Raw genomic sequence first — 453382 nt, 5'->3', positions numbered from 1 at the left:
TGATGGCGCCCCGTAAAGCATTTTCCAGTCGGCTGGAACAGCCGACGGCTTGGAAAATGCGCTAGTCCTAAAAATAGAAGCATGGCCGTTCAGGTCATGCTTCGACGCATAATTGCGGCGGAAGAAACTGGCACTGTCGGAAAACTGGCCCTATGGCGGGTCGGCACGCACAAATTGTACGAGGCATATGGCTAACATTGCGTTTATCGGCCTGGGCGTCATGGGCGGCCCGATTGCAGGGCATCTGGCGAAGGCGGGGCACAGCCTGACCGTCTACAACCGCTCCATTGGCAAGGCGAAAATCTGGGCCGAAACCTATGGCGGGCAGGTCGCGATCAGCCCGGCCAAGGCGGCCGAGGAGGCCGAAATCGTCATCAGTTGCGTCGGCAACGACGATGATCTGTCGCAAATCACGCTGGGCCGGGACGGCGCATTTCGCACGATGCAGCCCGGCAGCCTGTTTATCGACCATACCACCGTGTCGGCGCGGATCGCGCGGCAATTGTTCGTGGAGGGCGAAAGCCGCGGCATCCACAGCGTCGACGCCCCGGTTTCCGGCGGACAGGCCGGCGCTGAAAATGGCCGTCTGTCGATCATGTGCGGCGGCGGCGAGCCGGCGGTCGCCGCGGCGAAGATCGTGATGCAGGCCTATGCCGCGCGCATCGTCCATGTCGGCAGCGCTGGTGCGGGCCAGACGACCAAGATGGTGAACCAGATTTGCATCGGTGGCGTGTTGCAGGGCCTGTCCGAAGCGCTGCGCTTTGCGCAGGCGGCCGAACTGGACCTCGACGCAGTCTTCGAAGCCATTTCGGGCGGCGCGGCGCAAAGCTGGCAGATGGACAATCGCTGGAAGACGATGGCGCAGGACAGTTTCGATTTCGGCTTCGCGGTCGACTGGATGCGCAAGGATCTGGGGCTGGCGCTGGAAGAGGCGCGGGCCAATGGCGCGACCCTGCCGGTGACGGCGATGATCGATCAGTTTTACGCCGATGTGCAGGCTCTGGGCGGCAACCGGCAGGACACCAGCGCGCTGGTGCGGCGGATCACGCGCGCATGAAGGCGCTTCGTCTGGCAGCGATTGCTGCGATCACCCTGCCCTTTCCCGCTTTCGCGTCCGGGGTCATCGACAATGTGAACGGCATCGCCCTCGATGCGAACGGCAAGATCGTGCATTTCGGCGCGCTGCTGGTCGATGATGACGGCAAGGTCGAACAACTGATCCCCGGTCGCTATCAGGAACCGGAATATAAGCCGAAAAAGCCCAAGCGGGGCCAGCCATGGCCCGAACGACCCAAGCCGCTCAGTTTCAAGATGGATGCGGGCGGCAAGACGCTGATCCCCGGCCTGATCGATGCGCATGGCCATGTCATGGGCTATGGCCTGTCCCTGATCACGCTCGACCTGTCCGACACGCAATCGCTGGCGCAGGCGCAGGCCAAGATCCGCGCCTATGTGGAGGCCAATCCGGGCCGCAAATGGATCATCGGCACCGGCTGGAACCAGGAACAATGGGGACTGGGCCGCTTCCCGACCGCCGCCGAACTGGACGCGGCGGAAAGCGAAACGCCGGTCTGGCTGGAACGGGTGGACGGCCATGCCGGCTGGGCCAACAGCGCCGCCATCCGCGCGGCCGGCGTCACCGCCGCCAGCAAGGCGCCAATGGGCGGCCGGATCGAGATGGCGGCAGGAAAGCCAGCCGGCGTCTTCATCGACAAGGCGATGGACCTGATCCAGAAGGTCGTGCCGCCGCCTGCGCCCAAGGATCGCGACACCGCTCTGGAAAAGGCGCAGCGCGCCCTGCTGTCGATGGGCATTACCGGCATTGCCGACATGGGCACCAGCATGGAGGATTGGCAGGCGTTTCGTCGATCGGCGGATCGCGGCGCGCTGCGCGTGCGGATCATGTCCTACGCCTATGGGCTGGACAATATGGTGCTGATCGCCGGGCCGGAACCGACGCCCTGGCTCTATGACGATCATCTGCGCATGGGCGGGATCAAGCTGTTGCTGGACGGCGCGCTGGGATCGCGCGGCGCATGGTTGCGCGCCGACTATGCCGATGCTCCGGGCCAGCGCGGCCTGCCGATGATTCCCGACACGCAACTGCGCAATTATATGAGCCGCGCGGCGATGGACAATTTCCAGGTCGCCGTGCACGCAATCGGCGACGCCGCCAATCGCGAAGTCCTGAACGCGATCGAGGAACTGAACGACACCTATAAGGGCGACCGGCGCTGGCGCATCGAGCATGCCCAGATCATCGACCCCGCCGATCTGCCGCGCTTCAAGCCGCTGGGCGTCGTCGCATCGATGCAGCCCGTGCATGAATCGTCGGACTGGCGCATGGCCACCGCGCGCCTGGGCGAAGCGCGACTGACCGGCGCCTATGCATGGAAAACGATGCTGGATAATGGCGTGCCTCTGGCCTTCGGATCGGACGTGCCAGTGGAAAGCCCCAATCCCTTCGTCGGCATGGCCGTCGCCATGACGCGCGAGGATGCGAAGGGAGAACCGGCCGGCGGCTGGATGCCCGAACAAAAGGTCAGCTTCGAAGCCGCACTGGACGGCTTCACCCGTCAGGCCGCCTATGCGGGCTTTGCCGAAAAGCGGTTCGGCAATCTGGCGGTCGGACAGCGCGCCGACTTCCTGCTGATCGACCGGGACATCACCACTTCGCGCGCCGCCGACATCCGCCAGACCCAGGTTCTGGAAACCTGGATCGGCGGCAAGCGCGTCTATGTGAAGGGTCAGTAGGGGGCTTAGCGCGACTTGGCCGGGTTCCAGATGGTGACGGTCCGCCCGCTCATCGCCTTGATCACCCCCTGCAAGGTCGCGGCATAGGCGATCAGCACATCAATCAACGCGGCGAAGGGACCACTCTTCGCCCGCACCCCGATCCAGATGATCAGCGCCGCACCCAAAGCGCCCGCCAGATAAAGCGCCGGCGAAATCCGCAGGGCCAACGCGCCGGCCGCAACCGCGCCCGTCAGGATGAACAGCCCGCCAAACCAGCGGATAATCTTGCGCGACGCATATTTGAAGCGGTCGATCGCCGCCATCCGCCTCAGTTGCGGCCGCAAATGGCCATGGGTGTGCCAGCTGCGCGCGGCGATCCGCACCTTGCGCCGATATTCATCCTTGCGCGCCGTCACCAGCCGTTCGCGGGCGATAACGTCCTTGGCCTTCACCAGACGCTTGCCGACAAACACCACCGCCATCGACACGGTCAGGTCATCCAGCACGCTGTCAGGAAAATCGGGATAGAGATCGCGCCGGATCGAAAAGATGGAGCCATCCGCCCCCAGTACATTGCCGGTGCGCGACTCCTCATCCTTCAACCTTTCCTCCAGCCGCCAGTAAAGCGACCCGACCGATGCCGTCGCACTCTCATCCGCGCCGATATAGTGGAGCGATCCCAGCACGCCGCCCACATCCGGGTCCGCATAGCGCGCCAGCAGCCGCCCGACCGCCTCTTCGTCCAGCAGCACATTGGCGTCGGTAAAGATCAGCACATCGCCCCGCGCCCGCGCCGCCAACTGCTTCATGCCATGCGCCTTGCCGCTGCGCCCCGGCCCACGGATCAGCGTCACCAGATCGCCCTGCGCCGCGATCAGATCGCCCGTTCCGTCGGACGAACCATCATCAAAGGCCAGAAACTCCAGCCCCGGATAGCGCGCCTTCAACATCGCCAGGTTGGCGAGCTTTTCGGGCATCGCCTCCGCCTCATTATAGGCGCAGAACAACAGGGATGCGCTGGGCACAGGCCCGTCGACCGGCCGTTCCGGCCGCGTCGGCAACGCGCGAAGGATCAGCGGATAGAAGAGGAAGGGCCAGGCCACCGCCACCAGACAAAGCAGCAGGATCGCGGCAAGGATCAGATTGGTTGCCATCGGATCAATAGGCCTTGTGATGAACCAGCACGCCCAGCGTCGCGACGATGATGCGCAGATCGCGCCAGATCGACCAGTCGCTGACATATTCCAGGTCCGACTGGAGCCGGTCGATCAGATCCTGATGATGGTCGGTCGCGCCGCGATGCCCCCGCACCTGCGCCAGCCCGGTCATGCCCGGCTTGATGCAGTGCCGCTCCCAATAGCGCGCATCGACCTCCCAATAAAGGCTGTCGCCCGCCTTGGCGGCGGCGGCGTGGGGACGCGGGCCGACGATGCTCATGTCCCCCTTGAGTACATTGAACAGCTGCGGCAATTCATCGATGCTGGTCTTGCGCAGGAAAGCGCCAATGCTGGTCACGCGGTCATCGTCCCGCTTCGTCAGCGTCGCGGCCTTATGGTCGCTCGCCTCGGTCCGCATCGACCGGAATTTGTAGATGGAAAAGGGACGCGCATCCTTGCCGATGCGGGGCTGGCGGAACAGGATCGGTCCCGGACTGGTCAGCTTCACGGCCAGCGCGCCCGCAATCAGGATCGGCGATAGCAGGATGGTGGCGACGCTCGCGACGATCAGGTCGAAGAAGCGCTTGATCAGCCGGTCCCGGAACTGAAGCGGGCCTCCCGCCACGATGATGGTCGGCTGGCCGTCAAATTCATCCACCCGCGCGGGAGCAAAGCGCAGCAATTCGGGCACCACGATCTCGCCCCGCGCCGACAACGACTTGAGCGCCGCCGACCAGTCGTCCATCCGCTCCAGCGGACAGGCGACGATCACCCGCTCCGCCATGCCCACCGCCGCCGCCAGCCGCGCCGCCATATCGGCATCATGGCGTTCGGGGTGCAGATTGGCGGCATCGGCGTCGATCAGGTCCATATGTGGTCCCGTTTCGATCGCCACGCCGTCCAGAATGACGGCGGTCAGATGCGGCACATCGCCAAGCACGCTGACCGCCAGCCGCGCCACCGCCAGCCGCACCAGCGACACCGCGACAGCCCCCAGCCCAAGCCCGACGACAAAGGTCAGACGCGACAATTGTTCGGCGATCTTGCCCAGATAGACGATCAGCAGCATCAGCAACGCCGCCTGCGCCAGCGCCCAGAGCGCGCGGAAAATGCCGCGCCTCACCCGATCCAGCGTGTTGATGCCATAGGCGCCGCCCTGCACCGCAAGGATGGCGTATAGCGGCGCGACCATGGCGAACATCACCAGCCCGTGCGGCTTACCCGGCTCCCCCCACAGCGCCCCCAGCACGAACCAGTTGGCGGCGAGAAAGGCGCAGAACAGCCCCGCCATATCGCCCGCCAGGCACAGCGCATAAAGCCGCAACCGCACGATTTCCTTGGAGACTGTCACTTAAAGCGCCTTGATTGTCGTCATGCATCCCGTTGGCACTCGCGGGCGCGGGTTGCAAGGGGGTCTTGGCTACACCCCGAACAAGCGGGTCAGCGCCTTGTCCAGCATCAGCAATTGCCAGAGCAGCCGACCATGGTCCGACACGCCGGCGCGATGGTCCGCTGCAACTTTCGCCAGCATCCTCGTGTCGAACCAGCCGGTCTTCGCCAGCGCCGATCCGCCGGCAATCGCCGTCGCTTCCCCCGCCAGAGCGCCCCGGAACCAGGCGCTGATCGGCGTTACGAAACCCATTTTCTGGCGATAGAGAATATCCTGCGGCAGGAACGGCTCCATCGCCTTCTTCATGAGATATTTGCCGCTATTGCCGCGAATGCGCTGCGCTACCGGCAGCTTCGCGGCAAATTCGACCAGTCGATAGTCGAGCAAAGGCTCACGCGCCTCCAGACTGACGGCCATGCTCATCCGGTCGGTCTTGGTCAATATGTCGCCCGGCAGCCATATCCGAATATCGGCATATTGCGCCCGATCGAGCGGATCGCGCGCCGGCGCATCCGCCATCGCCCTGATATAGCGCTCCTCCGCGCGATAGCCGCCAAGGCGGCTCTTCAGTTCCTGCCCGAACAGCTTCTGCCGCAAGGCATGGGGCGTTACGCCCACCGACGCGGCATAGGCGTCGCCGCCCTCGCCCGCCAGTTCAAGGAAGGTAGACTTGGCCCGCAGCGCGCGCGGCGCCCAGTCGGCCTTGGGATAATAGCGGCCCAACGTGCCGAACAGGGGTTGTCGCACCGAAGCCGGGATCAGCCCGCGCAGCCTTTCCCCCTGCATCTGAAAGCGATGGCGGCGATAGCCGGCAAACGCCTCATCCGCCCCGTCGCCCGACAGCGCCACTGTCACCTGTTCGCGCGCCAGTTCGCACACCCGGAACGTCGGGAGGGCCGAAGCGTCGGCGAACGGTTCGTCAAAATGGAAGGCCAGCGTGTCGATCAACCCATAGTCATCGGGTGATACGATCCGGCTGCGATGATCGGTCGCAAAGCGCCGCGCGACCCGGTCGGCATAGCCCGTCTCGTCCAGACTGGCGACGTCGAAACCGATGGTGCAGGTCTTGACCGCGCGGGTCGACGCTTCGGCCATCAGCGCCACGACGCTGCTGCTGTCCACTCCGCCCGACAGAAACGCGCCCAGCGGCACGTCGGCCACCATCCGCGACCGCACGGCATCGCGCATCAGCGCGACCAGTTCCTCCTCCAGCGCTTCCGGCTTCGCCTTGCTGCGATCGGCAAAGCTGACATCCCAATAGCGTTGCGGCTGTGGCAAGGGCCGCCCGCGCACCAGCCGCAGCGTCTCCCCCGCCCCCAGTTTGCGCACGCCCGCCACCAGACAGGCGTCGTCGGGCACATAGCCATAGGCCATATAATCCTCGACCGCGCTCAGGTCCGGCGCACGGCGCAGCAAAGGATGCGCCAGCAGGCTCTTCAATTCCGATCCGAAGATCAGGCTGCCGTCCGACAGCAGCGCATAGTGAAGCGGCTTCACCCCCAGCCGGTCGCGCGCCAGCCATAGCGACTGCGCCCGCGCGTCGAACAGGGCAAAGGCGAACATGCCGTTAAACCGATGCACGCACTCCTCGCCCCACTGGCGATAGCCGTGCAATATGACTTCCGTGTCGCTGTGGGTGCGGAATACATGGCCCTTGGCCTCCAGTTCGGCGCGCACTTCGGCAAAATTATAGATTTCGCCGTTGAACACGACGACCAGACTTTCGTCCTCGGTCAGCATCGGCTGCGCGCCGCCGCCCAGGTCGATGATGGACAGGCGCAAATGGCCCAGCCCCACGCCCGGCGCGGTCCAGACGCCACTGCCATCCGGGCCGCGATGCGGCATCACGTCCAGCATGGCGCGCACCCGCGCAGGATCGACCGGCTTGGCCGTTTCGAGATGGAAGATGCCCGCTATGCCGCACATGCGAATAGTCTCTAGCGGGAACCGACGGCGCGGTCAGCCAAAAGCTGCACATCGCCCAGATTGGTCAGGAAAGCGGCAATCGCCGCATCGGACGGCCGCCCTTCCGCTTCCTCCGCCGAAATCAGGATCGCGACCGCGCGCTGATCCTGCCCCAGCAAACGCGCCTTCATCGTATCCAGCTTGACCGTCGGCCTGCTGCCCGTCAGCGCGCCGTCTCCCACACGATAGAAGCTGACGACATGGCGCACCACCGGGCCGGGCGCGGTGATCTGTTCGCCCCGCGCACCCGCTGGCGCTCTGGCGGGCGAGGACCACACCCATTCGCTGTCCGGGTCCGCCGCCCCCTGCCCGAAACCCACCAGTTCGCGCCCCTCATCCTGCCGGTCGAAGGTCGCGATGGACAGGTCGACCACCTGGCCTTCCGCATTGCGATAACGGCCGGCCACAAGATGATCCGCCCCGTCGAAACGCGGCTTCCAGGGATAGGTTTGGGCGTCCGCCGTCCGACTCCAGCCTGCAACCTGCGGCAGGGCCAGCACCGGCGGCAGGGGGTCGGCCGCAGCCGCCGTCGCCGCCAGCCATAATGGCGCAGCCACGATCATCGCCAGAGCGCCCCCGGCCATCACGCCCGTCGGTTGCATTCGGGCTGGCGCATCGCCCTGCAACGCGCGCGGATCGAACCAGGGATCGCCCGGCTTACGATCGAAGAAGGGCCAGGCCGCCGCCATCACCACGACCATGATGATGGCGAAAAACACCCAACCATAGACGACATGGTCGAACCCCACCGCCGCATCCACCGTGGTCAGATGCGCGACCAGGATGGTGGCGAAGGCGCGCACGCCATTGGCCAGCACCGACAGCGACAACGCGCCGGCCATGAACAGGATGCGGCGCGACCAGCTTTTGAAACAGACATTGCAGACCAGCACGCCATAGGCGGTCATGGCGATCAGGAATTTCGCGCCGGAACAGGCTTCGGCCACCTCGAAATAGCCGGTCGGCGTGGTGATGAAGATGCCCTCCATATGCGCCGGCACGCCCGACAGGTCGAGCAGCAGCATCGCCAGCCGCGCCGTCACCAGTTGCAACGGCGGCACGATCTCATCGCCAAAGGGCACCATGAAGAAGGCGTAGAACAGCGGAAAGAGCAGCGCACGCGCTACCGCCGGTCCCAGCAGCGCGATGACCGCGCCCTGAAGCATCACCACCAGCGCGCCGTGGCGCACCATCGCCACCCCGGCCGCCGCACCCAGCAGCCAGGCGAACGCTCCCGCCCCCAGCCAGAACAGGCCCGGCGCCCAGGCGACCGGCACCATCTGGCGCAGTCCGGGCAGGCGCTGTTGCACCAGCCAGCCGATGATCAGCGGGATGAACAGGCAATGGCCGAAGGTTGAGGCATGCCACCAGATCGACACCATGCTGCGCACGTCGGCGAAGAACAGGGTCAGGATCGCGACCGCGACCACGCCCAGCGCCGTCAGATGCCCGCACCACCCCTGAAGGTCGATCAGCGGCGTCCGGTCGATCGGAAGAACGCGATCGCTCATGCCGCGCGCGAACCAGCCCCACCGCCGGCGGCAAAAAGCATGTTAGGCAGCTTCGCCAGCGTCGCCGACCAGCGATAGCGTTCCTCCATCCGCGCCCGCGCCGCCACCGCCAAACGCGCGGCCCGTGCGGGATCGGCCAGCAGGGCGATGGTCTTGGCGGCCTCCTCGGCCGGGTTGGCGGCAATCAGGAGATGGGCGTCATCGGTGGCGTCGATCCCTTCGGCCGCCTGCGGCGAAGCGACCACCGGCCGCGCCATCGCCATCGCCTCCAGCACCTTGTTCTGAATGCCGCGCGCGATCCGCAGCGGCGCCACCACCACATCCGCCGCCGCCAGCCAGCCGCGCACATCGGGCACGCCCCCGGTTACGATCACACCGGGTAGTTGCGCTAGCGCCTCCACCGATTTGGCCGGATTGCGCCCGACAATGGCAAAGCGCGCGTCGGGATGGACGGTGCGGATCGCGGGCAAAGTCTGCCGGGCGAAACTCTCCACCGCTTCGACATTGGGGCGATAGTCCATCTGCCCGGTGAAGACGAGCAACGGCCCGTCGCCATGGTCGATCGCCGGGAAATCCGCCGCCGGATCGAAATAATCCAGCGCCACGCCATTTTCGATGCCGACGATCCGGTCTGGTCCCAATCCGCAGGCGTCGCGGAACAGCGAAGCCTCCGCCTCGCTGACGAAGGAGCATATGTCCGCGCGCTGCGCCGTGCGCCGTTCGAAATCCAGCAGCACCCGCCCTTCGCGCCGGTTGATCCACGCCATCGGCCCGCTGCCTTGCGCGCCATAGGTCGCATATTTGGCCGAATCGAAATCCACGAAATCCATCAGGAAGCGCACGCCTGCGGGCAGGACGGGCACGAAATGCGCCATTTGCGCCGAATAGGCGACGACCGCCCGGATCGGCCGCTCCGCCAGCGTTTGCGCGACCCAGCGATGCAGGTCGGGATGATCGAACAGCGACACCAGCAGCGATTGCCGCTTCGCCAGCCCTGTCAGCCCCGCCACCATTTTCGATCGGTCGCGCATCAGCACGCACTGGCTAGCGGTAATCTCCGCCATCTCCGGGGCAAAGCCCATGTCGCGACCATCGTCGGCAAAACAGCCGACATGCACCGGCGCGACTTCCGCCAGACGCTTGAGCAGATGATAGGACCGGATCTTGTCGCCCCGATCCGGTGGAAAGGGGATGCGGTGGCACAGGAAAAGGATGTCACCGCTCATCCCAGCCCCCGCGCAATATGCGGGCCGATCAGATTGGCGATCGGCTCCGGCAATTTCTTCCACAATTCGACCTTGCGCCGATATTGCGGGGACAGCGGATTGACGTCGCGCGTCTCCTTCCCCGGCGCGGTGCGCAGATAATAGCCGAGCGGCTCGCCCTCAAAGCCCCAGGTCTTTTTCCAGGCGGCAGGCCCCGTGCCGACCTTGGACCGGCCAAAATCGAAAATGGCGCATCCGCGCGCCCGCGCTGCGCCCATCAGCCGGAAATAGAGCGCTTCATTCGATCGCATCGTCCGCGCCCCTTCCGCCGCGCCATGCCAATAGGGCATGCATGCCCCGCCATGATACAGGCTGATGACGGCGGACAACGGCTTGCCGTCCTTTGACACCATGGCAATGTCGGCATCCGCGCCGAAACGATCCAGCACCTGTTCGAACAGCGCGCGCGGAAAGACCGGCGTGCCCAGATTATGGACGCTGTGCGCATAGAGACGATAATGGATGTCGCGCAGCCGCTTGCTCCGCCCCATCTCGAAATCCAGATCATTGGCCAGCCCCTTGCGGATTTCGGCGCGGTGCCGCTTGGGCACGGCCTTCAGTTCCGCCTCGTCGTCCGCCGCCAGCGGCCGGGCAAAGCCCAGATAGGCGTCCGCCTTCTCCTGCCACGATGCGCCGCCCGGCGCTTCGCCGCCGCGCAGTTCCAGCGTGTCGCACCCCAATTGTCCGGCCAGCGTCCATGCCGCATCGGCCAGCGCTTCGCCCGCCTTGCGATGCGTGGTCAATATGCCGCCATCGACGGCAAAGCCGCTGCCCACCAGCGCCCGGCCGAACAAAGCCGATTTGATGAAGGTCAGCGGCAGCACGCCCAATATCTCGCCGCCGCCCGATCGCGCGACCAGCATCTTCGCCTTCTGCCCGGTGCCGGCCGCCACACCCATGATCCAGCCGGGGCGCTGAAACGGCGTCGAATCGGGATGGGCCAGAACCCAGGCGTCGATCTCCGCCACGATTGCCGGGTCGACCAACCGCGCCTCTTCGACCATGAAGACCAGACCGGTCATTACGCTCATGGACCTGTTCCCTTGTCCTGCCCAACTTCTGATACGGAACCGAAGCCTATCTGCTCCGGCTGAATAAATTATGTGCGTTTCAGCCAAGGCCGCGCGAAATCATCGGCCCCAGCATATTGGCGACCGGCAGCGGCAACTTCTTCCACAGGTCGATGCGCCGCTGATATTTGGCGCTGGACGGGCTGACATCGCGCGCAACGCCGCCGACCGACCAGTCATGATAGACCAGCGGACGCGGTTCAAAGCCGAAGCTCTTCTTCCACGCAGCCTGGCCGCTGCCGGTCTTGGACCGGCCAAAGTCGAACAGGGTCATGCCCCGCGCCCGACCATGGCCCATCAGCCGATAATACATGAGTTCGTTGGACCGCAGCCGCCGCGCATCGGCCAGCCCCCCGCCCCAATAGGGCATGACCTTGCCGCCATGATACAGCGTCAGCACTGCCGACACCGGCCGGTCGCCCTCCCGCACCACCAGCAGATCGGCGTCCGACCCGAACTGGTCCAGCACCGCGCGGAACAGCCCAGCGGGGAAGACCGGCGTGCCCAGATTGCGCACGCTTTCGGCATAGATGCGATAATGATCGCGCAGCAGGTCCGCGCTCCGCCCCGTCTCGACGCGCAGCGCCGGATTGGCCAGCGCCTTGCGCAATTCGGCGCGATGCTTGCGCGGCACCGCCAGCAATTCCGCCTCGTCATCGGCGGCGATCGGACGGATGAAGCCGACATGCTCGCCTTCGCGCTGGTTCCAGTCGCCTCCCGGAGCCATTCCACCCCGCAGTTCGACAGGCAATCCGCCGCGCTCATTCGCCATGCGTTCAGCCGCGCTCGCCAGCGCCGCGATCGCGCCCGGCCGATCCGCCAATATGCCGCCATCCACGGCAAAGGCGGTGGACACCAGCGCATTGCCGAACAGCCGACTCTTCACATGATGCAGCGGCAGCAGACCGCCAATCTGCCCCGACGGCTCGACCGCCGCCAACATAATCGGCCGATGCCCCATCGCCTGCCCGATCGCCCGCAGCCAGGCCGTCCGATGAAAGGGCGTGCCATCCGCCCCCGCCATGACATAGGCGTCGGCCGCCTGCGCCTGCGCCGGGTCCGCAACGTCCAGCATCGTCACCGCCAGATCGGCGTCCCTGCCGGCGATCATGACGCCCGCGCCGCCTCCGCATCCGCCAGCGCATCGACGCGCGTCCAGGCGAAATCGCGGGTCAGCCGGCGCAGCTTGGCCGCCATGACCGACAGGTTGCTGTAATGGCGCAGTTTGGATCGCAGCGGCGCATTGGCGACACGCGGCTGGTCCGGGTCGATCTCCCACGGATGAAAATAGATGATCGCCGGCCGCCCGGCCTCTTCATTCACCTGCCGGATCGCCCAGCGCGAAAAGCCATAGGGCAGCAGGCGGAAAAACCCGCCGCCGCCCGCCGCCAATGTGCGCCTGCCCCATTTGGCGGTCGTCACCGGCAGTTCGACCAGCGCCGAATCCTTGACCGGCTTCCATGCGAAGCGCGGCGAATCCGGCCAGCCATAATGGTCATGCCGGATCGGCGCGACGCTGGAGGAATAACGATAGCCCTCCTCCGCCAGGATCATATGCGCCCAGGGCGTGCGCGGATCGATGGAGAAGCTGGGCGCGCGATAGCCGGTCACGGCCTGCCCGCTCGCATCCTCCAATATGCCGCGCGCCTTGCGCAGATCGGCGCGAAACTCATCGGGGGTGAAGGTGAAGACGCGGGCATGGTCATAACCATGGCTCGCCACCTCATGGCCGGCTTCGGCAATGCGGCGCATCAGCGCGGGATAGCGTTCCGCCACCCAGCCCAGCGTGAAGAAGGTCGCCTTGACCCCGGCGGCGTCGAACAGATCCAGCACCGCGTCGGTATTGCCTTCGACCCGGTGGGTCAGCCCGTCCCAGTCGCCGCGACGGATCGTGCGATCGAACGCGCCGACCTGGAACCAGTCCTCGACGTCGACGGACAGGGCGTTCTGCATGGCTTCCCCCCTCGCCGTTGTCAGGCGACAGCCTGCGCGTCGGCCAGTTGCTCCTCGCGCTCGACCCAGTCGACCAGCAGCGTCAGCACCCGGCGCAGCGCCGTGTCCTGTTCCTCGGCGCGGAACTCCAGTCCCGTCAGCCGTTCTTCGATCAAGGTGAAGCAGTCCTTGAGCGCTTCCAGATCGATTTCAGGCGACGTCGGCTGGCTGGACTGGGCAAAGGGCGCATGCGCCTGCATCGCGCGCAGCGACGCAATTTCCGCGCGCAGCGTCTCGATCTCAGTCATCATGTCGGAACGCAATGCCGCGACAGAGGCCGCATCTTCGGCGGCCTCCTCATAGGCGACCGATGCTTCGGCATCGGCTTCGTCCTCTTCCGCCTCAACCGGCGCGACATAGGCCGCAACCACCTGCTCCTCGACCGGCGGCGCAAACGCCCCGACATCATCCGCCGTCACCGGGCGGAGGAAGGGCGTCACCCGCGCATCCATGTCAATGTCACGCAGGTCGAAGACTTCGGCATAGTCATCCTCGTCCGTCTCTTCCTGCACCAGCGCAACGGGGCGCAGGAAGGGCGGCCGCACGGCTTCCGGCTCCGGCTCTTCCACCGTCTCGGCTTCTTCAACGGCTGCGGCTTCTTCAACCGCCTCCGGCTCGGCAAATGCAGCCGCTGCGGGCACATCGTCGATCGCCTCGGCCCAGATGGGTTCGGGCGCGACATCCTGCGCTACAGGCGCTTCTTCATCAGTTTCGACCGGCTCTTCGGCCGCCTGCGCCACGGCCTCATCCGCCGGCGCGTCCCAGTCCTCTACCGCATCCAGCGCGGAAGCAACCACGGGTTCCGGCGCAAAATCGACGTCCAGCCCCATGTCTGCAACGACCGCGCCGACAACCTCGCCGTCGATCACATGCAATTGCTCGATCGCGCCCAGCAACAGCACCCGGCTCACCAGCGCGTTCAGCCGGCGCGGCACGCCGCCGGTCGCGGCATAGAGCGCAGCGAAGGCGTCGGGCGTGAAGGCGGGATTGCCCGTCCAGCCGGCAATGCCCAGCCGATGGATGATATAGGGTTCGATCTCATTGGCCATCATCGGTTCCAGATGATGGGTGGCGATCACCCGCTGGCGCAACTGTTCCAGTTCGGGCGAGCGCACGAGATCGCGAAATTCCGGCTGCCCCAGCAGGAAAATCTGCAACAGCGACTGGCCGCCCAGTTGGAAATTGGACAGCATCCGCAATTCCTCGACCGAGGAAATCGGCAGATTCTGCGCCTCGTCCACGATCAGCAGCGTGCGCCGCCCGGCCCGCGCCTGCGCGTGCAGATAGCCTTCAATCTGCCGCAGGATCGTCGCCTTGGCCTGCCCGTCGGTGACAAGGCCAAAGCTCTGCGCGGCAAGCCGCAGCATGTCGTCGCCCTCGACCTGCGTCGATACGATCTTCACCGCCGTCAGCCGCGCCGGATCAATCGTCTCCATCAGATGGCCGACCAGCGTCGTCTTGCCTGCGCCAATGTCGCCGGTAATGACGATGAAGCCTTCCCCCTGCGCCAGGCCATAGCCCAGATAGGACAATGCCTTGCGGTGGGTCGCGCTCTCGAAATAATAATGCGGGTCCGGCGTCAGCTGGAACGGGCGGCCCTGCAAACCGTAGAATTGATCATACATCTCTTCGTCTCCCAGGTGCCGTCAGAAGCTGTAGCGCAGGCCGACCTGCCCCATGGCGCTGATGATCGTATCGAGGTCGTCCGCCTGCACACCGTCCAGACCGACCGAGGCCGATGCCGACAAGCGACGGCTCAATCCCTTGTAATAGCTTGTGAATGCGCCATAGTTCAGCACATCCGGGCGATCGCCGCTGGCGTTGAAATAATTGATGTACGTGACGACGTCGATACTGTCGCGATCGCTGAACATGTAAGTGACGGATCCGTTGCCATACCAGTTTTCGTCCCGCGATCCGCGGATCAGCACGGTCTGGCCCTGCGGCGTCAGGAACTTGCGCTGCGAATAGCCCGCGCCAAGTCCATAGCCCCATGGCCCGTGCCGCCGCGAATATTGCGCCGCCACGCCGCGATAGCGGAAATTGGCGTCGGTGATGCCCGACAGCGCATCATTGAAGCATTGCCCCCCGCCGGTGGTGGAGAAGGCGCAGCCGGTCATGTCGCCGGTAAAGGGATTGCGCGCCACATCAAAGCTGCTGCCCGACAGCGCGGCGACGTCTGCCGAAATCATCCGGCCGAAACTGTCGATCCCGTCAAACACCATCACCGCAAAGCTGCTGTCGCGGCCCTGCCACAGGAAGCTGCCCTGATAAGTCATGCCGCCATAGCGTTCGCCGACCCGCGCCTGCAACGACGTACGGTGATTGGGCCGCCAGAGCACGCCCGCGTCCCAGATGATGTCATCGAAATTATAGATCAGCGCACGCGGCGAACTCTTGTCCGTCACATAGCGGCCGTTGCGGATCACCGGCAGCCCGGCTTCGTCCAGCAGCGGCGACCGCTGGCTGATCTTGATCTCTTCATACCCCACGCCGCCCACCAGGGCGACCGTGGGCGTCACCGGCACGGTGGCGTCCACGCGGCCCCATTTATCCTCGAACCTTTGGTCCAGCTGGCTGGCGTCTTCCCGGGCATAGCCGGCACTGGCGGTCAGGCCGATCCCCGGCAGCACCGTGTCGGGCGAAAAGCCGATCGATCCGGTGACATTGTTGGTCCAGCTGTCCGCAAAGGAGCCGTTGGCCTGGCCACCCGGATTGTTGAAATTGACGCTGTCATCGACCCGCGTATAGCCCAGCCGATAGGCGGCGTTGAGGTTCAGATCGCCAATCTGCGTCGTGTAGGACGGGCCGACATAGCCCGACCAGACCTGGCTGGTATAGCTGTCGCGCTGCGTCGCCGCGCCCGACAGGCCATCGGTGCGCACCCGCGTCGCCAGACCGCCGCTCTGGAGAGACAGGCCGCGCGCCAGCTTGACGTTGGCGGTGGCGATGCCGCTCAGCACATCCTGATCGGTCGCCTCGCTGCCCCAGCCAAAGCTGTGATTATATTGCAGGTCGATCGCCGCCTCGACGCGCCGTGTCTGCACCTCGGCGGTCACGCCGGCAGTGACATTGGTGTAGGTCAGCACATCGCCTTCGCCCTTCAGCGGGCCAGTCACGACCTGATCCACGCCGATATAGGGCGTCACATTGACGCGTTTGTCCTGCGTCGATTGCGCCAGCGCCGGCGTTGCAACCGCCAATGCCGCAAGTGATGCGCCTGTAATCCAGTGCCGGACACTCATGCCTCGGCTCCCCCCTTCGCATAATAGCTGCCGAACCGGCGGCCCCCGCCATGATAGCGCACGGCGTTGAGCAGAAGCTGCACCTGCGCCCCGCCTTTCAGCATGCCCGCCGCATCGCGCAGCGCGCTTTCCGATGTCTTGTCCGCGCGCACCACCAGCAGGGCGATCGCGGCATGGCTCGCCAGCACGGCGGCCGGCGACGCCGCCAGCAAAGGCGGCGAATCGAAAATGACGATCCGGTCGGGACGCCCTTCGGTCAGGCGGCGCAGCAATTGCTCGGTCCGCGCCGACGCCAGATATTCCGTATCATTGTTGCTGCGTTGGCCCGCAGGCAGCACCGCCAGCGATGCAATGTCGGTGCGGATCACGCAATCCTCGATGGCGATCGCCGGATCGGCCAACGCATCCATCAGACCGGGACCGGCCTGCAATCCCAGCTGTGCGGGAATGCCCGGCTTGCCGAAATCTGCGTCGACCAGCAAAATTTCCCGGTCCTTCTCCGCCGCCAGACTCAGCGCCAGGTTGATCGCGCAGAAACTCTTGCCTTCGCCGCTATGGGCGGAACAGACGAGAATGCGATTGCCGCGCGGGTCGCTCTGCAACTGGGCCAGCAGGCCGCGCTTGAGCAGGCGAAACTCCTCGCTCATCGCCGTCACGGGGCCATCGGGACGCAGGAAGCCCGCTTCGCTCAGCGCAATGCGGTCGATCGGCTGCACCGGCCCGGTCCAGTCCGGCGCGCGGAAAGCGGCCGGAGCGGCCGAAGGCGCAGCGATGGGCGCAGCCGCGACCGGCTCCGCTACAAACGGCGCAGCTACGGGGGGCAGATCGGCGGGCACTTCCACCGCCGGGGCGGCGCGGCCTCGCAAAGCCGCATTGAAATCATAGATTTCGGTCGCCCGTTCGATCAGCGATCCCCGGCCCTTGATCGGACTATGCTGGTTCATTTTGCCCGGCTCCTTCATCTCAAGCCATGCCGCGCTGGACAAATTCGACGACGATCAGCAGCAGACAGACCCCCGCCAGTCCCGCGCTTGCGCCGGCAAACCATTTGAGCCGCTGACGTTCGACGGCGACCTGCGCCGCATTGACCGTCTGGCTGATCGATCCGGCGACCGGCAGGCCGATCGCCTTTTCCAGCCGCGCGGCGGTGGGGAATGTGCCCTTGAGCTGTCCCAGCGCAAAGGCGACGCCGACACCCGCACCGATCCCCACGATCAGCACGCCCAGCAGCAGCAGCGGCCGGTTGGGCGCGGACGGCGCCGTCGGGGTGCTGGGCGGCTGGATGACGCGGAACTGGACGGATCCGGTTTCGGTCTTGACGTCGCCGCGCAGGCGGATTTCCTCACGGTCAGCGGCCAGCTTGTCATATTGCGCCTTCAGCGCAGCATAGTCGCTTTCGATCTTTTCCTGCTCCGACGCGACGCCCGGCTCATTCACCTGGCGCGACATCATGGTGTTCAGGTCGCCCTGCAACTGCGCCTTGCGCGTGCTGAGCGCCTGCACCGTGGCGGCGCGGTCGGCCTGCATCGACTTGATCGACAGATAGGCCGGGTTGGGCGTGCTGCCGGCAGCAGCAGCGGCTCCACCACCCGCCTTGCGCAGGGCGTCGACCTCACGCTGGGCGGCAATCACATCGGGATGGCTGTTGGTCCAGCCACGCGCCTTCATCGACGCCAGATTGGATTGCGCCTGCGCCAGCGGCGATACGCCGCCCGATGCCGTCATGCCGGGCAGGGTCGCTGGCGTTCCCGCCAACTGGCCATTCATGGCGCTCAGCGCGCTTTGCGCCTGAACAAGCTGCGAATCGATATTGCTGATTTCCGCCCGGGCCGCATCCATGCGCTGGCTGATCGATCCGGCGCCCGGCAACAGGCCGATATAGCGCTGGGCAAATTCGACGCGGCGCTGGTCGGCCGCCTCCAGCTGCTTGCCGCGCGCGGCGATCTGCTGGTCCAGGAAGGCCAGGCTCTGCTTGGTCTGGTTGCGGTCGCCCGACAGATTTTCCTCCTGGAAAATGTCGATCAGCTTTTGCACCACCTGTTGGGCGATGCGCGCATTGGCGCCATCCGACAGGCTGGAATCGGCCGAAATGGCGCTGATGTCGATCATGCTGGGATCAGCCTGCGCCATCACGGTGATGTTTTCGCGCAGCGTGGTGATCTTGGCGGCAATGTCGCGCGGGCCGGACACGGTCTGCGACAGGTCGGTGTCGCGCACCACCTTCTCCAGATTTTCCGCGCTTGCCAGCGTGCTGCGCACCCGATCCAGATCCTGCTGGGACTGGACCTGGGTGATGCCCACCTTGTCCTCCAGCAACGACTGGGTGTTCACATAGACGCGCGCCTTGGACTGATAGCTGTTGGGGATCAGCGCCACGCCCAGCCAGCCGAGCATGGCGACGCCCCACGCTACGCCCAGGGCGATCCAGCGGCGGCTCCATATGCCATGGAGCAGGACAAGCAGTTCGTCGAGAAGGCCAGCCATGGTCAGAACATGCTTTCCGGGATGATGATGACGTCACCGGGCGACAGCAGCACATTGGCGCGCGTATCCCCCTTCTTCAGCAGGTCGCCCAGGCGCACCTGATATTCCTTCTGCTTGCCGCTCGCCTTGTCGAACCGGACCAGCCGGGCGCGGTTGCCCGCCGCATATTCGGACAGGCCGCCGACCGAAATCATCGCGTCCAGCAGGGTCATGTTGGCGCGGTACGGGATCGACGCCGGCTTTTCGGTCGCGCCCACGATCCGCACCTGCTGGCTGTAGGTGCCGTTGAAATTGTTGACGATCACCGACACCAGCGGATTTTCGATATATTGCGACAGCGCCAGCTTGATGTCCTCGGCCAGCATCTTGGGCGTCTTGCCCACGGCCGGCATGTCGGTAATCAGCGGCGTGGTGATGCGGCCATCCGGGCGCACCTGCACCTTGGCGCCCAGTTCGGGGTTGCGCCAAACGAAGATGGTCAGGTCGTCGAGCGGGCCGATGACATATTCCTCGCCCGGCCCTTCCTGCGTCGACACGAAGGACGCCGGCGGCAATTGCGGCCCGGACGGTCCCGATGCGCAACCCGACAGGGCGACCACCGGCAGCGACGCTCCGATCAGAAGCCTGGAAACCGTCTTGAAACGCATAGACTAACCCCTTTGACCGGCCATGGGCGGCGAACCGTCGCAAAGGGGGCGACGGCCTGCCTGCACATGGCTTTGGGGTTCTTCTTGCCGGGAAAGGGTAAAAATACCGTTAGGAGTTAAGTCGCGCGCAAATCAGCCAAGTAAAAGTTCGCGAGGACTTGGATGCCCCAGAAATGCCGTCGGGCTGGCCGACGCGCCATAGGCCCCTGCCAGGAAGATCGCGATCAGGTCGCCTTCCTCCACTGGCGGCAGAGACACCTTGTCCCCCAGCCGGTCGATCGGCGTGCAAAGGCACCCCACCACCGTCACCGGATCACCCGCAACCGCCGCGCCAAAGCGATTGGCGACCGCCATCGGATAGTTGCGCCGCACGACCGTCCCAAAATTGCCGCTGGCCGCCAACTGGTGATGCAAACCGCCATCGACCACGACAAAAGTCTCCCCCTGGCTGGTCTTCACATCGACCACGCGGGTCAGATAGACACCTGCCTCCCCCACCAGCCAGCGCCCCAGTTCGATCGCAAAATCGCTGCCGCGCAAAATATCCGGCAAACTGTCCAGTTCGTTGTCCAGCGCCACGCCAACCGGCCGAATGTCGAGCGCTGCGTCTCCCGGAAAATAGGGCAGGCCAAAGCCGCCGCCCAGATTGACCAGCGGCGGCGACGCGCCAACCGCATCGGACAGGCGCGCCGCCAGCGCGATCGTCGCCGCCTGCGTTTCGATGATGGCGGCGGGATCCAGATTCTGGCTGCCGGCAAAGATATGCCAGCCTCGCCAGTCCGCCCCGGCGTCGATCATGGCGCGGGCCAGCGCGGCCGCCCGGTCGGCATCCACACCAAATGGCTTGGCCCCGCCGCCCATCTTCATGCCCGATCCCTTCAGGTCGAAATCGGGGTTCACCCGGACGGCCAGGCGCGGCGTCTTGCCTACCTTCTCCGCCGCCGCCAGCGCGCGACGCCCCTCACCCTCCGACTCCAGATTGATCGTGACGCCGGCAAAGATCGCCGCCTCCAGCTCATCCCGGCGCTTGCCCGGCCCGGCGAAGCTGATGCGATCAGGGGCCATGCCCGCCGACAACGCCATTTCCAGTTCGCCACCCGATGCAATATCGAACCCATCGACCTGCCCCGCCATCCGCGCCAGCAACGGCGCATAGGGGTTCGCCTTCATCGCATAATGAAGATGCACCGCATCCGGCATCGCCTGCCGAAACCGACGGACCTGCGCTTCGACTATGCCCATGTCATAGACGAAGAGCGGCGTATCCCCGGCTTCATCCACCAGGCTCGCCGCGCCGCAGCCGCCAATCAGCAGCATGTTTTCCTCGGCCCCGAACCAGGTCGGGATTGGTCCCATCGGCTTCATGCGCCATACTCCCGCGCCAGCGCGACCCGATCGATCTTGCCATTGGGATTGCGGGGAAATGCCGGAAGCACGAAGATGTCCCTGGGCTGCATGAAATTGGGCAGTTCCTGTTTGAGATGCGCGGCCACGGCATCGGCAATGTCCGGATCAGCCGCGCGCAGCAACAGGCGCACCGCCTGCCCCAGCCGGTCATCCTTCACCCCCAGCGCCACCGCTTCGGCAACGCCCGGCACGGTGACGGCCGTCTCCTCAATCTCCGTCGGGCTGATGCGGTTGCCGGAGGACTTGATCATGGCGTCGTCACGACCGACGAAATAGAGCAATCCATCGGCATCGCGCCGCACCGTATCGCCTGACCAGACCGCCATGCCGCCATAGCGCGATGCGGCAGGGGCGGATTTAAACCGTTCGGCCGTGCGCGCAGGATCGCGCCAATAGCCCTGCGCCACCAGCGGGCCGCAATGGACCAGTTCGCCCGGCTCGTCGGCGTCGGTCAGGCTGCCATCGCGGCGAACTACCAATATTTCGGCGAAGGGAATGGCGCGCCCTATGGAATCGGGATGGCTGTCGACCAGAGCGGGTGGCAGATAGGTCGACCGGAACGCCTCTGTCAGGCCATACATGGGATAAAGGTCTGCCTGCGGGAACAACGCGCGCAGCTTCGCCACCAACGGCCGGGTCAGCGCGCCGCCAGTATTGGTCAGCCGCCGCAGCTTGCCCGCCACTTCCACCGGCCAGTCCAGTTCGGTCAACTGCACCCAGAGCGGCGGCACCCCGGCCAGCGTCGTAATGTCGCGCCGGTCCACCAGCTTCATCACGTCGCGCGGCGTCAGATAATCGAGCGGATAGACGCAGCCCCCGGCGAACCAGGTCGAGAGCAGCTGATTCTGTCCATAGTCGAAACTGAACGGCAACACGCAGGCGGTGCGATCCTGCGGCGTCAGTTTGAGGTAATCCGCCACCGCGACCGCACCGAGCCACAGATTGGCGTGGGTCAGCACCACGCCTTTGGGCCGCCCGGTCGATCCGCTGGTGTAGAGGATGGCGGCCAGATCATCGGGCGCTGCGGCGGACGGGCTGATCCCCTCGCCCCCGCTCATTGCGCAGGCGGCGTCATCCTCGCGGTGCGACTGGCACCCGGCCGGCACATCGCCGGCTTGCAGGCTGTCGAGTCGGGCCGCCGTGCCGATCAGCAGCGCCGCGCCGCTGTCGGCCAGAATATGGGCGACCTGCGCATGTTTGAGCAGCGGATTGATCGGCACATGGACAAGGCCCGCGCGCGGCGCGGCGAGCGGCATCAGCGCGGCCACCGGCCCCTTGGCGATCCAGCTGGCGACGCGCGCGCCGCGCTCCAGCCCGAACCCCGCCAGCCATCCGGCCAGCCGACCCAGCGTATCTTCCAGTTCCGCATAAGTATAGCTGCCAGAACGGCCATCCAGCGCCGGATGCGCGGGATCGCCGCGCAGCAGCAGATGGTCGATCGGCCGCACCTGCGCGCCATCGATCGTCGGGAAACCCTCAATCACAGGTGCTTAACTCCATATGCAGACTCTTCTTCTATCCTTGCCTATGACGAGGGCGGAGATAGTCGGTTGCGGTCGCCAAGGGAATATCACAGCATCGATGATGTGCGGCAGGCGCTTGCCGGCCGGCTGGATCGTGCGCGTGAGGCGGCCCTTTTCGACCGGATCGACTGGTTCGATGCGCTGCATCGCCACTGTTTTCCCGGCACGTCCATTCGTATCCTGCAAGTACAGCAAGATGCGCAGGACGCATGGCTTTTCCTGCTCTCCCCCACGCCGCGCCGCGTCAGCGCGCTGGCCAATTGGTACAGTTTTTCCTGGGCGCCGCTGTTTCCGGGCGCGCCCGATGCCGCAACCCGGCAAAGCCTGCTGGACGCCCTCGCCCGGCATTTGCTGAAAGGCTGCGGACAGATAGACCTGTACCCGCTGGAGGAGACCGCGCCGATGATGGCGGCGCTGCGCCGGGCGGGCTGGTTCGCGGTCGAGCGCCCCATGGGCGGGCGTTATATATTGCCCGTCGCAGGGCGCAGCTTTGCCGACTATTGGGCCACTCGGCCGGGCCAGTTGCGCAGCCTGCTCCGGCGGAAGGGGCGCAATAGCCCTTATGCCCTCTCAATCGAAAAACAGCTGACCGACGATCTCTGGCGCGACTATGTCGACGTTCACGCCCGCAGCTGGAAACAGCCGGAACCCGACGCTGGCCTTGCCTTCCTGCATGATCTTGCCCGGCGGGAAAGCGATGTCGGGACATTGCGACTGGGTTTTGCGCGGCTGGAGGGGCGGCCGGTGGCGACGCAATTCTGGACCGTCGATGGCGGCGTCGCGCTGATCCACAAGCTTAGCCATGATCGCGCCCATGACGCCGGATCGCCCGGCACCTTGCTGAGCCACGCCATGTTCGCCCATGCCATCGACACCGATCGGGTGGAGACGATCGACTATGGCACCGGCGACAATGGCTATAAGACCGACTGGATGGAACGGCGCATCCCGCTGCACCGGATCGACGCCTTCAACCCCCGTTATGCCTCCGCCTGGCTGCCTGCGGCGCGCACCGCGATTTCCGCGCTTGTAGGTTAGGCTGCGAACCACTAGTTAGGCGGCCGTTATGCAGGCGCAAAATTCTCAGCCGGTCGACCGGACAGCAGATGTGGAGAGCCAGATGCGCGCGCTTTTGCGCGACGTGCTGGGTATCTCTCAGGATCGTGTTGACGCTTTCGGCGCAGATACGCCTTTGTTCGGCGCGCTGCCCGAACTGGATTCGATGGCCGTGGCTGGCCTGCTGACCGAGATCGAGGATCGTTTCGACATCCTGATCGAGGATGAGGATATTGACGGCGATACGTTCGAGACGTTCGGCACGCTCGTCGCCTTTGCCCAAGCAAAAGTCGGCTAGGAAGATCGGCTAAACAGCCGACCTTCCCGACCGGAGGCTTACGCCTCCACCAGTTCCTCGAAATCGGCTTCGGCCAGGAATTTCTCGACGTCGAGCGCGGCCATGCAGCCCATGCCGGCGGCGGTCACGGCCTGGCGATAAATCTTGTCGGTCACGTCGCCCGCCGCGAAGACGCCGGGGATGGCGGTGCGGGTCGTGCCCTTTTCCACCACGATATAGCCTTCATCGAGCGGCAGCTTGCCTTCGAACAATTCGGTCGCGGGATGATGGCCGATCGCGACGAAGCCGCCGTCGGTGGGCACATGCGATTTTTCGCCGGTCACGGTGTCGATCAGGTCGACGCCAACCAGACCCTCGGGCGCGCCGCCGCCGACGAACTTGTCGACCGCCTTGTTCCACAGCACCTTGATGTTCGGATGCGCATGGAGACGGGCCTGCAGGATCTTTTCGGCGCGCAGCGAATCGCGACGGTGGATCAACGTGACGTCATGGCTGTGGTTGGTGAGGTAAAGCGCTTCTTCGACCGCGGTGTTGCCGCCGCCGATGACCACCACCTTCTTGCCGCGATAGAAGAAACCGTCGCAGGTGGCGCAGGCGCTGACGCCCTTGCCCTGCAAATGTTCTTCCCCCTCGACGCCCAGCCATTTGGCCTGCGCGCCAGTGCAGATGACCAAAGTGTCGGCGACATAGAGCGTGCCGCTGTCGCCGGTCAGGCGGAAGGGGCGTTCGCTGAGGTCGATGTCGACAATCTGGTCATACATCATCTGCGCGCCGACATGTTCGGCCTGCGCCTGCATCTGCTCCATCAGCCACGGTCCCTGGATCACATCCTTGAAACCGGGATAATTTTCGACGTCGGTGGTGATGGTCAACTGGCCGCCGGGCTGCATCCCCTGCACCACGATCGGCGCCAGACCCGCGCGCGCGCCATAGATGGCGGCCGACAGGCCGGCGGGGCCGGAGCCGAGGATCAACATGCGGGTGCTGTGGGTAGCGGTCATATCAGGCTTTCAAACTGCGATTCGGATTGGCCAGAGAGATAGGCAGCCATGGGCCATGCGCCAAGCGAAGGATTTGCTTGGGGGCATGGAAGCGCGGCTGTGCGCGATCTGACGACGCGAGGCGAATAGCGCTTAACTTCGCATATTTCCCGCCAAATAAGACATTTTGTTATACCGCGCTGATCCTATCAGAAAGTCTGGCGATGCCGGAGCCAATGCGAGACAGAAACGAAAAATCCCACAAAAGCGCAATGTAGGACAGTCCCCTACCCCTGTTCATCCCGATAGGCCGGCAGGCCAAGGCCGCGCCAGATGGCGAGCGCACGCAGGGCGAATCCCAGCATTGCCGCGATCACGCCCGCGACCGGCACGTCCAGCCCGATCCAGCGGAGCGCGACGAACAGGCCGGAGGCAAAGGCGGCGGCAGTGACATAGAGTTCCGGGCGCAACAGGATGGACGGCTCGCCCGCCAGCAGATCGCGCATGATGCCGCCGACGCAGCCGGTGACGACGCCCATCATCCCCGCGACGAAGGGCGGGACGCCAAAGCTCATCGCCTTGGCCGCGCCGAACACGGCGAAGGCGGCAAGGCCGATCGCGTCGAGCCAGTCGAGCGCGCGGGCGCTCCACCAGCGGCGCGGCGTGAACCAGACGACGACCGCCGCGCTCATGCAGGCGATCGCCGGCACCGCATCCACCACCCAGAAGACCGGCGCGCCGATCAAGAGGTCGCGCACCGTGCCGCCCCCGACCCCCGTCACCAGCGCGAAGAAAGCGAAGGTGACGAGCGTCTGACGCAGCCGCGCCGCCGCCAGCGCGCCGGACGCGGCGAAGACGAAAGTGCCGACGATGCTCAATGTTTCGAGCACCGGGCCGATCGAGGTCGCGAGGGAAGGCGTGGGTGGAAGCATGGCCCGATCTAGCCCCCACCCCCGTTCGTGTCGAGCCAAGTCGAGACACGCAAGGGCAGCGTTAGCCGCTTCTCGACTTCGCTCGAAGCGAACGGATTATGGGATCATACCGGAAAACTTACTTCCGTCCCTTCTCCGTCGCCAGCCGGCTCATCAGCATGGCGGCGCGTTTGGCCTGGCGGGGCATGGTGGACAGGTCCGCCTTTTCCGCCGGGCTGTGATCGCCGCTGGAGGCGAGGCCAAGTCCCACCAGTCCGTCCGTATCGGCCGCAACGAAGGCGATGTCGCCTGCGCCGCGCTTCAACGGATCGAGCGCGGGCATGTCGGGCAGGCCAAGGTCGCGGTTGATGGCGTTGAGCTTCGTCAGCAGCGCCCGGTTGCCGTCGGTCGGCGCCATGGACGGATAGCCGAGGTCGAAGGCGATGCTGGCCGACGCGCCATTCAGATGATTGCTGTCGACGATCGCCTGCATCTTCGCCTGCACCCGCTTCGTCTGGTCTTCGCTCAAGGTGCGGAAATCGCCCTTCGCCACGGCGATCGGCGGGATGATGTTGGTCTTGCCGGTAACGGCGATGCGCACGCCGGCCTTGTCCACATCCGCGCTCTGGCCGCCGCCGATCAGCCCGACATTGAAGGTCAGATTGGGTTCGGGCAGTTCCTTGCGGAAGGCGGTGATGATGCGCGCCAGTTCATAGATGGCGCCATCGCCCGCCTTGTCGGAGAAGATGCCCGAACTATGGCCCGACTTGCCGGTCGCGGTCAGCGTCCAGCTGTTGGAGGATCGCCGGGCGATCGCCCCCATATCCTTGCCGTCTTCCTGAGACAGGCCTTCGAAATCCAGCGCCACATCGGCCCGCTTGCCCGCCGCGACCAGATCAGCGCGGGCGATAGAGACGGGATCGCCCGAATCCTCCTCATCGCCGGTCAGCACCACTTCGATATTGGCGCCCTTCAGTGTGCCGGCCGCCTGCATCGCCTTGAGCGCGAGGATCATCGTCGCCACCCCGCCCTTGTCATCGGCGACGCCGGGGCCGCTGGCCCAGTCGCCATCCCGCCTGAAGGTCTGGAACGGCGAATCGGGTTCGAACACGGTGTCGAGATGGCCGATCAGCAACATCTTCGTGGTGCCGGCCTTCCCCTTGTGCAGCGCGATCAGATGGCCGGCGCGCTTGGCGGCGTCCATCGGCTTCCAGGTGACGGTGAAGCCCAGCGCCTCGAACTCGGGGCGCAGCATGTCGGCCACCGCCTTCACCCCGGCCAGGTTCATCGACCCGCTATTCTGGTTCACCAGCTTTTCAAGCAGCGCGACCGTAGGCTCAAAGCCGGCGTCGACCGTCTTGCCGATCGCCCGTTCGGCCGGGCTGAGCGCGGCATGAGCCATGGGCGCGCCGCCCAGCAGCAGCGCGCCTGCAATCAAGGAGTAGAATTTCACTTGGCCAGTTCCGCCTCGATCGCGGCGACCAGCGCAGGGTCATTGGGGGCTGTGGTCGGCGCGAAGCGGGCGGCGACGCTGCCGTCCTTGGCGATCAGGAACTTCTCAAAATTCCAGAGGACTTCGGGCACCGGATTGGGGGTCATGCCGAAACCTTTCAGCTTTTCGCGGAAAGCGTCGCCCTCCCCCTGCGCCTCAGGCTGGGCGCTGGTCAGCGCGGCGTAGAGCGGATGCTTGTCAGGCCCCGTAACGACGATCTTTTCGAACATCGGGAAATCGACGCCGAAATTGGTGGTGCAGAAGGTCGCAATCTCATCGTTGCTGCCCGGTTCCTGCGCGCCGAAATCATTGGCGGGGAAGCCGGCGACCACCAGCCCCTGAGCCTTATAATCGGCATAGAGCTTTTCCAGCCCTTCATATTGCGGGGTCAGCCCGCATTTGGAGGCGACGTTGACCGCCAGCACCACCTGCCCCGCATAATCGGCAAGGCTGGCGTCGGCGCCTTTGATGGTCTTGAGCGGAATTTGCTGAATATCGGTCACGCATCGTCTCCTGTGAATCGGATCGGTGCGGACCTTGGCATCAAATCGCCGCGTCGAACAGATGCCCCGCGCCCGCCGTTGCCGCCATCGCCAGCGCGCCCCAGAACAGCGTCCGCAGGATCGACCGCAACGGCCGCGCCCCGCCCAGCCGCGCGCCGACATGGCCCAGAAGGATAAGGCAGAACAGGCACATAGCGACGATCGCCGTGATCGCTCCGCCAGCTGGCGCGATCGCTGCAGCCAGTACCGGCGGCGTCGCGCCCACGGCGAAACTGGCGGCCGACGCCATCGCCGCCTGCACCGGGCGCGCGGTCGACAGATCGGAAATGCCCAGCTCATCGCGGGCATGCGCGCCCAGCGCATCGGCGGCCATCAGTTGCTCCGCCACCTGCCCCGCCAGATCGGGCGTCAGGCCCCGTTCGACATAGATGTCGCGCAATTCCACCCATTCGGCATGGGGCTGATTGCGCAGAGCCTTCGCCTCCTTGGCCAGATCCGCGCGTTCGGTGTCGGATTGCGCGCTGACGGAGACATATTCGCCCGCCGCCATCGACATCGCCCCGGCCACCAGCGCCGCGACGCCCGACAGCAGGATCGACTGGGACGACGCGCCCGACGCGGCGATGCCGGTCATCAGGCTGGCGGTCGACACGATGCCGTCATTGGCCCCCAGCACCGCCGCGCGCAGCCAGCCGACGCGGTTCACATAATGGATGGCGTGATGGGGGATGGGCGCGCTGTTGCTCATGGCTGCGGCTCCTGCTCTGTCGCGGCGATGCGGCGGGCGGCGATATGCATGGTCAGGAACCGGCCGTGCCGCTCCACATCGACCACCGCCTGCCCGAAGCCGCGCCGGTGCATCATCGCGAAAATGGCGGAGGCGGGATATTCGTTCATCTGCATCATCGGTTCGTCCGCCCGCTTGCCGCGCAGCCAGTGGGACAGTTTCTGAACGCCCGGAATGCGGGTGCGCGCGCGATAGAATGCCGCGCGCAAGGGCGTATCCCCGCGCCGCAGCGCGACATGGATGCTGGCGACGCCCCCCACCGCCACCCGGTCCAGCAATCGCCCGATCAGCGGCAGGCCGCGCGCGACCGGAATATGCTGAAACACGATATAGCTGTGGACGAAATCATACGCCTCCTCCGCCGCGCTCAGCCGATCGTCAGACAGGGCGAAGCGGGCGTTGGGCGCATCCTGCCGCTGTTTGAGCATCTCCGCCTCGGCCAGCATGGCGGGCGCGACGTCCAGCCCCGTCACCTGATCAAACAGCAGCGCCATCGGCAGGGTGATGCGGCCGACGCCGCAGCCGAAATCCAGCGCGCGGCTCCGCGCCACTGGCCCCAATTGCCGCTCCAGCATCGCCAGACGCTGCACGATATAGGCTTCGCCAGTATAGAGAAAGGCGTCGACGTCGATCCGATCGCGGCGATATTCCGGCGCAGCGGCCACGCTGTAATAAGGGTCGGTTTCCGCCCACTTGCGCCAGTCGCGATCGGTATCCGCCATCGCCCTTATCCGCTCCCTTACCCGGCCAGCCCTTCGGCCTTTTCCGCCAGTTCCAGCCAGCGTTCCTCGGCCGCGTCCTTTTCGCCCCGCGCCTTTTCGATCGCGCCGGTCAGGGCAGCGAATTTCTTCGGGTCGCGGGTATAGAGCGCCGGATCGGCCAGCGCTTCCTCATCGCGGGCGATCGCGGCTTCCAGTTCCTCGATCCGTTTGGGCAGCAGGTCCAGATCGCGCTGATCCTTGTAGGTCAGCTTGGCGGAGACGGGCCTGGGCGGCGGGGGCGGCGCGGCTTCCTTCTTCTCCGCCTTGGCAGCGCGGCGCGGATCGCGCTTGGCCACCCAATCAGCATAGCCGCCCACGATCACGTCCACGACCCCGGTGCCATCCAGCCCCAAAGTCACCGTCACCGTGCGATCCAGAAAGTCGCGATCATGGCTGACGATCAGCACCGTGCCGTCATAATCGGCGATCACTTCCTGCAACAGATCGAGCGTTTCCAGATCAAGATCGTTGGTCGGCTCGTCCAGCACCAGCAGGTTGGATTCGCGGGCAAATTCGCGCGCGAACAAGAGCCGCGAGCGCTCGCCACCCGACAATGTGCCGACCTTCGCTTCGGCCAGAGACGGGTCGAACAGAAAGTCCTTGAGGTAGCCGTGGACATGTTTGCGCACCCCGCGCACATCGATCCAGTCGCCACCCTCGGCCAGCACGTCGCGCACGCTCTTGTCGCCCTGCATCAGGCTGCGCTGCTGATCGATGAAGATCATGTCCAGCGTCCTGGCCAGCGTCACTTCGCCGCTGTCAGGCTCCAGCGCGCCGGTCAGCAATTTCAGCAGTGTCGATTTGCCCGCGCCATTGCCGCCGACGATGCCGATCCGGTCGCCGCGCTGCACCCGCAGCGACAAATTGTCGATGATCGTGCGGTCCCCGAATTTCTTCGTGACATGCTCGGCCTTGATGACGCTCTTGGTCTTGCTGTCGTCGCTGGCGACGGCGATCTTGGCGGTGCCCTGCGGTCCTTGCATCGCGGCGCGCTGGGCGCGCATTTCCCACAGCTTGGACAGGCGGCCCTGATTGCGCTTGCGCCGGGCGGTGACGCCGCGCTCCAGCCAGTGCGCCTCGATCTTCAGCTTGGCGTCCAGCTTCTCCGCCGCGCGCGCCTCTTCGGCATAGACGGCCTCCATCCATTGTTCGAAGCCGCCAAAGCCGATCTCGTTCCGGCGCATCTGGCCCCGGTCGAGCCACAAAGTCTGGCGCGTCAGCCGGGTCAGGAAAGCGCGGTCATGGCTGATGACGATGAAGGCGCCGCTGTAACGCGCCATCCAATTCTCGATCCAGTCGATCGCGGCGATGTCCAGATGGTTGGTCGGCTCGTCCAGCAGCAGCAGGTCCGGTTCGCTCGCCAACGCGCGGGCGATGGCGGCGCGGCGGCGCTCGCCCCCGCTGGCGGTCTTCGCTTCGCGGCTCAGATCAATGCCCAGCTGGTCGGCAATCGCCTCCACCTCATGCGCGGGCGGCGCAAACTCGCCCGCCAGCGCGAAATCATGCAGCGTTTTGAACGGCGTGACGTCCGGATCCTGCTCCAGCGTGATGACGCGCGCGCCCGGCTGCACCGAACGGACGCCCTCGTCCGCCTCAATCTGCCCGCCCAGCAATTTGAGCAAGGTCGTCTTGCCCACGCCGTTGCGCCCGATCAGCGCCAGCCGGTCCTTCGCACCGACGGCGATGTTGAGGCCACGGAAAAGCCAGTGAGACCCCTGCGAAAGGCCGAGATTTTCGAACGAGAGAATAGGAGCTGCCATGGCGGTGCAGCTAGAGCATTTTGGTGGGCGGTGGAACCACCTTGTCGCCACATGTTTTCAGAGCAGCAACCCTGGGGCGGGTCGACATTCAGATGATGACGTGCCGAAAATGGTGAAGTTTTGCGACCCGGAGCGCAGCGTACTCAAAGTATGTGAGCACCGGAAGCGCAGAACTTCGCCATTTGCAGGCCGTCAGCGCTGGATGCCGACCCGGCCAAAGCTGTCGGACGGCTTTCAACGTGCGACAGCGTCCGTTCATCGCACCCCGGCCAAAATGGGTGCAGGACATATAGAGGAGAAACGTCCATGAAATCCGCTCTCGCCCTGATGGCGCTCGGCGCCGCCGCGCTGCCGGTCGCGGCTGTCGCCCAGACCAGCGTCACCATCGCCGAGACGGCGCCGATCGTGACGCTGAACGTCACGCAAAGCGTCGAAGCCGCGCCCGATGTCGCGACCGTGGGCACCGGCGTCCAGACCCGCGCCCAGACCGCGCAGGCTGCCATGCAGGACAATGCCGCCAAAACCGAAAAGCTGATCGCCGCACTCGCCAAGGCAGGCATCGCCAAGAAGGACATCCAGACCAGCGGCATCAACCTGTCGGCGCAATATGATTATAGCAATCAGGACGGGAAGGCGGATGGCCCGCGCTTTATCGGCTATGAAGCGTCCAACCAGCTGACCGTGAAGCTGCGCGACATCAAGAAGGTCGGCGCCTCGCTCGACGCCTTCGTCGCGGCCGGGGCGACCAACATCAACGGGCCAAGCTTTGCGATCGACGATCCCTCGCCCCTGATCGTGCAGGCGCGCGGGGAAGCGCTCAAGAGCGCCAGGGCGCAGGCCGATTTCTATGCGCAGGCGGCGGGCTATCGCTCCGCCCGGCTGGTGTCGATCAGCGAAAGCAACAGCGGCGGCCAGCCGCCCATGCCGATGGCGATGACCGCCCGCTTCAAGGCGGACGCCGCGCCCGTCACCCCGGTCGAACCCGGCCAGGTCAGCGCGTCGGTCACGCTGACGGTGCAATACGCGCTGGAGAAGTAAGAAAAGAGAAAGGGCGGCGAAGCACCTGTACATCGCCGCCTTTTCTGTTCATCTTCGCGCCATTCACCACCTGTTCAATGCCATTCACCTATGCCATGCCCATGATGATGAAGAGGAAGAGCCTGACCTCCGCGATCACGGCCGCGCTTGCCCTGGTCCTGATCGCCCCCGCCGCCGATGCCGGCAATCGCCGTGACGAACAGGATGCTGCGCGCCGCGCGATGCTGGACGGACAGGTCATGCCATTCGCCATGATCAAGCGCCGGGTCGACGCGGCCGTGGGCGGCGCCACCTATGTCGGCAGCGAATTCAACCCCTCCGCCAACCGTTATCGCCTGAAATATGTGAAGGACGGCAAGGTGATGTGGGTTGATGCCGACGGCCGGACAGGCGATATTATCGGCATGGCGCGCTAACCCGCGCACCCGCCTGACACTTTCATAACAGAAACGGACTTAGCCCCATGCGCCTGCTGATCGTCGAGGATGAACCGAATCTGGGCCAGCAGCTCAGGAACACGCTGGAGGGCGCGGGCTATGCCGTGGATCTGGCCACCGATGGCGAGGACGGGCATTTCCTGGGCGCCACCGAAAGCTATGACGCGGTGGTGCTGGACCTGGGCCTGCCGACCATCGACGGGCTGACCGTGCTGGATCGCTGGCGCAAGGAGGGGAAAAGCTTCCCCGTGCTGGTGCTGACCGCGCGCGACAGCTGGTCGGACAAGGTCGCCGGGCTGGATGCCGGCGCGGACGATTATCTGGCGAAGCCCTTCCAGAGCGAGGAACTGATCGCCCGCCTGCGCGCGCTCATCCGCCGCGCGTCGGGCAATGCGTCGAGCGAACTGATCGCCGGGGACGTGCGGCTCGACACGCGATCTGGCAAGGTCACGCTGAAGGGCGATCCGGTAAAGCTGACCGCGCAGGAATATAAGCTGCTGTCCTATCTGCTCCACCACAAGGGCAAGGTGGTCAGCCGCACCGAATTGATCGAACATATTTACGATCAGGATTTCGACCGCGATTCCAACACGATCGAAGTGTTCGTGACACGCATCCGCAAGAAATTGGGCGCCGACGTCATCACCACCATCCGCGGCCTTGGCTACAGCCTGGACGAGCCGGGGCGCTGATCGACGCCCCCTCCCCCGTTCAGTTCGAGCTTGTCGAGAACCCTTCTCGACTTCGGTTCTCGGCAAGCTCGAACCTGCGCTCGAAACGAACGGGGATGATATAGTCGGCCATGGAAAGCCCAGCCCCTCCCTCCGTCCGCTCCACCGGCTCCATCAGCCGGCGGATGATCGGCATTGCCGCGCTGTGGATCAGCGTGCTGCTGGTCGGCGGCGGCGTGGCGCTGGACCGGGTCTTGTCCGACGCGATCACCCGCAATTTCGACGACGGCATGAATTATGTGCTGACCGCGATGATCGCGGCGTCGGAAATCGGGCCGGACGGCGAAGTGCTGTTCAATCGCGAACTGGCCGACCAGCGCTTTCTGGAACCCAATAGCGGCCTTTACTACCAGATCAGCGCCAAGGGGCATGAGGACTGGCGATCGCGATCGCTGTGGGACCGCGCGCTGAAAGCGCCGGGCGAGCATCATGACCGCCAGTTGCATGTCTATAACAGCAAGCAGTTTCCGGGCGAGGATCTGCGCATCATGGAGCGCACCGTGCTGCTGCCCGGCTCCAACACGCGCTGGCTGTTCATGGTGGCGCAGGCGCGCGAAGGGCTGGACGCGCAGATCAAGACGCTGCGCGCGACGCTGTTCAACAGCTTCGCGCTGCTGGCGCTGGGGCTGTTCGTGCTGGCGACCATCCAGACCATCTATGGCCTGCGTCCGCTGCGCAAGGTGCGAATGGAGATCGTCAAGATGCGCGGCGGCGAAAAGAGCCGCGTCACCGAAGCCATGCCGGCCGAAGTGCTGCCCATGGTGGAGGAACTGAACGCCCTGCTGGCTCATAATGAGCGGCAGGCGGAGGAAGCGCGCACCCATGCCGGCAATCTTGCCCATGCGCTCAAGACCCCGCTGACCGTCATCATGAACGCCGCGACGGCGCAGGCGCCCGACCTTGGCGAAGCGGTGATCCGCGAGGCGACGACGATGCGGCGGCAGGTCGACCATCATCTCGCCCGCGCCCGCGCCGTCGGCCGGCGCGGCGCGGCGCAGAGCCGGGCGGAAGTCTGGGCCAGCCTGACCGCCGTCGAGCGCGCAGTGCAGCGCCTCTATCCCGAAGCGCGCGTCGACATGGACGGCGACAGGCAAGCCGCCGTGCGGGTGGAGCGGCAGGATCTGGACGAGATGCTGGGCAACCTCATCGAGAATGCCGCAAAATATGGTGGCGGCAGCGTGTTCGCGACCGTGGTGGCGCACGCGGGCGGCATGGTCGAGATACAGGTGGAGGATGACGGCATGGGCATCCCGGAGGCCGATCGCGTACGCATCTTCGACCGGGGCGTGCGCCTCGATTCGGGAAAGCCCGGCACCGGCCTTGGCCTCGCCATCGTGCGCGATGTGGCGGAAATCTATGGCGGATCGGTAGCGTTGGAAGAAAGCGAGGATCTGGGCGGGCTGCTCGTGCGGTTGAAGCTGCCGGCGGCGTAGGGGGAAGGGCCGGTTACGAGCAGAAGCGGACATATTCCCCCTCCCGCAGGCGGGAGGGGAATGGCAGGAATCCACCCAACTCCGCCATCTCATCCGTCGCGCCAATCCTCGCTTTCCTGTCCTATCTCCGCGCCCGAAGCTATCTTCAGCCTCCATGCGATTCGAACGCCGTCGAGAAGCGATCCGTCCCCGCCCGCCCCTGACGCAGCGACATAAAATGTCTCGATTTTGTTCCGAAATGTCCAATTCTGCGGGAAATGTGCGAAGTTAAGCGCTTCTCTCCATGTCCACCACCCGGCCGCCCCGAACCCGATAAGCCCAGCCGCCCCAGACGATGCGATTCGACGTCACCGCCATCAGCTGCACCGCCAGATGCGCCCATGTCACCGCAAAGGGCGCGATCATGTCCCAGACCAGCGACCGCCGCGCCGCCTGCGCCTGCGCCGGCTCCAGCACGCCGGCAATGATCCGCCGCCGCACCAGCGCCCGACCCCACGCCGCGCCATAGCCGACCGCCACCGCCGGCCAGCCGCCCGCCAGCAACGCCCAGCCCCACGCAGCCGACTGGACCGCCACCACCCCGGTCGCCAGCGCCCACATGCCCATGCTGTTGGTGGCGATATGCCGATATTGGCGCACGCCAAAGCCCAACAGATCGGCCGTTTGCCCCACCAGCGGACTGGCCACCAGCAGATCGCGCACCGGCCGCAGCCGCAGCTTGGCGCGCCATCCGGCTAGGCCAATGCTCATATCGTCGGACAATCGCCCCGCCAGCGCCCCGTCCAGATCCAGCCGATCCGCCAGTTCCCGCGTCAGCGCCATAGCGCCGCCCCATGGCATGGTCGCGCTGGCGAAACGCGGCAGCGTCGCCAGTTGCATCTCCACCGCCCCGACCAGCGCCGCCATCATGCCCCGCTCCGGCAGCAGCAGCCGATAGCCAGTAACAATATCCGCCTTCCCCCGCACCAGCGGAAACAGCAGCCGCCCCACCAGCCGCGCCGGCGGCTCTATGTCCGCATCAATGAAGACCAGATACCGATCCTCCGGCCGCAAGACCCGCAGCGCCGCCCGCAGCTTGTGGACCTTCTGCCCCTCGTCGCGCGCGATTCCCGCCGCGACGATCTGCACCCAGTCGCCCTCCCGCGCCGCCAGCGCGTCGGCCGCAGGGCAATCCCCCGATGTCGCGATCAACAGCCGGAAAGTCGCGCTCTGCGCCTTCAGCCGGGCGATCAGCCCCGCCCCGCCATCCCAGTCGTCCCGCACGCTCAGGATCACGACCACACCACCGGGCGTCTCGATTTTCCGGTCGCTCGGCAGATGCCGCCAATAGTTCACGACCCCGATCAGCGTCAGCGCCTGAAGGCCGATCCACACCCACATCATCGCCGTCACCTGCGCCCCTTTACCGCCTCACCCGCTGCTGTATGACGCTTGGACGATGCTCTCCAACCCCTTTCTCTTCTTCCTGATGCGCCATCTGCCTGCGCCGATCGCTTCCTGGCTTGGCGGCTGGCTGTCGGCGAACATCGCCCGCCGCACGATGAAGCTGCGCGACGCCCGCGCCCGCGCCAATCTGGCGATGTTGCGGCCCGACCTGCCGGAAACGGAGCGGGAGGCGATCCTCACCCAACGCTGGGTCAATATCGGCCGCACCATGGCGGAACTCGCCAATATCGACCGGCTGGTGAACGACGCCCATGTGACCGTCATCGACAAGGCGGCCTATCAGGCGGTTCTGGACGGTCCCGGCCCGATGATCGCCTTCACCGCGCATCTGGGTAATTGGGATCTGCTCGCCGCCCATATCAAATGGTCGACCGACCGCCCCGGCCTTGGCGTCTATGAAGCGCCCGAAGACCCGAAGACCGCCGCCCAACTCAAGAAAGCCCGCTCCAGCTACATGGGCGAAGCGATCGGCGGCGAAGGGGCCGCGCGCGGCGTGCTCAAGCATCTGACCCAGAAGGACCGCGCCACCCTCTATATATTGGCGGACGAGCGGCGCGACCGGCAGGTCTGGTTCCCGACCTTCGGCCGGCCGCTGGAACCGTCGGGCAATCTGTCGATCGCCCTGCGGCTGGCGCGCAAAGTCGGCGCGCAATTCCTGCCCTTCTACCTTGTCCGCACCCATGGCCCGCACTTCGAACTCCACTGGCGTGCGCCGCTCGATCCCGCATTGATGACCGACGCGCAGATCGTCGCCGGGCTGGATGATTTTCTGGGCGCCGCTTGCGTTACCCATGCCGACCAGTGGTTGGCGCTGCACGACATGGACCTGACCCAGCCCATTCCGATCCCGCCGGCCATGTGACTTCCCCGCCCTTCGCCGCTAAAGCCCCAGCCATGTCCCGACTCGCGATCAAGATTTGTGGTCTGTCGACCCCCGAAACGCTGGGCGCGGCCGTACAGGCGGGCGCGAGCCATGTCGGCTTCGTCCATTTTCCCAAAAGCCCGCGCCATGTGGAACCGGACCAGATCGCAGCGCTCGCCGCCGCCGTTCCCGCCCATGTCGATCGGGTCGCCGTGGTGGTCGACGCGGACGATGCGCAACTCACCCGCCTCGCCGACACCGGCGCGCTCAGCGCCTTCCAGCTGCATGGCAAGGAAAGCCCCGAACGCGCCGCCGCCATCCGCCAGCGTTTCGGCCTGCCCGTCTGGAAGGCGATTTCGGTCAAGACCCGCGCCGACATCGATGCTGCCAATGCCTATGTCGGCGCGGTCGACCGGCTGTTGTTCGACGCCAAGACGCCCGATGGCGCAGCGCTGCCGGGCGGCATGGGCCTTCGCTTCGACTGGACGCTGCTGCGCGGCCTTGCCATCCCCGCGCCATGGGGCCTGTCGGGCGGGCTTGGCATCGACAATGTGGCCGAAGCGATCCGCATCACCGGCGCGCCGCTGATCGATGTTTCTTCAGGCGTGGAAAGCGCGCCGGGCATCAAGAGTGTGGACAAGATCATGGCCTTCTGCAAAGCGGTTCAGCCATGTTGACGCTGAACGCCCCTGCCGTGCGCATCGAAGGACGATGGCGCTGATCGCTTCCCCCAGATCGAAGCGAACGCCCCATATTGTCTCGGAAAGAAATCATGACCGACACCATCACCCTGCCCAATAGCCTCCGCAGCCAGCCGGACGATAATGGCCATTTCGGCGCGTTCGGCGGCCGCTATGTCGCCGAAACGCTGATGCCGTTGATCCTGGAGCTGGAGAAGGTTTACAAGGAGGCGAAGGCCGATCCGGCCTTCGACGCCGAATTTGCCGAACTGCTGCGCACCTATGTCGGCCGCCCCAACCCGCTTTATTATGCGCAGCGGCTGACCGAAGCGCTGCGCGCCAAGGCCCCCGCAGGCAAGGGCGCGAAAATCTACCTCAAGCGCGAGGAACTCAACCACACCGGCGCGCACAAGATCAACAATTGCATCGGCCAGGCGCTGCTCGCCCGCCGTATGGGCAAGAAGAAGGTCATCGCCGAAACCGGTGCCGGCCAGCATGGCGTCGCCACCGCGACCGTCGCCGCCCTGTTCGGCATGGAATGCAAGATCTTCATGGGCGCCAAGGATGTCGAACGGCAAAAGCCCAATGTGTTCCGCATGAAGCTGCTCGGCGCAGAGGTGATCCCTGTCCATTCCGGCTCCTCGACGCTCAAGGATTCGATGAACGATGCCCTGCGCTACTGGGTGTCGAACGTCCATGACACTTTCTACATCATCGGCACCGCCGCCGGCCCGCATCCCTATCCGGAACTGGTGCGCGATTTCCAGTCGATCATCGGCAAGGAAATCCGGTCGCAGATCATGGAAGCGGAAGGCCGCCTGCCCGACATGCTGATCGCTCCGGTCGGTGGCGGCTCCAACGCCATCGGCATGTTCCACCCCTTCCTCGACGACCCCGAAGTCGCGATGATCGGCGTGGAAGCGGCCGGCGAGGGCCTCGACAAGAAACATGCCGCATCGCTGGCCGGTGGCAAGTCGGGCATATTGCACGGCAACCGCACCTATTTGTTGCAGGATGAAGACGGCCAGATCACCGAAGCGCACAGCATTTCGGCGGGCCTCGACTATCCCGGCATCGGCCCGGAACATAGCTGGCTGCACGAAATCGGCCGGGTGAACTATCTGCCGATCAAGGATGACGAGGCGCTGGAAAGTTTCCAGACCCTGTCCCGCCTGGAAGGCATCATCCCCGCGCTGGAATCCGCCCATGCCGTGGCCGCCGCCGAACAGGTCGCGCCGACGCTGGACGCGGACAAGATCATCATCGTCAATCTGTCGGGTCGGGGGGACAAGGATATTTTCACCGTCGCCGACGCCCTGGGAGTGGAGATGTGAGCATGACCGATCGTCTCTCCACCCGCTTCGCCGCCTGCAAGGCGCAGGGCCGCGCCGCGCTCATCACCTTCGTCACCGCCGGTGATCCCGACGTCGCCGCCACGCCCGCCATCCTCGATGCGCTGGTCGCGGGCGGCGCGGACATTATCGAACTGGGCATGCCCTTCACCGATCCGATGGCCGATGGCCCGGCAATCGAACTGGCGAACCTGCGCAGCCTCGGCTCCGGCACGAAGACGAAGCATGTGTTCGCCCTCGCCGCCGATTTCCGCACGCGTCACCCGGAAACGCCTTTGATCCTGATGGGCTATGCCAACCCCATGCTGGTGCGCGGTTCGGACTGGTTCGCCGATCAGTGCAAGGCTGCCGGCGTCGACGGCGTCATCTGCGTCGATATTCCGCCGGAGGAAGACGCCGAACTCGGCCCCGCCCTGCGCGCGGCGGGCGTGCATCTTGTTCGCCTCGCCACCCCGACCACCGATGCGGCACGCCTGCCCACCGTGCTGAACGGCGCCAGCGGCTTCCTCTACCATGTCGCCGTCGCCGGCATCACCGGCAAGCAGCAGGCGGCGCAGGCCAATATCGAAATCGCCGTTGCCAAGCTGAAGGCAGCCACCAATCTGCCGATCGCCGTCGGTTTCGGCGTGCGCACGCCCGAACAGGCCGCCGCCATCGGCCGCATCGCCGACGGCGTTGTCGTCGGCTCCGCCATTGTCGACATCATCGGCAGCCATGGCGACGCCGCCGCGCCCTTCGTACAGGAATTCGTTGCGTCGCTCAGCGGCGCCCTCACCACTTCTATCCGGGAGACCGCAGCATGAGCTGGATCAACCGCGTTCGTAACGCCCTGCCCTTCACCAAGAAGGAAACCACCGCCGAAACGCTCTGGCACCAGTGCCCGTCGTGCAAGGAAATGGTTTTCATCAAGGAATGGGAGGAAAATCTCTCGGTCTGCCCGCGCTGCGACCATCATGGCCGCATCGGTCCGGACGCCCGTTTCGAGCAAATACTCGACGCCGGCTTCATCCTGCTGCCGACGCCGCATGTGCCCGAAGATCCGCTCAAATTCCGCGATAGCAAGCGCTACCCGGACCGTATCAAGGCCGCCCGCGCCTCCACCGGCGATCAGGACGCCCTCATCAACGCGCGCGGCGCGATCGATGATGTGCCTCTGGTCATGGGCGTGCAGAATTTCGCCTTCATGGGTGGTTCCATGGGCATGGGCGTGGGCGCGGCCTTCATCCAGGGCGTGAACGACGCGATCGCGCATAAATGCCCCTATGTCATCTTCACCGCCGCCGGCGGCGCCCGTATGCAGGAAGGCATCCTTTCCCTGATGCAGATGCCGCGTTCGACCGTGGCGATCCAGAAGCTGCACGCGGCCGGCCTGCCCTATATCGTCGTGCTGACCGATCCGACCACGGGCGGCGTCACCGCGAGCTATGCCATGCTGGGCGACATCCAGATTTCGGAGCCCAATGCCCTGATCGGCTTCGCCGGCCAGCGCGTCATCGAAAGCACGATCCGCGAAAAGCTGCCTGAAGGATTCCAGCGCGCCGAATATCTGCTGGACCATGGCATGCTCGACATGGTGGTCCATCGCAGCGAATTGCGCGATACGCTGGCGCGGGTGATCGGCTATCTGACGCCGCGCGCCGCTGCCTGACTGCAACATAAAGCGCGATAGGGGGAGTTGCGCGCATGGCCGACCACGCCGTTTCGGATGATCCGCAGGTGCAGGCGCAACTCGATCGGCTCTGGTCGCTGTCCCCCGGCGCGGACGTGCTGGGGCTGGAGCGGATCACCCGGCTGCTGGAGCGGCTGGGCGATCCGCACCGCGCCTTGCCCCCGGTCTTCCATGTCGCCGGCACCAACGGCAAGGGGTCGACCTGCGCCTTCCTGCGCGCGGCGATGGAGGCCGACGGCAAAAGCGTCCACGTCTTCACATCTCCGCATCTGGTGCGCTTCAATGAACGCATCCGCATATCCGGCCAGTTGATCGGCGACGCACAGCTCTCCCGCTATCTGGAGCGGGTGCTGGACATTGCGGAAGGCGTGAACGCCAGCTTCTTTGAAGTCACGACCGCCGCCGCCTTCCTCGCCTTTGCCGAACATCCGGCCGACGCCTGCATCATTGAAGTCGGGCTTGGCGGCCGGCTGGACGCGACCAATGTGCTGACCGACCCGGCGGTGTGCGGCATCGCACAACTGGGCATCGACCATCAGGCCTTTCTGGGCGACACGCTGGAAAAGATCGCCGCGGAAAAGGCCGGCATCGCCAAGGCCGGCGCGGCGCTGGTGACGCAGCGTTATCCCGAAACGCTCCATCCCATCATGCAGGCTGCGGCCGACGCCGCCAGCACCCTCTGGATCAACCAGGGCGAAGGCTGGGACGCCGCCGTCTATCGCAACCGGCTCCATTATCGCGACGATCTGGGCCGGCTCGACACGCCGCTGCCCCGCCTTGCCGGGGCGCATCAGGTGCAAAATGCCGCGCTCGCCTTTGCCATGCTGCGCCATCAGGACGCGGTGCCTCTGCCCGAGGCTGCGCTGAAAGCCGCCCCCCTCTGGGCGCACTGGCCTGCCCGCCTCCAGCGGCTGGAGCATGGCCCGCTGCTCGCCCCGCTGCCCGAAGGCAGCACCGCCTGGCTCGACGGCGGGCATAATGCCGGCGCCGGCGAGGCGATCGGCGCTTATTTCACCGCTGACCGGCTGGAGGGGCAGAAACTGCACCTCATCATCGGCATGCTGGCGAACAAGGAAGTAGACGCCTTCCTTGCGCCCTTCGCGGGGAAGATCGCGCATATCCATGCGCTGCCAGTGCCGGGTCATGAACATCATCCGGCCGAACGCTTCGCCGCCATTGCCGGTCAGTGGGGCATAGGCTGCACCGCCCATGCCGAACCGGGCGAATCGATCCGCGCCGTCACGAACGCCGCCGGCGGCACGCCGGTCAAATTGCTGATCGGCGGGTCGCTCTATCTGGCGGGCGAGATTTTGCGACTGAACGAGCAATTACCGGACTGAATAGGACTTGCGAGTGACTCGCAATAGCGTATTGTGCGTTGACCGACCAACGCAGAAGGCGCGATTCTATGGCTGCTTATGGAGAGACCTCCCCCCTCGACCTGCCCCGGCCCATTCCGGGCGGCTATGGCAATCGCCTGTTCCTGTTCGTGATGCGGCGGATGGCGACGGCGGGCGTGAATGACGCCCATGCCGCCAATGCGATGCTGGGCGCGTTCGGCCGCAGCTATCGCCGGCCGCTGGTGCTGATGCGCGCGATGATGCTGGAACTGGCGCGCGCATCGAGCCGCAAGATATTGGTCGCGCCCTGCTGCTGCGCGCGCATGACCGCCGACGAAGCGTTGATGATGCAGGCGACCGGGGAAGCGCTGCGCGATCCCAATGCCGCCTATGACCGGGTCAGCGAATTGCTGGGCAATGATCATGCGCTGGGTGCGCTGACCTGCCTTCAGGCGGTGGCGCAGGCCCATAATGACCTTGGCCGCCCACTGGATATCTACGCGGCGGGTTAAAGCATTTTGAAGTCATCTGGAACAGATGACGGCTCGCAAAATGCGGGAAATCAAAAAAGGCAGAGCGGTCGATCCGATGCAATCGGATCACAGACCGCTCTATGCCCGGCGCAATTCGGCCAGTTGCTCCCCGGCCCAGCGATACATGTCCGCCTGCGCGGCGCGCTGGGTCCGGTCCATGCGGGACGCCCGGCGCTCCACCTCTTCCAGGATGGATCGCGCGCGACGACTATCTCCCTGTTGCAGCAGGAAAGCCGCATAATGGCATCGCGCCTCCTCTCCGGCGATGCGTTCGACCACATCCTCGAACAACAGGCGCGCGTCCGCGCTGCGCCCCAGATCGGCCAGGATGCGCGCCTTCAGTAAAGTGCGCCGGTCCCACTCGCTGCCGCGCGACAGTTCGGGCGCAGCCTCCAGCAGGGCAAGGGCCTGCGCGCTCTCGCCCAGTTCGAACAGCACGCCAGCCAGCTTGACCTGCGTCCCCCAATCATTGCCCGGTCCCAGCGCCAATCCCTTGCGATAGGCCGCCTCGGCCTCCGCATAGCGGTGGCGCGCGGCCTGCGCATCGCCCAGCGCGATATGATTGGCGGCCGTATCGGCCAGATCGATCGCGCGTTCGGCGTCGCGCACGGCGCGTTCAGGATCGACCTTCCCCACCACCTGCGCCCGCGCGGTGCGGACATGGCGGTTGTTCCAATGCTGCGGCAGCACCTCCAGCATGACATAGGCAAAGCAGCCCAGCAGCGAAAAGAGCATGATGAACAGCAGCCATATCTGGTTGCGGCCCGACCGGATGACATGCACCGCGCAGACGATCTGGAGGCACAGCGAGGCGGCGATGAAGATCATCGGGCGTCGCCCGTGTCGGTCGCTGCGCTCCCGACGCTGGCGTCGATCAGGCCAGCGCGCATCATCAGCCAGAACAGCAATATGCCCGGCACGGCCAGCGCGGTGGTGAGCAGATAGAAGTTCACATAGCCCATCTGTTCGATCAGCCCGCCAGCCGTCGTGCCGGTCAGGAAACGGCCGACGATGCTGGCCGCCGCCGAAATCAGCGCATATTGGGCGGCGGTGAAGCGCAGGTCGCACAGGGCCGAGAAATAGGCGACGACCGTGACGCCGCCAATGCCGCTGGCGATATTCTCAAAGCCGATCGCGCCGGCCATGCCCCAGTTGCTCTTGCCCAGCGCCGCCAGCGCGGCAAAGCTGAAATTGGATACGCACATCAGGATCAGGCTGATCAGCACCGATCTCTTCATGCCCAGCCGCGCATAGAGCATGCCGCCCAGGAAAATGCCGGCCAGATAGGCCCAGAACCCCATGCCGACATCGTAAATGGCGATTTCGTCATTGGTGAAGCCCATATCGTCGAACAGCAGGCGGAAGGTCAGGTTCGCCAGCGTGTCGCCAATCTTGTGCATCAGGATGAACAGCAGCACCAGAACAGCGCCGCGCCGCTTGAAAAATTCGACCAGCGGCCCGGTGATGGAGGCCATGACTTCGCCAATGCCGCGCCGGGCGATGGGATCGCGATGCCGGTCCGGCTCTCCCATGATCAGGCCGGTCAGCATTGCCGGCAAGGCGAACAGACCGCAGGCCAGATAGGCGCCATGCCAGCCGATGCGCGACGCCAGCACCAGCGCCAGCGATCCGGCGGCGACCGACCCGATGCGCCAGCCATATTGCGACATGCCCGATCCGACGCCCAATTGTTCGGGCTTGAGCAATTCGATCCGATAGGCGTCGATCACGATGTCGAATGTCGCCCCCGCCATGCCGACCAGAACCGCGGCATAGGCGGTCTGCATCAGGCTGGTCTTGGGATCGACCAGCGCCAGATAGGTTATGGCGGCCATGACGAACAGGCCGGCGACAATCAGCCAGGATACGCGCTGCCCCAATCGGCCGATAATCGGCAGTCGAACGCCATCGACCACCCATGCCCACAGCCATTTGAGGTTATAGACCAGGAACGCCAGGGTGAAGGCGGTCACGGCCTTCTTGTCGATCCCGTCCTGCGCCAGCCGGGTCGTCAGGGTCGCGGCGATCATCGCGAAGGGCGCGCCGGACGACACGCCCAGAAAGAAGGACGCCAGCGGCGCCTTTTCCACATAGGGTTTGACCGCGTCGATCCAGTTGCCGGTGCCGCCGGCCAGTTCCGTCATGATAGTGGATGCCCCCAATGATATGTCGCGCGCCACCATATGGCCTGATTGCCGTCAGGCAAGGGGGCTTTGCGGCGATCAGGCTGCCGCGTCGAACAGGCTGAGGCCCGGCGGCGATTTGGGGCGCCTGACGCCGCGCAGCACGGCGTCGACCACGCCGATCGCGGCGATCAGGTCGCGCGGGGCATAGGGTTTGGCAAGGCATCCGATCGCCAGAGCGCGCGCGTCGATCGGGCAATGGCCGGTGACGAACAGCACGGCCAGACCCTGCCCGGCGGCGTGGCGGGCGACGTCGATGCCGTTCTTGCGCCCATGCAGGGCGACATCGGCGATCACCAGATCGATCCCGCCTTCGTCGATGACGCGCACCGCATGATCATGATCGTCCACGGTGGCGGCGACGCAATAGCCGGCATGTTCCAGCGCATGTTCATTGTCGAACGCCACCAGCGGCTCATCCTCCACCACCAGTACGGTGCGGACGGCCTTTCGGCGGGATTTGCGAACGCCTTCCTCTTTCACGAAACCGAAAAACATTTGCCAAGTCCGCCCTGAGTCCGCCATGCACCAAAGAAACGCCATGCTCGCGCATCGGGTTGCCAGAGGACAATATCTGTCCCCCTCGCCCAAGCGCCGGAGCGGCACATTTCAGCCTGTTGCTGGCTTTCCACCGATATGGGAAGGACCAGTGCGTTAATAAAGGAACTGCCCGTGCAACCGCCGAAAAAATCTGGACCGCCCCGCAGGGCAGGACCCGGCGGTCCCAAACGCCCCGGCGGCCCCGGCAACAAGCGCCCCGGCGCGCCCCGCAATGGCGACGCGAAACCCCGCTTCGGTCGCGATGAAGGCGGGCGCAGCGAACGCACGAAGGCGGATGGAGCGCGCTTTGGCGCGCCCAAGGATGCCCGCGGCGGCCGGGGCGAAGGCGAACGGACCGAGCGCCCCCGCGCCGACCGTGGCCGGCCCGACCGGGCACGACCGGAAGGATCGCGTTTCGGCGCGCCCAAGGATGCGCGCGGCAATCGCAGCGAAGGCGAGCGGGCGGAACGTCCGCGCTTCGAGCGTGGCCGCCCCTACAAGGACCGATCGGAAGGATCACGCTTCGGCGCCCCGATACAGGCGCGTGGCGAACGGGGTGAGAGCGAGCGTCCCGAACGCGCGCGCACCGATGCGCCCCGTTCGACTGCGCCGAGAGGTGCACGGCCGCAGCGCGTCGAGGGCGATCGCGCCGAGCGCCCTCGTTTCGATCGCAGCCGCGCCGACGCGCCGAAAAGCTATCCCCCTCGCAGACCCGGCGGCAAGAAGCCCGCTCCCACCGGCCCGGCCAACCCGCATCCCGCCCATGCGGAGGGCAAGGGCGAGCCGCAGCGCATCGCCAAATTGCTGGCCCGCGCCGGTGTCGCCTCCCGCCGGGAAATCGAACGGATGATCGAGGAAGGCCGGATCGCCAGGGATGGCGTCGTTCTGGATACGCCCGCAACGCTGCTGACGTCGCTGCATGGCGTCACGGTCGATGGCGTGCCGGTCGCCGCGCCCGAACCCACGCGCCTGTTCCTGTTCCACAAGCCGACCGGCTATCTGACCACGGAGCGCGATCCGGCCGGGCGGCCGACCATTTATGACCGCCTGCCCGCCGACCTGCCGCGCCTGATGCCGATCGGCCGGCTGGACATGAACACCGAAGGACTGTTGCTGCTGACCACTGATGGCGAGTTCAAGCGGCAGATGGAATTGCCCGCGACCGGGGTGCCGCGCACCTATCGCGCGCGCGCCTTTGGCGAGGTCAGCCAGCAGCAGCTGGAGGATCTGTTCGACGGGCTGGAGATTGACGGCATTCGCTACGGCCAGATCGAGGCCAATCTGGAGCGGCGCACCGGCCGCAACCAGTGGATCGAAATGACCCTGACCGAAGGCAAGAACCGCGAAGTGCGCCGGGTGCTGGAGCATCTGGACCTGAAGGTGAACCGTTTGATCCGCACCAGCTATGGCCCCTTCTATCTCGGCGAGTTGCCGATGGGCGCGGTGGAAGAAGTGCGCCCGCATGACCTGGCCCAGTTCCGCGCCAGCCTGAAAGGCGCAAAGGCATGAGGATCATTTCGGGCCAATGGCGCGGCCGCCCGCTGACCGCGCCCAAGGGTGACGCCACCCGCCCCACCGGCGACCGCACGCGCGAGACGCTGTTTTCGATGCTGACCAGCCGGATCGGATCGTTCGAGGGGCTGGCGATCGGCGATTTCTTCGCCGGATCGGGCGCGCTGGGTTTCGAGGCATTGTCGCGCGGCGCGGCGACCTGTCTGTTCGTGGAGCAGGACAAGCCGGCGCTGGACGCGATCCGCGCCAATGGCGACCGGCTGGGCATCCGCCCCGACATTCGCGCCAGCAGCGTTATGGCGCTGGGGCCGGCGCCAAAGCCGCTCGACCTCATCTTCATGGACCCGCCCTATGATACCGGCGCGGGTCAGGTGGCGCTGGACAAGCTGGCGCGACTGGGATGGACCAGCAGCGCAACCTGGGTCAGCATCGAAACCGACCGGCGCGAGGATGTGGCGGTCAAGGGCTTCGCCGTCGACGCCGTGCGCGATGTCGGCAAGGCGCGGATCACATTGCTGCGCGCGGAGGACTGAACCGGCGGCGCTGATGCTGGTCAGGCAGCGGCCGCATATGCCTTTGCCTCTTCCGCGATGAGCAGATTGGCGAGGAACTGATAGGCTTCCGCCCAGGCGGCCAGCACATCATCTGTCGCTATGTCTTCGCCCAGCACTTCGCGGATCGCGGGCAGCAGGGCGGCGGCGACCTTGGGATAATGGTCCGGCTTCACGCCGGTATCGACATGGCGCGCGACCATGCGGGCGACCGCGCCGCCCAGCGCTTCGAGCTTGTCGATATTTTCGGCATAGCCAAGGATCGCTGCCGCCAGCCTCTTGGGCTGCTCGCCGCTTTCCTGTGCGGCGGCATCGAACATAGCCTTCACCTCTGCATCTTCGAACAGCCGCCGATACATGGCGGTGGTGATGGCCACCCCATGCTGGCGCAGGGCCGGGCCGGTCGATTTCACGATGGCGATAGTCTGTTGAGACAGGGAAGTGGACACCTGATGAACCTTTCTGCGGAGTCGATAAGGTGTATTTAATTTACATCTTTTAAGATGTAAACAGGATATATGTTTGAAAGCTGCGCGCCACGGCACTATCGGATGATGCCATGCAACTGACCCGCCACACCGATTATGCGCTGCGCGTGCTGATCCATCTGGCGGCGACGCCAGCGGCGCGCGCGACGATCCCGGAGATTGCCGACGGCTATGGCCTGTCGCGCAATCATCTGATGAAAGTGGTGCATCATCTGGGTCAGGGCGGCTTCATCGCCACCCAGCGCGGCCGCGGCGGCGGCTTCACGCTCGCGCGGCCCCCGCAGGAAATTAGCATCGGCGCGGTGGTGCGCCATAGCGAGCCGGATATGAGGATGGCGGATTGCCCGTCCTGCGCGATCCGCCCGGCATGCGGCCTGTCTGGCATATTGGCGGAGGCGACCCATGCGTTTCTGGCGGTGCTGGACCGTTACAGCCTAGCCGATGCCGCGCGCGACCGGCGCGGACTGGCGGCGCTGATCGCCGCCCTGCCCGCGCCGCCGCAAAAGATTAACGCGGCTTGCGCGCCTTCCCTGCCTCACCGGGATTGATGCAACTGTCCTGCACCGTGCGCGAACAGCGCGGATAGTCTTTCGCTTCGGTCGGCGGCGGGGTCATGTTGCCGCCCACCGTCACCGGATTGGCGGACGAACCGACCGGCGCGCTCGGATCCTTGGGCACATCGGCGGGCGCGGGCGTCATGCCGGTATCGGCCGGCACTGCGCCCGTCGGCTGGCCGGCATTGGGATCGGCAGCAGTCGCCGGATCAGCCGCAGCAGGCGGCGCATCGGCCGGCGGCGGCGACGTCATCGCATCACCGGGTGGCAGGCTGCTGGGCGCGGGCGTCTGCCGCGCCATTGCCGCGCCCGTCATGGTGGTGAAACTCAGCAAGGCCGCGCCTGCCAGCATGAACGTCTTCATCGGGATTTCCTTCCTATGTTCTCGCCCCGTTTGCCCACTCAGGCAGAAGAGAAAACCGGAAGCGCCATCCCGTCGTTCCTTACGCTGGCGACCGAATGTGCCGCATCCGCGCCGGGCCGCGCGTCACGGCCCTTCAGGATAGCGTTCGAAGCCGGGAATATCCTGCATATGCGGCATCCATGGCATCGCTTCGGCCATCTGAATCTGGGCCTGCGGCGGCAGGGCGGCGGGATCGTCCAGCGTCGCGGTCTGAATGTCGATCGCGCCGGGGAAGATGACCGGATTGGTGTAGAACAGTCCCGTCCCGCAAGTGCCGCAGAAATGGCGCGTGGCGTTTTCTGATGACTGATAACGGACGGGTTCGCCGCTGATCGTCACCTTGTCTTCCGGGAACAGCGCCCAGCCGACCATCGGCGCGCCAGCGCTCGCCCGGCAATCAGCGCAATGGCAGAGCGCGCTATAGGCCGGGTCGCCGTCGGCTTCGTAACGGATCGCCCCGCATTGGCATTTGCCTGTCAGCATCGCTCATCTCCCTTGCATGATTCGCCTTTTGTTCTCATAGAAAGCCGGTCGCCGCAAGGGGCCGCCCTTGCCCATCCTTCCCCCTGTCCCTAGTTGATCCCGATGACCCTGCCAGCGCCCTCCCCCAATGATCCGCCCTATCTCAAGGGCCTGAACGAACCGCAGCGGGAGGCCGTGCTGACCACCGAAGGGCCGGTGCTGGTGCTGGCCGGCGCGGGTACGGGCAAGACGGCGGCGCTGACCGCGCGGCTCGCCCATCTGATCGGCACGCGCCGCGCCTGGCCGTCAGAAATCCTGGCCGTCACCTTCACCAACAAGGCGGCGCGGGAAATGCGTGCGCGCGTCGGCAGCATGATCGGCGACGCGGTGGAGGGCATGCCCTGGCTCGGCACCTTCCACGCGATCGCCGCAAAGATGCTGCGCCGCCATGCCGAACTGGTGGGGCTGCAATCCAATTTCACCATCCTCGACACCGACGACCAGTTGCGCCTGATGAAGCAGCTGATTCAGGCCGAGGGGATCGATGAAAAGCGCTGGCCGGCGCGCCAACTGGGCGGGCTGATCGACCAGTGGAAGAATAAAGGCTGGACGCCCGAAGATGTCGGCGCGGGCGAGAGCGAAGGCTATGCCCATGGCAAGGGGCAGAAGCTCTATGCCGCCTATCAGGCGCGCCTGCGCGAGGTGAACGCCTGCGATTTCGGCGATCTGCTGCTGCATGTGCTGACGATCCTGAAAAAGCATCGCGACGTGCTGGAGCAATATCAGCAGAAATTCCGCTACATCATGGTGGACGAATATCAGGACACCAACTCCAGCCAGTATCTCTGGCTGCGACTGCTGGCCCAGACGCGCAAGAATATCTGCTGCGTGGGCGATGACGACCAGTCCATCTATAGCTGGCGCGGCGCTGAGGTGGCCAATATCCTGCGTTTTGAAAAGGATTTCCCCGGCGCGACGATCATCCGGCTGGAGCAGAATTATCGTTCCACCCCCCATATATTGGGCGCGGCGTCCGGCGTGATCGCAGAAAATGGCAATCGGCTTGGCAAGACCCTTTGGACCGACATTGACGTTGGCGAGAAGGTGAAGGTCGTAGGCGTGTGGGACGGACCAGAGGAAGCCCGGCGCGTCGGCGAGGAAATCGAAGCGATCGAGCGTAGCGGCGGATCGCTGGACGAAGTCGCGATCTTGGTCCGCGCCCAGCACCAGACCCGCGAGTTCGAAGATCGCTTCATCCAGATCGGCCTGCCCTATCGCATCGTCGGCGGCTTCCGTTTCTATGAACGGGCCGAAATCCGCGATGCGCTGGCCTATCTGCGCCTCGTTAACCAGCCGGCCGATGATCTGGCGTTCGAACGGATCGTCAACGTCCCCAAGCGCGGCCTGGGCGACAAGGCGGTGGAGAAGCTGCATCGGCTGGCGCGGGCGGAGGGCATTCCGCTGGCGCTCGCAGCGGCGCGCATCCTGGACACTGACGAACTGACGCCACAGGCGCGCCGGTCGCTGGGCGCGTTCATCGGCGACCTGGCGCGCTGGCGCGACCGGGCGGCGCAACTGCCCCATGCGGAGCTGGCCCGGCAGATATTGGACGAAAGCGGCTATACCGCGATGTTGCAGGCCGAACGCACCACGGAAAGCGCCGGCCGGCTGGAAAACCTGTCCGAACTGGCCCGCGCCATGGAAGAATATGAAACGCTGGGCGCGTTCCTGGAACATGTGTCGCTGGTCATGGATAATGAGGCGCAGGCGGATGAGCGCAAGGTCACGATCATGACCATCCACGCCGCCAAGGGGCTGGAGTTCGACACGACCTTCCTCGTGGGCTGGGAAGAAGGTGTCTTCCCTTCGCAACGCGCGCTGGACGAAGGCGGGCAGAACAGCCTGGAGGAGGAACGGCGGCTCGCTTATGTGGCGATCACCCGCGCGCGCAAGCGCTGCACCATCCTCCACGCCGCCAACCGCCGCATCTATGGCCAGTGGACCAGCAGCATTCCTTCCCGATTCGTCGGTGAATTGCCGCCCGAACATGTGGAGGAGGAAAGCAGCATGTCGGGCGGCGCATCGCTCTGGCGCGCCAACTGGTCGGAACGGGACGATCCCTTCGCCAATGTCGCGCGCGGATCGGGGCGCGGACCGGGCTGGCAGCGGGCGCAATCGTCGGGCCAGTTCAGCCGTGAGCCGGTGCGAATCGTAGAGGCGCGCGCGTCGGCCGTGTCGCTGGGTAATAAGGGGCGCAGCGACATGAGCGTGGGCCAGCGCGTGTTCCATCAGAAATTCGGCTATGGCAGCGTTGCGGAGATTGAAGGCAACAAGCTGGAGATCGATTTCGAGACGGCCGGGCGTAAGCGGGTGATGGACAGTTTCGTGTCGCTGGCATGAGCGATCCGGTCTGGCGGCCGATGCGACGGGCCGACCTGCCGGCGGTCAAGGCGATCTCCGACGCGGTGCATGGCGCCTATACGGAGGATATGGCGGTCTATGCCGAACGGCTGGCGCTGTATCCCGACGGGTGCAAGGTGCTGGAGCGCGACGGAAGCCTGCTCGGCTATCTGATCGCCCATCCCTGGCGCAGCGATGCGCCGCCGGCATTGGGCAGCCTGCTGGGCGCGATTCCTTCGTCAGCGGACATATATTATCTCCATGATCTGGCGCTGCTCCCCGATGCGCGCGGCAGCGGCGCGGGGGCCAGCGGAACTACGGCGGCAATCGCGCAGGCGCAGGCGGCGGGCTATGCACGCATGATGCTGATGGCGGTGGCCGGCGCGGACAGTTTCTGGGCAAGACAGGGCTTCACGCGCCTGCCCGGCCGAATCGCCTCCTATGGCGAGGAAGCCTGCCTGATGGAGCGACGGGTCCAGGCAGGAGTGGCGTAGCCCTCCGCCGTTCAGGCTGAGCCTGTCGAAGCCCTGCTCTTTCTTGCCAGCGTCGAAAGACAGCCCTTCGACAGGCTCAGGGCGAACGGATTTATGAATAGTGCGTGCGCGCGCAAGCTACCGCTGGCCTGATGGGATAGAATGTGGGGAGATGTTTGTACCCTCGCTTGCGCTCGGGAATTTTTCGGGAAAATGTCCCCCGGACATTTTCTCTATCCAAAAAATTGGTGGAGCCTAGCGGGATCGAACCGCTGACCTCCTGCATGCCATGCAGGCGCTCTCCCAGCTGAGCTAAGGCCCCATCGTTTGCAGCCTGATGCCGCGCCCAAATGGACTGGACCATGTCCGGCAATGCCGTCGGTCTAATGTCTATCATCCTTGCAGCATCGCTGCTCGGGCGTTTCGCCAAAGGCGAAACTGGTGGAGCCTAGCGGGATCGAACCGCTGACCTCCTGCATGCCATGCAGGCGCTCTCCCAGCTGAGCTAAGGCCCCGTAACCAGTGAAGCGCCGCTTGGGTCCGGCGCTTCGGAGGTCGCTGCCTCTAGGGTCAGGCGACCCCGTTGGCAAGCACAAATTTCAATTAATTGTCGTCGTCGTTATCGTCGCCGCCGGCGTCGACGCCCAGGTCGTCATCGCCGCCCAGATCGACGTCATTGTCCGGCGAATCGCCGTCGTCATCAACGTCCAGATCGATGTCCAGATCGTCGTCAGCCGTTTCCAGCTCGCCATCGGCGGTTTCGATCACCTTCTTGGGCGCAGCTTCCTCATAAGGCAGCGGCTGCTTCGACTTCAGCACCGGCTCCGGTTCCCAGGCGGTGTTGCAGTTGATGCAGACAACCGGATCGTCCTTGCCCAGATCGTAGAAGCGAGTCGCGCATTTCGGGCAGGTCCGCTTCGTGCCCCATTCAGCCTTCACCATGTCCGGCCTGTTCCTTCTTCGATGCTCAAACAGAAATCACGCGGCGCAACGGAGTTGCCCGCGAAACGTCGCGCGCCTTGCCATAGCGGGGCGGCGCTGTCAAAAGCCGCTCGCATTTTTTCGGTTCCATGACAACGGATACTGCGTGACCCATCATAGCGATCAGCCCACCCCCAAGACCTTCACCGCCGCGCCGCCCCTGTCCGGCAGCGTCACCGTGCCGGGCGACAAGAGCATTTCCCACCGGTCGCTGATGCTCTCGGCGCTGGCCATCGGCGAAAGCCGGGTCGAAGGACTGCTGGAGGGCGAGGATGTGCTGGCCACCGCCGCCGCCATGCGGGCGATGGGCGCGACCATCACCCGCGACGAAGACGGCGTCTGGCATATCCATGGCGTGGGCGTGGGCGGATTGCTTCAGCCTGAAACGGCGCTCGACATGGGCAATAGCGGCACGTCCACCCGCCTACTGATGGGCCTGCTGGCCAGCCATGATCTGACCGCGACCTTCGTGGGCGACGCATCCTTGAGCAAGCGACCGATGGCGCGCGTGACCGAACCTCTCGCGCGCATCGGCGCCAGCTTCACCACCAGCCCGGGGGATCGCCTGCCACTGACGATGAAGGGGGCCTGCCCCGCCGTCCCGCTCGATTACACGCTGCCGGTCGCATCGGCGCAGGTGAAATCGGCGATCCTGCTTGCCGGCCTCAATACCCCCGGCATCACCCGCGTCGTCGAGCCGATCCCGACCCGCGACCATAGCGAACGCATGCTCAAAGGTTTTGGCGCGGACCTGCGCGTCGAAACCCAGGCGGACGGCGCCCGCATCATCACGCTGGTCGGCGAAGCGGAACTGAAGCCGCAGAACATCGTCGTGCCGGGCGACCCCTCCTCCGCCGCCTTCCCGATGGTCGCGGCGCTGCTGGTCCCCGGATCGCAGGTGACGATCGCCAATGTCGGCCTCAACGCAACGCGCGCGGGCCTGATCGATCTGCTGCGCGACATGGGCGGATCGATCGAGATCGTGAATGCCCGCGAAGTCAGCGGCGAACCGGTCGGCGACCTGATCGTCACCGCATCCGCATTGAAGGGCGTGGAGCCCGATCCGGCGGGCGCGCCCAGCATGATCGACGAATATCCCGTCGCCTTCATCGCCGCCGCCTTCGCCCATGGCCGCAGCGTCTTCCGGGGTCTGGAGGAATTGCGCGTCAAGGAATCGGATCGCATCGCCACCATGGCCGAAGGATTGCGCGCGATCGGCGTGGCGGTTGAGGAACTGGAGGACGGCATCATCATCGAAGGCAGCGGCGGCGCGCCTCTGCCCGGTGGCGGGCCGATCGCCACCAAGCTGGACCATCGCATCGCCATGAGCTTCGCGGTGGCGGGCCTCGTTTCGAAGGATGGCGTCACCATCGATGACATGCGCCCGGTGGCGACCAGCTTCCCAACCTTTCTGCCATTGCTTCAGTCCCTGGGGGCGATTGGCTGACAACAGGCTGATTTTACTGGATTGACTTTATCCCCCGGCCAATCGAGACCCCGCATCGGGGAATTGAATAGCCGGGGGATTTCTACATGGTATTTCGTGGGTCGGCATTTGCCGCAACGATGGCGCTTGCCGCAACGCTCAGCGCACCCGTCAGCCAGGCGGCCGAGCCGGCAGCGTCGAAGGAACCCTCCTTCTACATTCAATGCGACGGCAATCCCAACAACATGGCCGCAGGCGAAACGATCGCACGCTTCATCGGCGCCGTTACACTGCTGGCGCTGTTCGCACCGTCGCCCGAAACGCCTGACCCGTCGAAGCGCAAATTCGGCGCAGCCGGTGTCGATGCGTGCAACCAGTTGATCGACAGCGCCACCCCCGAAGGCAATATCGTACGCCGCCTGCCGCTGATTCTGGCGCGGGCGCTCCACCGTATAGAAGCCAAGGATTATGCGGGCGCCATCAAGGATACGGAACTAGCCCGCCATGAAGCCGTGACCGCCGGTCTGGCCGACAATCCCTATTTCAAGCGGTCCATGGGAATGTCCATCGACCTGATCGCCGGAAGCGCCGCCCTGCGGCACGGCGACATGGCCCAGGCCATCAAGTTCAACTACGCACCCGCTCAACAACTGCCCGACAGCTATTATCCGCTGTTGGTGCCACGAAACCAAGTCGCCTTTTCGCCAGAGGCGCAGGCCGAAGAAATTCGCACAAGCGCGCTGATCGCCCGCCTGTCGCCGCTGCAAATGTGGCGCCTCGCGAACGCCTATGCCGAAAACGCCCGCTTTGCCGATGCAGCCACTGTGTTGCAGCAGATGAATGACTGGCGCCGTTCTCTGGTGGAAAAGCCCGATGAAGTCGATCTGGGCTTCAGCCTATCCAATATCGCCCTTTATCAGGCTTTGGCAGGCAACTGGACCGCCGCCGACGCAAGCGCAAGCGAGGCCCGGCGACAGGTCGACCGCCGCAAGCTGGAGGGGCGCGCCGTCGATGGCGAGGCCGCATTCGTGGAATTGCTGGATCTGCTCGATCTGTTGAAAAAGGCGCATGCAGGCCAGACGGATGAAGCCCGCCGCCTGTTCGTCGGACGATCCCGCTGGGTCGGAGCGAATTTCGGTCAACTGGCCCCAATCATCAGACAGTTGCGCGAGGGAGCCCGCCCTGACCAGTTGACCGGCCCGCTGGCCCAATCACCCGAGGGGGCTTGGCAAAAACGGCGAGACGAACAACTTGCAGCGCTTATTCAGTCCGACACGGACAACAAAACGCTGTTCAAGCTGTTGCTGCCTTATGCATCCGTCGGTGATTACGAATCCATGTCCGGAAAGGTTTGGAACCTTAAAGGCAAGTCGCTGCTAAATCCCAACCCTGTGGACAAGACCGGCTATCACGCAGCCAACGCCCTGATCGCAGGACCAATGACCCAGCCCGACGTGATGCTGCTCCATTGTGCGCTCAAGGCGAAAGCCCTCGGTAAGAACGGAATGGTGTTTTTCGTGCATTTCAACAATCCAAGCCATGGCTTCGTCCGTTTTGGCAACCGGGGCGAAGAAGGCATGATTGATGCACTTTTCATTGACGCCGACGCCGTCATCGCCGAATTGGCGCCGATCATCCCTTCACCAACCGACCTTGCCGGCCGACGTGCCGCGAGGGCCAAAACCGCCAGCTAGCAGGATTGCTTCATCATGATCATCGCCGTCGACGGACCCGCCGCATCGGGCAAGGGCACCATCGCCAAGGCGCTGGGGCGGCATTATGGCCTGCCCGTGCTCGACACCGGGCTGCTCTATCGCGCGGTCGGCCTGTCGGTGCTGAAAGCCGGCGGCGACCCGGATCATGAGGAAGACGCGCTGGCCGCCTGCGGCTTTGACGACGCGATCCTGGCCGATCCGGCGCTGCGCAGCGAAGCGGTGGGCAGCCTCGCCTCGCGCGTGTCCGTGCACCAGAGCGTGCGCGACGCGCTGATCCAGCGGCAGCGCGATTTCGCCACCCAGCCGGGCGGAGCGATCCTGGACGGGCGCGACATCGGCACGGTGATCGCCCCGGACGCCAACGCCAAGATCTTCGTCACCGCCAGCGTTAAGGTGCGCGCGGAACGCCGCTTTCAGGATGCGCTCAACCATGGCGGCCATCCCGACATGGATTCGCTGATCGCCGACATTCAGGCCCGCGACACGCGCGACATGAGCCGCGATCATGCGCCGCTCAAGCAGGCGGAGGGCGCGGACTTGCTAGATACGAGCGATTTGACTATAGACGCCGCCGTCCAGCGGGCGATCGCGCTTGTGGACGCTCAGCTTGAAGGTCGCCCCTGAGGGATGACCCGATAAGGCGCGCGGTGTTTCCGGGCGCCCTTTTCGCTTTTCAAGGATCGAGCGTTCCAACGCCCAACCCCTTGGATACTGGGCAGATATTCGGTTTGCCTAGTAGTTTGGCCAAAGACCATCGGACACAACCGATTGGCCAGCAATGATGAACGAAGGACCTTTTATGGCCTCTGTGGCATTCCCCTCGCGCGACGATTTCGCCGCGCTTCTCAATGATTCTCTCGGTGGTGAAGACGGCGGTTTCGAAGGCCGCGTCGTCAAGGGCACCGTTACCGCCATCGAAAACGACCTGGCCGTCATCGACGTAGGCCTGAAGTCGGAAGGCCGCGTGCCGCTGCGCGAATTCGCTGCGCCGGGCCAGAAGGCTGACCTGAAGGTCGGCGACGAAGTCGAAGTCTATGTCGACCGCGTCGAAAACGCCCATGGCGAAGCCATGCTGTCGCGCGACCGCGCCCGCCGCGAAGCCGCCTGGGACAAGCTGGAAGCCGAATTCACCGAAAGCGCCCGCGTCGAAGGCGTCATCTTCGGCCGCGTCAAGGGCGGCTTCACCGTCGACCTCGACGGCGCCGTGGCCTTCCTGCCCGGTTCGCAGGTCGACATTCGCCCGGTTCGCGACGTCACCCCGCTGATGGACATTCCGCAGCCCTTCCAGATCCTGAAGATGGATCGCCGCCGCGGCAACATCGTCGTGTCGCGTCGCGCCATTCTGGAAGAAACCCGCGCCGAACAGCGCAGCGGCCTCATCCAGACGCTGGCCGAAGGCCAGATCATCGAAGGCGTCGTCAAGAACATCACCGATTATGGTGCGTTCGTTGATCTGGGCGGCATCGATGGCCTGCTGCACGTCACCGACCTGTCTTACAAGCGCATCAATCACCCGAACGAGATGATCAACATCGGCGACACCGTCCGTGTTCAGATCATCCGCATCAACCGCGACACGCAGCGCATCTCGCTGGGCATGAAGCAGTTGGAAAGCGATCCTTGGGAAGGCGCCAGCGCCAAGTACCCGGTTGGCGCCAAGCTGTCGGGCCGCGTCACGAACATCACCGAATATGGTGCGTTCGTTGAGCTGGAAGCCGGCATCGAAGGTCTGGTCCACGTTTCGGAAATGTCTTGGACCAAGAAGAACGTTCACCCCGGCAAGATCGTTTCGACCAGCCAGGAAGTCGAAGTTCTGGTCCTCGAAGTCGATCCCGAAAAGCGCCGCATTTCGCTCGGCCTCAAGCAGGCCCAGTCGAACCCGTGGGATTCGTTCGCCGAACGTCACCCGATCGGTTCGACCGTCGAAGGCGAAGTCAAGAACGCGACCGAATTCGGTCTGTTCATCGGCTTGGACGGCGACGTGGACGGCATGGTCCACATGTCGGACATCGCATGGGGCATTTCGGGCGAAGACGCGCTGGCGCTGCACCGCAAGGGCGAGACGGTTCAGGCCGTCGTTCTCGACATCGATGTCGAGAAGGAGCGCATCAGCCTCGGCATGAAGCAGCTTGAGCGTGGCGGCCCGGCCGCTGGCGGCACCACCGCCGCTGCTGCTGGCCTGAACAAGAACGCGATCGTCACCGTGACCGTTCTGGAAGTCCGCGACGGCGGCCTGGAAGTCCAGGCTGGCGAAGATGGCGCCACCGGCTTCATCAAGCGCAGCGACCTGGGCCGCGACCGCGACGAACAGCGTCCGGAACGCTTCCAGCTCGGCCAGAAGTTCGACGCGATGGTGACGGGCTTCGACCGCGCCAAGAAGCCGACCTTCTCGGTCAAGGCGATGCAGATCGCCGAAGAGAAGCAGGCGGTTGCGCAGTATGGCTCGTCCGACAGCGGCGCGTCGCTGGGCGACATTCTGGGCGAAGCGCTCAAGGCCAAGAGCGAAGGCTAAGCCCTTCCTCCTGCCCACAGGCAAGAAAACAGCCCGCCGGACATCCAGTCCGGCGGGTTTTTTCTTATTTGGGACATATGTCCTTTTGAGAACGAAACGATCTTCTTGCTGCCTGATTGTCAACGGCTTTCCGAATCTCTATTATGGCGGCGGGGTACAGCAGAGGGGCGCTGGAGAACCAATGATCCGTTCGGAACTGATACAGAAACTGGCCGAAGAAAATCCCGGCCTGAATCTCCAGGAAGTAGAGAAGATCGTCGATCTTTTCTTCAAGGAGATTGTCGATCGACTGTCTTCGGGCGGGCGAGTCGAACTACGCGGCTTTGGCGCGTTTACGACCCGATCGCGTGATGCGCGGACGGGCCGCAATCCCCGCACCGGCGAACAGGTGCCGGTTGACGCCAAGCGCGTGCCCTATTTCAAGCCGGGCAAGGAAATGCGCGAGCGGCTGAACGTCAAGGGCGCCGCCTGACATCAACTGCCGCTTGACGGGTCGCGCCGCACCCTTCAGGGGTGGCGCGACCGCGCATCTGCGCGGCCAAGCGGACGTGGCGAAATCGGTAGACGCAGCGGACTTAAAATCCGCCTTCCCCTGGAATTGCGGGTTCAAGTCCCGCCGTCCGCACCATCCTGCAAGCAATGATGGCCATTTCCGTCTAATTTGACGCAAGGGGTGGCAATTCCGTTCGCCAGCCGCAATGATGGCGCATGGCCGGCGCAATCAATCCCCAAAGCTTCAGCGACTCCCTCGTCATCCTTGGCGCGGCGGGGCTGGTAATTCCCGGCTTTGCGCGCTTCCGCATCAGCCCGGTGATCGGTTTCATTCTGGTGGGGCTGGCGGTGGGGCCGGCGGGCCTTGGATCGCTGGTGGGGCAATATCCCTGGCTTTATCATGTCACCATTTCCAATCGCGAGGCGATCGAGCCGTTCGCGGAACTGGGCGTCATATTGCTGCTATTTTCGATCGGGCTGGAACTGAGTTTCCGCCGATTATGGACGATGCGCACGCAGGTGTTCGGCGTGGGCGCGGCCGAACTGATCGGCAGCGGACTGCTGATCGCGCTGGGCCTTTATCTGCTGGGTCAGCCGACGGCGGGCGCGATCGGCCTTGGCCTGGCGCTCGCCCTCTCCTCCACCGCCGTCGTGCTGCCGATGGTCGGCACACAGAGCGCGGTCGGGCGATCCGCCTTCTCCATGCTGCTGTTCGAGGATCTGGCGCTCGTCCCGATCATCTTCATGCTCGGCGCGCTGGCCCCCTCGGTCGCCGCCAGCCCGGAAGGTGCCTGGAACGAACTGGCCACCACATTGATGAAGGGCGGCGTCACCATTGCGGTGATGCTGGTGCTGGGCCGCATCGCCCTGCCCCATATGTTCAGTCAGGCGGCGCGCACCAAAAGCCCCGAAGTCTTTCTGGCCGCCAGCCTGCTGGTCGTCATCGTCTCCAGCCTCGCCACATCGATCGCGGGCCTGTCGCCGATCGTGGGCGCGCTGCTTGCCGGACTGCTGATCGCCGAGACGGACTATCATGGCGAGGTCGAGGTGATGACCGCCCCGTTCAAGGGGCTGGCGCTGGGCGTGTTCCTGATCACCGTGGGCATGAGCCTGGACATTCGCGTGATCCTGGCCAACTGGCCCAGCCTGTTGCTGGCGGTGCTGGGCGTGGTGCTGGCCAAGACGGTGGTGACGGCCGCGCTGCTCTATTTGTCGGGCGTGCGCAAGGGCGTGGCGCTGGAGGTCGGCGTGCTGATGTCCAGCCCATCCGAAACCACCCTGATCGTGCTGTCGGCGGCAGCGGCGGCCCAACTCATCCTGCCATCGACCGCCGCCTTCTGGCAGATCGTCACCGCCATCGGCCTTACCATCACGCCTTTGCTGGCGCGGATCGGCCATGACATTGCCCGGCGGCTGGAAATGGCGCTGGGCGAAGAGCGGGTCGAAACCGAACAGGAACAGACCGAAGCGGCGGCCGTCGTCATCGGCTTTGGCCGGGTCGGCCATATGATCTGTGACCTGCTCAAGACCCACAAGCAGCGCTTCATCGTCGTCGAATCGGACCCGGACGTCGTCGCGGAGGCGCGACGGCTGGGCTATCCGATCCTGTTCGGCGACGTTGCGCGGGCGGAAATGCTGGACAAGCTGCGCCTTGGCCATGCCCGCGCGCTCATTCTGACGATGGACGATCCGGTGCTGTCGGTGCGCGTGACCAAGCGGGTGCGCGGCTGGGTGCCCGACCTGCCGATCATCGCGCGCGCCCGCGACACTGATCATGCCGCCCAGCTTTATCAGGCCGGCGCAAGCGACGCGGTGCCCGAAACGCTGGAAAGCTCGCTGCAACTGGCGGAAACGGCGCTGGTCGATCTGGGCGTCGCCATGGGTCCGGTGATCGCCTCCATCCACCAGACGCGCGAAGATCTGCGCATGGGCATCAAGGAAGCGGCCCATCTGGACAAGGCGCCCAAGCTGCGCCGCCTGCGCCCCGACGAGGTCGGATAGGTTTTTTTTTGCGGCTAAACTGGCGCGTCAAAATTCCGGCGCGCTGAACACCGACCATCCGGTCGCTTCGGCCAGCATCTGCAACGCCTGCGTGCCCAACATTGAATTGCCATTGTCGTTCAGGCCGGGGCACCAGACGGCGATGGCGGCGCGGCCGGGCACGATCGCCAATATGCCGCCGCCGACGCCCGACTTGCCAGGGATGCCGACGCGGAAGGCGAAGTCGCCCGATGCGTCATAATGGCCGCAGGTCAGCATCAGCGCATTGATGCGCCGCGCGCGGCCGGGCGACACCACCCTGCCCCCGTCGGGATGCCGCCCGTCCAGCATCAGATAACGGCCGGCCAGCGCCAGTTGGCGGCAGCTCATCTCGATCGCGCATTGATGGAAATAGGTGCCCAGCACCAGATCGACCGGATGGCGCACATTGCCGAAGGCGCGCATATAATTGGCGAGCGCCATGTTGCGAAAGCCGGTCGTCGTTTCGGACGCGGCGACATCTTCATTGATGGCGATGCTGTCGTCGCCGCTCAGATAGCGGACGAAGCGCAGCATCTCGCCAATGGCGACGCGCGGCTGATGCCCGCCCAGATTGACGTCGGCGACCACGATCGCGCCGGCATTGATGAAGGGATTGCGCGGTATGCCATGTTCCTGCTCCAGCTGGACGATGGAGTTGAAGGCGTTGCCCGACGGTTCCCGCCCGACCCGCTGCCATAGCTGATCGCCCACCTTGCCCAGCGCCAGCGTCAGCGCGAACACCTTGGATATGGACTGGATCGAGAAGCTGGTGTCGGCGTCGCCCCCGGTCAGCATGCGTCCGTCGGCGGTGGCGATCGCGATACCGAACTGGGCCGGATCGACCTTCGCCAGTTCGGGGATATAGCTGGCGACCTGCCCGCGGTCCTCCGCTGCGCCCATGCGGGCGACGATGCTGTCGACAAGGGCGGAAAGATCAGGCGTCATCGCCAGCGTCATAAGCACGAAAGGCGCAAATGGCAGCAGCGAAATGCCGCCGCGCGCCCGGAAAAGAAGAAGCGCGCATGGCCCGGTGGCCTGCGCGCTTCAGTGGGGGCGCTTGGGAGCGTAAATTCAGCGCGAAGCGTATTGGCGGCCACGGCTGGCCACGGCCCAGCGTTGCGGCGTGGCGTTGGGCGCGCCTTCACGCACAAAGCACTGGCCATGCCTGGCCCGGATCGACCGGCAGGCGAGCGCAGCATCGGCACGGCTGGCAAAGCCGCTGACGGCGAGGCGATGATAGACCTTGCCATTGACGGTCGCCTGACTGGTCAGGACCGGGAAGGCCGCCAGTGCATCGCTGCGTCCCGCCATCCCCATATATTTTTCCTTGGCGACCGCCGCATTGTCATAGGCGCCAAGCTGGACCACCCAGTTGCTGGCGCCGCTGGCGACCGGCTTCAGGAAGGCGACCTGCTGCATCCGGGCGGCCGGAGCGGCCATGGACGGCCCCTTGACGCGGGCCTTTGCCGCGACCGGGCGGGCGTTATGATCCTCGATAATGAAATCGCGGGCGGCCACGCGAACCGGCGCGCGCGACGCCTTGATGACCGGCGCGGGCGCAGGATCGGCCTGCGCCATCTGGACGACCGGCTGGACGGCTTCAGCCTGCGCAGGTTCGGCCGGCAGAGGCGCCTGCGTCACCGGGGCGGCGGCGGCCATTTCGACCGGCGCGGCATTGGCGGGCGCGGCAAGCGCCAGCGCGACCGGCTGGCCCGGATCGCCCTGATTGATCGTGACGCCCATCAGCGCAGCAACGCGCATCGATGCCAGCGAAGGTTCGGCGATCTGCGCCCAGTCGGAAATGCGCTTGTTGGCGGCCAGCGGCTCCATGTCCATGCCGACAAGCATGCGCGCATCCTTCCAGCGGCCGGCCAGCGCATAGGCATAGGCCAGGTTCTGGCGCGTGCGGGCAGTGGCAGACGGGTCTTGAATGGCGGCGGACAGGATGCGCACGCCTTCGGCCGCGTCGCCCGCCATCGCCATCGCCAGGCCATAATCGGCAGCGGGAACGGTGTCGGCATGGTCGACCAGCAGGCTGCGCGCATCATCGCCGCGCCCCTGCGCGACATGCACCAGCGCTAGGCTGACGACGGTGCTGGCGTCGCTATTGCCCAGGTCCATCGCGTCCGACAGCGCCGTTTCCGCCGAAGCGAAACGGCCCGCCAGCACATAGGCGCGGCCCAATATCTGGCGATAGCCGGCATTTTGCGGCGCCAGCCGTACGGCCGCTTCGGCCGATTGCACGGCGGCTTCGGCATTGCGGCCGGCCAGCGCCTTTTCAGCGGCGGCGGCCAGCTTCGCCGGATCGCCCTTCTGCGGTACGGCGGCAGTCCGGGGATGGAAGGCCGCGCCGGTGCAACCGACCATAGTCGTCGCCACGATCAGCGAGGACAGCGCCGCCTTTCCGAAAGTCTTGCGGTTCATATCAATACCCACCCTTCATTCACTGGCCGTCGCGCATATGCGGCAGCTGCTGAGTCAGCCGGTCGATTTCCGGCAGGTCGTTGAGGAGATTGTCGAGCGCCTGCGTCACGATCTGCTGCGCCGACCGTCCGGTGACGGCGCAGGCAAGGCGCAGTTTCAAATGGCGTTCGCCGTCCAGCCGCAGCGTGAAGGCGGCCTTGCGTCCCTTGGCCACAGCCACCGCCAGCGGCGCGGGGGCCGGCGCAGTTTTGCCGGCGATCCGCCTGGCCAGCTTTTTGCGTTCGGTGACAACCGTCGGCTCCGGGGCCGTGACCGGCGCCATCGGGGTCAGGCCGATCAGCGCGACCGGCTCCTCGATCGGCTGGGGCGTCGGTTCGACGTCAAAGCCCATGTCGTTCCAGCCCAGATCATCCTGCTGCAACGCCGTCGCCGCCCGGCCAAAGCCAAGCATGGGGCGGCGCATGGCCGGCTGGGCCGCACCCTTGCGGGCGAGCAGGCCGGAAGTGAGCGATGCGAGCGGTTTGGGTTCGGCCATGATCCGGTTCCTCCCTTACTGGCCGATCACGCGACGGCCAAAGCCGCCGCCCGGTGAACGTGATGCGCCGATCGTGCCGACGCTGCCCTGCGGCACGGAAAAGACCGTGCGGCGGAAATTCTTTTCCAGCCGGTCCGAAACATAGGACCAGAGCGCCTCGACCTCCCCGGCGGAGCGTCCCTTGGGATCGACCTCCATCACGGTGCGGCCGTCGATCATCGACGCAGCGAAGTCGGTGCGGTGATGCAGCGTGACCGGCGCGACCGTGCCATGCTGCGACAGGGCGACGGCCGCTTCGGATGTGATGCGCGCCTTGGGCGTGGCGGCGTTAACCACGAAGATCAGCGGCTTGCCCGCGCGTTCGCACAGGTCGACGGTGGCACCCACGGCGCGCAGGTCATGCGGGCTGGGCCGGGTCGGCACGACGATCAGTTCAGCGACGGAAATGACGCTCTGGATCGCCATGGTGATGGCGGGCGGCGTATCTATGACGGCCAGTTTGAACCCCTGCTGGCGCAGCACTTCCAGGTCGGCGGCCAGCCGCGCCACGGTGGTCTGGGCAAAGGCGGGATATTCGGCCTCACGCTCGTTCCACCAATCGGCCAGCGACCCTTGCGGATCAATGTCGATCAACACCACGGGACCAGCCCCTGCCCGTTGCGCCTGCACCGCCAGATGACCGGACAAGGTCGTCTTGCCCGATCCGCCCTTTTGCGATGCCAATGCCAGAATCCGCACGCCCGTCCCCCAGAAAATCCAGTTCCGGCTGGAATGGCATGGCCGCGCCTAAAATTCGGTTAACTGCCCAAAATCCGCCACGGACAAAGCGCCGCCTGCGCTAACAACCCGTTAACCTTGTTTCGCCATAGACCTTTGGCAAACGCCATCTGTCAGGAGCATGGACTATGCAGGACAAACCCATTTGGGCGATCGCGGCCGTCGCCGCGCTGCTGGGCGCGGCTGCGCCCGCCATCGCCGATGTGAAGGCCGGGGTCGACGCCTGGCAACAGGGCGATTACGCCAAAGCCATCGCCGAATGGCGGCCGCTGGCCCAATCGGGCGATAGCGACGCGCAGTTCAACATGGGTCAGGCCTATAAGCTGGGGCGCGGCGTTCAGCCCGATCTCAACACTGCGCTCGACTGGTATCGGAAGGCCGCGCAGCAGGGGCATTTGCGCGCAGAGGATAATCTGGGCCTGCTGATGTTCCAGCAGGGCGATCGCGCCAACGCCATGCCCTATCTGCAACATGCCTCCGTCCGCGGGGAACCGCGCGCGCAATATATTGTCGGCACGGCGCTGTTTAACGGCGACATGATCGGCAAGGATTGGGTGCGCGCCTATGCGCTGATGACCCGCGCCGCCGCGTCGGGCCTGCCGCAGGCCAGCAGCAGCCTGGAGCAAATGGACAAATTCATCCCCGAAGATCAGCGCAAACAGGGTCTGGCTCTGGCGGCCAGCCTGGAAAAGAATGAAGGTAGCAGCGGCACGGCGCTGGCCGCCGCGCCGGCAAATCCCGCCCCGGTGCGCAGCGCGCCCTCGACCGTGCGCACCACGCAATTGCCACCCTCCATCGCCAGTGCGCCGCAACCTGCGCCGGCCAAGCCCGCTCCGGCAAAGCCGACACCGCCAAGGCCCGCGCCGCAGCTTGCGGCCGCAAAGCCGGCGCCCGCGCCCGTCCGCTCTGTCGCCGCACCGGCCGCTTCGGGCGGATGGCGCGTCCAGCTTGGCGCCTTTGGCGAAGAAGGCCGCGCCCGCACATTGTGGAGCCAGCTCACGAAAAAGGTCGGCGGCCTGTCCGCCTATCAACCCTATCTGGTGAAGGCCGGCACCGTCACCCGCCTGCAAGCCGGGCCGATCGGCAGCAGCGCCGACGCCAGCCGCCTGTGCGGCGCGATCAAGGCGGCCGGCGCGGATTGCATGCCCAAGAAAATGTGAGGGATCAGGCGCTGCGCGCCTGATCCAGCATCCAGTCGCGAAACTGCGCCAGCGGCCCCGCCAGCGCTTCGGGCGGATAGACGAGATAATAGCCCTGCTCGGTCGACATCGGCCGGGCGAAAGGAATGACCAATGTCCCCGCCTCCAGTTCAGGGCGGATAAGGAAGCTGGGGATCAGCGCCACGCCCGCCCCGGCGGCCGACGCCTGCGCCAGCATCAGAAAATGTTCGAAGGCCGGCCCCGGCGCCAGGCCCGCCGCATCCACCCCCGCCGCCGCCAGCCAGCGCGGCCAGGCGTCGCGCCGTGACGACTGGCTGAGCAGCGGCACATGCAGCAGGTCGGCGGGCGTGCGCAAGGGATGCGCCGCCAGCCAGTGCGGCGCGCAGACCGGCACCGCTTCTTCCCGGAACAGAAAATCCATCGCGACGCCCGGCCATTCCTGCGGAACACCGAAATGGACAGCTGCGTCGAAATCCTCATGCCCGAAATCGAACGGCTGGGATCGCGCCGCGAAATCGATCACCAGATCGGGATGCCGGGCGGTAAGCTGCGGCAGGCGCGGAGCGAGCCAGCGCATCCCGAAACTCGGCAAAGTCGCGATCCGCAGGGCGGTCTGGGTCGGCCGGGCGGACGCGCGCGCGGTGGCGCGGCGGATGCGATCGAGCGCGGGGAGCAAGTCTTCGGCATAGGCGCGACCGACATCGTTCAGGCGCACCCGCCGCCCGATGCGATCGAAAAGAGGCGTCTGGAGCATATCCTCCAGCTGCGCGATCTGCCGGCTGACCGCGCTTTGGGTCAGGCCGATTTCCTCTCCCGCGCGGGAAAAGCCGCCATGACGCACCGCCGCTTCGAACGCGGTCAGCGCATGCATGGGTGGCAGCCATTTGCGATTATCGCTCATTCCAAACTCGCATCAACAGATGACAGGTCGCCATTTTGAAAATCCTGCCTATCTTGGCATAAGGGCGTTGTCATCCCGGAGCATTTCATGTCGATTGAGAATATGGGTACGATAGAAAGACTGGTCCTCGCGACGCTGGGCGACGATGTCGCCCGGCAGACGCTGGACATGCTGACGATCGATGCTGCCCTGTTGGCGCAGAGCGGCGACACGGTTTCGCGCGCCGCTTTCGCCATGGCGATGAACGTCGCCCTGTTCGACGATCTGCTGCGCCGGGTGCCGAGCGGTGACGCCTATGTCGCGGACACGCTGGCGCGCGGGGGCAAGGTGCTGTTCGACCATGGCGCGCTCCGCTCGATCCGCTTTCCGCAAGGCCCGACGGGCGCGCTGCCGGCCGGCGAGGAGGCCTTCACCCGCATCTTCCTGCCGCTCGGCTATGAGATGGCGGCCATCTATCCGCTTGAGCGGCTGAAAATGACCGGGCGCGCCTATCGCCATGCCGACTTCCCCGAAGCGATCCCGCAATTCTTCCTGTCTGAGTTGCATGTCGATCGGTTCGACGCGGAATTTGCCGATGCCGCCGCCCGCATCTTCGGCACCAGTCGCGACCCGCTGACCGATCAGGCGAAAGCGGTGCTGGCGCACTATGCCGCCGGCGAACCTGTCTCCTTCGCGGACGCGGCGGCCGCGCTGCCGGTGATCCTCTCCGCTTTCGACCGGCAGCATGAACCGGCAAGTTTTGAGGATTATCAACTGCTCCTGTCCCGCTCCAACGAAGCGGCCTGGATCGCGACCGAAGGCAATGGCTTCAATCACGCGACCGACCGGGTGGCCGATGTTGCTGCACTGGCCCAGCGACTGAAGGACGAAGACCGGCCGATGAAGGAGAAGCTGGAAATTTCCGCCACTGGCCGCGTGCGCCAGACCGCCTTTCGCGCCGACAGCGTCGAACGCCCCTTTGCCGACGGAGAATGGCGCATGGTGCCCGGTTCCTTCTATGAATTTATCAGCCGCGACATCGACCCGGATACAGGCACACTCGACCTTGCCTTCGATACCGGCAACGCCACTGGCATCTTCGCCATGACCAGCGCCCAGCCGGGTGCGGCACGGTGAGCGCGGTGCTACAGTCCTTCGATCCGGCGTCACGCGAACTGGTCTGGGAAGGGGCAGTTGCGGGGGTGGACGATTGCAACCGCGCCATTACGACGGCCCGATCCGCCCTGCCCGGCTGGCGTGCGCTTGCTGTCGAGGATCGCATCGCCATTGCCCGCCGCTATGCCGAGATATTGGGCCTGCGCCGCGCCGGGCTGGCCGAACTTATTTCCCGCGAAACGGGCAAGCTGCTCTGGGAAAGCGACGCCGAAGTCGGATCGATGATCGCCAAGGTCGAAGTGTCGATCAAGGCCTATGGCGAACGCACCGGCGAACGCAGCGCCGACATGCCCTTTGGCCGCGCGGTGCTGCGCCATCGCGGCCATGGCGTGATGGCGGTGCTTGGCCCCTATAATTTCCCCGGCCATCTGCCCAACGGCCATATCGTCCCCGCCCTGATCGCCGGCAATGCGGTGGTGTTCAAACCGTCGGAAATCACCCCCGCCACCGGCGCGGCGATGGCCGACGCCTGGGAAGCCGCCGGCCTGCCCCATGGGTTGCTGACGGTAGTCCAGGGCGGCCGATCGACCGGCGAAGCGCTGGTCGCCGGCGATATTGACGGGCTGCTCTTTACCGGATCGGCCGGCGCAGGCGCAGCGCTGCGCCGAGCGCTGGTGGACCGGCCGCATGTCATCATGGCGCTGGAACTAGGCGGCAACAACCCGCTGATCGCCTGGGACTCTCCGGCAGAATCTGCATCGATCATCGTCAATTCCGCCTTCATCACCACCGGCCAGCGTTGTTCCTGCGCGCGCCGGCTGATCGTGCCGGAAGGCGCGACCGGCGACGCCATCGTGGAGGCGACCGCCGCGCTCGCCGCGCAACTTCCCATCGCCGCCTGGAACGAAGCGGGCAACGCCTTCATGGGACCGCTGGTGTCGGATCAGGCCGCCGCCGCCTCCCACCGCGCCGTCAGCGATCTGATCGCGCGCGGCGCAAAGGTCATTCGCCCGTTCGAGGGCGTGGAAGGCCGCAGCGCCGCTTTCGTCACCCCCGCCCTGCTGGACATGACCGGCGTGGAGGCGCCCGACGCGGAAATTTTCGCGCCGGTGCTGACCGTCATTCGCGTGGCCGATTTCGATGCGGCGATCGCGGCGGCCAACGCCACCAGCTTTGGCCTGTCCGCCGGCCTCATTTCCCAGGACGAAGCGCTGTGGCGGCGCGTGGTGGAGGAAAGCCGCGCGGGCGTGGTCAATCGGAACAGGCCGACCACTGGCGCGGCGGGCAATATGCCCTTTGGCGGCCTTGGCGCATCGGGCAATCACCGGCCCAGCGCCTATTATGCCGCCGACTATTGCGCCTATCCGATCGCCAGTTTCGAAGCGGACGGCGTTTCGGCCGTGCCGGTTAATGGGTTGAACAGCTAAAGCGCTTAGGGCAACGGCGTGCCATCATTATCGGAGGGGTCGTTGTCCAATCCTGTCATTCCATCCTGGGTGCTGACGCTGGTTTGCGCCGATCGCGTCGGCATCGTCGCGGCGGTCAGCCAGTTTCTGGCGGAGCGCGGCGGCTTCATCACTGACAGCCAGCAATATGCCGACCGGGAAGCCGACCTGTTCTTCATGCGCGTCGCGTTCGAAGCGACCGATGACCGGATGCATGACACGGACGGGCTGCGCGCCGATTTTGCCGCCATCGGCGAAGAGTTCGCCATGGACTGGTCGCTGACCGCCGCCAGCCATCGCCCGCGCATGCTGATCGCTGTGTCAAAGGGATCGCATTGTCTGGCCGACCTGCTGCACCGCTGGCAGACGGGCATGCTGGCGGTCGACATCATGGGCGTGGTGTCCAACCATCCCGACATGCGCCGCATCACCGAATGGCATGGCATCCCCTATCATGAGCTGCCCGCCAATGGCGACAAGGCGGCGCAGGAAGCCGCGCTGATCGATATTTTCGACCGCAGCCGATCCGACTATCTGATCCTCGCCCGCTATATGCAGGTGCTTTCGGAGGATCTGGTGGCGCGGATGGCCGGGCGCTGCATCAACATCCATCACAGCTTCCTGCCGGGCTTCAAGGGCGCCCGCCCCTATCACCGCGCGCATGAACGCGGGGTCAAGCTGATCGGCGCGACCGCCCATTTCGTGACGGCGGACCTCGACGAAGGGCCGATCATCGAACAGGCGGTCGAACGTGTCGACCATCGCGCCACCGCCGACGACATGATCCGCATCGGCCGCGACATAGAGGCGCAGGTGCTGGCCCGCGCGGTCGGCTGGATCGCCGACCGGCGCGTGCTGATCAATGGCGGCAAGACGGTGGTGTTCCGGTAACAGCCCATTGGCTCGGAGCGAACGGTACTGAAGCGTCGTGCTTTAAATCCGCAACGCATCCGTTCGGTTCGAGCTTGTCGAGAACCTTCGCACCAGCTTCTCGACTTCGCTCGAAGCGAACGGATCAGATCAGGGCGCGCCGTGTGTCATAGCCCCAACCGCGCCCAGAAATCATCCGCTGCAATAGGTGCCGGCGTGCTGGCGACCGGCTTGTGATCGGCGCGGGTCCAGCTGCTGTGGGGGATGTAGATATGCTGCGCCTTCTGGACATGGCGTTGCAGGCGCGCGCGCGTGGTCGTGCGGGTCATCGTCTTCTCCTTTTCAAGGGAACACGAAACCTGGCGTGGTCGCTTCGGCACCGTGCGCTTTAGCCGTTGGTGACGCGGAGCAAGCTGACATCCTTCAAAAGCCGCGGAGCGTTAAGCTCGCCACTTTATCTATCGATTAAATTGAGAATGTCGAAATAGCTTTGCTTGTCCCCGGTGGCAGATGCGCTTGGGACGACCTGCCCAGGATAGCCCATCCAGCCTTACGGCAAGATACTCTCCCTTTTGATTTCATTCAGGAGAGGATCGGTATGTGCGGAGCGATCGGGTGATCTTCCTGGCGCCAGCCCCGCCTGCACACTGATCGTCACGGAACAGCGACATGCACAAGCCATCATATGGCTGAACAGGCAGAGCGGGTCTGTGCGAAAATAAAGCTGCCGGAGCGCAGGCCAGAACGGCTGCGCAACGCCCCTATAACAGAGGACGTACAGACCGATCAGAAGATCGTGCTGTAGAGGAACCAGCCCACGATCAGCAGGCTCGACACGATGCAGATACGATCACCAAAGACGTCAATGCGAGACATCAACAACATCCTTCCACCATCAGCGATCTTTGTCGCTTCGATGAAAAGACTACATCAGTTTTTACCAAATCGGAATAGCAAAGTTGCGCCAGGCCGCCCCATTGAAGCGCTGAACCGATGTTCCATGCCTCTTGAAAGCCTCTTTGCCTGTTTTAGCGATCATCCTGCGCGGGCCGGAGGCTGCGACAGGCCGGAACCCTACCGGAAATCCGGCCCCCGATGCTTCAGGAAGGACTGAGTCGCCTCGTCCGCGCCACGATAGGCTTCCTGAAACTCGGCGCTCCAATATTTAAGGTCATGGAGGTCGATCCGTGCGCCCGAAACGGCACAGAGCACGAACTGCCCCGGCCGCACGATGTCGAAATCCGCGGCGCCATAATGCAGCACAGCCGGCCCCTGAATGTCCGCGGCCATCAGTCGCCCGTCAATATGCGGTCGACCAGCTGCTTTACGGTCGGCACGAACCCGTTCGAATAGAAGGGGTCCTGCTTGAACCGATAGGCGGCATGGCCGGCGAACAGCAGATTCTTGTTCAGGTCGCCGCCATGGACCGATTCCTGCAACGACTTCTGGATGCAGAAGCTGCGCGGATCGGCCAGACGCCCGGTCGAGTTGGTTTCGCTGTCCATCCAGCTGGAAAAGCTGCACTGTGACAGGCAGCCCATACAGTCGGTCTGGTCCTTTCGGATTTCCGCCTTCTCTTCTTCGGTCACGAAGACGAGCGTATTGTCCGGCGTCTTGAGCGCGGAGGTGAAGCCGGCGCCGAACCATTCGCGCGCGCGGGTCAGATCACCCAGCGTCACCCAGAAATTCTTGCCCTTCACGCCCACGTCCAGCTGATGCGTGTGATCGCCCGCCTGTTCGGTGCTGAAGGGGATCTGCCGGTCCGACCGCGCTTCGAGCGAGCGCAGGAAGGGGTTGCGGATCGCCGAGCTGTAAAAGCCGGTGGGCGAGAATTTGTGCAGCAGCACATCGCCCGGCTCCAGTTGCATCAGCCGGTCCTTCCAGTCCTGCGGGATCGGGCTTTCCTGCGTCAACAGCGGGCGGGTGCCGAACTGGAACATGATCGATCCCAGTTCCGGATTGTCGATCCAGTCGTTCCAGTCCTTGAGCGCCCAGACGCCGCCGGCCATCACGATCGGCACATCGTCCGAAATGCCGCCTTCGCGCATCGTGGCGCGCAGGTCGCGCACGCGGGGATAGGGATCCTGCGGCGCGCGCGGATCTTCCGCATTGGACAGGCCATTATGGCCGCCTGCCAGCCAGGGATCTTCATAGACCACCGCCGCCAGCCATTCCGACGCCTTGGAGTAAGCGCGTTTCCACAGCGCGCGGAACGCACGGCCGGAGGAAACGATCGGCAGATAGCTGACATTGTAGGAGGCGGCGATTTCGCTGAGCTTATAGGGCATGCCCGCGCCGCAGGTGACGCCCGCCACCATGCCACGCGTCTTTTCCAGAACGCCGTGCAGCACCCGCTGCGCACCGCCCATTTCCCAAAGCACGTTGATGTTGATCGCGCCCTTCCCGCCGGCGATTTCGAACGCGCGCTTCACCTGTTCGACGGCGCCGTCGATGGCGTAGGCAATCAGTTCCTCATGCCGGTCGCGGCGGGTGCGGCCGTGATAGATTTGGGGGATGACGTTGCCAAAGCTGTCATAGCTGTCGGCATTGACCGCCGAAACCGTGCCGATGCCGCCGGCCGCCGCCCAGGCGCCCGAACTGCTGTGGTTGGATACGGCAACGCCCTTGCCACCTTCGACTATCGGCCAGACTTCGCGGCCACCATAGACGATGGGCTTCAACCCCTTGAACAACGACATCTCCTGCACAAACGCCCGGCCCCCTCGACCGGGTAAAAAGCAACCCTATAGCAGCTTTGGCTGTCTATGACGAATTTCGCGCGCCCTAGCGCAAAATCATGGGGCTGGCCAGAGCCTCCCCATAAAGGCGCGCATAGGCGTTTACCATGTCTTCCTGCGCATAATCGCGCTGCGCCCGCTGGCGGTTGGCGTCGCCCAGACGGGCGCGCAGATCGGCGTCGGCCGCCAGCACCCCCAACGCGTCGGCCAGCCCAGCCTCGTCCGGCACGACGAAGGGCCGATTGTCCGGCGCGACCATGTTGGCGACATCGCCCACATCCATGGAAGCTGCCGGCACGCCCGCCGCCATCGCCTCCACCAGCGAGATCGGAAATTGCTCGCTGTCCGACGACAGCGCAAAAATGTCGAACAGGCCGACGAAGCGCCAGGGCCGATCCATGAAGCCGGCCATATGGATGTCATCCAGCCCATGCGCGGCGGCCTCCGCCAGGATCGCGTCGCGCTCCGGCCCTTCGCCCACCACCACCAGTTGCAGCCTGTCCTTATGCGCGGCGACGGCGCGGACGAGGCGCGGAATATTCTTGACCGCGCGCAGGCCCGCCAGCGTGCCGACCAGCAGCTTGCCGGGCGACCGGACGAGGCCGGGAATCGCATCGGGCGCGGGCGGCATGGCATAGCGCGGAATATCGATGCCGTTGCGGATCAGATGCACCTTGCCAGCCGGCTGCTTCCACACGGTGCGGGCAATCCCCTCCAGCCGCACCGAAGGCACGACCATCCCATGTGCGCGCTGGAGCGCGACGCGGCGGAACAGGTTGCGCTTGGTCTTGAGGCCATTGGCCTCATCCGCGTTGAAGCCATCCTCATGATGGATCAGCGGCGGCAGACCGGCGGATGGCGCCGCCAGCCGATGCGCCATCACCGCGTCCATCGATCCCCAATTATAGGTGAGGATCAGGTCGAATTGTTTGAGGAACGCCCTGATCTCGCGATAGCGGGCCAGTCCCGGCTTGCCGGCGAAGGAAGGACCGTCAGGATAGTCCACAGCGACCGCCGGGTCGATCGCGGCGCGCGCACCCATGGCATCCGGGTCGGCGCTGACGATGCTGTGCCGCGCCTTGTCGCCCCAGATGTTCATCAACTGGATCGCACGCGCTTCCTTGCCGCCCAGCGAAAAGCTGCCATGGACATGCAGGATATGGGGCCGCCCCCTGCCCGGCTCCTCAGCCATGCAGCACGCGCGTCAGCAGCCTGTCGATCGCGATGGCGCTTTCCGGCTCATCCAGCGCCGGGGCATGGCCGACATTGGGGATGGTCGCCAGTTCCGCGCTCTCGCCCATGTCGCGCACCATGCGGTCGGCCGTCGGCGCGCTCAGCAGGTCGGATCGTTCGCCCCGCAGCAGCAGCGTCGGGATGCCGCGAAACGCCTGCATCACCGGCCACATGTCGACGCCCGCTTCGCTGCCCATGGCGCGGATCGGCTCGGCGATCTTCATGTCATAATCCAGCACGACGCGCCCGCCGCTGTTCAGGCGATACAGGCGCTTGGCCATGGCCAGCCATTGTTCCAGATCATAGCCGGGATAGACGTCTTCATTGGCTTCCGCGAGCGCACGGGCGGCATGGACCCAGGTCGGATGCGACTGGCCAACGCCGACATAGGATCGGATGCGCGCCAGCCCGCCTTCGTCCAGCACCGGCCCCACATCGTTCAGCAAGGCGCCCGCCAGCCATTCCTTGTGCGTGGCGGCGATCAGCATGGTGATGATGCCGCCCAGCGACGTGCCGATCGCCACGAAGCGGGGAATCGCCAGGTCCGCGAGCAGCCGGCCAATGTCCTGAAAATAGGTCAGCGGGACGTAGGTCATCGCGTCTTTGGCATAAGCGCTTTCGGCGCGCCCGCGCAGGTCCGGGCAGATCAGCCGCCATTCACCCGCCAGCCTGCCGGCCAGCGGCTCGAAATCGCGCGCATTGCGGGTCAGTCCCGGCAGGCAGAGCAAGGGCGGACGCCCGTCCTCCCCGCCGGCATAATCCCGATAATGGAGCCGCAGCCCATCGGGTGACCACCAATATCCGTCTTTGTAGCCGGTCAAGCTTGATCCTTCCGCCCTGCTCCCCCCATATCGCCGCATGAGCCAGACGCCGCAAGCCGCCAATTATCGTCCCGCGACCGAAATCGACACGCTGATGCCCGACATTGGCGATCCGGTGACGGCGGCGGACTTCCCGCAAACCCTATTGCGCTATCGCAACGATCGGGCGGCCGCTTCGGTCGGGCTGGCAGGGCTGAGCGATGACGCATGGGTCGCGCATTTCGGCCGCTTTGCGCCGCTGGAGGGGAATCTGCCCCGGCCGCTGGCGCTGCGCTATCATGGCCATCAGTTCCGCCATTATAATCCCGACATTGGCGACGGACGCGGTTTCCTGTTCGCACAATTGCGCGACGATCGCGGCCGCCTGCTGGATCTGGGCACCAAGGGATCGGGTCAAACCCCCTATAGCCGCTTTGGCGACGGACGGCTGACGCTGAAGGGCGGCGTGCGCGAGATATTGGCGACCGAAATGCTGGAGGCGCTGGGCGTCAACACATCGAAAACCTTCTCCATCATCGAAACCGGCGAAGCGCTGGAGCGCAATGACGAACCCTCCCCCACGCGCGGGGCGGCGATGGTGCGCCTCAGCCACTCGCACATCCGCATCGGCACCTTCCAGCGGGCCGCTTTCCATGACGACAATCCGCTGCTGGAGCGACTGACCGACTATGCGCTGACGCGCCTGTACGCAGAAACGCCGGGCGACAATCCGCCCGCGCAATTGCTGGGCCGGGTGGTGGAGCGCACCGCCGATCTGGCCGCCAGCTATATGGTGGCGGGCTTCGTCCATGGCGTGCTCAACAGCGACAATATCAATGTGACGGGCGAGAGTTTCGATTATGGTCCCTGGCGCTTCACGCCCCTGTGGGACGCAAATTTCACCGCTGCCTATTTCGACCATAATGGTCTCTATGCCTTCGGCCGTCAGGCCGAGGCGATCCACTGGGATGTCGCGCAACTGGCGGTGTCGCTGCGCCCGCTGACCGAAGCGCCACCGCTGATCGAGCAACTGGAGCGCTTTCCTACTCTCTATGCCGAGGCGATGCAGCGCCGTTTCTGCTGGCGGCTGGGCGTGGAGCCTATGGGCGACTCCAGCGCAATGATCGAGGCGGCGGTGCACGGCATGGTGACGACCGGCACGCAGATCGACCGCTTCTTCCACGACTGGCGCGGCGGCGCGCCGCGCGAGGGCGCCGCCTATGCCGACGCCGCCTGGGCGCCCTTGCGCGAAGCGATCGCCGGATTTACGGCCGCGCCGGGCGCACGGGACCACGCCTATTGGACCGATGACGCGCCCTGCTCCATGCATATCGAGGAAGTCGAAGCGATCTGGAGCGCGATCGACCAGAAGGATGACTGGACGCCGCTCCACGCCAAAGTCGCCGCCATCCGGCGGATGGGGGAAGCGTTGGGGGCGATTGCGGCCTGAACCTTCAGGCCGCAATCGCCAGTCGAACGCCCAACGCCTTCGTGATTTTCAAAAGGGTGTCCAGCGTCGGATTTCCATTATCTCCCAGCGCCTTGTATAGCGCTTCGCGGGTCAGACCTGTTTCCCGGGACAGCGCGGTCATACCCCGCGCGCGCGCAATCGTGCCAAGGGCGGAACGGATTTCCTCCGCCGTGCCATCCTCCAGATAGGCGTCGAGATAAGCGGCGATCTGCTCGGGCGTTTCAAGATAGTCGGCCGCGTCCCATTTTTCCGTCTTGATCGCCATCATTCCAACTCCTTCGCCATCACTCTGGCGCGATCAATATCCGCAGACTGCGATCCCTTGTCTCCCCCGCACAAGAGAAGGATCAGTTCATCGCCGCGCCGTACATAATAGAGCCGATAGCCCGGCCCGAAAAACAGACGCATTTCCATCACGCCGTCGCCGACACTCGCAACATCGCCCAGATTGCCACCGCGTGCCCGCTCAATCCGCTTGAGAATGCGCGCCTTGCCCGCCACATCCCGAAGATTGCGAAGCCAGACGTCAAACTCTTCGGTGCGACGAATTTCGATCACCGCGCCATCCTGACAAGATCACCCTCAAATGTCAACTGCAGTTAACATCCACACCATATGCCGGTGGCGATGGCAGAAACGCTGCCCCCTCGTCATTCCTTAACCATTTTCTGCCAATCCTTTCCCCAAATGGTCGCGCTTACATCCTATGAACCCGCAACCGGCGTCCTGCTCTGGCAAGGCGATCCGGGCGACGTCGATGCGGAGGTGGCGCGCGCCCGCGCCGCCTGGCCCAAATGGGCGGCCCAGCCCATCGCCTATCGCATCGAAACGCTGCGCCGCTTCGTCAATGTCGTGCGCCGGCATGAGGAGGCGCTGACCGATCTGATCGCGCGCGAAACTGGCAAGCCTTTGTGGGACGCGCGCGCCGAAGTCGCCGCCGTCATGGGCAAGGTGGATGTCAGCGTCGCCGCCTATTCCGAACGCACCGGCCAGCGTCGGCTGGAGGCCAATCTGGGCGCGCGCCAGTCCGTCCGGCACAAGCCCCATGGCGTGATGGCGGTGCTTGGCCCCTATAATTTCCCGGCGCACCTGCCCAACGGCCACATCATCCCGGCGCTGCTGGCGGGCAATTCGGTGGTGTTCAAGCCATCGGAAAAAACGCCGGCCGTGGGCGAAATGCTGGTGAAGCTCTATCATGAAGCCGGCGTGCCGACCGATGCGGTGCGACTGCTGATCGGCGGACCGGACACGGGCAAGGCGCTGGCGGCTCATCCCGACGTCGGCGGCCTGTTGTTCACCGGATCGGCCCATAATGGCGTCGCCATCAATCGCCAGTTCGCCACCCAGCCGGGCAAGATCCTGGCGCTGGAAATGGGCGGCAACAACCCGATCGTCGTGTGGGACACGCCGGAAATCCCTGCGGCGGCGGCGATCGTCGTCCAGTCCGCCTTCCTGTCCAGCGGCCAGCGCTGCACCGCCGCCAGCCGGCTGATCGTGCGGGACGGGATCGCCGACCGGCTGATCGCCGAGGTCAAGAAACTGGCCGACCGGCTGATCGTGGACCATCCCCATGCCACCCCCGCCCCCTATATGGGACCGGTGATCGACAATCAGACCGCCGACGGCCTGACCGAAAGTTTCCTCTGGCTGATGAGCCATGGCGGCCGGCCGATCAAACATATGGTCCGCATGCAAAAGGGCCTGCCCTTCCTGAGCCCCGCGATCATCGATGTGACCGCGATGCAGGAACGGCCCGATGTCGAATTGTTCGGTCCGCTGTTGCAGGTGATCCGCGTCGCTGATTTTGGCGAGGCGATCGCGGAGGCCAATAACAGCCGCTACGGCCTGTCCGCATCGCTGATCGGCGGGTCGCCCGAACAATATAACCAGTTCTGGTCGAATATCCGCGCGGGCGTCGTCAACTGGAACCGGCCCACCAATGGCGCCGCCTCCAACGCGCCATTTGGCGGCGTCGGCCTGTCGGGCAATCACCGGCCCAGCGCCTATTATGCCGCCGACTATTGCGCCTATCCGGTGGTGTCGGCGGAGATCGAAACGCCCCGCGCCTCGATCGGCGTGGGCCTTAAAGACATCGACGTCAGCGTGATGGGCGATTGACCAGCCAAGCCACGCAAAAACATTTCCTAATCCCCGCCATACCCATTCTGAATTGAACTCGCGCAACCTATTCGCCATGTGGGCGATCATGGCTGACCATGTATCTTCAACCGTCCATCTGGTGGGGGCGGGACCGGGCGACCCGGACCTGCTGACAGTCAAGGCCGTGCGCCTGATCGGCGCGGCGGATGTGATCGTGCATGACGGGCTGGTGTCGGACGCCATCCTTGCCCTCGCCTCGCCCCATGCCGAACTGATTTCAGTCGCCAAACAGCGCAGCCGCCACTCCATGCCGCAGGAAGGGATCAACGCCCTGCTGGTCGACCTCGCCCGCGAAGGGCGCAGCGTCGTGCGGCTGAAGGGCGGCGATCCGTTCATCTTCGGTCGGGGCGGCGAAGAAGTCGATGCCTGCCGCGCCGCCGGCGTGCCGGTGGACGTGGTGCCGGGCATCAGCGCCGCGATCGGCAGCGCGGCCGCCGCGCAACTCCCCCTCACCCATCGCGCAGCCTCCAGCGCGGTCAGCTTCGTCGCTGGCCAGTGCAAGGGGCTGACCGATCAGGACTGGTCGGGCCTTGCGGGTAAAGGCCGCACGCTCGTTATCTATATGGGCGTCGCCACCGCTGCGGACATTGCCGACAAGCTGATCGCCGATGGCGTGTCGCCGGCGCTGCCCGTCGCGGTGCTGGAAAATGGCACGCGCGCGGACATGCGGACGCTGCGCACCCTGCTCGCCGATCTGGGCGACATGGTGGTGCGCGAAAAGGTGGTGAGCCCCGCGTTGATCGTGGTCGGTGAAGTCGCCGCCCATGCGCTGGCGCAGGACAGCCTGATCGCCTATCGCGATATGGCACTGAATATCGAAGGCCCGGCAACGACCGGACCGGATGGGAAAAGGGTAGAATGAAGATATTGACGGGCAATGACCTGGTGAGCGGCGACGTCATCTGGTGGGCCGGCGACGGCTGGTCGCGGCAGGTTGGCGACAGCGCCGACGTGGGCGACAAGGGCGACGATCTTGCCCGCGCCGAAGAAGCCGCGCTGCGCGTCGTGGGCGCCTATGTGATCGATGCGACCGTCACCGACGAAGGCGTCCGCCCGGCCCATATCAAGGACCGCATTCGCGCCCTTGGCCCAACGGTGCGCCCCGACCTCAATCTCAAACCGAATGACGCCGACGCCGGCAACTGGGTGATCTGACCATGTATCGCTATGACAGCTATGACCAGTCCATCGTCGACGCCCGTGTCGATGAATTTCGCGATCAGGTGCAACGCCGCCTGACCGGCGCCCTGACCGAAGACCAGTTCAAGCCGCTGCGGCTGATGAACGGCCTCTACCTCCAACTCCACGCCTATATGCTGCGCGTCGCCATCCCCTATGGCACGCTGTCGGGCAAGCAGATGCGCAAGCTGGGCGAGATCGCGGCCAAATATGACAAGGGCTATGGCCACTTCACCACGCGCCAGAACCTGCAATATAACTGGATCAAGCTGGCCGATGCGCCCGACATCCTCGCCGAACTGGCGAGCGTCGAGATGCACGCCATCCAGACCAGCGGCAACTGCATCCGCAACATCTCGTCCGACCAATATGCCGGCGTCAGCGCCGACGAGGTGGCGGACCCGCGCCCCTGGGCCGAACTGCTGCGCCAATGGTCCAGCTTCCACCCGGAATTCACCTATCTGCCGCGCAAGTTCAAGATCGCGGTAATCGCGTCGGACGATGATCGCGCGGCGATGCGCCTGCACGATATCGGCCTGAAGCTGGTGTCGAAGGATGGTGTGGTCGGCGCCGAAGTCTATGCCGGTGGTGGCATGGGCCGCACCCCGATGGTCGCGCCGCAGATCCGCGATTTCGTGCCCGAAGAGGAGATCGTCTCCTATCTCGAAGCGTGCCTGCGCGTCTATAATCGCTACGGCCGCCGCGACAACAAATACAAGGCCCGGATCAAGATCCTGGTCCATGAGATCGGCGTCGAGGAATATAAGCGTCAGGTCGAGGAAGAGTTCGCCCATATGCGCGAACTGGGCCTCAATCCGCCGACCGAGGAACTGGACCGCATCCGCGCCTTCTTCGCCAACCCGGCCTATGAAACGGGCCTGAGCGAAGAGATCGACCGTGCCGATCCAGCCTTCGCCCTGTGGGTCGACCGTCAGGTCGCGGCGCACAAGCAGCCCGGCTATGCGATCGTCAACATCAGCCTGAAGCCGCTGACCGGCATTCCCGGCGACGCATCGGCTGAGCAGATCGATCTGGTCGCGACGCTGGCCGAGCAGTACAGCCTCGACGAACTGCGCGTCACCCATGCGCAGAACCTCGTCCTGCCGCATGTGAAGAAGGCGGACCTCTACGCCATCTGGCAGAAGCTAGACGAAGCGGGGCTGGCCGAGGCCAATCTGGACCTTATCACCGACATTATCGCCTGCCCTGGCCTGGATTATTGCGCGCTGGCCAATGCCCGCTCGATCCCGCTGGCGCAGAAGATCGCGCAGCGCTTCGCCGATAATGAGCGTCAGGCCGAACTGGGCGAACTGAAGCTGAAGATTTCGGGCTGCATCAATGCCTGCGGCCATCATCATGCCGGTCATATCGGCATTTTGGGCGTGGACCGGAAGGGCATCGAGAATTTCCAGTTGCTGCTGGGCGGATCGGGCGCAGAGGATGCGTCGCTTGGCCAGATCACCGGCCCCGGCTTCTCGGAGGATGGCGTGGTCGACGCGATCGAGAAGGTCACGGACATTTATCTGGCCGAACGCACCGACGGGGAGCGTTTCCTCGACACCTATCGCCGCATCGGCATGAAGCCCTTCAAGGAGGCGATCTATGGTTGAGTTCCTGTCCTTCCGCGAAGGCGAATCCGCGCAGGAACCGGCCGTCACGGTCGAATCCTTCACCGGCCAGTCCAACGCCACCGCCGTCCGCATCGAACCGGGCGAGGATGCGCGCGAATTGCTGCCCCATCTCGATCGGCTGTCGCTGGTCGAGGTGAACTTCCCGGCCTATGGCGACGGGCGCGGCTATTCGGCTGCGCGCATCCTGCGGGAATCGGGCTATCAGGGCGAATTGCGCGCCGTGGGCGATGTGCTGGTCGATCAGATCAACGCCATGCGCCGCTGCGGCTTCGACAGTTTCCATCCCAACAAGGCGCTGGACGATGCCGCCGTCGACCGCGCGCTCAATCGCTATGCCGACGTCTATCAAAAGGCGATCGATGGCCGCAGCCCCGTCTGGGCAAAGCGGCACCCGGAGAAAATTGATGGCTGAACCTGCCCGCCAGATCGACATTATCGACACCCGCCCCGCCTTCACCCAGGCGGACGCGGATGCGCTCAACGCGCGGTTCGAGGGCGTCGACACCATCACCATGCTCAAGACCGTGTTTGCGGAAGGTCTCGCCGGCAATGTCGCCGTCGTCTCCTCCTTCGGCACGGAAAGCGCGGTGCTGCTCGATCTGGTGGCCAAGGCGGACAGGAATGTCCCCGTCATCTTCGTCGATACGCTCAAGATGTTCGCGGAGACCCTCAACTATCGCGACACGCTCATCGCGCGCTTTGGCTTCACCGACAGCCGCACCGTCGCGCCGATTGCGGACGTGATCGCGAAGAAGGACGAAACCGGCCTGCGCTGGTCCTATGATCCGGACGGCTGCTGCGAAATCCGCAAGGTCGAACCGATGAAGCGCGCGAAGGACGGCCTTGACGCCTGGATTTCGGGGCGCAAGGCGTTCCAGTCGGTCACGCGCCAGAACCTGCCCCGGTTCGAGGTGGAGGATGGCCGGCTGAAGCTCAACCCGCTGGGCGACTGGACCAAGGCCGATCTGGAATCCTATTTCGATCGCGAAAACCTGCCGCGCCACCCGCTGGAGGCGCAGGGCTATCTGTCGATCGGCTGCGAACCCTGCACGTCGAAGGTGATGCCGGGCGAAGACCCGCGCGCGGGTCGCTGGCGCGGCTGGGACAAGGTGGAATGCGGCATCCATTCGCCCGTTTCGCCAGTCCCGGCGGCCGATCCGGAAGATCCGGCGAACCTGCCCGCCTTCTGAGAATCTGTTTGGAAAATGCGCGAAAGAGCGCATTTTCGATGCGGCACCGGCCCGCACCCCCACCCGACCTCCCATCAGGATACCATGTCTGGGCGGTCGGGTGGGGGTGCGGGCCGGCGTCGATGCGCCAGAGGCGCATTGCCAGACAGGCTCCGACATATATTTCTACGGCAAAATAGCCCGGCCGGGGTTCCATGCCCGGCCGGGCATCGCTATGGCACGGCCATCCCGGCCTGATGGGTCGCAGCGCGGGCAGATAATCGACATGGCGGATTTCCGGTGATCGCACAGTTGCGCCTGTACCGGCGGCGATTGCGCATATTGATGCGCCGCCATGGTCCCGAAGCGCTGATCTGGCGGCGACGCATCGCCATATTGGCCGGCGCGGTTCTGGTTGGCCTCACCGCTTTGCTTTTTGCCGAACTGGCCGATCATGCCGGCGCCCTGTTCCGGCGCATGGTCGCATGGTGCTGGTGGTTGCCTTTGATCGTGACCCCGCTGGGCTTTGCCAGCTTCGCCTGGATCACCATGAAGCTGGCGCCCGCCGCCAAGGGATCGGGCATCCCGCAAGTCATCGCCGCCGCCCGCAACCCTGATGAAGGCATGAAGGCGCTGGTGTCGGCGCGCACGGCATTCGTCAAATTCTGGCTGACCATCGGCACGTTGCTGTTCGGCGCATCGGTAGGCCGCGAAGGCCCGACCGTCCAGATCGCCGCCAGCATCATGGGCTATGCCCACCGCATCATGCGCATCCCGTTGCGCGCATCCGTCTTCATCGCCGGCGGCGCGGCCGGCGTTGCGGGCGCATTCAACACCCCGCTGGCCGGCGTCGCCTTCGCCATAGAGGAACTGGCCGCCGCCTATGAACAGCGCATGACCCTGCTGGTGATGGCCGCCGTGCTGATCGCCGGCATGGTCAGCCTGGGGCTGGCGGGCGATTATGTCTATTTCGGCATGATGCGCCAGACGCTCAGCGTCCATGACGCGCTGATCGCAGCGCCGGTGGCCGGCTTTCTGGGCGGCATCGCCGGCGGCCTGTTTTCGCGGCTGATGCTGGCGTCCGGCACAACGACATTCTCCCCGGTCGCATGGCTGCGGGCCCGTCCGGTCCTGATGGCGCTGGCCTGCGGCATGACGGTCGCCATCCTTGGCGTCGTCACCGGCCTTACCTGGGGCACCGGCTATGAAACCGCGCATAATGTGATCAGCGGCGACGATGTGCCGCTCTGGTTCGGCGCGGCGAAATTCCTGTCCACGCTGGCGACCGCCGTGTCGGGCCTGCCCGGCGGCATCTTTGCTCCGTCCCTGTCGGTCGGCGCGGGCATCGGCGACATGCTGCGCAGCCTGTTCCCCACCTATCCGCAGGGCGCGGTGGTGCTGCTGGGCATGGTCGCCTATTTCACCGGCGTCGTGCGCGCGCCGCTCACCGCTGTCATCATCATTTCCGAAACCACCGCCAGCCGGGGCCTGATGATGCCGCTGCTGGCGGCCGCGCTAGTGGCGGATTTTTCGGCCCAACTGGTGAGCAAGGAGCGGCTGTACCACGGCCTTGCCAAGCGGTTCGAACTGCCCCGGCACTAAATCTGTCTCGCTGACGTAACAATATTGCAAGCGGCTGGACGGATCGCCCCCGCCGCGCGATAGAGCTAAGCCATTGTCCGACATAAGGGAGTCGCCAGTGGACCGCCGTCAATTTCTCGCCACATCGGGCGCCGTCGCCCTCACCGCGGCCACGCCCCGCGCCTTTGCGCAGACGGCCGGCGGCGACGATGCGCGCCTGTCCGCCGCCTTCGCGTCCATCTTCGACCGCCAGTTGGACCTGTCGCCCGGCATGGTGACGAGCCTGGGGCTGGACAAGGGCGGCCGCGCCGGCGCGAAGAGCCAGCTCGACGACAACAGCAAGTCTGGCATGATGAAGAAGCTGGCGGCGACGCAGGCGGCGATCAGAGAACTGGATGGCTATAAATCCGCCACCCTCTCCGACGCGCAGCGCCTCAATCTGGATGTCGTCCTCTATGCGCTGGGCCAGCAGACCGTGTCCGCCGGCACATTCGGCCTCAACAGCGTGCAGCGCCCCTATCGCATCTTCCAGCAGGGCGGCAGCTATTTCCAGACACCCGATTTTCTCAACACCGCCCACACCATCAGCGCTGCGTCCGATTGCGAAGCCTATGTCGCCCGGCTCGACGCCTTCGCCCGCAACCTGCGCACCGACACCGCGCTCCAGCGGGATGAAGCGGCGCGCGGCTATCTGGCGCCCGGCTGGTCACTCGACCTGACGCTGGGCCAGTTGAAGAAGCTGCGCGGCCAGCCCGCCGCAGATAGTTCGATTGTCCAGTCCCTCGTAAAGCGCGCCGCCGCCAAAGGCATAGCGGGCGACTGGCAGGGTCAGGCCGTCGCCATCGTGGAGCAATCCATCTATCCCGCGCTCGACCAGCAGATCGCCGCGATTGAAGCGCTCAGGGCCAAGAGCGCGGCGGGTGACGGCGTATGGCGCACCCCGCGCGGCGATGAGATCTACGCCGCCGCGCTCAAGCAGGCGACCACGACGGACCTTAGCGCCGAACAGATCCACGCCATGGGGCTGGAGCAGGTGGCCGCCATCAGCGCGCAACTCGACACGATCCTGAAGGGCGCGGGCCGCAGCAACGGCACGATCGGCGAACGGCTCGCCGCGCTCAATGTCGATCCCGCCCAGCTTTATGCCGACAGCGCGGAAGGGCGCGCCGCCCTGATCGCCCAGCTGAACCGCGACGTCGACGCCATGAAGGCAAAGCTTCCCAATGCCTTCGCGACCATTCCTGACACGGCGCTGGAAATCCGCGCAGTGCCGGTGGAGATTCAGGATGGCGCGTCGAACGGCTATTATAACCGCGCCGCGCTGGATGGATCGCGTCCGGCCATCTACTTCATCAACCTCAAGGATGTCGGCGACTGGCCGAAATATGGCCTGCCCTCGCTCACCTATCATGAAGGCGTGCCGGGCCATCATCTCCAGATTTCGACGGCGCAGACCGCGGGCGACATTCCGATGCTGCGCAAGACCGCTTTCATGAGCGCCTATACCGAAGGCTGGGCGCTCTATGCCGAACAACTGGCGGACGAACTGGGCGGTTATGCGACGCCAATCGACCGGGCCGGCTATCTCCAGTCCTTCCTGTTCCGTGCGGCGCGACTGGTGGTCGACACCGGCATCCACGCGAAGAAATGGAGCCGGGAGCAGGCGACCGACTATATGGTCGAAAAGACCGGCTTTGCCCGCCCGCGCTGCCAGCGGGAAGTGGAGCGTTACTGCACCCAGCCGGGTCAGGCGACCAGCTACAAGGTCGGCCATGGCGTATGGAGCAAAGCCCGCGCCGCGGCCCAGGCGGAACTGGGCGATGCCTTCGATCTCAAGCAGTTCCACGCCATTCTTGAGGAAGGGGCAATGCCTCTGTCGATGCTGGAACAGCGCGTCGCCGCCCGGGCAAAGGCGGCCAAGGGCTAAAAAACCGGAGCGGTGAGCGGCGCGAAGCCGTTCACCGCCTCCTGCCAATCAGCGTTCCGACAGATAATAACGGTCGATCGCGCTCAGATCGTCGGCCAGTTCATAGACGATCGGCTGGCCGGTCGGGATTTCCAGTTCGGTGATTTCGCTGTCCGGGATGTTGGACAGATGCTTCACCAGCGCGCGCAGCGAATTGCCATGGGCGGAAATGACGACGCGCTTGCCGGCCTTCAGGTCGGGCGCGATGGTCGATTCCCAATAGGGCAGCACGCGGGCGATCGTGTCCTTCAGGCTCTCGGTCGACGGAATCGAGATGCCGGCATAGCGGCGGTCGGCCGACAGGTCGAACTCGCTGCCCGCTTCCAGCACCGGCGGCGGAACGTCGAAGCTGCGACGCCAGACCTTCACCTGATCATCGCCATGCTTGGCCGCCGTCTCCGCCTTGTTGAGGCCCGTGAGGCCGCCATAATGGCGTTCATTCAGGCGCCAGTCCTTTTCGACCGGCAGCCACAAACGCCCCATTTCCTCCAGCACGATGTTCAGCGTCTTGATCGCGCGGCTCTGGACCGAAGTATAGCACTGGTCGAAATCCAGCCCCTTTTCCTTCAGCAGCCGTCCGGCGGCGCGCGCTTCCTCCACACCCTTTTCCGTCACATCGACGTCCCACCATCCGGTGAAGCGATTTTCCAGATTCCAGGCCGACTGGCCATGACGGATAAGGACGAGAGTGGGCATGTGGCGCGTCTCCTACACGATAACGGCAAATGATGTGCTTCCCATAACGGGCAAAATCACGGGCGCAAGCTTGTCGCGGACAGATACTGCCCCACATTGCAGCAAAGGCGTCCTTGCGATAGCCAGAAGGTTCAAGATGAAGGAGCAGCCGAGTTGGCATTTGTGAAGGGCGCATGGCGCATATTGGTCGCGATCAAGGATGGCCTCGTCCTCCTCTTCCTCCTGCTCTTCTTTGGCGCGCTCTACGCCGCCCTGTCCTTCTCGCCCAAGCCGGGCAAGACCGTGTCTTCGGGCGCGCTGCTGCTCGATCTGGATGGCAGCATCGTCGAACAACCCACGGAAGTCAGTCCGATGGCGCTGCTCAGCGGGTCCGGGCAGGAACCAAAGGAATATCGCCTGTCCGACGTGGTCGCCGCGCTGGACGCGGCAAAGACCGACAGCAAGGTCAAGGCCGTGGTCCTCAACCTCGACGGTTTCGTCGGCGGCGGTCAGGTCGCGATGGCGCGCGTGGGCAAGGCGCTGGATGCCGTGCGCGCGGCGAAAAAGCCGGTGCTGGCCTATGCCACCCTCTATAGCGACGATGGCTATCAACTGGCCGCCCATGCCAGCGAAATATGGAGCGATCCGCTGGGCGGCGTCGCGATTCTGGGCCGGGGCGGCTCCAATCTTTATTATAAGGGGCTGATCGACAAGTTGGGCGTCAACACCCATGTCTATCGCGTCGGCACCTATAAAAGCTTTGTGGAGCCCTTCACCCGCACGCAGCAGTCGCCCGAAGCCAAACAGGCCAATCAGGCGCTGGCCGGCGCCTTGTGGCAGAATTGGCAGGATGATGTGGTCAAAGCCCGGCCCAAGGCGAAGATCGCCGCCTATGCCGCCAATCCGCTGGCGGCCGCACAGGCCGCAGGGGGCGACATGGCCAAAGCGGCGCTGGCGGCAGGGTTGGTGGATAAACTCGGCGACGAAGCCGCCTTTGGCGAGCATGTCGCGGACATCGCTGGTGAACCAACCGATGACAAGGCCGGCAGCTTCGCCAGCATCGATTTCGATCGTTATGTGAAGGTGAACAAGCCCGCCAATAATGGCCAGATCGGCGTGCTGACCGTAGCCGGCGACATTGTCGATGGCGAAGCCGGTCCCGGCACGGCGGCGGGCGACACCATTTCCGACCTGCTGCTGACCGCCCTCAACGAAAAGGATCTGAAGGCGCTGGTCGTGCGCGTCGATTCGCCGGGCGGATCGGTCATGGCGTCGGAAAAGATTCGCAGCGCCATCATGCAGGCCAAGTCCGCCGGCCTGCCGGTGGTCGTGTCCATGGCCAATGTCGCGGCCAGCGGCGGCTATTGGGTGTCGACGCCGGGCGACGTCATCTTTGCCGAGCCGGACACCATCACCGGATCGATCGGCGTATTCGGCATCATCCCCAGCTTTGAAGGCACGCTGGCGAAGATGGGCATCACCACGGACGGCGTGCGCACCACCCCGCTGTCTGGCCAGCCCGATGTCACCGGCGGCACCACGCCGGAATTTGACCAGATCATGCAATTGGGTGTCGAGGATATTTATCGCCGCTTCACCGGACTGGTCGCGCAATCGCGCCACCGCACCCCGCAACAGATTGACGCCATTGCGCAGGGCCGCGTCTGGGACGGCGGCACCGCCCGCCAGATCGGTCTGGTCGATCGCTTCGGCGGGCTGGAGGACGCCATTGCCGAAGCCGCCCGCCGCGCCAAGATCGACCCGGCAAAGGCGAAGCCCTATTATATCGAGAAGCAGCCCGATAAATTCGCCGAGTTCGTCCAGTCGATCGTCGACCGCCAACAGGATGAGGCCGCCGCGCCGCGCGACATGCTCGCGCGGCAGGCATGGATGCAGCGCGGCTGGGCGATGCAGGCGGTGTCGGACGTGAAGGCGCTGGTCATGGGCGCCGGCGTGCGCGCCGATTGCCTCGAATGCCGGGGCTATGGCGCGCCAAAGCCGCGCAATGCGGCGGAAGAGCGCGGCGTGCTGGCCATGCTGGCGGGGCTGTGGCGATAAAGAGCATTCTGAAGCCGGCTGAATAGTCGGCGACCCGCGGCATGCGGACAGCAAATGGCTCTCAGAGCGAGGTGCTTCGTCCTGCACGATGCCGTTTGCCTGCGCAAATATGGGGAAGCGGCGCGGCGCTTGTCAAACGCCTGCACGATGGCGATCCGCGGCTCATGGCGGTTCACAACATCGGGCGAGCGCCGCCGCTGCTTGCTTATCGAAAACTTTACCAGCCCTGCGCTAGACCGCTGCCAATTCTGACAGCCCTGTTTTAACAGGCCCATGAAAACAGGCAGGTTTCGTTGATGCGCCTTTCCCTTGCCCTTCCCTTCCTCGCCGCGCTGGCCCTGCCCCAGCCTGCCCTTGCGCAGGTGGCGGCTGCCGACAGCGGCGATACGGGGTGGACCATCCTGTGCGCGCTGCTGGTGCTGCTGGCCGCGCTGCCGGGACTGATGCTGCGCCATGCGGGCGGAGTGAATGTGCGCAGCGCGCTGGCGGTGATCGCGCAGGGCGCGGGCGTCGTCGCGACGGCATCCCTGACCTGGGCAATTGCGGGCTACAGCCTTGTCTATGCGCCGGGCGGCGACTGGCTGGGCGGCGGCGCGAACCTGCTGCTCGCCAATCTGGCGCAGCTGCGCGACGGGCTGACCATCCCTGAATCGGCTTTCGTCCTGTTCCAGCTAGCGCTGGCCCTGCTTGCCTGCGCCCTGCTGGTAGGCGCGGTGGCGGAGCGCACGCCGATCGGCTGGTGGCTGCTCTTTACGCCTTTGTGGCTGCTGCTGGTCTATGTGCCGGTCGCCCATGCGGCCTGGGGCGGCGGCTGGCTGGCTGGTCTTGGCGTCATGGATTTTGCCGGCGGGCTGGTGGTGCATGGGCTGGCGGGCTTTTCCGGGCTGGCGCTGGCGCTGATCGCGGGCGCGCGACGGGAGTATTCCGATCCCGGCCATGCGCCGGTGCTGGGCATGGCGGGCGGCGCGCTGCTGTGGATCGGCCTGTCGGGCGTGGTCGGCGGCTGGGCGCTGGGCGCGACCGATGACGCCGCCACCGCCATCCTCAACCATCATTTCGCCGCCTGCGCCGCCGCGCTGACATGGGCCCTGATCGACAAGCTGACGACAAAGCGCAGCAGCGCGACCGGCGTCCTATCCGGCGCGCTGGCCGGCATCGCCGCCATCTCCGCCTCCGCCGCGCTGGTCGGCACTGGCGGGGCGATGCTGATCGGCGTGATCGCGGCCATCATCTGCCGTCTTGGCGCGGCGCTCGTCGGCCGCCGGGTCGATGATGGCGCACAGCTCTTCATCATCCATGGCCTTGGCGGCATGACCGGCGTGCTGCTGCTGCCGCTTTTCGTCCTGCCCTTGCTGGGCGGCGTGGGCTTTGAAGGCGGCATCAGCCTGTCCGGCGCGCTGCTCAGCCAGATCATCGGCGTGATCGTCGTCGCACTTTGGGGCCTGGTCGGCAGCGCCATCGCCGCGCTGATCGTGTCGGTCCTCATCCCGATGCGGGTCAGCGCACAGACCGAGGCCGAAGGGCTGGACGCCGCGCAGCATGGCCAGCAGAGCTGGGACTTCCGCTAGAGCCATGGCCCTGACTGTCGCCATCTTCGCGCATCAGGAGGAACGGCGGATCGGCCTCTGCCTCGCCTCGCTGCCGCTGGACCGGCCGGACACGCTCTTTCATGTGCTGGTGAACGGCACCACCGACGCCACTGTCGAGCGGGCAAAGGCGGCGGCGGGCGCCCGCCCCCATGTGATCGTCCATGACATCGCACAGGGCGGCAAGTCCCGCACCTGGAACCACGCCGTCCATCATCTGCTGACCGGCGCGGAAGACGCCGTCGTCTTCATGGATGGCGACGCGGAAATCACCCCCGGCTCCTTCGACGCGCTGGTGGCGGATCTTGCCGCCCACCCGGACGCCAACGCCTCTGCCGGCATGCCGATGAACGGCCGCATGGCGCAGGTCTATCGTGACGGCTTGAAGGCCGAAGGCGGCCTGTTCGGCGATCTTTATGCGCTATCGGGCCGCTTCGTCGCGGCGATCCGCGCGCGCGGGCTGCGCCTGCCGGACGATCTGATCGGCGACGACGGGCTGGTCGCCGCCTGGGCGCATACCGACCTTAAGGACGACAGCCATTGGGTGCATGACCGGGTGCGCCATTGCGACGGCGCGGGCTTCCTGGCCGAACAGGTCAGCATCGCCCGCCCGTCGACCTGGGCCATGCAATATAAAAGGCTGATCAACTATTCGGTCCGCTTTTTCCAGAACCGGATCGTGTCCGACATCATGACGCGCGAGGGACCATCCGGCCTCCCCGCGCGTCTTGCGAGCCTTTATGCGGACTGGCTGCCCCGCTGGCGTCCGCGCCCCGGCCTGACCGGATGGTTCGACCGAAAGGCGCTTCAGCGCATGCGGGACGCCGCTTAGAGTCTGTTTGGAAAATGCGCGAAAGGGCGCATTTTCGTGGCGGCACCGGCCCGCCCCCCACCCGACCGCCCAGACATGGTATCCTGATGGGTGGTCGGGTGGGGGCGCGGGCCGGTGCGGATGCGCCAAAGGCGCATTTTCAAACAGCCGCTTAACGGTCGCGGCCGGCCAGTTCCTTGTTGATGTAGAGAGCCGCAATCGTCGCGACCGCCCCCGACAACAGATAGATGCCCGACGCCGCCAGCCCGAACTTGACCGACAGCAACAGCGCCAGCAACGGCGCGAAGCCAGCGCCCACCAGCCAGGCAAGGTCGGACGTCAGCGCCGAACTGGTATAGCGCGCCTCAGTCGCGAAGTTGGACGCCACGACGCCCGACGACTGGCCAAAAGACAGGCCCAGCAGCATGAAGCCCAGGATCATGAAGGCCACTTCGCCCAGTTCGCCGCCATTGAGCAGCAGCGGCGCCATCAGCGCGAAGATCGCGATGCCGCCGGCCGACCAGCCCAGCAGCGAACGGCGACCGATCTGGTCGGCGATGAAGCCGGAGACGACGATGGCGAGCAGGCCAACCGATGCGCCGATCATTTCGATGATCAGGAAGCGGTCAAGCGGCTGATCGGTGAACAAGGCGACCCAGCTGAGCGGGAACACCGTCACCATATGGAACAGCGCAAAACTGGCCAGCGGGGCGAAGGCGCCGATGATGATGTTGCGCCCTTCCTTCTTCACCGTCGGGATCACTGGCGAGGGTTGCAGATCCTTCTGTTCGAACAACCGTTCGAATTCATGCGTCACCACGATGCGCAGCCGGGCGAACAGCGCCACGACGTTGATCGCAAAGGCGACGAAGAAGGGATAGCGCCAGCCCCAGTCGAGGAAATCCGCTTCCGTCATGTTCAGGATCGAGAAGGCGAACAGGCCGCTCGCCACCAACAGCGCCAGCGGCGCGCCCAATTGCGGCACCATGGCGTACCAGCCGCGCTGATGCGGCGGCGCGTTAAGCGACAATAGCGAGGCCAGGCCGTCCCAGGTGCCGCCCAGCGCAATGCCCTGCGCCGCCCGCAAAACGATCAGAACGACCGCGGCATAGTGGCCAATCGTTTCATATCCCGGTAGGAAGGCGATGGCGACGGTGGAGCTGCCCAGCAGGAACAGGGCGCCGGTCAATTTCGTGCCGCGGCCATAGCGCCGGTCGATCGCCATGAAGATCAGCGATCCCAGCGGCCGGGTGATGAAGGCGACGGCAAAGATCGCGAAAGAATAAAGGGTGCCGGTCAGCGCATCCACATAGGGAAAGATGAGACTCGGGAACACGATCACCGAGGCGATGGCGTAAACGAAGAAATCGAAAAATTCGGAGGTGCGACCGATGATCACCCCGATGGAAATGTCACCCGGCGCGATGGAATGGTCGCGCGCGTTGATCTTGCGCGCATCATCCTCAAGTGGCGTGGAGGTGAAGGCAATGGCCCCAGAACTCATAGACATCCGCTCCTTGGCAAGGCCACCGGTGCGGTTCTTATATCGTCTGCCAGTGGCCGTGGAATCACAGCATAACAGAAAACACGCAGAGTCTAAGCAGTATCCCATAGTCCAAACATTTTTTGCGTCCGCACACAATTGGACAAATTGCCCACTGGCGGACTCGCTGCGGAAGGATTAGTCGCGCGCCATGTCACACCCTCACTCACCCAAATGGATCAGGCTCTTGCGCTGGTCCGCTCCGATCCTTGCAGCGCCGCTGGCGGGCTGCAACTGGGTCGTGATGAACCCGTCGGGCGACATTGCGGTGCAACAACGCGACCTGATCCTGATCTCGGTCGCGCTGATGCTCCTCATCGTCATCCCCGTCATGGCCATGGTCGTCTGGTTCGCGGTGCGCTATCGCGCCACGAACGAAGCGACGGAAAAGGACTATGATCCTGACTGGGATCACAGCACCAAGCTGGAGCTTCTGATCTGGTCGGCCCCGCTGCTGATCATCATCGCTCTGGGCGCCCTGACCTGGGTGAGCACCCACAAGCTGGACCCCTATCGTCCGCTTGACCGGATCGACGCAAAGACGGCCATCGACCCCAAGGTCAAGCCGCTGACGGTTCAGGTCGTTGCGCTCGACTGGAAATGGCTCTTCATCTATCCTGAACTGGGTGTCGCCACGGTCAATGAACTGGCCCTGCCCACCAATGTTCCGGTCCGCTTCGACATCACTGCATCGACCGTGATGAACAGCTTCTACGTTCCCGAACTCGCCGGCCAGATCTACGCCATGCCCGGCATGAAGACCCAGCTCCACGCCGTCGCCAACAAGCCCGTCACCGGCACCGGCTTCTCGGCCAACTATTCGGGCGCGGGCTTCACCCATATGCGCTTTGGCTACAAGGCGCTGGACAAGGCCGGCTTCGACGCCTGGGTCGCCAAGGTGAAGGCCGGCAACGCCACGCTGAGCCGCGACGTCTACCAGACCCTCGCCAAGCCCAGCGAAAAGGCGCCCGTCGCCTATTTCTCGGCCGCCGATCCCAAGCTGTTCGACGCCATCGTCAACCTGTGCCCCAAGCCGGGCCAGCGCTGCATGGGCGAACTGATGCACATCAACCAGATGGGCGGCGCGGGCAAGGAATCGGCGAAGGAGACCGAAGGTCTTCAATATGACTTCCCCAACAGCCATGTGATCGACCAGACCGACCGCAACGAGGGCAAGGAAACCGCTCCCGATGCGCCCGGTGCTGAACAGGCCCCGGCCGATCATTCCTCTCACAGCGGCGCTGACGCGCACGCGCAGCATCGGTAAGAGACATGACCGGTACACTCACAACAGCACAGATGATCTTCGGTCGTCTGACATGGGATGCATTCCCATGGCATGAACCCATCGTCGTCGCGACCTTCTGCGCGGTGGTGCTGGGCGGCGCGGCCGTCGTCGCGGCGCTCACCTATTTCAAGCTCTGGGGCTATCTCTGGAAGGAATGGTTCACCAGCGTCGATCACAAGAAGATCGGCATCATGTATATGGTGCTGGGCCTCATCATGTTCCTGCGCGGCTTTGCCGACGCCATCATGATGCGGCTTCAGCAGGCTCTGGCCTTCAACGGGTCCGAAGGCTATCTCAACGCCCATCATTATGATCAGGTGTTCACCGCCCATGGCGTGATCATGATCTTCTTCGTGGCGATGCCCTTCATCACCGGCCTGATGAACTATATCGTCCCGCTCCAGATCGGCGCCCGCGACGTCAGCTTCCCCTTCCTGAACAATTTCTCGTTCTGGATGACCACGGGCGGCGCGGTGCTGGTGATGGCCTCGCTGTTCCTGGGCGAATTCGCCCAGACCGGCTGGCTCGCCTATCCGCCGCTCTCGGGGATCGACTATAGCCCGGCCACGGGTGTCGATTATTATATCTGGGCGTTGCAGGTGGCAGGCGTGGGCACGACATTGTCGGGCATCAACCTGATCGCGACCATCGTGAAGATGCGCGCGCCCGGCATGTCCCTCATGAAGATGCCCGTCTTCACCTGGACCTCGCTCTGCGCGAACATCCTGATCGTCGCTTCCTTCCCCATCCTGACCGCCACTTTGGTCCTGCTGTCGCTTGACCGCTATGCCGGCACCAACTTCTTCACGAACGACTTCGGCGGCAACCCGATGATGTACGTGAACCTGATCTGGATCTGGGGCCACCCGGAAGTCTACATCCTCATCCTGCCGCTGTTCGGCGTCTTCTCGGAAGTCACCTCGACCTTCTCGGGCAAGCGTCTGTTCGGCTACACCTCGATGGTTTACGCAACCTGCTGCATCATGGTGCTGTCGTACCTCGTGTGGCTGCACCACTTCTTCACCATGGGTTCGGGCGCCAGCGTCAACAGCTTCTTCGGCATCACGACGATGATCATCTCGATCCCGACGGGTGCGAAGCTGTTCAACTGGCTCTTCACCATGTATCGCGGCCGCGTTCGCTTTGAACTGCCGATGATGTGGACCGTGGCCTTCATGCTGACCTTCACGGTCGGCGGCATGACCGGCGTCATGCTGGCGGTTCCGCCCGCAGACTTCGTGCTGCACAACTCGCTGTTCCTGATCGCGCATTTCCATAACGTGATCATCGGCGGCGTTCTGTTCGGCCTGTTCGCGGCGATCAACTACTGGTGGCCCAAGGCGTTCGGTTACAAGCTGAACGAATTCTGGGGCAAGGTCAGCTTCTGGTGCTGGCAGGTCGGCTTCTGGCTCGCCTTCACCCCGCTGTACATCATGGGCCTGATGGGCGTCACCCGCCGCATGCGCGTGTTCGACGATCCCAGCTTGCAGATCTACTTCATCATCGCCGCCCTGGGCGCCGCCATCATCGCGGCGGGCATCGGCGCGATGCTCCTCCAGTTCGCCCTCTCCATCTGGAAGCGCGACGAACTGAAGGTGGAAGGCGATCCGTGGGATGGCCGTACTCTGGAATGGGCGACCAGCTCGCCTCCGCCCGAGTATAATTTCGCCTTCACGCCGGTCGTCTATGACGCCGACAGCTGGGCGGACATGAAGAAGAATGGCTATCAGCGTCCGCTGACCGGCTATCAGGCGATCCACATGCCCAGCAGCACCGGCACCGGCGTCATCCTGGCGGCCCTGTCGACGCTGTGCGGCTTCGCCCTGATCTGGTACATCTGGTGGCTTGCGGGCCTCAGCTTCGTCGGCATCGTTGGCTTCGCCATCTTCCACACCTTCAACTACAAGCGCGACTTCTACATCCCGGTCGAGGATGTGACGCGCACCGAGGAAGAGCGCACGCGCATCCTCGCCGCTGGAGTCTGACTGACATGAGCAGCGCAACTGCAAACACGGAACCTCGGGCATATCATTTGCCCGAGGAACCGCACCTCCACGAAGGACACAGCACCTCGCTGGGCTTCTGGATGTATCTGATGAGCGATTGCCTCATCTTCGCCATCCTGTTCGCCACCTATGCCGTGCTCGGCGGCAGCTTCGCCGGCGGCCCCGGCCCCAAGGATTTGTTCGACCTGCCGCTCGTCGCGATCAACACCGCGATGCTGCTCTTCTCGTCGATCACCTATGGCTTCGCCATGCTGGCGATGGAAAAGAACAAGGTCAGCGCCACCCAGGGCTGGCTGTTCGTCACGCTGCTGTTCGGCGGGGCGTTCCTGTTCATCGAACTCTATGAATTCGCCCACCTCATCCATGAGGGCGCGGGTCCGCAGCGTTCGGCCTTCCTGTCCGCCTTCTTCACGCTGGTCGGCACCCACGGTCTGCACGTCACCTTCGGTTCGATCTGGCTGATCACGCTGATGGTGCAGGTCGCCAAGAAGGGCCTGATCCCCGCCAACAAGCGTCGCCTGATGTGCCTCAGCATGTTCTGGCACTTCCTCGACGTCATCTGGATCGGCGTCTTCACCTTTGTCTATCTGATGGGAGTCCTGCGGTGAGCGACGCTGTCCACAGCCATGGTCACGATCATCACGATGACCATCATGAAGAAGGATCGCATGGCAGCTTCGGCAGCTACATGATCGGTTTCGGCCTGTCGGTTATCCTGACGGCCATTCCCTTCTGGCTGGTGATGACCGGCGCGCTGGGCGATCCCAAGCTGACCGGCTTCATCATCATCGCCTTTGCGGCGGTGCAGGTGGTCGTGCACATGATCTACTTCCTGCACATGAACACCCGCGTCGAAGGCGGCTGGTCGTTCATGGCGATGGCGCTGACCCTCGTTCTGGTGGTCATCGTGCTCGCAGGGTCCACCTGGGTCATGTATCATATGAACAATAATATGATGCCCCATGCGGATATGGACATGACCGGCGAAATGAACGCCGGCCATGACATGAACGCCATGGCGAACATGAGCGAAATGCCGTGACAACGGCGAACACCGGGGGGCGCGCCACACGCTCCCCGGCTTTCCTGATCGGGCTGACGCTGATTGCCCTGATCATTTTTTCCGGTTTCTCCGCGCTCGGCATCTGGCAAGTGCAACGCCTCGCCTGGAAGCGCGACCTGATCGCCCGTGTCGACGCCCGCGTCCACGCCCCCCCCGTCCCCGCCCCGGCCACCGCCACCAAGGACGATGAATATCGCCGCGTCACGCTGACCGGAGCCTTCCTCCATGACAAGGCCGCCCTGACGCAGGCTGTCACCGTGCGCGGCCCCGGCTTCTGGCTGATGACGCCGCTGCGCCGCGCCGATGGCGGCATCACCTTCATCAACCGTGGCTTCGTGCCCGACCGCAAGACGCGCTACGATCGCCCGACGGGCCAGGTCCAGGTCACGGGCCTGCTGCGCCTGACCGAGCCGGGCGGCGGCTTCCTGCGCAGCAACGATCCCGCCGGCGACCGCTGGCATTCGCGCGACGTCGCCGCCATCGCCAAGGCGCGCGGCCTTGATCGCGTTGAACAAAGCTATTTCATCGATGCCGGCACGGCGCCCTCGCCCACCGGCTTTCCGGTCGGCGGCCTGACCGTCATCGCCTTCCCCAACAATCATCTGCAATATGCCATCACCTGGTTCGTGCTGGCGGCGATGACGGTGGGCGCCTATATACTGGTCATGCGCCAGACTGGAAAAGATCGCCGGGGATGACCGCGCCCGTCGCCAAGCGCATCCGCTGGCTGCCAAGCCAGTGGCCTGCCGACGCGGCCGGCCGGCGCAACATGGCGCTGCTGGTGCAGTTGCGCTGGATCGCCATCGCCGGGCAGATCGCCACCATCCTGATCGTGCATTTTGGCATGGCCATCCGCCTGCCATTGTCGTCCATGCTGGTCGTGCCCTCCATCGCCGTGCTGATGAACATCGGCAGCCTGATGATCCTGCGCCGCCGCGCCGACATCACCCATGCCGAACTGTTCCTGTCCTTGCTGTTCGATGTGCTGGCGCTGACCACCCAGTTGTATCTGAGCGGCGGGGCGACCAACCCCTTCATCTCGCTCTATCTGGTGCAGGTGGCGCTGGGCGCGGTGCTGCTGCATCGATGGAGCGTATGGGGCATTGTCGCCGTCTCCTCCGCCTGCGCGGCGATGCTGGCCATCGCCTATCGCCCGCTGGACCTGAGCGAACCGCTCGAAGGCCATTTGTTCGACCTGCACATCGTCGGCACGCTGATCTGCCTGATCATGATTGCGGTATTGCTGGTGCTGTTCATGACCCGCATGACCCACAATCTCCAGCAGCGCGAAGCCTATCTCGCCCGGCTGCGGCAACAGGCGGTGGAAGAAGAACATATCGTCCGCATGGGCCTGCTGGCGTCGGGCGCGGCGCATGAACTGGGCACCCCCCTCGCCCAACTCGCCGTCGTGCTGGGCGACTGGCGGCACATGCCCCAGATTCGCAAAGACCCGACCCTGGTGGAGGAAGTCGGTGAGATGGAAGCCGCAGTCAAACGCTGCAAGGCGATCCTTACTGGCATCCTCATGTCCGCCGGCGAAGCGCGCGGCGAAGCGCCCGAAGCCGCCGACGTGCGCAGCTTCATGGAAATCATCGCCCGCGACTGGCGCGCCGCCAATCCCGGCCTTGCCTTGCGCAGCGATTTCGGCCCGCATGACTATCCCCGCATCGTCGCCGACCCCGTGATCCGACAAGCCGTCACCAACCTGCTCGACAATGCGCGCGAAGCGGGCGCAACCTATATCAACATGATGATCAGCCGGGACAGCCAGTGGCTGCATATCGCCGTGCACGACAATGGCCGGGGGTTCAGCCCGGACATGCTGGCCGATGTCGGCAAACCCTATCGGTCCAGCAAGGGCCGGCAGGGCGGCGGGCTGGGCCTGTTCCTGGTGTTCAACGTCGTGCGCAAGCTGGGCGGCAGGGTCGACGCCAGCAACGGGGCGGATGGCGGCGCAATGGTCCAGCTGCGCCTGCCCTTCGCAACGCTGGCGCTGGAGGAGGAAAGCGATGGCGAATGACAAGCAGCTTCTGATCGTCGAGGATGACGAAGGCTTCGCCCGCACGCTCAAACGCTCCTTCGAACGGCGCGGCTATGATGTGCTGGCCGCCGACAGTCTGGAAGGCGTCACCGCCCTGCTCGCCGCCAACCGCCCCGGCTATGCCGTGGTCGACCTGAAGCTCGGCCCGCAATCGGGACTCGCCTGCGTGCAGGCGCTGCACGCCCATGATCCCGCGATGCTGATCGTCGTGCTGACCGGCTTCGCCAGCATCGCCACCGCGGTGGAGGCGATCAAGCTGGGCGCGACCAACTATCTCGCCAAACCGTCCAACACCGACGACATCGAAGCCGCTTTCGCGCGATCGGGCGGCGACCCCGAAGCGCAGATTGCCCCCCGCCCCACCTCCATCAAGACGCTGGAGTGGGAACATATCCATGAAGTGCTGAAAGACAGCGACTTCAACATATCGGAAGCCGCCCGCCGCCTTGGCATGCACCGCCGCACGCTGGCGCGCAAACTGGCGAAGCGACAGGTCGGCTGACCGGACGCCGGTTCAAATTACGACAGGGATGGATTTGGAGCGGGTGAGGGGAATCGAACCCCCGTCGTCAGCTTGGGAAGCTGCTGCTCTACCATTGAGCTACACCCGCATGGCGCTCGTCGCGCTGCGAGCCCGGCCTTAGCTGCGGCTTGAACCCGCGTCAACGGGCGCGCGCCTTCAATAGGGCGCGTCAGCATCCTTCGCCGGAATGGCGCCGCGCCGGCCGATATTCCAGCCCGCCAGCCGGTGCCCGGCCAGCGCCGCGTCCTTCGGCTCCGCTCCGCCCAGCCGGGCGTGGAGATAACCGCCATTGAAGGCGTCCCCCGCCCCGCTCGAATCGATCACGGTCAGCTTCTGCGGGATCGGCACGATCGTCCCGTCGACCAGGCAGCCATCACCGCCCAGCTTCACCACAATCTCGCGCCCCGCGTCCGCGCCCCAGCGCGCCGCCGCGTCGGCCGCATCATCGGCCTCGCCCATCTCTACTTCATCGGCCAGCGTCGGCAGGCCGATGTCGCACAGTGCGATGGCGCGGTCGCGCCACAGGCAGGCGGTCGCTGCATCGCTCCACAGGCGCGGCCGGTAATTGCCGTCGAACGCGACTTTGCCGCCCCGCGCCTTCACCTGCGCCGCCAGCGCCAGCAGCGCCTCGCGCCCGGCGTCAGGCAAAATCGCCAGCGTGATGAGCGAGAAATAGAGCAGGTCCGATTGCGCCGCCTGCGCCACCATGTCCGCGCTTTCGGGCAGGTCGAACATGCGGCGCGCCGCCGCTTCGCTGCGCCAGTAATGAAAGCTGCGCTCTCCGTCCGGATCGGTTTCGATTGCGTAAAGGCCGGGCAATTGCCCCTTCGCCGCGATCACCAGCGCCGTATCGACGCCTTCGACCTGCCACTGGCTCAGCAATTGCGCGCTCATCGGGTCCGCGCCCAGCGCGCTGGCCAGCCGCACATGATCGCCCGATCGCGCCAGATGAACCGCCGTGTTGATGACGTCCCCGCCATAGCGCAGGTTCCAGCCGTCGCCATCGCTGCGGCTCAGCTCCAGCATCGCTTCCCCTATGACCGTGATCGTCGCCTTTTCCACCATGCCATCCTGTCCCAATTGTGTCGTCGTCGTGGGCAGCGCGACGGCCCAAGTCAAGGGGCTGAAATTGCCCGATCACGCCGCGATCCATGTCGATTGTGGAACGAACGATGCGACGGCGTGTTTTGCCGCAGGCAAGGCCGATTGCAGAAGGCCGCGCAAACGGGGACATGATGATTACCGCCGCACTGGAACAGGCTGACAATCGCTTTGAACTGCTGGTGCAGAGCGTGACCGATTACGCCATCTACATGATCGACCCCGACGGGATCGTGATCAGCTGGAATGCCGGCGCACGCCGCTTCAAAGGCTATGAAGCGCACGAAATTATCGGCCAGCATTTCTCCCGCTTCTACACACCCGAAGATCAGGCCACGGCCATCCCCGCCCTGGCGCTCTATACCGCAGAACATGACGGCCGGTTCGAAGCGGAAGGCTGGCGGGTGCGCAAGGATGGATCACGCTTCTGGGCCAATGTCGTGATCGACCCCATTCGCGCGCCGGACGGGCAATTGATGGGCTTTGCCAAGGTCACGCGCGACCTGACCGAACGCCGCGCCGCGCAGGAAGCGCTGCGCGAAAGCGAAGAGCGGTTCCGCCTGCTGGTGCAGAGCGTGACCGATTACGCCATTTACATGATCGATCCCGTGGGCACGGTGACAAGCTGGAACGCCGGCGCAGAACGCGCCAAGGGCTATAGCGCGCAAGAGATTATCGGTCAGAATTTTGCGCGATTCTACAGTGAAGAGGATCGGATTGCCGGCCTGCCGTCCCGCGCGCTACATAGCGCCGAACGCGATGGCCGGTTCGAATCGGAAGGCTGGCGCATCCGCAAGGATGGGTCGCGCTTCTGGGCCAATGCGGTGATCGACGCCATCCGCGCGCCAGACGGCCGGCTGCTCGGCTTTGCCAAGGTTACGCGCGACCTGACCGAACGGCGCGAAGCACAGCGCGCGCTGGACGACGCGCGCGACGCCATCGTCCAGACCCAGAAAATGGAGGCCATTGGCAAGCTGACGGGCGGCGTCGCTCATGATTTCAACAATTTGCTGGCGGTCATCGTCGGCAGCCTGGATCTGGCGCGGCGGCGGCTGGCCAATGGCGGCGACATTGCCCGCTATCTGGACAATGCGATGATGGCGGCGGAGCGCGGCGCGACACTGACCCAGCGCATGCTGGCCTTTGCCCGCAAACAGGAACTGCGGCTCCAGAGCGTCGATTGCATCGGTCTGGTGCAGGGCATGGCCGAATTGCTGCGCACCACGCTGGGCACCGCCGCCCGCATCGAAACCCATTTCCCGCTGGCCCTGCCCACCGCTCATGCCGATCCGGCGCAACTGGAACTGGCGCTGCTGAACCTGGCGGTCAACGCGCGCGACGCCATGCCCGAAGGCGGCAGGATCGTCATCGATGGCGCCGAAGTCGCCATCGCGCCGGACGAACGCACCGATCTGGCGGCAGGCCGCTATGTCCGGCTGTCGGTGATCGACGATGGCGAGGGCATGGACGCCGCCACCATCGAGCGCGCCCGCGAACCCTTTTTCACCACCAAGGGCATTGGCAAGGGCACCGGCCTTGGCCTGTCCATGGTCCATGGCTTTGCGCAACAATGTGGCGGATCGCTGACCATTGCCAGTGAACCGGCGATGGGCACCGCCGTCACGCTCTGGCTGCCGATCGCGCAGGATGACGCCGCCCTGTCGGCCGAACCTGCAAACAGGGATGACTGGCCCGAACAGGACCGGCCACTGGTCATTCTGGCCGTCGATGACGACAATCTGGTGTTGATGAACACGGCAGGCATGCTGGAAGAACTGGGCCATACGGTGTTTCAGGCGTCTTCCGCGCAGGACGCCCTGGGCATATTGGAGCGCGGCGCAATCGACCTTGTGGTGACGGACCACGCCATGCCGGGGATGACCGGGGCGCAACTGGCCGATGCGATCGAACAACGCCACCCGGGGCTGCCGGTCATCATCATCACCGGCTTTGCCGAACTGCCGCCCCACGCGACCGGCCGGCCGCGGCTGGACAAGCCGTTTCGGCAGGCCGATCTGGCGCATGTCGTGGCCAGCGCCGGCCGCAGCGGTTCTGGCAGGACAGCCGGCGACGTGGGCGATTCTATTCTTTCGCCGCATTGAATCTATGTTCGAACTGCATGCGCGAAATATTTACAAAAAGACGATTTTCATCGCTCTTTGCTTGCAACCGGAAGGATGTTCGCCAATGGGGGGACATGATCTTTCGTTTCTCCGCCGCGCGATAGCATGGACACGCCAACCGCGCTCACCCCGACGTCGCATTTTTTCACGTCCCTGCGGCAACGCCTCCACTATCTCGACTGGGGCAACCCGTCGGCGCCGCCCCTCATCCTCGTCCACGGCGGGTTCGACCATGCGCGCAGCTGGGACTGGACGGCGCGGGCGCTGGCGCGCGACTATCATGTGATCGCGCCCGATTTGCGCGGCCATGGCGACAGCGCCTGGTCGCCGGACGGCTCCTATATGATGGCCAATTTCGTCTATGATCTGGCGCAACTGGTGGATCTGCTGGATCGCGATCCGGTGACGATCGTGGGCCATTCGCTGGGCGGCGCGATCAGCCTGCGCTTTGCCGGCCTGTTCCCGGAAAAGCTGCGCAAGGTCGTCGCGATCGAAGGTCTGGGCCTGTCGCCCGGCCGCCTGCTCGAACAGGTCGAACAGCCAGCGCCCGACATCTGGCGCAAATGGATTGACGGCCGCCGCGCCAGCGCCCGCCGCACGCCGCGCCGCTATCCCACGATCGAAGCAGCCGTCGGCCGCATGCGCGAACGCAACGAACATCTGTCGGTCGAACAGGCGATGCACCTCACCATCCATGGCGTGAACCGCAATGAGGATGGCAGCTATCGCTGGAAATTCGATCCCTATCTCAACGCCATGGCGCCCGGAGCGGAGGGCGATCTGGACCTGCCCGACTTCTGGTCGCGAATCGACTGCCCGACATTGCTCTGCCTTGGCAGCGACAGCTGGGCCTCCAATCCGGCGAAGGATGGGCGCATGAACCATTTCCGCGACGCGCGCCTGGTTGAATTTGCCGACGCCGGCCACTGGCTGCACCATGACCAGTTCGACCTGTTCATCAGCGAACTGCGCGGTTTCCTGGAGCAGGACGACAGCATGGCGAACCGAGCAGCGCGCTGAACGGCGCCTATGGCGCACCCGCACCGGCCGCACCCCAACTGTATTGATGGAGCAATACAGTAGTGCTATGATCGCGTCTCGGACAGTCCCGGGAGCAGGACGATGTATAGCGAAAGCGACCTACAGGATGCAGTGGCGGCGGGGGTTATCCCCGCACAGGCGGCGCAGGCATTGCGCGATCATGTCGCGCGGCTGCGCGCCAGTCCGGTGGTGGATGAAGAACATTTCCGCCTGCTGACCGGCTTCAACGACATTTTCGTGTCGATCGCCAGCATCATCCTGCTGGTAGCAGTCGGCTGGCTGGGCAACAGCCTGCGCCTCGGCGCGGCGGAGCATGAACCCGCCTTCCTGTCCGGCCTGCTGATCGCGGCGGTCAGTTGGGGTCTGGCCGAATATTTCACCCGCCAGCGGCGCATGGCCCTGCCCTCCATCCTGCTGCTGGCCGGCTTCGTCGGCGGCACCGGCTTCACCCTGTTCGCGCTGGCGATCCGCGCCTTCCCGCACGCGGGCGACAGCCTCGCTTCGCTCATCATGGCGGGCGTGGCGGCTGCCAGCGGCCTTGCCGCATGGCTGCACTGGCGTCGCTTCATGGTGCCGATCACCGTTGCGGCGGGCGCCGTCGCCGCGGCTGGCGTGGTGGCGGGCCTGATCATGGCCGCGTCGCCCGACAGCCCCACCCTGCCCTATCTGATGCTGCTGGCGGGCGGCCTCGCCATCTTCGCCCTCGCCATGTGGTGGGACATCAGCGATCGCGCCCGCACCACGCGCCGGTCGGACGTCGCCTTCTGGCTGCATCTGGCCGCCGCCCCGATGATCGCCCATTCGCTGTTCCACCTGTTGGGCGTGCTGGATGGCGACGAAATCGGCGTCGGCCGCGCTCTGCTGGTGATCGCCCTCTATGTCGCCTTCGGCCTCGTCGCGCTGGCGATCGACCGGCGCGCGCTGCTGGTGTCCAGCCTCGCCTATGTCCTCTTCGCCCTCTACGCCCTGTTCCGGCAGGCGGGCGCGGTGGAAATGTCCTGGGCACTCACGACTTTGGTGATCGGCTCGGCCCTGCTGCTGCTGTCGGCCCTCTGGCATCACGCCCGCGCGCTGATCGTGGGTGGATTGCCGCCGCGCATCACCGACCGCCTGCCCTATCTGGACCGGGCTGTCGCCTGAGAGGCTCTTTAGAGTATTTTGAAGTCATCTGGAACAGATGACGGCTCGCAAACTACGGAAAACAAAAGACTCTTAGAGTATGATGCGGTTCAATCTAATCGCATCATACTCTAACGAGCCGCCATCTGTTCCAAATGACGGTTCGTTAAATGCCTCAATCCTCCACGATCCGCAGCAATTTGCGTTCTACCGGGGCCAGCACGCCTTGCAATTCCGCGCCGCGCTTGAGCACCTGTCCGCTTTCGCCGACCAGCGCCCACATGCCCTGCCGATGACGCAGCGCCGGGCGCTTTTCGATCCGATATTCGGGCCGCTCGGCGCTACGGCGAAAGGCGCTGAAGATCGCCGCCTCGCGCCCCATGTCCATCGCATAATCGCGCCAGTGGCCGGCCGACACCATGCGGCCATACAGGTCCATGATCCGCTGCAACTCCAGCCGGTCGAACCCGACCTGCCCCGCTCCATTGCCCGGAAACGGCGTCACATTGGTCATCAGGCCCGGCCGCGCTCCTTGAACAGCGGCGCATCATCGGCGGGCAATACCGGCGTCTGCCGCTCCGCCATCAGTTCGGCCAGCCGCTTCTGCAACTGCTCAACCTCGCACTGGAGCAGTTCCAGCTTCTGCTTTTCCGGGTCGAAACAATCGGTGCAGGGCGTGCCATAGGGCATGAAATCCCGCTGATAGGCGGTCACATCGACCAGCATCGGCCGCGCCGGAATGCCAACCATGGTCGCCCCGTCCGCCACATCCTTGGTCACGACCGCATTGGCGCCTACGCGCGCGCGCTTGCCGACCTGCACCGGCCCCAGCACCTGCGCGCCCGATCCCACGATCACGCCGTCATGCAGCGTGGGGTGGCGCTTGCCGGCAATGCCGTTGGCCGGATCCGTGCCGCCCAGCGTGACATTCTGGTACAGGGTGACGTCGTCACCAATCTCGGCCGTTTCGCCGATCACGGTAAAGCCATGGTCGATGAAGAAGCGCTTGCCGATCGTCGCGCCGGGATGAATGTCATTGCCGGTCAGGAATCGCGACAAATGGTTGACCGCCCGCGCCAGAAAGAACAGCCGCGCCCGATAGAGTCGGTGCGCCACGCGATGGAAGGCCAGCGACCACACACCGGGATAGAGCAGGATTTCGGCACGGGAGCGCGGCGCAGGATCGCGGCTCTTCACCGAATCCAGATAGGCAATGAGGTTGCGCACCATGCAAGCGTCCCTGATCATTCCAAGCGTTGTTATGAGCAACGCATATAAGGGAATTGCGCGTGCATTTCCAGATGGCGGCCGCATCGCCGCTTTTCCGCGATAAATAGAAACTTGCTTGGCGCGCCAGGATATTCCAATCATGACGGTAGACAATCGAAATGAAGGGTAGCGGATGATCGAAATGTTAATCGCCAATTTCGGCGACATCTGGCCCTTCATCCTCGTCGGATTCGGCGCGCAGATCATCGATGGCGCGCTCGGCATGGCCTATGGCGTTATCTCCAGCACGCTGCTGCTCGCGCTCGGCGTTCCGCCCAGCCGCGCCTCCGCCAGCGTCCATGTCGCCGAAACCTTCACCACCGGCGTTTCGGCGATCAGCCATATCCTGCATCGCAATGTCGACTGGAAACTCTTCGCCAAACTCATCGTCCCCGGCGTGATCGGCGGCGTGACCGGCGCCTACCTGTTGTCGAACATTGATGGCGCGGTCGTCAAACCCTTCGTCCAGACCTATCTGGCGGCGATCGGCCTCTATCTCATCTGGCGCGGCTTCCACCTGCCGCCCAAGCCGCGCGATCCCAAATGGGTGACGCCGCTGGGGCTGGTCGGCGGCTTCATGGATGCGTCGGGCGGCGGCGGCTGGGGTCCGGTCGTGACCTCCAACCTGTTGCTTCAGGGGTCCAGCCCGCGCCACACGATCGGCACGGTCAATTCGGTCGAATTCATCCTGACCACCGCGATCAGCCTGACCTTCCTGTTCCATCTGGGCTGGGAAACCTTCACCACCTACACGCTCGGCCTGCTGATCGGCGGCGTCGTGGCGGCCCCCTTTGGCGCGATGCTCGCTCGCCATGTCGCGCCGCGCCGGCTGTTCACGGCGGTCGGCGTCATCCTGACGCTGACGTCGATGTTCGGTGTCGCCAAATATCTTGGATATATCGGGTAAAACGCTTATATTCGGATTTCTGATCGAGGAATCCGATAAATGTCCAGTTACCTGCCAACCCTGAAACAGCTCCAATATCTGGTGGCGCTCAAGGAACAGGGGCATTTCGGCAAGGCAGCCGACAGTTGTTTCGTCACCCAGTCGACCCTGTCGGCGGGCATCCGCGAACTGGAATCGCTGATCGGCGTCACCCTGGTGGAGCGCACCCGCCGCGTGGTGCGCTTCACCGCGCTGGGCGACCGCATCGTGGAAAAGGCGCACCGTGTCCTGCGCGAGGCGGAGGAACTGGCCGCCATCGCCGAAGCATCGGGCAAGCCGCTGACCGGCGAACTGCGCATGAGCGTGATCCCGACCATCGCCCCCTTCCTGTTGCCGCGCCTGCTGCCCCGGCTGCGCGCCGACCGGCCCGAACTCAAACTTTATCTGCGCGAAGAAACCAGTCAGGCGGCGATCGAATCGCTGCGCCACGGCAATGTCGATTGCGTGCTGCTGGCCCTGCCCTTCGCCATGGGCGAACTGGACAGCGAAATCCTGTTTCAGGACCGGCTCTATGTCGCCTTCCCGAAGGATGAGCCCAGCAATCCGCCCGAATGGATCAAGCCGGGCATGATCGACGAAAGCAAATTATTGCTGCTGGAGGATGGACATTGCCTGAAGGATCATGCGCTGGCCGCCTGCAACCGCCCGGACCTGCGCGCCAGCGCGACGATGATGGGCACGTCGCTGCACACGCTAATCCAGATGGTCGACAATGGGCTGGGCGTCACCATGATCCCGGAAATGGCGATCGCCGGCGGCATATTGGAACATACCAACATCACCGCTCGCCCGCTGGAATCGGACCGCTCCTACCGCGACATCGCCCTAGTCTGGCGCCGCAACAGCCCCCGCGAAAAGGAATTTCACCTGCTGGCGGGGATATTGCGCGACGCCGCAGCGACAAGCTGCCGGTTGAACGAGGCGGCGTAGGGGCGAGGCGGGGATGCAGCCTGCGGGTGATTGAACTGGTTTCCGCAGAAGGAAGCGGCCGGTGAACTATCGACCAGTTGTGGACACTCCCTTTGTGAGGCAGTTGTCCCCGGAACTGACATTTCAACAACCGGAGGCCATGTGCGATACGCGACTGGGCAAAAGATGGCGATTGGCGACGAGGTTATCGCGGATGGTATGTCTGGCGTGATAGTCTGCGACTTCGATAATCGCCAATTTATGGACGGTTACGGAGATTGGGATACGCCTACTATTGAGATGATCGGCGGTGGCACACTCTCATCTGGCGTAATGATAAAAACCATCGAGGCAGGCCTAATCCACTATGAAGAGACAAGCGGTCACATTGATTTCGTCCGCTAGTGAAACCCGTGACGAAATAATCGGACAGTCCGCCATCCACCCAAAGCTGCCATTCACTGATGCCAACTAATCAGATGACATCTGCTCCGCCCACTCACTCATGCACCTGCGGCCATTGGCGGCGCGTATGCAGAATGCGCAGGATGCGAACCACATCGCCCACTACGTCATAGATCAGCATGTAATTGCGGTGGACAATCAACTCCCGCGTCCCGGTTACGCGGCCGGGTCGCCCCCAATGCAGAATGCGTAGCCAAAGCTCCAGATTTCCGTTCGAATAATTCGTCCAGATCGGCGGCCGCAGCCGGATTGTCGGCTTCGATCCGTTCATAGATTATGTCGCGGTCCTGTATCGCTTCGGGCGTCCACAAAACGGCTTTCATTCGGAAGCAGCGAGACGCCGCCGGGTTGCAGCGCGGCGGGCCGCGAACGTCTCTTCCACTTCCGCATCCGGGATCAGACGTCCAGCATTGGCAGAATCAAGCCCTACCTGCACCTGTCGGCGAAACCATGCATCATGCGCGACCGCATCATGCTGCCCCGCCACATAATCCCGCATGAAATCACGGATGAGTTGCGCGCCGGTGCGGTCATCGGCTCTGGCTGCGTCAGCGAAGGCGCTTTTCAAAGCCTCATCGACCCGAAACGTAAAGGTGGATTCGCCCATGCCGCTCAGCCTCATGTGTTACAAGCTACATACATTGTAGCACAACCGTACCCAATGCGGAAACCCTTCGGCATGCAGGCCAACGCCTGTCCTACACTGCCCCAAATGCCAATAATCGCGCCCGGCTCTTTCCCCTGTCGCACCCCACCCACTTTCCGATAGGATCAGGCTCGCGCATGAAAATGTCTTATTTGGCGGGAAATATGCGAAGTTAAGCGCCCCAGCCCTTCGTTTTGGCCTCATCTTCCGCGCGCGCTTCGACCCACGCGGTCGCGCCGTCGGCGAAATGCTCCTTCTTCCAGAAGGGCGCGTGCGATTTCAGCCAGTCGATCAGGAAGGCGCAGCTTTCCAGCGCAGCCGTCCGATGCCGCGACGCCGTGCCGACGAACACGATCCGCGCGCCCGGCTCCAGCCGCCCGAAACGGTGGATCACGCTGACGCCCAGCAGCGGCCAGCGCGTCATGGCCTCCTCCACGATCCGCTCGACCTGCGCCTGCGTCATCGCCGGATAATGCTCCAGTTCCAGCGCGATGAGGCCGCCCTCCCCACGCACCACGCCGGTAAAGCTCGCCACGCCGCCGCCCCCCAGCGCTTCGAGCGCCGCCAGTTCGCCGGCAACGTCGAAATCCTCCGCCCGGACGCTGATCCGCTTCATCCACCCGTTACCGGGGGAAAGATCGCCACCTCGCGCGCGTCGCCGATCATCGTGTCGATCGGCACGAAATGCTGGTCGATCGCCGCGCGCAGCCGCCCCGCGTCGCCCAGCCCCTGCGCATAGCCACCACCCCGCGCCGCCAGCATCGCGATCAGATCGGCGATCGTCGCACCGGGCGCCGGCCGCTCGACCTGCTCCTCGTCCCGGCCAATCGCCTCACGCACCCAGGCGAAATAGACGATCGTCACCATCGCGCTCAATCCATATGCCTTATGCCAACGCGCAGATAATCCCAGCCCGTAATCAGCGTCAGGATCGCCGCAGCCCACAGGGTCACGATGCCCACGCTCTGCACGAAGGGGAAATGCGGCACCGCGCCGGCCAGGATGAGGGCGCCCAGCGCAATGATCTGGAACGTCGTCTTCCACTTGGCCAGCCGCGACACCGGCACCGACACCTGCAACCCGGCCAGAAATTCGCGCAGGCCCGACACGGCGATCTCGCGCAGCAAAATGATCATCGCGGCGATGATATGCATCCCGGCAATGTCCCGCGTCGCCGCCAGCATCAGGATGACCGCGCCAACCATGATCTTGTCGGCGATCGGGTCCAGGAACACGCCCAGCTTCGACACCGTGCCTTGCGCCCGCGCCAGATAGCCGTCGAAATAGTCGGTAATGCCCATCAGGCAGTAAAGGCCGAACGCCAGCGCATAGCCGGTGGTCCAGCGCGCGCCGATTTCGGCCGGCCACAACAGGGCGACCAGCAAGGGCACGGTCAGGATGCGCGAAAGCGTCAGCAGGTTGGGCAGCGTCAGCATGGCCGGCAAGTGCCACAGTCCGGGACAGTGCACAAGGCAAGCGATGCAACATTGGACAGCGCCGCCGCCAACCGCTAGACCCCGGCCCGGTCGCTAACGGGAAAGAAGACCCCCAAATATATGCAAGCCTCGCTCAGGCTCCTGAACAAGCGGCGTTTTCTGCCGCTTTTCATCACCCAGTTGCTGGGTGCGTTCAACGACAATCTGTTCAAGAACGCGATGGTTCTGTTCGTCGTCTATCAGGTCTATAATGACGAACGCTCCGAAACCTGGTTCAGCGCGCTGGCGACCGGCCTGTTCATCCTGCCCTTCTTCCTGCTGTCGGCGCTGTCGGGCCAGCTGGCGGACCAGCGCGACAAGGCGCTCATCATCCGCTGGGTCAAGGCGGCCGAAATCGTCATCATGGCCGTGGGCGCGGTCGGTCTGGCGCTGATCTGGAGCGGCTTTGCCATCCATACGCTAGCCATCCCGCTGCTGCTGGCCGCGCTGTTCGCCATGGGCATTCATTCCACCTTCTTCGGCCCGATCAAATACGCCATCCTGCCCCAGCATCTGCATGATGATGAAGTTCTGGGCGGCACAGGACTGGTCGAAGCGGGCACCTATATCGCGATCCTGGCCGGAACGATCCTGGCCGGCATCATCCCGGTGGAGGCCGCCGCGGTCGGCATCATCATCACCGCGCTAATCGGCTATGTTGCGGGACGAAAAGTGCCCTCGGCCCCGTCGCTGCTGGAAGCGCAGCCGATCGACTTTCACATCATCCGATCGTCGATCGCGCTGGTGCGCGGCACGATGCACATCCGCCGCCTGTTTCTGGCGATCATGTCGATTAGCCTGTTCTGGGCGGTCGGATCGATCCTGTTCATCCAGTTCCCCCCGCTGGTGAAGAATGTGCTCACCGCCGACAAGCCGGTCGCCAGCCTGTTTCTCGCCATCTTCTCGATCGGCATCGCCATCGGATCCGTCGCGATCAACCGGCTGTTGCAGGGCCATGTCTCGGCCAAATATGCGCCCGCCTCCGTCATTGGCATGGGGTTGTGCATCGTCGCCTTCCATATCGTGTGCGACCTCTGGACGCCGGCCCCGAACGGCCAGATGCTCTCGCTGGGCGGGTTTCTGGCCCATCCGCTGGCCATCCCGCTCTCGCTCTGCCTGCTGGGCGTCGCGACCTTCGGCGGCATGTTCGTGGTGCCGCTCTACGCCTTCCTGACCACGACCGTCGAAAAATGTGAGGCGGCGCGCACCGTGGCGGCCAACAACATCGTCAATTCCGGCGCGATGGTGGTGGGATCGCTCTGCGCCATCGGCCTCAGCATCGCCGGCGTGTCGGTGGTGATGCAATTGCTGCTGGTCGCCATCCTGACCCTGCCCTGCGCCGCCATGGCGTGGAAACTGCACAAGGCGTGCGACGGCCCCCTATGCCACTGAAAAGCGGCGGCTTAGAAAATGAAGCTGTAAAAGGCCGTGAAGAAAGCGCAGAAGCTCAGCGCAAATAATTTCCAGTCGCTGTCGTCATCCACCGGCCGCTTTGCGCTGCCCGTCTTGTCGTCACGCACCCGCAGCACATGCGCGGGCAGACGCTGACGAAAAGGATGCCGGGCGGATTCGCTGGTGAGGACGAGAGGTCGAGTGCGCATGATGATTGGTTAACGAATAATTTACCATTTAGACCACTGCGAATAATGACTAATCTGCGCTTGTCCCGCTTCGGGACAGGCTTGACTGTATGATGTGAACAATACAGCATGAACGAACCCATGACCGAGTCTGCCCCAGTCGATCCCGCCGCACCGCAACAACGCGAATTTGGCGCGGGGCCGCCCAGCGCCTTCGCCCCGCCCACCCCATGGCGACGCCGGGTCCAGATTTTCGGCTGGGTGGTCGCGGCCGGCCTTGCGCTGCTGATGATTCTGGTCGCATGGCTCGCGGTCACGGCGCCCCTGTCCCGCTCCTTGAAACCCATTGCCCCGCCGGCCATCAGCCTGATGTCTTCGGACGGCCATCTGATCGCCCGGCGCGGCGCGGTGATCGACAAGCCGGTGACGGTCTCGGAACTGCCCGCCCATGTCCCCCAAGCCTTCATGGCGATCGAGGATCGGCGCTTTCAAAGCCATTGGGGCGTCGATCCGCGCGGCATCGCGCGCGCCATGTGGCATAATCTCTGGTCGGACGGATCGTCGCAGGGCGGCAGCACCATCACCCAGCAATTGGCGAAGGGCGTGTTCCTTTCCAGCGACCGCACCTTCGGCCGCAAGGCGCGCGAGGCGCTGATCGCGGTCTGGCTGGAAACATGGCTGACCAAGGATCAGATCATGGAGCGGTATCTCTCCAACGTCTATTTTGGCGACAATGTCTATGGCCTGCGCGCCGCCGCCCGCCATTATTTCAACCGATCGCCCGACCGGCTGACTATCCCGCAGGCGGCGATGCTGGCCGGCCTGCTCAAGGCGCCCTCGCGCCTCGCGCCGACTTCCAACCTGAAGGGCGCCCGCGCCCGCGCCGCGCTGGTGACGCAGGCGATGGTCGATGCAGGCTATATCAGTCAGGCGGAGCGCAACGCCCTACCCCCTGCGCGGCTCGACGTGCATGAGGAACCGGACCCGACCAGCGGCACCTATTTCGCCGACTGGGTGCTTCCGCACGCCCGCGACCGGGCCGGCGCCGTCTATGGCGAACAGGAAATTCCCACGACGCTCGACTGGCGCATCCAGCGCCTGGCCGAAGCCGCCATCCGCCGCGCGCCGCTGGGCAATGCGCAGGCCGCGCTGGTGGCGATGAAGCCCGACGGCAGCGTCGTCGCGATGGTCGGCGGCAAGAATTACGAAAAGAGCAGCTTCAATCGCGCGGTGCAGGCAAAGCGGCAGCCGGGATCGACCTTCAAACTGTTCGTCTATCTCGCCGCCTTTCGCGCCGGGATGACGCCCGACGACATGATCGACGATACGCCGATCACCACCGGAACCTATCGCCCCGCCAATCACAGCGGCAAATATCGCGGGCGCATCACCCTGCGCCAGGCGTTCGCCGCCTCCAGCAACGTCGCCGCCGTCCGCCTGACGCAGAAGGTCGGGGTCGACAACGTGATCAAGGTCGCCCGCGATCTGGGCGTCACCGCCCCCCTGACCGAGGATTTGAGCCTGGCGCTGGGCACGTCGGAAATTCCGCTGGTCGAACTGGCCGAAGCCTATGCCTCGGTCGCGGCCGGCGCCTATCCGGTCATCGCCCATGGCCTGCCGCCCGAAGAACAGGGCTGGTTCGAGAAACTGATGCAGCGTCAGCGCCATTTCAGCGACGATCAGCTGGTGATGATCCGCGACCTACTGTCTTCCGCCGCCAATCGCGGCACCGGCAGCGCGGCCGCCCTGCGCACCAGCACCTTCGGCAAGACCGGCACGACGCAGGACAGCCGTGACGCCATCTTCGTGGGCTATGCCGGCGGCATCGTGACGGCGGTGTGGATCGGCAATGACGACAACAGCCCCCTGCCCGGCGGCGCAGCCGGCGGCGGCGTGCCCGCGCGCATCTGGCGCAATTTCATGAGCGGCGCGATCAACGAGCCGGTCGAAGATGCCCCAGAGGAAACGCAAGACCCCGATCTGGTCAACGCCATCGCCAATGTCAGCGTGGAAACCGGCATCGGCAATGTCGGCGTGGGGGTGGATGAAGGCGGCATGACGGTGAATATCGGCGGCAATCAATTACGGATTCCGTCCGATCAGCCCATCCCTGCCCCACCGCAGGGAACGCCCCCGCCCCGCATCGCCCCGACCCAGACAGAAGGTGAAGATGGCGCACCGCAATAGGCGCGCATCAATGATTAACGATTTATTAACCATGGATTCATTATCCATTACGAACCGTTCCAAAGCTGATTTTTGCGGCATATCACTATAGTTAGACTATAATTTACCTTGCTCGTCTGATATTCGGTACGGAACAAATTGAAATAAGGTCGCGTAAAGGAGATATTCTCGACTGAGAGGTAACGCGATGAATGGACAATTGGACAGCGATTTCCGGTCGGAGCAAAAGGCTCTGGCAGCACGCTGGAGCCAGGCGGCAGAAGCCATGGAAGCGCTGGCCGGCGCCCGTTCCGTCGATGCCGTCGTTTCCGTATTGCGCGCTTTCGCGCGGCGAGCGGCCGGAGCGGATGGAATCGCCGTCGTGCTGCGCGACGGCGACAAATGCCATTATGTCGCGGAAGATGCGATGGAACCGCTTTGGTCGGGTCAGCGCTTTCCAATGCAGCGCTGCGTATCGGGCTGGGCCATGCTCAATCAGCAAACGGCCGTCATCCCCGATATTTTCATGGACCCGCGCGTTCCGGTAGATGCATACCGCACCACCTTCGTCCGCAGCATGGTGATGGTGCCGATTGGTCGGGGGGATCCGATTGCCGCCATGGGTGCCTATTGGTCCGAAGCCGGCGCACCGACGGACAACCAGATTGCCCTGCTTGAAGCTCTGGCGCGCGCCGCGTCCACCGCTCTTGAAAATGGACGCCTGTTTGCGTCCCTCGAAGCCCTGAACCTGCAACTGGACCAGCGCATGCAGGAACAGGGCAAGGATCTGGAAAAATCGCAGAGCGCCCTGCGTCAGGTCCAGAAGATGGAGATATTGGGCAAGCTCACCGGCCATGTCGCCCATGACTTCAACAATCTGCTGACGCCGATCATCGGTGGGCTGGATCGCATCATGGCGGAAGACACGCCGCCCGACACCATCGGCCGGACAGCGTCGGTGGCCATGCAGGCGGCGGAATCGGCGCAGCGCCTGGTAGAACGCCTGCTGGCCTTTGCGCGGCGCCAGCCATTGCAGCCAACCGCCGTCCTTCTATCTGATCTGGTAACAGGCATGCAGGCGTTGCTCGCCAGTACGCTGGGACCGCGTATCGTCCTGACAATCGATGTGCCCGCCTCTCTCCCGCCCGTTCAGGCCGATGGGCATCAACTGGAACTGGCGATCCTCAATCTGGTGGTCAACAGCCGCGACGCCATGCCGGAGGGCGGCCTGCTCACCATCCGCGGCGATCTGCGCAATTTTCATCTGCCTGCCGGACTGACCGTGAAAGAGCCCGCCGAAGCCTATGTTTGCCTGAGCATCGCTGACACCGGTATCGGCATGACCCCGGCGGTCAGGGCGTCCGCCATGGAGCCGTTTTTCACGACCAAGCCCGCTGGACATGGCACCGGGCTCGGCCTGTCCATGGCCCATGGTCTTGCTGCGCAACTGGGCGGGTCATTGGAAATCAACAGCGAAGTCGGCCAGGGCACGGACGTGCAACTCTGGCTTCCCAAAGCGAAGACGCCCCCGGCCATTGCTCAAACGCCGACTCCTCAAATCGGTAAGGAGCCGAGTCAGGGAAAGATTCTGCTGGTTGATGACAATCCACTGGTACGCAACAGCACGCGCGAGATGTTGACCGACATCGGCTATGATGTGGTCGACATCGATCATGCCGAACTGGCGATCAGCATGATGGAGGCAGGATATAGGCCGGACATCCTCATCACCGATCATGTCATGCCCGGCATGACCGGAGTGGAACTGGCGCTGCGCATCAGGGTCGACCATCCGCAGGTCGCGGTGCTGATCATATCGGGCTATCAGGGTATCGACCTGATCGCACCCGAGATCGTTCGCCTGTCGAAGCCCTTCCGCCTCGGACATTTGCAGGCCAGCATTTCGGCCGCTCGCGCGCAGGTTCGCTGAACGGGCTGGGCTGCTGGCCTTGCCGGTTCAGATCGCCTGCCCGGCGGCCCAGCCGCTGGCCCAGGCCCATTGGAAATTATAGCCGCCCAGCCAGCCGGTCACATCGACCGCTTCGCCAATGGCATAGAGGCCCGGCATTTTTGCCGCCTCCATGCTGCGCGACGACAGGCCGGCGGTGGCGATGCCGCCCACCGTCACTTCCGCCTTGGCATAGCCCTCGGTGCCCGACGGGACAAAGGCCCAGTCCGACAGTTTCGCGCCCGCCTGACGCAGCAGCTTGTCCGACAGATTGCCGATTTCGCCCTGCAATTCGATCCGCTCCAGCAGCGTATCGGCCAGACGCTCCGTCAACGCCTGCGCCAAAATCTTGCGCAGGCTCGTCCGGGGCCGTTCGCGCTTTTCGGCGAGCAACCAGTCGGCTGCGCGATCCGGCAGGAAATTGACATTGATCGGCGTGCGATGCTGCCAATAGCTGCTGATCTGGAGCATCGCCGGGCCGGACAGGCCCCGATGGGTGAAGAGCGCCGCCTCACGAAAGCGGGTCTTGTTCCAGCGCACTTCGACCTCGGCCGACACGCCGGACAGGGACTGGAACAGCGCTTCTTCCGGTCCCAGCGTGAACGGCACCAATGCCGGGCGCGGCTGGACCACCGACAGGCCGAACTGCCGCGCGACGTCATAGGCGAACCCGGTCGCCCCCATTTTCGGGATGGACGGCCCGCCGGTCGCCAGCACCAGCGCAGGCGCGCGATGCACCCGATCGCCCAGCGTCACCCTGAACAGGCCGTCTCCATGCTCGATGGCGCTCACCGACTGGCCCAGCGCCATGGTCACGCCGCCCTTGGCGCATTCCTCCGCCAGCATGGCGACGATCTGCCTAGCCGATCCGTCGCAGAAAAGCTGTCCCAACGTCTTTTCATGCCAGGCGATGCCATATCGTTCCACTAACGCAATGAAATCCTGCGCCGTATAACGGCCCAGCGCCGACTTCACGAAATGCGGGTTGGCCGACAGGTAACGATCGGCGGCGGTATGGATATTGGTGAAGTTGCACCGCCCCCCGCCGGAAATCAGGATTTTCTTGCCCGGCGCATCGGCGTGATCGACGAGCAGAACCTGTCTACCTCGTTGTCCACCCACGCTGGCGCACATCATTCCAGCCGCCCCGGCACCCAGAATGATCGCATCATGATCGGCCATCAGCGGCCTCGCTTCAGACGCACCAGCGCCTCGTCCAGCGCCGACAGAAAACGCGATCGATCCGCCTTGGAAAATGGCGCCGGCCCGCCGATCGGATCACCCACCGCCCCTGCGCGCAGATCGGCCATGATCGCGCGGGTCGCCACCGCCGCGCCGATCGAACTGGTGGTGAAGGGCTTGCCATTGGGCGCAATCACCGTCGCCCCGCCCTTCAGACAGCGGTCCGCCAGCAATATGTCCGCCGTGATGCAGATCGCGCCCTTGTCCGCCCGCTCCGCAATCCAGTCGTCGGCGGCGTCGAACCCGTCGCTCACAACCACCCGGTCCAGCAAAGGATGGGCCGGAATGCGGATCGGGCTGTTGCTGACGATCGTCACGGGGACTTCATGCCGCCAGGCGACCTTGTAGATTTCCTCCTTCACGGGGCAGGCATCGGCATCGACCAGTATCTTCATGGCAGCGGCGATAGGCGGGCGGGCGCGATCAGGCCAGCTTATTTCACCTGAGACGAACTGCCGCCTTCTCCCCGCGATGTTCCTGCCCTACATGGTGCGGCATGAGTGCCCCCCTGTATAACAAGGACATATTGCGGCTCGCCGCCAGCATCCCGCATCACCAGCGCCTGCCAGATCCGCAGGCCAGCGTGGAACGGCGATCGCCCACCTGCGGATCGCGCGTCACCGTCGATGTCAAGATGGCCGATGGCCGGCTCGCGGACATGGGTCTGGACGTAAAAGCCTGCGCCCTGGGGCAGGCTTCTGCGGCCCTGATGGCGGCGCAGGCGATTGGCATGTCGGCGGATGAACTGGCCGACGCGCGCGATCGGCTGACCGCCTATCTTGCGGGCGAAAGCGACGATCTCGATTTCTGGCCGGGCCTTGCCATTCTCGCCCCGGCGCGCGGCTATCCTGCGCGCCACGCCTCCATCCGTCTTGGCTTCGAAGCGATCGCCGAAGCCGCCCGCATGGCCGACGCCTGATGGAAGCGCATGCCGCCGTGAGCGCCACCGACGTCCTGTTGTCAGAAGGCGTCATTCTGCTGGGCGCAGCCGTCGCCTTCGTCATGCTGTTCCGCCGCTTCGGCCTGGGCGCTGTGCTGGGCTATCTGGTCGCGGGCGCGCTGGTCGGGCCGCAGGGTCTGGGGCTGGTCGGCGGCGCGGAATCGAAGCTCGCCATCGCCGAAATCGGCATCGTCCTGCTGCTCTTTCTCGTCGGCCTCGAACTCCATCCGGCGCGACTCTGGCGGCTGAAGCGCGACATTTTTGCGCTTGGCCTGGCCCAGGTCGTACTGTGCGGCTGTGCGTTGACGGCGATCATCTTCTATTCGACCGGCTTCAGTTGGGGCGCGGCTATCGCGCTTGGCCTGCCGCTCGCCCTCTCCTCGACCGCGCAGGTTCTGCCCGGCCTCAAGTCCAGCGGGCGCATCAACTCGCCCTTCGGCGAGAAGATATTTTCCATCCTGCTGTTTCAGGATCTGTCGATCGTCCCGTTGATCACCATCGTCGCCGCCCTGTCGCGCAATCCGGCCGACGCCGCCGGACCGCCCGGATGGATGATGGCGGGCTACACGGTTGCGGCGATTGCCGGCCTGGTGCTGGCCGGCCGTTTCATCCTGCGCCCGCTCTTAGGGCTGGTTGGGCGAATGGGAGAGCGCGAACTGTTCGTCGCCGTTGGCCTGTTCACCGTCCTCGCCGCCGCTGCGCTGATGCATGCGCTGCATCTATCGACCGCGCTTGGCGCTTTCATCGCAGGCGTGATGTTGGCCGATTCGCCTTATCGTCACGAAATCGAATCCGACGTCGAACCATTTCGCTCGATCCTGCTCGGCCTCTTCTTCCTCGCCGTCGGCATGGTGCTCGACCTGCATGCCGTGGCCGCCAATCCGCTGTTCGTCCTGTCGATGGCGGCCATGCTGGTCGTTACCAAGGCGGCGATCATCACCGGCCTTGCCCGACTGTTCGGCATGAACTGGCAGCAGGCGCTGGGCGCCGGCCTGTTGCTCAGTCAAGGCGGTGAATTTGGCTTCGTTCTGTTCGCGCAGGCGCAGAACGCGTTGCTCATCGCGCCGCAGGCGGCCAGCCTGTTCAGCGCCATTGTCACCTTCTCCATGGCGACGACGCCCTTCCTGATGCTGTTTGCCCGCCGCTTCGAATTTGCCAGACCCAAGGATGATGGCGGCCTGCCCGGCCCGGAAGACGCGCCGCGCGGCAACGCAATCATCGTGGGCTATGGCCGGTTTGGACAAACCGTCGCCCAGATGCTGATGGGCCATGGCTTTGGCGTCACCCTGATCGACAAGAAACCGGCCCAGATCGAAGTGTCCAGCCGGTTCGACATGAAGGTCTATTATGGCGATGGCACGCGGATCGACCTGCTCCGGCGGTCAGGGGCGGATGAAGCGCGACTGATCGTCTTCTGCATCGATGATCCCTCACTCGACAGCCGCGTGCTGGAGCCAATCGCCGAAGCCTTCCCGCATGCAGCGCTAATGGTGCGCGCCTTCGACCGGCGACAGGTGCTGGCGCTTCAGGATATGGACCTCGCCGGCGTGGTCCGCGAAGTCTATGAATCGGCCATCTGCATGGGTGTGCAGGCGATGCAGTCGCTGGGCGTGCCGCAGGAAGAGGTTGAGGAAGTCGAGCGCCAGTATCGCGCCAATGACGAACAGCGCATGGCGCTCCAGATCGAACATGGCAGCCTGCTGGCGGCCAAGGACCTGATGTACAGGCCCGGCAAGGCAATGCGCCTGTTGAGCCGGGGGGAGAAACAGGAATGATGATCGCTATCCTCGCCTGCCTGTCCGCCGCGCTCGCCATTGGCGCGGGCGCGTTCGGCGCCCATGGCGTCACGGATCCCAAGGCGGCGGAATGGTTGCGCACCGGCGGTCTTTATCAGTTGATCCATGCCGTCGGCGCGATCGCGATCCTGGGCGTTGCGCGCGGAGCCGCCGCCCTGCTGCTGATCGGCGCGGCGATCTTTGCGATCTCGCTCTATGTCATGGCGCTGGGCGGGCCGCGCTGGCTGGGCGCGGTCACGCCGATCGGCGGGACGTTGATGATCGCCGGCTGGCTCTGGGCGGCATGGAGCTTCTCCCGCGCCTGATCCACGCTATCTTGCCCGCAACAGCGTCCACGCCTAGATACAGCCCATGGCCCACGCTCATCACCATCATCAGGAACCCACCGGCGCAAAACTGGCCGACGCCGCTCGTGCGACTCTGGAGGCCCAGAATGAGCAATGGACGCCGATGCGCGCGGCCATCTTCGATGCGCTGGCGGCGGAGGAAAAGCCTGCCTCGGCCTATGACATCGCCGACACCGTATCGAAGGCGCGCGGCAAGCGCGTTGCACCCAACAGCGTCTATCGCATTCTCGACCTGTTCGTGGCGAACAACATCGCCATGCGGGTGGAAAGCGCCAACGCCTATATCGCCAATGCGCATCCGGGCTGTCATCACGACTGTATTTTCCTGGTCTGCGACACATGCGGGCAAGTTACGCATATCGATGACGATCCGATCACCAGCGCCCTGCGCACCGCCGCCGAAAAGGCCGGATTCACGCCGAAGCGCGCGGTGATCGAAATGCGCGGCACATGCAGCGCCCACTGACGGCGCGCCAGTCTTGACCATCATCGAATGGGTTGCGGCCGCGCTCGGCCTCGTCAACATCCTGCTCGTGGCGCGGCGATCGCTTTGGAACTACCCCTTCGCCCTTGCGATGGTGACGCTCTATTTCTTCGTATTCTTCGACGCGAAGCTGTACAGCGACGCGCTGCTCCAGATATTCTTCTTCGTCATCAACATCTATGGCTGGTGGGTCTGGTTGCATGCCCGCAAGATCGATGATGGCGGCATCGCCGTCGATCGGCTTGGCAATGGCGCGCGCCTGCTCTGGATCGGCGGCACCACGATCGCGAGCCTCGGCTGGGGCAGCATGATGGCCCGCTTCACCGACGCCGCAGCCCCCTTCGCCGACGCGACCATCGCGGGCATCAGCGTGGCGGCGCAAATCCTCCAGTCGCAGCGCAGATATGAAAGCTGGCTGCTTTGGGTCGCGGTCGATGCACTGGCCACCGGCCTGTTCTGGCATCGCGGCCTGATCGCGACGTCGATCCTCTACGCGATCTTCTTCGCCATCGCGCTTTATGGACTGATCGCCTGGCGGCGCACCATGGATCGGGCATCGGCATGACGTTGACCATCGTTTTGCATGGCGTGGAAAGCACCGGCAAATCGGTGCTGGCGGAGAAGCTCGCCAGATATTTTGGCACGGTCTGGGTGCCCGAATATGGCCGTACCCATGCCGAAACCCATGGCGTCGATATGGACGAGCAGGACTTGCTGGTGATCGGCCGGACGCAGGCCGCCATGATCGACGCCGCAAAGAGCGACGCCCGCCGCTTCCTGTTTGCCGATACTGATTCGCTGATGACCGCCGCCTGGGCGGAGATGATGATCGGTCATATCCCGCCGGAATTGCTGACCTATCCCAAGGCCGATCTCTATCTTTTGATGGAGGCTGACGTCGCCTGGGTGCCCGACTCCGTCCGCATCTATGGCGACGATCCGGTTCGCGCCCGCTTCGCGGACATCAGCCGCGCCGTTCTGGAAAGCAGCGGTGTGCGCTGGGCGTCTATCAGCGGCGACTGGAACGCCCGCTTCGCGCAGGCCGTCGCCCTGATGGAGCGCCTGACGCCATCAAATGCGTCGTCAGGGTTCGACTTGGCGCAGGAAAGCGAGTAGGCACATCGCCATGTCCAATCCGTCCACGCCATTGCTCGATACCGTCAACACCCCCGATGACCTGCGCAAGCTGCAACCCGAACAGTTGCGCCAGCTGGCCGATGAACTGCGTGCTGAAACGATCGCCGCTGTGGGCGTTACCGGCGGTCATCTGGGTTCGGGTCTTGGCGTCGTGGAACTGACGACGGCGATTCATTATGTGTTCGACACGCCCAATGACAAGCTGGTCTGGGACGTAGGCCATCAATGCTATCCGCACAAAATCCTGACCGGCCGGCGCGACCGCATCCGCACGCTGCGGCAGGGTGGCGGGCTGTCCGGCTTCACCAAGCGCGCCGAGTCCGAATATGATCCCTTCGGCGCGGCGCACAGCTCCACCTCGATCAGCGCAGCATTGGGCTTTGCCGTCGCCAACAAGATGCAGGACAAGCCGGGCAAGGGCATTGCCGTGATCGGCGATGGCGCCATGTCGGCCGGCATGGCCTATGAGGCGATGAACAATGCGCGCGAAGCCGGCAACCGGCTGATCGTGATCCTGAACGACAATGACATGTCGATCGCCCCGCCGGTCGGCGGCCTTTCCGCCTATCTCGCTCGCCTGGTATCCAGTCGGGAATTTCTGGGCCTGCGCGATCTGGCCAAGAAACTAGCGCGCCGCCTGCCCCGCCCCCTGCACAAGGCCGCCAAGAAGACCGACGAATTTGCACGCGGCATGGCGACCGGCGGCACATTGTTCGAAGAACTGGGCTTTTACTATGTCGGCCCGATCGACGGCCATAATCTGGACCATCTGATCCCGGTTCTGGAAAATGTCCGCGATGCGGCGGAAGGCCCATGCCTGATCCATGTCGTGACGCAGAAGGGCAAGGGCTATGCCCCGGCCGAAGCCGCAGCCGACAAATATCATGGCGTGCAGAAATTCGACGTCGTCACCGGAGCGCAGGCCAAGGCCCCTCCCGGCCCGCCCAGCTATACCAATGTCTTTGCCCAGGCGCTGATCGCCGAAGCGCAGCGCGATCCAGCCGTGTGCGCCATCACGGCGGCCATGCCTTCGGGCACGGGTCTCGACAAGTTCGAACTGGCTTTCCCCGATCGCATCTTCGACGTGGGTATTGCCGAACAACATGCCGTAACCTTCGCGGCGGGCCTCGCGGCGCAGGGCATGCGCCCGTTCTGCGCTATCTACTCCACCTTCCTCCAGCGCGCCTATGATCAGGTGGTGCATGATGTGGCGATCCAGAATCTGCCCGTGCGCTTCGCCATTGACCGGGCCGGGCTGGTCGGCGCGGACGGATCGACCCACGCGGGCAGCTTCGACGTTACCTACCTCGCCAGCCTGCCCAATTTCGTGGTGATGGCCGCCGCTGACGAAGCGGAACTGGTGCATATGGTGCATACCTGCGCCGTGCATGACAGCAGCCCGATCGCGGTGCGCTATCCGCGCGGCAATGGCACTGGCGTCGCCATGCCGGCCGTTCCCGAAGCGCTGGCGATCGGCAAGGGCCGCATCGTGCGCGAGGGGCGTCAGGTCGCCATCCTCTCGCTCGGCACCCGGCTGGAGGAAGCCATGAAGGCCGCCGAAGCGCTGGAGGCCAAGGGCCTTTCCACCACCGTCGCCGACCTGCGCTTCGCCAAGCCGCTGGATGAAGCGATGATCCGCCGGCTGCTCACCACGCACGAAGTCGCCGTCACGATCGAGGAAGGATCGATCGGCGGCCTTGGCGCACATGTGCTGACGCTGGCGAGCGACCTTGGCCTGATCGACAATGGGCTGAAGCTGCGCACGATGCGCCTGCCCGACATGTTCCAGGATCAGGACAAACCGGAAAAACAATATGCCGATGCGCGACTTGACGCCGACGCCATCGTAGACACCGTGCTGACCGCCCTGCGCCACAACAGCGTCGGAACAGAGGCGCGAGCCTGACGCTGCTCACCACGCTATTGATAGCGGTGCCGGCCACGGTCGGCGCCCTTGCTCTTCTGGTGCAATGGCGAACACGCTGCCACGCGAAGCATTTGGCGGCCAAAAGGCAGGGAATGAATCCTGCCATGCTGATTGACCAATTGATCGCAAGTGGCGTCGATGAAGCGGTGGCAGAATTTGTCTGGGACCGCATAGGCCCCTATTATGGCGAAGGCGACATTTTCCCTCACCGCGATGACGATCTGGATCATGATGCCGGGATCGATCCTGAAGATGTAGAGGACATCGTCGCTGATTTCTTTCGCCGCTTCGCGCTTGCCGAACCGAGCAATCAAAAGCCTGAAATGATCCCGATGCCCCTCAGTATTGACGGGTTTGCGCGCTATCTTCACGATCGTCTTCACGTTCAGGGCCAGGACAGCGACGCGCCGATCGGCAGCCGCCAGCGGTCGCCAAAGCCGGCATAGGGGTCGGCCAGCACGCGGTTGGCGGACAAATCCATGCGCAGCGGCCCGTCGCGCAGCCTGACCCCCGCCCCGCTCGACGCCAGATCATAGGTCGCGCGATAAGAGATTGGCCGGGCATTATAGATTGCCCGCCCGCCATCCAGATAGGCGTAGAGTTCCGCGCGGCGGCCGCTTTTCGATACGGGCGGCGCCCAGGCCAGTTCGACATTGCCGGCCAGGCCGCTGTCGCCGCTTACTATGGCCGGTTCGAACCCGCGCCCGAAGCTATCCCCGCCCAGAAAGAAAGCTTCCGCGCTGGGCAGCGCATCCCTGCTATATTGCGCCGTCGCCAGCAGACGCACCACCAGATTGCGGTCGATCAGGCGATGATAGCCCGCGCTGCCGCGCAGCCTGGCAAAACGGGTGTCGGTGATGAACCAGCTGGCCCGCGCGCCCGGCAGATCGATCGAGTGAGACAAGGACAGAGACATTTCCGCGCGGGATTGCGGCCCGGTCCGCGACCAGTTGAGGCCAAGCCGGGCGATGCGGGCATTTTCCGTGATCAGGCGGAAACCGAAGAAATCGACATGGCTTTGCTGCACATCCAGTCCTGCGCTGCCGGTCAGGACGGTGTCGGGGCCGCCATGCAGGGGATAGGAGAGCATGGCCGACAGGCTGGTGGTCCGCGCCTTCAGGACATAATCGGGCAAGCGGGTGCGGGCGTGGGCGACGGAAAGAGACAGTTGCGCCCCGTCCTTGCCCAGCGGCGTCATATAGGTGGCCCCCATCGCTTCCCCCTTGCCGCTGAGCAGGCGGCTGTAGAGAACATCGAACCTGTCTCCGCCAGTCAGCAGATTGTCCTGCCCGGCGCCGATACGGGCCTGCGGCCGCCCGAAAATCTGCGTGCCGCCATTGTCGAAGCCGATTGACCGGCGCGCAGCGGCGCGGCGCACGCCAAAGCGCAGCACCAGTCCGCCGGGCGCGGCGCCGGCGATCAGGTCCGCCTCCACCCGGTTACCCTGCATGTCGGACACCTGGCGCAACACGCGCTGTAGCGCGGATTTGCGCAAAGGCCCCGCGCCAGCCAGCGGTGTCGACAGCGCGCGGATATGGCGCGTCGCCAGACGGGTGGATGGCCCGCCGTCAATCTGGATGCGTTCGACATGCCCTTCGCGCACGCGCACCTGCAAACGGCCATCGGCGGGCGAGAAACTGTCCAGACTGATGTCGAAGACTGCAATGTCGCTGGCGCCATAGGTCCGCGCCAGCACATCGGCGACCTGCCGCAGCACCGCTTCGCTTGCGGGCCTGCCGGCAAAGGCCGCCGCCGCCCGTTCAAGATCGGGGGATATGGTCGCGCCCTCTATCCGCACTTCCCGGATCGGCACGTCGGGCGCGGGCACAAGCCCGCCCTCCTGCTGCGGCGTTTGCGCGTGAAGCGCGGGAATGGCGGAACATGCGGCCAGCAGGAGGATCAGGATAGCGCGATGCATAAGCGTGGGCGTCGCAAGAGCCGGGAGGGCCGATCCACGGCCCTCCCGCGCTTTCACTTCTTCGTCGGATTGAGCGAAAGAAGCAGGGTGGTTTCCGGATTGCCGTTGACGCCCAACAGGTTGGTGTTCAGCCCGGCAATGGTTTCGTCACCCAGCAGACGGATGCTGGTGCCATTATGGGTGCCGACCTGATTGGACAGGATGCTGACACCGATTCCGCTGTCGGGTTTCGATGACCCCAGCAGGGTCGATCCGTTGCCGACCTGCACACGGATCGGGCTGTTCTGCAATTTCAGTTGCGCGAATGACGGTGTCGACACCGTCACGCCGGCGACCAGCATCAGGGCCACGGCGGCAAGCTTTGCGCTGCTCTTCACTTCGGGCATTTCATCCTCCAGACAAAACACCCCCCGCAACAACAGACAACATCGCCGCTCCTAACATGAACTTAAAAAATGATATTATTCACATATTAAGATTGATCTTCTTATTATATACACAACAATGCTATAGTTTTACATATATGGAACTTTAAACATATTTGATAGTTGATAAAATCAATTTACATTACGATACAGAAACAATGCGGTTCAATGCTTGCGCATGATCAGGCAAAGGGATAAAAAGCAACCAGGAGGTTGCTTATATGCCCGACTGTATCATCAAGAGCATCGATATTGCCGCCCCCGTCGCCACGGTGTGGGACGCCATCATCGATCATGAGAAATTCGGCGCCTGGTTTCTGGTCGCGCTGGACCAGCCCTTTACGGTGGGAGAGGCGACGACCGGCCATATGACCTATCCGGGCTATGAGCATTTCCCATGGGTATCGCGCACCGTGGCGATCGAACCGATGACCCGCTTCGCCTTCGAATGGCCCGCGACCGGCGGGGATGAAGAGGCGATCCGCAACGGCGTGCCGGAATGGACATTGGTGGAGTTCGTGCTGGAGCCGATCGCCACCGGCACCCGCCTGACCGTGACGGAAAGCGGTTTCGACAAGGTGCCCGAACCGCGCCGATCCAATGTGCTGCGCGACAATGAAGGCGGCTGGGCCGAGCAGGTCGACAATGTCAGGCGCTATGCCGAACGCTGATCCGGCATCCCTGTTTGCGGCATTGGGGGATGGGACCAGACTGGGGCTGATCGCGCGCCTGTCGGCCGGCGGGGAGCGATCAATCGTCCAGTTGGGCGAAGGGCTGACGATCAGCCGGCAGGCCGTCGCCAAGCATCTGGACGTGCTGCACGGCGCGGGACTGGTCCATCGCCGCAAAAACGGGCGCGAAGTCCATTATGCGCTGCGTCGGGACGCGATCGCGGCGGCGCGGCTCTGGCTGGATCAGGTGGAGAGACAATGGGACGGGACATTGTCCCGCCTCAAGGCTTTTGTCGAAGAAAGGGGGTAGCCCCCTCCCTTTATTGCTGCGGTACGGCGGCGCGGGCTTCCTGCCCGTCACCTTCGGGCGCTGCGATGACGTCGCGGGTGGTGCTGCCCTTGTCGACAACTTCCGTGGCCGGATCGCCTGCCGAGGAGCGGATCCCGGCGGCGGCGTTCACGCGGCCGGCGGCGTTCAGGGTCGCGGTTTCGCTGGCGCTGCGCGCCGACGGGCCGCCGAACATCGCCTGCATCGCCTCGCTGCGCGAATCGACGGCGGCAGCGGCCGGGGTGCCCGGCGCGGGCGGAACCAGCGCGAAGTCGGGCGGGATCACCAGCGGCGCCTGACGCGAGACGGCGAATTCGTCGGGACGGCCGCGATTGAGCAGGCTGTTGCCGCCGCCACCGCAAGCCGACAGGGTTGCAACAAGGCCAGCGGCAAGGATCAGGTTACGCTTCACTTCAAAGTCTCCGTCTTTGCGCCCTTGTCGCGCAGCAGCAGCGCCCGCGCAAGCAGGATCAGCACGCCGAACGTGATGGCGGCGTCCGCCAAGTTGAAAATCAGGAAAGGCCGCCATTCGCCGAAATGCAGGTCCGCATAATCAACGACATAGCCCAGCCGCACGCGATCCACGATATTGCCGATCGCGCCGCCCAGAACCAGGCCCAGCGCCGCGACATCCTGCCGCGCGCGTTCCCGCCACATCCATACGCCCACGAAGGCGGCGATCAACATGGTCATGCCAACCAGCGCCCAGCGCATCATGTTGGTGTCGGCATGGAAGAAGCCCATGGAAACGCCGCGATTTTCCAGCCAGCGCAGGCGGAAGATCGGCAGGATTTCAATCCCCTCCTCCGCCCGGCTCTTGAGCGCGAGGGGGAAGGTGACGCTATATTTGACCAGCTGGTCGAGCGCGAGCGTCACGATGGCGACGGTCAGGCCCAGCGGGCGGTGATTGATCGGGTTGGTAGGCATGGAAAATCAGCCCGCAGTCAGGGAAAGGGCGGATGACGCCGTGGAAAGAAAGAACCCGTCAGAAACCGTCATTGTCATCCCGTTCATTCAAGTGCGACTATTTTGCTGCGCTATACCCAAGGCCCTGCGCGCAGGACAGGGAGAAGTTTGCCTACTGCGTGCTCCTGCGAAAGCAGGAGCCCAGGGTCGAACGAAATCCCCTGCATCCTGGGCTCCTGCTTTCGCAGGAGCACAGTCCATCCAGCTACCCCTTCAACACTTCGTCGCAGCGATGGCAAAGCGTGCCGTCTTCCTCGACCTCCGGCAGCAGACGCCAGCAGCGGCCGCACTTGTGCCAGTCGCTGGGCTTGACGATGATGCCGTCGCCCACGCCCATCTCGATCCGGGCGACAATGGCGATTTCGGCGAAGTTCACACCATCGCTGGGCAGCATTTCGCCCATGGTGACGTCCGCCTCCAGACTGGAGCGGATCACCTTTTCGCGGCGGAATGGTTCGATCGCCTCGTTCACCTGCTCGCGCTGGTAACGCAGTTCGCCCCATTTGTCGTTCAAATGGCTGTTGATCCAGTGATGGTCGACCTCCGGCCATTCCAGGAAATGGACGCTATCCTCGTCACTTGGGAAGCGGCTTTGCCACACTTCCTCAGCGGTGAAGGGGATGATCGGCGCGACATAGCGGACCAATGCGTGGAACAGCGTGTCGAGCAGGGTGCGATAGGCGCGGCGCTTGAGGTCCGACTTCGCATCGCAATAGAGGCAATCCTTGCGGATGTCGAAGAAGAAGGCCGACAGGTCGCTGTTCGCGAAATCGAAGATGGCCCGGGTGTAGCGGGAAAATTCCAGCCAGTTCTCGCTCTTCGCCGCCTTGTCCACCACGGCGCGCAGTTCCGCGTCGAGCTGGGCCAGACGGTGGAGCATATAGCGCTCCAGCTCCGGCATTTCGGCGTAGGACACCGCTTCCGTCTCTTCATCATAATCGGAAAGGGCGCCCAGCATGTAGCGGAATGTATTGCGCAATTTGCGATAGGCGTCGGACGAACCGGCCAGCACTTCCTTGCCGATGCGCACGTCATCGAAATAATCGGTGCTGGCGACCCAGACGCGCAGGATGTCCGCGCCGCTCTCGCTCATGATCTTGAGCGGATCGACCACATTGCCGAGCGACTTGGACATTTTCTTGCCCGTGCCGTCCAGCGCGAAGCCATGGGTCAGCACCGCGCCATAGGGCGCACGGCCGCGCGTGCCGCAGCTTTCGAGCAGCGAGGACTGGAACCAGCCGCGATGCTGGTCGGAGCCTTCGATATAGAGGTCGGCGCGCACGCCTTCGCCATAGCGGCCCTCGACCACGAAGCTGTGGGTCGAACCGCTGTCGAACCAGACGTCGAGAATGTCGTTCACGACCTCATAATCGTTAAGGTCATAGTCCGGGCCGAGCAGCGCCTGATGATCCGCGCCGAACCATGCATCCGCACCCGCGCCCTTGAACGCTTCGATGATGCGGGCATTGACCGCCGGATCAACCAGATACTGGCCGCTCTTGCGATGAACATAGAGAGCGATCGGCACGCCCCAGGCGCGCTGGCGGCTGATCACCCAGTCGGGGCGCCCTTCCACCATGGAGCGGATGCGGTTGGTCGACCGCTCCGGCACCCAGCGGGTCTGCTCGATCGCGTCGAGCGCGATTTCGCGCAGCGTCGGGCCGTTGCCGGTAACGATCGGGGTCGGCATCACGCCGCCCTCGACATCGACCACTGCGCCTTCCTGCGGCTTATCCATGGGGATGAACCATTGCGGGGTGCAGCGATAGATGATGCGCGCCTTCGACCGCCAGCTATGCGGATAGCTGTGCTTGAAGTCGCTGGCGCTCAGCAGCGCGCCAGCGGCGCGCAGATCGGTGCAGATCGGGCCTTCGGGACCGTTGAACTTGGTGTTGATGACGCTGCCCTGCCCCGGCAGCCAATCCCAGTCGTCGCGATAGAAGCCGGCGTCGTTGACCGCGAAGACCGGATCGATGCCCAGCTTCTTGCAGGCGAGGAAATCCTCCTCACCATGATCAGGCGCCATATGGACGAGGCCGGTGCCCGCGTCGGTCGTGACATGATCGGCCGGCAGCAGCGGACGCGGCTTGGCGAAGAAGCCGCCCAGCGCGTGCATCGGGTGACGGGTGATAGCGCCGGCGAGGTAGGTGCCTTTCCCAGACCAATGTGTTTCCCAACGCGAGACACGAAAACGCGACGCCGCCGCATCAAGCAGTTCGCGCGCGATTAGCAGCTTCTTGCCAAAGATCAGGTTGCCCCAATCACCCGGCTCTGCTGCCATAGTTAAAGCCCCATCAGCATCAACGCCGGCCGGATTTCCAGCGACAGCCTCTACCAATACGTATTCAACCTCTTCCCCATAAGCGATCGCCTGATTGACAGGGATCGTCCAGGGCGTGGTCGTCCAGATCACCGCATAAGCGCCGACCAGCTCCGGCGCATTCGGCGCTTCGACGATCTCGAACGCCACGTCGATCTGGGTCGAGGTGACGTCCTCATATTCCACTTCCGCTTCGGCCAGCGCGGTCTTTTCGACCGGGGACCACATGACGGGCTTGGCGCCGCGATAAAGCTGGCCGCTTTCCGCGAATTTCAGCAATTCGCCCACGATCGTCGCTTCGGCGTCGAACTTCATGGTCAGATACGGATCGGCCCAGTCACCCATCACGCCCAGACGCTTGAACTGATCCTTCTGCACGCCCACCCATTTGTCGGCATAGGCGCGGCACTGGGCGCGGAATTCGGCGGCGGGCACCTCATCCTTGTTCAGCTTCTTCTTGCGATATTCCTCCTCGATCTTCCATTCGATCGGCAGGCCATGGCAATCCCAGCCGGGCACATAGGGCGCATCCTTGCCCAGCAGCGACTGGCTGCGGACGATGATGTCCTTGAGCACCTTGTTCATCGCATGGCCCATATGGATGTCGCCATTGGCGTAGGGCGGGCCATCATGCAGGATGAAGCGTTCGCGGCCGGCGCGCTTCTCGCGCAGCTTGCCATAGAGATCCATCGCCTCCCACTTCGCCGCGATGGCCGGTTCCTTCTGCGCAAGGCCGGCCTTCATCGGGAAGTCGGTGACGGGCAGGAAGACGGTGCTCTTATAGTCAGGTGCGTCGGTCATGGGTGCACTTATGCTAGATCCGTTCGGTTCGAGCTTGTCGAGAACAGTTCTCGACGGACGCTTCTCGACAAGCTCGAAGCTGCTCGAACCGAACGGAGGTTGGGCAGATTAGCGCCGTGCCTTAAGCGAGGTAAGGCGTTCCCGCAAGGATTTGCCGCGCATCGTCGCAATCGCGGGCAATGCCGGCCATCAGCGCATCGAGCCCGTCATATTTCACCTCGCCATGGAGGTAGCGGATCAGTTGCACCGCGATCCGCTGATCATAGAGGTTTTCGGTGAAATCGAAGAAATGCGGCTCCAGCAATTCCTTGGGCGGATCGAAGCTGGGCCGGATGCCCAGATTGGCGGCCCCGTCCAGCACCCGCCCATCGGGCAGCAACCCGCGCACCGCATAAATGCCATAGGCCGGGCGAAGATAAGACCCCATGTCGATATTGGCGGTGGGGAAGCCGATGGTGCGGCCCAGCTTGTCGCCATGCTGAACGATCCCTTCGATCGCGAAGGGGCGTGTCAGCAGGCGGGTGGCTGTGTCGCAATCGCCCGCCTGCAACGCGGCGCGGATGCGGCTGGAGGAAATGACCCCCTCCCCGTCCGTGACCGGGGCGATCGCTTCAGCGGACAGGCCAAACTGCGCGAAACTGTCGATCGTGCCGGAGCGCCCCTTGCCAAAGGTGAAGTCCTGCCCCGTGACCACGGCGGCGACGCCCATCTGGTCGGTGAGCAGGCGGACATAGGCGGCGGCATCCAGCGCGGCGAGTTCGGGCGTGAAGTCGAACACCAGCATCGCGTCAGCGCCCGCGCGGGCGAACAGCGCGGCGCGCTGGTCCAGCGTGGTCAGGCGGAAGCTGGGCGTATCGGGCCGGAACAGCCGCATCGGATGTGGATCGAAGGTCGCGACAATCGCCGGACGGCCTTCGGCCCGCGCGCGATCGATCGCACGACCGACCACCGCCTGATGGCCCGCATGAAACCCATCGAAATTGCCCAGCGCCATGACGCTCCCGCGCAGAGGAGCGGGGATCGGGGCGCCGCTAGAAAGCCGCTCCATGGCGCGCGCTATAGGGAGGTGGGCCGGGCGTGGCAATGGACCAGCGTGCTCTTCCGGATGCAGCGCTTGTCGCTCTGGACTCCTGCTTTCGCAGGAGCACGGTGTTGCTACCGCCGCTCGAACGTCACGAAGCTGTAGGCGGGTCGCCCATCCACCGTCGGATGATCGTCCCGCGCGCTTTCCCGCCAGTCCGCCGGGTCGGGATAGGCGATCGCCGCATCCCCCTCCGCATCGACATGCACTTCGGTCAGTTCGATCCGGTCGGCGCGTGGCAGGAACAGGCGGTAGATTTCCGCGCCGCCGATCACCATGACGCTCGGCGCGCCGGCTAGCGCGATGGCGCCATCCACATCATGCGCCACCTCCGCCCCTTCGCTCGTCCAGCCCACATCGCGGGTCAGCACGATATGACGACGGCCGGGCAACAGGCCGGGCAGGCTGTCAAACGTCTTGCGCCCCATGATCATCGGGTGGCCGGCGGTAATCGCCTTGAAATGCTTGAGGTCCGCCGGCAGCCGCCAGGGCAAATCGCCATCCTTGCCGATCACGCCATTGTCGGCGCGGGCCAGGACGAGGGTGATTTGGGGACGATTCATATCTCGCCTTTAAAGCGCAGCGTGCTCCTGCGAAAGCAGGAGCCCATTTGAGACGTCGGAACTGGGCCCCTGCTTTCGCAGGAGCACGAACCTTTACAACACCAGCCGCGTCACATGTCCCATCTTGCGGCCGGGACGCGCTTCATGCTTGCCATAAAGGTGCAAATGATTGGCCGGATCGGACAGGATCGCCGGCCATTCAAGCACGTCATCGCCGATCAGGTTGCGCATCTCCACGCGCGACGCGGCAAGGCCGGTGTCTCCCAGCGGCAGACCGCAAATGGCGCGGACATGATTTTCGAACTGGCTCGTCACCGCGCCTTCGGTGGTCCAGTGGCCGCTATTATGGACGCGGGGCGCCATTTCGTTGAACACCGGGCCGTCGGCGCTGGCGAAAAATTCGCAGGTGAGGACGCCGACATAGTCGAGCGCGTCGGCAATCTTCTTCGCCATGGCGCGGGCCTGGGGCACCTGCCCCTCGATCAGCGGCCCGGCCGGCACGGTCGATGTGGCGAGGATGCCGTCGACATGCACATTGGCCGCCGAATCCCAGAAGCGCACTTCGCCGTCCGCGCCGCGCACCAGGATGACTGAAAATTCCTCGGCGAAGGTAACGAAGCCTTCTAATATGGCGCTCTGGCGGCCGATGGCGCTCCATGCGCCCACGGCGTCGCCCGGCTCCGACAGGCGCGCCTGCCCCTTGCCGTCATAGCCCATGCGGTTGGTCTTCAGGATGGCGCGGCTGCCGACCTGCTCGATCGCCGCCTCCAGATCGTCCAGACTTTCGACCGGGGCGAAGGGCGCGGTCAGGCCGCCCAGATCGCAGACGAAGCGCTTTTCGGCCAGCCGGTCCTGCGCCACGCGCAATGCCTGCGCGCCGGGACGGACGAGGCCGTGGGTGGCCAGCACTTCGACCGCAGAGGGATCGATATTCTCGAACTCATAGGTGACGACATCGACGCCATCGGCAAAGGCGGCAAGCGCCGCTGCGTCTTCATAAGCGCCGCGCGTCCAGAGCGGCGAGACATCGGCGGCGGGGCCGCTTTCCTCGGGCGCGAAAATGCTGGTGCGATAGCCCAGCTGGGCCGCCGCCATGGCGATCATCCGGCCAAGCTGGCCGCCGCCAAGGATGCCGATGGTGGAGCCGGGCGCGATGGTCGTCATGCGTCTTTCGTTTCAGTCTTCGACGGTTTCGGCGACGGCGTCGGTCTGGCGCGTGCGCCAGGCGTCCAGCCGGTCGGCCAGCGCCGGATCGTTGGTGGCCAGGATCGATGCCGCCAGCAGGCCGGCGTTGATCGCGCCGGGCTTGCCGATGGCCAGCGTAGCGACGGGTATGCCGCCGGGCATCTGGACGATGGAGAGCAGCGAATCCATGCCCTTCAATGCCTTGGATTCGACCGGCACGCCCAGCACCGGCAGGCGCGTCATCGATGCGGTCATGCCGGGCAGATGCGCCGCCCCGCCAGCGCCCGCGATGATGACCTTCAGGCCGCGTCCGACAGCGCCGGTGGCATAATCATAGAGGCGCTGCGGGGTGCGGTGAGCGGACACGACCTTGCATTCATGGGCGACGCCCAGCGCTTCGAGCGTTTCGGCGGCATGGCGCATCGTGTCCCAATCGGACCGCGACCCCATGATGATGCCGACCTCTACTGCCCCGCTCATATTTCGCTTCCCCTGACAGAGCGGACCATCGGGCCGCCCGGAAAGCACAGCCCCTTAGCGGCCGGGGCGCGAAGGGGCAATGCGATTCGACCCCTTCGCCGCGTGGATCATTCGTAATCCAGATCCTGATAGCTGTCGTCGGCAATGTCGGAGAAGCGGGTGATCTTGGCATCGAACTTCATGCGGATGCGGCCGGTGGAGCCGTGACGCTGTTTGGCGACGATCACTTCAGCGAGGCCATAGATGCGCTCCATATTCTCCTTCCACGCGGCATAGGCGGCCTCGTCGTCGGGCTTTGGCTCCTTGGCGGCTTCGTAATAATCCTCGCGAAACACGAACCAGACCATGTCCGCGTCCTGCTCGATCGAGCCGGATTCGCGAAGGTCGGACAGCTGGGGACGCTTGTCCTCGCGCTGTTCGACCGCACGGCTGAGCTGCGACAGGGCCAGCACCGGCACGTGCAATTCCTTCGCCAGCGTCTTCAAACCACGGGAAATTTCGGAAATTTCGTTCACGCGATTCTCATTGCCGCGCCCGGTGCCCTGGAGCAGCTGAAGATAGTCGACCACGATGAAGCCAATGTCATGGCGGCGCTTCAACCGGCGCGCACGGGTGCGCAGCGCCGCGATCGTCAGGCCCGGCGTGTCATCGATGAACAAGGGCAGTTCCTGAAGGTCGCGCGCGGCGCGGGACAGGTTCTGGAAGTCCGCCCGGCTGATCTTGCCCATGCGCAGCGCTTCGCCCGAAATGCCCGACTGTTCGGCAAGCACGCGGGTCGCCAGCTGATCGGCCGACATTTCGAGGGAGAAGAAGGCGGTCTTGGCCCCCATATTCTTGTCGAGCGGAATACCGTCGCCATGATCGCGCAGCCAGCGGGATGCGGCATTATAGGCGATGTTGGTCGCCAGCGACGTCTTGCCCATGCCGGGACGGCCGGCAAGGATCATCAAGTCGGAATTGTGCAGACCACCGATCTTGGCGTTGAGGCTGTTGATGCCGGTGGTGATCCCCGACACATGGCCGCCGCTGTTGAGCGCGCGTTCGGCCACCTGCACCGCCATGGTGGAGGCGGACAGGAAGCTCTTGACCGAACCTGTTTCCCCCTCGCCTTCCGACACCTTGTACAGGGCGACTTCGGCGGCTTCGATCTGTTCGCGCGGATTGACATCCTCGCTGGTGTCCATCGCGTTTTCGACCAGTTCGCGGCCGACGCTGACCAGTTGGCGCAGCAGGGCAAGGTCGTAAATCTGGCTGGCGAAGTCACGCGCGCCGATCAGCGCCGCGCCATTGCCGGTCAGTTGCGCCAGATAGGCCGCGCCACCCAGTTCCTTCAATGCCGGGTCCTGTTCCAGCATGGGTTTGAGCGTCACCGGATTGGCGACCATATCCTTGTCCAGCAGGCGCATGATCGCATCATAGATGCGGCCATGCAGCGGCTCGAAATAATGTTCGGCCTTCAGCTTGAGCTGCACATCCTCGGCAATGCGATTGTCGATCATGATCGCGCCCAGCAGCGCGGCCTCCGCCTCGACATTGCGCGGCAGTTCGGTTCCGCCCGTTTCGGCGGGGTTGATTTTCAGCAGTTCGACCATCTGCCCTCTTTCCTCTCCCGACCCGATGTGCGCAAGGGGCCACAACCACGCATCTGTGGATAAGTCCTGCTTGCATTTCGGCGCGCGCCGCCGCACTGACTGTTCGCTTGCATTATGGCCGATCCGCGCATCATAGACATCCAGCTGGACCAGCGCACCATCCTGTGGCGCAATGCCGACGTGGAGCAGGAACGGCGCATCGCGATCTTCGACCTGCTGGAGGATAATCACTTCGCCCCGCAGCGCGAGCATGCCGATGGCTATGCCGGTCCCTATAAGGTGCTGTTGCGGGTTGAAGAAGGTCGGCTGGTGATCGAAATCAACCGCCAGGATGACAGCCCGCTGGAGGCGATCATCCTGGGCCTGGGCCGGTTCCGCCGTCCGATCCGCGATTATTTCGCGATCTGCGACAGCTATTATCAGGCGATCAGCAATGCATCGCCCCAGCAGATCGAAACGGTCGACATGGCCCGCCGCGCCATCCACAACGATGCGGCGGATGTTCTGAAAGAGCGGCTGGAAGGCAAGATCGACGTCGATTTCGACACGGCGCGGCGGCTGTTCACGCTCATTTGCGTGTTGCATATCAAGGGGTAAGACAATCAGGGTTGTGACTTTGGGGGGCCTGCTGTTCCGTATCGGGGCGGGACTGGCGGTGGTCGCGGCGCTGACGCTGGGGCTGTGGCTCTATGCGCGCGGCTGGGCGCCCGCCCGCGATCAATATCCGGTGCAGGGCGTGTCCATCAGCGCCGACAATGGCCAGGTCGACTGGGGCACGCTGGCGGCGCAAGGCACCGATTTCGCCTATATCCGCGCCGCCGACGCAGCCGGACGGCGCGACCCGGCCTTTGCCGCCAATCTGCGCGGCGTGCGCGCCGCCGGCATGCGCTATGGCGCGATGATCGATTTCAGCCTGTGCCGCCAGCCCAGCGATCAGGCGACCAGCTTCATGACCACGGTGCCGCGCGACAATGCCGCCCTGCCCCCGGTCGTGCGGCTGGCCTTCGATCCCGGCTGCAAGGCGCGCCCGGGCCGCGACCAGCTTCTCTCGGACCTCAACACCCTGATCAATCTGGTCGAAGGACAGGCCGGAAAGCCCGCGCTGCTGAACGTCACCGAGGATTTCGACAAGGCCTATGACATCGGGTCCGGCATCAACCGGACCTTGTGGATGGACGGGAATTTCTTTCCGCCCGACTATGCGACAAAGCCCTGGGTGATGTGGACAGCCAGCGACATGCGGCATATCGACGGCGTCGATGGTCCGGTTCGATGGAATGTGGTGGCGCCCTGATGCCTGAAGAGAATGAAGTCCAGTCGCTGATCGCCGCCGCGCGCGACGCGATGGCCAACGCCCATGCGCCCTATAGCCGCTTTGCCGTGGGCGCGGCGGTGCGATTGACCGACGGCAGCGTCATCACCGGCTGCAATTTCGAAAATGCCAGCTATGGCCTGTCGCTGTGCGCCGAAACCGTGGCGCTGGCCACCGTCAACGCGCAGGGCCGCTTTGCCGATGTGGCGGAAATCGCCGTGGTCGGCGGCGCGATGGATGCGGATGGCGAAGCGCTCGTCACCCCTTGCGGGCGGTGCCGCCAGATCATGAACGAGGCCGAACAGATGGCGGGCCGCACGCTGGCCATCTATTGCGCCACCCCCAGCGGCGACCGGGTGCTGGACCTGCGCGTCGCCGATCTCCTGCCCCATGCCTTTGGTCCCGCGGACCTGGGCATCGGCCCCATGACAAAGAGCTGAAACGACATGGCCATTCTTTCCGACAAGTGGATTCGCGAGCAGGCGCTGAGCAACGGCATGATCGAGCCGTTCGTGGAGAGCCAGCGGCGCGAAGGCTGCATCAGCTACGGCCTGTCCTCCTATGGCTATGACGCGCGGGTGGCGGACGAATTCAAGATTTTCACCAATGTCGACAGCACCATCGTCGACCCCAAGGATTTCGATCCGAAGAATTTCGTCGATCGCAAGACCGACTGCTGCATCATCCCCCCCAATAGCTTTGCGCTGGCCCGCACGGTCGAATATTTCCGCGTGCCGCGCGACGTACTGGTGATCTGCCTTGGCAAATCCACCTATGCGCGCTGCGGCATCATCGTGAACGTCACCCCGCTGGAGCCGGGCTGGGAAGGGCATGTGACGCTGGAATTTTCCAACACCACGCCCCTGCCCGCCAAAATCTATGCCAATGAAGGCGCCTGCCAGTTCCTGTTCCTTCAGGGCAATGAACCGTGCGAGGTCAGCTATGCCGACCGGGCGGGCAAATATATGGGCCAGCAAGGGGTGACTTTGCCCCGCCTGTGATGCGACAATCGTGCGCATGAGCTTCTGGCGCATCGGCAAGCGTGACGACGCCATCGACCGGCCGCCGCCCAGCGTGGGCGCGGACCGGCGGGTCTATGCCATTGGCGACATTCACGGCCGGCTCGACCTGCTGGAAGCATTGCTGCGCCTGATCGCGCAGGATGATCGTGCGCGCGGCCCCATGCCGCCGCACCTGATCCTGCTGGGCGACCTGATCGATCGCGGCCCTGCATCGCGCGGCGTGGTGGAGCGGGTGATGGGTCTGATGGCCGGCGGCGGCACGCAGTGCGTCAAAGGCAATCATGAGGAATTATTCGTACTGGCCGCGCGGGGGGATGCGCGGATCATTCCCACTTTCCGCCGGGCGGGCGGCGCGCAGACGCTGGCCAGCTATGGCCTGCCCGCTGCGACCAGCGACGCGATGGACGATGCGGCGATCGCTCGATGGATGCTGGCCCATGTGCCGCGCGACCATGTCGATTTCATCGACGACCTGCCCGACAGCGTCGAAATGGGCGACTATCTGTTCGTCCATGCCGGCATCCGCCCCGGCGTGCCGATCGCCGATCAGAAATCGGCCGATTTGCGCTGGATCCGGCGCGATTTTCTGGATCATGATGGCATCCATCCCCGCATGATCGTGCATGGCCACAGCATTTCGCCCGACCCCGACCAGCGCGACAATCGGGTGGGCATCGATACCGGAGCCTATTTTTCCGGGCGTCTGACCGCCATCGGCCTGCAAGGGACGGACCGCTGGTTCCTGCAAACCGGCGGCTGACCCGCGACGCCGCCTGTTTCTCATAACGCGGTCAGCATCATTTCCTGTCGCGAAGCCGGCATATGGAGTAGCGGAATGTCGCAATTGCTTCGTTCGAAGCAACAGAGCGACGGAAAGGCCACCGCTTCGGGGATTGGACGATGCATATGCGCCATATCATGGCGGGGGCAGCCCTCGCCCTATGCCTTGCCTCGTCGTTGCCGGCGCTTGCCGTTCCCCCTTCCGACACACCTGCCAGCACATCGCTGTCCCAGCGGCACAAGTTCGACATTCGCGTCCAGCCGCTCAGCAGTGCATTGCGCCAGCTTTCCGCCCAGTCGGGCGTGCGCATCCTGTTTCCCTATGACGAAGTCGCCTCGATCCGCAGCCGCACCGTCCAGGGATGGATGTCGACCAAGGCCGCGCTCGATCGCCTTCTAGCCGGCACCAACCTAAAATCCTCCGAAACCGGGGTCGGTGTGATTGCTCTGGCGGTGCCGCAAAACCGCAGCGCGGCCCGACGCAGCCCTTTGGCGTTGCAATTCGCGCAGGCCGGCATGCCCGGCGTCAGCAATAACAGCCTGACTCTGGCCCCCGCCCCGGACCCGATCGAGGATCTGACGCCGATCATCGTCACGGGCACCCGCACGACCAATCGCACGGTTGCCGACAGCCTTGCCCCGATCGACGTGCTGGGCGCGCGGGATCTGGAAAATAGCGGCAAGCAATCGGTGCGCGACCTGCTGGGCACGCTGGTCCCCTCGATCAACGTGTCCAACAATGGCGCGGGCGCCAGCTGGGCGGTGCGCACTCTTTCCCTGCGGGGGCTGGGCGGCGATCAACTGCTGGTGCTGGTCAACGGCAAGCGCCGCCACAATACCGCGACATTGTTCATCAATGGATCGGTCCAGAACGGCCAGTCCCCGCCCGATCTGGACCTGATCCCCGGCAATGCCATCCAGCGGATCGAGGTGCTGCGCGACGGCGCATCGGCGCAATATGGGTCGGATGCGATCGCCGGCGTGGTCAACATCATCCTGAAGAACGATACCGCCGGCGGCGCAGCGCTGACGCTGGGGAGCACGGCGGACAATGGCGGCTGGCAGGGCCGATGGCAGGTGGACAAGGGTTTCGCGATCGGGCTGGACGGCGGCTATGTCCATCTGGCGGCTGATGGCGTCTTGCAGGAAAACACCATCGTCAAAAGCAGCCCCATCGTCGGTCAATTTTATCCCACCGGCGATCCGCGCAACGCCAATCCGAACCGCATCCAGGCCAGATATGGCCAGCCGCAGGTGATTGGCGGCAATATCAGCTATGATGCGATGTTGCCGGTGGGCAATAGTCTGGAGCTTTACAGCTTCGGCACCTATTCCAAACGTCATGCCGCCGGCTGGCTGACCTATCGCACGCCGGCCGCGCTCAACAACATCATCGGCATCTATCCCGAAGGCTATACCCCCCGAATCCATGTCTATGACGAGGATTTTCAGGTCGCGGCCGGGCTGCGCGGCGATGCCGGCGGCGGGGTCCATCTGGACTTATCCACAACTTATGCACAGGATGCCGTGAAATTTGCGCAGACGACATCCCTGAACCCGTCGCTCGGCACGGCCAGCCCGACCCATTTCTATCTGGGACGACTGCGGTTCGACGAATGGACCAGCAATCTGGACCTGACGAAGGAGCTGGAACTGGGACTGGCCGCTCCGGTGTCGCTGGCGGTCGGCGCCGAATATAAGAAGAACCGATTCCTGATCGGGCCGGGCGATCCGGTTTCCTACATTGATGGCGGCTATGTCTCCCCGGCCGGCGACTGGCGGGCCGGAGAGGTGCGCACGGGCGTAGGGTCGCAGGGTGTCACCGGTTTCCTGCCTGAAGGCTCAGGCGCCTGGAGCCGCGACAACTGGAGCGCCTATGTCAATCTGGAAGGCAGGATTGTCGATGGCGTGGAATTTGGCCTGGCCGGGCGGCATGAAGATTATTCCGACTTTGGCACCACGAACACGGGCAAGGCGTCGCTGCGCATAGAGATGGCCCGCGGCCTTGCCCTGCGCGGCACGGCCAGCACCGGCTTTCGCGCGCCGACGCTGCAACAACAGCATTACGCATCCTCCTCGACCATCAATGTGCCCGTCAACGGCGTGAACCAGTTGTTGCCTGTGCAGGCCCTGCCCGTGGACAGCGCCGCCGCCCGGGCGCTGGGCGCGGCGCCGCTGAGGCCGGAAAAATCGCGCAACCTGTCGGCCGGGATTGTCCTGACGCCCGCGCCCAACCTCAACTTCACGGTCGACGCCTATCAGATCCGGATCAGGGACCGCATCCTGCTGAGCGAGACGCTGAGCGGCGCGGTGGTCATGGATGCGCTGGCGGCGGCCGGCATCCAGGGCATTGCCGGCGGCCTTCTCTTCTCCAACGCCGCCGACACGCGCACGCGCGGCCTGGACATCGTCAGCACCTATCGCGCCGGGCTGGGCGATCTGGGCACGGCGACCATCAGCCTGTCGGCCAATATCAACAAGACCATCTTCACCCATATCGATCCGGTGCCGGCCCCCATCGCCGCATCGGGCCTGCCGCTGATCGGCCGGGCCAAGATCGGCGACCTGTCCGAAGGCACGCCGCGCAACAAGCTGATCGCCAATATCCTCTGGGAAGGAAGCAGGCTTGTCATGAACCTGCGCGCCACCCGCTATGGCAAGATCGTCCAGCGGGCGTCAGCCACCGTCTATCATCAGGCCGATTTCACCGCCTGCCCGGTTCAGGCGGTCAGCGCGACCTGTTTCCGCGACTATGTCGATGAGACACTGGCCCCAAAAACCATCATCGATCTGGAACTGGGCTACCGACTGGCCAAGGGGGTCAAGCTGTCGGTCGGGGCCAATAATCTGCTCAACACATACCCCAACAAGCTGAAGCCGGTGAACCGCACGGTCGGCAATCTTTACAACAGCTATGCGCCCTATGGCATCAGCGGCGGATTTTATTATGGCCGGTTCAATCTGGATTTCTGACCGGCCTTATTTCCATCCAGCGGCCTGCGCTGCCTGTTCGCCGGCGGCGTCCATCGGCGCGCCGTCCATCAGGGCGTCGACCGTCGCCATGACGCGCGCATCGGCCGAAGACGCCTGCCGATAGCCGGTGGTCGCCCCGACGCCGGGCAAGGCCTGCTGCACCTGCCAGCCATCCCCTTCGCGGCAGGCCACGCCGGCCACCGCGCCGTCGAAGCTGCGGCACCAGCCGCCGCCCTTGCGCCGGAAGCTGAGGCCGATACGGATGGCCTGCCCATCCTGCGCCGACGCCAGTTGCGTATCGAGCGCCCGCCCCAGCGCGCCCTGCGCCACCATGACGCCATCCTGCATCCCGATCGGCCCCGCTTCACCGCCGGACATGCGCCCGACGCCAAGGCCCAGCACCAGACTGGCGGCGATCGCGCCGCCCATGGCCCAGCCGCGCCAGCGCGCCGCCGGCCGCGCCAGCGGCGCCACCGCCTCGCTCTGCTCCAGCAAGGCGCGCAGCCGCTGCGGCACCGGCTCCTGCGCCACCGGGGCATAATGACCGCTCAGCCGATCGCGCAGCCGCCGATGCATGGCCAGCCGCTCCGCCAGCGCAGGATCGTCCGCCACGGCGCGCTCCACCCGCCGCCGGTTCACCTCATCCAGTTCGCCGTCGACCAGCGCGATCAGCATGGCTTCGTCAATCTGGCTCATGCCGCTTCTCCCATCAGTTCCAGCAATGCCCCGCGTCCGCGCACCAGTCGCGACGTCAGCGTGCCCATCGGTATGCCCAGCGTTTGCGCCGCCTCCTTGTAGGACAGGCCCTCCACCAGCACGAGCGCGATCGCCTCGCGCTGTTCATCGGGCAGCGCCTGCATCGCGCGGTCGACGTCGGATAGTTCCATATGCGCCTCTATGTCCCGGTCGCCGGCATGGCCCACCGCCAGACCGGCCTCTTCCTGGGCGAAGGTCTGTGCTGCGCGCTGCCGGCTGCGGGCTTCGTCGATCCAGAGATTGCGCATGATCCGATACATCCAACTGTCGAGCCGCGTGCCCGGTTGCCACTGGTCGCGCGCCTTGAGCCCACGCTCCAGCGCTGCCTGGCACAGATCGTCGCCATCGGCGCGGTCACGCGACAGGCTGACGGCAAAGCGCCGCAGCCGGGGCAGGATCGCCAGCAAATCGCGCTCGAAGGACATTGCAACTCCATCTTATCGGGCTTCACGGATGAAACGTCCCGATCCGCCCGTTTAATCCCGCAGAGCAGAAGACAAATGGACATTTTTTCGCAATGGATGATTTTGCTGGCGAAAGGATCGGTGAAAGCGACATGCGGATGCCCCGCCCCTGGATAATTGCGGGACTGATGCTGATCGCACCGACCGCATCGGGCGCACAGCTATTGCCCTCTCCCGGTGCCGGACTGGGCGCGGTGAGACAGGTCGTGCCCGGCCTGATCGACCGGGCCGAAGGCGCGCTGGATCAGGCCGGCCTCGATCGCCTGTCCCCCGCCCAACTGGCCGACCGGCTGGCGGCGGCGCGCGCGGCGCGGATCGATCGACTGCTGCGCGCGCATGGCGACAGCATCGAACTGGACGACCGGCGCGAACCGGCGCGGCGCGGGGTCATATTGCTGACGGGTGCGGACATGGCCGCCCTTTCGGCGCTGCGCGCCGCTGGCTATGATGTGGAAAGCGACAGCGTGGAGGGACTGGACCTGTCCGTCACCCGCCTGACCGTGCCCAAAGGCCGAACTCTGGCCAAGGCCCTGCGGGAGGTGCGCAAAGTTGCACCCCAGGCGCAGGCGAGCGCCGACAATCTCTATGCCCCGAGCGGGCCGACATTGGCATTGGCGAGCGCCGCCCACCCCCTGGCGTCCGGCCGGGTCGAAGGCCGCGCCGTCGGCCTGATCGACGGCGGGGTCGCCCGGCATCCATCCCTGACAGGCGCGGTGGAGCAACGCGGCTTTGCGACGGGCGCGCCGCGCGCCAGCGCGCATGGCACCGCCGTCGCATCGCTGATCAGCGGCGATGGACTGGTCAAGGGCGCGGCCCCCGGCACGCCACTGCTGGCCGCCGATGTCTATGGCGATGATCCGGCGGGCGGCGGCGCCTTCGCCATCGTACGGGCGCTGGGCTGGATGGCGGCGCGCGGCGTGCGCGTCGTCACCATCAGCCTGGTCGGCCCCGCCAATCCGTTGCTGGAAGGGGCAATCCGCCTTGCCCGTGACAAGGGCGTGACGGTCGTGGCGGCGGTCGGCAATGACGGCCCGGCCGCCCCGCCCGCCTATCCCGCTTCCTATCCCGGCGTCGTCGCCGTCACCGGCATCGACGGACGCGGCCGCCCCCTGCCCGAGGCCGGCCGCGCACTCCATGTCGATTTCGCCGCACCCGGCGCCGATATGCAGGCCGCGACGATGGACGGCGGCAAGGGCGCGGTGCGCGGCACCAGCTTTGCCGCGCCGCTGGTCGCGGGCCGACTGGTCGAACAGGGATCGATAGAGCGGCTGCGTGCAGAGGGCGCAAAGGGTAAACCGCCCGTCATTTGCGGATCATGCAGAAATAACTGATTATTTTCAGTATGTTACTAAATATTTTATGCCGCCGGGATGAAAGCGGCATCGCCTCCCGTTCTCCTTGCATCCCATCGACACGCATCAAGGAGAAGCGCGATGAAAGCCAAGTTTCTGATTGCCGCAGCCTGCCTCACCGCCCTGTCAATTGCTCCCGCGTCAGCCCAGTTGCTGGGCGGCGGTGGCGGCGGCCTGGGTGGATCGCTCGGCGGCGCGCTGGGTGGATCGGCCGGCGGCCTTGGCGGATCGCTGGGCGGCACGTTCGGCGGGCGCGGCGGCCTCGACCGCAACGTGGATCTCGACAATGGCAGCGTCAGCACCCGCGCCCATGGGCGGGGCAACAGTGCAGCCGACGGCAGCGTCACCCGCAATGGGAAGACCCGCAGCGCATCAGGATCGGCCAGCGGCGCCGGCAATGCCGGGCTGGCGGTCGACACGCTGGGCGTGAATGACGCCCGCAACGCCGCCAGCAGCGCCCGGGACACGGCCGGCAATGTCCGTGACCGCGCGGTCGACACTGCAGGCGCAGCGCGGGATCGGGCCGGCGCAACCGTCGCCAGCGCCCGCGACCGGGCCGGCGCAACGGCGGGCGCTGCACGGGATCGCGCTTCGGCTGTTGCAGGGCGCGCAGGCAATGCCGCCGGCAATGCGGCCGGAACCGCAACCGGCGCACTGAACAACGCCGCTTCGGTCAACGCCAGCGGCGCCATATCGGGGGATGGCCAGATTTCGGGTGGGGATCAGAGCGATCCGTCGCCCGGCAGCGATCAGGCGGGCAATTGACCCCGTAAGGAGCGGAAGGACGCAAGACCCCGCACCCCTTCGCTCCGCCGCCTGAAAAGGCCGGCGATCCGCCCCGGATCGCCGGCCTTATTCCTGTTCCGGTTCAGATGGCCGTCTTCACCATGGCCCGGGCGCGATCGGTCGCCGATCGCGTATCGCCGGCCAGTTTCTTCACTTCGGCCGCAACCACGGCAAAACCGCGCCCCGCCTCTCCGGCGCGCGCCGCCTCGATCGTGGCGTTGAGCGCCAGCAAATTGGTCTGGTTGGCGATCACGCCGATGCCGTCGACAATCTCGACCAGTCCATCGACCATCGTCTTGAGTTCGGCCCGCAGCGTCTTGGACGGGGTGGTGTCGGTCGCGATCTTAAGGATGCGCTGCACCCGTCCATCGGCGTCGAACACCGGATTATAGGTTGCCTGCAACCAGACTTCCCGGCCATCGCGGCCCAGCCTCTTATATTCGCCCGCGTCGAAATCGCCTGCGCCCAGCTTGCGCCAGAATTCGGCATAGACGGCGCTGGCGGCATAGGCTTCGTCGCAAAAGATGCGATGATGCCGGCCGACCACATCATCCAGAGCATAGCCCATCGTGTCGAGAAACAACGGGTTGGCCCACAATATGATGCCCCTGGGATCGAATTCGATCACCGCCTGGGACCGACAGATCGCGTCCCATGCTGCATCGATGCTGTGATGAATGGCTTGGCCCATGAAAAACCGGCTCCTTTGATCCAGCATTAGGGATTAAAGGTAAATGAGGCTTTAAGGACGTTGCGTATTTTGCGCATAACAAAAATGGGAAAGGCCGGCATCCCTGCGGACGCCGGCCTTATTCACCCCCCGATAGGATGGCGTGGATCAGGCGACCTTGGCCTGTTCCTCCAGCAATTCGTCGGGATCGCGCAGCACATAGCCGCGGCCCCAGACGGTTTCGATATAATTGTCGCCGCCACACGCCAGCGCCAGCTTCTTGCGCAGCTTGCAGATGAAGACGTCGATGATCTTGAGTTCGGGTTCGTCCATGCCGCCATAGAGATGATTGAGGAACATCTCCTTGGTCAGGGTCGTGCCCTTGCGGAGCGACAGCAGCTCCAGCATCGCATATTCCTTGCCGGTCAGATGGACGCGGTTGCTGTCCACTTCCACCGTCTTCGCGTCCAGATTGACGCACAGCTTGCCGGTGCGGATGACCGACTGGCTATGACCCTTGGACCGGCGCACCACGGCGTGGATGCGGGCGATCAACTCTTCGCGATGGAAGGGCTTGGTCACATAATCATCGGCGCCAAAGCCGAAGGAGCGGACCTTGCTGTCCATCTCGCTGATGCCCGACAGGATCAGCACCGGCGTCTGCACCTTGGCGGCACGCAGCTTCTTGAGCACGTCATAGCCGTGCATGTCCGGCAGGTTCAGGTCCAGGCAGATGATGTCATAATCATACAGCTTTCCCAGGTCGAGGCCCTCCTCGCCCAGGTCGGTCGTGTAGACATTGAACCCCTCGGTCGTGAGCATAAGCTCGATCGCCTTGGCAGTGGTCGGTTCGTCCTCGATCAGCAGCACGCGCATGTGAAGCCCCTTGTGTGACACCTTTCGGTGTGTCGCAGTCCCGTTCACCCACCAGAACGGCTTCTGCTCCAAATCATTAACCAAAAAACTTCTGAAGGACAAAGGTTAATTTTTCGCTAACCGGCGGAAATGCGCGAGTCGTGGCAAAACGAATCTATTTACAAAGAGTTGACAGCGTAACGGTCGGCCTGAAGTCAAGATGGGTTCACCTGCGAAACGAGGCATTTTGCCGCCTATGCAGCCATCATCATGAGGCCGTTAAGGAAAAAATTTTCGTTCAGTTTCCCGACGCGGTTAACAGCCATGATGCCGCGTCAGGAAGTCCAGCAGCGCATCAACGCGCGCAGGGCGCAGGCGCGAGGGCGGCGTCACCAGATGCAGGCCGAAAGGCGCCGGCCGCCAGTCGGTCAATATCTCCTCCACCTCGCCTTTCGCCAGCGCGTCGCCGATGATGAAGTCGGGCAGGCGCGCCACCCCCACCCCCAGACGCAGCGCGGGCAGCATCGCTTCCCCGCTGTTGACGGTGATGCGACTGCGCACCTGCACCACGACATTCTGCTGCCCCGGCCCGGAGAAGCGCCACACGTCCGGCGTGGCGACATTCGAGTAACAAAGGCAGTCATGGGTGCCCAGATCGGAAGGATGCTGCGGCCGGCCGCGCGCATCCAGATAGGCGGGCGATGCGATCACATGCATCGTCACGTCCGCCAGCCTGCGCGCGCGCAGGCTGCTGTCAGGCATGTCGGCGATGCGGATCGTCGCATCCAGCCCCATTTCGACGATGTCGATCTTCGCATCGGACAGATGCAAATCGACATCGACCAGCGGATGCTCCTTAGTGAATTGCGCGATCAGCGGCGCGACCCGCAGCAGGCCGAAGGTCATGGGCGCGCCCAGCCGCACCACGCCCGACAGGTCGGCCGTCTCGTCGCGCGCCGCTTCCTCCGCCGCCTGACCCTCGATCAGGATGCGCTGGGCGTGGTCGGCCAAACGCTTGCCGCTTTCAGTCAGCGCCAGACGGCGGCTGGTGCGGTTGAACAGGCTGGTGTCCAGATGCTCCTCCAGCCGCGTCACCGCCTTCGACACGGTCGCCTTCGACACGCTCAGCGCCTTGGCCGCGTCGGTGAAGCTGCGATGCTCCACCACGGCGGCGAACATCGCCCAGGCTTCAAAATCAGGTAGTCGCATCGGGAAACAATCCGTTTCAAAGCTGCCGGTTTAAGAAACGACACTGATGGCTAGATTGTCGGAAAGCAAGCGGAAGCCTCCGCCTCCGCAACGAAAGGCAAATGCTATGTCCACGACCACCGCGAGCCGCATCGAGCGCCGCCCGTTCGCGTCGCTGGGCCATGCCGACCATGGCTGGCTCAATGCACGCCATCATTTTTCCTTCGCCGATTATTATGACGAAGAGCGCATGCACTGGGGTGCGATCCGGGTGTGGAACGATGACGAGATCGGGCCGCGTTCGGGCTTTCCGCCCCACCCGCACAGCGACATGGAAATCATCACTTATGTCCGCACCGGCGCGATCACCCACCAGGACAGCCTGGGCAATAAGGGCCGCACGGAAGCGGGCGATGTTCAGGTCATGTCGGCGGGCACGGGCATCCGCCACGCCGAATATAATCTGGAGGATGAAACCACCACCCTGTTCCAGATCTGGGTCATCCCCCGTGCTCGTGGCGGTCAGCCCAGCTGGGGCGCCAAGCCTTTCCCCAAGGGCGATCGCTCCGGCAAGCTGGTGGTTCTGGCCAGCGGTTATGATGAGGACAGGGAAGCGCTGCGCATCCGCGCCGACGCTCGCCTGCTGGGCGGCACGATCAGGGCGGGTGAAAGCGTGACCTATGACGCTGGCGAAGGCCGCCACCTCTATCTGGTGCCGGCGACGGGCCGGATCGAGATTGACGGCCAGCCTTTCGAAGCCCGCGACGGCGCGGCCATCATCGGCGGCGCGCCCATCACCATCACCGCGATCGAGGACGCGGAAATCGTCCTGGTCGACAGCATTTAACCCTCTTGGCCCGTTCTATCCCCTCCCTCTGGACGGGCCGGGCCGCCTGCATCCCCCTCATGCAGGCGGCCACCCCATTCTTCCCAGTTTTCAGGTAAGGAGACTTCATCATGGCTAAGGTTCTGGTTCTCTATTATTCCTCCTACGGCCACATCGAAACGATGGCGAAGGCCGTGGCCGAAGGCGCCGCATCGACTGGCGCGACCGTCGACATTCGCCGCGTGCCCGAAACCGCGCCGCTCGAAGTCGCCAAGAACGCCCATTTCAAGCTGGATCAGGACGCGCCGGTCGCCACCGTCGCCGAACTGGCCGATTATGACGCCATCATCGTGGGCACCGGCACGCGCTTTGGCCGCATGTCCAGCCAGATGGCCTCCTTCCTCGATCAGGCCGGCGGCCTGTGGGCGCGCGGCGCATTGAATGGCAAGGTCGGCGGCGCCTTCACCTCGACCGCCTCGCAGCATGGCGGTCAGGAAGTCACGCTCTTTTCGATCATCACCAACCTGCTGCATTTCGGCATGACCATCGTCGGCCTCGACTATGGGTTCCAGGGCCAGATGGGCGTGGACAAGGTGCGCGGCGGATCGCCCTATGGCGCGACCACGCTGGCCGATGGCGATGGCAGCCGCCAGCCGAGCGAGGAAGAACTGGACGGCGCCCGCTATCAGGGCCGCCGGATTGCAGAAACCGCGATCAAGCTGCACGGCTGATCAATCGCCGCGGCGTCTACGACCTGCGGCATGGCCCGAGCCTTTGGGTCGCATCAAAAGGCTTGAGACAGGTCGTAAGGGGCCGGCGCATCGGGACTATGCGCCGGCCCCTTTTTGTTATCCGTTTGAAAAATGCGCGGAAGGGCGCATTTTCGTTGCGGCACCGGCCCGCTCCCCCACCCGACCACCCAGACATGGTATCCTGATGGGTGGTCGGGTGGGGGAGCGGGCCAGTGCGGATGCGCCAAAGGCGCAATTCAGGACAAATTTCTACTCAGACGCTGTTGCGATGCTGTCAGCCGGCCGTCTTGGGCGTGACCCAGACTTCGACCGGGGTGATGAACTTGCCCGGCGCGGGCTTGCCCACGACGACGCGGTCGGCCGTCACCAGCTCCCCGCTTTCAAGGTTCAGCGACACCCATGGCTTGGGCATGCGCTCGAACTTCATTTTCTGGATGGGCTGGCCGGTGGCCGTGTTCATGATGGTGGCAATGACTGACATAGGGCGCGCCCGGTAGCGGCGAGCGCCGCATCCTGTCCAGAGGCAGGATGGCAAAAAAATTACGCGACGGGCGAAAAATTCGCCGCCCATGTCACATCCGCCGCCGCCATCTCGTCATGTCAGCAGAACCGATGAAAGGAGCTGCATCATGACCGACAAAATCAATCCCTACGCCGCCGCCCCCCAGCTGATGAAGAGTTGGACCGCGCTCTCCACCGCCGTCGCCGACAGCCTGGAACCGAGCCTCATCGAACTGGTGAAGATCCGCTCTTCGCAAATCAACGGCTGCGCCAACTGCATCAACATGCACACCTACGAAGCGCGCGCGAAGGGCGAGACGGAACAACGCATCTACCTGCTCACCGCCTGGCGCGAAGCCCCCTGCTACACCGACCGCGAGCGCGCCGCGCTGGCCTGGACCGAAGCGTTGACCGAAATCGCCAAGGGCCACAGCCATGAGGCCGCCAAAGAAGCGCTGAACTGGGAGTTCACCGAGGAGGAACAGGTCAAGCTGACCCTGATGATCAACATCATCAATGGCTGGAACCGCATCGCCGTGGGCTTCAACCTCTGGTACGACATGCCGATGAAGGCAGCCGCCTGATGATTGGGGGGACGCAGATGGACGCCGCCGACAGCTTCGACCCGTTGCGTCCCCGCCTGATCCGGGTCGCCTATCGCATGCTGGGATCAGTCGCCGATGCCGAGGATGTGGTGCAGGACGCCTTCATCCGCTGGATGGGCACGGACCGCAGCGAGATACGCGAACCCGAAGCCTTTCTGCGCCGTACGGTGACGCGCCTGTGCCTCGACCAGCTCAAATCCGCGCGGGTCCGGCGCGAAACCTATGTCGGTCCCTGGCTGCCCGAACCGCTGGTCGAGGATGAGGAAGACACCGAAGATGTCGCCCTGCCGCTGATGCTCGCCCTTGAGCGGCTCTCGCCGCTGGAGCGCGCAGCCTTTCTGCTGCACGACGTCTTCGGGCTGGGGTTCGAGGAGGTCGCCGCCACCGTGGGCCGCGACGCCGCCGCCTGTCGCCAGCTTGCCGCCCGCGCCCGCACTCATGTTCGCGACGCCCGTCCGCGCTACCAGATCGAAAAGCAGCGCGGCATGGAGATCGCCTCGGCCTTCTTCGCCGCCTCCCGCAGCGGCGACATGGGCGCATTGGGCGCGATGCTGGCCGCCGACGTCAGCTTCCACAGCGATGGCGGCGGCAAGCGCCCGGCCGCGATCCGCCCGGCGATCGGCCATGGTCAGGTCATGCAGGTCCACAAGGCGCTGGCCGTGCTGTTCGGCAAATACGGATCGACCCTGCTGCGCACCTGCATCATCAACGGCCTGCCCGGCTTCGTCACGCGCGAAGCTGATGGCGTGGTGCAGACCACGGCGCTGGACATAGAGGATGGCAAGGTCCGCGCGATCTACATCATGCGCAACCCCGACAAGCTGCGGCATGTGCATTGAGGGGGTGAAAAGCTGGTATCGGCCACTATCCGTCACCCCAGCGAAGGCTGGGGTCGTAGGAGAGGACGCGCTACGAGGCTCCAGATCCCAGCCTTCGCTGGGATGACGGCGAAAAAGCAGACCGTCCCCTCCCCACCCATCCGCACCGCTAGAGAAAAACCCGCCGCAGCGGCGTTCGCCGGATCAGGTGGAAGGTCGCGAAAGGCAGAAGCAATGCCAGCGCCAGCAACCATGGCTTGCCCAGATAGGGCGTCAGATAATGGATCACCGCGACATGCAGGTACATGATCACCAGCGCCGCCCGGCCCAGCGCCGCCAGCGGCCCGGCATGGCCCGCAATCCGGGCTGACAGGCGAAAGATCAGCAACGAAGTCGCCACGGCCGCGCCGATCGACAGGATCGGCCAGCCATAATCGGCGATCTTCATGTTGAGCGTCGGCCCAATGCCGGCAAGACCCACCAGCGCCAGTGCGCCCAGCGGCGCGATCAGCCCATTATGCCAGCGCAGCCTTGGCCAGACCGCGCCGACCCACAACAGCACGAACGCCATCGGCACGCTCAGCAGCCCCAGCGGCGACGCCTGCGTCCACCAGCCCAGCGCATAGGCCATCAACAGCATCGGCGGCAGGATCAACCCCCAGCACCGATCCAGCACATCGGGCCAGCGGTTGAGCGCAATGTTGAACAGCATGCGCGCCACCATCAGGCAGGGCACGAACCAGAAAATGGTGAAAGGCCCGCGCAGCCAGAAGCCGCCCAGCAGGATCGGGACCATATCTTCCGGCCATTGGTGGAAGATCGGTACATGCCCCTTTGCGCGCTCTATGATCTGGTCGGCGACGATCAGCAAAATCAGGAAGGCGGCATAGGGCCGCATCTGGCTGACCAGTTGCCGCCGGGTGAAGGCGCCCGCCGGATGCGGGCGCGACAACATGCCCGACAGCAGGAAGAAAAGCGGCATGTGAAAGCTGTACATCGCGTCGCGCAATGGCCCGCGCGTCCACACATGGCCGACCACCACGGCGACGATCCCGATGCCGCGCGCCACATCGACCCAGTCGAGCCGATATGGGGCCTGCTGATGCCCCCTATTCTCCATCGCCCCCACGCCCTATAGGATGCGGCGATTACGTCAATTCTTCCTATATGCGATCGGAACCTCTTCCTTGGCCCTGCTGACCGACCATGTCCTGTTTATCGATGGCGAGGCGCTGATCCTCGACAAGCCTGCCGGCCTGCCGGTGGATGCGCCGCGCGACGGGTCGATCGCGCTGGAAAATCATCTCGCCTCGCTGACCTTCGGCTTCCAGCGCTGGCCGCTGCCGGTCCACCGCCTGGACCGCGACACCAGCGGCTGCCTGCTGCTCGCGCGCAATCCCAAGGCGCACAAGCGCTTCGCCGCCGCGTTCGAGGCGGGAACCGTCACCAAGCGCTATGTCGCCGTGCTGGAAGGCGTGCCGGAGGAGAATGAAGGCACGATCGAATTGTCGCTGAAGAAGGTCAGCACCGCCGCGCAGGGATGGCGCATGATCGCGGCCAAGGCGGGCAAGCCCGCCGTCACCCACTGGCGCAAGCTGGCGGAAAAGGATGGCCGCGCGCTGATCGCCTTCACGCCCGAAACCGGCCGCACCCACCAGATTCGCGTCCACGCCCAGCATGGGCTTGGCTTCGGCATCGTCGGCGATCCGGTCTATGGCGATGGGCCCACATCCTCCAAAGCCGCGATGCTGCTGCACAGCCGCTTCCTCAGCATGCCGCGCGGCGACAAGCCCGCGGCAGAGGCCACCGCCCCCCTGCCCGCCAGCTTCATCGCCGCCGGCTTCGGGCCGGAGATATTGGACGATGCCGGACTTTGACATTCCCGATGATGCGCTGGAGGAGCGCTTCATCACCGGGGGCGGCCCCGGCGGGCAGAATGTGAACAAGGTGGCGACCGCGGTGCAGCTGCGCGTCAACCTGTTCAAGCTGGGCCTGCCGGTCCATGCCTATCGCAAGATCAAGGAACTGGCGGGATCGCGCCTGACATCCGCCAATGAAATCCTGATTCAGGCCAACCGCTTCCGCACGCAGGAGGCCAACCGGCAGGATGCGCGCGACCGCCTGATGGAGATGATCGCCAAGGCGCATGAGCGCGACGCCCGCCGCATCGCCACCAAGCCGGGGAAGGCGGCAAAGGCGCGCCGCGTCGATTCCAAGAAGGCACGCAGTTCGGTGAAACAGGGACGCGGCAAGGTGAAGTTCGACTGAGCCAGAAGAGAGATGGCCGGGAAAGATGGTAAAGCCTTTCTTAGCATCTGGCCGCTAGACCCGCCCGATCGGACGGGGAGATACGCAGATGCCATGGCAGCAGATCAGGATCGGGACGGGCCATGGCTGACGCCGCCCTGCCGCTCCCCCACGCGCCTGCCCTGCCCCGCGTCGCGCCGGATCTGATAACGCCGCTCTGCTGGACCGCGCTGGTCGTGGGCCTTGCCTGCCGGCTCTTTTCCGGCATGAACGCGCCGCTCTGGTTCGACGAAACCTTTTCCGCCGTCATCGCCACCCAACCGGATATTGCCCATCTTGTCCGCTGGATGCTGCGGGAACTGAGCGGCCCGACCTATTATTCGATGTTGTTCGCATGGCAGCAGGTCGTCGGCGACAGCAATGTTGCGCTGCGCCTGCCCAGCCTGATCCTGTCGATCGCCACGCCCTTGCTGATCCTCTGGCGGGGCTATCCCGACCGGCAGGTTCGGATGATCTGGGCGGCGGTGACGGCCCTGTCGGTGATCGGCTTTGATTCCGCGACGCAGGCCCGCCCCTATGCGCTGTTGTTCCTGCTCGCGACCGCGCATGCCATCGCCTTCCTGCGCCTGATCGAACAGCCTGACCTGCGCCGCGCCTTCTGGTGGACCGGCCTGTCGGCGCTGACTGTGCTGACCCATTATCATGCCGCCGTCATCTGCGGGATACAGGGCATCGCCTATCTGGCGATCCGACCGCGACAGGCGATCCGCACCTGGCCGGCGCTGCTGCCGCTGGTCCCGATGACGGCATGGATGGCGTTTCACCTGCCCTTCATCCTCAGCTTCACCAACAAGGACACGGTCTGGTACGGCACGCTGGGGCTGGACGCGCTGTGGCTGATCCCGTCGCTGCTGACGGGCCTTGCCTGGCCGGGCGTATTGCTGCTCGGCGCGATGGCCGCCAGCTTCGTGCATGACATGATCGCCGCGCGCCGTGGCAAGGCCGCCTGGCCCTATAGCGCGGCCCAGACTGCGCTGGTCGGCAGCGGCCTGATCGCGGTAACGATCGTCATGAGCATGGGCTTCCTGGTGCCGTCCTTCACCGCCCGCTACATCCTGCCTTATGTGCCGGCGCTGCTGGCCGGCGTCGCCTTCTGGATCCGGCGCATGGGCAAGGCCGCGCCGCTGATCGCCGCGCCCATGCTGTGCCTGATGACCGGATCGGCGGCGGCGCAACTGGCCGGCTATGTCCGCGCGCCGGAGGAGGATTTTCGCTACGCCTTCAACTTCGAACAGCCATCGCAATGGATCGCGGCCCATGGTGCCAGACAGTTGGTGATGCTCTGGGACAGCCCGACCGCCGGGCTGGATGATCCCGACGGGCATATGGCGCAGGTCGGCGGCTACTTCCTGCGCCGTGACGGCCATCCCATGCCCGTCACGGCGCCGCCATGGCCGCGCCGGGGCGATCCCAACCGCCTGCTGCTGCAACTGGCGGGCGAACGGCCGCACAGCGCGATCCTGTGGGCCTATGACGCCAGCGTTCCGGGCACACGCGGACAGGCGCATCCCTGGGCGATTTCCCGCATCGATCCGCGCTGGCAATGCCGCGACTTCGGGCGCGCGCCCATCACCGTGCTGGCCTGCGTCCAGCCCTGAACAGGCTTATCCTCAGCCGATCATCATCAGGCTGGCATTGCCGCCCGCCGCCGTCGTGTTCACCGAAGTCGACACCTCCTCCAGCAGCCAGTCCAGGCAATAGCCATGGCCATGATCGTCGGCATGGACCGACAGGATCGGGCCGGGCATGTCGGCGACGCATTGGGTGGTCGCGGCGATCTTGGCGGCGTCGCCCTCCACCAGCGCGGCGGCATAGGGACCACCCGTCTTGTGGGTGAAGCAGGCGGCGACTTCGGCAGGCAGATCGTCCGGCAGGGTCATGCCCTGCACCACCCCCTGATTGCCCGTCGCCAGGATCGCCGCCATCTGACGATAGAGGCCCTGATGGGTCGCCGGGCGCAGCAGGATGCGGCCGCGCGGATGCAGCGCATAGAGGTTGCGCTCCCCCACCGGGCCGGGCAGCGCGATTTCGACACCCAGCGCAGATGCGTCGCCGGTGCGGCGGGCCTGCGCGGCGGCGTCCGCATCGCCCTGCGCATCCAGCCAGTCGGCAAAGGCGTGGAGCGGCGACCGCAAATGGCTGACCCGTTCGGCAAAGACCGGCGGCGCCGTCACCAGCCGCCCCAGATAAAGCGGTCCGCCCGCCTTCGGCCCGGTGCCTGACAGACCGCAGCCGCCAAAGGGCTGCACGCCCACGATCGCGCCGATGACGTTGCGGTTGACATAGATATTGCCCACCTTCACCCGCGCCGTGACGCGCGCGACCGTCTCATCCAGCCGGGTGTGCAGGCCGAAGGTCAGGCCATAGCCGGTGGCGTTGATCTGATCGACCAGCGCATCCAGCCGGTCGCGTTTGAAGCGCAGCACATGCAGGACGGGGCCGAACACCTCCCGGCTCAGGTCCGCGATGGAATCAATCTCGATGATCGTGGGCGGGACGAAGGTGCCATGCTGGGCTTCCGTCGGCAGCACGCTCTGCTCCACCTTGCGGCCCAGCGTCGCCATGGCGTCGATATGGGCGTTGATCGTATCGCGCGCCTCGGCGCTGATGACCGGACCAATGTCGATCTTCAGCGCGTCGGTGCGGCCGATGCGCAGTTCCGCCAGCGCGCCCTTCAGCATCGTCAGCGTCCGATCGGACACATCCTCCTGCAAGCAGAGGATGCGCAGCGCCGAACAGCGCTGGCCCGCGCTGTCGAAAGCGGAGGCGATGACATCGGCCACCACCTGTTCGGCAAGGGCGCTGCTGTCCACGATCATGGCGTTCTGGCCGCCGGTTTCGGCGATCAGCGGGATGGGCCGGCCGGCCGGCGACAGGCGCGTGGCAAGCTGACGCTGGATCAGTCGCGCGACTTCGGTCGATCCGGTAAACATGACGGCGGCCGTTTGCGGTGCGGCCACCAGCGCCGCGCCGATCCGCCCGTCGCCCGGCAGCAATTGCAGCGCATCGGCAGGCACGCCGGCCTCATGCAGCAGGCGCACGGCCTCGGCGGCGATCAGCGGGGTTTCCTCGGCCGGCTTGGCCAGCACCGGATTGCCCGCAACCAGCGCCGCGGCGACCTGTCCGGTGAAGATGGCGAGCGGGAAGTTCCAGGGGCTGATGCAGGTGACGGGACCAAGCGCAATCTGCGCCGGGCCGAATGTGGTGCGGGCCTGCGCCGCATAATAGCGCAGGAAATCGATCGCCTCGCGCACTTCGGCGATGGCGTTGGGCAGCGACTTGCCGGCTTCGCGGATGATCAGGCCCAGCAGGATCGGCATGCGCGCCTGCATCGCATCCGCCGCGCGGTCCAGCACGGCGGCGCGATCGGCGACGGGGCTGTTGGACCAGAGCGATGCGGCCGCGCGAATTGCCGCGGCGCGCGCTTCTTCGGGCGATGCTTCGGTGACGCGGCCCACCACGTCGCGATGATCGGCGGGATTGAACACCGTGCGCGACGGCGCGGTCGCGCCTTCTGGCGCTGCGGTCCAACCGATCGTCGCGCTGTGGGCCAGCGCTTCGCTGAGGCTGGCGAGCGTCATTTCATGGCTGAGGTCCAGCCCGTCCGAATTGCGGCGATCGGGATAGAGGCCGGCGGGCAGCGCAATCTGATCATGCCGATGGCCGGGATGCGCCATCGCGCGCACGACGTCGACCGGATCGGCAATCATCTCCTCCACCGAAACATTGGGGTCGGCGATGCGGTTAACGAAGCTGCTGTTCGCGCCATTTTCCAGCAGGCGGCGCACCAGATAGGCCAGCAGCGTCTCATGCGTGCCGACCGGCGCGTAGATGCGGCACGGCCGGTTCAGCTTGCCCGCGCCGACGACCTGTTCATAAAGCGGCTCGCCCATGCCGTGCAGGCACTGGAACTCATAGTCGCCGATCTGGAACTCCGGCCCGGCAAGCCGATAGATGGTCGCCAAGGTCTGCGCATTGTGCGTCGCAAACTGCGGGAACACCGCGTCGGGCGCGGCGAGCAATTTCTGCGCGCAGGCGACATAGGCGACGTCGGTATGGACCTTGCGGGTATAGACCGGGAAGTCGGCAAGGCCATCGACCTGCGCCCGCTTGATCTCCGCATCCCAATAGGCGCCCTTGACCAGCCGCACCATGATGCGGCGATCGGCGCGGCGGGCCAGATCGATGATCCAGTCGATGACGAAGGGGCAGCGCTTGCCATAGCCCTGCACCACGAAGCCCAGCCCGTTCCATCCGGCAAGGTCCGGGTCGGTCGCCAGGCTTTCCAGCAGTTCGAGCGAGAGTTCGAGCCGGTCCGCCTCCTCCGCATCGATGTTGAGGCCGATGTCGTAGCTTTTCGACAGCAGCGCCAGTTTCTTCACGGCGGGCAGCAATTCGCCCATCACCCGTTCCGCCTGCGCCCGGACATAACGGGGATGCAGCGCCGACAATTTGATCGAAATGCCCGGCCCGGCATAGATGCCCCGCCCGGCCGCCGCCTTGCCGATGGCGTGGATCGCCTGTTCATAATCGGCATAATAGCGCTTCGCGTCAGCGGCCGTGGTCGCCGCCTCCCCCAGCATGTCATAGCTGTAGGCGAAACCCTTCGCCTCCAGCTCGCGCGCGCGCTTGAGCGCTTCCCTGATCGTCTCGCCGGTGACGAACTGTTCGCCCATCATGCGCATGGCCAGGTCGACGCCGCGCCGGATCACCGGCTCGCCCGCGCGCGCCACAAGCCTGGTCAGCGCCGCGCCCAGCCCGCGATCGTCCACGCTGCCGACCAGTTTGCCAGTGACGACCAGCCCCCAGGTGGCGGCATTGACAAACAGCGACTTGTCCCCGCCCAGATGCGAACCCCAGTCACCGTCAGCAATCTTGTCACGGATCAGCGCGTCGCGCGTGGCCGTGTCGGGGATGCGCAACAGCGCTTCGGCCAGGCACATCAGCGCCACGCCCTCCTGACTAGAGAGCGCATATTCCTGCACCAGCCCTTCGACGCCCGTGCCCTTGTGATTGGCGCGCAGCGCCGTGACGAGCGTGCGGGCGGTGTCGGCAATCGCCGCTTTCGTCTCCGCCGGCAGGGTCGCGGCGGCGATCAGGGGCACAAGCGCCTGCGCCTCGTCCCGGCGATAAGCGGCGGTAATCGCCTGACGCAGCGGGGTAGGCTGGCGGATGGCGGGGGCGAAGCGGGCGAAAGGCTGATCGGTCATAACCGAAAGAATAACCCGGATCGGCTTTTCGTTCCGTCTTATGAATGACCACCTTCTAGGCAGAATGACTTATTAAATCGACCATGATAGGTATTTTACATGGATAATAAGCCCCAGACAGTCGAATTGGACGAGTTTGACCGCCGGATCATAGCCGCTTTGGTCGACGACGGACGCATGACCGTGACCGATCTTGCTGCTTTTGTTGGCCTTTCCAAGACACCTTGTCAGGTGCGGCTGAAACGATTGCAGGAGGCCGGCGTCATTCGCGGCTTTCGCGCCATGGTCGATCCCGCAAAGCTGGGCATGGACCATATCGCCTTTACCGAAGTGAAGCTGTCCGACACGCGCGAAGCGGCGCTGCGGGAATTTAACGCAGCGGTGCGGCGCATCCCGGAGGTGGAGGAATGTCATATGCTGGCCAGCAATTTCGACTATTTGCTCAAGGTCCGCACCGCCGACATCCGCCGTTATCGCGCGGTGCTGGGCGAAAAGATCAGCGCCCTGCCCCATGTCGCCAGCACATCCACCTTCGTCGCGATGGAAACCGTGCTGGAGGCCGGGCACAGACGAGTCCGGGGTAAGTAACATCGTCCGTTCGTTTCGAGCGAAGTCGAGAAACATGAAGCGCGGCCCTAGCCGCTTCTCGACTTCGCTCGAAGCGAACGGAGGCGAGTTTAGTCGAACAGCGAGAGTTGCACCGCCTCCCCCATGGCGCGATAGCCCTTTGGCGAGGGATGCAGCGCGTCGCCGCCATCATAGGCGGGCAGCAATCGGTCGGGACGCGCCGGATCGCGGGTCACATGGTCGAAATCGATCACTGCGTCGAAGTTGCCCTGCGTCCTGATCCATATGTTCACGGCCTGCCGGTCCGCCTCATTGTGCGCATCGGCATGATAATAATCATTGCCGACAAAGGGCATGATGGTCGCGCCGATCACCTTGATCCCCTTTGCATGGGCGCGGGCGATGATCTGGCGATAGGCGCCGATGATGCGGGCGACATGGGCGCGGTGTGCCTCTTCGCTCACCGGCGCGTCCCGGGTCAGCGTGCCCAGATCATTGATTCCTTCCAACAGGATGAGGTGGCTGACGCCCGGTTGGGCCAGCACGTCGCGGTCGAGACGCGCCAGCGCATTGGGACCAAGTCCGTCGTTCAGCAGCCGATTGCCGCCAATCCCCTGATTGACGATGGCGACATCGCGATGCTTCGGATCAGCCTGAAGCCGCCGGGCCAGCACATCGGTCCAGCGGTCATTGCCGTTGGTGGTCGATCCCTTGCCATCGGTGATGGAATCGCCCAGCGCCACGATCAGCTTGGCCGGCGCACAGCGTTCGACTTCCAGGGCAGCGAGGTTGAACCAGTGATCGAAACTGGCCGCCCCTGCCATCGCTTCATCGGTCAGATGATTACCGGGCAGGTGCCAGGATGTGGCGCGCGAACCGGGATGCGATGTTTGTTCAGGCTCGCCATCATAGCGGATGGAGATGGCGATATTCTCCAGCGCCTTTGTCGGCAGCGACACCGGATCGGACAGATAATCGGCGCCAGCGGGAATGACGACTTCAGGCGCGCCGTCGAAGCGAAGAGAAATCAGCGTGCCGGGATTGACCGATGCGTCGGCCGGTCCCAGTGCGCGCGCGATGCTGGCCCCGGCGATCCGCAGCGGCTTCGTGCCCGCCAGGTTGGAGAAACGCACCCGCAGTCGGTCGCCCGAAACCGAAGGGCGCACAATCTGGCGCAATGTCCGGTCGGTCAGCGTGCCGGCGGGCAGTTCCGCGTCGCCGGTGGGGCGAAATTGCGCGGACGCCCAGCCCGCCACCCATGCGGGTGTGCAGGTCTTCGCCGCAACCGGGGTTGCCGTCAACAAGGCGATCGGCAGGATCAAAGGGGCCAGCCGGTACATCATCGTCATGCTTCTTCCCGAACAGTCTGCGCTGTTCAATCCGTCAAAAGAAAAGGGCCGGCGTTGCGGCCGGCCCTGTCAGTGGTTTCCTGGGAGAGGATCAGAAGTTCGCGCGGATGCCAGCCAGCACCGTCACCCCCGGATAATAGACCGAATAGGCAGCATTATCATATTCGAAGGTGGTGCGGATTGGCTCGTTGGTGATGTTGAGCACATCCGCGGTCAGGCGCAGCGCCTTGTTGAAGAAGGGCAACTGATAGCCAGCCGACATGTCGAGCTGGCCACGGGCGTCGGCCTTCAGGTCAGCGCCGGTAATGCCGTTCTGCGGACCGTTGAGCGCGATCGACTTGCTGTTCCAGACATAGTTCAGGCTGATCGACACAGGGCCATTTTCGTAGAAGCCCTGAAGATTATAGCTATATTTCGAGACGCCTTCGGCCACCAGACCCGAGGAGGAGGACTGGTCGAGCAGCGTGCCGTTCGCCGAGAAGCCCAGGCCCTTCACCAGGAAGTCGAGCGGCTGGACCCAGGTGCCTTCGATGCCCTTGATCCTCAGATCAGACAGGTTGACCGGACGGTTGACGGTGATGATCTGGTTGGCGATCGGCACGCCGGGACGGCCCGGCAGATCCAGCGCGCGGTCGTCCATCGCTGCCTTTTGCGGCGCCGACAGGCTTTCATAGGGAATGTTCAGCGTGCCGAAGGCGACCTGCTGGCCCAGCGTGGTGGTGAAGCCCTGCACATTCTTCACGAAGGCGGTCAGGCCGACATAGCCGATGCCACCGGTGTAGATTTCACCACCGATGTCATAATTGTCCGACGTATAGGGTTTCAGGTCCGGGTTGCCCGCATTGGCCACCAGCGCCGACGGGTCGGAGAAGGTGATGCCCGGCAGGATCTGGCCCGCGTCAGGCCGCGTCATGGTGCGCGACGCCGATGCACGCAGCCGGATGTTTTCCGCGACGTCATAGGTCAGGTTGATCGATGGCAGGAAATTCTCATATTTCGATGCCGACGTGATGTCGATGATCGCCGCGCCGACCTGGCTCGGGCCAACAACGCGCTGGTTGGTGTGGGCATAGCGCATGCCGGCATTCACATGCAGGTCCTTGCCAGCAATCTGGGTCACGCCATTGACTTCGAAATAAGCGCCGAACACCTTTTCATTCATGTCGCCGGTCGCCCCGCCCGTCACCGCGCCGCGGGCTTCAGGTGCGCTGTCGACATAGCTGGCATAGTTGGTTGCCTGCTTGATCGCATCGAAATCAGGCGTGACGAAGCCCGCGACCGAATTGCCCATCAGATATTGGGCGATCTGGCTGTTGGTGATGGAGCCGGTCGCGCCGGTGCAACCAGCACCACAAACCGACAACTGATAGGCCGGGCTGTTGTCATAAGCGCGGATCGAGCGGATCGCCTGATCATAGGCGGCGCCGACCTTCACGTTCAGCATTTCATCGCCATAGGTGACGTCCAGATGCGCGCCCTTGGTCGTGGTGTTGCGACGGACCAGTTGCACATTCTGGCGATACCATTGCCAGCTGCCATTATTGGGATCGTTCAGGTCCAGATTGGTGGTGATCGACGGGTAATCGCCCTTGCCCTTATTGTCATAATATACATCGACGCCCGACTGCGGCGTGGTCTGGAACGCCCAGGTCGGCTGTTCGCGGAAGAAGCGGCTCTTGGAATAATTGCCGTTCAGTTCGACCTTCAGATTGTCCGCCGGTTCCCAGGTGACGCTGGGGTTGACGTTCCAGAACTTGGTCGTCTGCTTGAACAGGCTCGCTTCCAGGAAATAGGAGGAGTTGGCGAAGGTGCCGCTGGTGACGACGCCATTGTCATCGACGGTCAGGTCGATCGGGATCATGCCGCCGGTCGCCTGCGCGCTGCTGCCCGGGCCGCTGTTGCGCACCTGCCAGTTCATGTTGACCTTGCTGTAATCGCGTTCCGACTTGGCCCAGATGCCGTCCAGCGCGAAATGCAGTTCATCGCTGGGCCGCCACTCGAGCGAGGCCAGCGCCGAAATGCGCGAACGGGTGCCTTCGGTCAGGCTTTCACGGCCCAGACGCGGCAGCAGCGCGGTGCTGAGTTCCGAACGGGTGAGGCCGGATGTCGCTACCACATCGACCGGATCGCCAGCGGTCAGGCCATGGCCGGCATTGCGCGGCACGACCGACGCCCAGGAGAAATTATTGCCGCCTGCGTCGCCGGTGCCCAGATTGCCGTCCGTCCAGCCGACCGTCTCGAAGCCCTTGATGCGGGTCTTGGTCTTCACGCCAGCAACGCCGACCAGGATGCCGAACGTGTCGGTGGTGTGGCTGGCGACGATCGCGCCGCGGGGGCTGATCTTGTCATTGGGGCTGGTATACTGGCCCTGCGCCACGACCGTGACATGCGTGCCCGGCTTGTCGAAGGGGCGCGCGTTGCGCAGGTTGACGGTGCCGGCGATGCCGCCTTCCAGCGTCGATGCCGTCGGGCTTTTGGCGAGGTCCAGGCGAGTGAAGAGTTCCGACGGGAAGAAGTCGAGATCGACTTCGCGGTTGGCGCTGCCGCCATTGGTGCCGCCATCCGACGCCACTTGAATCTGGGCGCCGTTCAGCAGCACCTTGGAGAAGCTGGGGCCAAGGCCGCGGATCGACACCTGCGTGCCTTCGCCATTATTGTCGCGCTTCAGGCGGACGCCCGGCATGCGGTTCAGCGTTTCGGCCAGGTTGGTAGCGGGCAGCTTGCCAATATCTTCGGCGAAGATGGAGTCGCCGAAAGCAACCGCATTTTTCTTGGCGTTGGTAGCGCTCTGCAACGATCCGCGAATGCCGGTCACGACGATGTCGGCGACTTCGCCTTCCTGGGGCGCGGCGGCTGCGGCATCTGCCTGCGGTGCGGCATCCTGCGCAAAAGCAGCCTGCGACAGGCACAGCGACCCGATCGCCGATGCGGCGAACAGCGCCATGCGAAAATCATGCGTGCGTGAAGACATGTGGTCCGTTCCTCTCCCTGAGCGCTGCCCCCGACTCTCCGGTGGGCCAAACTGGTAGCGCTATCACTTAGGCTTCAATAAACGCCGCATCCTGATTGTCAAGATGCGGCGACAATGGAAATGGTAACGATATAGGTGTCTACGTTGTCATTGGCGGAAAGCCGCCAGTGCGCCCCTTGCCCCTTGCGTTTCCAGCACCGTCAGCCAGCGTGTCAACGCATCCGCCAGCAACGGGTTGCGCGCCAGTTCCGGCGGCACTACCGCGTCGAAAGCCAGAATGGCGGCAATGCGGGATCCGGGGCTGGCGGCGGATGCCAGCACATCCCCGATCCGGCCCGCCAACGGATCGTCGACCTGATGCGCCTGCCCCAGATCATCCTGCCCCGCCTGCCAGCGCACCCAGGCGGCGACAGCCAGCGCAAGGGCGTCAATCCCCTGCCCCGCCTCCAATCCGGCGGCGATGGTGGCCAGCAGTCGCTGCGGCAGCTTCTGCGATCCATCCATCGCTATCTGTCGCGTTCGATGTCTCAGCGTCGGATTATCGAACCGCGCCATCAGCTCCCGGCGATAGGCGGCGACATCCAGTTCGGCCGGCGGCGACAGGGTCGTTTCCGCCTCATCCCACAGACTTTCGACGAAATGACGCGCTTCGGGCAGGGCCAGCACTTCGTGGACATAATCAATCCCGGCAAGGCCGCCCAGATAGGCGATGCCGCTATGCGCGCCGTTGAGCAGGCGCAGCTTGGCTTCCTCCCATGGGGCGACGGCGGCCGTGACCTGCACCCCTGCCCCGAAATCAGGGCGCGGGCCGCAGAATTTATCCTCGATCACCCACTGGATGAATGGTTCGGTCTTGACCATCGCCTGATCTTCAACCCCGATGCGCCGGGTGAGTGCGACAATGTCGTCGGCCGTGGTAGCAGGCACGATGCGGTCGACCATGGTTTCGGGGAAGGCGCCCTCCTCCTCGATCCAGTCCGCCAGCGCCGGATCATGACGGCGCGCCAAAGCGATCACGGCAGCGCGAAGCCGGCTGCCATTGTGCGGCAGATTGTCACAGCTGATCGCAGTGAAGGGCGGCAGGCCGGCCGCCCGCCGCAACGCCAGCGCAGCGACCAGATAGCCCGGCGCAGTCTGCGGGCTTTCCAGCGAGGCGAGATCGGCGGCCAGTTGCGGATCGCTTTCGATCAGTGCGCCGGTCGCCGGGTCGAGCTTATAGCCCTTCTCCGTGACGGTCAGCGTGACGATATGCGTATCGGGCGACGCCAGCGCGGCCAGCAACGCCTGCGGCTCTTCCGGCGCGACGATGACCTGCTGCACCGCGCCGATCAGCCGCGCCTGCTCGGCCGCACCATCGCGCACCAGCATGGTGTAGAGGCCATCCTGCGGCGTCATCTGGTCGCGAACGGAGGGCGACCGCAGCGAAGCGGCAATGATGCCCCAGCGCAGATCGCCGGCATTGAGCGCATCATCAAACACCACCGCCTGATGCGCGCGGTGAAAAGCGCCGATGCCCAGATGGACGACGCCGCATGTCACGGCGGCGCGGTCATAGGCAGGGCGGATCACATCGGCAGGCAAATCCGCCAGCGTTTGCGAGGATAGTCGGCTCACAGCTTATAGGCCTGCTTGGCGAGGTCATAGGCCAGCGCGCGGGCCAGCTCGAACGCCTCATCCTCCTCGATCCGATGTTCGGCGACGAGCTGGGCCAGCCAGACGCAGTCCATCCGCCGCGCGACGTCATGACGCGCCGGGATCGACAGGAAGGCGCGGGTGTCGTCGTTGAAGCCGACCGTATTGTAGAAGCCGGCCGTCTCCGTCACCTGCTCGCGGAAGCGGCGCATCCCTTCGGGGCTGTCGTTGAACCACCAGGGCGGGCCAAGGCGCAGCACCGGATAATGGCCGGCCAGCGGCGCGAGTTCACGCGAATAGCTGGTTTCGTCCAGCGTGAAGAGGATCACCGACAGGCGCGGATCGGTGCCGAACGCATCGAGCAGCGGCTTCAGCGCATCGACATAGCTGGTCGCCATCGGAATATCGGCGCCCTTGTCGCGACCGAAGCGGGCCATGACACCGGCATTATGGTTGCGCCACACGCCCGGATGGATTTGCAGCACCATGCCATCGTCGATGCTCATGCGCGCCATTTCGGTCAGCATCTGGCCGCGGAACAATTCCGCCTCCGCTGGCGTGACCGGACCGGCCAGCACCTTGGCATAGAGCGCTTCGGCTTCGGCGCGGGACAGGTTGGCGGTCGCCGCGCTGGGATGGCCATGGTCGGTCGACGTAGCGCCCGCTTCCCGGAACCAGGCGCGGCGATTCTGATGCGCGCGCAGATAGCCGGCCCAGGTCGACACATCTTCGCCGCTGACCGCACCGAACTTCTCGATATTGCGATGGAAGCCGTCATGTTCGGGATCGATCACCGGATCGGGGCGATAGGCGGTGACGACGCGGCCGCTCCAGCCGGATTCGCGGATCGCGCGATGATGGTCCAGCGGGTCGAGCGGCCCTTCGGTCGTCGCGATCACTTCGATGTTGAACTGTTCGAACAGGGCGCGCGGGCGGAAAGCCGGAGTCTTCAGCGCGGCGTCGATCGTGTCATAATAAAGGTCGGCGGTCGCCGCTTCCAGCTGCACCTCCAGCCCGAAGACATCGGAAAACACCCAGTCCAGCCACATGCGCGAGGGCGTACCGCGGAACAGATGATAGCGTTCGGCCAGCAGACGCCAGATGGCGCGCGGATCGCTCGCGGTCGGGCTGCCATCCTTGGTCGGGATGCCCAGATCCTCCAGCTTCACGCCCTGACTGTAGAGCATGCGGAAGACATAATGGTCGGGGACGATCAGCAGGTCGGCCGGATTGGCGAAAGGCTCATCATAGGCGAACCAGCGCGGGTCGGTATGGCCGTGCGGGCTGATGATCGGCAGATCCTTGACCGACGCATGAAGGGCGCGGGCGATCGAACGGATGGTCGGGTCTGCCGGAAAGAGGCGATCGGGATGAAGATGCAAGGGTTTCGTCAAGATTCGACTCCACTGATACCGGTGTCAACAACCTGATAACGTGTTATGATCATATGAATAGTGCAAAGAGCGACTAGATAGGCGCAGGATGCGACGGCAAAGATCGGGCCATAGCTGCCGACGGTTTCCAGGATGACCCCGGCGAATTTCGCCATCAGCATCCCGCCGATCGCGCCGGCCAGACCACCCAACCCGACCACCGACCCGGCCATGCGGCGCGGGAAGACGTCCCCCGGCAGGGCGTAGAGATTGGCGGAAAAGCCCTGATGCCCGGCGCAGGCCAGACCAATCAGGCCCACGGCAACCCACATATTGGGCGCATGGGTGGCGAAGGCGATCGGCACGGCGCAGAGCGCGGCGAGGAACATCGCCGTCTTGCGCGCGCGATTGACGCTCCAGCCACGGCCCATGAAGCGCGAGGAGGCCCAGCCGCCCGCGATCGATCCGACGTCCGCCAGCAGATAGACGGCGATCAGCGGCGGACCGAAATCCAGCATCTTGACGCCATATTGCTTGTTGAAGAAATCGGGCAGCCAGAAGAGGAAGGTCCACCAGACCGGATCGATCATGAAGCGACCCGCCATATAGGCCCAGGTCTGGCGATAGCCGAACAGGGTCAGCCATTTGACAGGGCGATGCTGTTCCACCGGATCGGTTTCGATCCAGGCCAGTTCTTCGCGGGACAGCCCCTTCTTGTCGCGCGGGCGGCGATAGAAGATCAGCCAGGCGGCCAGCCAGAAGACGGTCAGCAGGCCGGTCAGGATGAAGGCCCAGCGCCAGCCCAGCGTCACGGCAATGATCGGCACCACCAAAGGCGTCAGGATCGCGCCGACATTGGACCCGGCGTTGAAGATGCCGATGGCGAGCGCCCGCTCCTTCTTGGGGAACCATTCATTGGTCGCGGCGATGGCGGCGGGGAATGTCCCAGCCTCCCCGATGGCCAGCGGAATGCGCGCGAGCAGCATCCCGGCGGTCGAGGTGAAGAAGATGTGCGCGACATGGCCGATCGTCCACAGCGTGACGGCGAGCGCATAGCCCGCCCGCGCGCCGATCCGGTCGATCAGTCGCCCGAAGACGACATAGGCAATGCCGTAACCCGCCTGAAACCAGATGGCGAGACTGGCATAGCCGCTCTCGCTCCAGCCATAACGAGCCTGAAGATCGGGCTTCAACGTCGGCAGAACGAGCCGGTCGATATAGCTCAGCACCACCGCCGCAAACAGCAGGCCGCAGACGATCCAGCGGACCTTTCCTGACGGTTTTGCCGGGCCGGAGGTTTTGGGCACTGAGAGTTTGGGGATGGCGTTCATATCCCTCTCCTTTCAGGAGAGGGAAGGGGCCCGCGGCCGCAGGCCGTGGGAAGGGTGAGGAAGGGGTGCAGATCGCCCTCACCCTCCCGCCGCTGCGCGGCTCCTTCTCTCTCTCGTTGGGAGAGGGACAGTAGGCCCAGCATAGCCATCACCAGTTGAACATGGTGCCGTCTTCCAGCCGGTTCACCGGCAGGAAGGCGCGATTATATTCGTACTTGGCGGCCAGTTCCTCGTCGATGTCGACGCCCAGACCCGGCGCTTCGCCCGGATGCATCGCGCCATTCTCGAACGTGTAGGCATGCGGGAAGACAGCGTCAGTTTCCGCCGTGTGGCGCATATATTCCTGCACGCCGAAATTGGGCACGCTCAGGTCGAAGTGGAGCGCAGCCGCCATGCAGACCGGCGACAGATCCGTCGCGCCGTGGCAGCCGGTGCGCACCTGATAGAGATCGGCCAGATTGGCGATCTTGCGCAGATGGCTGATGCCGCCGGCATGGACCACGGTGGCGCGGATATAGTCGATCAGCTGGTTTTCGATCAGTTCGCGACAGTCGTGGATCGAGTTGAAAATCTCGCCCACGGCCAGCGGCGTCGTGGTGTGCTGGCGGATCAGCTTGAACGCTTCCTGATTTTCCGCCGGGGTGGCGTCTTCCAGCCAGAAGGGACGGTACTGCTCCAGATCCTTGCCGAGGCGACCGGCCTCGATCGGCGTCAGGCGGTGATGGATGTCGTGGAGCAGATGCACGTCCCAGCCCAGCGCCTCACGCGCGGCCTTGAACAGTTCGGGAACGACGCGCAGATACTTACTCGTGTTCCACACATTTTCCGTCGGCAGGTCGGCGTCGGCGGGTTCGTAGAAATATTTGTCCTTCGACACGCCATAGGTGCTGGCCATGCCCGGCACGCCGCACTGGATGCGGATCGCCTTATACCCCTGCGCCTGATATTCCAGCGCGACCTTGACCGTATCCTCGATCGTGGTGCCATTGGCATGGCCATAGACCATGACGCTTTCACGGCTGGCGCCGCCCAGCAACTGATAGACCGGCAGACCGGCCAGCTTGCCCTTGATATCCCACAGCGCGGTGTCGACGGCGGCGATCGCCGACATGGTCACCGGGCCGCGACGCCAATAGGCGCCCTTGTAGAGATACTGCCAGATATCCTCGATCCGGTGCGCGTCCCGGCCGATCAGGCAGGGAATGACATGGTCTTGCAAATAGCTGGCGACCGACAGTTCGCGGCCGTTGAGCGTGGCGTCGCCCAGACCGTAAACGCCGTCTTCGGTGATGATCTTCAAGGTGACGAAGTTGCGGCCGGGGCAGGTGACGATAACCTTGGCATCAATAATCTTGGGCATTTTGGCGGTCCTGTTCAGATGATTTCGAGCGTGACGGTCTGGAGATTCTGGCTGTCGGGTCCGACCATGATGTCGAACAGGCCGGGTTCGACCACTTCTTCCATGTCGAGATTCCACAGAGTGAAGGCGTCGGGGCCGAGCGGGATGCGCACCGTCCTCGTTTCACCCGGCGCGAGCGTGACGCGTTCGAAGCCCTTCAATTCCTTGATCGGGCGAGTGACGCTGGCTTGCTTGTCATGGACATAGACTTGCACGACCTCGTCGCCTGCCCGCTGGCCGACATTGCGCACATCGACTTCGACGGTCACATTGCCGCCTGCGCCGATGCGGGGCGACGAAAGTCGTGGTTTTCCAATTTCGAACTGCGTGTAGCTGAGACCGTAGCCAAACGGGAAGAGCGGCGAAATATCCTCGAACACATAACCGCGCCGGGCGCTGGGCTTGCGGTTGTAGAAGATCGGAATCTGCCCCGCATCGCGCGCGACGGTGACGGGCAGTTTCGCGCCGGGATTGACGGCGCCAAACAGGATGTCGGCCATGGCGGTGCCGCCTTCCTGCCCCGGATACCAGCATTCCAGCAGCGCGTTGCTGCCTTCGACCACGGCGGGGTAGCTGGGCGGACGACCGTTGATGGCGCAGACCACCACCGGCTTGCCGGTCGCCTTCATCGCGGCAAACAACTCATTCTGTTCGCCGACAAGATCAAGGCTGGTGCGGTCGCCCAGATGGTTCTTGGCGAAACCTTCCCGGCTGGTCTGTTCGGTGTCGCCGATGGCGAGCAGGATGATGTCCGCGCCCTTCGCAACCCCGATCGCTTCGGCGATCAACTGGCGGTTCTTGGCGGGATCAGCCAGATAGACTTCATCGACCGAACGATCCTCGCTCTGGGTGATGAAGACGCCCTGCGCATGGACGACCTCCGCCTTGCCCTTGAGCTTGGCCTGCACCCCTTCCAGCAGCGACACATCCTGACGCGGGATCGAGGAATAGCCGCCCAGCCGCGCGATGGCGGCATTGGGACCGATCACCGCGACCCGCTTGTGCGCGCCGGGGGCGAGCGGCAGCGTGCCGTCATTCTTGAGCAGCGCGATCGATTTATGCGCCGCCTTCAATGCCAGCGCGCGGGCTTCGGCATTGCCGGTCAGCGCGTCATAGTCGCGCCGCGGCCAGGGATTTTCGAACAGGCCCGCGCGGAACTTGAGCGTCAACATGCGCGTGCAGGCGATGTCGACCGCTTCGAGGGGCACCTTGCCCGCGCGGACCTGTTCCACGAGCGTCCGATAGGTCTGGCCATCGGGCAACTCGCAATCGACACCGGCACGGAGGGCGGCGCGGGCCGATGCCTCCGGGTCGGGCTGAACATGGTGGATGGTGTCGAGTTCGTGGACCGCGCCATAATCGCTGACCACCGCACCGTCGAAATGCCATTCGCCGCGCAATATGTCACCGAGCAGCCATTTATTCTGGTGCGACGGCACGCCGTCAATCTCATTGTAGGAGGGCATGACGGCGGCGATGCCGGTGCGCTTCACCACCTGACGGAAGGGCGGGAAGAAATTCTCCCTCAACTCGCGCTGGCTGATCGGCGCGGGCGCGATATTCTCGCCGCTCTGCGGCTGGCCGTGGCCGGTCATATGCTTGAGCGTGGCCATGACCTTGTCAGGGCCGATCTGCTTGCTCTCCCCTTGCAGGCCGAGCACCGCCGCGACGCCCATTTCGCCGCACAGATAGGGATCTTCGCCAAAGGTTTCCTCGATCCGGCCCCAGCGCGGGTCGCGGGCGATATCCACCACCGGCGACAGCGCCAGATGAACCCCGCGCGCACGGACTTCGCGGGCGATGACAGACTGGACTTGCTGCATCAGGTCGCGGTCGAACGCCCCGGCCATACCGATAGCCATGGGGAACATGGTGGCGTCGGTCGCCATATAGCCATGGAGGGATTCTTCGTGGAACAGGACCGGGATGCCCAGCCGCGTCTCCTCGATCGCCCATTTCTGGACGGCGGTGACGAAGGCGACCGTGTCCGCCGGGGTGCGCCAGCGCGCGCCGACGCCGCCCGCCTGCGTCGAGCCATTGGGCGCGCCGCGCCGATCCGAAGGCCGGGTGATCTGACCGAAGCTCTGGGGATAGGCTTTGCTCGCCTTGGCTGGCGAGAAGGTCAGGTCGTCCATGATATCCGCCTTGGTCGCCCAGAGCGCGATGATCTGGCCGACCTTCTCCTCCAGCGTCATGCGGCCCAGCAGGTCGCGCACGCGCAGGTCGATGGGGGCGGACGCATCCTTGTAGAGCGGGCCGTCCGCCTTCTTCGCGAAGGCAGGCGTGACGACCGCGAAGGAGGTCGAGGCAAGCAGGCCGAGCGCCTGACGACGGGCGAAAGTCCCCATCATTGCACCGTCAGCGTGGCGGACTTGAGCGCGACCGAGCTGTTGCCGGTCATGATCTCGAAATCGCCCGGTTCGACGACACGCTCCATATGGTCGTTCCACATCTGGAGGCTTTCGGGACTGATGGTGAAGCTGACCGTGCGGGTTTCGCCGGGCTTGAGCGTGACGCGCTGGAAACCCTTCAACTCCTTGATCGGCCGCGTAACGGAACTGACCTTGTCGCGGATGTAAAGCTGGACGACCTCATCGCCCTCCCGCGCGCCGGTGTTGCGGACATCGACCGAGACAGTCGTCTTGCCGCCGGTGCCGATGCGGGTCGCCGCCAAACGCGGGGCCGACAGGTCGAACGTCGTGTAGCTGAGGCCGAAACCGAACGGATAAAGCGGATCGGTGGTGTCGAACAAATAGCCGCGACGCGCCGAGGGCTTGGCATTGTAGAACATCGGCAGTTGACCGACCGAGCGGGGCACGGTGACGGGCAGTTTCGCGCCGGGGTTCACATCGCCGAACAGCACGTCGGCGACGGCATTGCCGCCCTGCTCGCCCAGATACCAGCCTTCCAGGATGGCGTTGGCCTGCTCGCTGACCTTGACGGTCGAGGCCGGACGGCCGTTGATCAGGACGACGGTGATCGGCTTGCCGAGCGCCTTCAAGGCATCGAACAATTCCTGCTGCTCACCCACCAGATCGAGCGACGGGCGGTCGCCCAGATGATTGTCGGCCCAGCCTTCGCGGCTCGACTGTTCGGTGTCGCCCAGCGTCAGGACGATGCGATCGACAGTCTTCGCCGCTTCCACCGCCTGCGCGATCAGCTTGCGATTCTCCGCCGGGTCGGACTTGGTGACGCTGTCCGCCCACCAGTCGTCATCCTCGGTGATCTTCACACCCTGCGCGAAGACGATGTTCGCTTTGCTACCGACCTTCGCCTTGATCCCGTCGAGGATCGACACCGTATGCGGCGGCTGGCCATAATAGCCGCCCAGCCGCGCCACGGCGGCGCTCGGGCCGATGACGGCGATCGTGCCTTCGGGCTTCAGCGGCAGCATGCCGTCATTCTTGAGCAGGGTGATGGAGCGCTGCGCCGCCTTCAAAGCGAGAGCGCGGGCGTCTGCATTATTGGTGATCTTTTCCGATGCGGCGGCGTCGGCATAGGGATGCTCGAACAGGCCGGCGCGGAACTTCAGCTCCAGCATGCGGCGAGTGGCGAGATCGACCTTCGCCTCGCTGACCTTGCCTTCGCGCACCAGCTTGCCCAGCGTCGCGTAGGACAGGCCATCGGGCAGGTCTGCGTCGACGCCGGCGTCCAGCGCGCGCATCGCGGCCTCTTCCAGATTGGCGGCGATATGGTGGATGCTCATCAACTGGTCGACCGCCGAATAGTCGGAGACGACCGCGCCCTTGAAACCCCATTCCTCGCGCAGAACATCTTCCAGCAGCCAGCGATTGGCATGGCTGGGGACGCCATCGATTTCATTGTAGGAGGCCATGACGGCTTCGATGCCGGTGCGCTTCACCACCTGTTCGAAGGGCGGGAAGAAATTCTCGCGCAACTCGCGTTCGCTGACCGGCGCGGGGCCGACATTGGTGCCGCTTTCGGGCTGGCCATGGCCGGTCAGATGCTTGAGCGTGGCGAACACCTTGCCGTCGCGCAAATTGCGTTCGCGGCCCACGCCTTGCAGGCCCTCGACCGCGGCGACGCCCATTTCGCCGACCAGATAGGGATCTTCGCCATAGGTTTCCTCGATCCGGCCCCAGCGCGGATCACGCGCGATGTCCACCACCGGCGACAGCACCATCGGCACGCCGCGCGAACGGATTTCGCGCGCGATCACGCTGTTCACATCGCGCAGCATATCCGTGTCGAAAGAGGAGGCCATGGCGATCGACTGGGGGAAGCTGGTCGCGCCGACGGCCGCATAGCCATGCAGCCCCTCCTCATGGAAGAGGATCGGAATGCCGAGCCGCGTCTGCGTCGTCGCCCATTTTTGCAGGGCGTTGACCAGCGCGACCGTCTGGCGCGGGTTGCGTCCCGGTGCGACCCGAGGACTCACGGACGCTTTTGCGTCCGATGGGCGAGTAAAATGACCCAGACCATTGGGATATTGGGCGGCCAGCTTTGCGGGATCGAGCTGAAGCTGGTCATCGAAAATCTTGACCTTGTCGAGCCAGACGGTGGTGATCTGGGCGATCTTTTCATCCAGCGTCATGCGCGAAAGAAGATCGTCGACACGCGCTTCGATCGGCGCGCTGGCATCCTTGTAGACCACATTGGCCGACGCGCTGGTCGCGGGCGCAGCCTGAACAGGCGCCGTGGGCAAGGCGATACAGAAGGCCAGCGCCGATGCGGCGCACAGGATTTTGCTGGTTCTAATCACGAAGCCCCTCTCCATTTTTATGACGCGGCTATCTTTCCGCTTGCCGCGAGCAAACTGATAGCGTTACCATTAAGCCGACAAACGCACTTGTCAATGCCCGTCGAACCGGCTTTGACAATCAAGACACAAGGGAGAGGGAAGAGTGAGAGCGCGCCTGTTTTGCTGGATGATTGCCATGGCGGGCAGCAGCCTGTCGCCCGTAATGGCGCCTGCGGCGCGGGCCGAGGACGGCTATGATCTCTGGTTGCGCTATGCCCATGCGGATGCCCCGCGCAGCGCCGCGATTTCCGCCCATGCCACCGCCATCGTCGCCCCCGGAACAGGGCCGACGCTGACCATCGCAACCCAGGAATTGCAGCGCGCCGTTGCGGGCATGACCGGCACCACGCCCGCGCTGTCAGCAACAGTCCAGCAAGGTGCGCTCTGGTTGGCGACGCCCGCCTCCACCCCTGCCTTGCCGGTCAAGACGGACGGCCTGGGCAGTGAGGGCTATGCGATTCGCTCGACCATGATCGATGGCAAGGCGGTGACGCTGATCGCCGCGAACAGCGATGTGGGTCTGCTCCACGGCACCTATCACTGGCTGCGCCTCGCCCAGAGCGGCGAAAGCCTTGATGCGCTGGACATCCGCAGCGCGCCGAAAATCGGCCTGCGCCTGCTCAATCATTGGGATAATCTCAATGGCACGGTCGAGCGCGGCTATGCCGGGCAATCCATCTGGGACTGGTGGCGCCTGCCCGACTGGAAGGGGCCACGTTATTCCGACTACGCCCGCGCCAATGCCTCGATCGGCATCAACGGCACCGTCCTCAACAATGTGAATGCGAAGGCCGACAGCCTGACCGCACCCTATATCGCCAAGGCGGCGGCGCTGGCGGACGTGTTCCGCCCCTATGGCATCAAAGTCTATCTGTCGGTCAAATGGACCGCACCGATGGAACTGGATGGCCTCAAGACCGCCGATCCGCTCGATCCTGCCGTCGCCGCCTGGTGGAAGGCCAAGGCCGACGAAATCTACAAGGCGATTCCCGACTTCGGCGGCTTTCTGGTGAAGGCCAACAGCGAAGGCCAGCCGGGACCGCAGGATTATAACCGCACCCATGCCGATGGCGCGAACATGCTGGCGGCAGCGGTGAAGCCGCATGGTGGCATCGTGATGTGGCGCGCCTTCGTCTACGCGCACGATAATCCCGATGACCGCGCGAAACAGGCTTATACGGATTTCAAGCCGCTGGACGGCAAGTTCGCCGACAATGTCATCGTGCAGGTGAAGAATGGCGCGATCGACTTCCAGCCGCGCGAACCCTTCCATCCGCTGTTCGGCGCGATGCCCAAAACGCCGCTGATGATGGAATTCCAGATCACCAAGGAATATCTGGGCCAGTCGACGCACCTGACCTATCTCGGCCCGCTCTTCGAGGAGACGCTGGACGCCGATACCTTCGCCAAGGGCAAGGGATCGACGGTCGCGAAGGTGATCGACGGATCGCTGGAGGGCCACAAGCTGACCGGCATTGCTGGCGTCGCCAATATCGGCGTGGATCGCGACTGGAGCGGATCGATCTTCAATCAGGCCGACTGGTATGCCTTTGGCCGTCTGGCATGGGACACCAGCCTGTCAGCGGATGTCATCGCGAAGGAATGGGCGGAGATGACCTTCTCCCCCGATCCCAAGGTGGTGCAGCCAGTCGTGAAGATGATGATGGGATCGCGCGAGGCAGCGGTCGACTATATGACGCCGCTGGGCCTCGCCCATGTCATGGACACGGGTCATCATTATGGGCCGGGGCCTTGGGTGTCGGACCTCGCCCGCCCGGAATGGAACCCGGTCTATTATCATAAGGCGGACGCGAAAGGCATCGGCTTTGACCGGACGAAGAGCGGCAGCGACGCCGTGGGTCAATATGCGCCGCCAGTCGCGAAGCTGCTGGCCAGCGCAAAGACGACGCCGGAAAATGAATTGCTCTGGTTCCACCATCTGCCCTGGGACTATCGCCTGACGTCCGGCGACACGCTGTGGGATGGCCTCATCCATCATTATGATCGGGGCGTGAATTATGTCACCGAAATGCAGACGACATGGGCGTCGCTGAAACCCTATGTCGATGCGGAGCGCTTTGCCGAGACGGAAGCGTTCCTGACGATCCAGCATCGCGAAGCGCTGTGGTGGCGGGACGCCAGCATCGCCTATTTCCAGTCGGTGTCGAAACGCCCCCTGCCCGCCGGATCGGCCGCGCCCGCCCATGATCTCGACTGGTACAAGGCGCTTAAATTCCCCTATGCGCCGGGGCATAACTGATTTTTCGCTTCTATTCGAACGACTGATGCCGCTACCATTTCGGTAACGACATCAGTCGCTCCGCAAGAAGGGCCTGCCTTGACCGATACCCGATCTTCCCGCCGCCAGCGCAACGCCCCCACCATCAACGACGTCGCCCGCCATGCCGGCGTGTCGCCGATGACGGTGTCGCGGGTCATCAACGGCGAACAGGTGGTGCGGGCCGCCACACGGGAAAAGGTGGAGGCAGCGATCGCCGCGCTCAACTACGCCCCCAGCGCCGCCGCGCGCACCCTTGCCGGGGGTGAGGAAACGCGGGTTGGCCTGCTCTACTCCAACCCGTCCTCCTCTTATCTCAGCGAATTTCTGGTCGGCAGTCTGGATCAGGCGACCCGCAGCAGCGTGGACCTGGTGGTGGAAAAATGGGATGACGACACCTCGGTCGATGCGGTGGTCGCGCATTTGCAGCGCGGGCGCATCGACGGCGTAATCCTGCCGCCGCCGCTCTGCGACCTGCCCGAACTGGTGGACGCGCTGGACCGGGCGGGGATTCCGGCGGTGGCGGTGGCGACAGGGCGCGCGCCAGCCGATCTGGCCGCCGTCAGCATCGACGACCGGCATGCCGCCTATGAAATGACGCGCCACCTGATCGCACTGGGCCACGATCGGATCGGCTTCATCAAGGGCAATCCGAATCAGAGCGCCAGCAGCCGCCGTTTCGAAGGCTATGTCGCGGCGCTGCGCGAAGCCGGCCTGCCGGTGCAGGACGAACTGATCGCGCAGGGTTTCTTCACCTATCGGTCAGGGCTGGACGCCGCCGAACAGATATTGTCGTTGATCGATCCGCCGACGGCCATCTTCGCCAGCAATGACGATATGGCTGCGGCCACCGTGGCCATCGCGCATCGCACCGGGCTGGACGTACCGGGCGACCTGACCGTCTGCGGTTTCGACGATACCTCGCTCGCCACCACCATCTGGCCGGAACTCACCACCATCCGCCAGCCGATCAGCGCCATGGCGCGCGCGGCGGTGGAAGTGTTGGTGCGCCAGTTGAAGGGTCGCCGCAGCAGCGATGCGGCCGAACATCTGGTGCTGGACTATGAGCTGATCCGCCGCCAGTCGGACGCCGCACCGCGGATGCGGCCAAGAATGGGCGGGCGTTAAATTCAGAATCCGTTCGCTTCGAGCGTGTCGAGAAGCGGCTAGCGCAGCGCTACCGTTTCTCGACTTAGCCTGTCCTGAGCGACGCCGCAGGCGGCGTCGAAGGGCTCGAAGCGAACGGAGGTTGGCTTACGCCTCGCCGAACACGCGGGCGAAGATCGTGTCGACCTGCTTGAAATGATAGTCGAGGTTGAACTTTTCCTCGATCTGTTCGGCCGGCAGCGCCGCGGTGACGTCGGCATCGGCCTTCAGCAGCTCCAGCAGCGACAGCTGGCCATCCGATTCCCAGACCTTCATGGCGTTGCGCTGGACATAGCGATAGCTATCCTCGCGGCTGACGCCCGCCTGCGTCAGGGCCAGCAGCACGCGCTGCGAGTGGACGAGGCCGCCCATCTTGTCGAGATTCTTCATCATCCGCTCAGGATAGACGAGCAGTTTGTCGATCACGCCGGTCAGGCGGCCGAGTGCGAAGTCGAGCGTGATGGTTGCGTCGGGGCCGATATAGCGCTCGACCGACGAGTGGCTGATGTCGCGCTCATGCCACAGCGCCACATTCTCCATCGCCGGGATGGTCGCGCTGCGCACCATGCGCGCGAGGCCGGTGAGGTTTTCGGTCAGCACCGGGTTGCGCTTGTGCGGCATGGCGCTGCTGCCCTTCTGACCGGGCGAGAAATATTCCTCGGCTTCCAATACTTCGGTGCGCTGGAGATGGCGCACTTCCACGGCGAGACGCTCGATCGACGAGGCGATGACGCCCAGCGTGGCGAAGAACATGGCGTGGCGATCGCGCGGAATGACCTGCGTCGATACCGGCTCGATGGCCAGGCCCAGCTTGTCCGCGACATGCTCTTCGACGCGCGGGTCGATATTGGCGAAGGTGCCGACGGCGCCCGAAATGGCGCAGGTGGCGATTTCGGCGCGGGCAGCGATCAGCCGGGTCTTGCAACGCGAAAATTCGGCGTAGGCTTCCGCCATCTTGAGGCCGAACGTCACCGGCTCGGCATGGATGCCGTGGCTGCGGCCGATGGTCGGCGTCAGCTTATGTTCGAAGGCGCGACGCTTGATCACCTCCAGCAGCTTGTCGAGGTCTTCGATCAATATGTCGGATGCGCGGGCCAGCTGCACGGCAAGGCAGGTGTCCAGAACGTCGGAGCTGGTCATGCCCTGATGCATGAAGCGCGCTTCGTCGCCCACCTGCTCGGCAACCCAGGTCAGGAAGGCGATGACGTCATGCTTGGTGACGGCTTCGATCGCGTCAATCGCGGCAACGTCGATCGACGGGTTGGTCGCCCACCAGTCCCATAGCGCCTTGGCGGCCGAAGGCGGAACGACGCCCAGTTCTCCCAGTTTCTCGGTCGCATGCGCCTCGATCTCGAACCAGATCTTGAAGCGGGCTTCCGGCTCCCAGAGGGCGGTCATTGCGGGACGGGAATAGCGGGGGACCATGGGCGAATCCTGCGGCTGGAGGGTGGATATTGCCGCGCCGCCTAGCAGCCCCATGCCGCCCTAGCAAATGGCGAGGGCCATCCCCTGCCTGAAACAGTCAAGAAAAATAAAAAAGGATGAAGCGAGCGATATTTACAGACGAATGACACAAGATGAACAGATGTTAAGGAACAATAAGCGACGTCAACATTTGTTTCACCATGAATTTACGGCAGCCGCCCCGACATGCGGACATGCCAAAAAGCCGCTTTCAGGAGTTTTCGATGGTCCGCTCATTCTTGTTCACGGCTGCTCTGCTGGTCGCTGCGCCGGCTCTGGCGCAGCAGACGCCGACGCCCGATCCGGGGGCCATGCCCGCCGCGCCCGCCCAACCGGCCGCCCCGGCTGGTTCCGCGCAGCCGGCCGCACCGGCCAATCCCGCAACCACGGTGGCTTCGATCGTCGATAGTGAATTCCCCGCCTATGACGCCAATAGCGACGGGCAACTGGACCAGTCCGAATTTTCCCGCTGGATGGTCGCGCTCAAGACGCAGGAAATGAAGGCGACCGGATCGCAATTGCCGCAGGATCAGGTCATGGCCTGGGCCAATGGCGCTTTTTCCACGGCCGACAAGGATAAAAGCGCCAATATCAGCAAGCCCGAACTGATCAGCTATCTGAGTGGCGGCGCAGGATAACAGGCCGCTCATCACCGACCCCCAACATTTAAACGGGGGCGGACAATAGAGCCTGCCGGGTCGCGCCGGAGGGGCGGCATGGAGCGAAGGCCATGCCGCCCTTTTTTGCTTGCCGTTACCAGGCATTCTGCGCGAACCGCCACCGGACCGTTCTTTCAGGCCCGCCCGGTCAACGATCGAAGCGCCAGATCGTGATGCAATTAGATTGAACCGCACTACACTCTATAGAGTCTTTTGTTTTCCGCATTTTGCGAGCCGTCATCTGTTCCAGATGACTTCAAAATGCTCTAATATGAAGGAAGGATCAGCCCTTCTTGCGGGCGTAGAGCAGCGCCGCGACAATGGCGGCCGATCCAATCCCTACCGCGGTTCCCATCCATATTCCCTTGCCGGCCGATTTGCGCGCCGCGCTGGCCAGATCGGCCTTGCCGACGGAGGAATCGGCGTTCGCACCGGCGTCGGGGGTGAGGGAAGCGGTGGCGTCTGCGCCGATGGACGGCGCACTGTCTTCAGGCTTGCTCATGATTGGCCCGCTATGCCCCAAAGCCGGGTAGCGGAAAAGGGACAAGTCGCCCCACCCCTACGACTTTCCGCTTACGCGCCATTTGCGCAACACCCCTTGACTCTGCCCCGGTTCGATGTTGGTAGCGCTATCAATTTAACAACTGTCTTTTAGGAGTTAATGATGCCGGGCGAAATCTCCCTGCTCGATTGCCTGCCTGCCGACTGGCGCAGTGGCGCATTTCTTGGCCGCGTCCAGACCGCCGCCGGCCCCAGCCCCATATTGGTTGTCGAAGGCGTCGCCTATGATATGAGCCGGGTCGCGCCGACCGTGGCGCAACTGGTCGAACAATTGCCGCTCGCCGCCTCCGCCGGGGAAGCGCTTGGTCCGCTCGAAACGCTGGACCTCCCTCTGCTCAGCCCGGTCGACCTGCAATGCATCAAGGCCTGCGGCGTGACCTTCGCCCTGTCCGCGCTGGAACGCGTGATCGAAGAACGCGCGCGCGGCGACGCCAGCGCCGCCGCCGATATTCGCGGCCGTCTGGAGGAACGCGTGGGCGGATCGATCCGCGCCGTGGTGCCGGGCACGCCGGAAGCCGCTGCGCTCAAGGCCGCCCTGATCGAAGACGGCCTGTGGTCGCAATATCTGGAAGTCGCGATCGGCCCCGATGCCGAAGTCTTCACCAAGTCGCCGGTCCTCTCCACCGTCGGTCTGGGCGCGGAAATCGGCATCCGGTCCGATTCCACCTGGAACAACCCCGAGCCGGAAGTCGTGCTGGTGGTGAACGCCGCCGGCGCCGCGATCGGCGCGACGCTGGGCAATGACGTCAACCTGCGAGACTTTGAGGGACGCTCCGCCCTGTTGCTGGGCAAGGCGAAGGACAATAACGCCTCCTGCTCGCTTGGCCCGCTCATCCGCCTGTTCGACGGCGATTTCTCCATCGACGATGTCCGCAACGCGGAAGTCGGCCTGACCATCGACGGACCGGAAGGCTATCGTCTGGTAGGCGTCAGCAGCATGAACCAGATCAGCCGCGATCCGCTGGAACTGGTGCGCCAGACCCTTTCGGAACATCAATATCCCGACGGCTTCACCCTGTTCCTGGGCACCTTGTTCGCCCCTGTGCAGGATCGTGACGATCCGGGCCGGGGCTTCACCCACAAGGTGGGCGACATCGTCGCCATCTCCACCCCGCGTCTGGGCAAGCTGGTGAACAAGGTCGTCACGTCGAAGGACGCCGCGCCCTGGACCTTCGGCCTGACCGCCCTGATGACCAACCTCGCGACGCGCGGCCTGCTGACCGTAGCGGAAAAGGAAACCGCATGAGCCACGCCATCTACCCAAGCCTGAAGGGCAAGCGGGTCTTTATCAGTGGCGGCGGCAGCGGCATCGGCGAAGGACTGGTCGAGGCGTTCGTCGGTCAGGGCGCGCAAGTCGCCTTCTGCGACATCGCCGTCGAGGCGAGCGAAGCACTGGTCGCGCGGCTGTCCGGCGCGGACTTTGCGCCGGTCTTCCACGCCGTTGATCTGCGCGACATTGACGCCGTGCAGGCAATGCTGGCGACGGTCGAGCAGCAACTGGGCGGCATCGATATTTTGATCAATAATGCCGCCAATGACGATCGCCATACAATCGAAGAGGTGACGCCGGCCTATTGGGAAGAACGGATGGCGGTAAACCTGCGCCATTTGTTCTTCGCAGCGCAGGCGGTGGTCCCGGCGATGAAGCGCGCGGGTGGCGGCGTGATCCTGAATTTCGGATCGATCAGCTGGCACCTCGCCTTGCCCGATCTGGTGCTGTACCAGACATCGAAGGCTGCGATCGAAGGTCTGACCCGCAGTCTGGCGCGCGATCTTGGTCGCGACAATATCCGCGTCAACACCATCATCCCCGGCAATGTGAAGACGCTGCGGCAGGAAAAATGGTACACACCCGAAGGCGAAGCGGAAATCGTCGCGGCCCAGTGCCTGGATGGCCGCATCCTGCCTGTCGACGTCGCCGCGCTGGCGATGTTCCTGGCGTCGGACGATGCGCGCTACTGCACCGCGCATGACTATTTCATCGACGCTGGCTGGCGCTGAGATGCCTGCGGACATGGCCATCGCCGATCCGCACAGCGTCCTGTCCGTCGGCGCGACCTTGGGCGAAGGGCCGGTTTGGGTGGCGCGCGACGCCGCCCTCTGGTTCGTAGACATCAAGGCGCATCGCGTGCATCGCTATGATCCGGTGCTGGGCGTCGGGCGCAGCTGGGATGCGCCGGGGCAGGTCGGCTGGATATTACCCACCGCCGATGGCCTGTTCGCGGTCGGCCTGCAATCGGGCGTGCATCGCTTCGACCCGGCACAGGGCAGTTTCGCGCTGATCCATATCCCCGAAGCGCATCTGCCCGGCAATCGCCAGAATGACGCCTGCGTGGCGCCGGACGGTGCGCTCTGGTTCGGGTCGATGGATGACGCGGAAGAAGCGGACAGCGGCTATTTTTACCGCTTTCAGGGCGATCGCTGCATCGAAACCGGCCTGCCGGCAGTATCGATCACCAACGGCCCCGCCTTCTCGCCCGACGGCAACATCCTCTATCACACCGACACGCTGGGCAAACGCATCTGGCGAACCGATGTGCTGGACGACGGATCGGTTGGCAACACTACCCTCTTTGCCAAGATAGAGGATGGCGCGGGCTATCCCGACGGGCCGACCGTGGATGCCGAAGGCTGTCTGTGGACCGGCCTGTTCGGCGGATGGGCGGTGCGGCGCTATGATCCGGCCGGCAAGCTGATGCGCGAAATCCGCTTCCCCGTCGCCAACATCACGAAAATTGCCTTCGGTGGCGACGACCTGCGCACCGCCTATGCAACGACGGCGCGCAAGGGACTGGACATGACAGCGTTGACAGAACAGCCCTTGGCAGGCGATCTGTTCGCCTTCGATCCCGGCGTCGCCGGGCTGCCGGGCCATGTCGCAACGATATAAGAGAGCTGGAAGGAACGAGAAATGAGTGAGGGGAGCGCCGAGAGGGTCAATATGGCCTTCATCGCGGCGATCGTGGCGGTGGCGACGATCGGCGGCTTCATGTTCGGCTATGATTCGGGCGTCATCAACGGCACGCAAAAGGGGCTGGAAAGCGCCTTTGATCTGGGCAAGCTGGGCATCGGCATCAATGTCGGCGCGATTCTGGTCGGCTCTTCGATCGGCGCGTTCGGCGCGGGCCGCATGGCCGACCTGATCGGCCGGCGCGGGGTGATGATGGCCGCCGCCATCCTGTTCCTCGTCAGCGCGCTGCTGGCGGGGCCGCCAGTTCCTCCGTCGTCTTCATCTTCGCCCGCATCATCGGCGGTCTGGGCGTGGGCGCGGCCAGCGTCATTTCGCCGGTCTATATCTCCGAAGTCACCCCCGCCAATGTACGCGGACGCCTGTCGTCGGTGCAGCAGGTGATGATCATTTCCGGCCTGACCGGCGCGTTCGTCGCCAATTTCGTGCTGGCCCGCTATGCCGGTGGATCGACCGCGCCGCTGTGGCTGGACTTCCCGGCCTGGCGCTGGATGTTCTGGTTGCAGGCCATTCCTGCCGCCATCTACTTCCTCGCCCTGCTCGTCATTCCCGAAAGCCCCCGCTATCTCGTCGCCCGTGGGCAGGAAGAACGCGCGCTTGCCGTTCTCACCCGCCTGTTCGGTGCGCAGGAAGCCGCGCGCAAGGTGACGGAAATCCGCGCCAGCCTGGCCGCCGATCATCACCGTCCGAAGCTGTCGGACCTGATCAGCAAGACCACGGGCAAGGTCCGCCCGATCGTATGGACCGGCATTGGCCTTGCCGTTTTCCAGCAACTGGTCGGCATCAATGTCGTCTTCTACTATGGCGCGACCCTTTGGGAAGCCGTCGGCTTTTCGGAAGATAATGCGCTTCAGATCAACATCCTGTCGGGCGTGCTGTCGATCGGCGCGTGCCTTGGCACCATCATGCTGGTGGACAAGATCGGTCGCAAGCCGCTGCTGCTGATCGGATCGGCCGGCATGGCGGTGACGCTGGCGGTTGTCGCCTATGCCTTCTCCACCGCTGTCACCGGCGCGGATGGCGGCGTGGTGCTGCCGGGCCATAACGGCCTGATGGCCCTGATCGCGGCGAACCTCTATGTGATCTTCTTCAACCTCAGCTGGGGTCCGATCATGTGGGTGATGCTGGGCGAAATGTTCCCGAACCAGATTCGCGGATCGGGCCTCGCGGTCGCGGGCTTTGCCCAGTGGATCGCCAACGCCGCCATTTCGGTCAGCTTCCCCTCGCTCGCCGTGTCGCCGGGACTGGTCGTCACCTATACCGGCTATGCGTTGTTCGCGGCGATCAGCTTCTTCTTCGTCCGCGCCATGGTGCATGAAACCAAGGGTCGCGAACTTGAGGATATGGTCGGCTGAGCAAGGATCGCATCATCCTGCGGGCGGGAGGGCTGGAAGCGGCCCTTTCGCCTGCTGTCGGCGGGTCGCTGCTCTATCTGGCGCTGGACGGCGTCGATCTGATGCGCCGCGCGCCCGAGGGGGCTGGCGATCCGCTCGCCATGGCCAGCTTCCCGCTCATCCCCTATGCCAATCGCATTGCGGACGGTCGCTTCACGGTCGATGGCGACGAATATCAACTCCCGCTCAATTTCGGCGATCATCCCCACAGCATTCACGGCTTTGGCTGGCAGACGCCGTGGACAGCGAATGAGACAGGTCCGGACGCAGCGCGCCTTGTCCAGACCCACGCCGGCGATGCCGGCTGGCCATGGCCCTATCGCGCAGAACAGCACATTGCGCTGACGCCGTCGCAACTGTCCATGTCCTTGTCTCTCACAAATTTTGGCGACGCCCCGATGCCCGCCAGCCTGGGCTTCCACCCCTATTTTCTGGCGGATGAAGCCACGACGCTGCGCTTCGATGCGCGCAGCCTGTGGCTCTCTACCCCCGACATGCTGCCCGAACGCGAGGCGCCGGCCGATATGCTGGGCGACTGGTCGCGCCCCGGCATCGTGCGCGGCGACACGCTGATCGACAATGCCTATGCCGGCTGGAGCGGCCCTGCCATTGTCGAGCGGGGCGACGGCCTGCGCCTGACCCTCACCGCGCAAGGCGCGGACTGGCTGCATGTCTATCGCCCGCCCAATAGCCAGGATTTCTGTCTGGAGCCGGTCAGCCATATGCCCGACGCTATCAACCGCAGCGGCATGGCGATGGTCGCGCCGGGCGACAGCGCGCAGCTTTCCATGACCATCGCCATCGACAGGATCGATCAGACGCTTTCGAAATCCGTCTCGATCGCCTAAGCTACCCCAAAGCAGCAGCAAGGGGGTTCAAGCCTATGCAATTTTTGCGGACAGCCTGGTGGGTTGTCATCGCGGTTGCCGCCGCCTTGTTCTTCAAGGCGAATAATCGGCCCGTGGAGATCAAAGTCTGGGGCGACATCGTCTGGGAAACCAAGATCTGGTTCCCGATGCTGCTCGCCTTCCTGCTCGGCGCGCTGCCCTTCTGGGTAATGGCGCGGGCGACTCGCTGGCGGCTGAAGCGCCGGCTCGACAGCGCGGAACGCGCGCTGGTCGCCGCAACCACCGCCCCTGCCCCCGTCCCGGCGGCATCGCCGGACCCATTGTCTCCCGCGGCAATCCCGGATAGCGCCGCCCCCACTCCCACGCTTACAGGACCAGCATGACCAGCCCCATCTACGTCGCCATCGACACGCCCGACCTTGCCAAGGCGCAATCCCTTGCCGGGCAGGTGAAGCATCATGTCGGCGGATTGAAGCTGGGCCTCGAATTTTTCTGCGCCAATGGCCATCATGGCGTGCACGAAATGATGAAGTTCGGCCTGCCGATCTTCCTCGACCTGAAGCTGCACGACATTCCCAACACTGTGGCGAAGGCGGTGCAGGCGCTGCATGTGTTGGAGCCCGCCGTGCTGACCGTGCATGCCGCCGGCGGCCGCGCCATGCTGGAAGACGCGAAGGCAGCGGCCGGCATCAATACGAAGGTGGTGGCCGTGACCGTGCTGACCAGCCTGGACAATAGCGATCTGGCTGACATCGGTGTCGGTGGGAAAGCCGAGGATCAGGTTCGCCGGCTCGCCGATCTGGCGCAGAGCGCGGGGCTGGACGGCATCGTCTGCTCGGGCGAGGAAGTCGCGATCGCCAAGGCGGCGTGGAATGACGGCTATTTCGTGGTGCCGGGCGTGCGCCCTGCCGGTGGTGCGCTGGGCGATCAGAAGCGCGCGGTGACGCCCCGTCAGGCGCTCGATCGGGGCGCATCCATGCTGGTCATCGGTCGCCCGATCACCCAAGCGGAAAACCCGGACATGGCCGCGCGGGAGATTGAAGCGACGCTATAAAGGAGAAGCGGTGAGTCGACCTGCGACCAGCTTCCGTCAGCCCTTATCCGATCCGGGGGCCCGCTTCTTTTTTGGCGTTTGCAGAGAAAAGCGGGATGCCGGGGCAAGCCCGGCATGACGGACGGGAATGTGTCTTGAAGCGAGAATTTGCGGCCGTTTGAGAGATAGCTTAGCTTCTTTACTGCCGAACGGAGAGCGTCGATGCACAATCATCTTCAACGGGCCGTGATTGCCCTTGCACAGCCTGCGGCAATACAACTCTCCTTATTCCCCAATTTTGTATGCAAGGCTGACGAACTTGCTCTTGATTTTGAGAGCGCCCTTGACGGGTTGGCCGGGCACGAAGACAAAATTACCGTTGAGCAACGCGCTGCCATCGAAGCTCTGGACCAGTTGTTAACTTCGATGAGTGTCGAGGAATATGCTTATTTCTGGACAGATGAAGCTGTGCTCGCCGACCCCGCCTGGGAAGATATTCGTGCCTCAGCAAAATCAACGGCGCTCATTTTCGGCTGGGATTTGAGCATCGTTCCGCCTTCCAGCGCTGTATATATACCGGCTGGGAACCATATCTGAAATCGATCGCCGCATGAGCGGATCGTCCCAAAGCCACACAAATCCGACACCAGACACGCCGTTCAAGTGCGGTCGCCGCCTTCATCCGCAGCGAAAAAATGATCGATCACGTCGCGCGCCAGCCGTGCGGGGCGCAGCGTGCCGGCGTCGATGCAGCACCAACTGGACTTGACCTCCGCCAGCACTTCCTCCCCACGGCGGATCACGGTTTCGTAGAAAGCGCGCGCGCCCTGCACCTTTTCCAGCAGGACGGTGGCGATCACCTCGTCATCGAGGAAAGTCGGCTTGCGATAGGTGATCTCATGCTTGAGCGCGACCCATAGATGCTGGGCGACCGCTTCGGCCGGGGCCAGTGCGCGCCAATGGTCCAGCACCGCATTCTGCACCCATTTCAGATAGCTGGCATTGTTGACGTGCCCCATGAAGTCGATGTCGTCCGGCTCGATGCCAACGGGGTACAGATGGGGAATCGCGTTACTCACATGCGTGTAAATAACATCTCGGCACGCGGTCAGATAGGGGCCATCGGCATACCGACGCAAAAAGGGGCCGATCGCAGGACCGGCCCCTTCCCTAATGCGGTATTGGCCGCCGTCTTTCAGAAGCGCCAGCCAACGCTGCCGACGATCTGATGACGATCGGTGTCGACGCCAAATTCGCTGCTGGTCGATCCATCGGCGAAGTTGATGTGCGCGTCCTCATATTTGGAATAGCGATATTCGACCTTGGCGAAGGTGTTGGCGTTGATCGCGCGCTCCACGCCCGCGCCGATGCGCCATCCGTCCAGCTTGAACGCGGTGTCGGTGCTTTCATCGCTATCACCGGCCAGCACGTTGAGCTTGGTATTGGTGTAACCGCCCTTCACATAGACCAGCGTCGCAGGATCGGCGAGGATGCCCGCACGCGCGCCGACATAGAGGTCACGGCCCTGCTTGACCCGGCCGAAACCGAAATTGTCAGTCAGGTCGCGGCGGTTGCTCTTCGAGGTGGAGTTGGTCCATTCGCCTTCGACGCCGACGACTGCGCTGCCCAGATTGACGTCATAGCCCGCGCCAACACCATAGAGAAGACCGTCGATCTTCTGGTCGTCGCTGCCATTATCATTATCGACGCTGCTGCCTGCGCCGGTGTGGTCATAGCCCAATATGCCCTCGACACGGGGGCCGGTGAAGGTCGGGCCGGCCTCCTGCGCGAGCGCGGGAGCGGCGACGGTTGCGCCAGCCAGAAGAGTTGCGACCATCAACTTACGCATAGGGTATCTCCATTGTCCTTATCGCCCCGACAGGGGTGAGAGGCAGAAGCCAGAACGGCCGCGCTGGTTTCATGAACAGGAGATAAACATCTGATTATGTGGCATTAATGACACGAAACCGCTTCGGTTCGCCGCGCATATGTGCGCATCAGGCGATGAGTTGCGTGCGCCCGATCAGCATTCCACCACATTGACGGCCAAGCCGCCGAGCGATGTTTCCTTGTAGCGGCTGGCCATATCCTCGCCCGTCTGGCGCATGGTTTCGATCACCGCGTCCAGGCTGACGATATGCCGCCCATCCCCCTGCAAGGCGAGATAGGCGGCGTTGATGGCCTTCACCGCACCCATCGTATTGCGTTCGATGCAGGGTATCTGGACAAGGCCGCCGATCGGATCGCAGGTGAGGCCCAGATTATGCTCCATGCCGATCTCCGCGGCATTTTCGACCTGGCTGTTGGTGCCGCCTAGGACAGCGGCCAGCCCGGCCGCCGCCATGGAACAGGCAACGCCCACTTCGCCCTGACAGCCCATTTCGGCGGCGGAGATGGAGGCGCGCTTTTTATAGAGGAAGCCGATCGCGGCGGCGGTGAGCAGGAACCGACGCTCCCCATCACGATCGGCTCCGGGCACGAAACGGCGGTAATAATGGAGCACCGCCGGGATCACGCCCGCTGCGCCATTGGTTGGGGCGGTGACGACCCGGCCGCCAGCCGCATTTTCCTCATTCACGGCCAGCGCGAACAGGCTGACCCATTCGAAAATCTGCGCCGGCCCCAGCGCATCCCGCTGCAACCGCAGCCGCTGATGAATGGCGCGGGCGCGACGGCGCACCTTAAGGCCGCCGGGCAGCAACCCTTCCTGCATCAACCCCCGGTCGATGGAAGCGGACATGGCGTCGATCACGCTGTCGAGGAAAGCGTCCGTCTCCGCCTGCACGCGCCAGGCGCCTTCGTTACGCAACACCAGCGTCGCGATCGACAGGCCGCTCGCCTCGCCCTGCGTCAACATCTCTGCGCCGGAGGAAAAGGGATAGGGCTGAACGACATTATGACCGAGCGGCGCGTCGTCGCTGACCGGGACAACGCCGGGCAGCACCGCGCCGCCGCCGATCGAATAATAGTCGCGCACCAGCGGTTCGGCGCGCCCGTCGAACCACGCCGAAAAGCGCATGCCATTGCTGTGCGCTTCGAGGAACTCGCCCATGCGGAAGAGAAGGTCGCTGTCTTCTTTGAAGGGCACCCAATGGTCAACGGCGCTGCCCGCCTGGATGCGCCCTTCGCAGCGGATCGCGGCGAGGATGGTCGAAATGGCATCGGGATCGACGCTTTCGGGGCGATGGCCCGACAAACCGAGCAGGATGGCGACATCGGTGGCGTGCCCCTTGCCGGTCAGCGCCAGCGATCCGAACAATTCGCACTGCACCCGCGACGGGATGGCTGGTAGCGTGTCCATGAACATCAGCGCGGCGCGCATCGGGCCGACCGTGTGCGAACTGGACGGACCAATGCCGATGGTGAACAGATCCATCACGCTGATCGCGGTGCCAGCGTCGATACGGCTCTTGGTCACGGTCAATAATCCTTGGAAACGCGGACGTTGGCGCTCTGGCGCCCGAGGGTGGAGATGGCCCCAAGCAGCGAAAGCCAGCGCGTGACCTGATATTCCATCCGGGTGGCGCTGTACCCCTGCCCGTCGGTGATCAGTTCGACATAGGTTTTGCGGGTCAGATATTTGCCCGCCGCGATTGATGTACCCTGCCCCTGCGTCGGGTCGGCGGCGATGATGCGCAGCCGGTCAAGGCCCGCCGCCTTGCGCACGGCGTTGATCGGGTCCAGCCCGCCATTGCCCTGAAGCGACCCGACGGCGGAGGCGAGTTGCAGCGCTTCGGGTGCGGACAGATTGGTGATCGATGTGCCGAACAGGATGCGGGACAGCAATTCGTCCTGCGGCATGGCGGGCGTGCTGGTGAAAGTGATGTCGGGTTTCAGGCCCGTGCCGCCGACATGGATGGTGGCGGACAGATCGCTGACGTCGGCCTCCGCACTGATGTCCAGCGTTGGATTGACCGGCACCTTGCCATCGAACTGGATATGGCCTTCGCGCAGTTCGAAACGGCGGCCGGCAAATTCATAGCCGCCCCGCACCAGTTCGGCCCGGCCGGCGATGGCCGGATTGGTGACAACCCCGCCAATGTCGAGGTCGGCGCGCCATTCGCTGTCGAGGCCAAGGCCGGTGACGGTCAAGCGGTTGCGCGCGCGCGCCTTGACCGCCAAAGTCCAGGGGACATTGCTGCGCGGGCGTTCGATTTCATCGCCACGGCGGTTGATCTCCGTCACGCGCAGCTCCGGGATTTCCGCCACGGCCGCCGCGCGGCCCATGGTGAAGCGGCTGCGGTTGAGGATCAGGTCGCCGCCGATCGTGCCGCCTATCCCGTCGGATTTCAGCGTAATCGGCCCGGTGACGGTCGCGGCGATATCGTCGCGCTCCAGCAGGGCGGCATTGTCAGCCTGCAACGCCAGGTCCATGCCCACGCCGGCAATGCCGTTGAAGGTGAAGCGGCCGGTTCCGTTCACCGAACCGCCATTTTGAGCGCTGGCGGAGAAGCTGGAAATGACCAGTTGTGCGCCGGAGAAGCGGCCACGCGCCTTGACGTTCTTCAGCCGCATGCCTGTCACCGGGCTATTGATCGCGGCATTATCCGTCGTGAAATTGCCGGTAATGGTTGGATCGCCCAATGTGCCTCGCACGTCGGCAGAAACGCCAACCGGGCCGCTAATGTCGACAATTTCCACCCCGGTCAGTCGCCAGAGCGTATCCGCTGCGCCATTATAGCGCAGCTGCGCGAACACTGGCGCGCGGTTCAGTCGGTCCACGATGCCGCCGTCCGACCCCAGCGGGGTCAGCAGCGCCTGCGCCTGCCCCACCGTCTTGCCATCGCCGACGAAGACCATGCGCGTCGCCAGCCGATCCGGCGTCAGCACGGCGTTCACGCCGACATCGACCGGGCGGGAACTCAAGGACAGGCCCGATCGGGAGAGACCACGGATGCGCAGTTCCGCCTTGCCAGTGGGCAGGCCGCCGCCACGCGGCTGGACATAGCTGAGCGATCCCGTCGCCATGCCGCCCAGCCCCAGATTGTCATAGGCGATGTCGAGCAGCGAGAGAGGCAGCTTCTGCATCCGCGCCTCGACATGGGTGGAGGTCGCCCCCAGTTCGCCGGCCAGTTGCAGCGATCCGCCGGCATAGCCGATCGTGGCGGGCGACAGGCGCCAGCCATCTTCCGTCCGGGAGAAAAGCGCGGCACGATTGAGGCGTATCGGCCGCTTGTCGATGGTGCCGCCGGCCGACAGGCGGATGCGATCCGGCTCGACCTGCGCTTCGCCCTGAAGATCGAAGATGCGGCCGCGCTGACCCGACAGGCTGCCGCGTATCTTGCCCTTGCCGTCGACCAGTTCGGCATTGGCGGCAAACCGGCCCAGCAGCACGCCACCCACGCGAAGCCCGCGCGCCTGCGCCGTGGCGGTGACGCTGGTGCCGGCAGGATCGAGCAGGATCGTGCCATCGAGCGTGCCGCGTCGCACTGCGATCACGGTCGGCCCGTCGAAGCTGGCGTCGCTGGCGCTCAGCTTCAACTGCACCTGCTGGACCGCATCGACCGGGCGGAAGCCGATATAGCCGGTCACAGGGCCAGTGACGCCCAGTTGCCCGTCCAGCCCACCATCGATCGGACGAATATCGCCGCTCGCCGTGACGCCGGATACGGACAGGTTGGCGACGCGCACCACGGCCTGCCCGCCCTGCGGCAACAGGATGACGCCGCGACCGTTGAACGGTCCCAGCGTCGATCCGCCCGACGCGACATAGCTATAGCCATTTGTGTCGGGGATCAGATGGGCATGCACGTCGCGCAGGCCCAGCGCATCCATCGGCCGTTGCAACGTCACGTCGATCGTCGGCCGCTCGATCATGCCGTCCAGCGTCAGTTGCAGCGGCCCATAGCGCTGATGCCGTCCGCTCGCCTCCAGATGCAGCGTCTGATCAGGATGACGCAGGCCACGACCGTTGAGGGTCAGCAAGGGTGCGTCCAGCTTCAGGTTGGTCAGCGCCAGTGCGCCGCCGTGCAGCAGTTCCAGTCCGCCTCTTACCGTCGGCAATCCGCCGCCCAGCGTGCGCAGGAAATCATTGTCCAACCGCCGCACCCGCGCCATCGCATTGCCGCTGAGGCCAAAGCTGCCATCGGCGCGGGGCGCAGCGCGCAATTTGGATGTCAGATCGACAATGCCGAAACCTTTGATGAACAGGCCATTGAGCTGTCCATCAAGCCCGGCGTCATAACGACCGCTCTTCAGATCTGCGATGACTGTCAGCTTGCCGCGCAGCTTGTCCGACCGGAAAGGCATGGGATTGCTGACGATCTGCTGCCCGTCCAGTTGCAGCACGCCGTCAATCTGGAAATTGCGGACGATGCCCTCGACCAGATCGCCCTGCCCGTCGAGCCGGCGGGCGCGCAGCCGCAGCGGGATCAGCGCTGGTCCCTTTTGAGCAGCCCGGCCTTTTCCTTCGGCGCGAACATCATGGATGACCGTCTTGTCAAAGGCGATCTGCTTTGCCGTCAGCAGATATTCATAGCCAAGGCCGGCAAAGGGGCCGTCCAGCCGCACCTTTGCCATAACGTCACTGCCGCGCATGGTCTTGACGAGCGCCTGCGGCCGCGCAAGCCGCAGCGATAGCAGCATATTATCAAGCGCATTATTGCGCAGATCGATCGCGCCATCGGCCGACAGACCAAAGGCCGCCGATTGCAGCATCATATGCCCGTCGATCACCCGATCGACCATGGTGCCGCTCGCCCGCACGGCCAGGCGCGGATCGGCCATGCGACGGAAAAGCCCATTGCCGGCGATCGCCCCGCCCTCGATCGTGCCACGCGCGGAATAGGCGCCGCTGCGCGCCGCCAGCACGAAATCAGCGGCGGGATTGCCGTCCAGCGTGGCGGCGAGACGGCCGTCCCAGCGGCTCCAACTGCCCTTTCCGCCGATGCGCAGATTGGCATCCTGCTTCAGCCCGGCCATCGCCGCCAGCACGCCCGCTTTGGGCGCGTTGACGGTGACGTCGAGTTGAAACCGATCGGCGTCGGGCCGGCTGTCGAGCGCGATCGTCAGCGCATCGCTGCCGTCGAGCGTTCGCGCCGTCAGGTCGATGATCGCACGGCCGCCGCGAATATCGGCGTCGCCCGCCATCGTCGCGGTCTGCACCCGGCCATGCACCGCTTCGGCAATGTCGAGCCGCCCGACCGAAAATTGCATCAGCCGAATATCGAAGCCGGGCAGGATCGGCCCTTGCCGCTGGGTGGGGTTCAGGCTGGGCAGCTTGTGCAGCGTTGCCTGCGGAATGACCAGCCGGTCAATGTCCAGCCGATTGGACAGCCAGGCGAAGGGCCACCAGTCCAGTTCGACGCGGGGCGCATCCAGAAACCGCCCCTTGGGATCGGACAGGGTCAGGTTGCGCAGCACCGCCTTGCGATAGATGCTGCCCTCGATCGCGCCGACCTCGATCTTCAGGCCAGAGGCGGACTTGATCGTCGCGATGCGGCTGGCGAGGAAGCGATGTCCCGGCCCGGTGTCCAGCCAGGCCAGCGCGCCGACAATGATCAATAGCGCCGCCGCCAGCACGCCCGCGACCCAGCGCTGCCAACGCCCGTCCCATGCGCGATGGCGTCGGGCGGGCGGCGGTGGCGCGATCGGCGGCGCGCTATCCTCCGCCATCAGAAAGCCTGCCCCAGCGAGACATAGACCGCCACCTTGGGATCGCCCGGCTGGGGATTGAGCGGCGTGCCGACATCGACGCGGATCGGCCCGAAATTGCTGTAATAGCGCACGCCCATGCCCGCGCCGATGCGCAGGTCGCGAAAGCGCGGCAGGAAACTGGTGGAGATATTGCCGGCGTCGACAAAGGGCACGACGCCGAAATTGCCGAAGCGCACGCGGGTTTCGAGCGAAAATTCGGCCAGGCTCTTGCCGCCGACCGGATCGTCATCCTCGCCATAGCGCGGCCCGATCGCCTGATAGCCATAACCGCGCACCGACGCGCCGCCACCGGCATAGAAGCGCCGCGACGGCGCGATCTGATCGACCGTCGATCCCAGGATGGTGCCGAAGCGGGCACGGGCGGCGACCACCACCTTTTCCGTCATGGGCTGATAGACGCTGCCGTCCACCTGCACCCGGGCATAGCCGAAGGTCGTGTTCTGGAAGGACAGTTCGGGGCTCACCCGCGCGCCCAGCCGAAAGCCCTTGCTGGGATTGAGCAGGTCGTCGCTGCCATCATAGGTCAGGCTGACGGGCACCGCACCGATCAGGAAGGTGCGCCGCGCCCCGTTGCTGAAGGCGTCGGCTTCGTCCGACGCGATCAATTCGCCACCAAAGCGCCAGACCCATTTCTTCTGGAACAATATATTGCTCTGCCGCTCGATCGCGGCCGACAGGTTGATCGTGCGCGCATCATAGGCGTCGCGCTTGATATTGCTGATCGACACCAGCCCGGTCAGCACATTGTCGCGCCGTTTGAAATTGCTGCGGCGATAGGTGAAGGATGCGGTCTGTTCCTGCGTGCCGATGACGCCGCGAACGGTCGCCGCCCCTTCGGGCGGGAAGAGATTGCGATGCTGCCAACTGACTTCGGCGCGATAGCCTTCGCCCGTGCCATAGCCCAGTTCGCCCGCAATGGTGCGAAGCGGCGCGGGGCGCATCGCAACGTCCAGATCGACATGCTCGCCATCGCCCGCATCCTTTGGCGTCAGGCTGACCGAGGAGACAAGACCCGTGGCGACGATGGCGCGGCGCAAATCCTCAACGTCGGACGCCATATAGGTATCGCCCGGATCGAAGCGGGCAATTTCCTGCACATGATGCGCATCAAACAATGTCGCATCATCGACATGGATCGTACCGAAACGACGAAAACCGCCGGGCGTGACGATGATGTCCAGATCGCCATTGCGCTCTTCATGGTCGATCCGCACTTCCGGTTCGTCCACCTTGGCGAAGGGAAAGCCGCTTTCGGCCAAGCGCGTCGACAGTGTATCGCGCCCGGCCAGAATCACATCCGCGTCGATCGGATCGCCGGCCTTGGGCGGAAAGGCCGCGCGCAGATCCGCTTCGCGCTCCCCGGTTTCTGCAAGCCCCGTGACGTCCACCGACTCCAGCAGATATTGCGTCCCCGGCACGATATCGAAGCTGACGGACAGCCGGTCGCTGCCCGGTGGCGGCGCAGCGACGGCGCTGCGGATACGCGCGGCATAATAGCCCTTCGCACGCAACAGCCGGTCGAGCAGTTCGCCGTCTTCCTTCATCCGCCGGTTGATCTGGGCGAGGTTGGCGGACTTGCCCTGCCCCTGCCGCAGGACCGACAATTCATCGAAGCGCAGCGTGAACTGGGCATCGGCAATGGTGTCGATGCCATTCAGTTGCACCGTATAGCGGCGCTCCTCCCCGGCATCGGCGAAGCTGGCTGCGTCGTCGGCCTGACCATCTTCGGCCGAAACCGCATCAACCGATGTATCGGGAGTGGTCATGGCCTGCGCATCGGCGGCTGGCTGCACGCCGGTCTGGGCCTGCGTTGCATCCTGCGCCTGCGCATCCATCGGATCTTCCGGCAGGGGCGTGACGCTGTCGGCCTGCCCCATGTCCGGCCAGTCAACGCCGATGTCAGGCATGGCCTGCAACGGCTGATCGGCTTCAGGCGCACTTTCGGTCGGAGGCGCTTGTTGCGCCCGCACCGCGCAGGGCGCAGCGAACAGCAACGGCATAAGGAGAAGCCGGGCGGTGTGCGGGCAGCCTGAAACGCGGCGTATGATCCGCAAACCATCGGTCATGAAGCCGGTCTAGACCAACTTCACGCGCCAGCGCCAGCCCAGAAGCGCCCAGCAGTGCATTTGCCCGGCAAATTACCCGCCAGAGGCCGGCCGCCTGTCGTCAAAAAGCACCGCTCAACCGATCCATCAGCGCACGCGCCGGCTGATGACGGCACTGCCCTGCCCGCTCATCACATCCATGCGGTCCTGCAAGCGAGCGACCCGTTCATATAGCTCCTGGCTTGCCTCGATCAACGCGCGGGCAGCGAAGGGAAAAGTCGCAGCCAGATCGGCGTCGGTGTTGGTTGCCCGACCAAGCCGATATTTCTCGTCGACCAGATCCGCTTCTTCAATCTCGCCACGCTGCCAGGCCCGCTGGCTCAGCAGCCAGGCGATGATGTGCATCAACCGGGTCGTAACCTTGAGCGATTCGCACGCGAAAGAGACGCGGCGCAGCGGATCATCGCCGCCATCGTCCAGCGACGCATTGCCGTCAAAATAGGATCGCGCCTCATCGGCCATGACCATGGCCTCCATGTAGAGGCCATCGACCAGCCGGCGATGCAGTCCCGGATCAAGAAAGGATGCGCTGCGCATCATGCATCGGTGCCACAATTTCAAGAATCTGTCAGGCCCGTTAACGGTCTTTGGCGCGCAACCTGTCCCATTTGGGATCGACCACCGGCGAACCACCCGGCTGTCAGGCAATGATGTCAGGAACCAGCGCATCTTCCAGCAGGGCGATCTCGTCGCGCAGGCGCAATTTGCGCTTCTTGAGCCGGGCGATCTGCATCTGATCGCTGCCGCCCGCCTCGGACAAGGCTGCGATCGCGCTGTCGAGATCGCGATGCTCCACCCGCAGCAGTTCCAGACGGCGCATGATGTCTTCCCGGCTCACCGCGCCTTCTTCTCCCTAATCGCGCCCAAACATCTCCTGATAACCGGGCCGGCCCGCGCGGGCCATCGCAAATTTGCCTGCGTCCCGCCGCAAAGCACGAATCCGCCCAAGACAAGCGGCCCGAATCATGATTTACTTCGTCATCCATCACCCTCGTAAGGAGAATGTCATGGAAAATAGCCACATTTCAGCTCTTTCAGCCAAGCACGCCGGCCTTGATGCCCGAATCAAGGCGGAGTCGAGTCGGCCCATGCCCGACGCCATATTGGTGGCATCGCTCAAGAAGCAGAAATTGCGGTTGAAGGAGGAAATGGCGGCACAGCATTAGTCGTCACACCGACACGCTGGGAGGAGGTCAGGGTCCGACGGCGCAGACCGTCGACCCGACCCTTCCAGTTCGCACTTTATGATGGTGGCTTGCCAGTTTTCAAACTGGCTCAAAGCCTTTCAAAAGCAGAAAGCCCCGGCGACCGATGGTCAGCGGGGCTATTATTTCATCAGGGCAAGCGCTTTGCGATCAGCGGCGCGGGGTGATGAATTGAGACTGACGCAGATATTCGGGCATGCTTTGCTGCCCCCCGGCGCCTGACACGGGCTTGCGCGCCAGTTGCGGATCAATTGGCGTGTCAAATGCCATGCCGATCTTATCTTCCCGCGCCCATGCCACCGTGCCGGTCACTTTGCCCACGCCGCGCAGATCGCATTCGACCCGCGTTCCCGTTGGCACGGCCCGCTCGCAATCCGCCATCAAACCCGTGGCCGACAGGTTGCGAATACGCGCCTTTCCCAACTGATCGCCGTCGATCGTCTGGAGACTGGTCAGCAGGAACAGGCTGTCGCGCGGCGCGGCGCGCGCCGGCCCCCGATCAGAAATATCCCGCTCTTCATCCATGAAAAAACCCGCGATTAGGAGGACAGTTGAATGGCCGGCATTCTAATCTCGGGGTGATGGACAAAGCGTTAATCGTCGCGCGAGATCTTTTCCTGACGCTCATGGCGTTCCTGCGCTTCGACCGTCATCGTCGCGATCGGCCGGGCTTCCAGCCGACCGAGCGAAATCGGTTCGCCAGTCACTTCGCAATAGCCATATTCGCCATCATCGATACGGCGCAGGGCGGAATCGATCTTGGAAATCAGCTTGCGCTGGCGATCGCGGGTGCGCAGTTCGATCGACCAGTCGGTTTCGCTCGACGCGCGATCGTTCAGGTCAGGTTCGCGGAGCGGTTCATTCTGCAATACGGCCAGCGTGCCCTCCGCTTCGGCCAGTATCTGCTTCTTCCAGTCCCACAGCCGCTGCCGGAAATATTCCAGCTGAAGCGGATTCATAAACTCTTCGTCAGGCGAAGGGCGATAGTCAGCGGGAAGCGTTACCGTCGATTTGGGCGGCTTTTCGCCGTCTTTATCGGAATTCAGGACCGATGCCATCTGGCTCTCCGACTCGAAAGGCTCCCGGCGCTTGCATTTCCGGGCGCCCATGATCTTGATTGTCCGGGCCTCATAGCCATCGGTGCGGGGCGATACAAGCGGGCAATCAACACCTTGTCCGTAGCAAGCGCCGACTTGCGCATGGCTGAACGACCATGATGATCCTGACTGTCGGGGTAGAAACGGCCTTACGGGAATGACGAACATATTCACGATCCGCCATTTTGCCGTGCCAGAGTGGGACGTTAATCATATTTCTTGAGCAAAACAGAGGAATTACCGTGCCCTGGCAGCAATATTCAATGTTAACGGGATTGCAGTTAACCATTTATTCTGCGCTCTTATGAAATAGGAAGTTCCCAAAGTCCCAACCGAATCCGTTCCGGTAGGGAAAAGCGGAAACAACAAAGATAAGAGTGGCACAATGTCGGTTCGGATGGCCCTGGCTAAATTATGCGCCTGCACCTGCGGCGGAGCGATCATTGGCGGCGGCGCCGTCCATGTCGCCGAGAACGCGCGGCCGGCGGTGGTCCAAAGCACCAAAAGCGTGAAGGCCGCTCCCAAGAAGCGCTACGCCGTCCGCACCATAAAGCGCAAAGTCGTCAAGACAGTTCGCACCGTCACGCCGCAAGTGGTGACGGTCACGACGCAATTGCCCCCCATTCCCCTGCCCGCCCCGATGCCAGCAGCTGAAATGCCGGTCATGTCCGGCGGCGGTGGCGGCGTGCCGGTCGTGATGGGCGGTGGCGGCGGCTTTGGCGGCGGCGGCTTCATCGGCGGTTTCTTTGGCGGCGGTGGCGGCGGCAGCGGTGGATCGGTCGTCATCTCGTCCACCAGCAGCTCGACCGGCGGCATCAGCAGCTCGACCAGTTCGACCACCGGCGGCGTGTCCACATCGACAGGCGGCGTTTCGACTTCCACGGGTGGTGTGTCGACGTCCACAGGCGGCGTTTCCACCTCCACCGGCGGCGTGTCGACATCTTCGGGTGTCAGCTCCAGTTCGTCATCATCGTCCAGCTCCAGCTCGTCCTCCTCCTCGTCCAGTTCGTCTTCGAGCAGTTCGGGCGGATCGAGCGGCGGCAAACCGCATCATCCCGACAAGCCGGATCATTCCAGTTCTGGTTCGAGCGGCAGCAGCGGATCGTCGAGCAGCAGTTCGTCCAGCTCTTCCTCGTCCAGCGGCTCCTCCTCGTCTTCGGGCGGATCGTCCAGCTTCGGCAGCACGGGCAGCAGCAGCACCGGATCGAGCGGCAGCTCTTCGTCCTCCTCGTCGTCGAGCAGTTCTTCTTCGTCCAGCAGCTCCTCGAGCAGCTCGAGCGGCGGATCGAGCAGCACGGGCGGCACCGACGTTCCTGCGCCGCCGATGATCCTGCTGTTCGGCGCGGCCGCCGTGGCGCTGGTCGCCCGCAAACGCTTCGCCGATCGCAAGGCGAAAGCTGCGGCCTGACGATTTCCTCGTTGCGAGGACAGTATGAAGGGCGGCTCGGGGGGCCGCCCTTTTTTTATCTGCCGGAGATAAGCGACCGGAGCGCCGCTCGTTTCCGGCGCGCGGACTTGCGCGATTCACTACGGATCGGCATAGGGCTGGCCCATGCACGACATCCGCTTCCTCCGCGAAAATCCCGCCGCTTTCGACGCTGCTCTGGCCCGTCGCGGCCTCCCCCCGATCTCCGCCGAAATCCTGGCGGTCGATGAGAAAAGCCGCGCCATCAAGACCCAGTTGCAGCAGGGCCAGGCCCGCCGCAACGAAGCGAGCAAGCTGATCGGCCAGGCCATGGCGGCCAAGGATATGGAGAAGGCGGAAGCCCTGAAGGCCGAAGTCGCAGCGCTCAAGGAAAGCATGCCCGCGCTGGAGCAGGATGATCGCGACACCGAAACGGCGCTGCGCGACATATTGGCCGCAATCCCCAATCTGCCCGCCGACGATGTGCCGCAGGGTGCGGACGAAGCTGACAATGTCGAACTCATGCGCTGGGGCAGCCCACGCGATTTCGACTTTGCGCCGCAGGACCATGCCGATTTCGGCCCGGCGCTGGGGCTGGATTTCGAAGGCGGCGCGCGGCTGTCTGGCGCGCGCTTTACGGCGCTGCGTGGCGGAATGGCGCGGCTGCACCGGGCGCTGGCGCAATATATGCTGGACGCCCAGACCGCGACCAACGGCTATGAGGAAACGATCGTCCCGCTGCTGGTGAAGGACGATGCCCTGTACGGCACTGGTCAGCTGCCCAAATTCGCCGAAGACCTGTTCAAGACCACTGACGGCCGCTGGCTGATCCCCACGGCCGAGGTGTCCCTTACCAACCTGGTAAATGACCAGATCGTGCCGACGGACAGCCTGCCGCTGCGCCTGACCGCCCTCACCCCTTGCTTCCGGTCGGAAGCCGGCCGGTTCCGCCGGGCGCGACACGCGCGGCTTCATTCGCCAGCATCAGTTCGAAAAGGTCGAACTGGTCGCCATCTGCGCGCCCGAGGAATCCGCGGCCGAGCATGAACGCATGGTCGCTGCGGCGGAAGGCATTTTGCAGGCGCTGAACCTTCCCTATCGCAAGGTGCTGCTGTGCACGGGCGACATGGGCTTTGGCGCGCGCAAGACCTATGATCTTGAAGTCTGGTTGCCCAGCCAGAACACCTATCGCGAAATCAGCTCCGTCTCCAACTGCGGCGATTTTCAGGCGCGGCGGATGAATGCCCGCTTCAAGCCGGAAGGGTCGAAGCAGACCGTCTTCCTGCACACGCTGAACGGATCGGGCCTGGCCGTGGGCCGCACGCTGGTCGCGGTGCTGGAAAATTACCAGCAGGCCGACGGCAGTGTGATCGTGCCCGATGTGCTGGCGCCCTATATGGGCGGCCTGACGAAGCTGGAGCCGCGCTGATCGGAGCGGCTGGGGCAAAAGGTTAAGGGACTGGAAAGCGTCCTATAATGCAGTAAATGAAGGGCAATGCGTCGCTCTTCGATTTTTCTCGCCCTGCCCCTGACATCGCTGGCGCTGGCTGCCTGTATTCCCAATCAGGCAGAGCGCGGCGAACCGGCCCCCGCCGCGCATCCCGCACCGACGCCGCCGCCGCGCATCGGCGCCGGCGCCGCCAATGTGAAGCTGGCGGAGCCAGAGCCGGTCTGGAACGCGCAGCAGGTCGTTGCGAACGCGGCGACAGTGCGCGCCTCCACCTATATCGTCCAGCCGGGCGACACGCTGCGCGGCGTGGGCAACCGTACCGGCGCCGGGTCCGAAGCGATCGCCCGCGCCAATGGGCTAGCCCCGCCCTATGCAATCAACGCCGGTCAGAGGCTCGCCATTCCGGGTGGCCGCTATCATCTGGTGGCGGCAGGGGAAACGGGCATCGCCATCGCCGCCGCCTATGGCGTGCCATGGCGGCGGATCGTAGACGCCAATGGCCTTGCCGAACCCTATGTGCTGCGCCGTGGCCAGCGCCTGCTGCTGCCGGGCGACGTCCCCACCCGCCCCGCCAGCATGGAACAGCGCGCCGCCGCCTTCCGCATCGACATTGATGATGTGCTGACCGGCGGCCAGCCCGCCCTGCCGGAAGGCGCGCGCACCGCCGCCGCCTCCACCAAACCGAAGCCGCTGCCCACCAACCTCCCCGCCGCCCAACCCGGCCGTTTCTCCGGCAGCTTCGCCTGGCCGCTCAAGGGCGCGATCCTCTCGCGCTTCGGGCCGGGGGATAGCGGCGCGAAGAATAATGGCATCGACATCGCCGCCCCCATCGGCACGCCCATCCGTGCAGCGGCCGACGGCGTCGTCGCCTATGCCGGGGACAGGATCGCCGTCTTCGGCGGCCTTGTCCTGCTCAATCATGGCGACAGCTGGGTCAGCGCCTATGGCCATGCCAGCCGGATCGACGTGGTGCGCGGGCAGAAGGTGACGAAGGGACAGGTGATTGGCCTGACCGGCGACACCGGCTATGCCAGCAAGCCAAAGCTGCACTTCGAACTGCGCAAGGACCGTGTGCCCGTGAACCCGCTGGGACAATTACCGTCGCCATGAGGATCAACCCGTCGCCTCCGTCCGGCACCGCCGGCTTCCTGCGGCGGCGATCCGGCCTGCCGATGTGGGCGGATCTGACCTGGCGTGTGGCGCTGGTTTTCGGCCTGATCGCGATCGTGCTGGCGCTGCACTGGTTCGGGCGCGATGGCCTCAAGGACAATTACGACAATCAGATCAGCTTCATCGACGTCCTCTATTTTACGACGGTGACGGTAACAACGGTCGGCTATGGCGACATCGTGCCGGTCACGCCTGAAGCGCGGCTCTTCGAATCCATCTTCGTGACGCCGATCCGCCTGTTCGTCTGGCTGATCTTTCTTGGTACGGCCTATAATCTCTTCTTCCGCAACATTCTCTACAGGTGGCGCATGGCGCGTATTCAGGCAGACCTGCATAATCACATCATCGTCACCGGCTTTGGCACCAGCGGGCAGGAAGCGGTGCATGAACTGCTGGCGCGCGGCGCAGACCCGCGCGAGATCGTCGTCATCGACGGCAGCGAAAAGGCGCTGGCCATCGCGGAGGATCTGGGCTGCAACATATTGTGCGGCGATTCCACGCGGGACAAGACGCTCAAGGATGTCGCCGTCCACCGCGCGCGCAGCATGATCGTGTCAGCCGGGCGCGACGACACGTCGATCCTCATCACCCTGACCGCCCGGCATCTGGCCCCGCGCCTGCCGATCAGCATCGTCGTGCGCAACGAAGATAATGAACTGCCCGCGCGACAGGCCGGCGCCACAACCGTCATCAATCCGGTCAGCTTTGCCGGCCTGTTGCTGGCCGGCAGCACCAGCGGCGCACACATCGCCGATTATATGGCGGATCTTGCCGCTTCGGGCGGGCGTGTTAAGCTCCATGAACGGCCCGTGCTGCCGACTGAAATCGGCCACCCGCTATCCGCCATCGGTACTGGACTAGGCGTGCGCATTTACCGCGCCGACCGGCCTATCGGCTTTTGGGAGGAAGAAGCCCGCCGCCTTCAGACTGGCGATGTGATCATCGAAATTGTGGAAGAAAAGGACAAAGCGCGCGCGCCCGCCGACGAATAGCGCCTAACCAGAGACGAACCGAACATATTTGTTGCGATCCGGCAACATATTGCAAAATTCGCGCTACATATCCCACGCGCCCGATTGCCTTGCTGTAGTAGAACGGAAACACTCCTCTCACCGATCTCTCAGAGGGGTGTAACATGCGCTTTAAGAGTGCCTTGCAATGCAGCGTCGTCCTGTCAGTCGTCGCCTGGACTGTTCCCACATACGCCCAATCCACTGAACCGCAGGCCGAAGATGGCGCCGCCATCATCGTCACCGGATCACGCATTCGTCGCGACCCTCTCGATCAGGACAAGCCGATCGTTACGGTCGATCAGGCTTCGATCGCACGGACCGGCCTCACCTCGATCGCCGACGTGCTGCAACGCATCCCCAGCGCGGCGGGCGGCCTCAACACCAAGACCAACAATGCCGGCAATATTGGCGGCCCGCCCGACGGCACCGGCGTCAGCTCCGGTTCGGCCGAAATCGATCTGCGCTATCTGGGGGCCAAGCGCACGCTCGTCCTGGTTGACGGCATGCGCTACGTCAACGGATCGGCAGCGGGCGGCATCCCGGCCTCGGTCGACCTCAACACCATCCCACAGAGCATGATTGAGCGGGTGGAAGTGCTGCAATCGGGCGCTTCCCCGCTTTACGGGTCCGACGCGGTTGCGGGCGTGGTGAACATCATCACGCGCCAGTCGCAAAAGGGCCTCGATATGTCGGCCCAGTTCGGCACCTATCGCCAGGGCGACGGCCACACCTATGACATCAACGCCAGCTACGGCATTCAGGCCGATCGCGTGTCGATCGTCGTCGGCGGCAATTATGTGAAGCAGGAAGGTGTCAGCACGGCCGACCGCTCCATCTCGCAATGGCCCGCGGCAGGCGGCAGCAGCTGCGCCGATGGCGGCTGCTCCAGCGCCACGCCCAATGGCCGTTACGATGTGCTGGGGCGCAGCCTGACGCTGAGCAATCCGATCATCGGTCGCGCGCCGGTGGAAAGCGACTATCGCGCCTATAATAGCTCGACCGACTCCTTCAATTTCGCGCCCTATAATTATCTGCTCACCCCGTCCGAACGCTATGGTGCCTTCCTGAACGGCAAATTCGAATTTTCCGACGCGGTCAGCCTGCGCACGCGGCTGGTCTATCAGCATCGCGAATCGACCACGCAGGCGGCGTTCCTGCCGCTGTTCATCGGGCCTGATGCGGGCAACGGCAATCTGCTCGACACCATATCGGTCGACGCCAGCAACCCCTACAACCCGTTCGGCGTGACATTGTCGTCGGGCGCGGACGGATCGCCGGCCAATTATTCGACCATCCGCCGTCGCTTCGTGGAGGGCGGGCCGCGCATCTTCAGTCAGGAAGTCGATACCCTGACGATGGCGGCGACGCTGGAGGGCACGTTCGATGTCGGCGACCATAAATGGTATTGGGACGTCAACGGCAATTACGGCACCAACAATGCGCACCAGACTTTCACCGGCAACCTCAACGCCGCCAAACTGGCGCAAGCGCTTGGCCCGGTCGGCGCCTGCACCGGCGAATGCGTGCCCTTCAACATCTTCGGCGGCGCCGGCTCCATCACGCAGGCGATGCTCGATTATGTAACCTTTGACGAGCGCGACCGCAGCGAACAGGAATTGTGGGACGTCACCGCCAACCTGTCGGGCGACCTGTTCGACCTGCCGGCCGGCGCGGTGGGCTTCGCCATCGGCTATGAACATCGTGATCAGCAGGCGTCCTACACGCCCGACCCGATCATCACCGCGGGTCTGGGTGCCGATGTGCCGACCAGCCCTGCGCGCGGCGGCTTCAACGTCGACGAATTTTACGGCGAGTTGCGCGTTCCCATTCTGGCCAATACGCCCTTCTTCCAGAAGCTGGAGCTGGACGGCGCAGTGCGCCATTCCAACTATAGCAGCTTTGGCAGCAACACGACCTACACCGTGTCGGGCCTGTGGAAGCCGACCCGCGACCTGCTGCTGCGTGGCGGCTATGCGGAAAGCCTGCGCGCGCCCAGCATCGGCGAACTTTATGCCGGCCGGTCGCGCACGGACGCGACGATCAATGATCCCTGCACCAACGTGGCGGGCAGCGCCTGGCAGACCAATGCCACCGTACGGGCAAACTGCATCGCCAATGGCGTGCCGGCCAATGGCAGCTATGCCGAACCGCAGGGCGGCCAACTCGGCGTCTTCTCGCAGGGCTTCACCGGCCTGAAGCCGGAAACGTCGAAGACCTGGACGGCGGGCGGCGTCTACAGCCCCGCCTGGGCGCGCGACAGCTTCGCCAGCCAGTTCAGCATCGAAGTCAATTATTACACGATCAAGCTGAAGAACGCGATCGACTCGGTCCCCGCGTCGCTCACGCTCCAGCGCTGCGCCTTTGAAGCTGATCCGATCAGTTGCGCCGCCATCAGCCGCACCGGCAGCGGCGCGGTCGCGGGCATCAACGGCGTGCTGCAAAACCTCAACGCGATCGAAACCGACGGTATCGACGGTACGCTGAACTATCGGTCGAAGATGGTTGGCAACGGCTCAATCGGCCTGAACGTCAACGCCGCCTATCTGCTGAAGTACAACATCAAGCCGCCAGCCGATCTGGGGGCGCCGACGATCAAATGCGCCGGCACGGAACGCTGCGGGTCGAGCGATCAGGCCTATCCGCACTTCAAGGCGAATGCGACGCTGGACTATTCGACTGAAGGCTATGGCCTGTCCTTCACCGGCCGCTATCTCAGCAAAGTCACCGAAGGCGACGGCAACGTCATGAAGGCGACCTTCTATGGCGACATTCAGGCCTATTTCTCGCCGGACTGGATGGATCACCGGGCGCGCTTCACGATCGGCGTTAACAACGTCTTCGATAAGGATCCGCCGCTGTGCGGCACCTGCGACGGCGCGAATTTCGACACGACCAGCTATGATGTGCCGGGTCAGTTCGGCTATCTGCGCCTGTCCTACAAAATGTAACCAATCGAGCAACTTGACACTGAAGAAGGGCGTGCCCGTTGAGCGCGCCCTTTTCTTTTGATGGGCCGTGCATGACGCCCCCGTGACATTTGGCGCAAAAATCCCTATGTGCGCGCCGATCATGGCAACCAAAATCCCCGACGCGCCGAAGATCGGCATGGTTTCGCTCGGCTGTCCCAAAAATCTGGTGGACAGCGAACGGATCCTCACCAAGCTGCGATCCGACGGCTATCAGATGTCCGCCGACTATGCCGGCGCCGACGTCGTGCTGGTCAACACCTGCGGCTTCCTCGATTCGGCGAAAGAAGAGTCGCTGGAAGCCATTGGTGAGGCGATGGCCGAAAATGGCCGCGTCATCGTGACCGGCTGCATGGGCGACGAAGCCGACGTGATCCGTGCGAAATTCCCGCAGGTGCTGGCCGTCACCGGCGCGCATCAATATGAGCAGGTGGTCAATGCGGTGCATGATGCATCGCCACCCATCCCCAACGCCTTTGTCGATCTGGTGCCCGAAGGCGGCCTCAAGCTGACGCCGCGCCATTACAGCTATCTGAAGATTTCAGAGGGCTGCAACCATCGCTGCTCCTTCTGCATCATCCCTTCGATCCGGGGCGATCTGGTGTCGCGGCGCATCGACGCGGTGCTGCGCGAAGCGGAAAAGCTGGTCGCGGCCGGCACGAAGGAATTGCTGGTCATCAGCCAGGACACCTCGGCCTATGGCGTCGATACGCGGCACGAAGCGCGCAACTGGAAGGGGCGCGAGGTTCGCGCCCATATGACCGACATGGCGCGCGAACTGGGCCAGTTGCGCACGGCGGACGGCATCGCCCCCTGGGTGCGCCTCCACTATGTCTACCCCTACCCCCATGTCGATCATGTCATCCCGCTGATGGCCGAAGGGCTGCTGACGCCTTATCTGGACATTCCCTTCCAGCATGCCGCGCCCAGCGTGCTGAAAGCGATGAAGCGCCCCGCCAACGAAGCCAAGGTGCTTGACCGCATCCGCAAGTGGCGCAGCATCTGCCCGGACATCGCGATCCGTTCCAGCTTCGTCGTCGGTTTCCCCGGCGAGACGGAGGCCGATTTCCAGTATCTGCTCGACTGGCTGGAGGAAGCGCAGCTCGACCGCGTCGGCGCCTTCCGCTTCGAGCCGGTCGAGGGGGCTGCCGCCAACGCCCTGCCCGGCGCGGTGCCCGAAGAAGTCAAGGAAGAGCGCTATCAGCGCATCATGGAAAAGACCGCCGCGATCAGCGCCGCCAAGTTGCAGGCAAAGGTCGGCCGCATCCTGCCCGTGATCATCGACGAAGTCGGCGAGCCGGACGAGGAAGATGGCAGTATCGGCGCGACCGCGCGAAGCCAGGCCGACGCGCCGGAAATCGACGGCAATGTCTTCCTGCGCGATGTGGGTGAAGGGCGGAAGGCCGGCGACATGTTCGATGTGCTGATCGAGGATGCCGACGACCATGATCTGTATGGCGTGCCGGCCTAAACCCAAATCCTGCCTCCGTTCGTTTCGCGCATAGCCAGAAGCGAACGGAGGGGGAGAAGTCAGGGTTTCACGAACCCATCCTGATATTCGGTCTTGATCGCCTTGCGCATTGCGGCGTCCACCGGCAACGCGACTTCATAGCTGCCCTCCGCATAGGGACCGGCGCTGTAGGGACCGATGATCACGGTCACACCATCAATCAGCTTGCCGTCTTTCGATGCGGGCGCCAGCACCTGCTCCATCGGATCGATGCATTTGGTGAAATCGTCATCACCGCGCACCACCGGCTCTCCGCGCTTTTCCACCCTCTCCCGGTCCAGTTCCTCGCAAAAGCGGTCACGGATCGCCGCCGCAAAGGCCGCTGGCGTCGTCATCAGCGCTTTCACGCTGGTTTCGCGCCGACGGGCCTTGTCCCACAGGACCACGTCATAGCCGGTCATGCCATGTGCGCCGCCGGTATAGACATAGGTTTCAGAGCGCAGCGACAGGAAGCGCGGCGTATCCGCCGCCACGCGCCATTGGGTTTCCAGACTGTGCGGGCGGAAAGGATAGCCCGCCTTTTTCGCAGATTCGCTGTCGGCCTTCGCCATGCTCAACGCGTCGGCCTTGGAGGACTGCGCCTCCTTGCCGAACTTGTCGACCAGAAAGGGGATAGCGGCCGCCTGCGCCGGATAGGCATAGGAAAATTCAAGAAACGCGCTTTTATCCTTTTCTACGAAAGGCTTGGCGGGCGGTGCCGGCTTGGGGGCGCCCACCATGGTCCCGACAAACCGGCTCGCCGCCGCATTGGCCGATGCATTACCGCCCGACGGTTGCTGCGACGGCGAACAGGCGGCGGCCAGCAAGACCGCCGCACATCCATATGCTTTATGCCGCATCAATGCGTCTGGGCCACCCGACACCGTTCACCAACGGCCTTGCGCGCATAGTCGCTGTCAAGCGCACGGCCCGCGTTGGACCAGCCCTCCGCCACCAGCGCCTGCTGCACGGCATTACTATTGTCATAACGTCCGGTTTCGGCGAGCGCATAGGCCCGCGCGCGCGCTGCCTGAAGGCTGCGGTCATCACCATGAATCATCATCCATCTCCTTCTCTGTTATGCGGTAAATCTAGGCTTTCCCATTGATTTGCGCAAAGGAAGAAAGGGTGGACAGTGCCCGGGCGACGATGAAATTTTGGCTTTCCATGGCCGCCGGCTTTCCCTTACACCCGCGCAATGACCGACCTTTCCGATCTGCTCAAGGCAGACAACCAGCAGCCCGCCCGTTCGATCCACCTGATCAGCGCCAAGGACCATGACACATGGCTCGCCAGCCAGCCCGAACGGGTGCGCGCACTGGTCGCGGCGCAGCGTTTCAAGGGCAAGGCCGGGGAACAGGCGATCCTGCCCGGCGACGGCGCGGACGACTGGAGCGTCGTTGCCGCCGTCGCGGACAAGAGCGCCCTGGGAACATGGTGTCTCGCCCGCCTTGCCGAAACCCTGCCGGAAGGCAGCTATCGTCTGGCGGAGGGAACGCCCGGAGCCGCCGCGCTGGGCTGGCTGACAGCGCAATATCGCTTTGACCGCTATCGCAAGGATGATGCCCCCGCCGGCGGCCGCGTGCTGCTGACCAGCGGCGTGGCGCAGATCGACGCGACGGTGCAACTGGCGCGGTCGGTCGCTCTGGTGCGCGACATGGTCAACACCCCCGCTGCCGACATGGGTCCGCCCGATCTGGAAGCGGCCACGGAAAAGGTCGCAAAACTGTTTGGCGCGGTCGTCACCACCACCCGCGGCGATGCGCTGGAACAGGGCTATCCGATGATCCATGCGGTGGGCAAGGCAGCGGACAAGAGCTTCGCCCCGCGCCTCATCGAAATGAGCTGGGGCGATCCGGCCCATCCGCGCATCGCGATCGTGGGCAAGGGCATCTGCTTCGACAGCGGCGGCCTCGACATCAAGCCATCCTCCGGCATGCGCCTGATGAAGAAGGATATGGGCGGCGCGGCTCATGCGCTGGGCCTTGCACGGCTGATCATGGCGGCGCGCCTGCCGGTGCGCCTGCACATGCTGATCGCGGCGGCCGAAAACGCCATTTCCGGCAATGCCTTCCGTCCCGGCGACATTTTGCGCACGCGCAAGGGGCTGACGGTGGAAATCGGCAATACCGACGCCGAAGGACGGCTGGTGCTGGGCGATGCGCTGACCCGCGCAGGCGAGGAAAAGCCCGAACTGGTGATCGACTTCGCGACGCTCACTGGCGCAGCGCGGGTCGCGGTCGGCCCGGACCTTCCTGCCCTCTTCACCAATGATGATGCGCTGGCGGCCGACATGGCGACGCTGGGCGCGCAGGTCGACGATCCGACATGGCGTCTGCCGCTGTGGGATGGCTATGCCGACATGCTGAAATCGGATGTGGCCGACATCAACAATGCCGGCGAAGGCGGCTTTGCCGGCGCGATCACCGCCGCGCTGTTCCTCAAGCGCTTCGTACCGGACGATACGGCATGGCTGCATCTCGACACCTTCGCCTGGCGCCCGTCGGGCAAACCCGGCCGGCCCAAGGGCGGCGAAGCGCTCGGCATGCGCGCCGTTTTCCGCCTGCTTCAGCAACGCTACGAACGGACATCATAAGCCGCGCATCCGTTACGCAACCGGATTGGGAATCGTGCGTTAAGGGTGCATGAACGCACATTCAGCTTCCGACCGTGCCCTGGAAATAGGGCGTTCCGGCCTCCAGCCGCTGGGGGAGTGGATGCGGACCCTGGTCGATTATGTCCGGTCGGGCAAACCGGACCTGACCAATCGGCAAATGGCTCTGATGATGACCGTCTATATCGGTTCCGGCCCGCATACGGTGCGCGGTCTGGCCGAAGCGCTGCATGTGTCGAAGCCGGTCATTACACGCGCCCTCAACAAGCTTTCGGCGCTCGGCTACCTCCGCCGGGAGCGGGACGCAGCTGATCGTCGTAATATTTTCATCACCCGGACGCCAAAAGGCGCGGAATTCCTTGACGCCTTTCACCATTTCATCGCAGGAACCGCGCGCGATGAACGGCACGAACACCCCCACGCGGAACGCACCGCCTGAAAGAACCCGGTTCAAGCTGGACGGCCGATCGGTCGCGCTTGACCGCCGCGTCCATGCTGCGCGCGGCGATCTCGCCGACCTTGCGCTGGCGGGCACGCTTTTCTCCGCCCATTATGCGCGCGCTGTCGCGCTGACTTGCGTCGCGCCCGGCGCGCCCATTCTGTCGGCCGCGTCACCGACGTCGGAAGCCGTCAGCGAATTGCTGCGCGGCGAAATCTTCCATGCGCTCGATGTGACGACCGATTGGGCCTGGGGCTTTTGCGGCCATGACGGCTATGTCGGCTATGTGCGTCGCGATGCTCTGGATGTGGAGGATAAGCCGACCCATCGCATTTCCGCTGCGGTGGCGCCTCTCTTCAGCGCGCCGGACATTAAATCGCCGATCGCCGACTATTGGCCGCGCAGCGCCCGTTTCTCGGGCGAGGTGCAGGGCGACTTCATCGCCTGCGCCGACGGCTTCATTCACATTCGTCACACCGCCCCCGCCGCCGATCTGGAGTCGGACTGGGTGGCCGTAGCGAAATCCTATATCGGCCGCCCCTATGTCTGGGGAGGCCGTGGCCATCGCGGCATCGACTGTTCGGGTCTGGTACAGGTCGCCCTGGGCGCCGCCGGCACCGCCGTTCCGCGCGACACCGACCTGCAATGCGAAGGCATTGGCGAACCGATCGACAGCGAAGCGCCGCTGCAACGGGGCGACCTCATCTTCTTTCCCGGCCATGTCGGCATCATGACCGATGGCAAGACTCTGCTCCACGCCAACGCCTATTGGATGTCCGTGGTGCGCGAACCGCTGGCGGACGTCGTCGCGCGCTTGGCCGATACGCATGTCCAGCCCATCATCGCCCGGCGGAGGTTGACGCCATGAGCACGAAGATCTTCATCGACGGCGGCCATGGCACGACCGGCATCGAAATTGCCGATCGGCTTGCCGATCGCCCCGAACTCTCGCTGATCACCGTCCCGGAAGAGAAGCGTCGAGACGCCGATGCGCGCCGCGATGCGCTCAACGCTGCCGACATTGTCATCCTCTGCCTGCCGGACGATGCTGCGCGCGAAGCCGTGTCGCTGATCGACAATGATCATACCCGCGTCATCGACGCTTCGACCGCGCATCGGGTCGCGGATGGATGGACCTATGGCTTTCCCGAACTGGAGCCGGGCCATCGGGATGTGCTGGCCAACAGCCGCTTCGTCGCCAATCCGGGCTGCTGGCCCACCGGCTTTCTGGCGCTGGTGCGGCCGCTGGTGCTGACAGGACTGCTCCCCGCAGATTGGCCGGTGACGGTGTCGGGCGCATCGGGCTATTCGGGCGGCGGCAAGGCGATGATCGCCGATTATGAAGGCGCAGCGGGCGCGCCCAGCGCTTTCCTGCCCTATGGCCTTACGCTGGCGCACAAGCATGTGCCGGAAATGACCCGCTACTCCGGCCTTGCTCATCCGCCGCTCTTCGCGCCGGCCGTGGCCAATGCCTATCGCGGCATGATCGTGGAAGTGCCGCTGCAATTGCGCGCCATGCCCGGCACGCCGTCTGTTGCCGATCTGCATGCAGCGCTTGCCGCCGCCTATGCCGGATCGCCGATCGTCAGCGTCGCCGCGCTGGAGGACAGCGCCGCCATGGGCAATGTCTCGTTGGAGCATGTCGGCGCAACCGATCGCCTGGCTTTGTTCGTTTTCGGCAATGAAGATCGCGGTCAGGCGCGGCTGGTCGCGGCGCTCGACAATCTGGGCAAGGGCGCAGCGGGCGCTGCCGTCCAGAATCTCAACATATTGGCGGGCCTGCCCGAAACGGCAGGACTGCGCCTCTAGAGTATTTTGAAGTCATCTGAAACAGATGACGGCTCGCAAAATACGGAAAACAAAAGACTCTCAGTGGATCGTTCCGAGCGGTTGATTGTAGGCAAGCAGCACGATCAGCCGCTCAATCTGCCGCCAGTGGCAGAAATGGATATGATTGCCCTGATCGAGACTGCGGTCGGCGCGCGCGGCCGCTTCATAGCCGGCATCCGCGCCAAACAGCGTCATCAGTTCGGCGGCATCCTCATAGCTCTTGCGGTTCGCAAGATATGGCACCTGCATTGTAACCCCCGACTTTTCTTGGCGACCTTTTGCCTGACGCGCCATTCAATCCCCATGCCATTTCAACGCCTTGGCTCATATGGCCGGCCACGAGGGTGAATCCGATATTAGCCAAGTCCCACCTTGGAACGATTGTCCGGCAACGGGACAGATCGTCCCACAACAAGGCAATGGCGCGCCGCCCATAAACCCGCTGGCCTTCCCCTGCGGCCCATGGCAAGGACCGGACATGAGCAAGGGCAATAGCAACCCCACCGGCGCCGGCGCAATCATCGCTTTCCTCATATTGGGCGGCGCCATCGTTGGCGGCATGATGGGCCAGCCCAGCATCGGACTGCTTGCAGGGGCCGCGCTTGGCATCCTGATCGCCCTTCTCCTCTACCTGCGCGAACGCGGCAAATAAGCGCGACTCTCCCACCGCATCGACCTTGCTCACCGCTTCGCGCCCGCATAGATGTGGACGCATGAAGAAGCATTTCATTGCCCTGCCGCTCGTCGCCCTGGCTCTGGCCGGCGGCGTTTTTCTTTATCTGGCGCAGGGCGACACCGCCCAACTGCCCGTAGGATCCGACACCGGACGCGAACCGGTCTTCACCAGCCCGCGCAGCGAAATGTTGCCCACAATCAACATTGCCGAAGTGAAACCATGGAAGGGCGATGCCAAACCCGTTGCGGCCAAGGGGCTGGCCGTTGCGCGCTTCGCTGACGGCCTTGCCCATCCGCGTTCGATGCTGCGCCTGCCCAATGGCGACATATTGGTCGCCGAAACCAACAGCCCGCCGCGCCCGAAGGACGGCCTCGTCCAGCGGGTCATGAATTATTTGATGAACAAGGCCGGCGCCGGCGTCCCTTCGGCCAACCGCATCACCCTGCTGCGCGACGCCGATGGAGACGGCAAGGCGGAAACAAAGACCGCCTTCCTCACCGGCCTCAACTCGCCCTATGGCATGGCGCTGATCGGCGACACGCTCTATGTCGCCAACACCGACGCGCTGATGGCCTTCCCCTATAAGGAAGGTGCCCTCAAGATCGCCGCCAAGGGCCGCAAGATCATCGATCTTCCCGCCCAGGCGCCCAATCAGCACTGGACCAAGAGTCTGGCCGCCAGCCCGGAAGGGCTGCTCTATGTCGGCATCGGTTCCAACAGCAATATTGGCGACAATGGGCTGGAAGTGGAGAAGGGCCGCGCCCTCGTCCTCGAAGTCAATCCCAAGTCCGGTTATAAGCGCATCTTCGCATCGGGTCTGCGGAACCCGGTCGGCCTGGCGTTTGAGCCAAAGAGCGGCGCTTTGTGGGGCGTAGTCAATGAACGCGACATGCTGGGCGGCGATCTCGTCCCCGACTATCTGACCCGTGTTGAATTTGGCGCTTTCTATGGCTGGCCGTGGAATTACTGGGGCGGCTATGAGGATCGCCGCGTTCAGCCGCAGCGCCCGGAAATCCGGGAATATACCAAGCGCCCCGATTATGCGCTGGGCAATCATGTCGCCCCGCTCGGCCTCACTTTCGCCGACAAGGTTCAGCTTGGCGCGCCCTATACCGACGGCGCCTTTGTCGGCCTGCACGGCAGTTGGAACCGCAAGCCCGCCGCCGGCTACAAGGTCGTCTATGTCGGCTTTGACGATGGCGAGGCTGGCAAGGCCAAGCCCGTCGACATCCTGACCGGCTTCCTCGACAAGGATGGCGCGGCGCAGGGCCGCCCGGTTGACATCACCGCCGACGCCAAGGGCGCCCTGCTGGTCAGCGACGATGTCGGCGGCGTAATCTGGCGGGTCACGAAGGCGAAGTAGCACCTCTGAATTGCGTTCGTGGCGCACCGGTGCCAGCCCACACCCCCACCCGACCACCCAGACATAGTATCCTGATGGGTGGTCGGGTGGGGGTGTGGGCTGGCACCGTATCGAAAATGCGCGCTTTCGCGCATTTTCCAATTAAACTCTTATATCGTCAGTCCGTTTCGCCCGGCCAGTTCCACCACATATTGCCAGGCAACCCGGCCCGATCGACTGCCGCGCTGCGTTGCCCACTGGATCGCCTCCAGCGGATCGAAGATCAGGCCCAGCTTGCCGGCATAGCCGCTGACGATCGCGACATAGGCGTCCTGATCGATCGCGTGGAAACCCAGGCTCAAGCCGAACCGATCGGACAGCGCCATCTTGTCGTCGATCACATCGCGCGGATTGACGGGGTCATCCTGTTCGGCCAGATGGCGCGGCACGATATGGCGGCGGTTGGACGTCACATACAGGCGGACATTCGCCGGCCGCGCCGCCGTCCCGCCCTGCAACAACGACCGCAATGCGCGGGCATCCCCCACGCCATGATCGTCAAAGCCCAGATCGTCGAGGAACAGGATGAACGGGCGCGTCGTCCCGCGCAGCAGCGCAAACAGCTTTGGCAGGCTTGCCAGTTCGTCAATCGCGCATTGCATCAGGGCGATATTCTGCCCCTCAGCCTGCAGCCGGCCGACCACGCCCGCAACCACCGCCGATTTGCCGGTGCCCCGCGCCCCCCACAACAGCACGTCGTGCGCGGCATGGCCGGCGGCATGGCGACGGCTATTGTTCAGCAGCGCGCTCTTTTGCGCGTCGATCCCGCTCAACAGAGCATAATCCATCGGCGCGAACGCCTCCACCGCATGGATAGCGTGGCCGTCCCAGACATAGGCTGGGGCAGCCTCCAGATCGGCGGAAATGGGCGGCGGCGGGGCCAGGCGCTCCAGCGCCTCGGCGATGCGGGTCAGAAGTGCGTCAGTCATGGCGGCGGCTTAACCGCCCTGCCCCGCCCAGACAAGCTGCCTCACCATCGGCATCAGATATTGCAGCTTTGTCATGGTCGTTACGCAATGGCCTTTTACTCGCGGAAATCGGGGACTATATCGCGGGGGCCGTGACTATCGCACAATCAGCCTTTTCCACCCGATCCTGCCGCTATGGCGCTGAAGCGCTGCGTGAGGCAGCCTTGCTGATCCGCGCCGGAGAACCGGTCGCCGTTCCCACCGAAACCGTCTATGGCCTGGCCGCCGATGCGACCGACAGCAGCGCCGTGGCCGCCATCTACAGCGCGAAAGGACGCCCCAGCTTCAACCCGCTGATCGTCCACGTCGCCGACCGCGATATGGCGCAGCGACTGGCGGACTTCTCGCCCGTGGCGCAAAAGCTGGCCGACCGCTTCTGGCCCGGCCCCCTGACTTTGGTGCTGCCTGTCCGCGCCGACAGCGGCCTGTCGCCGCTGGTGATGGCCGGCCTGCCAACCGTGGCGTTGCGCCTGCCCGCCCATCCGGCGATGCGTGCGCTGATCCGCGAAAGCGGCTGCCCCCTCGCCGCCCCGTCCGCCAACCGCAGCGGATCGATCAGCCCGACGCGCGCCGAACATGTGCTCGCCAGCCTCAATGGCAAGATCCGCATGATCCTGGACGAAGGTCCGACCAGCGAGGGCCTGGAATCCACCATCGCCGCGCCGGAGGCCGATCGCGTCCGCCTGCTGCGTCCCGGCCCGGTGACCGCGGTCATGCTGGCGGAAGCGACCGGGCTGCCCGTCATGATCGGCGGCGACACGAAGATAGAGGCGCCCGGCCAGCTCGAAAGCCATTATGCCCCGTCAAAGCCGGTGCGCCTTGACGCCCTGCGCGCGGAAAAGGATGAATATCTGATCGGCTTCGGGCTGATGCCCTGCCACATCAATCTCAGCCCCGAAGCCGACCTGCATGAAGCGGCGGCCAATCTCTTCGCTGCGCTGCACATCGCCGACGCCAGCGCCACGCCCCGCATTGCCGTAGCTCCCATCCCGATGGAGGGCATAGGCGCCGCAATCAACGACCGGCTGAAACGCGCGGCCGCCTGATCGCGGGCGTCAACCGATCATCCGCAATTGTCGTAACCGGCTTCGCGGCATTGCTTGCGCCGCTCCTTATCCGCCTTCTTGCGCTCCTTGCCCTCGCGCGCTTCCTGCTTGCGCATCTTGCGGCCATAGTTGCGATCGGCTTCGTCCTGGCTGGTCGTCGTCCAGTCCACCACTTGCGACCCCGCCCGCACCGGCGCCGTCACCACGCTCGCCACCGTGCGCACGCATCCCTGCAGCGCCAGCAGCAGCAGGGGCGTCGCCAACATCATCTTCTTCATCGTTCAATCCCCAACCCGTTGATCCGCCCGCTCATGCCATGGCGCAGATGGACCTGCACCTAAGAACGCCGTGAAAGACTATCGCCCGTCGCGGCGCAAAGAAAAAGGCCCGGCGAACTATTCGCCGGGCCTTTTCACATTCTCTATTCTATGTCGCGATCAGCGGCGATCGCCCATGAAGCGCAGCAGGAACAGGAACATATTGATGAAGTCGAGATAGAGGTTCAGCGCCCCCAGCACCACCGACTTGCCCATCATGTCCGTACCCGCGACATGCGCGTAGATGCTCTTGATCTTCTGCGTGTCATAGGCGGTCAGGCCGGCAAACAGCAGGACGCCAACGATGCTGATGACCAGATCCATCGCGCTGGACTTGAGGAAGATGTTGATCAGGCTGGCGACCAGCAGACCCACCAGACCCATGATCAGGAAGGTGCCGAAACCCGACAGATCCTTCTTGGTGGTGTAGCCATAAAGGCTCAGCCCCGCAAAGGCCGCCGCCGTCGCGAAGAAGGTCTGCGCGATCGACGTGCCGGTATAGACCAGGAAGATCGAAGACAGCGACAGGCCCATCACCGCGGCATAGGACCAGAACAGCGCCTGCATCGTGACGGTCGACAGGCGATTGACGCCCAGGCTCATCACCATCACGAACACCAGCGGCGCAAACATGATGACATATTTCAGGATGCCGGGGCCTGCCAGAATCTGAAACGCAAGCCCGCTCGATGCGAACAGCATCGCGACCACGCCGGTCAGCAGCACGCCGCTCGCCATATAATTATACACCGACAGCATGTAACGGCGCAGCCCGGCGTCGAACGCCTCGCCACGCGCGGCGGTGGCGCCGCCGCCAAAGCCCGCAATGTCGGAACGGGGATCGGACCAGTTGGCCATGAATAATTCTCCTTTGCCGATACTCTTTACCGGCTTGTCCTATTATCGGCGCAACGCGGTCCGACTTCAAGCCAAACCGGCATCGTGACCAGTTCGTCACGAACAGGACAGCCAATCGCCACCCGCCCATTACAAAGGTGACATCAACCTCGCTTAGCGCCCCGACTCGCGCGCGCCAACGGCATGACCGCAAAAGAATGCGGCAAATCCTGTCTGCCGCCCTATATGAACGATATGTATCGCCTGTTCGTCGCCATCCGCCCGCCCGCCGAACAGCGCGCGCATCTTCTGTCGCTGATGGCCGGGGTGGAGGGCGCCCGCTGGCAGGATGATGACCAGCTTCATCTGACATTGCGCTTCATCGGCGAAGTGGATCGCCATAGCGCCAATGACATCGCCGATGCGCTGGCGGGAATCCGTTTTGCGCCGTTCGACATTCATCTCGATGGCGTGGGCAGCTTCGATCGCAAGGGCGTTGTCGACACCCTCTGGGCCGGGGTCCAGCCGCGCGATCCGCTCGCCGCACTCCACAGGAAGATTGATCGCGCCTGCGTCTCGATCGGGCTGGAGCCGGAAAGCCGCGCCTATCTGCCGCATATCACCTTGGCGCGGTTTGGCCGCGCGGGCGGCTTCATCGATCCGTTTCTTGCGCGCCATGCCGGCTTGTCAGGCACGCCATTCCGGGTCGGCAGCTTCCATCTTTATGAAAGCCGGATCGGCCATGGCGGCGCGACCTATCACCCGATCGAGGAATATCAGGCCAGCAGCCCGGATCGCACCAGCGAACCGGGCTGAGCCTTTTCAAATCATTTCGCACTCAGCACGCCGCACGCCACGCGGCCGCCGGCATTACCCGCAGGGTCGCTGACATTGTCGTCGGCCTGCGCATGGATCACGATCGCCGCGCCGTCCGCGTCCAGCAATGGCGTCTCGCCACCGCTGATCGCGCCGCCGGGGACATGATATTCGATAGCCCCAGTGCCGTCGGGCGCAACCGTCATATTGGGCATGTCGCCCATATGCATGCCGGCGGGATTATCCTTGCCATGCTTGCGCGCGGTCGGATTCCAGTGGCCGCCTGCGCTGGTGAAGTCCGGGCCGACGCACTGGCCGGTCGTGTGGATGTGCACGGCATGAATGCCCGGCGTCAGCCCCTGCGCCTTGACCACGACATGCAGGCCATCGCCCGCCTCGGTGACGGTCGCCGTGCCGCGCGCCGCGCCGTCGCCTGCGGCCAGCTTGGCCGAAGCGGTCGGCGCCGGGGTCGTACTGCCCCCGGTCGTTGCACAGGCCGACGCGGCCAGCGCGAATGGCAGGGCGGCGAAAAGCGGAATCATCTTCATATGAAACTCCCGGAAGGCAGGATGCAGGTCTATCGCGCGAACGCGGCACAGGCTATTTTGTTGCCGATACGCATCGATTTGTCACCCCTCAACCTACTGATTTTCATTATCATCGGTTGGAATCGGACCGCAGCCACGCCCTCCGGCATGGCGCTACCACCGGGACAGCCGCCCCGTCTCAGCCTTCGATCCGCGCCGCAAAGCCCTTGCGCAGCTTCGCCAGCTTGGGCGGGATGACCGCCATGCAATAGGGGTTCTGGTCGCCAACCCGATCCCAATATTTCTGGTGATAATCCTCCGCCGGATACCAGGGCGCATCCGGCTCGATCGCGGTCACGATCGGGTCGCTCTGATCCGCCTGCGCCCGTTCGATCCCGGCGCGGGCCTCCGCCGCCTGTTCCGGCGAATGGGGGAAGATGGCGGACCGATATTGGGTGCCGACATCATTCCCCTGCCGATTCAGCGTCGTCGGATTATGAGTCGCGAAGAAAATGTCCAGCAGATCGGCATAGCTGATGACCGTCGGATCATAGGTGATGCGGATCGCCTCGGCATGGTCGGTCGCGCCCGAACAGACCTGTTCATAGGTCGGATTGGGCACCTTCCCGCCAATATAGCCGCTCTCAACGCCCTGAACGCCCTTCAAATTCTGATAGACCGCCTCCGTGCACCAGAAGCAGCCCCCGGCCAGCGTCGCGATTTCCTGCGTCATCATCGATTCCTTAACTCTGCGAAGCGTTAGACAGCACCAGCCCGCTCCCCCACCCGGCCACCCTACGCCAGTATTCTATGGGTGGTCGGGTGGGGGAGCGGGCTGGTGCGGATCATGCGCCGTCAGGCGCATCACCAGACGCCGCACAGATAGGAAGGATCAGGCCGCTGTTCCAGCCTCTTGCCGCGCGGCTTCCGCTTTCGCCCGCTCTTCGGCCACCAGTTCCTTGCGCGACAGCTTGCCGACCAGCGTCTTGGGCAGGTTCAGGCGCACTTCCACCTCGCACACCCGTTCATGCTTGCCCAGTTGCGGATTGAGCCAGTCCTTCAGGTCCGGCCCGTCCATCTCCGCGCCCTCGTTCAGCGTCACGAACGCCTTGGGCTGTTCGCCGCGATACCGATCGGGCACGCCAATCACCAGCGCTTCCTTGACCGCCGGATGATGGTACAGCACCGCCTCGACCTGACTCGGGAACACCTTGAACCCGCCAACCGCGATCATGTCCTTCAGCCGGTCGACGATCTTCACATAGCCATCTTCGTCGACGATGCCGACATCCCCGGTGCGGACATATTCGCCGACAAACACCTCTGCATCCGCATCAGGTCGGTTCCAATAGCCCTTCATGATCTGCGGCCCGGCAAACAGCAATTCGCCCGGCTCGCCCTCCGGCGGCGGTTTGGTGGGATCTTCGCGGTCGACCAGCTTGACGCGCGTGCCGGGCACCGGCTGCCCCACCGTCCCGGTCTTGTTCAGCCCCTCATAGGGGTTGGTGCACACGATCGGGCTGGTTTCGGTCAGGCCATAGCCTTCGATCAGCCGCGCGCCGGTCGCCGCCTCGAATTTCTGCTTCACCTCCAGCGGCAGCGGCGCCCCGCCGGAAATGCACGCCCGCAAAGAGGAGAAATCGACATTGCGGATCGCCGGATGGTCCAGCAGCGCCTGATACATGGTCGGCACGCCCGGCAGCGACGTCGCCTTGACCCGCTGCACCGCCGCCAGCACCTGCGCCGCGTCGAAACGCGGCAGCATCACCATCTCCCCGCCATTCACCACCGTCCTGTTGAGCGTGCAGGTATTGGCGAACACATGGAAGAAGGGCAGCACCGCGATGATGCGGTCCTCCTCATTGGCGTGCGGGTCGATCGCCTGCGCCTGCCGCGCATTGGCGGTCAGATTCTGGTGCGTCAGCATCGCGCCCTTGGGCGTGCCGGTGGTGCCGCCGGTATATTGCAGCAACGCAATGTCGTTGACCGGATCGATTTCCGCCACCGCGCAATCGCCCTTGTTCGCCATGAACCGGTCATAGCGGATGACGCGCGGATCGTTGGGCAACGCCACGCACTCGCTCGCCTTGAACCAGCGGAACAGGAGGGATTTGACCGGCGACAGCACTTCCGCCACCGATCCCACGATCAGCGTTTCCAGCGTGCTATGCTCCAGCACCTCCAGAGCCGTGGGCAACAGCGCCTTGGCCGACAGGGTGAACAGGATCTTCGTGCCGCTATCCTCGACCTGATGCTCCAGTTCGGCGGCGGTATAGAGGGGAGAGAAATTGACGACGATCGCGCCGGCCATCAGCGCGCCATAATAGGCCGCGACATAATGGGGCGTGTTGGGCAGGTACAGGCCGACCCGGTCGCCCTTCTTCACCCCCATGGCCTGCAATCCGCAGGCGATGCGACGGATCTGGCCGTACATCTCGCCATAGCTGAATTTGCGTCCCATGAAGTCGATCATATGGGCGTCGGGATGCGCCGTGGCGCTGTCCGTCACCATCTGTCCCATCGACAGCGGGGGAAGGTCTGATCCCATTTGGTGGGATGACGATAATGATCCGTCAGGATTTTTTCTACGCTCTCCATGGCCCGAAGTGTATGGCCATCATCTGCTTTACGCAAGCGTCAACCAACGAAAAAGGGCTGCCCCGTCAGACGGCGCAGCCCCTTGAAAAATCCAGCGCAGCAGCGGCTTAGCGACAGCCGCCGATGACGCTACGGCATCACACCTCGCCCTTGTTGTTGCTGAACGGGTCGAGGATCGTGGCGGCGCCGGAAATGAATTCGGACTCGCTCTTGAGCGCATCCTCGGCGCGGCGCGCAGCGTCCTCGCGCTCGCGACGCAGTTCGTTGATCAGCGCCTCGCGGTCGCCGTCCAGACGCGAATCGGTCGGCGCCTCGATGCCCGCCTTCTTCGCCGCCTTGCTGACCAGCGAGTCCAGTTCGCGCTGCGAACACAGGCCCAGCGTCACCGGGTCCTTGGGGGTGATGTTGCTGATGTTCCAGTGGGTGCGGTCGCGGATCGCCGCGATGGTGGTGCGCGTGGTGCCGATCAGCTTGCCGATCGCGCCGTCCGAAATTTCGGGATGGTTGCGCAGGATCCAGGCGATGCCGTCCGGCTTGTCCTGACGCTTGCTGACCGGGGTGTAGCGCGGCCCCTTGGTGCGACGGACCGGCTCCGGTCCCTTCAGCATCTTCAGCTTGTAATCGGGGTTGCTTTCGCCCTTGTGGATTTCGTCCATGGTGATTTCATGGGCGCGCACCGGATCGCGGCCGGTATATTTGATGCTGGCGGTATCGTCTGCGATCGCCTGCACTTCCAGGATATGAAGCCCGCAAAATTCCGCGATCTGGTCGAAACTCAGAGCACTGTTGTCGACCAGCCAACTGGCGGTCGCATGGGGCATGAGGGGCTGGGACACGGGACTTCTCCGCACGTAAAAACGATAAGGGCCGCCCAAGCAGGGCGGCCACGACGGATCAGAGATAGAACATCCCGCCGCATCCGGCAAGGAATTCCGCCAAGAAAAGCGTCAGGCGGCGCTTTCGGCAGCATCGGCGATCAGGTCGGGATCGATTTCATGAAGGCCGGACAAAAATTCCTCCGCGCTCCTTTCCCAACTGAAACTACGGCCATAGGCGGCGCAGCCATCCCGGCCGCATGTCAGCGCCCGCGCGATCGCCACGCCCAGATCCTCCGACAGCGCGCCCGTCTCCGGCGTCACAATATCCACCGGACCCGTCACCGGATAGGCTGCGACCGGCGTGCCGCAGGCCAGCGCCTCGATCATCACCAGCCCGAACGTGTCGGTGCGGCTGGGAAAGACGAACACATCCGCCCCGGCATAGGCGCCGGCCAGTTCCGCCCCGAACAGGGAGCCAAGAAAGCGCGCCTGCGGATAGGCCCGCTCCAGCGCCGCGCGCGCCGGCCCGTCGCCCACCACGACCTTGGTGCCCGGATGGTCGGTCGCCAGAAAGGCTTCCAGATTCTTCTCCACCGCGACCCGCCCGACATAAAGTTGTATCGGCCGGGGCAGATCGGCGAAGATTTCGGGCGGCGGCGCATCGGGCATGAAGGCGGTCAGGTCCACCCCCCTGCCCCATGGCCGCACCCGCGGCAGGCCATGGGCGCGCAACTGGTCCCGCACGGACCGGGTGGACACCAGCACCGCCTGCGCCGGCCCATGGAACCAACGGATATAGCGCCAGAACCACGCCGCCGGCAGCCCGGTGCGCTGCGCCACATAATCGGGGAAATGGGTGTGATAGGCCGTCGTGAACGGCACCCCGCCGCGCAGGCACCAGCGCCGCGCCGCCAGACAGAGCGGTCCCTCCGTCGCCAGATGCACCGCATCGGGCCGGAACGCGGCGATCGCCTGCCCCACCACCCCCGGCCGCACCAGCGCCAGCCTTATTTCAGGATAGGTCGGGCAGGGAATGGAGCCATAAAGGTCGGGCGAGATCACCTCGACCACATGCCCCATCCGCTCCAGTTCGCCCCGGATCGTCTGCAACGTCCGCACCACGCCATTGACCTGCGGCGACCAGGCATCGGTAACGATCGCTATGCGCATGGACTCCATCCCTCTTTCACCGACCTCCGTTCGTTTCGAGCGTGTCGAGAAACGGGTAGACCCGGACATCGACTTCACTCCAAACCAACGGTCGGCGTCTCAAGCCGCCATCCTTACCTTCGCGTCCCGCTCGGCCCGCTCGCGCTTGGCGATCTCGTCGGCCCAGTGCAGCACTTCCATCTGCCCGTCGCCATGCTCGACCAGAGCGGTGCATCCCTCCACCCAGTCGCCGTCATTATAATATTGGATGCCCTCGATTTCGCGCATCTCGGCATTGTGGATATGACCGCACACCACGCCGTCGACACCGCGCGTCCCGGCTTCATGCGCCACCACTTCCTCGAAGCGGGAGATGAAGGACACGGCGTTCTTGACCTTATGCTTGGCCATCTTGCTGAGCGACCAATAGGGCAGCCCCATGCGCTGCCGCACCGCATTCACGACCACATTCAGCCGCATCAGCGTCGTGTAGGCGGCGTCGCCGACGAAGGCGAGCCAGCGATGCGCCAGCATGATCGTGTCGAACTCGTCGCCATGCAGCACCAGCAGCTTGCGCCCGTCTGCCGTCTGGTGGATCGCCTTGCGCCGGATTTCCACCCCGCCAAAGCTCATGCCGGTAAACTGCCGGAACATCTCGTCATGATTGCCGGGGATATAGACGACCCGCGTGCCGCGCTTGGCCCGCTTCATCAGCCGCCACACCACATCATTATGACTGGCCGGCCAGTAGAAACGCTTCTTCAGCCGCCATCCGTCGATAATGTCGCCCACCAGATAGATGGTGTCGCTGTCCACATTGTCGAGGAAGTCGATCAGCATCGCCGCATTGCAGCCGCGCGTGCCAAGGTGAATGTCCGAAATCCAGATGGTGCGATAGCGGCGCCGCTGCCCTTCCCGCTCAGGGATATGGAAACGATCGTCCGCGCCCTCTTCCAACTCGCCCAGAAAGGGCAGGCGCGTAATGGCATTCATGCTGCGATCCCCAAAGATCAACGTCCTCGGGAGCGACTCCTTAACGCCGCAATGTTACAGTTCCGAAGGGAATATGACGGAAATGCTACGGTTCCCGGGGGTTTCTAGCCAGCTTGTTACATCGTCATGCCAGCGAAGGCTGGCATCCCATTTGTTCTTTTTCTCGACGCTACAAGGCAGTGAGATCCCAGCCTTCGCTGGGATGACGAGATAGCCTAAACGCTTTCAGCAGAACCATAGCTGGTGCATTGCGCGAAGAAAATCCTTTGCGCCGACAGGGTAGCCCGACGCCGAACCGATCACGGAGTCGACGCCACAATTGGGACATAAGGCTGTCCCCTGTCCTTCATCCAGCCATTCTTCGACATGCGAAGCGACGAATGTGGAGCAACAGTAGAAACAGCCGCAAACCTCACTCCGCTGCAACTCTTCCCGATGATCGGTAGAATGTTCGCGTGCCGCTTTCAGATTTGCGAGAGAAATTTCCATAGCGCTATTCTGGCTTGGGCCGTCATTACCCGACGCCGCCCCCCCTCAAACCACCAGCACGATCTTCCCGAAATGCTCGCCCGCATCCATCCGCGCATGCGCCCCGGCCGCATCCGTCAGCGCGAACCGCTGGTCCATCGCCGGCCGCAATTTCCCCTCGCCCACGAAGGACCAGACATTGCGCATCAGTTCATCGGCAACCAGGCTCTTGAAGCCAGTCGACCGCGCCCGCAGAGTCGATCCGGTGATGGTCAACCGCTTCGTCATCACTGTCGGGATGAACAGGCTCGTCTTCGCCCCGCCCAGCACGGCGATCGACACATGCCGACCATCCTCGGCCAGACAGTCGAGGTTGCGCGGCACATAATCGCCGCCCACCATGTCCAGCACCGCCTGACATCCCTGCCCGCCGGTGATCGCCTTCACTTCCGCGACATAATCCTGCGTCTTGTAATTGATCGCATGATCCGCGCCCCACTCCTTCGCAGCCAAGCATTTTTCGTCAGACCCGCAGGTAACGATGATGGTCACGCCGAACAGATTGCAAAGCCTTATCGCCATCGTGCCGATGCCGCTGGTGCCGCCATGCACCAGCACCGTGTCGCCCGCCACCACATAGGCGCGCTCGAACAGGTTGGTCCACACCGTAAACAGCGTCTCCGGCAGCGCCGCCGCCTCGGCCAGATCATAGCCGTCGGGCACCGGCAGACATTGCCCCGCAGGCGCGACCGCATATTCCGCATAGCCCCCGCCCGCCAGCAGCGCGCAGACCTTCTGCCCGATCAGCGCGTCCGCGCCGCTTCCGGCCGCGACGATGGTGCCGGCCACTTCCAGCCCCGGAATGTCGCTGGCGCCCGGCGGCGGCGGATATTTGCCCTGGCGTTGCAGCACATCCGGCCGGTTCACGCCCGCCGCAGCGACCTTGATCAGCACTTCACCTGCACCCGGAACCGGCACCGGCCGCGTTTCGGGCACCAGCGCCTCCGGTCCGCCCGGCGCGGCGATGCCGATCGCCGTCATTTCGCTTGGCACCATCAAACCGTCCGCCATAGAGCCGCCCCCGCAAGCTGCTGTCGTGCTGCACCGCACCAAAATCGACGGGCGGAGCGAGCGCCCTTATTGACAGAGTGGGCAACAGGGTCAACATTGCGATTCATGGACTTGGAAGACTATCTGCCGCGCAAGGGAGATGATCCGCTGGCCCGCCTGCTGACACAGGATCTGGGGCCATTGTCCATGGCTGAACTGGAAAGCCGCGTCGCCGCGCTCGAAGCGGAAATCCAGCGTACCAAAGCGAAGATGGAAAGCGCTGTTAACCACAAGGCAAATGCCGAGGCGCTATTCAGGAAATGAACCGGCGCCACCGTCCAATCCCCCTTCAGGGTCATTTCGGACATGGTCAGTCTGGCAATTCCGGCGATCGGGGGCGCGCCCTTGATCCGTCGTCGAGCAATGCCGACATAGGGTTCAAGGTCGCTCCCCAAGGGAGCTTGGAGTAAGAAAATATGCCTTCATTCGCACCCGCCCTTGAAACCACCCTGCACAATGCGCTGACCCACGCGTCGGAGCGCAAGCATGAATATGCCACGCTGGAGCATCTCCTCCTGGCATTGATTGATGACGAACATGCGTCAAAGGTGATGCAGGCGTGCGGCGTGGAACTGGGCGAACTGGGCGACACCGTCACCCATTATCTCGACACCGAACTCGACAGCCTGAAGGTCGAAGGGGCCAGCGATCCCTCCCCCACCAGCGGCTTTCAGCGCGTGGTTCAGCGCGCCATCCTCCATGTCCAGTCGTCCGGCAAGGATGAAGTGACCGGCGCCAATGTGCTGGTCGCGCTCTTTTCCGAACGCGAATCCTATGCGGTCTATTTCCTGCAACAGCAGGATATGAGCCGCCTCGACGCCGTCAGCTACATCAGCCACGGCGTTGGCAAGGGCACGCCCACGCCCGAGCGTCAGGAAACCAAGGGCGCCGCCGCCGAGGAGGAAAAGAAGGTGCAGGACGGAAAGGCCAAGAAGGACAGCGCCCTCGACCAGTTCACCGTCAACCTCAATGAAAAGGCGGATCGCGGCAAGGTCGATCCGCTGATCGGCCGCACCGCCGAAGTCGAACGCACGATCCAGATCCTGTGCCGCCGGTCAAAGAACAACCCGCTCTATGTCGGCGATCCCGGCGTGGGCAAGACCGCCATTGCAGAGGGTCTGGCGCGCAAGATCATCGAAGGCGAAGTGCCCGAAGTCCTGAAAGACGCCGTCATCTATTCGCTCGACATGGGCGCGCTGCTGGCCGGCACCCGCTATCGCGGCGATTTCGAGGAACGGCTGAAGGCGGTCGTCACCGAACTGGAAAAGATGCCCCACGCGGTGCTCTTCATCGATGAAATCCACACCGTCATCGGTGCCGGCGCGACCAGCGGCGGCGCGATGGATGCGTCCAACCTCCTGAAACCTGCCCTGTCGGGCGGCACGATCCGCTGCATCGGCTCGACCACCTACAAGGAATTTCGCAACCATTTCGAAAAGGACCGGGCCCTGCTGCGCCGGTTCCAGAAGATCGACGTCAACGAACCCACGATCGAGGATACGATCAAGATCCTGACCGGTCTGCGCACCGCGTTCGAGGAGCATCATCACGTCAAATATACGCCGGACGCGATCAAGGCGGCGGTGGAACTGTCGGCGCGTTACATCAACGACCGCAAGCTGCCCGACAAGGCGATCGACGTGATCGACGAAGTCGGCGCGATGCAGATGCTGGTGGTGCCCTCCAGGCGCAAGAAGACGATCACCCCCAAGGAGATCGAACAGGTCATCGCAACCATGGCCCGCATCCCGCCCAAGACGGTGTCGGCCGATGACAAGAGCGTGTTGGAAAGCCTGACCACGGACCTCAAGCGCGTCGTCTTCGGCCAGGACAAGGCGATCGAAGTGCTGTCCTCCGCGATCAAGCTGTCGCGTGCGGGCCTGCGCGATCCCGACAAGCCGATCGGCAACTATCTCTTCTCCGGCCCCACCGGCGTCGGCAAGACGGAAGTCGCACGGCAACTCGCCCATCTGCTCGGCATCCCGCTCCAGCGGTTCGATATGTCGGAATATATGGAACGGCACTCGGTCAGCCGCCTGATCGGCGCCCCTCCGGGCTATGTCGGCTATGATCAGGGCGGCCTCCTGACCGACGCGGTCGATCAGAATCCGCACAGCGTGCTGCTGCTCGATGAAATCGAAAAGGCGCACCCGGACCTGTTCAACATCCTCTTGCAGGTGATGGACAATGGCCGCCTGACCGATCATCACGGCAAGACCGTCGATTTCCGCAACACCATCCTCATCATGACCACCAATGCCGGTGCGTCGGACATGGCGAAGGAATCGATCGGCTTTGGCGAACTGACCCGCGAAGATGCGCAGGAAGACGCGGTGAAGAAGCTCTTCACCCCCGAATTCCGCAACCGCCTCGATGCGATCGTGCCCTTCGGCTATCTGCCGCCGGAAATCGTCGCCCGCGTCATCGACAAGTTCGTGCTGCAACTGGAACTGCAACTGGCCGACCGCGACGTCCACATCACCCTGGACGAAGACGCCAAGGCCTGGCTCACCAGGAAGGGCTATGACAAGCTCTACGGCGCCCGCCCGATGGGCCGCCTGATGCAGGAAAAGATCAAGCAGCCGCTGGCCGAGGAACTGCTCTTCGGCAAGCTGGTCCATGGCGGCGAAGTCCATGTCCATATGAAGGACGAGGCTTTGGCCTTCCAGATCACCCCGGCCGCCCCCAAAAAGGGCAAAAAAGGCGGCAAGGCCAAGACCACCGAAGGCACCAAGTAAGCGCCTTCACCCACGAAACGAACAGGGCGGCCTGCGAGGGCCGCCCTTTTTGTATCACTTCCAGCAAATCGGCATGATCACCCGCCTGATCTTGATGACCGCCAAGCAGAGGACGCCTCTCTCATCTTTCACGGAAGAAGGTCTGCTTGGGGTGGATAAGGGACTGTCTTGTTTTCACCGTTATCCCAGCGAAGGCTGGGATCTGGAGCCTCGTAGCGCGTCCTCTCCTGCGACCCCAGCCTTCGCTGGGGTGACGGGTAGTGGCCGAAACGCCCCCTCGTCATGCCGGACTTGATCCGGCATCCCGCTTTTCCCCCTAAATGCAAGACAAGAAGCGGGACCGCGGATCAAACTGTCTTGAGCCTGTCAAAGGGGCCGGCGTGCCGGCAGGTGGCGACTTAAAACCCCGCCCCCTCCCCAACTACCTCTTCCGCGCGCCCAATGACGGCAAGGTCAGCGTCGCCGCCACCCATGTCGCGGGTCAGAGCGATCACCTCACCCTGCCCATCGCCCACACCGCCATGATCTACAGCCAGCCAGTCGCCGATCAGGTCACGCACTTCCTACGCGAAGGCCGCTTCAAGCGCCCTTAAATCTCTGCTACACACCGCCATCCCAGAAAAAATGGTCGCATCTCTTCCGCAACGATCAAGGAACAGATGTAGTGCACAGACTTCTGACTTCACGCGCCGCTCGCGGCGCGCTTCTTCTCGCCTCTTTCACCCTTCTGGCCGCCCCCGGCTCCAGCCAGCAGGCGTCCGGCCCCATCGCCCGCTACACGATCGACGCCGGCACCATGTCCGGCATGGCCGCCATGGCTGGAGGCGGTGGCATGGGCGCCGCCATGGGCATGATGATGGGCGGCGGCCGATCGCAGGCCATGCATGAACTGGTGCTGCGCCTCGGCTCCACCCGCGCACCTGCCAGCGGCGCCCCGGCCGCCGATCATTTCCTGCCCGCCGGCGTCGGCCTTGGCGCCTCGGTCCCGCTCGTCACCCCGCGCAGCGCCCCCAGCGAGGAACAGGCCATCCCCGGCGAAAAGCCCAAGGGTCGCCTGCTCCTCTACTGGGGGTGCGGCGCCACGCCCGGCCCCGGCCAGCCGATCGTCATCGATTTCGCGAAAGTCGCCAAGGGCCAGATGCCCCCCGGCCTCTATATGACCGGCGCATCCATCCCGCAGGAATGGCAGATCCGCGTGTCGAACAGCCGCACCTATGGCGACTGGCCCAATGGGCAGACGCGCAAGATGGTCCCGGCCAACGCATCCCTGCTGGGCGATCATCGCATCGCCGGCAATTACAGCCCCGACATCGCCTTCAATCTGAAACAGGATTTCATGCCCGCCATCACCGGCCGCGCCAGCCCCGGCGCAGGCGGCACCACGAACCTCAGCTGGAACGCCCTGCCACAGGCGACCGGCTATTATGCCTGGGTGTTCGGCGCGAAAGAAAATGGCGATATGGTCTGGTGGGCCTCCTCCGCCACGCAGGCGTTCGGCGGCCCGGTCTGGGACTGGATTTCGCCCGGATCGGTACAGAAGCTGATCGGGCAGAAAATCGTCATGCCGCCCAGCCAGACCAGTTGTACCGTCCCCGCCGCCGTGGGCCAGGCCGGCGCGGACATGCTGATGGGCAGCCTCTACGCCTATGGGCCGGAAGCCAATTTCGCCTATCCGCCCCGCCCTGCCGATCCCAAGATCGCGTGGAAACCCGAATGGATCGCCCGCGTCCGCTATCGCGCCAATACGATGTGGATGCTGAACGGACCAGACATGGGATCGATGATGAGCGGCGCGGATGAAGAGGACATGAGCGACGATCGCGCCCCGCAGCAGCAGAAGAAAAAGAAGAAATGCGGCGGCGGCCTTGGCGGCATGCTGGCCGGCGCCATGGGGGCTGGCTGCTGATCATAAACAGGGTGGCGCATGCAGCCGGCTTGCGCCACCCTGCCGCATCCCGATTCAGGAGCGCGCCATGACCCTCGATCTCGTCTTCTACACCAATCCCATGTCGCGCGGGCAGATCGCCCGATGGATGCTGGAGGAGGTCGGGGAAATCTACGAAACCATCCTGCTCGACTATGGCACGAGCATGAAGGCCGCCGATTATCGCGCGATCAACCCGATGGGCAAGGTGCCCGCCATCGTCCATGAAGGGCGCGTCGTCACCGAATGCGCCGCCATCTGCGCCTATCTGGCCGATGCCTTCCCCGCCGCCGGCCTCGCCCCGCCGGTCGATCAGCGCCATGATTATTATCGCTGGCTCTTCTTCGCCGCCGGCCCGGTCGAAGCCGCCGTCACCAACAAGGCGCTGGGCTTTGTCGTCCCCGAAGGGCGCGAGCGCACTGCCGGCTATGGCAGCTTCGATGACACGATCGACGCGCTGGAAAGCGCCGTTGCGGGCGATGGCTGGATTTGCGGCGATCAGTTCACCGCCGCCGACGTCTATGTCGGGTCGCAGATCGACTGGGGCCTGATGTTCAAATCCATCCCCACCCGTCCCGCCTTCGAAGCCTATGCCGCCCGCCTGCGCGCCCGCCCGGCCTATCAGCGGCAAAAGGAAATAGACGGCGCCCTGATCGCGGAAATGCAGAAACAGGGTTAGGGCAGAAAAGCCCGCCTACCTCTTGGGCCACACCCAGCGCGGCGCATCTTCCGCATCGCTTTGCGTTTCGCCCAGCGCCTTGGACAAGCGTATCTCCTGCATCCCGCCGCCGCGCCGCAGCCCCTGGATCAGCCGCTCGCTGTGCGACACGATAACGATCTGGCCATGGCGCGACGCGCGCTGGAGCAAGCGCGCCAGCGGCTCCAGCAACGACGGATGCAGGCTCGCCTCCGGCTCGTTCAGCACCATGATGTCGGGCGGCCGCGGCGACAGCAAAGCCGCCGCCAGCAACAGATAGCGCAGCGTCCCGTCGGACAGTTCCCGCGCGCCCAATGGCCGCAACAATCCGGGCTGGCGCATCTCCACCACGCCATGGCCGTCCACCTCGCCCACCAATATTTGCGATCCGGGGAAAGCGTCCTCGATCGTCTCGTCCAGTTCTTCCCGGTCGCCAATCGCCATGATCGTCGCGATCGCCGCGGCCAGATCGGCCCCGTCGCTCGCCAGCACCGGCGTATAGGTCATCACCTGCGGCCTGCGCGACGGGGCGTCGGCATCGGTGCGCAGCGCGTCATAGAAACGCCAGTTGCGCATCCGCTCCCGCATCATCAGCAATTCCAGCCCGTCGACCGGATCGGCGCAATGCGTCACCATGCTGTCAAATGCGGACAGGTTCGTCATCGCATGCCGCCACTCGCCGCTCTCCGCCCGGCGCAGGCTCACCGCCGCGCCGCGCCGTTCCGCGAACAGATTGGCGCGCCCCAGCATCGCGCCGGTCCACATCGCCTCGACCTTGATCTCCGGGTCGCGCTGAAAGGGATGGGTCGGGTCCGGCAGACCCAGATCGATGGCATAACCGAAATCGTCGCTGGAAAAGCCCAGTTTCAGGCTGATCGGCCCGGATCGCACCGTGCCTTGCACCGGCTGCGCGCCCGCACGCATCGCCCGGCTGAAATTTTCCGGCCCTGCCCACAGCGCAGAGGATAATCCGCCCTCTCCCGCCAGCGACGCGATCAATCGCCCCTGCGCGGTTTCCGCCAGCAGCCGCAACGCCCGATAGAGGCTGGACTTGCCGCTGCCATTGGCGCCGGTGATCAGGGTCAGCTGCCCCAGCTCCAGCACCACATCCCGCAGCGATCGATAGCCGGCAACCGCCAGTCGCGTGATCAAGCCCTTCTCCTCTCAACCAGCCAGCCAACCTGCGGGCCGACAAAAGTCCATGCCACGATCGCCGGGCAATCGCCCATGAAAAAGGGGCCAGTCCTGCGACCGGCCCCTCTTCTGCTTTCCATCCCGAAGAATGGAAAATCTGATTACATGCCCGCGCCGGGACCGTAGCTGATTTCCACGCGACGGTTCTGGACTTCACGAACGCCGTCCGCAGTTTCAACGCGGGGCTTCGATTCACCGAACGCCTGGGTGGTCATCACGCCGTCAGGGATACCCTTCGAAGCGAGATAAGCCTTGGTCGCGTCAGCGCGACGCTGCGACAGACCGACGTTGTACGAAGCCGAACCCGACTTGTCCGCGTGGCCGGCCAGCATGACCTGGGCGCTGCCGCAGCTGCTGTAGGCCGAAACCGCGTTGTCCAGAATGGTGGCGGCGTCAGGCGTGATGTCCGACTTGTCCCATTCGAAGAACACGATGTACGGTCCGGGGTTGCACTCTGCCTGCGGCGGCGGCGGCGGCGGGGGAGGCGGCGGGGGCGGCGGCGGCGGGGGAGGCGGCGGCGGCGGAGCCGCTTCAGCCGGAGCGCCGAAGTTGTAGGTCAGGCCGAGCAGCAGGCTGTGCGTGCGCAGCTTGGTCTTGATCGTGTCGCCCGCATCCGCAACCGCGGTGGTGTAGGCCGGGATCAGCTTGATGTCGTCCTGGTTGAAGAAGCGATACTTCAGCGAGACGTCGACATTGCTGGTGACGGGGTAACGGACGCCAGCGATCGCCTGCCAGGCGAAGCCGGTGTCGCTGTCGTTGACGATGTCGGTGGCCAGCTTGCCACGCGAAACGCCGACACCGCCGCCGACAAAGCCCTGCAGGCCGTCGTCGGGACCGAAGTCGAGCAGGCCGTTCAGCATGAACGACAGAGCCGAAGCTGCGCCGCCGAAGCCGGTCTGGTCGAAATCAACCTTAGCGCGCTTGTACGCCGATTCCGCTTCCAGGCGGAAACCGCCGAAGTCGTAACCGATGTTCGCGTCGAAGTCATAACCCTTGTGGTAATCGACCGAACCGCCGGCATCGACGCCGTTCACGGTTGCATTCTGGTCTTCCACAAGCAGGACGCCGGCGTCGACGCCGACATACCAGCTACCGTCACGCGCCAAAGCCGGGGTGGCCAGGGCGCTGGTCGCAAGAGCAGCCGCGAGGGCAAGCTTCCGCATTTGAATTCCCCTTTCAAAAGTGTCACGAAGGACTGCTGAAACCCTGTATCCCGTAGAAAGTTTCATGGCAAGTCCACAATTAGTGAAACCGTTGCAAAAATAACGCACTAGGGCCGGATTCCACGTCCGGGACAAGCTGACGAAAAGGAAATTTAGACTATTGACGCACGGCCGCAACAAGAAAAACATGTTTACGTAATATTAACTCCCAATCAACCCATGCGCACGCAAGACGCCAAGGATCGACAACAGTGTAGAGCGCGCCTCCACGTCGATCACAGCGCCTCCTTCCGGCCCGGCGATCGCCCCTTGTCGGTTCGCCACCACCCGTTCATCATTATGATAAAGCCCGTCACTGCGCACCGCACCGTCGCGCCAGACTGCGCCATCATGGAAAATCCGGTGTCCGCGGTCCGCTATGTCGAACATCATGCCCGCCCGCGCCGGAACAAAACGCCATCCGCCATCCGTCCAACAGGCAACCGCGCCCGTCTGCCCCGTCCAGCCCCCGTCCGCACCGGCCGCCACCACCCAGCATTGCCCCGGCATCGGGTCCGTCGGCGGACTGGCCGCATCGGCGCTCTCCGCCCGTCCGTGCAGCAGCGCGTCGATCAGGACCAGCGCCTCATTATGAAAGACTTCCTTTTGCGCCTGCCCTGCAAACAGCAGCGGCAACGCCCAGCGCGGCGTCTCATCCATCCGTCCGTTCCTTTCTGATAAAATTACGGGTCGATCAGGATCGACGCCGTTCGCCCCATGGCCATCGTGCCGATCTGCGCCACTGCGATCATGATGGTCTCGCCCGCCACCGCGTCGGCGGCGATCATCCCCGCATCATAGGTCCATGTCGGCAGCATTGTTTCCGCGCTGCGCATCACCGATCCATCGGCCAGCACCTGCACCCGATAGGCTTCGCGCTCCTCGGCCAGCGGCACGTCGCCGCCATTCGCCCATCGCCACCCCGCCCGGCTGCGCCGCACCCAGCTGACCGTGCAGCCGCCCTCCTCGGCCCGCGCCCGCAGATGCACCGGCGCAGGCGGGATCAGCGCTTCGCCCCGGATCGCCAGAGCCGCCTCCACCGGCGTCCCGTCGCCCAACCCGACCGCCGCAACGCGCAGCGTCGCGCCAACCTCCCCGCCCCCGCCTGACAGCGCCAGCGGCTCCACCAGCCGCTCTTCCTCGATCAGCAGGAAGCGCTCGTCCGCGCCATGCCCCGCCATCGCCCATTCGGTGCCGCGCAGCCCGCGCCGCAATCCGCTCAGCCGCCATGTCTCCGGCCCAATCCGATCGGCCGTCTCGAACTGGATCAGTTCCTCCCCCACCAGACACAGGTTGCGCCCCTGCGCCAGCGCAGCCTCCTGCGCGCCGGCCAGATCCATGTCCGCCCCCAGCAACCGCACGGTCATCGTCGCACGCCGGTCCACCAGCATCGCGCTGCCCGGCGGCAGGGGTGCATCCACCACCCCCATCACCGCGCGCAGCCCGCTCCGACCGATCGATCGCGCCTCGCCGCCCTCCATCATGAACAGAGCGGCGCTGCGCCAGCCCGCCCCGCCACTCGCCGCCGCCACGATCAGCGGCGCGCTCGCTACGCCGTCGCGCAGCATCGGCAGGTCCGCCAGCATCAGCGTCGTCGCGCCATGGGGCGCATCCACCTGCCGCACGATCGCGCCCGAGGACGCCCCGGCCGGCACCATGCCGCCCGCGCCCGGCACCCGCCGCAGCGCCAGCCGCACCGCCATCGCCTCCCATTCCCGCTCCTCGATCCGCCACAACCCCGGCGCATCCGCCACGGTGACGATCTGCCCCGGCGTCAATGTCAGCGCTTGCCATCCGCAGCGCAGCGTCATGGTCGCGCGCCCGGCCCACGCCGCGCCCAGCCGCGCCGCCGCCCATGCCCGCGCATCGTCGGCGCGCATCGCCGCCGGCAATTGCATGCCCTGCTCCTGCCGCCCCGCCCCGGCCGCACCACCCGCTGCACACCCGCCTGATAATCGCGCGCGCCGTCATGGTGGCGCAGGCTCAACGCCACCGGCACGCCATCCGCCGCCGCGCCCATCCGCTCCACCGGATCGATCCCCCGGCCGTTGATCCGCTGCGCCAGCATGTCCGCGCCAATCGTCCCGCTCGCCACTTCCCCGGCCGCCTTCAGGCACAGCCCGCCCTCCTCCGACGCCAGCGCCAGCCCCTGCGCCTCGACCAGCGGCGCAACAGCGCCCCCCACATCCGCCCCGCTCGCAGCAAAGCCGTCCACCGCCGCCAATGCATCGCCAGCCAGCCGCCCGTCGCTCAACTCGTCGGCCATCGCGCCAATCGCCACCGGCTCCGCATCCGCCTCCACCTCGAACGTCAGCGACGGGATGCGATTGCCATAATCGGCCAGCGCCAGATCTTCGAACAGCACATAGGCGATGCCGCGATGCGCCGGCGTGTTCCCGATCCCCTGCGCGGCGGCGATCAGCGGATCGACCGGCTGATCCTCGCTCCCCAGATGCACGCGAAAACCGCCCACCTCGCTCTTGAAGTCGCCCGCCGCCCCGCGCAGCAAATTGCCGTCGGCCCAGATCCGCCCAATGGACCGGATTTCCCGCGCCGACAGCGCCACCGCAAAACTCGCCGAATAGCTATAGGTGGTGACGCTCGGCCGCCCCTTGCCGCCGCCGCTCCGGCTGCTCAGCTCCTTCAGGTCGGTCGCCCAGATGACCGTGCCCGCCACACGCATCGTCCCGAAAATCTTGGGCACCTGCGTCCCGTAACGCGACGTCTGCACCTGCAGGTCGGACAGGCGCGCGCCCTCCCGCCCCCTTGGCCGGAACAGGATCTGATTGTCGATGACATTGCCGACCACCGCCCCGATCGCCGCGCCGACCGGTCCGCCCAGCACCGTGCCCACCGCCGTCAGCACCACCGTCGCCATATATCTCTCCTATTCGACAGACCACCAAGTCAGGAGCGGCCATGGCGACACCCCCGGCATTTCCACCACCCGCCCCAGCCCGGCATGGGCGTGGACAAATCCCGCCCCCGTCGCGATCATCAGATGCAGTTGCAACGGTCCCGGCCGCACCAGCGCCAGATCGCCTGGCCGCCCTGCGTCCACCGGCCGCAGCCCAGCCGCCCGCAACCATCGCCCGGCCTGCGCGACATCCCCGGTCCGCAACCCATAGGCGCGGGGCGCATCCCGCCCCAGCGCCAGCGCCGCCAGCCCCACGCAATCCAGCCCGTCCCGGCTTCGCCCATGCAGCCGGAACGGCGCGCCGATCATCGCCCGCGCCCGCGCCACGACCACACTCATGCGCCGGGATAGCGGGTCAAAAGGTCCATGCCGGGCAGATATGGCTCGCCGCGAAAATTCACTGCATTGCCAAATCGCGCCGCACAGGTCGCCAGCTGCCGGTCGCACCCCTGCGTCACCAGAGCCAGCGTGCCCGCCGCCACGGCAAAGGCCGGCGCATCGGTCAGGCTCAGCCCGTCCGCGCCATTATCCACCACCCCCTGCGTCAAACCGGCATTGGCGCCGCCCAGCCAGCGCAGCGTCCCAAACGCATAAAGGCCCGGCTCCAGCCCTGTCGCCGACACCTCCGCCCCCGCGACGCCCGCCACCGCCACGATCCGCCGCCGCCCCGCCATATCGACCCGGCACGCCTTTTCGCCCAGCCGCGCCCGGCAGTCTGGCGATGTGCCCGGCGCCACCGGCCCGCCCAGCACCGCCGCCGCGCCGATCAGTTCGGCGCTGAAGGCCGCCCCCTTGCGCGCCACCGCCCCCATCTCGCCCCGCGCCAGCAACAGCCACAGCGCGCCCGGTTCCTCCCACTGCGTCAGCCGCAATTCCAGCGCCGCCCCGTCCCATCGCCCCGCCATCAGGTCGGCCTCGCTAATCGCATCGCTCGTCAGCGCGCCGGCCACATCGCTGTCCTCGCCATCCAGCCCGATGCCCGATCGCACGGCGGACGGCGTCATCCCCAGCGCGGCGCGATAGACAAGCCCGCCAATATCCAGATCGCGATCATGGCTGGTCAGGCCGATCGTCATCCCGTCGCGCCGCTCGATCCGCCAGCAAAAGGCCAGCGTCGACAGCTCGTCCTCCAGCGCCCCGTTCATTCGCGTATCTCCACCAGCGGCACCGACACCGCCTCGCCCGCGGCAAAGGTCGCCCGGTTGATCTCCAGCCGGTCCTCGGCAAAGCGCACCGGCACATCGAAGCGATAGCCCGCGCTCAGCACCACGCCGTCCGCCGGCGCTTCGTCAAAGGCGATCACGCCCATCCCCGCATGGCTCCAGCCATCGGCCATCTCGATCCCGTCGGCCGCCACCCGGATGCTGCCCGCCACCGGCCGGGTGATCCGCCGCGCCTGCGCCTCCGCCCCCGCGCCATAATAGCGCATCAGCGGGAAGGCCGCCGTCACCCCGTCGCCCACGCCCAGCCGCTGGTCCAGCGGCCCCGGCGTCGCGCCCGCCGCGCCGCTGCGGTCATCATAGGCATCGGTGAAGCGAAACCCCCGCGCCGCCCCCCTGCGCGCCCGGAAAAAGGCGATCAGCGCCGCCATATCCGCCTCGCTCCTTATGCCCGGCCCCGCGTCAAAGGACAGCCTTGCATCGGCCCAGTCGCTCGACCGCCGCTCATGCCCGGCCGGGCTTTCCACGATCTGCGTCGAAAAGGCCGGGCTGACGCTCGCCTCCCGCCCGATCGCGAGTGGAAAGATCACATCGTCAAAGGCTTGCACATCATCCTCCCCATGCGTTGCAAAGCAGGTGAAGCCATCCCGGCAAACCTGCGGCAGCGCCCAGACAAAGGTCGCCGCCGTCCCCCGCGCGACCGAAGCCTGCGCCGCCGCCACGATTTTCCGCCATTGCCCGGCCTGCTCGGACAACAGCACGAAGCCGGCGAAATAATGCTGCTCCCCGATCGGGTAGCCGAGCCGGTTGGTCGCCATCGCCACGCCCCGCGCGGTCAGATGCGGCCGCCCCTCCGTCACCCAGTCATAATCTTCCAGTTGCAGCACATCGAAGGCGGGCGAAGCCCAGCCGACCGGCATGTTCGCCCGCTTGGCCTCCGGCGCGCGCGGGTCCAATATGGTCGGCAGATAGGCCAGCAGATGCGTCACCGCGCCCGGCGCGATCGCCTTCACCTGCGCGCACAGCGCCGCCGTCGACGCCGCCAGCAAAGCCCCCGCCGCATCCAGCAAAGCGCATTGCGCCGCATCCAATGTGCCCCACACGCTCGCGATCGACACCGGCGTTCCGCCAAAGGCCGCCCGCGCCGCATCGTCATAGAGGCAGATGCGCCCGTCCCCGGCATCACCCACCACCAGGGTTCACCGACCTGAAACAGGATCGGCAATTCCGCCTCCAAACCGATGGAAACAAAGGCCCCCGCCACCGCCTGCACATAGCCCATTGCCCCGCCATGGGCCGGCGACAACAGGGTGGAGGGCGGCGACCATCCGGTCAGCGCCGGATCGCCATTCTCCGCCCGCTGCTTCCAGTCGTTCCAGCAATGCGCATCGAACAATTCGTAGGATAGCGACCAGATGACGCCAAAGCCCAGCGCCTTCGCCCGCCCCGCAAAATCCCGGTGCCACGCCGCACAGGGCGCATTCAGCACCCCGCCCGCCAGGCTGACGAACAGCCCGCCGTCCGCCCGCTCCAGCCGAAAATAATGGCTCATGCCGACATAATGGTTGATCGCCCCGCGATAGCCCAGCGCATGGATCGCCGCCACGACCCGCGCGGGCGTCTGGTTGAAACAATCATCATAGCCGGTCGCGATGCCCAGCCCATGTTCGGGCAGCATCACATCGCCCACCGCCAGCACGGATCCCGCCCCGTCGCAGCGCACATCGCTCAGCTCCGCCCAGCCTTCCTGCGGCCCGGCAAAGGGCGTGTCGCCCGCATCATAATCAGGCGGCGCCAGTGAAATGAACATCCGGTCGACATCCCCCGCCCACACCGGATCAGCCTCGCCGGGCAACAGATATCCGCCATCGATCGCGGCAAAATCCAGCGTGACGACAGCATCTTCCGGCCCGCCGCTCGCATAGTTCCACAGCCGCACATACCAGGCGTGCGGCGCGCCCTCCGCATCCCGCCCCTCGATCGTCAGCGTCGGTCCATGCGTTTCGTCCAGCTTGCGCAGCCCGCCCGACCGCCAGCGAAACGACAAGCTGCAATCGCGAAAGTCCCGCCGCGTTTCATAGGCCAGCAGCGGATGACTCCACTTGTCCTCCGCCTCCCAGATCAGCCCCGCCAGATCGCCAGATCCGTAGAAAACGGCATCTACCCTCAACCCCTGTACTGAGCCTGTCGAAGGGGCATCCGGCGCGCGCGTCACCACGCTCGCCATCATCGGCCGGGGGAAATTCACCGTCCAGTGGCTCGCGGCAAAGCGCTTCATATGCCCCGCCTCCTGCCCGCGCCGCGCGTCGGCCAGCCAATATCCGACAGTCATCGCTCCAGCGCCCCCCGCACCGCCCGCGCCACCTGCCGCGCGCTCTTCGCCAGCAAACGCGGCTCGCTCTCGCCGCCGCGTCCATTCACCGCGATGCTCACCCGCACATCGCGCCCGCCGCCACCGCCATTGGCCACCACCTGCCCGCTGCTCGTCGGCACGAACAGTTCCGGCCCGCGCTCACCCACGCGATAGGCGCGCCCGCCCGTCACCGGCCCGCCCGTCGCCCGCCCCGGCGATCCCGTCAGCGCCGACACCAGCGAAGCGCCCAGCCCCGCCAGCCCGCTCCCCCCGCCGCCAATCGCCGACTGCAATGCGCTCGCCGCAATCTCGTTGAGCGCGGACAGCGCCACCGCACGCAGATCGTCAAAGCCCAGCCGCCCGGTCCGCACCGCCCGCATCAGCCCCTGCTCGATCCGCCGCCCGGCCCGCTCCGCCCCATCGGCCAGCGGCCCCTCCATCTCCCCCCGCATCGCCGCCACATCACGGCTCAACCCCTGCGTATCGGCGCGCACCCGCACCACCAGCGTCTCGATTTCGTCTTCCATGATCGCCCCTTGCTCCCACCTCCGTTCGTTTCGAGCGAAGTCGAGAAACGCAGGCATTGCGCTACCCACTTCTCGACTTCGCTCGAAGCGAACGGGCGGTGGCGGTTTAATCCGGCATGTCCCGCATCAGCCTAGCCAGTTCCGCCGCATCCACGCCGCCCTCGCCCGCCCCTTCCTCCCCCCGCGCCGCGCGCAGCACCGCCGCCAGTTCCGCCGGGGTCGCGCGCCAAAACTCGTCCGGCCGCCAGCCCAGCAGCCACCCGGCCACCCCCGCCAGCCGCCCCGCGCCCGCGCGAAATGTCGTCATTTCCCCGCCAATATCTGGTGCAGGATCGTCCGCAGCACCGGCGTCACCCGCGCCAGCCCCACCGCCAGCACCGCCTCGCCCAGCGCCTCGCGCGTCATCCGGTCGCGATCAACCAGACAATGCCAGAACAGCGCCACCAGATCGCCCAGCGACAGCTTCCCGTCCGCCGCCCGATCCACCAGATCGAACAATGGCCCCAGTTCCGCCTCGGCTGCCACCAAAGCCGCGAAGCTCGGCCGCAGCATCAGCCGCTCGCCGCCCATCTCCAACGCCGCCTCGCCGCGCTCCGGGTTCGGATCTCCATGCACGGGGCCGCTCATTCGCTCACCACCGCGCCGCTGCTTTCCAGGTTCAGCGTGTAGTTGCGCTCGCCATTATAATCGCCGGCATAGTCCAGCCGCGTCACCAGGAAGCGCCCGCGCATCCGCTCCCCGCTCTCGAAACTCAGCTCATAGTCTTCGATCGTCCCGGCCAGCGCATGGCCCCGCACCCGCACTTCAGCCGCTGATCCGGTGAACAGCCCCGCTGCCGACACGCTGACCGATCGCACCCCCGCGCCCGACAGCAATTCGCGCCAGCCGCCCGAATCCTTGCTGGTGATGTTTACCGCCTCGCCATTCACGGACAATTGCGTGGTGCGCATGCCCGCCACCGTCGCATATGTTGCGGGCATGTTGCCGTCGCCCACCTTCAGCAAAAACGCACTTCCTTTTTCCACCGCCATGGCGCATCCTCCAACCAAGCGACCCCGACGCGCGCGGCACCCCGCCACGGCCCGGAAAATCGCGAAAAAACAGGAGACTCGACCGCCCATTGGACGGCCGATCTCAACAGAAAACTGGGGTTGATGGAGAGGTCCCGATGTTTGTTGCCGCTTCGCTTGCGATGATGCTCGCCGCTGCGCCTTCCGCTGATGCCGTTGGCGCCGGCCGCAAGGAATTTTCCAAATGTCTGAGCGCGCAGATGCAGCCCTCGCTCGACAGGAAACTCTCGCTTGCCGATTTCCAGTCCGCCCTGAAAAGCGCCTGCGCCGACAAGGAAGCCGCCTTCCGCGCGGCCATCGTTGCCCAGGACAAGGCCGACAAAATGTCCGATGCGGAAGCCAACAGCGACGCCGACGATCAAATCTCTGAATATGTCGACAAGATCACCAGCGAATATGAAGACAGCAGCCGTCCGGGCTGACGCACCGAACCAACCTCCTCCCCTCCCTCCCAGGGAGGGGCCGGGGGTGGGTAGCGAGCGCAGCGAGCCTCTGTCGCATCACTCCCGCACCGCCCTGACCCGATAATCCACCACCGCCCGCCATCCCGGCGCGCCGCCCCCTTCGCGCGCCACGCGCGATCGCAGCAGCCTTGCGCTCACGATCCGCCAGCCATCGGCCATGCCCGCCGCGCCGATCGCCGGATCGACCCGCGCGATCATCGCCGCCAGCCGCGCCGGCGTCTCCTCCGCCACCGCCAGCCCGATCGTCAGCCGCAATTCGCGCCCTTCCACATCCTTCCCGCCCCAATCCGCGCCCAGGCATTCGCCGACATAGGCATGGGGCGTCGCCGCCCGTCCCGGCGCGCCGTCATGCACGCCATGGACCAGCGCCATCAGCGCCGCGTCGCTCCGCAGCGCCGCAAATATCGCCGCCCGCACCGCCACTTCCGCGCTCATCGCCCTCTCCCCGCTTCCCTGAAGGCCAGATCGCGCCACCATAGCGCCACCAGCCCCCGCCCGGACGCCACCACAGCCTCGCCGTCGATCACCGCCGCGACGCCCGCCTCGGCCAATGCCGCCACGATCCGCGCCCGCCTCTGCGCCGCCCGCGCCTCCAGCACCCGCGCCATCGCCGCCCTCATCCCAGCCGCATCCGCCGGAATGGCCGCCACAGCGCGCTCACCAGCGCGGGCGGTGCCGCGCTCTCGGTCCCGCGCGCCAGATAATGGTCCGCCGCCAGCCGCACGATCCCCTGCCGCAATCCCTCGGGCAGCCCGTCCATCGCCGCCGCCATGCCCGCCTGATAGGTCACGGCCAGCCGCTGCCCGTCCCCCGCGCCCGTCAACCGCACCCATCCATCCCCCGTCGCATCAATGTCGATCGCATAGGCGCCGACCGGCAGCACCACTTCCCCGCCATCCGCGTCCACCACCGCCACGCGCCCGATCGCCAGCACCGGCCGCGCCGTCAGCCTCTGCCAGCTTATGTCGCCCGCCACCGTCTCGCGCGCCTCCCGCACGATCAGCCACTGGCCGACAAATTGCTCGCACAGGCTTGCCGCCGCGCGCAGCAGCCTTTCCAGCACATCCTCTTCCCCGTCGCCCGCCATCCGCAGATAGGCTTTCAATTCCTCCAGCGACGCCGCCAGCCCCGCCCCTTCGTCCTCGATCAGCATCCCGGTCCCCCGCCGCATATAAAAAGAAAGGGGAGCGCGCCCGCCGGCCCGCCCCCTTGCCTCCCCTCCTCTTACGTCGCCGAAAACTTCATCAGCTTGATCGCCTCGCTATTGGCCACCCCGCCGCCGATCCGCTTGACCGCATAGAAATGCACGAACGGCTTGTTGCTGAAGGGATCGCGCAGGATGCTGGTGTCGCTGCGCTCGGCGATCACATAGCCCATCTGGAAATTGCCGAAGGCGATCGACAGGCTGTTGGCCGCAATGTCGGGCATGTCCTCGGCTTCCACCACCGGATAGCCCAGCAACGTCGCCGGCATCCCCGCCGCCATGGACGGCTGCCAGAGAAATGCGCCGTCCGCCGTCTTCATCTTGCGAATGGCGGACAGGGTGGCGCTGTTCATGACGAAGCTCGCCCCCTGACGATAGGGCGCGCGCAAACTCTGCACCAGATCGATCAGCCGGTCCTGTGGATTGCTCGCGGCAAAGCCGCCCGCCGCGCCCGCCGCCACATATTGCAGCGATCCGAATGCGCGCATCCCGTCCGCCTCGCTGGTGGTGGTATAGGTCAGGAAGCCCCTGGGCTTGTTCGTCCCGTTGCCGTTCACGAAGGCCGCGCCCTCCGCCACCGCAAATTCGCGCGCAATCTCGCCTGCCAGCCAGGCTTCGACATCGAACTGCGCATCGTCCAGCATCGCCTGCGACGCTGCCGGATTGGCGAACAATTCACCCGATGGCGGCACAATCTCGTTGAAGCTGGGCGTCCCCGTCTCGGCCCGCGCGCCCGTCTCGCTGGCCCAGCCCGACACGATCCCGCCCGCCGTCACCAGCTTGCGATAGCCAGCCGACCCCGTCCGCACGACATTGGCGATCCCACGGATCGGCGAAATCGCTTTCAGCGTCGCGCCGATCAGCTGGTCGATCTCGCGCGGCACCGCATAGCCCCCCGCCGCGCCGCTCGCCCCCGACAGGCTCTTCAGCTCGACCCCCGCTTCCAGCCCCTGTCGCAGATAACGATCGACAAACTGCGCCCGCGCCGGATCAACGGCCCCGCCTTTGACGCCATCCAGAGCCGGCCGCTGCTGCGCCAGCAACGCCCCTTTCAGCGCCGCAATCTCCCCCGCCAGCCCCTCGATCCGCTCGCCCTGCGCCACCAGATCCAGACTCTGCTCCAACATATCCGTCATGCCCGTCTCCACAAAAAAGGGCGGCCCCAAATGGAACCGCCCGAAACTGCCTTCTCCCTTGGTGGGAGAAGGATACGAAGTCTTACCGGCGCAGCCGGTTAGACGCAGTTGGATGAGGGGGAATCCCCCTTGCCGACCGATCGCCACCAATGCAGGAAGCCCATCATGCCCCTCACCCTCGCCACCCACGGCGCACACCACATCCCCGCCGCGCTGCCCGAAATTGCGGTCGCCACCATCGAAGCCGCCCTCGCGGCCCTACCCACCGACCGCGCCGGCCAGCGCCTCGCCAGCCTGCCCGCCCTCGTCGACATGCTGCACCCCAGCGGCGCAATCGGCCGCCATCCCGCCGCCCATCTGGGCGAGACCGCCAAAGCCGTCCGCGCGATCTTCTTCGACAAGAGCGAAGCCACCAACTGGGCGCTCGGCTGGCATCAGGACCGCACCATCGCCGTACAGCAGCGCATCGACACGCCGGGCTTCGGCCCCTGGACCATCAAATCCGGCATTCAGCATGTCGCCCCGCCGCAATCCCTGCTCGACCGGATGCTGACCCTGCGCATCCATCTCGACCCCGTCGATGCAGACAACGCCCCGCTGCTGATCGCGCCCGGCTCGCACCGCCATGGCCGCGTGCGCGAAAGCGACGTCGCCGCCCTCGTCCCCACCTGCGGCACCCATGCCTGCCTCGCCCAACGCGGCGACATCTGGCTCTACGCCACCCCGATCCTCCACGCCTCAGACGCCGCCACCAACCCGCGCCACCGCCGCGTCCTGCAACTCGACTACAGCGCCGACCCGCTGCCGGGTGGGCTACAATGGCTGGGGATGTGATTTAGCGCTCGGCCGTCGCCCAATCCTGTTCAATTGGCTGAGCAATGGCTTTCAGATAATCGGCCAGAACCGCCTCGGCGGCCAATCGTTTTCGTCGCGCCCGCCGCCATTGCCAGATGCCTACAACAGCGCAGAACAAGCCTCCTCCCAAAGTCCAGATCAAAATCTCGGCAGGCGCGTCGATAAAAAGACTATAAATTCCAACAGACAGCAGCATCAGCCCGCTAATACCACCTTGGATCATCGCCATGATTTCATGATAGCGCCCCGGAACTTCGGGGCGTCCTGTTTTGCGCGAGACGACAGACCAATATCGTGGAAGCTCAGCCATAGCCCTCACTATCAGGTTAATCCTCCCGGCTCCACCCGCACCACCCGCGCCATCGGCTGCATCGGATGCGTCACCACGCTCACCTCCACCAGTTCCAGCGCCAGCAGTTCGCGCGGCCCCGCCCCGCGCGCCACCTTCACCCGATATCCGAAGGACAGCCCATCCACCGCCCCGCTCGCCAGCGCCGCCGCCGCTTCCCGCCCGGCCGCCGTGCGCCGCGACACCCGGCCGATCACGCGCAGCCCGCGCGCGTCTTCCCGCGCCGCTTCCACCACGCCGATGACGCTGCCCGGCCCATGCTGCCACAGCAAAGGCACGCCCACCGCCGGCACGACACCAAAAGCCCCCGCCCGCACCACATCCCCGCCCCGGTCCACCCGATCGAAAATCGCCGCATAACCGGCAAAGCGCAGATCGCCGCTCATCCCTTCACCAACCCGACCAGGCCCACCTTCACCGCAATGCCCAGCAGCAACAGCGCCATGCCGATCCGCACGATCCAGCCGATCACCGCGCCGCGCGCCGCCTTCTTCGCGTCGCGCCAGGCGGACAGCAATTCGCGCAATTCCCGCACATCGCCCTCCGCGCGCCGGTCCGCCAGCCCCAGCCGCTCCAGCGCCCGCGCCGCGCCCAGCTCGCTCGCCTCCTCGATCAGCGCGCGGATCGTCACCATGTCCAGCACCTGCCCATCCGCCTGCGCCACCAGCCGCGCCAGCATCTCCTCTTTCATCGCCCGCTCCTTCCCATCCGCCCGCTCTGCCCCTATCTGGAGCGCCATGAAGCGCACCTCTCGCAAAGTCCTGATCGTCCTCATCCTCGCCGCGATCGGCGCCCTCGCCTGGCATTTTCACCTGTTCCGCGCCGGCGATTGCCTGACGCAGGGCGGCACATGGAACTGGGCCGGCGATTTCTGCCGCCTCGATTCCATGCCCGCCCGCACGCCAGATTAGGGCAAGCCGCTCCGACCCACGCCAGCAAACTACACCCCGAGCATCGCCTTCTTCTCGTCCCCGCTCAGGAAATCCGCCGCCGCCACCCGCTCCCACAGCGCTGCGCGTTCGTCTGCCAGCGCCGGCACCGCATCCAGATCGGCCTCGATCGCTACGCCCGGCCACCATGGCTGCAACCCTTGCGACAACCCCGCGCAAATCTTCGCCACCAGCGGCAAAATCGCCTGCCGCCACAGCGCCTTGTTCGCCTCACGATAATTGGCGTAGGCATTGTCGCCCGGCAGCCCCATCAGCATCGGCGGCACCCCGAACGCCAAAGCAATCTCCCGCGCCGCCGCGCTTTTCAGCCCCACAAAATCCATCTCCGCCGGCGTCAGGCTCATCGCCTTCCAGCTAAGCCCGCCCTCCAGCAGCATCGGCCGCCCGGCATTGGCCGCCCCGGCAAAGGCCGCCTCCATCTCGCGCTTCACCCGCTCAAACTGGTCGTGCGACAGTACCGACCCATCGCCCGGCTCATAGACCATCGCGCCAGACGGCCGCGCCGCATTGTCCAGCAACGCCTTGTTCCACACGCTGGCCGCATTGTGGATCGCCACCGCGCCCGCCGCCGCGCCGACACAGCCCAGCCCATAATGATCGTCCAGCGGATGCAGCGCCTTCAGATGCAGCACACCAGTCCGCCCCGCGCCATCCTCGGGCGACAGCCGCGTCACGCTCTCCCCCACGCGATACAGATAGGCCGCCGGCCACCCCCGCGCATCCGCCTCCACACTGACCCGCTCGGGCCGCAGCGCGAACAGTTCGGCCGGCCGCCCGTCCGCGCCCGCCATCATCTGCACATAGCCATTGCCATGCAGCAGCAGATGACAGGCCAGAGTCTCCACCAGCCCCTGCCCGGCCGACGCCCGCCCGACCAACGCCAGAACGGCCGCATCCTCCGCCACCCCCCGCACCTTGATCGCGCAGGCCCCCGCCCCTTCGGACACCAGCCGCATCGCCCGCTGCGCCACCGGATTGCCCATCACCCCGGCGCGCAGTTGCGCCTCATAGGATGCCGGCCACTCCCCCAGCGCCACCGCCCCCGAACCCCAGGCACGCGCCAACACCGGCCGCGCATCCTGCGATGCGGCCGCCTTCGTCCCGAACCATTTCATGCTTTGCCTCCCAGCAATGAAACCCAATCACATCCGCCGGAGGCACGACCTCTCAGATCATGGACTCTTCAGGTCCATGAACATCAGCGGCGTTTCCAGCGCCCTGTTCGCTTCCGTATCGAGCAGGCGAAATCCCAGTTTGCGGTAGAAATCGATGGACTTGCGTTTCGCATCCACGATCAGGAACCGGCATCCCGCATAGGGCTGGATGGACAGGGAAATGACACCGATGACCGTCGTCACCAGTTCCCGCCCCCAGCCCAGTCCCTCACAGCCGTCGCATACGGCCAGCCGCGCGATCCTCACCGCCGGCTGATAGCTATACCGCTCCGCCGCTTTCTTATCATCGATAGGATAAGCGCCCTCCAGCTTGATCTCCGCGCACATGATGCTGGCATAGGCCAGAACATGCGGCGCATCGGGCCGCTTGATAACATAAGTTGTCGTCAGATGCGCAGCGCCCGATTTCAGCGCATCGCGACGCAGAAATTGTTGCAGCGGCCTGTCGCCGACATCTTTCATACGAAAACGACTGACCTGATCCAGGCCAGCCGCTTCCAGCTTCTTGATGATGATTTCCCCCGACATGGAGGAAATTATGGTTTAGCGCGAAGAGCTGTCAATCCTGACCTGTCCGGTCGCCAACAGCGCCGCAGCCAATTCCTTGCCGCGGCTAACCGTCTGCTTCACGGCCGCGCTCTGCCCGGTCCGGGTTTGCGCCACAAATTTGCGCGCATCCTCGCCACTCAGATGGAGACCGCCAAAGCTGCTTGAATGAACCGCCATATGATCTCCTTTCCTCGCTGGGGCCAATAACACATGCCTATAGCCTGCCGGTCTTAGCAGAGCGTGAACTTACCGCCAACCCGTCACCTGTTCCGCGCCAGCACCCGGTCGCACACGCTGTTCGTGCCTTCGCTCTTGCCAATCACCCGCCCGGCCACCGCGCCCGCAGCGCCCGCCAGCAACGTCTCGCCCAGGCCGCCGCCCGCCAGCAGACCCACGCCAGCACCACCAGCCGCGCCGATCACCGTACCCTTGTCGCGCCCCTGCTTGCCCTTGAGCAGGCAATATCGCACATCGTCCCGGTCGCGCGGCGCTGCGCGGGCCACCCGCGCGCGATCCTTGCTGTTCAGACTGGCGGCCATCACCGGCGTCGCGATCACACTCACGCCAACAGCCACCGCCATCAGCTTCACCATCTTCATGTCACATACTCCTGATTACGGCGACAAAACGATTAAGGCCGCCCGCCAGTTCCCCGACCAACGGCCTCGCCCGATCAGTCGATCCGCGACACAAACTCGCCGATCGGCCGCCGCACCTTCTTCAAATTCACCAGCCAGTCGCCCTCATCCGCGCGATAGCCGACCGGCATGATCGCCACCGACCGCAAGCCGCGCGCGCGCAAATCCAGGATCGCGTCCAGCGCGTCGGGATCAAAGCCCTCCATCGGCGTCGCATCCACCTCCTCGAACGCAGCAGCGGTCAGCGCGATGCCCAGCCCGACATAGGCTTGCCGCGCGGCATGTTCGAAATTGGTCTGCGCGTCGCGCTGCGGGTATGTGCCCAGCAGCATCTGGCGATAGGCTTCCCAGCCCTCGTTGCGGAACCCGCGCTCGTCATTGACCAGATCGAACATGCCGTTGATCCGGTCGGCGGTATAATTGTCCCACGCGGCAAAGACGATCAGATGCGACGCATCCGTAACCTGTTCCTGGTTCCAGGCGATCGCCTTGATCTTCTCGCGGATTTCCGCGTTGGTGACGACGATCACCTCAAATTGCTGCAACCCGCTCGACGTCGGCGCCAGCCGCACCGCTTCCAGGATGCGCGCGATCTTCTCTTCCGGCACAGCCTTGTCCGGGTTCATCTTCTTGGTGGCATAGCGCCAGTTCAGCCGGTCGATCAGCATGGAAACTCCTTCATAACAACGCCCGCCGGAACATAGCCCCGGCCGATGACGCCGTGATGTAGAGCGATGGACGGAGAAATAAAGGTCTTGCTTTGAAACTTTATGCACAAGCAAAGTTACTTGTGTTACAAGGTACACATCAAAGCGAAGGATTATGCCATGGGCGCCAGCACGACGATGACCATCAGGGTAACGCCCGATCTCAAGGAAAAGCTCGGCCGCCTCGCAGAAAATACCCGCCGCACAAAATCCTATCTGGCTGCCGAAGCGGTCGAAGCTTATGTGAACCGCGAATTACAGATCATCGAAGGCATAAAGCGGGGCCTGGTCGACATGGAAGCGGGCCGGGTAACACCGCATGACGAAGTGATGGCAAGAGCCGATCAGATCATTGCCGAGGCGCGGCAGAAACGCGCCCGCCGCCCGTGAGGCGCGTCGTCTGGTCAAATGAAGCGCGGAACGACTATTTTGACATCCTGCGACATATAGCGGACGCCGATCCCGATGCCGCTGAACGGGTTGTTCGCGCGATCGAGAAAACAGGCAATGCCTTGGGAGAATTTGCAACCGGCCATCCTGGCCGCGTGAGCGGCACCTACGAAAAATCCGTCCATCGCCTCCCCTATGTCATTGCCTATGCGCTGAACGAAGGCGACAAAGTGCTGACGATCCTCCACGTCATCCACACATCGCGCGACTGGACACCGGATTCATGGCCGGAATGAAGCTGGCCAGTCTGTCGGCGCTAACATTGCTCTCCGCCTGCGCCCGCCCCGTTGCCGATCCCGCAAAACTGGAAGCGATCAGAAACGAGGCCCAGTCGCTTGCGAAAGGCCATCCCGTGCCCACTGGCCAAACCGGGGCAGACATTCCCAAAAACCAATGGCCGCCCACCATCACCAGCCTCGCCCCAACAAGCGTGATGGTGAACGACAAGGCAACCTACATCCAAATCCGACAGGGCTTCGACGGCGGCTGGGGCTATGAAATCCCGCGCGACGGCCACAGCCTCACCATGCCCATCCCATGCTATTCCGAACCGATAAAAGGCCTGTTCTGGCACGGCCCCTGCTAATCCCCTCACATCCCCCGCACCCGCGCTTCGCCCACCTTCCCCAGCATCAGCTCGCTCATCGCCCACACCAGCGCGTCGGCCCGGTCGGGCGATCGCCCCGGCCCGACATAGCCGCCCCCCGCCAGCAACCCGCACATCTCATCCTCCAGTTCGGGGAAGGCCCCGCGATGCGCCACCCGCCCGGCCTCATAGAGAGCCGCCACCGGCTCCGCGCGCGCCACCTTCCCCGGCTCGCATGGACCAGCCGCACCGGCAGCGCCGCCTCCGCCGCGCGCAGCACGCTTTCCACCATCTGCCCGCCATTATTCGCCTCGGCGACGACCCGATCCGCGCCATGCACCATCGCGGCGGCCGCCACCGCGCGCGCCCAGCCTTCGGGCCGCATCCCCGCCACGCTCGCGTCCGCAATCACATAGCCGCGCCCGTCCCCGCCCAGCCCGGCGACGATGATCCCGCACGCATCCCCATCGGCCGAAGCCGGCGGATCGACCGCCACCACCACCCGCGTCAAGGCGCCCGGCACATGGCGCACCCGGCACCCTTCGATCATATCCCGCGTCCACAGCGCGCCCTGCGCCTCCGCGATCATCTCGCCGTCCAGTTCCTGCCGACCCAGCCGCGTGCCGCCATAGCGCGCCGCCATCGCCTCAACGAAGCCGGGCGCCAGATTGGCCGCATTGTCCGCCGTCCGCCCCCGCGTCATCGCCACATCCTCGCCAAGGCGCGCCATCAGCCCCCGCACCAGAGGCACCGGCCGCGGCGTCGTCGTCGCCAGCACGCGCGGCGCATCCCCCAGCCGCATCCCCATCATCAGATTGTCCCACGCCGCCTGCCCGCCCGCCCATTTGGCGATCTCGTCGGCCCAGCCATGGCTGAACTGCGGCCCGCGCAAACTCTCCGGCTCGGCCGCGCCGAACAGCTGCGCCTGCGCGCCATTGGGCCAGCGCAGCCGCCGCAGCGCCGGCGCATAGTCCGGCCGCGCCCACCATGGCGCAATGCTCAGCAGCCCGCTCTCCCCCTCCACCATCACGCTGCGCGCCTCGCCCAGCGTCGCGCCGACCAGCGCGATCCGCGCCGCCGGGTTCGCCTCCGCAATGCCCCGCACCCATTCCGCCCCGGCGCGCGTCTTGCCAAATCCGCGCCCCGCCAGCATCAGCCAGATGCGCCAGTCGCCCGGCGGCGGCAATTGCCCCGCCCGCGCGGTAAAATCCCATCGCCATGCCAGATATTCGGCCGCCGCTCCGGCCTTGCCCGCATGCAGCCGCGCCTGGAACGCCGCCTCCGCGCCGTCCAGCCATTCCCGATCAGACCGCTCCATCGCCCTCCCCCGGAACATTTCGCCTGCCTTGCCCGCAAAACAAAAAGGCCGCCCAACAGGCGGCCTTCCCCAAAATCCCGATGCGCTCCGCGCCTCTGCGCCGCCCTCCTACTTCCGCGGCGCCATCCCGCCAAAAGTGACGATGCTTTCCGCCCCGTCCTTGCCCACCGCCGCCACGCCGATGAAATGATCGTCCACGACCACATCTTTGAGCACGACCTGCGTCCCGCCGGTCACGACCCGGCTGTCGGTCCAGTCCTGCGCATCGGCCCGCCGCCAATAGACCTTATAGGCCGCCGCCCCGGCACGGCGTCCCAGAACACCCGCGTATCCATCGATAGCGCCCCGTCCAGCGACACCGTGGCCGGCGCGGCCGGCGCATCTGCCAGCACGCGCAGCGTCGCAATATTCAGCGCCGTCACCTTCGCCAGATAGGGAAAGTCCATCCCCTCGACCGTATCGCCATAGACGCGGCCATTTTCGGTCCGCAGATCCTGATGCTGCCGGTCATAATTTTCGATCCCCACCGAAAAGCGCACCGCCGGAAAGCCCAGCTCCAGAAAGGGCGAATGATCGCCCCCGCGCCCGAAACGGTCCAGCCGCCGCACCGCAAACACATCCAGCCCGATCTGCGGATTGGCCTCCGCAATCCCGTCGACCTTCTTGGCCAGCGCGCGCGAAGGCCCGTCATCCTCGCCGCCGATCGCCCGGCGCGTCAGATTGGCCTTGGCGTCCTCGGCGAAGCGAATGCCTTCGGAAAAGACCCGCACCCGGTCCGCCACCACATGGCCATTCTGCCCGACCGTGTTGCCGACAATGTCATTGTTCAGCATCGCCCGCACCTGCCAGCCGCGCGCCCTGGCCGTGCTGGCAAGCAGTTTCGCGCCCCAAAGCCCCTGCTCCTCACCCGACAGCAGCGCATAGACGATCGTCCCGTCGAACTTTTCCCCCGCCAGCACCCGCGCCGCCTCGATCACCAGCGCCGTGCCGGACGCATTGTCATTCGCGCCCGGCGCATCGTCCTTGATATTCATCACATCGGTCACGCGGCTGTCGATATGCCCCGCGACGATCACCACCTGGCTTGGATCACCCGTCCCCTTCTGGATCGCCAGCACGTCGGCCACCTCGACCCCGTCGGGCGCGCGCGGCCCGGTAAAGCGATCCGCGATCGTCTCGATCGTCAGGCACCCGCCACAGCCCCTGGAAATCCGGCCGAACTCCTCCGCGCCCCACCGCCGCGCCGCGCCGATCCCGCGCTTGGGGTCGGTCGCCGAAGACAAGGTGTGCCGCGTGCCAAAGCTGACCAGTTTCTCCACCGTCCCCTTCATCCGCGCGGGATCGGGCGCTTTCGCTTCGGCAAAGGCGGGCGTCACGGCGGACAGGGAAAGCGCACCGGCGCTGGCGATCAGGATGATGGTCTTCATGACTCCCCTGCATATCGCCTGTTGCACGCCTGTAAACCACCGCATCGCCAACCCCATCACCGTCCCGCCCCGAAACAGCCGCCCCAAATAAAGCGCAAGATCAATCAAATATTTACCGGCCAACGACTAGCGGTCCATTTGCATGAACGCATCCGGTTCTGGGGCGAACCGCTACTATTGGGGGAAAACTTATGTACAAAATGACGGCAGCCGCCATCGCGCTGGCCCTTGCGACACCTGCTCTTGCCGAAACCCTGACCGTCGACAGCGTCATCGCGCTGGCCAGCGCAGGGATTGGCGACGAAGCCGTGATCGCCAAGATCAAGAGTTCCGGCACGAAGTTCGACCTCTCGACCGATCAGATGCTGGCGCTCAAGAGCAAAGGCGTCTCCGGGCCGATCATCGCCGCCATGCTCAGCAACGCGCCGGCCGCCGCAGCGCCGGCCATGTCGATGGATTCTCCCGACCCGCTCGTGCCGCATCCGACCGGCGTCTATCTCCTGTCCTATATGGGGTCCGGCGCGCGCATGCAGCGGATCGACCCTACCGCCACCAATCAAGCCAAGACCGGCGGTATTTTCGGCTATGCGCTGACCGGCGGCATCGCCTCCATGAGCATCAAGGCCGCAATCCAGAACGAAACCGCCCGCGTGCATGCCCAACCCGGCAAGCCCAGCTTCTATTTCTTCTTCGATGAATCCAACCCGGAAACCGCCCGACTGTCGACCTCCTGGTCGTCCGGCAATGCCGCCACCGTCTCCTCTCCCTCTGAGTTCACGCTGATCCGGCTCATGAAAAAGGACGGCCGCCGCGAAGCCCGCGTCGGCAGCGCCAATATCGGCGGAGCCAAGACCGGCGTCATGGACAAGGACCGGATCGCCTTCGACTATGAAATGGTCCGCCCCGGCGTCTTCCGCGTCACACCCACGGCGGACCTCCCTGCCGGCGAATATGGCTTCATCTATGCGCTCACTCCCGGCGGATCATCCGGCGCCATGACCGCCCGCATCTTCGACTTTTCGATCTGACGGCCCAGCCCGCACTCGAAATCCGCGCCACCCACTAACCTTCAAAGCCCTCTCCCGTTCTTCACGGGAGAGGGTTGGGTGAGGGTCTTCTTACTCGATCAGCACCAGACGGATGGCTTCCATCACCCCGTCAAAATTCTCGATCGCCTCATGATTCCAAATGCGTAACAGCCGATAGCCTTTGGCCTGTAGCCATGCTGATCGCGCCGCATCCTTACCTTCGTCATGCTGGCCACCATCAAGTTCGATGATCAGCCGCCGTTCTATGCATAAAAAGTCAACGACAAACGGTCCAATCGTTGCCTGACGTCGGAACTTAAAGCCATCCAATTGACGATTGCGCAGGGCGGCCCAGAATTTCTGCTCCACGTCCGTAGCATCCCGGCGCAGTTGTGCGGCATACGGATTGATCTGTCGCCGAACGGGAAGCATCAATTTACCGTACAGGAAGAAAGCCCCTCACCCAACCCTCTCCCGTAAAGACGGGAGAGGGCAAAAGCGGGATGCCGGGTCAAGCCCGGCATGACGAAAGAAAGAAGCTCGCCAGCACAATCCCTCTCCCACCGGGAGAGGGAGGGAGCCGTGCGAAGCGCGGCGGAAGGGTGAGGGGCTGCGCAGCCGGTACGTTGGAAGATTTACGACCATTTTGCGCCATCCACATCTCGAAAATTGTTCCCGATTGTGGACATCCAGTACGCATGGCATTGATAAGCTATGACCAAAAATGATCGTCTCTGGAATCGATATTGGAGTATCCGCGACAATCACAAAACTGGCTATGCTATGCCTATAATCTGGCACCTTGCCTTTCAGCGCGATCCATTAGCGATGACGGAACTTGGCAGCACATTTGACAAGGCCGGCAGCATTGCCAATCCCTTTAGCCAAGCTGGCCTTGCCTATCGAGCATTTCGTCGTGGTCACCTAACCGCCGCGCAGCATCTTGCCATGAACGCATTCAATGGACGTGATCTTCACGGATATCGGTATTGGCTGGCACGTGCTGCCAAGCTTGGACACGTTGACGCCGCTCGCGAGTTGAAGCGATTTGAACTTCGATTGCCCCATAAAAATGCGGCCCTCATAGGGCGCAGACGCCCTTATCGCCCGTGTGATTTCGCATAAGCCGCCATTCCCCTAATCACCCCTATCTCACCATCCCCTCACTCCCCCGCGCCGTCCGTTCCCGCCGGATGATCCGCATCATTTCATCGGACTGCGCGATCGCTTCGGGGCTGTCGGGGCGTTGTGCGGCGCTCTGCGCGGCGGCGCGCGCCTCGCGATAGGCCATCACCCCCTCGCGATGCAGGGTCAGCAGCCGCAGCGCGATCGTCAGGTCGCGACTGCGCTTCACCTTGCGCGTCTTCATCCGCATCGCCGGCGCCCCGGCATCCACCACGGCCTCCGACGCCTCACCCGCGCCCGCCCCGTCACCCGCGCCCGCAGCCTCCACCGCCCCGCCCCGATCCTGCGCCTTCACGGCTTCATACACCATCTCCTCCACCTCATTGCCGAACCGCACGGCGCGCATCGCCATCAGCTCGATTTCCTCATAGCCGATGGATTTCGCCTCCATCCATGCATGGGCAAAGGCGGCATCCTTCGACAGTCGGCGATAGACGCTGGCCCGGCACAGGCCCGAAGCGCGCGCCGCCTCGCTCGTATTGCAGGTCAGGGCCAGGGTCGCCAAAAACCGTTGTTCCTTCTCCCCCGTCCAGCCATCACTGCGCGCCGAGGCCAACTGCACGCACACATCGTCCTTCGCACCCGCCTGCGCGCCCGCCCGCTTGCCGCCGCCCCGCTGCCCGCCGATCCGCAGGCCGATCGCTTGCCGGCGCATCACCAGCTTGCGCGTCACAACCGCCTGCGCCGGCGGCGTTTCCTTGGGAATCCGGGCGCTCTTGCGCCCCGCCCGCTTTGCCGATCGCCCCCGCTTCGCCATATCCCGCTCCCTCCCGCCGGCGCACGGCACAACAAAAGGGCCGGCCCAAAACTGGACCAGCCCTTTGCACCGCCATGCCGGCGACTCACATTTTCCCAACATCCACATTCCTGCCAGAACAGCGTGACGCTGTCAAGCAAAAATCACCATATGGGTTATTTACGCCAGCATCGGCGCCACCATCGGCCATTCCGCCGCCATCGCCGCCGCCACGCTCGGCCGCGCCTTCACCCGCTCCAGCCAGGCCACCGTGCGCGGCCAGCGATCCGCGCCCAGCCCCGCCGAAACATAGCCGACATTGATCAGCGGACAGCCCACCGCCAGATCGGCCAGCGTAAAGCGATCCGCCACCAGCCAGTCCTTGTTGACCAGCACGGACTCCAGGTAATCGTGGATTTTCGGCATTTCTTCCGCCTCGGCCAGGTCCGCCGCCGCCAGATTCGGCTCGCGCTTCAGCCTTTTCGCCACCGCCCGGTTGAAGAAGATCTTCTGCCCCGCCGCCTGCACGATCGTATCGCCAAATTCCTCATACCATATGGTGCGCGCGCGCTCCTTCGGCGCCGCCGGGATCATCTCCTCGCCGGGCTTCAGGGCATCCATATAGGTGACAATCGCGGTCGAATCGCATAGCAGGAAATCGCCATCCTCCAGCGCGGGTATCTTGCCGAACGGCGACCCTTTCAGATAGCCCTCCGCCCCGCGCCCAAAGCCTGCCGGCTCCACCGTCACGTCTATGCCCTTCTCGGCGGCAAAGACGACGACCTTGCGCACAAATGGCGACGGCCGCGCCCCATGAATGATCATGCCGTTCCTCCTCTTACATGGTCGGATGGCCGCACCATCGCAGGCCAGTGGCGGATTGCAACCCGCAAGGTCACTCCCGCCCATCTTCCCCGCCGGGCAATCCCCCATCCGCTCGCCGATGATCGTCCACCGCCGCCTGTCGGGCTGCACCTGATAGCCCGGATCGGGCGCCATAGGCTCCTGCCGCCCCTCGAAATTCAGCTTGATATGGTCCGGCCCATAATCCCCCGTCACGGTCACGCTCTGTCGCGCCGGTTTGGATGTCTTGGGCTTGCCCGTCACCATATGGCCGCCATTGCAACTCTGCGTCGCGCGCAACCGGCCCTCGCCCATGTCGATTTTCAGCGCCCCGCACCGCGTTCCGCCCGCCGCTTCGGACCGGCCTTCCCCCACCAGCAGCCGGGCAAAGGCCGCCACATCGCTGTCGGGCAGGCAGAAGCGCCATTCCTTCTCCGTCCCCTGCGGCCGCATCTCGTCCCAGTCGAGCGGGCGGCCGAAATGATAGGATCGGCTGATCGCCACGCGCCATTGCCCGCGCGCCAGCACCGCATCGTCCCGCCGCCCCTCCACGATGATCGGCGCATCCTCCGCGCGCTCCTGCGCCAGCACCGGGGCGGACGCCGCGCCCGCCAGCACGCCCATCACCGCCATATGCCAGTCCCGTCGCGCCATGCCATTCCCCGCCGCTGCCTTGGATTCGGATGCCTTTATTTCGTCCCGTTCATTTCGAGCGCAGTCGAGAAACCCGGCAGCGCCGCATTCAGCGAAGTACACGTAAACTTCGACATCAATCCAATAGCCCTCCACATTTCGTAGAAATTATACCAAATCAGCCATCATTCAACCCCAACCGCCAGAAACGGCGTCACCACCCCCATCACCCGCGCCACCGTCTCCGCTTTCTCGCCCACCAGCGCGACATAGTCGATCACCGCCCGCGCCGCCTCCACGCCCGCGCCCCGCGCGATCGTCCAGGCCGCCAGATAATGCGCCGCCATGCATCCGCCCGCCGTCGCCACATTGCCGCGCGCGTGGAAAGGCGCGTCCACGACCCGCGCGCCTGTCTCCATCACCCAGGGCTTGCTCGTCACATCGGTGCACACCGGCGCATCGCCCAGCAGCCCCAGCGTCGCCAGCACCAGCGCGCCCGAACATTGCGCCCCGATAATCTGCCGGCGGGGTCCAGCCTTATGCGCGCCATCAGTTTCGTATCCGAAACGATTTCCCGCGTCCGCACCCCGCTCCCCACCAGAACAGCGTCCGCTTGTTCAAGAAATTCAATGTCTTGTTGTGTCTCAACCCGCACGCCATTCATCGACGTCACCGTCTTTCCCGGCCCGCACAAATCCGCCCGCCATCCCGGCACGCGATTGAGCAGCGCCAGCGCCACGAAACTGTCCAGTTCGTTGAATCCGTCGCATGTCAGCACCGCAATCCGCATCGTCCCGTCTCCCTGATCGATGCGCTGCGTCTATCCTGCCGGACCCCGCCCCGCGCGATCCGCTCCCGTCGGATTGGCTATTCCCCGATGCCCGGCCCGGCCCCGGCCGGAACCATCGTGCGGGTATAATCGATGCGGATGCGCACCCAACTGCCCACCATCACCTTGCCATTCACCCGCGGCGGCAGCACCAGAAACTGCCACGCCGCCAGCCGCACCGCCTTGGCAAAGCCCGATCCCAGCGGCGATTCCCCCAAAATCTGGCAATTTTCGACATGATAATGGTCGACCGTCTTGCACGCCACCAGACCATAACCCTGCGGCGGGGCATTGCCCGGCAGATAGGTCGACAATTCGGCATGGGTCGGCCGCCGATACCATTCCGCCTCGAACAATTGCACCCCGCCCGGCCCTTCGCCCGGCCCCTGCACCATGGCGCTGTCGCCCTTGCCCTGTCCCGCGCCCTGCGTCCCCTTGGGCATGCTGCCAATGTCGGCCGACGCCATCTGCTCGCGATTGAGCGTCAGGAAGGGGAATGGGGATGGTGGCTGTTCGGCGGGCTTTTCCACCGGGATGGGCGGCCGCACCACCGGGTCGGCCTGTTTCTGCGGCTGCGCCTTGTCCTGCTCGCGCTTCTGCGTCTTTTCCGCCTTGGCCTGTTGCTGGTCGTTCTTGGGGCCGGTTTCGACGTCGAACGTCACCGCCATCCGGTCATCCTGCTTGGGCGGATCAAATGTCGGCGACAGGGTGAACAGCGCCAGCAGCAACAACAGATTGAGGACCAACGCAAAGACGATGCCGCCTGCGCGCTGCCGCACCTTTGGCCATGGAATAGGGGGAATGTTCAAGATGCGGCGACCGGACAGGACTATCGGGATGGGGTCATGCCCAGACGGCGCGGAACAATCAAGCCCGTCGGCGGGCGAAGCTTAAAGCCTTCGCACCCGCAAAAGCGCTGGCTAGCAGAACCCAGTTCGTCTACGGGCAGGTCGAGTTTCCGTTCAGGCCGAGGCGAAAATGGTGATTTTTGAGAACCGGCGCGGAGCGTGCTTAAAGCACGTGAGCACCGGAAGCGCAGAAAAGCGCCATTTGCAGCCCGGCCTGGGCGGAAAGACGACCTGACCGCGATGCTTACGAAGCTCTATCAATGGACGCTGGCCAAGGCCGCCCATCGCCACGCCGAACGGTGGCTCTTTGCCATCAGTTTCATGGAATCGAGTTTCTTCCCGATCCCGCCCCACCCGCTGCTGGGCCTGATGTGCCTCGCCCGCCCGGAAAAGGCGATCCGCTTCGGCTTCATCTGCACCCTCGCCTCGGTGCTGGGCGGGCTGCTGGGCTATGGCATCGGCCATTTCCTCTATGAAGCGGTCGGGCATCAAATCCTCGCCGCGCTCGGCCTTACCGCCAAATTCCCGGTCGCGGCCTGCTATCTGCGCGATTACGGGGCGGAAATCATCCTGATCAAGGGCGCAACGCCCATCCCGTTCAAGCTCATCACCATCACGGCGGGCTTTATCGGCCTGTCGCTCTTCACCTTCCTCTGGGCCAGCATCCTCTCCCGCGCGTTCCAGTTCATGCTGGTGGGCTTCCTCTTTTGGAAATTCGGCCGCCCCATCAAAGCCTTCATCGAGAAATATCTCGCCCTCCTCTCCGCTGCTTTTCTGGTGCTGCTGGTCGGCGGCTTCCTCGCCGCCTCGATGCTGACCGGCGGCGGGCACAAGGACGACAAATGCAGCCACGCCACCATGGCGACCATCGGTTCGGCCGGCCGCTGACGTGCTAAAACAGGCTTTCGTCCGCTATCCCGGGGGGGCGGCGTTGCTGGCCGGTCTGCTGTCAGCGACTGGCTTTGCGCCGCTCAATCTCTGGCCGGTGACGCTCGCCTGCCTGATCGCGCTGATCCAGATTGTCGAAACCGCGCCCGACCGCCGCGCCGCCTTCACCCGCGGCTGGCTGTTCGGCGTCGGCCATTTCACTTGCGGCCTCAACTGGATCGCCCACGCCTTCACCTTTCAGGACTCGATGCCACACTGGTTCGGCTATGGCGCGGTCGTGCTCCTGTCCCTCTACCTCGCCGTCTATCCGGGCCTGGCGACGCTCTGCGCCTGGCGGGCCGACAAACTCCTCTCCTCCTGGCTAGGCAAGGGCCGGGCAGACGAACGGCGCGAGCCTCTATCCTTCATCCTCCTCTTCGCCGCCCTGTGGATCGCCACCGAATATCTGCGCGCCACCCTCTTCACCGGCTTCGCCTGGAACCCGCTCGGCGTCATCCTGATCGCCCCGCACGCTGCGATCGGCGCAACCCTCATCGGCACCTATGGCCTTGGCGCCATCATGATCCTGACCGCCGGCGGCCTGCTGCTCGCCCTGCGCCGACAGTTTCGCCCCGCCGCCGCTCTGCTGCTGCCCTTCTTCGCCTTCTCTCTCTGGGGCCTGCTCGCCCCCGGCCCCGCCGCCCCTCCCGGCGCGCCGCGCATCCGCATCGTCCAGCCCAATATCGGCCAGGACGAAAAATATTCGGTCGAGGCGGAATATCGCAACTTCCGCAAGCTCTCGACCCTCTCCGGCCAGCCCCGTCCCGCCCCACGCCTCATTTTCTGGCCCGAAGCGGCGATCCCCGCCTATCTCGATATGGAGCCTGACTGGCGCGGCCGCCTCGCCAGCCTGCTGGGTCCGGGCGACCTGCTGCTGACCGGCGGGGACAAGATCTATTTCAAGCCGGTCGAGGAGAATGGCGCGCTCGTCAACAAACTCTCCGGCGCCAATAACAGCGTCTGGATCGTCACCCCGGCCGCCACCATCGCCGGCCGCTATTCCAAGGCGCATCTGGTGCCCTATGGCGAATATCTGCCGATGCGCAGCATCCTCGAACCCATCGGCCTGTCCCGCCTTGTGCCCGGAGACGCCGATTTCTGGCCCGGCCCCGGCCCGCAAAGCCTGACGCTGCCCGCCACGACCGGCCGCCCCGCGCTCAAAATGGGCATCCAGATCTGCTACGAGATCATCTTCTCCGGACAGGTGATCGACGCGCACAACCGCCCCGACTTCCTCTTCAACCCGTCCAATGACGCCTGGTTCGGCAGTTGGGGTCCGGTCCAGCATCTCGCCCAAGCCCGCCTGCGCGCGCTGGAGGAGGGCATCCCCATCATCCGCTCCACCCCCACTGGCGTCTCGGCGATCATCGACGCGCGCGGTCAGGTCGTCCACGCCCTCGGCCTCAACCGCGCCGGCTTCCTCGATTCCGGCCTGCCGCCCGCGCTACCGCCCACGCTGTTCGCGCGGCTCGGCAACTGGGCGCCTTTCGCCCTGATGCTCCTGCTTCTCGGCGCAGCCCTTGCCTTGCGCCGAGGCAAAAGCTAATAACCACATAAAGTTTTCTTTATATCCATAACTCGCAAAGCGTCTTACGGGAGTCTCATGCGTAACCAATTCCTCTTCACGTCGGAATCCGTTTCCGAAGGCCACCCCGACAAGGTCGCGGACCAGATTTCCGACTCGATCGTCGACCTCTTCCTGTCGAAAGACCCCGAAGCCCGCATTGCCTGCGAAACCCTGACCACGACCCAACTGGTCGTCCTGGCCGGCGAAATCCGCTGCAAGGGCGTCTATGAAAATGGCGAGTGGGCGCCCGGCGCCAAGGAGGAGATCGAAGCGACCGTCCGCGCCACCGTGAAGCGCATCGGCTATGAGCAGGATGGTTTCCACTGGGAGACGTTCCGCTTCGAAAACAACCTGCACGGCCAGTCCGCCCACATCGCGCAGGGCGTCGATGAAAGCGGCAACAAGGATGAAGGCGCCGGCGATCAGGGCATCATGTTCGGCTATGCGTCGGACGAAACCCCTGACCTCATGCCCGCCACCCTCTATTATTCGCACAAGATCCTGGAACGCATGGCGGACGACCGCCACAACAAGGTCGTGCCCTTCCTGGAGCCTGACGCCAAGAGCCAAGTGACGCTGGAATATATCGACGAAAAGCCGGTCCGCGCGACCGCCCTCGTCGTCTCGACCCAGCATGCCGCCGGCATGGACAATGACGACAGCCGCGCCGAACTGCGCGCCTATGTCAAGGGCGTGATGGCCGACGTCCTGCCCGAAGGCTGGCTGCCCGGCGACGAAAGCATCTACGTCAACCCGACCGGCCTGTTCGAAATCGGCGGCCCGGACGGCGACGCCGGCCTCACCGGCCGCAAGATCATCGTCGACACCTATGGCGGCGCCTCGCCCCATGGCGGCGGCGCGTTCAGCGGCAAGGATCCGACCAAGGTCGACCGTTCGGCCGCCTATATCACCCGCTATCTCGCGAAGAACATCGTCGCCGCCGGCCTCGCCCGCCGCTGCACGATCCAGTTGAGCTACGCCATCGGTGTTGCCGAGCCGCTCTCGCTCTATGTCGACCTGCACGGCACCGGCACGGTAGAGGCTTCGGCGATCGAAGCGGTCCTGCCGACCCTCGTTCGCCTGACGCCCAAGGGCATCCGCACCCATCTGGGCCTCAACAAGCCGATCTACCAGAAGACCGCCGCCTACGGCCATTTCGGCCGCACCCCCGACGGCGATTACTTCCCCTGGGAAAAGACCGACTTGGTCGACGCCCTGAAGGCCGCCGTAGCCTGACCTATTCCCCTCCCGCTTGCGGGAGGGGTAGCGAGACTTGCGCGCGCAGCGCGTTAGCCGCAGCGGGATGGGCACCGACCCATCGACATAAAAGGGCGCCGGAGCATCGCTTCGGCGCTTTTTTTTCTGTCCATAACATGACGAAAAGTTAACTGGGAAACCGCTCCTCTCCGGCGCATACAGCCCTTGTCGGGCTCGCACCCCTGTCGAGCCCGGCACCCCTCTCCCCAAAGAGGCACCCAATGACCAAGATGGTTGCCACGGCTCTCCTCACCCTTGCCCTGACCCTCGGCAGCGCCGCTCCTGCGTCTGCCGCCCCATGCAAGGATGCGAAGGGCAAATTCGTCAAATGTCCGCCCAAGGCGCCCGTCAAAAAGGCGCCCTGCAAGGATGCAAAGGGTCGTTTCACCCAGTGCAAATGACCTGAAGACGATTGTGGCGGCAGACAGCTTTCAGCTCCCCTCCTGCCGAAATTCGACGACGTTTCTCCTCAGCGCCGATCGATCAGCCACTTATCATTCTGCCCCTTCCCGTCACCCCGACTGCACCGAAGGGAACCGGGAAGGGGCAGCTTCTCTTTGCCTGCCCCGCCCCATCATCGCCGCCGCTTGCTCCCGCCGCCCCGGCCCGCTATCGGCGCGGCCATGACAGCGCATAAATCCGGCGATCCCACGACCCTCAACCGCCTCTATGGCCGCCAGTCGGGGCCAAAGCTCCGCAAGGGCCAGCAGGAACTGGTCGACACGCTCCTGCCCGCCATCTCCGTGCCGGAAGAAGGCGAAGTGACCGCCGCCAATCTTTTCGGCTATGATCGGCCCCTCCACTTCGAAATCGGCTTCGGCGGCGGCGAGCATATGGCGTATCGCGCCGACATGCTGCCCGACCATGGCTTCATCGGCTGCGAACCTTTTCTGAACGGCGTCGTCCAGGCGCTGGGCCATGTGCGCGATGGCGCGCTCGGCAATGTCCGCCTCCACATGGGCGACGCGCTTCAGGTGCTCTCGCGCATTCCCGACGGCGCGCTCAGCTTCGTCTATCTGCTTCACCCCGATCCCTGGCCAAAGGCGCGCCACGCCAAGCGGCGCATGATGAACCCCGGCCCGGTCGACATGATCGCGCGCAAACTGAAGCCCGGCGGCGAATTTCGCTTCGGCACCGATCATCCCATCTATCTGCGCTGGGCGCTGATGGTGATGAACGGCCATCCCGATTTCGACTGGCTGGCCAGCGACCCCAAGGATTTCCAGAACCGCCCCGGCGGCTGGCCCGAAACCCGCTATGAGGCCAAGGCCCGCAGCATCGGCCATGAAGTCTGGTATTTCCGCTACCGCCGCAAGGACGCGTGAAGGCGCATATCTGTCGCCCAATGAAAAAGGCCCGGTCCCATCGATGGAGCCGGGCCTTTTCCCGTTTTACAGCGCCTGCTGTTCGGAATTGAGGTTGCGCTTCGCCGGCCCCCTCGCTTCGTCCGCAGCAGCCGCTCCGGTCAGGCTTGCCGGCACCTCCACAAAAGGCAGGCCCAGCGTCTGGCTGGTCATGCGGCGGATCTGGTTGGTCAGCGCCGCACTGCTGTTGAGCTTCTGGCCATAGGACGGCACCATAACCGCCACCTTCGGCTTCCAGCTGGTCGCCATCTGCTGCGGGAAGGCGCGCCGCATGACTTCCAGCATGATCGCCGGCGATGTCGAAGCGCCCGGCGAGGCGCCCAGCAATGCGGCGATGCTGGCATTCTTGTCGGTCACGATTTCCGTGCCGAACTGAAGCACCGTGCCCTTTTTGGGATCATATTTGATCACCTGCACCCGCTGGCCGGCGGTAATCAGTTTCCAGTCGCCCCGTTTGGCATTGGGATAATATTTGACCAGTTCGGCCTGACGCTGCGCATCGGTCAGCGTCGCCTGCTGCGCCAGATAGCGGACCAGATCCAGATTCTCCGCGCCGACCTTCAGCATGCCGCCGACATTATTCTTGTAGACGGATGCGAACAGATCGAGCGCAGAGCCATTTTTCAGGAACTTCGTGCTCTGCAATGCGAACGGGCCGAACAATGTCACCGACTTGCCGTCCAGCTTGCGCGCGTCGAGATGCGGCACCGACATGGGCGGCGATCCCGCCTCGGCCTTGCCATAGACCTTCACATTGTGGCGGCTGGTGGCGGCTGGCCCTTCAAACGCCAGAAACTGGCCGCCGACCGGGAAGCCCGCATAATCCTTCGATTCCGGGATGCCCGACATCTGCAACAATTTCAGCGACGCGCCACCCGCGCCGATGAACACGAACTTCGCCTTAACCACGCTGTCGCTGTTCTTCTTCAGGTCATGGACGGTGACATTCCATGTCTTGTCCGCATTCTGGTGCAGACCGCGCACTTCATGGCCCAGCGCCAGATTGAAATTGGGGTTGCGGGTCAGCGCCTGCGTCAACCGGGTCGTGATGACGCCGAAATTGACGTCCGTGCCGATCGGCATGAAGGTTGCCGCCACCTTCTGCCTGGGATCGCGGCCTTCCATCACCAGCGGCGCCCAGCGGCGGATCTGCGCCGGGTCCTGCGAATATTCCATGCCGTAAAAGAGTGGGTTCTGGACCAGCGCATCGCGGCGCTTGTGCAGATAGGCGATGTTCTCGTCCCCCCAGACAAAGCTCATATGCGGCGTCGCATTGATGAAGTCGGTCGGCCTGGGCAGACGCCCCTCGCGCACTTCATGCGACCAGAACTGACGGGAAATCTCGAACTGCTCGGCGATGTCGACGGCCTTTTCGGTCGCGATCGATCCATCGTCCTTTTCCGGCGTATAGTTCAGCTCGGCAAAGCCCGAATGGCCGGTGCCCGCATTGTTCCAGCCATTGGAGCTTTCCTGCGCAACCTTGTCCATCCGCTCATAGATGTCGATCCGCCAGTCCGGCTCCATTTCCTGGAGATAGGTGGCCAGCGTCACGCCCATGATGCCGCCGCCGATCACCAGCACATCGACCGGCTTGTCATTGGCGGCGGCCTTCCCCTCAGGCGAAGCCATGGGACGGAACAGGAATGCGGTGGCCGCGATCGCCAGGATCAGCAGGAAAATGGCAAGGCCGAAAAGGATTTTCTTGAACAAAGGCCGGCGGGGCGATGCCGCCGGACTGGGGGAGGATGTCATGAAAGGAGGTTCCAAATCTGGGGAGAATGGGGGACAGGGCGGCAGGACGCCCGCTCGCAATGCGTCTTGGTCAGGTCATGCGCACCACCCCATTCCCCTTCAGAACCGAAAGCTCAGCCAGCCGGCCAGATAGTCGCTGTTGCCATAGCCCGCCCGGCTCAGCACTGGCCCCGCATCCAGATGTTCATAGCGCCCGGTAAAGGACAGGCGCGGCGTGATCGACCAGATGATCTGCGCACGGATCGATTCGCCGATCTTGTGGCCGGGCACCGATTGCGTGCCGGCGAAGATCGATTTGTTGGCGCGATAGACCGCATCATTTTCATCCGCGCGCCAGGCGAACTGATATTCCATCGTCGCCTTCACCCCCTTGAGCGGCGACAGGGTCAGGCTGGGCGCCAGCGTCTTCAGGTTGGTCGGCGTCATGCAGAGCTGATAGCTGTAATAGATATTATTGCCGAAGGGGGCATAGGCGGCCTTGAGCGTGCCGCCTTCGAATGTGCCTCCACCGCTGGCATAATCGGCATGAAACCCGATGCGCGGAGCCATGGGCAGATGTCCGGGCAACTTGTAGCTTTGCTGGAAGAAGAACTGCCAGGCGTTGATAGTGCGGCCATCAAAGTCGCCAAACTGGTGATTGACGGTCCAGTCGAGATTGACCGGGCCAACCTCCCCCCACAGGCGCGCGCCGGCGTAGAAACGCTCCACCCGACCCGAAACGCCGCCCCACAGCGCATCGCTGGTGCGCAATCGCCAGAAAAAGGGATCGAGATAGAGTTCCGAGCCACCCAGCGCCCTTTCGGGCAGGCGGATGCCAGCGGTGAGCCCCGAAAAGCGCCGCCCCTGCTCCACCCGGTCATCGCCAGCGCCGCCATTGCCCAGCGCGGTCGGCTTGAAATCAAAGGCGTCGATGCGCAGCCTTCCGGTCCGCGCCCAGGCGCGCACGCCATTCAGCGCATAGCGGATGGTGTTATTGTCGCGCTGCGACGTCAGCAGATTGGGACCATCGGTAAATTCCTGTCGCCCATAACGCAGGCCCAGATCCATGCCGGCCACGCGCCCCTTCACTTCAGCAAAGGACTGGAGCAGCACCAGATCATTGCGCAGCGATCCTGACGGCGTACCGATATTGTCGCCCGAAATGCCGCCATGGGCGATTTCGCCGAAGAAGCGCAGATGCGGCCCGACATGCAGATCCGCGCCGCCGACCAGCCGGTTGATGTCCTGCCGCTGGCTGCCGGCGTTCCGCAGGTTCAGGTTGGTCGTGTAATTGACCCGCACCCGCGCCTCGCCGCTCAGCGTCAGATAAATGTCGCCATCCGCGTCCAGCGGCAGATATTTCAGGCGATCAAACAGGTCGTCGCGATTGTCGGGATCGGCCTTGCTGCGCCAATCCTCCGCCCAGCGCGACAGGGCATAGCCGCCCGAAACCGATCCCTCGCCGAGGGCATCGGCGGGATAGAGGCTGGCGGGTTCAGCGGGCATGGCGTCCGCCCATGCAGGGCTGGCGATCAGGGTGGCTAGAGCGAAAGCGGAGACGGCGACGGGGCGGCGCGCGGCCGCGCAGGAGAAACGAACCATGGTGGCCGCGCCTCATTCCGCCGGAACGGCGCCGACGGGCGCCCGGGCCGCCGGGACAGCGTTGGTGAGCGCAGGCTCAGCCGGGGATGGCGCCCCGCCCTGCCCCCGCATTGCCGCCTGCAACTGCGCCTGATCCAGCTTTCCTTCCCAGCGCGAGACGACGACCGTTGCCACCGCATTGCCGATGAAGTTGGTCAGGCTGCGGCATTCGCTCATGAAACGGTCGACGCCCAATATGAGGGCCATGCCGGCGACGGGCACGGAGGGGACGATGGAGAGGGTCGCCGCCAACGTGATAAAGCCCGCCCCGGTCACGCCTGCCGCACCCTTGGACGACAGCATGGCCACGCCCAGGAGCAGGATCTGATCGCCCAGAGAAAGGTCGACGCCGGTGGCCTGCGCGATGAACAGCGCGGCCAGCGTCATGTAGATATTGGTGCCGTCCAGGTTGAAGCTGTAGCCGGTCGGCACGACCAGCCCGACGATCGACTTGGGGCAACCCGCGCGCTCCATCTTCTCGATCAGGGCCGGCAACGCGCTTTCCGACGAGGATGTGCCGAGCACCAGCAGCAATTCGGTCTTCAGATAGCGAATCAGACCAAAGATGGAGAAGCCGGCGGCGCGGGCGACCAGCCCCAGGATCACGACCACGAACAGCGCGGACGTCAGATAGAAAGTACCGACCAGAAAGGCGAGATTGGCGAGCGTTCCGACGCCATATTTGCCGATGGTGAAAGCCATCGCGCCAAATGCGCCGACGGGCGCGGCCTTCATGACGATGGCGACCAGCTTGAACACCGCCGTCGAAACATCGTCCAGCAGGTCCAGCACGCGCGCGCCGCGATCGCCGACCAGCGCCAGCGCGACACCGAACAGGATGGCCACGAACAGCACCTGAAGGATATTCCCGCTGACGAAGGCGGACAGAAAACTCTCAGGGATGATGCCGGTCAGGAATCCGGTCAGCGTGCTGTCATGCGCCTTCTGCGCATATTCGCTGACCTTGCTGGCGTCCAGCGTGGCGGGATCGATGTTCAGGCCCGCGCCCGGCCGCACCACATTGGCGACGATCATGCCGACGATCAGCGCCAGCGTGGAGAAGAACAGGAAATAGGCAAAGGCTTTGCCCGCGACCCGGCCGACGCTGGCAATGTCGCGCATGCCGGCAATGCCGGTGACGATCGTCAGGAAGATGACCGGGGCGATGACCATCTTCACCGCCTTGATGAAGGCGTCGCCGACCGGCTTCATCGCCTCGCCCAGTTGCGGCGCAAAATGGCCGAGCGCCACGCCGGCGATGATCGCCAGCAACACCTGCGCATAGAGATGGAGATACCAGGGCCGTCGCACGGCTGGCGCATCGGATAAGGAGGAAATCTGCATGACAGGTCTTTCTGGCCCTCGCCAAAAGCCTTCCCGCCTTCTTGATCGGACGGGTCGGGGATTGAGGCGGCCAGTATCGAGCCATGGAAAAGACCGGGCAAATTGCCCAAGAAATTCAATTATATTTATATATTACAGTATCTTAATTCACAATCCGATCAAATCCACACCTTTAAAAGTGCATGTTTCTGTCCATGTCAATCAACCAATGTGCAGAAATTTGCACATGGACCCGCAACAGGATATGCAGCCCCATGGACCGCACGCGTTTCCCGACTCGCCTTATGTGGATCGCTCTGTTCCTGGGCGTGGGCGGCGGCCTGTTATGGGCATCAGGCAAGGTCGCCGAACGCAACGCCATCGCCCGGCTGAGCGCGGAAACGCGCGGCGCGGCGATCCTGCGTCAGGCCTATTTCAAGAGTGAGATAGAGCGGTTCCGCCTGCTGCCTGTCGCGCTGTCCGACGACAGCGATCTGGTCGCCGGCCTCACCGGATCGCAGGCCGCCCTGCGGGCGCTGGACCGCAAGCTGGAGGCGCTGGCGCGGACCACCGGCGCGGCGCAAATTTATGTCCTCGATGCTTCTGGCCGCACCGTCGCATCCAGCAACTGGGGCAGCGCGCGCAGCTTCGTTGGCCAGGACTATTCCTTCCGCAACTATTTCAAACTGGCCGCCGCCCATGGATCGGGCGCACAATTTGCGCTCGGCACGATCAGCGATCGCCCCGGCATGTATCTGTCGCGCCGGTCGCGTGGCGGCGGTTATGTCGTGGTGAAGCTGGAATTTGACGGCATTGAACAGCAATGGGCGCGACTGGGGGAAATCACCTTCATCACCGGACGCGAAGGCATCATCCTGATCACCAGTCGGCCCGACTGGCGTTTCACCACCATTCATCCGATTTCCGCGCAAGCCAAACAGCGGTTTCGCGCAGAGCTTCAGTCCGGCCGCGGATCATTGCTGCCCGTTCCGTTGCAGGGGATGGGCGATGCCGACGGCCGGCAGATCGTCAGCCCCGCCGATGATCCGCGCCGTCGCCTGCTGTGGCAATCGGTGCCAGCGGGCGAGCCGGGCTGGCAACTCACCATGCTCACCCCGCTGCATGGCGTGGAAAGCTTCGTCCGCACGGTCCGGCTGGCGACCATGTTGTTGCTGATCCTGCTCGCGGGCGGCTTCTGGATTTTACGTGAACGCGCGCTGCGCCGCGCCGAAGACGCCGCCACGGCAGCGGCGCGCACCAGCGAACTGGAAGCGATGGTCGCCGCCCGCACGCAGGAATTGCGCCGCGAGATGGAGGAGCGCGCCGCCAGCGAAACGCGCGCCGACACGCTGCGCGAAGGGTTGCGTCAGGCCAATCGGCTTGCCTCGCTGGGACAGATCACAGCCGGAATCGCCCATGAGACAGCTCAGCCCGTCGCCGCGATCCGCAGCTATGCCGCCAACGGCCGGCTGCTCATCGCGCGGGGAGACACCAGGGCCGCAACCGAAAATATGACGGCGATCGAACGGCTGACCGACCGGATCGGCAAGGTCACGGCCGAACTGAGAGGCTTTTCCCGCAAGGCAACAGGCGCAATCGACGCCATCCCGCTGGCCGGACCGATCGAGGGCAGCCTGCTGATCCTGAAATCGCGGCTGGCGCGGGTAGAGATGCGCCTGCCCGACCTGCCCGGCGACCTGCGCGTCCTGGCCGACACGATCCGACTGGAGCAGGTGCTGGTCAACCTCCTGCAAAATGCGCTGGAGGCGCTGGAAGGCGCAGCCGCGCCGTCCATCCAGATGACGGTCGCGATCGAGTGCGACATGGTGTTGCTTTCGTTGATCGACAATGGTCCGGGCATCGATCCGTCGGTGCAGGGGCAACTCTTCACCCCCTTCGTCACCAGCCGCCCGTCGGGTCTGGGGCTTGGTCTCGTCATCGCCAGCGACATCATGACCGACATGGGCGGATGGCTGCGCCTGTTGCCCAGCGAAACGGGCGCCCATTTCCAATTGAGTCTGAAACGCGCATGACCGCCAGGCCCCTGTCCCCGATCGCCCTCATCGACGATGACGACGATCTGCGCGCCGCCATGGCGCAAACGCTGACGCTGGCGGGGCATGACGTCCTGCCGTTCGCCCGCGCGACCGACGCGCTGGAGGCGATCCATGCCGATTTCGCCGGCATCGTCGTCAGCGATGTACGCATGCCGCATATGTCGGGCATCGATCTGTTCCGCGCGCTTCATGCACGCGACGCCGAATTGCCCGTCATCCTCGTCACCGGCCATGGCGACGTGCCGATGGCGGTGGATGCGCTCAAGGCCGGCGCATGGGACTTCCTCACAAAGCCCTTCGATCCAGATGCCCTGCTCGCCTCCGTCCTGCGCGCCAGCGAGAAACGACGGCTGGTCATCGAAAATCGTCGCCTGCGGGCGATGGTCGATACGGCCATCCCTTCCCCGCTGATCGGCCATTCTCCGCCGATCGAGCGGCTGCGCAACATGGTCGCGACGCTCGCCGACACGAATATCGACATTTTGGTGGAGGGTGAAACCGGCACTGGCAAGGAACTGGTCGCCCGAATGATCCACCAGCGCAGCCGCCGCGTCAGCGCCCCCTTCGTTTCCATCGCCTGCGCCGCCGTGCCCGATGCGATCGCCGAAACCAGCCTGCATGGCGAAAGTCTGGCCGGGCGCGCGCCCTTGGAGGGACGGCTGACGCGCGCGCATCACGGCACATTGTTCCTGGACGATGTCGATCAGTCAGGGTCAGCCTTGCAGGCGCATCTGATCCAGTTTCTGGAGGACCGACTGGTGCGCCCGATCGGCGCGCGCGAGCCGCAGCCCGCGGACCTGCGCGTCATCGGCTGCATGACCGGACAGGGCAATGCCGCGGCAATCCAGCCCGCTCTGCTCTATCGTCTGGCGGCTGTTCGGCTCCACATCCCCCCGCTGCGCGAACGGCGGGAGGATATTCCACTGATCTTCGCCCATCTGCTCGATGCCGCGGCGCACCGCTTCCGCCGGGAAGCGCCCCCGGTCAGCCGCGCCGTGCTCGCCCATCTGCTGGAACATGACTGGCCCGGCAATGTGCATGAACTGGGCCGCCTGGCGGAACGGCTCGTGCTGGGCCTCGAACAGGAAACGGCCAGCGACGTTGCACAACTGCCGCTCGACGATCGAATGGATGCGTTTGAGCGCATGGCGATCATTGATGCGATCCAGTCGGTCGATGGCGATATTGGCCGTGCGATTGCGTCGCTGGGACTGCCACGCAAGACCTTCTATTATCGGGTCAAGCGGCTGGGCATCGACCTGCGCCGGCTGCGCGGACTGGATGGATGATGGCTGGGGCGGCAGGATTCGAACCTGCGCATGGCGGCATCAAAAGCCGCTGCCTTACCGCTTGGCGACGCCCCAGCAGCGCCGACATCTTGGCCGGCGCGGGTCGCCATATAACGTGTGATTGGCGAAAGGAAAGCCTAGTCATGATAGTTTGATGACGCCAATATGCGTTTTGCTCCAATCGCGGATCATCCGCCTTCATCTCGGTCCCCATCATGTCCTCTGCCCAGATCGCGCCTGCATCCCCCCTGTTCCTGCGTGAGGATGAAATCAGGCGCGGGATCGAGATGCTCTATTTCGGCTATTCCGCCCTCACCCGTTCGATCGACGACGGCCTGGCCGCGCAGGGGCTGGGCCGGGCGCATCATCGCGCGCTCTATTTCATCTCGCGCCAGCCCGACCTGACGGTGAAGGAATTGCTGCGGTTGCTGGCGATCACCAAACAGTCGCTGGGGCGCGTCCTGAGCGAACTGACCGAGCGCGGCTATATCGAGACGCGCACCGGGGCCAGCGACCGGCGACAGAAGCTGTTACGGCTCAGCCCGGCCGGCAAGGCGCTGGAGGCCGAGTTGTTCCGGGCGCTGCGTGAAAAAATGGCGACCGCCTATGCCCAGGCGGGACAGGGATCGGTTACGGGTTTCTGGCGGGTGCTGGAGGGGCTGATCCCCGAAGGCGACCGGTCAATGGTGTTCGGCCTGCGCGGCGGAAAAGGTTAAGGCTGCGAAACCTTCTGCCCGCTTCTGCGCTTAGACCGCTCCATAGATGCGCAAGAGGAGCAAGATATGCGTAAACCCCTTCTCGCCGGACTGGCCATGCTGGCCGCCGTCAGCCTGTCCGCCTGCTCGGAAAAGGCGCAGGATAATGTCGAAAATGCCGGATCGACGATCGGCAATGATGTGAGCAACGCCGTGGACAGCGCGGGCGCGAAGATCGACAATGGGCTGGATCATGCCGGCCATGCGATCGACAACGGCATGGACAAGATCGGCGCCGCGACCGACAGGGCCGCCGCAGACGCCAAGCGCGAGGCCGGCGAAGCCAGGCAGGATGTCGGATCATCGCTGGAAAAGGCCGGCAAGGATCTGCGCAACGAATAATCTAAAACACGACGTTGCGGACGAAGCGGACCGGGCCGGTTTCGCGATTCGCGAACAGATAGGGGCGGTCGCTGGTGAAGATGAGAAAATCGCCAGCGGCCACCCGCGCGGGCGCCGCATCGTCCCGCTCCACCGTCAGCACGCCCTCCACGACATAGAGCATTTCATGCCAGTTGGCGGCGTCCGCTTCGGCCGGATAGACCTCCCCCGCGCCTAGCGACCAGGTCCATAATTCCGCTTCCCGCGCGGCGGGCACCGTGCCCAGCAGCGTCGCCCGACTATCAGGGCTGGTTCCGCGCCAAGCGAGGCTGTCGATCCGGCTGTTGTCCCGCATCTCCGGCGGACGGACGAGGCGCGAGAAACTGACGTCCAGCGCCTGCGCCAACCGATCAAGCGTCGACAGGCTGACATTCGCCTCCCCGCTCTCGATGCCGGAAATCATGCGACGGCTGACATCGGCTAGCGCCGCCAGCCCATCCTGACTGAGGCCGCGTTCGGCACGCAGGGCGCGTACATTGCCCGCGACATGGGCAAGGACATCTGGCCGCTCTTGGGTCGCGGCGTCTTGACTGTGCAATATAGTGCTCATAGGCCGATGTGCATTATGTTGCACAATGCCGCTCTCGACAAGCCCGCTCAGCCCATGCTGATGATCGGCCGCCCGGAACTTGCGCTGATCGGCGTGACGGTCCTGTGGGGCGGCACATTCCTGATCGTGCATCATGCGGTGCAGGCGACCGGGCCTTTCTTCTTCGTCGGACTGCGCTTCGGCACGGCGGCGCTGCTGGCGCTGCCCTTTGCCCTGCCCGTGCTGCGCGGACTGACCGCGCGGGAGATGCTGGCGGGGCTGATGATCGGGCTGGGCATTTTCATCGGCTATTCGCTCCAGACCTGGGGCCTGCAGACGATCAGCAGCAGCACGTCGGCCTTCATCACGGCAGCCTATGTGCCACTGGTGCCGATCCTGCAATGGATCGTGTTGCGGCGGCGGCCAAGGCTGGCCAGTTGGATCGGCGTGGCGCTGGCCTTTGGCGGGTTGGTGCTGATCGCCGCACCGAAAGAGGGGTTTGCGCTCGGCAAGGGCGAAGCGCTGACCCTGATCAGCACATTGGCGATCGCCCTGGAAATCATCTTCATCAGCCTCTGGGCGGGCAAGGTGAATGTTGCGCGGGTGACGCTGGTGCAGTTGGCGGCGACATCGCTGCTCGCCTTCGCCTGCATGACCCCGGCGGGTGAGGCGGTGCCGCCGTTCAACTGGACAGTGGTGCTGAGCGCATGCGGGCTTGGCGCGATGACGGCGCTCATCCAGTTCGTGATGAACTGGGCGCAGCGCAGCGTGTCCCCCACCCGCGCCACACTGATCTATGCTGGCGAGCCGGTATGGGCGGGGGTCATCGGCCGAATCGCGGGAGAAAGGCTGCCCTCGACCGCGCTGGTCGGCGGCCTGCTGGTGGTGGCCGCCGTGATCGTCAGCGAAATCGAGTTCAAGCGTAAGAAGAGCTAGCCCCGCCGAAACACCGGCGCGCGTTTTTCGAAGAAGGCGGCGAAGGCTTCCTGCGCTTCCGGCGAGGCGAGCGCGGCGCGGAACAGGGCGGCTTCCTCCTCGATCCGGGCGACCAGCGGCGCGGGATCGCCCTTCATCAGACGTCGGGTCGTCATCAGCGCCTGCGGCGGCTTGGCCATCAGCGCCGCCGCCTTGGCCCGAGCATGGGCCAGAAGGCCGTCCGCCGGAACAATCGCGGTCACAAGGCCCGCCCGATCCGCAGCGTCCGCATCCATCGGCTCGCCCAGCAGCAGCAGCGCCGCCGCCTTGGCATGGCCCAGCCTCGCGGGCGCAAGCAGGCTGGAGCCGGCTTCGGCCACGATGCCCAGGTTGACGAACGGCATGACAAAGCGCGCGTCGGGCGCGGCATAGACAAGGTCGCAGTGGAGCAGCATGGTCGCACCAACGCCCACGGCCAGCCCTTGCACCGCCGCAACGATAGGCTTGTCGAACAAGGCCAAAGCGAAAATGAAATCGAAGGCGGCCGCTCCGCCCTCTGGCCCGGCCATGAAGTCTTTGAGGTCATTGCCCGCGCAAAAGGCATCGCCCTCTCCCGCGAACAGCACGACGCCGATTTCCGGCCGGGATGCGGCATCGGCGAGCGCGGCGGTCATCGCGCGATACATGGCTCCGGTCAGAGCGTTTTTCTTGTCCGGGCGATCGATTCGAATTTCGATGACGCCCTGATTTTCGCTGATCGCGACATGCTCGCTCACGCGCAGCCTCTCCTTTTCATGGTCCAAGGGGAAATTGTTGGCGCAGTCCGTGCGCCCCGTCTATCCCCCGCCCGATCCGAAGCCCCACCCATCGCCCTGCCGGGAGTGCCGATGAACCGCCTGCGCCAAGCCCTCGACCCGTATCTGCTGCTGCTGATCGCGACCGTCGCCCTAGCGTCCATCCTGCCCGCGCGCGGCGATGGCGCGCGCATTGCCGATGCGATTGCCGATGCCGGCATCGTGCTGCTTTTTTTCCTGCATGGGGCGAAATTGTCGCGCGAAGCGATCTGGAGCGGGGCAAAGGCGTGGAAACTGCACCTCGCCACACTGGGCACGACCTTTGCCGTCTTCCCGTTGGTGGGTCTGGCGATCGCCCGATTCGGACTTGCGCCGCAGGATATGCAGGCGGGACTGCTGTTCCTGACCCTGCTGCCATCGACGGTGCAATCCTCCATCGCCTTCACCGCGATCGCGCGAGGCAATGTGGCGGCAGCGGTGGTCAGCGCGTCCTTTTCCAACCTGCTGGGCATTTTCCTGACGCCCTTGTTGGTCGTGCTGCTGATGCAGCGGAGCGACAGCGGAAGCCTGATTTCCCTGTCCTCGATCGAAGGGATCGTGCTGCAATTGCTGCTGCCCTTCATCGTCGGGCATCTGCTGCGGCCGTGGATCGGCGGCTTTGTGACGCGACATAAGGCGATGCTGGGCCGCGTTGATCGCGGATCGATCCTGCTGTTGGTTTACACCGCCTTCTCCGCAGCGGTGGTCGAGGGGTTGTGGTCAAAAATATCGGGTGCGGAACTGATGACGCTGGCAGGGCTTTGCATCGCGATATTGACGATCATCCTGCTCTTCACGCTGTTGCTGGGGCGGATGCTGGGCCTGTCGCGGGAAGATGCGATCGTGCTGCAATTTTGCGGGTCCAAGAAAAGCCTGGCGACAGGCGTGCCGATCGCAGGCGTGCTGTTCCCGGCAGCGGCGATCGGACCAATTCTGTTGCCGCTGATGATCTTTCATCAGATCCAGTTGATGGCCTGCGTCTTTCTGTCGCGGCGCTATGGCGCGCAGGCGGAATGAAACGCCGGGGAGAGTGAGACAGGGAGTGCGACACATATATCGACTTTGTCGAAAGACAGTTGTACATATGTATAAATAAAAGTCTTCGGGGGCAGACGCTGTGGTTCAAGGGGTGATCGCCGGGAATGATCCCGACGCAGGATGGAGCCTGCCAGCCTGGACCTATGCCGATCCCGAATTTTTCGCGGCGGAGGTGGAACGCATCTTTCGCCCGGCCTGGCAGATCGTGGCGCATGAGAGCGACATCCCCCTGCCCGGCGACTATCATGTCCTTGATTATATAGGGGAAAGTGTCGTCGTGATGCGCGGCGACGATGGCGGGGTGCGCGCCTTCACCAATGTCTGCCGCCATCGCGGGGCGCGGATACTGGACGGGACGAGCGGCTGCGCGAAGAAGCTGGTCTGCCCCTATCATGGCTGGACCTATGAAAAGGACGGTCGCCTGTCCGGCGTGCCGATGAAGGCCAGCTATGGCGACAGCTTCGCGCTGGCAGATCATGGACTTAGCCCGGTCGACGTCGAAAACTGGCAGGGTTTCCTGTTCGTGCGGCTGACCGATGATGGCGGGCCGTCCGTGGCGCAGATGATGGCGCCCTATTTGCAGGAGATTGCCGCCTATCGCTTCGCCGACTTGCGCGCGCTGGGGCGGGTGACGTTGCGGCCGCGCGATGTGAACTGGAAGAATATCGGCGACAATTATTCGGACGGACTGCATATCGCGGTGGCGCATCCGGGCCTCAAGCGGCTGATGGGCGACGGCTATGGCGTGGAGGCGTCGCTGCATGCCGACAAGATGTGGGGACCGATCCTCGATCGCCCGTCGGCCAACCTGTCCGAGCGCGCCTATCAGCATTTCCTGCCAGATGTGCCGCACCTGCCGCCCGAACGGCAAAGGCTGTGGACCTATTTCAAACTCTGGCCCAATTTCGCCTTCGACATCTATCCCGATCAGGTCGATTTCATGGCCTGGCTGCCGGTGTCGCCGACGCAGACCCTGATCCGCGAGATTTCCTACGCCCTGCCCGATGACCGGCGCGAGATGAAGGCGGCGCGTTACCTCAACTGGCGGATCAACCGGCAGGTCAATGCGGAGGATACGCAGCTGGTCGGGCGGGTGCAGGCCGGGATGGCCTCTGCCAGCTTCACCGTCGGGCCATTGAGCGAACAGGAAGTGGCGCTGCGGCATTTTTGCGGGCGGGTGCGGGAGATCATCCCGCAGGCGCGGCTGCATCGCGCGCCGGGAATGGGATGGTCGTCTTCTCACGCCCTATCCTCCAGCGAGAAGATGGAGATGCACATCAAGGCTAGCAACGCCCCGGCGGCCAGCCCCCACCCCAAGCCCTCCCCTGAAGGGGAGGGGCTTTCAAAGGGACGCCTTGCATGAGCAAATCCTACGACGCGGTCATCATCGGCGGCGGGCATAATGGCCTGACCTGCGCCTTCTATCTGGCGCGGGCGGGGTATAAGGTGCGCATCCTGGAGCGGCGCGATGTCGTGGGCGGCGCGGCGGTGACGGAGGAATTTCACCCCGGCTTCCGCAATTCGACCGCCAGCTACACGGTCAGCCTGCTCAATCCCAAGGTTATCCGGGACATGAAGCTGGCCGACCATGGCTATCGCGTGATCGAACGGCCGATCAGCAATTTCCTGCCGCAGGAAGATGGCGGATACCTGAAGCTGGGCGGCGGGCTGGAACGGACGCAGGCGGAGTTCGCCAAGTTCAGCGCGAAAGACGCGCAGGCGCTGCCGGCCTATTATGACGCGCTGGAAGTGGTGGCCGATGTGCTGCGCGATCTGGTGCTGAAAGCTCCGCCCAATGTCGGCGATGGCCTCACCATGATCGTCGATGCGCTGAAACAGGGGCGGCGCGTCGCGGGATTGGGGATCGAGCAGCAACGCGATGTGCTGGACCTGTTCACCAAATCGGCGCGCAGTTTCCTCGACAGCTGGTTCGAGAGCGATGCGGTGAAGGCGGCGTTCGGCTTTGACGCGGTGGTCGGCAATTACGCCAGCCCCGATACGCCGGGCAGCGCCTATGTGCTGTTGCACCATGTCTTTGGCGAGGTGAACGGCAAGAAGGGCGCATGGGGCCATAGCGTGGGCGGCATGGGCGCGATCACGCAGATCATGGCCAAGGTCGTGACGGCCATGGGGGTGGAGATCACATTGGAAGCGCCGGTCGCGTCGGTGCTGGTGGATGGCGACCGCGCGGTCGGCGTGCGGCTGGAGAGCGGCGAGGAGGTGATGGGCGGCGCGGTGATCGCCAATGTGGGGCCGAAACTGCTCTATGAGCGGATGATGGCCCCCGCCGACCTGCCGGCCGATTTCCTCAAGCGGGTGAAGGCGTTCAGGGCGGCATCGGGGACGTTCCGCATGAATGTGGCGCTGAATGCCCTGCCCGATTTCACCTGCCTTCCGGGGGTGGGCGAGCATCATCAGTCGGGGATCATCCTTGCGCCGACGCTGGACTATATGGACCGGGCCTTTCTGGATGCGAAGCGCGATGGCTGGTCGAAACAGCCGATCGTGGAAATGCTGATCCCGTCGACCATAGACGAAACGCTGGCCCCGACGGGATGCCATGTGGCGAGCCTGTTCTGCCAGCAATTCGCGCCGGAATTGCCGGATGGGCGATCATGGGATGAGGAGCGCGAGGCGGCGGCCGATGCGATCATCGCCACGGTGGAGGCGCAGGCGCCCGGCTTTGCGAAGAGCGTGATCGCACGACAGATTCATTCGCCGCTGGATCTGGAACGGAAATTCGGCCTGATCGGCGGCGACATCATGCATGGCAATCTGACGCTGGACCAGATGTGGGCGGCGCGGCCGGTGCTGGGCCATGGCGCCTATCGCGGGCCGGTGAAGCGCCTCTATATGTGCGGTGCGGGCACGCATCCGGGCGGCGGCGTGACCGGCGCACCGGGGCATAATGCAGCGCGCGAGGTGCTGCGCGACGGGACGCTGATCGGGCGGTGGCGGCGGCGGTAGGGCGGCTATCGGGAAGGTGAAGGGCCGAATGGCGTTCAGATTATTCTTCTACCGTTCGGGCTGAGCCTGTCGAAGCCCCGTCCTTGCTTCTTGCCAGTTTCACGATCTGATCCCAGTCACCGCGGATCAGCGCCATTTTCTTTGCCCGGCTCCATCCTTTGATGCGGCGCTCCATTTCGAGCGCATCAATCCGTTGAGGGAAACATTCCGCCCAGACGAGTTTGACCGGCAATCGATCATGGGTGAAGCCGGGGATCACTCCCTGCTCATGCTCCGCAATGCGCCGGTCCAGATCGTCGGTATGGCCGACATAGAAAGCGCCACCCGCGCAGTGCAGCATGTAGGTCCAGAAGCTCATCACAGCAGAAGAACAAAAGAACAGCCCTTCGACAAGCTCAGGGCGAACGGGGTTCAAGTATATGCAGTTGACGCCTAATCACTGGTCAGGCAGATTTTGCGCATGATGCAGGCCGAGCAACAACGCCTTCGAGAAGAGGCATTGCGCCGGATTTGCGCCATGCGCCGCCCTTTGCCCAAAAACTGGCGCTTCAATCGGGATGAGGCGAACGAACGCGACTGACGCCGATCCGCTTGCCCTCCCCTGCTCCCTCCCCTACAGCACCGGCTCATGCCCGACATTTTCATTCCTGACGCGACTCCCGAACTGACTGGCCGGGCGTTGTTTCCGCATCGGCATCTGCTGTCGATCGCCGACCTCAAACCCTGGGAAATCCGGTTTTTGCTGGACGAGGCCGAACATTGGGCCGCGACCAACAAGGGGCAGGCGCGCAAGCATGACGGGCGGCTGGCGGGGATGACCCAGATCAACGCCTTTTTCGAGAATAGTACGCGCACCCTGCTGTCGTTCGAAATTGCCGGCAAGCGGCTGGGCGCGGATGTGGTCAATATGGCGGCGGCGACGTCCAGCGTGAAGAAGGGCGAAACGCTGATCGATACGGCGATGACGCTGAACGCCATGGCCGCCGATGTGATCGTGATCCGCCACGCCAGTTCGGGCGCGGTGCGGCTGATCGCGGACAAGGTGGATTGTCCGGTGCTGAACGCGGGCGATGGCTGGCACCAGCATCCGACGCAGGCGCTGCTCGACGCGCTGACCATCCGCCGGCGCAAGGGGAGTTTCGAGGGGCTGGTCGTCGCCATCTGCGGCGATGTGCTGCATAGCCGGGTGGCGCGGTCGAACATGCTGTGTCTGGCGGCGCTGGGCGCGCAGGTGCGCGCGGTGGCCCCGCCGACTTTGCTGCCGCCCGAGGTCGAGATGCTGGGCGCGACGCCCTATACGCGGATGGACGAAGGGCTGGAGGGCGCGGACGTCGTGATGATGCTGCGGCTTCAGAATGAGCGGATGGACGGCGCCTTCATCCCGTCGGCGCGCGAATATCATGCGCTTTACGGCCTGACGCCCGAACGGCTGGCGATCGCAAAGCCCGATGCGCTGGTCATGCATCCCGGCCCGATGAACCGGGGCGTGGAAATCACCAGCAGCGTGGCGGATCATCCCGATCGTTCGGCGATCACCGAACAGGTGGCGATGGGCGTTGCGGTGCGCATGGCGTGTCTGGACGTATTGACGCGCAGTGCGCGGGGTGTGGAGGGCTGGGCATGAACAAAGTCTCCACCTCCGTTCGGGCTGAGCCTGTCGAAGCCCTGCTCTTATCATGCACGCCACGGTCAAAAGAAAGAACGGCCCCCTTCGGCGAAGCTCAGGACAGGCTTCGACAGGCTCAGGGCGAACGGGTTGGGAGTGCGGCGCGTGACTAACACCATCGCCATCATCAACGGCAGGCTGGCCGATCCCGCCGGCGACGTGCTGACGCTCGGCGCGGTGCTGATCGAAGGCGACCGGATCGTCGCGGCGGGTGATGTTTCCGTGCCGGCTGACGCGCGGACGGTCGATGCGCAGGGGCTGGTGGTTGCGCCGGGCCTGATCGACCTGGGCGTCTTCGCCACGGACAAGCCGGCCTTTCATTTTGGCGGGATCACGCGCGCGGCTCTGATGCCGGACCAGCGCGCGCCGCTGGACGAGGTGGGCCTGATCCGGGAGGCGACGCGCGCGGGCAAGCCAGATTTCTGGGTCCACCCGATTGCGGCGGCGACGCGCGGTCTGAAAGGCGCTGAAATGGCCGAGATGGGCCTGATGCAGATGGCAGGCGCGAAGGCCGTGGGCACCGGACGCCAGTGGATCGCGGATTCGGGCGTGATGCTGCGCGTGCTGGCCTATGCCAGTGGGCTGGGCCTGACCGTCATCGCCCATGCCGAGGATGGCGGGCTGACCGCCAAGGCGGTGGCGACCAGCGGCGAGACGGCGACGCGGCTTGGCCTGCCGCACGCGCCGGCCTGCGCCGAGGCGATGGCGATTGCGCGCGATCTGATGCTGGTGCGCCAGACCGGGGCGGCGATCCATTTCCGGCTGGTGACGACGCAGGCGGGGTTCGACCTGATCCGCGCGGCCAAGGCCGAAGGGCTGAAGGTGACGTGCGGCATCAGCCCGGCCTATCTGTTCCTGAACGATCAGGCGGCGACCGATTTCCGCACCTTTGCCCGCCTGTCGCCGCCGCTGCGCGACGAGCGCGACCGTCAGGCATGCCTGACGGCGGTGGCGGACGGCACGGTCGACGTCATCACATCCAGCCATGATCCGCGCGGGCCGGAGGACAAGCGCCTGCCCTTCGCCGATGCTTCGCCCGGCATGGCGGGGGCGGAAACGCTGCTGGCGCTTTCGCTCAATCTGGTGCGCGAAGGCCATGTGTCGATGGGGCGGCTAATGACGCTGCTGAGCGCCAATCCGGCCAGGATATTGGGGGTCGATGCAGGCGGCTTTGCGCCCGGCAGTGCGGCGGACCTGATCTTCGTCGATCCCGATGCGCCCTGGATCGTGGACAGCGCGAAGATGGCGGCGGCGGCAGGCAACACCCCGTTCGACAAGCTGCCGGTGCAGGGCCGCGCGCGCCGCATCATGAAGGGCGGCGTGTTTCTGTAGGGGCAAGCGCCTATAGAAAATCCGTTCGCTTCGAGCAGGTTCGAGCAACGTCGAGAACCGGCTGTCGAGAAGTCAGCGTGTGCGTTCTCGACAAGCTCGAACCGAACGGAAATGGTGAGAGGGGGACGCATGGGGCGCAAAGCCTCATCCCTCCGCCCTACCCTGATCGATCAGGCGCCGAAGCCGCCGTCGATCGTGTGCATGGCGCCGGTGATGATGCCTGCTTCGGGACCGGCGAGATAGGCGGCCAGGCCGGCAATTTCCTCGCCCGTGGCGTGGCGCTTGATCGCCATGAAGCCGTGCATCAGGCTGGCCATCGGACCGTCGGCCGGGTTCATATCCGTATTGGTCGGGCCGGGCTGGATGATGTTGACGGTGATGCCGCGCGCGCCGAAATCGCGGGCCAGACCGCGCGCCATGCCCTGAAGCGCGGACTTGGTGAGGGCATAGGCCGCCCCGCCTTCGAACGGCATGCGATCGGCATTGACCGATCCGATCACGATGATGCGGCCGCCGTCGCGCATCTGCCGCGCCGCTTCGACCGCGGCATGATAGGGCGCGCGGACATTGATGTCGATCATGCGGTCGACCGCGTCAGCGTCCAGGCTGAGCGCGTCGCCCAGCACCAGCGCGCCGGCATTGACCACCAATATGTCGAGCGCGCCCTGCGCGGCGACCACATCGATCACCTGCTGACGATCGGCGGCGTCGGACTGGATTGCGGTGCTGCCGGTATCGGCGGCGAGCGCCTGCGCGGCGTCATGCGATCCGGCATAGGTGAAGGCGACCTGCGCACCATCGCCAGCAAAGCGGCGGACGATGGCGGCGCCGATGCCGCGGCTGCCGCCCAGAATGAGAGCCTTTTTGGAAGAGAAGTCGGTCATGTCGTGCGTCCTTGCTAAATTTGTAATGATCGCTATATAAATCAGCGACAGACATCGTCAAGGTATTTTTGTAGTGACCGTTAAAGAAAAATCGAAGCCCCGTGGCCGCCCCCGCGCCTTTGACCGGGAGGCTGCGCTGGACCGGGCGCAGGCGCTGTTCCATGCGCAGGGTTATGAGGGCGTGGGCGTGGCGGCGCTGGCCGAGGCGATGGGGGTCAATCCGCCCAGCCTCTACGCCGCCTTCGGCAGCAAGGCGCAATTGTTCGAGGAAGTGCTGGACCGGTATGCCCGCGCGGCGTTGCCGGTCGATGCGCTGCTGCACGATGGCGCGCCGCCGGCCGCCGCGCTGGCGGCGCTGCTGCGGGAGGCGGCTTATATCTATACCGAAGATCCGCACGCGCCTGGCTGTCTGGTGCTGGAGGGCGCGCGCGGGGCCGATCCTGACGCCGCCTTGCGCGCGCGGGTGTGGCGCGAGGCGAGCGCGGCGCGGGTGCGCGCCTTCGTCGCGACGACCCATCCGGCCAGCGCCGATGTGGTGGCCGACTATATCGTGTCGATCATGTCCGGCCTGTCCGCCGACGCCCGCGCCGGCCATGTACGCGCACGGCTGGTTGCGGTGGCGGAGATGGCGGCGCTGGCGATCGAGGCGATGCTGGGTCGGGTTGAATAGCCATCATTGCGGGCGATGCCCCTTGCGCCATTTGGTCCAGAGATGGCGGGCCAGCATCAGCGGCGGCATGCGCAGCCAGTGGGAGCGGACATAGAAGGCGAAGACGAGAGCCTTGCGCGTTTCCCGGCCCCAGCCGTCGCGCGCCAGCAACCGCGCGCGCGCCAGCCGGTCCCACAGTGTCAGCGCTGCGCCATCGCCATAGAGCGCGGCCGCCAGACGCCGCGCCTGCGCAACGGGACGGGCGAGACCATGGCGCTGCGCCCGCGCCGTCAAGGCGGCGGGATCGGCGTCGGGCAGCAGGCAATATATATCCCACAGATTGCGCAGGCCGCCCTGCATGTCGCCATCGGCCAGCATATGGGCGACCGAATGGACGATGCGATCTTCGGCCGACAATATATATAACCCATTGGCTATGGGAACGGCGTCGGCGATCATCGCGGCGGCATCCGGCGTCTGGCGCGCGGTCAGCGGCAGGATGGTGTGATGCACGTCGATCATCCGGTCGCGCTCGACATGGATCATCGGCGGCAGTTCATGCATCCATTGGCGATAATAGGCGTCGTCATAGGCGTCTTCCTTCACCCATTCCCAGCCGGAAGCGATCAACGCCTTTTCCACCGCCGCTATCGCACTGCGCGGCACCAGAATGTCGAGATCGCCGATGAAACGCCCCTGCCCCGCCGCCAGCGCGTCCGCGACATAGGCCGTGCCCTTGAGCAACACCATGCGCACGTCGAGGCCAGCGAGCGCCAGCGCGGCGCGATCCGCCTCCCACAGGGCCTGCTGCGCTTCGCGCGCGGCGTCATTCTGCGCATCGGTCAGGATTGGGCGGACGGCTGAGGGGACATGCGCCGGGTCCAGCCGATGGGCGAGCGTGGCGATCAGCCGTTCGGCGCGCGCGGCGGCTATCAAGCCGTTCCACGCTTGCGCGTCCAGCCCGGCGACGCAAGCGGGATCGCGCAGCGCCCGGACCAGCAGCGCCGCGCTCATGCCAGTTCCTCCCACAGGCGGTCGACCATGGCGAAGGCGGCTTCGCCCGAGGGAAAGTCAATCGCGCGGGCAGGAACGGAGGTCACGAAACGGGTGAGGCCCGCAAAGGCCGGCTCGCCCAGCGCGACATAGTTGGTCGAGGCTTGCGTGAGGCGCATGAAGATTTCCCCCTGCCCCAGTTGGCGCACCGCCGCGCCATGGCCGAAGCGGGGAAAGAGCAGCAAAGCGGGCATGCCGCCCTGATCCATGCGGGCGACGGCGTCTGCGCGCGGCATCATGTGGCGAATGTCGCCCTTGGCCGTGGCAGTAAGCAGCGGTCCCATCCGCGCATCCCCCACGGCATCCGAAACGACGCCGATCGCCTGATTTTTGAGGCTGACGAGGCGCGGAAAGGGCAGGATCGCGCCGCTTTGCAGATCGAGCAGGGCAAATTCATCGCCCATGAAGCGCCAGCCCCGTTCCCCCAGCAGAGCGGCCAGCGTCGATTTGCCCGACCCCGATTCGCCGGTCATCACCAGCACGCGGCCGTCCTTCTCCACGCTCGACGCATGGAGCAGCAGGTGCCGGCGCCAGCCCAGCGCCATTTGCAGGTTCATCCCCATTTCCGCCGCGAGCAACCCATGGGCCAGGCTCATCGGCGCGGCGTCGGCCAGGCCATGGTCGCCGGTGATGAAGATGGAGGGGCGCACGAAACGGCGCAACAGGCTGGTCGGCTGGAGCCGCACGGTGAAATCGGCGATCGCGCCATCGACATCGGGATAGGCGGCGTAGAGCTGGCGCAGTTGCGCGATCGGCTGCGGCCAGGCGGAACCGATGCGGAAGGTTGCCGGGCCGATACGCAGGGTGACGGCGTGCCTCATGCCCGGCGCACCAGCCCCAGCGCGACCAAAGCATCGAGGTGCGCGGCGATCTCCACCATGGCTTCATCCTGCGGGCCAAGGTCGAACTCGCGGGCCAGCCGGTCATGCACATCGCCCGCGCTGAGCGCCACGCCATCGGCCATCTGGGCCAATATCTCGGGCACCGGACTGATCACCATATGGGTCTGGCCCGACCGGCGATGATAGAGAAGGACGAGATCATCGAGCGTGCAGGACGCCACCGCATCCGATGAGTCCCGGCGATAACGGGGTGTCGCGTCCAAATCCGGGGCCTTCCTTCGACTGCTCCCTTCGCTCTATCGAGGAAAGTCGTAGCCAAGTCCCTAAGAGGTTTTTGGGAAAATGCGCGAAAGAGCGCATTTTCATGGCGGCACCGACCTTCAACCGAGGCACGTGACTCGTTTGAACCCCACCCGACCACCCATCAGGATACCATGTCTGGGCGGTCGGGTGAGGGTGCGGGCCGGTGCGGATGCGCCAGAGGCGCATTTCCAGACAAACTCAGGACAAGGCTGGCGATGGTCGCCCCTGCTTCGCCGGAGCACCAGCCAGCGATTCAAAAGCACGCAGATAGCGGTCGAGCGCGCGGTCGACGCCATGGTCGCGCACCGCTTCGGCGAGGCGGACGGCCGGAACCGGCTGCGCCAGCGTGCGCTCGATCGCGCGGGCGAGCGCTCCTGCGTCGCCCACCGGGACCGGCGGATGCTGGCCGGCGTCGGACAGGATCGGGCGGATATTGGGGGTTGAATCGGTGGCCACCACCTGCGCGCCGCAGGCCAGCGCCTCGATCAATGTGGCGCACAGCCCTTCCCAGCGGGATGGCTGGATCAACAGGTCCGCCTGTCCCATCAGGCCCGCCAGCGCATCGGGGCAGCCGACATAGCCGGCAAAATCGACCCGGTCGCCAATGCCCAGCGCGTCGCATCGCCCGCGCAGCGCGCCCAGCAGCGGCCCCTGCCCGGCGATGGTCAGCCGCCAGTCGAGATGCGGCAGGCGGGCGAGAGCGGCCAGCGCCGTCGCCTGATCCTTTTGTGCGGCCAGCCGCCCGACCATCAGCAGATGATGCGGACGATTGCCCGCGCAGGCGGGACGCGCAGCCTGCACCCGCTCCATCGCCGCAGTGACGGTCGGGCGCGGCAGCAGGCGCGCCTCGCCACTATCGGCCAGCAGCGCCCGGTCATGCTCGCCCATGACGATGGTGAGGTCACACAGGCGCGCGATGGTGCGGAATTTGGCGAGCCGCGCCCAGGCGCTCAGCCCCTGCTGGCCGGGCCGCACGATCGGGTTGGAAATGCGGCCGACCGCGCGCGTATCGCTGCCAAGAGCAGCCAGCGCCACCAGCATATTGCTCTGATTGCCGGCGGAATAGAGAATGTCGGGCCGATGCCGCCGCACCATGGCGGTCAGCGCGGGAAACTGACCGATCATCGACAGGCGGCGCTCCCCGCCGGGGGAGGCGACACGGCGCACCGTCAGCGCCGAATCGATCAGATGGGCGGCCGGGCCATCCAGATGCGCCATCCAGAGTTCGACCGGCACGCCGCGCCGCAGCAGATGATTGGCGAGCAGGATGGCGACGCGATCAAGCCCCCCATCCCCCGGCTGATAGAGATAGACCGCGACCGAAAATGCGCGCCCCATGGGACGGCGGAACTGGAACATGCGCAACCCTTGTCTCAACCTGCGACCGTTGCAGGGTGGACGGCGTCAACGCGGACATTCCGTATGCGTTCAAATCGTTACGTTTGGGACGAACGGTTCAGCGTCTGTTTGGAAAATGCGCGAAAGAGCGCATTTTCGTTGCGGCACCGGCCCACGCCCCCACCCGACCGCCCACGAGAGTATCCTGATGGGTGGTCGGGTGGGGGCGTGGGCCGGTGCGGATGCGCCAAAGGCGCATTCCCAAACGGGCTCTCAGCGCGGCATTTGCAGCGAGGCGTAGCAGGTGAAGCCGCTCGTCCCGCGCTGAAGCCGGCGGATATAATTGAGATAGGCCTGATTCTGGTCGTAGCTGGTGCCGGGCAGCGGACGGCCGCGGATCGCCTGCTTCACCTGTTCGCCAGTGAAGCTGCGGCCGGTGCCGGGGAAGGCGCCGGGCGTGCCGGCAGGGACCAGTTGGCCGTTGGGCGCGATATAATTGCCCGAACGCCCCTGATCGGGCACGGGAATAGTGCAGTTGAGCACGGAAGCGGCCGTGTTGGCGAGCGCCGGGCGGATCGACACGATCGCGGAGGCCGCAACCGCGCCCCCCATCAGCAGCTGACGGCGGGATGGCGTGAGGGATACAGGAGTCAACGAAGGCGCGTCGGCGCGATCCGCTTCCTCGCGGGGGCCGGCACCATCCTGTTCGGGCGTCGTTTCGCTCATCTTTTCCTGTTTCGCATCCTGCGCTTGCCAAAGCGTAAAGATTGCACGCTATTGAGGCGCGTATATCGCAGCTAATCGCCGACAAATCCAGCATGGTAACTATGAGTCGCCTAAGCATTTCCCAGATTACCGCCTCGCTCGCCATGTTGATGCTGGGCACGGGCGGCGCCCTGATGCTGGGCGCGCACCCGATCGGCATCGCCCTGCCGGTGCTGGCGGGCGTGCTGGTGCTGATCATTACGTCGGGGGACGCGGGCCTGCGCCCCACCCCCGCGCCCATGGTAACGCCGGAACAGCCCGACCTCATCGCCCATCCCGATTTCGCCAGCCTGCTGGAGGGCATTTCCGATCCGCTGATGCTGGTGGAAAAGGGCCGGATCGCGCGCGCGAACCTGGCGGCGCAACGCCTGCTCGGCGCGCATATCGAGGGGGAGGATGCCCGGATCGCGATCCGCCACCCCGCCGCCGCCGAACGGCTGGCCAGCCTGGCGCCGCTGGCCGAACCGATCATGATCGAACTGGTGGGCCTGGGCGCGCGCGACCAGCGCTGGCAGATGCGCGTCGCCCCGGTCGGCGCGGTCGACGACATGCGCCGGCTGGTCCATCTGGTCGACCATAGCGGCACCCATGCGGCCGAACGGATGCGGGTCGATTTCGTCGCCAACGCCAGCCATGAACTACGTACGCCGCTGGCAGGGATATTAGGCTTCATCGAAACGCTGGCCGACCCGGACATGGGCAAGGATAGCGAAACGCGCCAGCGCTTCCTGACGATCATGGACCGGGAAGCGCGCCGGATGCAGCGCCTGATCGACGATCTGATTTCGCTGAGCCGGATCGAATCGGAAAAATATCGCCTGCCCGACGCGCGGGTCGACCTGTCCGAACTGACCGCCGAGGTGGTCGGCGTGTTCCGATCCAGCCATGGCGACCGGGGCCGCGAGGTGGAGATGGAGATCGCCCCTCGCCTGCCCGGCGTGCAGGGCGACCGCGCGCAATTGTCGCAGTTGCTGCACAATCTGATCGGCAATTCGGTGAAATATGGCCGCCCCGGCACGCCAATCCGCGTGACCCTCAATGAAGGGCCGAGCGGCATGACCCGGCTGACCGTGGCGGATGAAGGCGAAGGCATTGGTCCCGATCATCTGCCCCGCCTGACCGAGCGTTTCTATCGCGTCGATTCGGGCCGCAGCCGGGCGATGGGCGGCACCGGCCTGGGCCTGGCCATCGTCAAACATATTGTGGAACGGCATCGCGGCCGCTTCGACATCGCCAGCACGCTGGGCAAGGGCACGACCATCACCGTATTGCTGCCCCCGCCGGTGGAAGAGCAGCAGGGAAAAATCGACGAGAAAAAGCGTCCTTCCGCGCTTTCGGGGACAGTGTCATAAAAAGGAAACCTGACTGTCACAAAGGCGCGATGGTCCGCGACTAGGGCGCTTCCACAGGGGGGCGGCGACTTGCGAATCGCGGCCTTGTTGTATGGAGGTTCCCGTGAAGAAGTTCGCCCTGCTCGCCGCCACGACCGCGAGTGTTTTCAGCCTTGCCGCATGCGGCGACCAGACCGGCGGCGCCGGCGCGACCCGCGACCAGATCCGCGCGGTCGGCTCCTCGACCGTCTACCCCTTCGCCACGGCGGTCGCCGAACTGTTCGTGCAGGGCAATGCCGGCATGAAGTCGCCGATCATCGAATCGACCGGCACCGGCGGCGGCATGAAGCTGTTCTGCGCGGGCGTGGGCGCCCAGCATCCCGACATTGAAGACGCATCGCGCCGCATCAAGAAGTCTGAGTTCGAGCAGTGCCAGGCCAATGGCGTCAAGGACATCATCGAAATCCAGATCGGCGTCGACGGCCTGGCCTTTGCCGAATCGAAAAAGGGTCCGGGGCTGAAGCTGACCCCCAAGATCGTCTATGAAGCGCTGGCCGCCAATCCCTATGGCAAGGGTCCGAACAAGGCCCAGACCTGGAAGGATGTGGACCCCAGCCTGCCCGCGATCGCCATCTCCGTCTTCGGCCCGCCCTCGACCAGCGGCACCCGCGACTCGCTCGCCGAACTGATCCTGGAAAAGGGATGCCAGTCGGACGAAGCGATGAAGGCGCTGAAGGAAAAGAGCGAAGACGAATATAAGGCGACCTGCACCCGCATCCGTGAAGACGGCAAATATGTGGATTCGGGCGAGAATGACAATCTGATCGTCCAGAAACTGAACGCCAATCCCAACGCCGTGGGCGTGTTCGGCTACAGCTTCCTGGAGGAAAATAAGGACACGCTGAACGACGTGCCGATCAACGGCATTCAGGCGACCTATGAAACGGTGTCGACGGGCCAGTATCCTGGCGCGCGCCCGCTCTACATCTATGTGAAGAAGGCGCATATGACGGCCATTCCGGGCCTTCAGGCGTATCTCAACAGCTTCGCCGCCAACTGGAGCCCCGACGGCGCGCTGACCAAGCGCGGCATGGTCGCGGCCCCGGAAGATGTGCGCAAGAAAAGCGCCGAAACGGTCAAGTCGCTGACCGTGCTCAACGGTTCCGACCTCAAATAAGCGAAGGTGTAATGACCGGACCTGCAATCTTCCTGCTGCTCGCGGGCCTGGGCGCCATCGCCTGGGTCAGCGCCCGCGCCCGCGCGCTGCGGCTACAGACCGCCGCGCGCGAAACCGGGCGTCGCGACGCCGTCCATTCGCTACCCGGCTATCATGGCTGGTATGTCGCGCTGTGGACGCTGATCCCCGCCGGCCTGTTTCTGGCCATATGGGCCAATGTGTCGCCCGGGCTGGTGACGCAGGCCGTGCTTGCCGATCCGGCGGCGCAGAGCCTGCCCGCCGACGCCTTCTCCCGCTCCGCCGTCCTTGGCGAAGCACGGGCGATCGCGACGGGATTGCAGGCCGGGGCCTTCAACCCCGCCTCTCAGGCGCTGGTCGAACCCTACCGCGCCGCGCTCAACAGCTATGGCGTGGCCGGGGCGGCGCTGGCGCTGATCCTGGCCTTTGCCGGGGGCGCTTACGCCTTCACCCGCGTCCGGCCCGACTTCCGGGCGCGCACGCGGGTCGAACGGCTGGTGATGGCGACCCTGCTGGTGGCTTCGCTGCTGGCCATCGTGACCACGTTGGGCATCGTCGCCTCGCTGCTGTGGGAGAGCTTCCGCTTCTTCTCCATGGTGAACCCCATCGACTTCCTGTTCGGCCTGAAATGGTCGCCGCAGTCGGCCGCCATGGGATATGGCAATGACGATGCGTTCGGCGCGGTGCCGCTGTTCTGGGGCACCATCTTCATCGGCGCGATCATCGCCATGATCGTGGCGATCCCGCTGGGCCTGATGAGCGCGGTCTATCTGACCCAATATGCCAGTGCGACTGTGCGCAAGTGGATGAAGCCGATCCTGGAAGTGCTCGCGGGCGTGCCCACGGTGGTCTACGGCTATTTCGCCGCACTGACCGTGGCCCCGGCGCTGCGCGATCTGGCCGTGTCGGTCGGCATCCATGGCGCGTCTTCGGAAAGCGCGCTGGCGGCCGGTCTGGTGATGGGCGTGATGATCATTCCCTTCGTGTCCTCCATGGCCGACGACAGCATCGCCGCCGTGCCGCAATCGATGCGCGACGGCAGCCTGGCGATGGGCGCGACGACCAGCGAGACGATTACCCGCGTCCTCATTCCCGCCGCCCTGCCCGGCGTGGTCGGCGGCGTGCTGCTGGCCGTCAGCCGCGCGATCGGTGAAACGATGATCGTGGTGATGGCGGCTGGCCTTTCGGCGAACCTGACCGCCAATCCCTTTGCCAGCGTGACCACGGTGACGACCCAGATCGTCCAGTTGCTGACCGGCGACCAGGAATTTGACAGCGCCAAGACGCTGGCGGCCTTCGCGCTGGGGCTGGTGCTGTTCATCGTCACCCTGCTGCTCAACATCGTGGCCCTGCGGGTCGTGAAGAAATATCGCGAGGCTTACGAATGAGCCAAAATAGCAAAACCCCGTTCGGGCTGAGCTTGTCGAAGCCCTGCCCTTCTTCGAAGAAAAATACAGCCCCCTTCGGCGAAGCTCAGGACGGGCTTCGACAGGCTCAGGGCGAACGGAGGTTGGCGCAATGAGCGCAAAAAATCCCACCGACTGGAAGTCGGATGCGATGCGCAGGCGGATCGCCCGGCGCTATGCCGCCGAGCGCCGCTTCAAGCTGGCCGGTCTGGCCGCTGTCGCCCTGTCCGCCGCTTTCCTCGCCTTCCTGCTCTTCACCATGATGGGCAATGGTCTGCGCGGCTTTACCCGGACCGAAATCGCGCTGAAGATCGACTTCCCGGCCTCGCCGCTGCTGCTCGATCCTAACGCCATCACGGACGAAGCGCTGGCCAATGCCAATCTGCCGATGGTGACCAGCACCGTGGCCAGGAAGGTGCTGGGCGAGAAGGCGGACGATATGCTGTCGCCCACCGCCTGGATCAGCATCCGCGACGCGATTAAGGCCGATCCGAAGATATTGAGCCGCACCGAAACGATCAGCGTCCCCGCCTCTACCGCGATCGATCTGGCCGCCAAGAGCAAGGGTTCGCCCGAGGCCGAAGCGGAAGTCGCGCGGCTGAAGCAACAGGGCGTGCTGTCGACCGGCATCAACTGGAACTTCCTGACCGCCAGCGATGGCACCGATCCGACGCAGGTCGGCATCTGGGGCGCGTTCAAGGGATCGTTGCTGACCATGCTGGTGACGCTGTTGCTCAGCTTCCCGGTCGGCGTGGCGACTGCGCTCTATCTGGAGGAATATGCGCCCAAGGCCTGGTGGACCGACATTATCGAAGTGTCGATCAACAATCTGGCCGCCGTGCCCTCGATCATCTTCGGCCTGCTGGGCCTGTCGATCTTCCTCAACTTCCTGCATCTGCCCCGCTCCGCCCCGCTGATCGGCGGCATGACGCTGGCGCTGATGACGATGCCGGTCATCGTCATCGCCGGGCGCAACGCCATCAAGGCGGTGCCGCCCAGCATTCGCGACGCGGCGCTCGGCATCGGGGCCAGCCCGGTACAGGTGGTGTTCCAGCATGTCCTGCCCCTCGCCCTGCCCGGCATCCTGACCGGCACGATCATCGGCATGGCGCGCGCGCTGGGCGAGACGGCGCCGCTGCTGATGATCGGCATGCGCGCCTTCATCGCCACGCCGCCGGGCGGGATCAGCGATCCGGCAACCGTGCTGCCGGTGCAGATCTTCCTCTGGTCGGACGAAGTCTCCAAAGGCTTTGTCGAAAAGACATCCGCCGCGATCATCGTTTTGCTGGTCTTCCTGCTCGCGATGAACGGCCTCGCCATCTACCTGCGCAACAAGTTTGAAACACGGTGGTAATCGACCCCATGACGCAAGAACAAACCGACCTGACCATCGCCAATCCGAAGATGTCGGCCCGCGACGTCAAGGTTTTCTATGGCCCCAAACAGGCGATCAAGGGCGTGTCGATCGATGTCGACATGGACCATGTCACCGCCTTCATCGGCCCGTCGGGCTGCGGCAAGTCGACCTTCCTGCGGACGCTGAACCGCATGAACGACACAGTCGCTTCGGCCCGTGTGGAAGGCACGATCACGCTGGATGGCGAGGATATCTATGCCCCGACCATGGACGTGGTGCAGCTGCGCGCACGGGTGGGCATGGTGTTCCAGAAGCCCAATCCCTTCCCCAAGTCCATCTATGAAAATATCGCCTATGGGCCGCGCATCCATGGCCTGGCCGCGGGCAAGGCGGACATGGACGTGATCGTCGAAAAGTCGCTGCGCCGCGCGGGCCTGTGGGATGAGGTGAAGGACCGGCTGCATGACAGCGGCACCGCGCTTTCGGGCGGTCAGCAGCAGCGTCTGTGCATTGGCCGCGCGATTGCGGTGGAACCCGAAGTCATCCTGATGGACGAACCCTGCTCGGCGCTCGACCCGATCGCCACGGCGAAGATCGAGGAACTGATCCACGAACTGCGCGGCCGATACGGCATCGTGATCGTGACCCATAATATGCAGCAGGCCGCCCGCGTATCGCAGCGGACCGCCTTCTTCCATCTGGGCGAACTGGTCGAATATGGCGTGACGAGCGACATCTTCACCAATCCCCGCCAGGAGCGGACCAAGGACTATATCACCGGCCGGTACGGCTGATAGGACGGGGAGGGAATAGAGACATGGCTGAACATACGATCAAGGCATTTGACGAGGAAATCGACCGGCTGCGCGGGCTGATCGCCGAAATGGGCGGGCGCGCCGAAGCGGCAATCGAAAATGCAATGCTGGCGCTGCAACGGCAGGACAAGGCGCTGGCCGCGCAGGTGGTCGCCGACGACAAGCGCATCGACGCGATCGAGGCGGAAGTCGAAAAGCTGGTCATTCAGGTGATTGCGCTGCGCGCGCCGATGGCCAACGATCTGCGCGATGTGATCGCCGCGCTGAAGATCGTCAGCGTGGTGGAGCGCATCGGCGACTATGCCAAGAATATCGCCAAGCGCGTGCCGCTGATCGCGACCAACACCCGCACGCTGGAGCCGATCGCGCTGCTGCCGTCCATGGGGCAGGTTGCGGGCGAAATGGTGCATGACGCGCTGAACGCCTTTGCCGCGCGCGACGCCGATCTGGCGCTGGCGGTGGTGGAGCGCGACACGGTGGTCGACGATTTCTACAACAGCGTGTTCCGCACGCTGGTGACGTTCATGGTCGAAAATCCCAAGACGATCAGCGAATGCGCGCATCTGTTGTTCGTCGCGAAGAATATCGAGCGGATCGGCGACCATGCCACCAATGTCGCGGAAATGGTCTATTATGCCGCCACCGGCCAGACCCTGCCCGAGCGCGAACGCGGCGCCGACCTGCAAGCGGAGGACTGATCCATGGCACGGGCCAAGATGCTGCTGGTCGAGGATGACGCGGCGCTCGCCGAACTGCTGATCTGGCATTTCAAGCGCGAGGATTTCGACGTCGCCCATACGGTCGATGGCGAAGAAGCGCTGCTGATGGCGCAGGAAAATACGCCCGACATCGTGCTGCTCGACTGGATGGTCGAAAGCCTGTCGGGGATCGAGGTGTGCCGCCGCCTGCGCCGCATGAACGGCACCGCCAACATCCCGATCATCATGCTGACCGCGCGCGGCGAGGAAGAGGATCGGGTGCGCGGTCTGGAGACGGGCGCGGACGATTATGTCACCAAACCGTTCAGCCCGCGCGAACTGGTGGCGCGCGTTGGCGCGGTGCTGCGCCGCGTGCGTCCGGCGCTGGCCGGCGAAACGCTGACCTTCTCCGACGTGGAGATGGACACGGTGGGGCACAAGGTCCGGCGCGGCGGTCAGGTGATCCCGCTTGGGCCGACCGAGTTCCGCCTGCTCAAGCATTTTCTGGAGCATCCCGGCTGGGTCTTCTCACGCGAGCGGCTGCTCGACAGCGTGTGGGGGCAGGACAGCGACATCGAACTGCGCACCGTGGACGTCCATATCCGCCGCCTGCGCAAGGCGATCAACGCCGACGGCCAATATCAGGACATCATCCGCACCGTGCGGTCGGCCGGCTATGCGCTGGATACCGAGGGAATGGGCTGACCCGGTCGAGCTTCCATCGCGGACAAGAAAAAACCTCTCCGGGTCGGCCCCGGAGAGGTTTTTTATTGGCATCGGCAAATGGCGGCAGCGGGTCAGTCGACCATGCGCCAGCGCATGGTTTCGCCGGCGTGGAAGGGGACGACGCTCAACGCGCCCTCGCCGATCGCGGCGGGCACGACCACATCTTCGCGCACCAGCGTCACCGTGCCTTCATTAAGCGGCAGGCCGTAAAAATTGGGGCCATGTTCGGACGCAAAGCCCTCCAGCCGGTCCAGAACGCCTTCTTCCTCGAACACCTGCGCATAGCTTTCCAGCGCATAGGGCGCATTGAACAGGCCCGCGCAGCCGCAGGCCGATTCCTTGCGGTCGATGCTGTGCGGCGCGCTGTCGGTGCCCAGGAAGAATTTGGGCGATCCCGACACCGCCGCCTTGCGCACGGCCAGGCGATGCTGTTCCCGCTTGGCGACCGGCAGGCAATAAGCGTGCGGGCGGATGCCGCCGTCGAAGATGGCGTTGCGATTGATGATGATATGCTGGGGCGTGATCGTCGCGCCGATCTTCGGCCCGCTGGCGTTGACGAAATCGACCGCTTCGGCGGTGGTGATATGTTCCAGCACGATCTTGAGTTCGGGGAAGTCGCGCACCAGCGGCGTCAGGATGCGGTCGATGAACACCGCTTCGCGATCGAAAATATCGACGTCGCGGTCGGTGACTTCGCCATGGATCAGCAGCGGCATGCCGATGCTCTGCATGGTTTCCAGCAGGTTGGTCAGCTTGCGAATGTCGGTGACGCCGTGCGACGAATTGGTCGTGGCGTGGGCGGGATACAGCTTGCAGGCGGCGAACACGCTCTGCGCATAGCCGCGCGCGATTTCCACCGGATCGGCGCCGTCGGTCAGATAACAGACCATCAGCGGGGTGAAGTCAGCCCCGGCCGGCAAGGCGGCGATGATCCGGTCGCGATAGGCCTGCGCGGCGGCGATGGTGACGACCGGCGGCGACAGGTTGGGCATGACGATGGCGCGCGCGAACTGGCGCGCGGTGTAATTGGCGACCATGGCCAGCATCTCGCCATCGCGGAGATGGACATGCCAGTCGTCGGGGCGGCGGATGGTGATCTGTGCGGTCATGGGAGTCGCTCCTAGCGAGTCAAAGGCGCAGCGTCGATCCCGTGCTTGCGATGAGCATGTCGCCCTGCCTGAAATCAGGGTTATCCAATTTCCGTTCGCCCTGAGCTTGTCGAAGGGCTGTCCTTTTCTCGAACGCCTCAAGAAAAGGACGGGGCTTCGACAAGCTCAGCCCGAACGGATCATATTTAAAAAGCGGGGCGACGAAGAATGACGAGCCTGCGACAAGATCGCTCCCCTTCCAACGAAAAACGCCCCGACCATAAGGTCAGGGCGTTTTCGTTCGCAGCATCGCGCCGATCAGGCGGCGCGGCGGGCCTTGTTCAGCTTCTTGAGCAGCATGTCGCGCTTCAGGCGGGACAGATGGTCGATGAACAGCACGCCTTCCAGATGGTCCATTTCATGCTGGAGGCAGGTGGCGAGCAGCCCTTCGAGCTGTTCTTCATGAATGCGGCCTTCCCGGTCCATCCAGCTGGCGCGGATCGCGGCGGGGCGCTCCACTTCGGCGAACTGGTCGGGGACCGACAGGCAGCCTTCATTATAGACCGACAGTTCTTCGGAGCCTTTGAGGATTTCCGGGTTGATGAAGACCAGCGGTTTCTTGACCGGCGGCGCGCCTTCCTCCTCCGATTCCGGTTCCTGAAGGTCGATCACCAGAACGCGCTTGGGCACGCCCACCTGAATCGCGGCCAGACCGATGCCCGGCGCGTCATACATGGTGTCGAACATATCGTCGATCAGCGTCTGAAGATCGTCGTCGATCGCCTCGACAGGGGTCGAAATGGTGCGCAGCCGCGGATCGGGCGCTTCAAGGATGGGACGGATTGCCATAGGCCGAACATAGGCGGAACGGCGGATAATATCAAGCGGAGCGGCGCAGCATAGGGGCGACTAGCCCACCGGCCGCCGCGCCCGCAGCGCCTGCGCCAGCGTGCCTTCATCCAGATAATCCAGTTCGCCGCCGACCGGCACGCCATGGGCCAGCTGGGTCAGGCGGATGGGGAAGCGCTCCAGCCGTTCGGCCAGATAATGGGCGGTGGTCTGCCCCTCCAGCGTGGCGTTCATCGCCAGCACCACTTCATCAATGCCGCCCTGTTCCAGCCGGGCGACCAGCGCGTCGATGGTCAGATCCTCCGGTCGCACACCCTCCAGCGCGGACAGGCGGCCGCCCAGCACATGGAAACGGCCGGGGAAGAGGCGCGACTTGTCCAGCGCCCAGAGATCCGACACATCCTCCACCACGCAGAGCGCCCGCGGATCGCGGCGCGGATCGGCGCAGATGCCGCAGGGATCGACGGTGTCGACATTGCCGCAGGTGGCGCAGGTGACGAGCCGCTCGTTCACCGCCTCCAGCGCGCGCAGCAGCGGCTCCATCGCGCCCTCACGCCGTTTCAGCAGATGCAGCACCGCGCGGCGCGCCGATCGGGGGCCAAGTCCGGGCAGGCGGGACAGCGCCTGGGTCAATGCTTCGATTTCGGGAGAGGCCATATCGTGAGATAAGGGGTTGCAACTGGGAGAGACAAGGGGTTTGAGAGCTTTCTTTGCCAAATGCGTCCTGACGCATTTCGAATACGGCGCCAGCCCGCTCCCCCACCCGGCCACCCAACGGCAGTATCATATGGGTGGCCGGGTGGGGGAGCGGGCTGGTGCGGAACCGGACACAGATCATGCGTATTATCTATATGGGCACCCCCGATTTCGCCGTTCCCGCGCTCGACGCGCTGGTGAAGGCCGGCCATGCCATCGTCGCGGTCTATAGCCAGCCGCCCCGTCCCGCCGGCCGCGGCAAGGGGCTGCGCTCCTCACCCGTCCATCAGCGCGCCGAGGAACTGGGGATAGACGTGCGCACGCCGGCATCGCTGAAGGATGCCGATGTGCAGGCCGCCTTCGCCGCGCTGGACGCCGATGTCGCGGTGGTCGCCGCCTATGGACTGATCCTGCCGCGCGCCATATTGGCGATGCCGCGCCATGGCTGCATGAACATCCACGCGTCGCTGCTGCCGCGCTGGCGCGGGGCGGCGCCGATCCAGCGGGCGATCTTGTCCGGCGACAATGTGACGGGCGTGACGATCATGGACATGGAGGCGGGCCTGGACACCGGGCCGATGCGCGCCAAGCATGTCACCCCGGTCGAGGGCAAGACCGCAGGCGCGCTGACCGCCGAACTGGCGCAGGCGGGCGCAGAGCTGATGATCGAGGTGCTGGACGATATTTCGCTCCACCCGCCCATGGCCCAGCCCGAAGAAGGCGTGACCTATGCCGCCAAGATCGACAAGGCGGAATCGCGGATCGATTTCAGCAAGGACGCGCATCAGGTCGAGCGGCAGGTCCGCGCCTTCAATCCCTTCCCAGGCGCTTTCTTCGAATATCGCGGCGAGCGGTTCCGTATCCTTGCCGGCCATGTCGAACATCATGACGGGCCGGCGGGCGAATTGCTGGACGACAGCCTGCTGATCGGGTGCGGCCACGGCGCGATCCGCCCGACGCTGATCCAGCGCGCGGGCAAGGGCGCGATGACGCCGGGCGAATTGCTACGCGGTTATGAGATGCCGGCCGGGGGCCGGGTGGATGGGTGAGCGCACCTCCGTTCGCTTCGAGCGTGTCGAGAAGCCGATAAGCCGACCTATGTCGTTTCTCGACTTCGCTCGAAACGAACGGACTTAGGATCATGACCCGTTTCGCCTTCACCGTCGAATTTGACGGCCGTCCCTTCATGGGCTGGCAGCGTCAGGCCCATGGGCCAAGCGTGCAGCAGACGATCGAGGATGCGATCTTCGCCGTTACGGGCGAACGCGCCGTGATCCATGCCGCCGGACGCACCGACGCAGGGGTCCATGGCCTCGCCATGCGCGCCCATGCTGAAATCGAAAAGGACATCGCGCCTTTCCGCCTGATGGAGGCGCTGAACGCGAAGATGCGGCCCGATCCGGTCGCCATCCTGGCGTGCGAGGTCATGCCCGACGACTGGCACGCCCGCTTTACCTGCGTCGGGCGATCCTATGTCTATCGCATCGCCAATCGCCGCGCGCCGCTGACCTTCGAAAGCGGGCTGGCGTGGCGGGTGGGGCAACCGCTGGATGCGCAAGCGATGCACGATGCCGCGCAGATACTGGTCGGACGGCATGACTTCACCACTTTCCGGTCGGCCCATTGTCAGGCGCAAAGCCCGTTGAAATCGCTCGACCGGCTGGATGTGGAAAGGGACGGCGACCGCATCGCCATCCATGCGGCGGCCCGATCCTTCCTGCATCATCAGGTGCGGTCGATGGTCGGGTGCCTTGCGCTGGTCGGCATGGGGCGGTGGCGCGCGGACGATCTGCGCGCCGCGCTGGAGGCGAAGGACCGCGCGGCGCTGGGCCTCAACGCGCCGCCTGACGGCCTCTATTTCGTCAGCGCAACCTATCCCGACGATCAGGCGAAAGCGGCAGCGCAGACCTGATTCTTGCCGGCGCGCTTGGCTGCGCGCATCGCATCGTCAGCGCAGGCGATCAGCCGGTCGAGATCGGCGGGATCGGGCCGTTCAGCCGTGACAAGACCCAGGCTGCCGCTGATCCCCATGCCATAAGCCTCCAGCGCGCGGCGCACATCTTCTGCAACCATGGCGACCGCAGCGGCATCCCGGTTCGACAGGAGCAGCAGAAATTCGTCGCCGCCCAGACGCGCGACCACATCGCCGGCATGGGTCTGCCCGCGCAATATCTGACCGATGTCGGCAAGGCAGGCATCGCCCGCAGCATGGCCATGGTTGTCGTTCAATTGCTTGAAGCCGTCCAGATCCAGGAACAGCAGGCTGATCGAGCGCCCCATCTGTCCGGCATGGGCCAGCACATATTTGGCGCGGCAGGCGAACCCCCGCCGATTGCCCAGACTGGTCAGCGGATCGTGCATCGCATCGAAACTGGCCTGTCGCAGGTCGGACAGATCCTCGATCACGGCGACGTAGAATTCGGGCTGGTTCCCCTCGTCCCGCACCATCGCGACGGTCAGATTGACCCAGATGGTGGCGCCGTCAGCGCGGATATAGCGCTTTTCCATCGAATAACGCGGAATCTCTCCCGCGTTGAGGCGCGCGAGCAGCGTTTCGTCGGCATTGAGATCATCGGGATGGGTGATCTGCTGAAATCCGGTGCGGATCAGCGTGTCGGCATCATAGCCGCTGATCGCGCAGAAGCGGGGATTGACCAGCAGGAAGGCGCCGTCCAGCCCGACATGGGCGATGCCGATCGGCGCATGCTGAAAGGTCGCCTCGAACCGGCGCCGGGCCAGAGACAGCGCCGCCGCCATCCCGCCATCCAGCGCCACCACATTGCACGGCTCCAGAACCCGATCGTTATCGTCATGGGAAATGGGAAGAAATTGTCGATGCGACTGGCTGCTCATGGCTCCACATGGCGCACCAATGGTAAACAGGGATTTAGCGAAACAACGCTGCTGTAAAATTTACTGGAGGCTGGTGCGGAACGGCGTGAAATCCGTGGCTTCGTCATAAATGTCCAACCCTTCGCGCCGCTTGACGAAAGCGACCACGGCATAGGTGACGGGCGTCAATATCGCTTCCCAGCCGACCTTCATCGCCCAGTTCGTGACCATCACCGTCAGCACCTGCGCATCGGTCCAGTTGCCGTAGAAGGCGAGCGGGTAGAAGAGCAGGCTGTCCACCCCCTGCCCCACCACCGTCGACCCGATGGTGCGCATCCACAGATGCCGGCCCTGCGTCCAGAGCTTCATCTTGGCAAGGACGAAGCTGTTGGCGAACTCCCCGGCCCAGAAGGCGCAGACCGACGCGAAGACGATGCGCCATGTGCTGCCGAATACCGCTTCATAGGCTTTCTGGTCGGGCCAGCCATCGGCCGGGGGCAACGCGACCACGACCCAGCTCATTATCGCCATGAACAGCATGGCGGCAAAGCCGACCCAGACGCAGCGGCGCGCGCGCGCATAGCCATAGACTTCGGTCAGCACGTCGCCCAGCACATAGCCGAGCGGAAAGAAGAGGATGCCCGCGCCGAATGTAAAACCGCCCAGCGTCGCCAGCTTCGCCGCGCCGATCAGGTTGGACAACAGCAAGATCGCGACGAAGGCCGCCATCAGGAAATCATAATAGCGCAGCGTCCGCGCGCCCAGCGCCCCCGCATCGATCCTGTGCAGCCCCGTTTCACTCATGCCATCCTGCTTATCGTGCGGTCAGACGATTGCAAGCAGCCGCAACGCCCGCTATCGCGGCAGGCATCCGGCCCCGTAGCTCAGTTGGATAGAGCATCCGCCTTCTAAGCGGATGGTCGCAGGTTCGAATCCTGCCGGGGTCGCCAATCTTTTTTTCGGTTGTCAGCAAGTCTGCTCCTTTACTTCATTTTCGTGATCCTCTGAGCGGCGAGAATGGCCAATTTCGGCCGTTTCGGTTTTAGAGGGTGTAGCGAAGTAGGCGGTTTTCGCCGTCAGCGAGGAGTTAGGAACGTCCCATTCAGGACGGCAAATCGACCCGATCGAGTATTCTCTTGAGCAACGTCCAAGGCCCATCCCGGCGAGGATGTGACGATATTTGCACCCGGGTATCTATCCCCTGCACCCCTAGTCGGCGGTTTTCGCACTGGACGATCCGAGCAGTATAATCGCTGACGTCGGCCAGCCTGCTCTCGTTCTCGATCTTCATCTGCGCGATATCGAAAGACGCTGCCTCATCGCCACCCGGCCAGATTGTGATCGTGACGACCATCATGGCCTGCGCGCCTCTCTACGGCGCGAACCTGGATTCGAGTTGCAGGTCCAGTCCCTCGGCCAACGCACTTTGGGGGTTGCTGGCCACCATCGCCAAGATCGCCCCCATCGCGTCCGACACCATAGAGACCGCCAGCGGGTTGCTCGCGTCGTACCCTCTGCGGACCTCAGCTTGGTCCGCCAACTGTCTTCCATAACGAAGTCTGAGCAATCCTCTCGCCTCGGCGAGATCGCAGGCCATCATCGCATGGTAGACATGGTGGATCTGATCCACCCGCACATCGACGATCGTCGCGGTATACAGCGTCCGACCATGGCCGGCACTCTCCCGGTCCCTGCCGGTATTCCAGAGCCCTCCGGTCGTCGCCTCCCCCGACATGTAACCGTCGCTACGGAGGATTTGGTCGACCAGATCACTGGGCGTTCCAAGCTCCAAGTCTAGGGCATGAAACATGATGCATCTCATCAACCCTGGCGCGGTCAGACACGCTTCCAGCGGTCGCGCCCCGCCGAACGGAGGCTGCGAGCTATAGAGCCAAGCCAATGGATCGGACTGCAAGCTGTCACGCTCGAACCGAGCGCCAGTTTCGACAGCCGCGATCACGAGGCGATCGACCATCTTGTAGGTCAAGTCGAATGAGACATCGTCAGGGCTATCACTGGCCAGCGGATCAGGGCGTCCCAACAGAGCTGAAGTGGTGAAGTAATCCAGCGCTGAGCGCTGGGTCCGTGCAGCTATTCTCTGTTCGTACATCTCGTGCGTCAGCATTGCGAAACCCTTTCTGTCACCATCCTTTTCAAGAGAAGCCTGCGCGAGTCGCACGCTCCATTTATCGACTTGTACATTCATTTCAATGATTCTGGAATTATAGAATTGAATGGCGTTCGATTTCCTGTTTCAACGGACGTCTCAACGGTCATCAGCCGGCACATTCTTGATTTGGCTGACGGATCTGTCCGTCACTAACCGTTTGACCGGTTGGGATGGATCGCTGATAGTCTGGCCCATGGACTCATCAGCAATGGTCGAGGCCCTGGCTGCGCTAGGGCAACCGACTCGCCATGATATCTACCGCCTACTCGCCCGGGCGCCTGAAGGCCTGCCGGCGGGAGAAATTGCGCGCCACCTCAATGTCGCTGCAAACACTCTATCTTCCCATCTGGGAATTCTATCGCGCGCCCACCTTGTTTCCTCGCGCCGTGCTGGGAAACAGGTGATCTATCGGGCTGATACAGCCGCAGCGTCGTCCATCGGCACATACCTCAATGGCTTAGCCTCAGTGACGCCCTGAATTTTCTGAATACGCTCTGCTTCGCTCCTCGAAACTCAGGAGTGAAGAAAAATGGAAGATCGCATTGCCCACTACATGGTGACCTTCACGCCTCAGCAATGGCCGGAAGCTTACCGGCGTGCTCTGGAAGTTGAAGAGCTCCCCAGGAAGGGCAGTCGGCGAATGGCAGCAGCTGTTACCGCTGCCGCCACTCGGCTGGGGTATAAGGAGCGCAACTTCTTCAAGATCATTCGGGCGTACAAGGACTCGCTCCAGCTGAACGATCAGGTTCTGTCCAACTACCCCCGTCAGCTTCCCGCTGAAACGAGAGCAGCTCTCGAAGAAGCCATCGCGCACGCCGGCCCGGGCGCTCGGCCAGGGGCGATCCAGTCTGCCGCCGAAGCCTTGTGCGAGAAGCGTAAAATAAGTCCACCAAGCAAACGGGCAGTCCGCACGAGACTCAATCTGCCCATGGAAGTGACCGATATCGCGTCCTACACCGGCATGAATACCGACTACGCCATCGATATGTCGCCACTCGATGTGGCGGTCGATGGCCCCGATAACATCCCCTATCACGCTGTCCTCACCGCGTTCATCGACGTCAGCCGTGGTATCGCTCTTGCCCATGTGGTGACTGCAGATAGGCCAACTGCCGACGACATCCTCCAGTTGGTCACCGAGGCCGCTGAACAGATGAATTCCGCATCACCCGCACGCGCGTCTTTGGCGATGTACCGGAACGCTCCTGTCGATGACCCGCGCACGAAAGCCCAGTTACGCTCAATCGGCATCGCCCAGTCAGACGTTCAGGTAGACTCTCGTCGGCCAGGATTGGCCCTCACTGCTATGTTCGGCACCAAGCTCGGCCGCGTGCCTCTCAATCCGCGCCGCAATCCTTCCATCCCATTCGCAATTCGCGAAACTCTGCCTCTGCCTGTCGTGCGTCCGGCCGTCGCTCTGCTTCTGGAGCGCTATCACGCTGGCCTGCAGATCAATCGAGAGGCCGAGCCTGCCGTATCAGCCGCGGCAGCGGTCCATGCGATTACCAAGGGGCCAACGAAAGCAACGCTAACTGAGGTCGCCTATGCCCGACCTCTGTCCCCGAGCAGGTAGCACTTTAGCAGCAGGCGGGATTGTCGCAGCGCGCTGGCTGAATGGGATACCAACCGTCATTCCCCCTTCCGCCTGATTGATTTTCGAACATCCACCTTGCGTTAACTTTTGCGCGTCACATGCAAGCACATGTTCTTGCAGTATAAATTTCCGATCGAGCCAAGTCGGGCGCAACATGCGCGCCTGGCGTCGATCCTGCAGCTGCAGCGAAATTTGTACAATGACGCCCTCCAAAACCGGCGTGCAGCCTTTCAACGCGGCGTTCATCTCACATACGAAGACGATACCAAGTCTCTCCCTGCGTATAGAATGGCCAACCGCCAGCATACTGCCCTGCCCTGGGGCATTAACAACTGGACCTTGCGCTGCGTCGATACCGCAATGACGAGGTATCGCGATCGCCTGACGGCCAACCCCAACGCCGGGTTCCCGCGCTTCCGCTCCGAAGAGCGTTGGCGCAGTTTTGGCGTCCACGGCGTACGAGGCTGTGTCGTCGCGGACGGCTACCTGTCGGTCGATGGCATCGTGGGCAAATTGCGGGTGCGCATGCATCGCCCGTGGCCAGCTGACGCTCGCCTCGCCGGACTCACCTTCACCCGCAGAGCGCGTCGATGGCATGTCACAATCCTGGTTGATTACAAAGCCGGCGGCCAAGAGCACCAAAATCCTGGTAGCGCGTGTGGCGTCGATCTCGGCATAGATCACCTGGCATCGCTATCGGACGGCTCGCTCTTCAACGATACAGCCCGATGGACGACTCAAAATGCTGCGTTGCGGCGCGCCCACCGGGCACTGGCGAGATGCCAGAAAGACTCCCGCCGAAGCAAAAAGCTGCGCGAACGCCGAGACCGCGCCAGTCAAAGCGTGATAAACTGCCGTTCCACGCGGCTGCATCAGATCTCGGCGGCGATCACCAATCGGTTTGAAACGATCGTGGTCGAAGATCTCGACCTCAGGCAATTGTCCTGTCCATCACGCACACGACACCCGTCAGATGGCGCCGGTGCGATCGCGACGCGGGAAAACGGTCAAGTATTGGCGGAGGTGAGACCAAAGCGCCTTCTCGAAATGATCCGCTACAAAGCTGAAAAGGCTGGCGGCGCGGTCATCATTGTGGATCCGAGACGCATGGCGCCAACGTGCAATGCATGCGGATCACCATCCTCTGAAAGCAATGACGGTGAGCGGCACATCTGTGCCTGCGGCGTCGATGTCCCACGAGGCACCAACAATGCAATCAACATCCTTGCGCGCGGGCTCTCTGCGCATGCGGCCGCTTTGGGTCGCAGGGTGGGCAAGGCTTTGCCCAACGCCAGCGTCTAGCTGCGCGTCCACCCGGAAATGCAGCGCAGTTGCATAGCAACTGCCTGTCCAAAGCTTGAGGGGATTTTTCCAAACCCGCTTTAGCCACACCTATTCGCACTGGAACCCTGATGATCGCCTTACGCCCGGCCCGTGACTTCGGCATATTCCGCCTGGAGCATTTCCAAAGCCTCCAGCATTTCGGGCCTGAAAGCTGTGGCGGACACCCGATGCAGTGGGGCGATATGATCATGTGGAATCAGGAGGCGATCTCTCCCCGTGCCGGACTGCCGCAAACTCCGCATTCCGACACCGAGATACTGACCTACGTCACGAGCGGAATGCTCTATCACGAAGATAGCCTGGGCAATGTCGGGGCGCTTCAAGCAGGCGATTGCCAAGTCATATCCGCTGGTACGGGCGTCGCTATCCGGCGCGGCAATCCAGACGAGGCCGACCCGGTCGAATTCGTCCAGATCTGGCTGATACCCAACCATCAGGGCGGCGAGCCCTTCTCTGTTGTAAGGGGGTTCGCTGACGATCGTGAGCAGGGCCAGTTCGCTACATTAGCCAGCGGGTTCGACAATGAAGGTAATTCACTGCCGATGCGAGCCAACGCCCGTCTATCGCGAGTTGTGCTGGCTGATGGCGGCGCTGCGGATTACCGCTTTGAGGCAGGCAATTTCGGCTATGTCGTGCCACTCTCCGGAAGGGTGCAAGTCGGCGATGTGATTGCCGACCGCAATGACGGTATCCTCATCAATGATGTTGAAACCGTTACAGTGACCGCCATGGGACACACGATCGCGCTTCTTATCGAAATGGCAGAGTAATATTGAGAGGCCAAAACTGGCATTCCAGCAATCCGGCGCAATACATAAGGTAGCAAAAACATATGAGTCAGTCAGATTTCGACATCTTAATTGACAGCTTTGCCTACGCTCTCGCCATGAACCGCAAGATGCAGGCGCGTTATGCCTCAGACGCGCCCGTTATTCAGGCCATTCCGTCAACGAGCGCAGGTCAAGAATGGCGAGCGCTTATCGACCGCCTGAATGCCATCGATCCCGATGGCGGGTGGGGCCGACTTAAAATAGGCAGCGTAGAATTTGTCGCCGTCAAAGGGACTAGCGAGATCCCAGGCTCACAATGGCTTTGACATTTAGGTAGGATCCTGCGGCGGCTACGCAGCACCTAACAATCTGTCTACCAGCCTCAAAGCTCGCATATGTACGGCCATCACGGTCGAGAAACTCGAGTGGGGCATGAAGTTGAACAGCATTTCAGTCTGATCCACTCCATGCCGCACTACCGATTAATAGCTTCGATCAAAATTCTGGCCGCATCACCACATCGCGGAATAGCGCCGTGATCGCGCTCGCGCGCTCTTCACGCATGCGCTGCAACTTTTCGACCGTCGGCTCCACCTGCTGCCACTGGCTTTCGTTCCAGCGCATCGCCTCCACGAGCAACGCCCGCTCTATGATCTCCTGCTCAATCCCCTCGCTGATCGAGTTGCTGAGAGGAGCCCCCTCCTCTGTAAACCGCGGTTTGAACTGATACGGCCCCAGCGTATCGCCCAGGTAGCGGACCAGCTGTGTGCCGTGACGCCACTTTCCGCCTGCATGAATGTCAAACGACACTCGGCGGTTGAAGACCCGAAAGCGCTTCTGCAACTGCTTGCTCTGCCGCGCCCCGCCTGGAGGCGCGATAAAGTCGATCGACTCCACGCGATCGAAATGCACCTGCGTGTGCTGCACGAGATGGCGCATGAGGTCGTCATCCATATTGCGGGTAGCGCGCATGAGCCCGTCTTCCGGAATCAGCGGATCGCCCACCCCCAATCCAAGGATCATCCTAGAGCTGGTATCGACAATGAACGTAGCCGTAGCCAATTCCACCCGGCCGCTGATCTGAACCATCACATCGACTGCGGTCTGGTCCACCAGGATCTGAAGACCAGCAGCCCCAGCCGCCGGCTCTGCGACACCTTCCCGGCGGAGTACCTTTATGCGTCGCTGGATCGAGGATGCAGACGGAGGCGCCTCGCCCGCGTCCGCGCAGGATTCAAATATCCAGCGTATGATCGACGCGGGCGAAGCCGCGGGCTCATGCTGCAGTTTCCAGCGCAGCGCACGCTCGGCAACGGGTGCGAAGCCTTTCTGTGCTGGTGCCGCGACAGCCTTCACCCGGAAGCTCGGTGACAGACCTCGAGTTGGGCCCAGATCCTTCAGCTTCTTCAGCAGTCGGTAAAAATTGCGCTGCTCCATATCGAGCGCGCTGCACGCGTCGCCCACGGGCATGGGGTCATCGTCGCGAAGATAGAGGTCCATCGTCCTCAGTCTGGCAATCACCGCCTCCCGCTTAGAATCATCCAGAGACAGGAACAGGGCGTACTCTGATTCGCCAGAAAAGCCTGAAGCGGCATGCCGTTTGACCAACTCCTCGTCAGTTTCGAGGGCCGACCGATCCGAACCAACGTCGCGCGTGCCGTTTTTCTTACTGTTCATCCATGAATTATTAGAACAGTAAGGCACGCATCGTCAAGTGAGTTGGTCACGATACTGTGCAGTTAAAACCACATTCCTGTTGCCATCACGGTCATTTTAGCGTTCCTAAATGCACAGTATCGTGACCAACATGGAGACAGTGCGATGACGACTAAACCGCGAAGTGCAGATCGAAACAACCTCGTTTCAATCGTTTATACAGAGTATCTGATCGAGATCATCCGACATTTTGAACGACAGCAGCGCGTTAAGACGTGGAGTCGTTCTCGCTCCAAATGGCCCAACAGCAACCGTCGCGGTTGGACGTTCTGGCATGACTGACGCGTATGAAGAACTGGCTGAGATCGACGTTCGCGCCGCTATCAACCTCATGCTGCGCAACCCGTCATACGAGCCTTCCGCTGGCCGGTTGCGCGCCGAAACCTTGCTGAGGAAGCACAACAGCCTGGTCAACACCATGGCTCGCATTGTGGTCGCCAACGACAATGGATCGCTCCGAACAGTCTCTGGCGGAACGCACCATGCGAGCGGCTGGTACCCTTCCGTGAAGGTCGGCCGCACACAGCATTATGAGAGCCTGCATCAGCTTGCACTGATCGAGCGATGCGAGACGGACCCCAATGTTGTCCACTACCAATCAGAAGCTCGCCGCTTCGAATTCATCCTGAGGAAAAAGGAGCGGTACACAAGCGACGTCGACATACTGGACGCCGATGGACGCCTGGCGGTCGTCGAAGTCAAAGGCGACGATGCGGACCTGCGAGATCCAGAATATCGGCTGAAGCTTGCCGGCGTCGCAGAAATTTGCCGCCGGGTAGGCCACGAATTCCGTATCACCTTCGGTTCCGAAATTTTCGAGAATAGCCGCCACCGCTTCAACGTACGCCTCGCCAGCTCGATGCGCCGCACGGCCATCTCATCGTCGCAGAAGCGGCTCGTCGAAAGCCTCCGCAGCAAAGGGGATGACATGCAGTTGGGCGAATTCGCTGAGCTGATGGCGCCCGGAAATTTTGTCCAAGGGCGGGCAATCACTTTCGCCATGCTGGTGAGGCGCATCGTGTCGCTCGATCTCACGCAGCCTCTCATCGATGAGATGCCTGTCAGCTTCATCTGATCATAGATCAAATACCCCAGGAAGGATTCAACCATGACCTAGAGTGAAATCATAACTGCCTGACGAACCCGCAGGCACCCATCACAACAGAAGCAATGCCATTCGCAGCGTAGAAATATCTACTGCTGATGGATTTTGCGCGCCCTCAGAATACCCAAATCTCGGGAGAGATACGTGAATTACTTCCCCTATAAGCTCAAACGCAATCAGCTATACAGTATCGAAGGTCAACCCTGTGTTTTTACATCACATGGATATGGCACACGCCTGAACTTCGAACATGCTGCCACAGGCAAGCCCGTCGAATATCTCGATGACGCCGGCGTCGTCCGTCCAATGGACCAGGAGCGCTTTCGGACGCTGCTTCAGAACGGTCAATTCTTCCAGATGGCAGACCGTGGGCAGTCGCCGGCCAAGAACAAGATCGCTGAATCACATCTCACGCCCGCCGAATGTGAGGAACTCGATCCCGAAAGCGCACTTCGGCTGGCAACATTACGGCTGCTCGATCGGAACGGCGTAATGACCGGCGTGAAGGCAATCTCTGCAGGATTTGCCGAGCACTGGACCCCCGAGTTGCACGCCAAATATGGCGAGGCACCCAATCCGCACACCGTGAAACGCTGGATGCGGGAGCGCGGTAAAGTCGGCGACCGCGATGCTCGTGAGGCCACGAGCGCCCAGGGGCGCCATTGCTATGATGAAGATGGCATCCGCATGGAAATCCGCCAGCGCCTGGCTTTGACTTACTATGCGTCGAAGAAGAGCGTCACCGATATCAATGTGCTGACCAACGCTGAGATTATCCGCTCAACCGCTGGCTGGCCATGATCCGCTACTGCGACGATGGCCGGCTCGAGATCAGCAACAATCTGGTGGAAAACGCCCTGCGTGGCGTGGCTCTCGGGCGCCGGAACTGGATGTTCGTCGGCTCCATGAAGGGTGGAGAGGCAGCGGCGCTCTTTTACTCGCTGGCCGGTACATGCAGGCTCAACGGCGTCGAACCGGAGGCATGGTTTACCGACGTCATCGAGCGCATCGGCAACCACCCGATCAATCGGATCGATGAACTGCTGCCATGGCGCTGGCAGGCCACACGCGATATTGCTCAGGCCGCATGACAAGCTCGCAGCCTCTCGCCGCCATCCTCGCCAACCCTAACTGGGATCCAGATCTGCTGCCGCCGCTCGAGATGGACGGATATCTGACCGGCATCCTAGTGACGCCAGGCCTGGAGGCCTCGGAATGGGTCAGTGGTCTGTGGACGACCAAGCCAGGTTCGGCGGCAGATGAACGGACGTCGCACGCTCTTGCGGCTGTTGTTGCACGGCGCAGAGCCATCGAAGCTGATCTTCAGAAGGGCTGGCCCGGCTTCCAGCCCAGCTTCTGTGAGCCGGGCAAAAAAGCCGATCATGCCAAGGTCAGGCAGTGGGTGAAGGGCTTCTGGCAAGCAATGAAGCTCGAGCCGCAATACTGGTCCGACCTGGCCGAGGATGAACGGACCGCGACATTTATCAAGTTGCTGGTCGGCTTTATCGAGAGCCGTGAGCCCATCGAAGAACGCGATGACGCTGACGAAATCCGCGACGAGGCCGCAGCACTGCTACCTCGCGCCATCGTCGGCATGAGGAAACTCGCCCTGCTGCGCGAGCGCAACGTCAATGCCCTTCGAACCATCCAGTCAAACAAGATCGGTCGTAACGAAGTCTGTCCATGCGGATCAGGCAAAAAGTTTAAGCGCTGCTGCGGAGCGTAATAGGCCGCCACGTCAATACCCGGTTACGTCGGCGCTTACGTTCGTGCAAGCACCAGACACCGATACAGTGACGAGGAGGCAACGGGCGAATTACATCATCAAGGCCGGCCTTTCAGACCAATTCGTAAAGGACATACTGAAGTTCGAGGTGAAGCCCCATGCCGACGAATTGATTGAAATGGTGAATGCGCTAAACCGCTCTACACATGTCCGCCCAAACACCATCCTAGCCGACGGTTCAAAAATCAGGCGGATTTTCAGCGAAGTTCTCGACGGAATCAACGCCCTACTGGATGCGGCTGAAGAGAGCCGGGACTTTATCGAAGAGGCAGTCGCAGGAGCGATGCAGACCGCCGTGTTCGAGAAGATGATTGGGGAAGCAATCCAGGAGCTCGATGAGCTGTCTACCCACACCGCAATTGACCATCACTGGGTCGACGAAATCGTGGTCACCGACATGGATGCCAACACGATCTACTACGAGGTGACCGGATCCGTTGTGGTCGAACTGCAATATGGCTCAGGATCTGATGTTGCGAACGATATCGGCTCCCGCGACACTGACGAATATCCTTATGAGGCAGAAATCGAACTTCCCATCAGCGACCCGCTGACGGTGACCGCGTCAGACGTGCGAGTAAAAGTCGACACAAGCAGCTTCTACAAATGACGCTCAGCATCAAAGGGCGACTATCACCGCCATGATATCCGCGCACTCCCGACGGACATAACCAGCCAAACTCTGATTATGTCCGTCGGGAAGGCCTGCGCTTTTAGAGCCAGCGAACCCGGCCGGTCGACAGTTCGTACACGGCGCCCACGACCTTCAACTCGCCACGCTCCTGCGGTTCGATCAGCATCGGCTCTGAGAACTTCTGCAGGCGTTCGACCATACGCCGGACGTTTTCCTCGACCGCGGTATCGACCAGCTTGTCTTCGCCGACATTGCGCTGAGCTGCCAAGACGGCCGGTACGATCGGCTCGATCATACGAGCAATGCTACCCGGAAACCGTGTATCCTTCGTCACGACGTCGGCTGCAGCCGCAACGGCGCCGCACTTCTCATGCCCCAACACGACGATGAGCGGCACCTTCAGCACGGCCACCGAATATTCGATGGACCCCATGCCGGCGGTGTCCACGTTGTTACCGGCAGTCCGGACAATGAACAGTTCGCCGAGGCCGGCGCCAAACAGCTGTTCTGGGCCAACGCGAGAGTCCGAACAGCCCACCAGCGTCGCGAACGGCTGCTGACCTTCTGCGAGCGCCAGTCGCCGCTCGCGTGACAAGTCGGCCGGCACCGGCGCATCGGCCACGAATGCCTCATTGCCGTCGACCAGACGCTGCAGGGCCTCGTCCGGGGTCGGTTGCGTGCTGATTACGCTTGCTGTTGCCACTTCATACTCCTTTAAATGAATGGGCGCGCAAGGCAGATAGGAACCGCCTGTCGCCGGCGCCCAACTCGATCGTAACGATTGATTTCCGCCCCTTTACGGCCTGTTGAAGGGTGTAACGGCTACGTCCGGCCTTTGATCCCCTACTCTACCACTGCGTTCCCGCCACAGGAGGAAGTGGCCCAGGCCCCTTCCGCCCTAGGGACTCCAGAAGATCGATCTCGATCGTCCGACACATCGTCGATAGCGGCACGTCATGGACGGTGTTGGCAAACGGGTCCGTCAGATCCTGCCCGATCCGCAACGCAGCCAGGAAGATCATCCCGATCAGGGTCGATCCGATCGGTGTGTAGAGATCCAACGTCTCCACCAACGAGATCGGCAACAGCACGCAGAACAGCCGCGTGAAGAAGTTCGGCATGAACTCAAAGCCATTGGGCAGCGGCGTATTCTTGATGCGCTCCATGCCCCCTTGGGCATTGGCGATATCGATCATCACTCGTTCGAACAGGGACTGCTGGATGGTGTCGATCTTCCCGTCAGTCCGCGCTCCAGACACGATCCGAGACATGTCCTCGAGCAACGCATTGGGGCGGTTCGTACGCTCGGCAGCCACTTCGGCGGCCTCCTTGCCCGCCAGCCGCTTAATATCCTCTGTCGGATCCTGCCCCCGCAGCCGGCACCGCATCGCGTGCGCGAAAGAGATCTGCCGCAGCACAATAGCTTCCGCTTCCGGGCCAGCCGGCAATACATTGCGACACAAACGGGCCATGCTGCGCGAGGCGTTGATCAAAGCGCCCCATAAGGTGCGCGCCTCCCACCAGCGGGCGTAAGCGGCGTTCGTCCTGAAGCCGAGAAACAAAGCTATGGCCGTGCCGAACAGCGCGACTGGCAGCGCAGGCTCCTTGATTGGCATGAACCGGTGGAAGATGGTGACTGCCACATCCCAGGCAAACAGGATGGTCAGTGGCTTCCAGATTTCGAGTATGATCTGCTGCAGGCGGGGACGCGCTCCGACGATCATCGCGGTGCTCCATTATCTATGATGTGAGAGGCGTAGCGCCCAATTCTTAAAATCAGGGGGCCACCAAGGATTCAGGCTGACGAGCGCCTGTTCGGTTCAGGATGTCGAAGTTGCCCTCGGCAAAGAAGCCAACATGCACCGGCCCAGGCGATAGGTTGTTCCAAGACCATTCGTACAGGCTGCCATGCTGCGGACGTAACTCCCCCCGCTGAATGCCCGAAGCAATCGTATCGGCAAGAATGGACCCTTGGTGCCCATCTTCCAGGCGAAGGCGATAGCGGACCTTCGCGCCGCGGCTCTCGCTTACGAACCGTACGGTCCCCTCCCCGGCCACATAGGCTGCTACGCGCTGCGTTTCGCCCGGCTGGATCGTAAAATGCACACGCTTCGTGGCGGGAGGATCATTAAGTGGTGCGTGCAGTACGCCGGACATCGCCCACACTCCCACCACAGCGAGAGCGACGCATATCAGTATGCCTGTCCCGACGAAGATGGCGTCGAATCTTCCGATCCTCACGTCGCTTCTCGATGGTGGTCCGCGTCCTGCTTAGACACGGACCGGATCTCGATACGCCAGAAGCCGCAGCGCGTTGATAACCACCAACAGCGTCGATCCTTCGTGAAGGGCGACAGCCGGTCCGATACCAAGACCCAGGATGGTCGCCGGAACGAGGAAGGCGACGACACCCAGGCTGACGAACACATTCTGCCGGATAACCCAGCGCGTGCTCCGGCTGAGACCGACAGCGAACGGCAGATGCGACAGGTTGTCTGCCATCAGCGCCACGTCGGCGGTTTCCAGCGCGACATCCGAGCCGGCTGCGCCCATCGCAATCCCGACGGTCGCTGTCGCCATGGCGGGCGCATCGTTCACGCCATCACCGACCATCGCGACCTTTGTCTCGGCCCTCAGCTTCTTGATGGCCTCGACCTTGTCTTCGGGCATAAGATCGCCCCAGGCTTCATCGATCCCGACCTGCTTGCCTATGGCATCAGCCACCCGCTGGTGATCGCCCGAGATCATGATCATCCGCTTGATGCCGATCTCGCGCAGGCGTTCCAGCGCCGCGCGGGCTGCTTCGCGCGGCGTATCCAGAAGACCGATAGCCCCCATATCCCGGGAGCCGCTGCGCACGACCATGCTGGTCTGTCCTGCCTCCCGGAGCGTCTTGATCGCGGTATCCATCTCGCCGGACAGCGGGGCTATGCCGTCGCTGCCGAACATCTCGGCCTTGCCGATGAGAACTTCATCCTCACCGACAAGAGCCGAGATGCCGCGACCCGTGAGGCTCTTCAGATTTTCGGCCTCCGGAACTGGATGATCGCCAATATGCTCGCGCCCATCACGCGCAATTGCCTGGGCCAAGGGATGGTCGCTGAGGCTTTCTACAGCCACCGCCAGCGCCATCAGTTCTTCCTTGGTGACGCCAGGCGCCGGGATGATCTGCTGGATGCGTGGCTCGCCCATCGTCAGCGTGCCGGTCTTGTCGAACGCGATGGCATCGAGCGATCCCAGCAATTCGAGCGGCGCACCGCCCTTTACCAGGACGCCGCCCCGCGCGGCACGGGCGACACCCGACAGCACGGCGCTCGGCGTCGCGATGGCCAGCGCGCAGGGGCTGGCGGCCACAAGGACGGCCATCGCCCTATAGAAACTGTCGCGGAATGGCTCATCGACGACGACCCATGCGAATAGAAGCAGGAATGCCAAGACAAGAACGGCAGGCACGAAGAAGCGCTCGAAGCGATCAGTGAACCGCTGGGTCGGCGACTTCTGCGTCTCCGCCTCGCTGACCATCTTCACGACCTTGGCGAGCGTGCTCTCGTTCGATAGGCGCGTGACTTCGATCTCGATGAGGCCGCTGCCGTTGATCGTGCCGGCGAAGACCCTGCTGGCTGCAGCGACGCGATCAGGATTGGCCCGAGCAGAGTCCGCGCTTTCGACCGGCTCCTTGTCGACCGGGATGCTTTCGCCAGTGACAGGCGCTTGATTGACCGCAGAATTGCCCTTGATGACGAAGCCATCGGCGGCGATGCGCTCGTCCGGCTTGATGATGACGACATCACCAAGGACCAGTTCCTCGACCGGCACGACACTGGAGCCACCATCCATGCGCCGAACGGTGGCCGTTCGCGGCGCCAACTCGGCCAGAGCTTCGATCGCACGCTTGGCGCGGCCCATGGCGTAATGCTCGAGTGCATGCCCCAAACTGAAGAGAAACAGCAACAAGGCACCTTCGGCCCAAGCGCCTAGCGCCGCCGCACCAGCGGCTGCCACCAGCATCAGTGTATCGATCTCGAAGCGCTTCTGGCGCAGATTTTCGATAGCCTCACGCACGGTGTAGAAGCCGCCGAACACATAAGCCGCGATGAAGAGAGCGAACGGCACCCAGGCGGGGGCCGTCACGAACGTCTCGATGAGGTAGCCCACCCCCAGCGCGCCGCCGCAGGCAAGAGCGAAGATCAGCTCGGTGTTGGGCCCAAGCAGTCCGCCATGCCCATGATCGTGGTCGTGCTTCTCGACAGCCGGGTGATCGTGATCCTTGTCGTGGTCGTGCGCCACGGGCTTCTTTCCGGAAGCCGCGAGTGCCTTGGGTGTTACACCGGCATCGCGAAGCCCCGTGAGAATGCCATCCTCCGACGTGATCGTGCGATCAAACTCAACCCGCACCGTCCCGGGAAGAATGGCCTCGGCTTCGAGCACGCCTGGCAGCGCGCGAAGCGTTTCGCCAATAGACCTGGCACGCCTTTGATGGCCAATGCCGTCGACCTCCCACACCGCATGGCCGATGCGCTCTGCGATCTGCGTCCCCGCCGCCTTCGCCAGCTCCCGGATACGAGGAAGAGAGATCGCGTCCGGATCATAGTGGATGCACAGCTGCGGCAGTGTGCCGGCTGGTTCCTTCGTGACATGCACTTCAGAAACACCGGGACGGCTTTCGATCAAGGATATCAGGCGCGAAACGCAGCCATCAGCCGTGTCGGTGACTTCGGGGAGCAGCAGGGGGACATCAAGGCGGAGTTTTTGAATCATGACCATCATCCTGGTTGGGACACGCTATCTTCGGTAAAAACAGTTGCCATCAGGGTGGATGCAGGCGTCCCTGCTTGCTGATCGTCCGGGTTCTCCTGCAGATCAGCGGTTTTTGATCGGCGCGTACTAGCTTCAACGTGTCGACGCCGGTCAGGCTGACATTGAGCTTATCGCCGACATAGGTCAGGCCCGTGTCGGGCGCAGTCAGACGGATCGGCTTCTGGTTCGGCAGGATCGCCAGATCGAGGGTCAGCCCATCGACCAGGAAATCGCCGTCCAGCTGCGTTCCATCCTCACATGCGTAGAGATGCTCCCCAACGAGCGTGGGAATGGAATTGCGATCATGACGGCTTTCATCGCCGCCACCATTCTGCTGACATCCCATCAGGCTGAGCATCAGGCCTCCTACGGTCAGGGAGAGACGGCTCAAACGATATTGTTTCAGGCGCATGTTGTTTCCCGGATCAGGAGGAAGAAACTGTCGTCATGGGCGGCGAGGGATGCCGCCCATGACGCGGGCCGTTCTCGCACACAGGGGGTAGGTGCGGCGGCCAAGCTGGTTGTCAGTCGAAGAGATCGCGCAGGAAGCCCTTGCGACGACCATGGTGGCCGCCCCGAGATCCGTGGCTGTCGCCACGATCGCTTCCATGCTTTGAGCCGAACACACCAAGCGTGCCTTCACGCCGTTCGGTCGGCTGAGTTTCGCTGATGCTGCGTTCGATGATCTTGTCGAGTTCACCGCGGTCGAGCCAGACGCCACGACATTGAGGGCAATAGTCGATCTCGATGCCCTGCCGCTCGCTCATGAGCAGGTCGACCTTGCAGACCGGACAGGGAAGTCCTTGCGGAGAAGTACGAGTTGTCATTTCAGGCCTCCTTGATTTCTGGGCGGCCCTTGGCCTCCCGAATTTCGCTACGAGCATCCTTCAGGATCTCGACCCCGCCCTTGATGGCGATCAGCGCAGTGGCGACGCCGACGAGAAGATCCGGCCAGTTTGTGCCGAGCCACCAAACCAGCACGCCGGCGATCAAAATGCCGCCATTCGAAATGAAGTCGTTGAAGCTAAAGGTTGTAGCTGCGCGCATGTTGACGTCGGGCTGCTCAAGCCGTTGCAGCAGCCTTAGGCAGATGAAGTTTACGATGGCTGCCACAGCCGACATCGCCATCATGGCCGTGCCAATGGGCTCGCTGCCGTAGACATATCGACGACCGACGTCGATGAGGATGCCGACTGCGAAGACCAGCAGCATGGAGCCTGAGAACATTGCCGCTCGGCTCTTCCACGTGACGCCTCGGCTCAGGGCTACAAGGCTCAGCGCATAAACGAGCGCATCCGACAGATTGTCGACGCCATTGGCGATGAGAGCGCTGGAATCTCCAGTAAAGCCAACGATGAAGAAGGCTGCAGATATGAGGACGTTGAGGATCAGCACGATCCAGAGCGTGTTACGCTCCAAGCGCTGATTGACGCCGCTCGTTGCTTCATCCATCGCTCTTCCCCCTGCCCTTGATCACGCTGAGCGAGCGCCGCTTGTGGCGATTGGCTGGAGAGACTGCGCGGATCGTGCGCTTCACCGCCGCCATGAAACTCGCATCCTGCGTTCTCATTTGACGGCGAAGGCCTGTGGCTAGCGGGCGTGCCAACAATCCAAGGATGCCCTTGCATTCGAAGCTGTGCCGGACATGCAGACCGGTTTCATCCTCATAAATTTCATACCCCTCTTCGATGCTGAAAAGCGGCAATGTGGCTGCTCTCCAGCGGATGATATCGGGCTTATCATTGGCTACAATTCTGGCTTCCAGCGATGCCTGCTTGCCCATCAGCGTCCAGGTCATGTCGATCTTGTTCCCAAGTTCGACGACCCCCGCGCCAAAGCGATAGTGGGGATGCCATGCTTCATAGCGATTGAGGTCGGCCAACAGCGTCCACGCCCGCAAACGCGAGATCTGAGGACTGAATATGGTTTCCTCTCTCATCGGTCTGATCCTTTCCTTCGATCAGGAAGAGGCGGGAGGGCAGTTGCTGCCCTCCCGTCACATCAGTGCTGCGGTTGAACAGACGGGGAGACCTCGATCTCTGGATCATCCTCCTCGACCATCGTCGTGCGGCCGTATCGCGCATAGAGCGTCGGCAGGACGAACAGGGTCAGGAGCGTCGCGGAGATCAGGCCGCCGATTACGACCGTCGCCAGCGGCTTCTGGACTTCGGCGCCAGCACCACTGCCCAGGGCCATCGGCACGAAGCCAAGGCTCGCAACCAGCGCCGTCATGACCACCGGCCTCAGACGCTGAAGCGCGCCCACCCGAGCGGCTTCGGCGCGCTCCATGCCGGTTCGCATGAGATCCTGAATGGAGGACACCATGACGAGGCCGTTCAAGACCGCGATGCCGGACAGCGCAATGAACCCGACCGCTGCGGAGATGGAGAAGTCCATGCCCCGCAAGAAGAGGGCCAGCACGCCACCCACCAGAGCGAGCGGAACGCCGGTGAACACGATCGCTGCATCACGGACCGACCCCAACGCTCCATAGAGGAGCAGCAGGATCAGGACAAAGCAGGCCGGGATCACCAGTTGCAGGCGTTCCTGAGCCGATGCCAGATTCTCGAACTGGCCACCCCATTCGAGATAGCTGCCTGGAGGAAGACGCACTTCCTTACCAATGGCAGCCTGCGCATCTGCGACCACGCCGCCAACGTCACGGCCACGCACGTTCGCCTGGACAACGACACGACGCTTGCCGTTTTCACGGCTGATCTGGTTTGGACCGTCGACGACGCGGATATCCGCAACGCTGGCCAGCGGAACAAACTGGCCGCTCGGGGTCGGCACCTGGACCTGACTGAGCAGCGAGATGTCACCACGCTGATCTTCGGAAAGACGGATCACCACCGGGAAACGGCGGTCGCCTTCGAAGATCATGCCCGACTGCTGGCCGCCCAGCGTTGCGTTCACGATGTCCTGCACGTCCTGAGCGGTAACGCCGAGGCGGGCCATGGCGTCGCGATTCACCCGAATGTCGAGCATCGGAAGGCCCGTGGTCTGCTCGACTTTCACGTCGGCAGCCCCCTGCGTGCGGCGCAGGACGCTGGCGATCTTCTCCGCCGTCGCGTTCATCGAGTTGAAGTCGTCCCCGAAGACCTTGACCGCAATATCACCGCGCACGCCGGCGATGAGCTCGTTGAAGCGCATCTGGATCGGCTGGGTGATCTCGTAGGCGTTGCCCGGGAATTTGGCGAGTTCCCCCTCGATCCGAGAGATGAGTTCCTCCTTCTTCAGGCTGGGGTCCGGCCATTCCTTCCGGTCCTTGAGGATGACGAACATATCAGTGGCGTTGGGCGGCATCGGGTCGGATGCCAGTTCGGCCGTACCGGTCTTGGAGAAGACGAACTTCACCTCCGGCTGCTTCGACATCATCTGCTCGATCGGCACCTGCATCGCCTGGCTCTGCTGCACCGACGTCGCCGGAATACGCAGGGCTTGGATCAACAGGTCGCCCTCATCGAGCTGCGGCAGGAAAACCTGTCCCAGCGACATGAAGGCCAGGATCGCGAGAACGAAACCACCGACACCAGCGCCGACAGTGACTACAGGCCGCTTCATCGCCCGGTCGAGACCGGGTTCGTAGCGGGCCTTGAGCCAGCTCATGATCCGTCCTTCCTTCTCTTCGATCCGCTTGGATAGCCACAGGGCGATCGCGGCGGGAACAAAGGTCAGGGAGAGGATGAAGGCGCAGACCAGCGCGATGATGACGGTAAGCGCCATCGGCACGAAGGTCTTGCCCTCGACACCGGTCAGGGTGAGGAGCGGCACATAAACGAGGATGATGATCGCCTGGCCATAGACCGACGGCTTGATCATCTCCCGGGCAGCAGAAGCGACCGTATCCAGCCGTTCCTTCACGGTGAGCAGACGCCCTTCGTGATGCTGATGCTCAGCCATGCGTCGCAGGGCATTTTCGACGATGATGACGGCGCCATCGACAATGAGGCCAAAGTCGAGCGCGCCAAGGCTCATGAGGTTCGCTGACACCCCGGCACGCAACATGCCAAAGCCGGTCAGCATCATGGTCACCGGGATGATGACGGCGGCGATCAGCGCGGCACGGAAGTTGCCGAGCAGCAGAAACAGCACCACGATGACAAGGACCGCGCCTTCGCCCAGATTCTTGGCGACCGTCTTGATGGTCGAGTTCACCAGCGCCGTACGGTTCAGCACAGGCTGGACGATTACGTCTGGCGGCAGTGAGGCGTTGATCTCCTCCAGCCGGTTGGCGACTGCGGTCGCGACGGTGCGGCTATTCTCGCCGATCCGCATGATGGCGGTGCCGACGACGACCTCAGTTCCGTTTTCGGACGCCGACCCCATGCGAATCGCCTGACCGGTACGAACAGATGCAACCTGACCAAGGGTGATGGGTACACCTTCCCGGGTGGCCACCACGATCTTGGAAAGTTCGTCGGCGTTACGGACAAGAGCGTCCGCACGGACTGCCAGACCTTCGCCATTGCGATTGACGAAGCCGCCACCGACGCTGGTGTTGTTGCGTTCAAGCGCCGTGCTGAGCTGCGTCAGCGTGATCCCCATCGAAGCCAGGCGCTGGACGTCGGGCACGACGAGGAACTGCTTGGCATAGCCGCCAATCGAATCGACGCCGGCCAAGCCCTGCGTGTTCTTCAGCAGCGGCGAAACGATCCAGTCCTGCGCGGTACGCAGGTAGGTCGCCTTGTCGGTGTCGTTCGTCAGCCGTTCGCCTTCCGGCGTGATGTAGCTGCCATCGGGCTGCATGCCGGGTTCACCCGGCTGGTGCTTGTCGTCCTTGCGATGCTCCAGACGGACGGTCCACATATAGACCTCGCCCAGACCGGTGGCGATCGGGCCCATTTCGGGCGTTACGCCATCGGGCAAGTTCTCGGACACGCCTGTCAGGCGCTCGCCGACCTGCTGGCGGGCGAAAAAGATATCCGTCTGATCGGAGAAGACCGCCGTCACCTGCGCGAAACCATTGCGGCTAAGCGAACGGCTATATTCGAGGCCCGGAATGCCGGCGAGCGCAGTCTCGATCGGGAACGCCACCTGCTTTTCGACCAGTTCGGGCGAAAGCGCGGGCGCACGGACGTTGATCTGCACCTGATTGTTGGTGATGTCCGGCACTGCGTCGATAGGCAGGCGAGACAGGGCGGCGGCGCCGATCACGGCGGCAATGGCGGTCAGCAGCAGGACGAGCCAGCGCTTGTGAACCGCCCATGTTACGATTGGGGCGATCATCGGCTCAGTCCTCCGCGGCTTCGCTCTTGCCGAGTTCGGCCTTGAGCGTGAAGCTATTGACGGTGGCGATCTCCTCGGTGCCCTTCAGGCCCGACTTGATGATCACGCTGTCGCCGGCACTGTCGCCCAATTGGACGGCGGTTGCCTGGAACCCGGTCTTGGTCCGCACAAAGACGACCGACCTGCCCTCCTCTGTCTGCACCGCAGTCAGCGGCACACGGATCGCGCCATCGCCGCCGCTGCCGGTGAGCGCGACCGATGCCGTAACCGGCTCGCCGACGCGCCAGAGGCCATCACGATTGTCGAGAGTCGCGATGACGGGAACCAGTCGCGTATTGGCATCGAGCGCCGGCGACACGAACGTCACCTTCGCGGTCGCCTGTCGACCAGCTGCCTTGATATTCACCGTTGCGCCCGGACGCACCCGGCCCGCATCCTGCGGCTGCAGGTTGAGCGAAAGCGACACGCTCGAAAGGTTGGCGACGCGGAACAATTCAGCATCCGCCGCGACCGTCTGCCCCAGCACCACGCTGCGGCCGATAACCTGACCCGACATAGGCGCCACGATGCCGATGCGATTGAGGCCGCCGCCACCCGTGCCCGCAGCAGAAACCTGCTGCTGCGCCAGACGAAGGGCGATGCGGGCTTCGGTCGCTGCGGTGCGTGCAGCGATGAGATCCTGCTCAGGCGAGACGCGCTGCGAAAACAGACGCTGTTCGCGGGCGAGATTGCTGTTCGCCAGAGACAGCCGTGCGCGAGCAGCTTCGGTCTCGGCGTTGAGCGAGGCGGCCTCGCGGCTCTCGATCACGGCAAGCGTCTGGCCGCGACCGATCGACTGCCCAAGGTTACGGGTCAGCGAAACCACGCGGCCACCGATCGCGGCCGATACCACCTGCGTGCCCTGAGGGTCGCCATCGATGGTAGCGGGGAGCTCGATCGTGCCCGAGCCGCCCATCATCGGGCGCGCCGTCTGAATGCCAGCCGATGCGATCTGATCGGCCGAGAGCGTGATCTTGCCCTCTTCGGCTTTCTCCCCTGCCTTTGCTTCAGCAGCGGGTGCCGCGTCGTTGGACGGATTCTCCTCGGCACCGCTTCCGCAAGCGGCGAGCGCCAGCATCAGGGACAGGGGCAAGGCGGCGTAGATGATCTTCTTAGATGTCATGGATCAGTTCCCCTGTTCCGGCGCGGGCGCTGTCAGGCGCTCCAGCTGCGCGCGGGCATTCTGGTAAGAGGCGAGCGCGTCGATGGCCGCGAGGCGCGTCTGGGCGAGCGTACGTTCGGCATCGAGCAGATCGAGCTGGCCGAACTTGCCTTCGCGATAGCCGATGCGCGCAATACGAGCCGCTTCCTGAGCTGCCTCAAGGGCAGGACCAGTAGCCGTCTGTGCAGTGACTGCGGCATTCGATGCCGATGTCTGCGCGTCGGTGATGGCCTGCTCGACGTCGAGTGCCGTCATACGCTTCTGGGCTTCCACCTGATTGCGCTGCGCGCGAGCCTGCGCGACAGCCGCCTTGCCCGAATTGAAGATCGGGATAGGCATCGTGACCGTGAAGATCAGGGCCGTATCGTTGGTGGCTGACAGCCTGCGTAAACCGGGGCCAGCTTCGAGATTGGGGACTCGTTGAGAATTGGCGAGTCGGACATTGGCATCAGCTACGGCAAGGTCCGCGTCTGCGGCAGCCAGGGCCAGCGTACCTACCGCGCTCGGTGGGACTTCGGGACCGTAGCCACGTGGCAAGCGCTCCAACCAAGCCGTATCGAGCGGTCCGCCCATCGGTTGCCCAATCCGACGCTCGAGATTAGCGCGGCTGGCCTGTGCCAGCCGGATAGTCCGAACCAGTTCGGCATCGGCGTTGATCTTCGCAACGTTAGCGCGCTGCTCCTCGATCGGAGAGGCCCGTCCGGCCTTTACCCGTACACTCGCAGCGTTCGCGGCGTCGCCGGCTATCCGCGCCTGATCGCGTGCCGTTTGGACACGCCGTTCGGCAGCAGCCGCTTCGATATACAGCTGCGTGATCTGCAGCCTGATGTCTGCCTGCGTGATCGCCGAGACTAGCAGCGCCTTGTCGGTCTGGGCATTAGCGACCGCGATGCGTGCGGACCGCTTGCCACCCAGTTCGATGGGAACAGCCATGCTGACCGTCGACTCGGCGCTACCAACGCCGCGATACGGTCCGCTTCCTGCGATATTCTCCACCTGCGTCTGCACGGTGGGATTGGGACGAAGACCAGCGACGGTACGTGCGGCGCGGGCCGCTTCGACATTGGCTTGCGCGGCTTCGGCCGCCGGGGCGCTGCCACCAGCGGCGGCGACTGCCTGATCAAGCGTATAGGGTGACGCCCCCGCTACCGCAGCGGGCATCTCCTGTGCCTGCGCCACAGCGACGCAGGACACGGCAGCCAATAAGGCTGCAATGGATCGGAACATGAATAGGAATCCTGAACACGAGTCATGGACGACCGGCGGCCTGAATTCAGGCGCAACGGTCCATTATGGCTCTGTCAGGCTATGGGTGGGCGCAGGTCGGGGCCGATGGCCCAGCGCTTGGACGGAATCGGCGCAGGGATGAACACAGGCGCGTCCACCGCCAACGGAAGCATATCTTCGCTTGCAGAGACCGGAACGAAAGCCGGAGCACCCTGGCAACCGCCATGATGATGCGGGATCGCCTTGTCGGCATCACCCTGCGTCTGGTCCGCGTCCCCTTCGCTATGCACGTAACCCGTGCACTCGATTGTGGGGGCACGGGCGTTAGGAACTTCCTGGGCATGCACCAGCGTCGTCGTCAGCATGGACAACGAAAGCAGGCAGAGCAGGAAACGTCCTAAGCGGCGCATGACAGGCTACATAGTAGGCTTTTCGCAGAATGTCATCTGCAAAAGTAAAATCGCGGCATATTGGACTGTTTCCGAATGTTACATCAGATCATTGTGCCATGATAGCGCACTGATACACCATATCATCACGGATTAACTTTACCTAAACTATGATGCGATCAAATATACATTATGGCACAGACAAGAATAATTCGAATAAATCTGCATACCGACCCAGACACAAGGCGCAATTTGCAAAATAGCCACCCCCCGTCTTATGGGCATTACAGATCCTTTGGAATCAGGCTGCACTTTAGACAGAAGCTTTCTGATGCCGCTTATCCGCGGACCATCCGGGGAACCAAAGCTTCCTCTCAATCCGTGAGTGCCGCCCGATAATTGCTCATGCATTCTTCTACGATGCGATCTTGATTTCCGACGAAGATCGCGGCTGGAAATCCATGCAGTATCCCCTCAGAGGCATTGCCAACCGTTGGCCGGCAAAAGCCTCCAGACTGCGACTGCCGTTATAATCACGCCGAGCGACAGAACGCCGCCAACGACAAGAAGAGCAGCGCGGTGCCACTTGATGCGGGCGTGGAGGTCATCGAACACGTCAGAGAATTGATCGGCGATCAGGGCAAAGTCGTCGCTGAGGCGGGTGCTTTGCCGCTTCACCTCTTTCGCGATAACATTGAGCGTCTTCCACTGGTTCAGCCCGGCAATCCCCAACATCACCGCGAAGACGATTGCTCCTATAAGCACGCCAAGGTTCGTCCAGAACTCGAGGCCGCACGACGCCGGCACCTTTTTGAGTTGGGAAACCACGACGATCGTTGCAACAGGAATGCCAAGGAGCTGGCCTTGGATATCGACGATGGTCTTGTGGATCTTGCCCACGAAATCCAGTCGCGCCGTTTCAACCTCATTGCGGATCTTCGAGTACGAGAAGCTCGAGGTGAAGAGTCGATATCCCTTCTCGACCTCATTCGCGAGGCGATCTAGATTCCGAATTAGGAAACCGAACCGATCCTTGTCGCGTAGCGAACGCACCATTTCGATGAGGGTGGTCTGAAGAATCGTCCGCTTCTCATCCAAGTGCAATTCGTCTTCGAACAGCTTCGTCAGCCGCACAGCCTGACCCACCACGTCGCCGCGAAGGTCCATTGAACCAAACTGGATCGGCACGACGACCTTCTCTTTGCCGATGAAAATGAGCTGACGCATCGTTTCATCAACCAGCGACGCGCTATCGCGAAGTATCTTGAGCACGTCCAAGACTGCACGATACGCAAGCAGTTTTGGCGGGACAGGGTTATCACCCGACGCGTAATGTTCTTTCTTGATGTAATACCGCTGAGGCTCCGCGAGCACGGCGCCAGGCGCCTTGAACAGATCATCCAAAGTGGAAACCAACAGGCCCATCTTCGCCACATTGGGCCGACCAATCGTTACCGGCACTTCTGCCCCGACGGCCAGATCATAGCCGTCCTCGACCGAAATCTGGGCATCGTTGTAATGCGTATCGATCTCCATGATGGCGGTTAAAACTGCCCCCATATGGTCGCTCTTGATCGTCAGAACGTCGCCGTTCTCATCATCGAACCGCGTAGCGCGGTATATCTCGACAAGATCGGCAAACGTAACATCAATCACTGATCATCCCTTCGGCGCGCATCTGATTGATCAGCTCGTCTGGCACATCCATCAACGTAAGGGATTTCTTGTCCTTGTCGAACACGACTTTGCTCTGGTCGATTGCTTCACGCGTGAATTCGACCGACCACATCTTCGTTTTGGCGGTCACTTTCACGAGGGCTTTCAATGCGCTGGCGTTCGGAACATAGCCTTCATTCAGCTGACGATCGGTATTGGCCAGAAATTTCGATAGCCTGCCGGGTTCCTTCGGCATCAGGCGATTTGCCATAGCTTCGAAATCCACCGGCTCCTTCGCCTTATTCGCCTTGCCAAGATAATCTAAGGCATCGGACAGGAACGCCGTCGCCTCGGTGTCGACCATCTTTTCAGTGAGCGTAAATTCCTTCAGTGCATCCACGAGGCTCTGAGTGTCCTTACGCTCCAGAACCGCCGAATCGCAGCCAAGGAAATCACGAAAATAATCGGATATCGAACCCTTGCCTTTCAAGAAGCTCAGGTAGCGGTCCTGCTTGTCCGCCCAAGCAGTAAGATTAATGCGGCCGGCGAAGCGGAAACCATCGAGATCGAGGTGCTCGACGTCCTCCATTCCATGATTTTTGGTCAGGGCCGCGCTCAGCTTGTCGGTGACCACCGTGACGAGCATGAAATCTGAACCATCCCGTCGGAAGTGGGCAAAAAAACACATGCCCGCCGACTGAAGCAGATTTCTTTCCCGCTTCCCGTGCCAGATTATCCATCATCTTGCCGGTAAGACCGAGGAAGTCCTTCTCCTTGGCCTCAACATAGGCACGGATTTGCCCCTCGGTGGGAGAACCTTCTGCCGTTGTGAACCGACCGTGAGACTTGGAAGTCCGGCTGTTGTAAAGTTCATAGACCGTGGAGATGACGCGAAGCGTCGTGTCGGTCACGTCAAGCAACTTCTTGGAGAGTGCGACAGAATAGCCAGCATCGCTACGATTCAGGTCATGAATCGCAAGCGCAATTATCTCGGTCACCAATAATCCCCCCAACGTCCAAAACCGTGACGGACATGACCAATCCTTGGGACGTCCGACTGTTACGCAAAACTTTGAAGCACGAGCGAGCGATAAGCAAGGTGTCGCAGATTTAGCGCAGATATCATGCTCTGGGCTTCGGCTAGGAATCTTCTCGACGCGATGAAAGGTTCATCTGAATCGCCGATAAATAGGGATCGGAGCAGAAGTTGACATTACTCCCCCTCCAGAGGAGCAGAAGTTGAAAATCAGCCGTGATCCTCTGATGACAAAAGCACCGGAAACTCTAGGGGGTCAGGAGCAGACTTCCTGACAACCGACACTTTTCCTGCCACACCCTTTACGTAGCGTCATCGCGCGGGCGCCGCACACGCTGTCGCGTGCCATCCAATCCCTTTGAAATGCATGTAATAAATGGGAAATATTACCGTCATCACACCGTCTGCGTCGCGCCAACAAAGCGTCACGACACCGGCCTAGGCGTCGCCCCGAACGCGCAAGCCAGCGCGCCATTTAGGGGAAATCATAATGACCGCTCACCCGTTTTCGCGGGGCCGTCTGCTTGCCGGCGCCGCATTCCTGTCCGTCTTCCTCGCCGCGCCCGCGCTGGCGCAGGCGCCCGCCGAGGATGCTGCGGCGCAGATCGATGCGCCCGTCAGCGGCAATTCCGAAATCATCGTGACCGGCGTGAAGGCGACCCGTTCCGCCACCGCCATCACCACCACCGAAATCCAGAAGATCCTGCCGGGCGTCGCGCCGTTCAAGGCGATTCAGACCCTGCCGGGCGTCATGTATGTGACCGCCGATCCGTGGGGCAATAACGAACAGAACGCATCGCTGTTCATCCACGGCTTTAGCGCGCAGCAGCTGGGCCACACGCTGGACGGCGTGCCGCTGGGCGACCAGAGCTATGGCAATTTCAACGGCCTGTCGCCGCAGCGCGCCATCATTTCCGAAAATGTCGGCAGCGTCGTCGTCGCCACCGGCGCGGCGGAACTGGGCATCGCATCGACCAGCAATCTGGGCGGCGCGATCGAGAATTTCTCCAGCGATCCGCGCGCGCAAATGGGCGCGCAGATCAACCAGACGATCGGCAGCTATGATACGTCGCGCACCTTCGTTCGCCTGGACAGCGGCGAATTTGGCGGCGGCAACAGCGGCTATGTGTCGGTGCTGCGCCAGCGCGCCCGCGCCTGGGATTTCCGCGGCATCCAGAAGGGGTGGCAGGCCAACGCCAAGTTCGTCCATGACGACAGCAATGGCAAGCTGACCGCCTATTTCGCCTATTCGGACAAGCAGGAGCCGAATGAAGACGCGACCACCGTCTTCAAGAACCCGACCAACGCGGCGCAAGCCTATCAGCCCTATACCCGCCCGTTCCTCTACCCCGATTTCGACGCGGCGATCGGCTATCTGGACGCCAACGGCAATGTTCCGGCGGCCGAAGCGCAGAATTACCGCAATTTCTACAGCGCGGCGATCCGCACCGATTACCTCGGCTATATCAAATATCAAGCGCACCTGACCGACAAGATCGACTGGTCGACGCAGGGCTATTATCATCATAATGAAGGCGCTGGCATCGTCGCCGGGCCGATCACCGTAGCGGGCCTGCCCACCTTGTTCTCGCTCTATTTTCCGGGCCAGAACCTCAAGGAAGCGACCGGCAATTCGGGTTACGCCATCCGCACCACCGAATATCGCATCGATCGCGGCGGCGTGATCTCCACGCTGGATGCGCAGGTCGGCGACCATACGCTTCAGGCCGGTTTCTGGTTCGAACATAACAGCTCGGCCGCCTATCGGAACTGGTATGCGCTCGATGTCACCCGGCCCAACGATTACAGCCCCTATGAGCTGCCGCCGCACGACCCGATGTTCACCCAATATGGCAGCGAGATGCGCACCGATGTCGTGCAATTCCATGTGCAGGACGCCTGGCAGCTGACCCCCAGCCTGCTGATCCAGGGCGGTTTCAAGTCCAGCCTGCAATTTGCCAGCGGCACCTTCCCCGTGCAGCCGATCATCGGATCGCTGCCCGGTTCGTCGAGCGCGCTGCCCGAGGGCGAGATCAACACCAAGCGCTGGTTCCTGCCGGCGATCGGCGCCAAGTGGAACGTGACCGACAAGGAACAGCTCTACGTCAACGTCCAGAAGAATATGCGCCAGTTCCAGCCCTATGGCGGCGGTGGCGTGACGCCGTGGAGCAGCGGCAGCCAGGCGGCGTTCGATAACCTCAAGAACAATGGCCGCCCGGAATCGGCATGGACCTATGAAGTCGGGTTCCGCACCAGCCGCCCGATCGACACCGGCTTCCTGACCGGCATCGACGCGCAGGTGAACTATTATCATGTCGATTTCAGCGACCGCCTGCTGGGCATCACGCCCGCCGGCGCGATCGGCGGCATTGGCGGCGGCGGCATTTCCGGCGGCACGCCGGCGGTGTTCAACGTGGGCGGCGTGAAGACCGATGGCGTCGACGCGGCGGTGACGCTGCGCTTTGGCAAGACCTTCTCGCTCTACAATGCGCTGTCCTACAACAATTCCATCTATGACAGCGATTACAGCACCCGCACCGGCGAAGCGACCGGCACGCGGATCGGCGGCATCGCGACCGTCGACGGCGTGGTGCCGACCGGCGGCAAGAATATTCCGGTCAGCCCGAAATGGATGAACAAGACCGTCGCGACGCTGACCATCGGCGATTTCGACGCCCAGTTCATCGGCGACTATGCCGGCCGCCGCTTCACCACCTTCACCAACGATGCGTCGGTCAAATCCTATTTCCTGGGCAGCGCCCGGATCGCCTATCGCCTGCCCCCCGAACTGATCGGCCTGCAAAAGGCGGAAATCAGCCTGAACGTCACCAACCTGTTCGATGAAAAGGGCGCATCGACCGTGCAGGCCAGCGCCAACACGAACAATTACAACGTGTACCCGATCGCGCCGCGCCAGTGGTTCGCCACCCTGTCGGTGATCTACTGATGACCGCGCCCCACACGCGGCGGAGCCTGCTCCGCATGGCGGGATCGGCTGCGCTGCTGGGCGCAACCACGGCAACGGGGGTGGCGCAGGCCGCCCCCGCTCCGGCCAAACCAGCCGGCGGCGCGCGCAAGCGCCCGCTGCTGATCGCGCATCGCGGCAGCTCCGCGCTGCGGCCCGAACATACGCTGGCCGCCTATGCCAAGGCGATCGAGGATGGCGCCGACTATGTCGAGCCGGATCTGGTCGCCACGAAGGACGGCGTGCTAGTGGCCCGGCACGAAAACAACATCAGCGAAACCACCGACGTCGCCGCGCGCCCCGAATTTGCCGGGCGCAAGGCGGAAAAGACGATCGATGGCGAGCGCCAGACCGGCTGGTTCACCGAGGATTTCACCTTTGCCGAATTGAAGACGCTGCGGGCGAAGGAAAGGCTGGGCGCGATGCGGCCCGAAAGCGCCGGCTATGACGGCCAGTTCCAGATCGTGTCGCTGGAGGAGATTGCCGATTTCGTGGCCGCCGAAGCGGCGGCGCGCGGGCGCACCATCGGCCTGATCCCCGAAATCAAGCATTCGACCTATTTTGCCGGGATCGGCCTGCCGCAGGAAGGCCGGCTGATCGACCGCATCGGCAGGAGCGCCTATCTCTCCCGCGCGCCGCTGATCATCCAGTCGTTCGAGGTCGGCAATTTGAAGGCTCTGAAGCCCAAGGTCGGCGCCAATGTGCAGTTGATGCAGCTGGTCGGCGATCCGCGCCAGTCTCCGCCCGATTTCACCGCGCAGGGTATCCAGCGCCGCTATGGCGATCTGCTCACCCCGGCGGGCCTGACCGAGATGGCGGGCTATGCGACATGGCTCGCGCCGCCGGTGCGCATGATCATCCCGCTGGCCGCGGACGGGCGGCTGGCCCAGCCCACGGGTCTGGTCGAGGCCGCGCACAAGGCGGGCCTGTTGGTCAGCGTGTGGACGTTCCGCCCGGAAAATCACTTCCTCGCCGCCGACTTCCGCGATGCCAAGGGCGACGCGGCGCGCAATCCGGCCGGCAGCATCGCGGAAATGCGGCGCTATCTGGATGCCGGGCTGGACGCCTTCTTCACCGACGATCCGGGACTGGGCAGGCAGGCGATCGAACAGATGGCCTAAAAAAAGAGCAGGGCTTCGACATTCGACCGAGACAAGTGTCTCGGTCGAACAGCCCGAACGGAAGTTGGGTAGTCTTTTACAGATCCAGCACCCGCGCCGCCGCTGCGCTGTCGGGCCGGGGCGCTTGCGGGGCGGTGAAATTGGGGACGTCGCGGCTGTTGCGCGTGTCGAGCGGCACGCCGGTCGTGTTGATATACCAGTTGAGCAGCCGCTGCTCCATATCCGTCTGCACCTTCGCGACGCTGCGCGCGCCGAAGAGGTTGCGGGTTTCGCCCGGATCGACCTGACGATCATAGAGTTCGCTCAGGCCCTGCGGACGGGAGATGAAGGTGTAGCGCCGCGTGCGCACCGACGCCGCCCGGCCGACCAGCACGGGCTGCTCCGCCGCCAGTTCGGACTTGGCGCGATAGACGCCGCCCGATGGCGTATCGAACGCCTGCGGTTCGTAGATGTTGATTCCCGCTTCGGTAAAGGCGGCGCGGTCGGGATCGCCCGGCTGGCCGTGCAATTGCGGCATCAGGCTGCGGGCGAAATGGGTGTGCTCCGCGCTGGTCCCGCCCAGCGACAGGAAGGTCGGCATGATGTCGAACGCCTCCACCATGTCCTGCGCCACCACGCCCGGCGTGCCGCCCGGCACACGGCCGATCAGCGGCACATGGGTCAGGCAGCTTTCCAGACCGCCATGCCATTTTTCGACAAGGCCATAGTCGCCGGCATAATCGCCATGGTCGGAACTGACGAACAAAGCGGTATCCTTGTCCCGGCCCGCTTTTTCCAGCGCCTCCATCAATTCGCCGAGCAGCCAGTCGGCATAGGACACCTGCCCATAATAGACGGCGCGCACCTGCCGCAGCACAGCGTCATCGACCTGATCCAGCCCATATTTGCGCCGCATCGCCTCATGGAAGGCAGGCTTGTCCTTCAACCCCGGCGGGATCAGCGGCGGCAGGTCGGCCGCCTTGTACATGTCGTGAAAGCCTTCGGGCGCGCGATAGGGCGGGTGCGGCTGAAAGATCGGCAGGAACAGGCAGAAGGGGCGATCGCTTTCCTTTCGGGATATGATCTCCCTCACGCGCTGGATGATGCCATAGTCGCTGGTCGCCCGCCGGTCGCCAGTGGCGGGCAGCAACATGGTGACGGGACCGCCAGTGGCCCCACGCCGCGCGCCGGGCGCATGATCGCCGGGGGCCGCGCCGGGCGCGGGCGGATCGGCCCAGCCGGTCAGGCTGGTGGCGAAGGCTTCGGGCGACAGCACATCATTCTTGCCGAAGAAGAAAGTGTCATAGCCCGCCTGCCGCAACATCCCCAGCATATTGGGTTCATTGGGCTGGATCAGATAGGAAAAGCCGCGATGCCCGGTGGCGCTGGTCGGCAGGCCCGTGAGCAGGCTGCACCGCGACGCCGCGCAGACCGGATATTGGACATGGGCGTTGCGGAACAGCGTGCCGCTGCGCGCCAGTCGGTCGAAATTGGGCGTGCGCGTGACCGGATTGCCATAGCAGGCCAGTGCATCCGCGCGCATTTCATCGGGATAGAAGAGGATGAGGTTGGGCCGCGAAGCCCCGCTTTGCCCCCATGCCCCGCGCGCAAGGAATTGCGAAACCATGGCGGCGCCGGCGGCGCCCATCAGATTGCGACGGGAAAGACTGGTCATCGCGGCTCCTCTCTTTTCCTGTTCTTACTCGGCGTCCGGCTGATTCTGCGGCGTGGCCTTGCTGAAGGCGTCAAGCGCGAGGCAGGCTTGCTCCACCGCCACCAGACGCGGCCAGCGCAGGTCCACGCCGAAACGCCGGGCATTGACCAGTTGCGCCACCAGACAGATGTCGGCCAGCGTTACCTGATCCCCGAAGCAGAACGGCCCTTCTTCACCGGCGATCAGCCGGTCGAAGGCGTCCAGCCCTTCATCGATCACCTGCGCGGCCCAGCCATTCACCTGATCATCGTTCAGGCCCAGCCCACGCAACCGATCGAGAATCTTCAAATTCTGGATCGGATGAATGTCGCAGGCGATGGCCTGCGCCGCCGCGCGCACCTTGGCCCGGCGGATCGGATCGACAGGGAGCAGCGCCGGCCCCGCGACCGTTTCATCCAGATATTCGCAGATGGCGAGACTCTGCGTCAGCACCGCGCCGTCGATTTCGAGTGCGGGCAACAGCCCCTGCGGGTTGAGCGCCAGATAGGCGGGCGCGCGCTGTTCCCCCTTGCGCAGGTGGTGGAAGGCGTCGGCATAGGCGACGCCTTTCAGGTTCAGCACGATCCGCACCCGATAGGATGCGGTCGAGCGGAAATAGCCGTGAAGAACCGGATCAGTCATCGGCCTTCGGCCCGACCGTGACGACGCAGTCGGACAGGCCGTCGATGCTGACGACGATCGCGTCGCCCGTCACCACTGCGCCGACGCCTGCGGGCGTGCCGGTGTAGATGAGGTCGCCCTGTTCCAGCCGGTAGAAGCGCGAGACATAGGCGATGACTTCGGGCACGCTCCAAATCAGGTCAGCCAGATCGGCATCCTGCTTCACGTCCCCATTGACGGTCAGCGCAATGCGCCCGGTCGCAGGATGGCCGATTCCGCTGGCGGCGTGGATCAGGCCCAGCGGCGAGGATTGTTCGACATTCTTGCCGGTGTCCCACGGACGCCCCTTGTCGCGCGCTTCGAACTGAAGGTCGCGGCGCGTCATATCGAGGCCAGTGGCATAGCCATAGACATGATCCAGCGCGTCGGCCTCCGCGATGTTGCGGCCGCCCTTCGCAACGGCGACGACCAGTTCGGCCTCATAATGGAAATTGGCCGATTCCGGCGGATAGGCGATGGTCGCGCCCGACGGCACGACCGTTTCGGCCCATTTGGTGAAAAAGAAGGGCGCTTCCCGATCCGGGTCCTTGCCCATTTCACGGGCATGAGCGGCATAGTTGCGGCCGATGCAGAACAGGCGACGGACGGGAAAGCCCTTGCCCTCGCTGGTGGCGGCGATCACGGGCGCTTGCGGCTCGAACAGGGTGGTCACGCATTCAGCTCCTTGTAGAGATAGAGTTTTTCCTGAGCCGCCTTGTCCGAATAGCCAAACAGGACCAGGTCGCTGTCCGCCTTCAGACGCAGTTCGTGCCAGGAGGGTATGACGAAAATGTCGCGCGGTTGAAGGGCTATTTCCTGTCCTTCGACCAGCGCCGCGCCCCGCCCCTCCACCACCACGAAGATGGTGCCGTCGGTCGAGCGGCGCGGCCGGGTTTCGAAACCGGCGGGGATCAGGCGGACATGGGCGGAAATGGTGGGCATTACCGATCCGCCATCGGCCGGGTTCAGAAATTCCAGCGCATGGCCCAGATGCGGGTCGATCTGCGCGGAGGCCGCCATCGCGTCCAGCGCGGGCCGCCACTGGGCATAGGGATAGTGGAACAGCGGCTGATGCGCGGGCCGGCGATCCGCCAGCGATCCCTTCATCGGCCGCATATTATGGCCATAGCGCGCCAGCGTGTCGCCCGGCGGCACGGTTTCCTTATGCGCCTTTTCGTCCAGATGCTCGGCAAAGCTGGCGTCGAAATGGCGCACGGTGGGAATATCCAGACCATCGAGCCAGATCATCGGCTGATCGGTCGGGTTGCCATGGTCGTGCCACTGGCCGCCCGGCGTCAGCACCAGATCGAACGGGCGCATGATCGCCTTTTCCCCATCCAGCGCGGTGAAGGCCCCGTCCCCTTCCAGCACGAAGCGCAGCGCGCACTGGCTATGGCGGTGGCTGGGCGCGACCTCCCCCGGCAGGATCAGCTGCAACCCGGCGTAAAGGCTGGGGGTGATCGCCGATTGCCCTTCCAGCCCCGGATTTTCCAGGATCAGCACGCGCCGTTCGGCCTGTTCCGCACTGATGAGGTCGCCCGCGCGCATCAGATAGGCGCGCGCGCTGTCATAGGACCAGCGATGGACATGGGCGGGCGATTTGGGCTGCGGCCGCACAAGCTGCGCCAGCGATTCCCATAAGGGCGTCAGATGATCGGGCGCCATCTGCGCATATAATGATTCCAGTTGCGACCTTTGGTCGTTGGCCAAGGCCATGAACCCTCTCCTATGAGTTACCGCTAAACCTTTTGCCAAAGAGAAATTGCTTACGCAATAGCCAATCATTGGCCAAAGCCGATTTCTTCGCCTATGACGGGGGCTTATGGCGGTATCGCCAGACACCATCGGGGGATCATGGCGCGCACACCCAGAAAATCCGGTCAGGCAGTGACCATGCAGGCGGTGGCCGATCGCGCAGGCGTGTCGGCCATGACGGTATCGCATGTCATCAACGGCACCAAGAAGCTGCGCGAGGAAACCCGCGACGCCGTGCTCGCAGCGATCGAAGCGCTGGGCTATGTGCCCAATGTCGCCGCCCGCGCGCTGGCGTCAGCGCAATCGACGCGGATCGGCATCGTCTATCGCAACGCGCAAAACGCCTTTTTGAGCGCGATGCTGGTCGGCACATTGAACGCCGCCGCCCGGCTGGGCGCGCAGGTCATCATCCGCAAATGCGACAGTTTCTCGACGCAGGATGCGACCGACGCCGTATCCTCCCTGCTGCGCAGCGGCGCCAATGCGATATTGCTCGCCCCGCCCTATAGCGAATTGCTGACCGGCACCGATTTTTCCGCCGGGTTGAAAGTGCCCGTCGCCGCCATCGCCCATGGCGATGCGCTGGATGATATGGACAGCATCGGCGTCGATGAAATGGCGGCCGCGCGCGCCATGACCGAACATCTGATCGGGCGCGACCATCGCCGCATCGGCTTCGTCACCGGGCCCGAAACGCACAGCGCCGCCGCCCGCCGCCTTGCCGGCTACAACCAGGCGCTGGCCGCCCATGGCATAACAGCCGACCCCGCGCTGGTGCAGCCGGGCGATTTCAGTTTCGAATCCGGCCTTGTCGCGGCGGCCGCCCTGCTCGACCTGCCCGAACCGCCCACCGCCATCTTCGCCAGTAATGACGACATGGCCGCCGCCGCCAGCCTGATCGCGCATCAGCGCGGGCTGCGCATCCCGGAGGATCTCGCCGTCGCGGGCTTCGACGATGCCCCCATTGCCGTGAAAATCTGGCCGCCGCTGACGACCGTGCGGCAGGAAATCGACCATATGGCGGAACGCGCGACCGAAATCATGGTCGCGCGCCATCGCGAAGGCGGACGGCCGGATCAGACATTGTCGGAACAGGTCGGCTTTGCTGTGATCGAACGGGAATCGACCTGATATGCAGGACATAGACAAGGACGCGGACGACAAGGGCAATGGCCGCCGCCGGGGCATCCAGTCGGTCGAGATCGGCATGCATGTGTTGCAGGCGCTCGCCTCTCTGGGCAGCGCGTCGACGCTGGGCGCCATCGCGCAGGCGTCCGACATTTCCCCGTCGCAGGCGCATCGCTATCTCGCCAGTCTGATCGCGACCGGCATGGCGCAGCAGAATGAACAGACGGGCCGCTATGATCTTGGCCCCGCCGCCCTGCAACTGGGGCTGGGCGCGCTGGCGCGGATCGACGCCTTTCGCATCACCAATGAAGCGATCAGCGCCTTTGCCGAACGCACCGGCCAGACGGTGCAGGTCGCCGCATTGGGACCATTAGGCCCCACTATCATTCGCTGGCTGATGGGTCGTCCGCCGGTGATGACATCTTTCAACGTCGGATCGGTGCTGCCGCTGCTGACGTCGGCGACCGGGCATGTGTTCCTCAGCTTCTCGCCGCCCGCCTATATCGATCATCTGGTCGCGGCCGAACTGGGCGCGACCACGCTGACGAAGGACGATGTGGACGCCATCCGCGGCCGTGTGACCGCCGAAGGACGGGCGCGGGTGGAAGGGACGATGATCCCCGGCCTGCGCGCCACCGCCTTCCCGATATTCGACCTGCAAAACCGGGCGATCCTGTCGGCGACGGCGCTGTTCCCCGCCACCAGTCCCGCCGCCCGGAACGAAGCCATGGCGGAGGAACTGGGCCAGCTATGCCATGACCTCAGCCTGCAACTGGGCTGGCAACCGGACTGACGGCGGCGCGGTCGCCCATGGCGCGACAATCCTTCAGGCCGATCCACAGCATCACCACCGACAGCGGCGAAGCGACGGCGCAGACCAGCGAAATCGCCAGATGCAGATCGTTGGGATTGTGGAACCAGTAATCGGTGACGAGCGCGATCGCCGTCGGTCCCAATGCCGCGCCGATCAGGTTGATGGTCAGCATATAGGCGGCCGACATCAGGGCGCGCATCCGGTTGGGCGTCATTTCCTGCAACGCCGCCAGGCCGCCGCCGAAATTGAAGCCGGCAAAGAAGTTCATCAGGCCAATGAGCGTCAGCGCCAGCGCGGGCGTGGGCATCAGCGGGAAGGCGATGGTGATCGGGATCAGGATGACGAAGCCGGCAAGCGACGCCTGTAAATTGGCGTGCGCCGCACCGCGCTTGCGCAGCCAGGAGGCGAACAGGCCGCCGGCCAGCGCGCCGCTCATGCCGCAGAAGAAGACGACCGGGCCATAGAGCTTGCCCACTTCCGCCGTGGTCCAGCCGAACCGCCGTTCGAAGAAGGCGGGAATCCACACCGCCGTCCCGTTGCCGACCAGGATCATCAGGGCAAAGCCCAGCATGATCCCGATATAGGCTTTGCGATGCGCGCCGACATGGGCGAAGAACTGGCTGAGCGGCACGCTGGCCTGCGTGGGCGCAACGCCCCGGCGCAGCGGTTCGCGGATGGTGAGCGTCAGCGCGGCGAGCGCGATGCCGGGGATGCCCAGCAGGAAGAAGACAAGCTGCCATCCCTTCATCGCGCCCAGCACCGGCAGGATCACGGTGGAGCTGGGCGGAATGACGGTGGAGATGAGGCCGCCAATCACCAGCGCCGCCGCGCTGCCGAGGTAAAGCCCCATCTGATAGACGCCCATGGCGATCGGCAAGCGCTCCTTGGGGAAGGTGTCGGACAGCAGCGAATAGGCGGCGGGGGTCAGCCCGCCCTCCCCCGCGCCCACGCCCACGCGGGCCATGAACAGGGTGGTGAAGCTGCGCGCCAGCCCGCACAGGCTGGTCGCCACGCTCCACACGAAAATCGCGCCGGCCACGATGTTGCGGCGGTTGGAACGGTCGGCGATCCGCGCGATCGGCAGGCCGACGGCGACATAGAAAAGCGTGAAGCTAAGCCCGTAGAGCAGGCTGATCGCCGTATCCGAAATATGCAGATCCTGCTTGATCGGCTGCACCAGCAGGGCCAGCGCCTGCCGGTCGACAAAGGCCAGCGTGTTGGCGAGCATCAGGATGATGGCGATGGACCAGGCCCGCCCTGCGGAGGGCCATGGCGTCTGGTCGGCGGCTGTTTGCGACATCTGTCTTCCCGTGCTGTTCAGGGCTGAATATCGATGATGATCCGGCGATAGCCGGTCATGGCGGGGGCGCCATCGTCACGTGCCTGCGCGATCAGATGGATGGTGCGGGGCGCGGCGACCTGCGGCAGGGTGATGCGGGTGCGCAGCGCATCGGGGCTGTCGATGGTGACGGGCGGCTGGGACGGAATGCCGCCCACTTCGCGATATTGCCACCAGTGGAGTTGCACGGCATTGCCGTCGGGATCGCGCGTGCCGGCTGCGTCCAGCGTCAGCACCGCGCCGGCGCGCGCTGTGATATGGATGGGTTCCAGACCGCCCTGCCCCTGAACCATGACCGTCGGCGCATGATTGGCCTCGCGATAACGGGGCGACAAGGTCCATGCCATGCGCGCGGCGAAATCATTCTGGAAGGCCGCGCGCCAGCGATAGACCGACGCCTGATTGCCGTTCCACACGGCCCCGTCCCGCTCGAAACTGTCCTTTACGTCGGTGAACAGCCCCATGTCGGGCGCGGCGCGCATATAACGCCCGCCCCAACCGCCCCAGTCGGGCCGTTCGGGATCGCCAAGGCCATTGGGGATCAGGTGGAGGAAGGCGGGCGTGTCCCCTTCCATGATATATTCGGGCAGCGGATACAGCTGGCCCAGCGGCCCACGCCTTATGTTCGCCTCCAGCCAGGGGTCGAGCACCATGTCCCGATCGGGCCAGCGATCGGCATTGCGCCGGTCGCTCGAAATGCCGCTCCATGTCGCCATATTATATTGGCCCCAGCCATGGATGCTGGCGATCCAGAATAGGCCGGGAAATTCATGCCGCGCCCATGGCCCGGCATTATCCTGATCGGAAATCGAATAGACGCGCAGCTTGGCGAGGAAGGCGGCCAGTTGTTCGGGCGTGCGGGTGGCGCGCACGGACCATAGCGCCTGCGCCAGATCGACCACCCCGCCCCAGGCCAATACCCAGACCGGCCGGTCGTCCGCCCGATCGACGGCGGCGATGATCAGGCGGGATGCGTCGCTATCCTTGCCATCGCCCACGCCCGCCATGCCAAATTGCGCCTTACCCGCGCGCAGCACGCCGCGCAGCGCCGCCGCCGTGGGATAGCCCGGCGCATGATGGATCAGATTGGGGCGGACCTTCTCATAAGCGTCGATCCGCTGGGTGATGAGGTCGGTACGAACCTTGTCCCGCTGCCATGTGGAGGTGGTGGCGACCAGTCCTTCCACGTCAAATTCATTGGTGTAGAGCAGGAAGCGGACCAGGCTTTCGCTATCATCGGGTTCATTGCCGATGTCGGTCAGGACGATGACGCGCGGCTTGGCGGGCGCGGCGATCGCGGCCGGCGCCACCAGCGCGGCCACGACGCCCAGCAGGCCGAACAGGTAACGCATCATCCCCATCAATTCCCGTTTCCATCGTCACCGGGGGCGAGAAATTCGTCGCGATAGCGATCGAGCTTGCGAACATAGGCCGGCCCTTCGCTGAGCGGCAAGGCGCCATAACGGGCGGCCTGCTGCTGCCACAGCACCTTCAGGCGCGCGATGACCGCCGGATGCTGCGCGGCGACATCATCGGCTTCGGCAAAGTCGCGATCGGTGTCGAACAGCGACCATGCGTCCGCATCGAAAGGCTGGCCAAGCTTGTGCACCGACACGGCGCGCCAATGCCCCTGCCGGATCGCGCGATTGCCGCGCAGTTCGAAATATTGGACGGCGCGCGGATCGGGCGCGGCGGCCGATGCGATGGTGCCGGCAAAGCTGCGCCCCGCGACCGGAATCTGACGCTGGCCATTCACCTGCGCTGCGAAGGACGCGCCGCCCGCCTGCGCCAGCGTCGGCGCAATATCGATCGCGTCGACAAACTGGCGTCGAATGCCGCCCGGATCGGCGATATGGCCCGGCCAGCTGACGATCATCGGCGTGCGAATGCCGCCGGCATAGGGCCATGCCTTGTACCGGCGCAGCGGCGACACGCTCGCCATCGCCCAGGGGCGCTGATATTCGATCATCGCCTTGCCGAACTGCGGCAGCTTGTCGACCAGATCGGCGGGATCGGGATGATTGGGCGGATAGAGTTTGCCAAAGGCGCCCCGCGCCCCGCCTTCCGATCCGGCGCCGTTATCCGACAGCAGGATGAACAGCGTATTGTCGTAGCGGCCACTGGCCTTCAGGCTCTGGATCAGGCGGCCAATCTGTTCATCGGCATGCTCCAGAAAGCCGGCGTAGGTCGCCATGTAACGGGCATAGACCTGCTTTTCGACCGGGTTCAAACTGGCCCAGGCGCGATCGCCCGGATTGGCGGGCGGCAGCATGGTGTCGGCGGGCACGATGCCCAGCCTTTTCTGTCGCGCCAGCCGTTCGGCGCGGATCGCATCCCAGCCCTTTTCATAAACGCCGGCATAACGATCAATATAGGCGGCCGGCACCTGAATCGGCGCATGGGTCGCGCCAAAGGCGAGATAGAGAAAGGCCGGCTTGTCGCCGCTACCGTTCAGCTTTTCGATCGCCTTGTCCACGATCGCGCGGGAGAAGTGATAGGTTGGATCGGTCGGCTTGCCGATCACCCGGTTATCCTCCGCCAGCGTGGGCTGATATTGATCGTCCCAGCCGGGCAGAAAGCCGTAAAAATAGTCGAAGCCGCGCTGTAACGGCCAGTTGCCGTTATTGCCGGCCGCGCCATCCTCCGTATCGGGGGCCAGATGCCATTTGCCGATGGCGTAGGTGGCATATCCCTTGGCGCGCAACACCTGCGGCAAGGTCTGCGCATTGGCGGCCAATATGCCCGAATCCTTGCCGGTCCCGCCGCCGCTCAGCTTCGTCGCGGTCAGGTCCGCCATGCCGATGCTGTGATTGTTGCGCCCGGTCAGCAGCGACGCGCGCGTGGGTGAACACATGGCCCGGCTTTCAAACCGGGTATAGCGCAGCCCCCCGGCCGCCAGCGCATCGATATTGGGGGTGCGGATTTCCGATCCAAAGGCGCCGAAATCCGAATAGCCGGTATCGTCCATCACGATCAGCACGATATTGGGCTGCGGCTGGGCACCGGGCTTCGCCAGCGCCGCAGGATGGACGCCCGCCAGCGCCGTCATGCCTGCGAGCAGGGACAGGAGGCGCTTTGCGGTCATGCTGGTCCTTTCAAACGATCGAAAAAGGCGATCCCCCCGGCCAAAGGGCATGGCGGCGGGGGGATGGGTCGGTGCGTTTTTAAAAGCGAACCCCGAAGGTCGCACCGAAGTAACGATCAGCATCCTTGTTGACATTGGCCCACAGATCATAGGCGTTGGTGGTGTTCGCCAGGATCGTGCCGTGGTTGAGCTGGGTATAGTAATTCTGGTCGAACAGGTTGCGCACGAACAGGGTCAGGTTCCAGCGGCTGTCCGCATCACGAATGCCCACGCTGGCGTCGACGATGGCATAGCCGTCCTGCTTGAGCATCGGATCCTGATTGAGCGCGAAGCTGGTGTCGCTCTGATAGTTGAGCGCGACCTGCACGAAGCCGGCCAGATTGCCGAATTCCCGCTCGTACCGCGGCGTCACACCCACGCGATAGCGCGGCGTGGCGGGCAACTGGCCACCGGCAACGTCGATGATCGGGCTGCTGTTGGTGGTGACGCCATTCACCGTGGTCCGGCGGATATAGCATTGGTTGACCGGGAAATCGCTGCTGTAGGCGGCGACGCCGGTCTGCAACTGGATCGGGCAGCTCTGGCCCGGCACGTCGATATTCGCGTCGATCAGGGTGAAGTTGGCCGCGACCGAGAATTCACGCGACGGACGGATATTGGCTTCCACTTCGAAACCCTGCGAACGCGACTTGCCGGCATTGCCCAGCACCGTGACGAAGGTGCCCGATGCAACGTCGGTGACGAGCGACTGGACCTGAAGATTGCGGAAGTCCGACCGGAAGATGGCGGCGCTGATGTCGAAGACGCCGCCGGGCGCCTGCCACTTGGCGCCCAGTTCATAGGCGTTGACATGTTCGGGCGCGATGCCGTTCTGATTGGCGAAGTTAGTGGTCACGTCGATGTCGAGCGCGAACGCCTTGTAACCGCGGGTGTAGCTGCCATAGACCTGAAGGTTGCGGTTGAATTCATAGCGCAGGCCGCCCTTCCCGGTCAGCGCCCAGTCGCTGCGCGACCGCGTACCGGCGTTGATGACGGTGCCGGGGAACAGATTGTCGCCGGCCACCAGCGGGCCATAGACGGAGCCGGTGACAGTCTGCTTTTCATAGCTGTTGCGCAGGCCGCCGATGACATGCAGGCCGCCGACCACCCGCCAGTCGACCTGACCGAAGACGGAGACGTTGTCACTCTTGAACGTGCCGTCGAAGCCAGAGGAGTCGGCCGTCGGCGTGACGGTGCAGGTCGCGCCGATCGTGCCGCTGCCACAGCGCAGGCGACGACGATTATAGCTGCGATCAAGGTCGAGGTGCGAATAGAAGACGCCCGCGACATAGGTCAGATCCTGATTGCCGTTGGACCCGATCCGCAATTCTTCCGAATAATTGTTATAGCTGGTGTGCGATCCGTTGTCGTTCCACTGCGAATAGGGGAAGGCGCCGACATAGCGCAGCGGATCGGACGCGATCTGATCCGGTTCGAAACGGTCGCGCTGGTCATAACGCTGGAAGGCGGTGATGGAGGTGACGGTCGCCGGACCCAGATCCCAGTCGGCCTGCAAGGAAACGATCGTCGTCTTCGTCTTGAAGAAGCTCATATCGTCGTTGGAGACGTTCCGGTTTTCCGGCGTCGCGACGACATCGGGACCAAGCAGGGTCTGCATCGCCGGGGTCACGATCTTCACCGGCACGCGCGAACAGCATTTCGCGTCATTTTCGCGATAGTCGCCGGTCAGCAGCAGGTTGAGGTTGGGCGTCGCATCCCAGTCCAGCTTGCCGCGAATGCCCCAGCTCTTGTAGCCATTGGTGTCGTTGCCGGTGGCGACATTGTTCAGATAGCCGCCGACATTGTTGTAGTAGCCGCTGACGCGCGCCTTGAGCGTATCGCTGATCGGGCCGGAAACGGTGCCCTTCACGCGATATTCGTCCTGTTCGGCCACCGTGCCTTCGACCCGGCCTTCGAACGTGTCGGACGGGCGCTGGGTGACGATGTTGATGACGCCGGCGGTCGAATTCTTGCCGAACAACGTGCCTTGCGGGCCGCGCAGCACTTCGACCCGCTCCAGATCGGCTAGGTCGGAAAAGCCCTGCGCCTGGCGCGGGGCGACGACGCCGTCGACCACGACCGACACGGCCGATTCCACGCCGAAGCTGAACAACTGCGTGCCGACGCCACGGATGCGGAAGCCGTTATTGCCGGGGTTGTTGCCCGCCTGATAGGTGAGCGAGGGAACCGCACGGGTCAGGCTGTTGGTGTCGTTGATCTGATTGTTGACTAGCGATTCACCGGTCACGGCGGTCACAGCCAGCGGCACCTGAACCAGACGTTCGGCGCGCTTCTGCGCAGTGACGACGATTTCGCCGGGAACGGCGGCGTCCTGCGCAAGGGCGCCAGATGTAGCGGCGATCATGGCGACCGCGCTGACCATCGCACTGCCCATCACGATACGGCGGTAATGTTGGATCTTGTTCATTTTGTCCTCCTCCCGGCCAGTGCTGCAACGGGGGAAGATATGAGCCTGCGGCCTTTCCTCTCCCCGGTTCAGTCACTGGAATAGCGCTAAACTTCTACCCCCTTGTGAGACCCTCCAGGCAATTTGTCAATTGCGGAATCTTTTGCACGATGAAGAATATTGCCGCCTTGTTGCGCGAAAGGGACAGCCACCCCCTCGACAAGGAGGTTGATTTGGTTTAGCGCTAACCGCAACCAAAGAGGCAGAGGATATTCCGTGGCCGAATCCAGTGACAACACCCCCTCCCATGCCGGCGCATCCTTCGCCGCCTCCGACGTCGATACGCTGCTGGGCGCACTGACGCTCGCGGAAAAGGTCGACATGATGTCGGGCCATGGCTTTTTCGACGCGCTGGCCGAAGATGACCGGGTCTGGGGCGCCCGCCCCTATCGCGCGGGCAGCGGCAATGATCGTCTGGGCATTCCGCCTTTGTTGTTCACCGATGGTCCGCGCGGCGTGACCCGCACCGGCTCCACCTGTTTCCCCTGCACCATGGCGCGCGGCGCGACCTTCGACGCCGATCTGGAACTGCGCGTGGGCGAAGTCATGGGGATCGAGGCGCGCGCGCAGGGCTGCAATTTCTCCGGCGCGGTCTGCATCAACCTGCTGCGCCACCCCGCCTGGGGCCGCGCGCAGGAAACCTATGGCGAAGATCCCTGGCATCTGGGCGTCATGGGCGCGGCGATGGGCACCGGCATCCAGACCCACAACATCATCGCCACGGTCAAGCATTTCGCGCTCAATTCGATGGAAAATGCCCGGTTCAAGGTCGATGTGCGGGCGGACGAGCGCACGCTGCACGAAGTCTATCTGCCCCATTTCAAACATTGTCTCGACGCCGGCATCGCATCGGTCATGACCGCCTATAACAAGGTGAATGGCGAATATTGCGGGCAGGACCGCGTGCTGCTGACCGACATATTGCGCGACGAATGGAAGTTTGACGGCTTCGTCCATTCCGACTGGGTGCGCGGCGTGTACAAGGTTTATGGCGTGTCGGCGGGCCTCGACATCGAAAATCCCGAACCGCTGATATTGGGCGAAAAGCTGGTGACGGCGGTAGCGGACGGGCTGGTCGAACCTTATGTCGTGGACCGCGCCTGCCGCCGCATCCTGCGCACGCAGATCCGCTTTGCCCGGATGCAGGACCCGTTGCCTGCCTATCCCGCCGACCGCATCGCCTGCGCCGATCATCGCGCGCTGGCGCTGGAGGCGGCGGAAAAATGCGCCGTGCTGCTGGAAAATGACGGCGTCCTTCCTTTCGCGCCCGACCGGGTGAAGCGCATCGCACTGCTGGGCCGGATCGCCGCGATGGAAAATACCGGCGACAATGGCTCCAGCCGGGTGCGACCGCCCTATGTCGTCACCCATCTGGAAGGATTGCGCCGCGCGCTGGGCGAAGACGCCGTGCTGCATGCCGATGAAAGCGATCTGGACGCCGCGCGGCAGGCCGCGGATCAGGCCGACGCCGTGGTCGTGGTGGTCGGCTACACCGCCAAGGAGGAGGGCGAATATATCATGGGCGACATCGCCCTTGGCGCCGACCAGAATCGCGGCCCCTCCCCCCGGCCCAGCCTGTCGCCAACCCCGATCGGCGGCGATCGCCTCTCGCTCGACCTGCCCGACGACCAGATTGCGCTGATCCATGCCGCGGCCGACAGCGGCAAGCCGGTCGTGGTCGTGATCGTTGCGGGATCAGCGGTGATGGTGGAAAGCTGGCGGGATCGCGCCAACGCCATCCTGCTGGGCTTCTATGCCGGGATGGAGGGCGGCACCGCCTTCGCCAACCTGCTATTCGGCAAGGTCAGCCCGTCAGGCAAGCTGCCCTTCACCGTCGCCCGCGACGCCGCCGACTATCCTTATTTTGATCGGGATGCGACGCAGATCGATTATGGCTACTGGCATGGCTATACCAAGTTCGACCGCGAAGAACTGACCCCGCGCTATGCCTTTGGCCATGGCCTGTCCTACAGCCGCTTTGGCTATCGCGCGCTCAAGGCGCATCGCAACGGCAACGCGATAGACGTCGCGGTGACGGTGACGAATGAGGGCGACGTCGCTGCGCAGGAAGTCGTACAGCTCTATATCGGCTGCCCAGGCCGCGAAGCGGAGCGCCCGGTCAAGCTGTTGCGCGCTTTTGATCGCGTCGCGCTGCAACCCGGTGAAGCGCGGATCGTGCGGCTGTCCGTCGGCATCGACACGCTGCGCTGGCGCAACCCGGATCGCCATACATGGCAACTGGAGCATGGCGATTACAGGCTGTTCGTCGGCGGCTCTTCCGACCAGCTGATCGAAACCGGCATCGCGCTGTAACCCATCCCGGGGCAGGGTTCAGCGGCAATAGCCCTCCTGCCCCGGCACGACGATCAGGCAATCCTGCTTGTCGGCCAGATATTTGAACCCGGTATCCGCGCCCTTGCCGGGTCGGATCGCCAGATCCTTGCCATCGCGTACGAAGCGGATCGTCGCGCCATCCGCCACACCCTGATAATCGCCCTGACGGTCCAGATTATCCTTGTTGGTCAACGCATAATGGCCGCGCTGGCCATCGGGCGCGGGCTGGATGTCGAGGAACAGCCCCTCCGGCCCGGTCCAGCGTCCCACCCAGTCGTCGGTCGGCAGGCGCGCATCCGCCGCCGCATTGGAAACCGGCGCGGAGTCGGCATCATCCACATTTTCGATAACGGGCGGCTGCGCACTATTATTGGCCGCCGCCTGATTATCGGCGCTTTTGGCGCAGCCGGCCAGCAGCATGGGCAAAGCCAGCGAGATCACGATCGCACGCAGCATCGGCATATCCTCCTTGATCAGTGTCATCACCCGACAGAACCCGCCACCCGGCCGGTTCGATCCCCCGCATACGCTCTCTTGCCAGCCGCCCCGACTGCGCTCAAAGGGAATCAGGGGGACTGAAGATGAAACAGAAGATGGAGAGTCGCGTGACCAAAACACGCGAACGCGCGCGCTTCGTGCGGGAAACGGCGGATGTGCGGCGACAGGCGCTGATCGATGCGACCGCGCTTTGCCTCGCCGAAAAGGGCGTGGGCGGCACATCGGTCCGCGCGATCTGCGCCCGCGCGGGCGTCTCCTCCGGGCTGCTCACCCATTATTTCGATGGCGTCGATGCGCTGATCCTGGCGACCTATAATGATGTCGGCGCGCGCGTGTCTGCGGCGCTGGACGCCGCCGTGGAGGCTGCCAGCAATGATCCGCGCGATAGGCTACGCGCCTGTCTTCTGGCCAATTTCGCCCCGCCAGTGCTTGATCCGGGCCTGCTCGCCACCTGGATCGCCTTCTGGAGCCTGGTGAAATCCGATCCGCAGATCGCCGCCATCCATGCCGATGTTTATGGCGGATCGCGCGCCCAGCTCGAAGCGCTGCTGCGCGCCGCCGCCCCGGCCATGACCGATGCGCAGGCCCGCATCGCCGCGATCAGCCTGACCGCATTGGTCGATGGTCTGTGGCTGGAACTGTGCCTCGACCGATCCGCCTTCTCGCCCGAAGAAGCGCAGGCGATGGTGGACAAGGCGATGCATCAGGCGCTGGAGACTTAGGATAAAGCGGTCGATTAATCGGGTGGCCGTTGATCGTTTTTCTCACTTAACACGTCCGAGAAAACCAATTTCCCCCGAATCGATCACTTCCCTACATGGGTCGGGCAACAGCAACCCCTTAAGCAAGGAACTGGACAGCCCATGGCTCTTATCAATACCCCCCTCAAGCCCTTCAAGGCCACCGCGTACAAGGAAGGCAAGTTCGTCGACGTCACCGATGCCGACGTGAAGGGCAAGTGGGCCGTCTTCTTCTTCTACCCGGCCGACTTCACCTTCGTCTGCCCGACCGAGCTGGAAGATCTGGCCGACATCTACCCGACCCTGCAGGGCATGGATGTGGAAGTCTATTCGGTGTCGACCGACACCCATTTCTGCCACAAGGCATGGCACGACACCTCGCCGGCCATCGGCAAGATCAACTATTATATGCTGGGCGATCAGAACCACGACATTTCGAACCAGTTCGGCGTTCTGCGCGAAGGCGTTGGCCTGGCTGACCGTGGCACCTTCGTCCTCGATCCCGAAGGCGTGATCCAGCTGGTTGAAATCACCCCCGAGGGCGTGGGTCGCAACGCGGCCGAACTGCTCCGCAAGGTGAAGGCGCTGCAGTACTGGGCCAGCCACCCGGGCGAAGTCTGCCCCGCCAAGTGGGAAGAAGGCGAAGCCACCCTCGCCCCCTCGCTCGACCTGGTCGGCAAGATCTAAATAAAGACCTGCAAAGGCGCCTGCCGGACCGGGTCGAGCCAGACGCTCCCCGGCCCGGCGGGGTTTTTATACCCAAATTCATCGCTATCTTTGACGCCGGGCCTTCGGGTCGCACCATTTCCCGGCCGCAGGATAGTTGCGTGCCCCGCTGCGGCGCGCCAACCCCATGGAGAAGCACAAGATGTTGGACGCAAATCTCAAGGGTCAGCTCAAGACCTATATGGCGAACATCACGCAGCCCATCGAGCTGGTGGCGTCGCTGGACGATGGCGCGAAGTCGCGCGAAATGAACGAATTGCTGACCGAAATCGCCGAACTGTCGGACAAGGTTTCGATCGTGAGCGGCAATGACAAGCGCAAGCCCAGCTTCATGATCCGCCGCGTCGGCACCGACATTGGCGTGACCTTCGCCGGCCTGCCGATGGGGCATGAGTTCACCTCGCTGGTGCTGGCGCTGTTGCAGGTCGGCGGTCATCCGTCGAAGGCCGCGCAGGATCTGATCCAGCAGGTCAAGGATCTGGACGGCGATTTCGCGTTCGAAACCTATTTCTCGCTGTCGTGCCAGAACTGCCCGGATGTGGTGCAGGCGCTCAACCTGATGAGCGTGCTCAATCCGCGGATCAGCCATGTCGCCATCGACGGCGGCCTGTTCAAGGACGAAGTCGACGCGCGCAAGGTCATGGCCGTGCCCACCATCTTCCTGAACGGCGAACCCTTTGGTCAGGGCCGGATGGAACTGGAGCAGATCGTCGCAAAGATCGATAGCGGCGCCGAAGCGCGTGCTGCCGAGAAGATCAAGGCGCAGGATCCGTTCGAAGTACTGGTGATCGGCGGCGGTCCCGCTGGCGCTGCGGCGGCCATCTATTCGGCGCGCAAGGGCATCCGCACCGGCGTCGCGGCCGAGCGGTTCGGCGGTCAGGTGCTCGACACCATGGACATCGAAAACTTCATTTCGGTATCGCGCACCGAAGGGCCGAAGCTCGCGTCCGCATTGGAAGCGCACGTCAAGGATTATGATGTCGAGATCATGAACCTGCAAAAGGCGGCCAAGCTGATCCCCGCGAAGAGCGAGGGCGGCTATCATGAGGTCGTGCTGGAAAATGGCGCATCCTTGAAGGGCCGCACCATCATCCTGTCGACCGGCGCGCGCTGGAGGCAGATGGGCGTGCCGGGCGAGGATGAATATCGCAACAAGGGCGTGGCTTATTGCCCGCATTGCGACGGTCCGCTGTTCAAGGGCAAGCGCGTGGCGGTGATCGGCGGCGGCAATAGCGGCGTCGAAGCGGCGATCGACCTGGCCGGCATCGTCGCCCATGTGACGCTGATCGAATATGACAGCCAGTTGCGCGCCGATGCGGTGCTCCAGCGCAAGCTCGCCAGCCTGCCCAATGTGAAGATCATCACATCGGCGCTGACCACCAAGGTCGACGGCAATGGTGAGCGGGTGACGGGCCTGTCCTATAAGGACCGCAACCATGGCACGGAACATGATGTCGAACTGGAGGGCATTTTCGTCCAGATCGGCCTGGTGCCGAACACCGAATGGTTGAAGGACAGCATCGCCCTGTCCAACCGGGGCGAGATCGAGATTGATGCGCGTGGCGAAACCAGCCAGCCGGGGATCTTCGCGGCGGGGGACTGCACCACGGTTCCCTACAAGCAGATCGTGATCGCCATGGGTGCGGGATCGACGGCGGCGCTTTCCGCTTTCGATTACCTCATCCGCCTGCCCGCCAGCGAAGAGGCGGCGCAGGCGGCATAAGGCAAGGCTTATAGCAGACGGCCGGCCCGGCGGCGGGCCGGCCGTCTGATTCCAAGCAGGTTGTTACTGCGTACTCCAGCGTGATCGCGGATGGTACTCAATGCCATTGCATTTTTCGATACGCGTCACGCGAGCCTGATTGAGATCGACCACACTGTCGTCATCAATCCCAAGAGATATCATGCGACAACTATCACGCAGGTTGCGCATCAGCGCGAAGAAACTGGCGTCGTTTATCACCGGGGCATAATCCCCCCGATCATCATGTTTGCCTACAAACAACGTATCGGTTGGCAACCCCATACAATGAGCGGCCTCATAAACGGTCGCTGGTACGGCAGCCTGACATCCATCATGCTGCCGGGCGACGATTTCCACGCCTGTCCGATGGACAGCGGCTCCGCTATGTAATCCATCTAGCGCCTTGACGGAAAAATTAAACGCCGCGATTGCTGCCCCCATCGCATCTCCCTTGGCGATCTGATCCAAAAATTTCTTCGCCTGTTCTTGCGGTAGGGCAGCCATTGCAAGACGAAACAGGCGTCTCTCAAGCATCGGCATATCCGATTCAAAATTGACACTATAGGTAAAACATCCATCGCTATTGGGACGATCGGGTGGAATAGCTGCACCAGCCGGTGTTACAATGGCTGTAATTTGGGCAGATGTCATTCGCTGCGCAGCCAATGTTGGAACATCGCAAGCAAGCCCAGGATCAGCCGCTTGAATATGGCCGGCGAGAATATTAATCTCGTCTGAAGCACCGACCATATAGTTTACGTAAGCCTCACCATCTTTCTGGTCGCGCGAATAGACGGTGCCGGCTCGCGCGACCATCGCGATCAAAATGGCGCTGCGTAGCAAAACAAGTTGCTTGGACCCACTTGCATCAAACATGCGTCGATCCAGCACCCCCCGATGGCTCCACCCGGATGACGAAGATCCCGCGCGACATATCCGCAACCGGAAATAGCCAAACTGGATGACAACAAAATCATGAGAAATATATTTCGCATATCCACCCCCTGAATTTGACCGACCCGAAAATTATATTATACGGAAATCGCCAAGATCAAAAGATGATATTGATCCAAATCAATAGATATTGATCGATTATCTTCGATATTATGCTACCATAATCTATAAGTTGCTTATTTTTCTTCGATCAACGCGTGTTATATCGCGCACCGAAAATCGCCGGATCGATCTCCAGCATGGGCACGCCCCCATCCCGGCCTCCGCCGGCGGTAATATTCCGCTCCTGCCCTTGCCAGACCCGAAGCTGACGACCGTGCTGCCCGGATCGCTCACCACCAGCGGATCGAGGCGCAGCGCGGCGTTGAGCCGAGCCTGCGTCACCTCCACCAGCGTCCCGATCCGCGTCAGCGCGAACAGCTTCTGCGCAAAGGCATAGGGCAGGCGGATGCAGCCATGGCTGGCGGGATAGCCCGGATTATGCCCGGCATGCAGGGCGATCCCGTCCCATGTCAGCCGCTGCATGAAGGGCATGGGCGCATTGCTGTACAGGTTGGAGCGATGCCATTGCCGCTTTTGCAGGATCGGATAGGCGCCCGTTGGCGTGCGGTGCCCCTTCATGCCGGTGGATACGCTCGCGACGCCAATCAGTCGATCGCCGCTATAGACATGCACGCGCTGCCGCTCGATGCTGACAATCATGTAGAGCGGCCCGTCCCCCGCCCCGTCCGCCAGCCAGCGATAGCCGCCCGGCGCCAGCGGCGTATCCATCGCCGACGGGGCAGGCGCGGCATCGGCCGCGACGGGACGGAGGGCAAGACTGGCGGCAAGACAGGCGAAAGGAGCCATCAGACGTGGAAGGGGAAACCGGGAAACGGACGTCCGGGAAACAGGCATAAAGCCTTTCTTAACCATGATTTCCACCAGCGCCAGCACGCTTTGCGCATCGACGCGGCCGGTCCCGCCATGGGACAGTCGCGGGGCCGACGCGCATCGGTCCGTCGGCGCGCCGCCCGTCCCGCCGCGCCCTGTCCTACAATGGCCCGGCCACCTATATTTGCGGGGCGTCCCTGATAATATAATTTCACGGATGCGACATGAAATGTCGAATTTGGCGGGAAATATGCGAAGTTAAGCCCGCGACGCGCCTCAAGACAGGTTGGCGCTCGGCGCAAGAAAATGACGCAATGGATCCATAAAAGGAATAATATGTTTCACAGTCCGGCCCCAGCCTGTAGAGGGGCCGCGATATTTTACCCGAAGGATCCGAGTCATGCCTGCCTATCGTTCCCGCACCACCACCCATGGCCGCAACATGGCGGGTGCCCGTGGCCTCTGGCGCGCCACGGGGATGAAGGACGAGGATTTCGGCAAGCCGATCATCGCCATTGCCAACAGCTTCACCCAGTTCGTGCCCGGCCATGTGCACCTGAAGGATCTGGGCCAGTTGGTCGCGCGCGAGATTGAGGCCGCCGGCGGCGTCGCCAAGGAATTCAACACCATCGCGGTCGATGACGGTATCGCCATGGGCCATGGCGGCATGCTCTATTCCCTGCCCAGCCGCGATCTGATCGCCGACAGCGTCGAATATATGGTCAACGCTCATTGCGCCGACGCGATCGTCTGCATCTCCAATTGCGACAAGATCACGCCCGGCATGCTGATGGCCGCCATGCGCCTCAACATCCCTGTCGTCTTCGTGTCCGGCGGGCCGATGGAAGCCGGCAAGACCGTCGTGCGCGGCAAGAAGGTCGCGCTCGATCTGGTCGACGCCATGGTCGTCGCCGCCGATGAAAGCTACACGGACGAGGAAGTCCAGACGATCGAGCGCTCCGCCTGCCCCACCTGCGGCAGCTGCTCGGGCATGTTCACCGCCAATTCGATGAACTGCCTGACCGAAGCGCTGGGCCTGTCGCTGCCGGGCAATGGTTCGACGCTGGCGACCCATAGCGATCGCGAACGACTGTTCCGCGAAGCCGGCCATCTGATCGTCGACATCACGAAGCGCTATTATGAGCAGGATGACGCCAGCGTCCTGCCGCGCAGCATCGCCAATTTCGCCGCGTTCGAAAATGCGATGAGCCTGGACATCGCAATGGGCGGCTCCTCCAATACGGTGCTGCACCTGCTCGCCGCAGCGTTCGAGGGCGGCATCGACTTCACCATGGCCGACATCGACCGCTTGTCGCGCCGCGTGCCGTGCCTCTGCAAGGTCGCGCCGGCGAAAAATGACGTCCATATGGAGGATGTCCACCGCGCCGGCGGCATCATGGCGATCCTGGGTGAACTGGAGCGCGCCGGCCTGATCGACGGATCGCTGCCAACCGTGCATGCGCCGACCATGTCGGCCGCGCTCGCCCGCTGGGACATTGGCCGCACCAATAGCGAGGAAGTGCGCAACTTCTATCGCGCGGCGCCCGGCGGCGTGCCGACGCAGACCGCTTTCAGCCAGTCCGAGCGCTGGGAAGAACTGGACACCGACCGCGAAAAGGGCGTGATCCGTTCGGTCGAGCACGCCTTCTCCAAGGATGGCGGCATCGCCGTCCTGTCCGGCAACCTCGCGCCCGAAGGCTGCATCGTGAAGACCGCCGGCGTGGACGAGAGCATCCTCGTCTTCCACGGCACCGCGCGCGTCTATGAAAGCCAGGACGCGGCGGTCGCCGGCATTTTGGGCAATGAAGTGAAGGCGAACGACGTCGTCATCATCCGCTATGAAGGACCAAAGGGCGGGCCGGGCATGCAGGAAATGCTGTATCCGACCAGCTACCTCAAGTCGAAGGGGCTGGGCAAAGCCTGCGCGCTCATCACCGACGGACGCTTTTCGGGCGGCACGTCGGGCCTGTCGATCGGCCATGTCTCGCCCGAAGCAGCCGAAGGCGGCATGATCGCGCTGGTCGAGACGGGCGATCCGATCGTCATCGACATCCCCGCCCGCGTCATCAAGGTCGATCTGGACGACGCCATCCTCGACGCCCGCCGCGCCGAAATGGAAGCGCGCGGCGCGAAGGCATGGAAGCCCTTCGGCCGCAAGCGCGAAGTCTCCCCCGCCCTGCGCGCCTATGCCGCCATGACCACCAACGCCGCAAAGGGCGCGGTGCGCGACGTCAGCCAGATCGAACGCTGATCTTTCATTGGCGGCAGTTGATCCGACTGTCGCCAATATTTTCTGGACCTTGTCGTTATCGCAGCGCACAATATTGGCTGCCCCGATGTGGCTGCCAATGACGAATCGATGAGGAAAACATGACGCGGAACAGTGAAGACCTGCAGCCGGTATATGCATATTCATTCGAAGATGCGCAGCGTCACTTTTCGGAAAATAAACTATCCAGGTGGCACACCAATTCTACGGAAAAAAAGGGCGATAAAGAACTTGCCACGGAACGCATGGGCAAGATCTTCCGGCCCGGAACGATCGTCAACCGCAAGATTTCGGCGAGTGACAGCATCTTCACGGTCGGCTCCTGCTTCGCCCGCGAAGTCGAACGGTCGCTGAACCGCAAGGGCTTCAACGCCCTGTCGCTCAAGGGCGTCGGCACCATCCCGGCCTCGGTCGATACCGGCTATGTCAATCGGTACAACACCTATTCCATCCTCAACGAACTGCGCTGGGCGCTCGGCACCCCCTTTCCCGAGGAAGGCTTTTTTCAACTGCCCAATGGCCGCTACATCGATCTTCATTCCCACCCGGTCATCCCGTCGGGTCCGATCGACCAGATCCGCGCGTATCGCGAAGGCACGATCGCCTATTTCCGCAATATGCTCAGCGCCAATGTCGTCACCATCACGCTTGGCCTGATCGAAGGCTGGTACGACAAGAAGCAGGAAAACTTCATCAACTTCGCGCCCATCTTCGGCCGTTCGGACGAAGGTAGCCGCAACCTGCTGAATGATGATCGCTTCGAATTCCGCGTCATCAGCTATGAAGAAAATATGCGCAACGTGGAGCAGATCTACGAGTTGCTGACGCAGGCCAATCCCAAGGCGAACATCATCGTTACCGTATCGCCCGTGACGCTTTCCGCCACCTTCACGCCGCGCGACGTCGTGGTTGCCAACTGCCTTTCCAAATCGATGCTGCGCACCGTCGCGGAAAGCTGGGTCGCCCGCCATCCCGAAAAGCTGCAATATTTCCCCAGCTATGAAATGGCGACGCTCAGCGACCGCAGCGTCGTCTACAAGGAAGACGGCATGCACATCCAGCGCGAGTTCGTCGACCAGATCATGAGCTATTTCAGCGAAAAGATGGTCGCCTGATCCATTCAGCCCCCTGTCCCTCCCTCCGGGAGCGGACGGGGGCCTTCGCCTGACTCGTCAGGCGTCGGCCCAGCGCCGCAGCAGATTATGATAGACGCCGGTCAGGCGAATGACTTCGGCATGGTCCTGCCCCAGTGCGCTCGCCACCCCCTGCACGCTGCGATCAAGGTCGAACAGCATCTGGCGCGCGCCATCATCGCGAATCATCGACTGGAGCCAGAAGAAACTGGCGACCCGCCGTCCGCGCGTGACAGGCTCCACCCGATGGAGCGATGACGAAGGATAAAGCACCGCATGGCCGGCCGGCAGCTTGACCTGCTGCACGCCGAAATTGGTTTCGATCGTCAATTCGCCGCCGTCATAAGCGTCCGGTTCCTCCAGGAATACCGTGATCGACAGGTCCGATCGGACGCGAAAGCCCGTTCCCGCCTGAATGCGCACGGCATTGTCGACATGCACGCCGAAATTCTGGCTGCCGGCATAACTGTTGAACAGCGGCGGAAAAATCTTGAGCGGCAGCGCGGCGGCGATGAACAGCGCAGATTGCCCCAGCGCGTCCAGCACCATCTGCCCCGCCCGCTTTGCAGCATCGCTATCCTCGGGCAATTGCAGATTGCGCTTGGCCAATGCCGACTGATGACCCGAAGTGATGTTGCCATCCACCCAGTCAGCAGCATCGATCAGGGCGCGGATGGACATAACGCCAGCAGCGTCGATCAGGTCGGGAATGGCAATCAGCATAAAGACTCAGGCAGCATCCGTCCGAAGAACGAAGGGGATTTCAACGACGCCCCTGACGCGAACCGGCTGGCCTCCGCGAATGGTCGGCTTCCAACGCCATCCCTTCACCGCGTCGCGCGCCGCATTGTCGAGGCGGGACGATCCGCTGCTTTGCGATATGCTGACCGTTTCGACAGCGCCGTCCAGCCCCAGGATCAGGGTCAGCACGACCGTTCCCTGCTCATGCTTGCGGCGGCTTTCGATCGGATAGCGAGGCGGCTTGCCGGCGACCATCTGGGTGCCGAGATCGCCACCCTGCACGATGCTGGGCGGAGCCGGCGGCGCAGCCGGAGCGGCGGGCGCAGGCGACGGCGCCACATAGGCCGGCGCGGGGCTGGGCACTGGCACGGGATCCGGCGTGGTCTGCACCGGCACCGGAGGCGCGGGCGTCTGCACGATGGGCGGGGGAGCGACCACCTGCGGCTGCGATGGCGGAGGTGGCGGGGTTTCAGCGGCGGGCGGCGGTGGCGGCGGGGTCAGGTTGACAACCGTCAACTTCGCCGCCTCGGCGCGCTGTACATGGTTTCGCACCTGGATCAATGCCCCGATCACCAGAGCGTGAATCACCAGAATCACGGCGATAGCCGGCAGATTGGGACGGGAGCGTGCGCGATAGCGTTCGGAGGGCATCGCTGCGGCTGATGCAGGGACGGCTGGAATAACAGGCGCAACCACGGCGTCCTGATTGTCGGCCATGGCCCCATAGTCATCGATCGGCTGGCTAGCGGCTTGCAACATGGAAGCGCCTCCCTCTCCGCGCCCATAACGCGAAGACTAATGCGAATCAATCGCGATCTGGAAACATTCGGAAAAGGTCGAGACGGGCGGCGACCCGAGGAGGAGTGTATCGCCGCCCGCCCCTTTATCCCCCGGCAGGGACGCGCCGGGGGGGGAGTCGGCTTACAGCTTGTAACCCAGGGTCAGCACCCAGGATCGCCCCTCACCCGGATTAGCCCAGCCATTGTTACGGATGCTGGTGTAATATTTCTCGTTGGTGAAGTTCTGGACGTTGAGCTGCGCCGTCAGCTTCTCGAAGAAGGTGTAGGACAGCATCGCCCGCTGCACGACATAGGAATCCGACTTGTAGAGCACAGTAGCCGGCGTCGTCAGCGCGTTGTTGAGGTAGAAGCTGCCCTGATAAGTCAGGCCATAACCCAGTTGCAGACCGAACGGCAGCGTATAAGTGGTGAACAGGCTGCCCGAATGTTTCGGATTGTTGGTCATCGGGTTGCCGGCCTGGGCATCGAGCACGCCGGCATCCTTCTGGAAGTCGGAGATGCTCTGGATGACCTTGCTGTCCAGATAGGTGTAGTTGGCAAAGACGGTCCAGTCGGGCGTGATGTTGCCCGATGCGCCCAGCGTCACGCCGTTCACGCGATTGCGACCGTCATTGACCGGCAGGTTGCCGATGAAGGGATCGTTGCTGGTGACGCGATAGTTAGTGCGTTCGTTGCGGAACAGTGCGGCCGTCAGTTGCAGCTTATGATCGAACAGGTCAACCTTGCCGCCGATTTCGTAATTGACCGCCTGTTCCGGTTTGGCGTCGCACGGATCGCTGACTTCGCCGCCGGTGGGTGCGGTGACGAGCAGGCCGCAACCGGCGCGCACGCTGGTGGCGGTGGGGTTCTTGGAATTGCCATAGGCGATATAGAGGCTGGCATTTTCCATCGGCTTGTAAACCAGGCCGATGCGGTAGGAGAAGAGATTGTCCGTCGCCAGCTGCGTCGGCCCGGTCGTGTAGGCGCCGCCGGCCGCCAGCGTAGCGATGCTGTCCGACCGGAATTTGGCATGATTATATTCGTACCGGACGCCGCCGTTCAGCTCCAGTCCCTCGACAAGCTTGGCCGCGCCAAAGGCATAGACGGCCAGATTGTAGAGATCGCCCGTCTGCGCGCTGGTGCGGGTCGGATTGATCGGGCCGGTATAGTCGGTCGGCGTGCCGATGACGATCGGGTTCAGCGGCGAAGGCACCACACTCGATCCGTCGGCATTGCGGAACACATTGCCGCTGTCGAGGTCATAATCCTCCTGCAAGCCGGACGCACCCAGCACCAGCGTGTGACCGCCCGGAATGGTGAAGGTCAGGTCTGTCTGCGTGTAGAGTGTCTGGTTGACCGAGTTGCGGAAATTGCCGCGCGGGCCACCGGGATAATAGGTGCCCGGCACCTGGCCGGCCGCGCAGGCCACACCCTGCTGGGTCTTGCCGTCGGCCAGGCAGTAGGTGCCGCCCTGTGGCGGATCGACCACCAGATTCTGCGCAACGCGCTGCCACCGGGTCAGGTTGCGGACAGCCAGCGTGTCGCTGAATTTGTGGTCGAAGATCGCGGTCGCCTGATCAATCGTCTGATCCTGGCGATCGACATTCTTGTACCCGAAATAGCCGCTATAGGGCACACCCGGCAGGGCGCCGTCGTAAAAGGCGTTCTTGTAATAGGGGACGCCATAGAGCGGCGTATTCTTGTCCTCCTGATGCGTGTAGAGCAGCGTCAGCGAGGTCGGCCCGTCCACACCCAGCTTGACGGAGGGCGCAACGCCCCAGCGTTCATAGCGGTCGACGTCGCGGCGTGCCACGTCATTTTCATGATACATGGCGTTCAGGCGCACCGCGACCAGATCGCTGACGCGCACATTGCTGTCGATTGTCGCGCGATAATAGTCCGACGTGCCGATGCCGGCCTGGACCAGCGTTTCATTGTCCGCCTTGGGACGCTTGGTGACAAGATTGATGTTGCCGCCGACCGAACCGGAACCGGCATAGACCGAATTGGCGCCGTTGGTCACTTCAATCTGTTCAAGGTTGAACGGGTCGGTGCGGCTATATTGCGCGCTGTCGCGCACGCCGTCGATGCTGATGTCGGTATTGGCGCTCTGGCCGCGCAGGTTGATGCTGTCGCCATAACCACCGCCGCCTTCGCCTGCGCCAAAGGTGATGCCCGGCACGGTCGACAGCACGTCGCGCAGCGTCAACAGATTCTGCTTGGAAATCGTCTGGTTGCCAATGACGGTGATCGTCTGGGGCGTGTCCAGCAGCGGCCGGACATATTTGGGCGATTCCGCCTTCTCGACCTTGATTTCCGATTCATCAATCGCGGTATCGGTGACCGTCATGCCGCCCAGCTTTTGGCCCTGGTCGGCAGTCTGGGCGTGCGCGGCGGTCGCAAAAGCCATGGCGCCGACGCAACTCAGCGCAAGAAATGACGTGTGTGATGCAGACTTGCTCATGAAAGCAGTTTCCCCTCTGTCTTAGACGGAGGGCTGCTATTGCGAATCGTTCTTACTGTCAACGCTAATGCGAATAGCTCTTATTCACTTCGTTGATTTTGCGCAAAAAGCCAGCAACGTATCGCACTTGCCAGATTGGGCGCGGGATCGGCAGCCAGACGCGCGACATCAATGCGCGCAATGAGGGCGTTGACCGGAACATTGTCCTGCGCGGCGGCATGGCGCAGCGCAATCCAGAAGATGGGTTCCAGGCTGATCGCCGTCTGATGGCCGGCGATGGTCACGCTCCGCTTGACCGGCGGCGCGAAGGTCGGCGGCCCCGAAGGCGTGTCGGGGCCGCCGCTATCCATCAATACATATGCTGGCCGCCGTTGATCGACAGCGTGCTGCCGGTCACGAAGCCGCCTTCCTCGCAGCACAGGAAAGCAACGCCGCGGGCGATTTCATGGGCCTGACCGAGGCGACCAACCGGAATTTTCGCCACAATCTTTTCCAGCACCGGCGCGGGCACGGCGGCGACCATGTCAGTGTCGATATAGCCGGGCGCGATGGCGTTCACGGTCACGCCATATTTGGCGCCTTCCTGCGCCAGCGCCTTGGTGAAACCATGGATGCCCGATTTGGCGGCGGCATAGTTGACCTGGCCATATTGACCGGCCTGACCATTGATCGAACCGATGTTGACGATGCGGCCCCAGCCGCGTTCGCGCATGCCGCCGAATGTCGCCTTGGCCATGTTGAAACAGCCGCCCAGGTTGATGCGCATCACTTCGTTCCAGTCGTCGAAGCTCATCCGCGCCAGCACGCCGTCACGGGTGATGCCCGCATTGTTGACGACCACATCGATGGGACCAAGCGCTTCGGTGACAGCTGCGCAGCCGTCGAGGCATGCCTGATGATCGCCGACGTCCCATTTAAAGGACGCAATACCGGTCCTGTCGGTGAACGCCTTGGCCTTTTCCTCGTTGCCAGCATAGTTGGCGGCAACGGTATAGCCCAATTCCTTGAGCGCCAGACTAATCGCCTCGCCGATACCCCGCGTTCCGCCCGTCACGATCGCCACTCTCGACATAAAAGCGTCCTCTTCCAACTAGGGTCAGTCGATCCAACCCGAAAGCTCGCGGCTCATAAGCCTCTGGTAGAGAGTGATAGCGTCCGCCGACGCATTTAAACAAGGCAAATAGGCGAAATTTTCGCCGCCCTCGCGCAAAAAAACTTCTTTTGCGCGCAATGCGATTTCTTCAAGCGTTTCAAGGCAGTCAGCAGAAAAGCCCGGTGTCGTGACAGCAATATTTCGGACACCTTCCCGCACCAATTTGGCGAGCGTCGCCTCCGTTTCGGGTTCAAGCCATTTGGCGCGGCCAAACCGCGACTGAAAGCTCATATGGACCGGCAAGGTCAACGCTTCGCGCAGCAGGCGCACCGTCTTCATCGACTGGCAATGATAGGGGTCGCCCAGATGCAGGGTGCGTTCGGGCATGCCATGGAAACTGGCGAGCAAAGCGTCCGGCTTGAAAGCGAGCGCTGCGACCTGCGCTTCGATCGACGCCCTGAGCGCGCCGATATAAGCAGGGTCGTCATGATAGGGCGGCAGGGTGCGAATCGCCGGTTGCCAGCGCATCGCCTTTAGCGCGGCAAAAGCGGCGTCATTGGCGGTGGCGGTCGTCGCGGCGCTATATTGCGGGTAGAGCGGCGCGAGCAGGATGCGGTCGCATCCCTGCGCCTTCATATCCGCCAGCCGAGCCGCAATGGATGGATTGCCGTAACGCATCGCCCAGTCGACCATCACCTGCGGCATCGCCTGTTGCAACGCGCGGGCGGTATCGCGGGTGTGCACGGCAAGGGGAGAGCCTTCATCGCTCCACACCTGTTGATAGGCATGGGCGGATTTCTTTGGCCGGGTGGTCAGGATCGCGCCGTGCAGGATCGGCTGCCATATCAGCTTGGGGATTTCCACGACGCGGCGGTCGGACAGAAATTCCGCCAGATAGCGCCGCACCGACTTTGCGTCGGGCGCATCGGGCGTGCCCAGATTGATGAGCAACAAGCCGACGCGAGGCGCAGGAATGGCGGGATGATCGATGGGAAGGCTCATGCAGCCCCCACTAAGGGCAGGCTGCGCAAACGCTGACCTGTCCATGTGTACAGGGCATTGGCGATGGCGGGGGCGACCAGCGGCGCGGCAACATCGCTGACGCCGGCGGGATCGGCAGTGCTGCGCATCAACTCGACCGTCACTTCGCCGACGTCGGCAAGGCGCGGCAGGTTCATCCGGCCCAATATTGCGCGGATCGGCAGGCCAGCTTCATAGGGGACTGACGCGCCCATGGCATAGGCAAGGCCATAGACCAGACCGCTTTCAATCTGTTGCCGCGCGATATCGGGATTGACCTGATCGCCGGCGTCGACCGCCGCGACGATGCGGCTGACATTCAGCCGGTCGCCGCTCATTTCCGCCTCCACCAGCACGGCGGCATAGGCGCCGTTCATCATATGGGTCGCCAGCCCCTGCCCGCTGCCCGGCACGCCGCCTTGCCAGCCGCCCATCGCCGCCGCGGTCGACAGGCAATGGGCGAGGCGCGGATTGCCGCCCAGCATCTGAATGCGGAAGGACATGGCCTCCATATTCGCCAGATGCGCCAGTTCATCGAGGAAGCTTTCGGTGAAGAAGGCGCTGTGCAGATGCGCATTCCCCCGCGTGAAGCCAAGCGGCAGGCCGACATCGGCGGGATAATGATCCACCGCCCAATTGGGGATGGCGTAAGACGGCGCCATGCCGGCGACGGCGAGCCGGGTCGCCTTGTCCGCTGCGTCCGCCGCGGCTTCATGGGGCAGCTTGCCATCGGCGATCCGCGCCCAGGTCTGCGTCATGGCGCAGGGGGTCGCGACCTTGGCCAGCCAGCCTTCGATCGCGCCGTTGCGCCCGAGCTTGGCGGCCATGCGGGCATGGGCCGGCGCGCTGGGCCGATCCTGCACCACATCCTCCAGCCGCGACCATTGCAGTTGCACCGGACGGCCCATGTCGCGGGCGATGAGCGCCGCCTGCACGCCCGCGTCCCAGTCCATCTTCCGCCCGAAGGAGCCGCCGGCATGGAGCGGATAGAGCGTCACCGCGTCGGCGGACAGGCCGAGCGCATCGGCGATGGCGGCGCGGGCCAGGCCGGGGGCCTGCGTCGCCATCCAGACTTCCGCGCCGTCGTCAGTGACGCGGGCGGTGGCGCATAGGGGTTCAAGGGCAAGATGCAGGCCGGCGTCGACCTGATATTCGCTCGCGAGGATCGTCGCCCCTTCGAACACTGGCAGCAGATCGCCCTGCGCATAGAGGCGGCGACCGGCGGACGAGGAGAAGGCATTTTCCAGCGCTTCGTCGATGCCGCCGCTGCTGACCGGCTTGCCGCGCAGGGTGAAGACCGGATCGGCCAGATCCAGCGCCTTGTTGGCCGCCCACCAGTTGCTGGCGACGGCGGCGACCCAGCGGTCCCGCTTCACCAGCTTGAGGAAGCCGGTGACGCCGCCGGCGGCGCGATCATCCGTGCCAGCGAGCAGAGCGTCGCCGATCGGCCCCTGCCGGATCGAGGCATAGACCATGTCGGGCAGACGAATGTCGGCGGCGAAATTATGACTGCCGTCAATCTTGGACGGGGTATCAAGGCGCGGCAGATCCTGCCCGGACAGGCGCGCGTCCTGCCCCTGTCGATAGGGCAGGATTTCGGGCAGGTCGAACTGCACTGCTTCGGCGACGACGTCGCCAATCTTCATCCGCCGGTCCGCGCCGTCCGAAATCAGGCCGTCCTGAATGTCGCAGCTTTCCCAGGGGATGGACCATGAGGCCGCCGCCGCCTTGCACAATAGCACGCGCGCAACCGCGCCGGCGTCGCGATAGGCGTCATGGAACATCGGGACGGACGTGCCGCCGCCCGTCAGCATCAGCGCGCTGCGGGTCGCATATTGGCCGATCGCCCAGTCGCCCGCATCGCCCAGCACGCGGGTCCAGTCGCTCGCCAGCCATTCGCGCGCCAGCAGCGTGTTGGCATAGAGCGGGCTGACGGGCGCGCTCTGGACCGCGACGGAGCGCCAGTCCGCACCCAGTTCATCCGCCAATATCTGTGGCAGGACGGTGGTGACGCCCTGCCCCATTTCGGTCTGGGGCACGACCACGATGATCTGGCCGGATCGGTCGATCTTCAGAAAGGCGTTGACGATCGTTTCGGTCGGACCGGCATTGAGATTGGGCCGGTAGCGGCGCGGCCATGCGCCCCATGCGATCAGCAGGCCCGCCGCAGCACCGCCGCCGACCAGCAAGGTCCGCCGGCTGATGCCTTTGCTCTTGTTCGATTGCTTCCGCGGTGCGCGCGCCATGCCTGCCTGATAGTCGGGGCTTGGCGCGCTGCCTAGGGTTAATCGGCGGAAATCGGCGCAAGGCCCAGACGCGGGATTTCGATCGCGGGGCAACGGTCCATCACGACCTGAAGGCCGGCCGCTTCGGCGCGGGCGGCGGCGGCTTCATTGATGACGCCAAGCTGCATCCAGACCGATTTCGCGCCGGCGGCAATCGCTTCATCTACGGCGTCGCCGGCCGCTTCGCTGCGGCGGAAAATATCGACCATGTCGATCGGCACGCCGATGTCGGACAGGCGGCCCCAGACAAATTCGCCATGGACATGTTCGCCCGCAATCTGCGGATTGACCGGCAGGACGCGATAGCCATGATTCTGGAGGAAGGCCATCACGCTGTAGCTGGCGCGGTCGGGCCGGTCGGACATGCCGACCAGCGCGATCGTGCGGGTGCCTTCCAGCAATGCGGCAATATCCTGCGGGGCGGTGAGCGGCATGGGCGTTTCCTTTCCCGACGGACATGGGGAGGATATGGCCGCTTGCAAGACGTGGAGCGCCGGTTAGTGCTTAGGCCATGTTCGACATACGCCCCGACGACCTGACCGACCCGCAGACCCGTGCGCTGCTGGCCCTGCATCTTTCAGGCATGCAGGCCAATAGCCCGGCCGACGCCGTGTTCGCGCTGGACCTGTCGGGATTGCAGCGGCCCGATATAGCAGTGTGGTCCGTGTGGGACGGGACGACCATCGCCGGGGTCGGCGCGCTAAGGACGCTGACGGCCGACCATGGAGAGATCAAGTCGATGCGCACCCATCCTGAGCATCTGCGGCGCGGGGCTGCGGCCGAATTGCTGCGGCATATCATTGGGCAGGCGCGGGATCGGGGGATGACGCGGCTGAGCCTGGAAACCGGGAGCGGGCCGGCGTTTGATCCAGCGCTGGCGCTATACCGCGCGCATGGTTTTGAGAATGGAGAAGCGTTCGGGGGCTATAGTGCGAGCGCGTTCAACCAGTTTCTGCATTTGCGGCTTTAGCGACACAGAGCGCTGAAGCCACATTACCTAACTTGCGTTCGGGCTGAGCCTGTCGAAGCCCCGCCCTTCTCTTGAAGCGTTTAAGTGAAGTACAGCCCCCTTCGACTGCCTGCTTGCAGCAGGCGCTCAGGTTCAAACGAGTCACGTGCCTCGTTTGAAGCTTCGACAGGCTCAGGGCGAACGGATGATATTGGCAAGGTGGCATTCCAGATGCGGCGCATCCGGTCAGCGCGCCCGATGGATTTGGCTTAACTTCGCATATTTCCCGCCGAATCGGACATTTTGTTGCGCTGGGCTGATCCTATCGCAAAGTGGGCGAGGTTGGGCGCTGGAAGCGCGGGATGCGATTATGGGTGGCTAATGGCGCGTAGGACAGGGAGCGGCTGCCCACCCCGCTGCGACTATATTCCCCCGGCTCAAGGCCGGGGTCATTAAGTCTCGCTGCCCCTCTCGCCTGCGGGAGGGGAATTAGATCGTCAGGCTGGTTGTTTCAGCCAGTCGGCGACCTTCTGCGCGATCGCGGCGAAGGCGTCGGCATAAGGACCATCGCCTGCGGCCGGCGGATCGCCGGCATCGGAGCGTCGGCGTATGTCGATCGCCAGCGGGATGCGGCCCAGGAATGGCATGGCGAGGTCGCCCGCCGTGCTTTCCGCCCCGCCCTGTCCGAAGGGATCGGAGATTTCGCCGCAATGGGGGCAGGCATAGCCGGCCATATTTTCGACCAGCCCGACCATCGGCACGCCCGCCTGCGCGAACAGGCTGACGGCGCGGGTCGCGTCGATCAGGGCGAGATCCTGCGGCGTGGAGACGATCACCGCGCCGGCGGGCTTATGCTTTTGCACCATGGTCAGCTGAATGTCGCCGGTGCCGGGCGGCATGTCGACCACCAGCAATTGCGTGTCGCCCCATTCGGCCTCGATCAACTGGCTGAGCGCATTGCCGACCATCGGCCCGCGCCAGGCCAGCGCCTTGCCCGGCTCCACCAGATGCGCCATCGACAGCATCGGAATGCCGGCGACGCCGGTGACGGGCACCAGCTTCTTGTCGCGGGCGACCGGCTTTTGATCTTCGCTGCCCATCAGCTTGGCCTGCGAGGGACCATAAATGTCGGCGTCGACCAGCCCGACGCGGAGGCCCAGCCGATGGAGCGCAACGGCAAGGTTGGCCGACAGGGTCGATTTGCCCACCCCGCCCTTGCCCGATGCGACGGCAAGGATTTTCAGCACCTTCTTTTCAGCGGTCATGGCGATGCGCACTTCGGCAACGCCCGGCACGGTCAGCCCGCCTTCGCGAATGGCGGCGGCCAGTCCATCGCGCTGTTCGGGGGCGAGGCCGCCCACATCGAGCGCAAGGGTCATCACCCCATCCTTGACGCGCGGGGTGCTGGCGCGGCCATCGGTCAGGGCGGTCAAACGGGCGGCAAAATCGGGAAGATCGGTCATGGCGACGCCCTGTAGGCAATATTCGCAGCCATTGGCACTGTTTTTCGGAGAAGAGCCTTCCTATAGAAGGCAACATGAGAAGAAAATTCGGGTGGATGCCCGCGATCGCAGCAATGGTCCAAGGCCCATGGGGCGGCAAGAATGACGGACCTGACGGGGACGGCCAGAAAGGCGGCGACGGCGGCCCGCGCAATCCGTGGACCCAGCCGGGCAAGCCGTCCGGCGGCAATGCCAAGGGGCCTTCGGCGATCGAGGAATTGCTGCGCCGGGGCCGCGAAAGCTTTGGCCAGGGCGGCGGTGGCGGCAATGGCGGCGGCTTTGGCGGCATGCCGCCGCGCGGCGCCGGCAAGGCGCTCTGGCCCTTTGCGGTCGGCCTGCTGGTCATATTATGGCTGGTGCTGACCAGTTTTCACCGCGTCGGCCCGCAGGAACGCGGCGTCGTGACCCTCCTTGGCAAATATAGCCGCACTCTTTCCCCCGGCATCAGCCTGACCCTGCCCGCCCCGTTCGAGGCGGTGACGACCGTGGACGTCGAGGAAATCCGCACCATCGACATCGGGTCGGTGAGCGCGGAGAGCGAGAATCTGGTGCTCACCGGCGACCAGAATATCATCGATCTGGCTTATTCGGTGCGCTGGAACATTCGCAACCCGGAACTCTATCTGTTCCAGCTTTCAGACCCGGACGCCTCCGTGCGCGAAGTCGCCGAAAGCGCGATGCGATCGGTGCTGGCCAGCGTCAGCCTGGACGATGCGCTGGGCGCGGGCCGCAGCAGCATCGAGCAGCAGGTCGAACAGAAGATGCAGGAAATCCTGGACAGCTATAAGTCGGGTATCCGCATTCAGGGCGTCGCGATCAAGCAGGCCGATCCGCCAACCGCCGTGAACGACGCATTCAAGGCCGTGTCGGCCGCGCAGCAGACCGCCCAGACCTACCTCAATCAGGCGCGCGCCGCCGCGCAGCAGGTGACGGCCAAGGCGCAGGGCGAGGCCGCCGCGTTCGACAAGGTGTATGAACAATATAAGCTGGCGCCCGAAGTCACGCGCCGGCGCATGTATTATGAAACCATGGAGGGCGTTCTGTCCAACGTCGACAAGACCATCGTCGAAGGCAATAATGTGACGCCCTATCTGCCGCTGCCTGAACTCAAAAAGCGTGCGCAGGCGGCCCCGGCCCAGGGCGCGAGCAGCGCCACCGCGACGGAGGGCCAGTGATGTCCATTTTGCGTCATCCCGTCGGCCTTGCCATCTTTGCGCTGGTCGCCCTCATTCTGCTGGGCAGCACGGTCGCGATCGTGCCGGAAACCCGGCAGGGCGTGATCGTGCGCTTTGGCGAGCCAAAGGCCATCGTCAACCGCTATCGCCCCAATGAAAGCTTTGGCCATACCGGCGCGGGCATCATCCTGCGCGCGCCCTTCGTCGACCAGATCGTCTGGATCGACAAGCGCGTCCTTTCGGTCGAGATGGAGCGGCAGCAGGTGCTGTCGACCGACCAGCTGCGACTTCAGGTCGACGCCTTCGCCCGCTATCGCATCGTCGATCCGCTGCGCATGTATATTGCGGCGGGCAGCGAGGAGAAGGTGTCGGATGCGTTGCGCCCGATTCTGGGGTCCGCGCTGCGCAACGAACTGGGCAAGCGGCCCTTCGCCGCGCTGCTCAGCCCCGAGCGCGGGCAGGTGATGGACAATATCGAAGCCGGCCTGAACCGGGTCGCCCGCCAATATGGCGCGCAGATCATCGACGTGCGGATCAAGCGCGCCGACCTGCCCGACGGCACGCCGCTGGAAAGCGCCTTCACCCGCATGAGCACCGCGCGCAAGCAGGAAGCGCTGACGATCGAGGCGCAGGGGGCCAAGCAGGCGCAGATCATCCGCGCCGAAGCGGACGCCAACGCCGCGCGCATCTATGCCGAAAGCTATGGCAAAGATCCGCAATTCTATGATTTCTATCGGGCTATGCAGAGCTATCGCTACACATTTGCGCCCGAGCGCAGCGGGCAGACCAATATCATCCTGTCGCCGGACAATCAGTTCCTGCGCCAGTTTCAGGGAGGACGTTAAACTTTCGTCATGATTCCGCGGGGATCATTACGGAACCAGCGTCATTCAATGAGGGTTAAGGCAAGGCGGCGCATGGCTGGGTTCTCCCCAAGTCCCGCCTTCCCTAATCCCGCAGTTTCGAAGAGGACCGTCACGAGTGCGTTACGCTTATGCCATCACCGGCGCCCTGCTGCTCGGCGGCACCGCCATTGCCGTCACCACCAGTTCCAATGTCGGCGCGCAGGTCGCGCAGAATGAAGGATTGACGGCGGCAGCCCCGGCAGGCGCGCCCGCCAGCCTGGCCGACATGGTCGAAAAGCTGCAACCTGCGGTCGTCAACATTTCGACCAAGCAGCGCGTGCAGGTGCAGAACCCGTTCGCCGGCACCCCCTTTGGCGACCTGTTCGGTCAGGGTCAGGGCGGCCAGCCCCAGACCCGTCAGGCCCAGTCGCTGGGGTCTGGCTTCATCATTTCGGCCGACGGCTATATCGTCACCAACAATCATGTGGTGTCGGCCGGCGCGGAAGGCGCGAGCGTGGATTCGATCACCGTCACGCTGACGAACAAGAAGGAATATCCCGCCAAGCTGATCGGCCGCGACGCCGCGACCGACCTGGCGGTGCTGAAGATCGAATCGCCTACCCCCCTGCCCTTCGTGAAGTTCGGCGACAGCACCAAGTCGCGCGTGGGCGACTGGGTGGTCGCGATCGGCAATCCCTTCGCTCTGTCGGGCACGGTGACGGCGGGCATCATTTCCGCCCTGCATCGCGGCACCGGCGGCAGCTATGACAAGTTCATCCAGACCGACGCATCGATCAACCAGGGCAACTCCGGCGGCCCGATGTTCGACATGCGCGGCAATGTGATCGGCATCAACAGCCAGATATTGTCGCCTTCGGGCGGCAATGTCGGCATCGGTTTCGCCATCCCGTCCGAACAGGCGGCGCCGATCGTGGAGACGCTGCGCAAGGGTCAGGCGATCAAGCGCGGATACCTGGGCGTGCAGATCAGCCCGCTGGGCGAGGATCTGGCCGATTCGCTGGGTCTGGCCAAGAATAGCGGCGAATTCATCCAGGGCGTCGAGCCGGGCAAGGGCGCGGAAAAGGCCGGGATCAAGGCGGGCGACGTGATCGTCAGCGTGGCCGGGCAGGAAGTGACCGTCGACCAGAATCTGTCCTCGATCGTCGCCAATCAGGCAATCGGCGCGCGCGTGCCCATCGTCCTCATTCGCAACGGCCAGCGCATGACGGTGACTGCCGTTGTGGGCGAGCGTCCGCCCGAAGATGAGCTGAACAACTTCGCCCAGCAGCAGGGCGATGAAGATTTCAGCCAGCAACCGCAAAATCCGGGCAAGGCGACCGAACAGTCGCTGGGCATTTCCGCCATCCCGCTGACGCCGGGGATCATCCGCCAGCTGGGCGTCGCCGCCGACACGCGCGGCATCGTGATCACCGCCGTCGACGGATCGACCGATGCAGGCGCGAAGGGCCTGCGTCGCGGCGACGTGATCATCAGCGCCAACAACCGCCCGGTCGCCAGCCAGGCGGAACTGGATGCGCAGGTGAAGGCGGTGTCCGGTCAGGGCCGCAACGCCATATTGTTGCAGGTGCTGCGCCGTGGTCAGCCGGCGATCTTCCTGCCGGTGCGCCTGCGCGACAAATAAGCGGCGCTTGCCCAAACGCCCTCACCCGGTAGAGTGAGGGCGCCCTATCAGACCCGTTCGGGCTGAGCCTGTCGCAAGGCTCAGGGCGAACGGGTTTTTCTTTTCGGAGTTGCAGCAATGAGCGACGGCATTTTCATCGGCCTTGGCGCACCGGACAAGGATGGCGGGGTTCCCCAGACGCTGAACCTGCGCCGGGCGAACCGGCACGGGCTGATCGCCGGGGCGACCGGCACCGGCAAGACGGTGACGTTGCAGGGCATTGCCGAAAGCTTTTCCGCGCTGGGCGTGCCGGTGTTTCTGGCCGATGTGAAGGGCGATCTGGCCGGCATATCCATGGCCGGTTCGCCCACCGCGAAAAATGCCGACAAGCTGGTCGCGCGCGCCGCTGAAGTCGGCATATCCGATTATGCCTATGCCGATAATCCGGCCATCTTCTGGGATCTCTATGGGGAACAGGGGCATCCGATCCGCACCACCGTCAGCGAGATGGGACCGCTGCTGCTCGCGCGGCTGATGGGCCTCAACGAAACGCAGGAAGGCGTGCTGTCGATCGCGTTCAAATATGCCGACGAAGAAGGGCTGTTGCTGCTGGACCTGGGCGATTTGCAGGCAATGCTGGCCTATTGCGCGGACAATGCCGACACGCTGTCCGCGCGCTATGGCAATGTCACCAAGGCCAGCGTCGGCGCGATCCAGCGGCAATTGCTCCAGCTGGAAAGCCAGGGCGGCGACCATTTCTTCGGCGAACCCGCGCTCGACATCCATGATATGTTGCAGGTGGACGACAAGGGGCGCGGCTATGTGAATGTGCTGGCGGCCGACAAGCTGATGCAGTCGCCCAAGCTGTATGCGACCTTCCTGCTGTGGCTGCTGAGCGAATTGTTCGAGACGCTGCCCGAGGTCGGCGACCCGGACAAGCCCAAGCTGGTCTTCTTCTTCGATGAGGCGCATCTGCTGTTCGATGATGCGCCCAAGGCGCTGACCGACAAGATCGAACAGGTGGTGCGCCTGATCCGGTCGAAGGGCGTGGGCGTCTATTTCGTGACGCAGAACCCGATCGACATACCCGAGGATGTGGCGGGGCAGCTGGGCAACCGGGTGCAGCATGCGCTGCGCGCCTTCACCCCGCGCGACCAGCGGGCGATCAAGGCGGCGGCCGAAACCTTCCGCATCAATCCCGACCTGAATGTCGAGACGGCGATCACCGAACTAAAGGTCGGCGAGGCGCTGGTGTCGCTGCTGGGGGAGGACGGGTCGCCCGGCATCGTCCAGCGCACGCTGATCGCCCCGCCCCGCTCCCGCCTTGGCCCGGTGGAGCCGAAGGAGCGCGCGATCATCCAGTCGATTTCGCCCTGCGCGGGGAAATATGACACGGCGGTCAATCGCGAATCGGCCGAGGAAATATTGGCGGCGCGCGGGCAGGCCGCCGCCGCCGCTGCGCAGGCGTCCAAGGCGCAGGCCGAAGCCGACAAGGCCGCCGCCGCACAGGCCAAGGTGGAGGCCAAGCAGCGTGAGGCGGAACTGAAGGAGCAGGCCCGGCGCGAGGCGGCCGAAGCGCGCGAAGCGGCCAAGCCCAGCGCGTTCGACAAGGCGATCGCGTCCGCCACCCGCGCGGCGGGATCGTCGGTCGGGCGGCAGGTCGCCAATGAACTGGGCCGCGCGGTGTTCGGCGGGTCGAGCCGCAAATCCTCCTCCGGCGGGATCGCGGGCAAGCTGGTGCGCGGCATATTGGGCAGCCTGTTCAAATAGGCTATGCTGCGCCCGAAATAGGGAGGCGGCTGACATGAAGGCGACTGGCATGAAGGCGACAGCGATCCGGACAGGTGTGGCGATGCTGCTGGCGGGCATCGCGCCGCTGGGAACGGCGATGGCGCAAAGCGGCATCCATCCTCATGATGTGGTGGCGGCCGCGATCGCCAGCGACATTGCCGCCGATCGGCAGGCCGAACGCGACGCCCGGCGCGCACCTTATGTTCCGCAGGGCTATGGCCCGATCGACACCGCTGCGGCCGCGCGCGACGCCTGCGCCGCCAAGGCGCTGTATCAGGCCGGACCTGACGGCAGGCTGATCGGCAAGGCCCGCGCCAGCACCATGTCCACCGGGTGGGAGGTGGAAGGCGCGATCGGCTTCCCCGACGGCAGCGACATGCCCTTCGTCTGTTCGGTCCGGAACGGATCGGTCAGCGGGGTCTTGCTGCGGAAATAACAGTCCGCGCTTTCAGATATTATCATGCATCTTCAATGGGCGGGCGAGACCGGCTGCACTGACGCGCGTCGCCATGCTACGGCGCAGAATGGCCGACGTCACTATGCGCATCCTGCCCCCGCCCCGGTTTGGGCGATGAAAAGTCCGATTTAACCGGGCCAGCCGATCATGCTGCTTTTGTCCAACAAATGAACGATAATGCGATTGATTTGCATATGCAGGCTTGTTAGCTGCACCGCAGCAACAGGGGAATATGTGCATGGGTCGGAAAATACAGGCTTTTCTTTTGGCAAGCAGCGCTGTGATCGCCAGCGCACAAATGGGTGCCATGGCAGATGATGATACGGACACCATCGTCGTCAACGGCCAGACCGAAAGCGGCTACAGCGTGACGTCCGCCATCACCGGCATGAAGATGGACGTGCCTTTGCTGAAGGTGCCGCAGTCCGTCACCGCAGTGTCCGGTCAGGTGTTGCAGGAACAGTCGGTCGACACGCTGACCGACGCGCTGCGCAATGTCAGCGGCATCACCGAAGCGAATAGTTTCGGCAATACCGGCGACAATTTCATGATCCGCGGCTTTGAAACCGGCCTCGGCTCCATCTTGCGCGACGGCTATATCAGCGTGCAGGTGCGCGCGCTCAACGCGTCGACCGAGCGGGTCGAGGTGCTGAAAGGACCGGCCTCCTTGCTCTATGGCCGGTTCGAACCGGGCGGCCTGATCAATGTCGTGACCAAGAAGCCGCTCGACACCCTCCATTATGAAGCCCGCACCCATTTCAGCAGCCGGGGGCAAAGCCGGCAGGTCGTGGATGTGACCGGCCCGATCGCGGACGGCCTGGCGTTCCGTCTGATCGGTGAATATGAGGACAGCCAATATTGGCGCACCAACGGCCATGACAATGAACGGACCTATATCGCGCCGTCCCTGTCCTGGACCAGCGGCGGCTTCAGCCTGCTCGCCAGCTATGAATATACCGACAGCGTCCAGCCCTATGACCGCGGCCGCGTCTATTATAACGGCAAGCGGTTGCAAGTGCCGGCGACCGCCTATTTCGGCGAGAAATTCACCACGCTGGACCAGCGGCTGCATTCGGGCAATCTGCTGCTCAAATATGCCTTTGCGCCGGGTTGGCGGGTGGAAGCCAAATATGCGATCCAGCGCACGTCGGGCGACGATTTGCAGGTCCGCCCCCGCAGTCTGGTGATCGGCGCGGACGGGCAGGCGACGGGCGAACTGATCCGCAGCCTGGACGGCAATCGCGATCTGAGCGACGACCGCGATTATGCGTCGCTGAACCTGCATGGCGACGTGCAGGTGCTGGGCATGCGGCATCGGCTGCTCTTTGGCGCGGATTATGAGGAATATACCAGCCGGCGCGGCTATCAGGTGGATAGCCCGCGACGGGGCGGCTTCAACGTCTACAACCCGGTCTATGGCCTGTTGGACCAGAATTACGCCAATCTGGTGGTGACGCCCAATTCGGCGACGATCGACACGTACAAGACGGGCGGATTCTATTTCCAGGATCTGGTCGAGGTGACGCCGCAATGGACTTTGGTGTTTGGCGGCCGGTACGAGACGTTCAAGGATTTCTCCCAAAGCGGCATCAACCGGCCATCCGACCAGTCGAGCGCCGACAGCTTCCTGCCGCGTCTGGGCGTCGTCTATCAGCCGCGCGAGAATATCTCTGTCTATGCCAGCTATTCGCGCGCCTTCGCCCCCAACCCGTCGGTGCCCGCCGATGGCGACCAGCCCGCTTATGGCCCCTTCCCCCCGGAAAAGAGCCGCAGCTATGAAGTGGGGATCAAGAGCGAGTTTCTGGACGGCGTCACCGCGACGCTGGCCGCCTATGACATCCGCAAGAACAACGTGTTGGAAACGATCGACGCGGGCGACGGCAACACCATCACCGAAGCCCGCGACAAGGTGACGTCGCGCGGCATCGAGTTCGACATGGTGGGCGAAGTGACCAAAAGGCTGAGCCTGATCCTGTCCTATGCCTATACCGACGCGCGCGATCCGCAGAGCACGACGGCCGACCATGTCGTCAATGTCGCCAAACATACCGGCAGCCTGTCGTTGTCCTATCGTCCGGGCGGCGTGCTGGATGGATTGTCGCTGGGCGGTGGCGCCTATCATGTCGGGCGGCGCTATGGCGGGCTGTCGACCGGGCCGACGGGGGCGAACAATGTGCCCTTCTACCTTGATTCCTACACGACCTTTGACCTGAACGCCGGCTATTCCCTGCCCTTTGCGCAAGGGCATAACGCCTATGTCCGCATGACCGTGCGCAACCTGACCAACCGCAATTACGACCAGTCCGCCGGCAATGCGCTGCGCGTGGTGCCGGGACAGGCGCGGACATTATTCATGACGGTCGGGATGAAATTCTAGGACCAATCGACATTCAGCCCTGGCGGGCTGCAAATGGTGGATTTCCGCGCTTCCGGTGCTCACGTACTTTGAGTACGCTGCGCTCCGGGTCACGAAAATCCACCATTTTCGCTCCGCCATCATCTGAATGTCGATCGGCCCTAGAGCATTTTGAAGTCATCTGGAACAGATGACGGCTGGCAAAATGCGGAAAACAAAAGACTTTTGAAGTGTGGTTGAAGGGGGGAGGCGCACGCTTCCCCCCTTAGTCGGCATTGGCGTCAACCATGAAAACCGTGGGCTTGCCACGCGACGCAGGATCCCATCCTGCCGACAATGCCGCCCGCACCCCGCGCGAAGCAATCGCATCGTTGATGTGCAAACGCCCTTTCGGCAATCCTTTCATCAGGCGCTTGGGCGCCGGAAATTCCAGCACGGCTTCGCGCTGCATGCCCCTCTGGCGCAGGGAGACAGTCATCCCCTTCCAGCCATCGGAAGAGGATAATTGAGGCTCGGTCAGGAGTTCCCAATCATATTTGGAACCGTCAATCTCTACAGTGCCGCTGCGGCCGGGTGCTTGAAACATGCCATTCCCTTAGCGCATTTTCGAAGCAGATGGCATCATCTGCTGACTCGGAAAATGCGGAAAACAGAAAAGAAATAGCGCATGCTGCGTTAAATTCGACGCGGACCGCATGCTCCAAGTTTTGTTGTCGCATCGTTTCAAGCGGAAAGCCGGTTCCCACTTTTCCGCACGATGCTCTGCGCATGCCAGCAGCGATACGCCATCCATGCTGTCGCAGCTTTTCGCGACGCCCTCCCGCCTGTAACCCCGTTAGTCGCCCAGCCAACCGGCTATAATCTCGCCCTTATGCCCTTCGGGCGCCAACGCCGTGCGCAAAGCCTCCAGCAATGGCGGCAGTTCCTGCGTGAAAGCGTAGGGCGGATTGACGATGAAGAGGCCCGCGCCGTTATAGATTCCGGGTTGCTCGCTATCGTACAGCCAATGCTCCACCACCAGAAATTTCGGGATGCCGAGCCTGCGCAACTGCTGTTTCCACTGCCGATGCGTGGCCTGGTCCTTCAGCGGAAACCAGACCACGGTCACGCCATGCGCCCATTTGCGGTGCGCGGCGGCAAGTGTGGCGGTGATGCGCGCGCGTTCGTCCGTCTGTTCATAGGGCGGATCGACCACCACCACGCCGCGCGGCGTGCGGGGCGGCAACAGCGCCAGCCAAAGCTCGTAGGCGTCGCGCTGATGCACGGCGGCGCTGGTGCCGCGCATCGCGCCGCGCAGAGTATAGGCGTCTTCCGGGTGCTTTTCGTTGAGGATCAGGACATCCTGCGGGCGCAAAAGCTGCGCCAGAAATTGCGGCGATCCGGGGTAAAGACGCGGCTCTTCCCCCACATTGACCGCCTGCACGGCGACGCGATAGTCGTCCAGCAAGGGGTTCGCATCGGCAAAGGCCCGCAGCACGCCCTGCGTCGCTTCGCCGGTGCGCTGGGCTTCGTCGCCGCCAAGATCATATAGCCCGCAACCGGCATGGGTGTCGATCAGAGTGAGCGCGCCTGGCTTTTGCTGCAAGGCCCGCACCAGGGCGATCAAAAGGCTGTGCTTGACGACATCGGCGCTATTGCCGGCATGGAAGGAATGGCGATAATTCATGGTGACTCAGGATCCTGACGATCCGCCTTTACGAGGTGCCGGACCTTCTGCAAAGCAAAGCTATACCGCCCTTGTGGGCCGATCGCGGAACGGCGGCTCTCTGGCCGGTCGAAACAGATGGCTGTCTGTCCGGTTGCAGCATGTGCATGGGTTGCACAGGGCTGTCGGCCGTCCCGCTCATAGGTCGGCAAGCAAATCTTGTCGGGACCAAGCCAGCACAACTGTTGCTTCCGCAACATAAGCGCCGCTAAAGCCATCGCCATGACGGCTCCTCTCCCGCCCCGGCACCCGCTGCATTTCCCCAATTTCCGCGCCTATCTGGTCGGGCGTTTCTGCGCCACGCTGGCGCAGTACAGCATGATGATCCTGCTGGCATGGCAGGCCTATAATGTCGCGCGCGAAACCATGAGCACCGGGGAGGCCGCGGCGCAACTGGGCCTGATCGGGCTGGCGCAATTTCTGCCGCTTTTCTGCCTGACGCCGATCACCGGATGGGTGGCGGACCATTTCGACCGGCGGATCATCACCCGGCTGACGCTGGCCCTGCTGACGCTGGCGGCCGCCGCCCTCTCCTTTGCCACCTATGAAGGCTGGGTCAGCCTGCCGCTGATCTTCGGCATTGCCGTCATCGTCGGCATCGCCCGCGCCTTCAACGGCCCGGCCTATGGCGCGCTGGCCCCCAATCTGGTGCCGCCCGCCGTGCTGCCCAATGCGATCGCGCTGTCCTCCGTCGCCTGGCAGGCGGGGGACATATTGGGCAAGGCGCTGGGCGGCTATGCCTATGCCATCGAGCCATGGGCCGCCTATGCGCTGTCGGCCGTCCTCTTCGCCATCGGCCTCATTTCCATGATGATGATCGGCCCGGTGCCGCAGCCGCCGCGTGAAGTGGGGCGCCATCCCGTTCGCCAGATGATCGACGGACTCACCTATGTCCGCACCAACCGGCTGGTGCTGGCGACGATCACGCTGGACCTGTTCGCCGTGCTGCTGGCCGGGGCGACCGCCCTGTTGCCGGTCTATGCCCGCGACATATTGCATGTGGGCTCCGCAGGTTTCGGCCATCTGGCGATGGCGCCCGGCATCGGCGCGGCCATCACCGCGCTCTGGTTCTCCTTCCGCCCGATGAAGAGCGAGGTGGGGATGAAGATGCTGGGATCGGTGATCCTGTTCGGCCTTGCCACCATTGCCTTTGGCTGCACCGCCTTCCTGCCGCGCGATATTGCGGTGGAGGCCGGGATCGCCGCGCTGGTTGTGCTGGGCGGCGCGGACATGGTGTCGGTGTTCGTGCGCCAGTCGCTGGTGCAGATCCACACGCCCGATGCGATGCGCGGTCGCGTGTCCAGCCTGTCGCAACTCACCATTTCCGCCTCCAACGAACTGGGTGAGGCGGAATCGGGCTTCCTTGCCGCTTTGGTCGGGCCGGTCGCAGCCGTGATCGGCGGCGGCGTGGGCGCGATCATCATCACCCTCATTTGGGCGCGACTCTTTCCCGAATTGCGCCTAGCACGTAGCTTCGATCCACCCGAAAGCGGGCGAGCGGACAGCATTATGGAGAAGGCCCAATGAAAGCTGCCACGATTCTCGAAACCATCGGCAATACGCCGCATATCCGCGTCAACCGGCTGTTCGGTGACGCAGAAGTGTGGATCAAATCGGAACGCTCCAACCCCGGCGGGTCAATCAAGGACCGCATTGCGCTCGCCATGATCGAGGCGGCCGAAGCGTCGGGCGAATTGCAGCCGGGCGGCACCATCATCGAGCCGACGTCGGGCAATACCGGCGTGGGGCTGGCCATGGTCGCGGCGGTGAAGGGGTACAAGCTGGTGCTGGTCATGCCCGAAAGCATGTCGATCGAACGCCGCCGGCTGATGCTGGCCTATGGCGCCAGTTTCGACCTGACGCCGCGCGAAAAGGGCATGAAGGGCGCGATCGAGCGCGCGCTGGAACTGGTGGCGCAGACGCCGGGCAGCTGGATGCCGCAGCAGTTTGAAAATCCTGCGAATATCGACGTGCATGTCCGCACCACGGCGCAGGAAATATTGGCCGACTTCGCCGACGCACCGATCGACGCGCTGGTGACGGGCGTGGGCACGGGCGGCCATATCACCGGCACGGCCGAGGTGCTGAAGAAGGCCTGGCCTTCGCTGAAAGTCTATGCGGTCGAGCCGACCATTTCCCCGGTCATCAGCGGCGGCCAGCCCGGCCCGCATCCGATCCAGGGCATTGGCGCGGGCTTCATCCCGGCCAATCTGCATACCCAGTTACTGGATGGCGTGATCCAGGTCGATCCGGCCGACGCCAAGGATTATGCACGCAAGGCGGCGACGCAGGAAGGGCTTCTGGTCGGCATCTCGTCCGGCGCGACGCTGGCCGCGATCGCGCAGAAGCTGAAGGAACTGCCGACGGGCAGCCGGGTGCTGGGCTTCAACTATGACACCGGCGAACGCTATCTGTCGGTGCCGGACTTCCTGCCGGAATAAAATATCTTACTCCGTTCGGGCTGAGCCTGTCGAAGCCCTGTCCTGTTTTTCAGGAAGTACGGCCCTTCGACAGGCTCAGGGCGAACGGAGGTTGGAAACAAGTCGCGCGTGTTCCGGACCAGCTTTCCCACTCTCCTGTCCTATGTCATCTGGGCCTTGCTGTTCATCGGCCTGCCGTTCGGCGTGGCGGGATGGGAAAGCCGGCATCGGCCGGTCGATGCTGGCCCCGTCCTACGCGCGGCGGCGCAGAACCGGCGACCGGCCAATCCGCCCCCGCCGGTCGAGCCGGTGCAGATCTATGCGCTGGAACGGGATCAGGCGCTGGCGCTGAACGCAACCATCCCCTTTTCGCGCGATCCCAATCCGGCCGCCCGCCCCTTCCTCTTTTCAGGGTCCGAAACGGATCTGGCCCGCGCGACCGACTGTCTGGCGGCGGCGGAGCTGTATGAAGCGGGCGACGACGCCGTGGGCGAGCAGGCGGTGGCGCAGGTGGTGCTGAACCGGGTGCGCCACCCCGCCTTTCCCAAGAGCGTGTGCGGCGTGGTGTTTCAGGGGCAGGAACGCGCGACCGGGTGCCAGTTCACCTTCACCTGCGACGGCGCGCTGGCGCGCACGCCGGGACAGGCGGCGTGGAACCGGGCGCGGGAGATTGCGCGCGGCGCGCTGGCGGGGAAAGTCTACAAGCCGGTCGGCCACGCCACCCATTATCATACCGACTGGGTCGTCCCCTATTGGAGCGACAGTCTGGACAAGATCACGGCGGTCGGCACGCACCTGTTCTTCCGCTGGCGGGGATGGTGGGGGACGCCGCCCGCCTTTCGCAAGAGCGTCGATCCGGGCGAACCGCTGATTGCGCGTATCGCCCGCTTTTCGACCGCGCATCAGGAGGCTGCGCCGATCCCCGCCCCGCCCCCCGTGCTGGCGGGTGAGGCCGCCGCCGCACTGGCGGCACGGCCGCAGCAGGCGATCGGCGCGGATGCGCTGGGCAAAACGGTGGCGGGAGTCAGGCTGATCGCTATCGCGCAGGAGGCAAAGAGCTTTCTGGTCGAACTGCCGCGCGCAGGCGCGCCCGATGGCTGGCCGGTGCTGGCGCAGACATTTTGCGCGGGCCGGCCTGAATGCCGGATCATGGCGTGGCGCGCCGGCAGCGCGCCCGCCGGCCTGCCGCTGGGACAGGCGCAGCTGGACGCGATGAGCTTTGCCTATATCCACAATGTCGGCAGCGGATTGCAGCGCGCCCTGTGGAATTGCGCGCAGACCCCCCGCATCAGCAAGGCCGATTGCATGCGCCGGCGCGTGCCGACCGGCCCGGCCGTTGCCGAAGCGGGCGATGGCGACGCGGCCAGTGGCGGGCTGTCCGGGGTGCGGCGCAAGGAGCGGTTCGAAACGGTGAAGATCGCGCCACCCGGCCCGGCGGCGCCGACCAGCCCCTGAAAATCGGATCAGTCCGTCAGCGTCAGCCGCGGCAGGCGGGTGAAGCGGGCGACCAGTTCGGACTGACGACGGCAATCGGTCTTGGAATAGATCGCCTTCATCTGGGTGCGCACGGTGCTGAGCGCGACGCCGCGCTCCTGCGACACATCCTCCAGCGCCTTCCCTTCGCACAGGGCAACGACGATGTCCGCTTCGGCCGGCGTCAGACCATGAAGCGCGCGCAGGCGGCTGGTGAGGCTGGCGTCATGCACGCCCGGATCGGTGGCGATGAGGACGATCTGCCGCTCCGTGCCCGACCAGATGGCCGAAACGGACAGCATATAGGGCAGGCCCCGCTCCCGCTGAACGAACAGCGCGCCGGCCTGCGTCCCTTCCCGCGTGGCGGCGGCGCGCAGAGCGGTCTGGAGCGCGGCGTCGCTCTGCCCGTCGCGGGCGAAGAGATGATGCTGGCGCAGCAGCAACGCATCCTGCCGCCGCAACATGCCCTCCGCCGCGCCGTTGCAGTGGATCAGCCGCCCGGCCATGGACAGGGTGAAGATCGCATGTTCGACCAGATCGAGCGTCGCCTGCAAGGACCGGCCATGATGGCTGGCCCGGTCGAGCCGGTGGCGAATATCGAACATGCGGCCGATATGGCCGATACACTCCTGAATGGCGGCGCGATCCTGCACGTCGAAGCTTTTCTGCGTGCGGCCCCGGTGCAGGCCGATATGGCCGGTCGTGTCGCCACGCTGGATCACCCCGCCCAGACAGCGGAACGTATCGTCCCCCATAGGCCGGATCCATTCATTGTAGATGCGGCTGCGTTCATAGGTGGCGTCAGGCACGACCGCTTCGAAATCCCAGACGCGGTTGGCCGCCCGACCGCCCAGCGCCGCGCCCCACAGATCGTCATGGACAAATTCCTGCCCATAGAGCGCCATCTGTTCATCGGAGAAATAGCCCGAATAGCTGATTTCGGAGACCTGCGCCGCTCCCTGCCCCCAGTGCAGCACGGCCGATCGCGCACCGACCGCCGCCGCCAGCCGCGACGCCAGTTGATCAAAGGCCGCATCGTCTGTCGCGGCGTCGTAAATCTCTTCGGTGCGGATCACCGCTGCCTTCCGCTCCCTGATAAGCGCCGGATAACCTTTGCCATACAGCCAAGTCAGGGGCGTCGCACAGTATAAATGCTTTAATCTGGGATAGAGTTTAGTGGCGGTTTCTCGCCCCTCGACCGTTCATGATATGATGTAACACGAATGGTCGGAGCGGCATATGGTGACGAGGCGGGGATTTCTGGGCCGGGGCGGCGCATTGGGGCTGGCGCTGGCGAGCGTCGGAACCGCGGCGGCGGAACCGTGGCCGGCGGATGCGCCCTTCCGCTTCGAGGGAGACATGGCCGATTTCGATGCGGCGCAGGCGGCGCTGATGCGGCTCTATCGGGTCAATCGCGATTTTGCGACCTTCGACGCGGCCTATTATGGCGCGATGACGCGGCCGGTGCAGGCCGCCTATGAAGCCCATGCGCGCTGGGTGAATGAAAATCATGCCCTGTTCCTGCGCAATGGCGCCCCCGGCCATCCGCGCGACGCGGAACTGGACCAGTCGCGCGCGGCGGTCGCAAAGCTGCTCGGCGCCGGAACGGACGAGATCGCGCTGGCGGGCGGCGGGACCGAGGCGCTCTATGCGCTGATCGCCAACTATGCGCTGCTCCGGCCCGGCAACGCGGTGATCTATGCCGATGTCGATTATGACGAGATGCAATTTGCCTGCGACTATCTGGAAAAGAGCCGGGGGGCGCGGATCGTGCGGTTCAGCTTGCCCGAACCGCATACGGAGGCGAATATCCTGGCCGCCTATGAGCGGGTGCTGAAGGATACGCCGCGCGCGAAATTGCTGCTGCTGACCCATTTGTCCAACCGAAACGGGCTGGTGCCGCCGGTAAAGGCGATCGTGGCGATGGCCAAGGCGCGCGGGGTCGACGTGATCCTGGACAGCGCGCAGGCGGTCGGCCACATTCCGTTCACCGTGGACGATACCGGCGCGGACTTTATCGGGTTTTCGCTGCACAAATGGCTGGCCGCGCCGCTGGGCACCGGCGGCGTCTATATCCGCAAGAGTCGCTTGCAGGACATCGCCCCATGGCTGGGCAATCGCATCCATGGGCCGGAGGATATTCGCGCGCGCATCCCCACCGGCACCGTCGATTTTGCCGCCCGGCTGACCGTGCCGCAGGCGATCGCCGTGCATGAAGCGATCGGCGGCGAGGCGAAATATCGCCATCTGGTGAAACTGCGCGATTATTGGGTCGATCGGGTGCGCGACATTGCCGGGCTGGAAATCCTGCTGCCGCAGGAGGCTGGACGCTATGGCGCGGTCACGGGGTTCCGCCTGCCCGGCATGCGCGGACCCGACGATGCAAAGACCGCGGCAAAGCTGTTCCTCGACAAATATCGGTTGCTGGTGGTGGCGAAGGCGGGGCTGGCGTCGGGGCCGGTGCTGCGCATAACCCCTGCCCTGTTCAACAGCAGCACCGAACTCGACCGGCTGGTCGCCGCGATCCGGGCCGAACGCGCTTTATTCGCCTGACGCCCCCCTTCACAAATCCAACAGGGGGGCCTATATGCGACTGCGAAATCCGGTCTCGAAAGCGCCCTGTGCGCCGGAAGGATCGGCCTTGCATATCTGCCGGGTTCCGGGCCGCGTTGCGCACGGTTACGGGTAGAATGGGCGGAAATGCAAGGATCACAAGACGCTGACAGTGCGGATCGGACAGCCCCGGCCCGCACTTTTTTGCGTGGCGACGAAAGGGCGAATCACCCCTTTTATCGATCACGCCAGGCTGAATTTTCGCCGGGATGCGAAAAAATACGACGAATGAAGGCAAGGACAACGCATGGCGACCAAGGCTCTCCCAACGATCAACACCGGCGCTAAGAAGCGCATCCGCAAGGTGTTCGGCGACATCCACGAAGTGGTGCAGATGCCGAACCTGATCGAAGTGCAAAGGGAGAGCTACGAACAGTTCCTGCGCTCCGACCCGTCGATCGGCTATGTGTCGGGCCTGGAAAAGACGCTGCGCAGCGTTTTCCCGATCCGCGACTTCGCCGGCACCGCCGAAATGGACTTCGTCCATTATGAGCTGGAAGACCCCAAGTACGACGTGGAAGAATGCCGTCAGCGCGGCATCACCTATGCGGCGCCGATGCGCGTTACGCTGCGCCTGATCGTGTTCGAAGTCGACCAGGACACCGAAACCCGTTCGGTCCTGGATATTAAGGAGCAGGACGTTTACATGGGCGACATGCCGCTCATGACGTCGAACGGCACCTTCATCGTCAACGGCACTGAACGCGTCATCGTGTCGCAGATGCACCGTTCGCCGGGCGTTCTGTTCGATCATGACCGTGGCAAGACTCATTCGTCGGGCAAATATCTCTTCGCCGCGCGCGTCATCCCCTATCGCGGTAGCTGGCTCGACTTCGAATTCGACGCCAAGGACATCGTCAACGTCCGTATCGACCGCAAGCGCAAGCTGCCGGTCACGGCGCTGCTCTATGCGCTGGGCCTGACCGCCGAAGAAATTCTGGGTCAGTTCTACAACAAGGTGGTCTTCGTCCGTGGCGAAGGCGGCTGGCAGATCCCCTACACCGCCGAAGCATGGCGCGGCCTGAAGCCCGCCTTCGACATCGTCGACGCCAAGTCGGGCGAAGTCGTGTTCGCGGCCGGCCACAAGATTTCGCCCCGCGCCGCCAACAAGGCGGAAAAGGACGGTCTGGAATCGCTGCTGATCCCGACCGAGGAAGTCTATGGCCGTTACAGCGCCTATGACCTGATCAACGAGAAGACCGGCGAAATCTATATCGAGGCTGGCGACGAAGTGTCGCCGGAAAACCTTGAAAAGCTGGACAAGGCGGGCATCGATCGCCTGGAACTGCTGGACATTGACCATGTGTCGACGGGTCCGTGGATCCGCAATACGCTGAAAGCCGACAAGGCCGAGGAACGCGATCAGGCGCTCAGCGACATTTATCGCGTCATGCGCCCTGGCGAACCGCCGACGAAGGAAACCGCCGAAGCACTGTTCGCCGGCCTGTTCTTCGACCCCGAACGCTATGACCTGTCGGCCGTCGGCCGCGTCAAGATGAACATGCGTCTGGAACTGGACGCAGAGGACACCGTCACGACGCTGCGCGTCGAGGACATCCTGGCCGTGGTCAAGGAACTGGTGAACCTGAAGGACGGCAAGGGCGAAATCGACGACATCGATAACCTGGGCAATCGTCGCGTCCGCTCGGTCGGCGAACTGCTGGAAAACCAGTATCGCGTCGGCCTGCTGCGCATGGAGCGCGCCGTCAAGGAACGCATGTCGAGCGTCGACGTGTCGACCGTGATGCCGAACGACCTGATCAACGCGAAGCCCGCCGTGGCGGCCGTGCGTGAATTCTTCGGCTCGTCGCAGCTGTCGCAGTTCATGGACCAGACCAACCCGCTGTCGGAAGTCACCCACAAGCGCCGCGTGTCGGCGCTTGGGCCGGGCGGTCTGACCCGTGAGCGCGCCGGCTTCGAAGTCCGCGACGTTCACCCGACCCATTATGGCCGTATCTGCCCGATCGAAACGCCCGAAGGCCCGAACATCGGTCTGATCAACAGCCTCGCGACCTTCAGCCGCGTGAACAAGTATGGCTTCATCGAGACGCCCTATCGCAAGGTGATCGACGGCAAGGTGACGAACGAAGTCGTCTATCTGTCGGCCATGGAAGAAGCCAAGCACACGATCGCGCAGGCCAACGCCGAGCTGACCGCCGAAGGCACGCTGGCCGAAGACCTGATCTCCGCGCGTGAAGCCGGCGAATTCCTGATGGCGCCGCGCGACCACATCACCCTGATGGACGTCAGCCCCAAGCAGCTGGTGTCGGTCGCGGCCTCGCTCATTCCCTTCCTGGAAAATGACGACGCCAACCGCGCGCTGATGGGATCGAACATGCAGCGTCAGGCGGTGCCGCTGGTCCGCGCCGAGGCTCCGTTCGTGGGCACCGGCATGGAAGGCACCGTGGCCCGTGACTCCGGCGCTGCGATCGCGGCCCGCCGCGCCGGCATCGTCGATCAGGTCGACGCGACCCGTATCGTGATCCGCGCCACCGGCGACATCGAACCCGGCCAGTCGGGCGTCGACATCTACACGCTCCAGAAGTTCCAGCGGTCCAATCAGGACACCTGCATCAACCAGCGTCCGCTGGTGAAGGTGGGCGAACTGATCCAGGCCGGCGAAGTCATCGCCGATGGTCCGTCGACCGAAATGGGCGAGCTGGCGCTGGGCCGGAACGTGCTGGTCGCGTTCATGCCCTGGAATGGCTACAACTATGAAGACTCCATCCTGATCTCCGAGCGGATCGTGAAGGATGACGTCTTCACCTCGATCCATATCGAGGAGTTCGAGGTCATGGCCCGCGACACCAAGCTGGGGCCGGAGGACATCACCCGCGACATTCCCAATGTCGGTGAAGAAGCGCTGCGCAACCTCGACGAGGCGGGCATCGTGTACATCGGCGCGGAAGTGGAGCCGGGCGACATTCTGGTCGGCAAGATCACCCCCAAGGGTGAATCGCCGATGACCCCGGAAGAAAAGCTGCTGCGCGCGATCTTCGGTGAAAAGGCGAGCGACGTGCGCGACACGTCCCTGCGCCTGCCTCCGGGCGTTGCCGGGACCGTCGTGGAAGTGCGCGTGTTCAACCGTCACGGCATCGACAAGGACGAACGCGCCATGGCGATCGAGCGGGAGGAAATCGACCGTCTCGCCAAGGACCGTGAGGACGAACGCGGCATTCTGAACCGTGCGACGTTCAACCGTCTGGCGGAAATGCTGATCGGCCAGACCGCTTCGGCTGCTCCCAAGGGCGTCAAGAAGGGCGTGGTCATCGACGAAGCCCTGCTGGGCGAAGTCGAGCGTCATGAATGGTGGAAGTTCGCGGTCGAGGACGATGTCCGCCAGACCGGCATCGAAGCCGTCAAGGCGCAGTATGACGAAGCGGTGAAGCTGATCGTCGAGAAGTTCGAGGATCGCGTCGACAAGCTCCAGCGCGGCGACGAGCTGCCCCCGGGCGTGCTGAAGATGGTCAAGGTGTTCGTCGCGGTGAAGCGCAAGCTGCAGCCGGGCGACAAGATGGCCGGCCGTCACGGCAACAAGGGCATCATCAGCCGCATCCTGCCGGCCGAAGACATGCCCTTCCTGGAAGACGGCACCCCGGTCGACTTCGTGCTGAACCCGCTGGGCGTGCCTTCGCGCATGAACGTCGGTCAGATCTTCGAAACGCATCTGGGCTGGGCCGCACGCGGCTTGGGCGCCCAGATCGGTTCGGCGCTGGACAGCTGGCGCGAAGCCAATCCCAACCCCGAGGCGGGCGCGCCCCCCGAGGCGGTGAAGGATCTGCTCAAGACGATCTATGGCGACAATTATGTCGCGGAGATCGACCAGCGCAGCGCGGCCGACATCGTGGAACTGGCGCAGAATGTCCGCGCGGGCGTGCCGATGGCGACGCCGGTGTTCGACGGCGCCGTCGAATCCGACGTGTCGGCGATGCTGAAGCTGGCGGGTCTGGATGAATCGGGTCAGGTGACCCTGTTCGACGGCCGCACCGGCGACAGCTTCGACCGCAAGGTGACCGTGGGCTACAAGTACGTCCTGAAGCTGCACCACCTGGTCGACGACAAGATCCACGCACGTTCGATCGGGCCGTACTCGCTTGTCACCCAGCAGCCGCTGGGCGGTAAGGCGCAGTTCGGCGGACAGCGCTTCGGGGAAATGGAAGTGTGGGCGCTCCAGGCTTATGGCGCCGCCTACACGCTCCAGGAAATGCTGACGGTGAAGTCGGACGACGTGGTCGGCCGCACCAAGGTCTATGAAGCGATCGTCAAGGGCGACGACACGTTCGAGGCCGGCATTCCCGAAAGCTTCAACGTGCTGGTCAAGGAAATGCGCTCGCTGGGCCTCAACGTCGAACTCGCCGCGATGGACGAGGTCGAGGACGACGACGGCTTCGCGGCAGCGGCGGAGTAAGGATGGTCGGGCGCTGCCACGGCGGCGCCCCCTCCCCCCCTTCGCCCCAGAAATACACCCTCTAGAGGGACTTGAGATATGAACGAACTGACCAACTTCGCCAATCCGATCCAGAAGCCGGAAACCTTCGACCAGATCCAGATCGGCCTTGCCTCGCCCGAGCGCATCCGGTCCTGGTCCTTCGGCGAGATCAAGAAGCCGGAAACCATCAACTATCGCACGTTCAAGCCCGAGCGTGACGGCCTGTTCTGCGCCCGCATCTTCGGTCCGATCAAGGACTATGAATGCCTGTGCGGCAAGTATAAGCGCATGAAGTATAAGGGCATCGTCTGCGAAAAGTGCGGCGTGGAAGTGACCGTGTCGAAGGTCCGCCGCGAACGCATGGGCCATATCGAACTGGCCGCCCCGGTTGCGCACATCTGGTTCCTGAAGTCGCTGCCTTCGCGCATCGGCCTGCTGCTCGACATGCAGCTCAAGCAGCTGGAGCGCGTGCTCTACTTCGAATCCTACATCGTCACCGAACCCGGCCTGACCCCGCTCGAAAAGTTCCAGCTTCTGACCGAAGACGAACTGCTCGACGCGCAGGACGAATATGGTGAAGACGCCTTCTCCGCCGGCATCGGCGCGGAAGCGGTCAAGCAGATGCTGATGGACCTCGACCTTGAGGGCGAGAAGCAGGCGCTGCTGGACGAGCTGGCCGTCACCAAGTCGGAACTGAAGCCCAAGAAGATCATCAAGCGCCTGAAGGTGGTTGAAAGCTTCCTGGAATCGGGCAACCGCCCCGAATGGATGATCCTGGACGTCGTGCCGGTCATCCCGCCGGAACTGCGCCCGCTGGTGCCGCTGGACGGCGGCCGTTTCGCGACGTCGGACCTTAACGACCTGTATCGCCGCGTCATCAACCGTAACAACCGCCTGAAGCGGCTGATGGAACTGCGCGCGCCGGACATCATCGTCCGCAACGAAAAGCGCATGTTGCAGGAAGCCGTCGACGCCCTGTTCGACAATGGCCGTCGCGGCCGCGTCATCACCGGCGCGAACAAGCGTCCGCTCAAGTCGCTGTCCGACATGCTCAAGGGCAAGCAGGGCCGCTTCCGTCAGAACCTGCTCGGCAAGCGCGTCGACTATTCGGGTCGTTCGGTCATCGTGACCGGCCCGGAACTCAAGCTGCATCAGTGCGGCCTGCCCAAGAAGATGGCGCTCGAACTGTTCAAGCCGTTCATCTACGCGCGTCTGGATGCCAAGGGTCTGTCCATGACCCTGAAGCAGGCCAAGAAGTGGGTCGAAAAGGAACGCAAGGAAGTCTGGGACATTCTGGACGAAGTGATCCGTGAGCATCCGGTCATGCTGAACCGTGCGCCCACGCTTCACCGTCTGGGCATTCAGGCGTTCGAACCCGTCCTGATCGAAGGCAAGGCGATCCAGCTGCACCCGCTCGTCTGCTCGGCCTTCAACGCCGACTTCGACGGTGACCAGATGGCCGTCCACGTGCCGCTCTCGCTGGAAGCCCAGCTGGAAGCGCGCGTGCTGATGATGTCGACCAACAACATCCTGTCGCCCGCCAACGGCAAGCCGATTATCGTTCCTTCGCAGGACATGGTCCTGGGTATCTATTACCTGTCGATGGAACGCGAAGGCGAGCCGGGCGAAGGCATGCTGCTGTCGGACATGCAGGAGGTCCATCAGGCCCTCTATGCCAAGGCCGTCACCCTGCATTCGAAGATCATCAGCCGCGTACCGCAGACCGACGAAAATGGTCAGCAGTATATGAAGCGCTTCGAAACGACGCCGGGCCGCATGCTGCTGGGCGAATGCCTGCCCAAGAGCCACAAGGTTCCCTTCGACGTCGTCAACCGCCTTCTGACCAAGAAGGAAATCGGTGACGTGATCGATCAGGTCTATCGTCACACCGGCCAGAAGGACACGGTGCTGTTCGCCGACGCCATCATGTCGCTGGGCTTCCGCCACGCCTTCCAGGCCGGCATCAGCTTCGGCAAGGACGACATGGTCATCCCCGACAGCAAGGTGACGATGGTCGATGAGACCAAGGCGCTGGTGGCTGACTATGAGCAGCAATATCAGGACGGTCTGATCACGCAGCAGGAAAAGTACAACAAGGTGATCGACGCCTGGAGCCGTTGCGGCGACCAGGTCGCGAACGCCATGATGGACGAAATCCGCGCCCAGCCCAAGGATCCGCAGACCGGCCGTATGGCCCAGATCAACTCGATCTACATGATGGCGCACTCCGGTGCCCGTGGTTCGCAGGCCCAGATGAAGCAGCTGGCCGGTATGCGCGGCCTGATGGCCAAGCCTTCGGGCGAGATCATCGAAACGCCGATCATCTCGAACTTCAAGGAAGGTCTGACCGTTCTTGAGTACTTCAACTCGACTCACGGCGCGCGTAAGGGCCTGGCCGACACCGCGCTCAAGACGGCGAACTCGGGCTACCTGACCCGCCGTCTGGTCGACGTGTCGCAGGACTGCACGATCGTCGAGGAAGATTGCGGCACCGAAAAGGCGCTGGAGATGAAGGCCATCGTTCAGGGTGGTTCGGTCATCGCCTCGCTGGGCGAACGCATTCTGGGCCGCACCACGGCGCAGGACATTGTCGACAGCAAGGACGGCACCGTCATCATCCCGATCGGCACCCTGCTGGACGAAGCCATGATCACCCAGATCGAGGCGATCGGCACGCAGGCCGTGAAGATCCGCAGCCCGCTGATCTGCGAAAGCCGCATGGGCGTTTGCGGCAAGTGCTACGGCCGTGACCTGGCCCGTGGCACCCCGGTGAACATCGGTGAAGCCGTCGGCGTCATCGCGGCGCAGTCCATCGGTGAACCGGGCACGCAGCTGACCATGCGTACCTTCCACATCGGCGGCGCGGCGAACTTCAACGAAACGTCGAACCTGGAAGCCATGTCGGACGGCACGATCGAGCTGCGCGACATGCCGACCATCACCGACAAGAACGGCCGTCGCCTGTCGCTGGCCCGTAACGGTGAAGTGGCGATCATCGACAGCGAAGGCCGCGAGCGCGAAACCCACCGCCTGCCTTATGGCGCCACCATCCTGTTCGCAGATGGCGATGCCGTGAAGAAGGGCGACCGTTTCGCCGAGTGGGATCCCTTCACCATGCCGGTGATCACGGAAAAGCCCGGTATCGTTAAGTATGTCGACCTGATCGACAACAAGACGCTGACCGAGCAGACCGACGAAGCCACCGGCATCGCCCAGCGCGTGGTCATCGAACATCGCGGTGCGGCCCGGACCAAGGAAGACCTTCGTCCGCGCCTGACCCTGATGGACGACAATAGCGGCGAAGCCGCCCGCTACATGCTGGCGGTCGGCGCGACCCTGTCGGTCGACGATGGTGCCCAGGTTCAGGCCGGTGACGTGCTGGCGCGTGTCAGCCGTGAAGCGGCCAAGACCCGCGACATCACCGGTGGTCTGCCGCGCGTCGCCGAACTGTTCGAAGCCCGCAAGCCCAAGGACAATGCGATCATTGCCAAGGTGTCGGGCCGCGTTCAGTTCCTCAAGGATTACAAGGCGAAGCGCAAGATCGCCATCAATCCCGAGGATGGCGGCGAGCCGGTCGAATATCTGATCCCCAAGAGCAAGGTGATCGACGTTCAGGAAGGCGACTTCGTGAAGCGCGGCGATAACCTGATCGGCGGTTCGCCCGATCCGCATGACATTCTGGAAGTGCTCGGCATCGAGCCGCTGGCCGAATATCTGGTCGCCGAAATCCAGGAAGTCTATCGCTTGCAGGGCGTGAAGATCAACGACAAGCACATCGAAACGATCGTTCGTCAGATGTTGCAGAAGGTCGAGATCATCGAATCCGGCGACACCACTTTGCTGGTGGGCGAGCAGATCGACCGCGAGGAAATGGACGAGATCAACAGCAAGCTTCAGCCGGGCTTCGCCCCTGCTGCCGGCAAGCCGGTGCTGCTGGGCATCACCAAGGCGTCGCTGCAGACCCGTTCTTTCATCTCGGCAGCGTCCTTCCAGGAAACCACCCGCGTCCTCACGGAAGCGGCGGTTCAGGGCAAGAAGGACACGCTGGTCGGCCTGAAGGAGAACGTCATCGTCGGTCGCCTGATCCCGGCGGGCACGGGCGCTGGCATGAACCGCCTGCGCGTCGCCGCTTCGTCGCGGGACGCAGCGATGCGCGCCGCGCTGCGCGCATCGAGCCAGGTGGACCTGATCGCACCCAAGTCGGCTGCGGCGGAGCATGCCGCCGAACTGCGCCAGGGCGCCGAAGCGGCGATCGGCAACGATCCGCTGGCGGCCGTGCAGGGTGAAGATTTCACCACGCAGGACATGGAATAAGCCATTTGAAAGCACGGGAGCCGCTTCCTATATCATGGGCGGCTCCCAAGCTGGTCACGCCATAAGGCGATGACATTAGGCCCGCCCGATGCGCCCTTCGCGTGTCGGCGGGCTTTCTTTTTGCCCCGTTCAAAAAGTGCGGCAAAGAGTTTCAAAGACGCTTGACGGCAGGGATTTAGCCGCCTATCTGCGGCGTCCCAAGCGCATCACGCGTTGGATCGATGCCCGATCCTCTAATGGTAAGAGAGCGGACTCTGACTCCGTCAATCAAGGTTCGAGTCCTTGTCGGGCATCCAAAACTTCCACCTAACATACTGTAAGTCCTCATTTATTTGAGGTATCGCCCGAATGGTTCCCACGCGGGCGCACCATCTGCGTTAGCTGTCGTTCGCCGCCATGCGAGACGCAGGTAGCCCTATCGGGGCTGAGTCCGCGACCACGAACCACATCTGCCCCTCGTCCTCGACATTGCCGCCACCCGGATCACTGATCGGGCATCCCGCCCCTGATTCGGCCTCCCAATCAGCGTTGCTGAAAGCAGTATTGATGCCGTCCTCATCACACTGACCGCTGGGGTCGTCCTCTTCGGCAGGATCGTCCTCTTCGTCGTCCTCGTGCTGGTGGCCATGGTCGGCGTGATCCAGCAACTTGCCGGCATAGTTGCCCGCGCCCCGCTGTTGCGGCGGAAGAGTGTGCCATTCCGGCCAGGTCAGGGCGTCGTGCCGCTCATCCAAAATGTTACCACCCGCGTCATCGTCTTCCTCAAGGTCCGGGTCGCCGCCCAGATCGTCAAGGAAGGCAATGAGGGCGTCCACCTGGTCGCCGATCTCCTGATAAGCCTGCCTGCGCCCCAGCGCGGCGGGAAGCTCGAATATGGGGATATGCCGGCGGCCGGCCTTGATCTTCAGCTCAAGCATGATCAGCCCTCCCTTTCCAGCAAATCGAGGAAAGCGACAAGGCGCGCCCGCGTAACAGCGCGGAATTGCCGTCCACCACGAAGATCATAGATCGCGTTCGGGTCGTTCAGCGCCCGGCGGCCGATCGTGGCGTCGGACAGGCCATACAGCCAGCCCAGACGGTCGATGCGGGGCAAGAGGTCATATGCCGGCGCTGTATCCCCGATAGGCGCAGGACGACGACGCTCGACAGGCTTGGGGGTGAAGCGCAGCGACAGGATCGGGCGAGCAACCGGAGGGGGCGGCACGAAACGCAGCGCGGCGTAGTTGTGGCGATAGCCGATCATGCGGGGATCTCCTCAGATTTGAGGAAATCGACATTCGGTAGGAAAACAGGGCGCATGACAACGTGCGCCGGACCATGTAGGTCGCACATAGCTTCAATCCCTCTCGTACAGGGTTTGCGGTGAGAGCTGGTAGGAAGGTTGCAGCCTTCCTGCTGGCTCGCTATTGTGGTGCCATGAAAGAAAAGGCCGGTCAAGCTACTTTGGCACCACAGAAGCGAAAAGGCCCAGCGCCGACCGGAAAAGGCACGTCCATCAACGTCCGCCTCCAACCTTCCGATCTCACCGCCCTTGATTCATGGATCGACGCCCAGGACGATCAGCCTAGCCGGCCGGAAGCTGTCCGCCAGCTCATGCGCTTGGGCATGACGGCGCAACAGACGTGAGTGACACACCAGAGTTATCCGCAGAAGCTCTCGCCTCAATCGCACCAGGCGTCCGTCAGCAGCGTGAACGCTACGATTTTGAAAAGGCATGGCCGGATACTGTGTGGTCAATCGGGATCAATCGGCTCGACCTTCTTGGCGTCGATGACGACGGCAACCTCTACTGGAACGGCAAGCCCATCGAAGTCAGAAAGTCAGTGGCTCTGTCGTTATGGCAGCGCGTTGGCGCAATCAGTGTCACCCTGTCTGCGATAGTCGGGGCGGGTGCCGCGGCGGTGAGCGCCTATGCCGATCTTATGGCAAAATAAAATTTAGAGAGAAGTTATCCGTGGCAGATTAGATTCAATCAGGGAAATACTATGTGGCGGCCGGATGTACCAACGAAGGAATATCGTGCATGGCGTCGTGACTATGAGCAGCTAAACGTCGATTTGAACGAGTTTCTATTTCGGGTAATGGAGATGGTTATCTTCATTAGCGCCGTCTGGATCATCGAAGACCGCCTAAAAGCCAGGCATGGTTTCAGTTGGACGCTCATGGCCGTAACTGCGAATTATTGCCGGTCTAAAGTGATGCTTCTCACTCTGCCTGCCCTCGAAAGGTACGAAGTTTCAGAAGCGTGGCGGCACCGCATATACTGGGTTCTTTGGCTTGTTGCAGTGGCTATCTGGATTGGGCTTTTGACCGGCCTACAATTTGTATTGCCGGTTTTGGCACGAGGCCAACCCTGATCGCATCCACACCGGTTTACAAAACCGCTGCACTACCGACACGCGGATTATGATTCCGATGCCCCGTCGTCAACTTCCCAAGCTACTGCTCAGGGTCAGAGCCGGGAGGGCGAGGACATCCCTCCCGGCTCCTACGCAACGGGGGTTCCCGACCCCGCCGCGCTAACTGCTCAGGTCACGGTCGCGCTGACAGGCCCGGCGGGATTGGATTCGATCATCGCCCCGTCCGTCGCGACATTCCAATAATACCAAGTGCCCGCCGCCACCGTGTCCGTGATAGACTGCACCTGTCCGACTCCGCCTGCATAGTTGGGCACGATCTTGGTCGCGCTGCCATAGTCGGGTGTAGCGCCGCGCCATGTGTCGGACGACCTGAACCGAAGGTCTTGCGGGTTCTGCCAGGTGATGACCGCCTCCCCTGCCCCGCCGACCGCCGTCAATCCCTCTGGCGAAGGCATCGGCGTCTCAGGGGAAATGACGCTATATTCCCACGCGGAACCGGCCCCGGAGCCAACGACGTAGCGATAGCGCACCGTGTAGCTCACGCCGCTCGGAACGGTCGCGCTGACCGCCGTCACTTCGTTGATGGCCATCGGCGTCCAAGGGTCCGTTTCGCTGCCCGTGATGGCGCTGGTAGGGATATATTCAGCGACATAGGCCGCATCCTCGCGGGCCAGCGTCGGGAAATCGATCTTGATGGTCGAATCCCCATAATAGACGTTCTCGCCAGCAATCGCGGGATAGGACACCGTCCCGCTGGAGCCATCGACAACTGGCTTCGGCTGTTCCTCGCCGGGAAGCAGCGTCCAACGCGCTGGTGTGATGGGAACCGCTCCAAACCCCGTCAAAATACCTGAGCCATCCATTTCGACCGGCGTGGCGATCTCATAATCGCCTGCGAACACATTGTCGTAATTGAGGTTGATAATCCGCTCATGGCGCGCTTGCAGGCCGCGCAGATTGACGGTTGGCGTGATCTTGTGGCGCGGCTGCGACCGCATGCCGATCCCTTTCGCCAGCCGCATGGCCTGATTGTGGTTCTGGCATGCCAGAATCTCGACGGTCAGGAATTTTGGCGTCGTCAGCGGGTCATAATAGAGCGGGTTGATCCATGCTGCGGATGGCTGCGCGGTATAGTTTGCATCCGGCTCCATATATTTGACGATGACGCCCTGCGTCTCGCTTTCGCCGTCCTGCGCTTCGACGCTGGACATGGCCATGATGTCCCTGTTGCGGGAGAAAGAGAGTGTGGGGTTGTACCAGTGCCCGACACGCACCCATGACAGCCCGGTTTCATCAAAAATGATGTAGCCGTCGCAGGCCAGCAGCAGCTCCTTTTCCGCATCCACGCGGCGCTTGCTGTCCACGATCGCAGCGCTGGCCTCATACCGCTTTTGGGTTCCCTCAATGCCGACAATCTCCTCGTCGCATAGGTCGGCCTGTTCCGCGATCCTCTCCCAGTTAATGCTGCTCTCCAACTTCCCGCGTCCGAAGGGATGGGTGCGAAACCATGCCCAGACCAAGGCGGCGTTGCGCGTGGGCTTGTAGGTCGTGCGATTACCCATGACCTGCGTCGGGTCGCGCGGGTCGAATGCATTTGCCCAATTTCCGATGACGCTGACGGCCGGTTCCCCCAGACCAAACGGGCCGCGCCAGCGGTATATCTTCTGGCGATGTTCGAGCTTGAGGGCGTCGATGCAGATGACGGAAAAGGTCGTGCCGACCAGCTTATGGTCCGATGTCCAGAGCGAAGGGAATGCGGCATCAAGTGCTGCAATGCGGGGCGGCGTCGGGTCCGTCTCGCTATAGGTGGTCGTCCAGATGCGAACATAGCCCTTGCCCTGACCATCATAGTCAGCCGGGTCTTTGTCCTTGTTGGTCTTGAGGCGAAATTCCTTCTGCACGACATAACGATCCACCCCGACCGTTACCGGCTCGTCGTCAAGGAAATAGGTGTAGGGCGCGTGCAGGATTTCATCGCTATGGATGACGATGTACCAGAACCGGCCATCGCCATCGAACTCGCCAAAGACGACGCCGCCACCTGACCGGGCGCGGCCGCAATGAAGCCAGCGCGGGGGATCGCTGATCTTCACCGTCGTCTTGCCCGCATCCATCTTCGGGGCGCGGGATGTGGCCATCAAGATCGCCTGCACGATGTAGGTGCCGACCGCGACAATAACCGACCCGATCGCCACGCCAAGAAACCCTGACCCAAGAGCGCCGGAAGCAACGAGGCCGCCAGCGCCGAAGGTGAAATAGGTCAGCGCCGCAATTGCAACCAGCCCGACGATCTTCTTGAGGAACCCCACGCCTGCGCTCCTACCTGGCCAGAGCGCCGACAGCGACAACGGCAGGACCGCCGACGCCCTTGGCATAGACCGCGATGCCGGCAGTGACCTCGCGGCCGGTCCACACCCAATCCTGCACCGAGACAGGCGGCATCGAGAGCGTCGCCGCGCCCCGCTCGTTGGGGACATGGAGGCTGGTGAGGCACGCCCCCACCAGCGGACGAATATCCACGTCCTTGCCCCCGTCAGGCGGCACGATCTGCGTCCATTCGGCGGGCGAGAGATTGAACTGCTTCATGCCCGCCCCTCAGTCGAAAGCCGGGTGCGCCGGCGCCTCTTCGCCCAGCGTGTGCGCGGCGGACACGGCGGCGCTGAGCATCGTCGCCACATGATCGCGAAGCATCTGCGAGCGGGCGACAGCGCGTTCATCCTCCAGCCGCTGCTTATGCCGCGCAACCGCCTCAGACAGCGCCTTGATCTCTTCAACCTCGGCCGGCACCGTGGCGCGATATTGGGCCAGCGTGTGGCGCGCATCGGCCAGCTTGCGCCGCGCCTTCGCTTCCTCAGCCTGAACCGCTTGCGCCTCCAGCTTGCGCAGATAGCCACGAAGGTGGCAGGCTTCCACGATCAGACAGGCCTCCGTCTCGGCAAGCACGCCGGCCGGGCTGAGATTGGTGATCCCCAGCGCATACCAATGCCCGCCGCTACGACGGAACAGGCGTGCAACCTCTTGCGCCCGCTCCTCTTCGCTCGGCTTGCGCAGTTCCCGGCCGCGATTGAGATAGGCGCCGATATTCTGCAACCGGCCTTCGGCCCCGACCTTGCCGCGGGGACCGTCATAGCGCAGATTTCCGGTCAGATGCGGCCAGTCCGGGCAGTCCATGGCATTGGGCCAGAACTCGGCAGGGTCAAAGATGGCGGTGCGGTCGATGATCGTGGCGGGCGGCGTGGGGGTTGGCCCCTGCGGAATGAATTGCTGATACATGGATCAGTCTCCTTTCGGTGCGAGGAAGGTGCGCCCCCCGTTGCCGCCGTTGACGCGCAACGCGGAGGGCTTGCCCGTTACGGGCGGCATGATGTTGCCCACGTTATCACCATCGGGTTCGCCGGCGGGAGCGAGGAACGTGCGCGACGCCGTGCCGCGTCGGGCATTGGCGAGGGGCGTGCGGCCCTTTGTCGCCTCGCTGAACGCGGCATTCATCGCCGCCGCGAGCTTCTCCGGCGACATGGCGGCATCCATGTCCTCGATCAGGCCATGAACAGCCAGCACCAGCGTGTTGAACTCGGCCCGCGTCACGGGCTGTTCGGTGTTCGTGACGACCTCCTTTTGCCTTTCGGCGCGGGAGGTGATGAATTGCTGCAAGATATTGCTCATGGGATGTAACTCCTGGGGGTGGATCTCGGATTTTGGGATGACGACGGCATGTCCCGCACCAAAATCCACGGGACGAACTTCGGGGTCGCTGTGCAGACAAGCGCGCCGGCAACGGCATTGGCTCGGTCATCATGCGAACCGGGCGCGTGATCGATGCTGTCACGGCCACCGCGCGCGACACGGCGTTCCAGCCCGACAATCTGGTTCACTGTCTTGTCGTCATCGAGCAGGACAGCGCGGCCGCTGTTCAGGATCGGCAGCATTTCGCGGTACAGGTCCGATCGCGACCGTTCGGAAATGTCATAGGCGACGCCATGCTTGCGGAACTGCTCGCGAGGCCATTCGCCTGCGTAACGATCGCCTGTTACGCGGGTGATGCCATAGAGCCTGAGCAAGTCGCAAAACTCGGCCACGACACCCTCAGGACTGAACGGCGGCTTCACCTCGCGGACGGCATCGATGACGGTCAGGCCGTCAGTCTGATCGCCCTCCTGATGGCTGATCGCCAGCGTCATGCTGTCCTGCGAGCCGCCGGATGGATCGACAAAGGCCGCATAGCTGACGCCGGTTATGGGCGCGCGCTCATAGATGCCGGGTTCAACGCACGCTTCCACAACCTCGATCGACACGAATGCTTCCACGTCCTTGCGGAACTCAGCGCCATATTCGGCCGCCGCCGATGCCGGGTCGTCCTTGAACTGCTCGGTCAGGAAGTCGCCGTCGCGCGGCACGGTAGGGTTCATCCGCCATGTGGGAGCCTGCACCACCAGCACATTGCCGGGCTTGCCGTAGTGCTTCTTGTGCTTGTTCCAGAGCAGGCCGCGCCGGGCGTAAGGGCTGGATATGCCGATCAGCATCGCGCCGGGGATGGTCGCCATGGCAGGCTTCACGGCGTTGTAAACGTCCTGATCCGGGTTCGCGGTATTCTCGCTAGACCAGAAACTTACCTCATCAAAACAAGCACATACAACGGTGCGTCCTCGGCTGGAGCGCAGGTCATTCGTGGTAATCTCGATGGCGAGGCCGTTGGTAAGCTCCAGCCCCTCAGCCGTGGACTTCGCGACCATCTGGGCAAGCAGGGGCTGCTCAAAATAGGCGCGCAGGTAATTGAGACAGACCTTGGCCTGCCTGCGATCGACGGCAATCAACTGCGCTACGCCCGTCTCGCCCTTCACCAGCCGATCGAGAAAACCCAACTGCTCCGCGCCGAATGTTGCCAGCCAAGCGATCAGGGCCGATGCCTTCACATCCTTACCCGAACGTCGCCCGCACACCAGCCACGCTTCCGTTGACGGCTCGGTAGGTGCCTCAGTGCGGCCGGTGATCTCGGTGAAGATCGCCAGTTCGTCCGCGTCCAGAGGCTCCCCGAACAGCGCCTTGTCGATGATGCGCCAGACAGCCCAGCTATCGCCCTTGAACCAGTCCCCGAACAGCTCAGGGTCGCGGCACGCCTCTGCGAAGGTGATCATGCTGCCTGCCCCTTCTCAGCCGCCTTGCGGGCCGCGTACTGGGCTAGCGTAGGGGTCACATTCTTTGCCTTGCGCTCCAGCCCCAGCGACTCCAGCAAGCGGCGCAGGGAGTTACTGGCGGTGGTGTACGCCCCGATGTCGATCGGCGTGCCATTGGCCGCTGCCGTATCTTGGTCTTCACACCAGATGGAGAGCGATGCAGCGCGCCGGGCAATCTGCGTCTGCGCCTCAGTCGGATCGCCGCCCATGTCCACGACCAGGCTGGCAAGAATCTCGCGATAGCGGCGGAACGTGATGGAGCGGGCGTCTACGCCCTGAAGCACGACGCTACCGTTGCCTACACGGGTGCGCGCCTCAGGCTTAGGGGTGGCGTGTTTGGGGCTTGGACGGGGCATCACGAAACCTCAGTGTGGGAACTGAATGGGGTACTGCGGTTTCGGGCCATCAGTACATTAGCGGATTTGTTGACGTTTGGCAACCATGAATGGATGCGGTTGGAGCAATCTAACCCATGGCCAGAAAAGATATTCGGGCGGGTCTTTGCGAGGGGGAGGCAAAATTCCCCGTCCTTTTCCAACAAACGGACAGGTTGGACAGGTCGGGACAGGTTAAACCTATCTCCCCACACGTGCGTGCGCGCGCATGAACGATCATCAGGAAAAGGTGTCCAAACCTGTCCAACCTGTCCCTCAGTCATGTGCGCGCGCCTTCGTCTTGAGCGCCAGTCCGCGATAGCATCGGATGCCGGCGACCTTACCGCGCTGGAAACCTGCCCTTTTGAGCTTGCTACTCATGGCCGTTTGCGTGCCTGGCTCGTCACCAGCCGCGCGGGCATATCCGGCCCAATCGTTATAGAGCGTGGTTGGGGCTTCCCATTTGCCGGAAGCGCGGTCGCACCGATCAGCTATCCACTGACCAAACAAATCCTGATCATCAAAATAGTCCTGCGTTGCTGCCGTGACGATCTCAGGCCGAACGAGGCGATTGCGCTGCCAGTCGAGACACCCCGCGATTGCCCAGGCGAGGATTTGCGGAGCTTCCTCTTTCAGCTTCTGCTCCAGCATCGGATCGGGCCGAGCGGGCTTGTGCGTAAACGGCACGATGTTGAACCGCCGCCGCGCTGCCTCATCGACGTTCGCCAGCACCGGGGCGTGGTTGCCGACGATCACCAGCTTGAATGCTGGAATGAACTCGAAGAAGTCCTGCCGCATAAACCGCGCACTGATCTTGTCGCCGCCGGTGAGCTGCTTAATCCGCGCCTCAGCCCAAGCCCTTCCCTCCTCTGTCTTACTGGCAGATACCAGCCTCGCCCCTTTCAACATCGCCAGATCAGTCGGGTGTCGATCGCTCTTGCTGGCCGTAAAGGTGTCCATGCCCGCCGTCGTGGCGTAGTCGCCCAGCACATGGTTCAGCATGTTGAGGAATACGGATTTGCCGTTGCCGCCCGGTCCATAGATGAAGAACAGGGCATGCTCATCGGTCAGTCCAGTGAGGCAATAGCCCGCCATCTGCTGAAGAAAGCGCACCAGATCACGGTCACCTGCGGTTGCCTCGTCCAGAAACTGGAGCCAGCGAACAGGTGAGCCATGCTCCGGCGCAACGCCGGTCAATTTGGTGATGTGATCGCCCGGACGGGATGCAGCATACTCGCCATCCCGCAAATCCACCGTACCGCCAGGCGTGCCCAACAGGAGGGGATCACTGTCCCATATTTCTGATGTAACCGCATGCGCCGGATCAGCGCGGGCGAACTTCTCAACGCCTCCTGCGAACGACGCCTTGCCAGCGCCTCCGATTTTCCGCGCCATTGTGCGCGCATAGGTAAAGGCGCGATGACAGCCATCTTTCTGCCAGCGCTGCCCGGACCATTCGAACCACGTGCCCGCATCATGGTCATAGCGCAGTGTGTCGCCATGGACCTTCGTGAAGGCCATAGCCACGTCATCCTCTGATGGTTCGTCAGGCTTGCGGCGAGGCGGTCGAGCTCCAGCTATTGCAGCGCGGATCGGCTCCGGGCCGAACTGCACGAAATCATCGTTTGCGTCTCGGTTCGCTGCATCGTTACGCGGCTGCACGGCCGGCCTCCTTGCGATAGACGATGCGTGGCAGGCGGACAGGCTTAGACAGGACGGCAAGCAACCGACGCCCGACCATCTGGTCAGCTTCGATCGTTTCCAGCGCCGCTATCTCGCGGACCTCTGGCGCGTTCCAATCGAGGACGCACATGCCTCGCCCAGCATTCGCCAGCCATTCCAGCGGCGTGGCGAACAGGCGAACGGGGCCATCGTCCCAGCGCGGCAGAAGCCAGTCGGTGCCAAGCGCCCAGCCAAGGCCGGTACGCCAGAACCAGCGCGCGGGATTTGTGGAGCGCCAGGCGATGAGATCGATCATGTCGCCCATGTCCATCACAGGCGTCACGACATGCGCCGGGCCATCGCTGGGCTGGTAGTAATGTGAGCGCTCAGGCTGCGCAGGGGAAATGCCGAACACCGGCTGAATTGCACCCAACTCGGCAATGGCAGCGCCGGGAACACCCAGCGCGATCATGCGGTCAATATGCTCTTGGCGCACGCGGGAAGTGGCTGATGCCATTTCGGCCTCAAGGGTTGCAGAGGTCATATTGCCTCCGCTTGGCGCGCGGCGGGAGCCGTGCTATGTACGCTCCCGTTCGACCCGTCAGAAGAACAGAGAGCGCCTTCGTCCTTACGGACGGGGGCGTTTTTCATATGGCCCATGGCTCATGCGGCGCCCGCAATGATCGCTTGAATATCCTCAGCCGGTATCAGCCTGACCCCGCCGATTTTCGTCGTCCTCAGATGACCGCGATCAATCATCCGATAGACCGTTCGGGAGGTTACCCCGAGCGCAACCGCAGCGGCGCCGGGCCTGTATGCCAAGGGCATCGTCTTCGGCTTAACTTTCTGCTCAATCGCCACCTTTGGACACTCCTTGATTTCAGCGGACACACGATTGATACGCGAGAGCGCCCTATAGCGCAATAATCATGCGTGCGACATTTCATATATTTCTTTTGGCAGCAATCTTTCGCATGAATGATGCTGGCCCCGATCTTGCATAGGGACGCTGGGCTTTGCATGCTTATGCCCTTGCCAGTTCGATGACGTTCGACCGCGCGCCTGAAAGCGATTGCGCTACGAAATTCCCCCAAGCGTCCATTAGCGCCCGGCGCATATCGCGCAGATCCGACCGCAAATAAGCCTGTTCAGTTTTCGAGCCGACGCTATGGGCAAGCGCCATTTCCGCCACCATTGCGGGGATGGTCGGCATCCTCTCGGCCGCCCAATCCCGGAAGCTGGAGCGGAAGCCGTGGACCGTTTCGTCACGCTTCGCCGTCCGCATAACCTTTGAAAGCGTCATGTCAGATAGCGGCTGGCCTCTGGTGCCGGGGAAGATCAAACCCTCGCCACCGTGGAGCGCCTTAGCCCGCTCCAGAAGGGTTAAGGCCGCGTCGTTCAGGGTGACAGTATGTTTGACGCCCGCCTTCATCAGTTCGGCCGGGCGGTTCCACACCTTGCCCTCCAGGTCGATATGCTCCCACCGTGCCGAACGAACCTCACCGCTGCGGGCCGCCGTCGCGATCGTGAAGAGCAGAGCCAGGCGACCGGACGTGTCTTCCCTGCCAAGCTGGTCCGCGAAGAACGCCGGCACATCCTTGAAGGGAACGGCTGCGAAATTCTTGCCCTTGGGCTGGCGCGCTAGGCCGTCGCGCAATTCGCGGGCATCGGGCAGCGGCGCCGCTCGCCAGCCTTTCGACCGGGAGAAGCTCAAAACCTGCATGATCCGAACACGCACCTTTTGGGCAATGGCCGGCTTTTCCGTCCAGATCGGTGACAAGACGGCGATGACATCGCTGGTAGAAATCTGGTCGACCCGCCTGCCCCCAATTTTGGGGACAGAGTGCTCCGTCAGCGATGCCATGAAGGCGTCTGCGTGCTTCTCGCTCCAGCCTTTCGATAGCTCCGCGTAGGCAAGGCTCACCGCTTCCTTGAAGGTCGGGATCACGATCTTTTCGCGATCCCGCTCGGCGATGGCGTCCTTCCCCTGTCGCGCCAGTTTGCGGAGGTGATGCGCCTTGTCCCGCGCCTCACTCAGAGTGAGGTCGGCGGGGTATCCGCCTAAACCAACATCCTGTCTTCGGCCCATATGCTGGACGCGAAGGACAAACGATTTCGTGCCGCTGGGCTTGACGCGCAGGTACAGGCCAGCGCCATCGCCGTAGATCCCCGGCTTGGCGTTGCGGACTTTCTTGTCAGTCAATTTACCCATTGGAAGCCATCCTTTTCCCGCACCATCTGATCCCACATTTCTTCGTGGCAACCGATGTTAGGGGATGACAAACCATGTCGCAATAGCGCTCAGAAATGGCTCAAATAAGCCAGTATTTGCCGCATTACATGGCAAACAATGGCACGGTATGTCGCACCGATTTATAATCCTTGTCGGGCATCCAAAACTTTCCCATCGATAGTATGAAATCTCGGCGCAGTTGCGCTTGATCGTCCTTGCAAAGCGGCATAACCCGTTGGCGGGGTTTATGTTTATGGGCGGGGCGAATGGCGACGATTACGGGCACGACGGGCAATGATCGCCTGACCGGCACCAGCGGCGACGACGTCTTTCATCCCCTTTCCGGTCAGGATAGCGTCAATGGCGGCAATGGTTCGGATCGACTGATCGTCGATTATAGTGTTTTTCGAGCCTACTCCCATCAGCAAGCCTCCATCGTGCGCCTGAACGCAGATGGACTGATCGGTACGATCCGGTCGGGCGTGTCGAACGATAATGTCGCCTTTTCCCGGATCGAGGCGCTGGACGTCAGGCTGGGTGTCGACAACGACTATTTCTGGTTCCGCGCAGATGTCGCCGTGGCCGGCATTGCCATGGCTGTCGATGCCGGGGGCGGACAGGATTGGCTGATACTGGAACTTGCGCCGGTCGGCAGCGTGACCTTTGCCGTTGATGCGGCCGGTATAGCGACCAGCAGCTTTGGCGGCCGCTTCACCGCCTTCGAACATTTCGACCTGACGCTGGGCAATGGCAATCACCGCATCACCACCGGCGCAGGCGATGACCGGGTGCTGCTGAGCAGCGGGGCCAGCCGGGTCAATGCCGGGGCAGGCAATGACACGATCATCACCAGCGGCGGGCGCGACACGATCAATGGCGGCGCTGGCTATGACAGCTGGTTCATCCGCCTGGGCGGCACCAAGGCCGCAGCGACGCTGACCGTCAATGGCAAGACCGGCGACGCCGAGATCGCGGGTATGGCCACGGCGTTCAATATCGAGCATATCGACGCCAGCCTGGGATCGGGCGCGGACAGCATCACCCTGACCGACGTCTATGGCGCGGACATTCGCGCCGGGGCCGGTGCGGACCAGTTCATCCTGCGCCGGCCGCATTCCGTGGAAATTGACGGCGGCAGCGGGATCGACACGGCCCGGATCACCATGAGCGGCACCGTGCGCTATTTTGAAAGCGAACTCACATCCAATGGCGCGGGCGGATTTGACGGCAATCTGAGCTTCTATAATGGCGTCGCCCTGACGTCGATCGAACGGCTGATCGTGACGCTGAGCGATGGTGACGACATCATCGATGTGGATGGCGATGCGCTGGCGCGCGGCGCGATCCTGACGCTCAATGGCGGCGTCGGGCAGGATATTCTCGTACTAGACCTGTCGGCGCTGGCTTCGGTCACGCTGACGCCAACGGCGGACGGCATGTTGCAGCTTCTGGGCAGCAGCTTTTCCGGCTTTGAAAGCCTGAGCCTGACCGGGACGGCGGGCAATGACCGGCTGGGCGCGATAGCGGGCGGCAGCTATCTGGACGGCGCTGCCGGCAACGACATGCTGATCGGTGGAACGGGCAACGACATGTTGCTGGGCGGCGCGGGTGACGATCGCCTCTATGGCATGGGCGGCAGGAACGAACTTTATGGCGGCGAAGGCAATGACAGCTATTATATCGACAACAGCGACTATAGCACGCTGATCTACGAGAATTTCGGCGAAGGGCAGGATACGCTGTTCGCCAGCGTCAGCATGGGCCTGTCCGAAAATGTCGAGCGCCTCTATCTGACCGGAACCGCCGACATTGCCGGCACGGGGACCGACGACGACAATATGCTGGTGGGCAATGTCGGCGATAATCGGTTGCAGGGTCTGGGCGGCAGCGACGTCATCAACGGCGGCGCGGGCATGGACATACTGATCGGTGGCGCTGGCGCGGACACACTGACCGGCGGCGCAGGCGTGGACCTGTTCTGGTTCCAGACGCTGGGCAGCGCGGCGGAGCGCGACATCATCACCGATTTCGCGCCGGGCAGCGACGCACTGGTTTTCGTGCCCGATGACTTCCCCGGTTTATCCGCCCTGCCTGCCAATCACGCCATTCCCGCCAGCGCCTTCGTTGCGGGAACGGCGGCAGCGACCGCGGACCAACGCTTCATCTATGACGAAGCCAGCGGCAGCCTCTATTATGACAGCGACGGCGTGGGCGGCGCCGGCCAGACGCTGGTGGCGGTGCTGACCAATTTGCCGCATCTGACGGCCGGCGACATCTTCATCGCCTGACCCCGCCGCCTCACGCCATGGCGAGGGCAACCGCCTCCGCCACCTTGATGCCGTCGATCGCGGCGGACAGGATGCCGCCGGCATAGCCCGCCCCCTCGCCCGCCGGATAGAGACCCGCGACGTTGAGGCTCTGAAAATCCTTGCCGCGCGTGATGCGCAGCGGTGAGGAGGTGCGGGTTTCCACGCCGGTCATCACCGCATCGGGATGGTCATAATGGGCAAGCTGGCGGCCAAAGACCGGCAGCGCTTCGCGAAACGCCTCGATCACGAAGCCGGGCAGGCATTGGGACAGGTCGGTGGGGGTGACGCCCGGCTTGTAGGAGGGCGTGACGGACCCCAGCGCAGTCGAGGGGCGCCCGGCGAGGAAATCGCCCACCGTCTGCCCCGGCGCATGGTAGGAGGAGCCGCCCGCCACATAGGCCAGGCTTTCCCAATGGCGCTGGAAATCAATGCCGGCAAGCGGCCCGCCCGGATAGTCACGCGCGGGATCAATGCCGACGACCAGCCCGGAGTTGGCATTGAATTCGGCGCGGCTATACTGGCTCATGCCATTGGTGACGACGCGCCCTTCCTCCGATGTGGCGGCGACCACGCGACCGCCGGGGCACATGCAGAAGCTGTAGACGGTGCGGCCATTGCCGCAATGATGAGCCAGGCTGTATGCGGCCGCGCCAAGATCCGGGTGGCCCGCGCAATTGCCATAGCGGGCGCGATCGACCCAGCTTTGCGGATGCTCGATCCGCACGCCGATCGAAAAGGGCTTGGCCTCCATATGGACGCCCTGACGATGCAGCATCTCGAATGTCGGGCGGGCGCTGTGGCCCACGGCCAGGACGATATGATCGCTTTCGATCACGCTGCCATCCTGCAACACGATGCCGCGCAACTGCTGCGTACCATCCCCCTGCCGTTCCAGCACCAGATCATCGACGCGATGCTGCCAGCGATATTCGCCGCCCAACGATTCGATCTGCCTGCGCATCGATTCGACCATGGAAACGAGGCGGAAGGTGCCGATGTGCGGATGCGCTTCCCAGAGAATATCGTCGGGCGCGCCGGCGGCGACGAACTCCTCCAGCACCTTGCGGCCCAGAAAGCGCGGATCCTTGACCCGGCAATAGAGCTTGCCGTCGGAGAAGGTGCCCGCCCCACCCTCGCCAAACTGGACGTTGGAATCGGGATTGAGTTCGCCCCGGCGCCACAGGCCCCATGTGTCCTTGGTCCGTTCGCGCACCACCTTGCCGCGATCCAGGATGATCGGCTTGAAGCCCATTTGCGCGAGGATGAGGCCAGCGAACAGGCCGCATGGCCCCGCCCCGATCACCACCGGCCGCTTGCCACGCCAGCCATCGGGAACGTGGGCGACGAACTTATATGTGGTGTCGGGCGTCGGGCGGACATCATGGTCGGCGGCGAAATGCGCGAGCACGGCAGCGTCATCGGCCACGTCGACATCGACCGTGTAGACCAGCTGGATCGCGGATTTGCGCCGGGCGTCATTGCCCCGCCGCACAATATTGTGGCCGCGATAGTCCTGCGGCCCAAGGCCAAGGCGATCGCAAATGGCGACGGGCATCGCCTCGGCCGGATGATCGAGGGGCAGTTTCAGGCCAGAAAGACGGATCATGCGCCGCCCATAGTCGCTCTCGGCCCAAAACGCCAATCTCCGTTCGTTTCAAAGCCCGATACGGCAGGCCGCGCCATAATGGGCCGCAGCGTATATCGACCCTGCCGTAGCGGCTTGGCCCCCGCCCGCGGCTAAGGCAAAAGGAGTCTGTGGCGGAACTGGGCCCGCCACATACTAACCTTGACGTAAACGTAAAGCGGGATTACATCGGTCATATGAACACGCGCAGCAGCATCGCCGGCATCGAATTGCCCGACCATAGCGAACGGCAGAGCTACACGATCACCGACCTGTCCGAGGAGTTCGGCGTCACTGCACGCGCGCTGCGTTTCTATGAAGATGAAGGGTTGATCTCGCCCGAACGGCAGGGTCTGGCCCGCATCTATTCGCGCCGCGACCGTGCCCGTCTGGCGTGGATATTGCGCGGCAAGCGGGTGGGTTTCAGCCTGACCGAGATTCGCGAGATGATCGACCTTTATGACGCGGACGAGGCGCATGAAGAGCAGCGTCGCGTCACCGTGGACAAGTGCAAGGCGCGGATCGACCTGCTGACCCGCCAGAAGGATGACATCGACGCTGCCATTGCCGAACTGGCCAGCTTCGTTGCCGCCATCGAACAACAATAATCCCCCTCCCCCAACCGGGGCATTTAAAGAATAATCAGGAGAAGATCATGCCCAGCTATGCCGCCCCCGTCCGTGACACCCGCTTCGTGCTGGACCATATCGTCGGGCTGGACCGGTATGCCAACCTGCCCGGTTTCGAAAACGCCACGCCCGATCTGGTCGAAGCGATCCTGACCGAAGGCGGCAAGATGGCGGCCGAAATACTGTTCCCGCTGAACGCTGTGGGCGACAAGGAAGGCTGCACCCGGCACCCCGATGGCAGCGTAACGACGCCGACCGGCTTCAAGGCAGCATTCGACCAGTTCGTCGCGGGCGGTTGGACCACCATCCACGGCCCGGCGGAATTTGGCGGACAGGGCCTGCCCAGCGTGCTGGCGACGGCGGTGGACGAATATGTGCTGTCGGCCAATCAGGCGTTTGAAATGTATCATGGCCTGACTGCCGGTGCGGTCGCCGCGCTGATCGCTAAGGGCAGCGCCGAACTGCAACAGCGCTATATCCCCAAGATGGTGTCGGGCGAATGGACCGGCACGATGAACCTGACCGAGCCGCATTGCGGCACCGATCTGGGCCTCATCAAGACCAAGGCCGTGCCGCAGGCCGACGGCAGCTTCAGCATCACCGGCACGAAGATTTTCATTTCGGCGGGCGAGCATGATCTGGCCGACAATATCATCCACCTGGTTCTGGCCAAGACGCCCGATGCGCCCGAAGGCAGCAAGGGTATTTCGCTGTTCGTGGTGCCCAAATTCTTCGTGGGCGACGATGGCGTGCCGGGCGACCGTAACGCCGTGTCCTGCGGGTCGATCGAACATAAGATGGGCATCCATGGCAATGCCACCTGCGTCATGAATTATGACGGTGCGACCGGCTGGATCGTGGGTGAGGAGAATAAGGGTCTGGCCGCGATGTTCATCATGATGAACGCGGCGCGGCTGGGCGTGGGCCTGCAAGGGCTGGGTCAGGCGGAGATCGCGTTCCAGAACGCCGTCCACTATGCGAAGGATCGCCGTCAGGGCCGTGCGCTGACCGGGCCGAAGGAGCCGAACGAGAAGGCCGACACGCTGTTCGTCCATCCCGATGTGCGCCGGATGCTGATGGAAGCCAAGGCGATGACCGAAGGGCTGCGCGCGCTGATCCTGTGGACGGCGTTGCAGGTCGACCTGTCGCATCATGCCGCGACCGAGGAAGAGCGTCAGGCAGCCGACGATCTGCTCCAGCTGCTGACCCCGGTGGTCAAGGGCTATGGCACCGATCGCGGCTTCGATGTGGCGGTGGCCTGCCAGCAGGTATTTGGCGGCCACGGATATATTTGGGAAAATGGCGTGGAGCAATATGTCCGCGACGCGCGCATCGCCCAGATTTACGAAGGCACCAATGGCGTGCAGGCGATGGACCTTGTCGGCCGCAAGCTGCCGATGAATGGCGGCCGGGCGCTCCAGTCCTTCCTGAAAATGGTGGCGGAGGAAGTCGCCACCGCCAAGGCGGACGAGACGCTGGCGCCGATCGCCGAAGCGCTGGAAAAGGCCAGCGGCCAGCTGGGCGCGGCGACCATGTGGCTGATGCAGAACGCCATGAAGAACCCCGAACATGCCGGGGCCGGCGCGCATCACTATATGCACATCCTGGGCATCGTTGCGACGGGCCTGATGTGGCTGCGCATGGCCAAGGCCGCCACCGCGCTGATCGCGGCGGGGGAAGGCGACGCCAAATATCTGGAAGCCAAGCTGGTGACGGCGCGTTTCTTCGCCGAACGGGTCATGCCCGATGCCGGATCGCTGCGCCGCAAGATCGAAGGCGGCGCCGATGCGCTGATGGCGCTGGACCCGGATATGTTCCTGGCGGCCTGATCGGGCCGACTGGAACGATAGTCATGCAAGGGGCGGCTTCCAAAAGGACAGCCGCCCTTTTTGCAATGATCAGGCGGCCAGCGGCAGCGCTTCTTCGATCGGGATCGGGGTGACGTCGTCCGCGACCGGCGTCTTGGTCTTGTTCAGCGCGGCGATGTACCGTTCGGCAGACACGACATCACGGCGATAGGCGAAATAGAGCGACAGCAGGGAAAACATTGTACAGCCTCGATTGGGGTTATTTGCTGCGTTGCAGCATCGCAGCCTATCTGGGCTTTGGCGGCGCTTTTCGCAAATGCAATGAAATCGAACGCGATTGCAGGAAATGGAAGTTGGCGTGGGAAAAGGCCGTTTCCCCTCCCGTAAGCGGGAGAGGAATAGGTTGGCGGCTCCCCTAGCAATCCGCCGCCTGCGCCGGTAGCATTCCGGTATGAATGACAATCCCAACGGGGCCGGGGCCGGCTCCTCTTCCCGCACCCTGGGTCTGGCCGCCTGCATCGCGCTGGTGATGGGCAATATGATCGGGTCGGGCGTGTTCCTGCTCCCCGCGTCGCTCGCCCCGTTCGGCTGGGATGCGGTGGCGGGATGGGTGTTCACCATCGCCGGGTCGCTGGTGCTGGCCTTCGTCATTGCGCGGCTGACCGTGGCCATGCCGGACGCCAATGCATCGCAGATGATCGCGCGGGCCTATGGGCCGCTCGCCGGCTTTGCGATCGGGTGGATTTACTGGCTGTCGATCATCATCACCAATGTCACCATCGCCGTCGCCGCGACCGCGAACCTGAGCAGCGTGCTGCCTGCGCTGGCGAAGCCGGGCGTGGGGGCGGTCTGCTCCATCGCCTTTCTCTGGGCGATGACGGGCATCAACCTGATCGGCGCGCGGGCGGCTGGCATGACGCAGATCGGCACGACGATCATCAAGCTGATCCCGATCGCGGTCGTGCTGGTGCTGCTGGTGATTGTGCTGGGCAGTGGCGAGGCGCAGGTCGCCCCCTTCCCCGCGCAGGGGCTGACGGGCGCTGGCATCACCGCATCGGCCGCGCTGACGCTATGGGCGCTGCTGGGCTTTGAATCGGCCAGCGTCGCGGCGGACAAAGTGCGCGATCCGGCGCGCACCATCCCGCGCGCCACGCTGATTGGCACGGCGGCGACCGGCCTTATCTATCTGCTTGTCTGTTCCGGCATCGCGCTGACCCTGCCGGCGGCGGAGACGCAGACCGGATCGCCCTTTGCCGCGTTCGTCAGCCATTATTGGTCGCCCGGCCCCGCCAGCTTCATCGCGATCTTCGTGGTGATCAGCTGCCTTGGCGCGCTCAATGGCTGGACGCTGTTGCAGGGGGAGGTGCCGCTGGCGATGGCGCGGGCCGGCGAACTGCCGCGCTGGCTGGCTGCGACGGACGCCAAGGGGACGCCGGTGCGCGGGCTGATCCTGTCGACAATGCTAGCCAGCCTGATGCTGGTGGCGAACAGTTTGCAGGGTCTGGTGGCGCTGTTCACCGCCATGGCGCTGCTGGCGACGTCGGCGACGCTGTGGCTTTATGTCGGCTGCGCGCTGGCGAGCCTGCGGTTCCGGCTGGTGGTGCCCGCAGCGGTCATCGGGCTGGGCTATGCGCTCTGGACGCTATGGGGCGCGGGTGTCGTGGCCAGCGGATCGAGCATCCTGCTAATGCTGGCGGGCCTGCCCTTCTACTGGTGGGCGCGGCAGGGGCGGAACGTCCAGTAAATCACCCGTTCGGTTCGAGTAGCCCCTTCGACTGCCTGCAAGGCAGGCGCTCAGGACAGGCTTCGAGCGAAGCCGAGAAGGCGTATCGAGAACAGTTCTCGACAAGCTCGAACCGAACGGAGGTTAGGCTAAGGGGGGAGGATCAATCTCCCCACAATTCCTTGAGCTTGGCGAAGAAGCCGGTCGATTGCGGGCATTCCTCGCCGGTTTCCGTCTCGCGGAAGGCTTCGAGCAATTCCTTCTGCTTGGCCGTCAGCTTGGTCGGCGTTTCGACATCGACCTGGATGACCAGATCGCCCTGTCCGCGACCGTTCAGCACGGGCATGCCCGCGCCGCGCTGGCGGATCTGCTTGCCCGACTGGATGCCGGTCGGGATCTTGATCTCATGCCGTGAGCCGTCGAGGCCCGGCACTTCGATCACGCCGCCCAGCGCCGCCGTCGTGAAGCTGACCGGCGCACGACAGAACAAGGTCGTGCCATCGCGCTCGAAAATCGCGTGCCGCTTCACATGCAGGAAGATGTAGAGATCGCCCGCCGGTGCGCCACGCGCGCCAGCTTCGCCTTCTCCGGTCAGGCGGATGCGGGTGCCCTCATCGACGCCAGCGGGGATCGTGACCGACAAGGTCTTGGGCTTGTCGACGCGCCCTTCGCCACGGCAGGAGCGGCAGGGGCTTTCGATCACCTGCCCTGCGCCATGGCAGGATGGACAGGTGCGTTCGACCACGAAGAAGCCCTGCTGCGCGCGGACCTGACCATGGCCGGCGCAGGTGCCGCAGGTCTTGACCCCGGTGCCGGGCTGCGCGCCAGATCCGTCGCACGCATCGCAGGCAGCCGATACGTCGATCGCAATCTCGGTCTTCTTGCCATGATAGGCTTCGTCGAGCGTGATTTCCATGTCGTAGCGCAGGTCCGCGCCGCGGCGCTGCTGCTGACGCCCGCCGCCCTGTCCGCCAAAGCCGGACTGGCCGAAAATCGTCTCGAAAATATCGCCAAGGTCGGAAAAGCCGCCCGCGCCGCCGCCACGGAAACCGCCGCCGCCACCGCCGCCCGACTGGGCATTGGTATAAGCCGCATGACCATAGCGATCATAGGCCGCGCGCTTTTGCGGATCCTTCAGGCATTCATAGGCTTCGGACACGGCCTTGAACTTGGCCTCGCTGTCGGTGCAGCCCCCGGTCCGGTCCGGGTGATATTTCATCGCCAGCTTGCGATAGGCGCTCTTGAGCGCTGCGCCATCTGCGGTGCGCTCGACTTCGAGCAGCTCGTAATAATCAACTTCGGTAGTCATAGAGGCCCCCGCCCGCTTCGCCCGTCACTGGCACCTGTAGCGCAATGACGGGCGATGGGCATAGCTTACGCCTTGTTGTCGTCCACTTCGGAGAATTCGGCGTCGACGACATCGTCGTCCGCCTTGGGCGCGTCGGCGCCCGGAGCCGCCGCATTGGCCTGCTCCTTCTCGTAAATGGCCTGGCCCAGCTTCATGGCGACCGTGGCGAGTTCCTGCGCCTTGGCCTTCATCGCTTCGGCGTCGCCGCCCTCGATCGCGGTCTTGGTTTCGGCGATCGCGGCTTCGATTTCGCCCTTCAGCGATGCGTCGACCTTGTCGCCATGTTCGGCCAGCTGCGCTTCGGTCGTGTGGACCAGGCTTTCGGCGTTGTTCTTGGCTTCGGCCGCTTCGCGACGCTTCTTGTCGTCTTCGGCAAAGCGTTCGGCATCCTTGACCATCTGGTCGATGTCGGAGTCCGAAAGGCCGCCCGACGCCTGGATGCGGATCTGCTGTTCCTTGCCGGTGCCCTTGTCCTTGGCGGACACATTGACCAGACCGTTGGCGTCGATGTCGAACGTGACTTCGATCTGCGGCACGCCGCGCGGTGCGGGCGGGATGCCGAGCAGGTCGAACTGGCCGAGGATCTTGTTGTCCGCCGCCATTTCACGCTCGCCCTGGAACACGCGGATCGTCACCGCCTGCTGATTGTCGTCGGCGGTCGAATAGACCTGCGACTTCTTGGCGGGGATGGTGGTGTTGCGATCGATCATGCGGGTGAACACGCCGCCCAGCGTTTCGATGCCCAGCGACAGCGGGGTCACGTCGAGCAGCAGCACATCCTTGACGTCGCCCTGCAGCACGCCCGCCTGAATGGCGGCGCCCATGGCGACGACTTCGTCCGGGTTCACGCCGGTATGCGGTTCCTTGCCGAAAAATTCCTTCACGGCTTCGCGCACCTTGGGCATGCGGGTCATGCCGCCGACCAGAACGACTTCGCTGATCTCGCTGGCCGAAACGCCTGCGTCCGCCATCGCTTTCTTGCACGGTTCCATCGTGCGCTTGATGAGGTCCGCCACCAGGCGTTCCAGATCGGCGCGGGTGATGGTCTTCACCAGATGCTTGGGACCATTTTGGTCGGCGGTGATGAAGGGCAGGTTGACTTCGGTCGTCTGCGCGCTGGACAGCTCGATCTTCGCCTTTTCAGCGGCTTCCTTCAGACGCTGGAGGGCCAGCTTGTCCTTGGTCAGGTCAATGCTTTCCGCCTTCTTGAAGTCGGCAGCCAGATATTCCACCAGCTTGGCGTCGAAATCTTCGCCGCCCAGGAAGGTGTCGCCATTGGTCGACTTCACTTCGAACACGCCGTCGCCGATTTCGAGGATCGAAATGTCGAAAGTGCCGCCGCCAAGGTCATAGACGGCGATGGTCTTGCCGTCCTGCTTGTCGAGACCATAGGCCAGCGCAGCCGCGGTCGGCTCGTTGATGATGCGCAGCACTTCAAGGCCCGCAATCTGGCCGGCGTCCTTGGTCGCCTGACGCTGGGCGTCGTTGAAGTAGGCGGGAACGGTGATGACCGCCTGCGTCACGGTTTCGCCGAGATAGGATTCCGCGGTTTCCTTCATCTTCTGAAGGATGAAGGCGCTGATCTGCGACGGGCTATACTGCTCGCCACCGGCCTTGACCCAGGCGTCGCCATTCGGACCCTTGGCAATGTCATAGGGGACGAGTTCCATGTCCTTCTGGGTCATGGGATCGTCGAAGCGGCGGCCGATCAGGCGCTTCACCGCGAAAATCGTGTTGTCCGGGTTGGTGACTGCCTGGCGCTTGGCCGGCTGACCGATCAGACGTTCGCCATCCTTGGCGAAGGCGACGATCGAGGGGGTGGTGCGCGCCCCTTCCGCATTTTCGATGACCTTGGGCTTGCCGCCGTCCATCACGGCAATGCAGCTGTTGGTGGTGCCCAGATCGATCCCGATAACTTTTGCCATCTCTTCCTCTTGTAACCCCAAATATTCAGCGGTTGACGGCCCAATACCTCACTAAAGCGCCAAGGCAAGGCCGGTTTGCACTGGGGGATATAGGCGCGCTTTCGCTTGGCACAAGGATCGGGCGCGATTAGTCATGACCTGACCGGAAACGAGACAGTCATGGAGTGTCCGATGCGTGCGCCCTTTATCCTTTTCGCGCTGGCCGCGCCGCTGGCGCTCAATGCCTGCGGCGACCCTGCGCCATCCTATGTCGATCAGGCCTGGGTGCGGCTGTCCCCCAACAAGGATGCGCCGTCTGCCGGCTATTTCGTCGCCCATGGCGGCGACGCGGGCACGCAATTGCGCGGCGTGATGACCGACTATGCGCTGAAGGTCGAAATGCATGAAACGGTGAGCAAGGACGGCATGACCACGATGCAGGCGATCGACAGCGTCGATATTCCGGCCAAGGGTCAGGTTGCCTTTGCGCCGGGCGGCAAGCATCTGATGATCTTCGGCGTCAACGATACGGCGATCAGCCGGGGCAAGATGCAGATGACGTTCCTGATGGCCAATGGCGACCGGCTGCTGGTGGATGCGGTGATCCGCAAGCCCGAAGGCGCGGCCGATCCCAAGCCCGCAGACAACGCCGCCCATTGATCCGCCCCCTACGCCCATCCATGACCGCCGCCGACCCCGCGCGCCCGCTGTCCGCCGCTGAAATTGCAATGGCGCGCGGCATGTTCGGCGACGCGATCGATTATGGCGCGGTCCGGATCGTCCGGCGCAAATGGGCCTTTTTCCAGCCCCGCACCGTTACGATGGCGCCGCGCGGCGCCATCCATTTCCACCCGCGCGGCGACGCCTATTGCGATTGTTTCGCCAGCGCCGATCGCTCCTGGCAGGGGCATCTGATTCATGAACTGGTGCATGTCTGGCAATATCAACAGGGCGTGAACCTGATCCTGCGCCGGCACCCCTTTTGCCGCTACAGCTATACGATCAGGCCCGGCTGGACGCTCGATCGCTACGGGATCGAACAACAGGCGGAAATCGTCCGCCACGTCTTTCTGCTGCGTCAGGGCGCGACCATAGCGGGCGCCCCGCCCTTGCCGACGCTGGAAAGCATCCTGCCCTTCCGGCCGGGGTAATTCCGGACGGAGCCCCCGCCATCAGCGCGCGCTGATCAGCAGCTTGTCGATCTTGCGCCCGTCCAGATCAACAATCTCGAACCGCCAGCCCTGATCCTCGGCATAATCGCCCACTTCGGGCAGGCGCCTGAGCAGCCACAACACATGGCCCGCCACGGTCGCATAATCGCGGTCGTCGGACAGGTTGATGTCGATCCGTTCGGCCAACTGGTCGATCGGCATCTGGCCGGACACGATCAGGCTGCCATCTTCCCGCTCCACCACATCCGGCTCGTCATAGGCGTCGCGGTCGGACGCGAAATGGCCGGCGATGGCGGACAGAAGGTCGGCCGGGGTCACGATCCCTTCGAAATGGCCATATTCGTCATGAACCATCACCATCGGCACATCGGAACGACGCAGCACTTCCAGCGCATCCATGGCGTCGACCTGATCGGGCACTACCTCCGCCTTGCGCATCAGCGATTCCAGGTTCAGCGGCTCGCCCCGGAACAGGGCGGTCATGATGTCGCGCGCCTGCACGATGCCGATCACATCCTCTACCGATCCGCGCCCGACCGGCAGGCGCGTATGCGGCGTGGCGAGCAGCTTGGCGCGAATCGTCTCTTCATCAGCGGCAATGTTGATCCAGTCGACATCCATGCGCTGGGTCATTACTTCGCGCACCGGCCGGTCGGCCAGCCGCACCACGCCGGAGATGATCGCGCGTTCGCTTTCCTCGATCACGCCCGACTTGCTGGCTTCCGCGACGATCAGGTGCAGTTCCTCGGCCGTGACATGATTTTCCGATTCGCGGGTCAGGCCCAGCGCCTTGAAGATCAGGCTGCTCGACGCATCCAGCACCCACACCACCGGCGCGGTGAGCTTGGCCAGCCAGAGCATCGGCGTCGCCACCAGCACCGCGATCAGTTCGGGCTGGCGCAGGGCGAACTGCTTGGGCACCAGTTCGCCGATGATCAGCGAGGCGTAGGTGGTCAGGCCGATGACGATCGCAAAGCCCAGATTTTCGGCGGTGTTGGGCGACAGGCCCAGCATTGCCAGCCGCTCGCCCGTCGGCCCGCCCAGACTGGCGCCCGAATAAGCGCCCGAAATGATGCCGATCAGGGTGATGCCGATCTGCACTGTGGACAGGAACTTGCCGGGATCGGCCGCCAGCGCCAGCGCAGAGCGCGCGCCCGACCGCCCGGCCTTCTCCATCGCCTGAAGGCGCGGCTTGCGGGCGGACACGATGGCCAGCTCCGACATGGCGAAGACGCCATTGATCGCGACAAGCGCCAATATGATGACAAGGTCTACCCAGGGAAAGGGCGTCGGATTGGGAGGGGGGATCGTGGCCATGGTGGTCAGTTTCCCCCTATAACCGCTAATCTTTCAATTTCACAACATCGGGATCATCACCAGTTCAGTTCGGTTGTGGAACAAACGAGTCAACTCGGCCATTGAGGGGGCATCCGCCCTGGCGGACGAGAAGACAAGGGAACAGGACAATGAGGATTTCCAATCGCATCATCGGCGCCGCAGGACTGGCCGCCATGCTGGCCACCACCGCCTGCACCACCGATCCGCAGACCGGACAGCGCAGCATTTCCAAGGCTGCGATCGGCGGCATCGGCGGCGCACTGGGCGGCTATCTGCTGGGCGATCTGGTCGGCGGCCGGCGCGACCGCACCGAAAAGATACTGGGCGCAGGGATCGGCGCAGTCGCGGGCGCGGGCATCGGCGCCTATATGGACGCGCAGGAACGCAAGCTGCGCGAACAGACCGCCGGCACCGGCGTCGACGTGATTCGCGATGGCGACAATCTGCTGCTGCGCATGCCCTCCGGCATCACCTTCGCCTATAACAAGGCGGACGTGCAGCCCCAGTTCCAGCCAACCTTGAACGAAGTCGCATCGGTTCTGGCGCAATATCCCAAAACCTACATCGACGTTCTGGGCCACACCGACAGCGACGGGTCGGACGCCTATAACCAGACTTTGTCCGAACGCCGCGCCCAGTCGGTCGCCGATTATCTGGTGGGCAAGGGCGTGCAGTCGGCCCGCCTCGCCACGCGCGGCTATGGCGAAAGCCAGCCGATCGCCTCCAATGCGACCGAAGAAGGCAAGGCCGCCAACCGTCGCGTCGAAATCAAGATCGCGCCAGTCACCGAAGGCGACGTCCGGGGTTAAATGTGAAGGTCAGGGCCTGTCCGGGAAGCGATTCCGGATAGGCTCTGCCTTTTGAGCATCGTGCTCCACCCATCTTCCGTTCGCTTCGAGCGAAGTCGAGAAGCCGATAGAGCCGCGCGAGCGTTTCTCGACTCCGCTCGAAACGAACGGATCAGATGACTTTAGAAGCTCGCCTTGATCCCGTCGATCACGAACTGCGCGGCCAGCGCGGCCAGCAGCACGCCCAGCAGGCGGGTGATGACCGCCTCGATCTTGCGCCCCAACAGCGCCATCAGCGGCCCGGCCGCCAGCAGCGATCCCAGCATCAGCGCCAGCGTCACCACCACCGCGCCCAGCACCACGCCGCGCTCCGCCATGCCATTGGCGCGCGACATCAGCAGCATGACCGTGGCGATTGATCCCGGCCCGGCGATCATCGGCATCGCCATGGGGAAAACCGACACATCCTCGACATGCGGTTCTTCGGTGCTGATCTTGTTCGCCCGGTCCTCGCGCCGCTGGGTCCGCTTTTCGAACACCATGTCCATTGCGATCATGAACAGCATGATGCCGCCGGCGATGCGGAAACTGTCGAGCGCAATGCCCAGCACGCCCAGCAACTGTTTGCCCCACAGGGCAAAGACCAGCAGGATCGCGGCGGCAATGCCCACCGCGCGGATCGCCATCGCCCGGCGCTGCGCCTGGCTCGCGCCCGCGGTCAGGCTGGCATAGATAGGCGCGCAGCCCGGCGGGTCGATCACCACGAACAGGGTGATGAAGGCGGAGAGGAACAGGGCTGTCATGATCCGGCCTTCACCTCATCATCAATCACGGTTTCATAGGTTTCGCCGATCCACATCTTCACGGTGACACGGCGGCTATTGTCGGCGGCAACATCGGCGCGCCACACCAGACTTTCGTCAGGCGGCGGCGCATCGCCCTTCCCCGGCTTGCCACCCGGCGCCGGCGGGCTGTCAGGCCGCGCCCCCCGCTTGCAGGTCGCGACCTTGCCGGTCAGAAATTCGGGCGCTTCCCGCGCCGTGGCCAGCGCGTCGCCATGGTCCATGATCCAGCGCCAGCGCCCCTTCTTGTCGCGCCGCCAGATCGTCGTGAAATAGCCGACCGATCCGTCCGGCCGTTTCCAGTTGCCGGTGCTGGCGGCCAGATTGCCGTCGCAGGAAACATAGACGATCGACGGCGACCAGCTGACCGACGCGGGCGGATCGGCCTGCTTGCGCAGCCAGTCCTGCGCCAGCACCTTTTGCGGCACGAACATCACCGCGTCATCGGCGGCGGTTTCGCGAAAGGCGGTCCATTGCCCCTTTTCCTGCGCCAGCCGGTTGAAGGCGATTTCCGCCGCGATCACGCTGCTGGGATCGGGCTGGAAACGCATCGGCGGCTTGGCGGCGACCAGCAGGATCGCCGCCGCAGCCAGCAGGGCCAGCCGCGCCTTCACAGGCCCTCAGGCTTCGCCAGCCCCGCGCGGGCATGGGCGGCGACCAAACTATTGCGCAGCAACACCGCGATCGTCATCGGCCCCACGCCGCCCGGCACCGGGGTAATGGCGCGGACATGGGCCAGCGCTTCGGCGGTGGCGACGTCGCCGACGATCCGGCTCTTGCCCTCTTCCTCGGTATCGGCGACGCGGTTGATGCCGACGTCGATCACCGTCGCGCCCGGTTTGATCCATTCGCCCTTGACCATTTCGGCGCGGCCCACGGCGGCGACAACGATGTCGGCGCGGTGGACGACGCTGGCCAGATCATGGGTGCGGCTGTGCGCGATCGTCACCGTGGCGTTTTCCGCCAGCAACAGCTGCGCCATCGGCTTGCCCACGATGTTGGACCGGCCCACGACCACCGCCTCAAGGCCCGACAGGTCGCCCAGCTCATCCTTCAGCAGCATGATGCAGCCCATCGGCGTACAGGGCACCAGCGCCTCCTGTCCCGTGGCAAGGCGGCCGGCATTGACGACATGGAACCCGTCCACATCCTTGGACGGATCGATCGCGGCGATCACGGCGGCTTCGTCGATATGCTTGGGCAACGGCAGCTGGACCAGGATGCCGTCGATCCGATCGTCCTGGTTCAGCTCCTCGATCAGGTCCAGCAGATCATCCTCGCCAATGCTGTCGGGCCGCTTGAATTCGAAGCTTTCCATGCCGACCGCGACGGTCATCTTGCCCTTGGAACGGACATAGACGCTGCTCGCCGGATCTTCGCCCACCAGCACCACGGCCAGACCCGGCTTGCGCCCGGCCTGTTCCACGAAGCCGGCGACGCCAGCCGCCACCTTGTCGCGCAGCCCCGCCGCAAACGCCTTGCCGTCGATAAGCTTGCCGATGGTCATGTCTTGTCTACCCAATGTTCGATGAGGGCGGTCAGGCGCGCCAGAGCATCGCCACCGCCGATAATACGCAACCGCTTTAGCCGGTTGGTGTCGCCTGATTCCAGCAAAATCGCGCCCTTGGGCCAATCCAGCCGCTTCGACAACAAAGCGATCAGCGCCGCATTGGCCCGGCCCTTTTCCGGCACGGCCCGCACGCGGGCGGCCAGCCACTGCGCGCCATGCGCATCGGTCCAGCCGCCGCCTATCTCTTCCTTCGCCGATCCCGGCGTCAACCGGACGCTCAGCAGCAGGTCGTCACCGGCCTGCGTCCACATGCTCACCCGAACATGAGCGGCGGCAGCAACACCTGCTGGATGATGACGATGCCCAGCAGGACGACCATCGGCGACAGATCGAGCGCGCCCAGATCGGGCATCACCCGGCGAATGGGGCGATAGATGGGGTCAGTGATCCGGTCGAGCGCATACATCACATTGCGCACCAGTTCATTGCCGGTGTTGACCACGTTGAACGCGATCAGCCAGCTCATGACGATCTGGATGACGATGATCCAACGAAGCACCGTCAACAGGATCATGAGGATTTGCGCGATCTGAACCATGAAGTCTCCGTCGATAATGCGGCCGCTCTAGCCGAGGGGACCACCCCGCCACAAGCAGGGAGCGGGGTAAATTCCACCAACGGCGGACATAATCGACCGGGGGCATCCCATGCCCCGCCCCCGTTCAGCCGGCGGGCAGCGTTCCCGGACGAATATGGGGGAACAGGTGCGCGACATAATCCGCCTTGCCCAGCTCCACGCCCTGCGCCCGCAAGATGGCGTAGGCGGTCATCACATGAAAATAAAACTGCCCCAGCGTCCAGTCGCGCGCATATTGCTCCGCCGTCAGGTCCAGAATGATGCCGTTGGGCAGGCTATGCGCGACCGGCGCATCGGCCGGCATGTCGAGCGCGCCGGGCTTCAGCGCCTCCAGCAGGGCAATGGTTTCCGCGATCCGCGCTCTGGCATCCTGCATCGAACCGGGCTGATCGCCGGCATTGCGCCCTTCGTTCAGCAGCACCTCCAGCGACGCGGGAAAGGCTTCGCCCTGCAACCGGCACATGGCCTCGCGCGCCTGAACGCAGGCAAAGCGAATCTGGGTCGACAGCGGAAACATGTCGGGCGCCAGCCGGGCCGACAACAGCGCTTCCGCATCCGCCGCCGGCAATTGCCCCTGCGCCTTGTCCAGCCAGCGCGACAGCGTGCCTAGCATTTGCACATAGGTCGGCACGAGCAGACTGGTCAGCGACATGCGCGCTCCTTCATTTTGCGTATCAGGGCTATTCAAGCGGGCTTATTTCCGCACCAGCGTACCGGCGCCGCGATCGGTGAAGATTTCCAGCAGCATCGCATGCGGCACCCGGCCGTCCAGGATGACGGCGGCGTCCACCCCGCCCTCGACCGCGCGGACGCAGGTTTCCAGCTTGGGGATCATCCCGCCGCTGATCGTGCCGTCGGCCTCCAGCCCATGGATGGCGTCAGGGTCCAGATCGGTCAGCAACTGGCCCTGCTTGTCCAGCACGCCGGCCACATCGGTCAGCAGGAAGAAGCGCGACGCCTTCAGTTCGGCGGCAATCGCGCCGGCCATGGTGTCGGCATTGACATTATAGGTATGGCCATCGGTGCCGATGCCGACCGGCGCGATGACCGGGATGATGCCGTTGTTCGCCAGCGTATCGAGGATGGAGCGATCAACCGACACCGGATCGCCAACGAAGCCCAGATCGACATTGCGCTCGATCCCCGAATTGGGGTCCGCCTCGCGCTTGCCCAGCACCTTTTCGCACAGGACCAGGCCGCCATCCTTGCCCGAAATGCCGACCGCGCGGCCGCCCGCGCCGGCGATCCAGCCGACGATTTCCTTGTTGATCGATCCGGCCAGCACCATTTCGGCGATCTTGGCGGTTTCCGCGTCGGTCACGCGCAGACCGCCGACAAACTGCGATTCGACGCCCAGCTTCTTGAGCATCGCGCCGATCTGCGGCCCGCCGCCATGGACGACGACGACATTGATGCCTACCGCCTTCATCAGCACGACATCTTCGGCGAAATCGCGCGCCGCTTCCGGGTCGCCCATGGCATGGCCGCCATATTTCACGACGAAGGTCTTGCCGGCATATCGCTGCATATAGGGCAGCGCCTCGACAAGGGTTTCGGCCTTCGCGAGGAGCGCGGGATCGGGGGCGTGCTTGCTGTTCATGCGCGCGCGCATAAGACTAAAGGCGCGCCTGGGCAAGTTTTAGCGGTCGAATCGCCGTCCCAAGGATACCGCCAGCGCAATCAACGGCGGCACCAGGATGATCGACAGGATCACCTTGGTAATCATCTGCCCGATCATCAGGTCCAAAATCGGCCGTTCGCCAAGGAAAGATATGGTGATGAACAGCAATGTGTCGACAATCTGCGACACCACGCTGGCGATCATCCCGCGCAGCCAGACCAGCTTGCCCTCGCCCCGCGACAGTTTGGAAAAGATGAAGACGTTCAGCGTCTGCGACGTGCCATAGGATATCAGCCCCGCCAGCATCATGCGCGATCCCTGACCCACCACGATCGGGAAAGCGTCCACCGCCGGCGGATACATGCCCGGATCATGCGGCAGCGCGATGACGATATGGATCAGCGCGGCCGACACCAGCAGCGGCACAAAGCCCAGCCGCACCAGCCCGGTCGCCACCTTCTCGCCATGCAGTTCCGACACCGCGCTCGACAACACGACCAGCAACAGGAAGGCGAAGATGCCCGCCTCCACCGCCAATGGACCCAGCGCCACCTGCTTCACGCCCAGCACGCCCGCCATGCAGACCATGCCGCCATAGAGGATGGAAAAGATGAAGAGCGAGCGGCTGATGGGCGTGGGCGCGGAAGTCATCGACCGCCCTTACCGAACATTACGCGCCGGGGAAAGATACGAACAACGAAGCCCGCGGCCTTGGCTATCCCTGATCGCCCATCAGCTGATATTTGACGCCCATGGCCTGCGCCAGATTGCGCAGCCGACGCTCCACCGCCTCGCCATACAAATCGGCATCTTCCCCCCGCATATGCAGGTCGATGCGATCGCCGCGATGGCTGAGCGAGGATATGGCCAGCGGCGCCTCGACCCCGCCCGACAGGCGCTGGGCCAGCCGGATCGCCAGCCCCCACAACACCGCCCGGCGCAGTTCGTCGGGCTTCGCCAGCCGGTCCAGCCCCAGCGGCGCGGTCAGCCCGCCGCCAAAATGGGTATGCAACGCCTGCCCCAGCATCGCCCGCTCGGTCGCGGTAATGCCCACCCAATTGCTGTGGAGCGCAATCTCCACGCCGCGTTCGGCCCGGAAATCGGGGTTTGCGCGCCAGCTGACATCGGCCAGCAGACAGGCGGCGCGGCGGATGCGGCGGCTGGCGGCGTCATCGTCGGGGAAAAGCGGCGCGATCCAGCGGTCGATGCGATCGCCATGACCGCGGAAGCGGGCCTGCGCCTCCCCTTCCGCTTCGGCCGCGACCAGCAGCGGATCATGCGCGCGAATATCGTCGGGCAGCGCTTCGAACAACAAGCCTTCTCGCAGGCCATAGGCTGATACGATCAGCCGCGTCGATTTGAGCTTGCGCACCACCACTGACAGCAAGGCGGTTGCATCGGGCATGGTGGGCACGCGCGATCCGGTCATGGCCGGCACCTGTTTCAGCCGGGCGCGATCGACATGCGACACGATCCGGGCCAACTGCTCGGCGCGCGCCGCGCTCATCTCATATTGATGCACCACCGGCAGCGGAAAGCTGGTCAACTGCATGTCGAACCGCGCCAGCGCGCGCCATGATCCGCCCACCAGATAGAAGGGCAGGCCCGGTTCCGGCTTCCATCCCGCCTTTTCCAGCATCTGCGTGACGGTGCGCTCCAGCGCGCGCGGCCCCTTGGCCCGGATCTGCGGCAGGCGCAGCACGCCCAGCGGCAGCGAAATCGTCTGTTCGACCCGGCCGTTGCGGATGCGCGCCAGTTCCAGGCTGCCGCCGCCCAGATCGCCGACGATGCCGTCCGCTTTGGGAATGCCCGACAGCACGCCCATCGCCGCGCCGATTGCTTCCTGCGCGCCCGACAGCAGCTCGACCGTCAGGCCCATCTCTTTCGCGCGGGCGATGAAATCCGCGCCATTGGTGGCGTCCCGCACCGCTGCGGTCGCGACGCAGCGAATGTCCGTCACCTTCATCGCCCGGCACAGATGCGCAAAGCGCCCGACCGCGCGCAGCCCGCGCTCCATGGCTTCCGGCTCGATCGCCCCGGTTTTCGCCAGTGACGCGCCCAACCCCGCCATCACCTTTTCATTGAACAGGATGAAGGGGATGCGGCGCGGCCCGTCATACACCACCAGGCGCACGCTGTTGGACCCGATGTCGATGATCGCGGTGCGCGCATGGGCCGGTTCGGGCGACGTCGCCATGGTTTCGGCGACGGCACGAACGCGGCTCAACATCGAATTCATCGCCGGTCAGACCTTTCCGCGCAGGCGCAGCGTGGGCACCGCTTCATTGTCGAAGGCCGCACCGCGCCCGGACAGCGACGGGTTGGTCATGAAATAACGATGCAGGTTGAACGGCTTATCGCCCGGCTCCAGCCGCGTGTACAGGCCGTCGCTGTCCAGCGACCAGCTTTGTTCGGTATCGATCAGATTGGCGACCATCACCTGATCGAGAATCTGGTCATGCACCGTCTCATTTTCCACCGGGGCCAGATATTCGACCCGCCGGTCGAAGTTGCGCGGCATCCAGTCGGCCGAGCTGATATAGACTTTCGCGCCATTATTGGGCAGCGCCTTGCCATTGCCGAACACCGCGATGCGGCTATGCTCCAGGAACCGGCCGACGACCGATTTCACGCGGATATTTTCCGACATGCCCGGCACGCCGGGCCGCAGGCAGCAAATGCCGCGAATGATAAGGTCGATCTGAACGCCTGCATTGCTGGCCGCATAGAGTTTCTCGATGATCGCCGGGTCGACCAGACTATTCATCTTGGCCCAGATGGTTCCCGGACGACCGGCGCGGACATGCTCTATTTCCGCGTCGATGCAGGCGCACAGCGTATCGCGCAGGTTGCGGGGCGACATGACCAGCTTTTCCAGCCTCTGCGGTTCGACATAGCCGGTGATGTAATTGAACAGCGCGGCGGCATCGCGACCATAAGACGGATCGGCGGTGAAGAAGCTCAGGTCCGTATAGATGCGCGCGGTGATCGGATGATAATTGCCGGTGCCGAAATGGCAGTAGGTGCGGAACTGGTCGCCTTCGCGCCGCACCACCATCGACACCTTGGCATGGGTCTTCCAGTCGATGAAGCCATAGACCACCTGCACGCCCGCGCGCTCCAGCGCGTCGGCCCACATCAGATTCTGTTCCTCGTCGAACCGCGCCTTGAGTTCCACGACCGCCGTAACCGACTTGCCGGCTTCCGCCGCGTCGATCAGCGCACGGATCACCGCCGATTGCTTGCCCGCGCGATAGAGGGTCTGCTTGATCGCCACGACATCGGGGTCCGACGCCGCCTGCTTCAGGAAGGATATGACGACGTCGAACGCCTCATAGGGATGATGGACGACAATGTCCTTGGCCCGGATCGCCGCGAAACAGTCGCCGCCATATTCGCGGATACGCTCGGGGAAGCGGGGAACATAGGGTTCGAACTTCAGGTCGGGTCGGTCCGCGTCGACAATGCCGGACAGGTCGCCAATGCCGATGAAGCCCTCCACCTCGACCACGATCGCCTCATGGCCCTGCAGCATGTCCTGCAACATCTCCTCGACCGGCTCGGGGATGCGCTCTTCAATCTCCATGCGGATCACGCGGCCGCGCCGGCGGCGCTTGATGGCGCTGCGGAAGTAACGGACCAGATCCTCCGCCTCTTCCTCGATTTCGATGTCGCTGTCGCGGATGATGCGGAACACGCCGCTGTTGCGCACCCGGTATCCGGGAAACAGGTCGGCCGAAAAACGCCGGATCACCGCCTCCAGCGCCATATAGCGCATCGGCTCGCCGGGTATCCGCACGAACCGGGGCAGCGACGACGGCAACATCACCAGTTCGCGGATCGGCTGCTTGTCGGACAATCGCTCCAGATCGAAGACGATCGACAGCCCCTGATTGGGGATGAAGGGGAAGGGATGCGCGGGATCAAGCGCCTGCGGCGTCAGGATCGGGAAAATCTGCGTCAGGAAATGGTCGCGCAGCCAGTTGGCGCAGGGATAGTCCATCTCCGCCGCCGGCCCGATCACTTCGATGCCCACCTGCGTCAGTTCACCGTGCAGCGCGCCCCACACCTTCTGCTGCGCGCGCATCAGTGCGGCGGTGGTGTCGGTGATCGCGCCCAGCTGCTGCGCCGGGGTCAGTCCGTCGGCGGAGCGCAGGTCGACATCCTGCAACTGCTGCCCTTTCAGCCCCGCCACTCGGACGGAGAAGAATTCGTCCAGGTTCGCGCCGGAAATCGACAGGAAGCGCAACCGCTCCAGCAGCGGATGGGCGCGGTTCATCGCCTCTTCCAGCACCCGCTGGTTGAACGCCAGCCAGGACAGTTCGCGGTTGAAATAGCGGTCGCTGGCGGGGGCCAGGATGGCGATGGGATCGGCTTCGGCCACGGATTACTCGCGCTGGTCGGTGGATGGATCGGGCGGGACTATAGGCAAAAATCCTGCGGATTGCAGGGTCTCTTTCGCCATTGCGACCGAAATCTTACGACCCGATGACAGCGCCGCCACATCCAGCAGCCGCGTCACCTCCGCAATCGCCCCATAACGATGCTCCACCCGGCGCAGCAGCCAGTCGGGCACATCGGGCGCATAATGGGCGCCCGCCAGGTCGAAGGCGCGGCAGATCAGCGCGCGCGCCAGCGCTTCGTCCGGCTCCTCGATCGCGACATGGGGCGCGGCCGTCAGACGCGATCGCAGGTCGGGCAGCGCCACGGTCCAGCTGGCCGGCGCGGTGCGGCCGATCATCAGCAGCGGGCGGCGGCTCGTCTGCGCGTCATTCCAGGCATGAAACAGGCGATGCTCGTCGCTGCCCTGCGCATCGTCGATGATCTCGCCGCCACTCATCTGCGCGAAATGGCCGGCCAGCGTCGACCGGCCCGACAGCGGCGGCCCGGTCAGCACGCTCACCGACAGCGGCCAGTCGCGCCAGCGCTCCAGATGCGCGACGGCAAGACGGTTGGCGTCGCTGACCAGGAAATCGCCCGCGCCCGCGCCGCCATGCCAGTCGAAGGGCAGGCTGATCTGGCTCATTGCGACGGCGGGGTCGCCTGTCGCCGCGTGATCCGCAGCGTGGCGCCGGATACCGCCACCTGATAACCCCGCGCCTGCAATCCGGCGCGCAGCATGTCCGCCGTGCCGTCGAAGCTGACCTGCATGACCGATGTGCCGCCCAGCGCCAGGCTGCTCGTCAGGGCCGACCGCACGCCCGGAATGGACCGCAGCGTCGATTCGCCCGCGCCCACCGATCCGACGTCGGGCGTATCGAACTGGATCGCGAAGCTGGTGACGCCCGCCGCCGGGGCGGTCGGCGCATCGATCGCCTCGATCGGCGCATCGACCGCATTCTCGATCGCCAGCGCGTCGGGATCGACCGGCTCCTCGATGATCAGCGACGGGTCGGGCCGCAGGCGACCATCATTGAGCGCGCGGATATAAAGTTCATCGATCCGCCGTGCGCCTTCGTCCATCATCTGGGCGATGCCGCTGTCGTTGGACGCACGCAGCGTCACGCTGCCGATCAGCGCATTGTCCGGGCCATAGCGCGCGGTGAAGGTGCCGGTCACGGGACCGCCCGGATAGGCGCGGTCCAGCCGCGCAATCGGGATCACCACATCGGCCGCGCCATATTGATCGAGCAGCACGCGCCACCACAGACGACCGCGCCGCCCGGTCTGGCCGGCATTCAACAGGATCGGATCGGCGATCGATCCGGCCACGCGCACATAGTCGATCGCGCTGTCCCCGGTGCGGTAACGCGCCCACGCCTTCTGCCACTCGTTGATCCGCTCATAGGATACGGCTGAACCGCCATCCCACATCACCGGAATCACCAGCAAGGGCGGCGACCGCATCACATTGCCCGATACGCCCAGCAACTGGCCCGTCCGCGCGCGGTCGAACAATATGCCCAGCGTCGCGACATAGCGATTGGGACCATTTTGCTCATATTCGACCTCGATGCCGGAAATCATCGCCTCCAGCTGCGAATCGGACAGGGCCGGCGCGCCGCCGCCGCCATGCGTCCGCTGCCACAGCATCCGCCACGCCTGCCGCTGCGCCATGCGCCAGCCGGCATAGCGGGCGCTGTCGGCATCCTTGGCATAGACGTCGACCTTGACCCCGCGCACCTCGAAATCGCCGCCGCTGGCGATCGGCGGCACGCCGCGCTCCCCCTCCATCTGCGCGAACAGCGCCGCAGCCGCGAGGCCCAGCGCAATGGCGATAAGGATCTGGACGGGCCGCGAGAGCAGCCGCGAGAACTGGCGCAGGACGGCTGCGGGGCGGGAAAGGGTCTGGCTCAGGCTCACGGGCGCCCTTTTGGCGGCAATTGCCCGTGATGCCAAGCGTCAAGGCGCGACTTATCCCCAGCTAAGAAATCGGTGTTGGCAATAGGTGCGCCCGGCGCGCGCCTTTCTGCGTTCGGGCTGAGCCTGTCGAAGCCCCGCCCCTGAATGAAGCCGGATAAGGAAGAACAGCCCTTCGACAGGCTCAGGGCGAACGGAGATGTGGGTTAGGGCGGCGCGAAACTCGACATTCGACCGTTTCGACCGTAGAGCGCAGCCTCATGAGCGACAACGAATCCTACAGCTACGCCAAGGCTGGCGTCGACATCGCCGCCGGCAACGCCCTTGTCCGTGCCATTGCGCCCCTGGCCAAGGCCACCCGCCGCCCCGGCGCCGACGCCGAACTGGGCGGTTTTGGCGGCTTTTTCGACCTCAAGGCCGCTGGCTATGACGACCCGTTGCTGGTCGCCGCCAATGATGGTGTCGGCACCAAGCTGAAGCTGGCTATCGACCATGATCGTCATGACGGCGTGGGCATCGATCTCGTCGCCATGTGCGCCAACGACCTGATCGTGCAGGGCGCCGAACCGCTCTTCTTCCTCGACTATTACGCCACCGGCAAGCTGGAGTCGGGCGTGGCCGAACGGGTCATCGCCGGCATCGCCGAAGGTTGCCGCATCGCCGGCTGCGCGCTGATCGGCGGCGAAACCGCCGAAATGCCGGGCATGTATAGCGATGGCGACTATGACCTTGCCGGCTTCTGCGTCGGCGCGGTGGAGCGGTCCAAGGCGCTGACCGGCAATCGGGTGAAGGCCGGCGACGTGCTGATCGGCCTCGCTTCTTCGGGCGTGCATTCGAACGGCTTCTCGCTGGTCCGTCGCCTCGCCGCCGACAAGGGCTGGAAGCTCGACCGCCCGGCGATCTTCGACAATGAAGTGCTGCTGATCGACGCGCTGATGGCCCCCACGAAAATCTACGTGAAGAGCCTGCTGCCGCTGGTCCGCGCCGGCATGATCAATGCCCTTGCCCACATCACCGGCGGCGGTCTGCTGGAAAATATCCCCCGCGTCCTGCCCGACGGCGCGCACGCCACGGTCGACGCCGACGCCTGGCCCCAGCCGCGCCTGATGGCCTTCCTCCAGGCGCAGGGCAATATCGAGCCGCAGGAAATGGCGCGCACCTTCAACTGCGGCGTCGGCATGGTGCTGGCCGTGGATGAAACCCATGTCGCCGCCGTCACCAAGGCGCTGGAGGATGCGGGCGAAACCGTGTTCCGCATCGGCGCGGTGGAAGAAGGCGAAAAGGGCTGCACCGTCAAGGGCAGCGCAGAGACCTGGAGCGCCAAGGCCGACTGGTCCGCCACGCATCTGGGTTAGGCAATCAGAATTTTCCGTTCGCCCTGAGCCTGTCGAAGGGCCGTACTTCTCTTTATGGAAAGAGCAGGGCTTCGACAGGCTCAGCCCGAACGGAGTTTTCAAATGGCCAAAGCAAAAGTCGGCGTCCTGATTTCCGGCCGTGGCTCGAACATGGCGGCGCTGCTCTATGCGGCCAAGGCCGACGACTGCCCCTATGAGATCGTGCTGGTCGCCGCCAACGATCCCGACGCGCCCGGCCTCGCCCTCGCCGCCGCCGAGGGCATCCCGACCTTCGGCCAGAGTCACAAAGGCCTCAAGCGCGCCGAATTCGACCGCATCATCGACGCGCAACTCCGCGAAGCCGGCGCGCATTATGTCGCGCTCGCCGGCTATATGCGCCTGCTCTCGCCCGAATTCGTGTCCGGCTGGGAAAATCGGATGCTCAACATCCACCCCAGCCTGCTGCCCAAATATAAGGGCCTCGACACCCATCAGCGCGCGATCGACGCGGGCGACAGCCATGCCGGCTGCTCGGTGCATATCGTCACCGCGCAGCTGGACGACGGCCCGGTGCTGGGCCAGACGCCCGTCGCGATCCTGCCCGGCGACACCGAAGACAGCCTCGCCGCCCGCATCTTGATCGCCGAGCATCAGCTTTATTCCCGCACCCTCGCCAGCTTCGTCACCCGCGAGCGCCAGCCCGACTGGCTGCTGAACAAGGTGCGCGAAGCCGCGCTCGCCCTGCCGCAGGCGGACGAGATCGTCTCGCACGGCATGCCCTGTTTCGGCATCGTGAAGGGCAGGAAATTCGCCTATTTCACCCGCGACCATCATGGCGACGGCATCATCGCCGTGCTGGTGAAGACCACCGCGCCAGAAGAACAGGCAACGCTGATGGAAGCGGACCCGGAACGCTATTACCGCCCCGCCTATTTCGGCACCGACTGGGTCGGCATCCGCCTCGACCTGGGCGATACCGACTGGGATCATATCGCCGACCGCCTCCGCGCCAGCTGGCGCCAGATCGCGCCGAAAAAGCTGCTCGGCCTCATGGATACCGCCGACCAGTTTTGAAGGTGTAGCGAACAACAAGGCGGCTTCCTCGCATAAGCCCCTCCCTTTCAAGGAAGGGATTGGGGCGAGTGCGAGCGAAGCGAGCCAGCGACCTGTCAAGGACGGCGCTGCCCCGCTCCCCCTGGAACGGGAGGCGAGAAGATAAGGCTGCTTCCGATCGCGGTCCGTCACCTCCGCTGTCCTACACGCGCCTTTTCTGATCCATCCTTGCAGATGGAACAGCACCCCCTCCCCAATCCGCCCCATCCTGCAAACCGCCACGCCCGCTGGACGCCCGCCAGACAGCGACTCTTCCTCGCCGCCCTGCTCGAATATGGCAGCGTCGGCCGAGCCGCGCAGGCGGCGGGCATGTCCCGCTCCAGCGCCTATCGACTGCGCGAACGCCTGCCCGGTACAAGCTTCGATCGCGCCTGGACCCGTGCGATGGCGCTGCACGCCGCGCAACTGGCCGATCCCTTCGCGCCACCGGCGCTCCGCCAGCCAAATCCGCGCCACCCCCAATGACCGTCCGTCCCTATTCCGTTCCCTTTCTGTCGCACCGATGTCGCGCGCATGTCGCCCCGATGTCGCCTCCCCGTCGCCTTCCTGTCGCGTCGCTGTCGTCTTTCTGCCGCGAAAGCGTCGCGTTGGGCCGAAACGGGCCGACGACATCGTGAACTTCGGCTGTCACGTCGAAACAGGGTCATCCCCTCTTTCTTTCCCCCGCTTCGATCCCCATAGAGATCAGCCATGACCGACAGCCACGCCCCCGCCATCGAGATCCGCAACCTCACCAAAGTCTATAAGGGCGGCAAGCGCGCGCTCGACGGGATCAACCTTACCATCCCGCGCGGCCAGATTTACGGGCTGCTCGGCCCCAATGGCGCGGGCAAATCGACCACGATCAACATTCTGGCCGGCATGGTGAACAAGACGGCCGGCGATGTCAGCATCTGGGGCTTCGACATCGACGCGCACCCGCGCAACGCGAAGAACTCGATCGGCATCGTCCCGCAGGAAATCGTCTTCGACCCCTTCTTCACCCCGTTCGAAACGCTGGAAAATCAGGCCGGCTTCTATGGTGTGCCCAAGGGCAAGCGGCGGTCGATGGAGTTGCTGCGCGCGGTCCATCTGGACGACAAGGCCAACGCCTATGCCCGCACCCTGTCAGGCGGCATGAAGCGCCGCCTGCTGGTGGCCAAGGCGATGGTGCACAGCCCGCCAATCCTGGTGCTGGACGAGCCGACCGCCGGCGTCGACGTGCAACTGCGCCAGCAATTGTGGGAATATGTGCGCGAACTCAACGCCATGGGCGTGACGATCGTGCTGACCACCCATTATCTGGAGGAAGCCGAAGAGCTGTGCGACCGCATCGGCATCATCAACCATGGACAGGTCATCACCGACAAACCGACCCGCGAATTGCTGGCGATGGCGCAGGAAAAGGTGGTGCAGGTGACGGTCGACCGCGACGTGACGGTCGCGCCTGACGCGCCCTGTTTCGAAAAGGTCGAACTGTCGGGCGAACGCACGCTCACCATCACCTATATGAAGGACCGCGCCAATGCCGGGCAGGTGCTGAGCGCCGTGCAGGCCAGCGGCCTTTCCATCGTCGACGTGGTCACGCGCGACCCCGATCTGGAGGATGTCTTCCTCAACCTGACCGCGGCGGCTTAGCAACTTCCGTTCGGTTCGAGCTTGTCGAGAACCGTCGCGCGCGGGTTCTCGACAAGCTCGAACCGAACGGGATAGGGAACAGGCCCGGATAATCGAGAAGAATATGCCCATCACCACCCACGACGTCATCATAATCGGTTCCGGCGCGGCGGGGCTGACGGCCGCCATCAACCTCGCGCAGGATCGCAAGGTGCTGGTGCTGGCCAAGGGCGCGCTGGATGGCGGGTCGACCAACTGGGCGCAGGGCGGCATTGCCGCCGTACTCGACGCAGGTGACAGTTTCGAGGCGCATGTCCATGACACGATGGTCGCGGGCGCCGGCCTCAACAATCGCGAAACGGTGGAGTTCGTCGTTTCCGAAGCCCCCGCCGCGATCGAACGGCTCGCCGACCTCGGCGTGCCCTTCAACGGCGGGGAAGAATTTGGCGAACGCTGGCACCTGACCCGCGAAGGCGGCCATTCGCACCGCCGCATCGTCCATGTCGATGACGCCACCGGCCATGCGGTGCAGGTCGCACTGCTCAAGGCCGCGCGCGCCAATCCCAACATCACCCTGATGGAGGATATGGTCGCGATCGACCTCATCACCTCGCGCCATGGGGAGCGCTATTCGGGCGACGGCCATGTCTGGGGCGTCTACGCCTTCAACAAGCAGACCAAACGCGTCGACGCCCTGCTCGGCCGCGCGACCATCCTCTGCACCGGCGGCGCGGGCCGCACCTATCTCTTCTCGACCGCCCCGCGCGGCGCGACCGGCGACGGCATCGCCATGGCCTGGCGCGCGGGCTGCCGCGTATCGAACATGGAAATGAACCAGTTTCACCCGACCTGCCTCTACAATCTGGAGGTCAAGAATTTCCTGATTACCGAAGCTGTGCGCGGCGAAGGCGGCCATTTGAAGCTTCCCCCCGGCGTGCCGGGCGGCGGCGAGCGCTTCATGCCCCGCTTCGACCCGCGCGAGGAACTGGCTCCGCGCGATGTGGTCGCCCGCGCCATCGACCATGAAATCAAGCGCCTGGGCCTTGACTATGTCCATCTCGACATCAGCCACAAAGACCCGGAATTCGTGAAGCACCACTTCCCGACCATCTATGCGCGGCTGCTGGACCTCGACATAGACATTACGAAGGAGCCGATCCCGGTTGTCCCGGCGCAACATTATACCTGCGGCGGCGTGGTGATCGATCTGGACGGCCGCACCGACCTGCCCGGCCTCTATGCCGCCGGCGAAGTCAGCGAAAGCGGCCTGCACGGCGCCAATCGCCTCGCCTCCAACTCGCTGCTGGAATGTTTCGTCTTCGGCGAGGCCGCCGCCAAGCATATCCGCGCCAACTGGGACAGCCTGCCCCCGCCCCCGCCGATCCGCCCATGGGACGAAAGCCGCGTCACCAACAGCGACGAAGAGGTGATCGTCCAGCATAACTGGAAGGAAATCCGCCGCTTCATGTGGGACTATGTCGGCATCGTCCGCACCACCAAGCGGCTGGAGCGCGCCCAGCATCGCATCGACCTGCTGGCCAGGGAAGTGGACGATTATTACGGCAATTTCCGCGTCACGCCCGACCTCATCGAACTGCGCAACCTGCTGGAGGTCGCGCGGCTCGTCGTCCGTTCCGCCCTCCACCGCAAGGAAAGCCGGGGCCTCCATTACACGCTCGACTATCCCGAAACTCTGCCCGACGCCGTCGACACGGTTCTCGCCCCCTGATCCAAAAAAATGGCGCGGCATCCGGGGTAGGGAATGCCGCGCCTTTCAAGGTGAGGAGGGAAGCGCTGCAAGCGCATCCGGGATCTCTTTCCTACGTCCCCTCGCCGAACCATGGTTTGACCTGTGTCAAACAGTCAGAAATTCCCGCAGCGCTGCGTTGAAACGGGCCGGCTGGTCGCCCATCACCATATGGCCGCTGGGACCGATCGCCTTGAGCACCGCGCCCTTGCTTGGCGCATAATCGGCGCGAAACCGGCGGGTGATGGCCGCTGCCTGCTCCGCATCCGATCCCACCGCATAAACCACCTCCAGCGGCGCGGTCAGTCGCGGCAATTGCGGGCCAAGATCGACATTGACCAGATCGCGCAGCGCATTGGCGATGACCTCCGGGTCGCTGCCTTTTGCCCCCGGCGCCTGCGCCACCATCTGCGCCAGATAACGCCGCCCGGCCGCCGTGCCGGTGAAGTAGCCGCTCAACTGGTCAGCCAGAAAGCCCAGCCCGTTGGCCGTGCCGCCCACCATCGCCGCGCCCGCCGGCAGCATGTCGATCACCATCACCCGGCGCGCCAATCCTTTAAGGCCCAGCAACATCGCCAGCGTGCCGCCCATACTGTGCCCCACGATCGCCGGCCGTTTCAGCCCGGCGGCGGCGACATAACGGGCGATCTCGTCAGCGATCGGCGTCAGCAGCGGCCCGCTGGCGTTCGCCTCCGCCGCAAGTCCCGCAAAGCCGCGCACATGGACCAGATGGAAGCGCCATCCCTGCACCGCGCCGATCACCCCGTTCCAGATGCCCGGACCACTGGCAAGCCGGGGATCAGCAGCACGTCGCGCCCCTGCCCCGTGGCAGCCCCCCGCACATTCATCGCGATCCGGCGCGACGTGAAGGGCGCGGCCATCGCCATCCCGCCTTGCGCCATCAGCCCCGCGGCCAGTCCGCCCAGCAGCAGCGCCCGCCTGTTCATTTCCTGCTTCATCCCGCCGCTATTGCCCGCCCGCCGCTGAACCGCAACTGAGCGGGTGTATCCGCCACAGGCTCGCACCGTTCAGCCTCCCTCCATCGCATTTGTGGAATCGTTCGTCGCAGGCCCCTTGCCGCTTCCGCCGCAGGCCGGCCCTAATGTCGCCTTAGAGAGTGCGGGGACGCTAATGACATCGAAAGAAAGCTGGAGCGGGACAGCGCGCTTAGTCCTGTTGATCGCCGCGCTATCCGCCTGCGTGGGCGCGCCCGAACCGCGCCGGGCGCAGGCCGCCGCCGCGCCGCCGCAAAAGCCGCTGCCCAGCCGGCCGCAACCCACCACCAATACATGGCCGATCCGGCAGGTCGCCAATCCGCCCTTGCCCTATCAGGACATTGACCAGCGGGAAACGCCACCGCCGGCGCTGGTCAATGTCGTGCGCAATCTGGGCCAGAGCTTTCGGGGGAAGGTCGGCATCGCCGTCCGCCGCATCGGCTCTGACTGGACGGTCGCGTGGAACGGCAACGCCCTGTTTCCGCAGCAAAGCGTGTCGAAGCTCTGGGTGTCGATGACCTTTCTCGACGCGGTCGACCGGGGCAAGCTGCGCCTGACCGACACGACCACCATCACCCGCAACGACCTGACCCTGTTTCATCAGCCCACCGCCGCGCTGGTGGCGCAAAAGGGCGGCTGGACCACCAGCTATTCGGACCTGATGCGCCGGGCCATGACCCAGAGCGACAACACCGCCAACGATACGATGCTGCGCGCGGTCGGCGGGCCGGACGCGGTGCGAGGATTCCTCGCGCGGCGGATGATCAAGGATATTCGGTTCGGTCCGGGCGAACGGCTGCTGCAATCGGCCACCGCCGGCCTCGACTGGCGACAGGATTATTCGATCGGCCGCAATTTCTACGCCGCCCGCGCAAAGCTGCCCATGAGCGTGCGCGTGAAGGCGCTCGACAATTATCTGGCCAATCCGCCAGATGGCGCCGCCCCGGCCTCGATCGTTCAGGCATTGGCGAAGCTCAAGGAAGGCGACATGCTCTCCTCCGCCTCGTCACGCCTGCTGCTGTCGATCATGTCCGAAGCCAAGACCGGGCCGCAACGGATCAAGGGCGGGGTGCCGCCGGGCTGGCATTATCTGCACAAGACCGGCACGGGGCAGGATTTGCCGCCGCGTTCGACCGGCTATAATGACATCGGCATCATGACGGCGCCGGACGGCACCTGCTATGCCGTGGCGGTGATGATCGGATCGACCACCGTGTCGATTCCCGAACGCTGGGCGCTCATGCAGGGCGTGGCCAAGGCGATCGCCGCCAACCACGAAAAGCGCTGAGGCGGAAAGGCCGGGGGCTAGAGCGCAGTCGAGAATGAGATGCCGCCACATATAGCGTGCGCAATCTGGCAATTCCCGCCTCCCTGGGCCAAAACAGGACTATGGCCCCCGTCGCGAAGCTGGCATCCCGGATCACGCAGCGCACCGTCGATGAAGCGGAATGCGTCGCATCGGTGCTGCTGGCGATCTTGATCGCGCATGTGCTGGGCGCGGCCCATGTGTCCTGGGCGGCCTTTGCCGGCTATATGGTGATGCGCGGCCACGCCGCCGAAACGCTGATGCGCGGGGCGCTGCGCATCGTCGGCACGCTGGCCGGGGGCCTGCTGGCGCTGGGCGCAGCGCCCTGGGTTCTGACATGGTGGCCGCTCGCCGCGCTGGCGATGATGCTGGTCGGCGCCGTCAGCCTCTATGCCGCGATCACCTCGCGCCGATCCTATGCCTGGCTCTTCTTCGGCCTGACCTTCGCCATGGTGCTGCTGGACAAGCTGGAGCATCCGGCCATTGCGCTGACAGATTTCGTGCAGACCCGCATATTGGAAACGCTGGCCGGCATCGCCGCCTGCCTGATCGTCAGCCTCGCCTCCACCCTGACGCTGCGCCGCCGCTGGCCCGCCCCGCCGACCCCGCCCCCGGTCGGCGCCCGCTGGCATCGCAACGCCTTTCGCCACGCCTGTCAGGCCGGGGTGACGCTGGCGCTGCTGGTGGCGCTGGGCGCGGCATTCCATCTGCCGGCGCTGGCGCAGGGGGCGATCATGGTCATGGCCGTCATGGTCCTGCCGATAACAGGCATCGGCCAGAGCGGCCTGGCGCCGGTCAGCCGCCGCATCCTTCAGCGCAGCATCGGCTGCGGCATCGGCGCGCTATTCGCCGCCGCCTTTCTGTTCGTCGCCAATGGTTCACCGGCGCTGCTGCTGGTCGGCACCGCCATCGGCGTGGCGCTGGGCCGGCATCTGGAAAATGGCGATCCGGCGCATCGTTACGTCGGCACGCAATTCACCCTCGCCATCCTGGTCACTCTGGTCCCCGACCGCTATGACGCCGCTGCGCTGGAACCCGCGCTGGAGCGGCTGATCGCCATCTTCGTGGGCATGGGCGTGCTGATGCCGGTGCTGCTGGCCGGCTATGCGTTGGGCGCGCGGCAACCGGCGGCCCCCGTCGGTTCGGCGCAGGAGGAAGCGGGCGGCATATGATGCCCGCCTTTACCAGGCGGCGGCCAGCATCGCCTCCAGCAATTGCGCGAAATCCCAGCCATCGGCGCGCGCCGCAATCGCGGACAGGCAATCCTGATCGTCGCGACCGGGGCGGCCGGGGCCGGTCATGTTGGGTTTCATGTTGAGGTCGAACAGCTTGTAGTCACCATCGCCGTCAGCGCGGCAATCGATGCGGATCACCGCGCGCGCGCCGACCAGTTCCGCCGCGCGGACGCAGGCGTCCAGCATCGCCTGTACGGCGGGCGCGGCCAACTCCCCTTCATCGATCGCGACGCTGTTCGCTGTAACCGCCACATCGCCATTATAGGGCGCAACCCCGTCTTTCTGGTTGAAGCGCCGCACCGGGCGCAGCGCGCGATAGACGCCGTCGACCGGCGGCATCACCGTCACCGTGACTTCCTCACCGCCCAGATATTCCTCGATGATCAGCGTATTGCCGAACTTTGCGTCCGCGATCAGGCCGGTCGCCGCCAGCACCAGAGCCGCCAGATCGCAAACGCGGCTGACGCCCTGGCTGCCCCGCCCGCGCACCGGCTTCACGATCAGGGGGAAGCGAAGGCTGGCCTCACCCAGCGCCCCTTCCACCTCGGCCAGCGCAACGACGCCCGGCCGGGCCGCCTGCGCCAGCAGGAAGGAGCGCGCCACCGACAAGCCCGCCTCCGCCAGCATCCGGTTGGTCGCAAACTTATCGTCATAGCGCTGCATCAATTCGGGCAACTGCCCGACAATCCGCACATGCCCCAGCACGGCCTCCAGCGGATGCCCTTCAAACAGCACGCTATTGGCCCACAGGATCGTCGCGCCGGCCGCCATGGCCGCCGCGATGCCTTCCACCGTATCGGGAAAGACCCAGTCGATCGGCCGCGCCGGATCGGGATCGGCCACCGGCGTCAGCACCCGATGCCCGCGCCCGCGCAGCACGAAGGCGATGTCCGCCCCGCCATCGGAATAGCCGCCGGGCTTGGCGTCCTTGCGCAGGCCGTCGATCACCGGCGGGGGCAACGCCTGATAGAGGATGGCCACGGCGTCCTGCGTCATATCGTCATTCCCGGAAAAATCGGTCTAAAAGCAAAAAGGGGGCCAGCCTTCCGGCTCGCCCCCTTTCCGCATGTTTCGGCCTGTCGGCGCGGCGTTCTTAGTAAACGCGGGCCTTGGGCTTGATATATTCGGCTTCGTCCGTGAGCGTATAGTCATGGACCGGGCGATAATCGAGCGTCACCTTACCGCCCGATCCACCCCAGCCTTCGAACCAGCTGATGGTGTGCTTCATCCAGTTTTCGTCGTCGCGGTTCGGGAAATCCTCATGCGCATGGGCGCCGCGGCTTTCCTTGCGGTTTTCCGCGCTGACCATGGTGCACACGGCCGAAGCCATGAGGTTGTCCAGTTCCAGCGTCTCGATCAGGTCGGTGTTCCAGATCAGCGAGCGGTCGGAGACGGCGACGTCTTCCATGCTCTTGTTGACCTGCTCCATCTTCTTGACGCCTTCGGCCAGCAATTCGCTGTCGCGGAACACGGCAGCATGCTTCTGCATGGTGTGCTGCATTTCGAGGCGAATCTGCGCCGTGGGCGTGCCGCCCTTGGCATTGCGATATTTGTCCAGACGCGACAGCGCCAGATCGGCGGCGTCGGCCGGCAGCGGACGATGGCTGGCGTTGGGCTTGAGATTTTCCTTCAGGTGCAGGCCGGTTGCGCGGCCGAACACGACAAGGTCGATCAGCGAGTTGGAGCCGAGGCGGTTCGCGCCATGGACCGACACGCAGGCCGCTTCGCCGACCGCATAAAGGCCCGGCACGATCACTTCGGGATCGTCGCCAACCTTCGTCACCACCTGGCCATGATAGTTACAGGGGATGCCGCCCATATTATAATGGACGGTCGGGGTCACGGGCAGCGGCTGACGGGTCAGGTCGACGCCGGCGAAAATCTTGCCGCTTTCGGTGATGCCCGGCAGACGCTCCGCCAGCACCTTGGGATCGATATGGTCGAGGTGCAGGAAGATGTGATCCTTGTTCGGACCCACACCGCGCCCTTCGCGCATTTCCATCGCCATCGAGCGCGAGACGACGTCACGCGACGCCAGATCCTTCGCCGAAGGGGCATAACGCTCCATGAAGCGCTCACCTTCGGAGTTGGTGAGGTAGCCGCCCTCGCCGCGCGCGCCTTCGGTGATCAGCACGCCCGCGCCATAGATGCCGGTCGGGTGGAACTGGACAAACTCCAGATCCTGAAGCGGCAGGCCAGCGCGCAGCACCATGCCGCCGCCGTCGCCGGTGCAGCTGTGCGCCGAGGTGGCGGAGAAATAGGAACGGCCATAGCCGCCCGTCGCCAGCACCACCGCATGGCTGCGGAAGCGATGGATCGAGCCATCTTCCATGCAGATGGCGATGACGCCGCGGCATTCGCCATTTTCCATGATCAGGTCGATGGCGAAATATTCGATGTAGAAATCGGCGTCATATTTCAGGCTCTGCTGATACAGAGCGTGCAACATGGCGTGGCCGGTGCGGTCGGCTGCGGCGCAGGTGCGCTGCACCGGCGGGCCGGCGCCCATATTCTGCATGTGGCCGCCGAACGGACGCTGATAGATGGTGCCATTTTCGTTGCGGCTGAACGGCACGCCGGCATGTTCCAGTTCGATCACGGCAGCGGGCGCTTCGCGCACCATATATTCGATCGCGTCCTGATCGCCCAGCCAGTCAGACCCCTTGACGGTGTCGTACATATGCCAGGTCCAGTGGTCGGGGCTGTTGTTGCCCAGCGACGCGGCGATGCCGCCCTGCGCCGCCACGGTGTGGCTGCGGGTCGGAAACAGCTTGGTGATGCAGGCGGTCTTCAGACCCGCTTCGGCGCTGCCCATGGTGGCGCGCAGGCCCGAACCGCCGGCACCCACGACGACCGTGTCATAGGTGTGGTCGATGATCTTGTAGGCTTCGCTCATTACTTGACGACCCCGATGAAGGCGATCTTGGCGATCGCGAAGACGCCTGCGGCAGCGCCGGCATAGGCATAGAAGTTCAGCAGCAGCATCGAGAAGAAGCTGAGGCCCTTGTCATGGACATAGTCCTCCAGCATCACCTGCATGCCCAAACGCAGATGCATGAAGATGCTGACCACCATCAGCATCATCGGCACTGCGACCAGCGGATGGGAAATCCAGCCGACGACGCTTTCATAATCGAGGCCGGGCAGCGCGATCAGGCTGAACAGCAGCCAGAGCACCAGCAGCAGATTGCCGATCGCGGTGTAGCGCTGCGTCAGCCAGTGATGCGCGCCATGCTTGGCCGAGCCAAGGCCGCGAACGCGACCGATTCCGGTTCCGGTTCCCATCAGAATTTCCCCAGACAGATCGCGGCCCAGAAGGCCAGAGTGGCGAGCGTGGACAGGATGAAGGTCATGATCGACCAGATCTTGCTCGTCTTGAGATCATAGCCCGCGCCCATGTCGAGCACGAAATGGCGCAATCCCGAAAAGAGATGCTGGAAGAAGAACCAGGAGAGGCCGGCCATCACCAGATAGCCGATCGGCGACGTCGCGCAGGCAACGAAAGTTGCATAGGCTTCCGGCCCACTTGCGGCGGCCATAAGCCACCAGACAAGGCCAAGCGCGCCGGCGGTCGCCAGCCCGTTGCCCGTCACGCGGTGCACGATGGAGACGGCCATGGCCGGCCCCCATTTCCAAATCGTCAAATGCGGCGAGAGTGGCCGGCTGGTGGAACGCGCCATGTCTACCCTAGTCCTTGATACTTGTCCCTGAGTCCGCTCCCCTTAAGAGCGAAGCGCCAAGAGGGCAAGCAGCGGAAGGCAAGAGAAATCCGATGACCTTTTCGTCACGCCAATCCACCACGCATAAGAAGTGATTAACCACCCTGCGCTAAAGACGACAGGAGAACCGATCACGTCACCATCAGGGGCCGTTCCTTCATGCCGTCCACCCTTCCCTCCGCCAACACGACATCGGACTATCTGGCGGAAGTCGACCCGACCGGCGCAATCGCACGGGTTGCGCGCGAAGTCGGCGAACTGATCAGTGACGATCTGGACAGCGTAGGCGCGATATTTTTCACCACCTATATGCGCGAAACCGGGCTGCAACAGCAGCTGGGCGGCGCGATCATCGCCCGCATCGAATCGGAATCCCGCCGTTATGTGCAGGAAAAGCTGCTGCATTTTGGCGAAGGCCGCTGGGCCGCATCCGCCGCAGACTGCGTGCGCCACGCCCGCAAGCATGGCGTGTCGGTTCGCGCGGTGCTCAATGCCGTCGCCGTCGCCAATGAACGTGTCTGCGATCTGATCTGGGAGCGCACGACCGGCGACGAAACACGCCGCCAGCGCCTGCTGCGCGCGATGCTCCAGATCGCGATGATCGATTCGGGCTTCATGAATAATGTGCTGGCTACCGATCAGGCCGAAACCCAGCGCGCCGAACGGCAGCGCTATGGCACTTTGTTCGAACAGCGCATCGTCGGTGAAATCGACGGCGCGTCGAAACTGGGCGAATCACTGCGCGAACAGGCCAAGGATGCGTCCGCCGCCACGCGCGGCATGCTGGGCAAGGCGTCCGAAGTCGCCGCAGCCGCCGAACAGTCGGCGCTCGCCATGCGCGAAGCCGCCCGCACATCCGCCGGCCTCATTCGCGCGATCGAGGATGCCCGCACCGAAGTCGAAAGCTCCGCCGAAGTCGCGCGCCGCGCATCAGCCCAGTCGGGCGACGCCGTCACCATGTCGGCCACCCTGTCCGAACATGCCAAATCGATCGAATCGATCCTGGGCCTGATCCGCGACATTGCCGGGCAGACCAACCTCCTCGCGCTCAACGCCACGATCGAGGCCGCCCGCGCGGGTGACGCCGGACGCGGCTTTGCCGTGGTCGCGCAGGAAGTGAAGAGTCTGGCCAACCAGACTGCCCGCGCCACGGACGAGATCGCCGGCAAGATCGCCGACATTCAGGCGTCGACCCGCCAGTCGGTGGAAACCAATCAGCGCATCCGCGACACGGTGGGCGAAGTGCAGGCCAGCGCGGAACGCATCCGCCACGCCATGGATGCGCAGGCCCAGACCGTCACCATGATCACCGCCGCCGTCGATGAAACCGCGCTGGCCGCCGATTCGATGTCGACCACCATTTCGGCGATCCGGCAGGACACCGAAGTCGTGGCGTCGGAAATCGACCAGTTGGAACGCGGCTTCGTCAGCGTAGAGGGCAAGCTCGCCAGCCTGCGCCACGCCTCCTCCGACTTTGGCCGGCAGGTCGCCTGAAATCGGGCTGATGCCTGCAAGGGGGCGGCTTCCCCTGCCCCCTTCGCTGGTCTAAAGGCAGCGGCATGAATGATGCCGTCGCCTCCGTCCAAAGCTGGAAAGTCACCCTGCCCTGCACCCGCGCCGAAGCCGAAGCGCTGGACGGGGAAATCGCCGCCTTCGCCCTGATGGAACGGCCGCCAGTGCTGATGACCAGCGAGGCGGCGGATGATGAAACGGTCTGGCGGCTCGACGCCTATTTCGAAGGCAAGCCCAGCCCCGCCGCGATCAAGCTGCTCAAGACGCTGGTGCCCAGCGCTTCCGGCACCAAGCCGCTGATCGAAGCGCTGCCCGACGAGGATTGGGTGACGATGAGCCAGCAGGGGCTGGAACCTGTCACCGCCGGCCGCTTCCATGTCCGCAACATCGCCAGCGACCCGGAGCTCCCCGGCTACGTCAATCTGCTGATCGAGGCTGGCCGCGCCTTTGGCACCGGACAGCATGAAACCACCGTAGGCTGCCTGGCCATGCTGGACCGCATGCGGCAGGTCGGCATGCGCTTCCGCAACGTCGCCGACATCGGCACCGGGACGGGCCTGCTCGCCTTCGCGGCGTTGCATCTCTGGCCCCGCGCCCACGCCATCGCGTCGGACATCGATCCGGTCGCGGTAGAGATCAGCGCCGACAATGCGCTGGAAAATGGCATCAGACTGGGCGACGGCGCGGGCCGACTGGCGCTGGTGACGGCCGCAGGGGCAGACCATGCCGCAATCGTCGGCCGGGCGCCCTATGATCTGCTGATCGCCAACATATTGGCCGGGCCGCTGATCGAACTGGCGCCGTCGCTCTGTGCGCTGGTGGAGGATGGCGGCACGATCGTTCTCGCCGGCCTGCTGAACGAGCAGGCGGACGGCGTGATCGCCGCCTATCGCGCGCAGGGCATGCGCCTGGCCGAACGCAGCAACCGGGGCGACTGGCCCACGCTGCGCCTGCGCAAGCGGCCCAGCATCGGATGGAAGCGCCCCCGACGCATCAACAGCGCCGCGCGCGGCGAAGCCCCCGGCTTCGGCAGCATCTGAATACAGAGGAGACAAGCCCCATGACGATCACCCGCCGCATCATCCTGCATGACGGTTTTGAAAGCATGGCGGTGGTGGACGCTGCCTCCGCTGCCCCCGCACCGGGCATCCTGCTGTTCCCCAACATATTGGGCACCAAGGAAGCCGACTTCGCCTATGCGGAGAAGGTCGCGGCGTTGGGCTATGCCGTGCTGGTCGCCGACGTCTTTGGTCAGGGCAAGCGCACCAGCCGGTCGGACGCCAATCCAGGCCTCTACATGGACCCGCTCAACGCCGACCGCGCCCTGCTGCGCGATCGCGTCAATGCGGCGCATGCCGTGCTGAAGGCCATGCCAGAAGTCGACGCCGCCCGCACTGCGGCGATCGGCTTCTGCTTTGGCGGCCGCTGTGTACTGGACCTTGCCCGCTCCGGCGCGGATATTGCCGGTGGCGTCAGCTTCCATGGCGTCTATCAGGCCCCGCCCTTCCCCAATGCGCCGATCACCGCCAAACTGCTGATCTGCCATGGCTGGGAAGATCCGATCGCCCCGGCCGAAGCAACCGTCGCGCTGGCGAAGGAACTGACCGAGGCGGGATGCGACTGGCAGATTCACGCCTATGGCCATACCGGCCACGCCTTCACCGACCACGAAGTGAATATGCCGGACAAGGGGCTGGCCTACAGCCCGGACGCCGACCGGCGCAGTTTCCGGTCGGCAGTCGATTTTCTGGGCGATCTGTTCGGGTAAGGATCGGGTCAGCGCGTCGGCACACGCCGCGCGCTGGCCAGATGATGGGCGTGGGTGATCGCCACGGCCAGCGCATCCGACGCATCCGGCCCGGCGATCTTCGCGCCGGGCAGCAGGCGCGACACCATGGCGTGCACCTGATCCTTCGACGCATTACCAACGCCCACGACGGATTTCTTGACCAGGCGGGCGGCATATTCGCCCACTTCCATGCCCGCCCGCGACGCATTGAGCAGGATGACACCCCGCGCCTGCCCCAGTTTCAGCGTCGATTGCGGGTTCACATTAACGAACACCTCCTCGACCGCCGCGCCATCGGGCCGATGTTCGAGGATGAGGTCGGTCAGCGCGAGGTCCAGCGCCAGCAGCCGGGTCGCCAGCGACATGCCCGAATCCGTCTTGATCTGGCCATTGCCGATATGGGTCAGCCGATTGCCGTCGGCAGAAATAATGCCCCAGCCGGTCGTGCCAAGGCCGGGATCAAGTCCGAGAAGGATCATTGAAAAGAAATCCGTTCGCTTCGAGCGAAGTCGAGAAGCACTGCGCTTGGCGTGTCTCGACCTTGGCCTGCCCTGAGCGGCTGCCTTGACAGGCAGCCGAAGGGCTCGACACGAACGGAATTGAGCATTGTCAGCCCAGCTTTTCCATCACTTCGTCCGAGACTTCATAATTGCCCCAGACGGTCTGGACATCGTCATCATCTTCCAGCGTGTCGACCAGCTTCATCAGCGTGGCGGCGTTGCTTTCGTCGACTTCGACGGTGGTGGTCGGCTTCCAGGCGAGCTTGGCGCCGTCCGCCGGGCCAAGGCTGGCTTCCAGCGCCTTGGCGACTTCGTGCAGCGCGTCCATCGCGGTCCAGATTTCATGTTCGTCCTCGTTGGACGACACATCTTCCGCGCCCGCTTCCAGCGCCGCTTCGAAAATCGCTTCGGCGTCCCCGGCGCTCGCCGGATAGGTGATGAGGCCCAGGCGATCGAAGCCATGGCTCACCGCGCCCGAAGACCCCAGATTGCCGCCATTCTTGGCGAAGGCGGTGCGGACATTGGTGGCGGTGCGGTTGCGATTGTCGGTCAGCGCTTCCACGATGATCGCGGTGCCGCCGGGGCCATAGCCCTCATAGCGCACTTCTTCGTAATTCTCCGTGTCGCCCTTGCTCGCCTTGTCGACGGCGCGCTGGATATTGTCCTTGGGCATCGACTGGGCCTTGGCGGCGTTGATCGCCAGACGCAGGCGCGGGTTCATGTCCGGATCGGGCATGCCCATCTTGGCCGCGACGGTGATTTCGCGGCTGAGCTTGGAGAACATCGAGGAGCGCTTCTTGTCCTGCGCGCCCTTGCGATGCATGATGTTCTTGAATTTGGAATGGCCTGCCATAAGTCCTGAATTCTTATCTGCCGGTTGAAAGTGATGGGCGCCCTTACACCAGCGGCCGCCCCAAGGGCAACCTCCGGCACGGGCCGATGCCTCACGCCATGATCGGCAGGGTCAGTAGACGATGGCCGTGCCGGATGCCGACACCATCAGCATCGATCCGTTGGAACCGATGACTTCATAATCAAGGTCGACGCCGACCACGGCATTGGCGCCCATGGTCGCGGCGCGCGTGCGCATTTCGGCGATCGCCTGCTCGCGGGCGCGTTGCAGCACATCTTCATATGCGCCCGATCGCCCGCCAACGATGTCGCGGACGCTGGCGAACAGGTCGCGGAACAGGTTCGCGCCCACGATCACCTCTCCGGTGACGATGCCAAGATATTCCTTCGCGGGCCTCCCCTCCAGACGGCTGGTGGTGCTGACGATGATCTCGGCCATGGGCGTGTCCTTTTTGCAGAGCTGCGGCGCCAGCCCGCTCCCCCCCACCCGGCCGCCCATCAGGACACCATGTCTGGGTGGCCGGGTGGGGGAGCGGGCTGGCGCCGTATCAAAAATGCGCATTTACGCGCATTTTTCCAATAATTGCTTATTCCATACCCAGAGCAGCCAGATAGGTCTGGAGCACAGCTTCCATTTCCTGCCGGTCATGCGGCTGCATCTTGCGCAGGCGAATGATCTGACGAATGATCTTTGCGTCGTAACCGGTCGCCTTGGCTTCCAGATAGACGTCCTTGATATCGTCGCCGATACCCTTCTTTTCTTCTTCCAGACGCTCGATGCGCTCGATCAGAAGACGTAGCTGGTCGGCGGCGACGTTGCCCTCGCTCATGTCATAACTCCATGTCAGTGTGAATCAGCCAAGTGAATCAGGTCGGCGGACGCCTCTAATGGGTGTCGGCGTTCTTCGCCACACTCTCCTGCATCTTTGCGATCTGCTGTGGCGTGGCTTCGCCCTGATGCTGCGCTTTCCAGTCGGCAAAGGGCATGCCGTGGATGATCTCGCGGGCCTGATCCTTCGTCAGATTGCCGTCCGCCTCCGCGATCCAGTCGGCCAGGCAATTGCGACAAAAGCCTGCGCTGCCCATCAGATCGATATTCTGGACGTCGGTGCGGTGCTGCAAATGCGCCACCAGACGGCGGAAGGCGGTTGCAGCAACCGCATCTGTGAGTATGCTATCGGTCATCGGCGATCCTTTTCGCTGATCTACATCATCCTGTCGTGCAGCACGGATAACCCATAACGACGCCCTGACAAGGTTCAGGAGCGATCATGACGGCCAGGAGAAGACATGACTCAGTTACCGCCCCGCTCACGCAAGGTTCGCATCCTGGCGACGCTTGGCCCTGCCAGCGATTCGCCGGAGATGATCCGCGCCCTGTTCGTCGCCGGGGCCGACGCCTTCCGCATCAATATGAGCCATGGCGCGCATGAAGATCATGCCGCGCGCATCGCCACTATCCGCGCGCTGGAAAAGGAATTCAGCCGCCCCACCACCATTTTGGGCGACCTTCAGGGGCCTAAATTGCGCGTCGGCACCTTCGAAAAGGGGCTGGCCATATTGGAAACCGGCGCGAAATTCGTGCTGGACCGGGACGAGACGCCCGGAGACGCGCGCCGGGTGAACCTGCCCCATCCCGAAATCTACGCCGCGCTGGTGCCCGAAACCCGGCTGCTGCTGGACGACGGCAAGCTGGTGCTGCGGGTGAAGGCCATTACCGGCGATCGTATCGACACCATAATCGAGGTCGGCGGCACCCTGTCCAACCGCAAGGGCGTGAATGTGCCCGACGTCGTCGTGCCGGTGCCGGCGCTGACAGACAAGGACCGGCGCGACCTCAGCTTCGCGATGCAGCAGGGATGCGACTGGATTGCGCTCAGCTTCGTGCAGCGGCCTGAGGATCTGGCCGAAGCGCGTAAGCTGATGGGCGGCTATGGCGCGCTGATGGCCAAGATCGAGAAGCCGTCGGCCGTGCAGCGGCTGGAGGAAATCATCGAACTGGCCGACGGCGTGATGGTCGCGCGCGGCGATTTGGGCGTGGAACTACCGCCGCAGGCGGTGCCGCCGCTCCAGAAACAGATCGTCGCCACCGCGCGGCGCATGGGCCGGCCGGTGGTGGTCGCGACGCAGATGCTCGAATCGATGATCAAGTCCCCCTCCCCCACCCGCGCCGAAGTGTCGGACGTGGCGACGGCGGTCTATGACGGGGCCGACGCGATCATGCTGTCGGCCGAAACGGCGGCAGGCGACTGGCCGGTCGAAGCGGTGTCGATGATGGACAGCATCGCCCACAGCGTCGAGCGGGATCCGGGCTATTATGGCCGGCTCCATTATACCGAAACCCTGCCCGATCCAACCACCGCCGACGCGCTGGCCGAAGCGGCGGGCGGCATCGTGCCGGTCGTGGGGGCCAGCGCCATCACCTGCTTCACCTCATCGGGCAGCACGGTGCGCCGCGTGGCGCGCGAACGGCCGTCCGCGCCGATCCTGGCCCTCACCCCGCGCGCTGACACCGCGCGCAAGCTGGGCCTGACCTGGGGCGTGCATGCGATCCGCACCAAGGACATCGGCACGTTCGAGGAAATGATCGGCAAGGCGCGCCGCATGGCGCTGCGCCATGGCATGGCGGACAAGGGCGGCAAGATCATCGTGCTGGCCGGCGTCCCCTTCGGCACGCCGGGGTCGACCAATGTGCTGCACGTCGCGGCGATTCGCGGCGACGAACTCAAAGGGCGCGACGAAGGCTGAAAAACGCCCTGCCTCCATGGGATCATGATCTCATGGAGGCAGGGCGTTTGGCCGAAACGGCCCTTGATCAGGCAATCATCATGCTGATCCGCAAAATCAGTGGACGAAGCGAGCAACCACGTCGCGATAGGAACGGCTGACCTTCACCTGCGCGCCGCTTTCCAGCACCAGGAAACATTCGCCATTGGTATGGGGCTTGACCTGCCGCACCTGGCTCAGGTTCACGATGGTCGAACGATGCACGCGCTGGAAGTTGCGCGGATCGAGCCGCTTTTCCAGATCCTTCATCGTTTCGCGCAGGATCAACGAGTTATCGGCGGTGTAGATGCACATATAATCGCCCGCCGCGTCGATCCGCTCGATCGAATCGACGTCGACGCGGAAAATCTGGCCGCGATCCTTGATGTTGATCAGCTTTTCGAAGCGGTTGGACGCCGGCGCGTCATCATCGGCCACGAAGTCGTTCATCGCCTGCGGAGCAACCTCGGCCAGAACTTCACGCAGCTTTTCGACTTCCTG

At 64.1% G+C, this 453382-nt stretch carries 426 protein-coding genes, 7 tRNA genes and 12 pseudogenes (2 of these 445 only partly in view); 201 read left to right on the top strand and 244 right to left on the bottom strand.

Annotated elements, in window-relative coordinates; translation table 11 throughout:
• Position 1: a 1-nt sliver of a threonine ammonia-lyase gene (locus ACFOKF_RS07950; RefSeq protein ID WP_380794716.1), read on the bottom strand. The gene continues 1247 nt to the left of window position 1, outside the view; just 1 of its 1248 coding nucleotides falls inside the window; only part of the start codon is in view: it crosses the left edge, with 1 base visible at position 1; the stop codon falls past the left edge of the window.
• Positions 2-187: 186 nt separating this feature from the next.
• Between ACFOKF_RS07950 and ACFOKF_RS07945 the strand changes: the two genes are divergently transcribed.
• Positions 188-1057, top strand: a complete 870-nt coding sequence (locus tag ACFOKF_RS07945; protein ID WP_380794713.1) for an NAD(P)-dependent oxidoreductase — start codon at positions 188-190, stop codon at positions 1055-1057.
• A complete protein-coding gene (locus ACFOKF_RS07940; protein WP_380794711.1) occupies positions 1054-2754 on the top strand; it encodes an amidohydrolase in 1701 nt (566 codons plus the stop codon). Before ACFOKF_RS07945 ends, ACFOKF_RS07940 begins: the two co-directional genes overlap by 4 nt.
• 5 nt (positions 2755-2759) lie before the next feature.
• Here ACFOKF_RS07940 and ACFOKF_RS07935 read toward each other — a convergent pair whose 3' ends face one another.
• The 15 genes and pseudogenes from ACFOKF_RS07935 to ACFOKF_RS07865 all read right to left on the bottom strand — a co-directional run bounded on the left by ACFOKF_RS07935 (position 2760) and on the right by ACFOKF_RS07865 (position 22353).
• Positions 2760-3890: a glycosyltransferase gene (locus ACFOKF_RS07935; protein ID WP_380794709.1), complete on the bottom strand. Its 1131-nt coding sequence runs from the start codon at positions 3888-3890 to the stop codon at positions 2760-2762.
• Between the two features lie 4 nt (positions 3891-3894).
• Positions 3895-5184, bottom strand: a complete 1290-nt coding sequence (locus tag ACFOKF_RS07930; RefSeq protein ID WP_380797714.1) for a sugar transferase — start codon at positions 5182-5184, stop codon at positions 3895-3897.
• A 129-nt stretch (positions 5185-5313) separates the two neighbouring features.
• A complete protein-coding gene (locus tag ACFOKF_RS07925) occupies positions 5314-7209 on the bottom strand; it encodes an XrtA/PEP-CTERM system amidotransferase (RefSeq protein ID WP_380794707.1) in 1896 nt (631 codons plus the stop codon).
• A gap of 11 nt (positions 7210-7220) precedes the next feature.
• The gene (xrtA, locus tag ACFOKF_RS07920) at positions 7221-8759 is read right to left on the bottom strand and encodes an exosortase A (RefSeq protein WP_380794705.1); all 1539 of its coding nucleotides are present in this window, start codon (positions 8757-8759) and stop codon (positions 7221-7223) included.
• The gene (locus tag ACFOKF_RS07915) at positions 8756-9985 is read right to left on the bottom strand and encodes a TIGR03087 family PEP-CTERM/XrtA system glycosyltransferase (protein WP_380794702.1); all 1230 of its coding nucleotides are present in this window, start codon (positions 9983-9985) and stop codon (positions 8756-8758) included. The genes xrtA and ACFOKF_RS07915 overlap by 4 nt, the downstream gene beginning before the upstream one ends.
• The gene (locus ACFOKF_RS07910; RefSeq protein WP_380794699.1) at positions 9982-11055 is read right to left on the bottom strand and encodes a FemAB family XrtA/PEP-CTERM system-associated protein; all 1074 of its coding nucleotides are present in this window, start codon (positions 11053-11055) and stop codon (positions 9982-9984) included. The genes ACFOKF_RS07915 and ACFOKF_RS07910 overlap by 4 nt, the downstream gene beginning before the upstream one ends.
• Positions 11056-11134: 79 nt before the next feature.
• Complete coding sequence (locus ACFOKF_RS07905) at positions 11135-12205, bottom strand: FemAB family XrtA/PEP-CTERM system-associated protein (protein ID WP_380794696.1); 1071 nt, start codon at positions 12203-12205, stop codon at positions 11135-11137.
• Positions 12202-13047: an XrtA system polysaccharide deacetylase gene (locus ACFOKF_RS07900; protein ID WP_380794694.1), complete on the bottom strand. Its 846-nt coding sequence runs from the start codon at positions 13045-13047 to the stop codon at positions 12202-12204. The genes ACFOKF_RS07905 and ACFOKF_RS07900 overlap by 4 nt, the downstream gene beginning before the upstream one ends.
• A gap of 814 nt (positions 13048-13861) precedes the next feature.
• Positions 13862-14711: pseudogene (locus ACFOKF_RS07895) on the bottom strand (XrtA/PEP-CTERM system-associated ATPase); the annotation flags it as partial.
• A gap of 21 nt (positions 14712-14732) precedes the next feature.
• Complete coding sequence (locus ACFOKF_RS07890) at positions 14733-16331, bottom strand: hypothetical protein (protein ID WP_380794692.1); 1599 nt, start codon at positions 16329-16331, stop codon at positions 14733-14735.
• Positions 16328-17275 carry an AAA family ATPase gene (locus tag ACFOKF_RS07885; protein WP_380794690.1) on the bottom strand — a complete coding sequence of 316 codons (948 nt, stop codon included), beginning with the start codon at positions 17273-17275 and terminating at the stop codon, positions 16328-16330. Before ACFOKF_RS07885 ends, ACFOKF_RS07890 begins: the two co-directional genes overlap by 4 nt.
• 19 nt (positions 17276-17294) lie before the next feature.
• Positions 17295-18815: an XrtA system polysaccharide chain length determinant gene (locus tag ACFOKF_RS07880; protein WP_380794687.1), complete on the bottom strand. Its 1521-nt coding sequence runs from the start codon at positions 18813-18815 to the stop codon at positions 17295-17297.
• Between the two features lie 2 nt (positions 18816-18817).
• Positions 18818-19462 (bottom strand): XrtA/PEP-CTERM system exopolysaccharide export protein, encoded by a 645-nt coding sequence (locus ACFOKF_RS07875; RefSeq protein WP_380794685.1) that lies wholly within the window; start codon positions 19460-19462, stop codon positions 18818-18820.
• Between the two features lie 132 nt (positions 19463-19594).
• Positions 19595-20827 (bottom strand): pyridoxal-dependent decarboxylase, exosortase A system-associated, encoded by a 1233-nt coding sequence (locus ACFOKF_RS07870; RefSeq protein WP_380794683.1) that lies wholly within the window; start codon positions 20825-20827, stop codon positions 19595-19597.
• Positions 20824-22353, bottom strand: coding sequence for an acyl-CoA ligase (AMP-forming), exosortase A system-associated (locus ACFOKF_RS07865; protein WP_380794680.1), 1530 nt, complete (start codon positions 22351-22353; stop codon positions 20824-20826). The genes ACFOKF_RS07870 and ACFOKF_RS07865 overlap by 4 nt, the downstream gene beginning before the upstream one ends.
• Positions 22354-22419: 66 nt before the next feature.
• Between ACFOKF_RS07865 and ACFOKF_RS07860 the strand changes: the two genes are divergently transcribed.
• Both ACFOKF_RS07860 and ACFOKF_RS07855 read left to right on the top strand, forming a co-directional pair.
• On the top strand, positions 22420-23430 hold the full coding sequence (locus ACFOKF_RS07860; RefSeq protein WP_380794678.1) for a GNAT family N-acetyltransferase: 1011 nt from the start codon (positions 22420-22422) through the stop codon (positions 23428-23430).
• Positions 23431-23458: 28 nt separating this feature from the next.
• The gene (locus tag ACFOKF_RS07855) at positions 23459-23746 is read left to right on the top strand and encodes an acyl carrier protein (protein WP_380794676.1); all 288 of its coding nucleotides are present in this window, start codon (positions 23459-23461) and stop codon (positions 23744-23746) included.
• A 38-nt stretch (positions 23747-23784) separates the two neighbouring features.
• Here the strand turns inward: ACFOKF_RS07855 and trxB are convergent, their stop codons facing one another.
• The 7 genes from trxB to ACFOKF_RS07820 all read right to left on the bottom strand — a co-directional run bounded on the left by trxB (position 23785) and on the right by ACFOKF_RS07820 (position 30940).
• Positions 23785-24747 (bottom strand): thioredoxin-disulfide reductase, encoded by a 963-nt coding sequence (gene trxB / locus ACFOKF_RS07850; protein WP_380794673.1) that lies wholly within the window; start codon positions 24745-24747, stop codon positions 23785-23787.
• Positions 24748-25013: 266 nt separating this feature from the next.
• Positions 25014-25658, bottom strand: coding sequence for a trimeric intracellular cation channel family protein (locus ACFOKF_RS07845; RefSeq protein ID WP_380794671.1), 645 nt, complete (start codon positions 25656-25658; stop codon positions 25014-25016).
• Between the two features lie 118 nt (positions 25659-25776).
• Entirely contained in the window at positions 25777-27039 is a 1263-nt protein-coding gene (locus tag ACFOKF_RS07840) for a M20/M25/M40 family metallo-hydrolase (RefSeq protein ID WP_380797712.1), read from the bottom strand.
• A gap of 47 nt (positions 27040-27086) precedes the next feature.
• Complete coding sequence (locus ACFOKF_RS07835) at positions 27087-27632, bottom strand: glutathione peroxidase (RefSeq protein ID WP_380794669.1); 546 nt, start codon at positions 27630-27632, stop codon at positions 27087-27089.
• Between the two features lie 40 nt (positions 27633-27672).
• Entirely contained in the window at positions 27673-28380 is a 708-nt protein-coding gene (locus ACFOKF_RS07830; RefSeq protein ID WP_380794667.1) for a VIT1/CCC1 transporter family protein, read from the bottom strand.
• A complete protein-coding gene (locus tag ACFOKF_RS07825) occupies positions 28377-29141 on the bottom strand; it encodes a class I SAM-dependent methyltransferase (protein WP_380794664.1) in 765 nt (254 codons plus the stop codon). The genes ACFOKF_RS07830 and ACFOKF_RS07825 overlap by 4 nt, the downstream gene beginning before the upstream one ends.
• 17 nt (positions 29142-29158) lie before the next feature.
• Complete coding sequence (locus tag ACFOKF_RS07820) at positions 29159-30940, bottom strand: ABC-F family ATP-binding cassette domain-containing protein (RefSeq protein ID WP_380794662.1); 1782 nt, start codon at positions 30938-30940, stop codon at positions 29159-29161.
• Positions 30941-31246: 306 nt separating this feature from the next.
• Here ACFOKF_RS07820 and ACFOKF_RS07815 point away from each other — a divergent pair, with 306 nt between their 5' ends.
• From ACFOKF_RS07815 to ACFOKF_RS07800, 4 genes are all read left to right on the top strand, one after another.
• Positions 31247-31978 carry an SIMPL domain-containing protein gene (locus ACFOKF_RS07815; RefSeq protein ID WP_380794659.1) on the top strand — a complete coding sequence of 244 codons (732 nt, stop codon included), beginning with the start codon at positions 31247-31249 and terminating at the stop codon, positions 31976-31978.
• Positions 31979-32055: 77 nt separating this feature from the next.
• Entirely contained in the window at positions 32056-32394 is a 339-nt protein-coding gene (locus ACFOKF_RS07810) for a hypothetical protein (RefSeq protein ID WP_380794657.1), read from the top strand.
• Positions 32395-32441: 47 nt separating this feature from the next.
• The gene (locus ACFOKF_RS07805; RefSeq protein WP_380794655.1) at positions 32442-33107 is read left to right on the top strand and encodes a response regulator transcription factor; all 666 of its coding nucleotides are present in this window, start codon (positions 32442-32444) and stop codon (positions 33105-33107) included.
• A 164-nt stretch (positions 33108-33271) separates the two neighbouring features.
• Positions 33272-34579 carry a sensor histidine kinase gene (locus tag ACFOKF_RS07800; protein ID WP_380797711.1) on the top strand — a complete coding sequence of 436 codons (1308 nt, stop codon included), beginning with the start codon at positions 33272-33274 and terminating at the stop codon, positions 34577-34579.
• Between the two features lie 267 nt (positions 34580-34846).
• Here ACFOKF_RS07800 and ACFOKF_RS07795 read toward each other — a convergent pair whose 3' ends face one another.
• Positions 34847-35962, bottom strand: a complete 1116-nt coding sequence (locus tag ACFOKF_RS07795) for a glycosyltransferase (RefSeq protein ID WP_380797710.1) — start codon at positions 35960-35962, stop codon at positions 34847-34849.
• Between the two features lie 55 nt (positions 35963-36017).
• Here ACFOKF_RS07795 and ACFOKF_RS07790 point away from each other — a divergent pair, with 55 nt between their 5' ends.
• The 7 genes from ACFOKF_RS07790 (at position 36018) to ACFOKF_RS07760 (ending at position 42440) form a co-directional block, all read left to right on the top strand.
• Complete coding sequence (locus tag ACFOKF_RS07790; RefSeq protein WP_380794653.1) at positions 36018-36887, top strand: lysophospholipid acyltransferase family protein; 870 nt, start codon at positions 36018-36020, stop codon at positions 36885-36887.
• A 32-nt stretch (positions 36888-36919) separates the two neighbouring features.
• The gene (locus tag ACFOKF_RS07785) at positions 36920-37564 is read left to right on the top strand and encodes a phosphoribosylanthranilate isomerase (RefSeq protein ID WP_298394587.1); all 645 of its coding nucleotides are present in this window, start codon (positions 36920-36922) and stop codon (positions 37562-37564) included.
• A 95-nt stretch (positions 37565-37659) separates the two neighbouring features.
• Positions 37660-38901 carry a tryptophan synthase subunit beta gene (gene trpB / locus ACFOKF_RS07780; protein ID WP_380794651.1) on the top strand — a complete coding sequence of 414 codons (1242 nt, stop codon included), beginning with the start codon at positions 37660-37662 and terminating at the stop codon, positions 38899-38901.
• 2 nt (positions 38902-38903) lie between these two features.
• Complete coding sequence (gene trpA, locus ACFOKF_RS07775; RefSeq protein WP_380794650.1) at positions 38904-39722, top strand: tryptophan synthase subunit alpha; 819 nt, start codon at positions 38904-38906, stop codon at positions 39720-39722.
• A complete protein-coding gene (gene accD, locus ACFOKF_RS07770) occupies positions 39719-40567 on the top strand; it encodes an acetyl-CoA carboxylase, carboxyltransferase subunit beta (RefSeq protein WP_298394595.1) in 849 nt (282 codons plus the stop codon). The genes trpA and accD overlap by 4 nt, the downstream gene beginning before the upstream one ends.
• Before the next feature lie 35 nt (positions 40568-40602).
• Positions 40603-41928: a bifunctional folylpolyglutamate synthase/dihydrofolate synthase gene (locus ACFOKF_RS07765; RefSeq protein WP_380794647.1), complete on the top strand. Its 1326-nt coding sequence runs from the start codon at positions 40603-40605 to the stop codon at positions 41926-41928.
• A 68-nt stretch (positions 41929-41996) separates the two neighbouring features.
• A complete protein-coding gene (locus tag ACFOKF_RS07760) occupies positions 41997-42440 on the top strand; it encodes a DUF6628 family protein (RefSeq protein WP_298394600.1) in 444 nt (147 codons plus the stop codon).
• A 99-nt stretch (positions 42441-42539) separates the two neighbouring features.
• Here ACFOKF_RS07760 and ACFOKF_RS07755 read toward each other — a convergent pair whose 3' ends face one another.
• From ACFOKF_RS07755 to ACFOKF_RS07745, 3 genes are all read right to left on the bottom strand, one after another.
• Positions 42540-43289 carry a tetratricopeptide repeat protein gene (locus ACFOKF_RS07755; protein ID WP_380794644.1) on the bottom strand — a complete coding sequence of 250 codons (750 nt, stop codon included), beginning with the start codon at positions 43287-43289 and terminating at the stop codon, positions 42540-42542.
• Positions 43286-44605: an AmpG family muropeptide MFS transporter gene (locus ACFOKF_RS07750; RefSeq protein WP_380794642.1), complete on the bottom strand. Its 1320-nt coding sequence runs from the start codon at positions 44603-44605 to the stop codon at positions 43286-43288. Before ACFOKF_RS07750 ends, ACFOKF_RS07755 begins: the two co-directional genes overlap by 4 nt.
• Positions 44606-44683: 78 nt before the next feature.
• Positions 44684-45142: a response regulator gene (locus tag ACFOKF_RS07745; RefSeq protein WP_380794640.1), complete on the bottom strand. Its 459-nt coding sequence runs from the start codon at positions 45140-45142 to the stop codon at positions 44684-44686.
• Between the two features lie 174 nt (positions 45143-45316).
• Here ACFOKF_RS07745 and ACFOKF_RS07740 point away from each other — a divergent pair, with 174 nt between their 5' ends.
• Both ACFOKF_RS07740 and rsmD read left to right on the top strand, forming a co-directional pair.
• Positions 45317-46693 (top strand): pseudouridine synthase, encoded by a 1377-nt coding sequence (locus tag ACFOKF_RS07740; protein WP_449325391.1) that lies wholly within the window; start codon positions 45317-45319, stop codon positions 46691-46693.
• The gene (gene rsmD, locus ACFOKF_RS07735) at positions 46690-47229 is read left to right on the top strand and encodes a 16S rRNA (guanine(966)-N(2))-methyltransferase RsmD (protein WP_380794637.1); all 540 of its coding nucleotides are present in this window, start codon (positions 46690-46692) and stop codon (positions 47227-47229) included. The genes ACFOKF_RS07740 and rsmD overlap by 4 nt, the downstream gene beginning before the upstream one ends.
• 20 nt (positions 47230-47249) lie before the next feature.
• Here rsmD and ACFOKF_RS07730 read toward each other — a convergent pair whose 3' ends face one another.
• Entirely contained in the window at positions 47250-47696 is a 447-nt protein-coding gene (locus ACFOKF_RS07730; RefSeq protein ID WP_380794635.1) for a globin domain-containing protein, read from the bottom strand.
• A 110-nt stretch (positions 47697-47806) separates the two neighbouring features.
• Here ACFOKF_RS07730 and ACFOKF_RS07725 point away from each other — a divergent pair, with 110 nt between their 5' ends.
• A complete protein-coding gene (locus tag ACFOKF_RS07725; protein WP_380794633.1) occupies positions 47807-48283 on the top strand; it encodes an Rrf2 family transcriptional regulator in 477 nt (158 codons plus the stop codon).
• On the opposite strand, the gene ACFOKF_RS07720 is transcribed toward ACFOKF_RS07725, so the two are convergent.
• Both ACFOKF_RS07720 and ACFOKF_RS07715 read right to left on the bottom strand, forming a co-directional pair.
• Positions 48243-48653 carry a Fe-S oxidoreductase gene (locus ACFOKF_RS07720; protein WP_380794630.1) on the bottom strand — a complete coding sequence of 137 codons (411 nt, stop codon included), beginning with the start codon at positions 48651-48653 and terminating at the stop codon, positions 48243-48245. The two genes, ACFOKF_RS07725 and ACFOKF_RS07720, sit on opposite strands and share 41 nt — an antisense overlap.
• 123 nt (positions 48654-48776) lie before the next feature.
• On the bottom strand, positions 48777-49175 hold the full coding sequence (locus ACFOKF_RS07715; protein WP_380794628.1) for a GFA family protein: 399 nt from the start codon (positions 49173-49175) through the stop codon (positions 48777-48779).
• 102 nt (positions 49176-49277) lie between these two features.
• Here ACFOKF_RS07715 and ACFOKF_RS07710 point away from each other — a divergent pair, with 102 nt between their 5' ends.
• Positions 49278-51554, top strand: coding sequence for an ATP-dependent helicase (locus ACFOKF_RS07710; RefSeq protein WP_380794626.1), 2277 nt, complete (start codon positions 49278-49280; stop codon positions 51552-51554).
• Positions 51551-52048 carry a GNAT family N-acetyltransferase gene (locus ACFOKF_RS07705; protein ID WP_380794623.1) on the top strand — a complete coding sequence of 166 codons (498 nt, stop codon included), beginning with the start codon at positions 51551-51553 and terminating at the stop codon, positions 52046-52048. The genes ACFOKF_RS07710 and ACFOKF_RS07705 overlap by 4 nt, the downstream gene beginning before the upstream one ends.
• A 225-nt stretch (positions 52049-52273) precedes the next feature.
• On the opposite strand, the gene ACFOKF_RS07700 is transcribed toward ACFOKF_RS07705, so the two are convergent.
• The 3 genes from ACFOKF_RS07700 to ACFOKF_RS07690 all read right to left on the bottom strand — a co-directional run bounded on the left by ACFOKF_RS07700 (position 52274) and on the right by ACFOKF_RS07690 (position 52969).
• Positions 52274-52349, bottom strand: a tRNA-Ala gene (locus ACFOKF_RS07700).
• 117 nt (positions 52350-52466) lie between these two features.
• Positions 52467-52542: transfer RNA gene (locus tag ACFOKF_RS07695), tRNA-Ala, on the bottom strand.
• Positions 52543-52630: 88 nt separating this feature from the next.
• Entirely contained in the window at positions 52631-52969 is a 339-nt protein-coding gene (locus ACFOKF_RS07690) for a TIGR02300 family protein (RefSeq protein WP_298395674.1), read from the bottom strand.
• Between the two features lie 145 nt (positions 52970-53114).
• Here ACFOKF_RS07690 and aroA point away from each other — a divergent pair, with 145 nt between their 5' ends.
• The 7 genes from aroA to ACFOKF_RS07655 all read left to right on the top strand — a co-directional run bounded on the left by aroA (position 53115) and on the right by ACFOKF_RS07655 (position 61154).
• On the top strand, positions 53115-54455 hold the full coding sequence (gene aroA, locus ACFOKF_RS07685) for a 3-phosphoshikimate 1-carboxyvinyltransferase (RefSeq protein ID WP_380794620.1): 1341 nt from the start codon (positions 53115-53117) through the stop codon (positions 54453-54455).
• Between the two features lie 224 nt (positions 54456-54679).
• Positions 54680-56128 carry a hypothetical protein gene (locus ACFOKF_RS07680; RefSeq protein WP_380794618.1) on the top strand — a complete coding sequence of 483 codons (1449 nt, stop codon included), beginning with the start codon at positions 54680-54682 and terminating at the stop codon, positions 56126-56128.
• A 15-nt stretch (positions 56129-56143) separates the two neighbouring features.
• Positions 56144-56773 (top strand): (d)CMP kinase, encoded by a 630-nt coding sequence (cmk, locus tag ACFOKF_RS07675; RefSeq protein ID WP_380794615.1) that lies wholly within the window; start codon positions 56144-56146, stop codon positions 56771-56773.
• A 175-nt stretch (positions 56774-56948) separates the two neighbouring features.
• Positions 56949-58661, top strand: coding sequence for a 30S ribosomal protein S1 (gene rpsA / locus ACFOKF_RS07670; protein WP_380794613.1), 1713 nt, complete (start codon positions 56949-56951; stop codon positions 58659-58661).
• Between the two features lie 181 nt (positions 58662-58842).
• A complete protein-coding gene (locus ACFOKF_RS07665; RefSeq protein ID WP_298397459.1) occupies positions 58843-59133 on the top strand; it encodes an integration host factor subunit beta in 291 nt (96 codons plus the stop codon).
• Between the two features lie 70 nt (positions 59134-59203).
• Positions 59204-59289, top strand: a tRNA-Leu gene (locus ACFOKF_RS07660).
• 80 nt (positions 59290-59369) lie between these two features.
• Positions 59370-61154, top strand: a complete 1785-nt coding sequence (locus ACFOKF_RS07655; RefSeq protein WP_380794610.1) for a cation:proton antiporter domain-containing protein — start codon at positions 59370-59372, stop codon at positions 61152-61154.
• Positions 61155-61181: 27 nt separating this feature from the next.
• Here the strand turns inward: ACFOKF_RS07655 and ACFOKF_RS07650 are convergent, their stop codons facing one another.
• The 4 genes from ACFOKF_RS07650 to ACFOKF_RS07635 all read right to left on the bottom strand — a co-directional run bounded on the left by ACFOKF_RS07650 (position 61182) and on the right by ACFOKF_RS07635 (position 64872).
• Positions 61182-62120, bottom strand: coding sequence for a glutaminase (locus ACFOKF_RS07650; RefSeq protein WP_380794608.1), 939 nt, complete (start codon positions 62118-62120; stop codon positions 61182-61184).
• Between the two features lie 126 nt (positions 62121-62246).
• Positions 62247-63599, bottom strand: coding sequence for an SPOR domain-containing protein (locus tag ACFOKF_RS07645; protein WP_380794605.1), 1353 nt, complete (start codon positions 63597-63599; stop codon positions 62247-62249).
• A gap of 19 nt (positions 63600-63618) precedes the next feature.
• Complete coding sequence (locus tag ACFOKF_RS07640; RefSeq protein ID WP_380794603.1) at positions 63619-64134, bottom strand: hypothetical protein; 516 nt, start codon at positions 64132-64134, stop codon at positions 63619-63621.
• Positions 64135-64149: 15 nt separating this feature from the next.
• On the bottom strand, positions 64150-64872 hold the full coding sequence (locus tag ACFOKF_RS07635) for a ParA family protein (protein WP_298397447.1): 723 nt from the start codon (positions 64870-64872) through the stop codon (positions 64150-64152).
• Positions 64873-65039: 167 nt separating this feature from the next.
• Here ACFOKF_RS07635 and ACFOKF_RS07630 point away from each other — a divergent pair, with 167 nt between their 5' ends.
• Positions 65040-66071: an SPOR domain-containing protein gene (locus tag ACFOKF_RS07630; RefSeq protein ID WP_380794600.1), complete on the top strand. Its 1032-nt coding sequence runs from the start codon at positions 65040-65042 to the stop codon at positions 66069-66071.
• A gap of 4 nt (positions 66072-66075) precedes the next feature.
• Here ACFOKF_RS07630 and ACFOKF_RS07625 read toward each other — a convergent pair whose 3' ends face one another.
• Positions 66076-66972, bottom strand: coding sequence for a LysR substrate-binding domain-containing protein (locus ACFOKF_RS07625; protein WP_380794597.1), 897 nt, complete (start codon positions 66970-66972; stop codon positions 66076-66078).
• A gap of 87 nt (positions 66973-67059) precedes the next feature.
• Between ACFOKF_RS07625 and ACFOKF_RS07620 the strand changes: the two genes are divergently transcribed.
• From ACFOKF_RS07620 to purU, 3 genes are all read left to right on the top strand, one after another.
• Positions 67060-68088: a 2-oxoadipate dioxygenase/decarboxylase family protein gene (locus ACFOKF_RS07620; RefSeq protein ID WP_380794595.1), complete on the top strand. Its 1029-nt coding sequence runs from the start codon at positions 67060-67062 to the stop codon at positions 68086-68088.
• On the top strand, positions 68085-69494 hold the full coding sequence (gene astD, locus ACFOKF_RS07615) for a succinylglutamate-semialdehyde dehydrogenase (protein ID WP_380794592.1): 1410 nt from the start codon (positions 68085-68087) through the stop codon (positions 69492-69494). Before ACFOKF_RS07620 ends, astD (ACFOKF_RS07615) begins: the two co-directional genes overlap by 4 nt.
• A 69-nt stretch (positions 69495-69563) precedes the next feature.
• Positions 69564-70403, top strand: a complete 840-nt coding sequence (gene purU, locus ACFOKF_RS07610) for a formyltetrahydrofolate deformylase (RefSeq protein WP_380797708.1) — start codon at positions 69564-69566, stop codon at positions 70401-70403.
• 146 nt (positions 70404-70549) lie between these two features.
• Here purU and ACFOKF_RS07605 read toward each other — a convergent pair whose 3' ends face one another.
• From ACFOKF_RS07605 to ACFOKF_RS07585, 5 genes are all read right to left on the bottom strand, one after another.
• Entirely contained in the window at positions 70550-70711 is a 162-nt protein-coding gene (locus tag ACFOKF_RS07605; RefSeq protein WP_380794590.1) for a hypothetical protein, read from the bottom strand.
• Between the two features lie 745 nt (positions 70712-71456).
• Entirely contained in the window at positions 71457-71672 is a 216-nt protein-coding gene (locus ACFOKF_RS07600) for a DUF2093 domain-containing protein (RefSeq protein WP_380794587.1), read from the bottom strand.
• Positions 71672-73075 carry an NAD(P)H-dependent flavin oxidoreductase gene (locus tag ACFOKF_RS07595; protein ID WP_380794585.1) on the bottom strand — a complete coding sequence of 468 codons (1404 nt, stop codon included), beginning with the start codon at positions 73073-73075 and terminating at the stop codon, positions 71672-71674. The genes ACFOKF_RS07600 and ACFOKF_RS07595 overlap by 1 nt, the downstream gene beginning before the upstream one ends.
• A gap of 91 nt (positions 73076-73166) precedes the next feature.
• Positions 73167-74312 carry a glycosyltransferase gene (locus tag ACFOKF_RS07590; RefSeq protein WP_380794582.1) on the bottom strand — a complete coding sequence of 382 codons (1146 nt, stop codon included), beginning with the start codon at positions 74310-74312 and terminating at the stop codon, positions 73167-73169.
• Positions 74305-75174 (bottom strand): alpha/beta fold hydrolase, encoded by an 870-nt coding sequence (locus tag ACFOKF_RS07585; protein ID WP_380794580.1) that lies wholly within the window; start codon positions 75172-75174, stop codon positions 74305-74307. The genes ACFOKF_RS07590 and ACFOKF_RS07585 overlap by 8 nt, the downstream gene beginning before the upstream one ends.
• Before the next feature lie 37 nt (positions 75175-75211).
• On the opposite strand from ACFOKF_RS07585, the gene ACFOKF_RS07580 reads away from it, so the two are divergent.
• Entirely contained in the window at positions 75212-76603 is a 1392-nt protein-coding gene (locus tag ACFOKF_RS07580; RefSeq protein WP_380794577.1) for a protein adenylyltransferase SelO family protein, read from the top strand.
• A gap of 4 nt (positions 76604-76607) precedes the next feature.
• Here the strand turns inward: ACFOKF_RS07580 and ACFOKF_RS07575 are convergent, their stop codons facing one another.
• A complete protein-coding gene (locus ACFOKF_RS07575; protein WP_380794574.1) occupies positions 76608-76892 on the bottom strand; it encodes an addiction module antidote protein in 285 nt (94 codons plus the stop codon).
• On the bottom strand, positions 76889-77182 hold the full coding sequence (locus ACFOKF_RS07570) for a type II toxin-antitoxin system RelE/ParE family toxin (protein WP_380794571.1): 294 nt from the start codon (positions 77180-77182) through the stop codon (positions 76889-76891). The genes ACFOKF_RS07575 and ACFOKF_RS07570 overlap by 4 nt, the downstream gene beginning before the upstream one ends.
• A 129-nt stretch (positions 77183-77311) precedes the next feature.
• On the opposite strand from ACFOKF_RS07570, the gene astD (ACFOKF_RS07565) reads away from it, so the two are divergent.
• From astD (ACFOKF_RS07565) to ACFOKF_RS07530, 8 genes are all read left to right on the top strand, one after another.
• Complete coding sequence (gene astD, locus ACFOKF_RS07565; protein WP_380794569.1) at positions 77312-78742, top strand: succinylglutamate-semialdehyde dehydrogenase; 1431 nt, start codon at positions 77312-77314, stop codon at positions 78740-78742.
• 88 nt (positions 78743-78830) lie between these two features.
• Positions 78831-79646 carry a uroporphyrinogen-III C-methyltransferase gene (gene cobA / locus ACFOKF_RS07560; protein WP_380794566.1) on the top strand — a complete coding sequence of 272 codons (816 nt, stop codon included), beginning with the start codon at positions 78831-78833 and terminating at the stop codon, positions 79644-79646.
• Entirely contained in the window at positions 79643-79939 is a 297-nt protein-coding gene (locus tag ACFOKF_RS07555; RefSeq protein WP_298397409.1) for a DUF2849 domain-containing protein, read from the top strand. Before cobA ends, ACFOKF_RS07555 begins: the two co-directional genes overlap by 4 nt.
• A gap of 2 nt (positions 79940-79941) precedes the next feature.
• Entirely contained in the window at positions 79942-81573 is a 1632-nt protein-coding gene (locus ACFOKF_RS07550) for a nitrite/sulfite reductase (protein ID WP_380794563.1), read from the top strand.
• On the top strand, positions 81566-82006 hold the full coding sequence (locus ACFOKF_RS07545; RefSeq protein ID WP_380794560.1) for a DUF934 domain-containing protein: 441 nt from the start codon (positions 81566-81568) through the stop codon (positions 82004-82006). The genes ACFOKF_RS07550 and ACFOKF_RS07545 overlap by 8 nt, the downstream gene beginning before the upstream one ends.
• Positions 81999-82784 carry a phosphoadenylyl-sulfate reductase gene (locus ACFOKF_RS07540; protein ID WP_380794558.1) on the top strand — a complete coding sequence of 262 codons (786 nt, stop codon included), beginning with the start codon at positions 81999-82001 and terminating at the stop codon, positions 82782-82784. The genes ACFOKF_RS07545 and ACFOKF_RS07540 overlap by 8 nt, the downstream gene beginning before the upstream one ends.
• Positions 82785-83108: 324 nt before the next feature.
• Positions 83109-84365 (top strand): chloride channel protein, encoded by a 1257-nt coding sequence (locus ACFOKF_RS07535; protein ID WP_380797707.1) that lies wholly within the window; start codon positions 83109-83111, stop codon positions 84363-84365.
• 97 nt (positions 84366-84462) lie between these two features.
• The gene (locus ACFOKF_RS07530) at positions 84463-86271 is read left to right on the top strand and encodes a DUF885 domain-containing protein (RefSeq protein WP_380794555.1); all 1809 of its coding nucleotides are present in this window, start codon (positions 84463-84465) and stop codon (positions 86269-86271) included.
• A gap of 48 nt (positions 86272-86319) precedes the next feature.
• Here ACFOKF_RS07530 and gpmA read toward each other — a convergent pair whose 3' ends face one another.
• On the bottom strand, positions 86320-87006 hold the full coding sequence (gpmA, locus tag ACFOKF_RS07525; RefSeq protein WP_380794552.1) for a 2,3-diphosphoglycerate-dependent phosphoglycerate mutase: 687 nt from the start codon (positions 87004-87006) through the stop codon (positions 86320-86322).
• Between the two features lie 153 nt (positions 87007-87159).
• Between gpmA and sppA the strand changes: the two genes are divergently transcribed.
• From sppA to ACFOKF_RS07510, 3 genes are all read left to right on the top strand, one after another.
• Complete coding sequence (sppA, locus tag ACFOKF_RS07520) at positions 87160-89043, top strand: signal peptide peptidase SppA (RefSeq protein WP_380794549.1); 1884 nt, start codon at positions 87160-87162, stop codon at positions 89041-89043.
• Between the two features lie 296 nt (positions 89044-89339).
• The gene (locus tag ACFOKF_RS07515) at positions 89340-90611 is read left to right on the top strand and encodes an ammonium transporter (RefSeq protein ID WP_380794546.1); all 1272 of its coding nucleotides are present in this window, start codon (positions 89340-89342) and stop codon (positions 90609-90611) included.
• Between the two features lie 4 nt (positions 90612-90615).
• Complete coding sequence (locus tag ACFOKF_RS07510) at positions 90616-91461, top strand: glycosyltransferase family A protein (protein WP_380794543.1); 846 nt, start codon at positions 90616-90618, stop codon at positions 91459-91461.
• A 151-nt stretch (positions 91462-91612) separates the two neighbouring features.
• On the opposite strand, the gene ACFOKF_RS07505 is transcribed toward ACFOKF_RS07510, so the two are convergent.
• Positions 91613-92944 (bottom strand): MFS transporter, encoded by a 1332-nt coding sequence (locus ACFOKF_RS07505; RefSeq protein WP_298401745.1) that lies wholly within the window; start codon positions 92942-92944, stop codon positions 91613-91615.
• A gap of 190 nt (positions 92945-93134) precedes the next feature.
• Here ACFOKF_RS07505 and cyoA point away from each other — a divergent pair, with 190 nt between their 5' ends.
• Genes cyoA through ACFOKF_RS07470 form a run of 7 tightly spaced genes read left to right on the top strand, consistent with a single transcriptional unit; the run spans position 93135 to position 99883 of the window.
• On the top strand, positions 93135-94250 hold the full coding sequence (gene cyoA / locus ACFOKF_RS07500; protein WP_380794539.1) for a ubiquinol oxidase subunit II: 1116 nt from the start codon (positions 93135-93137) through the stop codon (positions 94248-94250).
• A 5-nt stretch (positions 94251-94255) separates the two neighbouring features.
• Complete coding sequence (cyoB, locus tag ACFOKF_RS07495) at positions 94256-96256, top strand: cytochrome o ubiquinol oxidase subunit I (RefSeq protein ID WP_380794537.1); 2001 nt, start codon at positions 94256-94258, stop codon at positions 96254-96256.
• Positions 96257-96261: 5 nt separating this feature from the next.
• On the top strand, positions 96262-96885 hold the full coding sequence (cyoC, locus tag ACFOKF_RS07490; RefSeq protein ID WP_380794535.1) for a cytochrome o ubiquinol oxidase subunit III: 624 nt from the start codon (positions 96262-96264) through the stop codon (positions 96883-96885).
• Positions 96882-97319 (top strand): cytochrome o ubiquinol oxidase subunit IV, encoded by a 438-nt coding sequence (cyoD, locus tag ACFOKF_RS07485; protein WP_380794532.1) that lies wholly within the window; start codon positions 96882-96884, stop codon positions 97317-97319. The genes cyoC and cyoD overlap by 4 nt, the downstream gene beginning before the upstream one ends.
• Entirely contained in the window at positions 97316-98038 is a 723-nt protein-coding gene (locus tag ACFOKF_RS07480) for an SURF1 family protein (protein ID WP_380794529.1), read from the top strand. Before cyoD ends, ACFOKF_RS07480 begins: the two co-directional genes overlap by 4 nt.
• The gene (locus tag ACFOKF_RS07475) at positions 98035-99360 is read left to right on the top strand and encodes an ATP-binding protein (protein ID WP_380794526.1); all 1326 of its coding nucleotides are present in this window, start codon (positions 98035-98037) and stop codon (positions 99358-99360) included. The genes ACFOKF_RS07480 and ACFOKF_RS07475 overlap by 4 nt, the downstream gene beginning before the upstream one ends.
• A complete protein-coding gene (locus ACFOKF_RS07470) occupies positions 99350-99883 on the top strand; it encodes a response regulator transcription factor (protein ID WP_380794523.1) in 534 nt (177 codons plus the stop codon). Before ACFOKF_RS07475 ends, ACFOKF_RS07470 begins: the two co-directional genes overlap by 11 nt.
• Positions 99884-99918: 35 nt before the next feature.
• On the opposite strand, the gene ACFOKF_RS07465 is transcribed toward ACFOKF_RS07470, so the two are convergent.
• Both ACFOKF_RS07465 and ACFOKF_RS07460 read right to left on the bottom strand, forming a co-directional pair.
• Positions 99919-99992 (bottom strand) — tRNA-Gly (locus tag ACFOKF_RS07465).
• 68 nt (positions 99993-100060) lie between these two features.
• A complete protein-coding gene (locus ACFOKF_RS07460) occupies positions 100061-100969 on the bottom strand; it encodes a sugar kinase (protein ID WP_380797706.1) in 909 nt (302 codons plus the stop codon).
• A 170-nt stretch (positions 100970-101139) separates the two neighbouring features.
• On the opposite strand from ACFOKF_RS07460, the gene ACFOKF_RS07455 reads away from it, so the two are divergent.
• The 3 genes from ACFOKF_RS07455 (at position 101140) to ACFOKF_RS07445 (ending at position 105309) form a co-directional block, all read left to right on the top strand.
• Positions 101140-103107, top strand: coding sequence for a hybrid sensor histidine kinase/response regulator (locus ACFOKF_RS07455; RefSeq protein ID WP_380797705.1), 1968 nt, complete (start codon positions 101140-101142; stop codon positions 103105-103107).
• A gap of 126 nt (positions 103108-103233) precedes the next feature.
• A complete protein-coding gene (locus ACFOKF_RS07450; protein WP_380794521.1) occupies positions 103234-104148 on the top strand; it encodes an alpha/beta fold hydrolase in 915 nt (304 codons plus the stop codon).
• A gap of 102 nt (positions 104149-104250) precedes the next feature.
• Positions 104251-105309: a hypothetical protein gene (locus ACFOKF_RS07445; RefSeq protein ID WP_380794518.1), complete on the top strand. Its 1059-nt coding sequence runs from the start codon at positions 104251-104253 to the stop codon at positions 105307-105309.
• A gap of 154 nt (positions 105310-105463) precedes the next feature.
• On the opposite strand, the gene ACFOKF_RS07440 is transcribed toward ACFOKF_RS07445, so the two are convergent.
• The gene (locus tag ACFOKF_RS07440) at positions 105464-105802 is read right to left on the bottom strand and encodes a DUF2794 domain-containing protein (RefSeq protein ID WP_380794515.1); all 339 of its coding nucleotides are present in this window, start codon (positions 105800-105802) and stop codon (positions 105464-105466) included.
• Complete coding sequence (epsC, locus tag ACFOKF_RS07435) at positions 105802-106518, bottom strand: serine O-acetyltransferase EpsC (protein WP_380794512.1); 717 nt, start codon at positions 106516-106518, stop codon at positions 105802-105804. Before epsC ends, ACFOKF_RS07440 begins: the two co-directional genes overlap by 1 nt.
• Before the next feature lie 172 nt (positions 106519-106690).
• Between epsC and ACFOKF_RS07430 the strand changes: the two genes are divergently transcribed.
• The 3 genes from ACFOKF_RS07430 to ACFOKF_RS07420 all read left to right on the top strand — a co-directional run bounded on the left by ACFOKF_RS07430 (position 106691) and on the right by ACFOKF_RS07420 (position 108817).
• Entirely contained in the window at positions 106691-107464 is a 774-nt protein-coding gene (locus tag ACFOKF_RS07430; RefSeq protein WP_380794509.1) for a sulfite exporter TauE/SafE family protein, read from the top strand.
• A gap of 39 nt (positions 107465-107503) precedes the next feature.
• On the top strand, positions 107504-108433 hold the full coding sequence (locus tag ACFOKF_RS07425) for a hydrogen peroxide-inducible genes activator (RefSeq protein WP_380794506.1): 930 nt from the start codon (positions 107504-107506) through the stop codon (positions 108431-108433).
• Positions 108434-108598: 165 nt separating this feature from the next.
• Positions 108599-108817, top strand: coding sequence for a hypothetical protein (locus ACFOKF_RS07420; protein ID WP_380794504.1), 219 nt, complete (start codon positions 108599-108601; stop codon positions 108815-108817).
• Positions 108818-108911: 94 nt separating this feature from the next.
• Here the strand turns inward: ACFOKF_RS07420 and ACFOKF_RS07415 are convergent, their stop codons facing one another.
• From ACFOKF_RS07415 to pgsA, 6 genes and pseudogenes are all read right to left on the bottom strand, one after another.
• On the bottom strand, positions 108912-109148 hold the full coding sequence (locus tag ACFOKF_RS07415) for a type II toxin-antitoxin system RelE/ParE family toxin (RefSeq protein WP_380794502.1): 237 nt from the start codon (positions 109146-109148) through the stop codon (positions 108912-108914).
• Positions 109117-109200: pseudogene (locus tag ACFOKF_RS07410) on the bottom strand (hypothetical protein); the annotation flags it as partial. The pseudogene ACFOKF_RS07410 and the gene ACFOKF_RS07415, both read right to left, overlap by 32 nt.
• The gene (locus tag ACFOKF_RS07405) at positions 109197-109484 is read right to left on the bottom strand and encodes a CopG family ribbon-helix-helix protein (RefSeq protein ID WP_380794500.1); all 288 of its coding nucleotides are present in this window, start codon (positions 109482-109484) and stop codon (positions 109197-109199) included. The gene ACFOKF_RS07405 and the pseudogene ACFOKF_RS07410, both read right to left, overlap by 4 nt.
• Before the next feature lie 211 nt (positions 109485-109695).
• Positions 109696-110139 (bottom strand): molybdenum cofactor biosynthesis protein MoaE, encoded by a 444-nt coding sequence (locus ACFOKF_RS07400; protein WP_380794498.1) that lies wholly within the window; start codon positions 110137-110139, stop codon positions 109696-109698.
• The gene (gene moaD / locus ACFOKF_RS07395; RefSeq protein ID WP_380797704.1) at positions 110136-110390 is read right to left on the bottom strand and encodes a molybdopterin converting factor subunit 1; all 255 of its coding nucleotides are present in this window, start codon (positions 110388-110390) and stop codon (positions 110136-110138) included. The genes ACFOKF_RS07400 and moaD overlap by 4 nt, the downstream gene beginning before the upstream one ends.
• A gap of 5 nt (positions 110391-110395) precedes the next feature.
• On the bottom strand, positions 110396-110959 hold the full coding sequence (pgsA, locus tag ACFOKF_RS07390; protein ID WP_298401717.1) for a CDP-diacylglycerol--glycerol-3-phosphate 3-phosphatidyltransferase: 564 nt from the start codon (positions 110957-110959) through the stop codon (positions 110396-110398).
• 120 nt (positions 110960-111079) lie between these two features.
• On the opposite strand from pgsA, the gene ACFOKF_RS07385 reads away from it, so the two are divergent.
• On the top strand, positions 111080-112390 hold the full coding sequence (locus ACFOKF_RS07385) for an MFS transporter (protein ID WP_380794496.1): 1311 nt from the start codon (positions 111080-111082) through the stop codon (positions 112388-112390).
• A gap of 11 nt (positions 112391-112401) precedes the next feature.
• Here ACFOKF_RS07385 and ACFOKF_RS07380 read toward each other — a convergent pair whose 3' ends face one another.
• The gene (locus tag ACFOKF_RS07380; RefSeq protein ID WP_380794494.1) at positions 112402-112599 is read right to left on the bottom strand and encodes a hypothetical protein; all 198 of its coding nucleotides are present in this window, start codon (positions 112597-112599) and stop codon (positions 112402-112404) included.
• A 108-nt stretch (positions 112600-112707) separates the two neighbouring features.
• On the opposite strand from ACFOKF_RS07380, the gene ACFOKF_RS07375 reads away from it, so the two are divergent.
• Positions 112708-114765 carry a transglycosylase domain-containing protein gene (locus ACFOKF_RS07375; RefSeq protein ID WP_380794493.1) on the top strand — a complete coding sequence of 686 codons (2058 nt, stop codon included), beginning with the start codon at positions 112708-112710 and terminating at the stop codon, positions 114763-114765.
• Positions 114766-114952: 187 nt separating this feature from the next.
• Positions 114953-116674 carry a GAF domain-containing hybrid sensor histidine kinase/response regulator gene (locus ACFOKF_RS07370; protein WP_380794490.1) on the top strand — a complete coding sequence of 574 codons (1722 nt, stop codon included), beginning with the start codon at positions 114953-114955 and terminating at the stop codon, positions 116672-116674.
• Between the two features lie 27 nt (positions 116675-116701).
• Here ACFOKF_RS07370 and ACFOKF_RS07365 read toward each other — a convergent pair whose 3' ends face one another.
• Together ACFOKF_RS07365 and ACFOKF_RS07360 are read right to left on the bottom strand one after the other, a co-directional pair.
• Positions 116702-117874, bottom strand: a complete 1173-nt coding sequence (locus tag ACFOKF_RS07365; RefSeq protein WP_380794487.1) for a BaiN/RdsA family NAD(P)/FAD-dependent oxidoreductase — start codon at positions 117872-117874, stop codon at positions 116702-116704.
• On the bottom strand, positions 117874-118329 hold the full coding sequence (locus ACFOKF_RS07360; protein WP_380794484.1) for a YaiI/YqxD family protein: 456 nt from the start codon (positions 118327-118329) through the stop codon (positions 117874-117876). The genes ACFOKF_RS07365 and ACFOKF_RS07360 overlap by 1 nt, the downstream gene beginning before the upstream one ends.
• A 101-nt stretch (positions 118330-118430) precedes the next feature.
• Here ACFOKF_RS07360 and ACFOKF_RS07355 point away from each other — a divergent pair, with 101 nt between their 5' ends.
• Genes ACFOKF_RS07355 through dxs form a run of 7 tightly spaced genes read left to right on the top strand, consistent with a single transcriptional unit; the run spans position 118431 to position 124544 of the window.
• The gene (locus ACFOKF_RS07355; protein ID WP_380794481.1) at positions 118431-118853 is read left to right on the top strand and encodes an iron-sulfur cluster assembly scaffold protein; all 423 of its coding nucleotides are present in this window, start codon (positions 118431-118433) and stop codon (positions 118851-118853) included.
• Complete coding sequence (locus ACFOKF_RS07350) at positions 118853-120649, top strand: cation:proton antiporter domain-containing protein (protein ID WP_380794478.1); 1797 nt, start codon at positions 118853-118855, stop codon at positions 120647-120649. Before ACFOKF_RS07355 ends, ACFOKF_RS07350 begins: the two co-directional genes overlap by 1 nt.
• On the top strand, positions 120649-120975 hold the full coding sequence (locus tag ACFOKF_RS07345; protein WP_380797703.1) for a DUF423 domain-containing protein: 327 nt from the start codon (positions 120649-120651) through the stop codon (positions 120973-120975). The genes ACFOKF_RS07350 and ACFOKF_RS07345 overlap by 1 nt, the downstream gene beginning before the upstream one ends.
• Before the next feature lie 46 nt (positions 120976-121021).
• On the top strand, positions 121022-121483 hold the full coding sequence (locus tag ACFOKF_RS07340) for a Fur family transcriptional regulator (RefSeq protein WP_380794476.1): 462 nt from the start codon (positions 121022-121024) through the stop codon (positions 121481-121483).
• A gap of 13 nt (positions 121484-121496) precedes the next feature.
• Positions 121497-122066, top strand: a complete 570-nt coding sequence (pnuC, locus tag ACFOKF_RS07335; protein ID WP_380794474.1) for a nicotinamide riboside transporter PnuC — start codon at positions 121497-121499, stop codon at positions 122064-122066.
• Positions 122063-122617, top strand: a complete 555-nt coding sequence (locus ACFOKF_RS07330) for an AAA family ATPase (protein WP_380794473.1) — start codon at positions 122063-122065, stop codon at positions 122615-122617. Before pnuC ends, ACFOKF_RS07330 begins: the two co-directional genes overlap by 4 nt.
• A 10-nt stretch (positions 122618-122627) precedes the next feature.
• On the top strand, positions 122628-124544 hold the full coding sequence (gene dxs, locus ACFOKF_RS07325) for a 1-deoxy-D-xylulose-5-phosphate synthase (RefSeq protein WP_380794470.1): 1917 nt from the start codon (positions 122628-122630) through the stop codon (positions 124542-124544).
• A gap of 14 nt (positions 124545-124558) precedes the next feature.
• On the opposite strand, the gene ACFOKF_RS07320 is transcribed toward dxs, so the two are convergent.
• The 3 genes from ACFOKF_RS07320 to ACFOKF_RS07310 are packed head-to-tail and all read right to left on the bottom strand — an operon-like array spanning position 124559 to position 126869.
• The gene (locus tag ACFOKF_RS07320) at positions 124559-124948 is read right to left on the bottom strand and encodes a hypothetical protein (RefSeq protein ID WP_380794467.1); all 390 of its coding nucleotides are present in this window, start codon (positions 124946-124948) and stop codon (positions 124559-124561) included.
• A 2-nt stretch (positions 124949-124950) separates the two neighbouring features.
• On the bottom strand, positions 124951-126483 hold the full coding sequence (locus tag ACFOKF_RS07315) for a ShlB/FhaC/HecB family hemolysin secretion/activation protein (protein ID WP_380794466.1): 1533 nt from the start codon (positions 126481-126483) through the stop codon (positions 124951-124953).
• A gap of 53 nt (positions 126484-126536) precedes the next feature.
• Positions 126537-126869, bottom strand: coding sequence for a hypothetical protein (locus ACFOKF_RS07310; protein ID WP_380794464.1), 333 nt, complete (start codon positions 126867-126869; stop codon positions 126537-126539).
• A gap of 260 nt (positions 126870-127129) precedes the next feature.
• Here ACFOKF_RS07310 and ACFOKF_RS07305 point away from each other — a divergent pair, with 260 nt between their 5' ends.
• Positions 127130-127579 carry an SRPBCC family protein gene (locus ACFOKF_RS07305; protein WP_380794462.1) on the top strand — a complete coding sequence of 150 codons (450 nt, stop codon included), beginning with the start codon at positions 127130-127132 and terminating at the stop codon, positions 127577-127579.
• Positions 127566-127889 (top strand): ArsR/SmtB family transcription factor, encoded by a 324-nt coding sequence (locus ACFOKF_RS07300; RefSeq protein WP_380794459.1) that lies wholly within the window; start codon positions 127566-127568, stop codon positions 127887-127889. Before ACFOKF_RS07305 ends, ACFOKF_RS07300 begins: the two co-directional genes overlap by 14 nt.
• Before the next feature lie 10 nt (positions 127890-127899).
• Here the strand turns inward: ACFOKF_RS07300 and ACFOKF_RS07295 are convergent, their stop codons facing one another.
• The 8 genes from ACFOKF_RS07295 to ACFOKF_RS07260 form a co-directional block, all read right to left on the bottom strand.
• Positions 127900-128319, bottom strand: coding sequence for a DUF3035 domain-containing protein (locus tag ACFOKF_RS07295; RefSeq protein WP_380794456.1), 420 nt, complete (start codon positions 128317-128319; stop codon positions 127900-127902).
• Complete coding sequence (lspA, locus tag ACFOKF_RS07290) at positions 128316-128834, bottom strand: signal peptidase II (protein WP_380794454.1); 519 nt, start codon at positions 128832-128834, stop codon at positions 128316-128318. The genes ACFOKF_RS07295 and lspA overlap by 4 nt, the downstream gene beginning before the upstream one ends.
• Before the next feature lie 244 nt (positions 128835-129078).
• Complete coding sequence (gene ileS / locus ACFOKF_RS07285; RefSeq protein WP_380794451.1) at positions 129079-131994, bottom strand: isoleucine--tRNA ligase; 2916 nt, start codon at positions 131992-131994, stop codon at positions 129079-129081.
• A 121-nt stretch (positions 131995-132115) separates the two neighbouring features.
• Positions 132116-133042, bottom strand: a complete 927-nt coding sequence (locus ACFOKF_RS07280) for a bifunctional riboflavin kinase/FAD synthetase (protein ID WP_380794448.1) — start codon at positions 133040-133042, stop codon at positions 132116-132118.
• 107 nt (positions 133043-133149) lie between these two features.
• Positions 133150-133638 (bottom strand): dihydrofolate reductase, encoded by a 489-nt coding sequence (locus ACFOKF_RS07275; RefSeq protein ID WP_380794446.1) that lies wholly within the window; start codon positions 133636-133638, stop codon positions 133150-133152.
• A 93-nt stretch (positions 133639-133731) separates the two neighbouring features.
• Positions 133732-134802, bottom strand: a complete 1071-nt coding sequence (locus ACFOKF_RS07270; protein WP_380794444.1) for a 5-(carboxyamino)imidazole ribonucleotide synthase — start codon at positions 134800-134802, stop codon at positions 133732-133734.
• A gap of 12 nt (positions 134803-134814) precedes the next feature.
• Positions 134815-135303 carry a 5-(carboxyamino)imidazole ribonucleotide mutase gene (gene purE / locus ACFOKF_RS07265; protein ID WP_298401675.1) on the bottom strand — a complete coding sequence of 163 codons (489 nt, stop codon included), beginning with the start codon at positions 135301-135303 and terminating at the stop codon, positions 134815-134817.
• A gap of 107 nt (positions 135304-135410) precedes the next feature.
• Positions 135411-136895, bottom strand: a complete 1485-nt coding sequence (locus tag ACFOKF_RS07260; RefSeq protein WP_380794441.1) for a replicative DNA helicase — start codon at positions 136893-136895, stop codon at positions 135411-135413.
• A gap of 114 nt (positions 136896-137009) precedes the next feature.
• Between ACFOKF_RS07260 and ACFOKF_RS07255 the strand changes: the two genes are divergently transcribed.
• The 6 genes from ACFOKF_RS07255 (at position 137010) to ACFOKF_RS07230 (ending at position 142982) form a co-directional block, all read left to right on the top strand.
• On the top strand, positions 137010-137492 hold the full coding sequence (locus ACFOKF_RS07255) for a UPF0262 family protein (protein ID WP_380794439.1): 483 nt from the start codon (positions 137010-137012) through the stop codon (positions 137490-137492).
• 13 nt (positions 137493-137505) lie between these two features.
• On the top strand, positions 137506-138189 hold the full coding sequence (locus ACFOKF_RS07250) for a GH25 family lysozyme (protein WP_380794436.1): 684 nt from the start codon (positions 137506-137508) through the stop codon (positions 138187-138189).
• Positions 138189-138647: a cytidine deaminase gene (locus tag ACFOKF_RS07245; RefSeq protein ID WP_380794433.1), complete on the top strand. Its 459-nt coding sequence runs from the start codon at positions 138189-138191 to the stop codon at positions 138645-138647. Before ACFOKF_RS07250 ends, ACFOKF_RS07245 begins: the two co-directional genes overlap by 1 nt.
• 6 nt (positions 138648-138653) lie before the next feature.
• Positions 138654-139208 carry a dCTP deaminase gene (gene dcd / locus ACFOKF_RS07240; protein ID WP_298401667.1) on the top strand — a complete coding sequence of 185 codons (555 nt, stop codon included), beginning with the start codon at positions 138654-138656 and terminating at the stop codon, positions 139206-139208.
• 16 nt (positions 139209-139224) lie between these two features.
• Positions 139225-139989, top strand: coding sequence for a metallophosphoesterase (locus ACFOKF_RS07235; RefSeq protein ID WP_380797701.1), 765 nt, complete (start codon positions 139225-139227; stop codon positions 139987-139989).
• A 140-nt stretch (positions 139990-140129) separates the two neighbouring features.
• Entirely contained in the window at positions 140130-142982 is a 2853-nt protein-coding gene (locus tag ACFOKF_RS07230; RefSeq protein ID WP_380794430.1) for a TonB-dependent receptor plug domain-containing protein, read from the top strand.
• Positions 142983-142988: 6 nt separating this feature from the next.
• Here ACFOKF_RS07230 and ACFOKF_RS07225 read toward each other — a convergent pair whose 3' ends face one another.
• Positions 142989-143678: an anti-sigma factor family protein gene (locus ACFOKF_RS07225; protein WP_380794427.1), complete on the bottom strand. Its 690-nt coding sequence runs from the start codon at positions 143676-143678 to the stop codon at positions 142989-142991.
• Positions 143675-144163 carry an RNA polymerase sigma factor gene (locus ACFOKF_RS07220; RefSeq protein ID WP_380794425.1) on the bottom strand — a complete coding sequence of 163 codons (489 nt, stop codon included), beginning with the start codon at positions 144161-144163 and terminating at the stop codon, positions 143675-143677. The genes ACFOKF_RS07225 and ACFOKF_RS07220 overlap by 4 nt, the downstream gene beginning before the upstream one ends.
• Positions 144164-144255: 92 nt before the next feature.
• On the opposite strand from ACFOKF_RS07220, the gene ACFOKF_RS07215 reads away from it, so the two are divergent.
• Together ACFOKF_RS07215 and ACFOKF_RS07210 are read left to right on the top strand one after the other, a co-directional pair.
• Positions 144256-145533, top strand: a complete 1278-nt coding sequence (locus ACFOKF_RS07215) for a S8 family serine peptidase (protein ID WP_380794422.1) — start codon at positions 144256-144258, stop codon at positions 145531-145533.
• A 102-nt stretch (positions 145534-145635) separates the two neighbouring features.
• Positions 145636-146319 (top strand): hypothetical protein, encoded by a 684-nt coding sequence (locus ACFOKF_RS07210; protein WP_380794420.1) that lies wholly within the window; start codon positions 145636-145638, stop codon positions 146317-146319.
• A 103-nt stretch (positions 146320-146422) separates the two neighbouring features.
• On the opposite strand, the gene ACFOKF_RS07205 is transcribed toward ACFOKF_RS07210, so the two are convergent.
• The 3 genes from ACFOKF_RS07205 to ACFOKF_RS07195 all read right to left on the bottom strand — a co-directional run bounded on the left by ACFOKF_RS07205 (position 146423) and on the right by ACFOKF_RS07195 (position 149074).
• A complete protein-coding gene (locus tag ACFOKF_RS07205) occupies positions 146423-147031 on the bottom strand; it encodes a methyl-accepting chemotaxis protein (protein WP_380794417.1) in 609 nt (202 codons plus the stop codon).
• A 147-nt stretch (positions 147032-147178) separates the two neighbouring features.
• The gene (gene ctrA / locus ACFOKF_RS07200) at positions 147179-147886 is read right to left on the bottom strand and encodes a response regulator transcription factor CtrA (protein WP_298401653.1); all 708 of its coding nucleotides are present in this window, start codon (positions 147884-147886) and stop codon (positions 147179-147181) included.
• 294 nt (positions 147887-148180) lie between these two features.
• Positions 148181-149074, bottom strand: a complete 894-nt coding sequence (locus ACFOKF_RS07195; protein WP_380794414.1) for a LysR family transcriptional regulator — start codon at positions 149072-149074, stop codon at positions 148181-148183.
• 106 nt (positions 149075-149180) lie between these two features.
• Here ACFOKF_RS07195 and ACFOKF_RS07190 point away from each other — a divergent pair, with 106 nt between their 5' ends.
• Together ACFOKF_RS07190 and wrbA are read left to right on the top strand one after the other, a co-directional pair.
• Positions 149181-149900 carry a pirin family protein gene (locus ACFOKF_RS07190; RefSeq protein WP_380794411.1) on the top strand — a complete coding sequence of 240 codons (720 nt, stop codon included), beginning with the start codon at positions 149181-149183 and terminating at the stop codon, positions 149898-149900.
• A gap of 110 nt (positions 149901-150010) precedes the next feature.
• Positions 150011-150610 (top strand): NAD(P)H:quinone oxidoreductase, encoded by a 600-nt coding sequence (wrbA, locus tag ACFOKF_RS07185; RefSeq protein ID WP_380794408.1) that lies wholly within the window; start codon positions 150011-150013, stop codon positions 150608-150610.
• Between the two features lie 295 nt (positions 150611-150905).
• Here wrbA and ACFOKF_RS07180 read toward each other — a convergent pair whose 3' ends face one another.
• Entirely contained in the window at positions 150906-151112 is a 207-nt protein-coding gene (locus tag ACFOKF_RS07180; RefSeq protein ID WP_380794406.1) for a hypothetical protein, read from the bottom strand.
• 148 nt (positions 151113-151260) lie between these two features.
• On the opposite strand from ACFOKF_RS07180, the gene ACFOKF_RS07175 reads away from it, so the two are divergent.
• Positions 151261-151716, top strand: coding sequence for a carboxymuconolactone decarboxylase family protein (locus tag ACFOKF_RS07175; RefSeq protein WP_380794404.1), 456 nt, complete (start codon positions 151261-151263; stop codon positions 151714-151716).
• A complete protein-coding gene (locus ACFOKF_RS07170; RefSeq protein WP_380794401.1) occupies positions 151716-152576 on the top strand; it encodes a sigma-70 family RNA polymerase sigma factor in 861 nt (286 codons plus the stop codon). Before ACFOKF_RS07175 ends, ACFOKF_RS07170 begins: the two co-directional genes overlap by 1 nt.
• Positions 152577-152724: 148 nt before the next feature.
• On the opposite strand, the gene ACFOKF_RS07165 is transcribed toward ACFOKF_RS07170, so the two are convergent.
• Positions 152725-153675, bottom strand: a complete 951-nt coding sequence (locus ACFOKF_RS07165; protein WP_380794398.1) for an acyltransferase family protein — start codon at positions 153673-153675, stop codon at positions 152725-152727.
• A gap of 67 nt (positions 153676-153742) precedes the next feature.
• On the opposite strand from ACFOKF_RS07165, the gene ACFOKF_RS07160 reads away from it, so the two are divergent.
• The 3 genes from ACFOKF_RS07160 (at position 153743) to ACFOKF_RS07150 (ending at position 156460) form a co-directional block, all read left to right on the top strand.
• A complete protein-coding gene (locus ACFOKF_RS07160) occupies positions 153743-154432 on the top strand; it encodes an RluA family pseudouridine synthase (protein ID WP_380794396.1) in 690 nt (229 codons plus the stop codon).
• A complete protein-coding gene (gene arfB / locus ACFOKF_RS07155; protein ID WP_380794394.1) occupies positions 154419-154823 on the top strand; it encodes an alternative ribosome rescue aminoacyl-tRNA hydrolase ArfB in 405 nt (134 codons plus the stop codon). The genes ACFOKF_RS07160 and arfB overlap by 14 nt, the downstream gene beginning before the upstream one ends.
• A gap of 122 nt (positions 154824-154945) precedes the next feature.
• Positions 154946-156460 (top strand): hypothetical protein, encoded by a 1515-nt coding sequence (locus ACFOKF_RS07150; RefSeq protein WP_380794391.1) that lies wholly within the window; start codon positions 154946-154948, stop codon positions 156458-156460.
• A 12-nt stretch (positions 156461-156472) separates the two neighbouring features.
• Here the strand turns inward: ACFOKF_RS07150 and putA are convergent, their stop codons facing one another.
• A complete protein-coding gene (gene putA / locus ACFOKF_RS07145; RefSeq protein ID WP_380794388.1) occupies positions 156473-160072 on the bottom strand; it encodes a trifunctional transcriptional regulator/proline dehydrogenase/L-glutamate gamma-semialdehyde dehydrogenase in 3600 nt (1199 codons plus the stop codon).
• Positions 160073-160171: 99 nt separating this feature from the next.
• Between putA and ACFOKF_RS07140 the strand changes: the two genes are divergently transcribed.
• Complete coding sequence (locus tag ACFOKF_RS07140; protein WP_298399677.1) at positions 160172-160660, top strand: Lrp/AsnC family transcriptional regulator; 489 nt, start codon at positions 160172-160174, stop codon at positions 160658-160660.
• Positions 160661-160749: 89 nt separating this feature from the next.
• Here the strand turns inward: ACFOKF_RS07140 and ACFOKF_RS07135 are convergent, their stop codons facing one another.
• The 8 genes from ACFOKF_RS07135 to ACFOKF_RS07100 all read right to left on the bottom strand — a co-directional run bounded on the left by ACFOKF_RS07135 (position 160750) and on the right by ACFOKF_RS07100 (position 175417).
• Positions 160750-161982, bottom strand: coding sequence for an SGNH/GDSL hydrolase family protein (locus ACFOKF_RS07135; RefSeq protein WP_380797699.1), 1233 nt, complete (start codon positions 161980-161982; stop codon positions 160750-160752).
• Between the two features lie 97 nt (positions 161983-162079).
• Positions 162080-164959 carry a TonB-dependent receptor gene (locus tag ACFOKF_RS07130; protein WP_380794386.1) on the bottom strand — a complete coding sequence of 960 codons (2880 nt, stop codon included), beginning with the start codon at positions 164957-164959 and terminating at the stop codon, positions 162080-162082.
• Positions 164960-165106: 147 nt separating this feature from the next.
• The gene (locus tag ACFOKF_RS07125) at positions 165107-166573 is read right to left on the bottom strand and encodes a mannitol dehydrogenase family protein (protein WP_380794383.1); all 1467 of its coding nucleotides are present in this window, start codon (positions 166571-166573) and stop codon (positions 165107-165109) included.
• Positions 166570-167985: a glucuronate isomerase gene (gene uxaC, locus ACFOKF_RS07120; RefSeq protein WP_380794380.1), complete on the bottom strand. Its 1416-nt coding sequence runs from the start codon at positions 167983-167985 to the stop codon at positions 166570-166572. Before uxaC ends, ACFOKF_RS07125 begins: the two co-directional genes overlap by 4 nt.
• Positions 167982-169295 (bottom strand): MFS transporter, encoded by a 1314-nt coding sequence (locus ACFOKF_RS07115; RefSeq protein ID WP_380794378.1) that lies wholly within the window; start codon positions 169293-169295, stop codon positions 167982-167984. Before ACFOKF_RS07115 ends, uxaC begins: the two co-directional genes overlap by 4 nt.
• Positions 169296-169443: 148 nt before the next feature.
• Positions 169444-170655, bottom strand: coding sequence for a D-mannonate dehydratase ManD (gene manD / locus ACFOKF_RS07110; RefSeq protein ID WP_380794376.1), 1212 nt, complete (start codon positions 170653-170655; stop codon positions 169444-169446).
• 14 nt (positions 170656-170669) lie between these two features.
• The gene (locus tag ACFOKF_RS07105) at positions 170670-173042 is read right to left on the bottom strand and encodes a glycoside hydrolase family 3 N-terminal domain-containing protein (RefSeq protein ID WP_380797698.1); all 2373 of its coding nucleotides are present in this window, start codon (positions 173040-173042) and stop codon (positions 170670-170672) included.
• Positions 173042-175417, bottom strand: coding sequence for a glycoside hydrolase family 3 N-terminal domain-containing protein (locus ACFOKF_RS07100; protein ID WP_380794373.1), 2376 nt, complete (start codon positions 175415-175417; stop codon positions 173042-173044). The genes ACFOKF_RS07105 and ACFOKF_RS07100 overlap by 1 nt, the downstream gene beginning before the upstream one ends.
• A 166-nt stretch (positions 175418-175583) precedes the next feature.
• Here ACFOKF_RS07100 and ACFOKF_RS07095 point away from each other — a divergent pair, with 166 nt between their 5' ends.
• Positions 175584-177716 (top strand): alpha-glucuronidase family glycosyl hydrolase, encoded by a 2133-nt coding sequence (locus tag ACFOKF_RS07095; RefSeq protein ID WP_380797697.1) that lies wholly within the window; start codon positions 175584-175586, stop codon positions 177714-177716.
• 78 nt (positions 177717-177794) lie between these two features.
• The gene (locus ACFOKF_RS07090; RefSeq protein WP_380794371.1) at positions 177795-178862 is read left to right on the top strand and encodes a LacI family DNA-binding transcriptional regulator; all 1068 of its coding nucleotides are present in this window, start codon (positions 177795-177797) and stop codon (positions 178860-178862) included.
• Between the two features lie 126 nt (positions 178863-178988).
• On the opposite strand, the gene purB is transcribed toward ACFOKF_RS07090, so the two are convergent.
• Positions 178989-180305 (bottom strand): adenylosuccinate lyase, encoded by a 1317-nt coding sequence (gene purB / locus ACFOKF_RS07085; RefSeq protein WP_380794369.1) that lies wholly within the window; start codon positions 180303-180305, stop codon positions 178989-178991.
• A gap of 263 nt (positions 180306-180568) precedes the next feature.
• Here purB and ACFOKF_RS07080 point away from each other — a divergent pair, with 263 nt between their 5' ends.
• Positions 180569-180982 (top strand): EF-hand domain-containing protein, encoded by a 414-nt coding sequence (locus ACFOKF_RS07080; protein WP_380794367.1) that lies wholly within the window; start codon positions 180569-180571, stop codon positions 180980-180982.
• A gap of 304 nt (positions 180983-181286) precedes the next feature.
• On the opposite strand, the gene ACFOKF_RS07075 is transcribed toward ACFOKF_RS07080, so the two are convergent.
• The gene (locus ACFOKF_RS07075; protein WP_380794364.1) at positions 181287-181505 is read right to left on the bottom strand and encodes a hypothetical protein; all 219 of its coding nucleotides are present in this window, start codon (positions 181503-181505) and stop codon (positions 181287-181289) included.
• Positions 181506-181667: 162 nt separating this feature from the next.
• On the opposite strand from ACFOKF_RS07075, the gene ACFOKF_RS07070 reads away from it, so the two are divergent.
• From ACFOKF_RS07070 to ACFOKF_RS07035, 8 genes and pseudogenes are all read left to right on the top strand, one after another.
• Positions 181668-182810: a fumarylacetoacetate hydrolase family protein gene (locus ACFOKF_RS07070; protein ID WP_380797695.1), complete on the top strand. Its 1143-nt coding sequence runs from the start codon at positions 181668-181670 to the stop codon at positions 182808-182810.
• Complete coding sequence (locus ACFOKF_RS07065; protein ID WP_380794361.1) at positions 182807-183565, top strand: SDR family NAD(P)-dependent oxidoreductase; 759 nt, start codon at positions 182807-182809, stop codon at positions 183563-183565. Before ACFOKF_RS07070 ends, ACFOKF_RS07065 begins: the two co-directional genes overlap by 4 nt.
• 13 nt (positions 183566-183578) lie before the next feature.
• The gene (locus tag ACFOKF_RS07060) at positions 183579-184454 is read left to right on the top strand and encodes an SMP-30/gluconolactonase/LRE family protein (protein WP_380797694.1); all 876 of its coding nucleotides are present in this window, start codon (positions 183579-183581) and stop codon (positions 184452-184454) included.
• 21 nt (positions 184455-184475) lie between these two features.
• A pseudogene (locus ACFOKF_RS07055) lies at positions 184476-185887 on the top strand (sugar porter family MFS transporter).
• Entirely contained in the window at positions 185884-186774 is an 891-nt protein-coding gene (locus ACFOKF_RS07050; RefSeq protein ID WP_380797692.1) for an aldose 1-epimerase, read from the top strand. Before ACFOKF_RS07055 ends, ACFOKF_RS07050 begins: the two are co-directional and overlap by 4 nt.
• 35 nt (positions 186775-186809) lie before the next feature.
• A complete protein-coding gene (locus ACFOKF_RS07045; RefSeq protein WP_380794359.1) occupies positions 186810-187157 on the top strand; it encodes a lipopolysaccharide assembly protein LapA domain-containing protein in 348 nt (115 codons plus the stop codon).
• Positions 187154-187828, top strand: a complete 675-nt coding sequence (gene pyrF / locus ACFOKF_RS07040) for an orotidine-5'-phosphate decarboxylase (RefSeq protein ID WP_380794356.1) — start codon at positions 187154-187156, stop codon at positions 187826-187828. The genes ACFOKF_RS07045 and pyrF overlap by 4 nt, the downstream gene beginning before the upstream one ends.
• 201 nt (positions 187829-188029) lie before the next feature.
• Positions 188030-188404, top strand: a complete 375-nt coding sequence (locus ACFOKF_RS07035) for a hypothetical protein (RefSeq protein ID WP_380794354.1) — start codon at positions 188030-188032, stop codon at positions 188402-188404.
• Positions 188405-188466: 62 nt separating this feature from the next.
• Here ACFOKF_RS07035 and ACFOKF_RS07030 read toward each other — a convergent pair whose 3' ends face one another.
• From ACFOKF_RS07030 to ACFOKF_RS07000, 7 genes are all read right to left on the bottom strand, one after another.
• Complete coding sequence (locus tag ACFOKF_RS07030) at positions 188467-188886, bottom strand: acyl-CoA thioesterase (protein WP_380794351.1); 420 nt, start codon at positions 188884-188886, stop codon at positions 188467-188469.
• Positions 188887-189002: 116 nt separating this feature from the next.
• Entirely contained in the window at positions 189003-189656 is a 654-nt protein-coding gene (locus ACFOKF_RS07025) for an outer membrane protein (protein ID WP_380794349.1), read from the bottom strand.
• Positions 189657-189830: 174 nt separating this feature from the next.
• A complete protein-coding gene (locus ACFOKF_RS07020; protein WP_380794347.1) occupies positions 189831-191225 on the bottom strand; it encodes an L-serine ammonia-lyase in 1395 nt (464 codons plus the stop codon).
• Positions 191226-191227: 2 nt separating this feature from the next.
• The gene (locus ACFOKF_RS07015; RefSeq protein ID WP_380794344.1) at positions 191228-195421 is read right to left on the bottom strand and encodes a translocation/assembly module TamB domain-containing protein; all 4194 of its coding nucleotides are present in this window, start codon (positions 195419-195421) and stop codon (positions 191228-191230) included.
• Complete coding sequence (locus ACFOKF_RS07010; RefSeq protein WP_380794341.1) at positions 195421-197529, bottom strand: autotransporter assembly complex protein TamA; 2109 nt, start codon at positions 197527-197529, stop codon at positions 195421-195423. Before ACFOKF_RS07010 ends, ACFOKF_RS07015 begins: the two co-directional genes overlap by 1 nt.
• A gap of 126 nt (positions 197530-197655) precedes the next feature.
• On the bottom strand, positions 197656-198108 hold the full coding sequence (locus tag ACFOKF_RS07005; protein ID WP_380794338.1) for a DUF1465 family protein: 453 nt from the start codon (positions 198106-198108) through the stop codon (positions 197656-197658).
• A gap of 100 nt (positions 198109-198208) precedes the next feature.
• Positions 198209-198388, bottom strand: a complete 180-nt coding sequence (locus ACFOKF_RS07000; RefSeq protein ID WP_380797690.1) for a YdcH family protein — start codon at positions 198386-198388, stop codon at positions 198209-198211.
• Between the two features lie 187 nt (positions 198389-198575).
• Here ACFOKF_RS07000 and ACFOKF_RS06995 point away from each other — a divergent pair, with 187 nt between their 5' ends.
• Positions 198576-198734, top strand: a complete 159-nt coding sequence (locus ACFOKF_RS06995) for a YdcH family protein (protein WP_380797687.1) — start codon at positions 198576-198578, stop codon at positions 198732-198734.
• A 189-nt stretch (positions 198735-198923) separates the two neighbouring features.
• Here the strand turns inward: ACFOKF_RS06995 and ACFOKF_RS06990 are convergent, their stop codons facing one another.
• From ACFOKF_RS06990 to ACFOKF_RS06975, 4 genes are all read right to left on the bottom strand, one after another.
• On the bottom strand, positions 198924-199298 hold the full coding sequence (locus ACFOKF_RS06990; protein ID WP_380794335.1) for a PilZ domain-containing protein: 375 nt from the start codon (positions 199296-199298) through the stop codon (positions 198924-198926).
• A gap of 68 nt (positions 199299-199366) precedes the next feature.
• A complete protein-coding gene (dksA, locus tag ACFOKF_RS06985) occupies positions 199367-199831 on the bottom strand; it encodes an RNA polymerase-binding protein DksA (RefSeq protein ID WP_093019981.1) in 465 nt (154 codons plus the stop codon).
• A gap of 570 nt (positions 199832-200401) precedes the next feature.
• Positions 200402-200914: a hypothetical protein gene (locus ACFOKF_RS06980; protein ID WP_380794332.1), complete on the bottom strand. Its 513-nt coding sequence runs from the start codon at positions 200912-200914 to the stop codon at positions 200402-200404.
• 24 nt (positions 200915-200938) lie between these two features.
• Complete coding sequence (locus tag ACFOKF_RS06975) at positions 200939-201241, bottom strand: hypothetical protein (protein WP_380794330.1); 303 nt, start codon at positions 201239-201241, stop codon at positions 200939-200941.
• Between the two features lie 181 nt (positions 201242-201422).
• Here ACFOKF_RS06975 and serS point away from each other — a divergent pair.
• From serS to rimO, 5 genes and pseudogenes are all read left to right on the top strand, one after another.
• A pseudogene (gene serS / locus ACFOKF_RS06970) lies at positions 201423-202704 on the top strand (serine--tRNA ligase).
• Between the two features lie 66 nt (positions 202705-202770).
• The gene (locus ACFOKF_RS06965; RefSeq protein ID WP_380794328.1) at positions 202771-203835 is read left to right on the top strand and encodes a peptidoglycan DD-metalloendopeptidase family protein; all 1065 of its coding nucleotides are present in this window, start codon (positions 202771-202773) and stop codon (positions 203833-203835) included.
• Entirely contained in the window at positions 203832-204887 is a 1056-nt protein-coding gene (locus ACFOKF_RS06960; protein WP_380794326.1) for a potassium channel family protein, read from the top strand. Before ACFOKF_RS06965 ends, ACFOKF_RS06960 begins: the two co-directional genes overlap by 4 nt.
• Before the next feature lie 143 nt (positions 204888-205030).
• A complete protein-coding gene (locus tag ACFOKF_RS06955) occupies positions 205031-207856 on the top strand; it encodes a TonB-dependent receptor domain-containing protein (RefSeq protein ID WP_380794324.1) in 2826 nt (941 codons plus the stop codon).
• 106 nt (positions 207857-207962) lie between these two features.
• Complete coding sequence (rimO, locus tag ACFOKF_RS06950; protein ID WP_380797685.1) at positions 207963-209345, top strand: 30S ribosomal protein S12 methylthiotransferase RimO; 1383 nt, start codon at positions 207963-207965, stop codon at positions 209343-209345.
• Between the two features lie 59 nt (positions 209346-209404).
• Here rimO and ACFOKF_RS06945 read toward each other — a convergent pair whose 3' ends face one another.
• Positions 209405-210223 carry a DUF4163 domain-containing protein gene (locus tag ACFOKF_RS06945; RefSeq protein WP_380794321.1) on the bottom strand — a complete coding sequence of 273 codons (819 nt, stop codon included), beginning with the start codon at positions 210221-210223 and terminating at the stop codon, positions 209405-209407.
• On the bottom strand, positions 210223-210423 hold the full coding sequence (locus ACFOKF_RS06940; protein WP_380797684.1) for a hypothetical protein: 201 nt from the start codon (positions 210421-210423) through the stop codon (positions 210223-210225). The genes ACFOKF_RS06945 and ACFOKF_RS06940 overlap by 1 nt, the downstream gene beginning before the upstream one ends.
• 138 nt (positions 210424-210561) lie before the next feature.
• Here ACFOKF_RS06940 and ACFOKF_RS06935 point away from each other — a divergent pair, with 138 nt between their 5' ends.
• From ACFOKF_RS06935 to argC, 4 genes are read left to right on the top strand one after another with little or no spacing between them, the layout of a single operon-like run.
• Positions 210562-211959 (top strand): leucyl aminopeptidase family protein, encoded by a 1398-nt coding sequence (locus ACFOKF_RS06935; RefSeq protein ID WP_380794319.1) that lies wholly within the window; start codon positions 210562-210564, stop codon positions 211957-211959.
• 49 nt (positions 211960-212008) lie between these two features.
• A complete protein-coding gene (locus ACFOKF_RS06930; RefSeq protein ID WP_380794316.1) occupies positions 212009-212416 on the top strand; it encodes a MarR family transcriptional regulator in 408 nt (135 codons plus the stop codon).
• On the top strand, positions 212376-213284 hold the full coding sequence (locus ACFOKF_RS06925) for a C40 family peptidase (protein WP_380794314.1): 909 nt from the start codon (positions 212376-212378) through the stop codon (positions 213282-213284). The genes ACFOKF_RS06930 and ACFOKF_RS06925 overlap by 41 nt, the downstream gene beginning before the upstream one ends.
• Positions 213281-214225, top strand: coding sequence for an N-acetyl-gamma-glutamyl-phosphate reductase (gene argC / locus ACFOKF_RS06920; protein ID WP_380794311.1), 945 nt, complete (start codon positions 213281-213283; stop codon positions 214223-214225). Before ACFOKF_RS06925 ends, argC begins: the two co-directional genes overlap by 4 nt.
• Before the next feature lie 60 nt (positions 214226-214285).
• Here the strand turns inward: argC and ACFOKF_RS06915 are convergent, their stop codons facing one another.
• Entirely contained in the window at positions 214286-214495 is a 210-nt protein-coding gene (locus ACFOKF_RS06915) for a hypothetical protein (RefSeq protein WP_380797683.1), read from the bottom strand.
• Positions 214496-214724: 229 nt separating this feature from the next.
• Between ACFOKF_RS06915 and ACFOKF_RS06910 the strand changes: the two genes are divergently transcribed.
• The gene (locus tag ACFOKF_RS06910; RefSeq protein ID WP_380794309.1) at positions 214725-214898 is read left to right on the top strand and encodes a hypothetical protein; all 174 of its coding nucleotides are present in this window, start codon (positions 214725-214727) and stop codon (positions 214896-214898) included.
• A gap of 61 nt (positions 214899-214959) precedes the next feature.
• Positions 214960-216285, top strand: coding sequence for a PQQ-dependent sugar dehydrogenase (locus tag ACFOKF_RS06905; protein ID WP_380794307.1), 1326 nt, complete (start codon positions 214960-214962; stop codon positions 216283-216285).
• 149 nt (positions 216286-216434) lie between these two features.
• Here ACFOKF_RS06905 and ACFOKF_RS06900 read toward each other — a convergent pair whose 3' ends face one another.
• On the bottom strand, positions 216435-217253 hold the full coding sequence (locus ACFOKF_RS06900; RefSeq protein WP_380794304.1) for an ATP-binding protein: 819 nt from the start codon (positions 217251-217253) through the stop codon (positions 216435-216437).
• 131 nt (positions 217254-217384) lie between these two features.
• On the opposite strand from ACFOKF_RS06900, the gene ACFOKF_RS06895 reads away from it, so the two are divergent.
• A complete protein-coding gene (locus ACFOKF_RS06895) occupies positions 217385-218338 on the top strand; it encodes an L-threonylcarbamoyladenylate synthase (RefSeq protein ID WP_380794302.1) in 954 nt (317 codons plus the stop codon).
• A gap of 17 nt (positions 218339-218355) precedes the next feature.
• Here ACFOKF_RS06895 and ACFOKF_RS06890 read toward each other — a convergent pair whose 3' ends face one another.
• Both ACFOKF_RS06890 and ACFOKF_RS06885 read right to left on the bottom strand, forming a co-directional pair.
• A complete protein-coding gene (locus ACFOKF_RS06890) occupies positions 218356-218616 on the bottom strand; it encodes a hypothetical protein (RefSeq protein WP_380794300.1) in 261 nt (86 codons plus the stop codon).
• A gap of 159 nt (positions 218617-218775) precedes the next feature.
• Positions 218776-219513 carry a Bax inhibitor-1/YccA family protein gene (locus ACFOKF_RS06885; protein ID WP_380794297.1) on the bottom strand — a complete coding sequence of 246 codons (738 nt, stop codon included), beginning with the start codon at positions 219511-219513 and terminating at the stop codon, positions 218776-218778.
• Positions 219514-219747: 234 nt separating this feature from the next.
• Here ACFOKF_RS06885 and thpR point away from each other — a divergent pair, with 234 nt between their 5' ends.
• The gene (gene thpR / locus ACFOKF_RS06880; RefSeq protein ID WP_380797681.1) at positions 219748-220308 is read left to right on the top strand and encodes an RNA 2',3'-cyclic phosphodiesterase; all 561 of its coding nucleotides are present in this window, start codon (positions 219748-219750) and stop codon (positions 220306-220308) included.
• 11 nt (positions 220309-220319) lie between these two features.
• On the opposite strand, the gene ACFOKF_RS06875 is transcribed toward thpR, so the two are convergent.
• The 7 genes and pseudogenes from ACFOKF_RS06875 to ACFOKF_RS06845 form a co-directional block, all read right to left on the bottom strand.
• On the bottom strand, positions 220320-220856 hold the full coding sequence (locus tag ACFOKF_RS06875) for a superoxide dismutase family protein (RefSeq protein WP_380794295.1): 537 nt from the start codon (positions 220854-220856) through the stop codon (positions 220320-220322).
• Between the two features lie 178 nt (positions 220857-221034).
• Entirely contained in the window at positions 221035-221568 is a 534-nt protein-coding gene (gene msrA, locus ACFOKF_RS06870) for a peptide-methionine (S)-S-oxide reductase MsrA (protein ID WP_380797680.1), read from the bottom strand.
• 159 nt (positions 221569-221727) lie between these two features.
• A pseudogene (locus ACFOKF_RS06865) lies at positions 221728-223433 on the bottom strand (long-chain-fatty-acid--CoA ligase).
• A gap of 137 nt (positions 223434-223570) precedes the next feature.
• Positions 223571-224254: a DUF1013 domain-containing protein gene (locus ACFOKF_RS06860; protein ID WP_298399299.1), complete on the bottom strand. Its 684-nt coding sequence runs from the start codon at positions 224252-224254 to the stop codon at positions 223571-223573.
• A gap of 126 nt (positions 224255-224380) precedes the next feature.
• A complete protein-coding gene (locus ACFOKF_RS06855; protein ID WP_380794292.1) occupies positions 224381-225421 on the bottom strand; it encodes a glycosyltransferase family 4 protein in 1041 nt (346 codons plus the stop codon).
• A 99-nt stretch (positions 225422-225520) separates the two neighbouring features.
• A complete protein-coding gene (locus tag ACFOKF_RS06850) occupies positions 225521-226393 on the bottom strand; it encodes a UDP-2,3-diacylglucosamine diphosphatase (protein WP_380794289.1) in 873 nt (290 codons plus the stop codon).
• 534 nt (positions 226394-226927) lie between these two features.
• Positions 226928-227932: an NAD(P)H-quinone oxidoreductase gene (locus ACFOKF_RS06845; RefSeq protein WP_380794287.1), complete on the bottom strand. Its 1005-nt coding sequence runs from the start codon at positions 227930-227932 to the stop codon at positions 226928-226930.
• Between the two features lie 105 nt (positions 227933-228037).
• Here ACFOKF_RS06845 and ACFOKF_RS06840 point away from each other — a divergent pair, with 105 nt between their 5' ends.
• The 5 genes from ACFOKF_RS06840 to ACFOKF_RS06820 all read left to right on the top strand — a co-directional run bounded on the left by ACFOKF_RS06840 (position 228038) and on the right by ACFOKF_RS06820 (position 233312).
• Complete coding sequence (locus ACFOKF_RS06840; RefSeq protein ID WP_380794284.1) at positions 228038-228235, top strand: DUF1192 family protein; 198 nt, start codon at positions 228038-228040, stop codon at positions 228233-228235.
• Between the two features lie 152 nt (positions 228236-228387).
• Positions 228388-230709, top strand: a complete 2322-nt coding sequence (clpA, locus tag ACFOKF_RS06835; protein ID WP_380794282.1) for an ATP-dependent Clp protease ATP-binding subunit ClpA — start codon at positions 228388-228390, stop codon at positions 230707-230709.
• A 380-nt stretch (positions 230710-231089) separates the two neighbouring features.
• Positions 231090-231302: a hypothetical protein gene (locus ACFOKF_RS06830; RefSeq protein WP_380794280.1), complete on the top strand. Its 213-nt coding sequence runs from the start codon at positions 231090-231092 to the stop codon at positions 231300-231302.
• Between the two features lie 71 nt (positions 231303-231373).
• Positions 231374-232615, top strand: coding sequence for a hypothetical protein (locus ACFOKF_RS06825; RefSeq protein WP_380794278.1), 1242 nt, complete (start codon positions 231374-231376; stop codon positions 232613-232615).
• A gap of 67 nt (positions 232616-232682) precedes the next feature.
• Positions 232683-233312 (top strand): glutathione S-transferase family protein, encoded by a 630-nt coding sequence (locus ACFOKF_RS06820; protein WP_380794275.1) that lies wholly within the window; start codon positions 232683-232685, stop codon positions 233310-233312.
• A 15-nt stretch (positions 233313-233327) separates the two neighbouring features.
• Here the strand turns inward: ACFOKF_RS06820 and ACFOKF_RS06815 are convergent, their stop codons facing one another.
• From ACFOKF_RS06815 to ACFOKF_RS06765, 12 genes and pseudogenes are all read right to left on the bottom strand, one after another.
• Positions 233328-234482 (bottom strand): AAA family ATPase, encoded by a 1155-nt coding sequence (locus tag ACFOKF_RS06815; protein ID WP_380794272.1) that lies wholly within the window; start codon positions 234480-234482, stop codon positions 233328-233330.
• 143 nt (positions 234483-234625) lie between these two features.
• Complete coding sequence (locus ACFOKF_RS06810) at positions 234626-235687, bottom strand: OmpA family protein (RefSeq protein WP_380794269.1); 1062 nt, start codon at positions 235685-235687, stop codon at positions 234626-234628.
• Between the two features lie 201 nt (positions 235688-235888).
• Positions 235889-236386 (bottom strand): DUF2793 domain-containing protein, encoded by a 498-nt coding sequence (locus tag ACFOKF_RS06805; RefSeq protein ID WP_380794267.1) that lies wholly within the window; start codon positions 236384-236386, stop codon positions 235889-235891.
• A gap of 23 nt (positions 236387-236409) precedes the next feature.
• Entirely contained in the window at positions 236410-237117 is a 708-nt protein-coding gene (locus ACFOKF_RS25650; RefSeq protein WP_449325395.1) for a GTA baseplate fiber-binding domain-containing protein, read from the bottom strand.
• 378 nt (positions 237118-237495) lie between these two features.
• A pseudogene (locus ACFOKF_RS25645) lies at positions 237496-237992 on the bottom strand (phage tail protein); the annotation flags it as partial.
• Positions 237993-238613: 621 nt separating this feature from the next.
• A complete protein-coding gene (locus tag ACFOKF_RS06795; protein WP_380794265.1) occupies positions 238614-238982 on the bottom strand; it encodes a peptidoglycan endopeptidase in 369 nt (122 codons plus the stop codon).
• On the bottom strand, positions 238979-239788 hold the full coding sequence (locus ACFOKF_RS06790; RefSeq protein ID WP_380794262.1) for a DUF2163 domain-containing protein: 810 nt from the start codon (positions 239786-239788) through the stop codon (positions 238979-238981). The genes ACFOKF_RS06795 and ACFOKF_RS06790 overlap by 4 nt, the downstream gene beginning before the upstream one ends.
• Positions 239785-242135, bottom strand: a pseudogene (locus ACFOKF_RS06785) (DUF2460 domain-containing protein). Before ACFOKF_RS06785 ends, ACFOKF_RS06790 begins: the two are co-directional and overlap by 4 nt.
• Positions 242132-242683, bottom strand: a complete 552-nt coding sequence (locus ACFOKF_RS06780) for a tail tape measure protein (protein ID WP_380794260.1) — start codon at positions 242681-242683, stop codon at positions 242132-242134. Before ACFOKF_RS06780 ends, ACFOKF_RS06785 begins: the two are co-directional and overlap by 4 nt.
• Positions 242684-242789: 106 nt before the next feature.
• Complete coding sequence (locus ACFOKF_RS06775) at positions 242790-242990, bottom strand: phage tail assembly chaperone (protein WP_380794258.1); 201 nt, start codon at positions 242988-242990, stop codon at positions 242790-242792.
• Positions 242987-243310 carry a gene transfer agent family protein gene (locus ACFOKF_RS06770; RefSeq protein ID WP_380794255.1) on the bottom strand — a complete coding sequence of 108 codons (324 nt, stop codon included), beginning with the start codon at positions 243308-243310 and terminating at the stop codon, positions 242987-242989. Before ACFOKF_RS06770 ends, ACFOKF_RS06775 begins: the two co-directional genes overlap by 4 nt.
• On the bottom strand, positions 243307-243714 hold the full coding sequence (locus ACFOKF_RS06765) for a phage major tail protein, TP901-1 family (RefSeq protein WP_380794253.1): 408 nt from the start codon (positions 243712-243714) through the stop codon (positions 243307-243309). The genes ACFOKF_RS06770 and ACFOKF_RS06765 overlap by 4 nt, the downstream gene beginning before the upstream one ends.
• A gap of 137 nt (positions 243715-243851) precedes the next feature.
• Here ACFOKF_RS06765 and ACFOKF_RS06760 point away from each other — a divergent pair, with 137 nt between their 5' ends.
• Entirely contained in the window at positions 243852-244175 is a 324-nt protein-coding gene (locus ACFOKF_RS06760; RefSeq protein WP_380794251.1) for a hypothetical protein, read from the top strand.
• A gap of 78 nt (positions 244176-244253) precedes the next feature.
• On the opposite strand, the gene ACFOKF_RS06755 is transcribed toward ACFOKF_RS06760, so the two are convergent.
• From ACFOKF_RS06755 to ACFOKF_RS06740, 4 genes are all read right to left on the bottom strand, one after another.
• Positions 244254-244652, bottom strand: a complete 399-nt coding sequence (locus tag ACFOKF_RS06755) for a DUF3168 domain-containing protein (RefSeq protein ID WP_380794249.1) — start codon at positions 244650-244652, stop codon at positions 244254-244256.
• Positions 244649-244837 carry a hypothetical protein gene (locus ACFOKF_RS06750; RefSeq protein ID WP_380794247.1) on the bottom strand — a complete coding sequence of 63 codons (189 nt, stop codon included), beginning with the start codon at positions 244835-244837 and terminating at the stop codon, positions 244649-244651. The genes ACFOKF_RS06755 and ACFOKF_RS06750 overlap by 4 nt, the downstream gene beginning before the upstream one ends.
• Positions 244834-245370: a head-tail connector protein gene (locus ACFOKF_RS06745; protein WP_380794244.1), complete on the bottom strand. Its 537-nt coding sequence runs from the start codon at positions 245368-245370 to the stop codon at positions 244834-244836. The genes ACFOKF_RS06750 and ACFOKF_RS06745 overlap by 4 nt, the downstream gene beginning before the upstream one ends.
• A 71-nt stretch (positions 245371-245441) precedes the next feature.
• On the bottom strand, positions 245442-246557 hold the full coding sequence (locus ACFOKF_RS06740) for a phage major capsid protein (RefSeq protein ID WP_380794242.1): 1116 nt from the start codon (positions 246555-246557) through the stop codon (positions 245442-245444).
• A 108-nt stretch (positions 246558-246665) separates the two neighbouring features.
• Here ACFOKF_RS06740 and ACFOKF_RS06735 point away from each other — a divergent pair, with 108 nt between their 5' ends.
• On the top strand, positions 246666-247391 hold the full coding sequence (locus ACFOKF_RS06735) for a phytanoyl-CoA dioxygenase family protein (RefSeq protein WP_380794239.1): 726 nt from the start codon (positions 246666-246668) through the stop codon (positions 247389-247391).
• 1 nt (position 247392) lies between these two features.
• Here ACFOKF_RS06735 and ACFOKF_RS06730 read toward each other — a convergent pair whose 3' ends face one another.
• From ACFOKF_RS06730 to ACFOKF_RS06720, 3 genes are read right to left on the bottom strand one after another with little or no spacing between them, the layout of a single operon-like run.
• The gene (locus ACFOKF_RS06730; RefSeq protein ID WP_380794236.1) at positions 247393-247722 is read right to left on the bottom strand and encodes a hypothetical protein; all 330 of its coding nucleotides are present in this window, start codon (positions 247720-247722) and stop codon (positions 247393-247395) included.
• An 11-nt stretch (positions 247723-247733) separates the two neighbouring features.
• On the bottom strand, positions 247734-248147 hold the full coding sequence (locus ACFOKF_RS06725) for an HK97 family phage prohead protease (protein ID WP_380794233.1): 414 nt from the start codon (positions 248145-248147) through the stop codon (positions 247734-247736).
• Positions 248144-248452 carry a DUF6127 family protein gene (locus ACFOKF_RS06720; protein ID WP_380794231.1) on the bottom strand — a complete coding sequence of 103 codons (309 nt, stop codon included), beginning with the start codon at positions 248450-248452 and terminating at the stop codon, positions 248144-248146. Before ACFOKF_RS06720 ends, ACFOKF_RS06725 begins: the two co-directional genes overlap by 4 nt.
• Positions 248453-248498: 46 nt before the next feature.
• On the opposite strand from ACFOKF_RS06720, the gene ACFOKF_RS06715 reads away from it, so the two are divergent.
• Positions 248499-248672, top strand: a complete 174-nt coding sequence (locus ACFOKF_RS06715; protein WP_380794228.1) for a hypothetical protein — start codon at positions 248499-248501, stop codon at positions 248670-248672.
• A gap of 29 nt (positions 248673-248701) precedes the next feature.
• Here ACFOKF_RS06715 and ACFOKF_RS06710 read toward each other — a convergent pair whose 3' ends face one another.
• The 5 genes from ACFOKF_RS06710 to ACFOKF_RS06690 form a co-directional block, all read right to left on the bottom strand.
• Positions 248702-249826 carry a phage portal protein gene (locus ACFOKF_RS06710; protein WP_380794225.1) on the bottom strand — a complete coding sequence of 375 codons (1125 nt, stop codon included), beginning with the start codon at positions 249824-249826 and terminating at the stop codon, positions 248702-248704.
• A 57-nt stretch (positions 249827-249883) separates the two neighbouring features.
• Positions 249884-250414: a hypothetical protein gene (locus tag ACFOKF_RS06705; RefSeq protein WP_380794223.1), complete on the bottom strand. Its 531-nt coding sequence runs from the start codon at positions 250412-250414 to the stop codon at positions 249884-249886.
• Positions 250415-250429: 15 nt separating this feature from the next.
• A complete protein-coding gene (locus ACFOKF_RS06700) occupies positions 250430-250612 on the bottom strand; it encodes a hypothetical protein (protein WP_380794221.1) in 183 nt (60 codons plus the stop codon).
• A gap of 83 nt (positions 250613-250695) precedes the next feature.
• Complete coding sequence (locus ACFOKF_RS06695) at positions 250696-251034, bottom strand: hypothetical protein (protein ID WP_298396526.1); 339 nt, start codon at positions 251032-251034, stop codon at positions 250696-250698.
• Positions 251035-251108: 74 nt separating this feature from the next.
• Positions 251109-251741, bottom strand: a complete 633-nt coding sequence (locus tag ACFOKF_RS06690) for an NAD(P)H-dependent oxidoreductase (protein WP_380794219.1) — start codon at positions 251739-251741, stop codon at positions 251109-251111.
• Between the two features lie 159 nt (positions 251742-251900).
• Here ACFOKF_RS06690 and ACFOKF_RS06685 point away from each other — a divergent pair, with 159 nt between their 5' ends.
• The 3 genes from ACFOKF_RS06685 to ACFOKF_RS06675 are packed head-to-tail and all read left to right on the top strand — an operon-like array spanning position 251901 to position 252816.
• The gene (locus ACFOKF_RS06685; RefSeq protein ID WP_380794216.1) at positions 251901-252170 is read left to right on the top strand and encodes a CopG family ribbon-helix-helix protein; all 270 of its coding nucleotides are present in this window, start codon (positions 251901-251903) and stop codon (positions 252168-252170) included.
• Positions 252167-252466: a type II toxin-antitoxin system RelE/ParE family toxin gene (locus ACFOKF_RS06680; RefSeq protein ID WP_380794214.1), complete on the top strand. Its 300-nt coding sequence runs from the start codon at positions 252167-252169 to the stop codon at positions 252464-252466. The genes ACFOKF_RS06685 and ACFOKF_RS06680 overlap by 4 nt, the downstream gene beginning before the upstream one ends.
• Complete coding sequence (locus tag ACFOKF_RS06675) at positions 252454-252816, top strand: hypothetical protein (protein ID WP_380794211.1); 363 nt, start codon at positions 252454-252456, stop codon at positions 252814-252816. The genes ACFOKF_RS06680 and ACFOKF_RS06675 overlap by 13 nt, the downstream gene beginning before the upstream one ends.
• A 5-nt stretch (positions 252817-252821) precedes the next feature.
• Here ACFOKF_RS06675 and ACFOKF_RS06670 read toward each other — a convergent pair.
• A pseudogene (locus ACFOKF_RS06670) lies at positions 252822-254134 on the bottom strand (DNA-packaging protein).
• A 108-nt stretch (positions 254135-254242) separates the two neighbouring features.
• Positions 254243-255561: pseudogene (locus ACFOKF_RS06665) on the bottom strand (M28 family peptidase).
• Between the two features lie 191 nt (positions 255562-255752).
• Here ACFOKF_RS06665 and ACFOKF_RS06660 point away from each other — a divergent pair.
• Entirely contained in the window at positions 255753-256589 is an 837-nt protein-coding gene (locus ACFOKF_RS06660; RefSeq protein ID WP_380794209.1) for a hypothetical protein, read from the top strand.
• 90 nt (positions 256590-256679) lie between these two features.
• On the opposite strand, the gene ACFOKF_RS06655 is transcribed toward ACFOKF_RS06660, so the two are convergent.
• Complete coding sequence (locus ACFOKF_RS06655) at positions 256680-256958, bottom strand: endonuclease domain-containing protein (RefSeq protein ID WP_380794207.1); 279 nt, start codon at positions 256956-256958, stop codon at positions 256680-256682.
• Between the two features lie 345 nt (positions 256959-257303).
• On the opposite strand from ACFOKF_RS06655, the gene ACFOKF_RS06650 reads away from it, so the two are divergent.
• A complete protein-coding gene (locus tag ACFOKF_RS06650) occupies positions 257304-257714 on the top strand; it encodes a hypothetical protein (RefSeq protein WP_380794204.1) in 411 nt (136 codons plus the stop codon).
• A 22-nt stretch (positions 257715-257736) separates the two neighbouring features.
• Here the strand turns inward: ACFOKF_RS06650 and ACFOKF_RS06645 are convergent, their stop codons facing one another.
• From ACFOKF_RS06645 to ACFOKF_RS06625, 5 genes are all read right to left on the bottom strand, one after another.
• Positions 257737-258531, bottom strand: coding sequence for a hypothetical protein (locus tag ACFOKF_RS06645; RefSeq protein WP_380794202.1), 795 nt, complete (start codon positions 258529-258531; stop codon positions 257737-257739).
• Between the two features lie 159 nt (positions 258532-258690).
• The gene (locus tag ACFOKF_RS06640; protein WP_380794200.1) at positions 258691-260007 is read right to left on the bottom strand and encodes a glutathione S-transferase family protein; all 1317 of its coding nucleotides are present in this window, start codon (positions 260005-260007) and stop codon (positions 258691-258693) included.
• A gap of 164 nt (positions 260008-260171) precedes the next feature.
• The gene (locus ACFOKF_RS06635; protein WP_380794197.1) at positions 260172-260474 is read right to left on the bottom strand and encodes a hypothetical protein; all 303 of its coding nucleotides are present in this window, start codon (positions 260472-260474) and stop codon (positions 260172-260174) included.
• Entirely contained in the window at positions 260423-260776 is a 354-nt protein-coding gene (locus ACFOKF_RS06630) for a hypothetical protein (RefSeq protein ID WP_380794195.1), read from the bottom strand. Before ACFOKF_RS06630 ends, ACFOKF_RS06635 begins: the two co-directional genes overlap by 52 nt.
• A gap of 77 nt (positions 260777-260853) precedes the next feature.
• On the bottom strand, positions 260854-261624 hold the full coding sequence (locus tag ACFOKF_RS06625) for a hypothetical protein (RefSeq protein ID WP_380794193.1): 771 nt from the start codon (positions 261622-261624) through the stop codon (positions 260854-260856).
• Between the two features lie 279 nt (positions 261625-261903).
• Here ACFOKF_RS06625 and ACFOKF_RS06620 point away from each other — a divergent pair, with 279 nt between their 5' ends.
• The 4 genes from ACFOKF_RS06620 to trmB all read left to right on the top strand — a co-directional run bounded on the left by ACFOKF_RS06620 (position 261904) and on the right by trmB (position 266739).
• Positions 261904-262551 carry a YqaA family protein gene (locus ACFOKF_RS06620; protein ID WP_380794190.1) on the top strand — a complete coding sequence of 216 codons (648 nt, stop codon included), beginning with the start codon at positions 261904-261906 and terminating at the stop codon, positions 262549-262551.
• 1 nt (position 262552) lies between these two features.
• Positions 262553-264136 (top strand): apolipoprotein N-acyltransferase, encoded by a 1584-nt coding sequence (lnt, locus tag ACFOKF_RS06615; protein ID WP_380794188.1) that lies wholly within the window; start codon positions 262553-262555, stop codon positions 264134-264136.
• A 57-nt stretch (positions 264137-264193) separates the two neighbouring features.
• Positions 264194-265393: a methionine adenosyltransferase gene (gene metK, locus ACFOKF_RS06610; protein ID WP_298396484.1), complete on the top strand. Its 1200-nt coding sequence runs from the start codon at positions 264194-264196 to the stop codon at positions 265391-265393.
• A gap of 644 nt (positions 265394-266037) precedes the next feature.
• On the top strand, positions 266038-266739 hold the full coding sequence (gene trmB / locus ACFOKF_RS06605; RefSeq protein WP_380794185.1) for a tRNA (guanine(46)-N(7))-methyltransferase TrmB: 702 nt from the start codon (positions 266038-266040) through the stop codon (positions 266737-266739).
• 66 nt (positions 266740-266805) lie between these two features.
• Here trmB and mqo read toward each other — a convergent pair whose 3' ends face one another.
• The 3 genes from mqo to ACFOKF_RS06590 all read right to left on the bottom strand — a co-directional run bounded on the left by mqo (position 266806) and on the right by ACFOKF_RS06590 (position 271494).
• Positions 266806-268530 carry a malate dehydrogenase (quinone) gene (mqo, locus tag ACFOKF_RS06600; protein ID WP_380794182.1) on the bottom strand — a complete coding sequence of 575 codons (1725 nt, stop codon included), beginning with the start codon at positions 268528-268530 and terminating at the stop codon, positions 266806-266808.
• 99 nt (positions 268531-268629) lie between these two features.
• The gene (locus ACFOKF_RS06595) at positions 268630-270111 is read right to left on the bottom strand and encodes an alginate export family protein (protein WP_380794179.1); all 1482 of its coding nucleotides are present in this window, start codon (positions 270109-270111) and stop codon (positions 268630-268632) included.
• Positions 270112-270123: 12 nt separating this feature from the next.
• Positions 270124-271494, bottom strand: a complete 1371-nt coding sequence (locus ACFOKF_RS06590) for a dicarboxylate/amino acid:cation symporter (RefSeq protein WP_380794176.1) — start codon at positions 271492-271494, stop codon at positions 270124-270126.
• Between the two features lie 254 nt (positions 271495-271748).
• On the opposite strand from ACFOKF_RS06590, the gene ACFOKF_RS06585 reads away from it, so the two are divergent.
• Together ACFOKF_RS06585 and ACFOKF_RS06580 are read left to right on the top strand one after the other, a co-directional pair.
• On the top strand, positions 271749-273506 hold the full coding sequence (locus ACFOKF_RS06585) for a sensor histidine kinase (protein WP_380794173.1): 1758 nt from the start codon (positions 271749-271751) through the stop codon (positions 273504-273506).
• A complete protein-coding gene (locus ACFOKF_RS06580; protein WP_380794170.1) occupies positions 273503-274819 on the top strand; it encodes a sigma-54-dependent transcriptional regulator in 1317 nt (438 codons plus the stop codon). Before ACFOKF_RS06585 ends, ACFOKF_RS06580 begins: the two co-directional genes overlap by 4 nt.
• Here ACFOKF_RS06580 and ACFOKF_RS06575 read toward each other — a convergent pair.
• A tRNA-Gln gene (locus ACFOKF_RS06575) sits at positions 274820-274894 on the bottom strand. It lies immediately after the preceding gene.
• Positions 274895-275034: 140 nt separating this feature from the next.
• Here ACFOKF_RS06575 and ACFOKF_RS06570 point away from each other — a divergent pair.
• Positions 275035-275535: a MarR family winged helix-turn-helix transcriptional regulator gene (locus ACFOKF_RS06570; protein ID WP_380794167.1), complete on the top strand. Its 501-nt coding sequence runs from the start codon at positions 275035-275037 to the stop codon at positions 275533-275535.
• 66 nt (positions 275536-275601) lie between these two features.
• Positions 275602-275916, top strand: a complete 315-nt coding sequence (locus ACFOKF_RS06565; RefSeq protein WP_380794164.1) for a hypothetical protein — start codon at positions 275602-275604, stop codon at positions 275914-275916.
• Position 275917: 1 nt separating this feature from the next.
• Here the strand turns inward: ACFOKF_RS06565 and ACFOKF_RS06560 are convergent, their stop codons facing one another.
• The gene (locus ACFOKF_RS06560) at positions 275918-276493 is read right to left on the bottom strand and encodes a helix-turn-helix domain-containing protein (protein ID WP_380794161.1); all 576 of its coding nucleotides are present in this window, start codon (positions 276491-276493) and stop codon (positions 275918-275920) included.
• A gap of 27 nt (positions 276494-276520) precedes the next feature.
• Here ACFOKF_RS06560 and ACFOKF_RS06555 point away from each other — a divergent pair, with 27 nt between their 5' ends.
• A complete protein-coding gene (locus tag ACFOKF_RS06555) occupies positions 276521-277420 on the top strand; it encodes a DMT family transporter (protein ID WP_380794158.1) in 900 nt (299 codons plus the stop codon).
• On the opposite strand, the gene ACFOKF_RS06550 is transcribed toward ACFOKF_RS06555, so the two are convergent.
• A complete protein-coding gene (locus ACFOKF_RS06550) occupies positions 277417-278175 on the bottom strand; it encodes an enoyl-CoA hydratase-related protein (protein ID WP_380794156.1) in 759 nt (252 codons plus the stop codon). The two genes, ACFOKF_RS06555 and ACFOKF_RS06550, sit on opposite strands and share 4 nt — an antisense overlap.
• Before the next feature lie 111 nt (positions 278176-278286).
• On the opposite strand from ACFOKF_RS06550, the gene ACFOKF_RS06545 reads away from it, so the two are divergent.
• From ACFOKF_RS06545 to ACFOKF_RS06535, 3 genes are all read left to right on the top strand, one after another.
• A complete protein-coding gene (locus tag ACFOKF_RS06545; protein ID WP_380794153.1) occupies positions 278287-279249 on the top strand; it encodes a bile acid:sodium symporter family protein in 963 nt (320 codons plus the stop codon).
• Between the two features lie 100 nt (positions 279250-279349).
• Positions 279350-280633, top strand: a complete 1284-nt coding sequence (locus ACFOKF_RS06540) for an aromatic ring-hydroxylating oxygenase subunit alpha (RefSeq protein WP_380794151.1) — start codon at positions 279350-279352, stop codon at positions 280631-280633.
• Positions 280630-282237, top strand: a complete 1608-nt coding sequence (locus ACFOKF_RS06535) for a phytoene desaturase family protein (protein ID WP_380794149.1) — start codon at positions 280630-280632, stop codon at positions 282235-282237. The genes ACFOKF_RS06540 and ACFOKF_RS06535 overlap by 4 nt, the downstream gene beginning before the upstream one ends.
• Positions 282238-282277: 40 nt before the next feature.
• On the opposite strand, the gene ACFOKF_RS06530 is transcribed toward ACFOKF_RS06535, so the two are convergent.
• Complete coding sequence (locus tag ACFOKF_RS06530; protein WP_380794147.1) at positions 282278-282577, bottom strand: GIY-YIG nuclease family protein; 300 nt, start codon at positions 282575-282577, stop codon at positions 282278-282280.
• A 288-nt stretch (positions 282578-282865) separates the two neighbouring features.
• Here ACFOKF_RS06530 and ACFOKF_RS06525 point away from each other — a divergent pair, with 288 nt between their 5' ends.
• Positions 282866-283861 carry an aspartate carbamoyltransferase catalytic subunit gene (locus ACFOKF_RS06525; RefSeq protein WP_298399715.1) on the top strand — a complete coding sequence of 332 codons (996 nt, stop codon included), beginning with the start codon at positions 282866-282868 and terminating at the stop codon, positions 283859-283861.
• A gap of 147 nt (positions 283862-284008) precedes the next feature.
• Positions 284009-285235 carry a dihydroorotase gene (locus ACFOKF_RS06520; protein WP_380794145.1) on the top strand — a complete coding sequence of 409 codons (1227 nt, stop codon included), beginning with the start codon at positions 284009-284011 and terminating at the stop codon, positions 285233-285235.
• A gap of 170 nt (positions 285236-285405) precedes the next feature.
• On the opposite strand, the gene bdcA is transcribed toward ACFOKF_RS06520, so the two are convergent.
• Positions 285406-286119, bottom strand: coding sequence for an SDR family oxidoreductase (gene bdcA / locus ACFOKF_RS06515; protein WP_380794142.1), 714 nt, complete (start codon positions 286117-286119; stop codon positions 285406-285408).
• Positions 286120-286192: 73 nt separating this feature from the next.
• On the opposite strand from bdcA, the gene ACFOKF_RS06510 reads away from it, so the two are divergent.
• Positions 286193-286789: a TetR/AcrR family transcriptional regulator gene (locus tag ACFOKF_RS06510; RefSeq protein WP_380794140.1), complete on the top strand. Its 597-nt coding sequence runs from the start codon at positions 286193-286195 to the stop codon at positions 286787-286789.
• A gap of 3 nt (positions 286790-286792) precedes the next feature.
• On the opposite strand, the gene ACFOKF_RS06505 is transcribed toward ACFOKF_RS06510, so the two are convergent.
• From ACFOKF_RS06505 to ACFOKF_RS06485, 5 genes are all read right to left on the bottom strand, one after another.
• The gene (locus ACFOKF_RS06505) at positions 286793-287782 is read right to left on the bottom strand and encodes a nucleotidyltransferase domain-containing protein (protein ID WP_380794138.1); all 990 of its coding nucleotides are present in this window, start codon (positions 287780-287782) and stop codon (positions 286793-286795) included.
• Positions 287779-288642, bottom strand: a complete 864-nt coding sequence (locus ACFOKF_RS06500) for an HprK-related kinase A (protein ID WP_380794136.1) — start codon at positions 288640-288642, stop codon at positions 287779-287781. The genes ACFOKF_RS06505 and ACFOKF_RS06500 overlap by 4 nt, the downstream gene beginning before the upstream one ends.
• A complete protein-coding gene (locus tag ACFOKF_RS06495; RefSeq protein WP_380794134.1) occupies positions 288639-288926 on the bottom strand; it encodes an HPr-rel-A system PqqD family peptide chaperone in 288 nt (95 codons plus the stop codon). Before ACFOKF_RS06495 ends, ACFOKF_RS06500 begins: the two co-directional genes overlap by 4 nt.
• Before the next feature lie 238 nt (positions 288927-289164).
• On the bottom strand, positions 289165-290325 hold the full coding sequence (locus tag ACFOKF_RS06490) for a glycosyltransferase (protein WP_380794133.1): 1161 nt from the start codon (positions 290323-290325) through the stop codon (positions 289165-289167).
• Positions 290326-290577: 252 nt separating this feature from the next.
• Entirely contained in the window at positions 290578-291030 is a 453-nt protein-coding gene (locus ACFOKF_RS06485) for a hypothetical protein (protein WP_380794131.1), read from the bottom strand.
• A gap of 101 nt (positions 291031-291131) precedes the next feature.
• Between ACFOKF_RS06485 and ACFOKF_RS06480 the strand changes: the two genes are divergently transcribed.
• The 7 genes from ACFOKF_RS06480 (at position 291132) to phoB (ending at position 298576) form a co-directional block, all read left to right on the top strand.
• A complete protein-coding gene (locus ACFOKF_RS06480; protein WP_380794128.1) occupies positions 291132-292421 on the top strand; it encodes a sensor histidine kinase in 1290 nt (429 codons plus the stop codon).
• A 91-nt stretch (positions 292422-292512) separates the two neighbouring features.
• Complete coding sequence (locus ACFOKF_RS06475) at positions 292513-293577, top strand: substrate-binding domain-containing protein (protein ID WP_380794125.1); 1065 nt, start codon at positions 292513-292515, stop codon at positions 293575-293577.
• A gap of 11 nt (positions 293578-293588) precedes the next feature.
• Positions 293589-294983, top strand: a complete 1395-nt coding sequence (pstC, locus tag ACFOKF_RS06470; RefSeq protein WP_380794123.1) for a phosphate ABC transporter permease subunit PstC — start codon at positions 293589-293591, stop codon at positions 294981-294983.
• A 130-nt stretch (positions 294984-295113) separates the two neighbouring features.
• The gene (pstA, locus tag ACFOKF_RS06465) at positions 295114-296355 is read left to right on the top strand and encodes a phosphate ABC transporter permease PstA (protein WP_380794121.1); all 1242 of its coding nucleotides are present in this window, start codon (positions 295114-295116) and stop codon (positions 296353-296355) included.
• Between the two features lie 8 nt (positions 296356-296363).
• Positions 296364-297152 carry a phosphate ABC transporter ATP-binding protein PstB gene (gene pstB / locus ACFOKF_RS06460; protein ID WP_380794118.1) on the top strand — a complete coding sequence of 263 codons (789 nt, stop codon included), beginning with the start codon at positions 296364-296366 and terminating at the stop codon, positions 297150-297152.
• A 23-nt stretch (positions 297153-297175) separates the two neighbouring features.
• Positions 297176-297871, top strand: coding sequence for a phosphate signaling complex protein PhoU (phoU, locus tag ACFOKF_RS06455; RefSeq protein WP_380794115.1), 696 nt, complete (start codon positions 297176-297178; stop codon positions 297869-297871).
• Positions 297872-297874: 3 nt separating this feature from the next.
• Positions 297875-298576 (top strand): phosphate regulon transcriptional regulator PhoB, encoded by a 702-nt coding sequence (gene phoB / locus ACFOKF_RS06450; protein WP_380794112.1) that lies wholly within the window; start codon positions 297875-297877, stop codon positions 298574-298576.
• A 92-nt stretch (positions 298577-298668) separates the two neighbouring features.
• On the opposite strand, the gene pyrC is transcribed toward phoB, so the two are convergent.
• From pyrC to recR, 3 genes are all read right to left on the bottom strand, one after another.
• A complete protein-coding gene (pyrC, locus tag ACFOKF_RS06445) occupies positions 298669-299706 on the bottom strand; it encodes a dihydroorotase (RefSeq protein WP_380794110.1) in 1038 nt (345 codons plus the stop codon).
• 297 nt (positions 299707-300003) lie between these two features.
• Complete coding sequence (gene def / locus ACFOKF_RS06440) at positions 300004-300534, bottom strand: peptide deformylase (RefSeq protein WP_380794107.1); 531 nt, start codon at positions 300532-300534, stop codon at positions 300004-300006.
• Positions 300535-300594: 60 nt separating this feature from the next.
• Positions 300595-301191 carry a recombination mediator RecR gene (gene recR / locus ACFOKF_RS06435; protein WP_380794104.1) on the bottom strand — a complete coding sequence of 199 codons (597 nt, stop codon included), beginning with the start codon at positions 301189-301191 and terminating at the stop codon, positions 300595-300597.
• Positions 301192-301370: 179 nt separating this feature from the next.
• Here recR and fmt point away from each other — a divergent pair, with 179 nt between their 5' ends.
• Together fmt and truA are read left to right on the top strand one after the other, a co-directional pair.
• Positions 301371-302279 carry a methionyl-tRNA formyltransferase gene (fmt, locus tag ACFOKF_RS06430; protein WP_380794101.1) on the top strand — a complete coding sequence of 303 codons (909 nt, stop codon included), beginning with the start codon at positions 301371-301373 and terminating at the stop codon, positions 302277-302279.
• 92 nt (positions 302280-302371) lie between these two features.
• On the top strand, positions 302372-303142 hold the full coding sequence (truA, locus tag ACFOKF_RS06425) for a tRNA pseudouridine(38-40) synthase TruA (protein ID WP_380794098.1): 771 nt from the start codon (positions 302372-302374) through the stop codon (positions 303140-303142).
• Here the strand turns inward: truA and ACFOKF_RS06420 are convergent.
• Together ACFOKF_RS06420 and ACFOKF_RS06415 are read right to left on the bottom strand one after the other, a co-directional pair.
• Positions 303115-304083 carry a GGDEF domain-containing protein gene (locus tag ACFOKF_RS06420; RefSeq protein ID WP_380794095.1) on the bottom strand — a complete coding sequence of 323 codons (969 nt, stop codon included), beginning with the start codon at positions 304081-304083 and terminating at the stop codon, positions 303115-303117. The two genes, truA and ACFOKF_RS06420, sit on opposite strands and share 28 nt — an antisense overlap.
• A 60-nt stretch (positions 304084-304143) precedes the next feature.
• On the bottom strand, positions 304144-304866 hold the full coding sequence (locus ACFOKF_RS06415; RefSeq protein ID WP_380794093.1) for a queuosine precursor transporter: 723 nt from the start codon (positions 304864-304866) through the stop codon (positions 304144-304146).
• A 69-nt stretch (positions 304867-304935) separates the two neighbouring features.
• On the opposite strand from ACFOKF_RS06415, the gene ACFOKF_RS06410 reads away from it, so the two are divergent.
• Positions 304936-305012, top strand: a tRNA-Arg gene (locus ACFOKF_RS06410).
• A gap of 152 nt (positions 305013-305164) precedes the next feature.
• Here ACFOKF_RS06410 and ACFOKF_RS06405 read toward each other — a convergent pair.
• Both ACFOKF_RS06405 and ACFOKF_RS06400 read right to left on the bottom strand, forming a co-directional pair.
• On the bottom strand, positions 305165-305419 hold the full coding sequence (locus tag ACFOKF_RS06405; RefSeq protein WP_009821126.1) for a hypothetical protein: 255 nt from the start codon (positions 305417-305419) through the stop codon (positions 305165-305167).
• Positions 305420-305434: 15 nt separating this feature from the next.
• Positions 305435-306268 carry a hypothetical protein gene (locus tag ACFOKF_RS06400; protein WP_228167293.1) on the bottom strand — a complete coding sequence of 278 codons (834 nt, stop codon included), beginning with the start codon at positions 306266-306268 and terminating at the stop codon, positions 305435-305437.
• Positions 306269-306296: 28 nt separating this feature from the next.
• Between ACFOKF_RS06400 and ACFOKF_RS06395 the strand changes: the two genes are divergently transcribed.
• The 5 genes from ACFOKF_RS06395 (at position 306297) to ACFOKF_RS06375 (ending at position 310266) form a co-directional block, all read left to right on the top strand.
• Positions 306297-306710, top strand: a complete 414-nt coding sequence (locus tag ACFOKF_RS06395; RefSeq protein ID WP_197716417.1) for an ArsR/SmtB family transcription factor — start codon at positions 306297-306299, stop codon at positions 306708-306710.
• A 51-nt stretch (positions 306711-306761) separates the two neighbouring features.
• Positions 306762-307805, top strand: coding sequence for a hypothetical protein (locus tag ACFOKF_RS06390; RefSeq protein ID WP_228167292.1), 1044 nt, complete (start codon positions 306762-306764; stop codon positions 307803-307805).
• Between the two features lie 129 nt (positions 307806-307934).
• Positions 307935-309128: an RNA-guided endonuclease InsQ/TnpB family protein gene (locus ACFOKF_RS06385; RefSeq protein ID WP_228167291.1), complete on the top strand. Its 1194-nt coding sequence runs from the start codon at positions 307935-307937 to the stop codon at positions 309126-309128.
• A gap of 110 nt (positions 309129-309238) precedes the next feature.
• On the top strand, positions 309239-309940 hold the full coding sequence (locus tag ACFOKF_RS06380) for a pirin family protein (RefSeq protein WP_228167290.1): 702 nt from the start codon (positions 309239-309241) through the stop codon (positions 309938-309940).
• Between the two features lie 62 nt (positions 309941-310002).
• Complete coding sequence (locus ACFOKF_RS06375) at positions 310003-310266, top strand: hypothetical protein (RefSeq protein WP_120249365.1); 264 nt, start codon at positions 310003-310005, stop codon at positions 310264-310266.
• Positions 310267-310435: 169 nt separating this feature from the next.
• On the opposite strand, the gene ACFOKF_RS06370 is transcribed toward ACFOKF_RS06375, so the two are convergent.
• A complete protein-coding gene (locus tag ACFOKF_RS06370) occupies positions 310436-311617 on the bottom strand; it encodes a hypothetical protein (RefSeq protein ID WP_228167289.1) in 1182 nt (393 codons plus the stop codon).
• Between the two features lie 313 nt (positions 311618-311930).
• On the opposite strand from ACFOKF_RS06370, the gene ACFOKF_RS06365 reads away from it, so the two are divergent.
• From ACFOKF_RS06365 to ACFOKF_RS06345, 5 genes and pseudogenes are all read left to right on the top strand, one after another.
• On the top strand, positions 311931-312731 hold the full coding sequence (locus ACFOKF_RS06365) for a hypothetical protein (RefSeq protein WP_004210838.1): 801 nt from the start codon (positions 311931-311933) through the stop codon (positions 312729-312731).
• Positions 312732-312905: 174 nt separating this feature from the next.
• The gene (locus tag ACFOKF_RS06360) at positions 312906-313562 is read left to right on the top strand and encodes a hypothetical protein (RefSeq protein ID WP_380794089.1); all 657 of its coding nucleotides are present in this window, start codon (positions 312906-312908) and stop codon (positions 313560-313562) included.
• Positions 313535-313852: pseudogene (locus ACFOKF_RS06355) on the top strand (transposase domain-containing protein); the annotation flags it as partial. The gene ACFOKF_RS06360 and the pseudogene ACFOKF_RS06355, both read left to right, overlap by 28 nt.
• Entirely contained in the window at positions 313849-314487 is a 639-nt protein-coding gene (locus ACFOKF_RS06350) for a UPF0149 family protein (protein ID WP_380794087.1), read from the top strand. The pseudogene ACFOKF_RS06355 and the gene ACFOKF_RS06350, both read left to right, overlap by 4 nt.
• Complete coding sequence (locus ACFOKF_RS06345; protein WP_380794085.1) at positions 314393-315157, top strand: pPIWI-associating nuclease domain-containing protein; 765 nt, start codon at positions 314393-314395, stop codon at positions 315155-315157. The genes ACFOKF_RS06350 and ACFOKF_RS06345 overlap by 95 nt, the downstream gene beginning before the upstream one ends.
• A 103-nt stretch (positions 315158-315260) precedes the next feature.
• Here the strand turns inward: ACFOKF_RS06345 and ACFOKF_RS06340 are convergent, their stop codons facing one another.
• From ACFOKF_RS06340 to ACFOKF_RS06270, 15 genes and pseudogenes are all read right to left on the bottom strand, one after another.
• Positions 315261-315884 carry a carbonic anhydrase gene (locus tag ACFOKF_RS06340; protein WP_004210803.1) on the bottom strand — a complete coding sequence of 208 codons (624 nt, stop codon included), beginning with the start codon at positions 315882-315884 and terminating at the stop codon, positions 315261-315263.
• Between the two features lie 145 nt (positions 315885-316029).
• Positions 316030-316905 carry a bestrophin family protein gene (locus tag ACFOKF_RS06335; RefSeq protein ID WP_010338233.1) on the bottom strand — a complete coding sequence of 292 codons (876 nt, stop codon included), beginning with the start codon at positions 316903-316905 and terminating at the stop codon, positions 316030-316032.
• A 52-nt stretch (positions 316906-316957) separates the two neighbouring features.
• Positions 316958-317338 carry a hypothetical protein gene (locus ACFOKF_RS06330; RefSeq protein WP_232015805.1) on the bottom strand — a complete coding sequence of 127 codons (381 nt, stop codon included), beginning with the start codon at positions 317336-317338 and terminating at the stop codon, positions 316958-316960.
• 114 nt (positions 317339-317452) lie between these two features.
• Positions 317453-319939, bottom strand: coding sequence for a heavy metal translocating P-type ATPase (locus tag ACFOKF_RS06325; protein ID WP_026109590.1), 2487 nt, complete (start codon positions 319937-319939; stop codon positions 317453-317455).
• A 49-nt stretch (positions 319940-319988) separates the two neighbouring features.
• Positions 319989-320390: a hypothetical protein gene (locus tag ACFOKF_RS06320; protein ID WP_232015803.1), complete on the bottom strand. Its 402-nt coding sequence runs from the start codon at positions 320388-320390 to the stop codon at positions 319989-319991.
• Positions 320391-320502: 112 nt separating this feature from the next.
• Positions 320503-320745 (bottom strand): TFIIB-type zinc ribbon-containing protein, encoded by a 243-nt coding sequence (locus ACFOKF_RS06315; RefSeq protein ID WP_010338229.1) that lies wholly within the window; start codon positions 320743-320745, stop codon positions 320503-320505.
• 61 nt (positions 320746-320806) lie between these two features.
• Positions 320807-321430 (bottom strand): cation transporter, encoded by a 624-nt coding sequence (locus ACFOKF_RS06310; RefSeq protein WP_010338228.1) that lies wholly within the window; start codon positions 321428-321430, stop codon positions 320807-320809.
• Complete coding sequence (locus ACFOKF_RS06305) at positions 321423-321917, bottom strand: SRPBCC family protein (protein ID WP_004210793.1); 495 nt, start codon at positions 321915-321917, stop codon at positions 321423-321425. The genes ACFOKF_RS06310 and ACFOKF_RS06305 overlap by 8 nt, the downstream gene beginning before the upstream one ends.
• Before the next feature lie 62 nt (positions 321918-321979).
• Positions 321980-325207: an efflux RND transporter permease subunit gene (locus ACFOKF_RS06300; protein ID WP_010338226.1), complete on the bottom strand. Its 3228-nt coding sequence runs from the start codon at positions 325205-325207 to the stop codon at positions 321980-321982.
• A 4-nt stretch (positions 325208-325211) separates the two neighbouring features.
• Positions 325212-326369: an efflux RND transporter periplasmic adaptor subunit gene (locus ACFOKF_RS06295; protein WP_010338225.1), complete on the bottom strand. Its 1158-nt coding sequence runs from the start codon at positions 326367-326369 to the stop codon at positions 325212-325214.
• A 3-nt stretch (positions 326370-326372) separates the two neighbouring features.
• Entirely contained in the window at positions 326373-327635 is a 1263-nt protein-coding gene (locus ACFOKF_RS06290; protein WP_010338224.1) for a TolC family protein, read from the bottom strand.
• 74 nt (positions 327636-327709) lie between these two features.
• Positions 327710-328045, bottom strand: a complete 336-nt coding sequence (locus tag ACFOKF_RS06285) for a hypothetical protein (RefSeq protein ID WP_010338223.1) — start codon at positions 328043-328045, stop codon at positions 327710-327712.
• Positions 328046-328498: 453 nt separating this feature from the next.
• Positions 328499-329680 (bottom strand): hypothetical protein, encoded by a 1182-nt coding sequence (locus ACFOKF_RS06280; RefSeq protein WP_303762277.1) that lies wholly within the window; start codon positions 329678-329680, stop codon positions 328499-328501.
• Complete coding sequence (locus tag ACFOKF_RS06275; protein ID WP_380794080.1) at positions 329673-330368, bottom strand: nucleoid-associated protein; 696 nt, start codon at positions 330366-330368, stop codon at positions 329673-329675. The genes ACFOKF_RS06280 and ACFOKF_RS06275 overlap by 8 nt, the downstream gene beginning before the upstream one ends.
• Positions 330369-330450: 82 nt before the next feature.
• A pseudogene (locus tag ACFOKF_RS06270) lies at positions 330451-330678 on the bottom strand (nucleoid-associated protein); the annotation flags it as partial.
• 528 nt (positions 330679-331206) lie between these two features.
• Between ACFOKF_RS06270 and ACFOKF_RS06265 the strand changes: the two are divergent.
• Together ACFOKF_RS06265 and ACFOKF_RS06260 are read left to right on the top strand one after the other, a co-directional pair.
• On the top strand, positions 331207-333663 hold the full coding sequence (locus ACFOKF_RS06265) for a TonB-dependent receptor (RefSeq protein ID WP_380794078.1): 2457 nt from the start codon (positions 331207-331209) through the stop codon (positions 333661-333663).
• The gene (locus ACFOKF_RS06260; RefSeq protein ID WP_380794076.1) at positions 333663-334802 is read left to right on the top strand and encodes a glycerophosphodiester phosphodiesterase; all 1140 of its coding nucleotides are present in this window, start codon (positions 333663-333665) and stop codon (positions 334800-334802) included. Before ACFOKF_RS06265 ends, ACFOKF_RS06260 begins: the two co-directional genes overlap by 1 nt.
• Positions 334803-334878: 76 nt before the next feature.
• On the opposite strand, the gene ACFOKF_RS06255 is transcribed toward ACFOKF_RS06260, so the two are convergent.
• Genes ACFOKF_RS06255 through gtdA form a run of 4 tightly spaced genes read right to left on the bottom strand, consistent with a single transcriptional unit; the run spans position 334879 to position 338850 of the window.
• Positions 334879-336456 carry a sulfatase-like hydrolase/transferase gene (locus ACFOKF_RS06255; RefSeq protein ID WP_380794075.1) on the bottom strand — a complete coding sequence of 526 codons (1578 nt, stop codon included), beginning with the start codon at positions 336454-336456 and terminating at the stop codon, positions 334879-334881.
• A gap of 24 nt (positions 336457-336480) precedes the next feature.
• A complete protein-coding gene (gene maiA / locus ACFOKF_RS06250; RefSeq protein WP_380794073.1) occupies positions 336481-337116 on the bottom strand; it encodes a maleylacetoacetate isomerase in 636 nt (211 codons plus the stop codon).
• Positions 337109-337807 carry a fumarylacetoacetate hydrolase family protein gene (locus ACFOKF_RS06245; RefSeq protein ID WP_380794071.1) on the bottom strand — a complete coding sequence of 233 codons (699 nt, stop codon included), beginning with the start codon at positions 337805-337807 and terminating at the stop codon, positions 337109-337111. The genes maiA and ACFOKF_RS06245 overlap by 8 nt, the downstream gene beginning before the upstream one ends.
• Complete coding sequence (gene gtdA / locus ACFOKF_RS06240; RefSeq protein ID WP_380794069.1) at positions 337804-338850, bottom strand: gentisate 1,2-dioxygenase; 1047 nt, start codon at positions 338848-338850, stop codon at positions 337804-337806. The genes ACFOKF_RS06245 and gtdA overlap by 4 nt, the downstream gene beginning before the upstream one ends.
• A gap of 138 nt (positions 338851-338988) precedes the next feature.
• Between gtdA and ACFOKF_RS06235 the strand changes: the two genes are divergently transcribed.
• Positions 338989-340020 (top strand): LacI family DNA-binding transcriptional regulator, encoded by a 1032-nt coding sequence (locus tag ACFOKF_RS06235; RefSeq protein WP_380794068.1) that lies wholly within the window; start codon positions 338989-338991, stop codon positions 340018-340020.
• Position 340021: 1 nt separating this feature from the next.
• On the top strand, positions 340022-340810 hold the full coding sequence (locus ACFOKF_RS06230; protein WP_380794066.1) for an IclR family transcriptional regulator: 789 nt from the start codon (positions 340022-340024) through the stop codon (positions 340808-340810).
• On the opposite strand, the gene ACFOKF_RS06225 is transcribed toward ACFOKF_RS06230, so the two are convergent.
• From ACFOKF_RS06225 to ACFOKF_RS06210, 4 genes are all read right to left on the bottom strand, one after another.
• Positions 340779-342131, bottom strand: a complete 1353-nt coding sequence (locus ACFOKF_RS06225) for a spinster family MFS transporter (RefSeq protein WP_380794064.1) — start codon at positions 342129-342131, stop codon at positions 340779-340781. The two genes, ACFOKF_RS06230 and ACFOKF_RS06225, sit on opposite strands and share 32 nt — an antisense overlap.
• A gap of 17 nt (positions 342132-342148) precedes the next feature.
• Positions 342149-343531: a DUF1593 domain-containing protein gene (locus ACFOKF_RS06220; RefSeq protein ID WP_380794062.1), complete on the bottom strand. Its 1383-nt coding sequence runs from the start codon at positions 343529-343531 to the stop codon at positions 342149-342151.
• Positions 343531-345255: an arylsulfatase gene (locus ACFOKF_RS06215; protein ID WP_380794061.1), complete on the bottom strand. Its 1725-nt coding sequence runs from the start codon at positions 345253-345255 to the stop codon at positions 343531-343533. The genes ACFOKF_RS06220 and ACFOKF_RS06215 overlap by 1 nt, the downstream gene beginning before the upstream one ends.
• 79 nt (positions 345256-345334) lie before the next feature.
• Positions 345335-347722, bottom strand: coding sequence for a TonB-dependent receptor (locus tag ACFOKF_RS06210; RefSeq protein ID WP_380794059.1), 2388 nt, complete (start codon positions 347720-347722; stop codon positions 345335-345337).
• A 255-nt stretch (positions 347723-347977) separates the two neighbouring features.
• Between ACFOKF_RS06210 and ACFOKF_RS06205 the strand changes: the two genes are divergently transcribed.
• Positions 347978-350074: a beta-glucosidase family protein gene (locus ACFOKF_RS06205; RefSeq protein WP_380794057.1), complete on the top strand. Its 2097-nt coding sequence runs from the start codon at positions 347978-347980 to the stop codon at positions 350072-350074.
• 18 nt (positions 350075-350092) lie between these two features.
• Here the strand turns inward: ACFOKF_RS06205 and ACFOKF_RS06200 are convergent, their stop codons facing one another.
• A complete protein-coding gene (locus ACFOKF_RS06200) occupies positions 350093-350572 on the bottom strand; it encodes a hypothetical protein (RefSeq protein ID WP_380797678.1) in 480 nt (159 codons plus the stop codon).
• 116 nt (positions 350573-350688) lie between these two features.
• On the opposite strand from ACFOKF_RS06200, the gene betI reads away from it, so the two are divergent.
• From betI to ahpF, 3 genes are all read left to right on the top strand, one after another.
• The gene (gene betI, locus ACFOKF_RS06195; protein WP_380797676.1) at positions 350689-351315 is read left to right on the top strand and encodes a transcriptional regulator BetI; all 627 of its coding nucleotides are present in this window, start codon (positions 350689-350691) and stop codon (positions 351313-351315) included.
• Positions 351316-351456: 141 nt separating this feature from the next.
• Positions 351457-352020 carry an alkyl hydroperoxide reductase subunit C gene (gene ahpC, locus ACFOKF_RS06190; RefSeq protein ID WP_298399793.1) on the top strand — a complete coding sequence of 188 codons (564 nt, stop codon included), beginning with the start codon at positions 351457-351459 and terminating at the stop codon, positions 352018-352020.
• 181 nt (positions 352021-352201) lie between these two features.
• The gene (gene ahpF, locus ACFOKF_RS06185; protein ID WP_380794055.1) at positions 352202-353782 is read left to right on the top strand and encodes an alkyl hydroperoxide reductase subunit F; all 1581 of its coding nucleotides are present in this window, start codon (positions 352202-352204) and stop codon (positions 353780-353782) included.
• 63 nt (positions 353783-353845) lie between these two features.
• Here ahpF and ACFOKF_RS06180 read toward each other — a convergent pair whose 3' ends face one another.
• Together ACFOKF_RS06180 and ACFOKF_RS06175 are read right to left on the bottom strand one after the other, a co-directional pair.
• A complete protein-coding gene (locus ACFOKF_RS06180) occupies positions 353846-354679 on the bottom strand; it encodes a hypothetical protein (RefSeq protein ID WP_380794053.1) in 834 nt (277 codons plus the stop codon).
• A 243-nt stretch (positions 354680-354922) separates the two neighbouring features.
• The gene (locus tag ACFOKF_RS06175) at positions 354923-355606 is read right to left on the bottom strand and encodes a L,D-transpeptidase family protein (RefSeq protein ID WP_380794051.1); all 684 of its coding nucleotides are present in this window, start codon (positions 355604-355606) and stop codon (positions 354923-354925) included.
• A 424-nt stretch (positions 355607-356030) separates the two neighbouring features.
• Between ACFOKF_RS06175 and ilvD the strand changes: the two genes are divergently transcribed.
• Positions 356031-357881, top strand: coding sequence for a dihydroxy-acid dehydratase (gene ilvD, locus ACFOKF_RS06170; RefSeq protein WP_380794049.1), 1851 nt, complete (start codon positions 356031-356033; stop codon positions 357879-357881).
• 263 nt (positions 357882-358144) lie between these two features.
• Positions 358145-359014: a GSCFA domain-containing protein gene (locus ACFOKF_RS06165; protein WP_380794047.1), complete on the top strand. Its 870-nt coding sequence runs from the start codon at positions 358145-358147 to the stop codon at positions 359012-359014.
• A 57-nt stretch (positions 359015-359071) separates the two neighbouring features.
• Here ACFOKF_RS06165 and ACFOKF_RS06160 read toward each other — a convergent pair whose 3' ends face one another.
• From ACFOKF_RS06160 to ACFOKF_RS06125, 8 genes are all read right to left on the bottom strand, one after another.
• Entirely contained in the window at positions 359072-359755 is a 684-nt protein-coding gene (locus ACFOKF_RS06160) for a Fe2+-dependent dioxygenase (protein ID WP_380794046.1), read from the bottom strand.
• A 6-nt stretch (positions 359756-359761) separates the two neighbouring features.
• Positions 359762-360532, bottom strand: a complete 771-nt coding sequence (locus ACFOKF_RS06155; RefSeq protein WP_380794044.1) for an energy transducer TonB — start codon at positions 360530-360532, stop codon at positions 359762-359764.
• A 162-nt stretch (positions 360533-360694) separates the two neighbouring features.
• Positions 360695-363016: a TonB-dependent receptor gene (locus tag ACFOKF_RS06150; protein WP_380794042.1), complete on the bottom strand. Its 2322-nt coding sequence runs from the start codon at positions 363014-363016 to the stop codon at positions 360695-360697.
• An 80-nt stretch (positions 363017-363096) separates the two neighbouring features.
• Complete coding sequence (locus ACFOKF_RS06145) at positions 363097-363366, bottom strand: ribbon-helix-helix domain-containing protein (protein WP_380794040.1); 270 nt, start codon at positions 363364-363366, stop codon at positions 363097-363099.
• The gene (phbB, locus tag ACFOKF_RS06140) at positions 363366-364088 is read right to left on the bottom strand and encodes an acetoacetyl-CoA reductase (RefSeq protein WP_380794038.1); all 723 of its coding nucleotides are present in this window, start codon (positions 364086-364088) and stop codon (positions 363366-363368) included. The genes ACFOKF_RS06145 and phbB overlap by 1 nt, the downstream gene beginning before the upstream one ends.
• Positions 364089-364112: 24 nt before the next feature.
• On the bottom strand, positions 364113-365111 hold the full coding sequence (hemH, locus tag ACFOKF_RS06135; RefSeq protein WP_380794036.1) for a ferrochelatase: 999 nt from the start codon (positions 365109-365111) through the stop codon (positions 364113-364115).
• Positions 365108-367375 carry a molybdopterin cofactor-binding domain-containing protein gene (locus ACFOKF_RS06130; protein ID WP_380794034.1) on the bottom strand — a complete coding sequence of 756 codons (2268 nt, stop codon included), beginning with the start codon at positions 367373-367375 and terminating at the stop codon, positions 365108-365110. Before ACFOKF_RS06130 ends, hemH begins: the two co-directional genes overlap by 4 nt.
• A 38-nt stretch (positions 367376-367413) precedes the next feature.
• The gene (locus ACFOKF_RS06125; protein ID WP_380794032.1) at positions 367414-367848 is read right to left on the bottom strand and encodes a CoA-binding protein; all 435 of its coding nucleotides are present in this window, start codon (positions 367846-367848) and stop codon (positions 367414-367416) included.
• Between the two features lie 77 nt (positions 367849-367925).
• Here ACFOKF_RS06125 and ACFOKF_RS06120 point away from each other — a divergent pair, with 77 nt between their 5' ends.
• Positions 367926-368384: a GNAT family N-acetyltransferase gene (locus ACFOKF_RS06120; protein WP_380794030.1), complete on the top strand. Its 459-nt coding sequence runs from the start codon at positions 367926-367928 to the stop codon at positions 368382-368384.
• 476 nt (positions 368385-368860) lie between these two features.
• Here ACFOKF_RS06120 and ACFOKF_RS06115 read toward each other — a convergent pair whose 3' ends face one another.
• A complete protein-coding gene (locus ACFOKF_RS06115) occupies positions 368861-369826 on the bottom strand; it encodes an Mrp/NBP35 family ATP-binding protein (RefSeq protein WP_380794028.1) in 966 nt (321 codons plus the stop codon).
• A 74-nt stretch (positions 369827-369900) separates the two neighbouring features.
• Here ACFOKF_RS06115 and hflK point away from each other — a divergent pair, with 74 nt between their 5' ends.
• The 6 genes from hflK (at position 369901) to ACFOKF_RS06085 (ending at position 378131) form a co-directional block, all read left to right on the top strand.
• Positions 369901-371040, top strand: coding sequence for an FtsH protease activity modulator HflK (hflK, locus tag ACFOKF_RS06110; protein WP_380794026.1), 1140 nt, complete (start codon positions 369901-369903; stop codon positions 371038-371040).
• Positions 371040-371885 carry a protease modulator HflC gene (gene hflC / locus ACFOKF_RS06105; RefSeq protein WP_380794024.1) on the top strand — a complete coding sequence of 282 codons (846 nt, stop codon included), beginning with the start codon at positions 371040-371042 and terminating at the stop codon, positions 371883-371885. Before hflK ends, hflC begins: the two co-directional genes overlap by 1 nt.
• A gap of 136 nt (positions 371886-372021) precedes the next feature.
• Positions 372022-373527, top strand: a complete 1506-nt coding sequence (locus ACFOKF_RS06100; RefSeq protein ID WP_380794022.1) for a Do family serine endopeptidase — start codon at positions 372022-372024, stop codon at positions 373525-373527.
• 117 nt (positions 373528-373644) lie between these two features.
• On the top strand, positions 373645-375276 hold the full coding sequence (locus ACFOKF_RS06095; RefSeq protein WP_380794020.1) for a helicase HerA-like domain-containing protein: 1632 nt from the start codon (positions 373645-373647) through the stop codon (positions 375274-375276).
• A 34-nt stretch (positions 375277-375310) separates the two neighbouring features.
• Positions 375311-375733 carry a hypothetical protein gene (locus ACFOKF_RS06090; protein ID WP_380794018.1) on the top strand — a complete coding sequence of 141 codons (423 nt, stop codon included), beginning with the start codon at positions 375311-375313 and terminating at the stop codon, positions 375731-375733.
• 328 nt (positions 375734-376061) lie between these two features.
• Positions 376062-378131 (top strand): TonB-dependent siderophore receptor, encoded by a 2070-nt coding sequence (locus ACFOKF_RS06085; RefSeq protein ID WP_380794016.1) that lies wholly within the window; start codon positions 376062-376064, stop codon positions 378129-378131.
• A gap of 244 nt (positions 378132-378375) precedes the next feature.
• Here ACFOKF_RS06085 and ACFOKF_RS06080 read toward each other — a convergent pair whose 3' ends face one another.
• Entirely contained in the window at positions 378376-378696 is a 321-nt protein-coding gene (locus ACFOKF_RS06080) for a hypothetical protein (protein ID WP_380794014.1), read from the bottom strand.
• A gap of 249 nt (positions 378697-378945) precedes the next feature.
• Positions 378946-379776, bottom strand: coding sequence for a 23S rRNA (adenine(2030)-N(6))-methyltransferase RlmJ (locus ACFOKF_RS06075; protein WP_380794012.1), 831 nt, complete (start codon positions 379774-379776; stop codon positions 378946-378948).
• 261 nt (positions 379777-380037) lie between these two features.
• Between ACFOKF_RS06075 and ACFOKF_RS06070 the strand changes: the two genes are divergently transcribed.
• The 3 genes from ACFOKF_RS06070 (at position 380038) to ACFOKF_RS06060 (ending at position 383690) form a co-directional block, all read left to right on the top strand.
• The gene (locus ACFOKF_RS06070; protein ID WP_380794010.1) at positions 380038-381342 is read left to right on the top strand and encodes an MFS transporter; all 1305 of its coding nucleotides are present in this window, start codon (positions 380038-380040) and stop codon (positions 381340-381342) included.
• Positions 381339-382256: a cysteine synthase A gene (cysK, locus tag ACFOKF_RS06065; protein ID WP_380794008.1), complete on the top strand. Its 918-nt coding sequence runs from the start codon at positions 381339-381341 to the stop codon at positions 382254-382256. Before ACFOKF_RS06070 ends, cysK begins: the two co-directional genes overlap by 4 nt.
• A gap of 108 nt (positions 382257-382364) precedes the next feature.
• Complete coding sequence (locus ACFOKF_RS06060; RefSeq protein WP_380794006.1) at positions 382365-383690, top strand: cell wall hydrolase; 1326 nt, start codon at positions 382365-382367, stop codon at positions 383688-383690.
• An 8-nt stretch (positions 383691-383698) separates the two neighbouring features.
• On the opposite strand, the gene ACFOKF_RS06055 is transcribed toward ACFOKF_RS06060, so the two are convergent.
• On the bottom strand, positions 383699-384784 hold the full coding sequence (locus ACFOKF_RS06055) for a helix-turn-helix transcriptional regulator (protein ID WP_380794004.1): 1086 nt from the start codon (positions 384782-384784) through the stop codon (positions 383699-383701).
• Positions 384785-384947: 163 nt separating this feature from the next.
• Between ACFOKF_RS06055 and ACFOKF_RS06050 the strand changes: the two genes are divergently transcribed.
• From ACFOKF_RS06050 to ACFOKF_RS06035, 4 genes are all read left to right on the top strand, one after another.
• Positions 384948-386261, top strand: coding sequence for an aminotransferase class V-fold PLP-dependent enzyme (locus ACFOKF_RS06050; protein WP_380794002.1), 1314 nt, complete (start codon positions 384948-384950; stop codon positions 386259-386261).
• 307 nt (positions 386262-386568) lie between these two features.
• Positions 386569-390729, top strand: coding sequence for a DNA-directed RNA polymerase subunit beta (gene rpoB, locus ACFOKF_RS06045; protein WP_380794001.1), 4161 nt, complete (start codon positions 386569-386571; stop codon positions 390727-390729).
• 78 nt (positions 390730-390807) lie between these two features.
• Positions 390808-395064, top strand: coding sequence for a DNA-directed RNA polymerase subunit beta' (rpoC, locus tag ACFOKF_RS06040; protein WP_380794000.1), 4257 nt, complete (start codon positions 390808-390810; stop codon positions 395062-395064).
• 222 nt (positions 395065-395286) lie between these two features.
• Positions 395287-395360 (top strand) — tRNA-Gln (locus tag ACFOKF_RS06035).
• Positions 395361-395441: 81 nt separating this feature from the next.
• On the opposite strand, the gene ACFOKF_RS06030 is transcribed toward ACFOKF_RS06035, so the two are convergent.
• Both ACFOKF_RS06030 and ACFOKF_RS06025 read right to left on the bottom strand, forming a co-directional pair.
• Positions 395442-395981, bottom strand: a complete 540-nt coding sequence (locus ACFOKF_RS06030; protein WP_380793998.1) for a hypothetical protein — start codon at positions 395979-395981, stop codon at positions 395442-395444.
• A gap of 2 nt (positions 395982-395983) precedes the next feature.
• Positions 395984-396307 (bottom strand): hypothetical protein, encoded by a 324-nt coding sequence (locus ACFOKF_RS06025; protein WP_380793996.1) that lies wholly within the window; start codon positions 396305-396307, stop codon positions 395984-395986.
• A gap of 379 nt (positions 396308-396686) precedes the next feature.
• On the opposite strand from ACFOKF_RS06025, the gene ACFOKF_RS06020 reads away from it, so the two are divergent.
• Positions 396687-396998, top strand: a complete 312-nt coding sequence (locus tag ACFOKF_RS06020) for a hypothetical protein (RefSeq protein WP_380793994.1) — start codon at positions 396687-396689, stop codon at positions 396996-396998.
• A 51-nt stretch (positions 396999-397049) separates the two neighbouring features.
• Positions 397050-397421, top strand: coding sequence for a hypothetical protein (locus tag ACFOKF_RS06015; protein ID WP_380793992.1), 372 nt, complete (start codon positions 397050-397052; stop codon positions 397419-397421).
• Between the two features lie 170 nt (positions 397422-397591).
• Here ACFOKF_RS06015 and ACFOKF_RS06010 read toward each other — a convergent pair whose 3' ends face one another.
• From ACFOKF_RS06010 to ACFOKF_RS05965, 10 genes are all read right to left on the bottom strand, one after another.
• A complete protein-coding gene (locus ACFOKF_RS06010) occupies positions 397592-399733 on the bottom strand; it encodes a hypothetical protein (protein ID WP_380793991.1) in 2142 nt (713 codons plus the stop codon).
• Positions 399734-399743: 10 nt separating this feature from the next.
• Positions 399744-400010, bottom strand: coding sequence for a hypothetical protein (locus tag ACFOKF_RS06005; RefSeq protein WP_380793989.1), 267 nt, complete (start codon positions 400008-400010; stop codon positions 399744-399746).
• Positions 400011-400019: 9 nt separating this feature from the next.
• Positions 400020-400697, bottom strand: a complete 678-nt coding sequence (locus ACFOKF_RS06000; RefSeq protein ID WP_380793987.1) for a hypothetical protein — start codon at positions 400695-400697, stop codon at positions 400020-400022.
• Positions 400698-400700: 3 nt separating this feature from the next.
• Entirely contained in the window at positions 400701-401087 is a 387-nt protein-coding gene (locus ACFOKF_RS05995) for a hypothetical protein (RefSeq protein WP_380793985.1), read from the bottom strand.
• Entirely contained in the window at positions 401084-402556 is a 1473-nt protein-coding gene (locus tag ACFOKF_RS05990) for a hypothetical protein (RefSeq protein ID WP_380793983.1), read from the bottom strand. The genes ACFOKF_RS05995 and ACFOKF_RS05990 overlap by 4 nt, the downstream gene beginning before the upstream one ends.
• Entirely contained in the window at positions 402553-402879 is a 327-nt protein-coding gene (locus ACFOKF_RS05985; protein WP_380793981.1) for a hypothetical protein, read from the bottom strand. The genes ACFOKF_RS05990 and ACFOKF_RS05985 overlap by 4 nt, the downstream gene beginning before the upstream one ends.
• Before the next feature lie 366 nt (positions 402880-403245).
• Positions 403246-404583 carry a phage/plasmid primase, P4 family gene (locus ACFOKF_RS05980; protein ID WP_380797675.1) on the bottom strand — a complete coding sequence of 446 codons (1338 nt, stop codon included), beginning with the start codon at positions 404581-404583 and terminating at the stop codon, positions 403246-403248.
• A gap of 34 nt (positions 404584-404617) precedes the next feature.
• A complete protein-coding gene (locus tag ACFOKF_RS05975) occupies positions 404618-405175 on the bottom strand; it encodes a hypothetical protein (protein ID WP_380793979.1) in 558 nt (185 codons plus the stop codon).
• Between the two features lie 119 nt (positions 405176-405294).
• Positions 405295-405492, bottom strand: a complete 198-nt coding sequence (locus ACFOKF_RS05970) for a helix-turn-helix domain-containing protein (protein ID WP_380793977.1) — start codon at positions 405490-405492, stop codon at positions 405295-405297.
• Positions 405493-405655: 163 nt separating this feature from the next.
• Positions 405656-406879, bottom strand: coding sequence for a tyrosine-type recombinase/integrase (locus ACFOKF_RS05965; protein ID WP_380793975.1), 1224 nt, complete (start codon positions 406877-406879; stop codon positions 405656-405658).
• Positions 406880-407130: 251 nt separating this feature from the next.
• On the opposite strand from ACFOKF_RS05965, the gene ACFOKF_RS05960 reads away from it, so the two are divergent.
• Entirely contained in the window at positions 407131-409152 is a 2022-nt protein-coding gene (locus tag ACFOKF_RS05960; protein WP_380793973.1) for a calcium-binding protein, read from the top strand.
• Between the two features lie 10 nt (positions 409153-409162).
• Here ACFOKF_RS05960 and ACFOKF_RS05955 read toward each other — a convergent pair whose 3' ends face one another.
• Positions 409163-410779: an NAD(P)/FAD-dependent oxidoreductase gene (locus tag ACFOKF_RS05955; RefSeq protein ID WP_380793971.1), complete on the bottom strand. Its 1617-nt coding sequence runs from the start codon at positions 410777-410779 to the stop codon at positions 409163-409165.
• Between the two features lie 215 nt (positions 410780-410994).
• Here ACFOKF_RS05955 and ACFOKF_RS05950 point away from each other — a divergent pair, with 215 nt between their 5' ends.
• Both ACFOKF_RS05950 and ACFOKF_RS05945 read left to right on the top strand, forming a co-directional pair.
• Positions 410995-411405, top strand: a complete 411-nt coding sequence (locus ACFOKF_RS05950; RefSeq protein WP_311269140.1) for a MerR family transcriptional regulator — start codon at positions 410995-410997, stop codon at positions 411403-411405.
• Positions 411406-411452: 47 nt separating this feature from the next.
• Complete coding sequence (locus tag ACFOKF_RS05945; RefSeq protein ID WP_380793969.1) at positions 411453-413255, top strand: acyl-CoA dehydrogenase C-terminal domain-containing protein; 1803 nt, start codon at positions 411453-411455, stop codon at positions 413253-413255.
• A gap of 69 nt (positions 413256-413324) precedes the next feature.
• Here the strand turns inward: ACFOKF_RS05945 and ACFOKF_RS05940 are convergent, their stop codons facing one another.
• Complete coding sequence (locus ACFOKF_RS05940; RefSeq protein WP_380793967.1) at positions 413325-413474, bottom strand: hypothetical protein; 150 nt, start codon at positions 413472-413474, stop codon at positions 413325-413327.
• Positions 413475-413685: 211 nt separating this feature from the next.
• On the opposite strand from ACFOKF_RS05940, the gene ACFOKF_RS05935 reads away from it, so the two are divergent.
• A complete protein-coding gene (locus ACFOKF_RS05935; RefSeq protein ID WP_380793965.1) occupies positions 413686-414978 on the top strand; it encodes an amino acid permease in 1293 nt (430 codons plus the stop codon).
• A gap of 142 nt (positions 414979-415120) precedes the next feature.
• Here ACFOKF_RS05935 and dnaJ read toward each other — a convergent pair whose 3' ends face one another.
• A complete protein-coding gene (gene dnaJ, locus ACFOKF_RS05930) occupies positions 415121-416266 on the bottom strand; it encodes a molecular chaperone DnaJ (protein WP_380793963.1) in 1146 nt (381 codons plus the stop codon).
• A 65-nt stretch (positions 416267-416331) separates the two neighbouring features.
• Positions 416332-418230, bottom strand: coding sequence for a molecular chaperone DnaK (gene dnaK / locus ACFOKF_RS05925; RefSeq protein ID WP_298394576.1), 1899 nt, complete (start codon positions 418228-418230; stop codon positions 416332-416334).
• Between the two features lie 171 nt (positions 418231-418401).
• Here dnaK and ACFOKF_RS05920 point away from each other — a divergent pair, with 171 nt between their 5' ends.
• A complete protein-coding gene (locus tag ACFOKF_RS05920; protein WP_380793961.1) occupies positions 418402-418869 on the top strand; it encodes a copper chaperone PCu(A)C in 468 nt (155 codons plus the stop codon).
• A gap of 20 nt (positions 418870-418889) precedes the next feature.
• Positions 418890-419360, top strand: coding sequence for a vgr related protein (locus ACFOKF_RS05915; RefSeq protein WP_380793959.1), 471 nt, complete (start codon positions 418890-418892; stop codon positions 419358-419360).
• Positions 419361-419381: 21 nt separating this feature from the next.
• Here the strand turns inward: ACFOKF_RS05915 and ACFOKF_RS05910 are convergent, their stop codons facing one another.
• A complete protein-coding gene (locus tag ACFOKF_RS05910; protein ID WP_380793957.1) occupies positions 419382-420698 on the bottom strand; it encodes a hemolysin family protein in 1317 nt (438 codons plus the stop codon).
• Positions 420699-420847: 149 nt separating this feature from the next.
• Between ACFOKF_RS05910 and ACFOKF_RS05905 the strand changes: the two genes are divergently transcribed.
• Positions 420848-421528 carry an OmpA family protein gene (locus ACFOKF_RS05905; protein WP_380793955.1) on the top strand — a complete coding sequence of 227 codons (681 nt, stop codon included), beginning with the start codon at positions 420848-420850 and terminating at the stop codon, positions 421526-421528.
• 161 nt (positions 421529-421689) lie between these two features.
• On the opposite strand, the gene ACFOKF_RS05900 is transcribed toward ACFOKF_RS05905, so the two are convergent.
• The 12 genes from ACFOKF_RS05900 to ACFOKF_RS05845 form a co-directional block, all read right to left on the bottom strand.
• A complete protein-coding gene (locus ACFOKF_RS05900; protein ID WP_380793953.1) occupies positions 421690-422310 on the bottom strand; it encodes a MarC family protein in 621 nt (206 codons plus the stop codon).
• Entirely contained in the window at positions 422307-422963 is a 657-nt protein-coding gene (locus ACFOKF_RS05895; RefSeq protein ID WP_380793951.1) for a YybH family protein, read from the bottom strand. Before ACFOKF_RS05895 ends, ACFOKF_RS05900 begins: the two co-directional genes overlap by 4 nt.
• Positions 422960-423856, bottom strand: coding sequence for a bifunctional methylenetetrahydrofolate dehydrogenase/methenyltetrahydrofolate cyclohydrolase FolD (folD, locus tag ACFOKF_RS05890; RefSeq protein WP_380793949.1), 897 nt, complete (start codon positions 423854-423856; stop codon positions 422960-422962). The genes ACFOKF_RS05895 and folD overlap by 4 nt, the downstream gene beginning before the upstream one ends.
• Complete coding sequence (locus ACFOKF_RS05885) at positions 423853-424170, bottom strand: DUF167 domain-containing protein (RefSeq protein ID WP_380793947.1); 318 nt, start codon at positions 424168-424170, stop codon at positions 423853-423855. Before ACFOKF_RS05885 ends, folD begins: the two co-directional genes overlap by 4 nt.
• Before the next feature lie 2 nt (positions 424171-424172).
• The gene (locus ACFOKF_RS05880) at positions 424173-424457 is read right to left on the bottom strand and encodes a YggT family protein (RefSeq protein ID WP_298394473.1); all 285 of its coding nucleotides are present in this window, start codon (positions 424455-424457) and stop codon (positions 424173-424175) included.
• Positions 424458-424581: 124 nt separating this feature from the next.
• A complete protein-coding gene (locus tag ACFOKF_RS05875) occupies positions 424582-425148 on the bottom strand; it encodes a DUF1993 domain-containing protein (RefSeq protein ID WP_380793945.1) in 567 nt (188 codons plus the stop codon).
• Positions 425149-425190: 42 nt separating this feature from the next.
• Positions 425191-426108: an acetylglutamate kinase gene (gene argB / locus ACFOKF_RS05870; RefSeq protein ID WP_380793943.1), complete on the bottom strand. Its 918-nt coding sequence runs from the start codon at positions 426106-426108 to the stop codon at positions 425191-425193.
• Positions 426109-426135: 27 nt separating this feature from the next.
• A complete protein-coding gene (locus ACFOKF_RS05865; RefSeq protein WP_298394464.1) occupies positions 426136-426768 on the bottom strand; it encodes a queuosine precursor transporter in 633 nt (210 codons plus the stop codon).
• A 64-nt stretch (positions 426769-426832) separates the two neighbouring features.
• A complete protein-coding gene (locus ACFOKF_RS05860) occupies positions 426833-428356 on the bottom strand; it encodes a Ppx/GppA phosphatase family protein (protein ID WP_380793941.1) in 1524 nt (507 codons plus the stop codon).
• Between the two features lie 6 nt (positions 428357-428362).
• On the bottom strand, positions 428363-430501 hold the full coding sequence (locus ACFOKF_RS05855; protein WP_380793940.1) for an RNA degradosome polyphosphate kinase: 2139 nt from the start codon (positions 430499-430501) through the stop codon (positions 428363-428365).
• 3 nt (positions 430502-430504) lie between these two features.
• On the bottom strand, positions 430505-431143 hold the full coding sequence (locus ACFOKF_RS05850; protein ID WP_380793939.1) for a chromosomal replication initiator DnaA: 639 nt from the start codon (positions 431141-431143) through the stop codon (positions 430505-430507).
• Positions 431140-432420 carry a heavy-metal-associated domain-containing protein gene (locus tag ACFOKF_RS05845; RefSeq protein WP_380793937.1) on the bottom strand — a complete coding sequence of 427 codons (1281 nt, stop codon included), beginning with the start codon at positions 432418-432420 and terminating at the stop codon, positions 431140-431142. Before ACFOKF_RS05845 ends, ACFOKF_RS05850 begins: the two co-directional genes overlap by 4 nt.
• A gap of 257 nt (positions 432421-432677) precedes the next feature.
• Here ACFOKF_RS05845 and purM point away from each other — a divergent pair, with 257 nt between their 5' ends.
• The 5 genes from purM (at position 432678) to nadB (ending at position 438189) form a co-directional block, all read left to right on the top strand.
• Entirely contained in the window at positions 432678-433772 is a 1095-nt protein-coding gene (gene purM, locus ACFOKF_RS05840) for a phosphoribosylformylglycinamidine cyclo-ligase (RefSeq protein ID WP_380793936.1), read from the top strand.
• A 102-nt stretch (positions 433773-433874) separates the two neighbouring features.
• Complete coding sequence (gene purN / locus ACFOKF_RS05835) at positions 433875-434825, top strand: phosphoribosylglycinamide formyltransferase (protein WP_380793935.1); 951 nt, start codon at positions 433875-433877, stop codon at positions 434823-434825.
• A gap of 213 nt (positions 434826-435038) precedes the next feature.
• A complete protein-coding gene (locus ACFOKF_RS05830) occupies positions 435039-435329 on the top strand; it encodes a LysR family transcriptional regulator (protein ID WP_380793934.1) in 291 nt (96 codons plus the stop codon).
• A 225-nt stretch (positions 435330-435554) separates the two neighbouring features.
• Entirely contained in the window at positions 435555-436481 is a 927-nt protein-coding gene (locus ACFOKF_RS05825) for an ABC transporter ATP-binding protein (protein ID WP_380793932.1), read from the top strand.
• Between the two features lie 103 nt (positions 436482-436584).
• Positions 436585-438189 carry an L-aspartate oxidase gene (gene nadB / locus ACFOKF_RS05820; RefSeq protein WP_380793931.1) on the top strand — a complete coding sequence of 535 codons (1605 nt, stop codon included), beginning with the start codon at positions 436585-436587 and terminating at the stop codon, positions 438187-438189.
• 126 nt (positions 438190-438315) lie between these two features.
• On the opposite strand, the pseudogene ACFOKF_RS05815 reads toward nadB, so the two are convergent.
• Positions 438316-439166: pseudogene (locus tag ACFOKF_RS05815) on the bottom strand (alpha/beta fold hydrolase).
• Positions 439167-439338: 172 nt separating this feature from the next.
• Here ACFOKF_RS05815 and ACFOKF_RS05810 point away from each other — a divergent pair.
• Both ACFOKF_RS05810 and ACFOKF_RS05805 read left to right on the top strand, forming a co-directional pair.
• The gene (locus ACFOKF_RS05810; protein ID WP_380793930.1) at positions 439339-440490 is read left to right on the top strand and encodes a serine hydrolase; all 1152 of its coding nucleotides are present in this window, start codon (positions 439339-439341) and stop codon (positions 440488-440490) included.
• A gap of 101 nt (positions 440491-440591) precedes the next feature.
• Positions 440592-441680, top strand: coding sequence for an FUSC family protein (locus tag ACFOKF_RS05805; RefSeq protein ID WP_380793929.1), 1089 nt, complete (start codon positions 440592-440594; stop codon positions 441678-441680).
• 9 nt (positions 441681-441689) lie between these two features.
• Here ACFOKF_RS05805 and ACFOKF_RS05800 read toward each other — a convergent pair whose 3' ends face one another.
• From ACFOKF_RS05800 to sdhC, 4 genes are all read right to left on the bottom strand, one after another.
• Entirely contained in the window at positions 441690-442739 is a 1050-nt protein-coding gene (locus tag ACFOKF_RS05800; RefSeq protein WP_380793927.1) for a biotin carboxylase, read from the bottom strand.
• A gap of 97 nt (positions 442740-442836) precedes the next feature.
• Positions 442837-444639, bottom strand: coding sequence for a succinate dehydrogenase flavoprotein subunit (sdhA, locus tag ACFOKF_RS05795; RefSeq protein WP_380793926.1), 1803 nt, complete (start codon positions 444637-444639; stop codon positions 442837-442839).
• Complete coding sequence (gene sdhD / locus ACFOKF_RS05790) at positions 444639-445028, bottom strand: succinate dehydrogenase, hydrophobic membrane anchor protein (RefSeq protein WP_380793925.1); 390 nt, start codon at positions 445026-445028, stop codon at positions 444639-444641. The genes sdhA and sdhD overlap by 1 nt, the downstream gene beginning before the upstream one ends.
• The gene (gene sdhC / locus ACFOKF_RS05785; RefSeq protein WP_380793923.1) at positions 445028-445360 is read right to left on the bottom strand and encodes a succinate dehydrogenase, cytochrome b556 subunit; all 333 of its coding nucleotides are present in this window, start codon (positions 445358-445360) and stop codon (positions 445028-445030) included. Before sdhC ends, sdhD begins: the two co-directional genes overlap by 1 nt.
• 261 nt (positions 445361-445621) lie before the next feature.
• Here sdhC and ACFOKF_RS05780 point away from each other — a divergent pair, with 261 nt between their 5' ends.
• The 3 genes from ACFOKF_RS05780 (at position 445622) to ACFOKF_RS05770 (ending at position 448742) form a co-directional block, all read left to right on the top strand.
• The gene (locus tag ACFOKF_RS05780) at positions 445622-446956 is read left to right on the top strand and encodes a methyl-accepting chemotaxis protein (protein ID WP_380793922.1); all 1335 of its coding nucleotides are present in this window, start codon (positions 445622-445624) and stop codon (positions 446954-446956) included.
• Between the two features lie 65 nt (positions 446957-447021).
• A complete protein-coding gene (locus ACFOKF_RS05775; protein WP_380793920.1) occupies positions 447022-448014 on the top strand; it encodes a 50S ribosomal protein L11 methyltransferase in 993 nt (330 codons plus the stop codon).
• Between the two features lie 20 nt (positions 448015-448034).
• Complete coding sequence (locus tag ACFOKF_RS05770) at positions 448035-448742, top strand: dienelactone hydrolase family protein (RefSeq protein ID WP_380793919.1); 708 nt, start codon at positions 448035-448037, stop codon at positions 448740-448742.
• Between the two features lie 8 nt (positions 448743-448750).
• Here the strand turns inward: ACFOKF_RS05770 and ruvC are convergent, their stop codons facing one another.
• The 5 genes from ruvC to ACFOKF_RS05745 all read right to left on the bottom strand — a co-directional run bounded on the left by ruvC (position 448751) and on the right by ACFOKF_RS05745 (position 451300).
• On the bottom strand, positions 448751-449242 hold the full coding sequence (gene ruvC / locus ACFOKF_RS05765; RefSeq protein ID WP_380793918.1) for a crossover junction endodeoxyribonuclease RuvC: 492 nt from the start codon (positions 449240-449242) through the stop codon (positions 448751-448753).
• Positions 449243-449372: 130 nt separating this feature from the next.
• Positions 449373-450116: a YebC/PmpR family DNA-binding transcriptional regulator gene (locus ACFOKF_RS05760; protein ID WP_298395684.1), complete on the bottom strand. Its 744-nt coding sequence runs from the start codon at positions 450114-450116 to the stop codon at positions 449373-449375.
• Positions 450117-450227: 111 nt separating this feature from the next.
• Entirely contained in the window at positions 450228-450554 is a 327-nt protein-coding gene (locus ACFOKF_RS05755; RefSeq protein ID WP_380793916.1) for a heavy metal-binding domain-containing protein, read from the bottom strand.
• Between the two features lie 148 nt (positions 450555-450702).
• Positions 450703-450945, bottom strand: a complete 243-nt coding sequence (locus ACFOKF_RS05750) for a DUF2312 domain-containing protein (RefSeq protein WP_093013523.1) — start codon at positions 450943-450945, stop codon at positions 450703-450705.
• Positions 450946-451000: 55 nt separating this feature from the next.
• A complete protein-coding gene (locus ACFOKF_RS05745) occupies positions 451001-451300 on the bottom strand; it encodes a DUF1244 domain-containing protein (RefSeq protein ID WP_093083888.1) in 300 nt (99 codons plus the stop codon).
• A gap of 105 nt (positions 451301-451405) precedes the next feature.
• On the opposite strand from ACFOKF_RS05745, the gene pyk reads away from it, so the two are divergent.
• Entirely contained in the window at positions 451406-452863 is a 1458-nt protein-coding gene (gene pyk, locus ACFOKF_RS05740; protein ID WP_380793915.1) for a pyruvate kinase, read from the top strand.
• Positions 452864-452959: 96 nt separating this feature from the next.
• Here pyk and ACFOKF_RS05735 read toward each other — a convergent pair whose 3' ends face one another.
• Positions 452960-453382, bottom strand: the 3' portion of a protein-coding gene (locus ACFOKF_RS05735; RefSeq protein ID WP_380793913.1) for a LytR/AlgR family response regulator transcription factor. Its footprint extends 378 nt past the window's final position; 423 of the gene's 801 nt are visible here — the last part of the coding sequence; its start codon lies beyond the right edge, outside the window; it ends in the stop codon at positions 452960-452962.

Origin of the sequence: Sphingobium rhizovicinum (assembly GCF_042647625.1) — a bacterium.
Lineage (GTDB): Bacteria > Pseudomonadota > Alphaproteobacteria > Sphingomonadales > Sphingomonadaceae > Sphingobium > Sphingobium rhizovicinum.
The sequence above is the reverse complement of the archived record's forward strand: the minus strand, read 5'-3'. Positions and strand labels throughout refer to the sequence as shown.

What these genes read in the sequence shown, in the direction of transcription:
- ACFOKF_RS07945 (WP_380794713.1), top strand. Translation starts at nt 188, where the DNA reads ATGGCTAACATTGCGTTTATCGGCCTGGGCGTCATGGGCGGCCCGATT.
- ACFOKF_RS07940 (WP_380794711.1), top strand. Translation starts at nt 1,054, where the DNA reads ATGAAGGCGCTTCGTCTGGCAGCGATTGCTGCGATCACCCTGCCCTTT.
- ACFOKF_RS07935 (WP_380794709.1), bottom strand. Translation starts at nt 3,890, where the DNA reads ATGGCAACCAATCTGATCCTTGCCGCGATCCTGCTGCTTTGTCTGGTG.
- ACFOKF_RS07930 (WP_380797714.1), bottom strand. Translation starts at nt 5,184, where the DNA reads ATGGCGGGGCTGTTCTGCGCCTTTCTCGCCGCCAACTGGTTCGTGCTG.
- ACFOKF_RS07925 (WP_380794707.1), bottom strand. Translation starts at nt 7,209, where the DNA reads ATGTGCGGCATAGCGGGCATCTTCCATCTCGAAACGGCCAAGCCGGTC.
- xrtA (WP_380794705.1), bottom strand. Translation starts at nt 8,759, where the DNA reads ATGAGCGATCGCGTTCTTCCGATCGACCGGACGCCGCTGATCGACCTT.
- ACFOKF_RS07915 (WP_380794702.1), bottom strand. Translation starts at nt 9,985, where the DNA reads ATGAGCGGTGACATCCTTTTCCTGTGCCACCGCATCCCCTTTCCACCG.
- ACFOKF_RS07910 (WP_380794699.1), bottom strand. Translation starts at nt 11,055, where the DNA reads ATGAGCGTAATGACCGGTCTGGTCTTCATGGTCGAAGAGGCGCGGTTG.
- ACFOKF_RS07905 (WP_380794696.1), bottom strand. Translation starts at nt 12,205, where the DNA reads ATGATCGCCGGCAGGGACGCCGATCTGGCGGTGACGATGCTGGACGTT.
- ACFOKF_RS07900 (WP_380794694.1), bottom strand. Translation starts at nt 13,047, where the DNA reads ATGCAGAACGCCCTGTCCGTCGACGTCGAGGACTGGTTCCAGGTCGGC.
- ACFOKF_RS07890 (WP_380794692.1), bottom strand. Translation starts at nt 16,331, where the DNA reads ATGAGTGTCCGGCACTGGATTACAGGCGCATCACTTGCGGCATTGGCG.
- ACFOKF_RS07885 (WP_380794690.1), bottom strand. Translation starts at nt 17,275, where the DNA reads ATGAACCAGCATAGTCCGATCAAGGGCCGGGGATCGCTGATCGAACGG.
- ACFOKF_RS07880 (WP_380794687.1), bottom strand. Translation starts at nt 18,815, where the DNA reads ATGGCTGGCCTTCTCGACGAACTGCTTGTCCTGCTCCATGGCATATGG.
- ACFOKF_RS07875 (WP_380794685.1), bottom strand. Translation starts at nt 19,462, where the DNA reads ATGCGTTTCAAGACGGTTTCCAGGCTTCTGATCGGAGCGTCGCTGCCG.
- ACFOKF_RS07870 (WP_380794683.1), bottom strand. Translation starts at nt 20,827, where the DNA reads ATGAAGCCGATGGGACCAATCCCGACCTGGTTCGGGGCCGAGGAAAAC.
- ACFOKF_RS07855 (WP_380794676.1), top strand. Translation starts at nt 23,459, where the DNA reads ATGCAGGCGCAAAATTCTCAGCCGGTCGACCGGACAGCAGATGTGGAG.
- trxB (WP_380794673.1), bottom strand. Translation starts at nt 24,747, where the DNA reads ATGACCGCTACCCACAGCACCCGCATGTTGATCCTCGGCTCCGGCCCC.
- ACFOKF_RS07845 (WP_380794671.1), bottom strand. Translation starts at nt 25,658, where the DNA reads ATGCTTCCACCCACGCCTTCCCTCGCGACCTCGATCGGCCCGGTGCTC.
- ACFOKF_RS07840 (WP_380797712.1), bottom strand. Translation starts at nt 27,039, where the DNA reads ATGGCTCATGCCGCGCTCAGCCCGGCCGAACGGGCGATCGGCAAGACG.
- ACFOKF_RS07830 (WP_380794667.1), bottom strand. Translation starts at nt 28,380, where the DNA reads ATGAGCAACAGCGCGCCCATCCCCCATCACGCCATCCATTATGTGAAC.
- ACFOKF_RS07825 (WP_380794664.1), bottom strand. Translation starts at nt 29,141, where the DNA reads ATGGCGGATACCGATCGCGACTGGCGCAAGTGGGCGGAAACCGACCCT.
- ACFOKF_RS07820 (WP_380794662.1), bottom strand. Translation starts at nt 30,940, where the DNA reads ATGGCAGCTCCTATTCTCTCGTTCGAAAATCTCGGCCTTTCGCAGGGG.
- ACFOKF_RS07815 (WP_380794659.1), top strand. Translation starts at nt 31,247, where the DNA reads ATGAAATCCGCTCTCGCCCTGATGGCGCTCGGCGCCGCCGCGCTGCCG.
- ACFOKF_RS07810 (WP_380794657.1), top strand. Translation starts at nt 32,056, where the DNA reads ATGCCATTCACCTATGCCATGCCCATGATGATGAAGAGGAAGAGCCTG.
- ACFOKF_RS07805 (WP_380794655.1), top strand. Translation starts at nt 32,442, where the DNA reads ATGCGCCTGCTGATCGTCGAGGATGAACCGAATCTGGGCCAGCAGCTC.
- ACFOKF_RS07800 (WP_380797711.1), top strand. Translation starts at nt 33,272, where the DNA reads ATGATCGGCATTGCCGCGCTGTGGATCAGCGTGCTGCTGGTCGGCGGC.
- ACFOKF_RS07795 (WP_380797710.1), bottom strand. Translation starts at nt 35,962, where the DNA reads ATGATGTGGGTGTGGATCGGCCTTCAGGCGCTGACGCTGATCGGGGTC.
- ACFOKF_RS07790 (WP_380794653.1), top strand. Translation starts at nt 36,018, where the DNA reads ATGCTCTCCAACCCCTTTCTCTTCTTCCTGATGCGCCATCTGCCTGCG.
- ACFOKF_RS07785 (WP_298394587.1), top strand. Translation starts at nt 36,920, where the DNA reads ATGTCCCGACTCGCGATCAAGATTTGTGGTCTGTCGACCCCCGAAACG.
- trpB (WP_380794651.1), top strand. Translation starts at nt 37,660, where the DNA reads ATGACCGACACCATCACCCTGCCCAATAGCCTCCGCAGCCAGCCGGAC.
- trpA (WP_380794650.1), top strand. Translation starts at nt 38,904, where the DNA reads ATGACCGATCGTCTCTCCACCCGCTTCGCCGCCTGCAAGGCGCAGGGC.
- accD (WP_298394595.1), top strand. Translation starts at nt 39,719, where the DNA reads ATGAGCTGGATCAACCGCGTTCGTAACGCCCTGCCCTTCACCAAGAAG.
- ACFOKF_RS07765 (WP_380794647.1), top strand. Translation starts at nt 40,603, where the DNA reads ATGGCCGACCACGCCGTTTCGGATGATCCGCAGGTGCAGGCGCAACTC.
- ACFOKF_RS07760 (WP_298394600.1), top strand. Translation starts at nt 41,997, where the DNA reads ATGGCTGCTTATGGAGAGACCTCCCCCCTCGACCTGCCCCGGCCCATT.
- ACFOKF_RS07755 (WP_380794644.1), bottom strand. Translation starts at nt 43,289, where the DNA reads ATGATCTTCATCGCCGCCTCGCTGTGCCTCCAGATCGTCTGCGCGGTG.
- ACFOKF_RS07750 (WP_380794642.1), bottom strand. Translation starts at nt 44,605, where the DNA reads ATGACGGAACTGGCCGGCGGCACCGGCAACTGGATCGACGCGGTCAAA.
- ACFOKF_RS07745 (WP_380794640.1), bottom strand. Translation starts at nt 45,142, where the DNA reads ATGTTTTTCGGTTTCGTGAAAGAGGAAGGCGTTCGCAAATCCCGCCGA.
- rsmD (WP_380794637.1), top strand. Translation starts at nt 46,690, where the DNA reads ATGAGGATCATTTCGGGCCAATGGCGCGGCCGCCCGCTGACCGCGCCC.
- ACFOKF_RS07725 (WP_380794633.1), top strand. Translation starts at nt 47,807, where the DNA reads ATGCAACTGACCCGCCACACCGATTATGCGCTGCGCGTGCTGATCCAT.
- ACFOKF_RS07720 (WP_380794630.1), bottom strand. Translation starts at nt 48,653, where the DNA reads ATGAAGACGTTCATGCTGGCAGGCGCGGCCTTGCTGAGTTTCACCACC.
- ACFOKF_RS07715 (WP_380794628.1), bottom strand. Translation starts at nt 49,175, where the DNA reads ATGCTGACAGGCAAATGCCAATGCGGGGCGATCCGTTACGAAGCCGAC.
- ACFOKF_RS07710 (WP_380794626.1), top strand. Translation starts at nt 49,278, where the DNA reads ATGACCCTGCCAGCGCCCTCCCCCAATGATCCGCCCTATCTCAAGGGC.
- ACFOKF_RS07705 (WP_380794623.1), top strand. Translation starts at nt 51,551, where the DNA reads ATGAGCGATCCGGTCTGGCGGCCGATGCGACGGGCCGACCTGCCGGCG.
- ACFOKF_RS07690 (WP_298395674.1), bottom strand. Translation starts at nt 52,969, where the DNA reads ATGGTGAAGGCTGAATGGGGCACGAAGCGGACCTGCCCGAAATGCGCG.
- ACFOKF_RS07680 (WP_380794618.1), top strand. Translation starts at nt 54,680, where the DNA reads ATGGCCGCAGGCGAAACGATCGCACGCTTCATCGGCGCCGTTACACTG.
- cmk (WP_380794615.1), top strand. Translation starts at nt 56,144, where the DNA reads ATGATCATCGCCGTCGACGGACCCGCCGCATCGGGCAAGGGCACCATC.
- rpsA (WP_380794613.1), top strand. Translation starts at nt 56,949, where the DNA reads ATGGCCTCTGTGGCATTCCCCTCGCGCGACGATTTCGCCGCGCTTCTC.
- ACFOKF_RS07665 (WP_298397459.1), top strand. Translation starts at nt 58,843, where the DNA reads ATGATCCGTTCGGAACTGATACAGAAACTGGCCGAAGAAAATCCCGGC.
- ACFOKF_RS07655 (WP_380794610.1), top strand. Translation starts at nt 59,370, where the DNA reads ATGGCCGGCGCAATCAATCCCCAAAGCTTCAGCGACTCCCTCGTCATC.
- ACFOKF_RS07650 (WP_380794608.1), bottom strand. Translation starts at nt 62,120, where the DNA reads ATGACGCCTGATCTTTCCGCCCTTGTCGACAGCATCGTCGCCCGCATG.
- ACFOKF_RS07645 (WP_380794605.1), bottom strand. Translation starts at nt 63,599, where the DNA reads ATGAACCGCAAGACTTTCGGAAAGGCGGCGCTGTCCTCGCTGATCGTG.
- ACFOKF_RS07640 (WP_380794603.1), bottom strand. Translation starts at nt 64,134, where the DNA reads ATGGCCGAACCCAAACCGCTCGCATCGCTCACTTCCGGCCTGCTCGCC.
- ACFOKF_RS07630 (WP_380794600.1), top strand. Translation starts at nt 65,040, where the DNA reads ATGCAGGACAAACCCATTTGGGCGATCGCGGCCGTCGCCGCGCTGCTG.
- ACFOKF_RS07625 (WP_380794597.1), bottom strand. Translation starts at nt 66,972, where the DNA reads ATGAGCGATAATCGCAAATGGCTGCCACCCATGCATGCGCTGACCGCG.
- ACFOKF_RS07620 (WP_380794595.1), top strand. Translation starts at nt 67,060, where the DNA reads ATGTCGATTGAGAATATGGGTACGATAGAAAGACTGGTCCTCGCGACG.
- ACFOKF_RS07605 (WP_380794590.1), bottom strand. Translation starts at nt 70,711, where the DNA reads ATGACCCGCACGACCACGCGCGCGCGCCTGCAACGCCATGTCCAGAAG.
- ACFOKF_RS07600 (WP_380794587.1), bottom strand. Translation starts at nt 71,672, where the DNA reads ATGGCCGCGGACATTCAGGGGCCGGCTGTGCTGCATTATGGCGCCGCG.
- ACFOKF_RS07590 (WP_380794582.1), bottom strand. Translation starts at nt 74,312, where the DNA reads ATGGCTGAGGAGCCGGGCAGGGGGCGGCCCCATATCCTGCATGTCCAT.
- ACFOKF_RS07580 (WP_380794577.1), top strand. Translation starts at nt 75,212, where the DNA reads ATGAGCCAGACGCCGCAAGCCGCCAATTATCGTCCCGCGACCGAAATC.
- ACFOKF_RS07575 (WP_380794574.1), bottom strand. Translation starts at nt 76,892, where the DNA reads ATGATGGCGATCAAGACGGAAAAATGGGACGCGGCCGACTATCTTGAA.
- astD (WP_380794569.1), top strand. Translation starts at nt 77,312, where the DNA reads ATGGTCGCGCTTACATCCTATGAACCCGCAACCGGCGTCCTGCTCTGG.
- cobA (WP_380794566.1), top strand. Translation starts at nt 78,831, where the DNA reads ATGGCTGACCATGTATCTTCAACCGTCCATCTGGTGGGGGCGGGACCG.
- ACFOKF_RS07555 (WP_298397409.1), top strand. Translation starts at nt 79,643, where the DNA reads ATGAAGATATTGACGGGCAATGACCTGGTGAGCGGCGACGTCATCTGG.
- ACFOKF_RS07550 (WP_380794563.1), top strand. Translation starts at nt 79,942, where the DNA reads ATGTATCGCTATGACAGCTATGACCAGTCCATCGTCGACGCCCGTGTC.
- ACFOKF_RS07545 (WP_380794560.1), top strand. Translation starts at nt 81,566, where the DNA reads ATGGTTGAGTTCCTGTCCTTCCGCGAAGGCGAATCCGCGCAGGAACCG.
- ACFOKF_RS07540 (WP_380794558.1), top strand. Translation starts at nt 81,999, where the DNA reads ATGGCTGAACCTGCCCGCCAGATCGACATTATCGACACCCGCCCCGCC.
- ACFOKF_RS07535 (WP_380797707.1), top strand. Translation starts at nt 83,109, where the DNA reads ATGCGCCGCCATGGTCCCGAAGCGCTGATCTGGCGGCGACGCATCGCC.
- gpmA (WP_380794552.1), bottom strand. Translation starts at nt 87,006, where the DNA reads ATGCCCACTCTCGTCCTTATCCGTCATGGCCAGTCGGCCTGGAATCTG.
- ACFOKF_RS07515 (WP_380794546.1), top strand. Translation starts at nt 89,340, where the DNA reads ATGCGCCTTTCCCTTGCCCTTCCCTTCCTCGCCGCGCTGGCCCTGCCC.
- ACFOKF_RS07510 (WP_380794543.1), top strand. Translation starts at nt 90,616, where the DNA reads ATGGCCCTGACTGTCGCCATCTTCGCGCATCAGGAGGAACGGCGGATC.
- ACFOKF_RS07505 (WP_298401745.1), bottom strand. Translation starts at nt 92,944, where the DNA reads ATGAGTTCTGGGGCCATTGCCTTCACCTCCACGCCACTTGAGGATGAT.
- cyoA (WP_380794539.1), top strand. Translation starts at nt 93,135, where the DNA reads ATGTCACACCCTCACTCACCCAAATGGATCAGGCTCTTGCGCTGGTCC.
- cyoB (WP_380794537.1), top strand. Translation starts at nt 94,256, where the DNA reads ATGACCGGTACACTCACAACAGCACAGATGATCTTCGGTCGTCTGACA.
- cyoC (WP_380794535.1), top strand. Translation starts at nt 96,262, where the DNA reads ATGAGCAGCGCAACTGCAAACACGGAACCTCGGGCATATCATTTGCCC.
- ACFOKF_RS07475 (WP_380794526.1), top strand. Translation starts at nt 98,035, where the DNA reads ATGACCGCGCCCGTCGCCAAGCGCATCCGCTGGCTGCCAAGCCAGTGG.
- ACFOKF_RS07470 (WP_380794523.1), top strand. Translation starts at nt 99,350, where the DNA reads ATGGCGAATGACAAGCAGCTTCTGATCGTCGAGGATGACGAAGGCTTC.
- ACFOKF_RS07460 (WP_380797706.1), bottom strand. Translation starts at nt 100,969, where the DNA reads ATGGTGGAAAAGGCGACGATCACGGTCATAGGGGAAGCGATGCTGGAG.
- ACFOKF_RS07455 (WP_380797705.1), top strand. Translation starts at nt 101,140, where the DNA reads ATGATTACCGCCGCACTGGAACAGGCTGACAATCGCTTTGAACTGCTG.
- ACFOKF_RS07450 (WP_380794521.1), top strand. Translation starts at nt 103,234, where the DNA reads ATGGACACGCCAACCGCGCTCACCCCGACGTCGCATTTTTTCACGTCC.
- ACFOKF_RS07445 (WP_380794518.1), top strand. Translation starts at nt 104,251, where the DNA reads ATGTATAGCGAAAGCGACCTACAGGATGCAGTGGCGGCGGGGGTTATC.
- ACFOKF_RS07440 (WP_380794515.1), bottom strand. Translation starts at nt 105,802, where the DNA reads ATGACCAATGTGACGCCGTTTCCGGGCAATGGAGCGGGGCAGGTCGGG.
- epsC (WP_380794512.1), bottom strand. Translation starts at nt 106,518, where the DNA reads ATGGTGCGCAACCTCATTGCCTATCTGGATTCGGTGAAGAGCCGCGAT.
- ACFOKF_RS07430 (WP_380794509.1), top strand. Translation starts at nt 106,691, where the DNA reads ATGATCGAAATGTTAATCGCCAATTTCGGCGACATCTGGCCCTTCATC.
- ACFOKF_RS07425 (WP_380794506.1), top strand. Translation starts at nt 107,504, where the DNA reads ATGTCCAGTTACCTGCCAACCCTGAAACAGCTCCAATATCTGGTGGCG.
- ACFOKF_RS07420 (WP_380794504.1), top strand. Translation starts at nt 108,599, where the DNA reads ATGGCGATTGGCGACGAGGTTATCGCGGATGGTATGTCTGGCGTGATA.
- ACFOKF_RS07415 (WP_380794502.1), bottom strand. Translation starts at nt 109,148, where the DNA reads ATGAACGGATCGAAGCCGACAATCCGGCTGCGGCCGCCGATCTGGACG.
- ACFOKF_RS07405 (WP_380794500.1), bottom strand. Translation starts at nt 109,484, where the DNA reads ATGGGCGAATCCACCTTTACGTTTCGGGTCGATGAGGCTTTGAAAAGC.
- ACFOKF_RS07400 (WP_380794498.1), bottom strand. Translation starts at nt 110,139, where the DNA reads ATGAAGCGGATCAGCGTCCGGGCGGAGGATTTCGACGTTGCCGGCGAA.
- moaD (WP_380797704.1), bottom strand. Translation starts at nt 110,390, where the DNA reads ATGGTGACGATCGTCTATTTCGCCTGGGTGCGTGAGGCGATTGGCCGG.
- pgsA (WP_298401717.1), bottom strand. Translation starts at nt 110,959, where the DNA reads ATGCTGACGCTGCCCAACCTGCTGACGCTTTCGCGCATCCTGACCGTG.
- ACFOKF_RS07385 (WP_380794496.1), top strand. Translation starts at nt 111,080, where the DNA reads ATGCAAGCCTCGCTCAGGCTCCTGAACAAGCGGCGTTTTCTGCCGCTT.
- ACFOKF_RS07380 (WP_380794494.1), bottom strand. Translation starts at nt 112,599, where the DNA reads ATGCGCACTCGACCTCTCGTCCTCACCAGCGAATCCGCCCGGCATCCT.
- ACFOKF_RS07375 (WP_380794493.1), top strand. Translation starts at nt 112,708, where the DNA reads ATGAACGAACCCATGACCGAGTCTGCCCCAGTCGATCCCGCCGCACCG.
- ACFOKF_RS07370 (WP_380794490.1), top strand. Translation starts at nt 114,953, where the DNA reads ATGAATGGACAATTGGACAGCGATTTCCGGTCGGAGCAAAAGGCTCTG.
- ACFOKF_RS07365 (WP_380794487.1), bottom strand. Translation starts at nt 117,874, where the DNA reads ATGGCCGATCATGATGCGATCATTCTGGGTGCCGGGGCGGCTGGAATG.
- ACFOKF_RS07360 (WP_380794484.1), bottom strand. Translation starts at nt 118,329, where the DNA reads ATGAAGATACTGGTCGATGCCGATGCCTGCCCCGTGAAGGAGGAAATC.
- ACFOKF_RS07355 (WP_380794481.1), top strand. Translation starts at nt 118,431, where the DNA reads ATGAGTGCCCCCCTGTATAACAAGGACATATTGCGGCTCGCCGCCAGC.
- ACFOKF_RS07350 (WP_380794478.1), top strand. Translation starts at nt 118,853, where the DNA reads ATGGAAGCGCATGCCGCCGTGAGCGCCACCGACGTCCTGTTGTCAGAA.
- ACFOKF_RS07345 (WP_380797703.1), top strand. Translation starts at nt 120,649, where the DNA reads ATGATCGCTATCCTCGCCTGCCTGTCCGCCGCGCTCGCCATTGGCGCG.
- ACFOKF_RS07340 (WP_380794476.1), top strand. Translation starts at nt 121,022, where the DNA reads ATGGCCCACGCTCATCACCATCATCAGGAACCCACCGGCGCAAAACTG.
- ACFOKF_RS07330 (WP_380794473.1), top strand. Translation starts at nt 122,063, where the DNA reads ATGACGTTGACCATCGTTTTGCATGGCGTGGAAAGCACCGGCAAATCG.
- dxs (WP_380794470.1), top strand. Translation starts at nt 122,628, where the DNA reads ATGTCCAATCCGTCCACGCCATTGCTCGATACCGTCAACACCCCCGAT.
- ACFOKF_RS07315 (WP_380794466.1), bottom strand. Translation starts at nt 126,483, where the DNA reads ATGCATCGCGCTATCCTGATCCTCCTGCTGGCCGCATGTTCCGCCATT.
- ACFOKF_RS07310 (WP_380794464.1), bottom strand. Translation starts at nt 126,869, where the DNA reads ATGCCCGAAGTGAAGAGCAGCGCAAAGCTTGCCGCCGTGGCCCTGATG.
- ACFOKF_RS07305 (WP_380794462.1), top strand. Translation starts at nt 127,130, where the DNA reads ATGCCCGACTGTATCATCAAGAGCATCGATATTGCCGCCCCCGTCGCC.
- ACFOKF_RS07300 (WP_380794459.1), top strand. Translation starts at nt 127,566, where the DNA reads ATGCCGAACGCTGATCCGGCATCCCTGTTTGCGGCATTGGGGGATGGG.
- lspA (WP_380794454.1), bottom strand. Translation starts at nt 128,834, where the DNA reads ATGCCTACCAACCCGATCAATCACCGCCCGCTGGGCCTGACCGTCGCC.
- ileS (WP_380794451.1), bottom strand. Translation starts at nt 131,994, where the DNA reads ATGACCGACGCACCTGACTATAAGAGCACCGTCTTCCTGCCCGTCACC.
- ACFOKF_RS07280 (WP_380794448.1), bottom strand. Translation starts at nt 133,042, where the DNA reads ATGGAGCGGCTTTCTAGCGGCGCCCCGATCCCCGCTCCTCTGCGCGGG.
- ACFOKF_RS07275 (WP_380794446.1), bottom strand. Translation starts at nt 133,638, where the DNA reads ATGAATCGTCCCCAAATCACCCTCGTCCTGGCCCGCGCCGACAATGGC.
- ACFOKF_RS07270 (WP_380794444.1), bottom strand. Translation starts at nt 134,802, where the DNA reads ATGACGACCATCGCGCCCGGCTCCACCATCGGCATCCTTGGCGGCGGC.
- purE (WP_298401675.1), bottom strand. Translation starts at nt 135,303, where the DNA reads ATGAGCGGGGCAGTAGAGGTCGGCATCATCATGGGGTCGCGGTCCGAT.
- ACFOKF_RS07260 (WP_380794441.1), bottom strand. Translation starts at nt 136,895, where the DNA reads ATGGTCGAACTGCTGAAAATCAACCCCGCCGAAACGGGCGGAACCGAA.
- ACFOKF_RS07255 (WP_380794439.1), top strand. Translation starts at nt 137,010, where the DNA reads ATGGCCGATCCGCGCATCATAGACATCCAGCTGGACCAGCGCACCATC.
- ACFOKF_RS07245 (WP_380794433.1), top strand. Translation starts at nt 138,189, where the DNA reads ATGCCTGAAGAGAATGAAGTCCAGTCGCTGATCGCCGCCGCGCGCGAC.
- dcd (WP_298401667.1), top strand. Translation starts at nt 138,654, where the DNA reads ATGGCCATTCTTTCCGACAAGTGGATTCGCGAGCAGGCGCTGAGCAAC.
- ACFOKF_RS07235 (WP_380797701.1), top strand. Translation starts at nt 139,225, where the DNA reads ATGAGCTTCTGGCGCATCGGCAAGCGTGACGACGCCATCGACCGGCCG.
- ACFOKF_RS07230 (WP_380794430.1), top strand. Translation starts at nt 140,130, where the DNA reads ATGCATATGCGCCATATCATGGCGGGGGCAGCCCTCGCCCTATGCCTT.
- ACFOKF_RS07225 (WP_380794427.1), bottom strand. Translation starts at nt 143,678, where the DNA reads ATGAGCCAGATTGACGAAGCCATGCTGATCGCGCTGGTCGACGGCGAA.
- ACFOKF_RS07220 (WP_380794425.1), bottom strand. Translation starts at nt 144,163, where the DNA reads ATGTCCTTCGAGCGCGATTTGCTGGCGATCCTGCCCCGGCTGCGGCGC.
- ACFOKF_RS07215 (WP_380794422.1), top strand. Translation starts at nt 144,256, where the DNA reads ATGGATGATTTTGCTGGCGAAAGGATCGGTGAAAGCGACATGCGGATG.
- ACFOKF_RS07210 (WP_380794420.1), top strand. Translation starts at nt 145,636, where the DNA reads ATGAAAGCCAAGTTTCTGATTGCCGCAGCCTGCCTCACCGCCCTGTCA.
- ACFOKF_RS07205 (WP_380794417.1), bottom strand. Translation starts at nt 147,031, where the DNA reads ATGGGCCAAGCCATTCATCACAGCATCGATGCAGCATGGGACGCGATC.
- ctrA (WP_298401653.1), bottom strand. Translation starts at nt 147,886, where the DNA reads ATGCGCGTGCTGCTGATCGAGGACGAACCGACCACTGCCAAGGCGATC.
- ACFOKF_RS07195 (WP_380794414.1), bottom strand. Translation starts at nt 149,074, where the DNA reads ATGCGACTACCTGATTTTGAAGCCTGGGCGATGTTCGCCGCCGTGGTG.
- ACFOKF_RS07190 (WP_380794411.1), top strand. Translation starts at nt 149,181, where the DNA reads ATGTCCACGACCACCGCGAGCCGCATCGAGCGCCGCCCGTTCGCGTCG.
- wrbA (WP_380794408.1), top strand. Translation starts at nt 150,011, where the DNA reads ATGGCTAAGGTTCTGGTTCTCTATTATTCCTCCTACGGCCACATCGAA.
- ACFOKF_RS07180 (WP_380794406.1), bottom strand. Translation starts at nt 151,112, where the DNA reads ATGTCAGTCATTGCCACCATCATGAACACGGCCACCGGCCAGCCCATC.
- ACFOKF_RS07175 (WP_380794404.1), top strand. Translation starts at nt 151,261, where the DNA reads ATGACCGACAAAATCAATCCCTACGCCGCCGCCCCCCAGCTGATGAAG.
- ACFOKF_RS07170 (WP_380794401.1), top strand. Translation starts at nt 151,716, where the DNA reads ATGATTGGGGGGACGCAGATGGACGCCGCCGACAGCTTCGACCCGTTG.
- ACFOKF_RS07165 (WP_380794398.1), bottom strand. Translation starts at nt 153,675, where the DNA reads ATGGAGAATAGGGGGCATCAGCAGGCCCCATATCGGCTCGACTGGGTC.
- arfB (WP_380794394.1), top strand. Translation starts at nt 154,419, where the DNA reads ATGCCGGACTTTGACATTCCCGATGATGCGCTGGAGGAGCGCTTCATC.
- ACFOKF_RS07150 (WP_380794391.1), top strand. Translation starts at nt 154,946, where the DNA reads ATGGCTGACGCCGCCCTGCCGCTCCCCCACGCGCCTGCCCTGCCCCGC.
- putA (WP_380794388.1), bottom strand. Translation starts at nt 160,072, where the DNA reads ATGACCGATCAGCCTTTCGCCCGCTTCGCCCCCGCCATCCGCCAGCCT.
- ACFOKF_RS07140 (WP_298399677.1), top strand. Translation starts at nt 160,172, where the DNA reads ATGGATAATAAGCCCCAGACAGTCGAATTGGACGAGTTTGACCGCCGG.
- ACFOKF_RS07135 (WP_380797699.1), bottom strand. Translation starts at nt 161,982, where the DNA reads ATGATGTACCGGCTGGCCCCTTTGATCCTGCCGATCGCCTTGTTGACG.
- ACFOKF_RS07130 (WP_380794386.1), bottom strand. Translation starts at nt 164,959, where the DNA reads ATGTCTTCACGCACGCATGATTTTCGCATGGCGCTGTTCGCCGCATCG.
- ACFOKF_RS07115 (WP_380794378.1), bottom strand. Translation starts at nt 169,295, where the DNA reads ATGAACGCCATCCCCAAACTCTCAGTGCCCAAAACCTCCGGCCCGGCA.
- manD (WP_380794376.1), bottom strand. Translation starts at nt 170,655, where the DNA reads ATGCCCAAGATTATTGATGCCAAGGTTATCGTCACCTGCCCCGGCCGC.
- ACFOKF_RS07105 (WP_380797698.1), bottom strand. Translation starts at nt 173,042, where the DNA reads ATGGGGACTTTCGCCCGTCGTCAGGCGCTCGGCCTGCTTGCCTCGACC.
- ACFOKF_RS07095 (WP_380797697.1), top strand. Translation starts at nt 175,584, where the DNA reads ATGATTGCCATGGCGGGCAGCAGCCTGTCGCCCGTAATGGCGCCTGCG.
- purB (WP_380794369.1), bottom strand. Translation starts at nt 180,305, where the DNA reads ATGGTCCCCCGCTATTCCCGTCCCGCAATGACCGCCCTCTGGGAGCCG.
- ACFOKF_RS07080 (WP_380794367.1), top strand. Translation starts at nt 180,569, where the DNA reads ATGGTCCGCTCATTCTTGTTCACGGCTGCTCTGCTGGTCGCTGCGCCG.
- ACFOKF_RS07075 (WP_380794364.1), bottom strand. Translation starts at nt 181,505, where the DNA reads ATGAGCAAGCCTGAAGACAGTGCGCCGTCCATCGGCGCAGACGCCACC.
- ACFOKF_RS07070 (WP_380797695.1), top strand. Translation starts at nt 181,668, where the DNA reads ATGCCGGGCGAAATCTCCCTGCTCGATTGCCTGCCTGCCGACTGGCGC.
- ACFOKF_RS07065 (WP_380794361.1), top strand. Translation starts at nt 182,807, where the DNA reads ATGAGCCACGCCATCTACCCAAGCCTGAAGGGCAAGCGGGTCTTTATC.
- ACFOKF_RS07060 (WP_380797694.1), top strand. Translation starts at nt 183,579, where the DNA reads ATGGCCATCGCCGATCCGCACAGCGTCCTGTCCGTCGGCGCGACCTTG.
- ACFOKF_RS07045 (WP_380794359.1), top strand. Translation starts at nt 186,810, where the DNA reads ATGCAATTTTTGCGGACAGCCTGGTGGGTTGTCATCGCGGTTGCCGCC.
- pyrF (WP_380794356.1), top strand. Translation starts at nt 187,154, where the DNA reads ATGACCAGCCCCATCTACGTCGCCATCGACACGCCCGACCTTGCCAAG.
- ACFOKF_RS07035 (WP_380794354.1), top strand. Translation starts at nt 188,030, where the DNA reads ATGCACAATCATCTTCAACGGGCCGTGATTGCCCTTGCACAGCCTGCG.
- ACFOKF_RS07025 (WP_380794349.1), bottom strand. Translation starts at nt 189,656, where the DNA reads ATGCGTAAGTTGATGGTCGCAACTCTTCTGGCTGGCGCAACCGTCGCC.
- ACFOKF_RS07015 (WP_380794344.1), bottom strand. Translation starts at nt 195,421, where the DNA reads ATGGCGGAGGATAGCGCGCCGCCGATCGCGCCACCGCCGCCCGCCCGA.
- ACFOKF_RS07010 (WP_380794341.1), bottom strand. Translation starts at nt 197,529, where the DNA reads ATGACCGATGGTTTGCGGATCATACGCCGCGTTTCAGGCTGCCCGCAC.
- ACFOKF_RS07005 (WP_380794338.1), bottom strand. Translation starts at nt 198,108, where the DNA reads ATGATGCGCAGCGCATCCTTTCTTGATCCGGGACTGCATCGCCGGCTG.
- ACFOKF_RS07000 (WP_380797690.1), bottom strand. Translation starts at nt 198,388, where the DNA reads ATGCGCCGTCTGGAACTGCTGCGGGTGGAGCATCGCGATCTCGACAGC.
- ACFOKF_RS06995 (WP_380797687.1), top strand. Translation starts at nt 198,576, where the DNA reads ATGGAAAATAGCCACATTTCAGCTCTTTCAGCCAAGCACGCCGGCCTT.
- ACFOKF_RS06990 (WP_380794335.1), bottom strand. Translation starts at nt 199,298, where the DNA reads ATGGATGAAGAGCGGGATATTTCTGATCGGGGGCCGGCGCGCGCCGCG.
- dksA (WP_093019981.1), bottom strand. Translation starts at nt 199,831, where the DNA reads ATGGCATCGGTCCTGAATTCCGATAAAGACGGCGAAAAGCCGCCCAAA.
- ACFOKF_RS06965 (WP_380794328.1), top strand. Translation starts at nt 202,771, where the DNA reads ATGCGTCGCTCTTCGATTTTTCTCGCCCTGCCCCTGACATCGCTGGCG.
- ACFOKF_RS06960 (WP_380794326.1), top strand. Translation starts at nt 203,832, where the DNA reads ATGAGGATCAACCCGTCGCCTCCGTCCGGCACCGCCGGCTTCCTGCGG.
- ACFOKF_RS06955 (WP_380794324.1), top strand. Translation starts at nt 205,031, where the DNA reads ATGCGCTTTAAGAGTGCCTTGCAATGCAGCGTCGTCCTGTCAGTCGTC.
- rimO (WP_380797685.1), top strand. Translation starts at nt 207,963, where the DNA reads ATGTGCGCGCCGATCATGGCAACCAAAATCCCCGACGCGCCGAAGATC.
- ACFOKF_RS06945 (WP_380794321.1), bottom strand. Translation starts at nt 210,223, where the DNA reads ATGCGGCATAAAGCATATGGATGTGCGGCGGTCTTGCTGGCCGCCGCC.
- ACFOKF_RS06940 (WP_380797684.1), bottom strand. Translation starts at nt 210,423, where the DNA reads ATGATTCATGGTGATGACCGCAGCCTTCAGGCAGCGCGCGCGCGGGCC.
- ACFOKF_RS06935 (WP_380794319.1), top strand. Translation starts at nt 210,562, where the DNA reads ATGACCGACCTTTCCGATCTGCTCAAGGCAGACAACCAGCAGCCCGCC.
- ACFOKF_RS06930 (WP_380794316.1), top strand. Translation starts at nt 212,009, where the DNA reads ATGAACGCACATTCAGCTTCCGACCGTGCCCTGGAAATAGGGCGTTCC.
- ACFOKF_RS06925 (WP_380794314.1), top strand. Translation starts at nt 212,376, where the DNA reads ATGAACGGCACGAACACCCCCACGCGGAACGCACCGCCTGAAAGAACC.
- argC (WP_380794311.1), top strand. Translation starts at nt 213,281, where the DNA reads ATGAGCACGAAGATCTTCATCGACGGCGGCCATGGCACGACCGGCATC.
- ACFOKF_RS06915 (WP_380797683.1), bottom strand. Translation starts at nt 214,495, where the DNA reads ATGCAGGTGCCATATCTTGCGAACCGCAAGAGCTATGAGGATGCCGCC.
- ACFOKF_RS06910 (WP_380794309.1), top strand. Translation starts at nt 214,725, where the DNA reads ATGAGCAAGGGCAATAGCAACCCCACCGGCGCCGGCGCAATCATCGCT.
- ACFOKF_RS06905 (WP_380794307.1), top strand. Translation starts at nt 214,960, where the DNA reads ATGAAGAAGCATTTCATTGCCCTGCCGCTCGTCGCCCTGGCTCTGGCC.
- ACFOKF_RS06900 (WP_380794304.1), bottom strand. Translation starts at nt 217,253, where the DNA reads ATGACTGACGCACTTCTGACCCGCATCGCCGAGGCGCTGGAGCGCCTG.
- ACFOKF_RS06890 (WP_380794300.1), bottom strand. Translation starts at nt 218,616, where the DNA reads ATGAAGAAGATGATGTTGGCGACGCCCCTGCTGCTGCTGGCGCTGCAG.
- ACFOKF_RS06885 (WP_380794297.1), bottom strand. Translation starts at nt 219,513, where the DNA reads ATGGCCAACTGGTCCGATCCCCGTTCCGACATTGCGGGCTTTGGCGGC.
- thpR (WP_380797681.1), top strand. Translation starts at nt 219,748, where the DNA reads ATGTATCGCCTGTTCGTCGCCATCCGCCCGCCCGCCGAACAGCGCGCG.
- ACFOKF_RS06875 (WP_380794295.1), bottom strand. Translation starts at nt 220,856, where the DNA reads ATGAAGATGATTCCGCTTTTCGCCGCCCTGCCATTCGCGCTGGCCGCG.
- msrA (WP_380797680.1), bottom strand. Translation starts at nt 221,568, where the DNA reads ATGACGCAGGAAATCGCGACGCTGGCCGGGGGCTGCTTCTGGTGCACG.
- ACFOKF_RS06860 (WP_298399299.1), bottom strand. Translation starts at nt 224,254, where the DNA reads ATGCCCCATGCGACCGCCAGTTGGCTGGTCGACAACAGTGCTCTGAGT.
- ACFOKF_RS06855 (WP_380794292.1), bottom strand. Translation starts at nt 225,421, where the DNA reads ATGCGCATAGCGATCGTTACCGATGCCTGGTCGCCGCAGGTCAATGGC.
- ACFOKF_RS06850 (WP_380794289.1), bottom strand. Translation starts at nt 226,393, where the DNA reads ATGAATGCCATTACGCGCCTGCCCTTTCTGGGCGAGTTGGAAGAGGGC.
- ACFOKF_RS06845 (WP_380794287.1), bottom strand. Translation starts at nt 227,932, where the DNA reads ATGGCGGACGGTTTGATGGTGCCAAGCGAAATGACGGCGATCGGCATC.
- ACFOKF_RS06840 (WP_380794284.1), top strand. Translation starts at nt 228,038, where the DNA reads ATGGACTTGGAAGACTATCTGCCGCGCAAGGGAGATGATCCGCTGGCC.
- clpA (WP_380794282.1), top strand. Translation starts at nt 228,388, where the DNA reads ATGCCTTCATTCGCACCCGCCCTTGAAACCACCCTGCACAATGCGCTG.
- ACFOKF_RS06820 (WP_380794275.1), top strand. Translation starts at nt 232,683, where the DNA reads ATGACCCTCGATCTCGTCTTCTACACCAATCCCATGTCGCGCGGGCAG.
- ACFOKF_RS06810 (WP_380794269.1), bottom strand. Translation starts at nt 235,687, where the DNA reads ATGCGGAAGCTTGCCCTCGCGGCTGCTCTTGCGACCAGCGCCCTGGCC.
- ACFOKF_RS06805 (WP_380794267.1), bottom strand. Translation starts at nt 236,386, where the DNA reads ATGGATGAGACGCCGCGCTGGGCGTTGCCGCTGCTGTTTGCAGGGCAG.
- ACFOKF_RS25650 (WP_449325395.1), bottom strand. Translation starts at nt 237,117, where the DNA reads ATGCTGGTGGACCGGCGTGCGACGATGACCGTGCGGTTGCTGGGGGCG.
- ACFOKF_RS06795 (WP_380794265.1), bottom strand. Translation starts at nt 238,982, where the DNA reads ATGAGTGTGGTCGTGGCGCGGGCGCGGGCGATGATCGGCGCGCCGTTC.
- ACFOKF_RS06790 (WP_380794262.1), bottom strand. Translation starts at nt 239,788, where the DNA reads ATGAACGGGGCGCTGGAGGACGAGCTGTCGACGCTGGCCTTTTGCTGG.
- ACFOKF_RS06780 (WP_380794260.1), bottom strand. Translation starts at nt 242,683, where the DNA reads ATGGAAGACGAAATCGAGACGCTGGTGGTGCGGGTGCGCGCCGATACG.
- ACFOKF_RS06775 (WP_380794258.1), bottom strand. Translation starts at nt 242,990, where the DNA reads ATGACGACATTTCGCGCGGGCGCGGGGCGGCTGGCGGGGGTGGCCGGG.
- ACFOKF_RS06770 (WP_380794255.1), bottom strand. Translation starts at nt 243,310, where the DNA reads ATGAGCGGCCCCGTGCATGGAGATCCGAACCCGGAGCGCGGCGAGGCG.
- ACFOKF_RS06765 (WP_380794253.1), bottom strand. Translation starts at nt 243,714, where the DNA reads ATGGCGGTGGAAAAAGGAAGTGCGTTTTTGCTGAAGGTGGGCGACGGC.
- ACFOKF_RS06760 (WP_380794251.1), top strand. Translation starts at nt 243,852, where the DNA reads ATGTTTGTTGCCGCTTCGCTTGCGATGATGCTCGCCGCTGCGCCTTCC.
- ACFOKF_RS06755 (WP_380794249.1), bottom strand. Translation starts at nt 244,652, where the DNA reads ATGAGCGCGGAAGTGGCGGTGCGGGCGGCGATATTTGCGGCGCTGCGG.
- ACFOKF_RS06750 (WP_380794247.1), bottom strand. Translation starts at nt 244,837, where the DNA reads ATGAGGGCGGCGATGGCGCGGGTGCTGGAGGCGCGGGCGGCGCAGAGG.
- ACFOKF_RS06745 (WP_380794244.1), bottom strand. Translation starts at nt 245,370, where the DNA reads ATGCTGATCGAGGACGAAGGGGCGGGGCTGGCGGCGTCGCTGGAGGAA.
- ACFOKF_RS06740 (WP_380794242.1), bottom strand. Translation starts at nt 246,557, where the DNA reads ATGACGGATATGTTGGAGCAGAGTCTGGATCTGGTGGCGCAGGGCGAG.
- ACFOKF_RS06730 (WP_380794236.1), bottom strand. Translation starts at nt 247,722, where the DNA reads ATGGCTGAGCTTCCACGATATTGGTCTGTCGTCTCGCGCAAAACAGGA.
- ACFOKF_RS06725 (WP_380794233.1), bottom strand. Translation starts at nt 248,147, where the DNA reads ATGAGCGGCGATCTGCGCTTTGCCGGTTATGCGGCGATTTTCGATCGG.
- ACFOKF_RS06720 (WP_380794231.1), bottom strand. Translation starts at nt 248,452, where the DNA reads ATGAAAGAGGAGATGCTGGCGCGGCTGGTGGCGCAGGCGGATGGGCAG.
- ACFOKF_RS06715 (WP_380794228.1), top strand. Translation starts at nt 248,499, where the DNA reads ATGAAGCGCACCTCTCGCAAAGTCCTGATCGTCCTCATCCTCGCCGCG.
- ACFOKF_RS06710 (WP_380794225.1), bottom strand. Translation starts at nt 249,826, where the DNA reads ATGAAATGGTTCGGGACGAAGGCGGCCGCATCGCAGGATGCGCGGCCG.
- ACFOKF_RS06705 (WP_380794223.1), bottom strand. Translation starts at nt 250,414, where the DNA reads ATGTCGGGGGAAATCATCATCAAGAAGCTGGAAGCGGCTGGCCTGGAT.
- ACFOKF_RS06700 (WP_380794221.1), bottom strand. Translation starts at nt 250,612, where the DNA reads ATGGCGGTTCATTCAAGCAGCTTTGGCGGTCTCCATCTGAGTGGCGAG.
- ACFOKF_RS06695 (WP_298396526.1), bottom strand. Translation starts at nt 251,034, where the DNA reads ATGAAGATGGTGAAGCTGATGGCGGTGGCTGTTGGCGTGAGTGTGATC.
- ACFOKF_RS06690 (WP_380794219.1), bottom strand. Translation starts at nt 251,741, where the DNA reads ATGCTGATCGACCGGCTGAACTGGCGCTATGCCACCAAGAAGATGAAC.
- ACFOKF_RS06685 (WP_380794216.1), top strand. Translation starts at nt 251,901, where the DNA reads ATGGGCGCCAGCACGACGATGACCATCAGGGTAACGCCCGATCTCAAG.
- ACFOKF_RS06675 (WP_380794211.1), top strand. Translation starts at nt 252,454, where the DNA reads ATGGCCGGAATGAAGCTGGCCAGTCTGTCGGCGCTAACATTGCTCTCC.
- ACFOKF_RS06660 (WP_380794209.1), top strand. Translation starts at nt 255,753, where the DNA reads ATGTACAAAATGACGGCAGCCGCCATCGCGCTGGCCCTTGCGACACCT.
- ACFOKF_RS06650 (WP_380794204.1), top strand. Translation starts at nt 257,304, where the DNA reads ATGACCAAAAATGATCGTCTCTGGAATCGATATTGGAGTATCCGCGAC.
- ACFOKF_RS06645 (WP_380794202.1), bottom strand. Translation starts at nt 258,531, where the DNA reads ATGGCGAAGCGGGGGCGATCGGCAAAGCGGGCGGGGCGCAAGAGCGCC.
- ACFOKF_RS06640 (WP_380794200.1), bottom strand. Translation starts at nt 260,007, where the DNA reads ATGGCGCGACGGGACTGGCATATGGCGGTGATGGGCGTGCTGGCGGGC.
- ACFOKF_RS06630 (WP_380794195.1), bottom strand. Translation starts at nt 260,776, where the DNA reads ATGCGGATTGCGGTGCTGACATGCGACGGATTCAACGAACTGGACAGT.
- ACFOKF_RS06620 (WP_380794190.1), top strand. Translation starts at nt 261,904, where the DNA reads ATGCTTACGAAGCTCTATCAATGGACGCTGGCCAAGGCCGCCCATCGC.
- metK (WP_298396484.1), top strand. Translation starts at nt 264,194, where the DNA reads ATGCGTAACCAATTCCTCTTCACGTCGGAATCCGTTTCCGAAGGCCAC.
- trmB (WP_380794185.1), top strand. Translation starts at nt 266,038, where the DNA reads ATGACAGCGCATAAATCCGGCGATCCCACGACCCTCAACCGCCTCTAT.
- mqo (WP_380794182.1), bottom strand. Translation starts at nt 268,530, where the DNA reads ATGACATCCTCCCCCAGTCCGGCGGCATCGCCCCGCCGGCCTTTGTTC.
- ACFOKF_RS06595 (WP_380794179.1), bottom strand. Translation starts at nt 270,111, where the DNA reads ATGGTTCGTTTCTCCTGCGCGGCCGCGCGCCGCCCCGTCGCCGTCTCC.
- ACFOKF_RS06590 (WP_380794176.1), bottom strand. Translation starts at nt 271,494, where the DNA reads ATGCAGATTTCCTCCTTATCCGATGCGCCAGCCGTGCGACGGCCCTGG.
- ACFOKF_RS06585 (WP_380794173.1), top strand. Translation starts at nt 271,749, where the DNA reads ATGGACCGCACGCGTTTCCCGACTCGCCTTATGTGGATCGCTCTGTTC.
- ACFOKF_RS06580 (WP_380794170.1), top strand. Translation starts at nt 273,503, where the DNA reads ATGACCGCCAGGCCCCTGTCCCCGATCGCCCTCATCGACGATGACGAC.
- ACFOKF_RS06570 (WP_380794167.1), top strand. Translation starts at nt 275,035, where the DNA reads ATGTCCTCTGCCCAGATCGCGCCTGCATCCCCCCTGTTCCTGCGTGAG.
- ACFOKF_RS06565 (WP_380794164.1), top strand. Translation starts at nt 275,602, where the DNA reads ATGCGTAAACCCCTTCTCGCCGGACTGGCCATGCTGGCCGCCGTCAGC.
- ACFOKF_RS06555 (WP_380794158.1), top strand. Translation starts at nt 276,521, where the DNA reads ATGTTGCACAATGCCGCTCTCGACAAGCCCGCTCAGCCCATGCTGATG.
- ACFOKF_RS06545 (WP_380794153.1), top strand. Translation starts at nt 278,287, where the DNA reads ATGAACCGCCTGCGCCAAGCCCTCGACCCGTATCTGCTGCTGCTGATC.
- ACFOKF_RS06535 (WP_380794149.1), top strand. Translation starts at nt 280,630, where the DNA reads ATGAGCAAATCCTACGACGCGGTCATCATCGGCGGCGGGCATAATGGC.
- ACFOKF_RS06530 (WP_380794147.1), bottom strand. Translation starts at nt 282,577, where the DNA reads ATGCTGCACTGCGCGGGTGGCGCTTTCTATGTCGGCCATACCGACGAT.
- ACFOKF_RS06525 (WP_298399715.1), top strand. Translation starts at nt 282,866, where the DNA reads ATGCCCGACATTTTCATTCCTGACGCGACTCCCGAACTGACTGGCCGG.
- bdcA (WP_380794142.1), bottom strand. Translation starts at nt 286,119, where the DNA reads ATGACCGACTTCTCTTCCAAAAAGGCTCTCATTCTGGGCGGCAGCCGC.
- ACFOKF_RS06505 (WP_380794138.1), bottom strand. Translation starts at nt 287,782, where the DNA reads ATGAGCGCGGCGCTGCTGGTCCGGGCGCTGCGCGATCCCGCTTGCGTC.
- ACFOKF_RS06500 (WP_380794136.1), bottom strand. Translation starts at nt 288,642, where the DNA reads ATGAGGCACGCCGTCACCCTGCGTATCGGCCCGGCAACCTTCCGCATC.
- ACFOKF_RS06490 (WP_380794133.1), bottom strand. Translation starts at nt 290,325, where the DNA reads ATGTTCCAGTTCCGCCGTCCCATGGGGCGCGCATTTTCGGTCGCGGTC.
- ACFOKF_RS06485 (WP_380794131.1), bottom strand. Translation starts at nt 291,030, where the DNA reads ATGAGCGAAACGACGCCCGAACAGGATGGTGCCGGCCCCCGCGAGGAA.
- ACFOKF_RS06480 (WP_380794128.1), top strand. Translation starts at nt 291,132, where the DNA reads ATGAGTCGCCTAAGCATTTCCCAGATTACCGCCTCGCTCGCCATGTTG.
- ACFOKF_RS06475 (WP_380794125.1), top strand. Translation starts at nt 292,513, where the DNA reads ATGGAGGTTCCCGTGAAGAAGTTCGCCCTGCTCGCCGCCACGACCGCG.
- pstC (WP_380794123.1), top strand. Translation starts at nt 293,589, where the DNA reads ATGACCGGACCTGCAATCTTCCTGCTGCTCGCGGGCCTGGGCGCCATC.
- pstA (WP_380794121.1), top strand. Translation starts at nt 295,114, where the DNA reads ATGAGCGCAAAAAATCCCACCGACTGGAAGTCGGATGCGATGCGCAGG.
- pstB (WP_380794118.1), top strand. Translation starts at nt 296,364, where the DNA reads ATGACGCAAGAACAAACCGACCTGACCATCGCCAATCCGAAGATGTCG.
- phoU (WP_380794115.1), top strand. Translation starts at nt 297,176, where the DNA reads ATGGCTGAACATACGATCAAGGCATTTGACGAGGAAATCGACCGGCTG.
- phoB (WP_380794112.1), top strand. Translation starts at nt 297,875, where the DNA reads ATGGCACGGGCCAAGATGCTGCTGGTCGAGGATGACGCGGCGCTCGCC.
- pyrC (WP_380794110.1), bottom strand. Translation starts at nt 299,706, where the DNA reads ATGACCGCACAGATCACCATCCGCCGCCCCGACGACTGGCATGTCCAT.
- def (WP_380794107.1), bottom strand. Translation starts at nt 300,534, where the DNA reads ATGGCAATCCGTCCCATCCTTGAAGCGCCCGATCCGCGGCTGCGCACC.
- recR (WP_380794104.1), bottom strand. Translation starts at nt 301,191, where the DNA reads ATGGCCTCTCCCGAAATCGAAGCATTGACCCAGGCGCTGTCCCGCCTG.
- fmt (WP_380794101.1), top strand. Translation starts at nt 301,371, where the DNA reads ATGCGTATTATCTATATGGGCACCCCCGATTTCGCCGTTCCCGCGCTC.
- truA (WP_380794098.1), top strand. Translation starts at nt 302,372, where the DNA reads ATGACCCGTTTCGCCTTCACCGTCGAATTTGACGGCCGTCCCTTCATG.
- ACFOKF_RS06420 (WP_380794095.1), bottom strand. Translation starts at nt 304,083, where the DNA reads ATGAGCAGCCAGTCGCATCGACAATTTCTTCCCATTTCCCATGACGAT.
- ACFOKF_RS06415 (WP_380794093.1), bottom strand. Translation starts at nt 304,866, where the DNA reads ATGAGTGAAACGGGGCTGCACAGGATCGATGCGGGGGCGCTGGGCGCG.
- ACFOKF_RS06405 (WP_009821126.1), bottom strand. Translation starts at nt 305,419, where the DNA reads ATGATGGTCGTCACGATCACAATCTGGCCGGGTGGCGATGAGGCAGCG.
- ACFOKF_RS06400 (WP_228167293.1), bottom strand. Translation starts at nt 306,268, where the DNA reads ATGAATGTACAAGTCGATAAATGGAGCGTGCGACTCGCGCAGGCTTCT.
- ACFOKF_RS06395 (WP_197716417.1), top strand. Translation starts at nt 306,297, where the DNA reads ATGGCGTTCGATTTCCTGTTTCAACGGACGTCTCAACGGTCATCAGCC.
- ACFOKF_RS06390 (WP_228167292.1), top strand. Translation starts at nt 306,762, where the DNA reads ATGGAAGATCGCATTGCCCACTACATGGTGACCTTCACGCCTCAGCAA.
- ACFOKF_RS06385 (WP_228167291.1), top strand. Translation starts at nt 307,935, where the DNA reads ATGTTCTTGCAGTATAAATTTCCGATCGAGCCAAGTCGGGCGCAACAT.
- ACFOKF_RS06380 (WP_228167290.1), top strand. Translation starts at nt 309,239, where the DNA reads ATGATCGCCTTACGCCCGGCCCGTGACTTCGGCATATTCCGCCTGGAG.
- ACFOKF_RS06375 (WP_120249365.1), top strand. Translation starts at nt 310,003, where the DNA reads ATGAGTCAGTCAGATTTCGACATCTTAATTGACAGCTTTGCCTACGCT.
- ACFOKF_RS06370 (WP_228167289.1), bottom strand. Translation starts at nt 311,617, where the DNA reads ATGAACAGTAAGAAAAACGGCACGCGCGACGTTGGTTCGGATCGGTCG.
- ACFOKF_RS06365 (WP_004210838.1), top strand. Translation starts at nt 311,931, where the DNA reads ATGACTGACGCGTATGAAGAACTGGCTGAGATCGACGTTCGCGCCGCT.
- ACFOKF_RS06350 (WP_380794087.1), top strand. Translation starts at nt 313,849, where the DNA reads ATGACAAGCTCGCAGCCTCTCGCCGCCATCCTCGCCAACCCTAACTGG.
- ACFOKF_RS06345 (WP_380794085.1), top strand. Translation starts at nt 314,393, where the DNA reads ATGCCCTTCGAACCATCCAGTCAAACAAGATCGGTCGTAACGAAGTCT.
- ACFOKF_RS06335 (WP_010338233.1), bottom strand. Translation starts at nt 316,905, where the DNA reads ATGATCGTCGGAGCGCGTCCCCGCCTGCAGCAGATCATACTCGAAATC.
- ACFOKF_RS06330 (WP_232015805.1), bottom strand. Translation starts at nt 317,338, where the DNA reads ATGTCCGGCGTACTGCACGCACCACTTAATGATCCTCCCGCCACGAAG.
- ACFOKF_RS06325 (WP_026109590.1), bottom strand. Translation starts at nt 319,939, where the DNA reads ATGATTCAAAAACTCCGCCTTGATGTCCCCCTGCTGCTCCCCGAAGTC.
- ACFOKF_RS06320 (WP_232015803.1), bottom strand. Translation starts at nt 320,390, where the DNA reads ATGCGCCTGAAACAATATCGTTTGAGCCGTCTCTCCCTGACCGTAGGA.
- ACFOKF_RS06315 (WP_010338229.1), bottom strand. Translation starts at nt 320,745, where the DNA reads ATGAGCGAGCGGCAGGGCATCGAGATCGACTATTGCCCTCAATGTCGT.
- ACFOKF_RS06310 (WP_010338228.1), bottom strand. Translation starts at nt 321,430, where the DNA reads ATGGATGAAGCAACGAGCGGCGTCAATCAGCGCTTGGAGCGTAACACG.
- ACFOKF_RS06305 (WP_004210793.1), bottom strand. Translation starts at nt 321,917, where the DNA reads ATGAGAGAGGAAACCATATTCAGTCCTCAGATCTCGCGTTTGCGGGCG.
- ACFOKF_RS06300 (WP_010338226.1), bottom strand. Translation starts at nt 325,207, where the DNA reads ATGATCGCCCCAATCGTAACATGGGCGGTTCACAAGCGCTGGCTCGTC.
- ACFOKF_RS06295 (WP_010338225.1), bottom strand. Translation starts at nt 326,369, where the DNA reads ATGACATCTAAGAAGATCATCTACGCCGCCTTGCCCCTGTCCCTGATG.
- ACFOKF_RS06290 (WP_010338224.1), bottom strand. Translation starts at nt 327,635, where the DNA reads ATGTTCCGATCCATTGCAGCCTTATTGGCTGCCGTGTCCTGCGTCGCT.
- ACFOKF_RS06285 (WP_010338223.1), bottom strand. Translation starts at nt 328,045, where the DNA reads ATGCGCCGCTTAGGACGTTTCCTGCTCTGCCTGCTTTCGTTGTCCATG.
- ACFOKF_RS06275 (WP_380794080.1), bottom strand. Translation starts at nt 330,368, where the DNA reads ATGTGTTTTTTTGCCCACTTCCGACGGGATGGTTCAGATTTCATGCTC.
- ACFOKF_RS06265 (WP_380794078.1), top strand. Translation starts at nt 331,207, where the DNA reads ATGACCGCTCACCCGTTTTCGCGGGGCCGTCTGCTTGCCGGCGCCGCA.
- ACFOKF_RS06260 (WP_380794076.1), top strand. Translation starts at nt 333,663, where the DNA reads ATGACCGCGCCCCACACGCGGCGGAGCCTGCTCCGCATGGCGGGATCG.
- ACFOKF_RS06255 (WP_380794075.1), bottom strand. Translation starts at nt 336,456, where the DNA reads ATGACCAGTCTTTCCCGTCGCAATCTGATGGGCGCCGCCGGCGCCGCC.
- maiA (WP_380794073.1), bottom strand. Translation starts at nt 337,116, where the DNA reads ATGACTGATCCGGTTCTTCACGGCTATTTCCGCTCGACCGCATCCTAT.
- gtdA (WP_380794069.1), bottom strand. Translation starts at nt 338,850, where the DNA reads ATGGCCTTGGCCAACGACCAAAGGTCGCAACTGGAATCATTATATGCG.
- ACFOKF_RS06235 (WP_380794068.1), top strand. Translation starts at nt 338,989, where the DNA reads ATGGCGCGCACACCCAGAAAATCCGGTCAGGCAGTGACCATGCAGGCG.
- ACFOKF_RS06230 (WP_380794066.1), top strand. Translation starts at nt 340,022, where the DNA reads ATGCAGGACATAGACAAGGACGCGGACGACAAGGGCAATGGCCGCCGC.
- ACFOKF_RS06225 (WP_380794064.1), bottom strand. Translation starts at nt 342,131, where the DNA reads ATGTCGCAAACAGCCGCCGACCAGACGCCATGGCCCTCCGCAGGGCGG.
- ACFOKF_RS06220 (WP_380794062.1), bottom strand. Translation starts at nt 343,531, where the DNA reads ATGGGGATGATGCGTTACCTGTTCGGCCTGCTGGGCGTCGTGGCCGCG.
- ACFOKF_RS06215 (WP_380794061.1), bottom strand. Translation starts at nt 345,255, where the DNA reads ATGACCGCAAAGCGCCTCCTGTCCCTGCTCGCAGGCATGACGGCGCTG.
- ACFOKF_RS06210 (WP_380794059.1), bottom strand. Translation starts at nt 347,722, where the DNA reads ATGAACAAGATCCAACATTACCGCCGTATCGTGATGGGCAGTGCGATG.
- betI (WP_380797676.1), top strand. Translation starts at nt 350,689, where the DNA reads ATGGAGAGTCGCGTGACCAAAACACGCGAACGCGCGCGCTTCGTGCGG.
- ahpC (WP_298399793.1), top strand. Translation starts at nt 351,457, where the DNA reads ATGGCTCTTATCAATACCCCCCTCAAGCCCTTCAAGGCCACCGCGTAC.
- ahpF (WP_380794055.1), top strand. Translation starts at nt 352,202, where the DNA reads ATGTTGGACGCAAATCTCAAGGGTCAGCTCAAGACCTATATGGCGAAC.
- ACFOKF_RS06180 (WP_380794053.1), bottom strand. Translation starts at nt 354,679, where the DNA reads ATGTTTGATGCAAGTGGGTCCAAGCAACTTGTTTTGCTACGCAGCGCC.
- ACFOKF_RS06175 (WP_380794051.1), bottom strand. Translation starts at nt 355,606, where the DNA reads ATGGCTCCTTTCGCCTGTCTTGCCGCCAGTCTTGCCCTCCGTCCCGTC.
- ilvD (WP_380794049.1), top strand. Translation starts at nt 356,031, where the DNA reads ATGCCTGCCTATCGTTCCCGCACCACCACCCATGGCCGCAACATGGCG.
- ACFOKF_RS06165 (WP_380794047.1), top strand. Translation starts at nt 358,145, where the DNA reads ATGGGCAAGATCTTCCGGCCCGGAACGATCGTCAACCGCAAGATTTCG.
- ACFOKF_RS06160 (WP_380794046.1), bottom strand. Translation starts at nt 359,755, where the DNA reads ATGCTGATTGCCATTCCCGACCTGATCGACGCTGCTGGCGTTATGTCC.
- ACFOKF_RS06155 (WP_380794044.1), bottom strand. Translation starts at nt 360,532, where the DNA reads ATGTTGCAAGCCGCTAGCCAGCCGATCGATGACTATGGGGCCATGGCC.
- ACFOKF_RS06150 (WP_380794042.1), bottom strand. Translation starts at nt 363,016, where the DNA reads ATGAGCAAGTCTGCATCACACACGTCATTTCTTGCGCTGAGTTGCGTC.
- ACFOKF_RS06145 (WP_380794040.1), bottom strand. Translation starts at nt 363,366, where the DNA reads ATGGATAGCGGCGGCCCCGACACGCCTTCGGGGCCGCCGACCTTCGCG.
- phbB (WP_380794038.1), bottom strand. Translation starts at nt 364,088, where the DNA reads ATGTCGAGAGTGGCGATCGTGACGGGCGGAACGCGGGGTATCGGCGAG.
- hemH (WP_380794036.1), bottom strand. Translation starts at nt 365,111, where the DNA reads ATGAGCCTTCCCATCGATCATCCCGCCATTCCTGCGCCTCGCGTCGGC.
- ACFOKF_RS06130 (WP_380794034.1), bottom strand. Translation starts at nt 367,375, where the DNA reads ATGGCGCGCGCACCGCGGAAGCAATCGAACAAGAGCAAAGGCATCAGC.
- ACFOKF_RS06125 (WP_380794032.1), bottom strand. Translation starts at nt 367,848, where the DNA reads ATGCCGCTCACCGCCCCGCAGGATATTGCCGCATTGCTGGAAGGCACC.
- ACFOKF_RS06120 (WP_380794030.1), top strand. Translation starts at nt 367,926, where the DNA reads ATGTTCGACATACGCCCCGACGACCTGACCGACCCGCAGACCCGTGCG.
- ACFOKF_RS06115 (WP_380794028.1), bottom strand. Translation starts at nt 369,826, where the DNA reads ATGACCGATCTTCCCGATTTTGCCGCCCGTTTGACCGCCCTGACCGAT.
- hflK (WP_380794026.1), top strand. Translation starts at nt 369,901, where the DNA reads ATGAGAAGAAAATTCGGGTGGATGCCCGCGATCGCAGCAATGGTCCAA.
- hflC (WP_380794024.1), top strand. Translation starts at nt 371,040, where the DNA reads ATGTCCATTTTGCGTCATCCCGTCGGCCTTGCCATCTTTGCGCTGGTC.
- ACFOKF_RS06095 (WP_380794020.1), top strand. Translation starts at nt 373,645, where the DNA reads ATGAGCGACGGCATTTTCATCGGCCTTGGCGCACCGGACAAGGATGGC.
- ACFOKF_RS06090 (WP_380794018.1), top strand. Translation starts at nt 375,311, where the DNA reads ATGAAGGCGACTGGCATGAAGGCGACAGCGATCCGGACAGGTGTGGCG.
- ACFOKF_RS06085 (WP_380794016.1), top strand. Translation starts at nt 376,062, where the DNA reads ATGGCAGATGATGATACGGACACCATCGTCGTCAACGGCCAGACCGAA.
- ACFOKF_RS06080 (WP_380794014.1), bottom strand. Translation starts at nt 378,696, where the DNA reads ATGTTTCAAGCACCCGGCCGCAGCGGCACTGTAGAGATTGACGGTTCC.
- ACFOKF_RS06075 (WP_380794012.1), bottom strand. Translation starts at nt 379,776, where the DNA reads ATGAATTATCGCCATTCCTTCCATGCCGGCAATAGCGCCGATGTCGTC.
- ACFOKF_RS06070 (WP_380794010.1), top strand. Translation starts at nt 380,038, where the DNA reads ATGACGGCTCCTCTCCCGCCCCGGCACCCGCTGCATTTCCCCAATTTC.
- cysK (WP_380794008.1), top strand. Translation starts at nt 381,339, where the DNA reads ATGAAAGCTGCCACGATTCTCGAAACCATCGGCAATACGCCGCATATC.
- ACFOKF_RS06050 (WP_380794002.1), top strand. Translation starts at nt 384,948, where the DNA reads ATGGTGACGAGGCGGGGATTTCTGGGCCGGGGCGGCGCATTGGGGCTG.
- rpoB (WP_380794001.1), top strand. Translation starts at nt 386,569, where the DNA reads ATGGCGACCAAGGCTCTCCCAACGATCAACACCGGCGCTAAGAAGCGC.
- rpoC (WP_380794000.1), top strand. Translation starts at nt 390,808, where the DNA reads ATGAACGAACTGACCAACTTCGCCAATCCGATCCAGAAGCCGGAAACC.
- ACFOKF_RS06030 (WP_380793998.1), bottom strand. Translation starts at nt 395,981, where the DNA reads ATGCTTGAGCTGAAGATCAAGGCCGGCCGCCGGCATATCCCCATATTC.
- ACFOKF_RS06025 (WP_380793996.1), bottom strand. Translation starts at nt 396,307, where the DNA reads ATGATCGGCTATCGCCACAACTACGCCGCGCTGCGTTTCGTGCCGCCC.
- ACFOKF_RS06015 (WP_380793992.1), top strand. Translation starts at nt 397,050, where the DNA reads ATGTGGCGGCCGGATGTACCAACGAAGGAATATCGTGCATGGCGTCGT.
- ACFOKF_RS06005 (WP_380793989.1), bottom strand. Translation starts at nt 400,010, where the DNA reads ATGAAGCAGTTCAATCTCTCGCCCGCCGAATGGACGCAGATCGTGCCG.
- ACFOKF_RS06000 (WP_380793987.1), bottom strand. Translation starts at nt 400,697, where the DNA reads ATGTATCAGCAATTCATTCCGCAGGGGCCAACCCCCACGCCGCCCGCC.
- ACFOKF_RS05995 (WP_380793985.1), bottom strand. Translation starts at nt 401,087, where the DNA reads ATGAGCAATATCTTGCAGCAATTCATCACCTCCCGCGCCGAAAGGCAA.
- ACFOKF_RS05990 (WP_380793983.1), bottom strand. Translation starts at nt 402,556, where the DNA reads ATGATCACCTTCGCAGAGGCGTGCCGCGACCCTGAGCTGTTCGGGGAC.
- ACFOKF_RS05975 (WP_380793979.1), bottom strand. Translation starts at nt 405,175, where the DNA reads ATGACCTCTGCAACCCTTGAGGCCGAAATGGCATCAGCCACTTCCCGC.
- ACFOKF_RS05960 (WP_380793973.1), top strand. Translation starts at nt 407,131, where the DNA reads ATGGCGACGATTACGGGCACGACGGGCAATGATCGCCTGACCGGCACC.
- ACFOKF_RS05955 (WP_380793971.1), bottom strand. Translation starts at nt 410,779, where the DNA reads ATGATCCGTCTTTCTGGCCTGAAACTGCCCCTCGATCATCCGGCCGAG.
- ACFOKF_RS05950 (WP_311269140.1), top strand. Translation starts at nt 410,995, where the DNA reads ATGAACACGCGCAGCAGCATCGCCGGCATCGAATTGCCCGACCATAGC.
- ACFOKF_RS05945 (WP_380793969.1), top strand. Translation starts at nt 411,453, where the DNA reads ATGCCCAGCTATGCCGCCCCCGTCCGTGACACCCGCTTCGTGCTGGAC.
- ACFOKF_RS05940 (WP_380793967.1), bottom strand. Translation starts at nt 413,474, where the DNA reads ATGTTTTCCCTGCTGTCGCTCTATTTCGCCTATCGCCGTGATGTCGTG.
- ACFOKF_RS05935 (WP_380793965.1), top strand. Translation starts at nt 413,686, where the DNA reads ATGAATGACAATCCCAACGGGGCCGGGGCCGGCTCCTCTTCCCGCACC.
- dnaJ (WP_380793963.1), bottom strand. Translation starts at nt 416,266, where the DNA reads ATGACTACCGAAGTTGATTATTACGAGCTGCTCGAAGTCGAGCGCACC.
- dnaK (WP_298394576.1), bottom strand. Translation starts at nt 418,230, where the DNA reads ATGGCAAAAGTTATCGGGATCGATCTGGGCACCACCAACAGCTGCATT.
- ACFOKF_RS05920 (WP_380793961.1), top strand. Translation starts at nt 418,402, where the DNA reads ATGCGTGCGCCCTTTATCCTTTTCGCGCTGGCCGCGCCGCTGGCGCTC.
- ACFOKF_RS05915 (WP_380793959.1), top strand. Translation starts at nt 418,890, where the DNA reads ATGACCGCCGCCGACCCCGCGCGCCCGCTGTCCGCCGCTGAAATTGCA.
- ACFOKF_RS05910 (WP_380793957.1), bottom strand. Translation starts at nt 420,698, where the DNA reads ATGGCCACGATCCCCCCTCCCAATCCGACGCCCTTTCCCTGGGTAGAC.
- ACFOKF_RS05905 (WP_380793955.1), top strand. Translation starts at nt 420,848, where the DNA reads ATGAGGATTTCCAATCGCATCATCGGCGCCGCAGGACTGGCCGCCATG.
- ACFOKF_RS05900 (WP_380793953.1), bottom strand. Translation starts at nt 422,310, where the DNA reads ATGACAGCCCTGTTCCTCTCCGCCTTCATCACCCTGTTCGTGGTGATC.
- folD (WP_380793949.1), bottom strand. Translation starts at nt 423,856, where the DNA reads ATGACCATCGGCAAGCTTATCGACGGCAAGGCGTTTGCGGCGGGGCTG.
- ACFOKF_RS05885 (WP_380793947.1), bottom strand. Translation starts at nt 424,170, where the DNA reads ATGTGGACGCAGGCCGGTGACGACCTGCTGCTGAGCGTCCGGTTGACG.
- ACFOKF_RS05880 (WP_298394473.1), bottom strand. Translation starts at nt 424,457, where the DNA reads ATGGTTCAGATCGCGCAAATCCTCATGATCCTGTTGACGGTGCTTCGT.
- ACFOKF_RS05875 (WP_380793945.1), bottom strand. Translation starts at nt 425,148, where the DNA reads ATGTCGCTGACCAGTCTGCTCGTGCCGACCTATGTGCAAATGCTAGGC.
- argB (WP_380793943.1), bottom strand. Translation starts at nt 426,108, where the DNA reads ATGCGCGCGCGCATGAACAGCAAGCACGCCCCCGATCCCGCGCTCCTC.
- ACFOKF_RS05865 (WP_298394464.1), bottom strand. Translation starts at nt 426,768, where the DNA reads ATGACTTCCGCGCCCACGCCCATCAGCCGCTCGCTCTTCATCTTTTCC.
- ACFOKF_RS05860 (WP_380793941.1), bottom strand. Translation starts at nt 428,356, where the DNA reads ATGAATTCGATGTTGAGCCGCGTTCGTGCCGTCGCCGAAACCATGGCG.
- ACFOKF_RS05850 (WP_380793939.1), bottom strand. Translation starts at nt 431,143, where the DNA reads ATGAGCCAGATCAGCCTGCCCTTCGACTGGCATGGCGGCGCGGGCGCG.
- purM (WP_380793936.1), top strand. Translation starts at nt 432,678, where the DNA reads ATGAGCGACAACGAATCCTACAGCTACGCCAAGGCTGGCGTCGACATC.
- purN (WP_380793935.1), top strand. Translation starts at nt 433,875, where the DNA reads ATGGCCAAAGCAAAAGTCGGCGTCCTGATTTCCGGCCGTGGCTCGAAC.
- ACFOKF_RS05830 (WP_380793934.1), top strand. Translation starts at nt 435,039, where the DNA reads ATGGAACAGCACCCCCTCCCCAATCCGCCCCATCCTGCAAACCGCCAC.
- ACFOKF_RS05825 (WP_380793932.1), top strand. Translation starts at nt 435,555, where the DNA reads ATGACCGACAGCCACGCCCCCGCCATCGAGATCCGCAACCTCACCAAA.
- nadB (WP_380793931.1), top strand. Translation starts at nt 436,585, where the DNA reads ATGCCCATCACCACCCACGACGTCATCATAATCGGTTCCGGCGCGGCG.
- ACFOKF_RS05810 (WP_380793930.1), top strand. Translation starts at nt 439,339, where the DNA reads ATGACATCGAAAGAAAGCTGGAGCGGGACAGCGCGCTTAGTCCTGTTG.
- ACFOKF_RS05805 (WP_380793929.1), top strand. Translation starts at nt 440,592, where the DNA reads ATGGCCCCCGTCGCGAAGCTGGCATCCCGGATCACGCAGCGCACCGTC.
- ACFOKF_RS05800 (WP_380793927.1), bottom strand. Translation starts at nt 442,739, where the DNA reads ATGACGCAGGACGCCGTGGCCATCCTCTATCAGGCGTTGCCCCCGCCG.
- sdhA (WP_380793926.1), bottom strand. Translation starts at nt 444,639, where the DNA reads ATGAGCGAAGCCTACAAGATCATCGACCACACCTATGACACGGTCGTC.
- sdhD (WP_380793925.1), bottom strand. Translation starts at nt 445,028, where the DNA reads ATGGGAACCGGAACCGGAATCGGTCGCGTTCGCGGCCTTGGCTCGGCC.
- sdhC (WP_380793923.1), bottom strand. Translation starts at nt 445,360, where the DNA reads ATGGCCGTCTCCATCGTGCACCGCGTGACGGGCAACGGGCTGGCGACC.
- ACFOKF_RS05780 (WP_380793922.1), top strand. Translation starts at nt 445,622, where the DNA reads ATGCCGTCCACCCTTCCCTCCGCCAACACGACATCGGACTATCTGGCG.
- ACFOKF_RS05775 (WP_380793920.1), top strand. Translation starts at nt 447,022, where the DNA reads ATGAATGATGCCGTCGCCTCCGTCCAAAGCTGGAAAGTCACCCTGCCC.
- ACFOKF_RS05770 (WP_380793919.1), top strand. Translation starts at nt 448,035, where the DNA reads ATGACGATCACCCGCCGCATCATCCTGCATGACGGTTTTGAAAGCATG.
- ruvC (WP_380793918.1), bottom strand. Translation starts at nt 449,242, where the DNA reads ATGATCCTTCTCGGACTTGATCCCGGCCTTGGCACGACCGGCTGGGGC.
- ACFOKF_RS05760 (WP_298395684.1), bottom strand. Translation starts at nt 450,116, where the DNA reads ATGGCAGGCCATTCCAAATTCAAGAACATCATGCATCGCAAGGGCGCG.
- ACFOKF_RS05755 (WP_380793916.1), bottom strand. Translation starts at nt 450,554, where the DNA reads ATGGCCGAGATCATCGTCAGCACCACCAGCCGTCTGGAGGGGAGGCCC.
- ACFOKF_RS05750 (WP_093013523.1), bottom strand. Translation starts at nt 450,945, where the DNA reads ATGAGCGAGGGCAACGTCGCCGCCGACCAGCTACGTCTTCTGATCGAG.
- ACFOKF_RS05745 (WP_093083888.1), bottom strand. Translation starts at nt 451,300, where the DNA reads ATGACCGATAGCATACTCACAGATGCGGTTGCTGCAACCGCCTTCCGC.
- pyk (WP_380793915.1), top strand. Translation starts at nt 451,406, where the DNA reads ATGACTCAGTTACCGCCCCGCTCACGCAAGGTTCGCATCCTGGCGACG.